The sequence below is a fragment of the Gilliamella sp. B3022 genome, from assembly GCF_028751545.1.
In the GTDB taxonomy this organism is placed as follows: domain Bacteria; phylum Pseudomonadota; class Gammaproteobacteria; order Enterobacterales; family Orbaceae; genus Gilliamella.
Genome location: NZ_CP071867.1, coordinates 2,133,843 through 2,595,215 on the forward strand (window position 1 = coordinate 2,133,843; position 461,373 = coordinate 2,595,215).

At 34.2% G+C, this 461,373-nt stretch carries 406 protein-coding genes, 10 tRNA genes, 1 other RNA gene, 9 pseudogenes, 1 riboswitch and 1 other annotated feature (2 of these 428 running past the window's edge); of the genes and pseudogenes, 218 read left to right on the forward strand and 208 right to left on the reverse strand.

Annotation, left to right across the window (positions count from 1 at the left end; genetic code table 11):
• The 12 genes from J4T76_RS09640 to J4T76_RS09695 form a co-directional block, all read left to right on the forward strand.
• Window positions 1-801, forward strand: partial view of a hypothetical protein gene (locus tag J4T76_RS09640; RefSeq protein WP_267355304.1) — the 3' portion only. Its footprint begins 207 nt before the window's first position; the window shows 801 of its 1,008 coding nt (coding positions 208-1,008); its start codon lies beyond the left edge, outside the window; the stop codon is at window positions 799-801.
• A 24-nt stretch (window positions 802-825) separates the two neighbouring features.
• Entirely contained in the window at window positions 826-2,607 is a 1,782-nt protein-coding gene (locus tag J4T76_RS09645) for a hypothetical protein (RefSeq protein ID WP_267355895.1), read from the forward strand.
• Window positions 2,607-3,842 carry an AAA family ATPase gene (locus J4T76_RS09650; protein WP_267341764.1) on the forward strand — a complete coding sequence of 412 codons (1,236 nt, stop codon included), beginning with the start codon at window positions 2,607-2,609 and terminating at the stop codon, window positions 3,840-3,842. The genes J4T76_RS09645 and J4T76_RS09650 overlap by 1 nt, the downstream gene beginning before the upstream one ends.
• The gene (locus J4T76_RS09655) at window positions 3,842-4,114 is read left to right on the forward strand and encodes a hypothetical protein (RefSeq protein WP_267341765.1); all 273 of its coding nucleotides are present in this window, start codon (window positions 3,842-3,844) and stop codon (window positions 4,112-4,114) included. The genes J4T76_RS09650 and J4T76_RS09655 overlap by 1 nt, the downstream gene beginning before the upstream one ends.
• A gap of 19 nt (window positions 4,115-4,133) precedes the next feature.
• A complete protein-coding gene (locus J4T76_RS09660; protein ID WP_267355288.1) occupies window positions 4,134-4,655 on the forward strand; it encodes a host-nuclease inhibitor Gam family protein in 522 nt (173 codons plus the stop codon).
• 2 nt (window positions 4,656-4,657) lie between these two features.
• The gene (locus tag J4T76_RS09665) at window positions 4,658-4,801 is read left to right on the forward strand and encodes a hypothetical protein (protein ID WP_160424299.1); all 144 of its coding nucleotides are present in this window, start codon (window positions 4,658-4,660) and stop codon (window positions 4,799-4,801) included.
• Window positions 4,794-5,003 (forward strand): hypothetical protein, encoded by a 210-nt coding sequence (locus J4T76_RS09670; protein ID WP_267341768.1) that lies wholly within the window; start codon window positions 4,794-4,796, stop codon window positions 5,001-5,003. Before J4T76_RS09665 ends, J4T76_RS09670 begins: the two co-directional genes overlap by 8 nt.
• Entirely contained in the window at window positions 4,993-5,682 is a 690-nt protein-coding gene (locus tag J4T76_RS09675) for a DUF2786 domain-containing protein (RefSeq protein ID WP_267355290.1), read from the forward strand. Before J4T76_RS09670 ends, J4T76_RS09675 begins: the two co-directional genes overlap by 11 nt.
• A complete protein-coding gene (locus J4T76_RS09680; RefSeq protein WP_267355292.1) occupies window positions 5,683-6,087 on the forward strand; it encodes a gp16 family protein in 405 nt (134 codons plus the stop codon). It begins immediately after the preceding gene.
• Window positions 6,088-6,099: 12 nt separating this feature from the next.
• Complete coding sequence (locus tag J4T76_RS09685) at window positions 6,100-6,606, forward strand: hypothetical protein (protein ID WP_267341773.1); 507 nt, start codon at window positions 6,100-6,102, stop codon at window positions 6,604-6,606.
• A 3-nt stretch (window positions 6,607-6,609) separates the two neighbouring features.
• On the forward strand, window positions 6,610-6,972 hold the full coding sequence (locus J4T76_RS09690) for a Mor transcription activator family protein (protein WP_202114999.1): 363 nt from the start codon (window positions 6,610-6,612) through the stop codon (window positions 6,970-6,972).
• Between the two features lie 402 nt (window positions 6,973-7,374).
• Complete coding sequence (locus J4T76_RS09695; protein ID WP_267341370.1) at window positions 7,375-8,526, forward strand: M20 aminoacylase family protein; 1,152 nt, start codon at window positions 7,375-7,377, stop codon at window positions 8,524-8,526.
• Between the two features lie 116 nt (window positions 8,527-8,642).
• Here J4T76_RS09695 and ygfZ read toward each other — a convergent pair whose 3' ends face one another.
• A complete protein-coding gene (gene ygfZ, locus J4T76_RS09700) occupies window positions 8,643-9,521 on the reverse strand; it encodes a tRNA-modifying protein YgfZ (RefSeq protein WP_267345901.1) in 879 nt (292 codons plus the stop codon).
• A gap of 285 nt (window positions 9,522-9,806) precedes the next feature.
• Here ygfZ and ilvI point away from each other — a divergent pair, with 285 nt between their 5' ends.
• The 14 genes from ilvI (at window position 9,807) to J4T76_RS09770 (ending at window position 24,143) form a co-directional block, all read left to right on the forward strand.
• Entirely contained in the window at window positions 9,807-11,525 is a 1,719-nt protein-coding gene (ilvI, locus tag J4T76_RS09705; protein ID WP_267341366.1) for an acetolactate synthase 3 large subunit, read from the forward strand.
• Window positions 11,525-12,019, forward strand: coding sequence for an acetolactate synthase small subunit (gene ilvN / locus J4T76_RS09710; RefSeq protein ID WP_267341364.1), 495 nt, complete (start codon window positions 11,525-11,527; stop codon window positions 12,017-12,019). The genes ilvI and ilvN overlap by 1 nt, the downstream gene beginning before the upstream one ends.
• A gap of 417 nt (window positions 12,020-12,436) precedes the next feature.
• Complete coding sequence (pyrG, locus tag J4T76_RS09715; protein ID WP_267341362.1) at window positions 12,437-14,074, forward strand: glutamine hydrolyzing CTP synthase; 1,638 nt, start codon at window positions 12,437-12,439, stop codon at window positions 14,072-14,074.
• A 48-nt stretch (window positions 14,075-14,122) separates the two neighbouring features.
• Window positions 14,123-15,424: a phosphopyruvate hydratase gene (gene eno, locus J4T76_RS09720; protein WP_267341360.1), complete on the forward strand. Its 1,302-nt coding sequence runs from the start codon at window positions 14,123-14,125 to the stop codon at window positions 15,422-15,424.
• A 231-nt stretch (window positions 15,425-15,655) separates the two neighbouring features.
• Window positions 15,656-16,600, forward strand: a complete 945-nt coding sequence (locus tag J4T76_RS09725) for a VirK/YbjX family protein (protein WP_267345903.1) — start codon at window positions 15,656-15,658, stop codon at window positions 16,598-16,600.
• 199 nt (window positions 16,601-16,799) lie between these two features.
• On the forward strand, window positions 16,800-17,711 hold the full coding sequence (locus tag J4T76_RS09730) for a lysine exporter LysO family protein (protein ID WP_267341358.1): 912 nt from the start codon (window positions 16,800-16,802) through the stop codon (window positions 17,709-17,711).
• Between the two features lie 306 nt (window positions 17,712-18,017).
• Window positions 18,018-18,401: a dihydroxyacetone kinase phosphoryl donor subunit DhaM gene (dhaM, locus tag J4T76_RS09735; RefSeq protein WP_267341357.1), complete on the forward strand. Its 384-nt coding sequence runs from the start codon at window positions 18,018-18,020 to the stop codon at window positions 18,399-18,401.
• Window positions 18,402-18,416: 15 nt separating this feature from the next.
• Window positions 18,417-18,899, forward strand: coding sequence for a Lin0368 family putative glycerol transporter subunit (locus J4T76_RS09740; RefSeq protein ID WP_267341356.1), 483 nt, complete (start codon window positions 18,417-18,419; stop codon window positions 18,897-18,899).
• 13 nt (window positions 18,900-18,912) lie between these two features.
• Window positions 18,913-19,257 (forward strand): Lin0368 family putative glycerol transporter subunit, encoded by a 345-nt coding sequence (locus J4T76_RS09745; protein WP_267341355.1) that lies wholly within the window; start codon window positions 18,913-18,915, stop codon window positions 19,255-19,257.
• 44 nt (window positions 19,258-19,301) lie between these two features.
• Window positions 19,302-20,300 (forward strand): dihydroxyacetone kinase subunit DhaK, encoded by a 999-nt coding sequence (locus J4T76_RS09750; RefSeq protein WP_274460462.1) that lies wholly within the window; start codon window positions 19,302-19,304, stop codon window positions 20,298-20,300.
• 17 nt (window positions 20,301-20,317) lie between these two features.
• The gene (dhaL, locus tag J4T76_RS09755) at window positions 20,318-20,974 is read left to right on the forward strand and encodes a dihydroxyacetone kinase subunit DhaL (RefSeq protein ID WP_267341352.1); all 657 of its coding nucleotides are present in this window, start codon (window positions 20,318-20,320) and stop codon (window positions 20,972-20,974) included.
• Between the two features lie 68 nt (window positions 20,975-21,042).
• Window positions 21,043-22,155, forward strand: a complete 1,113-nt coding sequence (locus tag J4T76_RS09760; RefSeq protein ID WP_267341351.1) for a glycerol dehydrogenase — start codon at window positions 21,043-21,045, stop codon at window positions 22,153-22,155.
• A 210-nt stretch (window positions 22,156-22,365) separates the two neighbouring features.
• Window positions 22,366-23,145: a triose-phosphate isomerase gene (locus J4T76_RS09765; RefSeq protein ID WP_267341350.1), complete on the forward strand. Its 780-nt coding sequence runs from the start codon at window positions 22,366-22,368 to the stop codon at window positions 23,143-23,145.
• Between the two features lie 23 nt (window positions 23,146-23,168).
• Entirely contained in the window at window positions 23,169-24,143 is a 975-nt protein-coding gene (locus J4T76_RS09770; RefSeq protein WP_267341348.1) for a sugar-binding transcriptional regulator, read from the forward strand.
• Window positions 24,144-24,485: 342 nt separating this feature from the next.
• On the opposite strand, the gene pssA is transcribed toward J4T76_RS09770, so the two are convergent.
• Together pssA and ydiK are read right to left on the reverse strand one after the other, a co-directional pair.
• Window positions 24,486-25,841 (reverse strand): CDP-diacylglycerol--serine O-phosphatidyltransferase, encoded by a 1,356-nt coding sequence (gene pssA / locus J4T76_RS09775; RefSeq protein ID WP_267341346.1) that lies wholly within the window; start codon window positions 25,839-25,841, stop codon window positions 24,486-24,488.
• A 141-nt stretch (window positions 25,842-25,982) separates the two neighbouring features.
• Window positions 25,983-27,035, reverse strand: a complete 1,053-nt coding sequence (ydiK, locus tag J4T76_RS09780; RefSeq protein WP_267341344.1) for an AI-2E family transporter YdiK — start codon at window positions 27,033-27,035, stop codon at window positions 25,983-25,985.
• Window positions 27,036-27,136: 101 nt separating this feature from the next.
• Here ydiK and eco point away from each other — a divergent pair, with 101 nt between their 5' ends.
• From eco to J4T76_RS09820, 8 genes and pseudogenes are all read left to right on the forward strand, one after another.
• Window positions 27,137-27,631 carry a serine protease inhibitor ecotin gene (gene eco / locus J4T76_RS09785; RefSeq protein WP_267341342.1) on the forward strand — a complete coding sequence of 165 codons (495 nt, stop codon included), beginning with the start codon at window positions 27,137-27,139 and terminating at the stop codon, window positions 27,629-27,631.
• 311 nt (window positions 27,632-27,942) lie between these two features.
• Entirely contained in the window at window positions 27,943-29,052 is a 1,110-nt protein-coding gene (locus tag J4T76_RS09790; RefSeq protein ID WP_267355922.1) for an extracellular solute-binding protein, read from the forward strand.
• Between the two features lie 144 nt (window positions 29,053-29,196).
• Complete coding sequence (gene potG, locus J4T76_RS09795) at window positions 29,197-30,291, forward strand: putrescine ABC transporter ATP-binding subunit PotG (protein WP_443135242.1); 1,095 nt, start codon at window positions 29,197-29,199, stop codon at window positions 30,289-30,291.
• A 327-nt stretch (window positions 30,292-30,618) separates the two neighbouring features.
• Window positions 30,619-31,488: pseudogene (potH, locus tag J4T76_RS09800) on the forward strand (putrescine ABC transporter permease PotH); the annotation flags it as partial.
• 243 nt (window positions 31,489-31,731) lie between these two features.
• Complete coding sequence (locus J4T76_RS09805; RefSeq protein WP_416380592.1) at window positions 31,732-32,490, forward strand: ABC transporter permease subunit; 759 nt, start codon at window positions 31,732-31,734, stop codon at window positions 32,488-32,490.
• 113 nt (window positions 32,491-32,603) lie between these two features.
• Window positions 32,604-32,744, forward strand: a riboswitch (FMN riboswitch).
• A gap of 214 nt (window positions 32,745-32,958) precedes the next feature.
• A complete protein-coding gene (ribB, locus tag J4T76_RS09810; RefSeq protein ID WP_267341336.1) occupies window positions 32,959-33,603 on the forward strand; it encodes a 3,4-dihydroxy-2-butanone-4-phosphate synthase in 645 nt (214 codons plus the stop codon).
• A 1,068-nt stretch (window positions 33,604-34,671) separates the two neighbouring features.
• The gene (locus J4T76_RS09815; protein ID WP_267341334.1) at window positions 34,672-34,995 is read left to right on the forward strand and encodes a DMT family transporter; all 324 of its coding nucleotides are present in this window, start codon (window positions 34,672-34,674) and stop codon (window positions 34,993-34,995) included.
• Window positions 34,996-35,018: 23 nt separating this feature from the next.
• Complete coding sequence (locus tag J4T76_RS09820) at window positions 35,019-35,333, forward strand: DMT family transporter (RefSeq protein ID WP_267341332.1); 315 nt, start codon at window positions 35,019-35,021, stop codon at window positions 35,331-35,333.
• Window positions 35,334-35,447: 114 nt separating this feature from the next.
• Here J4T76_RS09820 and J4T76_RS09825 read toward each other — a convergent pair whose 3' ends face one another.
• Window positions 35,448-36,050: a peroxiredoxin C gene (locus tag J4T76_RS09825; protein WP_267341331.1), complete on the reverse strand. Its 603-nt coding sequence runs from the start codon at window positions 36,048-36,050 to the stop codon at window positions 35,448-35,450.
• Between the two features lie 121 nt (window positions 36,051-36,171).
• Window positions 36,172-37,479: an ATP-dependent RNA helicase SrmB gene (gene srmB, locus J4T76_RS09830; RefSeq protein ID WP_267355893.1), complete on the reverse strand. Its 1,308-nt coding sequence runs from the start codon at window positions 37,477-37,479 to the stop codon at window positions 36,172-36,174.
• 425 nt (window positions 37,480-37,904) lie between these two features.
• Here srmB and trmA point away from each other — a divergent pair, with 425 nt between their 5' ends.
• From trmA to J4T76_RS09845, 3 genes are all read left to right on the forward strand, one after another.
• On the forward strand, window positions 37,905-39,002 hold the full coding sequence (gene trmA / locus J4T76_RS09835) for a tRNA (uridine(54)-C5)-methyltransferase TrmA (RefSeq protein ID WP_267341328.1): 1,098 nt from the start codon (window positions 37,905-37,907) through the stop codon (window positions 39,000-39,002).
• A 364-nt stretch (window positions 39,003-39,366) separates the two neighbouring features.
• Entirely contained in the window at window positions 39,367-40,053 is a 687-nt protein-coding gene (locus J4T76_RS09840) for a heavy metal response regulator transcription factor (protein WP_267341327.1), read from the forward strand.
• Window positions 40,040-41,443, forward strand: coding sequence for a heavy metal sensor histidine kinase (locus J4T76_RS09845; protein WP_267341326.1), 1,404 nt, complete (start codon window positions 40,040-40,042; stop codon window positions 41,441-41,443). The genes J4T76_RS09840 and J4T76_RS09845 overlap by 14 nt, the downstream gene beginning before the upstream one ends.
• Here J4T76_RS09845 and J4T76_RS09850 read toward each other — a convergent pair.
• From J4T76_RS09850 to J4T76_RS09875, 6 genes are all read right to left on the reverse strand, one after another.
• Entirely contained in the window at window positions 41,436-41,636 is a 201-nt protein-coding gene (locus J4T76_RS09850; protein ID WP_267341324.1) for a YaeP family protein, read from the reverse strand. The genes J4T76_RS09845 and J4T76_RS09850 overlap by 8 nt on opposite strands.
• A gap of 40 nt (window positions 41,637-41,676) precedes the next feature.
• Window positions 41,677-42,639 (reverse strand): lipopolysaccharide heptosyltransferase RfaC, encoded by a 963-nt coding sequence (rfaC, locus tag J4T76_RS09855; protein WP_416380591.1) that lies wholly within the window; start codon window positions 42,637-42,639, stop codon window positions 41,677-41,679.
• Entirely contained in the window at window positions 42,639-43,688 is a 1,050-nt protein-coding gene (gene rfaF, locus J4T76_RS09860) for an ADP-heptose--LPS heptosyltransferase RfaF (RefSeq protein ID WP_267341321.1), read from the reverse strand. The genes rfaC and rfaF overlap by 1 nt, the downstream gene beginning before the upstream one ends.
• A gap of 15 nt (window positions 43,689-43,703) precedes the next feature.
• Window positions 43,704-44,630 carry an ADP-glyceromanno-heptose 6-epimerase gene (gene rfaD / locus J4T76_RS09865; protein ID WP_267341320.1) on the reverse strand — a complete coding sequence of 309 codons (927 nt, stop codon included), beginning with the start codon at window positions 44,628-44,630 and terminating at the stop codon, window positions 43,704-43,706.
• Window positions 44,631-44,846: 216 nt separating this feature from the next.
• Window positions 44,847-45,620 (reverse strand): methyltransferase domain-containing protein, encoded by a 774-nt coding sequence (locus tag J4T76_RS09870; RefSeq protein WP_267345911.1) that lies wholly within the window; start codon window positions 45,618-45,620, stop codon window positions 44,847-44,849.
• A gap of 3 nt (window positions 45,621-45,623) precedes the next feature.
• The gene (locus J4T76_RS09875; protein ID WP_267355891.1) at window positions 45,624-46,355 is read right to left on the reverse strand and encodes a 1-acylglycerol-3-phosphate O-acyltransferase; all 732 of its coding nucleotides are present in this window, start codon (window positions 46,353-46,355) and stop codon (window positions 45,624-45,626) included.
• Window positions 46,356-46,444: 89 nt separating this feature from the next.
• Between J4T76_RS09875 and mnmD the strand changes: the two genes are divergently transcribed.
• Window positions 46,445-47,164: a tRNA (5-methylaminomethyl-2-thiouridine)(34)-methyltransferase MnmD gene (mnmD, locus tag J4T76_RS09880; protein WP_267355889.1), complete on the forward strand. Its 720-nt coding sequence runs from the start codon at window positions 46,445-46,447 to the stop codon at window positions 47,162-47,164.
• 314 nt (window positions 47,165-47,478) lie between these two features.
• Here the strand turns inward: mnmD and tamB are convergent, their stop codons facing one another.
• From tamB to J4T76_RS09915, 7 genes are all read right to left on the reverse strand, one after another.
• Window positions 47,479-51,285: an autotransporter assembly complex protein TamB gene (gene tamB, locus J4T76_RS09885; protein ID WP_267355887.1), complete on the reverse strand. Its 3,807-nt coding sequence runs from the start codon at window positions 51,283-51,285 to the stop codon at window positions 47,479-47,481.
• A 1-nt stretch (window position 51,286) separates the two neighbouring features.
• Window positions 51,287-52,969 (reverse strand): autotransporter assembly complex protein TamA, encoded by a 1,683-nt coding sequence (gene tamA, locus J4T76_RS09890; RefSeq protein ID WP_267345917.1) that lies wholly within the window; start codon window positions 52,967-52,969, stop codon window positions 51,287-51,289.
• Between the two features lie 383 nt (window positions 52,970-53,352).
• Window positions 53,353-53,592 carry a WapI family immunity protein gene (locus J4T76_RS09895; RefSeq protein ID WP_267355885.1) on the reverse strand — a complete coding sequence of 80 codons (240 nt, stop codon included), beginning with the start codon at window positions 53,590-53,592 and terminating at the stop codon, window positions 53,353-53,355.
• A gap of 51 nt (window positions 53,593-53,643) precedes the next feature.
• Window positions 53,644-54,183, reverse strand: coding sequence for a hypoxanthine phosphoribosyltransferase (hpt, locus tag J4T76_RS09900; protein ID WP_267341313.1), 540 nt, complete (start codon window positions 54,181-54,183; stop codon window positions 53,644-53,646).
• 136 nt (window positions 54,184-54,319) lie between these two features.
• Window positions 54,320-54,790: a tRNA adenosine(34) deaminase TadA gene (gene tadA, locus J4T76_RS09905; RefSeq protein ID WP_443135223.1), complete on the reverse strand. Its 471-nt coding sequence runs from the start codon at window positions 54,788-54,790 to the stop codon at window positions 54,320-54,322.
• Window positions 54,791-54,817: 27 nt separating this feature from the next.
• The gene (gene dapB / locus J4T76_RS09910; RefSeq protein WP_267345920.1) at window positions 54,818-55,639 is read right to left on the reverse strand and encodes a 4-hydroxy-tetrahydrodipicolinate reductase; all 822 of its coding nucleotides are present in this window, start codon (window positions 55,637-55,639) and stop codon (window positions 54,818-54,820) included.
• Window positions 55,640-56,146: 507 nt separating this feature from the next.
• The gene (locus J4T76_RS09915) at window positions 56,147-56,758 is read right to left on the reverse strand and encodes an FKBP-type peptidyl-prolyl cis-trans isomerase (protein ID WP_267341308.1); all 612 of its coding nucleotides are present in this window, start codon (window positions 56,756-56,758) and stop codon (window positions 56,147-56,149) included.
• Between the two features lie 212 nt (window positions 56,759-56,970).
• Between J4T76_RS09915 and bamE the strand changes: the two genes are divergently transcribed.
• From bamE to J4T76_RS09940, 5 genes are all read left to right on the forward strand, one after another.
• A complete protein-coding gene (bamE, locus tag J4T76_RS09920; RefSeq protein ID WP_267341307.1) occupies window positions 56,971-57,393 on the forward strand; it encodes an outer membrane protein assembly factor BamE in 423 nt (140 codons plus the stop codon).
• Between the two features lie 628 nt (window positions 57,394-58,021).
• Window positions 58,022-58,948, forward strand: coding sequence for a tRNA dihydrouridine(20/20a) synthase DusA (gene dusA, locus J4T76_RS09925; RefSeq protein WP_416380237.1), 927 nt, complete (start codon window positions 58,022-58,024; stop codon window positions 58,946-58,948).
• Window positions 58,949-59,032: 84 nt separating this feature from the next.
• Window positions 59,033-61,048 carry a DNA helicase Rep gene (gene rep / locus J4T76_RS09930; RefSeq protein WP_267341305.1) on the forward strand — a complete coding sequence of 672 codons (2,016 nt, stop codon included), beginning with the start codon at window positions 59,033-59,035 and terminating at the stop codon, window positions 61,046-61,048.
• Window positions 61,049-61,344: 296 nt separating this feature from the next.
• Window positions 61,345-61,421 (forward strand) — tRNA-Arg (locus J4T76_RS09935).
• Window positions 61,422-61,584: 163 nt separating this feature from the next.
• Complete coding sequence (locus J4T76_RS09940; RefSeq protein ID WP_416380238.1) at window positions 61,585-62,760, forward strand: tyrosine-type recombinase/integrase; 1,176 nt, start codon at window positions 61,585-61,587, stop codon at window positions 62,758-62,760.
• Window positions 62,761-62,966: 206 nt separating this feature from the next.
• On the opposite strand, the gene J4T76_RS09945 is transcribed toward J4T76_RS09940, so the two are convergent.
• From J4T76_RS09945 to J4T76_RS10035, 20 genes are all read right to left on the reverse strand, one after another.
• Window positions 62,967-63,494: an MT-A70 family methyltransferase gene (locus tag J4T76_RS09945; protein WP_267355883.1), complete on the reverse strand. Its 528-nt coding sequence runs from the start codon at window positions 63,492-63,494 to the stop codon at window positions 62,967-62,969.
• Between the two features lie 109 nt (window positions 63,495-63,603).
• The gene (locus J4T76_RS09950) at window positions 63,604-63,849 is read right to left on the reverse strand and encodes a hypothetical protein (RefSeq protein WP_267345933.1); all 246 of its coding nucleotides are present in this window, start codon (window positions 63,847-63,849) and stop codon (window positions 63,604-63,606) included.
• A complete protein-coding gene (locus tag J4T76_RS09955) occupies window positions 63,846-64,208 on the reverse strand; it encodes a hypothetical protein (protein WP_267355881.1) in 363 nt (120 codons plus the stop codon). The genes J4T76_RS09950 and J4T76_RS09955 overlap by 4 nt, the downstream gene beginning before the upstream one ends.
• A gap of 8 nt (window positions 64,209-64,216) precedes the next feature.
• Window positions 64,217-64,453 carry a hypothetical protein gene (locus J4T76_RS09960; protein WP_267355880.1) on the reverse strand — a complete coding sequence of 79 codons (237 nt, stop codon included), beginning with the start codon at window positions 64,451-64,453 and terminating at the stop codon, window positions 64,217-64,219.
• A gap of 9 nt (window positions 64,454-64,462) precedes the next feature.
• Window positions 64,463-64,822, reverse strand: coding sequence for a hypothetical protein (locus J4T76_RS09965; protein WP_267355878.1), 360 nt, complete (start codon window positions 64,820-64,822; stop codon window positions 64,463-64,465).
• Window positions 64,812-65,450: a hypothetical protein gene (locus J4T76_RS09970; RefSeq protein ID WP_267355876.1), complete on the reverse strand. Its 639-nt coding sequence runs from the start codon at window positions 65,448-65,450 to the stop codon at window positions 64,812-64,814. Before J4T76_RS09970 ends, J4T76_RS09965 begins: the two co-directional genes overlap by 11 nt.
• Window positions 65,447-65,641, reverse strand: coding sequence for a DUF3850 domain-containing protein (locus J4T76_RS11920; protein WP_443135243.1), 195 nt, complete (start codon window positions 65,639-65,641; stop codon window positions 65,447-65,449). Before J4T76_RS11920 ends, J4T76_RS09970 begins: the two co-directional genes overlap by 4 nt.
• 38 nt (window positions 65,642-65,679) lie before the next feature.
• Entirely contained in the window at window positions 65,680-66,159 is a 480-nt protein-coding gene (locus J4T76_RS09975) for a hypothetical protein (protein WP_267363229.1), read from the reverse strand.
• A complete protein-coding gene (locus J4T76_RS09980) occupies window positions 66,160-66,414 on the reverse strand; it encodes a Lar family restriction alleviation protein (protein WP_267341298.1) in 255 nt (84 codons plus the stop codon). It lies immediately after the preceding gene.
• Between the two features lie 10 nt (window positions 66,415-66,424).
• Window positions 66,425-66,901, reverse strand: a complete 477-nt coding sequence (locus J4T76_RS09985) for a class I SAM-dependent methyltransferase (protein WP_267363232.1) — start codon at window positions 66,899-66,901, stop codon at window positions 66,425-66,427.
• A 786-nt stretch (window positions 66,902-67,687) separates the two neighbouring features.
• Window positions 67,688-69,349: a DUF4942 domain-containing protein gene (locus tag J4T76_RS09990; protein WP_267363234.1), complete on the reverse strand. Its 1,662-nt coding sequence runs from the start codon at window positions 69,347-69,349 to the stop codon at window positions 67,688-67,690.
• 46 nt (window positions 69,350-69,395) lie between these two features.
• Window positions 69,396-69,803 (reverse strand): single-stranded DNA-binding protein, encoded by a 408-nt coding sequence (locus tag J4T76_RS09995; protein WP_267363237.1) that lies wholly within the window; start codon window positions 69,801-69,803, stop codon window positions 69,396-69,398.
• Window positions 69,793-70,104 carry a hypothetical protein gene (locus J4T76_RS10000; RefSeq protein ID WP_267363239.1) on the reverse strand — a complete coding sequence of 104 codons (312 nt, stop codon included), beginning with the start codon at window positions 70,102-70,104 and terminating at the stop codon, window positions 69,793-69,795. The genes J4T76_RS09995 and J4T76_RS10000 overlap by 11 nt, the downstream gene beginning before the upstream one ends.
• Window positions 70,105-70,106: 2 nt before the next feature.
• Window positions 70,107-71,006: a RecT family recombinase gene (locus tag J4T76_RS10005; RefSeq protein ID WP_274460463.1), complete on the reverse strand. Its 900-nt coding sequence runs from the start codon at window positions 71,004-71,006 to the stop codon at window positions 70,107-70,109.
• Window positions 70,996-71,817: a PD-(D/E)XK nuclease-like domain-containing protein gene (locus J4T76_RS10010; protein ID WP_267355054.1), complete on the reverse strand. Its 822-nt coding sequence runs from the start codon at window positions 71,815-71,817 to the stop codon at window positions 70,996-70,998. Before J4T76_RS10010 ends, J4T76_RS10005 begins: the two co-directional genes overlap by 11 nt.
• 222 nt (window positions 71,818-72,039) lie before the next feature.
• On the reverse strand, window positions 72,040-72,966 hold the full coding sequence (locus J4T76_RS10015; RefSeq protein ID WP_267363240.1) for a pentapeptide repeat-containing protein: 927 nt from the start codon (window positions 72,964-72,966) through the stop codon (window positions 72,040-72,042).
• A gap of 335 nt (window positions 72,967-73,301) precedes the next feature.
• Window positions 73,302-73,571 (reverse strand): hypothetical protein, encoded by a 270-nt coding sequence (locus tag J4T76_RS10020; RefSeq protein ID WP_267363241.1) that lies wholly within the window; start codon window positions 73,569-73,571, stop codon window positions 73,302-73,304.
• A gap of 595 nt (window positions 73,572-74,166) precedes the next feature.
• The gene (locus tag J4T76_RS10025) at window positions 74,167-74,442 is read right to left on the reverse strand and encodes a hypothetical protein (RefSeq protein ID WP_267342101.1); all 276 of its coding nucleotides are present in this window, start codon (window positions 74,440-74,442) and stop codon (window positions 74,167-74,169) included.
• A 496-nt stretch (window positions 74,443-74,938) separates the two neighbouring features.
• Complete coding sequence (locus J4T76_RS10030) at window positions 74,939-75,352, reverse strand: protein kinase domain-containing protein (RefSeq protein WP_267363243.1); 414 nt, start codon at window positions 75,350-75,352, stop codon at window positions 74,939-74,941.
• A 17-nt stretch (window positions 75,353-75,369) separates the two neighbouring features.
• Entirely contained in the window at window positions 75,370-76,047 is a 678-nt protein-coding gene (locus J4T76_RS10035; RefSeq protein ID WP_267342105.1) for a S24 family peptidase, read from the reverse strand.
• Between the two features lie 131 nt (window positions 76,048-76,178).
• Here J4T76_RS10035 and J4T76_RS10040 point away from each other — a divergent pair, with 131 nt between their 5' ends.
• The 36 genes from J4T76_RS10040 (at window position 76,179) to J4T76_RS10205 (ending at window position 100,204) form a co-directional block, all read left to right on the forward strand.
• Window positions 76,179-76,379 carry a transcriptional regulator gene (locus J4T76_RS10040; RefSeq protein ID WP_267363245.1) on the forward strand — a complete coding sequence of 67 codons (201 nt, stop codon included), beginning with the start codon at window positions 76,179-76,181 and terminating at the stop codon, window positions 76,377-76,379.
• 50 nt (window positions 76,380-76,429) lie between these two features.
• On the forward strand, window positions 76,430-76,882 hold the full coding sequence (locus J4T76_RS10045; protein WP_267342108.1) for a YmfL family putative regulatory protein: 453 nt from the start codon (window positions 76,430-76,432) through the stop codon (window positions 76,880-76,882).
• A gap of 10 nt (window positions 76,883-76,892) precedes the next feature.
• Window positions 76,893-77,129, forward strand: coding sequence for a helix-turn-helix domain-containing protein (locus J4T76_RS10050; protein WP_267363247.1), 237 nt, complete (start codon window positions 76,893-76,895; stop codon window positions 77,127-77,129).
• Window positions 77,116-77,904 carry a hypothetical protein gene (locus J4T76_RS10055; protein WP_267363249.1) on the forward strand — a complete coding sequence of 263 codons (789 nt, stop codon included), beginning with the start codon at window positions 77,116-77,118 and terminating at the stop codon, window positions 77,902-77,904. The genes J4T76_RS10050 and J4T76_RS10055 overlap by 14 nt, the downstream gene beginning before the upstream one ends.
• Window positions 77,901-79,316 carry a replicative DNA helicase gene (locus tag J4T76_RS10060; RefSeq protein WP_267342112.1) on the forward strand — a complete coding sequence of 472 codons (1,416 nt, stop codon included), beginning with the start codon at window positions 77,901-77,903 and terminating at the stop codon, window positions 79,314-79,316. The genes J4T76_RS10055 and J4T76_RS10060 overlap by 4 nt, the downstream gene beginning before the upstream one ends.
• Window positions 79,300-79,509, forward strand: a complete 210-nt coding sequence (locus tag J4T76_RS10065) for a hypothetical protein (protein ID WP_274460464.1) — start codon at window positions 79,300-79,302, stop codon at window positions 79,507-79,509. The genes J4T76_RS10060 and J4T76_RS10065 overlap by 17 nt, the downstream gene beginning before the upstream one ends.
• A 172-nt stretch (window positions 79,510-79,681) precedes the next feature.
• Window positions 79,682-79,936, forward strand: coding sequence for a hypothetical protein (locus J4T76_RS10070; protein ID WP_267342115.1), 255 nt, complete (start codon window positions 79,682-79,684; stop codon window positions 79,934-79,936).
• Window positions 79,929-80,108 carry a hypothetical protein gene (locus J4T76_RS10075; RefSeq protein ID WP_267342116.1) on the forward strand — a complete coding sequence of 60 codons (180 nt, stop codon included), beginning with the start codon at window positions 79,929-79,931 and terminating at the stop codon, window positions 80,106-80,108. Before J4T76_RS10070 ends, J4T76_RS10075 begins: the two co-directional genes overlap by 8 nt.
• A 21-nt stretch (window positions 80,109-80,129) precedes the next feature.
• Window positions 80,130-80,576, forward strand: coding sequence for a hypothetical protein (locus J4T76_RS10080; RefSeq protein ID WP_267363252.1), 447 nt, complete (start codon window positions 80,130-80,132; stop codon window positions 80,574-80,576).
• The gene (locus tag J4T76_RS10085) at window positions 80,573-80,764 is read left to right on the forward strand and encodes a hypothetical protein (RefSeq protein ID WP_274460465.1); all 192 of its coding nucleotides are present in this window, start codon (window positions 80,573-80,575) and stop codon (window positions 80,762-80,764) included. The genes J4T76_RS10080 and J4T76_RS10085 overlap by 4 nt, the downstream gene beginning before the upstream one ends.
• A gap of 182 nt (window positions 80,765-80,946) precedes the next feature.
• Window positions 80,947-81,234, forward strand: coding sequence for a DUF1364 domain-containing protein (locus tag J4T76_RS10090; protein ID WP_267363255.1), 288 nt, complete (start codon window positions 80,947-80,949; stop codon window positions 81,232-81,234).
• A complete protein-coding gene (locus J4T76_RS10095; RefSeq protein ID WP_267331536.1) occupies window positions 81,231-81,599 on the forward strand; it encodes a RusA family crossover junction endodeoxyribonuclease in 369 nt (122 codons plus the stop codon). Before J4T76_RS10090 ends, J4T76_RS10095 begins: the two co-directional genes overlap by 4 nt.
• Window positions 81,593-82,099 carry an antiterminator Q family protein gene (locus J4T76_RS10100; protein WP_267363256.1) on the forward strand — a complete coding sequence of 169 codons (507 nt, stop codon included), beginning with the start codon at window positions 81,593-81,595 and terminating at the stop codon, window positions 82,097-82,099. The genes J4T76_RS10095 and J4T76_RS10100 overlap by 7 nt, the downstream gene beginning before the upstream one ends.
• 305 nt (window positions 82,100-82,404) lie before the next feature.
• Window positions 82,405-82,629 (forward strand): phage holin family protein, encoded by a 225-nt coding sequence (locus J4T76_RS11925; RefSeq protein ID WP_416380229.1) that lies wholly within the window; start codon window positions 82,405-82,407, stop codon window positions 82,627-82,629.
• A complete protein-coding gene (locus tag J4T76_RS10105) occupies window positions 82,589-83,122 on the forward strand; it encodes a lysozyme (protein ID WP_267342128.1) in 534 nt (177 codons plus the stop codon). The genes J4T76_RS11925 and J4T76_RS10105 overlap by 41 nt, the downstream gene beginning before the upstream one ends.
• Before the next feature lie 67 nt (window positions 83,123-83,189).
• Window positions 83,190-83,531, forward strand: a complete 342-nt coding sequence (locus J4T76_RS10110) for a hypothetical protein (RefSeq protein WP_267356251.1) — start codon at window positions 83,190-83,192, stop codon at window positions 83,529-83,531.
• Window positions 83,455-83,688: an Rz1-like lysis system protein LysC gene (gene lysC / locus J4T76_RS11930; protein WP_443135244.1), complete on the forward strand. Its 234-nt coding sequence runs from the start codon at window positions 83,455-83,457 to the stop codon at window positions 83,686-83,688. Before J4T76_RS10110 ends, lysC begins: the two co-directional genes overlap by 77 nt.
• A 15-nt stretch (window positions 83,689-83,703) precedes the next feature.
• Window positions 83,704-84,336, forward strand: a complete 633-nt coding sequence (locus J4T76_RS10115; protein WP_267356252.1) for a KilA-N domain-containing protein — start codon at window positions 83,704-83,706, stop codon at window positions 84,334-84,336.
• Between the two features lie 29 nt (window positions 84,337-84,365).
• A complete protein-coding gene (locus tag J4T76_RS10120) occupies window positions 84,366-84,761 on the forward strand; it encodes a DNA-packaging protein (protein ID WP_324123806.1) in 396 nt (131 codons plus the stop codon).
• 5 nt (window positions 84,762-84,766) lie between these two features.
• Complete coding sequence (locus J4T76_RS10125) at window positions 84,767-86,002, forward strand: PBSX family phage terminase large subunit (protein ID WP_267356255.1); 1,236 nt, start codon at window positions 84,767-84,769, stop codon at window positions 86,000-86,002.
• Between the two features lie 2 nt (window positions 86,003-86,004).
• Complete coding sequence (locus J4T76_RS10130; RefSeq protein ID WP_267356257.1) at window positions 86,005-87,456, forward strand: anti-CBASS protein Acb1 family protein; 1,452 nt, start codon at window positions 86,005-86,007, stop codon at window positions 87,454-87,456.
• Entirely contained in the window at window positions 87,410-88,381 is a 972-nt protein-coding gene (locus J4T76_RS10135; protein WP_274460467.1) for a hypothetical protein, read from the forward strand. The genes J4T76_RS10130 and J4T76_RS10135 overlap by 47 nt, the downstream gene beginning before the upstream one ends.
• The gene (locus tag J4T76_RS10140; protein ID WP_267354891.1) at window positions 88,374-89,534 is read left to right on the forward strand and encodes a hypothetical protein; all 1,161 of its coding nucleotides are present in this window, start codon (window positions 88,374-88,376) and stop codon (window positions 89,532-89,534) included. Before J4T76_RS10135 ends, J4T76_RS10140 begins: the two co-directional genes overlap by 8 nt.
• Before the next feature lie 11 nt (window positions 89,535-89,545).
• The gene (locus J4T76_RS10145; protein WP_267345695.1) at window positions 89,546-89,962 is read left to right on the forward strand and encodes a hypothetical protein; all 417 of its coding nucleotides are present in this window, start codon (window positions 89,546-89,548) and stop codon (window positions 89,960-89,962) included.
• Window positions 89,963-89,975: 13 nt separating this feature from the next.
• Window positions 89,976-91,046, forward strand: coding sequence for a major capsid protein (locus J4T76_RS10150; RefSeq protein WP_274460468.1), 1,071 nt, complete (start codon window positions 89,976-89,978; stop codon window positions 91,044-91,046).
• A 9-nt stretch (window positions 91,047-91,055) separates the two neighbouring features.
• On the forward strand, window positions 91,056-91,382 hold the full coding sequence (locus J4T76_RS10155; RefSeq protein WP_267340736.1) for a hypothetical protein: 327 nt from the start codon (window positions 91,056-91,058) through the stop codon (window positions 91,380-91,382).
• Window positions 91,383-91,386: 4 nt separating this feature from the next.
• Window positions 91,387-91,764 (forward strand): DUF7370 family protein, encoded by a 378-nt coding sequence (locus tag J4T76_RS10160; protein WP_267340737.1) that lies wholly within the window; start codon window positions 91,387-91,389, stop codon window positions 91,762-91,764.
• Entirely contained in the window at window positions 91,757-92,101 is a 345-nt protein-coding gene (locus J4T76_RS10165; protein WP_267340739.1) for a hypothetical protein, read from the forward strand. Before J4T76_RS10160 ends, J4T76_RS10165 begins: the two co-directional genes overlap by 8 nt.
• Before the next feature lies 1 nt (window position 92,102).
• Window positions 92,103-92,471 carry an HK97 gp10 family phage protein gene (locus tag J4T76_RS10170; RefSeq protein ID WP_267340740.1) on the forward strand — a complete coding sequence of 123 codons (369 nt, stop codon included), beginning with the start codon at window positions 92,103-92,105 and terminating at the stop codon, window positions 92,469-92,471.
• 2 nt (window positions 92,472-92,473) lie between these two features.
• Entirely contained in the window at window positions 92,474-92,839 is a 366-nt protein-coding gene (locus J4T76_RS10175; RefSeq protein ID WP_267340741.1) for a phage tail termination protein, read from the forward strand.
• Window positions 92,840-92,902: 63 nt separating this feature from the next.
• Window positions 92,903-93,406, forward strand: coding sequence for a hypothetical protein (locus tag J4T76_RS10180; RefSeq protein ID WP_267356247.1), 504 nt, complete (start codon window positions 92,903-92,905; stop codon window positions 93,404-93,406).
• Window positions 93,407-93,414: 8 nt separating this feature from the next.
• Entirely contained in the window at window positions 93,415-94,062 is a 648-nt protein-coding gene (locus tag J4T76_RS10185; protein ID WP_267363263.1) for a DUF6246 family protein, read from the forward strand.
• Between the two features lie 61 nt (window positions 94,063-94,123).
• Window positions 94,124-94,567: a hypothetical protein gene (locus J4T76_RS10190; protein WP_267356277.1), complete on the forward strand. Its 444-nt coding sequence runs from the start codon at window positions 94,124-94,126 to the stop codon at window positions 94,565-94,567.
• Window positions 94,568-94,802: 235 nt separating this feature from the next.
• The gene (locus J4T76_RS10195; protein ID WP_267356279.1) at window positions 94,803-95,633 is read left to right on the forward strand and encodes a phage antirepressor N-terminal domain-containing protein; all 831 of its coding nucleotides are present in this window, start codon (window positions 94,803-94,805) and stop codon (window positions 95,631-95,633) included.
• A gap of 232 nt (window positions 95,634-95,865) precedes the next feature.
• Window positions 95,866-99,138, forward strand: coding sequence for a tape measure protein (locus J4T76_RS10200; RefSeq protein WP_274460469.1), 3,273 nt, complete (start codon window positions 95,866-95,868; stop codon window positions 99,136-99,138).
• A 49-nt stretch (window positions 99,139-99,187) separates the two neighbouring features.
• Window positions 99,188-100,204, forward strand: coding sequence for a hypothetical protein (locus J4T76_RS10205; RefSeq protein ID WP_267356265.1), 1,017 nt, complete (start codon window positions 99,188-99,190; stop codon window positions 100,202-100,204).
• 37 nt (window positions 100,205-100,241) lie between these two features.
• Here the strand turns inward: J4T76_RS10205 and J4T76_RS10210 are convergent, their stop codons facing one another.
• Together J4T76_RS10210 and J4T76_RS10215 are read right to left on the reverse strand one after the other, a co-directional pair.
• Window positions 100,242-100,436 carry a hypothetical protein gene (locus tag J4T76_RS10210; protein WP_267356263.1) on the reverse strand — a complete coding sequence of 65 codons (195 nt, stop codon included), beginning with the start codon at window positions 100,434-100,436 and terminating at the stop codon, window positions 100,242-100,244.
• Between the two features lie 75 nt (window positions 100,437-100,511).
• Window positions 100,512-100,781 (reverse strand): Arc family DNA-binding protein, encoded by a 270-nt coding sequence (locus J4T76_RS10215; protein ID WP_267342154.1) that lies wholly within the window; start codon window positions 100,779-100,781, stop codon window positions 100,512-100,514.
• 109 nt (window positions 100,782-100,890) lie between these two features.
• On the opposite strand from J4T76_RS10215, the gene J4T76_RS10220 reads away from it, so the two are divergent.
• The 9 genes and pseudogenes from J4T76_RS10220 to J4T76_RS10260 all read left to right on the forward strand — a co-directional run bounded on the left by J4T76_RS10220 (window position 100,891) and on the right by J4T76_RS10260 (window position 109,752).
• Window positions 100,891-101,055 carry a toxin-antitoxin system HicB family antitoxin gene (locus J4T76_RS10220; protein WP_267342153.1) on the forward strand — a complete coding sequence of 55 codons (165 nt, stop codon included), beginning with the start codon at window positions 100,891-100,893 and terminating at the stop codon, window positions 101,053-101,055.
• The gene (locus J4T76_RS10225) at window positions 101,048-101,896 is read left to right on the forward strand and encodes a phage regulatory protein/antirepressor Ant (RefSeq protein ID WP_267356262.1); all 849 of its coding nucleotides are present in this window, start codon (window positions 101,048-101,050) and stop codon (window positions 101,894-101,896) included. The genes J4T76_RS10220 and J4T76_RS10225 overlap by 8 nt, the downstream gene beginning before the upstream one ends.
• Before the next feature lie 50 nt (window positions 101,897-101,946).
• Entirely contained in the window at window positions 101,947-102,708 is a 762-nt protein-coding gene (locus J4T76_RS10230; protein ID WP_274460470.1) for a BRO-N domain-containing protein, read from the forward strand.
• 70 nt (window positions 102,709-102,778) lie between these two features.
• Entirely contained in the window at window positions 102,779-103,108 is a 330-nt protein-coding gene (locus tag J4T76_RS10235; protein ID WP_267372677.1) for a phage tail protein, read from the forward strand.
• Window positions 103,105-103,809, forward strand: coding sequence for a phage minor tail protein L (locus J4T76_RS10240; protein WP_267356290.1), 705 nt, complete (start codon window positions 103,105-103,107; stop codon window positions 103,807-103,809). The genes J4T76_RS10235 and J4T76_RS10240 overlap by 4 nt, the downstream gene beginning before the upstream one ends.
• A 45-nt stretch (window positions 103,810-103,854) precedes the next feature.
• A complete protein-coding gene (locus J4T76_RS10245; RefSeq protein ID WP_267340746.1) occupies window positions 103,855-104,574 on the forward strand; it encodes a C40 family peptidase in 720 nt (239 codons plus the stop codon).
• A complete protein-coding gene (locus tag J4T76_RS10250; RefSeq protein ID WP_274460471.1) occupies window positions 104,517-105,137 on the forward strand; it encodes a tail assembly protein in 621 nt (206 codons plus the stop codon). The genes J4T76_RS10245 and J4T76_RS10250 overlap by 58 nt, the downstream gene beginning before the upstream one ends.
• A 301-nt stretch (window positions 105,138-105,438) precedes the next feature.
• Window positions 105,439-108,366, forward strand: a pseudogene (locus J4T76_RS10255) (phage tail protein); the annotation flags it as partial.
• 105 nt (window positions 108,367-108,471) lie between these two features.
• On the forward strand, window positions 108,472-109,752 hold the full coding sequence (locus J4T76_RS10260; protein WP_443135224.1) for a phage tail fiber protein: 1,281 nt from the start codon (window positions 108,472-108,474) through the stop codon (window positions 109,750-109,752).
• A gap of 4 nt (window positions 109,753-109,756) precedes the next feature.
• Here J4T76_RS10260 and J4T76_RS10265 read toward each other — a convergent pair whose 3' ends face one another.
• Both J4T76_RS10265 and J4T76_RS10270 read right to left on the reverse strand, forming a co-directional pair.
• A complete protein-coding gene (locus J4T76_RS10265) occupies window positions 109,757-110,545 on the reverse strand; it encodes a CatB-related O-acetyltransferase (RefSeq protein ID WP_267340752.1) in 789 nt (262 codons plus the stop codon).
• Between the two features lie 460 nt (window positions 110,546-111,005).
• Window positions 111,006-111,082 (reverse strand) — tRNA-Val (locus J4T76_RS10270).
• 290 nt (window positions 111,083-111,372) lie between these two features.
• Here J4T76_RS10270 and recQ point away from each other — a divergent pair.
• The 3 genes from recQ (at window position 111,373) to J4T76_RS10285 (ending at window position 115,913) form a co-directional block, all read left to right on the forward strand.
• Window positions 111,373-113,211 carry a DNA helicase RecQ gene (recQ, locus tag J4T76_RS10275; protein ID WP_267345714.1) on the forward strand — a complete coding sequence of 613 codons (1,839 nt, stop codon included), beginning with the start codon at window positions 111,373-111,375 and terminating at the stop codon, window positions 113,209-113,211.
• Between the two features lie 107 nt (window positions 113,212-113,318).
• Entirely contained in the window at window positions 113,319-114,551 is a 1,233-nt protein-coding gene (locus tag J4T76_RS10280; protein WP_416380224.1) for a hypothetical protein, read from the forward strand.
• 183 nt (window positions 114,552-114,734) lie between these two features.
• Window positions 114,735-115,913 carry a M20 family metallopeptidase gene (locus J4T76_RS10285; RefSeq protein ID WP_267356047.1) on the forward strand — a complete coding sequence of 393 codons (1,179 nt, stop codon included), beginning with the start codon at window positions 114,735-114,737 and terminating at the stop codon, window positions 115,911-115,913.
• A gap of 314 nt (window positions 115,914-116,227) precedes the next feature.
• On the opposite strand, the gene J4T76_RS10290 is transcribed toward J4T76_RS10285, so the two are convergent.
• Complete coding sequence (locus J4T76_RS10290) at window positions 116,228-117,166, reverse strand: acyltransferase (protein WP_267340757.1); 939 nt, start codon at window positions 117,164-117,166, stop codon at window positions 116,228-116,230.
• 406 nt (window positions 117,167-117,572) lie between these two features.
• Here J4T76_RS10290 and dnaX point away from each other — a divergent pair.
• The 3 genes and pseudogenes from dnaX to J4T76_RS10305 form a co-directional block, all read left to right on the forward strand.
• Window positions 117,573-118,706 (forward strand): annotated as a pseudogene (dnaX, locus tag J4T76_RS10295) (DNA polymerase III subunit gamma/tau); the annotation flags it as partial.
• A gap of 131 nt (window positions 118,707-118,837) precedes the next feature.
• Window positions 118,838-119,638: a DNA polymerase III subunit gamma/tau C-terminal domain-containing protein gene (locus J4T76_RS10300; RefSeq protein WP_274460473.1), complete on the forward strand. Its 801-nt coding sequence runs from the start codon at window positions 118,838-118,840 to the stop codon at window positions 119,636-119,638.
• Between the two features lie 34 nt (window positions 119,639-119,672).
• Window positions 119,673-120,011 carry a YbaB/EbfC family nucleoid-associated protein gene (locus J4T76_RS10305; RefSeq protein WP_086271892.1) on the forward strand — a complete coding sequence of 113 codons (339 nt, stop codon included), beginning with the start codon at window positions 119,673-119,675 and terminating at the stop codon, window positions 120,009-120,011.
• A gap of 109 nt (window positions 120,012-120,120) precedes the next feature.
• Here J4T76_RS10305 and J4T76_RS10310 read toward each other — a convergent pair whose 3' ends face one another.
• Window positions 120,121-120,927, reverse strand: coding sequence for a cold-shock protein (locus tag J4T76_RS10310; protein ID WP_267340761.1), 807 nt, complete (start codon window positions 120,925-120,927; stop codon window positions 120,121-120,123).
• Between the two features lie 358 nt (window positions 120,928-121,285).
• Here J4T76_RS10310 and ruvA point away from each other — a divergent pair, with 358 nt between their 5' ends.
• Entirely contained in the window at window positions 121,286-121,894 is a 609-nt protein-coding gene (ruvA, locus tag J4T76_RS10315) for a Holliday junction branch migration protein RuvA (protein WP_267345720.1), read from the forward strand.
• A 13-nt stretch (window positions 121,895-121,907) separates the two neighbouring features.
• Window positions 121,908-122,912: a Holliday junction branch migration DNA helicase RuvB gene (gene ruvB, locus J4T76_RS10320; protein ID WP_267340764.1), complete on the forward strand. Its 1,005-nt coding sequence runs from the start codon at window positions 121,908-121,910 to the stop codon at window positions 122,910-122,912.
• 76 nt (window positions 122,913-122,988) lie between these two features.
• Here ruvB and cysK read toward each other — a convergent pair whose 3' ends face one another.
• The 3 genes from cysK to yfbV all read right to left on the reverse strand — a co-directional run bounded on the left by cysK (window position 122,989) and on the right by yfbV (window position 125,612).
• Window positions 122,989-123,954: a cysteine synthase A gene (gene cysK / locus J4T76_RS10325; protein ID WP_267340765.1), complete on the reverse strand. Its 966-nt coding sequence runs from the start codon at window positions 123,952-123,954 to the stop codon at window positions 122,989-122,991.
• Window positions 123,955-124,639: 685 nt separating this feature from the next.
• The gene (gene priC / locus J4T76_RS10330) at window positions 124,640-125,146 is read right to left on the reverse strand and encodes a primosomal replication protein PriC (protein WP_267340766.1); all 507 of its coding nucleotides are present in this window, start codon (window positions 125,144-125,146) and stop codon (window positions 124,640-124,642) included.
• Between the two features lie 13 nt (window positions 125,147-125,159).
• Window positions 125,160-125,612: a terminus macrodomain insulation protein YfbV gene (yfbV, locus tag J4T76_RS10335; RefSeq protein WP_267340767.1), complete on the reverse strand. Its 453-nt coding sequence runs from the start codon at window positions 125,610-125,612 to the stop codon at window positions 125,160-125,162.
• Window positions 125,613-125,808: 196 nt separating this feature from the next.
• Here yfbV and J4T76_RS10340 point away from each other — a divergent pair, with 196 nt between their 5' ends.
• From J4T76_RS10340 to J4T76_RS10365, 6 genes are all read left to right on the forward strand, one after another.
• Entirely contained in the window at window positions 125,809-127,014 is a 1,206-nt protein-coding gene (locus tag J4T76_RS10340; protein ID WP_267340768.1) for an acetate kinase, read from the forward strand.
• Between the two features lie 68 nt (window positions 127,015-127,082).
• Window positions 127,083-129,233 (forward strand): phosphate acetyltransferase, encoded by a 2,151-nt coding sequence (pta, locus tag J4T76_RS10345; protein WP_267345722.1) that lies wholly within the window; start codon window positions 127,083-127,085, stop codon window positions 129,231-129,233.
• 749 nt (window positions 129,234-129,982) lie between these two features.
• On the forward strand, window positions 129,983-131,566 hold the full coding sequence (gene guaA, locus J4T76_RS10350) for a glutamine-hydrolyzing GMP synthase (protein WP_267356051.1): 1,584 nt from the start codon (window positions 129,983-129,985) through the stop codon (window positions 131,564-131,566).
• 1,171 nt (window positions 131,567-132,737) lie between these two features.
• The gene (locus J4T76_RS10355) at window positions 132,738-133,262 is read left to right on the forward strand and encodes a low molecular weight protein arginine phosphatase (RefSeq protein WP_267340773.1); all 525 of its coding nucleotides are present in this window, start codon (window positions 132,738-132,740) and stop codon (window positions 133,260-133,262) included.
• Between the two features lie 678 nt (window positions 133,263-133,940).
• On the forward strand, window positions 133,941-148,823 hold the full coding sequence (locus J4T76_RS10360) for a non-ribosomal peptide synthetase (protein WP_267356053.1): 14,883 nt from the start codon (window positions 133,941-133,943) through the stop codon (window positions 148,821-148,823).
• A 103-nt stretch (window positions 148,824-148,926) separates the two neighbouring features.
• Window positions 148,927-149,556: a 4'-phosphopantetheinyl transferase family protein gene (locus J4T76_RS10365; protein ID WP_416380217.1), complete on the forward strand. Its 630-nt coding sequence runs from the start codon at window positions 148,927-148,929 to the stop codon at window positions 149,554-149,556.
• A gap of 883 nt (window positions 149,557-150,439) precedes the next feature.
• Here the strand turns inward: J4T76_RS10365 and J4T76_RS10370 are convergent.
• Window positions 150,440-151,852 carry an EmmdR/YeeO family multidrug/toxin efflux MATE transporter gene (locus tag J4T76_RS10370; protein ID WP_267340777.1) on the reverse strand — a complete coding sequence of 471 codons (1,413 nt, stop codon included), beginning with the start codon at window positions 151,850-151,852 and terminating at the stop codon, window positions 150,440-150,442.
• Between the two features lie 401 nt (window positions 151,853-152,253).
• Between J4T76_RS10370 and J4T76_RS10375 the strand changes: the two genes are divergently transcribed.
• The 3 genes from J4T76_RS10375 (at window position 152,254) to J4T76_RS10385 (ending at window position 158,449) form a co-directional block, all read left to right on the forward strand.
• Window positions 152,254-152,973, forward strand: coding sequence for an epoxyqueuosine reductase QueH (locus J4T76_RS10375; RefSeq protein WP_267354918.1), 720 nt, complete (start codon window positions 152,254-152,256; stop codon window positions 152,971-152,973).
• Between the two features lie 211 nt (window positions 152,974-153,184).
• On the forward strand, window positions 153,185-157,459 hold the full coding sequence (locus tag J4T76_RS10380) for an acyl-CoA dehydratase activase-related protein (RefSeq protein WP_267356055.1): 4,275 nt from the start codon (window positions 153,185-153,187) through the stop codon (window positions 157,457-157,459).
• Between the two features lie 726 nt (window positions 157,460-158,185).
• Window positions 158,186-158,449, forward strand: a complete 264-nt coding sequence (locus J4T76_RS10385) for an HPr family phosphocarrier protein (protein ID WP_267340782.1) — start codon at window positions 158,186-158,188, stop codon at window positions 158,447-158,449.
• Window positions 158,450-158,572: 123 nt separating this feature from the next.
• On the opposite strand, the gene J4T76_RS10390 is transcribed toward J4T76_RS10385, so the two are convergent.
• Entirely contained in the window at window positions 158,573-159,955 is a 1,383-nt protein-coding gene (locus J4T76_RS10390; protein ID WP_267340784.1) for an APC family permease, read from the reverse strand.
• A gap of 373 nt (window positions 159,956-160,328) precedes the next feature.
• Between J4T76_RS10390 and J4T76_RS10395 the strand changes: the two genes are divergently transcribed.
• On the forward strand, window positions 160,329-160,742 hold the full coding sequence (locus tag J4T76_RS10395; RefSeq protein WP_267356057.1) for a PTS sugar transporter subunit IIA: 414 nt from the start codon (window positions 160,329-160,331) through the stop codon (window positions 160,740-160,742).
• 13 nt (window positions 160,743-160,755) lie between these two features.
• Window positions 160,756-162,144, forward strand: a complete 1,389-nt coding sequence (locus J4T76_RS10400) for a PTS fructose transporter subunit IIC (RefSeq protein ID WP_267356059.1) — start codon at window positions 160,756-160,758, stop codon at window positions 162,142-162,144.
• A 50-nt stretch (window positions 162,145-162,194) separates the two neighbouring features.
• Here the strand turns inward: J4T76_RS10400 and J4T76_RS10405 are convergent, their stop codons facing one another.
• A complete protein-coding gene (locus tag J4T76_RS10405; protein WP_267356061.1) occupies window positions 162,195-163,886 on the reverse strand; it encodes an amidohydrolase in 1,692 nt (563 codons plus the stop codon).
• A gap of 149 nt (window positions 163,887-164,035) precedes the next feature.
• Here J4T76_RS10405 and matP point away from each other — a divergent pair, with 149 nt between their 5' ends.
• The 3 genes from matP (at window position 164,036) to cysB (ending at window position 168,269) form a co-directional block, all read left to right on the forward strand.
• Window positions 164,036-164,500: a macrodomain Ter protein MatP gene (gene matP, locus J4T76_RS10410; RefSeq protein WP_416380223.1), complete on the forward strand. Its 465-nt coding sequence runs from the start codon at window positions 164,036-164,038 to the stop codon at window positions 164,498-164,500.
• Between the two features lie 29 nt (window positions 164,501-164,529).
• The gene (gene topA / locus J4T76_RS10415) at window positions 164,530-167,130 is read left to right on the forward strand and encodes a type I DNA topoisomerase (RefSeq protein ID WP_267354924.1); all 2,601 of its coding nucleotides are present in this window, start codon (window positions 164,530-164,532) and stop codon (window positions 167,128-167,130) included.
• A 164-nt stretch (window positions 167,131-167,294) separates the two neighbouring features.
• A complete protein-coding gene (gene cysB, locus J4T76_RS10420) occupies window positions 167,295-168,269 on the forward strand; it encodes an HTH-type transcriptional regulator CysB (RefSeq protein WP_267340791.1) in 975 nt (324 codons plus the stop codon).
• Between the two features lie 64 nt (window positions 168,270-168,333).
• On the opposite strand, the gene hisIE is transcribed toward cysB, so the two are convergent.
• From hisIE to J4T76_RS10465, 9 genes are all read right to left on the reverse strand, one after another.
• Window positions 168,334-168,972: a bifunctional phosphoribosyl-AMP cyclohydrolase/phosphoribosyl-ATP diphosphatase HisIE gene (hisIE, locus tag J4T76_RS10425; RefSeq protein ID WP_267340792.1), complete on the reverse strand. Its 639-nt coding sequence runs from the start codon at window positions 168,970-168,972 to the stop codon at window positions 168,334-168,336.
• Window positions 168,966-169,742 (reverse strand): imidazole glycerol phosphate synthase subunit HisF, encoded by a 777-nt coding sequence (hisF, locus tag J4T76_RS10430; RefSeq protein ID WP_267345733.1) that lies wholly within the window; start codon window positions 169,740-169,742, stop codon window positions 168,966-168,968. The genes hisIE and hisF overlap by 7 nt, the downstream gene beginning before the upstream one ends.
• On the reverse strand, window positions 169,724-170,476 hold the full coding sequence (gene hisA, locus J4T76_RS10435) for a 1-(5-phosphoribosyl)-5-[(5-phosphoribosylamino)methylideneamino]imidazole-4-carboxamide isomerase (protein WP_267356063.1): 753 nt from the start codon (window positions 170,474-170,476) through the stop codon (window positions 169,724-169,726). The genes hisF and hisA overlap by 19 nt, the downstream gene beginning before the upstream one ends.
• A 2-nt stretch (window positions 170,477-170,478) precedes the next feature.
• Window positions 170,479-171,066: an imidazole glycerol phosphate synthase subunit HisH gene (gene hisH / locus J4T76_RS10440; protein ID WP_267340797.1), complete on the reverse strand. Its 588-nt coding sequence runs from the start codon at window positions 171,064-171,066 to the stop codon at window positions 170,479-170,481.
• Window positions 171,067-172,134, reverse strand: a complete 1,068-nt coding sequence (hisB, locus tag J4T76_RS10445; RefSeq protein WP_267340799.1) for a bifunctional histidinol-phosphatase/imidazoleglycerol-phosphate dehydratase HisB — start codon at window positions 172,132-172,134, stop codon at window positions 171,067-171,069.
• Window positions 172,135-172,142: 8 nt separating this feature from the next.
• Window positions 172,143-173,201: a histidinol-phosphate transaminase gene (gene hisC, locus J4T76_RS10450; protein ID WP_267340801.1), complete on the reverse strand. Its 1,059-nt coding sequence runs from the start codon at window positions 173,199-173,201 to the stop codon at window positions 172,143-172,145.
• A 5-nt stretch (window positions 173,202-173,206) separates the two neighbouring features.
• Window positions 173,207-174,505 (reverse strand): histidinol dehydrogenase, encoded by a 1,299-nt coding sequence (hisD, locus tag J4T76_RS10455; protein WP_267340803.1) that lies wholly within the window; start codon window positions 174,503-174,505, stop codon window positions 173,207-173,209.
• A gap of 3 nt (window positions 174,506-174,508) precedes the next feature.
• Window positions 174,509-175,408, reverse strand: coding sequence for an ATP phosphoribosyltransferase (gene hisG / locus J4T76_RS10460; RefSeq protein WP_267340805.1), 900 nt, complete (start codon window positions 175,406-175,408; stop codon window positions 174,509-174,511).
• Window positions 175,409-175,448: 40 nt separating this feature from the next.
• Window positions 175,449-175,574 (reverse strand) — a sequence feature (His leader region).
• Between the two features lie 338 nt (window positions 175,575-175,912).
• Entirely contained in the window at window positions 175,913-176,176 is a 264-nt protein-coding gene (locus J4T76_RS10465) for an Lrp/AsnC family transcriptional regulator (protein ID WP_267356065.1), read from the reverse strand.
• Between the two features lie 453 nt (window positions 176,177-176,629).
• On the opposite strand from J4T76_RS10465, the gene J4T76_RS10470 reads away from it, so the two are divergent.
• The gene (locus tag J4T76_RS10470; RefSeq protein ID WP_443135225.1) at window positions 176,630-176,836 is read left to right on the forward strand and encodes an isochorismatase family protein; all 207 of its coding nucleotides are present in this window, start codon (window positions 176,630-176,632) and stop codon (window positions 176,834-176,836) included.
• A gap of 173 nt (window positions 176,837-177,009) precedes the next feature.
• On the forward strand, window positions 177,010-177,951 hold the full coding sequence (locus J4T76_RS10475; RefSeq protein ID WP_267340807.1) for a zinc-dependent alcohol dehydrogenase family protein: 942 nt from the start codon (window positions 177,010-177,012) through the stop codon (window positions 177,949-177,951).
• 145 nt (window positions 177,952-178,096) lie between these two features.
• Here J4T76_RS10475 and J4T76_RS10480 read toward each other — a convergent pair whose 3' ends face one another.
• Window positions 178,097-178,516 (reverse strand): DoxX family protein, encoded by a 420-nt coding sequence (locus tag J4T76_RS10480; protein WP_267356067.1) that lies wholly within the window; start codon window positions 178,514-178,516, stop codon window positions 178,097-178,099.
• A 444-nt stretch (window positions 178,517-178,960) separates the two neighbouring features.
• Window positions 178,961-179,248 (reverse strand): hypothetical protein, encoded by a 288-nt coding sequence (locus tag J4T76_RS10485; protein WP_267356069.1) that lies wholly within the window; start codon window positions 179,246-179,248, stop codon window positions 178,961-178,963.
• A gap of 150 nt (window positions 179,249-179,398) precedes the next feature.
• Here J4T76_RS10485 and J4T76_RS10490 point away from each other — a divergent pair, with 150 nt between their 5' ends.
• On the forward strand, window positions 179,399-180,025 hold the full coding sequence (locus tag J4T76_RS10490; protein ID WP_267340811.1) for a TetR/AcrR family transcriptional regulator: 627 nt from the start codon (window positions 179,399-179,401) through the stop codon (window positions 180,023-180,025).
• Between the two features lie 591 nt (window positions 180,026-180,616).
• Here J4T76_RS10490 and J4T76_RS10495 read toward each other — a convergent pair.
• From J4T76_RS10495 to crcB, 4 genes are all read right to left on the reverse strand, one after another.
• Entirely contained in the window at window positions 180,617-181,075 is a 459-nt protein-coding gene (locus tag J4T76_RS10495) for a MarR family winged helix-turn-helix transcriptional regulator (protein WP_267340812.1), read from the reverse strand.
• A 3-nt stretch (window positions 181,076-181,078) separates the two neighbouring features.
• Window positions 181,079-181,510: a hypothetical protein gene (locus J4T76_RS10500; protein ID WP_267340813.1), complete on the reverse strand. Its 432-nt coding sequence runs from the start codon at window positions 181,508-181,510 to the stop codon at window positions 181,079-181,081.
• A gap of 200 nt (window positions 181,511-181,710) precedes the next feature.
• On the reverse strand, window positions 181,711-182,109 hold the full coding sequence (locus tag J4T76_RS10505) for a cell division inhibitor SulA (RefSeq protein ID WP_267340814.1): 399 nt from the start codon (window positions 182,107-182,109) through the stop codon (window positions 181,711-181,713).
• A 105-nt stretch (window positions 182,110-182,214) separates the two neighbouring features.
• On the reverse strand, window positions 182,215-182,592 hold the full coding sequence (crcB, locus tag J4T76_RS10510; RefSeq protein ID WP_267345779.1) for a fluoride efflux transporter CrcB: 378 nt from the start codon (window positions 182,590-182,592) through the stop codon (window positions 182,215-182,217).
• 267 nt (window positions 182,593-182,859) lie between these two features.
• Between crcB and J4T76_RS10515 the strand changes: the two genes are divergently transcribed.
• Both J4T76_RS10515 and J4T76_RS10520 read left to right on the forward strand, forming a co-directional pair.
• On the forward strand, window positions 182,860-183,468 hold the full coding sequence (locus tag J4T76_RS10515) for a riboflavin synthase subunit alpha (RefSeq protein ID WP_267340816.1): 609 nt from the start codon (window positions 182,860-182,862) through the stop codon (window positions 183,466-183,468).
• 1,184 nt (window positions 183,469-184,652) lie between these two features.
• Window positions 184,653-185,207: a YbhB/YbcL family Raf kinase inhibitor-like protein gene (locus tag J4T76_RS10520; RefSeq protein ID WP_267340817.1), complete on the forward strand. Its 555-nt coding sequence runs from the start codon at window positions 184,653-184,655 to the stop codon at window positions 185,205-185,207.
• 93 nt (window positions 185,208-185,300) lie between these two features.
• On the opposite strand, the gene mmuM is transcribed toward J4T76_RS10520, so the two are convergent.
• The 4 genes from mmuM to mfd all read right to left on the reverse strand — a co-directional run bounded on the left by mmuM (window position 185,301) and on the right by mfd (window position 192,751).
• Window positions 185,301-186,242: a homocysteine S-methyltransferase gene (gene mmuM / locus J4T76_RS10525; RefSeq protein WP_267340819.1), complete on the reverse strand. Its 942-nt coding sequence runs from the start codon at window positions 186,240-186,242 to the stop codon at window positions 185,301-185,303.
• Window positions 186,242-187,633: an S-methylmethionine permease gene (gene mmuP, locus J4T76_RS10530; RefSeq protein WP_267340820.1), complete on the reverse strand. Its 1,392-nt coding sequence runs from the start codon at window positions 187,631-187,633 to the stop codon at window positions 186,242-186,244. Before mmuP ends, mmuM begins: the two co-directional genes overlap by 1 nt.
• 84 nt (window positions 187,634-187,717) lie before the next feature.
• The gene (locus J4T76_RS10535; protein WP_267345780.1) at window positions 187,718-189,262 is read right to left on the reverse strand and encodes a DUF945 family protein; all 1,545 of its coding nucleotides are present in this window, start codon (window positions 189,260-189,262) and stop codon (window positions 187,718-187,720) included.
• Between the two features lie 27 nt (window positions 189,263-189,289).
• Window positions 189,290-192,751 carry a transcription-repair coupling factor gene (gene mfd / locus J4T76_RS10540; RefSeq protein WP_267345781.1) on the reverse strand — a complete coding sequence of 1,154 codons (3,462 nt, stop codon included), beginning with the start codon at window positions 192,749-192,751 and terminating at the stop codon, window positions 189,290-189,292.
• 159 nt (window positions 192,752-192,910) lie between these two features.
• Here mfd and lolC point away from each other — a divergent pair, with 159 nt between their 5' ends.
• Genes lolC through lolE form a run of 3 tightly spaced genes read left to right on the forward strand, consistent with a single transcriptional unit; the run spans window position 192,911 to window position 196,061 of the window.
• On the forward strand, window positions 192,911-194,113 hold the full coding sequence (gene lolC, locus J4T76_RS10545; protein ID WP_416380222.1) for a lipoprotein-releasing ABC transporter permease subunit LolC: 1,203 nt from the start codon (window positions 192,911-192,913) through the stop codon (window positions 194,111-194,113).
• The gene (gene lolD, locus J4T76_RS10550) at window positions 194,106-194,810 is read left to right on the forward strand and encodes a lipoprotein-releasing ABC transporter ATP-binding protein LolD (RefSeq protein WP_267340824.1); all 705 of its coding nucleotides are present in this window, start codon (window positions 194,106-194,108) and stop codon (window positions 194,808-194,810) included. Before lolC ends, lolD begins: the two co-directional genes overlap by 8 nt.
• 6 nt (window positions 194,811-194,816) lie before the next feature.
• Complete coding sequence (gene lolE, locus J4T76_RS10555) at window positions 194,817-196,061, forward strand: lipoprotein-releasing ABC transporter permease subunit LolE (RefSeq protein ID WP_416380586.1); 1,245 nt, start codon at window positions 194,817-194,819, stop codon at window positions 196,059-196,061.
• Window positions 196,062-196,112: 51 nt separating this feature from the next.
• On the opposite strand, the gene J4T76_RS10560 is transcribed toward lolE, so the two are convergent.
• The 3 genes from J4T76_RS10560 to J4T76_RS10570 form a co-directional block, all read right to left on the reverse strand.
• Window positions 196,113-196,841, reverse strand: a complete 729-nt coding sequence (locus J4T76_RS10560; protein WP_267345783.1) for a rhomboid family intramembrane serine protease — start codon at window positions 196,839-196,841, stop codon at window positions 196,113-196,115.
• 51 nt (window positions 196,842-196,892) lie between these two features.
• The gene (locus J4T76_RS10565) at window positions 196,893-197,387 is read right to left on the reverse strand and encodes a GNAT family N-acetyltransferase (protein ID WP_267354951.1); all 495 of its coding nucleotides are present in this window, start codon (window positions 197,385-197,387) and stop codon (window positions 196,893-196,895) included.
• Between the two features lie 232 nt (window positions 197,388-197,619).
• The gene (locus J4T76_RS10570) at window positions 197,620-198,531 is read right to left on the reverse strand and encodes a LysR family transcriptional regulator (protein ID WP_267356071.1); all 912 of its coding nucleotides are present in this window, start codon (window positions 198,529-198,531) and stop codon (window positions 197,620-197,622) included.
• Between the two features lie 406 nt (window positions 198,532-198,937).
• Between J4T76_RS10570 and J4T76_RS10575 the strand changes: the two genes are divergently transcribed.
• The 3 genes from J4T76_RS10575 (at window position 198,938) to J4T76_RS10585 (ending at window position 200,880) form a co-directional block, all read left to right on the forward strand.
• A complete protein-coding gene (locus J4T76_RS10575) occupies window positions 198,938-199,666 on the forward strand; it encodes a Vgb family protein (protein WP_267345785.1) in 729 nt (242 codons plus the stop codon).
• Window positions 199,667-199,888: 222 nt separating this feature from the next.
• Window positions 199,889-200,098: a hypothetical protein gene (locus tag J4T76_RS10580; protein ID WP_267340832.1), complete on the forward strand. Its 210-nt coding sequence runs from the start codon at window positions 199,889-199,891 to the stop codon at window positions 200,096-200,098.
• A gap of 299 nt (window positions 200,099-200,397) precedes the next feature.
• Window positions 200,398-200,880, forward strand: a complete 483-nt coding sequence (locus J4T76_RS10585; protein ID WP_267340833.1) for a hypothetical protein — start codon at window positions 200,398-200,400, stop codon at window positions 200,878-200,880.
• Window positions 200,881-201,671: 791 nt separating this feature from the next.
• On the opposite strand, the gene J4T76_RS10590 is transcribed toward J4T76_RS10585, so the two are convergent.
• The gene (locus tag J4T76_RS10590; RefSeq protein ID WP_267340834.1) at window positions 201,672-202,253 is read right to left on the reverse strand and encodes an IMPACT family protein; all 582 of its coding nucleotides are present in this window, start codon (window positions 202,251-202,253) and stop codon (window positions 201,672-201,674) included.
• A 60-nt stretch (window positions 202,254-202,313) separates the two neighbouring features.
• Here J4T76_RS10590 and nfi point away from each other — a divergent pair, with 60 nt between their 5' ends.
• Window positions 202,314-202,979 carry a deoxyribonuclease V gene (gene nfi / locus J4T76_RS10595; RefSeq protein WP_416380221.1) on the forward strand — a complete coding sequence of 222 codons (666 nt, stop codon included), beginning with the start codon at window positions 202,314-202,316 and terminating at the stop codon, window positions 202,977-202,979.
• Complete coding sequence (locus J4T76_RS10600; RefSeq protein ID WP_267356073.1) at window positions 202,969-203,718, forward strand: tRNA1(Val) (adenine(37)-N6)-methyltransferase; 750 nt, start codon at window positions 202,969-202,971, stop codon at window positions 203,716-203,718. The genes nfi and J4T76_RS10600 overlap by 11 nt, the downstream gene beginning before the upstream one ends.
• A gap of 14 nt (window positions 203,719-203,732) precedes the next feature.
• On the opposite strand, the gene J4T76_RS10605 is transcribed toward J4T76_RS10600, so the two are convergent.
• The 3 genes from J4T76_RS10605 to apt form a co-directional block, all read right to left on the reverse strand.
• Window positions 203,733-205,142, reverse strand: a complete 1,410-nt coding sequence (locus tag J4T76_RS10605) for a basic amino acid/polyamine antiporter (RefSeq protein WP_267340837.1) — start codon at window positions 205,140-205,142, stop codon at window positions 203,733-203,735.
• 44 nt (window positions 205,143-205,186) lie between these two features.
• Window positions 205,187-205,957 carry a dimethylargininase gene (ddaH, locus tag J4T76_RS10610; RefSeq protein WP_267340838.1) on the reverse strand — a complete coding sequence of 257 codons (771 nt, stop codon included), beginning with the start codon at window positions 205,955-205,957 and terminating at the stop codon, window positions 205,187-205,189.
• 246 nt (window positions 205,958-206,203) lie between these two features.
• Window positions 206,204-206,755, reverse strand: a complete 552-nt coding sequence (apt, locus tag J4T76_RS10615; RefSeq protein ID WP_267340840.1) for an adenine phosphoribosyltransferase — start codon at window positions 206,753-206,755, stop codon at window positions 206,204-206,206.
• Between the two features lie 781 nt (window positions 206,756-207,536).
• On the opposite strand from apt, the gene J4T76_RS10620 reads away from it, so the two are divergent.
• Together J4T76_RS10620 and J4T76_RS10625 are read left to right on the forward strand one after the other, a co-directional pair.
• Window positions 207,537-208,304, forward strand: a complete 768-nt coding sequence (locus J4T76_RS10620; protein WP_267356075.1) for a transporter substrate-binding domain-containing protein — start codon at window positions 207,537-207,539, stop codon at window positions 208,302-208,304.
• A gap of 150 nt (window positions 208,305-208,454) precedes the next feature.
• Window positions 208,455-209,102, forward strand: coding sequence for a DUF421 domain-containing protein (locus J4T76_RS10625; RefSeq protein WP_267340844.1), 648 nt, complete (start codon window positions 208,455-208,457; stop codon window positions 209,100-209,102).
• A gap of 74 nt (window positions 209,103-209,176) precedes the next feature.
• Here J4T76_RS10625 and ispE read toward each other — a convergent pair whose 3' ends face one another.
• Complete coding sequence (gene ispE / locus J4T76_RS10630) at window positions 209,177-210,019, reverse strand: 4-(cytidine 5'-diphospho)-2-C-methyl-D-erythritol kinase (RefSeq protein WP_416380587.1); 843 nt, start codon at window positions 210,017-210,019, stop codon at window positions 209,177-209,179.
• A gap of 9 nt (window positions 210,020-210,028) precedes the next feature.
• A complete protein-coding gene (lolB, locus tag J4T76_RS10635) occupies window positions 210,029-210,646 on the reverse strand; it encodes a lipoprotein insertase outer membrane protein LolB (protein ID WP_267345794.1) in 618 nt (205 codons plus the stop codon).
• Between the two features lie 173 nt (window positions 210,647-210,819).
• On the opposite strand from lolB, the gene hemA reads away from it, so the two are divergent.
• From hemA to J4T76_RS10680, 9 genes are all read left to right on the forward strand, one after another.
• On the forward strand, window positions 210,820-212,094 hold the full coding sequence (hemA, locus tag J4T76_RS10640) for a glutamyl-tRNA reductase (protein ID WP_267354958.1): 1,275 nt from the start codon (window positions 210,820-210,822) through the stop codon (window positions 212,092-212,094).
• A gap of 397 nt (window positions 212,095-212,491) precedes the next feature.
• A complete protein-coding gene (locus J4T76_RS10645; RefSeq protein ID WP_267340851.1) occupies window positions 212,492-212,734 on the forward strand; it encodes a zinc ribbon domain-containing protein in 243 nt (80 codons plus the stop codon).
• A gap of 702 nt (window positions 212,735-213,436) precedes the next feature.
• Entirely contained in the window at window positions 213,437-215,920 is a 2,484-nt protein-coding gene (locus J4T76_RS10650; protein WP_274460475.1) for a type VI secretion system Vgr family protein, read from the forward strand.
• A gap of 24 nt (window positions 215,921-215,944) precedes the next feature.
• On the forward strand, window positions 215,945-216,913 hold the full coding sequence (locus J4T76_RS10655; RefSeq protein WP_267356200.1) for a DUF4123 domain-containing protein: 969 nt from the start codon (window positions 215,945-215,947) through the stop codon (window positions 216,911-216,913).
• Entirely contained in the window at window positions 216,910-220,314 is a 3,405-nt protein-coding gene (locus J4T76_RS10660; protein WP_267356199.1) for a T6SS effector BTH_I2691 family protein, read from the forward strand. Before J4T76_RS10655 ends, J4T76_RS10660 begins: the two co-directional genes overlap by 4 nt.
• Complete coding sequence (locus J4T76_RS10665; RefSeq protein WP_267346261.1) at window positions 220,307-221,161, forward strand: hypothetical protein; 855 nt, start codon at window positions 220,307-220,309, stop codon at window positions 221,159-221,161. The genes J4T76_RS10660 and J4T76_RS10665 overlap by 8 nt, the downstream gene beginning before the upstream one ends.
• Before the next feature lie 4 nt (window positions 221,162-221,165).
• The gene (locus J4T76_RS10670; protein ID WP_267356197.1) at window positions 221,166-222,020 is read left to right on the forward strand and encodes a hypothetical protein; all 855 of its coding nucleotides are present in this window, start codon (window positions 221,166-221,168) and stop codon (window positions 222,018-222,020) included.
• Between the two features lie 4 nt (window positions 222,021-222,024).
• Complete coding sequence (locus J4T76_RS10675) at window positions 222,025-222,882, forward strand: putative type VI secretion system effector (protein WP_267356195.1); 858 nt, start codon at window positions 222,025-222,027, stop codon at window positions 222,880-222,882.
• Between the two features lie 4 nt (window positions 222,883-222,886).
• Window positions 222,887-223,249 (forward strand): hypothetical protein, encoded by a 363-nt coding sequence (locus J4T76_RS10680; protein ID WP_267356194.1) that lies wholly within the window; start codon window positions 222,887-222,889, stop codon window positions 223,247-223,249.
• A 273-nt stretch (window positions 223,250-223,522) separates the two neighbouring features.
• On the opposite strand, the gene J4T76_RS10685 is transcribed toward J4T76_RS10680, so the two are convergent.
• Window positions 223,523-223,609 (reverse strand) — tRNA-Leu (locus J4T76_RS10685).
• 555 nt (window positions 223,610-224,164) lie between these two features.
• On the opposite strand from J4T76_RS10685, the gene J4T76_RS10690 reads away from it, so the two are divergent.
• The 8 genes from J4T76_RS10690 (at window position 224,165) to J4T76_RS10725 (ending at window position 230,097) form a co-directional block, all read left to right on the forward strand.
• Complete coding sequence (locus J4T76_RS10690) at window positions 224,165-224,392, forward strand: hypothetical protein (RefSeq protein ID WP_267341796.1); 228 nt, start codon at window positions 224,165-224,167, stop codon at window positions 224,390-224,392.
• 50 nt (window positions 224,393-224,442) lie between these two features.
• Window positions 224,443-225,480 (forward strand): type VI immunity family protein, encoded by a 1,038-nt coding sequence (locus J4T76_RS10695; RefSeq protein WP_267341795.1) that lies wholly within the window; start codon window positions 224,443-224,445, stop codon window positions 225,478-225,480.
• A gap of 865 nt (window positions 225,481-226,345) precedes the next feature.
• Entirely contained in the window at window positions 226,346-226,546 is a 201-nt protein-coding gene (locus J4T76_RS10700) for a YgaP family membrane protein (RefSeq protein WP_267341794.1), read from the forward strand.
• Between the two features lie 478 nt (window positions 226,547-227,024).
• On the forward strand, window positions 227,025-227,582 hold the full coding sequence (locus J4T76_RS10705; RefSeq protein ID WP_267341793.1) for an HlyD family secretion protein: 558 nt from the start codon (window positions 227,025-227,027) through the stop codon (window positions 227,580-227,582).
• A 99-nt stretch (window positions 227,583-227,681) separates the two neighbouring features.
• Window positions 227,682-228,083: an HlyD family secretion protein gene (locus J4T76_RS10710; protein WP_267356192.1), complete on the forward strand. Its 402-nt coding sequence runs from the start codon at window positions 227,682-227,684 to the stop codon at window positions 228,081-228,083.
• Window positions 228,084-228,116: 33 nt separating this feature from the next.
• The gene (locus tag J4T76_RS10715) at window positions 228,117-228,428 is read left to right on the forward strand and encodes a hypothetical protein (RefSeq protein ID WP_267341790.1); all 312 of its coding nucleotides are present in this window, start codon (window positions 228,117-228,119) and stop codon (window positions 228,426-228,428) included.
• A complete protein-coding gene (locus J4T76_RS10720; RefSeq protein ID WP_267341789.1) occupies window positions 228,415-228,954 on the forward strand; it encodes an RNA polymerase sigma factor in 540 nt (179 codons plus the stop codon). The genes J4T76_RS10715 and J4T76_RS10720 overlap by 14 nt, the downstream gene beginning before the upstream one ends.
• A gap of 759 nt (window positions 228,955-229,713) precedes the next feature.
• Window positions 229,714-230,097, forward strand: coding sequence for a hypothetical protein (locus J4T76_RS10725; protein ID WP_267356191.1), 384 nt, complete (start codon window positions 229,714-229,716; stop codon window positions 230,095-230,097).
• A 307-nt stretch (window positions 230,098-230,404) separates the two neighbouring features.
• On the opposite strand, the gene J4T76_RS10730 is transcribed toward J4T76_RS10725, so the two are convergent.
• The 16 genes from J4T76_RS10730 to J4T76_RS10805 form a co-directional block, all read right to left on the reverse strand.
• Entirely contained in the window at window positions 230,405-231,121 is a 717-nt protein-coding gene (locus J4T76_RS10730; RefSeq protein WP_267356189.1) for a tyrosine-type recombinase/integrase, read from the reverse strand.
• A 370-nt stretch (window positions 231,122-231,491) separates the two neighbouring features.
• Window positions 231,492-231,567 (reverse strand) — tRNA-Gly (locus J4T76_RS10735).
• 18 nt (window positions 231,568-231,585) lie between these two features.
• A tRNA-Leu gene (locus J4T76_RS10740) sits at window positions 231,586-231,673 on the reverse strand.
• A gap of 224 nt (window positions 231,674-231,897) precedes the next feature.
• Window positions 231,898-232,452, reverse strand: coding sequence for a CDP-diacylglycerol--glycerol-3-phosphate 3-phosphatidyltransferase (gene pgsA, locus J4T76_RS10745; RefSeq protein WP_267341785.1), 555 nt, complete (start codon window positions 232,450-232,452; stop codon window positions 231,898-231,900).
• 109 nt (window positions 232,453-232,561) lie between these two features.
• The gene (gene uvrC, locus J4T76_RS10750) at window positions 232,562-234,397 is read right to left on the reverse strand and encodes an excinuclease ABC subunit UvrC (protein WP_267341784.1); all 1,836 of its coding nucleotides are present in this window, start codon (window positions 234,395-234,397) and stop codon (window positions 232,562-232,564) included.
• Window position 234,398: 1 nt separating this feature from the next.
• Window positions 234,399-235,076 carry an arginine ABC transporter permease ArtM gene (gene artM, locus J4T76_RS10755; RefSeq protein WP_267355148.1) on the reverse strand — a complete coding sequence of 226 codons (678 nt, stop codon included), beginning with the start codon at window positions 235,074-235,076 and terminating at the stop codon, window positions 234,399-234,401.
• Window positions 235,077-235,085: 9 nt separating this feature from the next.
• Complete coding sequence (artQ, locus tag J4T76_RS10760) at window positions 235,086-235,817, reverse strand: arginine ABC transporter permease ArtQ (RefSeq protein WP_416380579.1); 732 nt, start codon at window positions 235,815-235,817, stop codon at window positions 235,086-235,088.
• 132 nt (window positions 235,818-235,949) lie between these two features.
• On the reverse strand, window positions 235,950-236,684 hold the full coding sequence (locus J4T76_RS10765) for a transporter substrate-binding domain-containing protein (protein WP_267341780.1): 735 nt from the start codon (window positions 236,682-236,684) through the stop codon (window positions 235,950-235,952).
• Window positions 236,685-236,707: 23 nt separating this feature from the next.
• Window positions 236,708-237,436 (reverse strand): arginine ABC transporter ATP-binding protein ArtP, encoded by a 729-nt coding sequence (artP, locus tag J4T76_RS10770; protein WP_267356187.1) that lies wholly within the window; start codon window positions 237,434-237,436, stop codon window positions 236,708-236,710.
• A 149-nt stretch (window positions 237,437-237,585) separates the two neighbouring features.
• Window positions 237,586-238,203, reverse strand: a complete 618-nt coding sequence (locus tag J4T76_RS10775; RefSeq protein ID WP_416380219.1) for an ElyC/SanA/YdcF family protein — start codon at window positions 238,201-238,203, stop codon at window positions 237,586-237,588.
• 31 nt (window positions 238,204-238,234) lie between these two features.
• Window positions 238,235-238,924, reverse strand: a complete 690-nt coding sequence (locus tag J4T76_RS10780; RefSeq protein WP_267341777.1) for a CidB/LrgB family autolysis modulator — start codon at window positions 238,922-238,924, stop codon at window positions 238,235-238,237.
• Complete coding sequence (locus tag J4T76_RS10785; RefSeq protein WP_267341776.1) at window positions 238,921-239,376, reverse strand: CidA/LrgA family protein; 456 nt, start codon at window positions 239,374-239,376, stop codon at window positions 238,921-238,923. Before J4T76_RS10785 ends, J4T76_RS10780 begins: the two co-directional genes overlap by 4 nt.
• A 108-nt stretch (window positions 239,377-239,484) precedes the next feature.
• A complete protein-coding gene (sbcB, locus tag J4T76_RS10790; protein ID WP_267341775.1) occupies window positions 239,485-240,918 on the reverse strand; it encodes an exodeoxyribonuclease I in 1,434 nt (477 codons plus the stop codon).
• A gap of 666 nt (window positions 240,919-241,584) precedes the next feature.
• The gene (locus tag J4T76_RS10795) at window positions 241,585-242,640 is read right to left on the reverse strand and encodes an alpha/beta fold hydrolase (RefSeq protein WP_267341716.1); all 1,056 of its coding nucleotides are present in this window, start codon (window positions 242,638-242,640) and stop codon (window positions 241,585-241,587) included.
• A 334-nt stretch (window positions 242,641-242,974) separates the two neighbouring features.
• On the reverse strand, window positions 242,975-243,481 hold the full coding sequence (gene ubiT / locus J4T76_RS10800; RefSeq protein ID WP_267341715.1) for a ubiquinone anaerobic biosynthesis accessory factor UbiT: 507 nt from the start codon (window positions 243,479-243,481) through the stop codon (window positions 242,975-242,977).
• Window positions 243,482-245,110 (reverse strand): Na+/H+ antiporter, encoded by a 1,629-nt coding sequence (locus J4T76_RS10805; RefSeq protein ID WP_267341714.1) that lies wholly within the window; start codon window positions 245,108-245,110, stop codon window positions 243,482-243,484.
• A gap of 153 nt (window positions 245,111-245,263) precedes the next feature.
• On the opposite strand from J4T76_RS10805, the gene recO reads away from it, so the two are divergent.
• Window positions 245,264-245,956: a DNA repair protein RecO gene (gene recO, locus J4T76_RS10810; RefSeq protein WP_267356186.1), complete on the forward strand. Its 693-nt coding sequence runs from the start codon at window positions 245,264-245,266 to the stop codon at window positions 245,954-245,956.
• Window positions 245,957-246,003: 47 nt separating this feature from the next.
• Here the strand turns inward: recO and J4T76_RS10815 are convergent, their stop codons facing one another.
• Window positions 246,004-246,453, reverse strand: coding sequence for a YaiI/YqxD family protein (locus tag J4T76_RS10815; protein ID WP_267341711.1), 450 nt, complete (start codon window positions 246,451-246,453; stop codon window positions 246,004-246,006).
• Between the two features lie 263 nt (window positions 246,454-246,716).
• Here J4T76_RS10815 and thrS point away from each other — a divergent pair, with 263 nt between their 5' ends.
• The 17 genes from thrS (at window position 246,717) to J4T76_RS10900 (ending at window position 267,941) form a co-directional block, all read left to right on the forward strand.
• Window positions 246,717-248,642, forward strand: a complete 1,926-nt coding sequence (gene thrS, locus J4T76_RS10820) for a threonine--tRNA ligase (protein WP_267341710.1) — start codon at window positions 246,717-246,719, stop codon at window positions 248,640-248,642.
• 27 nt (window positions 248,643-248,669) lie between these two features.
• A complete protein-coding gene (gene infC / locus J4T76_RS10825) occupies window positions 248,670-249,209 on the forward strand; it encodes a translation initiation factor IF-3 (RefSeq protein ID WP_416380218.1) in 540 nt (179 codons plus the stop codon).
• Window positions 249,210-249,293: 84 nt separating this feature from the next.
• A complete protein-coding gene (gene rpmI, locus J4T76_RS10830; RefSeq protein ID WP_034945602.1) occupies window positions 249,294-249,491 on the forward strand; it encodes a 50S ribosomal protein L35 in 198 nt (65 codons plus the stop codon).
• A gap of 32 nt (window positions 249,492-249,523) precedes the next feature.
• A complete protein-coding gene (gene rplT, locus J4T76_RS10835; RefSeq protein WP_267341708.1) occupies window positions 249,524-249,880 on the forward strand; it encodes a 50S ribosomal protein L20 in 357 nt (118 codons plus the stop codon).
• 207 nt (window positions 249,881-250,087) lie between these two features.
• Window positions 250,088-251,071: a phenylalanine--tRNA ligase subunit alpha gene (pheS, locus tag J4T76_RS10840; RefSeq protein WP_267341707.1), complete on the forward strand. Its 984-nt coding sequence runs from the start codon at window positions 250,088-250,090 to the stop codon at window positions 251,069-251,071.
• A 16-nt stretch (window positions 251,072-251,087) separates the two neighbouring features.
• Window positions 251,088-253,475 (forward strand): phenylalanine--tRNA ligase subunit beta, encoded by a 2,388-nt coding sequence (gene pheT, locus J4T76_RS10845; protein WP_267356185.1) that lies wholly within the window; start codon window positions 251,088-251,090, stop codon window positions 253,473-253,475.
• A 5-nt stretch (window positions 253,476-253,480) separates the two neighbouring features.
• On the forward strand, window positions 253,481-253,774 hold the full coding sequence (locus J4T76_RS10850) for an integration host factor subunit alpha (RefSeq protein ID WP_267341705.1): 294 nt from the start codon (window positions 253,481-253,483) through the stop codon (window positions 253,772-253,774).
• Window positions 253,775-253,926: 152 nt separating this feature from the next.
• Window positions 253,927-254,022: signal recognition particle sRNA small type (ffs, locus tag J4T76_RS10855), an RNA gene on the forward strand.
• 98 nt (window positions 254,023-254,120) lie between these two features.
• Complete coding sequence (locus J4T76_RS10860) at window positions 254,121-255,260, forward strand: polysaccharide biosynthesis/export family protein (protein WP_267341704.1); 1,140 nt, start codon at window positions 254,121-254,123, stop codon at window positions 255,258-255,260.
• A gap of 28 nt (window positions 255,261-255,288) precedes the next feature.
• Window positions 255,289-256,188, forward strand: coding sequence for a hypothetical protein (locus J4T76_RS10865; protein ID WP_267341703.1), 900 nt, complete (start codon window positions 255,289-255,291; stop codon window positions 256,186-256,188).
• Window positions 256,188-256,994, forward strand: a complete 807-nt coding sequence (locus J4T76_RS10870; RefSeq protein ID WP_267341702.1) for an ABC transporter permease — start codon at window positions 256,188-256,190, stop codon at window positions 256,992-256,994. The genes J4T76_RS10865 and J4T76_RS10870 overlap by 1 nt, the downstream gene beginning before the upstream one ends.
• Window positions 256,991-257,650, forward strand: coding sequence for an ABC transporter ATP-binding protein (locus tag J4T76_RS10875; RefSeq protein WP_267341701.1), 660 nt, complete (start codon window positions 256,991-256,993; stop codon window positions 257,648-257,650). Before J4T76_RS10870 ends, J4T76_RS10875 begins: the two co-directional genes overlap by 4 nt.
• Before the next feature lie 17 nt (window positions 257,651-257,667).
• On the forward strand, window positions 257,668-259,761 hold the full coding sequence (locus J4T76_RS10880) for a capsular polysaccharide biosynthesis protein (RefSeq protein ID WP_267341700.1): 2,094 nt from the start codon (window positions 257,668-257,670) through the stop codon (window positions 259,759-259,761).
• Window positions 259,762-260,215: 454 nt separating this feature from the next.
• The gene (locus J4T76_RS10885) at window positions 260,216-261,409 is read left to right on the forward strand and encodes a capsule biosynthesis protein (protein ID WP_267341698.1); all 1,194 of its coding nucleotides are present in this window, start codon (window positions 260,216-260,218) and stop codon (window positions 261,407-261,409) included.
• 31 nt (window positions 261,410-261,440) lie between these two features.
• Complete coding sequence (locus J4T76_RS10890) at window positions 261,441-262,655, forward strand: acyltransferase (RefSeq protein ID WP_267341697.1); 1,215 nt, start codon at window positions 261,441-261,443, stop codon at window positions 262,653-262,655.
• A gap of 10 nt (window positions 262,656-262,665) precedes the next feature.
• The gene (locus J4T76_RS10895; RefSeq protein ID WP_267341696.1) at window positions 262,666-263,748 is read left to right on the forward strand and encodes a stealth family protein; all 1,083 of its coding nucleotides are present in this window, start codon (window positions 262,666-262,668) and stop codon (window positions 263,746-263,748) included.
• 71 nt (window positions 263,749-263,819) lie between these two features.
• Window positions 263,820-267,941, forward strand: coding sequence for a bifunctional glycosyltransferase/CDP-glycerol:glycerophosphate glycerophosphotransferase (locus J4T76_RS10900; protein WP_267356184.1), 4,122 nt, complete (start codon window positions 263,820-263,822; stop codon window positions 267,939-267,941).
• A 61-nt stretch (window positions 267,942-268,002) separates the two neighbouring features.
• Here J4T76_RS10900 and J4T76_RS10905 read toward each other — a convergent pair whose 3' ends face one another.
• Window positions 268,003-268,995: a glycosyltransferase gene (locus tag J4T76_RS10905; protein WP_267341693.1), complete on the reverse strand. Its 993-nt coding sequence runs from the start codon at window positions 268,993-268,995 to the stop codon at window positions 268,003-268,005.
• Between the two features lie 369 nt (window positions 268,996-269,364).
• Here J4T76_RS10905 and J4T76_RS10910 point away from each other — a divergent pair, with 369 nt between their 5' ends.
• Complete coding sequence (locus J4T76_RS10910) at window positions 269,365-271,305, forward strand: peptidase U32 family protein (protein WP_274460476.1); 1,941 nt, start codon at window positions 269,365-269,367, stop codon at window positions 271,303-271,305.
• An 869-nt stretch (window positions 271,306-272,174) separates the two neighbouring features.
• Here the strand turns inward: J4T76_RS10910 and J4T76_RS10915 are convergent.
• Complete coding sequence (locus J4T76_RS10915; protein ID WP_274460477.1) at window positions 272,175-273,128, reverse strand: DUF3656 domain-containing protein; 954 nt, start codon at window positions 273,126-273,128, stop codon at window positions 272,175-272,177.
• Window positions 273,129-273,430: 302 nt separating this feature from the next.
• Between J4T76_RS10915 and J4T76_RS10920 the strand changes: the two genes are divergently transcribed.
• Both J4T76_RS10920 and J4T76_RS10925 read left to right on the forward strand, forming a co-directional pair.
• The gene (locus J4T76_RS10920) at window positions 273,431-274,144 is read left to right on the forward strand and encodes a helix-turn-helix domain-containing protein (RefSeq protein WP_267342013.1); all 714 of its coding nucleotides are present in this window, start codon (window positions 273,431-273,433) and stop codon (window positions 274,142-274,144) included.
• Window positions 274,145-274,194: 50 nt separating this feature from the next.
• Window positions 274,195-275,229: a YdgH/BhsA/McbA-like domain containing protein gene (locus tag J4T76_RS10925; RefSeq protein ID WP_267342015.1), complete on the forward strand. Its 1,035-nt coding sequence runs from the start codon at window positions 274,195-274,197 to the stop codon at window positions 275,227-275,229.
• A gap of 88 nt (window positions 275,230-275,317) precedes the next feature.
• On the opposite strand, the gene hrpA is transcribed toward J4T76_RS10925, so the two are convergent.
• Window positions 275,318-279,181: an ATP-dependent RNA helicase HrpA gene (gene hrpA / locus J4T76_RS10930; protein WP_267355835.1), complete on the reverse strand. Its 3,864-nt coding sequence runs from the start codon at window positions 279,179-279,181 to the stop codon at window positions 275,318-275,320.
• 75 nt (window positions 279,182-279,256) lie between these two features.
• On the opposite strand from hrpA, the gene J4T76_RS10935 reads away from it, so the two are divergent.
• From J4T76_RS10935 to J4T76_RS10950, 4 genes are all read left to right on the forward strand, one after another.
• On the forward strand, window positions 279,257-279,676 hold the full coding sequence (locus J4T76_RS10935; RefSeq protein ID WP_267342018.1) for an META domain-containing protein: 420 nt from the start codon (window positions 279,257-279,259) through the stop codon (window positions 279,674-279,676).
• Between the two features lie 323 nt (window positions 279,677-279,999).
• Window positions 280,000-281,412 (forward strand): pyruvate kinase PykF, encoded by a 1,413-nt coding sequence (gene pykF, locus J4T76_RS10940; RefSeq protein WP_267342019.1) that lies wholly within the window; start codon window positions 280,000-280,002, stop codon window positions 281,410-281,412.
• A gap of 110 nt (window positions 281,413-281,522) precedes the next feature.
• Window positions 281,523-283,580, forward strand: coding sequence for a polyphosphate kinase 1 (gene ppk1 / locus J4T76_RS10945; RefSeq protein ID WP_267342020.1), 2,058 nt, complete (start codon window positions 281,523-281,525; stop codon window positions 283,578-283,580).
• A 12-nt stretch (window positions 283,581-283,592) separates the two neighbouring features.
• Window positions 283,593-285,119: a Ppx/GppA phosphatase family protein gene (locus J4T76_RS10950; RefSeq protein ID WP_267342021.1), complete on the forward strand. Its 1,527-nt coding sequence runs from the start codon at window positions 283,593-283,595 to the stop codon at window positions 285,117-285,119.
• 74 nt (window positions 285,120-285,193) lie between these two features.
• On the opposite strand, the gene J4T76_RS10955 is transcribed toward J4T76_RS10950, so the two are convergent.
• Complete coding sequence (locus J4T76_RS10955; RefSeq protein ID WP_267346334.1) at window positions 285,194-286,654, reverse strand: DASS family sodium-coupled anion symporter; 1,461 nt, start codon at window positions 286,652-286,654, stop codon at window positions 285,194-285,196.
• Between the two features lie 85 nt (window positions 286,655-286,739).
• Complete coding sequence (locus J4T76_RS10960; protein ID WP_267342023.1) at window positions 286,740-289,514, reverse strand: flavocytochrome c; 2,775 nt, start codon at window positions 289,512-289,514, stop codon at window positions 286,740-286,742.
• Window positions 289,515-290,033: 519 nt separating this feature from the next.
• Between J4T76_RS10960 and J4T76_RS10965 the strand changes: the two genes are divergently transcribed.
• A complete protein-coding gene (locus J4T76_RS10965; RefSeq protein ID WP_267342024.1) occupies window positions 290,034-291,089 on the forward strand; it encodes a hypothetical protein in 1,056 nt (351 codons plus the stop codon).
• Between the two features lie 93 nt (window positions 291,090-291,182).
• Here J4T76_RS10965 and J4T76_RS10970 read toward each other — a convergent pair whose 3' ends face one another.
• The 3 genes from J4T76_RS10970 to dnaQ form a co-directional block, all read right to left on the reverse strand.
• Window positions 291,183-291,545: a YbaN family protein gene (locus tag J4T76_RS10970; RefSeq protein WP_267342025.1), complete on the reverse strand. Its 363-nt coding sequence runs from the start codon at window positions 291,543-291,545 to the stop codon at window positions 291,183-291,185.
• Between the two features lie 464 nt (window positions 291,546-292,009).
• Window positions 292,010-292,086 (reverse strand) — tRNA-Asp (locus tag J4T76_RS10975).
• 113 nt (window positions 292,087-292,199) lie between these two features.
• Window positions 292,200-292,934 carry a DNA polymerase III subunit epsilon gene (gene dnaQ / locus J4T76_RS10980; protein ID WP_267342026.1) on the reverse strand — a complete coding sequence of 245 codons (735 nt, stop codon included), beginning with the start codon at window positions 292,932-292,934 and terminating at the stop codon, window positions 292,200-292,202.
• Window positions 292,935-293,127: 193 nt separating this feature from the next.
• Here dnaQ and rnhA point away from each other — a divergent pair, with 193 nt between their 5' ends.
• The 3 genes from rnhA to J4T76_RS10995 all read left to right on the forward strand — a co-directional run bounded on the left by rnhA (window position 293,128) and on the right by J4T76_RS10995 (window position 295,741).
• Window positions 293,128-293,607, forward strand: a complete 480-nt coding sequence (gene rnhA / locus J4T76_RS10985) for a ribonuclease HI (protein ID WP_267342027.1) — start codon at window positions 293,128-293,130, stop codon at window positions 293,605-293,607.
• Window positions 293,608-293,707: 100 nt separating this feature from the next.
• Window positions 293,708-294,436: a hydroxyacylglutathione hydrolase gene (gene gloB, locus J4T76_RS10990; protein WP_267342028.1), complete on the forward strand. Its 729-nt coding sequence runs from the start codon at window positions 293,708-293,710 to the stop codon at window positions 294,434-294,436.
• Between the two features lie 42 nt (window positions 294,437-294,478).
• Complete coding sequence (locus J4T76_RS10995; RefSeq protein WP_267342029.1) at window positions 294,479-295,741, forward strand: transglycosylase SLT domain-containing protein; 1,263 nt, start codon at window positions 294,479-294,481, stop codon at window positions 295,739-295,741.
• Here J4T76_RS10995 and J4T76_RS11000 read toward each other — a convergent pair.
• The 5 genes from J4T76_RS11000 to rlmC all read right to left on the reverse strand — a co-directional run bounded on the left by J4T76_RS11000 (window position 295,713) and on the right by rlmC (window position 302,885).
• Window positions 295,713-296,501 (reverse strand): endonuclease/exonuclease/phosphatase family protein, encoded by a 789-nt coding sequence (locus tag J4T76_RS11000; protein ID WP_267342031.1) that lies wholly within the window; start codon window positions 296,499-296,501, stop codon window positions 295,713-295,715. The genes J4T76_RS10995 and J4T76_RS11000 overlap by 29 nt on opposite strands.
• A gap of 1 nt (window position 296,502) precedes the next feature.
• Window positions 296,503-298,065 carry a glutamate--cysteine ligase gene (gene gshA, locus J4T76_RS11005; protein WP_267342032.1) on the reverse strand — a complete coding sequence of 521 codons (1,563 nt, stop codon included), beginning with the start codon at window positions 298,063-298,065 and terminating at the stop codon, window positions 296,503-296,505.
• 262 nt (window positions 298,066-298,327) lie between these two features.
• A complete protein-coding gene (locus tag J4T76_RS11010) occupies window positions 298,328-298,852 on the reverse strand; it encodes a HugZ family pyridoxamine 5'-phosphate oxidase (RefSeq protein WP_267346329.1) in 525 nt (174 codons plus the stop codon).
• A 391-nt stretch (window positions 298,853-299,243) separates the two neighbouring features.
• Window positions 299,244-301,439, reverse strand: a complete 2,196-nt coding sequence (locus J4T76_RS11015; RefSeq protein WP_267355833.1) for a TonB-dependent hemoglobin/transferrin/lactoferrin family receptor — start codon at window positions 301,437-301,439, stop codon at window positions 299,244-299,246.
• 300 nt (window positions 301,440-301,739) lie between these two features.
• Entirely contained in the window at window positions 301,740-302,885 is a 1,146-nt protein-coding gene (rlmC, locus tag J4T76_RS11020) for a 23S rRNA (uracil(747)-C(5))-methyltransferase RlmC (protein ID WP_267342037.1), read from the reverse strand.
• Between the two features lie 216 nt (window positions 302,886-303,101).
• On the opposite strand from rlmC, the gene map reads away from it, so the two are divergent.
• Window positions 303,102-303,890, forward strand: a complete 789-nt coding sequence (gene map, locus J4T76_RS11025) for a type I methionyl aminopeptidase (protein WP_267342038.1) — start codon at window positions 303,102-303,104, stop codon at window positions 303,888-303,890.
• 249 nt (window positions 303,891-304,139) lie between these two features.
• Here the strand turns inward: map and J4T76_RS11030 are convergent, their stop codons facing one another.
• A complete protein-coding gene (locus J4T76_RS11030; RefSeq protein ID WP_267355210.1) occupies window positions 304,140-305,009 on the reverse strand; it encodes a co-chaperone YbbN in 870 nt (289 codons plus the stop codon).
• Between the two features lie 27 nt (window positions 305,010-305,036).
• A complete protein-coding gene (locus tag J4T76_RS11035; protein ID WP_267342040.1) occupies window positions 305,037-305,822 on the reverse strand; it encodes an SDR family oxidoreductase in 786 nt (261 codons plus the stop codon).
• A gap of 86 nt (window positions 305,823-305,908) precedes the next feature.
• On the opposite strand from J4T76_RS11035, the gene J4T76_RS11040 reads away from it, so the two are divergent.
• Window positions 305,909-306,601, forward strand: coding sequence for a 5'-methylthioadenosine/adenosylhomocysteine nucleosidase (locus J4T76_RS11040; RefSeq protein ID WP_267342041.1), 693 nt, complete (start codon window positions 305,909-305,911; stop codon window positions 306,599-306,601).
• 26 nt (window positions 306,602-306,627) lie between these two features.
• On the opposite strand, the gene rnd is transcribed toward J4T76_RS11040, so the two are convergent.
• Entirely contained in the window at window positions 306,628-307,710 is a 1,083-nt protein-coding gene (gene rnd / locus J4T76_RS11045; protein WP_267342042.1) for a ribonuclease D, read from the reverse strand.
• A gap of 11 nt (window positions 307,711-307,721) precedes the next feature.
• Complete coding sequence (locus tag J4T76_RS11050; protein WP_267346324.1) at window positions 307,722-308,891, reverse strand: metallophosphoesterase; 1,170 nt, start codon at window positions 308,889-308,891, stop codon at window positions 307,722-307,724.
• A 32-nt stretch (window positions 308,892-308,923) separates the two neighbouring features.
• Here J4T76_RS11050 and cmoA point away from each other — a divergent pair, with 32 nt between their 5' ends.
• Window positions 308,924-309,694, forward strand: a complete 771-nt coding sequence (cmoA, locus tag J4T76_RS11055) for a carboxy-S-adenosyl-L-methionine synthase CmoA (protein ID WP_267342045.1) — start codon at window positions 308,924-308,926, stop codon at window positions 309,692-309,694.
• Between the two features lie 30 nt (window positions 309,695-309,724).
• Entirely contained in the window at window positions 309,725-310,693 is a 969-nt protein-coding gene (cmoB, locus tag J4T76_RS11060; RefSeq protein WP_267342046.1) for a tRNA 5-methoxyuridine(34)/uridine 5-oxyacetic acid(34) synthase CmoB, read from the forward strand.
• A 318-nt stretch (window positions 310,694-311,011) separates the two neighbouring features.
• On the opposite strand, the gene J4T76_RS11065 is transcribed toward cmoB, so the two are convergent.
• The 6 genes from J4T76_RS11065 to J4T76_RS11090 all read right to left on the reverse strand — a co-directional run bounded on the left by J4T76_RS11065 (window position 311,012) and on the right by J4T76_RS11090 (window position 316,148).
• Window positions 311,012-311,437 (reverse strand): hypothetical protein, encoded by a 426-nt coding sequence (locus J4T76_RS11065; protein ID WP_267342047.1) that lies wholly within the window; start codon window positions 311,435-311,437, stop codon window positions 311,012-311,014.
• A 271-nt stretch (window positions 311,438-311,708) separates the two neighbouring features.
• Window positions 311,709-311,915: a hypothetical protein gene (locus J4T76_RS11070; protein ID WP_267342049.1), complete on the reverse strand. Its 207-nt coding sequence runs from the start codon at window positions 311,913-311,915 to the stop codon at window positions 311,709-311,711.
• 586 nt (window positions 311,916-312,501) lie between these two features.
• Window positions 312,502-313,023: an SMI1/KNR4 family protein gene (locus J4T76_RS11075; protein ID WP_267342050.1), complete on the reverse strand. Its 522-nt coding sequence runs from the start codon at window positions 313,021-313,023 to the stop codon at window positions 312,502-312,504.
• Window positions 313,024-313,932: 909 nt separating this feature from the next.
• Complete coding sequence (locus tag J4T76_RS11080) at window positions 313,933-314,952, reverse strand: alpha/beta hydrolase (RefSeq protein WP_267355831.1); 1,020 nt, start codon at window positions 314,950-314,952, stop codon at window positions 313,933-313,935.
• Window positions 314,953-314,994: 42 nt separating this feature from the next.
• Entirely contained in the window at window positions 314,995-315,426 is a 432-nt protein-coding gene (locus J4T76_RS11085) for a cupin domain-containing protein (RefSeq protein ID WP_267346321.1), read from the reverse strand.
• 101 nt (window positions 315,427-315,527) lie between these two features.
• Window positions 315,528-316,148 (reverse strand): carboxymuconolactone decarboxylase family protein, encoded by a 621-nt coding sequence (locus tag J4T76_RS11090; RefSeq protein WP_267355206.1) that lies wholly within the window; start codon window positions 316,146-316,148, stop codon window positions 315,528-315,530.
• A gap of 253 nt (window positions 316,149-316,401) precedes the next feature.
• Here J4T76_RS11090 and J4T76_RS11095 point away from each other — a divergent pair, with 253 nt between their 5' ends.
• The 7 genes and pseudogenes from J4T76_RS11095 to J4T76_RS11125 form a co-directional block, all read left to right on the forward strand.
• The gene (locus J4T76_RS11095) at window positions 316,402-317,304 is read left to right on the forward strand and encodes an AraC family transcriptional regulator (protein WP_267355830.1); all 903 of its coding nucleotides are present in this window, start codon (window positions 316,402-316,404) and stop codon (window positions 317,302-317,304) included.
• 666 nt (window positions 317,305-317,970) lie between these two features.
• Window positions 317,971-320,424 (forward strand): type VI secretion system Vgr family protein, encoded by a 2,454-nt coding sequence (locus J4T76_RS11100; protein WP_267355828.1) that lies wholly within the window; start codon window positions 317,971-317,973, stop codon window positions 320,422-320,424.
• 2 nt (window positions 320,425-320,426) lie between these two features.
• Complete coding sequence (locus tag J4T76_RS11105) at window positions 320,427-321,356, forward strand: hypothetical protein (RefSeq protein WP_267340858.1); 930 nt, start codon at window positions 320,427-320,429, stop codon at window positions 321,354-321,356.
• Between the two features lie 29 nt (window positions 321,357-321,385).
• Window positions 321,386-325,387, forward strand: coding sequence for a toxin VasX (locus J4T76_RS11110; RefSeq protein ID WP_274460479.1), 4,002 nt, complete (start codon window positions 321,386-321,388; stop codon window positions 325,385-325,387).
• An 11-nt stretch (window positions 325,388-325,398) separates the two neighbouring features.
• Window positions 325,399-326,235 carry a DUF6708 domain-containing protein gene (locus J4T76_RS11115; protein WP_274460480.1) on the forward strand — a complete coding sequence of 279 codons (837 nt, stop codon included), beginning with the start codon at window positions 325,399-325,401 and terminating at the stop codon, window positions 326,233-326,235.
• Window positions 326,236-326,281: 46 nt separating this feature from the next.
• Entirely contained in the window at window positions 326,282-327,118 is an 837-nt protein-coding gene (locus J4T76_RS11120; RefSeq protein WP_274460481.1) for a DUF6708 domain-containing protein, read from the forward strand.
• A 955-nt stretch (window positions 327,119-328,073) separates the two neighbouring features.
• A pseudogene (locus J4T76_RS11125) lies at window positions 328,074-328,442 on the forward strand (tyrosine-type recombinase/integrase); the annotation flags it as partial.
• Between the two features lie 16 nt (window positions 328,443-328,458).
• Here J4T76_RS11125 and J4T76_RS11130 read toward each other — a convergent pair.
• The 4 genes from J4T76_RS11130 to mobH form a co-directional block, all read right to left on the reverse strand.
• A tRNA-OTHER gene (locus tag J4T76_RS11130) sits at window positions 328,459-328,523 on the reverse strand.
• Between the two features lie 229 nt (window positions 328,524-328,752).
• Window positions 328,753-329,406: a site-specific integrase gene (locus J4T76_RS11135; RefSeq protein WP_267347822.1), complete on the reverse strand. Its 654-nt coding sequence runs from the start codon at window positions 329,404-329,406 to the stop codon at window positions 328,753-328,755.
• Window positions 329,340-329,726 carry a phage integrase SAM-like domain-containing protein gene (locus J4T76_RS11935; protein WP_416379708.1) on the reverse strand — a complete coding sequence of 129 codons (387 nt, stop codon included), beginning with the start codon at window positions 329,724-329,726 and terminating at the stop codon, window positions 329,340-329,342. The genes J4T76_RS11135 and J4T76_RS11935 overlap by 67 nt, the downstream gene beginning before the upstream one ends.
• Before the next feature lie 12 nt (window positions 329,727-329,738).
• Window positions 329,739-331,604 carry a MobH family relaxase gene (gene mobH / locus J4T76_RS11140; RefSeq protein ID WP_267347823.1) on the reverse strand — a complete coding sequence of 622 codons (1,866 nt, stop codon included), beginning with the start codon at window positions 331,602-331,604 and terminating at the stop codon, window positions 329,739-329,741.
• Window positions 331,605-331,982: 378 nt separating this feature from the next.
• Between mobH and J4T76_RS11145 the strand changes: the two genes are divergently transcribed.
• The 5 genes from J4T76_RS11145 to J4T76_RS11165 all read left to right on the forward strand — a co-directional run bounded on the left by J4T76_RS11145 (window position 331,983) and on the right by J4T76_RS11165 (window position 334,126).
• On the forward strand, window positions 331,983-332,450 hold the full coding sequence (locus tag J4T76_RS11145) for an STY4534 family ICE replication protein (RefSeq protein ID WP_267347824.1): 468 nt from the start codon (window positions 331,983-331,985) through the stop codon (window positions 332,448-332,450).
• A 99-nt stretch (window positions 332,451-332,549) separates the two neighbouring features.
• Window positions 332,550-332,825, forward strand: coding sequence for a type II toxin-antitoxin system RelE/ParE family toxin (locus J4T76_RS11150; RefSeq protein WP_267347825.1), 276 nt, complete (start codon window positions 332,550-332,552; stop codon window positions 332,823-332,825).
• An 8-nt stretch (window positions 332,826-332,833) separates the two neighbouring features.
• Complete coding sequence (locus tag J4T76_RS11155; RefSeq protein WP_267347826.1) at window positions 332,834-333,130, forward strand: HigA family addiction module antitoxin; 297 nt, start codon at window positions 332,834-332,836, stop codon at window positions 333,128-333,130.
• 123 nt (window positions 333,131-333,253) lie between these two features.
• Complete coding sequence (locus J4T76_RS11160) at window positions 333,254-333,646, forward strand: hypothetical protein (RefSeq protein ID WP_267347827.1); 393 nt, start codon at window positions 333,254-333,256, stop codon at window positions 333,644-333,646.
• Between the two features lie 84 nt (window positions 333,647-333,730).
• A complete protein-coding gene (locus J4T76_RS11165; RefSeq protein WP_267347828.1) occupies window positions 333,731-334,126 on the forward strand; it encodes a hypothetical protein in 396 nt (131 codons plus the stop codon).
• Window positions 334,127-334,263: 137 nt separating this feature from the next.
• Here the strand turns inward: J4T76_RS11165 and J4T76_RS11170 are convergent, their stop codons facing one another.
• The 6 genes from J4T76_RS11170 to J4T76_RS11195 all read right to left on the reverse strand — a co-directional run bounded on the left by J4T76_RS11170 (window position 334,264) and on the right by J4T76_RS11195 (window position 340,034).
• The gene (locus J4T76_RS11170; RefSeq protein WP_267347829.1) at window positions 334,264-336,570 is read right to left on the reverse strand and encodes a DEAD/DEAH box helicase; all 2,307 of its coding nucleotides are present in this window, start codon (window positions 336,568-336,570) and stop codon (window positions 334,264-334,266) included.
• Window positions 336,571-336,651: 81 nt separating this feature from the next.
• On the reverse strand, window positions 336,652-338,133 hold the full coding sequence (locus J4T76_RS11175; RefSeq protein WP_267347830.1) for a DUF6094 domain-containing protein: 1,482 nt from the start codon (window positions 338,131-338,133) through the stop codon (window positions 336,652-336,654).
• A gap of 9 nt (window positions 338,134-338,142) precedes the next feature.
• On the reverse strand, window positions 338,143-338,721 hold the full coding sequence (locus tag J4T76_RS11180; RefSeq protein WP_267347832.1) for a hypothetical protein: 579 nt from the start codon (window positions 338,719-338,721) through the stop codon (window positions 338,143-338,145).
• Window positions 338,722-338,814: 93 nt separating this feature from the next.
• Complete coding sequence (locus J4T76_RS11185; RefSeq protein ID WP_267347834.1) at window positions 338,815-339,366, reverse strand: DUF3275 family protein; 552 nt, start codon at window positions 339,364-339,366, stop codon at window positions 338,815-338,817.
• A 78-nt stretch (window positions 339,367-339,444) separates the two neighbouring features.
• Complete coding sequence (locus J4T76_RS11190) at window positions 339,445-339,831, reverse strand: hypothetical protein (RefSeq protein ID WP_267347836.1); 387 nt, start codon at window positions 339,829-339,831, stop codon at window positions 339,445-339,447.
• 71 nt (window positions 339,832-339,902) lie between these two features.
• On the reverse strand, window positions 339,903-340,034 hold the full coding sequence (locus J4T76_RS11195) for a hypothetical protein (protein ID WP_267347838.1): 132 nt from the start codon (window positions 340,032-340,034) through the stop codon (window positions 339,903-339,905).
• 485 nt (window positions 340,035-340,519) lie between these two features.
• Here J4T76_RS11195 and J4T76_RS11200 point away from each other — a divergent pair, with 485 nt between their 5' ends.
• The gene (locus J4T76_RS11200; protein ID WP_267347839.1) at window positions 340,520-340,771 is read left to right on the forward strand and encodes a hypothetical protein; all 252 of its coding nucleotides are present in this window, start codon (window positions 340,520-340,522) and stop codon (window positions 340,769-340,771) included.
• Window positions 340,772-340,826: 55 nt separating this feature from the next.
• Here the strand turns inward: J4T76_RS11200 and J4T76_RS11205 are convergent, their stop codons facing one another.
• The 16 genes from J4T76_RS11205 to J4T76_RS11280 all read right to left on the reverse strand — a co-directional run bounded on the left by J4T76_RS11205 (window position 340,827) and on the right by J4T76_RS11280 (window position 355,126).
• Window positions 340,827-342,437 carry a conjugal transfer protein TraG N-terminal domain-containing protein gene (locus J4T76_RS11205; protein WP_267347841.1) on the reverse strand — a complete coding sequence of 537 codons (1,611 nt, stop codon included), beginning with the start codon at window positions 342,435-342,437 and terminating at the stop codon, window positions 340,827-340,829.
• Between the two features lie 351 nt (window positions 342,438-342,788).
• Window positions 342,789-344,108, reverse strand: coding sequence for an integrating conjugative element protein (locus tag J4T76_RS11210; RefSeq protein ID WP_267347843.1), 1,320 nt, complete (start codon window positions 344,106-344,108; stop codon window positions 342,789-342,791).
• Between the two features lies 1 nt (window position 344,109).
• The gene (locus J4T76_RS11215) at window positions 344,110-345,042 is read right to left on the reverse strand and encodes a TIGR03756 family integrating conjugative element protein (protein WP_267347845.1); all 933 of its coding nucleotides are present in this window, start codon (window positions 345,040-345,042) and stop codon (window positions 344,110-344,112) included.
• On the reverse strand, window positions 345,042-345,446 hold the full coding sequence (locus J4T76_RS11220; RefSeq protein WP_267347847.1) for a TIGR03757 family integrating conjugative element protein: 405 nt from the start codon (window positions 345,444-345,446) through the stop codon (window positions 345,042-345,044). Before J4T76_RS11220 ends, J4T76_RS11215 begins: the two co-directional genes overlap by 1 nt.
• A complete protein-coding gene (locus tag J4T76_RS11225; RefSeq protein ID WP_267347848.1) occupies window positions 345,443-345,835 on the reverse strand; it encodes a hypothetical protein in 393 nt (130 codons plus the stop codon). Before J4T76_RS11225 ends, J4T76_RS11220 begins: the two co-directional genes overlap by 4 nt.
• The gene (locus J4T76_RS11230) at window positions 345,835-348,606 is read right to left on the reverse strand and encodes a conjugative transfer ATPase (RefSeq protein ID WP_267347850.1); all 2,772 of its coding nucleotides are present in this window, start codon (window positions 348,604-348,606) and stop codon (window positions 345,835-345,837) included. Before J4T76_RS11230 ends, J4T76_RS11225 begins: the two co-directional genes overlap by 1 nt.
• Complete coding sequence (locus J4T76_RS11235) at window positions 348,606-349,043, reverse strand: TIGR03751 family conjugal transfer lipoprotein (RefSeq protein ID WP_267347851.1); 438 nt, start codon at window positions 349,041-349,043, stop codon at window positions 348,606-348,608. Before J4T76_RS11235 ends, J4T76_RS11230 begins: the two co-directional genes overlap by 1 nt.
• On the reverse strand, window positions 349,043-350,467 hold the full coding sequence (locus tag J4T76_RS11240; RefSeq protein WP_267347853.1) for a TIGR03752 family integrating conjugative element protein: 1,425 nt from the start codon (window positions 350,465-350,467) through the stop codon (window positions 349,043-349,045). Before J4T76_RS11240 ends, J4T76_RS11235 begins: the two co-directional genes overlap by 1 nt.
• A gap of 1 nt (window position 350,468) precedes the next feature.
• The gene (locus J4T76_RS11245) at window positions 350,469-351,293 is read right to left on the reverse strand and encodes a TIGR03749 family integrating conjugative element protein (protein WP_267347855.1); all 825 of its coding nucleotides are present in this window, start codon (window positions 351,291-351,293) and stop codon (window positions 350,469-350,471) included.
• Window positions 351,286-351,954: a PFL_4703 family integrating conjugative element protein gene (locus J4T76_RS11250; RefSeq protein WP_267347857.1), complete on the reverse strand. Its 669-nt coding sequence runs from the start codon at window positions 351,952-351,954 to the stop codon at window positions 351,286-351,288. Before J4T76_RS11250 ends, J4T76_RS11245 begins: the two co-directional genes overlap by 8 nt.
• Window positions 351,951-352,313: a TIGR03750 family conjugal transfer protein gene (locus tag J4T76_RS11255; protein WP_267359827.1), complete on the reverse strand. Its 363-nt coding sequence runs from the start codon at window positions 352,311-352,313 to the stop codon at window positions 351,951-351,953. The genes J4T76_RS11250 and J4T76_RS11255 overlap by 4 nt, the downstream gene beginning before the upstream one ends.
• A gap of 37 nt (window positions 352,314-352,350) precedes the next feature.
• Complete coding sequence (locus tag J4T76_RS11260) at window positions 352,351-352,713, reverse strand: TIGR03745 family integrating conjugative element membrane protein (RefSeq protein ID WP_267347861.1); 363 nt, start codon at window positions 352,711-352,713, stop codon at window positions 352,351-352,353.
• Between the two features lie 23 nt (window positions 352,714-352,736).
• Window positions 352,737-352,982, reverse strand: a complete 246-nt coding sequence (locus J4T76_RS11265; protein ID WP_267347862.1) for a hypothetical protein — start codon at window positions 352,980-352,982, stop codon at window positions 352,737-352,739.
• Window positions 352,975-353,289, reverse strand: a complete 315-nt coding sequence (locus J4T76_RS11270; protein WP_267347863.1) for an integrative conjugative element protein, RAQPRD family — start codon at window positions 353,287-353,289, stop codon at window positions 352,975-352,977. Before J4T76_RS11270 ends, J4T76_RS11265 begins: the two co-directional genes overlap by 8 nt.
• A gap of 245 nt (window positions 353,290-353,534) precedes the next feature.
• Entirely contained in the window at window positions 353,535-354,395 is an 861-nt protein-coding gene (locus J4T76_RS11275) for a broad-spectrum class A beta-lactamase TEM-1 (RefSeq protein WP_000027057.1), read from the reverse strand.
• A gap of 173 nt (window positions 354,396-354,568) precedes the next feature.
• Entirely contained in the window at window positions 354,569-355,126 is a 558-nt protein-coding gene (locus J4T76_RS11280; RefSeq protein ID WP_152953140.1) for a recombinase family protein, read from the reverse strand.
• A 163-nt stretch (window positions 355,127-355,289) separates the two neighbouring features.
• On the opposite strand from J4T76_RS11280, the gene J4T76_RS11285 reads away from it, so the two are divergent.
• Both J4T76_RS11285 and J4T76_RS11290 read left to right on the forward strand, forming a co-directional pair.
• A complete protein-coding gene (locus J4T76_RS11285; RefSeq protein ID WP_001143759.1) occupies window positions 355,290-358,295 on the forward strand; it encodes a Tn3-like element Tn3 family transposase in 3,006 nt (1,001 codons plus the stop codon).
• Between the two features lie 33 nt (window positions 358,296-358,328).
• Window positions 358,329-358,694: pseudogene (locus J4T76_RS11290) on the forward strand (transposase); the annotation flags it as partial.
• Window positions 358,695-358,709: 15 nt separating this feature from the next.
• Here the strand turns inward: J4T76_RS11290 and J4T76_RS11295 are convergent.
• Window positions 358,710-358,829 (reverse strand): annotated as a pseudogene (locus J4T76_RS11295) (LysR family transcriptional regulator); the annotation flags it as partial.
• A gap of 230 nt (window positions 358,830-359,059) precedes the next feature.
• On the reverse strand, window positions 359,060-360,265 hold the full coding sequence (gene gltS / locus J4T76_RS11300) for a sodium/glutamate symporter (RefSeq protein WP_000599533.1): 1,206 nt from the start codon (window positions 360,263-360,265) through the stop codon (window positions 359,060-359,062).
• Between the two features lie 443 nt (window positions 360,266-360,708).
• Here gltS and J4T76_RS11305 point away from each other — a divergent pair, with 443 nt between their 5' ends.
• From J4T76_RS11305 to J4T76_RS11315, 3 genes are read left to right on the forward strand one after another with little or no spacing between them, the layout of a single operon-like run.
• Window positions 360,709-361,029: an antibiotic biosynthesis monooxygenase family protein gene (locus J4T76_RS11305; RefSeq protein WP_000562370.1), complete on the forward strand. Its 321-nt coding sequence runs from the start codon at window positions 360,709-360,711 to the stop codon at window positions 361,027-361,029.
• Window positions 361,022-361,408: a hypothetical protein gene (locus J4T76_RS11310; protein ID WP_000460651.1), complete on the forward strand. Its 387-nt coding sequence runs from the start codon at window positions 361,022-361,024 to the stop codon at window positions 361,406-361,408. Before J4T76_RS11305 ends, J4T76_RS11310 begins: the two co-directional genes overlap by 8 nt.
• A gap of 7 nt (window positions 361,409-361,415) precedes the next feature.
• Window positions 361,416-362,102, forward strand: a complete 687-nt coding sequence (locus J4T76_RS11315; RefSeq protein ID WP_001284954.1) for an ArsR/SmtB family transcription factor — start codon at window positions 361,416-361,418, stop codon at window positions 362,100-362,102.
• Here J4T76_RS11315 and tetR(B) read toward each other — a convergent pair.
• Window positions 362,080-362,703, reverse strand: coding sequence for a tetracycline resistance transcriptional repressor TetR(B) (gene tetR(B), locus J4T76_RS11320; protein ID WP_000088605.1), 624 nt, complete (start codon window positions 362,701-362,703; stop codon window positions 362,080-362,082). The two genes, J4T76_RS11315 and tetR(B), sit on opposite strands and share 23 nt — an antisense overlap.
• Window positions 362,704-362,784: 81 nt before the next feature.
• On the opposite strand from tetR(B), the gene tet(B) reads away from it, so the two are divergent.
• Entirely contained in the window at window positions 362,785-363,990 is a 1,206-nt protein-coding gene (gene tet(B), locus J4T76_RS11325; protein ID WP_001089072.1) for a tetracycline efflux MFS transporter Tet(B), read from the forward strand.
• Window positions 363,991-364,102: 112 nt separating this feature from the next.
• Here the strand turns inward: tet(B) and tetC are convergent, their stop codons facing one another.
• Window positions 364,103-364,696 carry a tetracyline resistance-associated transcriptional repressor TetC gene (gene tetC, locus J4T76_RS11330; protein ID WP_000428546.1) on the reverse strand — a complete coding sequence of 198 codons (594 nt, stop codon included), beginning with the start codon at window positions 364,694-364,696 and terminating at the stop codon, window positions 364,103-364,105.
• 87 nt (window positions 364,697-364,783) lie between these two features.
• On the opposite strand from tetC, the pseudogene J4T76_RS11335 reads away from it, so the two are divergent.
• Window positions 364,784-365,179 (forward strand): annotated as a pseudogene (locus tag J4T76_RS11335) (helix-turn-helix domain-containing protein); the annotation flags it as partial.
• Window positions 365,180-365,290: 111 nt separating this feature from the next.
• Window positions 365,291-366,688 (forward strand): annotated as a pseudogene (locus J4T76_RS11345) (Tn3-like element Tn3 family transposase); the annotation flags it as partial.
• A gap of 68 nt (window positions 366,689-366,756) precedes the next feature.
• Here J4T76_RS11345 and J4T76_RS11350 read toward each other — a convergent pair.
• From J4T76_RS11350 to J4T76_RS11445, 20 genes are all read right to left on the reverse strand, one after another.
• Window positions 366,757-367,455: a TIGR03747 family integrating conjugative element membrane protein gene (locus J4T76_RS11350; protein ID WP_267347869.1), complete on the reverse strand. Its 699-nt coding sequence runs from the start codon at window positions 367,453-367,455 to the stop codon at window positions 366,757-366,759.
• Window positions 367,456-367,460: 5 nt separating this feature from the next.
• Complete coding sequence (gene traD / locus J4T76_RS11355; RefSeq protein ID WP_267347871.1) at window positions 367,461-369,635, reverse strand: type IV conjugative transfer system coupling protein TraD; 2,175 nt, start codon at window positions 369,633-369,635, stop codon at window positions 367,461-367,463.
• A gap of 38 nt (window positions 369,636-369,673) precedes the next feature.
• Window positions 369,674-370,198 (reverse strand): PFL_4695 family integrating conjugative element protein, encoded by a 525-nt coding sequence (locus J4T76_RS11360; RefSeq protein ID WP_267359829.1) that lies wholly within the window; start codon window positions 370,196-370,198, stop codon window positions 369,674-369,676.
• Entirely contained in the window at window positions 370,198-370,968 is a 771-nt protein-coding gene (locus J4T76_RS11365; RefSeq protein WP_267347872.1) for a TIGR03759 family integrating conjugative element protein, read from the reverse strand. Before J4T76_RS11365 ends, J4T76_RS11360 begins: the two co-directional genes overlap by 1 nt.
• A gap of 9 nt (window positions 370,969-370,977) precedes the next feature.
• Window positions 370,978-371,775, reverse strand: coding sequence for a hypothetical protein (locus J4T76_RS11370; protein WP_267347873.1), 798 nt, complete (start codon window positions 371,773-371,775; stop codon window positions 370,978-370,980).
• Entirely contained in the window at window positions 371,772-372,341 is a 570-nt protein-coding gene (pilL2, locus tag J4T76_RS11375; protein WP_267347874.1) for a PFGI-1 class ICE element type IV pilus protein PilL2, read from the reverse strand. Before pilL2 ends, J4T76_RS11370 begins: the two co-directional genes overlap by 4 nt.
• A 549-nt stretch (window positions 372,342-372,890) precedes the next feature.
• On the reverse strand, window positions 372,891-373,127 hold the full coding sequence (locus tag J4T76_RS11380) for a hypothetical protein (protein ID WP_267347876.1): 237 nt from the start codon (window positions 373,125-373,127) through the stop codon (window positions 372,891-372,893).
• 142 nt (window positions 373,128-373,269) lie between these two features.
• Window positions 373,270-374,544, reverse strand: a complete 1,275-nt coding sequence (locus tag J4T76_RS11385) for an AAA family ATPase (protein WP_267347878.1) — start codon at window positions 374,542-374,544, stop codon at window positions 373,270-373,272.
• A 1-nt stretch (window position 374,545) separates the two neighbouring features.
• Entirely contained in the window at window positions 374,546-376,570 is a 2,025-nt protein-coding gene (locus tag J4T76_RS11390; protein WP_267347879.1) for a DNA topoisomerase III, read from the reverse strand.
• Between the two features lie 336 nt (window positions 376,571-376,906).
• Window positions 376,907-377,131 carry a helix-turn-helix domain-containing protein gene (locus J4T76_RS11395; RefSeq protein WP_267347881.1) on the reverse strand — a complete coding sequence of 75 codons (225 nt, stop codon included), beginning with the start codon at window positions 377,129-377,131 and terminating at the stop codon, window positions 376,907-376,909.
• 63 nt (window positions 377,132-377,194) lie between these two features.
• Window positions 377,195-377,728, reverse strand: coding sequence for a single-stranded DNA-binding protein (gene ssb, locus J4T76_RS11400; protein WP_267347882.1), 534 nt, complete (start codon window positions 377,726-377,728; stop codon window positions 377,195-377,197).
• Between the two features lie 65 nt (window positions 377,729-377,793).
• Window positions 377,794-378,219 (reverse strand): hypothetical protein, encoded by a 426-nt coding sequence (locus J4T76_RS11405; RefSeq protein ID WP_267347883.1) that lies wholly within the window; start codon window positions 378,217-378,219, stop codon window positions 377,794-377,796.
• Between the two features lie 2 nt (window positions 378,220-378,221).
• Window positions 378,222-378,755: a DUF3158 family protein gene (locus J4T76_RS11410; protein ID WP_267347885.1), complete on the reverse strand. Its 534-nt coding sequence runs from the start codon at window positions 378,753-378,755 to the stop codon at window positions 378,222-378,224.
• Between the two features lie 20 nt (window positions 378,756-378,775).
• Entirely contained in the window at window positions 378,776-379,441 is a 666-nt protein-coding gene (locus J4T76_RS11415) for a PFL_4669 family integrating conjugative element protein (protein WP_267347887.1), read from the reverse strand.
• Between the two features lie 124 nt (window positions 379,442-379,565).
• Window positions 379,566-380,825: an STY4528 family pathogenicity island replication protein gene (locus tag J4T76_RS11420; RefSeq protein WP_267347889.1), complete on the reverse strand. Its 1,260-nt coding sequence runs from the start codon at window positions 380,823-380,825 to the stop codon at window positions 379,566-379,568.
• A 10-nt stretch (window positions 380,826-380,835) separates the two neighbouring features.
• On the reverse strand, window positions 380,836-381,435 hold the full coding sequence (locus tag J4T76_RS11425) for an STY4526/YPO1902 family pathogenicity island replication protein (protein WP_267347890.1): 600 nt from the start codon (window positions 381,433-381,435) through the stop codon (window positions 380,836-380,838).
• Window positions 381,436-381,449: 14 nt separating this feature from the next.
• A complete protein-coding gene (locus J4T76_RS11430; RefSeq protein WP_267355822.1) occupies window positions 381,450-383,084 on the reverse strand; it encodes a ParB family protein in 1,635 nt (544 codons plus the stop codon).
• Between the two features lie 13 nt (window positions 383,085-383,097).
• Window positions 383,098-384,429, reverse strand: a complete 1,332-nt coding sequence (locus J4T76_RS11435) for a replicative DNA helicase (RefSeq protein ID WP_267347892.1) — start codon at window positions 384,427-384,429, stop codon at window positions 383,098-383,100.
• A 40-nt stretch (window positions 384,430-384,469) separates the two neighbouring features.
• On the reverse strand, window positions 384,470-385,366 hold the full coding sequence (locus J4T76_RS11440) for a ParA family protein (RefSeq protein ID WP_267347894.1): 897 nt from the start codon (window positions 385,364-385,366) through the stop codon (window positions 384,470-384,472).
• Between the two features lie 54 nt (window positions 385,367-385,420).
• Window positions 385,421-385,497 (reverse strand) — tRNA-Ile (locus J4T76_RS11445).
• Window positions 385,498-385,710: 213 nt separating this feature from the next.
• Here J4T76_RS11445 and J4T76_RS11450 point away from each other — a divergent pair.
• Complete coding sequence (locus J4T76_RS11450) at window positions 385,711-386,070, forward strand: DUF4156 domain-containing protein (protein WP_267340866.1); 360 nt, start codon at window positions 385,711-385,713, stop codon at window positions 386,068-386,070.
• 64 nt (window positions 386,071-386,134) lie between these two features.
• On the opposite strand, the gene serC is transcribed toward J4T76_RS11450, so the two are convergent.
• From serC to J4T76_RS11480, 6 genes and pseudogenes are all read right to left on the reverse strand, one after another.
• Complete coding sequence (gene serC, locus J4T76_RS11455) at window positions 386,135-387,220, reverse strand: 3-phosphoserine/phosphohydroxythreonine transaminase (protein ID WP_267346136.1); 1,086 nt, start codon at window positions 387,218-387,220, stop codon at window positions 386,135-386,137.
• A 166-nt stretch (window positions 387,221-387,386) separates the two neighbouring features.
• Complete coding sequence (argH, locus tag J4T76_RS11460; protein ID WP_267355821.1) at window positions 387,387-388,760, reverse strand: argininosuccinate lyase; 1,374 nt, start codon at window positions 388,758-388,760, stop codon at window positions 387,387-387,389.
• A gap of 270 nt (window positions 388,761-389,030) precedes the next feature.
• Window positions 389,031-390,248: pseudogene (locus J4T76_RS11465) on the reverse strand (argininosuccinate synthase); the annotation flags it as partial.
• Window positions 390,249-390,355: 107 nt separating this feature from the next.
• The gene (gene argB, locus J4T76_RS11470; protein ID WP_267355817.1) at window positions 390,356-391,135 is read right to left on the reverse strand and encodes an acetylglutamate kinase; all 780 of its coding nucleotides are present in this window, start codon (window positions 391,133-391,135) and stop codon (window positions 390,356-390,358) included.
• A gap of 63 nt (window positions 391,136-391,198) precedes the next feature.
• Complete coding sequence (gene argC / locus J4T76_RS11475) at window positions 391,199-392,209, reverse strand: N-acetyl-gamma-glutamyl-phosphate reductase (protein WP_267340871.1); 1,011 nt, start codon at window positions 392,207-392,209, stop codon at window positions 391,199-391,201.
• 214 nt (window positions 392,210-392,423) lie between these two features.
• Complete coding sequence (locus J4T76_RS11480; protein ID WP_267340872.1) at window positions 392,424-393,887, reverse strand: aminoacyl-histidine dipeptidase; 1,464 nt, start codon at window positions 393,885-393,887, stop codon at window positions 392,424-392,426.
• Window positions 393,888-394,139: 252 nt separating this feature from the next.
• On the opposite strand from J4T76_RS11480, the gene gpt reads away from it, so the two are divergent.
• The 4 genes from gpt (at window position 394,140) to proA (ending at window position 398,935) form a co-directional block, all read left to right on the forward strand.
• A complete protein-coding gene (gpt, locus tag J4T76_RS11485) occupies window positions 394,140-394,571 on the forward strand; it encodes a xanthine phosphoribosyltransferase (RefSeq protein ID WP_038518137.1) in 432 nt (143 codons plus the stop codon).
• 17 nt (window positions 394,572-394,588) lie between these two features.
• Window positions 394,589-395,845, forward strand: a complete 1,257-nt coding sequence (gene frsA, locus J4T76_RS11490; RefSeq protein WP_267346138.1) for an esterase FrsA — start codon at window positions 394,589-394,591, stop codon at window positions 395,843-395,845.
• A gap of 26 nt (window positions 395,846-395,871) precedes the next feature.
• Complete coding sequence (proB, locus tag J4T76_RS11495) at window positions 395,872-396,981, forward strand: glutamate 5-kinase (RefSeq protein ID WP_267340875.1); 1,110 nt, start codon at window positions 395,872-395,874, stop codon at window positions 396,979-396,981.
• Between the two features lie 700 nt (window positions 396,982-397,681).
• A complete protein-coding gene (gene proA, locus J4T76_RS11500) occupies window positions 397,682-398,935 on the forward strand; it encodes a glutamate-5-semialdehyde dehydrogenase (protein ID WP_267340877.1) in 1,254 nt (417 codons plus the stop codon).
• A 52-nt stretch (window positions 398,936-398,987) separates the two neighbouring features.
• Here the strand turns inward: proA and trhP are convergent, their stop codons facing one another.
• From trhP to J4T76_RS11515, 3 genes are all read right to left on the reverse strand, one after another.
• Entirely contained in the window at window positions 398,988-400,331 is a 1,344-nt protein-coding gene (trhP, locus tag J4T76_RS11505; protein ID WP_267340878.1) for a prephenate-dependent tRNA uridine(34) hydroxylase TrhP, read from the reverse strand.
• Window positions 400,332-400,687: 356 nt separating this feature from the next.
• The gene (locus J4T76_RS11510) at window positions 400,688-400,888 is read right to left on the reverse strand and encodes a hypothetical protein (protein ID WP_267340879.1); all 201 of its coding nucleotides are present in this window, start codon (window positions 400,886-400,888) and stop codon (window positions 400,688-400,690) included.
• A 1,064-nt stretch (window positions 400,889-401,952) separates the two neighbouring features.
• The gene (locus J4T76_RS11515; protein WP_267340880.1) at window positions 401,953-402,936 is read right to left on the reverse strand and encodes an AEC family transporter; all 984 of its coding nucleotides are present in this window, start codon (window positions 402,934-402,936) and stop codon (window positions 401,953-401,955) included.
• Between the two features lie 932 nt (window positions 402,937-403,868).
• Between J4T76_RS11515 and J4T76_RS11520 the strand changes: the two genes are divergently transcribed.
• The 3 genes from J4T76_RS11520 to J4T76_RS11530 all read left to right on the forward strand — a co-directional run bounded on the left by J4T76_RS11520 (window position 403,869) and on the right by J4T76_RS11530 (window position 406,516).
• On the forward strand, window positions 403,869-404,315 hold the full coding sequence (locus J4T76_RS11520; RefSeq protein ID WP_267340881.1) for a LexA family protein: 447 nt from the start codon (window positions 403,869-403,871) through the stop codon (window positions 404,313-404,315).
• Window positions 404,312-405,577 carry a Y-family DNA polymerase gene (locus J4T76_RS11525; RefSeq protein WP_267340882.1) on the forward strand — a complete coding sequence of 422 codons (1,266 nt, stop codon included), beginning with the start codon at window positions 404,312-404,314 and terminating at the stop codon, window positions 405,575-405,577. The genes J4T76_RS11520 and J4T76_RS11525 overlap by 4 nt, the downstream gene beginning before the upstream one ends.
• A 117-nt stretch (window positions 405,578-405,694) precedes the next feature.
• Window positions 405,695-406,516: a helix-turn-helix transcriptional regulator gene (locus J4T76_RS11530; RefSeq protein WP_267340883.1), complete on the forward strand. Its 822-nt coding sequence runs from the start codon at window positions 405,695-405,697 to the stop codon at window positions 406,514-406,516.
• Window positions 406,517-407,726: 1,210 nt separating this feature from the next.
• On the opposite strand, the gene J4T76_RS11535 is transcribed toward J4T76_RS11530, so the two are convergent.
• From J4T76_RS11535 to J4T76_RS11545, 3 genes are read right to left on the reverse strand one after another with little or no spacing between them, the layout of a single operon-like run.
• Complete coding sequence (locus J4T76_RS11535; RefSeq protein ID WP_267340884.1) at window positions 407,727-408,857, reverse strand: ABC transporter permease; 1,131 nt, start codon at window positions 408,855-408,857, stop codon at window positions 407,727-407,729.
• Between the two features lie 5 nt (window positions 408,858-408,862).
• Window positions 408,863-411,661, reverse strand: a complete 2,799-nt coding sequence (rbbA, locus tag J4T76_RS11540; protein ID WP_267355815.1) for a ribosome-associated ATPase/putative transporter RbbA — start codon at window positions 411,659-411,661, stop codon at window positions 408,863-408,865.
• A 13-nt stretch (window positions 411,662-411,674) separates the two neighbouring features.
• Window positions 411,675-412,748 carry an HlyD family secretion protein gene (locus J4T76_RS11545; protein ID WP_267340886.1) on the reverse strand — a complete coding sequence of 358 codons (1,074 nt, stop codon included), beginning with the start codon at window positions 412,746-412,748 and terminating at the stop codon, window positions 411,675-411,677.
• A 254-nt stretch (window positions 412,749-413,002) separates the two neighbouring features.
• Between J4T76_RS11545 and argE the strand changes: the two genes are divergently transcribed.
• Window positions 413,003-414,166, forward strand: a complete 1,164-nt coding sequence (gene argE / locus J4T76_RS11550; RefSeq protein WP_267341012.1) for an acetylornithine deacetylase — start codon at window positions 413,003-413,005, stop codon at window positions 414,164-414,166.
• A 45-nt stretch (window positions 414,167-414,211) separates the two neighbouring features.
• Here the strand turns inward: argE and J4T76_RS11940 are convergent, their stop codons facing one another.
• The 3 genes from J4T76_RS11940 to J4T76_RS11560 form a co-directional block, all read right to left on the reverse strand.
• A complete protein-coding gene (locus J4T76_RS11940) occupies window positions 414,212-414,310 on the reverse strand; it encodes a hypothetical protein (RefSeq protein ID WP_443135226.1) in 99 nt (32 codons plus the stop codon).
• Window positions 414,311-414,516: 206 nt separating this feature from the next.
• The gene (gene rnz, locus J4T76_RS11555) at window positions 414,517-415,434 is read right to left on the reverse strand and encodes a ribonuclease Z (RefSeq protein ID WP_267340888.1); all 918 of its coding nucleotides are present in this window, start codon (window positions 415,432-415,434) and stop codon (window positions 414,517-414,519) included.
• A 6-nt stretch (window positions 415,435-415,440) separates the two neighbouring features.
• Window positions 415,441-415,668 carry a YccJ family protein gene (locus J4T76_RS11560; RefSeq protein ID WP_267340890.1) on the reverse strand — a complete coding sequence of 76 codons (228 nt, stop codon included), beginning with the start codon at window positions 415,666-415,668 and terminating at the stop codon, window positions 415,441-415,443.
• Window positions 415,669-415,742: 74 nt separating this feature from the next.
• On the opposite strand from J4T76_RS11560, the gene yaaA reads away from it, so the two are divergent.
• Window positions 415,743-416,516, forward strand: a complete 774-nt coding sequence (gene yaaA / locus J4T76_RS11565) for a peroxide stress protein YaaA (RefSeq protein WP_267355813.1) — start codon at window positions 415,743-415,745, stop codon at window positions 416,514-416,516.
• A gap of 10 nt (window positions 416,517-416,526) precedes the next feature.
• Window positions 416,527-417,480: an AEC family transporter gene (locus J4T76_RS11570; protein ID WP_267355811.1), complete on the forward strand. Its 954-nt coding sequence runs from the start codon at window positions 416,527-416,529 to the stop codon at window positions 417,478-417,480.
• On the opposite strand, the gene J4T76_RS11575 is transcribed toward J4T76_RS11570, so the two are convergent.
• Window positions 417,477-418,334, reverse strand: a complete 858-nt coding sequence (locus tag J4T76_RS11575) for a carboxylate/amino acid/amine transporter (RefSeq protein ID WP_267340895.1) — start codon at window positions 418,332-418,334, stop codon at window positions 417,477-417,479. The genes J4T76_RS11570 and J4T76_RS11575 overlap by 4 nt on opposite strands.
• A gap of 1,035 nt (window positions 418,335-419,369) precedes the next feature.
• On the opposite strand from J4T76_RS11575, the gene J4T76_RS11580 reads away from it, so the two are divergent.
• Window positions 419,370-420,938, forward strand: a complete 1,569-nt coding sequence (locus J4T76_RS11580; RefSeq protein WP_443135245.1) for an ABC-F family ATPase — start codon at window positions 419,370-419,372, stop codon at window positions 420,936-420,938.
• Window positions 420,939-421,002: 64 nt separating this feature from the next.
• On the opposite strand, the gene J4T76_RS11585 is transcribed toward J4T76_RS11580, so the two are convergent.
• Both J4T76_RS11585 and rhlE read right to left on the reverse strand, forming a co-directional pair.
• Window positions 421,003-421,344 (reverse strand): YggL family protein, encoded by a 342-nt coding sequence (locus J4T76_RS11585; protein ID WP_267355810.1) that lies wholly within the window; start codon window positions 421,342-421,344, stop codon window positions 421,003-421,005.
• Window positions 421,345-421,370: 26 nt separating this feature from the next.
• Window positions 421,371-422,675, reverse strand: coding sequence for an ATP-dependent RNA helicase RhlE (gene rhlE, locus J4T76_RS11590; RefSeq protein ID WP_267340900.1), 1,305 nt, complete (start codon window positions 422,673-422,675; stop codon window positions 421,371-421,373).
• 279 nt (window positions 422,676-422,954) lie between these two features.
• On the opposite strand from rhlE, the gene J4T76_RS11595 reads away from it, so the two are divergent.
• A complete protein-coding gene (locus J4T76_RS11595; protein ID WP_274460482.1) occupies window positions 422,955-424,280 on the forward strand; it encodes an MATE family efflux transporter in 1,326 nt (441 codons plus the stop codon).
• Between the two features lie 94 nt (window positions 424,281-424,374).
• Here the strand turns inward: J4T76_RS11595 and J4T76_RS11600 are convergent, their stop codons facing one another.
• The 9 genes from J4T76_RS11600 to J4T76_RS11640 form a co-directional block, all read right to left on the reverse strand.
• Window positions 424,375-425,007, reverse strand: coding sequence for a hypothetical protein (locus J4T76_RS11600; RefSeq protein ID WP_267355806.1), 633 nt, complete (start codon window positions 425,005-425,007; stop codon window positions 424,375-424,377).
• 127 nt (window positions 425,008-425,134) lie between these two features.
• Entirely contained in the window at window positions 425,135-425,260 is a 126-nt protein-coding gene (locus tag J4T76_RS11605) for a hypothetical protein (RefSeq protein ID WP_267340903.1), read from the reverse strand.
• 195 nt (window positions 425,261-425,455) lie between these two features.
• Window positions 425,456-427,816, reverse strand: coding sequence for a TonB-dependent hemoglobin/transferrin/lactoferrin family receptor (locus J4T76_RS11610; protein ID WP_267354839.1), 2,361 nt, complete (start codon window positions 427,814-427,816; stop codon window positions 425,456-425,458).
• Between the two features lie 338 nt (window positions 427,817-428,154).
• Window positions 428,155-428,622, reverse strand: coding sequence for a nuclear transport factor 2 family protein (locus tag J4T76_RS11615; RefSeq protein WP_267355805.1), 468 nt, complete (start codon window positions 428,620-428,622; stop codon window positions 428,155-428,157).
• An 841-nt stretch (window positions 428,623-429,463) separates the two neighbouring features.
• Window positions 429,464-431,365, reverse strand: a complete 1,902-nt coding sequence (locus tag J4T76_RS11620) for an enterotoxin (RefSeq protein WP_274460483.1) — start codon at window positions 431,363-431,365, stop codon at window positions 429,464-429,466.
• A 658-nt stretch (window positions 431,366-432,023) separates the two neighbouring features.
• Window positions 432,024-432,929 (reverse strand): endonuclease/exonuclease/phosphatase family protein, encoded by a 906-nt coding sequence (locus J4T76_RS11625; protein WP_267340909.1) that lies wholly within the window; start codon window positions 432,927-432,929, stop codon window positions 432,024-432,026.
• Between the two features lie 181 nt (window positions 432,930-433,110).
• Complete coding sequence (locus tag J4T76_RS11630) at window positions 433,111-434,010, reverse strand: endonuclease/exonuclease/phosphatase family protein (protein WP_267340911.1); 900 nt, start codon at window positions 434,008-434,010, stop codon at window positions 433,111-433,113.
• Window positions 434,011-434,777: 767 nt separating this feature from the next.
• Window positions 434,778-435,608, reverse strand: a complete 831-nt coding sequence (locus tag J4T76_RS11635) for a MetQ/NlpA family ABC transporter substrate-binding protein (protein WP_267340912.1) — start codon at window positions 435,606-435,608, stop codon at window positions 434,778-434,780.
• A 326-nt stretch (window positions 435,609-435,934) separates the two neighbouring features.
• Complete coding sequence (locus tag J4T76_RS11640; protein ID WP_267340913.1) at window positions 435,935-436,897, reverse strand: aldo/keto reductase; 963 nt, start codon at window positions 436,895-436,897, stop codon at window positions 435,935-435,937.
• Between the two features lie 162 nt (window positions 436,898-437,059).
• Between J4T76_RS11640 and J4T76_RS11645 the strand changes: the two genes are divergently transcribed.
• From J4T76_RS11645 to J4T76_RS11680, 8 genes are all read left to right on the forward strand, one after another.
• Window positions 437,060-437,941, forward strand: coding sequence for a LysR family transcriptional regulator (locus tag J4T76_RS11645; protein ID WP_267355803.1), 882 nt, complete (start codon window positions 437,060-437,062; stop codon window positions 437,939-437,941).
• Window positions 437,942-438,784: 843 nt separating this feature from the next.
• Window positions 438,785-438,858, forward strand: a tRNA-Cys gene (locus J4T76_RS11650).
• 250 nt (window positions 438,859-439,108) lie between these two features.
• Window positions 439,109-439,954, forward strand: a complete 846-nt coding sequence (locus J4T76_RS11655; RefSeq protein WP_267340918.1) for a MurR/RpiR family transcriptional regulator — start codon at window positions 439,109-439,111, stop codon at window positions 439,952-439,954.
• A 291-nt stretch (window positions 439,955-440,245) separates the two neighbouring features.
• On the forward strand, window positions 440,246-440,677 hold the full coding sequence (locus J4T76_RS11660; protein ID WP_267340919.1) for a PTS sugar transporter subunit IIA: 432 nt from the start codon (window positions 440,246-440,248) through the stop codon (window positions 440,675-440,677).
• A gap of 10 nt (window positions 440,678-440,687) precedes the next feature.
• Window positions 440,688-441,161, forward strand: coding sequence for a PTS system mannose/fructose/N-acetylgalactosamine-transporter subunit IIB (locus J4T76_RS11665; protein WP_267340920.1), 474 nt, complete (start codon window positions 440,688-440,690; stop codon window positions 441,159-441,161).
• A gap of 41 nt (window positions 441,162-441,202) precedes the next feature.
• Entirely contained in the window at window positions 441,203-442,009 is an 807-nt protein-coding gene (locus tag J4T76_RS11670) for a PTS mannose/fructose/sorbose/N-acetylgalactosamine transporter subunit IIC (RefSeq protein WP_267340922.1), read from the forward strand.
• Window positions 442,006-442,821 carry a PTS system mannose/fructose/sorbose family transporter subunit IID gene (locus J4T76_RS11675; protein WP_267340923.1) on the forward strand — a complete coding sequence of 272 codons (816 nt, stop codon included), beginning with the start codon at window positions 442,006-442,008 and terminating at the stop codon, window positions 442,819-442,821. The genes J4T76_RS11670 and J4T76_RS11675 overlap by 4 nt, the downstream gene beginning before the upstream one ends.
• A 14-nt stretch (window positions 442,822-442,835) precedes the next feature.
• A complete protein-coding gene (locus J4T76_RS11680; protein ID WP_267355801.1) occupies window positions 442,836-443,900 on the forward strand; it encodes a tyrosine-protein phosphatase in 1,065 nt (354 codons plus the stop codon).
• Between the two features lie 80 nt (window positions 443,901-443,980).
• On the opposite strand, the gene ydiJ is transcribed toward J4T76_RS11680, so the two are convergent.
• The 10 genes from ydiJ to J4T76_RS11730 all read right to left on the reverse strand — a co-directional run bounded on the left by ydiJ (window position 443,981) and on the right by J4T76_RS11730 (window position 457,033).
• Window positions 443,981-447,049, reverse strand: a complete 3,069-nt coding sequence (ydiJ, locus tag J4T76_RS11685; RefSeq protein ID WP_443135227.1) for a D-2-hydroxyglutarate dehydrogenase YdiJ — start codon at window positions 447,047-447,049, stop codon at window positions 443,981-443,983.
• A gap of 811 nt (window positions 447,050-447,860) precedes the next feature.
• Complete coding sequence (truC, locus tag J4T76_RS11690) at window positions 447,861-448,568, reverse strand: tRNA pseudouridine(65) synthase TruC (protein WP_267340926.1); 708 nt, start codon at window positions 448,566-448,568, stop codon at window positions 447,861-447,863.
• A 10-nt stretch (window positions 448,569-448,578) separates the two neighbouring features.
• On the reverse strand, window positions 448,579-449,397 hold the full coding sequence (locus J4T76_RS11695) for a pyridoxal phosphatase (RefSeq protein WP_267340928.1): 819 nt from the start codon (window positions 449,395-449,397) through the stop codon (window positions 448,579-448,581).
• A 68-nt stretch (window positions 449,398-449,465) separates the two neighbouring features.
• Entirely contained in the window at window positions 449,466-450,071 is a 606-nt protein-coding gene (gene recR, locus J4T76_RS11700; protein ID WP_267340929.1) for a recombination mediator RecR, read from the reverse strand.
• Between the two features lie 204 nt (window positions 450,072-450,275).
• Complete coding sequence (gene plsY, locus J4T76_RS11705; RefSeq protein WP_267340930.1) at window positions 450,276-450,878, reverse strand: glycerol-3-phosphate 1-O-acyltransferase PlsY; 603 nt, start codon at window positions 450,876-450,878, stop codon at window positions 450,276-450,278.
• Window positions 450,879-450,930: 52 nt separating this feature from the next.
• Entirely contained in the window at window positions 450,931-453,762 is a 2,832-nt protein-coding gene (gene uvrA, locus J4T76_RS11710; protein WP_416380590.1) for an excinuclease ABC subunit UvrA, read from the reverse strand.
• A 213-nt stretch (window positions 453,763-453,975) separates the two neighbouring features.
• Window positions 453,976-454,911 (reverse strand): sugar kinase, encoded by a 936-nt coding sequence (locus J4T76_RS11715; RefSeq protein WP_267340934.1) that lies wholly within the window; start codon window positions 454,909-454,911, stop codon window positions 453,976-453,978.
• Window positions 454,912-454,932: 21 nt separating this feature from the next.
• Window positions 454,933-455,403 (reverse strand): YhcH/YjgK/YiaL family protein, encoded by a 471-nt coding sequence (locus tag J4T76_RS11720; RefSeq protein WP_267340936.1) that lies wholly within the window; start codon window positions 455,401-455,403, stop codon window positions 454,933-454,935.
• A gap of 1,016 nt (window positions 455,404-456,419) precedes the next feature.
• Window positions 456,420-456,752, reverse strand: coding sequence for a DMT family transporter (locus tag J4T76_RS11725; protein ID WP_267340937.1), 333 nt, complete (start codon window positions 456,750-456,752; stop codon window positions 456,420-456,422).
• Between the two features lie 205 nt (window positions 456,753-456,957).
• A tRNA-Lys gene (locus J4T76_RS11730) sits at window positions 456,958-457,033 on the reverse strand.
• 274 nt (window positions 457,034-457,307) lie between these two features.
• On the opposite strand from J4T76_RS11730, the gene J4T76_RS11735 reads away from it, so the two are divergent.
• Window positions 457,308-457,982, forward strand: coding sequence for an OmpW family outer membrane protein (locus J4T76_RS11735; protein ID WP_416380292.1), 675 nt, complete (start codon window positions 457,308-457,310; stop codon window positions 457,980-457,982).
• A gap of 58 nt (window positions 457,983-458,040) precedes the next feature.
• Here J4T76_RS11735 and J4T76_RS11740 read toward each other — a convergent pair whose 3' ends face one another.
• Both J4T76_RS11740 and panC read right to left on the reverse strand, forming a co-directional pair.
• Complete coding sequence (locus J4T76_RS11740) at window positions 458,041-460,899, reverse strand: valine--tRNA ligase (RefSeq protein WP_267354855.1); 2,859 nt, start codon at window positions 460,897-460,899, stop codon at window positions 458,041-458,043.
• Window positions 460,900-461,095: 196 nt separating this feature from the next.
• Window positions 461,096-461,373 carry the end of a pantoate--beta-alanine ligase gene (gene panC / locus J4T76_RS11745; RefSeq protein ID WP_267346148.1) on the reverse strand. Its footprint extends 571 nt past the window's final position, so the window shows 278 of its 849 coding nt (coding positions 572-849); the start codon falls outside the window, past its right edge; its stop codon occupies window positions 461,096-461,098.

Consider the following 461,373-nt stretch of genomic DNA (forward strand, 5'->3'; position numbering starts at 1 on the left):
TTTGTTAAAGAAAACAAGCTTTATCGTGCATTAAAAGGTAAAAAAAGTCGTGACGGTCACGAGTTTTTAACTGGCACATGGCAAGAATTTTGTTCTCTATTAGGGCGTTCTGTTGAACAAATAGATGAAGATATTCGTAATCTAAATATGTTAGGCGAAGAAGCCCTTGAATCTATGTCACGCATGGGCATCGGCTACCGTGAATTACGCCAATATCGCAAACTGCCCGAAGACCAGAAAACAGCACTGATTGAAGTTGCTAAAGCAGGAGATAAAGAGGCATTAGTTGAATTGGCAGAAGAATTTATTGCTAAAAATGCTAAAGAAAAAGAGCAGCTCAAAAAAGAAAATAGTAATTTGCAAGCTGATTATAAAGCCCTGAGCAAACGTAATGCTGATGTAGCGAAAGAAAAGGAAGAATTAGCAATAAAATTGGCTCAATTTGAAATGAAAACCGTACCACTTGATGAGCGTTTAGAGCCGTTTAAAAAACAGATAGCAGAAACGCAATCACGCATGGATAAGCTATTTGAAGAACAAAGGCAGTATGTAGACATTATGTATAAATTAATGCTCGAAATACTGGAGAATGACCCTGATTACGATCCCGAAAAACCATATTCATTGCCTGAATCAATGCAAATTACATTATTAACATTGAATGGTTCAGCCGTATTAACTTTAGATCAAGCTCGTTATGTACATCGTGAACTTTGGAGCAAATTTGATAGCGATATTATAGAAGCTCAACAGCGACAAGAATCTTTAGTAAATGAGAATATCCAAGATTTATATAAATGATATTTCATATCAAGGGAATAAAAAATGGTATCACCTAATATTCGCAACTATTTAAATGAATTAGCAATTAAGCTAGATAACACAAATTTTGGTTCAAGAAGCGCTATTATGAGTGAAGCTCAAGCCTTTTTAGGTATTTCTAAACAAACTATTTACCGACAATTAAAAGAGTTTTGTGGTTGGTCAAGTGATCGGAAATGCAGAGCTGATAAAGGTGATACAAGTGTTTCTGATATTGCTTTAAATGTGGTCGGAGCAATATGTAAAGAGTCGGTGCGTGATAATGGTAAACAAACTATGTTTACAACAACAGCAACAAGTATTGCAAAACAAAATGGTTATGAAATTGGTGTAAGTACTAATCATTTTACTAGGTTATTACGAAACCGCAAAATGAATGTAAAAGCACAACAAGTGGCAAATCCTGTTCAGTCATTACGTGCATTACATCCTAATCATGTGCACGAAGTAGATCCTTCTCTATGCCTAATTTATTACATGAAAGATAAACAACATATTATGCGTGACCGTGATTTTTATAAAAACAAGTTAGAAAATTACGCAAAAGTTAAATATAAGGTTTGGCGTTACACTTTATACGACAAGGCATCAGGAATGATTATACCGTGGTATGTTGAAGCTGCTGGCGAAAACCAACATTCATTATTCCAATTTTTAATGTTTGCGTGGGGTAAGCAAGATGGACGTTTATTTCATGGTGTACCACAGCTGCTTTACTGGGATAAAGGTTCATCCAATACTTCATCAGCTATCAAAAACTTATTGGACCATTTGGAAGTGAAATACCTTGAGCACGAGGCAGGTAATGCGCGTGCCAAAGGTGGTGTGGAAAATGCCAATAATATCATCGAAACACAGTTCGAAAGTCGTTTAAAATTTCAACCAGTTAGCAGTATTGATGAATTAAATCATGCAGCAATGAACTGGGCAGAAGCCTATAACGCCAACAGACTGCCAGGACAAGATACACGTTTACGTCGTATTGGACTTGCTGAACCTGTATCACGTCAATCGCTTTGGCAGCATATTACAGCAGAACAATTACGAATATTGCCGTCAGTAGAAATTTGCCAAGCATTAATGGCAAGTCGAGAACAAGAGCGCCAAGTTAAAGCGGATTTAACCATTAGTTTCAAACATCCTCAAGCTGACAGTTCACTGATTTATAGTTTAAAAGGCTTAGATGGTATTACTGTTAAAGATAAAGTCAGTGTGCGTTCATTAGTTTACGGTGATTGTGCTATTCAAATTGAAGTCCCCCGTTATGACGGTGAAGCACTGATTTATCGTGTTGATCCAGATCGCAATTTTGATAAGTTTGGACAACGTTTAGATGCACCAGTGATTGGCGAGGAATATAAATCTAAAGGTGATACTGAAATTGAACAAGCAACAAAAGCGATGGATCAAGTGGCATACCCAAACATGACCGAAGATGAAATCAAAAAAGCGAAGCAAAAACAAGTAGCACCGTTCGGCGGTCAGCTCAATACACTCAGTTATCTAGGAGATATTAATCATCCTGCTTACTTTGAACAAAAAGGCAATGAAATTGAAACACCGGAACATTTAAAGCCAGCTACCACAACATTAACGCTAACCGCGGCTTTAATGCGTATTACCAGTTCAATCGGTCGCAGATTAACAACTGATGAAAATAAGTGGCTATCCGCTCGTTATCAAGATGGTGTTCCCGAAGATTCGTTAGAATCACTGATTCGTACATTTACAACGCCCGTTACAGCAATCGCAGACGGTACAACAGGTTTTAGGAGTGTTAAATAATGTTGAAATTAAAAAGCGTAATGAAGCAATTCAATATCAAACAGGCGCAACTCGCTAAACATATTGATTATAAAGGCAATTCAATCAGCCAAGCAGTAATTAGCCAGCTCGTTAATCACAATATTTGGCCACGCTCTATTAAACATGAAGAACTAAAGCAGAAGATTGAAAAGGCATTAATAAAATTAGGTTTAAGCAATGATTATTTACTAAATATTTTTGAAGAAGAAACTGACACAGCCGAAATCTTGGCGGACGACGCTGTGCCAGTTGACTCAAATGAAAATGAACATTTAACAAAGGAGTCAGCCTATATGTTACTACGAAAACAAACTATAAATCGAGATGCGCGTGCACATTTTCGCATTCCTCGTGACCCGTTCACTGACGAAATGACCGAAGACGCTGATGTTTATCTATCTGATGATATCCGTTACGTTCGTGCAGCAATGCGTCAAACAGCCAAGCATGGTGGAATGCTGTCAGTGATAGGTGAATCGGGAAGCGGTAAATCGACATTGCGACATGATTTAATTGATTGGATCAATATTAATCATGAACCAATAACTGTTATCGAGCCGTATGTACTAGGTTTAGAAGACAATGAGGTTAAAGGAAAATCGCTCAAAAGTATGGATATAAGTAGTGCAATTATAAGCGCTATCAACCCCCAAGCTAAACCAAAACGTAGTGCAGAAGCCCGTGCAAGGCAAATGCACGAATTACTGAAAAATAGTGCGCTATCAGGTCGTAAACATCTGTTAATTATTGAAGAAGCACACGGATTACCAATTCCAACGCTAAAGCATCTAAAGCGATTTTATGAACTGCAAGAAGGTTTTAAAAAATTACTATCAATAATTCTAATTGGACAAACAGAGCTACAAACAAAACTATCAGAGTATAACCCAGAGGTTCGTGAAGTTGTGCAACGCTGCGAAGTTGTGAACTTAAAACCACTTGATTTTAAAGTTGAAGAATATATCAAGCATAAATTTTCACGTGTTGATATGGACTATACAACATTATTTGATTCATCTGCATTTACTGAAATCATCAATCGGTTACGTGTTGCAACAACACGTCGAGGTGAAAAACAAGTGCGATCATTATGCTATCCATTAGCAGTAAATAACCTTGTTTCTAACGCATTAAATCTAGCTGCACGCATTGGTGCGCCAAAAGTTACAGGTGAAATAATTGTTGAATGTATCAAAGATCGAGGAGATATCTGATGAAAAAGAACCAACTAATCAGTAATAACATCAATGCGGTTAATAAGGCTGTAAATATATTATCTAATGAAGAATTAACTGTCATTGGTTTTTATCATGATTCACTTTCAAAGCCAACTATTGAAATTGAGCATCACCCTAAGTGCAATAAATATATAGATGCTGGTCAAGCAACGTATTATCGACACGAAGGGCACTATCGATTTGGGCAGTTTGAATTAAATGGCTGTCGAGTTATATGGAAAGAACGTGATATTAGTCGCTTGCATTAATCGAATAGGAGCTATAGAAATGATAAAGACTAAAAAACGTATTAAAGCTACCGCATCAATCTATGTTGTGCAATCTAAAGAACAAGCATCAGAAGCTATTAAATATTTGGGCGATATACAGCGTGAATTAATTCGATTAGAAACCGAAATGAACGACAAAATCGCAGATATTACAAAAAGTTATTCATCAAGTATTGAAGTGTTAAAAAAGAAGGCGACAGAAATACAAAAAGGGATCCAAATTTGGTGCGAAGCAAACCGTGATGTTTTAACAAACAATGGTAAAGTTAAATCAGCCAATTTAGTTACTGGTGAAGTGCAATGGCGTAACCGCCCACCGTCGTGTGTTATTCGTGGTTTAGAAACGGTTATAGAAACACTAAAAAAGCTAAAACTGGAACGATTTATTCGTACAAAAGAAGAAGTTAATAAAGAAGCTATTTTGAATGAACCAAACGTTGTCGCTCATGTGCCAGGTATTACCATTAAAAAAGATGTAGAAGATTTTGCGATAGTGCCTTTTGAACAGGAGGTTATCTAATCATGCAAACACAAGATTTTTATATTTTGCATCAATTTATATTAAGCCAGACAGCTAATTTTATAGTTCACTGTAAAGAGTATGGTTTATCTGAATTTGAAGCGGATCGCATCATTGACGAGCTAGAGGAATTAGCTAATGGGTAAATTTTCTAGCCCTAAACGTTATATGCCCGACCATTATATTTCAATCAGCCATGAACATTCATTTATGCGTGAAGTAACTGGTCAGGGTTATGTTGATGGAAAGCTGTACGATGAACTTTATGCTGAATATGTAAAATTAAAATCAGCTAAAACATTAAAACAGCGTTTTGTTAGTTTTTTAAGGTGTTTTTATGACAAATAATAATGAAAAGTATATTGAAAAAATCAAAAAACTTTTAGCGTTAGCAAAATCAACAAATCCCAACGAAGCTGCTATTGCTATGAATCAAGCCATCAAATTGATGGTAAAACATAATATCAGTAATAAAGATGTGGAATTATCTGAAATTGAGGAACATGTGTCAAAACATGCCCCTTCAAATGCAGAGAAACCACCAAGATATTTTTCAATATTAGTAAGTATCATTTCAAGCGCATTTGGCGTGCGAGCTTATTTTACTCGGGAAAACAATAAACGAAAGGTTTCATTTTATGGACTAAGGGAACGACCACAATTAGCCGCTTATACCTTTGACGTTTTAAGTGTTCAATTAGTTAAAGCTCGGAAAGAATTCTTATCGCAACAAAATGGTAATTGTAAAAAAATCACTAAAATTAACCGAGCTGATGCGTTCTGTGTTGGCTGGGTTAATGGTGTTTATCAATTAATTGAAGATTTTGCAATGACTGATGAGGAACTAAATCTATTAGCTGAATATAGAAAGACAAAAGAGTTATCGCCAGCTAAGGTTAGAGATGCTAAAAAGTGTAATGGTTCAGATTCTTCACAATTTATTGGTTACTTACAAGGTAAAACCGCTCAATTGAATCATGGTGTATCAAATTCAGGTTATTCTCCATCATTAATAGGGGGTAAATAGATGAAATCTAAATATATCAAGCTGATTCATATTGCAAAATCTCAACTTAATCTTGATGACGATACCTATCGTCATCTATTAATGAATATAACTAAAAAAACTAGTACCAAGGATATGACAGTTTGGGAACTGGAAAAAATTCTAAATCACCTTAAATCAAAAGGTTTTAAAGTTAAATCATCAAAAAAAACAGGGAAGATAACTGCTACAGAACCAGTTCATAAAAAAATACGCTCATTATGGCTAGAGCTAGCTGATGCAGGTGAAATCAAAAATCGTTCTGAAAAAGCTATCAATTCTTATGTAAAACGTATTACTGGTGTTGAAGTGATGGATTGGATTACTCAAAAACAAGCAATGGTTGTAATTGAAAGCCTAAAAAGTTGGCTAGAACGCGTCGCGTAACAAGGAATAAAAATGAAATTAAAACGTTGCCCAATTTGTCATAATGAAATTAATTTAGAAGCATTGGTAGAGGATGATTCAGGCAGAGAACTACTTATATTAGTAAGTAATTTAAACTATGGCTGTGCTAAGCCGATGATTGCCTATATTGGTTTGTTTCGTACTCAAAAATCAAATTTGAGTAACTCACGAGCGGTAAATTTAATAAATGAGGTACTACAACTTTTTCAACCAAGTAGGCATCTAGCACACGCGCTACGGGAAACGGTTAATAATATTCACGCTAAGCGTTTAACTAGTGAGTACAAACCGTTTAAAAATCATAATTATCTAAAGTCAGTTTATGATTCTACTAAACATTTATTTGCGTACGTTGAACATAAAGAAGAAGACAAACCCGCTCGTAGCAGTAATGAAGAGTATTTTGAACAGATGTATAGGGCTGGTGTTGACTTTAGTAAATTAGAAAAAAATATACCAGGCGCACTAGATTGGTATAAGAAGAAAACAGGAGCGTAAATTATGACCAAGTCTGCAATATCTATTAAACGTCATGAACTACTAACGCATATATCATTATCTGTGGCTAATGAAGCCATGGATTATGGTCTACCTGAAGATATTGCGGTTCATCTTGGCGATAGTATTGCAAATACAATTTCAGAACTGTTCGGCGGTCAGAACATTACGTTTCCACGCGACTACAGATTTAAACTAAACCAACGAGACTTGCAAATCTATGACGCATTTAAAGGCAATAACTACGCAGAACTAAGTCAAAAATATAAAATGACAGAACGAGGTATCAGAAAAGTAATCGACCGAGTTCATAAACGAATGATAAAAGAAAAACAACCAACATTGTTTGATTTTAATGACGCCTAATTAATTTTAGAGCAAAATTTTTTAGGCAATTTTTTATTTCATATCTTGTAACACTTTTTCAAAAAACAATTTCATTATTTCCCTGTTTATTTTGTTATATCCCATTTATCTCATCATTCTGTTATTATTTATCATGTTCTATTTCATTTAACCATGATTCCATTTGGTCCATTTTTATTAATTTCTGGTTATTATCTTTGTTATTTTTGTCAAGAAGTTTCAGATCAACTATCCGTTTTAATCAATAATTAACTGGTACCAAACTGTTGCTGTTACACGAAATAACTCAAAAACTCTAATCTCAGTAAAAATTGTTATTTTCATAAAAGGTAAAATAGCAGTATAGTAAAGCGCATTTATACCCTTTTCAGTTAAAAAAAGAAAATCAATAAGGAATTTATAATGAGTACCATCAATGAATTGAAATTAGAAATGATCAATTGGCGCCATCATATTCACGCTCATCCTGAAACCGCTTTTGAAGAGATCAATACGACAAAATTTATAATCGAAAAATTGAAATCTTTTGGTATTACCGAATTGTATACAGAGTTTGCACCAACTGGCGTAGTTGGTATTATTAAAGGTAATAAAGATGGACGATGGATTGCCTTGCGGGCTGATATTGATGCCTTAGATATTATTGAAGAAAATGATATGGCTTATTGTTCAACAATAACCGGTAAAATGCATGCTTGTGGTCATGATGGTCATACAGCAACGTTATTAGGGACAGCTAAATATTTAAGTGAACATCGGGATTTTGCTGGGACAGTTGTTGTCATTTTTCAACCTGCCGAAGAAAACGAAGGAGGGGCACGTGTTATGGTTGAAAATGGATTATTCGAACGTTTTCCAATACAAGCGGTATACGGAATTCATAATCAGCCTAATATGAAACTCAACCATTTCTATGTAACTCATGGTCCAATGATGGCATCCTATGATGTTTTCGAGATAAAAATTACAGGTGTCGGTGCTCATGCAGCAGCGCCTCATTTGAGTAAAGATACAATTTTGACCGCGACTCAAATTGTTAATGGCTTACAAAGTATTGTGAGTCGTAATGCTGACCCACTTAGTGCATTAGTGGTCAGCGTAACTCAAATCCATAGTGGTGATACTTGGAATGTCATACCGCAACAAGCAGTGATTCGAGGAACGGTTAGGACTTTTGATGCACAAGTTCAAGATATGGCTGAAAATCGTATTAAACAAATTGCAACAGGTATCGCATCAACCTTTGAAGCTAAAGCTGAAGTAGACTATCAAAGACGTTATCCTGCCACTATCAATTATGTAAAACAAGCAGAAATTGCTATTAAAGCGGCTAAAAAGGCAGTGGGAGAATCCCATGTTATTATTGATCCAAATCCATCAATGGGTGCGGAGGACTTCGCTTTTATGTTAAAAAAAATACCCGGTGCTTATGTGTGGTTAGGTGCTGGTGAAGGCGCTAACTTACATAATCCCGCTTATAACTTTAATGATGAGGTTTTAACCACTGGCGTTGAATATTTTATTGAAATAGTTCATCAAGAATTAGGCAAATAAACACCCTTATTAATTAATGTTTAATTAATATAAATACTAAAATGATTAAACAGTTAACCAATTAACTCTATTTTATGGTTAACTGTTTGATGAGTATCTATGAATCAGATGTTTTATTAATGGAAACTAAGTACACTATCAGTTTCCCCTTTTACTCTAAACGGGGTATTTAAATCGATACCATTAACCAGAACAACTTGTACATAAATATCATTATTTTGATTAAGTTTTAAAGCCGCCAAAACTTGACCGCTTTCTCGCCAATTACCATCAATTTGGTATTCAATCGTACCACCGATAGTAGGTAAGACAGCGCTTTTACCGGTTAATAAATAAAGCCCACGTTTGTTGGCTCCTCGATATTGTGCTCGAGCGACCATTTCTTGCCCACAATAACATCCTTTATCAAAACTAATAGCATTGAGATACTGTAAATTACAGGCTTGAGGTAATAAGCTTACAATATTTTCTGCATCAATAATGGCATAACCAGCTTCTAAATCAAGTTGTAACCAACGGCTACAAGGTTCTAAATCATTATTGATTGCCTCAGGTGTTATCTTTATGACCCTAACATGAGGAGAGGTTAATTTTATATAGGTTACATTATTTTCAGTAAAGCAATTATTATTTGTGAATTTAGAAAGTATTTCACTAGGTATTGCTGGAGAATCTAATCCAACAATATTTAAGTCCGTGACAGGTTCAATGCTTACTTTAGAAAAGACTGCATATTTTTTTAAGGCAGCCATTTGTTTTTCTACTACACTTTTTCGAACGATGTAGTAAATATCTTGACCTCGTTGGAATATTAGTAAATTGCTCCACATTTTTCCCTGAGAGTCACAGTGTGCTGCAAATAATGCTGTTTGTTCTGTAAGATTATCAATATTTATTGTAACTTGTCCTTGCAAATATTTATGATTATCAGTACCAGAAACTTTGACTAATTGCCAATCAGCAAGTGAGATGGGTTTAATTGAGAGAATGCTCATAATAAGGCCTATTTTATAGTAATGGAATCTAGAATCAGTATTGCCAGAAATTAACTTATTAAGAGTTTATATAAATACGAGAAAAATAACAATAAAATCAATAAATAATATTTTAACGAAAAATTATTATACATTGTTTTAATTAATGTTATTTATCACAATTTAAAATATCAGATGATTATTAAAATTTGTCTCACTTATATTATTGAGTTTATTGATTTTATGTATAAGTTAATGCAAAATGAACCATTAGATGACAAATTAGTTATATTGGAGGCAATAAGCATGGCAAAATTGTCAGGTGCGGAGATGGTCATTCAATCTTTGATTGATCAAGGAGTAAAACAAATATTTGGTTATCCTGGAGGAAGTGTTCTTGATATCTATGATGCAATTCACACACTGGGTGGAATTGAACATATTTTAGTTCGTCATGAACAAGCTGCTGTGCATATGGCGGATGGTTATGCTAGATCAACGGGTGATGTTGGTGTAGTTTTGGTTACATCAGGTCCTGGCGCAACTAATACAATAACTGGGATTGCCACCGCATATATGGATTCAGTGCCATTGGTAATTTTGTCCGGTCAAGTAGCCAGTAATCTTATCGGTAATGATGCTTTTCAAGAATGCGATATGGTTGGTATTTCACGTCCAATTGTTAAACATAGTTTTCTAATCAAAAATAGCAAAGATATTCCTGAAACTATAAAAAAAGCGTTTTATATCGCATCGACAGGTAGACCTGGACCGGTAGTGGTTGATTTACCGAAAGATATTGTTAACCCTGCTAATAAATATCATTATCATTATCCTGAAAAAGTATTAATGCGTTCGTATAATCCAACTATTCAGGGTCATAAACAACAGATCAAAAAAGCGTTAACAACTTTATTGTCCGCTAAAAAGCCCGTGTTATTTGTAGGTGGTGGTGTAATTAGTGCTGATGCGAGCTATGAAATTAAAACGCTAACAGAAAAATTAAATTTACCTGTAGCTTCAACACTAATGGGTATTAGTGCTTTTCCTGGAACAGATAAGCATTTTTTAGGGATGATCGGTATGCATGGAGTATATGAAGCCAATATGGCGATGCATAATGCAGATGTGATTGTTGCTATCGGTGCACGTTTTGATGATCGTACGACCAATAATGTTGAAAAATATTGTCCAAAAGCCAAAATCATCCATATTGATATCGATCCTACCTCAATATCCAAAACAATACAGGCAACGATTCCGGTTGTTGGTGATGCCAAAGTTGTTCTTGAAATCCTATTATCTATGTTAGATGAATCAAATATTGACCGTGATCTTGATGCTTTAATTGATTGGTGGAAACAAATTGAACATTGGCGTGCACGTCACTGCTTAGCCTATAATCACGAAGGTCAAAATATCAAACCTCAAGAAGCCATCGAAGTATTGTATAAATTGACTAAAGGTAATGCCTATGTGACAACCGATGTGGGTCAACACCAAATGTTCACTGCACTTTATTACCCATTTGATAAACCGCGTCACTTTATTACATCTGGTGGGTTGGGTACCATGGGCTTTGGCTTACCAGCAGCTCTGGGCGTTAAATTGGCTTTTCCGAATAAAACTGTTGTTTGCGTGACTGGTGATGGTAGTATTCAAATGAACATCCAAGAACTTTCAACCGCACTTCAATATGGCTTGCCTGTGTTGGTATTGAATCTTAATAATCGCTTTTTAGGTATGGTTAAACAGTGGCAAGATATGATTTATGCTGGTCGTCACTCATGTTCTTATATGGAGTCTTTACCTGATTTTGCCAAAATTGCCGAAGCTTACGGTCATGTTGGTATAGTAATATCTAAGCGTGAAGAACTCGAACCAAAACTTAAACAAGCGTTAGCAATTAAAAATCGTTTGGTCTTTTTGGATGTCATGACAGATGCTACAGAACATGTGTATCCAATGCAAATACGTGGTGGTGCAATGAACGAAATGTGGCTTAGTAAAACGGAGAGAACCTAATGCGTTATATTTTATCAATTTTAACAGAAAATGAGCCAGGCGCATTGTCACGTATTATTGGTTTGTTTTCACAACGTGGCTTCAATATTGAAACGATTACTACCGCACCAACTGAAGATCCAACAATGCATCGCATGACTATACAAACCACTGGCGATGAACATGTGCTTGAACAGATTCAAAAACAATTGCATAAATTAGTCAATGTGTATCGGGTGAATGATTTAACCGTAGGTCCACATGTTGAACGCGAAATCATGTTAGTAAAAGTGGCCGCTAAAAATTCTGATGTACGTGAAGAAGTTAAACGCTGCGTAGAGATTTTTCGAGGTTCGATTGTTGATGTAACTGCTACACATTATATTGTGCAATTATCTGGCACGAGCGAAAAATTAGACTCGTTTTTAGCCTCAGTTCGTGAAACATGCAATATTGTCGAAATTGTCCGTTCGGGTATTATTGGTCTATCACGCAGTGAAAAAACGGTTAAGTAAATGTGTGATTTAATTTACAGGCGCATCAAGCGCCTTTTTTACCTATGGATGATAAGTTAACTATTAAAATTAATAAAAATTCCAAAATGGTGGCTTAGAACTGTGGTTTCGGGCTTCTGTCACTGTTGAATGAAATAGATCCTTATTCAATAATAGGATAAATAACTAATTATTCAATAAATATTATAACGGAGCTTATCTTTACTAATCTAAACAATTTTCATAACCCGTTATCATGTCCGCAAATTCTTTACGAGCAAAATGATGAACTTATTTATTGAGCTTAATTATTCAATTGTGAGCTAAGACAGATTCTGTTATACTAACTTCCCGTCTGATTCCACATATATTGCAGTCATTTTATAGTTTAAAATCGATGCAATGTTATTCAATTAAATTAATAATGGTCTGGTATTAATGGTCACGAATTATATTTTTGTTACAGGCGGTGTCGTTTCTTCTTTAGGTAAAGGCATTGCCGCAGCGTCTCTTGCTGCAATTTTAGAAGCCCGCAATTTAAAAGTCACCATGCTAAAACTTGATCCCTACATTAATGTTGATCCAGGTACAATGAGTCCTATTCAACATGGTGAAGTTTTTGTGACTGAGGACGGCGCTGAAACAGATCTGGACTTAGGTCATTATGAGCGTTTTATACGTACCAAAATGACACGTAAAAATAACTTCACGACAGGACGTATTTATTCTGATGTATTGCGTAAAGAGCGTCGTGGAGACTATTTAGGAGCAACAATTCAAGTTATTCCTCATATTACTAATGAGATTAAATCACGTGTTATTGAAGGTGCAAAAGGTTTTGATGTCGCGATTGTTGAAATTGGTGGCACTGTTGGGGATATTGAATCACTACCATTTTTAGAAGCGATCCGTCAATTAGCCGTAGATGTAGGTCGTGAGCATACGCTATTTATGCATCTAACATTAGTGCCTTATTTAGCATCATCTGGTGAAGTTAAAACTAAACCAACTCAGCATTCAGTAAAAGAACTTCTTTCAATTGGTATTCAACCAGATGTTCTTATCTGTCGTTCAGATCGCATCATTCCTGCCAATGAAAGATCCAAGATTGCTCTATTTTGTAATGTTCCTGAACGTGCGGTTATTTCACTGAAAGACGTCGATTCAATATATAAAATTCCAGCATTATTAAAATCACAAAATTTAGATACTTTTGTTTGCAATCGCTTCCATCTTGAATGCAAAGATGCCGACCTTTCTGAGTGGGAGCAAGTAATTTATGAAGAAGCCAATCCAGTTGGTGAAGTTACAATTGGTATGGTGGGTAAATATATTGAGCTACCCGATGCTTATAAATCAGTGAATGAAGCATTAAAACATGGTGGATTAAAAAACCGTTTAACTGTACATATCCGTTATATTGATTCAGAAGATCTTGAATCACGAGGTACGGATATGTTAAAAGGATTAGATGCAATTCTCATTCCTGGTGGATTTGGTTATCGTGGCGTTGAAGGTAAAATCATGGCAGCTCGCTATGCCCGTGAAAATAAAATTCCATATTTGGGTATTTGTCTTGGCTTACAAGTTGCAATGATTGAATATGCCCGTAATGTCGCTGGGATTAAAGATGCCAATTCTACTGAGTTCGTTAAAGATTGTACTAATCCTATTATTGCTTTAATTACTGAATGGAGTGATGAGTCGGGTAATGTAGTACAACGTAATGAAAACAGTGATTTAGGTGGAACTATGCGTTTAGGTTCTCAGATTTGCCATTTAGAACCGAATTCATTAGTATATAGTATGTATAAAAATGAGTCGATTACGGAACGTCATCGTCATCGTTACGAAGTCAATAATAATTTATTACCAAAAGTGGTTGACGCTGGGTTAAAAGTAACAGGTCTTTCAACGGACAGAAAACTTGTTGAGATCATTGAAATCCCAGATCATCCATGGTTTGTTGCTTGTCAATTCCATCCGGAATTTACCTCGACACCACGAGATGGACACCCACTATTTGGGAGTTTTGTGAAAGCTGCTAAAACTTATCAGGAGCAGCAACAAAAATAGTTTTTGGATTAACATTAGTAATATATCTGTCATATAGAGGAAAATAACATGGCAAAAATCGTTAAAGTACATGGTCGTGAAGTAATCGACTCTCGTGGAAACCCAACTGTTGAAGCAGAAGTTCATTTAGAAGGTGGATTTGTTGGTCTAGCAATCGTTCCATCAGGTGCATCAACAGGTTCACGTGAGGCATTAGAACTTCGTGATGGTGATAAATCTCGCTTTTTAGGTAAAGGAGTATTAAAAGCTGTTGAAAATGTAAACGGTCCAATCGCTAAAGCTGTTGTTGGTAAGGATGCGTTAGATCAAGCAGCTGTCGACCAAATTATGCTTGATTTAGATGGAACTGACTTCAAATCTAACTTAGGTGCTAACTCAATTCTAGCTGTATCTTTAGCGACTGCTAAAGCTGCTGCTGCTGCTAAAGGTGTTCCACTTTTTCAACATATTGCAGATCTTAACGGTACACCAGGTCAATACTCTATGCCATTACCAATGATGAATATTATCAATGGTGGTGAACACGCTGATAACAACATCGACTTACAAGAATTTATGATTCAACCTGTTGGTGCTAAAACAGTTCGTGAAGCAATCCGTATGGGTTCTGAAGTATTCCATAACTTAGCAAAAGTATTACATGCTAAAGGTATGAATACCGCGGTTGGTGATGAAGGTGGTTTTGCGCCTAACTTAGGTTCAAATGCAGAAGCTTTAGCATGTATTAAAGAAGCTGTAGAAAAAGCAGGTTATGTATTAGGTAAAGACATTACTTTAGCGATGGACTGTGCTGCTTCTGAATTCTATAACAAAGAAACGGGTAAATATGTATTAAAAGGTGAAGGCAATAAAGAATTTACTGCGGAAGAATTTACTCACTATTTAGAAGGTTTAACTAATGAGTATCCAATCGTATCTATCGAAGATGGTTTGGATGAAAGCGATTGGGAAGGTTGGGCATACCAAACTAAAGCGCTTGGTAACAAAATCCAATTAGTTGGTGATGATCTATTTGTTACAAATACTAAAATCTTTAAACAAGGTATTGAAAAAGGCATTGCAAACTCAATATTAGTTAAAGTAAACCAAATCGGTACATTAACTGAATCTATCGCTGCGGTTAAAATGGCGAAAGATGCTGGTTATACAGCTGTTATTTCTCATCGTTCTGGTGAAACTGAAGATTCAACTATTGCTGATTTAGCTGTTGGTTTAGCTGCAGGTCAAATCAAAACTGGTTCTATGAGCCGTTCTGACCGTGTTGCTAAATATAACCAATTAATTCGTATTGAGGAAGCACTAGGTTCTAAAGCACCATTTAACGGTTTAAAAGAAGTGAAAGGACAATAATTATTTTCAATAAATTAATTATTTACTTTATAGAAAAACGGTGACCAGTTCACCGTTTTTTATTTTTTTTTAATTAAGTGTTTTATTCGGATCAGTTGCACCAACTTAGGTTGTGTTGTAACCTTGTTGTCCGATTCTTATGAATTTTTATTAATATTTCATTATTGTTTATTAATTTATTCATCCTATAAATATTTAATAAAATAACTTATTGATTTAATTTTTCTGCTTATGAATAATATTACGAATATGTCCCAGCCTAAAAGTAAGTGGCAACTGTTTTTCTGGCTTTGTACAGGTAAACTTCCGCTTAATGAACTGTGGCTAAAATCGACTTATCGTTTCAAATTTTTTTTTAGAACTTTATTTTTAAGTCCGATCACATTCAAATTATTGGATAAATTAAGACAGTATCCATTACTGGGTTATTATTTTTCATGCCAAACCAATTTACCCTGTAAATTACAACGTCCTTATTTAGCTTCTTGTTTAAGTCAACAAGAGCGTTTTGAGGCATTAGCCTATCATTATGACTTTTTAGCTAAGTATCCTGATAGCATGACGAAAGCCTTTTATAATCCGAATCTCGCTTTTGTATTGGCTGATGTTAAGGTAAAAAACGATGCTAACATCAAAATTGCTATTCAAGCACGCAATAAGTTTGCTCGCGAAGGTGAAATTAGTCTGTATTTTTATGATAATGATGGCATTGATTTGGCTACGATAACTTTTACGGTAATGCAATATCAACAAAAAACAACACTTTTTATTGCTGGGCTACAAGGTACAGGCCATCATGATGCTCGTATTAGAGTACAACAAGCAACAAAACAGTGTTATGGACTGTTTCCTAAACGTGTTGTATTAGAAGCAGCCTTAGTGATTGCGCGTTATTTTAATCTTGAGCAAATAGTGGCTGTGGGTAACAAAACGCATATTTACAACAATTGGCGCTATAATAGCCGACAAGAACGCATTTTATCGGATTACGATGATTTTTGGTTAACTATTGATGGTAAGCAAGATAGTCATGGTTTATTTATATTACCAAATCAAATCTATCGAAAATCATTAGATGAAATCGCCAGTAAAAAACGATCAGAATATCGCAATCGTTATGCTCTATTGGATCAACTGGAAAACAGTATCACAGAGAATTTGGCTTTATTAAAATAAAAGTGAGCTTTATTTGTTATTAACAATATTGCTGTATTAAAGTATATAAAACTGTCGTTTGTAAACGGTGTTTGCAAGCGACACGCAAAATCGACTTTTCTTATATAGCTAGGCTAATTAAATTAAACCAATTGTCGATTTTATCGAAAGCTCAATATAATTAAGATAATAACTAAATCACATAGTCAGGGAATAAACAATGTATTTTGGTCTTTTGATCGCATTTATACCATTGTGCTTGGGTTATTTAATTACCTTTAAAGATCAACAATGGATAATCAAAATTAACAAAGTCCTTAGCTGGATGGTTTATTTTATTCTGTTTCTAATGGGATCGGAATTAGCTCATCTTGATAATCTCAAAGATAATTTACAAACCATCTTATTTTATGCTGGCGTCTTATTTGTTTGTACTTTTGGTAGTAATTTTATTTTTTTAATGTTATTTGACATCCTCCTACCTTGGCAAACCAGTCACACTAAACAAAATATTGGTTCACGCTTCAAAATGATTTTCGAATCTTTACAGGTGTGTATCGCTTTAATTCTAGGTTTTATTGCTGGTTTAATTCCTCTATTTATCTGGCAATTCAACGAAGATATCACTAAAATAGTATTGTGTTTTTTACTTTTATTAGTCGGGATTCAATTACGAAGTAATAATATTTCTTTAAAGCAAATCTTGCTCAGTAAAGTCGGGTTAGCTACAACAATAGTGGTAATAATAAGTACATTTTTAGGTGGTATTATCGCTGCATTAATATTTGGTCAACCCAGTCGCGTTGGATTAGCCATGTCATCAGGGTTTGGTTGGTATTCACTTTCTGGACTATTAATGACGCAAGCGCATGGTGCAATCATTGGTAGCGCTACTTTTTTGAACGACATCTTACGCGAATTGTGCGCCATCATCTTAATTCCCAGCTTAATAAAACGTTATAAACTTACTGCACTTGGTTTATGTGGAGCCACCTCTATGGATTTTACCTTACCGATGCTACAAAAAGGTGCTGGTATAATGATTGTTCCTTCTGCAATTGTGCAAGGATTTTTATTAACCATAATTATGCCAATATTTATGACATTATTTAATTATGGCTACTTTTTTTAGTAACGAGTAATAAGTTGTGATCAAAGTTTGATTGAATGCTTTACTTTTGTTTGGTTATAAAACTTATGATCACGCGATTTAATAACGTATTACTCTGCTTTTATTCTTCTTTATTAAAATATTTAAGCCATTTAACCCGTCTCTAATTTAATATTTTTTGATCGTCGTCTTTCATTTAACCGTAAATCCTCATCATTTTTATATTTAGATCTCAGTCACAAATTTCATAAAAAATAATTTTCTCTAATTTTTTACTCTATATAATTGAACAAAAGATTAACAATCAATCATTTGTTCGGAGTGGTTATGGTAAGTATCATATTAGTGTCACACAGTAAAAAAATCACTGATGGTCTTAAAGAAATGATTGAAGACATGGTGGATTCTACGGGTGATGTGAGAATTTTTTCAGCAGGCGGAACGGAAGATGGTCGAATGGGAACCGATTCAATTGCAATTTATAACATCATTAAACAATGCTCAAATCATCGTAATATTTTAATCTTTGCCGATATTGGTAGTGCCATATTAAGTGCTGAAACGGCCATTGACCTTATAGAAAACGAATCACTAAAAAATAGAGTGATATTGGTTGATGCTCCTTTAGTCGAAGGTGCTTTTGTCGCATCAATTCAAGCTATGGTTGATAACGATGTTGAAGGGATTTTAGCTGAATTACAAAATATTTAATAAGTGAAAATTGAGATGAAATTTTTTCGAAGTTTTGTTGGTTATTGTATTGCAGGAATGATCGTCATGGCGGTTTGGTCTCAACTCGGAACTTACGGTATTTTTGGCGGATATTTGGCTGCAATTATTATTATTGGACCAATGTGGTATATGAATCATTACATCAATTTAACCGGTAATGAAGATGATGCGGCTTTTGTTGATATGGGATTAGCCATTTCAATTTGTGGCATCATGCGAGACACCTTTATCCAAGGAGGAGCTGCTTTTGCCACTTCTTTACCCACGATAGTATTCGTTATTTTTGGTGCAACTTTAGGTGGAATTACAGCCGCTTATATTGAAAAGGATATGGCAAAGAAAAAGGAATTTACCAATGAAAATCCAAGAGAGCCTGGTTTGAGGCGTTCTGATTTTGAAAAATTAAAGGAAACAAAAGAAAAGATTTTGCGTAGCAAACAAATTAAAGTTTTTCAAAAAAAGAAAAAACTGGATTAAGGAGTCAATAATTATGCCTATAAAACTTGCGATAGCTACTGTGATTGGTGCTTTTATTTTTCCATTCGTGATACGCATGGCATGGGGAAGGATGGTAGATAATTGGGGACCTATTGGTGGATGGATGGCAGCAGCCTTCATTGTTGGTACAGTTTGGTGTATTAATCATGGCATTACAACACCAATGATTACTCAAAGTGGTTCGGTATGGGTTGATCAAGGGTTAGCTGCTGGAATCGGTGTATGGGTGGCTTCAGCTTTAACGGGCGGCAGCAAACTTAAATCAGCTAAAAATGTAGTGGCAGCTGTGAGCGCTGGTATTGTTGGCGGATATATATTGTCACTTTTCCTTGTTTGATTAGTGATGCAGTAAATATTGGAAGGATGGTTAGAGGTAACACTATGAAAAGGTTAATTAATGATGGTTATGATGTTGTTGAAGAGATGTTAGAAGGCTATTGTCTGGCACACAGCAACTATGTTGAACTTAAACAAAATTGCGATCGAGTAGTGGTAAGTAAACATATGAGTTCTGAACCCCGAGTAAGAGTAATTATTGGTGGTGGTTCAGGACATGAACCAGCGTTTTTAGGATACGTTGGTAAAGATTTTGCAGATGCAGCTGCGGTTGGTAATGTAAATACGTCCCCTTCTCCTGAATATTGTTATGAAGCTGTCAAAGCCGTTGATTGTGGAAAGGGATGCCTTTTCGTGTATGGTAATTACGCCGGTGATGTAATGAATTTTGATATGGGCGCAGAATTAGCGGCTGAAGAGGGGATTCGCGTTGAAACTGTTATCGTGACGGACGATATCTATTCCTCACAAAATGTTGACGAACGGCGAGGGGTAGCTGGTGATGTGTTCGTTTTCAAAATTGCAGCCAGTGCTGCGGCTAAAGGGTATGAATTAGATAAAGTTAAGAAGCTTGCTGAAAAAGCCAACGCGAATACTTATTCTATGGGTGTTGCATTATCTTCTTGTACATTGCCCGTTACAGGTGAAGTAATTTTTGATATGCGTGACGGTGATATGGAAGTCGGAATGGGTATTCATGGTGAACCTGGCATTGAAAGAACTAAGCTTAAAAGTGCCGATATTGTAGTAAGTCAATTAATCGAACATCTTTTACAAGAACCAAAACTACAAACTGGTGATGAAGTTCAATTGCTGATTAATGGATTAGGCGGTTTGGCGTTAATGGATCAATATATCTGTTATCGAAAAGCTCATAAATTACTCGAACAAATAGGGATAAAGATTTATAAACCTCTTGTAGGTAATTATGTCACTTCTATGGATATGGTCGGGATGTCAATTTCAATTATTAAACTTGATGATGAGTTGAAAGAACTATTAAGCCATCCTTGCGATACACCTTATTTCAAGATTGCCTATTAATTATCTAGGAGAAAAAAATGAGTGCTTTGGAACTGACTAAATCCTACTTTATTGAGACCTTTAAAAAAATTGCTGATATGGCAGAACAAAATCGTGATCATTTAAGTCAATTAGACTCAGATATTGGTGATGGTGATCACGGTATCAATCTTACCATTGGCTTTCGTGAAGTTTCAAAGCAACTTGACATGTTATCGGATACAACGGCGGATATCGCAGAATTGATGAAAAAAATTGGCATGATTTTATTAAGTAAGGTTGGCGGAGCATCAGGACCATTATATGGAAGTTTTTTTATGAAAATGGCTAACCATACTGTTGGAAAACAAGCAGTAACATTTAAAGAATTTTGCCAAATGTATCAAGATGGCGTTGAAGCCGTACAAATGCGTGGGAAAGCCGAACTCAATGATAAAACTATGATCGATGCACTCATTCCAGGGCTTAATGTATTAAAAAGATATCAGGAAGAGGATGATCCGATTAAAACATTAGAGACTTGCATTAGTGAAATGAAAAAAGGCTCGGACAATACTATTGATCTAATTGCTAAAAAAGGTCGGTCAATGCGATTAGGTGAAAGGGCAATTGGTCATAGGGACGCAGGATCTGAATCAGCATGGATGATAATGAATGAATTTTTACAGCAATTAAAACTAGAGAAGTCATTCTAGAGAAGTAAATTAGTTATTATTTATTAATAATTAATTGGTTAGTGATGTGTTTATACGAGGAAATCAATATGGATAAGGTTTTTGTAAGCCCTAACAGATATGTACAAGGTAAAGATCTACTTACACGTGCTGATGCATATATCAAACCTTTTGGCACTAATTTTTTAATACTAGCAGATAAAAACATTTGGAATATTGCTGCTAATTTACTCGCCGATTCATTACAAAAAACCGGACTAAACATTACCAAAGCTGTTTTTAATGGCGAATGTTCAATGGTAGAAATTAATCGATTACTTGAAGAGTATAAATCTAAAAAGTTTGATGCAATTATTGGTGTCGGTGGGGGTAAAACCTTAGATACGGCTAAAGCGCTGGCAGCAAAATATAACATACCCAAAGTGTGTGTACCGACAACTGCATCAACCGATGCGCCTACTGCGAAAGTTTCTGTTGTGTATACTGAAGAGGGGGTTTTTGATTTCTTATGGCACCATTATAAAAATCCAGACTTAGTACTAGTTGATACAAGAGTTATTGCTCATGCTCCAGTAAGATCATTAAAATCGGGTATTGCTGATGGATTGGCAACTTGGGTTGAAGCGAGAACCTCTATACGCAGTTGCCATAAGACAGATGCCGGAGGGATTGCTACCATAGCAGGAGAAGCAATTGCAAGAGAATGTGAAAAAACAATTTTTGAATACGCATTGTTAGCTGTTGAAGCCAATGAACAAAAATTAGTAACACCAGCATTAGAAGCTGTAATAGAGGCCAACACTTTACTAAGTGGTTTGGGATTTGAAAATGGGGGATTAGGTGCTGCTCATGCTATTCATAATGGCTTTACTGCTGTACCAGGTGATGTACATCATTTAACCCATGGTGAAAAAGTAGCTTATGGAACCATTGCTCAACTTGTTTTAGAAGGTCGTCCAATTGATGAACTTGAGCGATATATGGATTTATATATCAAGCTTGGTTTACCCATTACGTTAGAAGAAGTGCATTTAGATAAAATTACCGAAGAAGAGTTTCAACTCATTGGGAAAAAAGCCATTGATCCGGTTGAAACTATTCATAGCCTACCTTTTGAAGTTACTGCTGATGATGTTATTCAAGCTATCAAAGCGACCGATTACCATGTTAAAAGTTATAAAAAACGTTTAGGCATTAAATAAAATTGCAATAACACTTTGTTCTTGAAAGGATAAAATTCGAGAATAAAGTGTTTTTTATATGACCTTTTCAAATGGTTCAAGGCAAATAAGTTTATTAAATCTATGATAAGTTGAGCTATTTTTATCCTAATGTCATACTAATCATTTATTCATATTTAAAGAGACTAACACTTTTGCCTGAAAATTATTTGGTGATTTAAAGGATGAGTTATGAAAAAAATATACATAGGCACCAGTTGGAAAATGAATAAAACTCTTGCTGAAGCGTTATTATTTTGTGAGCAATTTAAGACTTTTTATCCGGAAAACTTAAAATCTCAAATCCAACCATTTGTGATTCCGCCATTCACTTGTGTTCGTGAAGTTTCTGATTATCTGCTAAATTATAATATTAATTGTTTAACCGGTACCCAAAATATGCATTTTCAAGATTCAGGTGCTTTTACTGGTGAAATATCACCTATCATGGTCAAAGATACCGGAGCAAAAATTGTCGAAATAGGGCATAGTGAACGTCGATCTAATTTTGGTGAAAATGATATAGCGATTAATAAAAAAGTGAAGGCTGCTTTAAAACATGGATTAACGCCTTTAGTTTGTATTGGTGACAGTGATGAAGAAAGGTCTTTAGGTGTGTCAACTGAAGCTGTTGTGAAACAGCTGAAAATTTCCTTATTTGAAATTGATAAACAGCACGCAACCCAAGTGATTATAGCTTATGAGCCAATATGGGCTATTGGTGAAAAGGGTATTGCAGCGACTCCAGAAGCGGCTCAATATATACATCAGCAACTGAGATCGGCTTTAATCCAACTTTATGGTCAACAGATAGCCCAACAAATGCTACTGTTATATGGAGGCAGTGTGAATCTAGAAAATTCAATACCGTTAATTGCTCAACCAGACATTGATGGTTTATTTATTGGCCGAGGTGCATGGCAAGCGAAAGATTTTTGTAATATATTATCAGCTATTAATCAGCAACATTAATGTTATGACAAAAGGCTAAAATAATGGATATATTTGAAGATAAGCAAGAAACAGAGTTACTTACCGAAATTGCTGTTGCTTACTATGAGTATGAACAGACGCAAGAAGAAATTGCTAAGCGATTTGGTATTTCTCGCATTAAAGTCGGTCGGTTACTGAAAAAAGCCAGATCTGAAGGAATTGTAGAAATTAATGTTAAATATCATCCAATATTTAGTTCAAGAATCGAACAACAATTTATTAATAGTTTTGGTATAAAACGTGCGCTCATCGCATTGGATCATCAAGATGAGGATGAACAACGTAGACAAGTAGCAGCACTTGTGACTAACTATTTATCAAGTGTTTTAAAAAAAGGCGTAACGGTGGCTGTTGGACAAGGTCGTAATGTTGCAGCCATTGCAAGTCATGTAGGCGTTTACCCTGAAAAAAGGTGTAAATTTATTTGCGGTATTGGCGGCACCCAAAGGGTTGGAGAACTTATTGATGCTGATCATATTAGCCGAAGCTTAGCCAGAAAATTTAATGCAACGAGCGAAACGCTTTATGCCCCTGCTTATGTTGAAAATCGTGAACTTAAAGAAGCTTTTATTCAAAATAGAGTTATCAAAGATACTTTAGAGCGAGCAGCTAAGGCTGATATTGCTTTAGTTGGTATTGGTGATATGAACGAAAATAGTTACATGGTGCAATTAGGTTGGTTTACTCCAAAAGAGATAACTCATGCAACTTTAAAACAGGGGGTGGTGGGTGATATTGCAGGTTATGGCTTTTTTGATATTAATGGTGAGCCCGTAGATACGGTCATGAATGATCGCGTCATTGGTCTTAGTATTGATGAATTGCGTAATATTCCGTGTGTTATTGCCATAGCTTCAGAAAATACAAAAGCAACAGCGATTTTAGGCGCGCTTCGTTCAGGGGTAATTGACATTATTGCAACGAGTGCATCAAATGCTCGAACGGTACTCAATTTACAACAAAATCAGATTAAATAATCGATTGTAAAAAAGTTTGAGGTTAACTCTATGTTTGAGTATAAAAATAACGTAATTATCCAAATCATGTAATAATGATACCGGTTACATAAGCGATTAATATTAGCTCTATTAATCCAAAGCGATCCGTTAATAGCGTTTCGTGTTTCCATTACAATATGTAATGAGCAACTCTCCATTTTTTAAATTTGATTTGGGTGCTTATTTTTATAGGTGGTTAAATAAATTATGGCTCTAGTACACGGATAAATGCACTAGAGCATGTTGTTTTAACGCCAAACTGATAATTTTAAATCTAACTTATTTAAATTTATTATGTCTAACTTAATTCATATCAGATAATTATAATAGACGTTTGATCACTCTATCCACGCGGATACGGCTCAATCTTTTTATTAATTTATGGACTTGCTTTGGATAAAATTGGCTAGCTTGGATCTGTTGAAAGTGTGTAATTAATGTCGTTTTTTGGCGTATTGTATCAAGTTCATTGGTGATTTGTTCTTGTAATTCTTGTTTAGGATCGTGCACCAATATTCCATTTTCAAGGTCTAAACGCCAAGCTCTTGGGTTAAGATTGTTTCCAGTAATTAACATCCATTCATTGTCAACCCAAACACCTTTTAAATGATAAGTTTGATCATTATCTTTCCATAATCTAATAATTAACTGTTCTTTATCAACATAAGACTGCAAACGTTCGATAAAGTTTCTTAAATTGATTTCATACAAATAAGGTAAGCCGCCGGAAATATTAAATGGCTTATCTTCAGGGATGTAAAAGTCATTCGCTTCTTTATCACCAATAATAATTTCAACTTGTTTACCCTTTCTAAGCAAACGAATAATGTCACGAACTAAAATATTCGGCAGATTAAAATATGGCGTGCACAAAATAATCTTATGTTGTGCAGAATTAATTAAATGATGAATAATTTTATTTAATGCATTATTGCGACCAAGACCAGCAATGGGTGATACGGATAACTCATGATTATTTGCATTATTGGTATATTGATAATTTGTTTCCGAAAGATGTTGACGTAACACTTTGATTTCAGATTTAATTTGCTTACGTGATTTATGTTCTGCATCATCTAAACGTTGTAACGCATCAAAATGTAAAAAGTTATTATCAATATAATCAATCATACTTAGTGCAAGTAATTTATTGGTAATAAAATGATATCTGTCATAACGATAATTATTGAGTTTATGCAGATAAACGTTATTCAGACTAGCGCCACTATATATGACCGTATCATCGATAATAAATCCTTTGAGATGTAAGACTCCAAGCACTTCACGGCGATTAATTGGCACTCCATATACAGGAACATCAACATCAGGATGCTGTAATTTCATTTTATGATAAAAAACCGCATTGGTGTGCGTTTTATCTTCTCCAATTCGACCGCGCTGTGCGCGATGCCAATCTACAAAGATTTTAATATCTAAGTTAGGATTCATTATTTTTGCTTGGTAAAGCGCATTAAGTATTTCTTGCCCCGCTTCATCTTGTTCTAAATAGAGTGCAACGATATAAATTCGAAATTTGGCATTTTTGATTTTTTTAAGTATAGCTTGTCTGTATGCTTTAGGATCATACAAAATACGATATTGATCAGCATGTTGCCGGATTTTAGCTAATTCATTAAGATGCTTTTGATGGTTATATTTAATAAAAGGTATTCTCATGATTCATATATTATTGTAACTGGTTCAAATTGTAGAATAACACACTTTAAGCCAGAAAATAACACTCCTTATGTCATAGGCCTGAGTCAATATTGTTTATCTGATTTTTCTTGTTCAAGTTAGCTAGTCAGTATCATTTTCTTATGATTGTTCATTAATCCATGTTTGAATGATCTTATACGTCAATGCCAATACTACAGGACCAATAAATAATCCCATCATACCAAAACTGAGTAGTCCACCAATTACCCCAAATAAAATCAATAAAAAAGGTAAATCAGCGCCTTTTTTTATTAAATATGCACGCATTACACTATCAAGAGTGGTTAAAATGATTGCTATAACAATCAATATAATACCTGAGAGAGTATGACCATTCCAAAATTGCCAAATAATACAACCGAGCATCACAATGACAGGTCCGATCTGCGCAACACAACAGATAAATAAAATCAGGGTTAAAACTCCAGCTAATGGCATATTAGTAATAATAAAACTGATCCCACCAATTAAGGCTAGAGTAATTGCCGTTACTACCACACCAAGGGCGACTGCACGAATTGATTGTCCTGCTAACGTGACGGTAATTGCGCCATATTGTTTAGATAAACGATTAGCAAATAAATAAACGTATTTGGTAATACTTTCACCTTTGAGATAAAGTAATAAACTGAAAATGATCATGACACCCGCATGGAAGATGAATATACTGATGTTGGTTGCTTGTGATAACAACCATCCTATTAATGTTCCAATATAAGGTTGAATACTTGAAACCAGATCTGAACCATCTGTTTTGATTACATTTAGCCAACTTTGATGCAATTCTGGTCCGAAAGCTGGAATGCTTTCTATCCAGTCAAATGTTGGTAATTCATGATGTGATAAAGATTTGGCCCATTCAATTAAATGATGACCATTTTGGGCGACGCTACTAATAATTAAAATAAATGGAATAATGCAGACAAGAGCTAAAATTAATGCCATTATTGTTAGCGATAACCAGCGTTTATTAAACATTTTATTCTGTATTTTTATCATTAATGGCCAGGTAGCAATAACCACCATTACGGCCCAAAAGAAACCGAATAAGAAAGCTTCAATAACACGATAGGTTATAATGATTAGTAAACCAATCAGTAATAAGTTTAAAATTAACTTTAATAAATCATATGTATTTTTTTCTGCTGGCATTTGTGCACCATTTTTATTAATCTAAATGGTGTTATTATACCCACTATCATTAAAAAATCATATGATAGTGTAAATGATAAATCTTTGATGGAGATATAAAAATGAAAAAATTATTGTTATTGATGTTAATGAGTATAGTATTACCTGCATGTTCAACAACACCAAAACTAAATAATCCAGTTCAAAATGCCAATGACACCGCACCTTATCCGGTTGCTATGGCTGGTTATACTCGCTATGCAATTCACCTTCCTTCGTTGGCTAATGAAAATAAAGCAAGAGTGGAAGTTTTAATTGGTAAAGAGATGAATACCGATTGTAATGCACACAGATTAGGTGGAATGATTAAGCAGGAAGAATTAAAAGGATGGGGATACAACTACTACGTTGTTGATAAGGTTAATGATGGGATTTCAACGCTTATGGCTTGTCCTGAAGGCACGAATAAAAATCAATTTGTTACTATGAATCATAATTTGGGATTATTGGATTACAATAGTCGTTTACCAATTGTATTTTATGTACCAAGTGATTTAACAGTTAAATATCGTGTTTGGCAACCAGGCTCTAAATTACTTCAAGCGAGTGCCGAATAAAAGAAGTTAATTAACCGTTAATTTTCGGTGAAACAAGGATTGTTTGATTAAAATATAATCACTCAATCCTGAAACTCAAGATATTTGATTTTTTAAGTAGACATCTCAAAAAAAAAAGGTATTTTATCCCTCGTAATGCAAGGTATGTTCTACATGTTCATTAGCTTTATTAATGACTTGTAATGACCTGATTATCTCGGTTTCGCCATATAATTTAACAAGGATAATGGCAAAATTTGGGGGTCTGTTGTGTTTCACAATGGGCTTGTGTCTAACATGTAATATCCCTAACTAGAGGAGAAGTGGTGAGCATGTTTACTCAACGTAAAACAATTCTTTCAATCATAGCTGGTGTTTCACTAGCATTATCTCAATCTGCTATAGCCAAAGATCGTGTTGTGCATTTTTATAATTGGGCAGGTCAAATTGGTAATAGCACTATCAGCGATTTCGAAAAATCGACCGGAATCAAACTCGTTTATGATGTGTATGACTCTAATGAAGCTCTTGAAGGTAAGTTAATGGCTGGCCATTCTGGTTTCGATGTGGTTTCACCATCAGACAGTTTTTTAGAAAGACAGATTAAAGCTGATATTTATCTGCCATTAGATAAAAATAAATTGTCAAATTGGAAAAATCTTGATCCAAATTTAATGAAATTAATGGCTACCCATGATCCGGATAACAAGTATGCGATCCCTTATGTATGGATGACTACAGGTATCGGTTATAACATTGATAAAGTAAAAGAACGGCTTGGAGATGATGCTCCTGTTGATAGTTGGGATTTAGTTTTCAACCCTAAAAATATGGAAAAACTTAAAGATTGTGGTGTGGCATTTTTAGATGCACCAACTGAAATCTTTTCAAGTGCTCTAAAATACTTAGGCAAAGATCCAAATAGTACTGATGCCAAAGATTATACTGGCGCAGCTTATGAATTATTGTCAAAAGTCAGACCCTATATCCGTTATTTTCATTCATCTCAATATATTACTGATTTAGCAAATGGCGATATTTGTGTGATTTTAGGATGGTCTGGAGATATTTTACAATCTCGTGATAGAGCCAATGAAGCAAAAAATGGTGTGCACATCGGTTATCAAATTCCGAAAGAAGGCGCATTAGTGTTCTTTGATACATTTGCTATTCCAAAAGATTCTGCAAATCCTGATGAGGCGCATGAGTTTTTAAACTTCATTTTGAAACCAGAAATTGCTGCACAAGTGACTAATGATGTTAAGTTTGCAAGTGCAAATAAAGTTGCTAACGAACAGTTTGTAAATCCTGAGGTGAAAAACGATCCAGCGGTTTATCCAAGCTCGGAAGTGATGGAAAAGTTATTCACTTTAACGGTGAAAGAGCCTAAACTTGAACGTGTGATTACTCGCACATGGACAAAACTTAAAACAGGTAAATAACCGTTTGAAAGTGTCAATTAATTGACTTATTTATTCTAGACGGAGAGATTTAATGATCTTTCCGTCTCGTTTTTTATGGCTTGTTGTTATGAGGAAAAAAGCGTGAACGATAAAACAACAATTCAGGTACAGCCTAAAAAAAAGATGATAACTCCACTATTGGAGATCAAAAATTTAACGAAAGTTTTCAATGATGATTATTATGCTGTTGATGATATCAATTTAACCATTTACACCGGGGAAATTTTTGCTTTACTAGGTGCTTCTGGTAGCGGAAAATCGACATTATTACGGATGCTTGCTGGTTTTGAACAACCAACATCTGGACAGATTATTCTTGATGGTAAGGATTTATCCCAAGTCCCACCTTATAACCGTCCTATCAATATGATGTTTCAATCGTATGCTCTTTTTCCTCACATGACGGTTGCGCAAAATATAGCCTTCGGCCTAATTCAAGACAAATTAGAAATGAGTGAAATTAAGTATCGTGTTGAAGAAATGTTAGCACTTGTGCATATGGAAGAGTTTGGTAGGCGCAAACCACACCAATTATCTGGTGGACAAAGACAACGTGTCGCTTTAGCAAGAAGTTTGGCAAAAAGACCTAAATTACTCCTTTTAGATGAACCGATGGGAGCATTAGATAAACAACTGCGTGATCGAATGCAGCTTGAAGTTGTTAGCATCTTGGAGCAGGTGGGTGCTACTTGTGTAATGGTTACTCATGATCAAGAAGAAGCCATGACAATGGCAGGACGGATTGCGATTATGAACAAAGGACAATTTGTTCAAATTGGTGAGCCTGAAGAGATTTATGAACATCCAAATAGCCGTTATAGCGCCGAATTTATTGGTTCAGTCAATGTGTTTGACGGAATTTTGCAAGAAACTTTAGAAGATGGATTAATCATCAATTGTCCTATGATTAAACATCCTTTAAAAGTAGATTATGATTCACCCGCTGTTGAAGGTGTTCCTATTCAGGTTGCTTTACGGCCAGAAAAAATTAAACTTTGCGATGAAATACCAAAAGAAGGCTATAACTTTGCAACCGGTGAAGTGGTTGAAATTGCCTATTTAGGGGATCTTTCTATTTACCACGTTAAATTGCAAAGTGGACAAATTATTATTGCTCAACTGCAAAACGAACATCGATATCGTAAAGGAATGCCTACTTGGGGCGATACGGTTAATCTCAGTTGGGAAATTGATAGTTGCGTTGTACTTACTGAATAAACACAAGAGGATATATTGATGCGATCCATTTATTGTGGTTTGTTTCTTAATGCATTGGTGTTACTCAATGTTTATTTACGTTTTGTAGCTACAAATGCATTTGATAATTTATTTTTAGATGCTTTATTTGCCTCTATGGTATTAAGTCTATTATTATCTTGTTTAGGTGCATATTTAGTGCATTATAAACCTTCTAAATTTGCTTACCGTTTAGTTATAGCAGGCAGTATTTTATATATACCTGCTGGGGTAGGTTTAGTGGCGATTTATTTTGCATTTAGAAAGATGCGCCTACAACGAGATGATTCTGACTTGATGACATTATATGGGCGTTTATTGATTATAGCGATTCCTTATTTATGGATGCTATTACTATTTTTATTGCCATTTTTGATTGTTTTTCGCATCAGTTTTTCGGAAGCCGCTATCGCTGTGCCTCCTTATACAGATCTGTTGAGTTATGAAGATGGTCTACTTAATATTGTTTTAAATTTTGACAATTATTTTAATTTATTTGAAGATACTATCTACATAAATTCTTATTTACAATCATTAAAAGTAGCAGCAATTTCAACACTGTTATGTATTTTGATAGGTTACCCATTAGCTTGGGCTATATCACAATGTAAACCATCAAATCGAAATATTTTATTATTATTGATTATTTTGCCTTCTTGGACTTCATTTTTGATTCGTGTTTATGCGTGGATTGGTATTTTAAACCCTAATGGGCTTTTAAATAATTTCTTAATGTGGTTGGGAGTGATTGATCAGCCATTAATCATTATGAAAACCTATTTGGCGGTTTATATTGGTATTGTGTATTCATATCTACCATTTGTTGTATTACCTATATATACATCGTTAAGCAAAGTCGATACTACGCTTGTTGAAGCGGCTTTAGATTTAGGTAGTAAGCCAATTAATACCTTCTTTAGGATTATTGTCCCATTAACTAAAAATGGAGTTATTGCTGGAGGAATGTTGGTCTTTATTCCTGCGGTAGGGGAATATGTAATACCTGAACTGCTCGGTCCTTCGGACAGTTTAATGATAGGTACTCAATTATGGACTGAATTCTTTAATAATCATGATTGGCCAGCAGCTTCTGCTGTTGCAACAGTTATGTTATTAATATTAATTATTCCTATTTACTACTTTAATAAATTTCAGAATCGACAAATGGGAGATAAATAAATGAACAATTTACCATTAATTATGCGATCTGCATTGATTGTTTTTATCTCCTCATTCTTAGGTTCATTGGTGCTGTCGATGATAATTTCAGCGTCAGGGTTTGCTTTATTGGGTAGTGTTAGCTTATATGTGGGGTGTTTAGTATTTAGCCTTATTTTAACCGCAGTTGTAACAATATCGCTATTAGGTCGATGTTTAAAAGGATTAATTCTTATATTGTCTTTATCCTTTTTATATATCCCTATGATTATTTTAATCGTTTATTCATTTAACAGTTCAAGACTTGTAACGGTTTGGGCCGGATTTTCGTTCAAATGGTATTTTGAATTAATTCATAATGAAGCTTTACTTAAAGCCGTAGGATTAAGCTTAAGTATTGCTGCCGGCGCTGCTTCATTAGCAATTGTACTTGGTACCTTGGCTGCATTAGCCATTATTCGATTTAAAAAATTTCGCGGTTCTCATTTATTTTCCTTTATGACAACTGCACCCCTCGTTATGCCTGATGTAATCACTGGTTTGGCATTATTACTGTTATTTGTTGGGATGGGACAAGTGATTGGTTGGCCTAAAGAGCGAGGTGCAATGACTATTTTGATGGCTCATGCAACCTTCTGTACTGCATATGTGACAGTTGTTATTAGTGCCAGATTACGAGAGTTGGATAGGTCAATTGAAGAGGCTGCATTAGATTTAGGTGCAAATCCGTTGAAAGTATTTGTCATCATTACTTTACCTATGATTGCTCCAGCACTTGTTTCTGGTTGGTTGTTGGCATTTACCTTATCACTTGATGATGTGGTTATCGCTAATTTTGTAACAGGGCCAGGTGCAATGACATTACCAAAATTGATTTTTTCTAAAGTACGTTTAGGTGTCGATCCACAAGTTAATGCGTTAGCGACTATTATTTTATTAATTGTTGGTATTATTGGTTTCATTTCATGGATTTGGATGAGAGAAGTTGAAAAACAACATTTACGTGAAATTCGAATGAGTTGATGACATTATCGATTTCACTCATTGCCGCTTCATGCGGCAATTTTTTTTACTTAATAAAATAACCGTGTTTTTTCTTTTGTTTTATATTATAGTGTGTGCAGTCAGTTCGCTGATAAAATTCTCAGGGCGGGGTGCAATTCCCCACCGGTGGTTATAGCCCACGAGCGCTTAGTAAAAATCAATTTTATTAAGGACAAGCAGATTTGGTGAAATTCCAAAGCCGACAGTTAAAGTCTGGATGAAAGAGAGTGGCTTATCTTTTCTATATTTGCTTTTTTGCAAAATCACTATGGTCAAGCACTTGCCCTGATTCTGGTATTGAATATATTTATAATTTAACTAATTCAATTTTGATTTTGGTAAGGATTTTCATCAAGTGTTTACAACAAATATCTGTTTGAATTAGTTATATATCAATTGATTAGGAATAAATATAAATAACTTAATAAAACAGGATAGGTATCTACCATGAATCAGTTCAATTTAAATGAATTTGGAACACCAATCGAGCGAGTAGGAAAAGCGATTGCTTCAATCAAAGCTGGATCTGGCGTGTTAGTTTTAGATGACGAAGATCGTGAAAACGAAGGCGATATCATTTGGGCGGCGCAAACAATTACCACACAACAAATGGCGCTAACTATTCGATATGGTAGTGGTATTGTTTGTTTATGCATGCCGCAATCTTATTGTGACAAATTAGAATTGCCTATGATGGTAGCCAATAACACCAGTAAAAATCATACCGCTTTTACCATTACTATTGAAGCTGCAAATGGTGTTACCACTGGTGTATCAGCCGCAGATAGGGTAACCACTGTAAAAGCTGCCGTTGCTGATAATGCAAAAGCCAGTGATTTAAATCATCCTGGTCATGTATTTCCATTAGTTGCTAAAGAAGGCGGTGTATTGAATCGACGAGGACATACTGAAGCATCAGTTGATCTGGTTTCTTTAGCTGGTTTTAAACCTGCTGCAGTAATTTGTGAGTTGACTAATGATGATGGTTCGATGGCGAGAGCACCACAAGTTGTCGAATTTGCAAAACAGCATCATTTACCTGTTGTTACAATCGAAGATATTGTAACTTATCGTAATACTTTTCATATCTAACATCTCACATATGGATGTAAACTGTCGGATTAACTATTCGGCAGGGACATCCTATGATTAAACGTATCATTGAACATTAATATATTCACTAATTTATGTTTCATCAAGCGGTTAGCCTTTCAGATAAATTATGTCACGTTAGCGTCTATTATTTATAATAACGCATTATAACAGCTTGCCAATCAACATCCATTCCAATAATTAATTTTCAAAAAAACTGACTTTAATGTCGCATTGAAAAATAAAAGACGGTGATGATTTATTTATAATGCCAAAATATATTCTGATTTTATTGAATAATGAGATCAAAAATCGATCTATTGTCATAGTTATCGGCAGTTACTTAGTATGGATACAATAATATGATTATCTTAGGTATAAAACTACTGATCGTTTCACTCACCAACTTAGTTCTTATGCTAGTTTAAATTTTTCTGGGCAATATTATTTAATAAAATCTTTATTCTATAGTCGGCATAGATCATCAGTTCAATGAACCCTTGTTAGACGAAGGGAATTTTGTAATTTTAAAAAATTCAGTAAAGGGTAGAATAACCATTAATAGGATTAACACTACGATTTATAACGAGTTTGAGTGGATAGTTTTTGTCATTACTAAACTTTCATTTTAGTTTTTATTGTTTTAATAGTCATCAAAGTTACTATCATAATTTATTATTATGATGGAAATAATCTAGCTTTTTATGTTATTTTTTGTTTTCGTTTTATACTCTAATTTGAGTCATAAATATATGAAACATTGAATAATAACAATTTTATTCTTGATTTTTGAGCTTTTTCAGTATAGAATATATTATAAGTATGATAAATAAGAATAAAATTTTTTAGGGACGATAGAGGTTTCAATTTCATACTAATTTTGAAAATTCTAATTAGCATTCAATCAAATTGTTTCTTTGCAAATAATATTTAAGTTCTCTTGGTGGCAAATGCTTTGTTTGCGAACCATCTTTAGTTTTGTTGATTCTCATTGGCAAAATAGCAGAATTAGCAATTTATCTAATATAAATTGCATAAAAAATAGATAGTAACAAAAACGGGGTAACTATGTTTAGCGCGAATAAAGAGTGGGTATTTGTGATAATGACCTGCTTTTTTGAATTGTGTTGGGTGTTTGGTTTCGCTACTGCTAGTCAATGGTGGCACTGGGTTATTATTATACTGATAATTTTTATTGATTTTACGTTTTTAACGAACGCATGCAAAACTATCCCTACTGGTACTGTGTATGCAATATTTTCTGGTGTCGGAGCAGTTGGCTCATTAATTATTGATATGGTAGTGTTTGGTAAAGAAATTAAACTTATTGAAATATTTTTTGTTGCACTAATTATTATTGGCGTTGTGCAACTTAAACGAGCAGATAGCTGATCAACTGAAATTTGGGTTACAATATGGGATGGTTATTTATTTTAACAGCTGCAATTTTTGAAGTAATAGGCGCTATTGGTCTTAAGCTTTATTCGCAACGAAAAAGCCTGTTTCGATTAATGCTCTATTGGGGTGGTTTTTTTGTTTCATTCACTTTATTTTATTTTTCACTTCATTATTTAGATTTAAGTATAGTTTATCCAGTATGGGTAGGACTTGGTACTTCAGGTGCGGTGTTAGCTAATATGTTCATTTTTAATGAACCGAAAAATCTTCAACGTTTATCTGGGCTTGCTTTTATTATTGTCGGAATTGTGGGATTACACGTTACGCTATAGTCAAAAAAAAGCGTTATGCACTGCAATTATTTAAAGAAAAAAATACCGGAGATAAACTCCGGTTCAGCAAAGTGTAAGCTAAAAGGATGTATGAATAAAAAAGAAAATAGTGTACTAAATCTCGTTACCATGTTGTTTTAGGTAGCTAGCAACACCGTTTGGATTGGCCTGCATACCTTGTTTACCTTTAGTCCATTGAGCAGGACAAACTTCTCCGTGTTCTTCATGGAATTGGAAAGCATCCACAATGCGAATCATTTCATCAATATTACGACCAATTGGTAGATCATTGATGGTTTCATGACGAACAATACCTGATTTATCAATGAAGAATGATGCGCGAAGAGCAACACCCGCTTCAGGATGTTCAACACCATAAGCTTGCATAATTGAATGTTTTATATCAGCAACAATTGGGAATTTCACTTCACCAATACCGCCTTTATCTTGTGGAGTATTACGCCATGCATTGTGCACATATTGTGAATCCATCGAAACCCCAATGATCTCAACGCCACGTTTTTTAAATTCTTCTAAACGATGATCGAAAGCGATGATTTCTGATGGACATACAAAAGTAAAATCCATTGGCCAAAAAAATACAACAGCATATTTACCATTAATATGTTTAGCTAAATTGAAATTTTCAACGATTTCACCTGTACCTAACACTGCTGCTGATGTAAAATCTGGGGCTTTACGAGTGACTAATGTCATAATGCTTCTCCTAACTATTTAATGCAATCTAATATGCTGAACATTATAGCAATTTAAACTTACACTCCAAGTTGTTATAAACAATTGATACCATAAGTTTAAACTATTAACTAATAAATTATTATTCGGTGGTATTTATTAATTTCTTCGGTTTACCTTTATTTTTGGTGTCACGATGGCGCAGTTTGATCTTTTTCTTTTTGTTATCTTCTTTTTTGGCTGTACTTTTCAATTTGGCTTTTTGTGATGGTTTTTTCTTAGTCGCCGATTTTGGGGTTTTTGTTTTTGGACGTAACTCATCAATAGTTCGTAATTTTATTGGTTCTTTGATGTAACGCTCAATTTTTTGTAACAATTCGTAGTCGTGAGCTTCGATCAGCATAATAGCGGTTCCTTTTTTTCCGGCGCGCGCAGTACGACCAATACGATGTAAATAAACATCGGCTGTTTTAGGTGCATCAAAATTAATAACATGGGTAACATCATCAATATCAATGCCACGAGCAGCAACATCAGTAGCAACCAGAACATTAACAGTATTGTTGTTCATTCGTTTAATAGCTTCGTTACGTTTAGCTTGCACCATTTCACCTTCTAAATAACAGCTATGGATACCGGCTTGATGTAATACACTAACTAGTTCATGCACTCGTTCACGCTTACGTACAAAAATGATCGTTTTTTTGAAATCTTCTTGTTTTAATAAATGAATGAGCAGAGCCTCTTTATGTTCTAAATTATCCGATCGATAATAGAACTGTAAAATCTTTTTACGTTCTTTGCGTGAAGGATCGGCATTAATCTCAATAGGTTCGTTTAATATTCGATTAGCAAAACTATGTAATCCTTTACCTTCAAGGGTAGCTGAAAAAAGTAGAGTTTGTTTGCGCCAGCGAGTTTCAGCAGATATGGTTTCAACATCTTGTGAAAACCCCATATCTAACATGCGGTCTGCTTCATCTAAAATGAGCATTTCAACAGCTCGACAGTCAAAATTTTCTTCTTTAATGTATTGTAATAAGCGTCCAGTTGTTGCAATCACGATATCTTGATTTTTACTGAATACTTCAGCGTGATTCATATAAGCAACGCCCCCAGTGATTGTAGCAATGCTTAAATGAGTGGATTGAGTTAAGAGTTTCGCTTGCTCAGCTATTTGCATAGCTAGCTCTCGAGTAGGTGTTAAAATCAAAATACGAGGAGGTCCTGGTTTACGACGTGGAAAATCCAATATATGTTGGACAGCCGGAATTAAAAATGCAAGTGTCTTACCTGTACCTGTTGGTGCTGAACCTAAAATATCTTTTCCCTCTAATGCGACGGGAATCGTTTGAGCTTGGATCACTGTTGGCGTGTGGATGTTTTGTGTTTGAAGATTTTGAATTAAAATCTCTTCTAATTCTAAATCTGAAAAAGTTTTTGCAGTCATATTGATCATTCTATCTTAAATTTTGTGACACATTATAACGGCAATCGTTATAACTACAATCAATAAAACGTAGTGAGTAACTCACATTCATACTCATTTCAATTATTTTACGATATCTCATTTAAAAATAATCCAATGCTGTATAAAAAAGTTTAAGGTTAAGCATACATTTAAGTATAATAATTACGAATGATTTACTCATTAATTTTATCAATGCTTGTAACATTGACTTTATTTATATTACACTTTATCTTTAAGTTAAAATACCAAGCACAATTTGGCTATTATTAGGTAAAAATAACAGATAGACTTAATGTCTACTTTATGGATACTATGATTTACTTAATGAGTTAAAACAATTGTGTTGTTATTTTATCATAGACAATAATTCTTTTAACAATTTGCAAAATCATCCACTACTGAATATGACTGAAATTTTTTCGACCGATAAATATAATCTTCAACTTAAAAATAAAACAACTCATTTAAAAACAATTTTTAGCGATTTCTCTCTTCCAGAATTACAGGTTTATCGTTCACCTATCAGTCATTATCGTATGCGTGCTGAATTTAGAATTTGGCATGATGGTATAGACATTTACCATATTATGTATGACAAAAAGACAAAAAAGCGCACACGAATAGATGATTTCCCAATTGCGACAAAATTGATTAATCAGGCAATGAAAGCCATTTTACCCCTGCTTAAGCATAATCAATTATTACGTCATTTATTGTTTCAGATAGATTATTTTTCAACAATGAGTGGACAATTACTTATTACGCTTCTGTATCATAAAAAGTTAGGTGATGATTGGATTAATGAAGCAAATAAGCTTAAGCAACAACTTGCGGTGCAGGGGATCAATGCTAATATCGTTGGAAGAGCAAGTAATCAAAAAATTGCCATTGATGTCGATTATGTTGATGAATCTTTACCTGTATTGGATAGAACCTTTATTTATCGACAAGTAGAAAATAGTTTTACTCAACCTAATGCCGCAGTGAATATCAAAATGCTTGAATGGGCAATTTCAGTGACAAAAGATTTGTCAGGTGATCTACTTGAATTTTATTGTGGCAATGGTAATTTTTCTATTGCTTTGGCTCAGAACTTTCGTAAAGTGTTAGCGACAGAAATAGCAAAGGCATCAGTATATTCAGCGCAATATAATATTGCGATAAATCAAATTGATAATTTAATTATTGCACGTTTATCCGCCTCTGAGTTCACCAGTGCCATTAAAAAAGAACGTGAATTTAATCGATTGAAAGATATTAATCTTGATGATTATCAATGCCAAACGGTATTGGTTGATCCGCCTCGTGCTGGATTAGACAATGACACAATGAATATGCTTAAAAGTTACAATACGATTATTTATATATCTTGTAATCCTCTTACTTTACGGAATAATTTACAGCAATTGATAGAAACTCATAGTATTAAGCATTTTGCTATGTTTGACCAGTTCCCGTATACCGATCATATTGAAAGTGGTGTTGTGTTACATAAAAAATAGATATAGGCATACCCAAGAATGGTTAAGTTTGCTAAAATAACTGCACTTCATACCAAAATAATTATTAATTCATTGGTTAATAGAAGTTGATAATCTCGCTTTTGATAAAAAAAAACCCTAGATAAACTAGGGCTGCATTAAATTGCAAGGAATGGATGAAAGGAAATAAAACAATGAAACAATAATGTCTAGCCTCATGAATCATTGTTTGAATACTATAACAAAACTAAACAAACGAATTAATGACCATAAAATTACAATATAGTCATTAAAATGTCATGATGCCATTTGGCTTTTTCAGATATCCTACTACAGCAGTATACATTTTCGATAATCAAATAAATTAACAAAGGAAATACTCAAAATGAAATTGTTAGTTGTTGAAGATGAACATAAAACAGGTGAGTATCTTCGTCAGGGGTTAATTGAATCAGGTTTTATTGTTGACTTAACTGATAACGGTCTAGATGGCTATCATAGAGCCATGACAGAAGATTATGATTTAATTATTCTCGATGTCATGTTGCCAGATATAGTTGGCTGGAAAATCGTCCAATCATTACGTGAAGCAGGAAAAGACACACAAATTATTTTTCTCACAGCAATGGGGAGTGTTGAAGATAAAGTCAAAGGGTTAAACTTAGGTGGGGATGATTATTTAGTTAAACCGTTTTCTTTTGCTGAATTACTGGCAAGAGTAAAATCTTTACTTAGGCGCAATGTTCCACAAGTCAACAATTATCAATTAAGCATTGCGGATTTGGTAATGGATTTACCTAAAAGAACCGTAACGCGAGCAGATAAAAGAATTGATTTAACCAATAAAGAATTTCTGTTATTAGAGTATTTTTTACGTTATCCAGGTGAAGTATTACCAAGATCACTGATTGCATCACAAGTTTGGGATATGAATTTTGATAGTGATACCAATGTCATTGATGTAGCAATTAGACGATTACGCAATAAAATTGATGCTGGATTTGAACCTAAATTAATTCATACTGTACGTGGAATGGGGTATAAATTGGATGTATTGGATGAAGCGGACTAAAATTATTTCTTTTCGTTTACCACTAATTGTTTGCTTACTTACTTGTGGGCTTCTTTATTGTTTTAGTTATCTTATTGAAAGTTCTTTTGAAAAATTTTCTATTCAGCAAAATGTATCAGAGTTGAATTCAGTTATCTCCTCAATAGAACGTGAACTCATTTATTATTCACCTAAAGATAATCATGATGAGCTTTTCCAAAACTTATTGTTGATATTAACCGGGCATCATCACTTGTTTGTTTATATCATTGATGATTCAGGTAAAGTTCTTTATCGTACCCGTGGTCCTAATCTAGCAGTTGCTTTGAAACCTGCTAGCTTGGAAAAGATTATTACAGATCACTCAACAACTGTATCGAATATGAGTAAATCCTCATATCGAGTTGCGGCGTCAAGAGTTATACTTGATAATAAAAAGCAATACACCACTATTGTGGCTGTTGGTCGCGATTTACAACTTGAATTTATTAGCCGATTAAGAAGTGGTTTAGGTTTACTTATTGCCATTTCTTGTGTTTTAGCATTAATTGGATCGTTTATCTCAATTTATTTTACCCAGAAACCGATTAACCGACTCATTAGGAAGATAGAAAAAATCAATCTTAAAAGTTTGAATTATCGAATACCAACTTCCTCAGTACCAACTAAATATATTAGCTTAGTAAGAGCATTCAATAAAATGCTTACTCGTATGGAGGATGTGTTTCAGCGTCAACGTAATTTTACGGCTGATATCGCTCATGAAATGCGAACACCGATTACTAATCTCACCACTCAAACACAAATTGTGTTGAATAATGCTAGATCAACCGAAGAGTATCGAGAAATTTTGTACTCCAATTTGGAAGAGTATGAAAAAATGTCACAAATGATCTCAGATATGCTTTTTTTAGCTCAAGCCGATAATCAACAGCTAGTGCCAAATCTTATTGATATTGATTTGGTTAGTATGCTTACTATGATGTGTGACTATTTTGAACCGCTTACTGATGAGAAAAATATTACATTTAATTTAGAGGGCAGCTGTTCACATATTCAAGGCGATAAACTTATGTTAGGTCGAGCGATAAGTAATATCTTGTCCAATGCAATTCGTTATACTCCTCAAAATGAGGTGATTAACATTACTTTAAGTCAACCTTCTGAAAAAAGAGTAAAAATCATCATTGCTAATCCAGGTAAAAAAATTGATAGCCGGCATTTGCCTCATCTTTTTGATCGTTTTTATCGAGTAGATGAATCACGTCATCGTAATGGTAATGATAATTCAGGTGCTGGAATAGGATTGGCAATTGTTAAATCCATTATTCAGACACATAAGGGATCGATTTCCGTTAAGTCTGATGATATATCTACTCGTTTTATTATTACTTTACCAACTGTTATCTAACCTCATAATCACTAATCAATAAATTAGCTGCTGCATAGGCAGCTTTATTTTTAAGGTCTTGAGGAACATTCTCGCAATCCACTACTTCATTTAAAACTAACATTACTGCCCCTAAGGCATCATCAATGTAACCTAGTTCATTACTACCAATTTGGGCATATTTTTCACGAATGAGTTCACAATATTTATTCATTAAAATGCTTCCTGTTATTTTTTGTAATCTTTATGTCTTGTTATAAAAGCTGAGTCAACTGTTGGTATACTTGCTCGGCTTGAATGGTGTGCATGTTCTTTTCCGGTGAAATTATGCTAAATTGATTTTTGCCATAGCCACCGATTAATTTTGGATCAGTTTTACCAAATAGAGTAATATTTGGGCGATCTAATGCGGCAGTTAAATGGCTTAATCCTGTATCAACTGAAACAACTGCTTTTGCTCCAGCAATAATCGCTGCAACATCAGACAGTGATAGTTTTGGTAACACATCGACATGTTTAAAACCTTGTGCAAGACGAACAGCTCTTTGCTGTTCGTGCGTAGCTCCCCAAGGTAATTTTATCTTTAGTCCTGTAGATTCGGTCAGTTTAATTAACTTTCTCCATTCTTCTTCTGTCCAATGTTTTTCATCTCGTGTTGTGGCATGTAAAAAAACAAGATATTGCTGATTATCGTTCGGTAAAGACGACAAAAAATGGCGGGCAATCGCATAATCGCCCATTGAATCAGGCAGTTGGTATTGTAAGCTTTGTGCAAATAACATTCTAACTCGTTCAATAGCATGCATTTGTTTGGGAATATAATGCTCCACATCATAAAACCAACTGGCAATAGGCTCTTTAATACTTTGACGATCCAAACCATGCTTTGTGCCGCGTGCTTTATGAGTAATAAGAAAAGCGCTTTTAATGAGCCCTTGTGCATCAATAATACAATCGTATTTTTGTTGTCTAAGGGTTTGGATAAATGCCTGGCGTTCCTGACGAGTTTTTTTGGCAAACCAACTTTTTCGCCAACGTCTAATAGCAACGGGTATCACATTGTTCACGGCATAGTGCCAACTGGGTATTTGAGAAAAATTTTCTTCAACCACCCAATCGAAAGTAATATTCGATAGGTTATTTGCCGCATCTGTTAATGCGGGTAGGGTATGCAGAACATCACCCATTGATGAGGTTTTAACGACTAAGACTCGCATCATCCTTTACTCTTTTTGGTACGCATAATAAGATTCATCAAAGTCTCAAATACATTACTGGGTTTAATATCAATCAAACTTTGATGATAGCCTTGTTCAGCATCGCCTTTACGTATACGATGATAACCTGTGATTAAACGAATAACCTCAGCTTTATTTGATAATGGAGGAGTAAACTCTGGACTACTTGGACCATATAATGCTACTAAGGGTTTATCCAATGCAGCCGCGACATGCATTAATCCAGTATCATTGGTCACAATCGCTTTACATGCAGCAATTAAACTGACGGCCTGTTCTAGCTGGGTTTTACCCGCTAAGTTGATACATTTATCACCATACACCATTTTTGCAATAATCTGATCACCAACTTCTCGATCTTTGGCTGAACCCAAAATTATAATTCTCGCATTTTGTTTAATCAACATATCAGCAAGAGTAGCATAATGATAATCTGGCCAACGTTTAGCCGGTCCAAATTCTGCACCAGGGCAAAAGCCAATTAATGGTTCATCTTGTGGAAGTGCAAAAGTTACTAATGCCTCATCAACTTCAGATTGTTCTATATTCAGTTTTGGCCACAATAGTGGCTGTGGTAGATCTTTTGCTGAATGTATTTGATTTTTTGGATAAGCAAGAGCAACATAGCGCTCAACCATCAATGGAAATGCTGATTTGTTAAGATTGCGAATATCATTTAATAATCCATAACGTAGTTCACCTTTCCAGCCCGTACGTTTGGGAATATTGGCATAAAATGGAATGAGTGCAGACTTAAATGAATTTGGCAAAACAATAGCTTGATCATAATGGCTAGAACGGAGTGATTTACCTATTTGACGACGTTCAGCGAAAGCAAACTCACCATGACCTATTGGCATCTCAAGCACTTGGTTGACTTCTGGCATTTTATTTAATAAAGCTTGACTCCAAGTGGGTGCCATAACATCAATTTTGTTATTCGGATCAAGCTGCTTTAAAGTACGGTATAGGCTTTGTGACATCATCATATCACCAACCCACGAAGGACCAATAATGAGAGTTTTCATCTTATCAATACCTTACTATTGTTGATTCAGCCATTTCATATATTCAGTCGTACCTTCCGTCACTGTTTTAAATTGAATTGGACATCCAGTCTCTCTAAGTTTAGTTAGATCAGCCTGAGTAAAGCTTTGGTACCGTCCTTTGAGGTTATCAGGAAACGGAATATAATTTATTTCCCCTTTTTTATGATAATTCACTACAGCGTCAGCAACGGTTTGGAATGATTCTGCTCGACCGGTTCCACAGTTAAAAATACCTGAAAATTCATTTTCCCAAAACCATAAATTGACATCAACGACGTCGTTTACATAAATAAAATCGCGTTTGAAGTTATCACTTCCTTCAAATAATTTCGGTTTTTCACCTTTGTTAATCTGTTCATTTAAATGAAATGCAACACTCGCCATGCTACCTTTATGTGATTCACGTGGTCCATATACATTAAAATAACGAAATCCACAAACTTGTGAGTTAGCTTTAGGTAAGATTTGTCTAACATATTGGTCAAACTGAAATTTAGAATAGCCATAAACATTCAATGGTTTTTCATAAGCACGATCTTCAATGAAGTTATCACTGCGACCACCATAAGTAGCTGCAGAAGAGGCATATAAAAATGGAATATTAAAATCTAAACAGAAATGTAATAAGTCTTTCGAATATTGATAGTTATTTTCCATCATAAATTTGCCATCCCATTCCGTGGTGGATGAGCAAGCACCTTGATGAAAAATAACATCTATATCCATATTTTCACCCGCTACAACTAATGAGATAAATTCGTCTTTATCCATATAGTCAGCGATATCTAAATCAGCTAAATTTGTAAACTTCGTGCCGTCGGTTAAATCATCTACCACTAATATATTTTTATGTCCGCGGTCATTTAACCCTTTAACGATATTACTACCAATAAAACCAGCACCACCAGTTACAACGATCATATCTAATTCCTTAACCAATAAATTGAATCTTCTTATCATACCGATTTACGACAAATTTTTCGAGTGATGATTTATTTTCACCGCCATCATGCATTGAAAACGCCTATTTAAATCTCATAATTGCTTAAGCACTCATCGTCTAAATAGTTGATAAAATAATCAAGATATGACGCATTAAATAGGAAATAACCTTTTTGATAGATTGAATCAAATTATCTATGGATTCTTTTTTGCTGTGACTAAAATATATCTTGCTAAATTAAGATAAGGTTCAGATCGACAATATTGTTTTTCCAGTTCTAATAGTTGTTCAAAGTGTGTTTCGGCCTTGGATTTATTAGCTAGATAGTCATGGAAAAGACGGATTCCTGTTTTCTGTAAAATAGTAAAATTCAACTGGGTAATCCAATGATAGACATCTTTAGGATCTCTTGGAAAATCAGGGGAAAGAGTCTTTCTTTTACGTTTCGCAAGACCAGCTTGCGTATAACCAAAATTGCCCAATGTAATTGTTTTAAATAGCAGTCCATGATAGTTATAAAACATTAATGATAAATAACCGTTTACCTTTAAATGTTTTTTTAATGATTGGATTAATTCAATTGGTTCGGCAACCCATTCTAAAACTGCGTGACAAATAACAATATCAAACTGTTCATCAAGTAAAGTATGAAGTTGCTGTATTGAACAACAAAGGCAATTGATTTTAATATTTTCTGCGTCAGCTTTTTGTTTTGCTAGCTCAAGCATTTGTTTCGAAATGTCACAGATTGTAACATGGTGACCCAGTTTAGCTAGTCTACATGCGATTTGACCTTGTCCACCACCAGCATCCAGGATAGTTAATGGTTTATGTGAAGGCCAGTGAGCTAAGATGTTTTCAAGTTCTTGCCAAACTACTGCTTCACGAATTCGGCCTTTGGTTGTGCCATAGATATTTTGTGCAAATTTGTTACTTATATCATCAAAGTTACGATCTTGTTTACTCATAAATTACTTTTGATTATTCAGTTGTTGTACTTCAGCATTAATATGCACTATTTTGTTAGACATTTGGGCATAGCACTCTTCCATTAATGCTTTAGCATCTTTTTTATGGAGATGTTTAGTTTCAATTGGATCGAGCATTTCGACAATCCTATACCCATTATTGAAACGATTTAACTTAATATTATTCGTCTCTGATACACAAATTGGCACAATAGGTACACCCGCTGCAATTGCTGCTTTAAAAGCACCAGTTTTAAATGGTAACAGTCCTCGACCACGACTACGCGTACCTTCAGGGAACATCCAGATAGAAATACCACGATTTTGAATTTCTCTAACGACTTGTTCAATGGTATCGTGTGCTTTTGATCTTTTATTGCGATCAATGAGTATGTTACCTGTTAGGTAATAGAGTTGCCCAAAAAATGGAATCCAAGCTAAACTTTTTTTGCCAACGGTAACGGTTTTCGGTTGTACTATCCCGCCAGCAACAACCATATCATAATTATTTTGATGGTTAGCAATATAAACACAACTTCCCATTTTACTAATGTTAGAATTGGACCGTGTAATGACAGTGATACCAAATATAGGTTGAAATAATGAACTGAATAAATGGGCAAATTTTGCTACATTTTTAGGATTTCTTGGATTAAATAAACAAAAAATTACCCCTAAAACACAAATTATCATTCCTGTTATAATTACAAAAATTAAGCGAAAAAGAAAAACCATAATTTACCTCATAAGTTGACTTAGCGTATTATATACGTAATCAACGCTAATATACAGTTTGTAAAATTAACAACGCCTATAGGATGTTTATGTTTAAACCTACGATTGTTTGGGACGAAAATCAAACCCCGATCTCAACCCATTTTGATGACGTGTATTTTAATACGGAAGGGGCAATTGATGAAACGCGTTACGTGTTTATTGAAGGTAATGATTTATATCAACGTTTTTCAAAGCATGATCAAGAAATATTCATAGTGGGCGAAACAGGTTTTGGTTCAGGTCTCAGTTTTCTGATTTTATGGCAAACATTTTTTCATTTTAGAAAGCAACATCCCGATCATATTCTTAAAAAGCTTAAATTTTTTAGTGTTGAAAAATTTCCATTATCATCTGAAGAACTTTTGCAGATACATCATAAGGTGTTAATGAATGATAAAGGTTTGCAAACGTTAGCATCACTGCTGGAAACCAGTTTAAATAAAGGTGAAAGCCTTTGCCAGTTCGAGAATATTACATTAACCATTTTTTGTGATGATATAAGTAATTTCCCCGATTTTTTAAGAAAACAAAATGTATTGATTCATGCTTGGTTTTTTGATGGTTTTTCGCCAGCTAAAAATCCTGATATGTGGTCAGAATCTTTATTTAATGAATGTTTTACACTAACTGCACCAAATGGTACATTTGCAACGTTTACCGCAGCAGGATTTGTACGACGTAACTTACTGAATGCTGGATTTAATGTATTTAAACGTAAAGGATTCGGTATAAAGCGTGAAATGTTAATTGGTAAGAAACCCGTATAATCATGTTTCTTTATTTACTTGATTTAACTCTTTAATATGACTCGTTTATAATCTGATTTTTTTAGATAGGAAACCAAAGTGAACGTTAATGAAGTGTGAATCGTATTTTGTAGTCAAGATAAATGCTCACATTTATAGAAAAATGGGACAGACATTTTTAAAAGTTATAAAGTTAAACCCCATCTTAAGATAGGATTTAACAATTTATGAATGTTTAAATACGCGTTACTGTGCTATTTTGCTATTGATAAAAACCTACTTAATTTTATCTATATCAATAATTTTGTTGTTTATCTTAACTTTGATAAATGTATCTAAAACTCAAATTGATAAATTACGTCTAATGCTTGAGCCAAACCTGAGGTCGCTTCTAAATAAAGACTTGGCATAAGCCTATAACGTAAAGTAAACGTCGCTAAAGAATCGAATATACCAACTCCATATTTAAGTTGTAGATGGGGTAAAATATAGCCACTCACGACCACTTTAGAACTATCACCAGCGCCTTGAGTATCTAATGTAAGATTTTTAATCCCAAACATATTACCAATATCACCTATGTATTGCCCTGTTTTGGATGTACCAATTCCAACTAATAATGCGGTCATCATGTCGTTTTCACTCTGATCTGAGTTATCAAGACCTTGTCCACGAATTAGGTAAGATAGGGCTTCTTGTTGCGACATTGCCGGGTCTGAGAAGATATCAATTTTTGGATCTTCCGATGAGCCAGTCACTCGAATTCCCGCAGTAATATTACTTTTTTCCATTGAATCAGGATTACGAATTGCTTCAACATCAAGTAGAGCGCGATCGCTTGGTCCTGAAAAAGTAATGACTCCTTTACGAATAATTAAATCTTGACCATAAGCATGAAATCTTCCGTTTGGAATTAATACTTCACCATGTAAGTCTAGACCTTTATTAGTTTGAGTGGCAACTAAATGTCCTTTTAGTTTAGCTTTCAAACCAAATGCATCAACAGAAACATCATCCCCAATGTTAATTTCAAGATGACTATTGATTTTCATACCAAACTTTTGTGGTTCTATTTGATTACCATTTTTGTCTAGCATCACTTCATCAGGTGAAACATCGACGCTTGATGCAGGAAGTGAGTCAACGGTAATCTTGCCTTTAGGTATGTTTACTTTCCCTAAAAGAGTGAGCTCATCTTGAGTGGCGTTAATTTTGATATCAGGAACAATGCTCATAACAATCATTGGTGGAACTGTTACCTGCATTGCTGCGCCATTGACCGTTAAATTAGCTTGCCATTTATCTAAATTTTGCCAACTTGCATTACCGTTAATATTAACATTACCGGAATGAGTCGTCATAACTCCTTGTAAGCTTGAAGACTTACCATTCAATTTTATATCTAATGTTGCTGATTTAATGTCAATAGGTAATTGATTGGATTTTATTTCACTTTGTCGAAGATTGATATTACCTGTTAGATAAGGATCCATTAATGAACCGGAAAATTTAATCGCCCCATTGATTGCACCTTTGGTATATTCATTTTTATCTAATAATGGATTAAGGATTGCTAAAGCCAGATTATCAATTATTAATTGACCACTCAATTTTTTCTGATTGTTTGGATCAGTAATGATCATATCACCATTAATTTTTCCTAATTGCTTCAAACTAAAACGCCAATCCAATTTAGCCTGTTGTTCATTAAATTCTGCATTGATATTGAATAAATCAAATGGAATGGGTAATGCTTGATTTGTTATCATTTGCTGAACAAAAATTTTATTACTGTAAATATTGGCTTTAATAGTAGGTATTTTGCTGCTATTTCCAAATTTAATCTCTGCTTTTCCATTGATACTACCTGAAAGTTTTGTTTCTCCTTCATTAGGAATAGGTAATCTAGCCAAATCAATGTCTTTCAACGTTATTGTTGTCTGAGTGTTAGGTGAAGGGGATAATGGCTTATCTAAGCAGATGCTTGATGAACTATTGCGCCAACAATGGGCACCAATAGTGGGTATTTGCTGGGTTAAATCATAAGTTAATGTTAAAGGTTGAGTGAGTGACCAAGAGTTATTATTGCCTAAATTTAACAAGGCATTAGAGACATTGCCGCTCCACTTAGTATGGCCTTTGTCTATTTTCCCCGTTAATAACGTTTTTAATGATGCAGGATTACCATCAAGATCGATGCTTAAAGTATGCTGATTTTCATTACCTACCAGATCAATGTTTGCTTTTTTAAATATTTGGTTGGAAACGCCAATATTGTTTCCAATAAGTCTTAATTGTAAGCTTAATTGATCTTGATAATGAATTTTACCTGATAAAGTTGCTTTCGCTATTGAGATATTCGGCATGTTTAAAGCATCTATAGTCAAATTTGTTTCGATGACGGGATTGGGTTGAGTTCCTCCCATTTTGATGTTACCAAAAATTGAGCCTTGCATTTCATCAACCAGTAACGATAGAGATGCGAGATTCATTGTTGCGTTCAAACTAGCTTTTTCCGTTGAACCATTTACATTAATCTGATTTTTATCCCAGATTACCACCAGATTATTAGCGGCTACATTATGTTTTGAATCAACTTGTAAATTACCATTAGCCAAAAAATCGGCTTGTTTGATTTTACCTTTGAGATCTAGGTCAGTAACATTGAATTGCCAAGTGTCATCGGCTAATTTACCCGTTGTATTGAGTTGACCATTTAATTTTATAGGATATTGAGGTAGCTCTTTAGTGAGATCAACTTGATTGAGCTTCACCTTGGTATTCCATTTTAGGGAATTTTGCCAATCCACATTTCCCGATGCTGCAATCCCTCCTTGTGGTAACTTAATGATTGCACGGTTGAAGATTGCCCCTTGATTGGTACCATTACCGGCAATATCAAATGTTGTTGTAGGTAGATTTTCACCCGTTACTGACCCTTTTGCTGATAAATTATATTGTTGTACATTGCCATCAACAGTAAGATTAAAATCATTAAGTTGATACTGAGCCGCTCCTTCCAAAGGCCATTGAATATGGTTACCATTTAATTTGGTCATAACAGGTAAATATTTTTCGACAAAATTAATATGACTATCGATATTAAGTTGATTTAATCCGTTAAGTGAGGTATGAGCGGTTAATTCACCTAATAATTTTCCAGAAAATTGTCCATCCAGGTGGTTTTCTTTCGTGTCCACTTTAACAGAGGCAACCAGTGGCCAATCATCACCGAGTATGATTTTACCAGTAACAGATGCATGTCCATTTATATAAGGCGACTGTATATTGGTGTCAACTTGTTTTACCATGATATGATTGTTAACTAGGTCAGTTTGAATGGTAACTTGATTGAAATGAAAATCTTGCCCTCCTATATGTAATAACCAATCATCTCCACTGAGTCTACTAACATTGATATCTAAGGGAATGCTGACTTGAGGTAAGGAACGAATCAATGGTTCATTAAATAATTGATTAATCTGTTCATTGATGGGTAAATTATTTTCTATTTTGTGTTCTTGAGGTGACGTGTTATCGGAAAAAATTGCACTCAAATTCATAGCAATTGCAGGATAAACGTAAATTTTTTCATTAACCCATATTGCTTTACCCGTAAAACTTGACATGCCAAATTGCATATCATCAACGTTTACTTTAACATTGCTAAGCTGAGTAGATTTTAAATCAATCGGTAATGGTGTTTTAATAACAAAACGTTGTTCTTCGACCGTTGTGTCTGCAATAACGTTTTCTGAAGTTTCAAATTGTTTGGTATCAATCTGAACATTTATTCCTTTTGCATCAAAGTTTTTTAGGCAGATTTTAGTCTGTATTAAACATGAGCCTGATAATTCAAGAGATGCGTCTTCAACGCTTACATGGACCCCAGTTAAATCTAATGACAGTCCTTTTATCTGTAAATTATGAAACGATCCCTCAACTTGTTGAATTTTCAGCTCTGGCAGATAGTTATTTAATGCAAACATGGTCAGTTTTACACCTAAACTGGTGTAAATCATCACAATGATAAATGTAATTAAAAAAATGAAAATAGACAGTATGATAATACTGCGTTTTTTCCATTTTCCTATTGATTTTGAGTTTTCAGCAACTGCTTCATTATTAGCATTTTCAGACATTTTATAATTCGCTTCCTAAACCAATATATAGGTGAATAGAGCCTTTATCTTTTTTGTTTAATGGGGTTGCCAGATCTAATTTTATCGGACCGACAGGCGATGACCATCTGATACCAAATCCACTACCCGTATAAAATTTAGCTTTATCAACTTTATCTATGGCTTCACCACTATCAACAAATACGGCACCCCACCATGGACCTGATAAATTGTATTGATATTCTGCCGAACCTGTGATGAGTTTAGAAGCACCTTTAAGTTTACCTTTTTTATCCTCTGGCGAAATTGATTGGTAACGGTAACCACGAATACTTCGATCACCACCAGCAAAAAATCGGAAAGAGGGCGGTACCCTATCAAAATTACTGGCTTGAATTATCCCAAAATTCCCCCTAACAATAAAGCGATGAGATTCTTTTAATGAACGGATCCAAGTCTGTTGAGCTTGAAAACGAACTAAATTGATATCTGATCCTAATGATTCTGCTGCAGCTTCAACGGAATAACGTTGGGAGTCGCCCCACATAGCTAATAAATTCCCATCACTACGAATACGGGAAAGGCTAAGTGAAGGATAGTATAAGAAGGTTTTATAACTTGAATCCCCTTGGGTAAAATCATCCCGTAACATATTTAATCCCAAAGCTGTTTGCCATCCTTCAAAGCGATCCCAATTGCGTAATGCACCAAAAGTATAAGAACGCGAATTGGTATCATTATTGTCAATTTTTTTATAACCACCTTGGATAGTGTAATATTGCTCTAATGGGGATTGTTTTAAAGGTATTTTATAACTCATGGTTATCGTTTTTTCAGGTGATGATAAAGACAAATTGCTTTGGAAACTTTGCCCTCGACTATTAATCCAAGGCTTACTCCAACCAATTTTGCTATGTACGCCATTATCCGTTGAGTATCCTAATCCTAAATCCATACTATTTCTTTTACGTGGCAAAGTTGTCACTTCGACGGGAAGTGTTTTATCCGCTCCTAAATGAGGAAAGTCTGGCGTAACTAGAACAGAATTAAACCAATTGGTTGAATTAAGGCGTTTGTTTAATATTGATAGTTGTTCAGCCGTATATTTTTCACCTTCTTTAAATGGCACGAGATTAGCCAAATAGTCTTTACGAATTTTCACATTTGGAAAATGAACTTTACCAAATTTGTAACGTTGACCTGTATTAAAATCAATATTCCAAAAAGCTTGGTGTTCATAATTAGATACTGCTAGCTGATGCTTAGACATATTAGCATCAAAATATCCTTTTTCTAAAGATAAATTAAGTAATGCTTTTTTAAAAGATTCGTAGCTACCATGATTTAAAATATCCCCTTTTTTAGGCAAATCATGTGTTAGCAACTCATTAAAATCTTTATCTTGCTCACCTTCACCAGTAATATTTATATTGAGTTGTCCAATTAATATGGGTACGCCAGGTGAAATTTTGACTGTTAATACTTTAGGATCTTGTTCAAAATATTCAAAACTAGGTGAGTAATATCCCAAAGCTCGAAGCGCTTTTTGTACTTCGCTTTCAAAATAACGTTTGAAATTGGGTGAATTATTAATTTTATTTGGTTCGATTAATGAAACACGAGCATCCACATTATCAGCAAGTTCCCCAGATAATCCTTTAATTGATAACTGCATATCAGCATAACAATATGCTGTAGTCATCATTAAAACGAAACATAATAAATGGGAAAATCGTGACACAAACACCTCGATGGTTTATTTTAGAAATTGTTTAGGGAGCTATTATGGGTTTGTTATGACCTATAAATTTAACATATTTGCACTTTTATCGTCTATGAAAAGCTTTGTAAATTAGAGTTAATTCTCCTCGAATATCATTTTCGATGAGGTAACTTTACAATCCATTGTTTAAGATTTTCAAGTATCGTTACTAAGTTATATTTTGATAATTCAAAAACCATTGTCCAACTATTTTGTAATTCATCGGAGAATTCAAAACAAAAATCCGGTTCAAATTCATAATTGAGTGTAATTGAAATTGTTACAACTTGATTTTTGTAAGAGATAAATGCAAGTGAAAAGTAGGGCTAAGTAAAACATAACTGAGCTTCACTGGGTAACCGATTTTTTGATAAATCATTGAACCAATTGTATAGTTTGTGTAAATCAGCGATTTCTATAACTGAATCGGTTTTTTCAAACCGATTACTATCTTGTTGAACGAAAACTTTAAGTAAATACCAATTATCTTTGCTGTCAGGGAACTCACAACCGACGATATCAAATTGCAAATTTACTGTATTTGTAATATCTATTAACTCGATCATTTATTCGTCCTTACGTGCCATAATGGTTAAATCTTTAAAACAAAACGTTAATCAGGTCTCAAGTAATGTTATATGACCAATATAAGGTAAGTGGCGATAATGCTGAGCATAGTCAATACCATAGCCAACTACGAATTCATCTGGAATAGAAAAACCGATATATTTTACGGGTACATTTACTTCTCGACGGGACGGTTTGTCAAGTAATGTACAAATTTCAATGCTACGGGGATGACGTAATTTTAAAATTGCCATCACTTTACTTAGTGTATTGCCTGTATCAATAATATCTTCAACAATCAATACATCTTTATCACGGATATCTTCATCCAAATCTTTTAAAATTTTGACATCACGATTACTCATTACTGCGTTGCCATAACTTGATGCCGTCATAAAATCGACTTCATGACCAACAGTGATTGCTCGGCTCAAATCCGCCATAAATATGAATGAACCTCGTAAAAGTCCAACTAAAACAAATTCGTTTTGACTATCTTTATAATCTTGACTGATTTGTTGACTTAATTCAACTACGCGTTTTTTGATATCATCCTCTGATATCATCATTTTTAATGTGTGTTTTTTCATTAATTCTGCTCAAAATAACGTTTAAAAAAATCGAACTAGATTTTAGCAATTTTCCTTCCTAAAAAGAATAAGTAGGCAATTTTTTATTGAATAAATAAGAGACTGCTTGTTTTTTTACTGAAACGTATGGTTAACCTCAAACTTCTTGGCAACATTTCTTAAGTGCCTTTTTTTGTAAACGTCGTTTCTTGAAAAATTCACTTAAAATATGACCACATTCATTTGCTAGAACTCCTCCAGTGACCTCGGCATAGTGATTTATCCCCTTATAGGCAAGAACATCAATTAATGAACCCGCAGCGCCAGTTTTATAATCACTTGCACCATAAACAACACGTTTAACACGACTGTGAATAATGGCGCCAGCACACATGATACAAGGTTCTAATGTGACATAAAGAGTAGCATTAATTAAACGATAGTTTTTTATATACTCCCCTGCGTTGGCCAATGCAATCATTTCGGCATGAGCAGTCGGGTTATGTGTTAAAATGGATTGATTGAAACCTTCGCCAATAATGTTATTATTTTCATCTATAATAACTGCGCCGACAGGAATTTCCCCAATTACTTCAGCTCTTTTAGCTAACATGATTGCATGTTGCATCCAAACTTCATCACGCATATGCTAAATTTATAAACTGTTTAAATTAAGGACATCACGCATGTCATACAAACCAATAGGTTGTTTGGCTAGCCACAATGCTGCGCGTACAGCACCATTGGCGAAGGTCATCCGGCTGGATGCTTTATGGCTAATTTCAACTCGTTCACCAATATCAGCAAAGATGGCAGTATGCTCACCAACAATATCTCCAGCGCGAATAGTAGCAAAGCCGATGGCGCCTTCAGGACGTTCACCAGTATGACCTTCACGACAATAAACTGCTCGATCTTTTAAATCACAATTTAGTGCCTCGGCAATCGCTTCACCCATAGCTAAAGCTGTACCTGAGGGAGCATCAACTTTATGGCGATGATGTGCTTCGATGATCTCGATATCACTATAATCACCCATAATTTTAGTTGCCTTCTCAAGCAACTTAAGTACTAAATTGACTCCTACGCTAAAATTAGCAGCAAAAACAATGCCGATTTTCTTAGCCGCATCAGCGATGGCTTGTTTTCCAGCATCATCAAAACCAGTTGTACCAATGATCATCATTTTTTTATTTTCGACACAAAAAGCTAAATGATTTAATGTGCCTTCGGGACGAGTAAAATCAATGAGTACGTCAAACTGATCTTTTGCTTGGTCGAGTTTGTCAGATACGTTAATTCCACAAACACCAATTCCAGCAAGTTCACCCGCGTCAGAGCCAATAAGAGATGAACCTTCACGTTCAAATGCTGCGCCTAATGTTACGCCACTGATTTGCGCAACAGACCGAATAAGTTGTCGTCCCATTTTGCCACCGGCACCTGCGACAGCAATACGAATAAAGTTTGTAGACATATAACTTTCCTTACACTTTTGTCTATTGTCGATAGTTGCTGGCATTATAGCGGAAAATAAATAACTTATACACAGTATTAAACTTAAATGAGAGGGCATTAAAAGAGTAACAAATAAAATATTTAGAATTGTTATGCATTTTTCATGGTATTTGGGTTGGAATATCGTCGCTACAGCATCCATTTTAACAATGCTCTTCGGTTGATTTAAACTAAGTATGTGTATGTTTTTAATCTACGGCTAACATTCTTAGTTTTAACCGCAGTCTCTTTTAAGGTATTATTGCTATTGGTATGCTTTGCAGGTATTGCTATGCCAATTGCAAATTATTTGGTTAGCAAAATGGTACTTAATTTGTGTTGTTACTTGCAGTCTTATTGCTTCCACTTTGTATTATTAAATCGGCAACATCTATTTTTCTTGTTTTTAGAGGAATTTACTTCTTATTTTTTACCAAAAACACATCATAACTAAAAAGAGAATGGACGCTTTTGCGTCCATAATTATTTATAGAACTTTCAATAATTCAACATCAAAGATTAATGTACTGTAGGGTGGAATTGATGCGCCAGCACCTTGTGGCCCATATGCAAGTTCTTGAGGAATATACAAACGCCATTTCGAACCTTCAGGCATAAGTTGTAAAGCTTCAACCCAACCAGGTATCACGCCATTAACAGGGAATTCAGCAGGTTGACCCCGTTCAACAGAACTGTCAAACACGGTACCATCAATTAATTGACCAGTATAATGAACTTGTACACGATCAGTTGCTTTAGGTAGTGCACCTTCACCAACAGTAATGATTTCATACTGTAAACCAGATTCGGTCGATTTGATGCCATCTTTTTTTAGATTTTCGGTAAGAAAATCCTTGCCTTCTTGCGCAATTTTTTCGGCTTGTTTGGCTTTTTCTTTCGTTGCTTGTTCATGTACATGGCGCAGTGCATCATGCAATTCTTGTAGTGGAAGTGCAGGTTGATTACCTGTTAAGACATCTTCCATTGCAAATTTTAATGCATTGAGATCTAAATTATTTAGGCCTGAATCTTTTAATTGTTGACCAATTTGTAATCCAATAGCATAACTTGCTTTTTGATCGATTGTTTCTAATTTCATTTTTTACCTTTAATGGTTAATGGATAGAATTTATAAATAGATTAATTAGTTTGTAGATAAGGAAATAAATGTCAAGCAGTAATTTAAATTAACAAAGTAGGATTACTGTTTTATTACACAATTGGGAAAGAATTTATTAATTTGGCTAGCACTCAGCTAAAATATCAGCGATAATATGCAACATTAAATTCTCAAAAATAGGTTAAGTGTAGATGCCGTTTCGTAAATTTACCTCGTTTGTAATTTTAACTAGTATTTTATTAACTGGTTGTTCAGTTGTTGAACATTGGGTGTATCGACCTGACATCAATCAAGGTAATTATGTGACACCAGAAGCAATTGATTTATTAAAAGTTGGTCAAACAAAAGATCAAGTTGTCTTTATTTTGGGCGCACCAATGTTAACTTCCATTTTCGGTGATAATGTTTGGTATTATGTTTTCCGTCAACAGCCACAGCATGAAAATATTAGTCAAAGAACGTATTCCATTTATTTTGATGAAATGGGTAAAGTGACAGACATTAAAGTTTCAGCATTGGAAGGTTCAAAATCTTTAGAAGAAATGAATAAACAAGAAATCTCGGATCATGTTGAAATACAATCTGATGATGGCGATAGTCTCAATAATCAATAACCATTTAATCTACCATCTTGATCGCATTCTTATTGCATTTTTAAGGAGAAACCTCGTGAAATCTCGAGGTTTTTACTCTCTATGTTTAAAACAGTGAAACATGATGAAGATAAACTGTCGTGACTGGCAATCTGCATTTAATAGGAGTAATGAGAAAAAGAAGCAATAAATACAAGTATCATTTAAAATATTTAAAAATAAATGTTTACAAATAAAAGTGGTTGAGTAGAATTTTTAATCATCATGAATTGTTGTAATGGTTGCAACAAAATCCCCCATCTCTTTGCAGATTTACGGCTAAACTAAATGAACTTTGTGCTTTAACCGTTTTACACCAGCGATAACTGTTGGAATACCGATAATAGATTTAATGCTACCTAAACAAGAAAGCCCATTACTTATTATAACAATAACTCGAAAACTCAGTTGCATAGATGCAATAAATCTTATCTGTTATTATTAAATTTTCTCCAGTGTTAATTGAAATAATGCTTGTTTCATTGATATCTCTATTAATTCCTTATATTATGGATCTCGATCTAAATTAAAGAATAAGTTAATACTTTTTTTTTATGTCGAGGTAAGTTTGCAAAAAAAAATCAATTTAAATCATTTCTCTGTTGCACCCATGCTGGATCTAACTGATAAACACTGTCGTTATTTTCATCGAATTTTAACCAAACAAACGCTTTTGTATACCGAAATGGTCACAACGGGCGCAATATTATTTGGTAAAGGTGATTATTTGGCTTTCAACTATGAAGAGCATCCAATTAGTTTACAATTAGGAGGTAGCGATCCTAAAGCACTTGCACAATGCGCAAAATTGGCACAACAACGTGGATATGACGAAATCAATTTAAATGTGGGTTGCCCATCAGATCGTGTGCAAAATGGTATGTTTGGTGCATGTTTAATGAGGAAAGCTGATTTAGTAGCGGATTGTGTTGAGCAGATGCAAGATCAGATCGATATACCCATTACAGTTAAAACACGAATTGGAATTGATGATTTTGACAGTTATGATTTTTTGCGTAGATTTATTGATACAGTTATGCCTTATACCAATACTTTTATTGTTCATGCTCGAAAAGCATGGTTATCTGGCTTAAGTCCTAAAGAAAATCGTGAAGTGCCACCACTTGATTATGATCGTGTGTATCAGCTTAAGCAAGATTACCCAAACTTAACTATTGCTATTAATGGTGGCATAAAAACTCTGGATGAAATTAAACAACATCTAAGTCATGTCGATGGCGTCATGGTTGGGCGAGAAGCGTATCAAAATCCATTATTGCTCACCCATATTGACTCACAGATTTTTGGATCTGATTTGCCAATCATCGAACCTAAAACAGCGATTCGGGCACTTTATCCTTACCTTGAACAACAACTAATACAAGGTGTCCAGCTAAATCATATTATGCGCCATACACTGGGTATTTTTAATGGTTGTAAAGGGGCAAGACAATGGCGTCGTTACCTTAGCGAAAATGCTCATAAAAAAGGTGCAGGTATTGAGGTTGTAGAAACAGCGTTATCCTTTATTCAATAAAATTTATGTCTAATTTGTTACAATTGCACGCAGCTACTGTATCGTTATATACTAGCCGCCAATTTTCTTAATGGTTTATATTCTGTGCGTTTAAATTTAAGTCAACAAAAAGCGGTTGAATATGTTTCAGGTCCATGCCTTGTTCTTGCTGGTGCTGGATCTGGAAAAACTCGGGTTATTATTAATAAAATTGCCTATTTAATTCGGGTTAAAGAGTATTTACCAAGACATATTGTTGCAGTTACTTTTACCAATAAAGCTGCACGTGAAATGAAAGAACGTATCGCTCAGTCAATCAATAAACAAGAGGCAAGAGGACTAAAAATCTCCACCTTCCATACTTTAGGACTTGATATTGTTCGGAAAGAATATCAACATCTAGGAATCAAATCCAATTTTTCATTATTTGATGATCACGATCAAACGGCGTTACTGAAAGAATTGACTCAGAAATGGTTGGAAGGCGATAAAGATCTCATTAATCAACTACGCGCTACTATATCAAACTGGAAAAATGATATCGTTGATTCAACCATTGCTATGGCACGGGCTCAAACCAATAAAGAAAAGCTTTTTGCTCATTGCTACCAACTCTACGAAAAACAATTAAAAGCGTGTAGCATATTGGATTTTGATGATCTAATTTTATTACCAACTATATTATTAAAAAATAACGAAGAAGTCCGCGAAAAATGGCAAAATCGAATACGTTATTTGTTGGTAGATGAATACCAAGATACTAACACAAGTCAATATGAATTTATTAAGTTACTGGTTGGTGACAGAGCGAAATTTACAGTAGTCGGGGATGATGATCAATCTATTTATTCCTGGCGTGGTGCCCGTCCACAAAATTTAGTTTTACTTAACCAAGATTTTCCTAATTTAGAAGTCATCAAACTGGAACAAAATTATCGTTCATCTGGTCGTATATTAAAAGTGGCCAATATTTTAATCGAAAATAATCCTCACATTTTTGAAAAAAAGCTCTTTTCTGAACTGCATTATGGTGAAACATTACGTGTCCTATCTGCGGATAATGAAGAGTCTGAAGCTGAAAAAGTAGTAAATGATCTGATTGGACATCGTTTTGCTAACAACAGCCATTATGGTCAATATGCCATATTATATCGAGGTAATCATCAATCTCGCTTAATAGAGAAAATGCTAATGCAATATCGCATTCCATATCGAATCTCAGGGGGTACTTCATTTTTTGCGCGTATTGAAATTAAAGATCTTATGGCATATTTGCGTTTATTGACCAATCCAGATGATGATAATGCTTTTATCCGTATTATTAATACTCCAAAACGGGAAATCGGTCCGGTAACGATTCAAAAACTGGGTGAATGGGCAAATCATCGAGGTGTGAGTTTATATCAAGCAAGTCATGATATGGGCTTGAAGGAACTACTTTCGAGTAAACGGATGGAAACGTTGCTTACTTTTATTCATTGGTTTGATTCATTAATTGAAAAATCACATACAGATCCAATGGATACCATCCATGAACTATTACATGGCATTCATTACGAAAGTTGGATCTATGAAACCTCAGCATCGCCCACAGCAGGTCAGATGCGAATGCGTAACGTTGAACAATTAGTTACTTGGTTAAATGAAATGTTACAAGGTGATGATATTGACGAAAGTATGACCTTAGAACAAGCTGTAGCAAGATTTACTTTGCGTGATATGCTAGAGCGTAATGAAACCGAAGAAGGTCTGGATCAAGTACAGCTTATGACATTACACGCTTCGAAAGGTTTGGAATTTCCCTATGTTTATCTGATTGGCATGTCCGAAGGACTCTTACCGCATCAAACGAGTATCGACGAAGATAATATCGAAGAAGAACGTCGTCTTGCATATGTTGGTATAACCCGAGCACAGCGTGAGCTGACATTTTCATTTAGTCGCCAACGTAAACAGTTTGGTGAAACGGTATATGTTGAGCCAAGTCGATTCTTATTAGAATTACCCCAGGATGATTTAGCTTGGCACAATCAGACAAACGCGTTATCGCCTGAACAGAAAATGCAACAAGCTCAAAGTCGACTAGCAATGCTAAAAGCTCAAATAGCCAATGCGAAATAAGCGACTTCCATATCGGATAAAATAAGTAAGCAATAAAGTTATTTCACTCACTTATAACTGAAATTTAAAGTGAAAAGTTGAGGAAATGGGATATAGGTTGAAGACTAAAAATAAAAAATCCCCTTTTTTGTTAATTGTTAATATTAAATTTAACATCAAAAAATTTTTTATTAACAAGGTTATCTGGTTAAATTGATGATATTTTGTCTATCTAACTTAGTAAACCTCTAAAAAACGTTGACGGATCAAAAAAGCTTTATATAATACTCTACGCTAATTTAGTAAATCCAATCCGCGTCTCCTTAGCTCAGCTGGATAGAGCAACGGCCTTCTAAGCCGTAGGTCACAGGTTCGAATCCTGTAGGGGACGCCATTCCATCTACGACTCAATACGACTCAATACGATTAGAACCTTATTTAGCCTGATATTTTAATGTTTTTTAATACGACCAGATACGATTGTATACGATTGACAACGACAATCTATTAACGGTATATTTACGGTATATTTTAATACCGCAACAAAAAATACCGTAATTATGCTAACTATAAAAGCCATTGATTCAGCAAAACCCAAAGATAAGCCCTATAAGTTGCCAGATTTTGAAAGCTTATATTTGTATATTACACCATCAGGGACTAAGTCATGGCGGTACGATTATCAGTTCAACGGTAAAAGGAAAACCTTAACGATTGGCAAATATCCTTATATTAGCTTGTCCGAGGCTCGCAATGAAAAAGAACTTGCTAGACAACTATTGGCTCACGGTAAAGACCCAAGCTTTGAACGCAAAAAAAGTGCTTTATTAGCTAATGTTGAAAGTGACAATACTTTTAAATCAATTGCAAGCGAATGGCATTCATCTAAAAAATTGACATGGTCAAAAAAATATGCAAATGAAATTATTAGTATATTTGAGCGCGATATTTACCCATTTATCGGTAACGAACCGATAAATAAAATCAAACCACTTGAGATGTTAACGGTATTAAAAGCTATTGAAAATCGTGGTGCTTTAGAAATAGCAAAAAAAGCGCGAATGCGATGCGGTGAAGTATTCCGATATGCAATTATTACGGGTAGGGCGGAGGTTAATCCAACCGCTGAACTATCAAGTGCAATGGCTAAAACTCAGTCAAAAAATTTCCCTTTTTTAGCTACCGATGCTGAAATGTCGGAATTTTTAAAGTCGCTTAAAGGGTACTCTGGCAATATATTAACACGGTATGCAACTATGCTTTTGATATATACCGTCCCGCGTACAATAGAACTTCTTACATTAAAATGGTCAAATATTAACTTTGAGCAGAAATTGGCAACGATTGATGAAGAAGTTGTTAAAAAAGATAGGGTACATTTGATACCTTTAGCTACTCAGGCGATAGACATATTAAAATTTTTACAGCCAATAACTGGACATGGTGAATTTGTTTTTCCGAATAGGAACCATCCATCAAAACCGATGTCGAATGGCGCAATCCTTCATGTTATTCGGCGATTAGGATTTGCTAACCGTGCAAGTGGGCACGGCTTTAGGCATCAGTTTTCGAGTATTTTAAATGAGCATGGCTTTAATCGTGATTGGATAGAGAAACAATTAAATCATGAGGAAGGAAGTGTGCGAGGTATTTATAACCACGCACAATATTTGGAGGGTAGGCGTGAGATGATGCAGTGGTATGCGGATTATATAGATGGTTTAACCGCATGATTGGTATTGTTCTTCTTTTTGAGATAGATATGCGTTGATAGTGGATAGCTTCCAGCGAGGATGCCTGCCGAGATATAAATCAGGGTTTGGAAACTTTCCCGCAGCTATCCATTTATCTAACGTAGTTTGATCTATCCCTCCCACATACGCGCATACTTGAGTTCTGCTATATCTGGGATCTTCAATTGTGTAATCTTTTGTCATTATTATTCTCCTAATTCAATATCATTTATGCATTCATTACCCCACGCATCCCAACCGTTTACGTTCTGACGGGCAAACAATTCAACCCTCGGTACATTTCCGTATAATTGAACTATTCGGTCTCGTGCCTCCTGAGGTTTTGCGCTATGCGCCCCTATCGGGGCTAAAATTATCTGGCTAACTGATTTATTAATTCGTTGAATGCCTTTACCTCTAACAGCAATCAAACAATCCTCACTATTTGCACGAGTATAATTACCTAATCCAAATCTCAGCTGATCGTTAATTAAATTAAAAACGTCCTCAGAATTCATACAACCGTGTTTTTTTAGTTGTTTGGTTATGTTTTGATGATAGTTTTTATTTAATTTCACCCATGTAAACAATTTCATAGTTTTAACCTCAAAACCCCAATGAGTGGCTAGCGCATCAGCTTGCCTTGCAAATGCAGACGTATACCACATAATTAATATGCTGTTATTATCTGCTATTGATTTTATGTTTAGTGATTTAAGTTCTTGGAATGTCATAGTGGGGTAGTGATTTTTTTGTGGCGGCTCGTGTTGATTGATTCGAATATTGCCACGGTGGATCGGCGTAAATTAGATTATATTTTTTCATATACCATCCCTATATTGATCAATTATCGTTAAATTCTTTTTCAGTCATATAACCAAGATAATTAACTGAAGTTATAATCATATTTTCAACATCATCAACATCTTTCTTTAATAATTCCCAAATGCAATTAAAGGTTGTTTGTGTTACATTTATATTATTTTTTGATATGGTTTTACACCCATACCCATCTTTACCATTTGCGCATTGAAATTTATATGCAAATAAGAAATAGTGTTGCTTGCGTTGTTTAAATTTCTTTTTCATTTAAACCGTACCCCTGCTTTTGCTAGTTTTCTGCATTCGGTCAATAATTGTTGCCATGTCGCATTTAATTTTGGAATTTCTACTATTTCTCCATAACAACCTGATACCTGTATAGTAGTTCGCCTATTCCAATTTTTATGAAAATACCTAATTGCATCAAACAGTGCTAATGATGCTGATACGACATCCTCACATTCTCCATAATCTAAATAAAGCCCTCCAGTGGGCGCAAATGTAAAATATTCGTTCGTCCAGCAATCGTCATATTCAAAATGATGCTCTTGATATAATGCAGGAAACAGTTTGAGCAGTAATCTCATAGCATGTTTACTATTTTTCTTAATTTGACGAGGTTTCATTGATCACCTCAGTATTTATAACTTTTAATTTCATTGATTATTTTTAAGCATTCCTTGCAGGTAACTCCACCACGCTTAACTGATTTAAAGATGTAACTTGTGTCTCCTGCACCATCAGAACAAAAACCTAGCCCACATAAAGAACATGGGTCACCATTAACGGTGGTTAATAAGCACCATTCTCGTTCACTTTTGTCTATTTCAATTTGACCTTCCATGTGAGTAATCATCACCAATTTATTCACTTAATCACCTCATTTAACTGTTACTATCACGCCATTTTTTATTACCGCACGTAAACCAATACATTTAACTGGTATAGTTCCGTCGCCAACTTTTTCATAAACAGGCTGAATTTCATCAATTATTTGTTGACCAATTTCGCTTAGATTAATTTCAAACATTCGTTCTAATACTCTGATAATTGCGTGTTCACTAACTATCAGCTTGTTACTGCTAGAAAGTTCATTGATTTTCGTTTGAGTTTCTAAAATTTCTGTTTTAATCTGGTTGTAACGTTGTTGGCAGTCCTCCAATTCTGCCCCTAAAACGTCCTGTTTAGATTTTAATTTTTTTAACTGAGTTTGATATTTTTTTAATGTGTTACTGTTCATGTTCGTTCTCCGTTACATCTGTCGCCTCATCAAATTTTTTTATACCCCAAACGATGGCGTAACATAGCCAGATGTAACTGGATAGATATTTTCTCGGATCTGACTCCCAAAAATCGACAAATTTAAAACCATTGCAATTAAAATTTCTAATTGCCTCGACTATTTCCCATTCATCAGATGCGCACATGATTTTTTCATCAAATTCCATGGTTAATTCATATCTATAATAGCTCGATAAAGTGTCGTTCTCATCTAAATGGTTATTTAAATCCTCCTGAGCATTTTTTTTCACTATATCAATATCAAACTCTGAATAACTCGCCAATTTTGCGTCGTATCCTGTTGATTCTATTTTTTCTGACCAATAACTAGGATTTATCCGCAAATCATCAGAACGGAAAAAATTAAACATATCCGTTAATCTGGAGAATATTAACGATCCCATGTCGCCAGTAATTACTAGATATTCTGGATATGTGGTAATGTTAAAATAGTAATGGGTTGATTCTGGGTTTTTGAATGTTAAATGACGATAAACGCCATTGTTTTGATGAATTGTTAATTGGTGATTTTTAACATCATTTAAAAATCGTTCTAATATTGAATCAATCATTGTTTTAGTTCTCATTTAACCAGCTCAAAACTGAGCATCACATAGCCATTTTGTAAATATCTCTCATCATCTAAAATGTGGGTAATACGAACCTCAACATGTCTACCTCTATACCTACCGTCCCACTCTCTCAGTGATAATATATCTCCAACCCTATAATTGCGGTAGTTGTAGCGTATTTCGGATTTTTTGTCGCCACCCTCCACAGCCTTAAAATGTTTTGGTAATATTTTCAATTCGTGTGTTATTCGCGTGTTCCAAGCCCAAATAGCTTTCTTTTCAGAATCTTTTTCACTGCCTCTTGCGTTGCAGTTATAACAAACGACAGCATTGTAAATGCCCTGTTGTTCATCTGGAACAGCCTCATTGAATCTATAATTGCATTAAATGCTTTATTTGATAGTTTGTTTATTTCGCTAATATCTTCATCATATTGTGTTTGGGTTTCATGTTGGATTAATCTTAAATCCGGCTGAATAATGTCATGACCAAGATTATTTATAATCGCTTCAATGTTTGAGATTTGATTGTTTTTGATTGCGTTAAATATTGTTGGCATGGTTTTTTGTTCAAGTTCATTTATTCTGTCTATTTCTGCAAAGTATTCATTTAAAGATTCACCGTAAACATCCTCCCGCCTTAAAAGCGCAATATCATTTAATGAGATATCATGCACAAAGTCATTTATGATAACTTCTATTTTATCTTCAATTGTTTCAATCATTTAATCACCTATACGTGTGTTCCATGCTTTAATTAACTCCTCTCTTGAGTTATAAATCATTGCTCCGAGAGTTACATCATTAAAATGTGAAATAGGACAATTTTCATTTTCAATGAAACTATGTGTTATGGCATAACTAAGCCCAGACCATGGATCAATCTCATAAGATTCATCATGCAAATTTCCCTCGCTATCACACACTGCTATACGAGCTTCGCCACCGCAAAACGGGCAGGGTTTTAATTGTTCAGTCATAATCATTTCCTTATAGCTTAATAAATGAAATCCAATGCGTATTAGAGCGTTTTCCGCTAATGTGTCCAAAAAGCGGACTATATTCAGTTAACGCTAAAATATCTTTAACTGGTATATCTGTTTCATTCCATTTAAAAATTAAAGTCCCATTTGTTTTGAGCACACGAAAACATTCACTAAAGCCTTTCCTTAAATCTTCTTGCCATGTTGATTTATCGAGTTGGCCATATTTTTTTGCTAACCAACTATTGTGGCCAACTTTAACTAAATGAGGAGGGTCAAAACAAACTTGATAGAACGTTTCATCAGGAAAAGGTAAGTTTGTAAAATCAACTTGAATGTCTGGCTTGATTTCTAACGTTCGTCTGTCACATAAAATGTGGCTCTCTTTTCGTTTGTCGCAGAACAATACCCGATCATCTTTTTTATCAAAATAGAACATACGAGAGCCACAGCACACGTCAATAACGGGTTTATTTATGTTCATAATTACAGTGCTCCTTTATAATATTTATAATTTTTTCTGCTTTCCCAATCTTTGGATAGTTGACTGCGGCAGGCTTTTGCTTGTAACTGGTAATGAATGTCATCAATCTGTTCGCTGTACCGTATAACCGAAATCATGAGTTTAATTTCCCCATTCCAGTATTCACGGTTTTTGTTTTGTTATTAAATAAATCGTGTTCCATATTTTCACCAATAGCTATCGCACACTAAATAATCAGCGTGAGAATTGAGTTAATGAGTGGGTTATTTGTCGAGGGTTAGCTTGGCTTTAATTGGGCGAACCATTGTTGTTTGTTCAAATGCAGTCACAGAACCATCATAAATATTAACTACGTATTCAAAATCTTTAGTATTATTTTCATTGATTTCATCTCTCTTTTTACGGTAGAAAGCAAGTGTTGTGTAGGGATCTAGATTAGATTTAATATAAAATTAGTTACCAAATGAAAAAAACATCTCCGAATTCAATATATCTAAATTCGACTTTTTTATGATTCAATACTGTATCATCAATTTTCATTGTAATTACTCCGTGTGCGTAATAAATAATCATCGCATTTTCTAACAATTTCTAATGTAGTAGCATGGTTTTTGGTGTGTAGTAAACTATTACTAGAAATCCTCGGTGTACTGTTTTTAAGATAACATTTGTCTGACAAAAGAATTAAATGCTTCCTTTTCTATGTTCAAATTAAATACAGTAACGCTTTCGCCATTATTAAATTCGTATTCAATGTCTGTTATCACTGTTGTTCTCCTGTAAACGCTAAGCGGCTTCTATCATTAATAGTGATTTGTTTAAATTTATTAATAGCGGATCGTTTAGATTGGATGTATATTGTTTTTCACCTTCGAACTCGTCTATAACGCGTTTTTCTTCGCTGTCGCAGTCGTTGTAAGTCTTCATTGCGTAGTCTGGCGGTAACCATGTGCGCTCACGACTGACATATACATTAAAACGTCTGAGCAATGCCTCGTCTTTCACATAGAAATGCATAGTACCTTTTTGAAAAAGACGAACTTTAAACATAGAATTTTCAAAAAGATTTCTATTGATTGCTTTACCTGCTTGATAAGCATCATACCAAGCAATGTATGCTTGGCTTAATTTTATTTCTGGATATATACCATTATTAAAATAGACAAATACCTTTTCAATATCATCTAATTTTTCTATTACTCTATAATCTGCATGAAAACACGTTTTCAGCCAACCCTGTATAATTAAAATAAATTTAGAATTAATTTTGTAACCATTATTAGACTTCCAACCATTAAACAAATAAATATTCTTAGATTTTTCTGGATAGTAAGAACTTTCACGAGTTATCTCATCAAATAAAGCGAATATTGCATTTTTGAATAAATCGTTGCCGTTTTTTAAAATGTATTCATATAGTGTATTGATGTTATTACGTGAAAATTCCATGTTGGCAAAACGTCTAATAATATTGTTAAATGTGTTTACCTCTGCTGTTGTAAGTTTGTCCCTAAACTCTTTGCGGTCTAACAAATTTTTCCAATAGCGATCTTTAATAATATTATTTGCACACCTTAATGCTTTTTGAATATCATGAATTGTATAAGATTTCGATGAATCTAATCTTTCGCCAATTGAAACATGAATTAAATCACGACAACCGTAGGACGCCTTAAACATTGTTTCACATGTGCGCACAATACGCGTCTGATAATTTTGGTATTCAATCAACATATCATCAATTGATTGATGTTCTTTAATGTTTTTAACTTCCGAGCCGTCTTTTAAATCAATGTCATAGTTCATCCTTTCATATTCATCACTAAATATTTTTTCAATGTCTTGCTCTTTTTTAATATGAATTAGAGCTACCTCAACATCCGTTTTACGTTCTGATTCTGAAGTCGAAAAACCGCCATCAACATATTTAATTGTAGCATTGAGTTCGTTAAGTTTTTGGTTGAGTAAAATTCGATTATTGGTGCATGGGTTTTTAAGTGTTTCAGCATTCAATATGCATAGAATTTCGCCATCAACAACATAATTTAGGGCGTGTAACAAATGTTTATCACCATTTTTAAATGGTGGATTCATGATAATTAAATCGTAGTTTTCAATAGAATTGAATTCGAGAAAATCACTACCAACAATTTCTAAATTTAAATTTTCATATTTATATCGCTCACCTGAATTTTTGATATTCAGTAGAATGCTAGATAAATTATAATCAATTTCACAACAACTAAATCGAAAACCGCGTCTTTCCCAAGTTGATGCGTCATCATAAAAATATTTTATTAAATCGCCTTTGCCTGCGCTCGGCTCTAAAATGTAACTATAATTACGCTTATCTTTAGTTAACATTGAAAATAATTCAGTTGCCAGTTTTCGAGGGGTAGGGTAGAACTGATTATCATTATTCGGCAGATGTTTCATAATATTACTCACAATAAAAAACCGCTACATGAGCGGTTATATTTATAAAAAATTAGCACTAAAACGGGATGGAATCGTCGTCAAAATCCGTTTCTGGTGTTGATTGTGAATTGTTTTGTTGTTGCGATTGTTGCTGACTAGGTTGAACTTGTCCATCCAATTTTTTAGTTGGTTGAATTTGATTTACACGCAAGCATGGCTTTGTGACTGTCACTCCGTTCTTTTCCCATTCTTCAACATAAAACTCACCACTTACAGCTACCAAATCACCTTTTTTAATATTTGGAGCAAAAATTTCTGCCACTTTGCCCCATATAACACACTTGATCCATGCTGTTTTTTGATTATCTCCGTAACCAGCTTTAACTGGTAAACTAAATTCACTAACTGCTGTGCCGTTTTGTAAATACCGTAATTCAGCATCCTGACCGACGTTGCCTGTTGCTGTCATTGTATTAATTGCCATTTTCTCTCTCCAATTGGTTTTGCAGTTTCTGCAATGTTTTTTGAAATTTTTCTTCCCGTTTTTTAAATTGATTTATCACGCTCGACATTAAATGCTCTATAGCATCATTTTTTTTACAAAAATAATTTCCAGTCCATAATGGTCGAATCCACGAGGTTCTGTCATTATTTTTTATGATGATGCACTCATCATCGATCTGGCTAATTTTTTTTGTTTTTATGCGGGTCGATGATAGTGAGGGGGCTGCGAGATACAACAAATCCCCAACTTTCAGTTTTTTCCATTCTTCAGGTGTAATCATAATCACGCCTCAGGTAGTGGGATTTCATTAATTTCTTTAAGTCTTTCTATGTAAGCGCTTTCTGCTGCTGATAAAAACTCTGGATAATCACAAAAAATATTTCTTGCTGCTTGGATTAATTTTTCAAGCTTAGTTGTTAGCGTGGTTTCCTTAACTTTGGACAAATAATCTGACAGCCTATCTTCAAGTGCTTTATCTTGCGGTTCTTCATTTTTCGTTTGATTTGCAGTGTCCGCCTCATTTATTAACAGATTTGCATCAGGAGGAGTAATGTCTTTTACAGTTTTTCTTGCTTCTTCTAATTCGTCAGTTGAGTAAACCCCTAAAATAACTTCAGGACAGTACAATCTAGCCCAGTATTTGACGGCTAAATATGCTATTTGCTGTTTTGGAGCTGTTTTCCACAAAGGTGAGTTTCTGATTGTGACATTGCTTAAATATAATGGTTCTCCCCATGTTATATTTTGTTCACCTGTTAAAATAGCACCAACCTTAATGCCCAAGTTTAGTTTAATTTCATCATCATGCTTTTTATCTGTTTTTTGGAATGCGTCCCAGTTACCTATATATTCATATTTGAATCTGCCGTTAATAGCTCCAGATGTTACAATTACGGCATTTACTAACTGTGCTTCATAGCCAAGCGTTCCATTTACTATATGTGTTTTTTGAGCCACCGCAAAAGGGTTCATTTTCCATTGTACCGCTTGCATAGTTACCGCCATGCAGTCAGCAACATTACCTGCCAAATGCTTTGGAACTGTTGCTACTCCTTTCGCCATCACTTGCGAAAATTCTTGTATTCTCTGTAGCATTTGATGACTAAATACAGTGTTATTAACCTGTCCAATTGGTTGTTCGTGCTCTATAATTTCATTATTCATTGATAATTCATAAGTCATATTCATTTTTCCTTATCCATTGTGGTCTTTGAATTGTTTCTATACCGTCCCATTTATTGCTTTTTAAACAAGATGCATATGTAAAAAGATTTTCTCTATACAGTCTGTACCCAACATTTAAATCATGTTCATCAAGTTGAATTACTCTAACTGGATATTTACCGCAATCGATAACATCACTAACTGCAATAAATAAAAAAACAGGGTCGGAGTTAAATATTTCAGTATATCCATCGATATACATTGCTGCTTGAACGTGGTAGCGGTAATCTTCAATGCTTCTACCAAAATCATTAATATTACTTGTCTTTTTAACATCAACGATTATTGGTAAGTCATTAATTATTTTGTCGGGTCTAATTCTGCATAAAACATTAGTTTCAAAATCAGTCCAGTAAATAGAAGATTCACAATAACCGTCCATATCAAGTAATTTTTTTGCAATTGGATGTGCAAAAGCACTCTCTTGCATTAGCCGTAATTTCCGTTCTTCTTCTTCTGTGATAATGATTTTTTCGGGTGAATAATTTTCTTCCATAAATTGTTCGAGGTCTTTTTTACCTTGCGTTGTTCTACGGTCAAATGAAGGAACAACAATAAACCGCTCATTAAAGTGTTGCGGTTCTAAAAGAAGACAGTGTAGGGCTGTGCCAATGTCTAAAGCTTTCTTTTTTTCTTTATCTTCTGGTGCTTCTTGTCGCCATTTGTAAATTGCAGGGCTTTTTGCAATATCATCTAGATTAGACTTGCTCACACCCTCACTGTTGTGATAATCTTTATTAGATATATCGTAATAAATACCCTGTTTCATGTTGGCTCCTTATTATCTTTTTCATTTTCTATAACCACTTTTAATCACTCGCAATCTTAAACATCCATTGAAATAGCATAAACAACATCCCAATCGTTAGTACGCATGTACAAAAAAGGGCGTACATTTGTTCGCCCTTGTTTAGTCTATAATCATTTCTAAATCGGTCCATTTGATAAACATTGCAGCCGACATGATCTATGGGTATTGTGTTCATTGTTTTCATTCCTCTTTTAACCAATCTGGACGCTCGCCCTTACCGCAATAAATATCAATGATATCAAGTAATCGCGGGTAAAATTGCAGAGCTTTTTTACCATCCATTTGGGCGATTTCTTTTTTTGAAAATTTGCGCCAATTATTTGCTGGGTGACATTCGTCTTCAACGCGGACGCAATCACCATTTGTTATTGATATGAAATAGGTTTCATCTAAAATAATGAATATTGATTCAGGTAAATTAGCATCGCTCAAATCAGCACCGCGCAAATCAGCACCGCGCAAATTAGCACGGTTCAAATTAGCACCGCGCAAATCAGCACCGCGCAAATCAGCATCGATCAAATAAGCATCGCTCAAATCAGCACCGCGCAAATCAGCACTGTCCAAATTAGCACTGCGCAAATCAGCATCGATCAAATAAGCATCGCTCAAATCAGCACCGCGCAAATTAGCACTGTCCAAATTAGCACTGCGCAAATTAGCATGGACCAAATTAGCACTGTCCAAATTAGCATCGATCAAATCAGCATCGATCAAATAAGCACCGCTCAAATCAGCACCGCGCAAATCAGCACCGCTCAAATCAGCATCGATCAAATAAGCATCGCGCAAATCAGCACGGTTCAAATTAGCACCGCTCAAATTAGCATCGCGCAAATAAGCATCGATCAAATCAGCATCGCTCAAATCAGCACGGATCAAATTAGCATCGCGCAAATAAGCATCGATCAAATCAGCACCGCGCAAATTAGCACCGCGCAAATTAGCACCGCGCAAATTAGCACTGTCCAAATCAGCACCGCGCAAATTAGCACGGCCCAAATTAGCACTGTCCAAATTAGCACCGCGCAAATCAGCTTTTATTCCTTTCTTACCAAGACTGTCAATCCATATTTTGTGTTGTTCTAAAATTTCTCTAATATTCATTGTTTTATCTCTTAATTCTGTAAAAAAAGCCCTCAAGTGAGGGTAAATAGGATGTAGCAATGTGCCGTCTTTCCGAGCTGTCAGTATTTTTAATAAGAAAATACAATCAATTCTTCAGCTAATTCTTGTGAGTTGTAATGCTCAAATAGAATAGCTCCGTTATAAGTTAAATAACCGCTATAGTGACAATAAACAGTTCTGTACACATCGCCAACCTTCACACTAATATTTGAACTTGTAAACATAATTTTTACCTTTTTAATTTATTGACCCACAATATTTTATCTCTTTAATTTATAAAATTATCGCTACTGATGTTAATTAATGGTATTGATTTATTTTTTATTCAATTCCGCTCTAGCCTGTGAATAACAAATGTCTATTATAAACTGATTAAATATATTTTGATCAACGGCATTATTTTCTAAACAAATAGAAATTAGATCGATTATCAGCTGATCGTTGTTATTACTAAAATTTTGCATCAACTCATTTGCTCGTTTATCGATTTCCTCATCTAGCTCATCGCCATTTTCGATATTCTGCATCATGTTTTGATATTGTTTTTCATAACCGTTTTCTACACATTGATATAAGTTATTCATAATCAATTCCTTACATATATTTCAAACTCAAGCCCACTCACTGAATGGGCTTTGATTTGAATTTTTAACCAAATTTTCTCGATGGTTGCGAGTTTTTGCGCTCCCTTATTCCATGATGTTTTTCAACAGTTTAGAGGGAGATAGGCATTTCGTTCTTAGATAAGCTTCACTTTCACACTGTTTACTTGAACAACACTTTATAAGTTGTCTCGACTTTTCTAGTTTTTAAAGAGCGTTCACATAAGTGATTATTTATTTCTTTCCAAAACCGCTGTACTTTCATATGCCTCAGCTAGCTACTTGAATCTTATTAACTTGTTAAATAACTCGTAGTCTTGTTTAACTTTGTTGTTAAGTTGATTTGTTTTGATGGGTGTAGTTTAGTAAACAATTAACTTTTAGTAAAGTGGAATATTTACTAAACACTAAACTTTTTATGCAAAAAATATTTAATGTTTAGTAAAACAATAATTTAGTTAATTATAAAATTAATTTGATTGGCTATTTTTTATACAGAAAAAATAAGAAAAGATTTTATATGCAGATTTTAGGCGTGAAAAAAGCCCCGTTTGGGGCTTTGTTTTATCTTAAAGAACTAAGCTGCCTTAGCTAGACTCAATGCAAATTTGTACCCATCATTATATGCAGTAAATGCATCCTTATGTCGGACACTACCTGCTTGACTGCATGGGATGCTATCTAAAACAGAATCATCCATTGCTTTAGGTATTCCATTTACTGCATGAAAATAGCCTAATTCAAATGCACAACCCGCACATTTATGTCTGCTAAAAGTTCCTTGATATTCCGGTAAAGATTCAAAATGAACATCATAACGGTGCGCCTTTCGGCATATAGGTGAATAACCCATAATAATACTCCTATAAAGGATAAGCATTAAATAGGGCTTTACTTAAAAAGAAAACGAATATAGAATAGTAATCGAGATCTCACAATAAAGCCCTAAATGCTTTATTTTTTTATATTTGCCCGATACGCCAATATCGGGCTCCCCTATATATAGTAGTAAAAAAACGGCTTACCACTAAATATTGATCGAATTATACTCAGTAAATTAATTTATTTCAATAAAATGATCCACTTAGAGTGCGTTTAATTAAAAATAAACCCCATATTCTCATTTTGAGTGAATTAATATTAAATGAAATAGAACCTCTTAAAATTTGGTTGGTGAATCATTAGAGGTATGTAAAAAAACACAGCTATTATTCATAAGCTGATTTTAAGCACAAAAAACCCGCCGAAGCGGTGTATATAATATTTAAGGGGTTTTTGGGAGTTAGTTTATTTGATATTGATATTGAGTAATTTAATTTATTTGAAATTCGACCGCCACCAATGAATAATCATTTGTTATGGAGATAATCTATACCTGAAATTATCATTTTTAATGCTGATATTTTTTGGGTAAGATTAAAATCATTTGATGCAATTAAATGGGAAAGATCAGTATTTGCTAACTCCATTATAAACCAAGGTTTTTCTATGTGTAGATTATGCATATAAATTGAAACAACATTAGATGATACACAAGATGCCTGACATCGAACCTCTTCATTAAATCTTTCCTTTACCTGTCCCAAATCAAGTATAGACTCGCTCTTTTCTTTGGAAGGACTAAATGTTTTTCTTGCATACTCTCCATGGCATTTTATGCCATCACTGTTATATAGTTCAACTTTATCAACATAACCAAAACCACCACTACCAAGTTCGCCAATTTTTTTTATTAAATATCCAAAATGATGGTGCTCTTGCATTTTTAATCCTCACGAAGTTATCCGTGCTTCCTTAGTAACATTGATTGACTCAGCATTACTTTCCCATGAATATAAAGTTGATCAATTTCATCTTCGTTTATATCCCATTCCTTGTATTTTTTATTGTCAGATATAACAATCAGTTTATCTTTAATTACCTGTAAGCGCTTCACATACAAGCTTTTACCGAACGTAAATACATATATTCCATCGCCGTTAAATTCTTTTTTTGAAACGTCTACATAAATTGAATCTCCACTTTCAAACGTTCCTTGCATCGAATCACCTGAAATATTAATTACTTTTAAATTATCGGTATCCACACCTTTAAATAATATTTTTGCCTGTTCTGAATCATATTCTATTAATTTAATCACTTCCATTACATCCGAATTTAGGTAGCCTGCTCCTGCGCTAGCTGTAATATCTAAAATCTCTATCACGTAGTTGTTATTATTAGCGTGATGCTGATTATTTTGTTTTATTCCATATATTTCATTGTCATTAATTTTATCTAGATAAAATTCAGGCATGCCGTAATCATGTTCTAAACGACGAGCCGATTTTTCGCCAAAAGGCGCCCGTCCGTTCACCAACTGAGAAATATAACTTTTCTCTTTTGGTGGAACAGATTTATCTGAAAACCATAGTTTTAAATTGCTCGCTCTTAGCTCTTTTAATTTGTTTCTATTCATCTTAGTTCCTCTATGTACATTTTATTTAGTAATTGCTAAACAAGCAAAAAATAAACTTTATCTAAACTTACTTGACTTTTGGTTTAGCGTTAAATAAACTTTAGTTAAGTTTTAACTAACCTAAGGTAATAATGAAACTATCACATTATTTAAACCTGCTCCCTAAAGGTGGTAAAAGTCAATTTGCCAAAGAAATTGATGTGTCCAAGTCTTTCTTATGTCAAATGGCTTCAGGAAAAGCTAATGTTCCAATTCGTGTAGCAAAAAAAATTGAAGAACACACCCACGGACAGGTAACAAAAGCCGAGTTACGCCCTGATGTCTGGGGTTAATAATAAATGTAAGTACTAAACAAAGTAACCCAAACGAGGATTTTTAAAATATGGGTAACAAGAAAAAATTAATTAATGATTTATTAAGCTCCATTGATGGCGGTATGGAAGTAGCAGCCAGTTATTTAGGTTTATCTGTATCTGCTTTTAATGATCGGCGTTACGAAAATAAAGGAACTCGATTCTTCACTTGTGATGAACTTTTAGCATTACAAGAGTTAAGCAGGACAACATTAGTTGCGGATTATTTTGCAAGAGCAGTGAATTGTATAGTCATAAAAAAACCTGATGTCGCTAAAGCGGGAAGTTATGATCTTTTTGAATTAATGTTAAGCATTGGAACGGCAAGAGGTGAATACGATGCATATTTATCCAAAGCGATTAGTGATGGCGTTATTACTAGCGATGAAGAAGCAATATTAAATAATTTATGTGACTCAATAGTAAAAAGACGACTTACCGCACATCAAGAAACACTTGCAGCGCATAAACCATCTAATTAGTGAGGTATTCATGAGCACATTAAAAACTAAAAAAACACTGAGCCAGTGCGATCGAATATTACAGCATTTGCAAAGCGGTAAAACAATTACCCCGGCACAAGCGTGGGATTTGTTCGGTTGCTACAGATTAGGTGCTCGCATCCACGATTTAAGAAAACAAAATTTTCAGATTGTTACTGAGATTATTTATAAAAATGGCGGCAATTTTGCGGAGTATTCTTTGAGGTCAAACAATGAACGCAGTTGAAACATTAAAATTGATAGGGCGTCCTAACGCATATTACCCAAAATTAGCTAAGCCTTTAGGTGGTGTTAACCCTGCGGTTTTATTCTCACAATTATTTTATTGGCAAGATAAAGCAACGTCTGATTTAGGTGTGTATAAAACTCGTGATGAACTTGAAGAAGAAACTGGGTTATCTCATAACGCACAAAGAACAGCTATCAAAAAACTAAAAGAAAAAGGCGTTTTAATTGTTACTGAAAAGCGATTAGATCATAAAACTTTTTACAAAATTGATAATGGGAAAGTTAATGAAATTTTAGCTAATTTCGCCGAATCTGTTAATCAACTATCGCGAAGTGAAGAAAGTAATTCTCCCGATCTCTGCAATGTAGAGTTCGAGAAGACTACAAAGTCGAGTTCGTTAGATCAAGAGATTACTACAAAGACTACTACAGAGAATACTACAAATAATATTAAGTCATCTGAAGATGACCAACCTAAATCTAAAAAATCAGATTCGATCGATTTTGATTTAGTCATGGATGCGTACAACGATGCTGTAGAAAACAGGTTACCACAAATTGAGAAAATGACTACAACCAGAAAGAACTTAGTCAAGAAATTTTTGAAAGAACGAAAAGAACTAACTTTAAATGATTTGATTAATTACTTTTATGATTTTGTGGAAAAAGCACCGGCATGGGTATTCGGTGAAAATAAACGGAATTGGAAAGCTAAGTTTGAATTCATTGTGACAGATGAGACTTATACAAAGTTTAGAGAGGGTGCGCTATGAATATAATACCTCATGATTTAGTTGCTGAGCAAGCTGTTCTCGGTTCAATGATGCTAGATTTTGGATCTGAGCGTTGTCAAAAAGCAATTCGCAAATTGAAACAGGATTCATTTTACAATCGACAACATCAAGTTATTTTTGCTGAAATGATTGAATTAAGTCGAAAAAATCAGCCAATAGATTTAATCACTTTGTCAGACAGTATGGAGCAAAACGGAACCCTAAAAGATTGTGGTGGTTTAGCGTATCTTGCTGAGCTGTCCAAGAACACACCAACCATGACCAATATTATTGCTTATGCTGGTATTGTTCGCGATAAGGCTATTGAACGTTTTACGTTAAAAAAATTAAACGACTGTAGCGCGATGATTTTTGAAAAATCGACATTATCAACTAGTGATAAATTATCAGCTATTCAATCGCTATTTACACAAATTGATGACTACAACAAGACGGGAAAATCGTTAGGGCTTAAATCGCTATCAACCATTGCCAACAAATGGACCGAAACTCTAGATAAACGATTAGCAAATGCAGATAGTGCACGTGGGTTATCAACTGGAATTAAAGCGCTAGATAAAAAATTATCACCAAAAGGATTGGTTCGAGGTTCATTATTTGTTGTTGGTGCTCGCCCCAAAATGGGTAAAACCACATTTGAAATTAACATGGCTCGCCATTGCGCAATGCATGACAATTTGCCAGTTTTGATGTTCTCACTAGAAATGCAAGATGAGCAAATGCTAGAAAATATTTTGGCTCAAGAGTCATGTGTCAATAGTGATATTTTCTACGATGGGGCATTAGGAACGGATGGCGGTGCGGAATTTTCGAGGGTTATGCATCATCTAAATGAGCTAACAAAAACTAATAACATCTACATTGATGATACCCCAGCTATTACCTTGTCACATATACGCTCAGAATCACGCCGAATGGCACGAGAGCGAGGTCAGATAGGTATGATTATGGTTGATTACTTGACACTAATGGGAAAGGAAAAAAACGTTGATGATCAACGAAACGACTTGATATACGGAGCTATTACAAAAGGTTTAAAAGCGCTGGCTAAAGAACTGAATTGTGTAGTTGTTCTGTTAACTCAGTTAAACCGAAACCTAGAATCACGAGCAGATAAGCGTCCAATACCTAGTGATAGTCGCGATACAGGTCAAATCGAACAGGATTGTGATTACTGGTTAGGAATTTATCGTGATGCTGTTTACAACGAAAGCGCAGATAAGAACTTGATGGAAATAAACGTAGCTTTAAATCGTCACGGTGCAGGTAATTTCACAGTATATGCAGGAATTAGTAATGGTCGCATTTATGAAGTTGATCAAGCCGAATCATACACTAAAGCACGCCCTGAGCCAGTGAAAAAAGAACGTAGATATGCGCAAGCTAGTTAATCACTGCTCACAGGGACACTATCACATACTAGACAAAATAGCATATGACTATGTTACAGCGCTGAAAAAACGAGGGGCAAACGTAGCAAAAATTAAACATGAACTAGTCGAACAAGTTAAAAAATATTCGGAAGAAGAGAAGGCAAAATTAAGGGAGTTGATACAAAAATGGCAAAAAAACATAAATACATAATCACGGCAAACGTCAAAAAAAACTTGCAGGAATGGGGCTGCATTTGGCGTTGTAGTGATAAAAAAATGACTGAAAAATCATTGGCTAAATCGCTGTCGTACGTTCGGGGCGGAGTTGGGCGGGATACAGTCCCTGTTGAGGTGCGTAATTTCCAGTGTGAGAGGGTTTAGATATGGATTATTTTTTTGCTGTAATGATTTTTATAGCTTTAACTTTAAATTTTATTTTACTGTGCGGATTGGTTGGATCAGGTGCAAGTTCATCAATTCTTGATTTATTTGATAAAAAATTTAAGCAGTATCGATTAGCTGGAAGTTTGGCTAAAGCTGTAGAGAAAGCTAATAAGGACTTTAAAGCTGTGGTGATTATTCATGGTGATTATGAAATTTTAGTTGCTAGGAAAGTAAAAGGTTCAACCAATGACTAAATTAACACAGCAAGAGATAAACGAACTAAGAAAAAGTTTTGAAATAGTGATCTGCAAGCAATTTGATGCTACTTATATCGAAAAAGATTGTAACGGTAATTATGTTAATGATTATGTTCAGAATGAATGGATTAAAAACATTAATATTTTTAATTTGTTAAGCAATGACTGAATGAATTAAGGGCTAGTATAAATGGATGATTTATGTCTACATTCAAGCAATATCAAATCAATTTTTAGCACTCTAATTGAGTTAGTTAAAAGCGAAAAACGATATCGGCTAACAATAAAAATTTGGAAAGACAAACGAACTATTGATCAAAACTCACTATCTCATATGTGGTACACAGATATAGCCAAACAAGCTAATCAACGGTCAAAAACTAATTCATACACAATGGATAGCGTTAAACACGATTTAAAGGAGATGTTTTTAGGATATGAGGAAATAGAACACAAAAACGTCACAACAGGAGAAATAACCAAAAAACTGGAGTTAATAAAAACATCCAATTTGGATAGTGGGGAAATGCATTTTTTTCTACAGCAGGTTGAAACGTGGTCATATCAAAATGGGTTTAAATTACGAATACCAAATGATAGTGAGTACAGAAAATTACAATTAGAGCAGGTGACATGATGAAGGCATTAATTTTTACATTTTTTATGATTATTTTTATCACTACAGGATTTATGTTTATGGCGTATGTGTGGAGCGGTGCAGATTTTTTTAATAAAGTTGTGGGAATGGTAGGGGGATTTTCGTTTTTCTCTAGTCTGTTTATGTCACCACTGTTTTTCATGTTTTATGATGAATGTGTGGGTTGAAAATTCATGTCCAGAAAACACAAACTAATTAAAACAGGTTTTAAATGTCCAGAATGCAACGGCGAATGTGTATATAACATGGATTTGGATTTATTTGTCTGCAATCGTCCGTTGGTCAGTGTTAACGGTGAGATTTTAGGCTCATGCGGTAAATTTTATATGAACAAAACCAGAGCGAAATCATGAGTAAATTAACAAAATTAGCCAGAGGGCGTGAGTGCACCGTTAGGCTCCCGTGTTGTAACCACAACCCAGAAACAACCGTGTTGGCTCATTATCGATTAGCTGGTACCTGTGGTGTGGGTATGAAACCGAACGATTTACAGGGTGCATGGGCATGTTCGGCGCGTCATGATGAAATTGACCGTAGAACGAGGATGTGTGAACACGAATTTGTTAGGTTAGCCCATGCTGAGGGAGTTTTTAGAACTCAATATGAGTTAATAAAAGAAGAGGCAATAAAATTATGATTCATTTAACGTTACCGTATCCGCCGTCAGTAAATAATTATTGGCGCATGTCACACGGTCGTTTTTATATTGATCAGAAGGGCGTAGATTTTAGAAATGCTGTGCAATCCATTGTATTGCAGGCACGAGCTAACAACAAGGTAAGAGGGCGATTAAAGGCTGAAATTTTCGCTATTATGCCAGATAGACGAGTTAGAGATTTAGATAATCTAAATAAGGCGATTTTGGACTCATTAACATATTCACAGGTCATCGAGGATGACAAACATATTGATGATTTACGCATAGTTAGAGCTGGTTATGAAAAAAATAACGGTCGAATTGAAATTTATATCAGCGAGTTAATAGAGGGGGAGCAATGTTAGCAGAATATAAATACATTGATGATGAGCCAATTGAGCCCGCAAAACCTATTGCATCAGTTAGATTTCAATCCGATTATGATATTACGGACATTCTCACTCGTTGGGGTAATTGGGCTCGAAAAGAAGCTTATTTACAACAAAAAAACTTTAGTCTTTATAAATCAGAACAGGAACAATTTAAGGAGTCATGCTCAGATGATGATGGTTTATTGATTGATTCAATGATAACCGCATTAGGGAAAATGAAAACACAAAAATCACAGGACGAGTATCATGTATTAAAACTATATTATTTCGGTGAAATTAGAATGTTAGACGACACAGTAATGATCGTAACTCAATCATTACGTGGTATAGCTAAAATCACAGGGATAAACAAGGACAACGTCAAATCATTAAAGGAGAGCGGGGAGAGTTGCATTATTGGCATGCTGGCAATGCAAACAATGTTAACTGGCGTAGAGCTCGAGTTATTGCAAAACATTAGGTTATTAAAATAATTCGATAAATAATTAAAATAATATAATGATAACTATTGACTGTCTATACAATTAGTGGTATAAAGATACTAACAATCAAGAATTGTATCTAAAACCGCTTAACTGCGGTTTTTTTGTGCTCAGTTTTTGGCAATCGGTGAGCATTTTTCATATTTTCTTCCTTTTTAATTAAGTCCGATTGCCATTTTTTATATCTAATTTTGAGTACCAACTCATCACAGAATCGGTAGCAATGCTAGACACGCACATAACTAACATTTAGCTAGTACGCTACCTCTCATTAAATCAAATTAAGAAATAAAAAAATGGATAAATATTCTTCACCCGTCTCATATTTCTGGGGCGCTATATGTACGCTGTTTGGTGCCCTAAGTCTGAATGATATTGCTGTTGTGGTGGGTATCATTTTGTCTATAGCAACATTTATCATTAACTGGCTGTATAAACGACGAGATTTTTATCACAAAAAGAACCTGAGAGAGCAATACTATGAAAAAAACAAAAAGAATAGTGACAGGTACGATTTGTAGTGTTTCGGTAATTATCAGTATGGTATTAGCTAATCACTCATCTGAAATCCGAACGAGCGAAGCAGGTCTTGAAATAATTGGTAATGCTGAATCATGCGTTAGAGAGCCATACTATTGTCCTGCGAATGCGTTAACAGTCGGTATTGGATCAACTGTTAATGTTGAGCAAAAAACATATTCAGATGAAGAAATAGCTAAGCGCTGGGTGGATGATATTAAAACGGCTGAACAATGCATTAATCGTCATGCCAATGGTTTTCATCTACCGCAATCAGTCTTTGACGCTGTAACTTCAATTACTTTTAACGTAGGATGCACAAAAATGCGTGCATCAACGATGTATAGATATCTAAATACTGGTGAATACAAAGCCGCGTGTAACGAGTTTCCAAAATGGAATAAAGCGGGTGGTAAAGTTTTGAATGGTTTAGTTGCTCGTCGAGAAAAGGAAAGGGCATTATGTCTATCTTATGCTTTATCATCGCCTCAATAATGGCGGTTAATGATGTCAACGGCTGGGGTTGGTTTTTATTTGTATCGTTATTGTTGAGTGATGAGTTATGTCTAAATTAAATACGTCGCTTATGGTAACGACAATAATATTATTTTTAGTGAGCGGATTTTCAATCTACTTCGCTTTCAGCTGCTGGCAAGATGAAAAAATCGCTAAAGAAAAAATTACAACGCTAACCGTTCAAATCGATCAGTTAAATAAAAACATCGAAAAAAACAATCAAATCATTGCAGATAATGAATTATCAAAACGTGAACTAGAAAATCAATCACTAGAACGGCAGGAGCAAATTAATGAGCAACTTAAAGATAATGATTGTGCTAAGCAGTTTGTGCCTATGCCTGTTTCTGCAAGCTTGTACAACCGAGCGAAAAATATACGTAAATAGACCGATACCAGCAAATCTATTAAGTAACTGTTTACCAAATTTACCACCTAATCCCATGACTTTTGGTGATAGCTTCCGATATAACGAGCATTTATTAAATGTCATTGAGAAGTGTAATGCAGATAAAAGGGCTATCAAGCAGATTGCTAATGAATAAAAGCGCGTCGGTTGAGTGTTAGCGCGACTAAATGATAAAAGCAAGCAGCCATCAAACTGGTTACGCCTTGATTCTACTCAAGAACTAATCCAAGAATTGGAGCACTCCTCAAATATGAGGACTGAACAAAAAGCAATTGAGGTTATAAATGGTGGTAATTATCGAGGTACATATGTATGCAAAGAATTAGTTTATGCTTATGCTATGTGGATTAATGCAAGGTTTCATCTTTATGTGATCCGAACCTTTGATGAAGTAATCGAGCAAGATTATCAACGACAACGATTAAGAGAATTGGCAAAAGTTGAATATAAGCTAATGACTGATGCAATAAAATTTGAGAAGGAACATCAAGAAAAGGAAGTTAAGTATTTCCACTTTAGTAATGAAGCTGATTTAATCAACCGTATAGCTTTAGGGATGACATCAGCGAAATTTAAAGTATTTCACGAAATTGGAAAGACAGAATCAATCCGAGATTATTTAACTCCGTGTCAAATTAAATGCATTACTGACCTTCAAAGAGCTAATACAACATTTATTCAATTAGGTATGGAGTTCGAAGATAGAAAAGTTAAGCTGATGGAGCTATTCAAACGAAACCATATTATTTCATTGTTTGATGAACAACATCATATAGCCGCCTAGTGCGGTTTTTTTATTGTCTGGAGAAAATTATGACAAAGGGCGAAAAGAAAAAAATAGGTCGCCCAAGTGAACTAGCCGATTGTTTAGTCAAGGCTAAAGAATACTTGCTTGGGGACTATGAAACGTTTGGTGATGTAGTTCCAAGCGTTGCAGGTCTTGCTTGCTATCTCGGTAAGCACAAGTCATCAATGTATGAATATGCAAAACAAAACAAAGAGTTTTCCGACACGCTAGAAGCAATTAAAACGTTACAAGAGAATAAACTTATAAACGGCGGATTAGCTAGTTCATTTAATCCAACCATTACAAAGCTGATGCTATCTAATCACGGCTATAGCGAAAAACAAGAAATCGATCATCAATCATCGGATAGTTCGATGTCACCAAAACCAACTCGAATAGAGCTGGTCGCACCCATAGAGTAAACACCATGACAACAGCACAAATACAGTTACCTAAAAAATTGATATCTGTGTTTGTGGCTGAAAATGTCAGGTATCGTGGCGCATACGGTGGACGAGGTAGCGCTAAAACTCGTTCATTCGCATTGATGACAGCGATTAAAGGTTATCAATTTGCAGAAGAAGGAAAAAGTGGCGTAATACTATGCGCTCGTGAGTTTATGAACTCATTAGCTGATTCAAGCATGGAAGAAGTCAAGCAAGCAATTCACTCTATTGACTGGTTAAAAGATTACTACGATATTGGGCAGAACTATATCAGAACTAAAAACGGATTAGTTAGCTATGTGTTTTGTGGTCTACGTCATAATCTCGACAGCATTAAATCAAAAGCGCGAATATTGCTATGCTGGGTTGATGAAGCGGAAAACGTATCCGAAATAGCATGGCGAAAACTCACTCCAACAGTTCGTGAGACTAATTCTGAAATATGGGTGACATGGAACCCTGAAACAGAGGGAAGTCCAACAGATAAAAGATTTAGACAAAACCCACCTGAAAATTCAATCATTGTCGAACTAAATTATAACGATAACCCATTTTTCCCTGATGTTCTGGAGCAAGAGAGATTAAATGACCTGACCCGACTGGATTACGCATCATATGCTTGGATATGGGAAGGCGCTTATCTCGAAAACTCCGATAAACAAGTACTGAGTGGCTGTTACAAAGTTGAGGCGTTTGACGATAATCTTTATAAAAAAGCCGACCGATTATTATTTGGCGCAGATTTCGGCTTTGCTAATGACCCGAATACATTAATACGGTCATTTATTCTAAATGATTGTCTGTATATTGAGTATGAGGCGTATGGTGTTCATATAGAACTGGACGAAATGCCGGCTTTTTATGATTCAGTGCCAGAAGCAAGAAAATGGATTATCAAAGGTGATTGCTCAAGACCTGAAACTATCAGCCACATCAAGCGCAAAGGCTTCAATATCTCAGCAGCTAAAAAATGGCAAGGCAGTGTTGAGGACGGTATCGCATTTCTGCGTGGATTTAAACAAATCATCATCCACCCTCGCTGCAAGCATGCAGCAGAAGAGGCGCGATTATATAGTTATAAAATTGATCGCGTAACGGGTGAAGTTTTGCCAATTATTGCTGATACAAACAATCATTGCTGGGATGCTGTCAGGTACTCATTAGACGGTTACATTAAACAAAGCAACGTTCTTGGCATATTAGTTAAAAGTAGGTAAACATGACCACACAATTACAATTAGCGGTTAATCACGCATTAGCTGTTAACCAATCACTAGACCAAAGACAAGCAGCTCAGCAACGAATGGCATACTTAAACAAAGGGGCTTATGGTAACACCAAGCGTGACCGAATTTATGAGGAATTCGGATATCCCAGAAATTTAACCTTTGACCATTTTTATAGCATGTATGAGCGCAACTCAATTGCAGGTGCAGCGGTTGACAGGATGATTAACGGATGCTGGGAAGATTACCCTGAAATATTTGAGGGCGATAAAGAGAAAGACGCTGAGGGCGTCACTAATTGGGATAGAAAAACGGCTAAAATTTTAAAAAAATGCTTTCCAGTTATTAAAGAAGCCGATAAAAGAGGATTAATCGGTCGGTATTCTGCAATGTTAATTCAGGTAAGAGATAATAAAGAATGGCATGAAAAAATAGATAAAAATACTTTAAAGAAATCTAAAGAATATGGCTTGGTGAGATTAATTCCTGTCTGGGAAGCTCAGCTTGATGTGAGCGAGTGGGATGATGATCCTAATAGTGAGGATTACGGCTATCCTAAAATGTATCGTTACATGAACTTGCCGGTAGGTGAGAACACATCAGCACCATCAAGAGAGTTAAAAGTTCATCCAGACCGTATTATTATTTTATGTGAGCGAGCGCCAGATGGTTTATTAACTAATGGCTATTCAATTCTCAAAAAAGGCTATAACGATGCATTAGACATGGAAAAAACAAGTGGCGGCGCTGCTGAAGGATTTCTTAAAAATGCCAGCCGGCAACTTAATTTTAACTTTAGCAAAGAGGCTTCTTTAGACCAAATAGCCAAGTTATATGGCGTAGAGTTAGATGAGCTAGCCAATGCGGTTGATAAGCAAGTTAGAGAATTGAATAACAATACTGATTCATCGGTCATTATGCAGGACGGTAGCGTCAGCGTATTGTCGGTTGCACCTGCTGATCCCTCATCAACTTTTAATACCTCATTAAGTAAATTTGCCTCATCCATTCCAATGCCTGTAAAAGTTTTAATCGGGCAAATAACAGGTGAAAGAGCTTCAACAGAGGATAATAAAGATTGGGCTAAAACGCGAATGAGTAGGCGTAATGGCTTTTTAACTTCCGTGATAGAAAGCTTTATAACTCGACTTTGGAAAATTGGCATTATTGACGCGCCAAAAAATGAAGAAATCACTGTTTCATGGTCTGATTTACTCGCGCCAAGTTATGCTGAAAAACTCGAAAATGCGAATAAATTAGCAGAAGTGGCAGCTAAAACCACAAACGCTTTAGGTACATCAGTTATTAAAGCTAATGAAATAAGGGCTGCTGCTGAATTGCCAACATTACCAGAGCTTGAAGATGATGTAATTGATAAACCAGAAGGCGACCCTTTAGATGATGAAAACGGACAGGATAAAAAGTCCGATAATACCAAGAAATAAAAAAGACCCCACCCAATCTTATAAATCACTCAATAAAACTTATCGCAATATCGAAAATCGCTACTACAACATTAAATTAAGGCTAAAAGATATTTTCAACCAATATTTAGTTGGTCGAGAGCGATCACCGAATCAAGGTTACATCTTCCGTGAAGGTGTGATTTATCAAGCCAATTCAAACTATATCTATGACATTTCGCCAAACGACTTAGAAGCGTTATTGGCAATGGTTCAGGACATATTAGACGAATACTTGCTTGAGGGTGGGCGCGATGAATTTTGGATGTTATCGACAATTGAGAACGAATACCAGCGGGGCACTCACTCCGCCTATACTAATTTAGCGCAGCAATCCGCTTATTATGCAGAGCAAACAGCCTTTGTAACTTTATTGTCAAGACCTGCATACCTAAATCAAATTAAACAAGCCTTTTTATTAACTTTCAGCGACTGGAAGGGATTAACCGAAGCTGCAAAAGCAGATTTATGCCATGTTTTAGCTAGCGCTATAGCAAGATGTATCAATCCAAGAGAAACCGCTCAAATTATCAGTAAACGACTTGATGTTTCAATGTCTAAAGCTAAAGCTTTAGCTCAAACCGAACAATTAAGAGGGTATCGTCAATCCATTTGGAATGAAACTGAATGGACTACTGAAAGATTAGGTTTGAGGGTCGGCTTGTTGCATATGTCTGCAAAACTTATAACCAGCCGATTAACTCATGTTTATTGGGACGGAAGAATAAGAACGGTTGAAGAGGTGAGGAATTGGTATGAGGAGGGCGGCAACGCCTTTAATTGCCATTGCTCGCAAATACCGATATTGCTCAATGAAAAAGGTGAGCCTTTTAATAAATTTGTAATAGAGAAACTTAGTAAGGAGCGTGAAGAATGGCTCAAAGAGAGGGCAAAAACTGATGAATAAAGTTACGGTTAATGTGCTTTCGGTTATTAATAAATCATCAAAAATCACGAAAGAATCAATCAACAATAAAGAGCATTTTATCATTCGCGATGTCGTCCCAGTTGTTGATGATGTTGTGATGAATAATGGTTTATATCCGAAAGATGAAATAGACAAAAGTTATATGTCAATAAACGGCAACTTGATGCCAATTGGACACCCTAAAGTCAATGGTCAATTTGTGTCGGCAAGCAATGCTAAAGCTATTAACGAATATTACGGTGGTGCATGGGCTGAAAATGTCCACAAAGATAATGACAAAGTGTTACTTGATTGTTATGTGGATATTGAATTTGCAAAAAATCACGAGAAAGGCAAGCAACTTCTAAATAGGTTAGAAAGCATGATGAATGGTGAGGATGCTAATCCTATTCATGTATCTACTGGATTAATTCTAAACAAGGTATATCAGTCTGGAAAATCAAAGGGCAAAGCTTATGATTGGGTGGCTACTAATATGCATTTTGACCATGTGGCTATCCTTCTGAACGAACAAGGCGCGGCTACTCCAAGCGAGGGAGTGGGCATGTTCGTGAACTCAGATGGTGAATATCAGATTGAGAATGCCAATCTAGATGATTTAGAAGCAACACCCTCCAACTTATTATTAACAATTCAGAATACATTATCTGAAGCGCTAAAAAAATTCAAATTTAACAAAAAAGAGGAAATAGACCCAATGAAAGAGAAGATCTTACAGGTGTTAAGCGCCAAAGGGATTAAAACCGACGGCTTAGATGATGAGCAGTTATTAACTGCACTTAACGAGCAAGTCGCTAAAGAGGCTATCGATAAAAAGAAAACTGATGAAGATGAAGAAAAAAAGAAAAAGAAGGATGAAGAACAAAATAGCGAACAGACGCCGAAATGGGCTAAGACGCTAATTGATAAAGTTAATATCCTAGAGCAGATAGTAAGTGTAAATGCAGCAGCTGAAGAAAAAACCATGCGTGAAGCCGTAAAAGCTGCGTTTGGTATACCAGAAACAGCCGTCAATGAGATTAAAGGCGATGCTCTGAGTGCGTTATATGCGAAATGTCAGAAATCAGTACCAGTTAATAGCGCCTACAGTGCATCTAACAGCAATCAATCAATCTGCGAAATGCCAGAATAAGGAGAATTTTAATGACTAAAAGAGTTATTCATGCGGGTGGTGTATTCCCTAACCCAACGTTAAACCGCGAAGGTAAAGCTGCTGTTAGTTTTATGCCTGGTACGATATGTATCTTTGAGAACGGTAAAGTTAAACCAGCTTTAGATGATACAGAAGAAGGCATTAAGTATGTTGCTAACTATGATTATCTACGTGGTAAAGACGTAAAAAGCGCAATTAAATTAGGAGATTGGGTTGTTTGTATGCATCCAACTCAAGGCACGTTTTACAATGTTACCGCTAATGCTGGTGTTTATAAAAAAGGTGACCCATTACAAATTATCGAAGGACAAGTAACGATGGGCGGCGATGCGTCATCTCAATTTTTTGCAGAAGAAACAATCACTATCACAACAGCTGGTGATTTACTGCGTGTTGTAGTGAAGTAAGGATAATTAATCAATGTTTTATTTTTCTAAAAAAGAAGCTGAAAAACGGGGTTTTGTAGATTCTCAAAATGCTCAATTTGCAGCATTAGCCGAAGCAAGGCGGGCGGGGATGCAATCGGTTGCCGACTTTATCAATCAAAGCCGAGGTAATAATAACGCTAATGATTACCTGAATGTAACTAATGCAATTGATGATATTAGACGCCTATATAAAGCTCAAGACGCTGTTGTGTTAAAGGAGTTTGAGCCAAACACTGAATTTACCGTGTTGAATGATTTAATGGGCTTCTCTCGTTCTGTTCGTATTGATGAATCTGTCTATGAATATGCTAAAACAGGCGGTGGCGGTAGTGCGCATACTTCTATGTCAGGTCAAGTCGGTGCGTTATTAAATGCAACTATCTATGCTTTCGATGGAACTATTGTTCCAATTCATGATACAGGTTTCAAATTCCCATGGCGTGACCCTATTTTTGGTAAAGGCTCAGCATTGCAATCCTTAGCGGATGCGCAAGAAAACTCAGTAAAAATTGTTCGTCGTAAATATGTTGATTATATCTTTGACGGTTTTAAAGATGAAGATGGTAATTTTATCGTGTTTGATAAAAAAACTTGGAAAGGTTTTAAATACGATGAACGAGTTCAACAAGTTACCTTAGCTTTTGATTTCGCCAATAGCAAAGACCCAGCCAAAATTCGTGCTGAAGCCATCAAACTTCGCGATGCTTTAAAGGTTTCTAATAAGCAATACGCTAAACAAACTTGGTACGTTTCTGCGGAGATCATGTCGAATTGGGAGCAATACTTTGACAGCAACCAAATTCGCACCGTTTTAGAAGAAATTAAAAAACTTTCAGGCATCGAAGATATCAAAGAAGATAGCAAGTTAACAGGTAATCAAATTCTTATTATTCCTTTAGGAGCTGGCATTATTGCTCCAATTGTTGGGCAAGCGTTTGGTACTGTTGCCGATCCTCGACTTTATTATAACTCTGACTATGTTTGGCGCACATGGGGTGCTGCTGGAATAATGGTTAAAACCGATATTAACGGCAATCATTCTGTTATTTTCGCATCAAGTTAAGGAGTAATAATGAAAGTTAAAGTACTAACAGCCAATATTATGGTTGACTATAAGAAAGTTGAAAAGGGGCGGGTTATTGACCTGTCAAAAGACATCGCAGAACGATTTATTAAAGCAGAACTAGTTGAATCTATTGTTGAGACCACAAAGGAAAAAGTTGAACCACTTATTGTGATTGTCGATGGAAAAGAGTTCAATTTAGCTAATAAAACAGGAAAAAACCTCGCCGAATTTGCAACGCAGTATAAATTAGAGGGTCAACGCAAAGAAGAGACAGTGCAAGAGTTTGCTGAGCGTCTTAAGGCTGAATACGAAGCCAGTCTAACAAAGGAGTAAATAAATGTCTCAACTTATAGATAAATCAGAAGCAAAATCCTTTATCTCTGAGTTGGGCTTTTCTATTCCTGATTCAGTATTAGAACTATTAATTGAACAAGTTGGCAAACATGATGCTTGCTTATCTCAATACGGTAATGTCACGGCAAAGCTATTGTCGTTATATGCTGTTGCTAGATTGGCTTCATTGTCTGGTGCAAGGAAAATATCATCGCAGGGTTCGCCAAGTGGCGCTAGTCGTTCATTTACATACGATAACAATGGCACGGACTATTTACTAACTCAGATTCGGGCATGGGATAAAAATAATTGCCTGTCGGATTTACCGTTAGATAGTGGACGCGTGGGCTTCTTTGCAGTTGTTGGAGGTTGTAATGAGTAGCGCAGCTAATTGGGCATATACAGCTATAGCTACGATTTGGCGCGCTTCTGGCGTAAATGAGTATGGCGCTAAGGTCTTTCATCCTCCAGAGCTAATTTATTGCGATTATGGTCTTGAGTCTGCAACTAGGTTAGGCGATATCGGAACAGGGTTTGTTATTAAAAACACATTCTGGACTGAATACGCTTTAGCCAATGAGGGTGATTTTATCTTGATTGGTAAATTCACGGAACTTGATCCAATCAGAGCTGGCGCAGATGAAATTAAGCACATTGCTCGATATGCAGACACATTCGAGCGACTAGCGGATGATTATACATTGATAACAGGAGTTTGATATGGGCATTAAGGTTAGTGGTGTTAGAGATTGTATAAATCGATTAAATACCATAGTTGGTGATGTTCAAGCTAGAAAATCAGTAAGAGCCATACAGTCTGCCTTATTGATCGGTGGTACCCGTGCTGCATTATATACGCCGATTGATACCTCAACACTACTCAATAGCCAATATCGTGAAATGTTCATAAATGGTAATCGCTTAACGGGTCGCGTTGGTTATTCGGCTAATTATGCAGCATATGTTCATGATCCGAATCGCTCAATGAAATTTAAGCGATCAACTGCTAAAAAAGAATTCTTGTATAAAGGGTTTGAGGATGAAAAGGCAACTATCGACCAAGCTGTCCGCAGGGAGATGAAATTGTGAAAATGTACAAGCGAGTAGCTGAATATCTCAAAAATGCCGGATTATTAGGTGGCTTTGAGGTTCAGTATCTAAAATGGCGTGATACGAAAAATAAAAGCAGCAAGTTCATTGTATTTCGACCCAATGGCGGTTCAATACTTAAAACCGATTTAGGTAATGAGTATTACACGTTAATAGATTTAATCGGCGCAGTAAATGACATTGAAACAATAGATAATGACACATCGATAATAGCTGATTACATCAAAAACAATCCTTACACCAATAGCACAGGGCTTATTCAGATAGTAGGAGCAATCCCCTCACCGGTGGCAACTGAAGAGGACAGGCTTGTTTATCGATTAATGGTTTCATGCAGATTTGGTTAGTAATTTAGAAAACAATTTATATCCCGCCTTGAGCGGGATTTTTTATTTTATAGGAGTTAAAAAATGGCAGAATGTTCAGAACAAAACAGCCAATTATTTGGCGCTGCTGTAGTTCTTGAGGTTTGTGACGGATGCCCAGACAAAACCCCAAAAGAGGCTGATTGGAAAGCTTTAATGGCTGGGAAATCCAAAGGTATTGATTATGGTCCTAATACGGCGACTAGTGATGCAGATGATCAGGGCGGATTTGCTGAGTCTATCGTCATCAATGCTGATATTGCTTTGTCATTTGAGGGTGAAGTCAGAGTTAATGACAAGTTGGATCAGTATGGTTTCTTCAAATTAGAGCGTTATTTTACCACTGAGTTAGCTAATAAACGTCAACCTAGTTTGTGGGTGCGATTGATGTATGGCGAAAATACTTTTGTTGCATATATGAATATAACTTCACTGAGTTGGAATGGCGGATCAAATGATATTGTATCAGCTTCACTTGAATTTAAAGTCGCTTCATCTAAATCAGTTAAAATTACTGGTAAAATTCCTACGACTCAATCAACTAAATAAGGCTATATATGATTAGAACAGACATAGGCGAAATGGTTATTTCAATTAAAAAAAATGGGTCATTGAGCGAAAAAAAAATTAACTATGTATTCACTCCCTCATTCGAAAATTTATCACAGCTTGGCGAACCATTTGAGATAATTAACGCCTATACTGTTCTGCTTTCTAATCAAGCCTACGAAGCGATAACACGGTTCAAAGAGCTAAATCATTACGTAACTAATTACATTAATGAAAAATTAACACTTCAACTCAATGTTGCTAGAAAGGTTTTGACCTGTTGTTGTTCAGCTGACGTTACTCAATTGTTAGGAAGTAAAAACAAAAAAGGGCTCATCCCAATTCACGATATTTTATTAATAGCTAGGAGTTTACTTGAATATGGCGTGGCTGGAAGGGCAAAAGTTAGAATATCGCAGCGAAACGAAAATAAATCGTACTCATCAGAATTTAAAATTACCGATTATATCAATAACGCAAGGGTTCATCTTGGATTGTCATTAGATGATGCAAAAAAACTAACAATGACCGAATACATCATGTTAATGGCAAACAAATATCCTGATAAAGATGGCTTCACAAGAGAAGAATACGACAAAACCTTAGCGGATTATGAAAAACGACGTCGAGAAAGACTTGCTAAAGCCGCTGAATGATGGTTTTTATTGCTCCAACCCTTTAAATAACATACTATTAACGAAAAATTAAGGAGATAGTATGAAAAAGATTGTATTGCTTGGATTAATTGGATTTATTTTAACTGGCTGTGGTGATGATAAAGTTACTAAAGAGTATCTCGTTGGTGATTGGCGGTGTAATTGGGAATCGTTCGAAAGAATGGATAGTGGCCGTGAAGAAAGTTATGGTGATGCTGTAGATAAAAGTGAATACATTCGAACGTATAAAATAATGGATGGCAAATTATATCATGTTTATGATGGAGATAAGCAAGAGCTTTACGATGTTGACAAAATTAATAGTAATCCAACGCATGAAATTTTAAATGATGACAGTACGTTTACTGGTCAACAAAAGCTTGAAAAAATAAGCAATGATCAATATAGATATGTAATTGCATCAGAATTTAAAAAAAATTCAAATACGACAAATGTAATAGATATCAGAAGCAAAGAAGTAACAACTTGCACAAGAATAAAATAACTATTGACTGGCCTAGTTATTTGATTGTATATTCTTGTTCAGGTCTCAAAACCTAAACAAAGCGGACACCGCCCCGATAGCATGCGGATTTTTTACGTCTAAAATTCAATGTCGAGAGGGCGAGGAATAAAATACCTTAGGGGAATAACTCCAGCCTTTCTTTGTTAGGCTTTTGAGCCTCTCGACACCCATTTAAATGGGTAATAATCTCAAAAAAATAAACAAAGGATATAGCATGTCAAACACAAAATTAGAAACAATTCAGTTCCACAATCAACAATTAATCGTTCTTAATTATCAAGATAAACCGTATGTCGCAATGAAACCAGTTTGTGAAAATATAGGGTTAAATTGGGCGGCACAATTCAAAAGAATTCAACGTCATCATGTGCTTAGTCAAGGTGTTGTCATGATGACAATACCCTCTAAAAGTGGTGCTCAAGAATACATTTGCTTACCAATTTCGATGATAAACGGGTGGTTATTCGGTATTGAAACTAGCCGAGCAAAACCAGAAATTAGAGCAACACTAGAACAATATCAGCTTGAATGTTTTGATGTTCTTTATAGTCACTTTATGCCAAAAGTAGCACAACAACACCCTAATACAATCTCACTCGAACAACAACAGGCAATCAAGCAAGCCGTAAATGAACGTTCTTACCGAACAGGTGAACATTATCAAGCAATTTACACCAAGCTTTATGAGCAATTCAAAATACCTCGTTATCAAGATTTGCCAGCGAATAAATTTGAGGAAGCGATTAAGTGGCTGGGTGGTGTGAATTCTCGAAGCGGATTATCTGACGCAGATTGGTATGATTTAGCATGGTTATATAAAGCTGCTGAGCGAATGCGATATCAAATAGAATTAATAGAGCCTGCATTGCGTGTGATTGATTCAGGTTTTAGAGGCAATTTTTATTCTATGGCTCGTGAATACAAGCGAGTTTTATATAGTGCTAAAGTAATAATTGAACGGGAAACAGCACATATACAACCTAAAGGGATAGCTGATAATTGGAATAGAGTTTTACCGATTATTAGGTTAAAAATATCTATATAAACAGAATCAATTATTATAAAAATCAAACCACCTTCGGGTGGTTTTTTATGCTTGTAAAAGTCTGTTTTACAAGTCCATCCAATATTTAAATTCAATTCATAACAATGCCTATCACAAGGCAATTTTTTAACCAAGAGCTTTACAGAATGAGCCTATGAGAATGACAGTTAATGTCGAACTCTTGGGGCTGTCTATTCTGTGTGACTTAGGCTCATTCTATAGAGGACATAAAATGGCTCAATATACAGAAGGAAATATTACTTACACCGTTTCACTTGAAATGAAAGAGTTACTGGAAAATTCTAGAAAAATCATGCAGGAAATGAAAGAATTAAATAACAGTGGTTCTAAAGCTTCTAAAGGTCTTGACAAGCTTGAATCTTCCGCTCAAAGTGCTGGAAATTCTCTGGGTAAATTGACAAATATTGCTAAGGCTGTATCTGCTGCGCTAGTATCAAGTACAGTTATCGCCTACGCTCAAAGCTGGAATGAGCTAGAAGACCGCATACAAAATACTGGCGCAACGGCGTCACAAACTAAAGACATTCTAGACCAACTTTTAGTTACTTCAGATCGTAACGGTCGTACTATCGAAGAGTCGGCCGAGCTGTATATCCGTCTTTCTAACTCTATGGGTGAGCTGGGTTATAGCACACAAAGTACAATATCTTATATTGATACTCTATCAAATTTGATGACTATCAATAAGACAAATTCATTGAGCGCAGAATCAGCCACCAACGCATTAACCAAAGCGCAGATGAAAGGAAAACTTGCTGGTGTTGAAGCAATGACTGTCTTTAATGCAATGCCTAGTATCCTTAAAACGCTTGGGAAACAGTTAAATAAGACTGAAGCGGAAGTGCGTAAAATGGCTAGCGACGGTAAGCTATCTATGTCTGAATTTACTGAAGCCATGATCGCTGCGCAGGAAGAAACGGCTGCACTTGCCGATAACATGCGAAATACTGTCACTGACGGTATTAATCGTGTAACCAACAACCTCAAAAAATATTTTGGTGAGCTTAACAACTCCACAGGTGCGACTAAATTACTCGTAGATTCGTTGATTCTAATGTCTCAGCATGTCGATATTTTGATGACTGGAGTCGGCGCACTTGCTGCTGTTTATGCAGGAAAATACATCACATCACTAGCTAATGCGACTAAGCAAAGTGCTGAGAAAGTGATTGAAAATATCAAACTAGCAACATCTGAACGAAATCTAGCAAAAGAAGAGCTTAGATCGCTTGAGATAGAAGGCAAAAAATTAACAGCTAGACGCAATGAACTAGTTGCTTTAAAAGCTGTCACAACGTCAAAGATTCAATTAGCAGCAATTGAAAAACAACTTAATAATATCGATAAACAGCGAACTGTATTAATAGACAAAGAAGCTTTAGCGCAAACAAGATTAGCATCTGCAACGAAATTATCTACTCTTGCTGCCAATGGTTTGAAAGGGGCAATGTCGTTATTAGGTGGTCCAGCGGGTATGTTGTTCCTCGCGGCAGGTGCATTGACAATGTGGTCAAGTAAAATTGATGAAGCTAAGCAAAAATCATTGGAACTCGGCGATAAAGTTGATCAGTTACGAGAAAAATACAAATCTTTAAATCACGAACAAAAAAAGCTTGAGCTATCAAGATTAAAAGTTGATATTGATAAAACAAAAGAAAGCATTGACGAGCAAACTATAGCTGTTGAATTTCTCAAAAAAGAATATGAACAATACAAGCGCAGAGCTAAGGGTAGTTTGAGTAGCATATTTACATCACAAGAGGGTTTAAATGAAGCTCAAAATAAATATCTAGAAGCAAGTGATAAACTAAAAAAATCTCAAGAAAATTTAGCAAAAGCAGAAAAAGCTCGAAGTGATATCGAATCTGGAACAATCGAAAAAACAAATGAGGCGACCGAGGCAAACAAAAATCTATCAAAAAGCTGGGATGAGGCATCTCAAAAAGAAATAGATAAAAAATTAGCAAGTTTATCAAAAGAGCTTGATATTGCCACGTTAAAAGCAGAAGACAATAGCGAAGCAGCATTTATTTTAGATGGTCTTTATTCCGCGCTGGGCGATAGTGCTAACGAATATCGAGAAGATTTAGTAGCACTGGCTCTTGGTCAAACAACATTCACCAAACTAACCGATGCGCAGGTGATAGCTTTACAGCCGTTGATAGCACAATTAAGAGCGTTGTCAGCGGAAAACAATAAAATTAAGGCAAGCAATAAAAAAGGCACAACAAAATCCTATGCCAAAGAAGTCAAAGAACTTAGCGACAAGCTTGAAGTTGCGAAGTTAGAAGCGCAAGGGCTTACTGTTGAAGCTGAATTGCTTGCTATTACTCAAAAAATGGGCAGTAAGGTTACAGCAAAACAAACAGAAGAGCTTAGAAAACTAATCGAAACATCGCAAGCATATAAAGCGTTAGGTACTTTACAAAGCCCAATTGATATTGAAAAAAACAGTTATAACAATTCAAAAACTGCGTTAGATGACTGGTTTTCTAAAAATCCCAAAAAGTATGCGGAGTACAATTCTAAGCTTGAACAATTAGAGCAACAACATCAAATAAACATGGCTAAAATTAAGTCTGAAGCCGTTGTATCTAAAGTTGACGACGCTGTAGCACAAGTTGACCCCGTTCAAGCATTGAAAAATGAGAAAGATAAAAAGCTAGCTCTTATCCAAGAATTTGCACAACAAGGGCGGATGATAGAAGAAAATGCTATTGCGCTTCGTGAGGCAGCTAATCGTCAGTATGAACAAAACCGCATCAATGCTCAGTGGGAAATATGGCGCAATCAAAGCGATGCTAACGAGTTTTTGGCATCATCATTAGAGGGACTAGCAAGTAGCGCAACAAGTACGATATCAGGGCTGATGTCAGGTACAATGACAGCAACGCAGGCAATGCAGAACTTTGCTAATGTTATTCTAAATGAAGCCATCGGGTCACTTGTTCAAATGGGTATGCAATACGTTAAAAATGCTATTGTAGCAAAAACAACATCAGCAGCAACTACAGCTACACAAGTGGCAGAAGCGGCGGCATTGACTGCCGCATATACGCCAGCAGCTATCCAAGCCTCGATTGCAACGCAAGGCGCAGCAGCAACAATTGGCACTACCTCATATATGACAGCTATGGGCACCATGAAAGCAGCAGCCATTGCGGGTGCACGTAAAAATGGTGGTCCAGTAGATGCTAACTCAATGTATCGAGTAGGTGAGAGTGGCAAGCCTGAAATATTAATGCAGGGAGGCAAACAATATTTAATACCGGGCGAAAACGGACAAGTGCTCAGCAATCGGCAAATAACATCAGGTAGAGTTGGTTCAAACGTCAATCTTACTATAAATATGCCGTTAAATATTGGCGATAATGGCGGAATGTCCGAGCAAGAGGGACAGCGGCTAGCTAAAAACATGGAGCAAGCAGTACGAGCGCAGATTATGAAAGAACAAAGACCAGGCGGACTACTAAATCGTCGTTGATTTAATGGGTGAATTTTCATACTATTAACAAAAAATTAAGGAGAATGGTATGAAAAAAATCTTATGTTATTTAGTTTTTTTGCTGTGTATTATTTCGTTTATCTCAGAGGCTGCAGGGAAAAAAGAAAAATTTAAGCCTGATGGGAAAGAATTATTTATTATTAATGAATATGCTCCAGTAACTCGTATACAAGTACACACAGTCCCAGAGATTGGAACATCCAAATTTTTACCCATCGAAAAATATAAAGGTATGGTTGGTTATGTTGATAAAGTAATTGAAACTAAGTACGATTCTTATAAAAAGATTGTTTTGAAAAATGGAGATGTTTTTTATTTAATTAAAACTTCATATAGCTCTTCTAATCCAAAGTATGAATCAGAAGAATATCTAATTAGTATGGAGGAGTATGAGAAAGTAAAAAATAATGTCGAAGAAACAAAAAAAATAAAACTTAATAATATAAGTGATATTTCTATCCAAGTAGCAACAGCAGGCAAATATGGTATTTATGATGTTACCTTATCTAATGGATTAAATTTAAGATGGAATGATTTTAAAATATTACAAAACTTTATTAAAAATATAACCGATGAAACTGATGCAAAACTTTTAATAAATACATTAAATGAAGGTGGAATTTATCTCTATTATGACGAGATAGATAATATTTACCAAATATATATGGGGGGGGATTCTACGTTTGAAATGTTTTTAAAGATTTTTGATGCAAAGAAAATAATGCCTGTTGCTAAAGTGACATATAGTGACTCAAATTGGGTTTTTGCAAATAGTTTTGTTGTGTTTCAAAACGGGAAAAAACTGTCTCGTGATAACGTCCAATTTAAAAGAGACAGTAAATCAGTTGTTGTTGAATGGTATAATTTAGTATGTAGTAAAGAAGATTTGGATAGCATTAGATTGCTAGATGAAAATGAAGAGGCGACTGTAAGATTTTATGGTTCTAATCACAATAAGGATAAACAAATCAGTACTGAAAGTATTAAAAAAGTAAAAAAAATTATTGTGCTATATGATATGTTGACGAAATATTACACCATTTAAAGCAATTCAAACCCTCTAAGAGGGTTTTTGACATAAGTTATTTTGAGAAGTGTTTACCAAAAAACCATACGAATACAAAAAATAAGATAAAAACCAGTGGATTACCTAATAAATTATCAAGCAATGTGTTTTCGGGAACATTTCTAGCTGCAATCAATGAATCTTGTCCAAATACTAAATTACTAAAAAATAGTGATAATATGCATAGTGTTAATTTGTTTATCGTTTTCATTTTGAATTTCCTTTTTTGGTATTAACTTCTTTTTGGTCAAGATAGTTGCGTATGATTCCTATATGGAGTTATTTTTTATTTTTCTTCATGGATATAAGTCAAAATATAGTTTTCTTTTAACTTGCGTAAATCTTCTAATTTGCTTTGAACCTCTCTTTCAATTTCATCTAGTTTTTTGAGATAGTCACCTGTCTCTCCAGATAAATAATTTTCCAAAGCATAAATAATTTCGTTGTTCATTGATCTGCCATTTTTTTTAGCTAACTCAGCAATTTTATCTCGCATTCCTTCAGGGAATCTTACAGTAAACTTATCCTGCAATTGGCTTGGGAATTTCTTTTCCATGATAAAGTCTCAAAAAATTTTTGAATATATAATAATGTCAACTTGACATTATTGTAAATAGTGTTAAATTAACACTAGTGGCAAATAGCCATCACAAAAAGGAGAGAAGATGCAAAAAGAGAAATTTATAAAATTCACTTTTAGAATACGTGAAGATGTTCATAGTGAAGCAAAGGCAAGAGCTGAAAAAGAGGGAATATCTTTAAATTCAGCTTTACATCAAATGGTTGTAAGAGAACTGGAAAATAACAAAAGGAGAGAAACAAATGTCTAAAAAAGCAAAAACCCCAAGTGCTGCAACACTTGAGGTCTCAATAATTAATCCCACTATAAAAGGAACTAATATAATGAAAAATGATACATCTTTAGTTAATAAAAGTCAATTGACAATGTCTAGCCGTGAGATAGCGGAATTGACAAATAAACGACATGATCATATATGTCGTGATATTAGAGCAATTTTAGTTGCTTTATTAGGTGGAGAAGAAACAGACTACATCCGTAACCCAAATCTGGGTTACCTAACAAATCAACATGTTAGCTGTAATCAGTATAATTCTAAAAATCCTAACGCATGGGAATATCATATTTCTCGACGATATACTGAGATACTGATAACTGGTTATGATATTAAACGTCGTACAGCAGTTATTGATCGTCTATATGAGTTAGAAGAGGCTAATAGAACAACTCATTCAAAACTTCCAACCACTAAAGAGCTTGCATTAATGGTTATTCAAGCTGAAGAAGAAAATGAACGGCTTTTAATTGAAAATAAAACATTAGGAACTCAGCTCGAAGAAATGAAAACAACAGTTGAAGCTTTTGATCGCATTGCAACTAAAGCTGAGGGTAGTATGTGTGTAACTGACACAGCTAAACATTTACAGGTACAACCCAGAAAATTCTTTCAAGAATTAAATGCAATGGGGTGGATCTACAAAAGAACAGGTTGTAGCCATTGGCTTGGTTATCAAGATAAGGTCAAGCAAGGTTTGTTAGAGCATAAAGTAACAACGGTCTCAAGAAGTGATGGTAGTGAAAAGATAGTAGAGCAGGTATTAGTTACCCCTAAAGGACTAGCTAAACTATCACAAATATTAACAATGCACTAAGCCATTATTATAAGCCCTCTATAAAAAGGGGGCTACTTGAGGATATAGCTATGACAAATCAATTAATGTTTCACAGCACGACTGTGCAGTCAGTCAATCACAATAATCAAATTTGGATCACATCTACCGAGCTTTCAAAACTGTTAAAATATTCCGATAGTAAATCTGTAACAAAGATTTATAGCCGAAATTCTGACGAGTTTACCAATAAAATAACAATGGTGGTCAAATTGACTACCAATGGAATAAACAATAGCTTACGTGAAAAATCTGTCCGTATTTTCTCTCTTAGAGGTGCACATTTAGTCGCAATGTTTGCTAATACAGAAATAGCCAAAGAAGTAAGAAAATGGTTACTTGATTTAGCAGATAAAGAAATCGGTATAAGTGAGACTATTTCACTCGAACAACAACAAGCAATCCAACAAGCTGTTAATGAAAGAGTTTATAGAACAGGAGAAAGACATCAAGCGGTTTATTCAAAGTTTCATCAGCAATTCAAAATACCTCGTTATCAAGATTTGCCAGCGAATAAATTTGAGGAAGCGATTAAGTGGTTAGGTGGTATAACACTGAGGGATTATAAGTCAGTTAATATTGATAATTTAAAACGACAATACAATTATATAGGAACAATTCAGGAATATTATTACAGAATATTTGATTTATATAATGATTGTTTAGCTGATTTTTTAGAGAAAAACAGCCCACATCTTCACTACAATTTTTCAACAGCACTTAATAAGATACAAGTTAATCTGAGTTTATCAATGAATTTTGTTCGTGGTGAATTGCCAAGAATGAATTGCTAATAGTTTGCTGAACACTACAAAAATTTATTTAAGCCGCCTTCGGGTGGTTTTTTTATACTTGGAGAAAATTATGGAGACATTCCACTGGAGACCTCAAAACGGCTCTACTGTGTCGGTAGCACCTAAAGTAAGAGATATTCGGTTCGGTGACGGCTATGCGCAACGTTTTCCGGATGGTATTAACAATGACTTGCGGTCATATAGTGTTTTGTTTGTTGGTTTAACTGAAGATATCGATTTAATCGAAGATTTTTTAACAAGGCATAATGCAGTTAAATCGTTTTTGTGGACAGAGCCTAATACTCACAAAACCATCAAGGTGGTTTGTAGAACTTGGACGCCAACCCCTAATGGTACGGTTAAAACAATTTCTGCAACGTTTGAAGAGGTGGTCGCATGATCCCAAAAAATATGCTATGCGATATTACAAAACTTGAAGCTGGCGCAATTATCGAATTATTCGATATCGACTTAAGTGAAATCGTTGGACATAAAGCAGTTTTGCGAGTTCATAACGGATTAAATGAACTAAGACGGGCTATTATATGGCAGGGCAAAGAGTACGAGCCATACCCAATTAAAGCGCAAGGTTTTGAACGTAGCGGACAAGGAACAAGTAACCGCCCAACGCTTACAGCCAGTAATGCTTATGGCATTTTAAATGGTCTAATTGAGAGTTATGAAGGCATGATTGGTGCCGTGGTAACAAGACATGAGGTATTAGTTAAATATTTAGACGCTATCAATTTTGCAAATGGTAATAAACATGCGGACCCGCATTGTGAAATTGTCTCTAATTATATATTGGAGCAAGTCAAACAACAAACATCACGGGTAGTTGTATTTGAATTAGCGCTGCCTTGTGAATCTGACGGCGCCATGTTGCCTAAACGCATCATTATTGCCAATACATGCGGTTGGATTTATCGCAGTACTGAATGCGGATATACAGGGGGCGCAGTTGCTGATGAGTTTGATCAACCAACGGATGATATCACACGGGACAAATGCAGTAGATGTGTGGCTGGGTGCAAACTAAGGTTTGGCCAAAACGGTATTCTTCCCTTTGGGGGATTTCCAACAGCAGCCAAATTATCCTAATCCCCTCTTTCCAGTTTTACAAACCACTCCAAAATTAGATAAACAATGAAAACAGAAATACTTAATCACGCAAATTCTTGCGGTGAGGCAGAGTGCTGTGGTCTTGTTATTGGTAATAAAACCTACATGCCATGCAATAACATCTCAGCCACACCAACAGAAACATTCGAAATATCACCGGACGACTGGATAAGAGCTGAAGAAAAAGGCGAGATCACAGCGGTTGTACATTCTCACCTTAACGGAGTTCCGATTCTCAGTGAAGCGGACCAAATTTCCCAAATCCGTACGGCTGTTGATTGGTGGCTGGTATGTGATAACCAAATTCATAAGTTTAGGTACATAAAACCGTTATTAGGTCGCGAGTTTCAACATGGTAAAACCGATTGCCTATCAATAATTAGAGATGCCTACATGCTGACTGGCATTGATTTACCTAATTATGAACGTAAGGATGATTGGTGGCATACAGGTCAAAATCTCTATTTAGATTTACTACCTAAAAATAATTTTGAGCGCGTTGAGTTAGAAAGGCTTCAGGCGGGAGATGTTATTCTCGTTTGCCTTGGCTCAGAAATTCCCAATCATGCAGCTCTCTACATTGGCGATCAACAAATTTTACATCATTGTCCTAACCGAATGTCCAAACGGGATTTATATGACGGTTTTTGGTTCAGTTATACACACTCAGTATGGAGACACAAAAAATGGCAAAAATATGCCTTTACGGCGATCTTAAACAATATGGCAATAGATTCCATATGAATGTTGACACAGCAGCAGAGGGATTGAATGGACTTTACTCTCAAATTAATGGGTTAAGGAAACGAATTATGGAGGGTTGGTTTCATGTTCGTATCAATGGCGTTAATTTGACGCATGACACTTTACAGATTGGGTTACATAGTCGTTTACCTAAAAAAGCCGTTATTCATATAGTCCCACATGTAGTTGGAGCAAAAACCGGAGGTTTATTTGGATTTATTGCAGGTACAGCGTTAGTTGTTGCAGGTATAGCAGTAGGAATTTCAACGGGAGTGGGTTTCGCGATGGTTGCCGCCGGAGCAGGTTTAGGGATCGGCGGTTTTTCACAAATGTTAACACGACTTCCGAAAACAGAGAAAACTTCAAGTGACAGCAATAAAAATACGTATTTCTCAAACCTTGATAATACGATGGCTCAGGGAACAGCGGTGCCAGTGATATTTGGTAGAGTAAAAACTGGTTCAAAGACCATTTCGCGAGGACTGGAAACTAAGGATGAGGTAAAAGAAAACATTGGCGATAAGCCTATACTTCGCCCAATAAAGGAGCGTTCAAATGGGTAAAAGTTCGGGGAAAAGCAAATCCCCGTATGAAGCTCCGGACAATCTTCAATCAAATCAGGAGCTGCGCATTATTGATATGTTGGGCGAGGGACAGATTCGAGGCATAGTAGGTGGGCTAAAGGGTGTTTTTTTAAACGATACACCAGTTCAAACGCCTGAAGGTAATTTTAATTTTAAGGGTGTTGAAATTGATTGGGTAAACGGAACACAATCACAATCACCTTTGAAAGGTTTTTCTTATACCGAAAACGAAATTCCAGTTAATCTCCAGATCAAAACCACCGCCCCAATTACAAGGACAATCACAGATCCGAATATTGATCGGGTTAGGGTTACCGTTGGCGTGTCGGCGCTAAAATCCATCGATAATAAAGGGAATACGAACAGAACAGACGTATCAATGTCGGTGCAAATTGGTAAGGGTGATGCATGGAAAACGATTAAAAATGTTAACTTAATTAATAAAAAAACAAACTCTCAATATTTAACATCCGTCATTTTGGATGAATTACCCTCAACACCGTTTAATATTCGTGTTATACGAAATACACCTGATAGTAAATCTCAAACACTGGTAAATGATACGCTATGGAGTTCATACACTGAAATCTACGATGCTAAATTTTCATACCCTAATACTGCGTTAATCGGTTTAAAATTTAATTCTGAGCAGTTTAGTGGTACACCGAGGCGCAATTATCTCCTTGACGGTCTAATTATCAGGGTGCCAGATAATTACGATCCAGAAACACGAGAGTATAAAGGTTTTTGGTCGGGAGATTTTAAGCTTGCTTGGACAGATAACCCCGCATGGATACTTTATGAATTGTTGACAAATAAGCGTTACGGTATGGGTGATCGATTAAGTTCATTTGGAGTAGATAAATTTACTTTGTACTCTATTGCGCAATATTGTGATCAGTTAGTCGATGATGGCTTTGGTGGTAAAGAGCCGCGTTTCACCTGTAATTGTTATATTACAGAGCAACGACATGCTTTAAATGTTATTAATGAATTATGTTCAGCATTTCGCGGCATGCCTATATGGAACGGTACACAATACTCAGCGGTAATTGACAGACCAAATGATGTTGTTGCGATATATTCCAACGCGAATGTTGTTAACGGACAATTTACATATACTTCAGCAGCATTAAAGGAAAGGCATACGGCCGTACATGTGCGCTACATTGATCCTGATAACAATTGGGAAACAGCAATAGAATACGTTGCAGATGATGACCTAATTAAGCGATTCGGGTTAAATGTGGCGCAGGTTGACGCGTTTGGCTGCACATCCAGAGGTCAGGCTCATCGGGTTGGTAAATGGTTAATCCAGACTGAGAAATTAGAATCTCAAACCGTAACATTTTCTGTTGGTCGTGAGGGTATTCGACATTTGCCAGGTGACATTATTGGCATTGCTGACAATGACTATACTGGTACGACAATTGGCGGGAGAGTCAAGTCGGTAGATGGCGTCACTATTACATTAGATAGAGATATTGATATTAAAAAAATCAATGATGCATATTTCAGTGTTACGGATATCAACAGTGATTTACGCAAAATTAAAATACAAGCACAAACTAAACCTAATCAAATCGTGTTAACAGAATTGGTTGATGTTGACCAGTATTCTGTTTGGAGTTTATACGACGGAAAAATAAAACCACGATTATTCAAAGCTATTACTATTACTGAAAATGATGATGGTACATATTCAATTACAGCTTTACAGCATGATCCTAATAAAGAAGCAATTGTTGACAAAGGCACGGTGTTTGAAAAAGAAAGCAATACAATATTCAACTGGGCAATCCCTCCTGTTGAACAATTACAGGTAGAAGTTACGCTAGAGTCTGATTTATATCAGGCTCGTTTATTGTGGTCAACACCTCGCACAATTCAGAATCTGAAATTTGAGGTAAAAATTTATCGTGATGAAAAATTGGTTAGTCGTGAGGTTGTTGCTGAAAATGAGTATTATATATCCGAGTTGCAGCAGGGTAAATTTAGTGCCATTGTTCGTGGTGTTGGTGAAAATGGGCGATTAGGTGATGAAAGTACGGTAGCATTTTCAATATTACCACCTGCAGCACCGTCGGGATTAGTCCTGACACCTAGTGCATTTAATATTGCAATTCGCCCCGTAATGACTGCCGTGTCCAGTTTAGGTACTCAATTTGAGTTTTACAAAGGCACAACAGAGGCGGAAGTCGAGGCTAAAACCCATTATATGGGACGCGCGATGTCACTTACTGACGTTGATTGTACTCCAGATACAAAATATTGGTACGGTGTCTGCGCAGTTAACGTTGTAGGTCGTTCTGAAATGTACATATCCAGCACCAAGACATTAATTGCTGAAAATGGCGCAGGGGGGTTATTCAGAATCCAAACCGACGACGGTAAATTTCCTGACAATGATACTGCTACATTAATGTTTTATCAACAATTTGGGTTTTACCCTGCCCGTGATACGACGTTGATGTTCTATTCACTAGATTCAAATGGAAAAGTTTATCATACAGAGGCTATGATATACGATGGCGCACACTGGATTATGCCGGCAATGTTTTTGGATGGACATTTAATTGCAACAGGAACTATTCGGGGCGACAGGATCATTGCGGGTACTGAAATGACAGCACTGTTAATTCGGGGCGGGAGCGTAGTAGCTGGCAGTGTTATTAGTGCCGGCACACCTCCGGCATTTGAGTTGCAACCTGATGGCACATTAACCGCAAGAAAAGCTAATATTTCAGGAAGTATCTACGCAAATTATGGGCAGTTAGATAACGTAGTTATCAACGAAAACTGCAAAATACAAGGAAAACTTACTGCGATGCAAATTGTAGGAGACCTTGTAAAAATGCACCTCTGTCATAAAGGTAGATCAATCACGATTAATCCAGAGCCATTCGATCGAGATATGGTTATTTTGCCACTAACATTAAATGCGATTGGGAGAAAAGGTTCGGGTGGTGACAAAGGGGAACAATTTTATTGGAGATATGGATGGCTGAGAATTATCATTAAAAATAATGCAAATTCGGAATTTATTGAAAGAAATCTTATGACATCAACAGAAAATCTTACAGTAAGCACAACCCTTTCAGTTACTGTACCGTCTAATGTGACGTTTTTCGTTACCACGGAATTGCCGAGTAAGAGTCGCGTTGATGGTATACCCGATTTTATAACAATCATGACAGTAAAAAAATAATAACCACCTTAATGGTGGTTTTTTATATCTAAAATTGGAGAGAAAATAACAATTATTTCAGGAGTTTTACAAAATGGGCTAGGCGAGCCGATTAATGGTTTGCTGTTGCTGCGAGCAATGCGCACTACCTCTAATGTTATAGAAAATACCTATATTCAGACCAATATAACAAACGGACAATATCACCTAAATTTACAACCATGTGAATATGATACATGGTTGGTAATAGAGGGATATAATAAAAATACTTTGGGCACAATTCAGATATTAGCCGATACTCCAGATGGTTCATTAAATGATTTACTGATCAATCCGACTAATGCAGAGATTATAACGCCAGAAATCTTACAACAGGTTAGCGAATTGCGAGATCAAACTAAAAAATACGCTGATACAATTGATCTATCCAAATTTATTAATAAATCGGGAGATGCAATGTACGGGCAACTTATTGCCGATACGTCAGGGATAAAATTCCCTATTGATAATAAAGCGTCCGTTGTAAATAGTGCTAATGATGATGGATTTTTGTTTCAGTATCATGATGTCGAAACAGGGCAAAAACATACATTGCTGCAATTCAAATGCAAACAAAACCAGTGGGATTTTGAAAATACTGACAATGTTACCATCAATAATAAGACCGTTCTAAAAATGGGGGATTTTGGTCTTGGGGCATTAATGGGTGCAGTTGCTACTAATTTTAACGACCATTTGGTAGGAGGATTTTATCAGGGGCGTAGTACATCATTTCCAGAATTATCGGGGAATAACACATTGACGCTGATTGTATATCCTAGTAACAGTTCTGCATATCGCGTAGAGCAAATAGCGGTAGTTAATGGTGAAAAACCAAATATTTATTACCGCTGTAAAACAGCCAAAGGGGCACAGCCATTGTATGAAGTCATTACAACAGCTAACTCAACGGTTGATAGTAACGGAACCTTAAAAAAAGCATCACCAATAGTGCAGTTGTTTGCCAATGATGATATTGATGCTGTTGATGGTTTTACTCAGTCAGGGTGTGGTTTAGTTAATAGTATGGCTCATGGTGTCAAAGCTATACGCATTGATGTGGGGCATTATGAGATTCATGGTAGTTTAGGATTTGCAAAGGATGGTTGGTACATCACACTACCTGAAGATGCAAACGGTAATAAAAAAATATTTGCCGAATATTCAGTTAACGATAATGTAATTATGGTCAAAACCTATACTAGAAAATTTAGCACTAAATTGTGTAAGATTGTGGCAGGGGAGCCTATTGATATTCCTGATGGGCGTTGGATTGATTTGCGTCTTGACATGCCAGAAAGAACTGAACAGGATGAATTAATCCCGTCTGTGTTAAATCCGATTGTCACTAATGATAATAACGGTTAAATAATTAACCGCTATTATTTAATTCAGATAGTTGAACTATGGCGGTATCGATATCATTAAATTTAACCTCCCTCAATGCTTCAACTGGGAGGTTCCACCATTCCAATTTACTAAGTTTTTCTATTATATCTTGGCTAAATCGGTATCTAATTATTTTAGCAGGATTGCCGGCAACAATAGCATAATCAGGAACATCTTTTGTTACCATGGCACATGATCCTATGATTGCTCCATTCCCTATTGTTATTCCACGCTTAATTACAGCTTTAGCGCCAATCCAAACATCATTTTTTATTATTGTATAGTTGTTGGATGCAATGAAATGTTCCCCAGTTACACCAATCGAATTAGCCCATTGAGGATCACATTGGAAGGGATGTGTTGATAGCCAGTTTAGAGGGTGAGGATCTGGAGCAATTATCACATCACAAGCTATTGAACAAAATTTACCAATAGTTACATGACTATTAACAAGCGCATTACTATTGAGATATGTGTATTGACCAATAACTGATGATTCATGCACAATAGCACCAAAATTAACATAACTATCAAGATTCAATTGGTTATTTTCTGTAGCTGCTGTTACTTCTGTGATTTCCGAGTTTTCTTCGTTATTTTTATCACTAGGTTGCTCGTTACTTTCTTTATTTTTAGGTGTGCTATCTAAGATAACTTTATTATGGACTTCTTCATTAACGTGTATACCACCATCTAATTTTGCCGATATTTTATTTAAATTTCTTTTTAATTTAATTCCAGTTTTTTGATAAAACCAAGTCCTAAAGCCCATAATAGTTAAAAATTCCTTTTAAAAAATTGCATTATATTATGATCTAAATCTATAAATCAATCTTTAACTTACAATGTTCAACGGCAGATTGATACGATTTAAAAATACCAACTTTATTTAATCCATTGTTTCGATAAAAACACCACCATTCTTTATTGACATCAAGTGACGGAAAAATCAGGTACGAATCATTTTTGCAATTGTAAATTGAATCGTTATCTGGGTCGGTTAGTATGTAAATCGTTTTTGTGTAGTTTATTGTGATCTAGTTATGAAAGGTTAGTTAGTTTTATTCATCATAAACTAATATTTTTTTGGAGTGTGAATTGAAGTGAAAAGTTGGAAAGTGGATCGCAAAAATTTGCTAAAAATGGTACGAGTTTTACCCCAGTTTTACCCCTTTATTAAAATTGTGATGAAGATTAATTCTTTTGAAGCCTTTTCGCATAAGGCTTTAGGATGGTACGCCCGGGTGGACTCGAACCACTGACCCCCACCATGTCAAGGTGATGCTCTAACCAACTGAGCTACGGGCGTATATCGGAAACACGCAAATATTAACGGGCAATTCGATTTGTATCAAGTAAAAAATTTAAAAATAGCTGTTTTTTTAATCTGTCGAAGCATAAAGATTATAAAGTAGCCAATAATTGGTGTTTAATTGTTGAGTTAAAGAGGATGAAAGTGAGATTATTTTACATTATTATCATTCGTGAAAAAATTATGCCTTCCGATATAGCAAATAAATATGAGTATGAGGTGGTTTGTTGAAATTATTTTAGCTATACTCCCCCGAATTGTTTAATGAGTTATTTGTTTTGGTTAATATGTCGATAAAAGATCAGATTGAAGATGTTCTACACAATGTGTTTGGATATAAATCATTTAGAAATCAGCAGAAAGAAATTATTGAATCAATTATCGATGGTCGAGATACATTAACAATTATACCAACTGGTGGGGGAAAATCGCTATGTTATCAAATTCCGGCAGTATTACTACCTAGTACTGCGTTAATCATTTCCCCATTAATCTCATTAATGAAAGATCAGGTTGATCAACTGCTTGCTAACGGTATTCCAGCTGCTCTTCTCAATGCTACGCAGTCCTTGGCAGAACAGCAAGAGGTAATAGATAAATATTTAAAACACTCGATAAAGTTATTATACATATCGCCTGAGAGACTTGCTGTAGGTTCATTTATTTCAATGATTCAAAGTCATCCTCCATCACTTATTGCTATTGATGAAGCCCACTGTATATCACAATGGGGGCATGATTTCAGGCCTGATTATCGACAACTTGGACAATTGTCCACTCGGTTTCCTAACGTTCCAATTGTAGCGTTAACCGCAACAGCCGATAAGATGACACAAGCGGATATTATTCATCAATTACAGTTAGTCGATCCTTTGGTTGTTGTTCGTAGTTTTGATCGACCTAATATTCGATATACAGTTGTTGAAAAATTTAACTTAACAGAACAGGTAGTTTGTTTTATTGAAACTCAAAAAGGGAATAGCGGTATAATTTATTGTTCGAGCCGTTCTAAAGTCGAAGATATGACGACTCGACTTGCAACTCGGGGATTTTCTGTTATTGCTTACCATGCTGGTCTTTCTTATAGTGAGCGTCAAAATGCTCAGGAAGCTTTTTTGAAAGATAATGTGCAAATCATTGTTGCTACTGTAGCATTTGGAATGGGTATTAATAAACCTAATGTTAGATTTGTTGTTCATGCTGATTGTCCTAGAACTATCGAAGCCTATTATCAAGAAACGGGCAGAGCGGGGCGAGATGGAGTACCAGCAGAAGCTATTTTATTGTATAAAAAAAATGATTTGAATTGGTATTATCAACAAATCTCTGAAAAAACGGATGGGGTACATAAAGAAATTGAACAACATAAAATCGATGCTATGGAATCTTTTGCACAAAGTTTAACTTGTAGACGAATGGTTTTACTAAACTATTTTGGCGAAATAAGAAATGAGCCTTGCAATAATTGTGATATTTGTCTTTATCCTCCAGAACAGTATGATGGTTTAATTGATGCACAAAAAGTTTTATCTTGTATTTACCGAGTAGAACAACGTTATGGTGCACAATACATTGTTAATGTCTTACGAGGTTCTGCTCGATCTCAAATTAAAGAAAATGGTCATGATAAGCTGTCTGTTTATGGTATTGGTAAAAGTCAATCGAGTAATTATTGGTTAAGTGTGATTCGACAATTAATTCACTTAGGTTATTTGGTTCAAAATATTTTAACTTCTTCAACTTTACCAACTTTACAACTGACTCAAGAAGCAAGAAAGTTACTTAGGGGTGAAATTCCATTATCCTTAGCCAAACCTCGTCTTGAAATTGTTAAAAAAAGCCGCTTAAATCGTTATGCTCGATCAATAAATATGACGGCAATGTTATCTTTTGAAGAACGTATTTTATTTAATAATCTTAAAAGATTACGTAAAGATATTGCTGATACTGAAGATGTTCCACCTTATATTATTTTTAGTGATGCAACATTATTAGAAATGGTACAAACAACGCCAGAAAGTAAAAAAGAACTGATTAATGTTACTGGAGTGGGAAAAATCAAATTGGAAAAATATGGAAATTTATTTTTAGAGGAAATTAAAGAATTTATAATAAAAAATATATAACTTGATGAATTCTTGACTATAATAACGATTAACGAAAAAATATAGTATTTCTAAAAAGTAAATCAAAAAATAGTAAAAATGGAGTTTTTATGTCACCTATGAATGACATGCCACAAATGTTGGCATTAGTACTGTTACTGGCTATTCTTTATCTTGGAGATATCGTTTCAATCCGCACCAAAGCATGGGTTCCTTCTGTATTTATTTGTGCAGTACTTTTTTTATTAGGGTACTGGACATTCTTTCCCGCCGATATTGTAGCACGAGCAGGTATACCAACAGTGGTTGCTGTTATGTTTATGTATTTACTCATTGTCAACATGGGTACTCTTTTATCGGTTAGGGAATTATTATTACAATGGAAAACCATCTTAATTACTCTTGCTGGAATTTTTGGCATTATCATTGTGTCTATTATAATTGGTTATCTATTTTTTGATTTTAATACAGTAGTTGTTGCTATTCCTCCTTTAGTGGGTGGTATTGTTTCAGCAATTATTATGGCAAATGGTGCAACCCAAGCTGGATTGCCAGATTTGGCCGTCTTTGCCATTATTATTTATGTGATGCAAGGATTTATCGGTTATCCCCTTACTTCCATTATGCTTAAGCGAGAAGGACGAAAAATTTTAAAACAATATCATGCAGGCACTTGGCAGATAAGTAATGATTCAAAATCATCCATTGATAAACAACAAGCGATATCGTCGGATGAAAATCCAATGCCAAGTTTATTTGCAAAAATTCCTGCTAGCTACAATTCATCGTATTTTATTTTTTTACGTATTGCGGTCATCGGTTTATTGGCTTACTTAGTTTCTGAAGTTTTTAAACCAATTATGAGTGTCAGCCCTTTTGTATTATGTTTGTTATTTGGTGTGATTGCTGCAACTTTTGGTTTTTTAGAACGCCATCCATTAAAAAAAGCAGGTGGGTTTGGAATTACTGTGATGGGGTTGATGTTGTTTATTTTCGATACTTTAAGCCGAGCCACACCTGAAATGCTTGTACGTTTGCTAACTCCCTTAATTATCTTCATTTTATCTGCAGTTGTCGGGATGTTCATTTGTTCGGTTGTTGTGGGTAAGATATTAAAAGTGAGTAAAGAATTAGCTTTTTCAATTGCACTTACAGCATTGTATGGTTTTCCTGCTGATTACATCATTACTAATGAAGTTATTAATAATTTAACTAGAGATCCAAAAGAAAAAGAAGTGCTAACCAGTCATATGTTACCACCAATGTTGATTGGAGGATTTATATCCGTAACCATCGTTTCAGTCGTATTAGCAGGTATTATGGTGAATATGATAGTAGGACCTGCAACGATAATAAATTGAATATAATAGAAAAACAGTATTTGTAATGTAATAAATCATTATAAAATCTAACAAATCTAAATAAATACGTTAATTAAAAATGACTTGTAGCGTAAAAAAGATTAATAATATTTATTTGATGACAGCAAGAAAATATCTAATTTAATCAAAAAGATAATTAATAGAAATATTGAAGGCAGTGAAATGACGAATAAAAACATAAAAAAATTAATACAACAAAATCTTGATGAGATGGTCGCTTTTCGTCGCGATCTTCATCGTCATCCAGAATTACCATGGGAAGAGTTTAGAACCACAGATAGAATAGCTCAAGAATTAGATAAAATAGGAATTGCCTATCGTCGTACTGAGCCTACAGGTATTATTGCTGAAATTGAAGGAGGCAAGCCAGGTAAAAGAATCTTACTCAGAGCAGATATTGATGCTTTACCTGTACAAGAGCTTAGTGAAAACATTGATTATAAATCAATGTTTGATGGTAAAATGCACGCTTGCGGTCACGATACTCATGCATCAATGTTACTGGCAGCTGCAAGAGTGCTTTATAAAATTCGTGAGCAATTAAAAGGTAATGTAAGGCTTGTTTTTCAACCTGCTGAAGAAATAGCTCAAGGTGCCAAAAGCATGGTTAAACAAGGTGTGCTTGATGGTATAGATAGTGCATTTGGTATGCATATTTGGTCACAGATGCCTGTTGGTAAAATATCTTGTGTAGTCGGTTCGAGTTTTGCTTCTGCTGATTTGTTGACTGTGCGTTTTAAAGGAAGAGGGGGGCATGGCTCTATGCCACATGACACTGTTGATGCGGTAATGGTCGCTTCTGCATTTGTTATGAATGTTCAATCTATTGTTTCGCGCGAAATATCACCGCTTGATCCTGCTGTTGTTACAATCGGTCGTATGGATGTAGGTACCCGTTTTAATGTAATTGCTGAAAATGCGGTATTAGAAGGAACGGTACGTTGCTTTAATATTACTGTACGTGACAAAATTGAATCGGCAATTCGACGTTATGCTAATCAAATTGCCGCAATGTACCGAGCAACAGCAGAAGTAGAATATATCTATGGCACCCTACCTGTTATTAATGATAAAGAAAGCGCATTACTAGCACAAAAAGTAATTGTCGAATCATTTGGTGAACAGGCACTTTATTTTGAGGCACCAACTACAGGGGGGGAGGATTTTAGTTACTATACGGAAAATATACCAGGTGCTTTTGCTTTAGTTGGTTCGGGTAATCCTGATAAAGATACACAGTGGCCACATCATCATGGATGTTTTAACGTGGATGAAGATGGTATGGCATTAGGTACTGAACTCTATGCTCAGTATGCTTGGTCTTATTTAAATCAAAATTAAATTTGTAAAAAAGTTTTAGGCTAGCTATACCTTTAAGTTAAAAATACTACTTTTAGTATAGCTTGCCTTGTGTTAGTCAGAATGATAAAGATTTATTTTTTTGAATTATAACTACATTAGTAATTTTAATATGGCACGAATATATAAACTCAATGAGTTATACTATTTGTGGTACTCATTTTAGAGTATCTTTGCTTCATTGCGAACATTATACTATTGAAAATTCGTTTCCATATTTTATCCAGATCTGAGATCACAAATCATTGTTACTAATTTACTTTCTTCAAAAAATGTTATGAATAATTTATTATGTATTAATTAAATAGAGATTCATCAATACTTGGAAAGAAAGGTTTTATTATGTTATATAAGTGATCGGCTTGTTTGGTATTGCCCGCATATTTGGCTGCGAGTCTTGCGTAACACCCACATGGCCAGTTCTTTCTTTTACTTTTTTCAAAGCAATCATATAATGTCTCATACACTTCAACGAGTGTGATGTCTGTGTTACTAATTTTTATAGTATCAATATTTGGTTGCGTAAAATGCTTAAGTAAAATAGCTCGGGCTAAATAATAAATAATATAATAATCCGATTCTGAGATCTTCTGTCTTTTACTCCAAAGTGATATACCAATGGAAATTACTTCATCATGTTTAAATTGCATAGCAAGTGAACAGAATTTACTGAGGGAAAAATCAGGATGAATCAGGGCTGGAAGCGTTTCGGTAATGTTGCGCGTCCATACTATTCCTGTTTTTATTATTTTGGCCGGAGAGCCAGCAATCATTGAAAAATCAATAAATGATCCATTAACAAGAGTTCCAGCTCCAACAACGCAGCCTTTATTGATTCTTGCACCTTTTAATATAATCGTATCGCGTGCTAACCAAACTTTATCTTCAATGACAACATCTTTAGAACGATTTATTCTTTTGCCAGTTTGCCTATCAAAAATACCATGCATGTCTGAATTGTAGATCCTACAATTAGCAAATAAACAGTCGTCACCGATAGAAATTGCACCATTTTCTGCTACATGTATGAAAATCATATCATTACAAATCAACCCATTACCTATAGTTAATTTGCAGTTTGATTCAATGATAATTCGACCTCTTAATTCACACAGATCGCCAATTTCTAACTCTCCACCGTTCCGAATTGTTATCGATGCTGAATTAAACTTAGTTCCATAACCTATTTTTATTTTTGGTTTGGACTCTGAATATTCAATATAGGATGAATACATCTCAATCCCGTTTGAAATTTCAAACGGAATGTCAGAATTATTTTTTAGTGTTGTTAAAATATTCAAAATTTTTTAATATCAAAGTGAAAATATTCCTAAAATATCATATCATATGAAAACTGTACATATCTCGGTTACGAGATCTTAACTGTTAGTTAATAGTGATTGGCTTATTTTTTATTAAATAAGGATTTTTTAGTGATCAGAATTTATCATTTACAATTTTATTCAGCCTGAGAGTGAAGTAATCAATTAATTTCTATTTTGTAAAAAGTTTCAGAATAAGCTTACATTTATGTAAAAACCAGTTGTCCAATATTAAGTCGGTTATTGGCTTGTTGCAGACTAATTTAGGACTTTATGCTATGATAAAAACCAATTTCATTCATAAAAAGTAATGGTGATTATGAGTTATCAAGTTCTAGCACGTAAATGGCGACCAAAATCATTTTCAGAAGTGGTAGGTCAGCAGCATGTTTTAAAAATTTTATCTAATGCGCTATCTCTAGAACGAGTTCATCATGCTTATCTATTTTCAGGTACTCGAGGCGTTGGAAAAACATCTATTGCTCGTTTATTAGCAAAAGGTTTAAACTGCGAAACGGGCATAACAGCCACACCTTGTAGTGTATGTGATAATTGCCGTGATATTGAGTTAGGACGCTTTGTTGATCTACTTGAAATCGATGCTGCTTCTAGGACTAAAGTAGAAGATACTAGAGAGATCTTGGATAATATTCAATATCTCCCTACTAAAGGTCGATTTAAAATTTATCTCATTGATGAAGTGCATATGTTATCACGCAGTAGCTTTAATGCACTACTTAAAACATTAGAAGAACCACCAGAACATGTCAAATTTTTGTTAGCCACAACTGATCCCCAAAAATTACCAATAACTATATTGTCGCGCTGCTTGCATTTACATTTAAATGTACTTGATACTTCGCTAATTGCTGGGCAACTTTCTCATATTTTAAAATTGGAGCAGATTAAAAGCGATCCTAAAGCTATTTCGTTATTGGCTAAAGCCGCGAATGGCAGTATGCGTGATGCATTAAGCTTAACGGACCAAGCCATTGCACTTGGTAATGGTGAAGTTGATGCTGCATCAGTTAAGATGATGTTAGGTACTCTTGATAAATCTATCCCTTTTTCACTGATTGAAGCACTTTACCATAATGAAGGTAATACCTTAATGCAGCATATTGATATGGCAGCTACGCAAGGTGCAAATTGGGATTGTTTGTTAGCAGAAAGTATTGCACTTTTACATCAAATAGCTCTGTTGCAAGTTGTACCAACGGCATTAGGTGATTACATAGACCAAGAAGAGCGTATTCGTTTTTTAGCAAAGCATATGGCGCCAAACGATGTACAGTTATATTACCAAATCCTATTAATGGGTAGAAAGGATTTGGCATTTGCTCCTGATAAAAAAATTGGCACTGAAATGAGCTTTTTACGTGCTTTAGCTTTCATGCCTAAAAATATTAATAAAACTACAGAACCTAAATCCAATATTAAGCCACAGGTTGAGTTACGAGATGTACCTGAACCAAAGTCTCAGTTACAATCCACTCAATTTTTATCAAAAAAAAGAGCAATGCAGAGTCTAAATCTCACTTAATTTCAGATCAAAATAACAATATATTGATTGACTCTCAGCCTATGCCTGTTGAACATTCAAGTGTTCAAGATGTATCGATTCCCGATGATGCATCATCTGTTACAAAAAATATATTAGAAATGCGAATGCAATTATTGAAAGGGGAACAAAAAACAAAAAAGTTTAAATCCAAAGTTGAGTCATTAGATCCAAAAACCGAGATAATCCATTCACCAATATCTTATGCTAAAAACATTTCTCAACTTACTGATAATACACAAGTAGAGTTAAAAACTATTGATAAAGATGAAAGTGACAACGAAACCCAAGAAGTCATTACTGCTGAAAATTATCAGTGGCAAGCTTGCGGTTATGTTGAGACTAAAGATGATTTAATTATTGACACTAAAACGTTCCGGGAATCGCTCAATGGAGATAAAACTCCTGCAATAACGAAAAAATTAATTGAGGAAACGGCACAAAAAGATGCATGGTGTGCTGAAATAGAACGGCTAGATTTATCGCCGTTAATCAGACAAATTGTTAGTAATTCATTTATTGAACAAATTGATGAAAATAATATTATTTTACATATGCGCTCAGCGTTAAAACATCTGGTTAACTCATCTTGTAATGTGACTAAAATAGAAAAAATTTTAGCTAATCATCGTCAACGAGCATTAAAAGTAAAGATTATTCTAGATGATAATAAGAATAATAAAACGCCTTTAGAAATGCGTGAAGATCTGTATCAACAAAAGCTTACACAAGCTAAAGTGACCATAAATGAAGATCCAAAAGTGTCGATGATCTGTCAATATTTTGAAGCGAAGATTGATGAGGCGAGTATTCGTCCTGTATAATTATGGGCTAAATTTTTTTTAATGAGGAATAAATATGTTTTCAGGCGGAAAAGGTGGTTTAGGTAATTTAATGAAGCAAGCTCAACAAATGCAAGCAAAAATGCAACAAGCACAGGAAGAAATTGCTAAATTAGAGGTGACGGGTGAATCAGGTGCAGGATTGGTTAAAGTTACTATAAATGGTGCACATAACTGTAAACGTGTTGAAATTGATCCTTCTTTAGTTACTGAAGATGACAAAGAAATGCTGGAGGATCTGATTGCCGCAGCATACAATGATGCAACCCGTCGTTTAGATGATGCTCAAAAAGAACGCATGGCTCAAGTGACTGGTGGTATGCAATTACCTCCCGGTTTTAAAATGCCATTTTAAACAATCTTTATTTGCTATAATAAATATTTTGAATTTGAATTGATTTAATTTCAGAATTCAAATAGGCAGAAAGAACAATACTAATTTCTTTCTGCTTAATTTGATAGAATTATTTACCAATAAAAATAAAATCATTAACTAATTTTTCATTATCATAAGTCATATCGCTTAACCTTTTTTTAAAAATTTCACACAAATCGTGTATCGAAATTTCCTTGACTTTGACATTATCATAATCATTTATTTCTTTGCTTTCACCTTTGGTTACAATCCAGACTTGTTTATTTTTACCTGTAAGTACCATTGTTTTTGGTGTAATACCACCATCAATTTTTTTTATGTTGAATGTCAGTTGTGATTTTTGGTTAAGCTTATTAATATAATTTTCTATTTGTTCTTCTTTATAAGATTCAAAATCGCTTTTCAATGTACAGTCATACATTACGGCTAAATTATCAATAATAAAAAAACCATCAGCTTTACCTGCTTGGCAGTCGCGATCGAATTGAAATATTTTATTTAAACCAATTAATTTTAATAAATCAAATACTGAATCTTCAAATGCAATAGGATCTGTTATGGATTTGATTTGTAGCACAGAATCAATTAAACGAGTTTTATAAGATTTAGCATCAATATTATTCTCCAATGAATTATCATCAGACAAATTCTGCTCATTATTTTTTGTTTCTTGATTATTTAAAAGTTTAATGTTCGTGGCGAATCTTATTCCTGAGTCTTTTTCATTAGCTGTAAAAGTAACTCGAGAGCCTATTTTCAATTCATCAATGTTTAAATTACTTAAATCTTTTTTTGTAAAATAATAATCATTTTTTTCATCTAATGCTCTTATAAATCCATAATAGCTGTCTTCATTATTTTTATCCGGATACAGGTTTTTGATTTGACTAATCACGTATAAGGCTCCTTAATAGCTTGAGGTGTTCTAAAAAAATAAATAACTCAACTGCTTAATTGATAGTCAATACTATAAATACATTTGGCGATATTTACCAGTATTATGTATATAAATATCTAATATAAATCATCTATTTCAATGTTAATTAAAGGATTTAAAAACCATTTGCCTGTCTATTTATACAGTTTTTCTTTATTAATTTTTTTCTATCAGGTAAACTAACTGATAAAGAATTCAAATTTTTGCTACCATTGCTTTGCAAATTGAACCTAATTTTCAAACAATAAAAATTATCAAATATTGTGTTTTTTAGCTATAACTTGTGTAACTAACATCGGATTATTAAGGATAAATTGTGATAGGTCGTCTACGTGGAACCATTATTGAAAAGCAACCTCCTAAAGTGTTAATTGAAGTTCGTGGAGTCGGTTACGAGGTTTTTATGCCAATGACCTGTTTTTATGAATTACCGGAAAATGGTCAAGAGGTTATTGTATTAACCCATTTTGCCGTACGTGAAGATGCTCAAGTATTGTATGGTTTTAATCAAGAACAAGAGCGAGAACTATTTCGTGAGTTAATTAAAGTTAATGGTGTTGGTCCAAAATTGGCATTAGCGATTTTATCTGGTATGTCAGCTCAACAATTTATCAATGCGGTGGAGCAGGGAGAAATTAAGACTTTAGTGAAGTTGCCTGGGGTCGGGAACAAAACAGCTGAACGTTTGATTGTCGAAATGAAAGATCGTCTTAAACGTTTTTCTAAAGAACTGTCACCAATGAGCACTATGATTGAAACGAATAGTGTTAATAAATCATCCAATCAAATTGAAAGCGAAGCAGTGTCAGCACTTATTGCATTAGGTTATAAACCACAAGAAGCCAGTCGTATTATCAATAAAGTTATAGAGCCTAATATGGACTGTGAAACACTCATTCGCGAAGCTTTGAAAGCAGCATTATAAATAGGGATTCAGTATGATTGAAGCGGATCGTTTGATTGCCCCACAAGCGCAAAAGGAAGAAGAATCACTTGATCGTGCTATTCGTCCTAAATGTTTGGACGAATACATTGGTCAACCGCAAGTTTGTGAACAGATGAAAATTTTTATTCAAGCTGCTAAGCAGCGTAGTGATGCGCTTGATCATGTATTGATTTTTGGTCCTCCCGGCCTTGGTAAAACTACTTTAGCAAATATTGTTGCTAATGAAATGGACGTTAATTTGCGTACTACTTCTGGTCCTGTTTTAGAAAAAGCAGGTGATTTAGCGGCAATGCTAACCAATTTAGAACCTAACGATGTACTATTTATTGATGAAATCCATCGTCTTTCACCTGTAGTAGAAGAGATTTTATATCCAGCGATGGAAGATTATCAGTTGGATATTATGATTGGCGAGGGACCAGCAGCACGTTCAATTAAGATCGATCTTCCACCTTTTACATTAATTGGGGCTACAACACGAGCTGGGTCACTCACATCGCCGCTACGTGATCGTTTTGGTATTGTACAGCGCCTGGAATTTTATCGGGTTGAAGATTTGGAATATATTGTCGGTCGAAGTGCCAAATTTTTAGGGATGGATTTATCTGACGAAGGGGCACATTTAATTGCTAAACGTTCACGTGGTACACCAAGAATTGCTAATCGCTTATTGCGCCGCGTGCGTGATTATGCTGATGTAAAATCAAAAGGTATTATCGATCAAAAAATTGCTGCTCAGGCACTTGATATGTTGGATGTAGATAATCAAGGTTTTGATTATATGGACCGAAAGTTATTGCTCACTATTATTGAAAAATTTCTGGGTGGGCCGGTAGGTCTTGATAATATTGCTGCAGCTATAGGTGAAGAGCGTGAAACGATTGAAGATGTACTCGAACCGTTTTTGATTCAACAAGGTTATATTCAAAGGACACCAAGAGGGAGAATTGCGACACCACATGCTTATCGGCATTTTGGTATCATTCAAAATGAATAATTATTTTTCCACTTAATAAGAAGGTTTAAAAAAGCACGATTTAAATTAGGTCGTGCTTTTTGTTAGAAGATTTGGTTTAACCGAGTTCTTTTTCAGTAAAAATACCACTAAATAAATCGGTACTCAGGTAGCGTTCACCTGAAGAGGGTAAGATTACTACAATGGTTTTATTCGCATATTCAGGTAATTTTGCTAAACGATCAGCCGCGTAAACAGCAGCACCAGATGATATACCTGCTAATATACCTTCTTTTTCCATTAATTCACGAGCTGTTTCAATGGCTTGTTCGGTAGTGACTTTTTCAACCAAATCAACCAGACTTAAATCTAAGTTTTCTGGAATAAATCCTGCACCGATACCCTGAATGTTGTGTGGTCCTGGTTTAATTGGTTCGCCCGCTAGCGCTTGGCTAATAACTGGAGAGGTAGTTGGTTCAACAGCAACAGCTATTATGTTTTTGCCTTGGTTTTTTTTGATATAACGAACCGTACCAGTAAAAGTACCACCAGTACCGACACCAGCAATAAAAATATCTACTTGACCATCTGTATCATTCCAAATTTCAGGTCCTGTGGTTTTTTCATGAATTTCTGAATTAGCAGGATTGCTAAATTGTTGTAACATAATATTTTTCTTAGGATTGCTTGCTACAATCTCTTCGGCTTTTTCAATCGCACCTTTCATACCTTTTACCGCTTCGGTCAATATTAAATTAGCGCCTAAAGCTTTAAGTAGTTTACGACGTTCTATACTCATGCTTTCTGGCATGGTTAGAGTCAATTTATAGCCTCGTGCAGCAGCAACAGTTGCAAGAGCGATACCTGTATTACCACTAGTTGGCTCGATTAATTCGACGTCCGATGTTAATAATCCGCGTTTTTCTGCATCCCAAATCATATTCGATGCAATACGACATTTAACGCTAAAACTGGGATTGCGCGATTCTACTTTGGCTAAAATATTTCCATTACCAAAATGCTTTAAACGAACTAGAGGCGTGTGACCGATAGTTTGGGAATTATCATCAAATATTTTACTCATTAAATAGTCCTTATACAAAATTTAAAGGGAATAGCGCCTTAATAATCGCTGACGATAATGACATTATAAAGATAACTTAAAAAGATGATAATAAATAATAATTGTAACAATATTCTTTTTTGATATAAGAATCGTATTATGTCATTAAAAATGAAATGCCTTTAAACATATTGATTAACAGACATCATCCAATTAAAGGAGTTTAATAGACATATAATAATATATCTCTATGATTGATATTGAAGAAAGCATAAATAAAGTATCCAGATATTCATCAAAACAAATATTCAATAGTGAGATATAAAAGAAGAATGTAAACAATAATTAGGCAGATTGAGCTACACATTAATATTAGACTGTGAGGAAAACTTTTCCAACTAATGGAGTAAATCCATACGGAAAACCGCACATTAACAATTTAACAAACTCTGAAATATCTGTCTGATTATATATAAAAACTGAACAGCTAGGTGAGAAAATTAATAATAATTAAAACCTTTATTATTAAATCAATATCAAATGGTAAATTGATAATTGGGATTTTGAAATTTATATTGCTATGTTTTTGTATTATGAAAGATAAGGTTATTTAGCATCAATGCGTTTAACATCCATGATTTAAAAATATTCATTCTTAAAATAAATAATATAAGATTTTAATTCTGTTGTAAGCAAATACTATAATTCAATCTAGGCTATCGTTTTCTATTTCTAATTCAATTTTTTTTATTGCTTGTTCACAGCGATAGATTCGATTATCCAATGTTGCAACTTTAATATGATTAATTGATTCTGATGATAGTTCAAATTCATATTTCATATCTTGTAATCGTCTTAGATAATCCAAATGTCTTGAGTGTTTTTCTGCAAGTGTTTCTTGAATAATACAATTTGTTCGCTGTTGACGTAGATATCCTGTAGCAAGTTCACGGGTAAGGGCACTGATTTGATCAATAAGTTTTTCCGACAAAAACTCAATTTGCGAGAATTTCTGGGAGAGTGCCGCATCACAAATAGCTTGATATGTGAGTTTAATTTTATCAAGATAGAATTGGTTATTGGATTCAATTTTGCTTGTATTAAACAAATGCTGATCAAAATAACGTTCTTGAAAAGGCTGTTGATCAGATAAATTTATCTCCTGTTGTAGTGCATTGATTTGACTTTTTAATTTTCCCAAAAATTTTTGCATGAATAAATCTTCTTTAATCGTTAGATGTATCATCATCTTGCCCAAAATAATTACCTAAGTGAATTTTTGATAAGTTGATAAGTTGCATGAATGCCTCAAAAGTTAATTTTTCATTTTTGTTTGTATTTACATCTAATGCTTGTTTCTCGATGAGTTGTAACTTGATTCGATTATAGCAATCAACTAAATTAAGAGGTAAAGGTGATTGTGAACGTCGACCTAACCAAAATATACCTTGTAAAGGTAAGCTCAAGACAAATAAAATTGTTAAAATTGTTACTGCAAGCTGCGCAGGCGTATAATATTGCCAAACAATTAGACCGACAATGATAGGTGGCAGATATTTTGTTAGGGTTTTTATGTGGTTAATGATTTTTAATTCAGGAAATGAATGCATCAATTGTTGATCTGTAGGACAAAGCTTCATATACCTTTGTCCAGCCTTAAATGTATTAACTAAATTCATCTTGTTGGGATTCCTCGACATTCACTTCTTATTGTCTTAAAATAATGCCATTCAAATTGGGGACTCTCTCTATTTTATCTCAAAAAGCAAGATATCAGAAGTCACCTTAACGTAATCACATCGATATTTAAAATCATGTGTTGAGTTACCAATTTTGATTGGTATATATCTTTTTATTCAATTTATAGGAATTACTATGTCATCAAGTAATAACGCTCTTGTTCTTAATTGCGGAAGTTCTTCATTAAAATTTGCCATTATTAACCCTGAAAATGGTGATGAATTTTTATCTGGGTTAGCTGAATGTTTTAATCTTCCTGATGCACGTATTAAGTGGAAACTTGATGGTGTTAAGAACGAAGCTTCTTTAGGTGCTGGAGCCGCTCATAGTGAAGCAATTAGATTTATTGTTAATAGCATCTTCCCTCAAAAACCAGAATTATTAGATAGTATTAAATCTATTGGACACCGTATTGTTCACGGTGGTGAAAAATATACTCAATCTGTCGTAATCGATGATTCAGTATTAAAAGGCATTGAAGAAGCAGCAGCATTTGCACCTTTACATAATCCTGCACATTTAATCGGTATTCGCGAAGCTTTTGCTGAATTTCCTCATTTAAAAAATAAGAATGTGGCTGTTTTTGATACTGCATTCCATACAACTATGCCAAAAGAAGCTTATTTGTATGCTATTCCTAACGAACTTTATACTAAACATGGTATTCGTCGTTATGGTGCACATGGTACGAGCCATTATTACGTTAGCCGTGAAGCTGCAAAATTATTAAATAAACCAGTAGAAGAAACAAATGTAATTACTTGTCATTTAGGTAATGGTGCATCAATTACTGCTGTTAAAAACGGTAAATGTGTTGATACTTCAATGGGCTTAACTCCACTTGAAGGTTTAGTAATGGGTACACGTAGTGGTGATATCGATCCTGCTATCATGTTCTTCTTACACGATAACTTAAATATGTCCGTTGCTGATATAAATAATCTTTTAAATAAAAAATCTGGTTTACTAGGATTAACTGGTGTAAGTAGTGATTGTCGTTATGTAACTGATAACTATGATAGTGATGAAAATGCAAAAAATGCTTTAGATGTCTTTGTTCACCGTTTAGTTAAATACATTGGTGGTTATGCAATGCTTTTAGACGGTCGTTTAGATGCAATCGTATTTACTGGTGGTATTGGTGAAAATTCTGAAGAAGTTCGTCGTATGGCATTACAAAAATTAAGTCTTCTTGGTTTTGAACTGGATCAAGAACGTAATCTTGCTGCACGTTTTGGTCATGGCGGTACAATTACTAAAGACGGCTCTGCCGTTGCAATGGTGATTCCAACCAATGAAGAACTTGTTATTGCTCAGGATGCTGCGCGTCTAACTGCTTAATAAACGTTTAGAACCGCCGAAATGGCGGTTTGTTTTTACATAATAAAGAATTTAAGAGGAAATCAATTATGTCTCGTACTATTATGCTAATCCCAACCGGAACCAATGTAGGGTTAACAGGTGTGAGTCTTGGTGTTATTCGAGCTATGGAGCGTCAAGGTATTAACTTAAACGTTTTTAAACCAGTTGCCCAGCCAAGAGCGGGCGGTGATGCCCCTGATAATACCACCACATTGGTTAGTAATAACACATCAATTCCAGTTTTAAAACCACTTAAAATGAGCCATGTTGAAAACTTATTAGGTTTAAATCAACAAGATGTGCTAATGGAAGAAATCGTTGCCCTATATGCTGAAAATACCAAAGGTGCTGACGTTGTATTAGTTGAAGGTATTGTGCCAACTTCTGATTATCCTTTTGCCAATGAATTAAATAATAACATCGCTAAAACTCTTGGTGCTGAAATTATATTTGTTGTCAATATGGGTAAAGACACACCTGAACAATTAAAAGAACGTATTGAAATTGCACGCTCTAATTTTGGTGGTATTAAAAATGAAAAAATTGTTGGCGTAATTGTCAATAAAGTTAATGCGCCAGTTGAAGAGCAATCGCTCGCTCGCCCAGATGTTGCAGAAATTTATCATACTCCAAAATTTGACGATAAAAAAATCACGATTAAAGATTTAAACGAATTTAGTCCACTTCCTGTACTTGGTTGTATTCCTTGGAATATGGATCTAAGTGCTTGTCGTGCTATTGATATTGCCAAACATTTTGATGCCAAAATTATCAATGAAGGCGGTATTAAAAATCGTCGTATTAAACACATTTCTTTCTGTTCTAGAAGTGTACCTAATATTATTAGTCATCTACAACCTAATGCGTTATTAGTGACTTCTGCTGACCGCTCAGATGTACTTGTAACTATTGGTTTAGCTGCGATGAATGGCGTATCAATCGGTGGGGTGTTATTAACGGGTGGTTATGAAATAGATGAAAAAGTCTATAAATTATGTCAACCAGCATTTGATACTGGTTTACCAGTGTTTACCGTTCAAACTAATACATTCCAAACTTCAATCAACTTGCAACAATTTAATTTAGAAATTCCGGTTGATGATAAGGAACGTATGGAAAACACACAAAACTTTGTGGCTGATCATATTGATTCTAACTGGGTTAAATCATTAAATGAAGTAGTGAATTCAGCTCGTCGACTATCACCACCAGCATTCAGATATCAATTAACAGAACTTGCACGTAATGCAAAAAAAGTGGTGGTTTTACCAGAGGGTGATGAGCCAAGAACAATTAAAGCTGCTGCAATTTGTGCAGAGCGAAATATTGCAAAATGTGTACTTATTGGTAATCCTGATGAAGTTCGTAAAGTGGCAGCATCTCAAGGTGTTACATTAGATGCTGGGGTTGAAATCGTTGATCCAGATACAATTCGTGAAAAATATGTACCACGTTTAGTTGAATTGCGTAAAAATAAAGGTATGACCGAAGTTATTGCGCGTGAACAATTAGCCGACAATGTCGTACTTGGTACAATGATGCTTGAAGCGAACGAAGTAGATGGTCTTGTATCAGGTGCAGTTCATACGACAGCTAATACTATTCGCCCACCATTACAATTAATTAAGACTGCGCCAGGTAGTTCACTTGTATCATCTGTTTTCTTTATGTTAATGCCAGACCAAGTTTATATCTATGGTGACTGTGCAATAAATCCAGATCCTAATGCACAAGAACTTGCTGAAATTGCTATTCAATCAGCAGATACAGCAATTGCTTTTGGTATCGAACCACGTGTAGCGATGATTTCGTATTCAACAGGTAGTTCAGGTCAAGGAGCTGATGTTGAGAAAGTGAAGGAAGCAACTCGTATTGCTCAAGAAAAACGCCCAGATCTTATGATTGACGGTCCATTACAGTATGATGCGGCAGTAATGCCAGATGTGGCTAAATCTAAAGCTCCAAATTCACAAGTAGCGGGTAAAGCAACTGTATTTATCTTCCCTGATTTAAATACGGGGAATACTACATACAAAGCAGTACAGCGTTCTGCTGATCTTGTATCTATTGGTCCAATGTTACAAGGTATGCGCAAACCTGTTAATGACTTGTCTCGTGGTGCGTTAGTTGACGATATCGTGTATACTATTGCATTAACAGCTATTCAATCAGCACAAGAACAGAACGCTGGTAAATAGTTTATATTAATGTTTCAATTTGTGAGAGGTTAGTTAATAACCTCTCATTTCTAATTATTTATAACACCTTTTCATTTATAAGAAACAAAATAATTAAAAGAGTGTTTATTGTATATTATTTGTAGATTTTGTTCACTCCAACTTCTTTAATTATTTAAGAATAATTAATTTAGATTAATTTATTTTTAGTTATCAGCGTATTCTATTTCATTCATTCATTTATTAATTAGTTTCATATTTTGGTTGCTCATTTAATTCATTTTAATGATTCAACAAGCACGGTTTATGTTAGTAATTTTAATTTCCTGCTTGAAAATGATGCTTACTTTTGTTGAATAAATTGATTTTAAATTAATATTATCAGAGTTAAAGATTATGTACACTTCTAATCAAAACTTAATCATAATTATTGATCCAATCTTTTATCTTGAACTTTTATGATATGAAGTAAAAGTATTAAACGCTGTCATAGGATTTGAAAATACAAAGCTTTAATATCGAAATTTTATTGAAAGTGCAGTTTTAGAAACATCAGCTCCTATTATCCTTTTATAAATTTTATACTACTGCTAAAAAATAATAATTCAACGCGATATTTAATTTATTGCTTTATTTCCTAGCCATGTTAAGTATCTTTTTACAAATATTTATTACGTAAAAAAATGCCGACATGCTATTTAAGGTTAATGATTAGATGGTACAATACCAACCAATTTTTATATTGGCTTATATTTTAGGAATTAAAATTGATGAATAAAGACATCCACCAACAGCGTATATTGATTTTAGATTTTGGTTCACAAGTAACGCAATTAATTGCTCGAAGAGTGCGTGAAATTGGTGTGTATTGTGAACTTTGGCCGTGGGATGTTTCGGAAGAAAAAATCAAACAATTTAATCCTAAAGGCATCATTCTATCTGGTGGTCCTGAAAGTACTACCGATCAAAATAGCCCTAGAGCTCCAGAATATGTGTTTAACGCAGGCGTTCCCGTGTTAGGTATCTGCTATGGTATGCAAACTATGGCAATTCAAGTAGGTAAGGGCGGACAAGTTACTGCATCTAATCAACGAGAATTTGGTTATGCTAAAGTTGATATTCTTGCAAAATCAAAATTAACAGAAGGTATTTTAGATAGCACCAATGATGCTGGTATTGAGCAACTGGATGTCTGGATGAGTCATGGTGATAAAGTTACTTCATTACCTGACACATTCACCCTAATTGGGCAAACAGAAACTTGTCCATTCGCTATTATGGCCAACGATGAAAAACAGTTTTATGGTGTACAGTTCCATCCTGAGGTAACGCATACGGTTAAAGGATTAGAGTTATTAACGCGTTTTGTTATTGATATTTGTCAGTGTGAAAGACTATGGACACCATCTTCTATTATTACTGATGCAATTACCCGTATAAAAGAAAAAGTTGGTAAAGATAAAGTATTACTAGGTTTATCTGGTGGTGTTGATTCTTCGGTTACTGCATTATTATTACATCAAGCAATTGGTGACCAGCTAACTTGCGTCTTTGTTGATCATGGGTTATTACGTTTAAATGAAGCAAAGCAAGTCATGGACATGTTTGGTGATAAATTTGGTTTAAATATTATTGCAATTAATGCCGAAGATCGATTTATGGCCGCATTAAAAGGAGAGGTTGATCCTGAAGCTAAACGTAAAATCATTGGTCGTGAATTTGTCGCTGTTTTTGATGAAGAGGCGGCAAAATTAAAAGATGTCAAATGGCTTGCTCAAGGCACCATCTATCCAGATGTCATTGAATCAGCTGCTGCTGATACAGGTAAAGCCCACGTGATTAAATCTCATCATAATGTTGGTGGTTTACCTGAAGATATGAAAATGGGGCTAGTTGAACCATTAAGAGAATTATTCAAAGATGAAGTACGTAAAGTTGGTTTAGAACTCGGTTTGCCTTACGATATGCTTTACCGTCATCCATTCCCTGGACCAGGTTTAGGGGTGCGTGTTCTTGGTGAAGTGAAAAAAGAGTATTGTGATTTACTACGACAAGCCGATGCTATTTTTATCGAAGAACTTTATAAAGCTGACCTATACCACAAAGTTAGTCAAGCATTTACCATATTTTTACCAGTACGCTCGGTAGGAGTAATGGGAGATGGGCGAAAATATGATTGGGTTGTCTCATTACGTGCAGTTGAAACTATCGACTTCATGACCGCTCACTGGGCTCATCTTCCTTATGACTTTTTAGGTAGAGTATCAAACCGTATTATTAATGAAGTCAATGGAATATCACGAGTTGTATATGATATAAGTGGAAAACCGCCTGCAACCATTGAATGGGAGTAAAAAATACTTCTATTAGGTGTAATATTAAAAAATCCAGTTATCCATAACGATGTAACTGGATTTCTGTTTTTAAATATCTATTCTCTTGTCGTGAATCTTTATATTTTTTTGTAAAAAATGACAGTAAAATTATTAATATATAGTAAATGTAATGTTTCTACCATCTAAAATTTAATTAGTATTTAAAGGTGGGGCTTCATTAAAAGAAATCAAATTAAAGGCATTAAAATCACAGTATAAGGTCTTTAAGATTATCGATTGTGTTGTTTAGTATGTGAGTTTTGCTACAACTGGTTTAGTCAAATTTTGATTCAATTATAAGATTAATGTTCTTCTAGAGACATTGATAATTGGTAAGTGTCCAATTATTTCTTTAACTATACCTGATAAAAAATGCTTATAAACTCAGGCTGATTAAGTTGTATTTTGATAACGATTAGGAATCAATTTCCTCTAAAATAATTATTAATACATCGAAAACAGCTTTTCAATCAGTGTTAACAAATATCCAAACTGAAAGGCATTCCTAAACTGACAACATATCATATCGCTGTATGGCAGCGTATATAAACGCTCAGAAAATGATAAATCTTGAAATAATGAAATAACTCTTAATGATTTAAGATTGATAGGATTATATTTAGATAATAAGTTTGGTTGATTATTAGGGAAATTTATATATAGGTATGATAAAAACCGAAAGATATTAGAGTCGTATTTATACTGATGATGAGTTTTAATAATTTTGAATTTATAGGTATTAGAATATAAATTGTAGTCAAATTAAGAAAAAGATGTGGTATGTATGTCCTGATAACAATTTGATGTAAATAATATTGAAAATAAAGAACATGAAATAATTTACTTATTGAAAAAGACACATAGAAATTTTAACAATAGATTCATGCTAACAGTGTCATTAAACATCAATTGCTGAACACTGTTATACATATAGGTTATACAATACGGTTATTTAAAGAGATTTATAAAAAATAAAATTATTAGAAAGATGCATGTTTATTAACCTATTTAAAGATTGTGTGATAGTTAAATAACCAAATAGAAGGATAATTCTTTTTAATTTAGAACTTTAAAGTAAATTTAATTAAAATTTATATCCATCTTTGATATCATAAAAAATTAATATTTAATTAATTATAAAGGCAATTTTATGTTTAATTTGAAAAAGTATTTTTTAATTATATTGGCATTGTTTAGTGCTTCTTGTTTTTCGCTTGATCGGGTGGTTATGTTTGTTTGTACAGGAAACACTGGTCGTAGCCCAATGGCAGAAGCATTAGCTAAAGATTATGTAAAAAAACATCATTTAAATATCATAGTTGAATCACGTGGTGTAAATGTTGATCCTAATGAGATCACCCCTGAAGAAGGCAGTGTCAAAGTATTAAAAAATAGAAACATTGATATTTCCTCTCATAAAGCGACTCAACTAGTCAAAGAAGATATTGATTCATCAGATTATTTATTAACAATGACACAAAACCATAAAGATAAAATTTTAGATAAATTTCCAGAATCTGAAGGCAAAGTCTTTACATTATCTGAATTTGCTACAGGTAAAAATGAAGATCTATCTGATCCTTATAAAATGCCAATGGCTGCTTATATTAAAGTTGAAAATCAATTAGATAAATTTTTACCATTAGCACTTGATAAGATTGCGAAAGAGGAATAATCCCTAAATTCAAATTAGATTAGCAAGTTTATAAACGCCTAGAGATTTTTTTATTTAATTATTAAGTAATTAAATCTTCTAGGTGTTTTTTTAGCAAATTAATAAAATCAGTTTACATTATTTTTAAGATTAAAAACTGTATAATCTTGACGATAAAAATTTCGTATTGCTATAATTTTACTGAATGTTAAGAAAAATTAACAATTAAATACCAAACATTAATTTATAGGGTAATCCTTAAATTTGATTCCCCCTCTCTATGTAATTTGACCAAAAACTAACCAAAGTCACCGTAATTTAACTACTAAAAAAATTTTGTAAAAAAAATTAAAGTTTTGTTAACGTTTATAATTTTTTTTAACATATTGATTATAAATAAAAAAAAATATTTCTGCTTAAAAACCCTCATTTTTATGACCTGCCGGAAAACTTACTTTGTATACAATTTAACCGTTAAAATGTTAAAAAAAACATAAAGTTAATGCAGTTTTTATTTAAACAGTTTACATGAACAGATAATCTATATAATATTGTCGTTTGTAAAGAACGAATCAATTAATGACGTTAATTACTAAGTTTTCATAAAGGATTTGAAAGCTTTTTTGTAGTACAAAAAGGAGCAGTACAAAAATGATTATAAATTTATAAAATTAATTCTATTTTTTATAGGCAAAAAAGATGAAAAAAATAAAACTTACGCCCTATCAATCAATTTTTTATTACGAATGGCTAGCAAACCCATCAAGGAGCGATTACAACATCGTTTCTGATAATATAATCTCTGGAGAACTTAATCTTAGAAAATTTTCCGAAAGTTTTAAAAAAATTATTAATGAGCATTTTGTTTTTAAGAGTTACGTTGTAAATCAGGACGATGGTATTTTTTGGCAAAAAAGAGAATCAATTACAGAAGAAAATTTAAAGACAGTAATCGTTTATCACGATAAACCTTTAAGTAATGAAGATATCAGTAAAATTGTTGCTGAGCCCTTTGATTTAGAGAAGGATATTCCTGCCAGACTTCATATAATTCAAGTTGGTCATCAACAATATCGAATTATTTTAGTCTTTCATCATATTTTAGTTGATGGTGTAAGTACTCAAGAGTTTTGGGACAAACTTGGTCAATACTATAACGATATACCTTATGAGCTACCGTCATATGAGGTTCAAGCTCAAATGCATCAAAAATTAAACGATTCTTATCATGAAATTTTAAACGCACAAAGACAGCAGATGGAAGATTTCTGGAAAGAAGAGTTACAAGATGTAAAAAATATCGACTTAACTTTCTTAAAGTTATCAACCGAAAAACCAAAGCAATCAAATTCGTTTAAGCCTTATATAAGTGAATTTACTTTTAGCTATGATGAAAATATTTATAATCAAATTAAAGCAATACGACGTAAACATAAAATAACACCATATTTATTCGGTCAATTGGTAATGGCTTTGTTGTTAAATAAAATGACATCTCAAAGTGCAATTCCTCTTGTTTACCCAATAGCGTTTAATGAAGGTAAAGAATTAATATATGGCGCTCACATTAATACATTACCTGTTGTTTACCATTTTGAAGAGGATTCAACTTTAGAATCTGTTATACAAAATATTTTGGTTCATTATAAAAAGGTGAAACAGACAGGCGCAAAATACTTACCTATTTACGATATTATGCAGTTTGCTGAAAATGCTAATGTTCTTGATGTGGCATTTGTGCAAACATTCCTTCGTGACCATAAAATGAATCTTAATGGAATGATTGATGGAGCCGTTAATCATGAATTTCAGATAGATTTATCAAATAAATTAGTATTTGAACAAGAAGAATATAATAACCAGATTAATTATCGCGTTAAATTTAGTGAACAACAATTAGATAAACAACTGGTAGAACAACTTGTGAAATTCTATCAAAGACTGTTTATAAAGTTACTTGACTATTTAAGCAATGATCAAGCCGATATTTCAATAAATGACATTGAGTTTCTTAATGAAGATGACTTAAAAGTTTTAATTCATGATATAAATCAGACTCAACAACCGTATCAAAGTGATAAAATCATTGCTCAATTATTTGAAGAACAATGTCAAAAAACACCAAACAATGCTGCTGTGCTTTTTGAAAACATTGAAATGTCTTACGCTGAATTAAATTCCAAAGCAAATCAATTTGCTCATTATCTTCAAGAGCATTTTTCGATCAAACCGAATGATTTAGTTGGACTTTACTTAGATCGTACAGAACAAATTATTGTTGCTATTTTAGCTGTGCTTAAATCAGGAGCAGCTTATGTTCCAATAGATCCAACAGCACCTTCAGAGCGCAACAAATATATTTTAGAAGATGCAAATATTCGTGCAGTGATAACACATTCTCATTACGTTGATAAATTGAATGTATTAATGCCAACGGTGGAAAGTGTTCCGGTTGATGATTCTTCTTTTATTACAACCTTACAAAATTATTCAACAGATAATACTATTATTGAAACTAAACCAAATGATTTAGCTTATGTCATTTATACCAGTGGAACAACCGGTAATCCGAAAGGAACTTTAATTGAGCAACATAACGTTAATCGCTTAATTATTGGAGCTAATTATGTTGAAGTTGACGAGACAGATCGCATAGTATGTATCGCAGGATATCATTTTGATGCATCAATTTATGAAATATTCAGTGCTTTACTGAATGGCGCTGGAGTAGTTATTACTGCTAAAGAAAATCTCTTAGATTTAGATAAATTTAATCAATTAATTGAGCAACATCACATTACCAATTTCCTTGCTATATCTACATTTTTCAATACGTTAGTTGATGCTCAATTACCTAATTTAGCAAAATTGCGTTATATTCTAGCTGGAGGAGAAGCCTTATCAGCTGTTCACGTCAATAAATTTCTTAAATTGTATCCAAATGTAAAACTCGTGAATGCCTATGGTCCAACAGAAACGACTACGCTTGCTACAACTTATTTAACGAACCAAAGTCAAACATCATTCACTAACAATGTACCTATCGGCGTACCATTACCAAATACATCGGTATATGTTTTAAATCCACAACGTCGCCCAGTTCCTATTGGCTGTATTGGAGAACTTTATATTGGTGGCGCAGGTGTTGGTCGTGGTTATCTGAACAATGTTGAAATGACAAATAAAGTGTTCATTAAGAATCCATTTCAAACCGAAGATGAACGAAAGCAAAATTACAATGACCGTATCTATAAAACAGGTGATTTAGTCCGTTTCTTACCAGATGGCAACATTGAATATATTGGTCGTAATGACTTTCAAGTAAAAATTCGTGGTTTCCGTATAGAGCTTGGTGAGATCGAAACTCATTTAATGATGCATCCACAGATTAAACAAGCGACAGTGTTAGCTTTAAATAATCAAAGCGGTTATAAATATTTAGCTGCATATTATGTCGCTGATAATGAACTTGACTCAGCAGAATTGGCAGCGTATTTATTGAATGTGATACCTGAATATATGGTACCTTCAACATTTATACATCTACTGGTTATGCCTGTAACTATCAATGGTAAAATTGATCAAAGAGCATTACCAAAACCAGTGTTACTAACCCAAAGTAGCTATGTTGCACCTAGTTCAACCATTGAGCATTCGATTGTAGAGTCTATCGCCAGTTTATTAGGATTTGAAGCGAGTGCTATCAGTGTTACTGATGATTTTTTCCGTTTGGGCGGCAATAGTATTTTGGCTATTAAATTGTCAAGTAAGTTAACTCGAGAATTTGACCGATCTATTCGAGTTGCTGATATTTTCACTTTCCGTACTGCGCAAAAAATAGCTCAATTTATTGATAAAAATCAAGAAAGAAGACAATCAATAAGTGTGATGCCAGTTGAGCATATTGAGCAACAATTATTATCCTTTGCTCAAGAACGTCTGTGGTTTATTGATTCTTATGAAGGTGGCAGTAATGCTTATAATGTTCCATTGGTATTCAAGCTTAAAAGCAACACAGATATTAATATACTTGAAAAAGCAATACATGCAATTATTGATCGACATGAAGTTTTACGTTCACTAATTAAAACCAATGCTCAGGGAATTGGATATCAACAAGTTATTGATTTACAACAGTTCTCTTGGAAGATCAATAAACAAAATTGTTCAAACAAAGCTGAGCTTGAAGCTGCAATTTATGATGATCTACATAAAACCTTTATTTTATCCGAAGAATTACCAATTTCTGTTTGTTGTTATCAATTTGCCGGTGATAATTATTTAAGTATTGTCATTCATCATATTGCATTTGATGGTTGGTCAACTGATATCTTTTTAGATGAATTAGTCAATCTTTATCATTACGTTACGGCCTTATCTCAAGGAGATAGTCAGTACGCAGAAACATTACGTTTACCAGCCGTTGAAGTGCAATATAAAGACTTTGCTTTATGGCAACGTAATCTATTACAAGGTGATTTTTTAAATAATCAATTGAATTTCTGGAAAGGGCAATTAGAAGATTTTGAACAACTTAATTTGCCTACCGATTATTCGCGTCCAAGGGAGATTGATTACAGTGGTCATGATGTTACTTTTGAACTGAACGAGCAATTAAGTCAACAAATCCGTTCACTTGCCAATGAGCTTAATGTGAGTGTTTATTCGGTATTATTGAGTGGCTTTTATTTATTATTAGGCACCTTTAGTAATCAAAAAGATGTGGTTGTTGGTTCACCGATTGCTGGTAGAAATTATTCAGGCATTGAAAATACCATCGGCTTTTTTGTTAATACTTTAGCATTACGCAAATGTATTGAGCCTAAAGATAGTTTAAAATCATTTATATTACAGACAAGTGAGCTAGTAACCCAAGCTCAACAATATCAAGATTTGCCATTTGAACGATTAGTTGATGCATTAGCGATTGAAAAAGATTCTTCTCGTCATCCAATATTCCAAGTAATGTTTGGCGTACAGTCATTCGGGGCAGCGATACGAAATGGTAAAACAGAAGAATTATTATCTTTATACCAAAGTGAAATTGTTAATTATCAATCAGCTAAGTTTGATATGACAGTAATGCTTGATGACTCTAAATCAGTTATCACAGGCTTATTTAATTATGCTTGCAAACTGTATCGTAAAGAAACAATTGAGCATTACATCACCATTTATCAAACTATTTTAGAGCAGTTTTCTCAAATGTGTGAGTCAGAAAAACCATTGACAGAAATGCGTTTAGTGGATGCGGCTACTTTCAATCAATTGGTTTTTGAAAAAAATAAACCGTTTCAACCTTATGCAAGAAATAAATCTGTTGCGGAATTATTTGAGGAAAAAGTTAATCAAGTACCTAATAATATTGCAGTAATTTTCCAAGATACTGAATTATCTTATCAACAAATAAATGAGCAAGCTAATCAGTTGGCACGTTATCTGCAAGAACACTTTGATATAAAACCTAATGATTTGATTGGTCTTTATCTTGATCGTTCTCAATATATCCTGATCTGCTTCTTAGCCATTTTGAAAGCAGGTGGGGCTTATGTTCCATTGGATCCAAATGCTCCAGATCCACGTAATCAGTTCATTATGCAAGATGCAAAAGTCAAAGCCGTTCTTACGACTAAAAATCATTGTGATAAATTAACTGGTTTAGCGCCTAATTTATCAATATTGGCTGTTGATCAAGCTGATTTTCATGATAATTTACAAAATTATGCAAAAGATAATCTTTTGATTAAAGCGAATCCACATGATTTAGCTTATGTTATCTATACAAGTGGAACAACAGGGAATCCAAAAGGAACGCTTATAGAGCATCAGAATCTTAACAACTTTATTGTTAATGCTAATTATGTCAAAATTAATCCTAACGATCGTTTATTAAGTATCTCAGGTTATCAATTTGACGGTTCTGTTTACGATTTCTATACTCCGATACTTAATGGTATACCACTGGTTATTGCTGAAAAAGAGACATTTTTAGATTTAGATCAGTTTAATGCGTTAATTGCTGATAAAAAAATTACAAATTTCTGTTGTACAACAACTTTTTTCAATGCATTAGTCGATAATGAAGTTGCTAATTTAAATTTATTAAATTACATTTTTGTGGGTGGTGAAGCTTTATCAGCGCATCATATTAATAAGTGTCATCAACTTTATCCACATGTGAATGTTGTTAATGCTTATGGTCCAACTGAAACCACTGTCTTTGCCGTTACAAATTTGACTAATTTAACGCAAGAACCATTCACTTACAGTGTTCCAATCGGTAAAGCATTGACAAATACTTCACTCTATATTCTAGATGAACAACGTCGTCCTGTACCTATGGGGGCAATTGGTGAACTTTATGTTGGTGGTGAAGGTGTTGGTCGAGGTTATTTAAATAAACCTGAACTGACAGATAAAGTGTTTATTCAAAATCCATTCCAGACTGTCGTTGAAAAAGCTCAAAATTATAATGGGAGAATCTATAAAACTGGCGATTTAGTGCGTTATTTAGCGGATGGCAATATTGATTATATTGGTCGTAATGACTTCCAAGTTAAAATTCGTGGATTTAGAATTGAACTTGCAGAAATTGAAACGTGTTTAGTCAGCCACGCTGAGATTCATCAAGCTGCCGTACTAGCTTTAAAAAATAGTGCTGGTGCTAAATATATTGCAGCTTATTATGTTTCTAAACAACCATTGAGCCAAGAACAACTCGTTGTTTATTTACAACAATCACTTCCTGAATATATGATCCCAGCTGCCTTTATTCATCTTGATGCTATGCCAATGAATATGAATGGTAAATTGGATCGTAAAGCGTTACCGACACCACAACTCATTGATGAGAAAAACTATGTCGGTCCAACAAATGAAACCGAAGCTATTTTCTGTCAAACCTTTGCAAACATTCTTGGTTTACAAGCGAATGAAATCAGTATTCATGATGACTTTTTCAAACTCGGTGGGGATAGTATTAGTAGTATTCAACTTACCAACCGAATTAAACAAGCTCTTAATTATTATCTTTCAATTAAAGATATCTTCAATTTAAGAACAGTACAAGCTTTAAGTCATCATGTGATAAATAATCGACATGATTCAAAAATCAGTGTTGAAACTGAGCAAGGGATCTTATCAGGAAGTCTTGAGCTTTCTCCTATTCAACAGTGGTTCTTTAAAGAAGTTGAAGTCGGAAGATTCCCAGATCATCATCATTGGAACCAAGCATTTTTACTTAAGGTTCCAATGCTTAACATTGAGTTACTCAAACTAAGTGTACAAAAATTGCTTGAATATCATGATATGTTACGGGTTAATTATCGTCATACAGTTGCAACTTATCAATCACTACCTGATATGTTGCCATTTTCTACCCAGAATGTAACAGGTTGGTCACAAGATGACATTCACCAATTATTAACTGATTGGCAAAGTAATTTTACTTTTGATCAAGGAATATTATGTCATATTGGTTATTTAACTGGTTTTGATGATAATTCTGCACGTATTCACATCGCTGCTCATCATTTAAATATTGATGCCGTGAGTTGGCGTATAATTAAAGATGATCTAGAAGCTATTTACCAATATATAAGCCAACAATCATCTGTTGATGCCAATATCAATGTGACAAATATTTTAGGTGATAAAGGGAGTAGTTATCGTCAATGGGTAAATAAACAACAACAATACCCAACACTAATTGCGAGTGAGCAAGAACCGACGTATTGGCAAAGCATATTAGCTGATATTAATCAGTATCATAATCACCTTGATCAACACCGTGTTGATACGCTATATCAAGCTAAAATGCAGCTGTCTAAGACACAAACCTCTCGTTTACTTAGTCAAATTAATAAGGTATATGGTACAGAAATTAACGATATTTTATTAACAGCACTAGCACAAGCGTTAAAACTGGTATTCAGTGGTAATGATCACTATATATTATTAGAAGGTCATGGGCGAGAAGCGCTATTTGATGAAATTGATATAAATAATACTGTTGGCTGGTTTACCAGTATGTATCCAGTTAAGCTAATTGTGAATAACGATAATGTTGCTAATAATGTTGCCATGATTAAAGATTCATTAAGAGAAATACCTAATCATGGTGTGGGTTATGGTTGTTTGGTTGGTTATATCAAACAAGCTTTACCAGCGATAAGTTTTAACTATTTAGGTCAATTTGATAGTACTGAAAAAGTAAATAAATGGCGATTTAGTGATGAAGATAGTGGTATATCAATGTCTTCTAATAATCGCATGACAGACTTTTTATCCGTTAATGGTGGTATTTTAGATGATCAATTACAATTTGCTATTACAGGATATGTCAATAACGAACACGGTGAAGCTCTAGTTACTGCCTTTACCCAACAACTTAATGAATTAATTGATCAATTAGCATTAATTGAACGAAGTTATTTAACGCAATCTGATATTAATGGTGTCATCTCTTCGACATTGCTTAATTCATTACAAAGTGACAGAGAAATAGAGGCAATTTATCCTGCAAATAGTTTACAGCAAGGCTTTATATATCATGCTGTTTCTCAAGGTGATTCAGATAATGCCTATCGAATTCAAATGATATGGGATTATTACAATTCACTTGATATTAATTTGCTTGAACAAGCATGGCACCTTACACAGCAAAAATTCCCTTCATTGCGTTTACGTTTCTCATGGGTGGAAGAGCTGGTACAGATTATTGATAAACAATCCGATTTTGCTTGGGAATTTATTGATCTTAGTGATCAAACTCAAGAGCAACAACAACTCAGTATGAGTGAATTGATCAAACAAGATGAACAAGTCGGTTATGATTTAACTAAAGGTCAACTGTTTAGGGTTTCCTTAATTAAATGTTCCAATGAATATTATCGATGTTTATTTAATAATCATCATGCTATTTTAGATGGTTGGAGTTTACCAGTCTTACTTAATGATGTGCATCAAAATTATTTAACTTTATTACACCAAAAAGAGGTAATTATCCATGAAGATAGTAGCTATTTAGCTGCCCAATCTTATTTACAAAGTAAAACCGATGAGACAGCATCATTCTGGAAACAATACCTTAATGTTGAGCTTGAACCTGAGAATTTAGAAAGCTTACTTAAAGCGGATCTAAATCACGTTAACCTAGGTGAACATAAATATATTGAAAATCCACAAGAGATTTCAATTGAACTTAATTCACAACAGTGTGAACAATTAAAAACACTGTGTAAAAACAGTGAGTTTACATTAAATGCTTTGGTTCAATATTGTTGGCATCAACAGTTAAGCATTTTTGGTAATACCAAAACAACCGTTGTGGGTATGACAGTATCTGGTCGTAACTTACCTATTGATGGTATAGAAAATTCTATCGGGCTTTATATTAATACATTACCTGTAATTTTAGAGCATACTGATGGTAGCGTTATTGAGACCATCAAAATGTTACAAACACACATTAATAATGTGAATAATAACAGTAATATTAATCTGATTGAATTACAAAAATCAGGTACACGTCTATTTAATTCACTATTTGTATTTGAAAATTACCCATTATCAGAAAGAGAAGAAAATGAATTAAAAATTGTGTTCCAAGGCGGCCATGAAAAACTGGATTATCCTCTCGGAATTGTGGTTTATGAGGCAGCAGGTAAAATATCGATTAAAATCAAATATGCTGGGGAACTATTTGATGAATCAGCTATAAAACGTGTATTGAAAGGAATAGAATTAACCTTAATACAATTAGCTAAAAATCCAGCTATTGAGGTAAATGCGCTCAATTTATTAACTGAGCAAGAGTATGACCAATTAATCGTTAATCAACAAAGAAATATCGTTCCATTTGAACGTCATAAACTCGTGAGCCAATTGTTTGAAGAACAAGTTCAGAAAACACCTGACTCTATTGCAGTTGTTTATGAAGATACGAAATTAACATATCAGAGTCTGAATGAACAAGCCAATGAACTGGCAAATTATTTACGATCACAGTTATCAGTACAACCTGATGATTTAATTGCGTTATACTTAGATAAATCGCACTATATGATAGTAAGTATTCTAGCTGTATTAAAATCTGGTGCTGCTTATGTGCCTATCAGTCCGAACACGCCAGAAGAACGAGTGGAATTAATTCTTAATGATACTAAAGCAAAAGGTGTGATAACCCACGCTCATTATGCTAAAGAATTGACCCAACTAGAAACTGAACTGCAACCGGAAGTTATATCAGTTGATGATCCATCTTTGAGTAACAAGCTTTCGCAGTTTGATAAACACAATGTGATCACTTCGACGCGAGCCCACCATTTGGCGTATGTGATTTATACAAGTGGTACAACTGGACTACCGAAAGGGGTAATGATTGAACATCATGGAATTGCTAATTTAGCAACGGTTCAGCAAGGTATTTTAGATCTACAGCCATGTCATCATAAGCAAGATCAGAAAAACGTTCTTTGGTATTCAAATTATATTTTTGATGCTCATGCTTTCGAAGTATATAACGCCTTACTTAATGGCCATCAGTTGCATATTCTGTCGGAAGATAAACGTTTAGACTTTATAGCCTTATCTAAATATACTCAAGATCAACATATTGATTTTGCCTTTATTCCACCAGCTTTACTTGATCAAGATGAACTACTTTCAGTACCTGTTTTGACCGTTGGTGGTGAAGCTATTAATGCTAAATTGGTACAACGTTATTGTCAGCAGGGTATTAAGTTAATTAATGTTTATGGACCAAGTGAAACGACTGTCTGGGCGATGGCTCATCGTTATAATAAAGATGATCTAAATACAGACTTGGGACAAGCCATTAATAACGTTACTTTATATGTTCTTGATGAATATTTACGTCCTGTACCTCAGGGTGTTATTGGTGAATTATACATCGGTGGTGCTGGTGTTGGTCGTGGGTACCTAAATAACCCAACGTTGACCAATCAGTCATTTATCGCAAATCCATTCCAAACCAGTGAGGAAAAAGCGCGAAATTATAATACTCGAATTTATAAAACTGGGGACCTAGTTCGTTATTTACCAAATGGTCATATTGAATATATTGGTCGTAATGATTTTCAGGTTAAAGTCCGTGGTTTCAGAATTGAATTAGGTGAGATTGAAACACGATTAATTAGTCATCCTCAAATTAAGCAAGGACTTGTTGTGGCACTGACTAATAATCAAGGTAATAAATATCTTGCTGCTTATTATGTCTCTGATACAGCCATAGATCAGGCCGAGTTAACCAGCTACTTAGAACAAACATTACCTGAGTATATGATTCCATCAGCCTTTATTCATCTAACGGTAATGCCAGTTAACGTTAATGGTAAAATTGATCGTAAAGCATTGCCAATGCCTAACTTTGTTATGCAAGAAAGTTATGTTGCTCCTAGCACAGTGACAGAACAACAGTTAGTAGCCGACATTGCTGAACTATTGGGAATGGATATCGATTCTGTAAGTGTGATTGATGACTTCTTCAGATTAGGTGGCAACAGTATTTTAGCTATTAAACTGTCAAGTAAAATAGCCAAAACTTTTGAGCGTGATGTGCGTGTGGGGGATATTTTTACTTATCGTACCATTCAAGAAATAGCGAAATATATTGATGGTAATCACCAAAAACGTCAATCAATTACCGTACATCAGGTAGCTAATGTGCATGAACAAAGATTATCTTTTGCACAGGAGCGTTTGTGGTTTATTGATTGTTATCAAGGAGGTAGCAACGCATACAATATACCATTAGTGTTCAAACTTCTGCCAAAAACCAATATTTTGTTTGTAGAGCAAGCGTTACAAGAAATTGTTCAGCGCCATGAAGTGTTGCGTTCATTAATTAAAAACACAACAGACGGTGTTGCCTACCAACAAGTGATGAGTTTGCAAGAGCAACCATTGACAATCGAAAATCATGATTGTGATAGCCAATCTGAATTAGATAAAGCTATTCATAATCATGTATACAAAGTATTTATGTTATCTCATGAATTACCAATTTCGATTTGTCGATACCAATTTGATCAAGAGACTTATATGAGCATTGTGATCCACCATATTGCATTTGATGGTTGGTCAATTGATCTGTTCATTAATGAGTTCAGACAGTTGTATCAATACTATGAGGCTTTATCTTTAGGTGATCGTAATCAAGTGGTTGTTCTCAATTTACCACCAGTAGAAGTACAATATAAAGACTTTGCTTTATGGCAAAGAGAGTATTTGCAAGGTGATATATTGACTGAGCAGTTACAGTTCTGGCAAGAACAACTGGCCAATTTTGAGCCGCTTAATTTACCGACTGATTATGCTCGTCCACAACAAATTGATTATACGGGTCAAAATGTTCTGTTTGAACTTGATTATGATATCAGTGAACAAATACGTTCATTAGCAAAAGAGCTCAATGTTAGTGTTTATTCTGTGTTACTTAGTGGTTTCTATTTACTACTTAGTTCATTTAGTAATCAAAAAGATATTGTTATTGGTTCGCCAATTGCAGGAAGACATTATCAAGGTACAGAAAATACCATCGGTTTCTTTGTCAATACATTAGCATTAAGAAAATGTATTGAACCGAGCGACAGCCTAAAAATGTTTATTTTGCAGACCAGTGAATTAATTACGCAAGCTCAACAATATCAAGATTTACCATTTGAGCGCTTAGTTGATGCGTTATCTATTGAAAAAGATATTTCGCGGCATCCTATTTTCCAAGTGATGTTCGGGGTACAATCATTTGGTGAAGAAGGAAAAGAAGATACTCTATTGCAACGTTATTATAATGACAATGCAGGGTATCAAGCTGCTAAGTTTGATATGACAGTGATGCTTGATGATTCTAAACCAGCAATATCAGGTTTGTTCAATTATGCTACTAAACTCTATAAGCAGCAGACCATTGAGCACTATATCACGATTTATCAATCAATCTTGAAGCAGTTTACACAGATGTATCAACAGCAACACGCTTTAACAGAGCTGCATCTGATAGATAACTCGACGTATCAAAAAGTAATCTTTGATTGGAATAAGACACGTTGCGATTATCCAACAGATGTGACAATGCATCAATTGTTTGAAAGACAAGTATTAAGAACACCAAATAATCTAGCTTTAGTCTATGAACATGACCGCTTGACTTATCAAGAGCTTAATGAGCAAGCGAATCAGCTAGCACATTATTTGCGTGAAAACTTTAATATTCAGCCTGATGATTTGGTGGCAATATGTCTTGAGCGTTGTAAATACATGTTAGTAAGTATCTTGGCTATCTTAAAGGCAGGTGGTGCTTATGTACCAATGGATCCTAATATGCCGGAAGATCGTCTCAGTTATATGATAAAAGATACGAAAGCTAAAGTTGTATTAACAACTAACTTAAGTTATGAAAAGATCAATTCTTTAGTTTCTGAGGATCAAGTTGCATTGAACTTACAGTCTTTACAAACAATTGATTGCTTAAGTAAATATCCAACAACTAATCCAACGCCATTAGCACAGCCTAAAAACTTAGCTTATGTCATTTATACAAGTGGTACAACCGGTATGCCAAAAGGTGTAATGTTAGAACACCAAGGTGCGGTTAACCGTATTATTTGGATGAATAACGAATATCCGATTACTGAAAAGGATCATATTTTACAAAAAACGAATTATACCTTTGATGTCTCGGTGTGGGAGCTATTTTGGGCGAATTGGTATGGCGCCTGCATTGTTTTCGCTCACTCAGAACTTTATAAAGATAATGTTTATCTTGCGGAGTTGATTGAAGCTGAACAAATCACGGTATTACATTTTGTACCATCAATGTTAGTTGCATTTGTGGAAACTTTAGAAGCGCAACCTAATTTGGTTCCAAAAGTTCAGGGATTAAAATATCTGTTCTGTAGTGGTGAGGCACTTAATCTTTATGAAGTAAAAAAATGTCATGTGTTGATGCCAAATTGTAAGGTACATAACCTTTATGGACCAACAGAAGCAACCATTGATGTGCTTTATTATGATTGTAATAATCCAAACATTTCCCAAGTATTAATCGGTAAACCTATCGCTAATACTTCGGCTTATGTTCTCAATGAATTATTACAGCCAGTACCAATTGGCGGAATAGGTGAGTTATATGTTGGTGGTGATAATGTTGCTAGAGGTTATCTAAATAATATTCCATTATCAAATGAGCGCTTTATTGCTAATCCGTTCCAAACGGAAGCAGAAAAAGCACAAGATTATAATGCTCGAATTTATAAAACCGGCGATCTTGTTCGTGCTTTATCTGATGGTAATATTGAATATTTAGGTCGTAATGACTTCCAGGTTAAAATTCGTGGATTCAGAATTGAACTTGGTGAGATTGAAGCTCGATTGACCCAGTATGATGGAATTAAACATAGCGTCGTTATTGCTTATGAGCAGGCTTCAGGCAGTAAATATTTGGTTGCTTACTATCTAGCTAATAAGGAGATTGATAGCCAATTATTACAAGCTCATTTAAATGAAACTTTACCGGGATATATGGTTCCGTCAGCATTCATATATTTAACTGAATTACCAATTACTTCAAATGGTAAGTTAAATCGTCGAGCGCTACCAAAACCAGAGCTTACCGATAAGGTTGAGTATGTCGCGCCAGAAAATGATCTCGAAAGAACATTATGTGAAGTCTTTGCCAATATTCTTAAAATTCCTGCCGAAGAAATTAGTATGCAAGATAGTTTCTTCCGATTAGGTGGTAATAGTATCTTGGCTATGATGCTTAATAACCGAATTAATGATGCCTTTAAAATCAAAATGCGTTTAGTTGATATTTTAAGCGTCAATACGATTCGGGAATTAGCAAGAAAAATCTCAACAGCTCAAGAACAGTTTAATCCTATTGTGGAATTAAGGGTTGATCATGAAAAAACACAAATTTTTATGATTCATCCTGGATTGGGCGGTTGTGATGTTTATCAATCATTAGCGAATAAGTTATCCTCAAAATACAGCTGTTTTGGTGTAGATTCTTACAATTTATATCATGATAAACCTATTGAGGATCTCAATGTTTTAGCGCAATATTATCTGGATCATATCAGTAAAGTTGCAACAAAAGATCAGCCAATCAAATTGCTTGGTTGGTCATTAGGTGGCAACATTGCGTTAGAAATCGCAGTACTTCTTGAGCAACAAGGAATCGAAAATATTGAAGTTTATCTATTAGATTCTTGGTTATTAAAAGAGCAGGATTTAGTTCAGAATCATCATCCAGTAAACATTGCTCATGCTATGGATCGATTAAATCTACCTGCACATGTGCGCGATCAGATTGAGACTTTTGCAAAAATTGATAACAAGCTAGTTATCCAGCAGTTATCAGCTAAATTAAAACATACTCAAGTTGTGTTGTTTAAAGCTACACAAATTGATCAAGGTAAAGACATAGCTGAAAAATATGCATTGAATAACATTGATACTTATTTGCAAGATAACTCTCAATTAAAATTGGTTGAGATAAATTGTGATCACTACACGATTTTATCTCATGAGCAAGACATTTTAGCTCAGATGTTATAACCTTAATATTAACCATCCCCTTAAAGGAACCTTATTTTAAGGGGATGTTTTTTTAGGTAAAGATAATGAATTTCATTTATTTAGCTAATATCAACAAGCTACCTTGGTTTGTATTACAAGATCAAAAAAAAAAATTCTTAGCTACTCTGCTCAGTTAGAGATCGATAAATTTAAATTTGATCAAGATAAATGCCGAAGTTTAGTTGGCAAAATGCTATTGCTTTATGCATTACAGCGTCATGAACAATTTCAACAATCCCGTTTACCTGTCATTGATTATGGTCTTTATCGAAAACCCTATATTCGTACAATAAAAGGACATTTCAATATTTCACATGCCCATGATTGGGTTGCGTGTGTATACAGTTGTAATGGTGAAGTTGGCATTGATATTGAGCATATTACACCCATTAATATTCTTGATTATCATGATGTTATGACTGAAAATGAGTACCAAAGAGCACTCAATGATCCACAATTTGATTTTTTTCAATTATGGACATTAAAAGAAGCGATTATGAAAGCGCAAGGACAGGGATTCTATTTACCACCATCTTCATTTGAGTTACCTTCACCCTTTCATAATGATGATATTATTGAAATTAATCATACGCATTGGTTTCTTTATAGTCAAAGTTTTACTAATGAATATAAATTGTCATTGGCTTCTTTGTATCCAACAGATGGGCAAGTGCAAGTAATTCCACTGCAACCTGATCAATTTTGGCAGTAATTGATTGTTGGAGTTTGACTAATATTTAAAAATTTTATTTGACGATTATTTATTTTATATCAGTAAAGTGCTCAGCTGATTAATTTCTATAATTATTATAGTTAAAAAACCATATTAAATTACTAATTTATGATTAATTAATTTTTTATTGAGGAATAAAGATAATAATCTCCTTTCTGTTAATTGATTTTTGAAGATTTAATATTATTAATAGTCTCGTGTTGAATTTTAGTAAATAAAAGGGGTTGTTTGAAAATATTGTCATCAAGTAGTTCAATAATGCTTGAACAAACCTCTTTAATCTTAATTTATTGATGGTCAATTAACTGTATTGGTATTGAGGAGTAATTTAAAACTGTATACAACAACATTCATAATGTTGTAATTCTAGCCACTCTTTGATGAAAGCCATTGACTGGCGTATTACATTGAAAAATATTTCAATTAAATCAAATTGTTATTTTAATCATAGCGTATTACTCTTTGCTATCCTATTCAATATTTCAAGTGTGGGTAATTCTGCTGCTCCATCATCAACAGTTTAGTCTTCAACAATTAAATCTAAATCATTTTTTTCATTTGAAACACTAGTAATAAGTGCTTAATTCTGAGGTGCTTTGTTCAAATGCAAGAACAAACTGCACATTACTTGTATCATTCCAAAATGGATAAGGAGCTTTCTATAGTTATGAGTAATAACGAACGCTTATTACTCATAACTGTTTAGTTTAGTAAATTTATATTGTCGGCAAATGATGGATCAGACATTTTTAGAAGCATGTAAATTATTTTATTAAATAATGTTGTACGTTAAATCCGATCGCATTGCAATTAATGTAGAATATAAAAAATGATGTGCTATTGCTTCAACTTAATTATAAAACTAAATCCTTTTTTTATGACGCCATAGCCAATTGCCACTGATTAATCGTTGATAGAAGAAAATACTTCTGATGATCCAATCTAAAAACATACCACACCAAACACCAATCACACCAAATCCGAAGTATACACCAAAAATGTAACCCACTATAATTCGGCACATCCACATGCTACCAATGGCCACCCACATGGTATAACTGGCATCTTTAGCACCTTTAAACCCATAAGGCAGAACAAAGGAAGATGCCCAAAATGGAGTAAATAAGGCGTTTAACCAAAGTAAATGTTTTGATATTTCAATAACATCTTGATCATCGGTATACAATGAACTTAATAGGCCAGCAAATGGTACCGATAAAAAGGCTAAAAAGCACAGTAATAAATTAGTCAGATGGAAGATGAATTTCAGTTGCCTAGTTGGTTGATATATTTGTCCCATACCGAGCCGTTTACCGACAATGATAGTCGATGTAGAACCCAGTGTTCCTCCAGGCAAGTTCAGTAATCCGGCAATCGAAAAAGCAATGAAATTGGCTGCAATAGTTGATGTACCCATGCCTGCTACAAAAGTTTGAGTCATTAACTTACCAATATTAAACATTACTGATTCAACACTAGCAGGGATACCAATACTGAGAATATCGAAAAGAATTTTGGTATTAAAAGAATGAAAATAGCTTCTTAATGGTATAAATAGTGCTCGACTAGGTTTAATTGTTAATACTATTAGAATAAACATCATACCACAATAACGCGATGCCGTTAAACCAATACCGGCACCAATAAATCCTAATCCTTCCCAATTGAACATGCCATATATCAATAGATAACTTATCGATAGATTTAATATATTCATGATGATGTTCAAATACATCGGTAGTCTAGTGTTACCTGCACCTCTTAATGCACCGCAACCAACTAAAATAAAAGCTAGGGCAGGGTAGCCTAAAACAGTTAATTTGATAAAGGTTAATGTAAGTTCTTTGACGTTTGCTTCAGCTTTCCCAGCTATGATTTCAACAATCCAATAACCTGAAAATTCTACAAAAACAAAAAGTAATATAGAGATTATGATTAATAACGTGATGGATTGTCTAGCTGCTGAAACGGCTTTTTTTCGATTGTGACGTGCCAAACTGAAGGCAACAACAACGGAAGTTCCCAGTGCAACCGCCATAAAAAATGACATAACAATCATATTAAAGCTTTCAGCCAAGCCAACGGCAGCCATTTCCGCTTTACCTAGCCAACTAACGAGAAAAGTACTAAAAATTCCCATCAATATGATGGATAGATTTTCAATAAAAATTGGCATGGCTAAAGGTAAAATTTCACGCCAAAGCAAAACATTGTTTGAATGTCTTTTTTGGTATAACTGTGTTTTCCTTAAGCGATCAACTAATTGAACATTCAATTTAAAGCCTAAATTTGTCCATAAAAATTTTGTTTATATTATAACTCTTTTATTTGATAAAAATGAACTTATGTTTCAAAAATAAACTTTACTAATAATGAGGTTAAATAAAAATACATTATTTAACCTCATTACCTAATAAAATGTATTGTCATAATAGACAGTAAACTGGTGTGAGCAAAATAAATGTATTTCACTCTTAAAAAATTGTTAGTATGAGCGCGTAGTGGTTAATTTTCAGTATTAATTAACAGATATCCTATCCCTATTTGTCAAAATAGTTTGAGGAGATATATATGTTTCAGTATAAAATTCAGATACTTTTCTTGAATGATGAATTATATAACTATATTATAGCGAACTTTAAAGACTTGGATCACCAAAATAATAAATGAGTCCTTATGTTAATCAATGCTAAAAACATTCTCAAACGATTAAACCCACATAATAAAATTAATTATGACTCGGTATTAAAAGAAGTCATTGCCAATTGGCAATCTGAGGAGATTCGTCCTAAATTATTAATACATAGTTGCTGTGCTCCTTGCAGCACCTATGTTTTGGAGTATCTGGCACAGTATGCCGATATCACCATTTATTTTGCTAATTCAAACATTCATCCTCGAGTTGAGTATGAATATCGCAGTGTTGTGCAGCAAAAATTCATTACGGATTTTAATGAGAAAACAGGTAATAATGTTCAGTTCTTAGAAGCGCCTTATCAACCAGCAGAATTTATCAAACAAGTTGAACATCTGCGTGATGCTCCAGAAGGTGGGGAACGTTGTCATATCTGTTATAAAATGCGTCTAGATTTAGCAGCCATCAAAGCACAAGAATTAGGATTTGACTATTTTGCCAGTGCATTGACGTTAAGCCCTAAAAAGAACAGTCAAAAAATTAATCAACTCGGTTTTGAAATTCAAGAAATTTTTTCAGTTAATTATCTGCCTTCCGATTTTAAAAAAAATAATGGTTATAAGCGCTCGATAGAACTTTGCAAAGAATATGATGTATACAGGCAATGCTATTGCGGTTGTATTTTTGCAGCTAAAGCCCAAGGCATCGATTTAAAAAATGTGATAACCATTGCTAAACAAGGATTAGAAAAACAAGCTTGATTTTTCATTTATTGATATAAATATACTAAAACGTAGTCTTAACCTGAAACTTTTTGACAAAACTGACATTTTTATAAAATAAAAATCTTAAACAAGCATAGTAAATAGTTAAAACATTTCGCTATAATATTGTTGATAAAATAAAATTAGCAGAAAAAAACGATTGTATGTTTTTAACGTTAATTGTGATTTTACAAAATGTGAGTTTATTATGACAAAAATCTATAAACTAGGATTGGATGTTGGCTCAACTACGGCAAAATGTGTTGTGCTTGATGAACATGATAATTTTGTTCATACCAATTATGTTCGTCATAATACCCATATTGTAGCAACCGTGCTTGCATTACTTAATGAAATTAAAACAAAGTTGGGTAAGGATATTCTTTTATCAGTAAAAGTAACCGGTTCTGCTGGGATGGGTATTTCAGAGAAAGCCGATATTGCTTTTATACAAGAAGTTGTCGCCGCTTCTGAAGTAGTGCAACGCAAATATCCTCAAGTGCGAACTTTGATAGATATAGGCGGCGAAGATAGTAAAATGATTTTTTTCTTCCCTGATCGTCCTCCTGACATTCGGATGAATGGCAGTTGTGCAGGAGGAACAGGGGCATTTATTGATCAGATGGCTACTTTGCTTAATATTCCGATTCAACAATTTGATCAATTTGCCCAAGACCATAACCAAACTTTTCCTATTGCCTCACGCTGTGGTGTATTTGCCAAAACTGATGTTCAAAATCTAATTAGTCGTAATGTCTCCAAAGAAAACATTGCCTATTCTGTCTTACATGCTGTTTGTATTCAACTGATTAATACTTTAGCGCGAGGCTATGAAATCATGTCGAAAGTCATGTTAATCGGTGGGCCTTTTTCTTTTATTCCAACATTAGGTAAAGCGGCTTTGCAGATATTAAAATTAGCTGATGAAGACATGATTAAAACTGACCATCCAACATTATTATCCGCTTGGGGAGCTGCGATACACCTTATTGAGCGAACAGAGCTTTCTCTTGATGATTTTATTAATCGATTAAATGCTTCAAATAAAATCCTATCCAATCAATCTTTTCGATTAAAACCACTATTTAATGAATCATTATCTTTCACTGATTGGAAAAAACAGCGTAAATACATTCCAATTCCACGTTTAGATTTAGCTGATTATCAGAAACAATACACTTTTTTAGGCATTGATAGCGGATCAACAACAACCAAAATTACACTCATTAGTGAAGATAATGAACTCCTTTTTACTCATTATGCATCGAATGAGGGTCACTCTATTAGTGCCTTAATTAAAGGGTTGACACTATTAAAAGATGAAATTGCCGCATCAGGTAAACAAATTATCATTGCTCGTACTGGAGTGACCGGATATGGTGAAGAGCTATTAAAAGCTGCTTTTGCATTTGATGATGGGCTCGTTGAAACCATGGCGCACTTTGTCGCTGCTAAACATATTGATCCTGAAGTGAGTTTTGTAATGGATATTGGCGGGCAGGATATGAAGGCCATTTTTATTGCTAATGGAGTGGTTAACCATATTGAGCTTAATGAAGCATGTTCATCTGGTTGTGGATCCTTTATTGAAACTTTTGCTAAATCACTTAATTCCAATATTATCGATTTTGCTGATGCGGCTTGTAATTCCGCTAATCCTTGTGATTTAGGAACACGTTGTACCGTTTTTATGAACTCAAAAGTAAAACAAGCTTTGCGTGAAAATGCGACTATGGGAGATATCTCCGCTGGATTAGCCTTTTCGGTAATTAAAAATGCCATTTATAAGGTGCTTAAACTTCATGACATGCGTAAAATGGGCAATCATATTGTAGTACAAGGTGGAACTTTTAAAAACCCAGCGGTATTTAGAGCGTTAGAACAATTAACAGGAGCACAAATTACCAGCTCTAACATCCCTGAATTAATGGGCGCTTATGGTAGTGCTCTGGTTGCAAAAAATCATTATCAACAAAATCCTACATTATCGCAGTTTATCGGATTAAACCAGCTTCACAAAGCTGAAGATATTAAAGCCAAACCTTCTCGTTGTAAAGGCTGTGAAAATAAGTGCGACATTATGATTTATCGCTATGCGAATGGACGACGTTATTATTCAGGAAATAAATGTGAAAAATTCTTAAGTAATAATCAAGATAAAGACAACAATTCTTTTAATATGCTTGATTACAAAAACAATCTGTTATTTGAACGCGCTAGCATCTCTAACCCTAAGGCTAAACTCCATATTGGCATTCCACGTGCATTAGGTCAGTATGAAAATTTTCCTTTTTGGCACACATTGTTAACGCAAAGTGGTATTGATGTCATACTTTCACCTTATTCAACACAGGCTATTTATGAAAAAGGTGCAGGTACGGTCATGTCGGATAGTATATGCTTTCCCGCCAAGTTAGTACATGGGCATATTATGGAGCTCATTGAGCTAAAAGTAGATCGTATCTTTATGCCAATGGTTGTGTTTGAGTCAGCGCAATTTAATAACGCGGTTAACAATTACAATTGTCCAATTGTAAGCAGTTATGCTGAAGTTGTGCACAGTTCAATTAATCCGGAAAGCAAATATCATTTGCCGATTGATTATCCGGTAATTAACTTCACTGATATTCAATTGCTGAAAAAAGGCTGTATTAATTATTTAACATCGTTAGGTATCACTAGAGCTGTGGCGGAAAATGCCTTTTGTGATGCCTTAATCGCTCAATCAGAGTATAAACAATCGTTGTACAATAAAGCGGCTGAAATTGTGAACAATGCTAGGCAAACTGGTCGTTATGTCTTTGTTTTGGGTGGACGCCCCTATCATAGTGACAGTTTAATTAATCATAAAACCCCTGAAATTTTGAACGCTCTAGGTTGTGATGTAATTACTGAAGATTCCGTATTAGGCGCCATTAGTCAATTATCCCCAGAATTGCAAATCTGTTCACAATGGAGTTATCCAAATCGCTTATATGCTGCGGCTACTTTTGTTGCTGAACAACCTTATAATGTGCAATTTGTTCAAATTAACTCATTCGGTTGTGGTCCTGATGCAATCGTTACCGACGAATGTAAAGCGATATTGGAATCAAAAGGTAAAACGAGTACGGTGATTCGTGTTGATGAAATTACGGCAACAGGATCTGTTCGATTACGATTGCGTTCTATTATTGAATCGATGAGAATGAATCAACAGCAGCCTTTAAAAAGAGTAGCACGTAAAAAAATAGCTCTTTTTAGTAAACAAGATAAACAACGTCGCACTATTTTAGCGCCATTTATTTCTGATTTTTACTCACCTTTATTACCTCCTATTTTTGCTTTATCGGGTTATAAACTCGAAACCTTACCTAAACCGGATAAAAGTTCAGTGGAATGGGGATTAAAATATTGTAATAACGAAATTTGTTATCCAGCGACCATTATTGTTGGTGATATTGTTAAGGCGCTACGTTCTGGGAAATACAATCGTGATGAGATCGCAGTGGGTATTACGCAAACCGGTGGACAGTGCCGAGCCAGTAGTTATTTGTCGTTAATTAAAAAAGCGATGATCAGTAATGGCTTTGAAGATATCCCCATTATTTCACTTAGTACAGGTAATATGAATCAAGCTCAACAACCGGGATTTAAAATCAATTGGCTCAAAACATTACCGATTAGCTTTTTTTCCATGCTGTTTGCTGATTCATTATCAAAAATGTACTATTCCATAGCACCAAGGGCTAAAGTAAAACAACAAGTTAATCAACTCAAAGAACTCTATACACGAAAATTACAACAACTGATTCACCAAAAAAAAGGACAACGTTCCATATTTGCATTATTAGCCGATGCGATTCAACATTTTAATCAGATTGAAGTGATAAATAAAACATGTCCACAAATCGGTATTGTTGGAGAAATTTACGTAAAGTATAACAACTTTGGTAATCAACATAGTGTTGAGTGGTTAATTGAACAAGGTATAGAACCCGTAATCCCTCCTATGATTGAATTTTTTGCACAATGCTTTGTTAATTATGATAATAACGTGGATAATTATCTTGTATCAAAAAGTTATCATTCTTATTTAATGCACTTTTTTGAAAATATAGCGCAGCGTTACGTTGATAAAACAAATAAGATTTTATCGTCCTTCAAATATTATCAACCTTTCCATAATATTCGTGATATTTCAAAAAAAGCTAAAAAAGTTCTTAATTTATCGAACCAATTTGGAGAGGGTTGGTTAATAGCAGCAGGCATTATGACATTTGCTGAATATGGAATTAATAATGTTATCAGTTTGCAACCATTTGGCTGTATTGCCAATCATGTGGTATCGAAAGGTATTGAAAAACGGATGCGCGATTTTAATCCTAAACTTAATTTGTTGTATTTAGACTTTGATGATGGTGCAGGTGAAGTGAATGTACTTAATCGTTTGCATTTTATGGTCAGTTCACTGAAGTATACACAGCTACAACGGATTGTATAAAAAAATTAAATACTCAATTCTATATTCATTGAATCTACTTAGTTGCATATTAATATTTTAGGCCTTTTTATGATATCAATTCACCAATTAAAATCTAAATTTGAATCATTTTTTCTCCCGATGATAATAGGCTCTACAATGGCAATATAACGGGTAAGCAAGTGACATTATCAGCGTGTTTGAGATAAGTTTTGTATGTATTTATAGTGTTGGTTTGTTTTCATATTATTGATGTTTTTTGTGTCATTGCTATTTGGATATTGATTATAATTGATTCAATGCTATTGATGGCAGGTTAGCACACAAGTATCAATAATAAATTTATTTTAGGTGCTTAATTAAATGAAATTAATAATGTTTCATAGTATGAAAGATTTACTATCTTAACTCCTGTCTACGATGTCTCGTTTCAGTTTCAGTGAGTTTAGCTGTAATTACTGAATTGACCGATAACTTTCAGGCAAGAACTACAGAACAGTAATGGGGATAAAAGATTGAAATAACCTTGGTGGGTACGGTGTTAAAAATATTCATTGAGAATCTGTTCATTGAGATTATTTTTTCAAACAGTACATTATAATTGGGTATGATTTTAAATCAGGTTATGAAAACAAGAAGTATAGTATAAATTGCAAAAAAATTTGCATATAAAAAAGAGCAAAAGAATTCAATTTATGATATAAATACAGAAATGTTTTAACTTAAGTTATAAAGAAGGACACGAATATGTTAAAAGAGCAAATGGTAGTAAAAAATTCAACTGGATTGCACGCACGCCCAGTAACAACACTTGTAAAACTAGCCGGTCGTTATAAATCAAATATCGAACTAGTTTATAATGACAAAGCGATTAAAATGAAAAGTATGATGGGTTTATTAGGTGCAGGTGTCAAAGGTGGCTCAACTGTTGAAATCATTTGTGATGGTGAAGACGAACAAGCTGCAATGGATGAAATCCGTGAATTATTTGCTACTGGTTTTGGTGAGTAATTAACTGAAAATTAATTAAATTAACATCAAAGCATTGATTATTCCGTCGACTTAAGTCGACGGAATTGTTTTAAAAGGGCATTAACTAAATACTTTCAAGTAGACCTATTTCAAAAGATTAATTTAATCTTTAATGATTGAATTTAATTCATGATGATCAATCGATGGTAATACCTTAGTAAAACCTTTGGTCAAATAAACTAAATAACAAAATCCAACCGCTAACCAAACTAAGCCAACAATCATCGCAGTCTCATCAAGGCTGGTCCATAGCCATAACGAAAGTAAAACACCAATTGCTGGTAACATACCATATTTAAATAAAAATTTTATTGTCTTTGTTTTAATATCACAAAGATAACTTTTAATTACACACAAGTTAACAAATGTGAAAGCAACTAAAGCACCAAAGCTGATCATTGAAACAACTAAACTAAGATCTAATACCAATGATAACAATGAAAAACAAGCCACAAACAATATTGATAAATAAGGTGTTCTAAAACGAGGATGAATCTTAAAGAAAATCTGTTTTGGTAACACTCCTTCACGACCCATCGCATAAAATATTCTTGATACACTGGTTTGTGCTGTCATTGCTGATGCAAAAACACCCGTTAGATAGGCAGATTGGAAAAAATTATACATAAAATCATTTCCGTATTTTCCAAGTATATTATTTAAATTACTTATAGAATCTACTTTGCGCATTACATCTAAGCTAGCTGTATCTTTATTAGAAGCAAAATCTGTCCAATCAGGATAGGCTAAATGAGCGCAATACGATACAACTAAGAAGATACTTCCTGCAATAAGCACTGTCCATATAATCGCTCTAGGTAATGACTTTTGTGCATCATTTGATTCTTCTGCCAATGTTGCGATAGCATCAAAACCCAAAAAGGCAAGACATAGTATTGCTGCACCAGACATTAACCCGCTAAAATCACCTGCATTCACTGACAAAGGCTTCATCATTGCTTCTGGTGTTAAACTTACATTGGTTAAAGTTAAGAAAATAAATAATCCAATAAAAAACATTTGAACAATAATTAATGTAAAATTTACTGAATTAATTAACTTAATCCCTAAATAATTTAAGAAGCTGACACTACAAAGTGAACCAAGCACAAATACATAAGCAGGAATGCTTGGGAAGGCTTCATTAAGATATATCCCCAATACCAAATAATTTAATATTGGTAAAAATAGGTAATCAAGAATTTGTGCCCATCCCACTAAAAAACCAATTTTTCCACCAAATGTATGTTGTACATACGAATAGGCAGAACCAGCAATAGGCAGTTTATTTGCCATACGACAATAACTTAATGCTGTAAAAAAGATCATTGCTAAAGTGATAACATAGGCTATGGGTAAGTGTCCATTACTGTCAACAGTAACTTCCCCATAAGTGGTAAAGATCCCTAAAGGAACCATATAAGCTAAACCAAATGCAATTAATGCAGGTGTGGTTAAAACTCGTTTCATTTTTATTGCGGACATGACTAATTTTGCTCCTCTGTCCCAAAAAACAATAAAAAACTACTAAGTATAGTTTTGCCTTTTTTTACCCGCTAAAAGCGGCAGGGAATTCTCCCACATTATTATAATTATGCAAGCTAATTTTTAGCTTATTAACATATGACTGTGTGGTTTTTGAGCTTACTATTTTCTAGGGAATTATTTTTAATCAAATCAATAAAAATCTCACATTGCTGAAATCAATTCAAGAGATATACATTTTGTGATCTATGTCTAATTATTTCTTTGATTAGGGAGATGTCAGTATAACTAAAACACGTTATATTTATCGGAAATTATTTTAGAGTGGCTATAAGTTAATCCGTAAATATCCATCAATAAAAAGGGTGTATTTATGACCTTAATTCCTGTTATACCTGTTGAATTCACAAATGATGTAGTAAAACAAAAATCATCAATTATTCAATTCATGGCTCAAATCAGTCAAGATCATTTATCAGATGTTGGAAAATTTGTTAATGATGTTATGGCACATGAACAAGAAATGGAAACCGATGTTTTACCCGATATTGCATTACCCCACGCTAAAAGTGATGGCGTCCGTACCTCATTTATTGCAGTGGGTAAATATCGTGAAGGTCTTATTTGGAATAATGATAATAATGTGAAAGTAATTATATTGATTGGTGCTCAAGAACAAGCTATCAAAGAACATTTAACCATTATTGCTAAATTAGTCACTAATCTTGCAGAAGATGATTTTCTTGCTGAATTGTTAAATAGTGACATTCAAACCATTGCTCAATAGATTAGAGGTATTTATGAATAATAAGAAAATTGTGGCAATTTGTGCCTGTACAGCAGGGATGGCGCATACCTATATAGCAAAACAAAAAATTGAAAATGAGGCTAAAAAACGCGGTTGGGAATGCAAAGTCGAAACACAAGGTGCTGCTGGTATCGAAAATGCATTAACACAAAGCGATCTTATCAGTGCCGATGTCATTATATTGGCAACGGATATATCGATTGAAAATGCAGAGCGAATTGAATCTTATAAAAATGTTATCGAAGTCAGTACGGGTGAAGCCGTTAAAAATACGGCTAATATTTTCAATCATGCTAAGCAAATGTCGACAAAAGTAATAAAAGATAATGTTGGTACAGAAATCTTTAAAGCTTTAAATACGGGTATTAGCAAATTTTTACCTGTTATAATTGCATCAGGGATACTCTTTTCAATTGTGTTAATCACTGGTGATGTTACTCAAAATACCATTTCACCCAGTAATCAATTTTTTGCGGACCTTCAACAAGTCGCTTTCTACGGATTTGCAATGATGGTACCGGTTTTAGCAGCTTATATGGCTTATTCAATCGGTGGCAATGCTGCTCTTGCTCCTGCATTCATTATGGGGTATGTCGTTAATAATCCAATTGGGGTCAATCACGTTAGTACTGGATTTATTGGCGCAATGATTTTCGGGATTTTAATAGGTTACTTTGTTAGGTGGTTTAAAACCATTAAAGTACATCCTGTTATCGCTTCGGTTATGCCCGTAATGATCATTCCAACAGTAACATTATTAGTGATGGCACCAATCTATATTTATGGTTTATCTTATCCATTGGATTGGTTTGTAAAAGCTATGGTGGCAACTTTAAAAGGTATGTCTCAAGTCAATGCAGCATTTTTAGGTATCGGTATTGGGATATTGGCAGCTTTAGATATGGGTGGACCATGTAGTAAAGCTGCAACAGCGTTTACTTTAGCTGCAATGGCTGAAGGCATTTATGGTCCTAATGGTGTTTTCCGTATGTGTTGTGCGATCCCGCCATTAGGATTAGCTCTTTCTTCCTTGATTGTTTCCCGATCAATATACAGTAAAGAAGAAAAAGAGTTTGGTATTACAGCATTTTTTCTATCATTAGCCGGTATTACTGAAGGAGCCATTCCATTTGCGGCTAAAGATCCGAAACGCATAATTATTGCCATTATTGTTGGTACCGCTGTTGCAGGTATGCTAGGTATGATATGTGGAATAGACTCATTGGTTGCTTTTGGAGGACTTGTTGCTTTAGGTGGAGTAACTAAAGGCGCAATGTGGTATGTTATCGATATGTTTATTGGCGCATTTATTATAGCTGCAATTTTACACTTCACTAAAAAAGTTTCCGTTGAAACGGAGCAGGTAATTGAAAAACAATGATAAAATGGGGTGCACCATCCAGTGAGACGGTGTACCCATTTCTTATTCATCTATAAAGATTCATCTTGTTGATAGACAATTTTACCACCGACTATTGTTGTCAAAACATTCACATTTTGCATATCTGTCGCTGCAATGGTAAACGGATTACGATCTAAGATGATAAGATCAGCAAATTTACCTTTTTCAATGGAACCAATATATTCATCTTGTTTTAATAGGTAAGCCGCACCAATAGTAGCACAACGTAATACCTCTTTGGCGGTTAAATTACGGTCGCTATTTAACCGTGGGTGATCCGCGTCGATTTGTCTGGTCATGGCAATTTGAAAATCATACCATTCATTTAATGGATCAATCGGCCAATCACTACCAAAAGCGCAATGGACACCAGCATCAATATACTGTCCATGAGCTTCTAAACCATGATAGCGCTCTTCACCAAAAAGAGTTTGATATTGTTCAACCATGGACGAGCTGCATCCTGCCCATTGAAATGAAAATACCACACCAGCATTTAACTGTTTGTATCTAGCAAATTGATGTGAAGCACTTAGCTCATTGTGTGCCGTGCTCGGACGAATATCAGCATCTGGTAACGCTTTACGCATTTTCTCAATTGCATTGAGAACCACTTCAATAGCACCTTCACCAACGGTATGCATATGTGGATGAAAACCAGCTTTTGATGATTCTAAAATTAAGGCGTCTAACATTTCAATGGAATAATAGAGATCACCATAACGATCTTTTTCATCGGCTAAGTTATAAGGTTTTAGTAACCTTGCCGTCATTAAAGGTTGTTGCATCACCCCATCAACAAATAACTTAACATGTGACACTTTAATACCGGGTTTGGGTTGCCAATTTTTATCATCATAACGCGCAGCAAACTGTTTCACTTTATTGATAACATTAGGAATATCTTCAATTGACGAGACATCATCAGGAGGAAGTTCGTGGGCGCCAAATAAGCGGATGGTCAATTGGTCTTGTTTTTGTAATTGTAAAAATGCATCAGCTTGTATTTCAGTGATTCGGGCATCCATAACCGAAGTAACGCCTTGTTTGTTGAGTTCGGTTTGTGATAATTTAGCGACATTGAGTGCTTGTTCATTTGTTAATTTAGAGATACTATCAAAAGCACGCATGGCAGGGGCATCTTCTAAGATACCATTTAACTCACCATCAGCGGTACGACCAATTTTGCCATCCGTAGGCTCTGGCGTATTTCTATCTAAGCCAAATTTATCTAATGCAATGCTATTGGCAACCAATGTATGGCAGTCATTTGAAAAAAGGATGACTGGACGTAAAGTGTTAAGACGATCAAGATCGAATCGAGTAATATCCGTACCTACTGGTAAAACCTCTTGTCTTAGCCAACCGCGTACTTGCAGCCAATGGTTATTGTGATTTGTGGAATCTTTATCTAAATATGCTTGAATAATTGCTAAAGTATCATCTATGGTTAAACTTTGATAATGTAAATTGCATGAGGATAATTGCATTCCTCCCCAAAAAGTATGTAAATGTGAATCGATGATTCCAGGCATCATGGTTTTGCCTTTTAAATCATAAATGGTTGTTTGGTTATCAACATAATTCTGGTTATTTATTTCTTGTGTACTACCAGTTGCAATAATATAGCCATTTTTAATGGCGATAGCTTCACAAACAGTATCTTCTTGGTTTGCGGTATAAATATAGCCATTAACATAAATAACATCAGCTTTAGCCATTATAGGTGATTCCTCAAAATAAAGATCAAAATGAAAGCTGAACGATAGCAGATTTATAAAAAATTTGTCAAATGCAATAATTTTCTTTATTGTGTGAGAAGATTATGCTAAAACTAACCCATTTAGTTACAGCGTCACAAGGTGAGCCGATGAAATATCAACAATTAGAAAACCTTGAATGCGGTTGGAAATGGCACTATCTTGTAAAAAGGCATTTAGAGGGTGAGTTAATTACTCGTCATATCGAAAAAAGTGCTGCACAACATGCCGTAAATGAATTATTACTATTAGAACATAATCCAAAAGAAGTAATTAATTGGATTAATGAGCATTTAAATCCCGATTTAGATAATCGCATGAAGCAAACTATTCGGGCTAGACGAAAACGTCATTTTAATGCTGAACAACAAAATACACGAAAGAAATCCATTGATTTGGAATTTTTAGTGTGGCAACGGCTCGCTAATTTAGCAAAACGCCGAGGTTGTACTTTGTCGCAAACCATTACGCAACTTATTGAAGACGCCGAGCAGAAAGAGCAATATGCAACAAAAGTATCGACAATTAAGGATGATTTACAGTCGCTTCTTGATGCGAAGCTTGACGATAATTAACTCAAACTACAGGATAAATAGGTTTAATTATGGGAAAATCCCTTGTTATTGTGGAATCACCAGCCAAAGCAAAAACAATTAATAAATATCTTGGCAAAGATTTCGTGGTTAAATCAAGTGTAGGACATATTCGTGACCTTCCAGTAAGTGGTAGTAGTCAACGTGCTGAAAAAACCACAAAAGATAAAGCTGAGAAAAAAGTTAAACGTTCAGAAAAACAGGTTTTGGTCGACCGAATGAGTGTCGATCCTTATAATGGCTGGAAAGCACATTACGAAATTTTACCCGGTAAAGAACGGGTGGTTGCTGAACTAAAAAAACTCGCTAAAGATGCTGATATGATCTATCTCGCAACCGACTTGGATAGAGAAGGAGAAGCGATTGCATGGCATCTAAAAGAGGTTATAGGTGGTGAACACAGTAAATATCGTCGTGTGGTATTCAACGAAATTACTAAGACTGCAATAAAAAATGCTTTCAACGAACCCTCTATGTTAGATATGGATCGCGTCAATGCTCAGCAAGCTCGTCGCTTTATGGATCGAGTTGTAGGCTTTATGCTATCACCATTACTTTGGAAAAAAGTGGCAAGAGGGCTATCCGCGGGGCGTGTACAGTCTGTTGCTGTTCGATTAGTAGTTGAACGTGAACGTGAAATTCATGCTTTTATTCCAGAAGAATACTGGGATCTGTTTGCTGATCTTAATACAGCCAATAATGAGCTGTTAACTATGCAAGTTGTGCATTATAAAAATGAAGCATTTGAACCCAAAGATAAAGTTGCTATTGATATTGCTTTAAGTGAATTAAATAAAAATCAATATCAAGTTACCAATATTGAAGAAAAGCCAACTAAAAGTAATCCAACTGCTCCATTTATTACTTCAACCTTGCAACAAGCTGCAAGCACACGTTTGGGCTTTGGAGTTAAAAAAACCATGATGTTAGCTCAGCGTTTGTATGAAGCGGGTTACATTACCTATATGCGTACGGACTCAACTAATTTAAGTCAAGATGCGTTAACTATGGTACGAGATTATATTGGTCAAAATTTTGGTGAAAAATATCTACCTAAATCAGCGAATGTTTACAGCAGTAAAAAGAATTCACAAGAGGCACATGAGGCCATACGCCCCTCTGATGTGAACGTTGTTGCCGATGATATTAGTGATGTTGAAGCCGATGCTTGCAAATTGTATCAATTAATTTGGCGACAATTTGTTGCCTGCCAAATGACATCGGCAGAATACAACTCAACGACGCTTACCGTAAAATCAGGTGATTTTACATTAAAGGCTAAAGGACGCACGTTACGTTTTGATGGTTGGACTAAAGTGCAACCTCAACTGTCTAAAAACAGTGAAGACAAAATATTACCTAAAGTTGCCGTTAACGACGAATTATCATTAATCAGCTTAAATCCGAATCAACACTTTACCAAACCACCTGCGCGCTATAATGAGGCATCATTGGTTAAAGAACTTGAGAAACGAGAAATTGGTCGTCCATCAACTTATGCAACTATCATTTCCACCATTCAAGATCGCGGCTATGTGCGTTTGGATAATCGCCGTTTTTATGCGGAAAAAATTGGTGAAATTGTAACGGATAGATTAAATGAAAATTTTAATGATTTAATGAGTTACGATTTTACGGCACGTATGGAGCATGCTTTAGATGAAATTGCCCACAAAAAACAAGAATGGCGAGAAGTTCTTGATCAATTCTTTAGCGATTTTAGTGCTCATCTTGAAGTGGCAGAACAAGCACCGGATAAGGGTGGAATGCAACTCAATCCACTTGTATTAACACCTGAAATTAAATGCCCTAATTGTGGTCGTGAAATGGGGATCAAAACAGCTGGTACAGGAGTGTTTTTAGCTTGTTCGGGTTACGCATTACCACCTAAAGAGCGTTGCAAACAAACCATTAATCTTATTCCAGAACATGAAACATTAAATATTTTGGAAGAGGCCGAAACAGCCGAAACTGATGCTTTAAGGGCGCGTAAACGTTGTCCAAAATGTCATACAGCAATGGACAGTTATTTACTCGATAATGAACGAAAATTACATATTTGCGGTAACAACCCAATTTGTGATGGTTCTATTGTTGAAAAAGGAAACTTTAAAGTGAAAAGTTACGAGGGTCCAATCATTGAATGCGAAAAATGTGGATCAGAAATGCACTTAAAATCAGGGCGTTTTGGTTTATATATGGGATGTACCAATCAAGACTGTAAAAATACACGTAAAATTTTAAAAAATGGTGATGTTGCACCACCAAAAGAAGATCCAGTTGATTTACCAGAACTACCGTGCAGCAAATCTGATGCTCATTTTGTTTTACGTGATGGTGCAGCAGGTATCTTCTTGGCAGCACATAATTTTCCAAAATCAAGAGAAACACGTGCACCATTGATTGAAGAGCTACAACGGTTTAAAGATCGTTTGCCAGAAAAATTTATTTATTTAACTCAAGCACCGAATAAAGATCCAGATGGAAATCCATCCATTGTACGTTTTAGTCGTAAAAGCAAACAACAGTATGTCACTTCCGAAGTGAATGGAAAATCGACAGGCTGGGTAATGCAATACCTAGACGGAAAATGGGTAAATAGTAAAAAGTAGGTAAGAACACCTGAAACGTCGTCAAAAAGTTTCAGGTTATGTATACGTTTTAGTATAAAATTTGTTTTTGTTTGTGCTAGGGTATAAAAGGAATTACCTTACGATTCCTCGCGTTAGACTAAAGTCGAAAGCGAGGAAAGTATATAGTTAAAGGAGCCTTTGTCATGAAATTGCAACAATTACGCTACATTGTTGAAGTAGTCAATAACGACCTCAATGTTTCGCTAACCTCCGAAAAACTTTATACTTCGCAACCTGGTATCAGTAAACAAATAAAATTGTTAGAAGATGAACTTGGCATTCAAATATTTACAAGAGTGGGGAAACATCTTTCCGAAGTCACTCCTGTTGGCGAAAAAGTGATTTCTCTGGCGCGTGACATCCTCAACAAATCAAAAGATATAAAAATTATAGCTAAAGAGTTTAGTCAGCCTAATCAGGGTTCATTAACGATTACGACAACTTATACTCAAGCACACTATAGTTTGCCAATAGTCATCCAGCAATTTATGAAGCAATACCCGAATATTATTTTACATATGGAGCAGGGCTCATCTCCCCAATGTATTTTACAGGCACAAACAGGGCAAGCTGATTTTGCCATTGTCACTGACCTTTCTCAACTTAATGATGAAATGATTGCATTGCCATGTTATCACTGGAACCAAGCAGTAATCGTTAAAAAAGATCATCCATTGGCTAAAAGTAGCTTAATTTCTATTGTAGAATTATCTCAATATCCGCTGGTTAGTTATGATTTTACTAATGATGGTTCTGACCTCAATCAAGCTTTTATTCGCGCAGGACAATTGCCAAATATTGTGTTTAGCACGACCGATGCTGAGTTAATTAAAACTTATGTGAAATTAGGCGTTGGCGTTGGAATTGTTGCTAAAATGGCAGTGAGTGATGCTATCGCTGATGAAGATTTTGTCGTGCTTAATGCTGGACATCTTTTCCCTTATAGTACCACTTATATCACTTTTGCACGCTCTTTATTTTTACGCAGTTATATGTATGATTTTATCAGTCAATTTTCACCACACTTAAATCGTCAAATAATCGATAAACTGATGTTATGTGAAAATAATAGCGAGGTATTAGCCATGTTCAATGGAGTAAAATTACCAGTTCGCTAACTTAAACATTCTTTTTAAGAATTCTATAAAAAAAGTGCGAGACTATCGCACTTATATTTCTGAATTATTTGTGTCTTGCTTTCAAAGTACCAATTACATCTTGCAGTGATAGATTTTGATCATGCAGTAAAACGATAAGATGATAGACCAAATCAGCCGATTCATTTTTCAGCTCTTCAATATCACGAACCGTCGCTGCTAAGGCTGTTTCAACACCTTCTTCTCCAACTTTTTGAGCAATACGTTTAGTGCCATCATGATAAAGTTTAGCGGTATAAGACGATTGTGGATCGGCATTTTTACGACCAGCAATTAATTGCTCTAACTCAAATAAAAACCCCCACTGAGTTTTCGCCGAAGCAAAACAGCTGTTATGGCCTGTGTGACACGTTGGTCCAATGGGGTCAACTAAAATCAATAAGGTATCATTATCACAATCAGGAGTGATACTTACGGCATTTAAAAAATTGCCAGAACTTTCGCCTTTAGTCCAAAGACGCTGTTTAGTGCGTGAATAAAAAGTAACTTTGCCACTGCTTAAAGTTCGGGCTAGCGCTTCTTGATTCATATAACCAAGCATGAGTACATCACCTGAAACGTAATGTTGTATAATGACTGGCATCAAATTATCGACTTTTTGCCAATCAAGTTGTGTTGGATCAAATTGCGGATTAAATGTTGTATTGGAATTTTCTGTTAGCATAATCGAATATTTACTCCATGTTGCACTAAGTATTGTTTAAGTTCACCAATGTTAATTATTTGTTTATGAAATACTGATGCGGCCAAGGCTCCGTCGACATCCGGTTCATTAAAGGCTTGTAAAAAATGCTCTTTCGTACCAGCACCACCAGAAGCAATCAATGGTACATGGCAAACTTCACGCACGGCTTTTAATTGAGCTAAATCGTAACCATTACGTACCCCGTCTTGATTCATCATATTCAAAACAATTTCACCAGCACCACGTTTTTGTACTTCTCTCACCCAATCAAGTGTATTCCATTTAGTTGCCACTGTACGTTTTTCATCTCCTGTAAACTGATAAACATGATAGTCATTGGATTGATGGTCATACCAAGTATCAATCCCTACAACAACACACTGGACACCATAACGATCTGCCAACTCAGTAATCAAATTAGGATTAGCCAACGCTGGGGAGTTAATTGAGATTTTATCAGCACCAAAAGTTAAAATCTGTCCTGCATCTTTTACTGTTTTAATACCGCCAGCCACACAAAAGGGGATATCAATCACTTCGGCAACTTTTGCAACCCAACTTTTATCAACAACACGACCATCGGAAGATGCAGTAATATCATAAAAAACGAGTTCATCAGCCCCTTCCTGAGCATAACGCTTAGCTAATGGTACGATATCGCCCATAATTTCGTGATTACGAAACTGCACACCTTTCACTACTTGTCCATCGCGTACATCCAAACAAGGAATTATTCTTTTTGCCAACATGATATTGCCTCCTCAACGGTAAATTTTCCTTCAAGCAGTGCTCGTCCTACGATCACACCTGCTACGCCACTATCCATAAGCGCTTTAACATCATTGAGTTGACCAATTCCACCCGATGCCTGAAAGGCTATTTGAGGATATTTTTGGCTAATATCTCGATACAGACTCACATTTGAACCGCTCAGGGTACCGTCTTTAGAAATGTCGGTGCACAGTACGTGTTTTAAGCCATGTGGTAAGTAATCATCGATGACTTGTTCAAGTGTTTGGTTGGAATCTTCTTGCCAACCATGAATCGCAACATATTTATTACCATCAGCAGCGATGCGTACATCCAGCGCTAGAACTAACGCTTCAGCCCCATATTTGTTAAACCACTTCTTAACAAATTCAGGTTGTTTAATGGCTGTTGATCCTATCACAACTCGTGCTGCACCAGCTGCAAGAAGCGCCTGTACATCATCTTCAGTGCGGATGCCGCCACCAATTTGCACAGGTACTTGAACGCCTTTAATTAACGTTTGAATTAATGTCATTTGTCGAGCTTTAGGGTCTTTTGCACCAGCCAAATCTACAAGATGCAGAAGTTGTGCTCCTTGTTGTTGGTAATTTAGTAAACGGGTTAATGGGTCACTTCCATAATCACGTTTTAGTCCATAATCACCTTGATGTAATCGAACCACACTACCGTCAATTAAATCAAGTGCTGGAATAATAGTAGGATAAACAGCCATTGTTACATCTCCAAAAAGTTTTTTAGTAATTGTGCACCGGCTGATCCAGAACGTTCGGGATGAAACTGTACACCGTAAAAGTTGTCTTTTTGTACGGCAGCGGTAAAGCTTTCTCCGTAATTGGTTTCTGCAATAGTTGCTGAGCATAGTGGCATCGCGTATCCATGAACAAAGTAAAAATAAGCATCATCTGCAATATCTCTAAATAGATGATGACCAGCTTTTGGGTAAACTTGATTCCAACCCATATGAGGTAAAGGTAAACCAACATTCGAAATTTCATCTACTTTTTCGTCAATTATTCCTAATGTTTGTACGTGCCCCTCGCTGCTGTATTTGGCTAGCAGTTGCATACCAAGACAAATACCTAAGACGGGTTGAGTACAAGCTTTAATAAGATCAACTAAATTGCGTTCTTTTAACTTCTTCATTGCTGCTGAAGCGGATCCTACACCGGGTAGAAACAGCTTATCACAGTCAAGTACTACTTCGGGTTCAAGACTAATTATGGGGTTATACCCCAATCGTTCTATGGCATATTTAACCGAAGAGAGGTTAGCGCAACCCGTATCGAGAATGACAACTTTCATCTACAGTACTCCTTTTGAGCTCGGTAATCTATTACCATCTATCTTGATAGCTTGCTTTAACGTTCGTGCAAAGGCTTTAAATAAACTTTCAACTTTATGGTGATCATTATTGCCTTGCGTTTCAATATGTAAGGTAATTGCCATAGCGTAACTGATAGAATAAAAGAAATGTTCGACCATTTGGGTGCTCATATCGCCCACTTTGGGATAAGTAAATTGCGCATTAAATTTCAGAAAAGGACGCCCTGAAATATCCATTGCGCATTCAGCTAAACATTCATCCATAGGAATGACTGAAGCATAGCGAGTAATCCCTCGTTTATCACCTAAAGCGATTTTTAACGCTTCACCTAATGCTAATCCAGTATCTTCGATGGTATGATGGTCATCAATCTGCAAATCTCCATTCACTTTGATGTTAAGTTTGATCCCTCCATGGGTGGCGATTTGATCCAACATATGATCAAAAAAACCAATACCAGTAGTGATTTGACTATCACCTTGGCGATCAAGCCAAACTTCAACTAAAATCTTTGTCTCTTTAGTGTTACGTTCGACTTTTGCATAGCGGTCATCAGTGGTTAAACGTTGAGCTATTTCGAGCCAATTTAATGTGTTAGAATTGTAATGTAATCCTTTAATCTGCATATTTTCAGCAAGTTGAATATCAGTGATCCTGTCACCAATAACATAACTATTATTTTTATCTATGTTACCATTGCTAAGATAAGGTAGAACTAATTGGATTTTCGGCTTACGACATTGACAATTATCTTCTGAAAAGTGAGGACAAATCAGTACTTCTTCAAAATTAACCCCTTGTGATTGAAAAATTTGCATCATTAAATTGTGAGGTCCATCAAAATCAGATTGTGGATAATTACTGGTACCGAGGCCATCTTGATTTGTTATCATCACCAGTTTAAAACCAGCGGATTGCAACTTAAGCAGAGCAGGGATGACATTAGGTTCTAACGCCAACTTCTCAAAGCTATCGACCTGAAAATCGATTGGCGGTTCTGTGATTAATGTTCCATCACGGTCAATAAATAAATATTTTTGTAACATCATTGCTCCTATATTATCGCTTTGAGTGCCAAAATTACCGCATCACATTCGGCTGCTGTGCCAACACTAATGCGAATGATACTATCTTGCCCGATAGATTTGCTTTGATCGCGCAAAATAATGCCCTGATTCCATAATGACTGAAACACATCTTTACCTGTTTGAAATTTAACACATAAATAGTTAGAGGAACTAGGATAAACTTTTTCGACGATTGGTAAAGCCGACAAATCCTGTGCAAACTTCTGCTTTTGAGCATTGATAAGTTGTACTTGTTGTCGCATTTTTTCAATACCAATTTTACTAAGTGCTTGCGTCGCGATATCCGCTACGGGTGTTGCCAATGGATAAGGAGCAATGACTTTTTGTAATGCAGCTATCACAGGTTTATTAGCAATAGTAAAACCACATCGTAAACCAGCCAATGCGAAAGCTTTTGATAAAGTTCTTAAAATAACTAAATGCGGATATTTTGCTAACCAACTAACCACGGAAGAATCTGGCGAAAACTCAATATAAGCCTCATCTATCACCACAAGAGCACGATTTTTAGCAATATCTAATAGTGTTTTAATATCATCAGGATTAATTAAATTACCCGTTGGATTATTTGGCGAGCAAATATAAATTAATTTTACATTATCAATATGTTGATTAATTCCCAGTAGATCCAGCTGCCAATCTGATGTTGTTGGTACGGTTTTGATATTAATACCTAATGTTTCTGCGCTAACCTGATACATACCATAAGTAGGAGGACAATATAAAATGCTATCTTGCTGTGGCTCACAAAATGCCCGCATTAACAGTTCAATTGCTTCATCAGCTCCACGACTTACAATGAGTTGTTCCGGTTTAACACCTACATAATGAGCATAACTATTAATCACCTGTTTAGGTTGTGGTTCAGGATAACGGTTTAATGTCTGTTGAGTTAAATGAAATTGCGGAGCAATAGGGTATTCATTGGCATTTAACCATATATCACCTTTTCCACCTATCCGTCGAGCAGATTGGTAAGGTGTTAATTTCTGAACATTCTTTCTGACTAATCGATTAATATCCATATTATTCACCTATTTTTAGTATTTAATGCAGCTAAACGAAGCGTTACAGCTTGTTTATGAGCAGTAAGCTGCTCCGCTTGCGCCATTAATTCAACCGAATGACCAATGGCTTGTAAGCCTTCAGGCGATAATTTTTGTATGGTCATACGTTTTTGAAAATCGGCCAATCCAAGACTTGAGTAAGTCGCTGTATAACCATAAGTTGGTAAAACATGATTAGTTCCTGAAGCATAATCACCCGCTGATTCAGGTGACCAATTACCTAAAAATATTGAGCCCGCACTAGTAATTTGTTCTACCAGATCATCGGCATTTTGCGTTTGAATAATTAAATGCTCAGGACCATAACAATTACTGATAGCAATACATTGAGCTAAATCTTTGGTCACAATAAGACGACTTTCTTGTAACGCCTTTTCGGCAATGTCTTTTCGAGATAATTGGGTTAATTGTTTATCAACTTCAATTGAAACCGCTTTAGCAATATTTTCATCTGGAGTGACTAGTACCACTTGTGAATCAGGACCATGCTCCGCTTGTGATAATAAATCGGCAGCAATAAAAGCAGGATTAGCTGAATTGTCGGCGATAACCAACACTTCTGAAGGACCAGCAGGCATATCAATTGCTGCTCCATCAAGACGTTGGCTAACTTGGCGTTTAGCTTCAGTAACAAAAGCATTACCTGGACCAAAAATTTTATCAACTTTAGGTACTGATTCACTTCCAAAAGCCAATGCAGCGATGGCTTGAGCACCACCTAATTGGTATATTTCGGTCACACCGCAAAGTTCAGCCGCATATAAGATTTCATCTGCGATCGGTGGTGGAGAGCATAAAATTACGTTACGGCAACCCGCAATTTTAGCCGGAATAGCTAGCATTAACACTGTAGATAATAACGGCGCAGAACCACCTGGAATATAAAGACCTACTGAATCAATCGGACGGGTAACGAGCTGACATTTTATTCCCGGTATTGTTTCAACAGTAATTGCTGATTTAACTTGAGCTTGGTGAAATTTTTCAATATTACTGACGGCTAATTGCATTGCCTGTTTTAATTCAGGTTTAACTCGTGTCGTTGCTGTTTTGATCGCATCTTGTGTCAATTTTATTTGTTGGATTTGTATTTTATCAAACTTATTACTGAGTGCGATTAAAGCTTGATCACCATTTTGTTGCACCTGATTTAAAATATCTGTTACCGCTTGGCTAATTGAATCTGAAGCGGTGATAGCCGGGCGAGTTAATAATGCTGTCCGCTCTGTATCTGAACATTGTTGCCAATATGAAAGTTTCATTTTTTACTCCATCATTTTTTCGATTGGTAAGACAAGAATTGAGCTAGCCCCCAATGCTTTGAGTTTTTCCATGGTTTCCCAAAATAGTGATTCAGAGCTCACCATATGTAATGCCACACGATTTTGCTCACCTGTAAGTGGTAATATCGTAGGATTTTCAGCACCAGGTAATAAAGCCACAACTTGATCTAAAACTTTGGTTGGCGCATGTAACATAATGTATTTGGATTCACGAGCTTGGATAACCCCTTGAATTCGAGTCATCAACTTATCAATCAACGCTTGCTTGTCAGGTGGCATTTCGCCTTGGCGTTGAATTAAGCAAGCTTTAGATTTGTAAATCACTTCAATCTCTTTGAGTCCATTTGCTTCAAGTGTTGCACCGCTTGAAACTAAGTCACAAATAACATCAGCCAGACCTGCTCGTGGTGCTACTTCTACTGAACCATTGAGCAAGCAGGTTTTAAAAGTTACGTGGTATTGAGAAAGATAACGGCGGAGTAAGTGAGGATAGGTGGTAGCGATACGTAAATCATTTAAACATTCAGGAGCGGTATAATCAAAATCACGAGGAGCAGCAATCGATAACCGACAACCGCCAAAATCCAAACGGCGTAATGTTTTATATTGAGGATTGAACCCTTCGGCTTGTCGGTCTAACACTTCTTCTTCTAAAACATTTTCGCCAACAATCCCTAGATCGACAACCCCATCAATTACTAATCCAGGAATATCGTCATCACGAACGCGTAAAATATCAATTGGCATATTTTCAGCGAACGCAATCAAACGTTGTTCTTGAAGGTTAATTTTAATACCACATTGTGCGAGCAGTTTTTTTGATTCATCACTTAAACGACCCGATTTCTGCATTGCTATACGTAAACGCGAATTATCCAACATATTATTCTCCAATTTATTCTAAAAAATTTTTAAACTACAAACAAAAAAACCCTCGAAAGTTTGATCTTCCGAGGGTTTTCTGCTTGCTTTCGCGATATCACCGGAAGACCAATTGTCTTCCAGCACCAATCGCCCGAAGACTAATCAGGTATGATGGTGATGATGTTTAATAACAAAAACGCAAAAACAATTCATAAAATAAAACCAATAAGTTAATTAATTATTAAAATTACTATACAAAATATAACAGAAATGAATAACTATCAACTCATTTTTTTATAATTTAAAGATAAATTTGTAAATGCCGAGTTTCTCTATATTTCACCGATTACGGTTATTAATTGATAATAAATCAATGAAATAAAACAAACTTGATTATAAAATTTGTTTTAATTGACGACAAACTTTATAACGACCAAAATCCGTAATTTTAGTTAAGAAAGAGGTCAACGCATTATTGTCGAACAGACTGATAATCCTATAGCACCCATTGCCAGTAATCTTTTAAAATTTAATGAGTTCATTAAAATACTTTACTAAATTTTCAAAAGAAGCAAATTGATTAGTGTCCATATAAATAGTAATAAATTGTAAGTGTCGTTTTTGCTCTTTAATGGTGAATTTTTCAATAATATGCTTGTTGAGCCTATCTTGAACTCGTTGACCTACAGCTTGGCTAGATAAAAACACTTTTTCGCCAATTTCCCGCCATGATTGACGGCTATTATTTCTTAATACCTTTAAAATTTTTTGATCTTTCTTATCCATTGTTTCAATTTAAAAGTTCATCGATATTTATCATTTCAATTTGCTATGCTTTTTGAACGTTAAATATTACAAAATAATATTACGAAACTTGATATAAGGAGAGAAAAATGACTCAAGCATTATTACTCATTGCTGTGCAAAATGATTATTTTACCTGACGGTAACTATCCATTAAATAATACCGAAGAAGTTCTGCAACATACTCTAAAACTTCAAAATTTTTTCGAAAAAAACAATTACTTATTATTTATATACAACATATTAACCGGGATCTTAATGCTGTTTTTTTTGTAAATCATAGTTATGGTAGTCAATTGCATGTCAAATTACTTGCTATTAATAAACCTAATGAATTGATCATTCAAAAAGCGCATCCAAATAGCTTTTACCATACACAGTTGCAACAGAAGTTAGAGCAATTAGGGAATAACACAATTAGTAATTTGTAGGATGATGAGTCATATGTGCGTTGATTCTACTGCCCGCTGTGCATTCGATCTTAATTATCAACCGATTTTAGTTCATGATGCTTGTACTATTTGTGATCTTGACTTCAATGGCAATATTATCCATTCACAAGATGTACATAATAGTTTTATGTCCGCATTAATGCAATCCACTACGATAATAAGCTGTGAATCATTTATACGAGTATCGTGATATCAAGACAACGAAAGGAATTCACTTATTGATAATTAGAATTTGATTGATATGCATTTGGATGGCACAAAAAAGACCATCTAAATGTCGAAAGTGAATCGAATAATTTACTATTAAATGAGTTATAATGAGGACATTTTATTCTGATTAAAGATAACTTTTAGGAATCATATTTGAACTCTGCGTTATGTTATAAGCAATATGGTATCCCTGAACATGTATTGAAGCTTGAATGTTTAAATAAGCCCTTAGTAAAAAAAGATTGCATTAGAGTCGAAATGTTATATGCGCCAATTAACGCTTCAGATCTTATTCCAATTACAGGGGCGTATCAACATCGTATTATATTGCCACAGATTGCTGGCTATGAAGGTGTCGGAGTGGTTATTGAAGCACCTTCAACACATCAATACCTGATTGGAAAGCGTGTATTACCATTAAGAGGGGAAGGAACTTGGCAAAATTTTGTTGATTCACCCGCACACTATGCTATCCCCATCCCCGATTATATAGAAAATGATTTAGCCGCCCGAGCTTATATTAATCCCGTTGCCGCCTGGTTGATGCTTAAACGTTTTCCTCCTCAAAAAAAACATATTTTAGTCACGGCAGGTGGGGCCGATTGTGCAAAGTTACTTTGCAAATGGGCAAGAAATTCACAAGCGTTATCGATAACTGCCATTTGTCGCTCAGATAATCATATTCAATTTTATAATAAATATGGCATTAAAACTTTAAACCAAAATGATACTAATGCTATAAGATATTTTGCTGCACAGGCAGATCTTGTTTATGATGCAGTTGGTGGCGTTCTTGCTAAAACAATTTTAAATAATATGCAGGAATTAAGTGAATTTATTTCTTATGGATTACTTTCAGGTGTTAACTTAATAAATAATAGAAGGTTACCTAAGGTACATTGGTTTCATGTTCGTCACTGTATAAGCAATATGAGTCAAGTTCAGTGGCAAAATATGTTTGATGACATTTGGCCAAAGTTGGACAAAAATGATTTAAATCAACCTTACTTGTTTGACTTTAACAATTGGAAAAGCGCCATTAAAGCTTATCGGCAAGTCGGCATCAATAGTAAACCATTATTAGCTATAAAATGAAGAATTTGAAGGTTTGATTCATTAGCGGTAATTAATGAAGTTATAATCCTTTATGGATGATAAATCTGATTAAGCAAATCGCTCTATTACCTAAAAGTTTAGGAAAGGTAATCGAAGACGGATCTAACCTTTCCCAAAACTCAGCCTATAATGATTCAACGGTTTGTGTATATTTTTTCCCTGATAAAACACTAAATCGACCAGTACCTAATAATGCAAGGCTGAAAGCAGCTAAAGACATAAATGCAGGATACTCCCAACCTCCTCCTGGATTGGTAAATGACCAACCATTAGTCCAATGTACAATGGTGATTATTGCAAGTTGAAAGAAGGCAATTAACGCAATTGCACGAGTTAAAATACCTAATAATAACAATGCACCGCCGCCAATTTCAAAAACAATAACAAGATAAGAAAAAAATCCTGGAAATCCAAGGGTATGAAAATATTCAGCCGTACCTTCTGGGGTGAGAACAAGTAATTTGGTAAAACCGTGAGCTAAAAACATCATACCTAAAGCAATTCGTAATACAAATGCTGCTACATCAGTTTGATATTCTTTCATTTTGTGTTTCCTATAGTCAGTTAACAAAATAATAATTAAAATCAGAAGTAAGAGGCATTCATTTCTAAAGCGATTACTTATTTACAACATAGGATACTGCACTTGAGATTGTCTCACAGATAACAATGATTAGTAAAGTTACTTACGAAAATTGACAATCTTATAGCGATTATATTGACATTGATTGGTAGTTCAATTATGGATTTGTAGATAAAAATAACGGTGTAACAATAATGTTACACCGTTATGTCTTACTTATTGTTGGTGTCAAATTAATTTAAATAGGTCTTTTGTTTGTTTTAACGCAATTTTGTTGGTTCCCCTTGCATTGAATTTACACTCTAAAATCCATTGAAATCCGGACAATTGTGTAAAATATATTTATCATCCTCTGTTGTTATAATTTAAGCTGCTCCATTGCTTTATCAAAATATCCACCTAAATTTAAAATTGCGTCTTCACCGTTTGAACCAACATAAATAACTTCGCCTTAACAAACTTAGATGTTTTTCTATTAGAACAATAAATAGCTTCTTTTCTATTTATATGGTAATTTGCTGTTAGCTCGGCAGTAAAATCGACCAAATGATTCCGTTGGTGAGGTTGAGTTGAATTATCAACAACTTTAACAGTCAGTTTTTTGAGATTAAGTAGCTTTTTTAAAGAGCTTACTCTCTCTTCTAACTTAGTGTTTTGTGTTGTGACTAAGTAAATCGTATTTGGTAATGCCATTAAAACTCCTTAAAGGATAAAATAGAACTCCATACTTTTACTAAATAACTCATATAATGGAATAGTATATAACAGAAATGAGACTAATGTCTCATAGAATTTAATATATCAATTTTTATCATAATAAGCAATAATTTATAAAAAAATAATATGGATAAACAAAATATTGTAATACCACAAAAATATACAGGTGTTAAAAAACGTACATTTGAGCATTTAATACATACGGCATTAACTATTTTAGATGAAGGTAACGAATTAACCATTAGTGAGTTAGCAGATAAATCAAAAATTTCAAGGGCAACTGCCTATCGCTATTTTCCTACACAAAGTGATTTAATTTCGGCTGTTGTTGATTATTCACTCGAACCAATTTTACGTTGGCAATCCGACGAACAGGATTTGGGAAAAAAAATAAATGATTTTTTATCATTTGCTTTTACCCACATGATAAAACACGAAGGGGCTATAAGGGCAGCAATGCGATTGTCTTTACAACAATGGGCAACTGAACGTTCAACAACATCATCGAAGTCTGAAAAATTTGTCCGTGGAAATCATAAAGAAGTGCTCTCTAATTTACTGCAACCATTACAATCCCAATTAAATGATGAACTGAATAATAAATTAATTTATACCTTGTCGATAATTTTTGGTTCTCAAATTACAGTATTAAAAGATGTATGGAATTTAGAAGATTCCTATATTGTATCACTGTCGCAATGGATCATTAAAGCTGTTATTAATCAAGCTAAACAAGATGCATCCAAGCTTTGAGTTTTAATTATTACTATATTAATCATAATTTTATATTGTTTGATGCAAGCGAAAGATCATTTTTTTAGAATCGACTATAAGAATGAAATGCATTGATTTAATTTAAATCGTTGCTTTTTTCCAAACTTTATCATCTATTTCAATAGTTATGATGTTTCTTGAATAAACATGCAATTAATATTTTAGTTAATACCGTAATGAACATAATGTAAATCGATTATTTGTGCCAGAAATTGTCTGTTTTTGAAATATTTTTATTAACATTAAATATTTTAAGAAAAAAGCTTTAAGTTATCCAAAGTTAATCAAAAAAATATCGGTAACATTTTCATTAGAATTTAGACTATCATCAAGAATTTTTCTTCTATAAATGGTAAATTTCATACTCACAATAAGACTTTATCCGATCAGTATTTGTAATCTAAACGCATCACTATTTGTAATATTTAATCGCAACATAAGAAAAAATTATCAAACTTATAATATTGATCAGGATGTGCTTTAATTGTTAATGTTTCCGTTCTTTATTTATGTTGTCAGAAAGTCACTTACTTATTGCTAATGTCTATTGATAATGAAAGATACAATATCTCACTTATTTTTTAAAAGCGTTAATAGCATTTCATTGAAAATAAGACGGTCTTTACCCAGAACCGAAAAAAACTGATGATCAATTTCTTCAACTAAAGGAACAGTTTTATTGATTTTTTCAAAACCACTTTCGGTTAGAATGATGGATTTTGCTCGACTATCTTTAGCTGAAGTCATCCTTATGATGAATGATTTCTTTTCTAAATTTTCTAAAATTTGTGAAATTGTCATGACATCAATATTCGTTTTTTTCGCTAAAAGGATTTGTGTTATTTCATTTTCATATTCAGATAAATAGGCTAGGGTAGCAAGTACAATAAATTGAGGATGAGTAATCGACTCTTTCTTTAGGCAATTTTTTATTTTAGTCTGCCAACAAGAATAAGCCCTCATAAAAAGAAAACCAACTGAATCAGAGTCCTTTTGGAATCGTGTTAAGAGCTTATTAACTTTTGTCATAATTTACCTTTCAACAAGATTTTTTAATGAAAATGTTTTATCAATGATATCATCTGATATTTGCTTTAGAAAGTCATAAGCTAGTTTGTCATCTAATTCATCGACAGGTTTTAATGAAATTTCAGATTTGAGATTATATTGATTAGGTTCAACTTCAATTATTTGATGAGAAAAAGATAAAAGCCCAATATCTGGCATATTAAATTCTTCGGTAAATTCCTTATTCTCTAAAACCTTTGATAAAGTGAACTCCATCTCTGGCATATTTTCCAATTTAAAGATGCCTTTAGCTCCTGAAATTAATCCATCATTTACATAAAAATCTTCTAAATCGGTCTCCCATAATTTTCTCAAATTGAGATCAACATAATATTGCCAAATCACTGATGGCTTAGCGGTTGTTGGTAATGAAAATGTGATTGATAGTTTATTCATGATTTGATTCTCCATTTAATAAGTAATCTTATTGTATGTATACTTATAATTTAAAGCAATAAAAATTTAACTTATTTATTTATTTATTTATTTATCTTTAATAGTTGGATACGGTCATATAAAAAGACACTGTTAGGTTAGAAAGCATCTTTTTATACACTGAGGATTAAAATTAATTAGGCTGTTCAGTTTTAAAAAAATTAATGATATTGAACTGTTTGTTGTGTCTGTTCATCGTGAACTAATAATAAACACGTATCACTGTTTGAGACGGCTTGTTCAATACGTAGTTTATCTTGCTCATTAAGATCATTAATACAAGCAACAATATAGCTACAGGTTTTGCTTTTTAATGCTTTTTCAATAGTAGATATTAAATTTTCATTTTTAAGATTACTTAATTGCACCACTTTTTGTTTATCAAGTCCTGCAATATTTACCCATGAACGCTTTAACATTGGTCGATCGGATAGCCATAATTGCCATTTTTTAGCTTTATTAAGTGATTTCAACAAAGGGCGCTGTTGTTGTAAAATCTGCTGAAAAGGGGATTCAAAATTAATCGCCATAAGTTGTGATGAAGAGTGTTCAATAAGCATAGTAATCCCATTACTGTATTAATATACAGTGTATATTAATACAGTAATTTGTGATTGTAAACTCTCTGTGTGATCATTTTTTATATAATTTTTTATGTAACAGAATTAAGAACGCAATAACTGATAAGAAAAAATCCCTAAAAAAGTCATTAAAACTGAACCAATAACATGAATGGCAATAGTGGTTAATCCCCATGCAATACGGCCCTCTTGTAAGAAATTCACGATTTCCGCCGAAAAAGTTGAAAAAGTCGATAATCCACCGCAAAAACCAGTGATCACCAATAAACGCCATTCATTAGGAAGGTTTGAATGATTAAAAAAAGCAATTGCAAAGCCAATAATATACCCCGCAACCAGATTTGCCAATAATGTTCCCAAAGGAATGGCAAAAGCGAGAATATTTAATTTAAGTGACAGAAACCACCGCAATAAACCACCGACGACTGAACCGACCGAAATAGCTAAAATAAGTTTTAACATACTGAATCCTTAAAATTGGGCGTATTTTTATTAACAATAATGTTTATTCTTATTAGTAAAGAACGATAACTATAACCGAGATAATAAGAAAATGCATAATATTCATTGCTGCATCATTTTCAGATTAAAAAAATAATCGTTATATCATTGTGTTTTAGAATTATCAATAAGATAGAATCATGCCCAAGTAAATGTGCTTAAGGATAGATAATTACCTGGTAATTAAGTAGAATAGTTGAAAATTTTCGTTTAATTCAAGGATACAATATGTATACAGGTATTGTGCAGGGTCAAGGTAAAATTATTGATATCATCGATCAAGATAACTTAAGAACTTATAAGGTAAAATTGCCTGAAAAATTAACGCAACATATCGAAATCGGCGCATCAATTGCTAACGATGGCTGTTGTTTAACTGTGACCGATTTTAAAGATGATTGGGTCACCTTTGACATAATGAAAGAAACATTAGCACTTACTACATTAGGCGATAAAAAGCTTGATGATTTGGTTAATATAGAACGTAGTGCCAAATATGGCGATGAAATTGGTGGTCATATAATGTCTGGGCACATATCTTGCACCGCCACAATTGTTGATATCCAAAAAACGACAACGAATTGCCAAATGACTTTAGCTTTACCCTCTAAATTCACCAAGTATGTTTTCTACAAAGGTTTTATTGGTGTTGACGGTGCTAGCCTAACCGTTGGTAATATCATGGATAATCATTTTCAAATTAATTTAATTCCTGAAACACTCGCGATTACGACTTTAAATACAAAAAAAGTAGGAGATAGAGTTAATATTGAAATTGATTCACAGACTCAAGCAATTGTTGATACAGTTGAAAGAGTTCTAGCGGAAAGCAATTAACATTTCCTTTTTAGATTAAATCATTCAAAAAATGATTATGTTAATTCTAAACATTCCTGTTTTGTCGACTTTCGAACATTTTAATGTATTGAATTCATCGTTACTATAGGGATGCTTGATTTAAGGCTTTGTTATAAAAGCCTTAATATTCCCACAACCATTCAAAAAATCTTAAACTTTGTTCTTGAGCAATCCTTCGACGGCTAATTAAGGATATCAATAAAAGTTTGCTATTGTCATTAATGGATTATTTTTGTGAAAAAGTTTGAGGTTGTGCATACGTTTAAGTAAAAAACACATTTAAAACATCACCTATCGAATATCAATGATTCCCTCTACTCATCTTTTGTTGGTGCTAAGAGGTCAACTTTTGATAAGCTTTTTTCAAAAAATAATATTATGGAAGTTATCTATCTGAACTTGATTTAAAACTTGTTAAAAAAGTAAGATGAATTTTACAAAGTAAGAACTTGTTGGCTGATTTATCAGGTTGAGTTTTTTTAGCTTTTTTAAAGCTCTAAAGATCTTTATTCGTATTTTAGGAGCAGCATATTTATGTCGGTATTCTTAACTATAAAAATTTGGATAGGCTAGAAGATTTATTTACTTGCACTATAGCAAAGAAATAACAGCGTATTATCAATATTATAGGTGGATATAAAATTGAATTTACCACTTGTTTGACTTAATGACATCGATAACTGATCTGCTGTTACTCAATTAACGAAAGGTTAATGCTGCATTTTCAAATTAACCTCAATGAAACATACTGAAGCAGATACTTAAACAGATACTTAAACAGATAATTGAGATTGAATATTTCAGTAAAGAAAGGATCTCAATAGAATTTGAGAAGTTAAAATCAGAGGTGTACGAAAAAATTCATTCAATTCATTCAATTCAGTCTGAAAAGATGAGTATACTAAAAGTAAGTTTCATTGAAGAGTGATAATAACGAAATGGTATAGACTCCTAAATATTTTTTACAAATAAATAGTATTATCAATAAAAAGCTCAAACCACAAACCTCTAAATAGAAATTAATATAATCAATTCATTCACGGTTTAAAATAAAAAAAGTAAATCTAAAAAATGATATTTATCTTTTTATAGACAACGTTTATAGTATTCATAAAGTATAATTATATGACTTCAATTAAATGAAATATTATATAAGGATTAATATGAAGATTATTAATAAATTAAAAACTGTAATGTGCTGTGCTTTATTGTTGAGTTCTGCGAGTTCTTTAGCCTCTGAAATGCAGTTAGCTGTTCCTGATCTTGTCAAAAAAGGTTTTACTAATAAATTTATTTATAACCAATTCGGTTGCCAAGGAGAAAATCAATCTCCAAATATTTCGTGGCATAATGTACCTAAAGATGCAAAAAGCCTAGTGATAACTATGTATGATCCTGATGCACCAACAGGCTCTGGCTGGTGGCATTGGACGGTAGTCAATATTCCAGTTGATGTGACTGCGCTTAAGCGTTCTGCTGGCAATAATCCTGATCTATTGCCCAAAGGCAGTCAAGTGGTTCGCAATGACTTCGGTGTAGCTGGTTACGGCGGACCATGCCCTCCAGAAAAATCTGACCACCGTTATCAATTTACACTCTACGCACTTGATATTGATCATTTAGATGTTGATGACCAAACGACACCAGCATTAATTGGTTTTATGGTTAATTCGCATCTGATTTCTAAAGCAACTGTCACTTATCATTACTCACGATAAAATGGATTAGCTATTGGATAACAACTACCGAATTAATGAATCAGTTCGGCAGTTGTTATATTGTTGTACTTGAATTTTTGCGCGTGTGATGAACTATTTTTTCATTAATAACTGATGAATTTCCACAATATCCTCAGGAGTTGTTTGGCAACAACCACCGATTAATTTAGCGCCTAATTTGGTCCAGGCATCTAATTGATTGGCAAAGGTACAATTGTGATCATGGTTTTTATGCCATAGCTTGGTCGTTGGATCATACTGCTCGCCTGAATTAGGGTAAACGATTAACGGTTTACAGGTTAGTTGACTCAATACCTCTAAAGCAGGGGTGACTTTCTCCAGAGCAATGCAATTAATCCCAACACTGACAATTTGCTCAATACGATTTAAATAGTCAATAACTTGTATTAAGGGAGTACCGTCGCTGAGGTGTTGTTGATCTTTTAATGTTAATGAAAACCAGCAGCTAACCAATGGAAATTGTTGTAATAATTTTACTAACGCTTTGATTTCCAAAAATGATGGTAATGTTTCACAAGCTAAAATATCTACACCTGCGTCAATCAGTGCTGCAATGCGATCTTTGTGAAATCCAATAAATTCATCCTCATTGAGGTGATAATCGCCAGTATATTCGGAGCCATCTGCAAGATAAGCACCATAAGGACCCACTGAACCTGCAATTAAGAGAAATTTATTTAGTTTGATCTCATTGAGGTATTGTGTTCTGGCTTGTTTGGCTAATTTTACACTGGTTTTGATTAGCTCGATTGACTCCTCGATCCCAATTCCTTTTTTGGCAAATCCCATTGGTGTTGCTTGATAGCTCGCAGTTATGGCGCAATCAGCTCCAGCTTTGAAATAATCATAATGTACTTGTTGAATTAATTCTGGCTGTTCAATTAATATTTTGGCTGACCATAAACTGTCGTTAAGATCGCTACCTCGACGTTGCAGTTCGCTAGCTAATGCACCATCAATAATGATATAACCTTTTTGTTTTAAAAGAGTTGTTATAGAACTATTGTTTTTCATTATTTATGACTCTTGTTTTGATACGTTTGGGTAAAATGATGAGCAATAAAGCAGAAAATCACGAATGGAATACCACAATATAATGCTATACGTTGTTCAGGATCGAACGCTAATCCAATACAAGCAATTAGACACAGAATAAAGCCTAAAATTGGCACTACTGGATAAAATGGTGCTTTAAATTTAAGATTTTTTTGCTCTGATGCAGATAATTGCTTTCGATAGAAATAGTGCGAAGCACAAATACTTAACCATACGGCTACCACAGCAAATCCTGAAATTGCCGTTAAAGCAACAAATACAGTATCAGGTGCAATGATACTAGAAAACAGGGCTAACAATCCCCCTAACATACTGACAGCAATTGCAGTAGTTGGGATACCTTTATCAGTTAATTGAGCAAAGCATTTTGGTAATGTGCCTTGATTTGACAGGGACCAGAGCATGCGACCTGAAGCATAAAGTCCAGAATTTGCTGCTGATAAAATCGCAGTTAGAATGACAAAATTAAAGATATCGGCAGCATAAGCAATACCGATATTTTCAAAGACCATCACAAAGGGACTGGTTACAACACCTGCTTGATCCATGGGTAAAAGTGCGGCTAAAACAAAAATAGTGCCAACAAAAAATATGATCAAGCGTAGAATAGTGGTTTTTATGGCTAATGGAATCGATTTTTCAGGATTATGAGTTTCGCCAGCGGCGATCCCGATAAGTTCAGTTCCTGAGAATGCGAAGTTGACCGATACCATTGTCATAACTATTGGGATTATGCCATTAGGGAACCAACCGTGATCAGTAATATTGTGCAAAAATGGGGCTGGAATATCATTTTTCATTGGAATAAAGCCGAAGATCGCGGCAGTACCAGCAATAATAAATACGACAATGGTGATGACTTTAATTATTGAGAACCAAAATTCACTTTCAGCAAAAAACTGTGCTGTAACGATATTGAGTGCAAAAATCACTAAACAAAAAATTAAACACCAAATCCATACTGCAATATCAGGGAACCAGTATTGCATACACATGCCGGCAGCCGTTAGGCTTGAACCCAATGCAACTGTCCATGTCAGCCAATATAACCATGCAACAGTATAGCCTGTAGCTGGGCTGATAAAGCGCGAGGCATAGGTATGAAAGGCGCCTGTTTCGGGCATAGCAACAGCTAACTCACCGAGGCATAGCATGACCAAATACACCACTAGCGCACCAATTAAATAAGATATTATTGCACCAATTGCTCCCGCAGTAGCAATAATGTATCCAGTATTAAAAAACAACCCCGTACCAATTACGCCACCTAAAGATAGCATAATTAAATGTCGGGTTTTCATAGTGCGTTTGAATTGATTTTCATTTGAGGATAGAGAATGAGTATTCATAATTATATTATTTTGAGCTTTTAAGGTTAATATTCCGCCAGTATGGCTGACGGAAAAGACTATTTGAATTGTTATTTTTATTTATCAAAAATCATGAAAGAATTCTTTTTTCGACATGATTTCACCATTGACTTGAACTTCATCACTGTCTTTGGTTAAGCTCACGTCTGAAAAAAGACCTTCGGTTTGTCCATTATCGAAAACAAAAAATGGTACGTTACCCAAAAACATTTCAGCACTTAACTTAATATTTGATTTTACGTTATTAACTTGCTGTTCGGTAACCTCACTATTTTGAGGATGTTCGAATTGCGCATAAAATTGCGCCATAACATCAAATGGTGCTTCAACCTTTAATTTTAATGTATTTATTTTCTCATCAATATCATTTGAAAAATCACTTTCTTCATCAAATGTGTAATTAAAATTGTTGATATCAAGAACGAAATTTGCATTAATATCACCGGCAGAGTTATGCCAATTGAATTTATTTAGAGTGACATTGGTATTATTTGGCATATCCTCAGCTGTGTCTTGCAAATCTTCAAAAGAGTCCACATAAAATTGATTCAATAAATAGCGCTTGTCAAGACCTTTAAAGCTTAAGTCGAGTGAGCCATTACCTAAGTTTTGCTTGCCGTAGAGGATTGAAGCAACACTGGTAAATAATGATCCATCTATTGCGTAGTTTTGGGGATTCAATTCAACGTGTTGGTTTAGGACAAATTTATTCAATTCAATGCGATTAACTGCATCAGATGCGTCTTGACCAGTAGATATAATAAGTCGATGAATTTCACTTTGGTCACTAACCTGATAATCTTTATAGTTAATTTTTCCTTTAGAGGTGAGATCATCAAAATCGATGTTGGTATTAGAACCAAATTCAATATTTTTCATATTTAAACTGCTCATTTTCATCTCATAGTTAACAGAAGCAGTATTTTGTTCAGGTTTAAATGACACATTTAAATCGTTAAAAGAAATAATGTTATTTTGATCTATTACCCAATTAAGTTTATCAAATGATGCTTTTATCGATAGATCAGAGTCATTATTTTTATCAATTACAAGATTTCCCTTACCCAGTTCAATTGCATCTTGATCCTCAATAAGATCAAAGTCTGAATCGGTTAACTTAATACCTTCAGTTTCTAATTTGACAGTAAGATAATTGCTATAACTCAGACCAGCGTGACCAGAAATAAAAGATTGATTACCCGCTAACTTCCAAAGGGTCGGATTCGTTTTATCGGTTATCGCAAATTCTAACCAGGCTATTTGTGGGATGAAATAGCCATTAGCAAGTGCGGCTAAAGGGAATGGACCATGATGAATCGTGGCCTCATCATCGTATAACACTATTACTGAGGCATCATCATTATCAATTTGTTTTTTTTGTGTCAAGGTGACTTTTAGATGTGTTTTGGTCGAAAATATTCCTTTTTTATCATTACTGTGAGAAATATTTAGATTGTAAATTTGTTGGCTGGTGTTAACCTGCTGGGTAAACTCAGCTAAGTTAGTATCGAGGTTTTCTTCGATTAAATTTCCGGTATAAATTGAAGTGCCAATATATCCAAATGCTAATATTGCAATAACTCCTGTCGCTACTATACTTTTTTTCATCATCATTCTCTTTTTATATTTTATCCGCTATAACTCTTGGTGGTTAGAAAAATCAGCCAACAAATTTTTAATATACTCAATACGATCACTTCTTTGTAAATGTGAGCTCAGTAATTTTAATCGATTTGTGCCCTCAAGGCGATAATTTTTTGGTGATTTTTGAATCATTTCAATTAAATAATCGACAGAAATTTTATTGTTTTTGCCAAATTCGATAAAACCGCCTTTTTCACCAAATTCAATTTTAGTAATTCCTAATTGGTTTGCCTGATAACGAATTTTAGTTGTTTCTAATAAAAAGAGTACAGCATCGGGTAGTTTACCAAATCGATCCCGCATTTCGATTTTTATATCGGTTAATTCCTCAATTGCTTCAATACTAGCAATACGTTTATACAATGACAGACGAGTATTCACATCAGGAATAAAATCGTCAGGAATCAAAGTTGGCAAACGTAATTCAACTTCGGTTTGCTGATTATTAAGGAGCGATTCAAGCGTGGGTTCTTTACCTTCTTTGAGTGATTTAACCGCATCATCGAGCAATTCAATATAAAGATTAAAACCAATTGTTTCAATTTGACCGCTTTGATCGCTACCCAATAATTCACCTGCGCCTCGTATTTCAAGATCATGTGTTGCTAAAGCAAACCCTGCACCTAAATCTTCCAGTGATGCAATTGCCTCTAAACGCTTTTTAGCATCTTTACTGAGCAGTTTAGGATGCGGTGTTAATAAATAGGCATAAGCTTGATGATAAGAACGACCAACCCGACCTCGCAACTGATGTAATTGAGCTAACCCAAATTTATCGGCTCGTTCAATAATGATCGTATTTGCATTCGGGATATCGATCCCAGTTTCGACAATTGTAGTACAAACGAGTATATTAAATCGTTGATGATGAAAATCATTCATGACGCGTTCCAAATCACGTTCATGCATCTGACCATGACCAATAGCAATGCGTGCTTCAGGAACCAATTCAGCGAGTTTTTCACTCACTATTTCAATGTCTGAGACATCATTATGTAAGTAGTAAATCTGACCACCACGTAAGATTTCACGTAATATTGCTTCACGAATAACCAGATCATCGTACTCACGTACAAACGTTTTAACTGCAAGACGCCGAGCAGGTGGTGTAGCAATAATAGAAAGATCACGCATGCCGCTCATTGCCATATTTAGGGTGCGTGGTATTGGTGTGGCGGTTAGGGTTAAAATATCAATATTGGCACGCATTGCTTTAATTCGTTCTTTTTGACGAACACCAAAGCGATGTTCTTCATCAACAATTAATAAGCCAAGATCTTTCCATTTTATGTCTTCTTGTAATAATTTATGAGTACCTATTACGATATCCACTTTACCTTCACCCAAAGCTTGAATAATAGCTTGTTGCTGTTTAGCTGTTTTAAATCGTGACAAGCTTTCAATTCGTATTGGCCAATTCGCAAAGCGATCACAAAAGTTTTCATAATGTTGCTCGGCAAGTAGAGTAGTAGGAACTAAAACCGCAGTTTGTTTATGATTTATCACAGCCAAAAAAGCGGCTCGAATAGCGACTTCAGTTTTACCAAAGCCAACATCACCACAAACCAATCTGTCCATTGCATAAGGTGAACACATATCGCCAATTACCGCACCAATAGCGTTTTGTTGATCCTCCGTTTCTTGATACGGAAAAGCTTCGCAAAATAATTCGTACTGTTCTCGATCTTGCTTAAATTCAAAACCTGGTTTACTTTCTCGCTCAGCATAAATATCAAGTAATTCGGCTGCAACATCTCGAACCTTTTCAGCAGCTTTTTGTCTGGCTTTACTCCATGCATCAGTACCAAGTTTATTCAGAGGAGCATTTTCTTCATCCCCGCCTGAGTAACGACTGATTAAATTCAAGGATGACACTGGCACATAAAGCTTTGTATCATTTGCGTAAAGTAAAATCAAATACTCTGCATTAATGCCACCGGTTTCAAGAGTGGTCAGACCAGCATATCGTCCTACTCCATGCTCTAAATGCACCACAGGTTTGCCAGGAGTTAATTCAGCTAAACTACGAATCAGCGTATCAGTATTGATAGCTTGCTTATTTTCTTTTTTGCGGCGAACAATCCGGCGACCCAGTAATTCATTTTCAGTAATAAAAGCAAAATTATCGGATTGATTAATAAAACCTTGCTCACTTGCACCTAAAATTATACAAAAGCGATCATTAACGTGATGGATTTCATCCAGTTGGTTAATCGTTATTGGATGAATACGAATGCGACCTAAAATTTCTTGTAATGCTTCTTTGCGACCTTCTGATTCGACCGAAAAGACGATTTTACCTGTATAACGTTCAATAAATTGATGGAATTGCAAGTAAGGATCTTTTTGTTGAATTGCAATCGCAAGATCAGGCAAATTCGAATAAGGCATATTGACATTTTTATTCGATTCGCTGATGAGTTCATGCGATACAACCAATCTCGGATATTTTTTAAAATCGGCAAAGATTTCGTCGGTTTTTGACCAAATGATTACAGGTTCCAATAATGGTCGCATTGGATCAACCTTACGATTATCGTAGCGTTGGTTGATATCTTGCCAAAATTTATTGGCATGAGACTCAATATTTACGGTGTTAAGAATGAGTGTGTTAGTCGAAAAATAGGTAAACAGCGGAGTTAATGGCTCATTAAAAAATAAGGCCTGCCAATATTCTATACCAGTGGGTAAAATATTTTTGCTGACTTGTTGATAGATACTTTCTGGCTCTAATCTGACCGGAAATTTTTCACGCCATTGGCTTCTAAAAAGCTCAATAGCGGTTTTATCAAATGGAAATTCATGCGCAGGCAATAACTGTATTTCAACTATTTCATCAATTGTACGTTGAGATTCAACATCAAAAGTGCGAATGCTATCTATTTCGTCATCAAAAAAATCAATACGATAAGGTCTATCACTGCCCATTGGATAAATATCAAACAAAGCACCTCGAGTGGTATATTCGCCATGTTCCATTACTTGACTGACAGAACGATAACCTGCATTTTCAAGTTGTAAACGTAACTTTTCGCGGCTAATTTGCAGACCTTTTTTCATCATAAACACATGCCCACCCAAATAGCTTTGTGGGCAGACTTTTTGCATTAAGGTGTTTATGGGTAAAATCAAAGCTCCTTTAGTCAAATTTCTTAAATGATAAAGGCAAGATAGACGTTCAGAAACAATATCTTGATGCGGTGAAAAACTATCATATGGCAGTGTCTCCCAATCAGGAAAAAAGATAGCAGGATAGGGTGAAAATTGTTTTAGTTCTTCATGGATACGCGTTGTTTGTTGCATATCATCTGTAATAATCACCACTAAGCCATCGTGCGCATCCATTGCTTGAGCGCAAAATTGGGATAGGGACGATCCAATTAACTGCCCAATTTGTTTTACTTCACCTGATTTTTTAGGAATTACTGTTGAAATATTAAGAGTTTTAGACATGTTGATTTTACATGGTTTTGCTAAATAATTAGTGGTAGATTATAACGTAAGAATGAGGTTGTTTTCTATAACTGTTTAATCCTGTATGATAAGCATCTTGCAATTAACTAGCTAAACTTTGTCAAGAAGTTTCAGGTAATATATACATTTATGTCAAAAATATTTCGTCCATTAGTGTTTTTTATCGGTTTGCGCTATGTCTATGGGCAAAAGACTGATGGTTTTAGTCGCTTTGTATCATGGTTATCCATGCTTGGTATTATGCTTGGCTCCATTGGTTTGATTGTTGTGTTGTCGGTCATGAATGGGCTAGAAGATCAAATGCAGAGCAGTATATTAAAATTTCTTCCTCAGGCTCAGGTAACCACATCGCAAGGTCACATCGATCCTAGAGAAATTTCTGGTGACCAATTTATGAAAATCAATGGCGTTAATCATGTGGCACCTTTAGTCACCGGTGATGTAGTTTTGCAAAGTGAAAAAGGTATCATGGTCAGTACGTTAATGGGTATCAATCCGGAAGATGGTGATCCTATTAACGAATACGTTTACACGGGTTCAGTATCCGATCTTATACCTGGGCAATATAACGTCATTATCGGGGTAACTTTAGCTAATCAATTGGGTGTTACTGTTGGCGATAAAATACGCTTAATGGTGACCGATGCTAGCCAAATTACGCCAGTTGGTCGGATTCCTTCACAAAGACTATTTAATATCGTTGGTATGTTTTCAATTAATCATGATATCAATCAAGCCTTGATTTATGTTAATCAAACCGATGCCCGTCACTTACTTCGTTACCATGAAGGAATAATAACGAGCTGGCGCTTGTTTTTAAATAAACCATTAGATATTACATCTGTGACCAGCATGCCATTACCGAAAGGATTAGTCTTCAATGATTGGCGAGCAAAACGCGGAGAATTATTCCAAGCTATCAAAATGGAAAAAAATGTCATGGGATTATTAATCAGTCTAATTGTCATTGTGGCTGCTTTTAATATCATTACCTCGTTAAGTTTATTAGTGATGGAAAAACAAGGTGAAGTGGCGATATTAAAAACTCAAGGACTGTCTCGTTTTAAAATCATGTTAATTTTTATCATTCAAGGAGCAAGTTCAGGGGTAATTGGTACATTATTAGGAAGCAGTGTAGGACTGTTACTGGCTTATTACTTGAATGAAATTATGCAATTATTTGGATTATCGTTTGCTGGTATTCAATTACCGTCGCTGGTTGAGCCAACACAAATTATCTTTATTATTATTGGATTACTCATGTTATCGATAATTTCAACTATTTATCCTGCCCATCGTGCAGCCAATATTCAACCAGCCGAGGCGTTACGTTATGAATAATTCACAAATCTTGCTTTCAGCAAAAAATCTTTGCAAAACCTACAATGAAGGCAAAATGGTAACCGAAGTTTTAAAGAACGTTTCGTTTGATATCTATTCAAGATCATTATTAGCAATTATTGGCAGCTCAGGATCGGGTAAAAGTACTTTGTTACATCTTCTTGGTGGATTAGATAAACCAACATCTGGCGAAATCATTTTTAAATCGCAGCAATTAAACCAGCTATCTGAAAAAGAAAAAGCACACCTTCGTAATCAAGAAATAGGTTTTATTTATCAATTTCACCACTTATTGCCCGATTTTTCTGCTTTAGAAAATGTTGCAATGCCTTTATTAATTAGTGGTGCAAATCCTAATGATGCCAAAAAGCGAGCAATGGTTATGCTAGAATCGGTTAATTTAGCTAAACGTGCAAATCATAGACCGTCTGAACTGTCTGGCGGTGAACGTCAGCGTGTGGCGATTGGACGAGCACTTATCAACAATCCAGCATTGGTTATGGCAGATGAACCGACAGGTAATTTGGATAAAACTACCGCTAATGCCATTTTTGATTTATTAATAAGTTTGAATCGTGATCATGGCACTGCTTTTTTAGTGGTCACGCATGATCTAGAGCTAGCAAATAAACTCGATAACCAATTAATTATGTACGATGGGCGATTGACTAATCGTTCACTAACTGAAAAAATTTAATGGATAATGACAATGAATTTATCATTAATCACCGCCATTAAGTTCCGCAAAGGACGCCGTAAAAGTGGAATGGTATCGTTAATATCAATTATTTCAACATTCAGTATTGCTATTGGTATTGCCGCTTTAATCATTGGTTTGAGTGCAATGAATGGTTTTGAGCGTGAACTGCATAATCGAGTGCTGTCAGTAGTACCACATGGGCAGTTTTATCCCGAAGATGGCTATCTAGATAATTGGCGAGAAGTTCAAAATGAATTAAAACATAATCGTCACATTGTTTCAGCTATGCCTTTTGTTAATTTTACTGGATTGATTGAGAATGCGAGTAAACTTGGCGCCGTAGAAATAGAAGGGGTCGATCCTGATCAAGAAAAATCAGTCAGTACGCTGCCTAAATACGTTTTGAATAATCAATGGCAAAAATTTAAAGCTGATAGTCAACAAATTATTATAGGAGCGGGTTTAGCTAAAAATTTAGCCGTTAAAGAAAGAGATTGGGTTACATTATTAATTCCAGTATCAAGTGGTCCTAATCAACTTAAACCACCAAAGCGTGTACGTTTACAAGTTATCGGTATTTTGGAATTAAGTGGAAGTCTGAGCAATAATATTGCGTTACTTCCTTTAGCGGATGCCCAAAAATTACTGAATATGGGGGACAGTGTTACAGGTGTTATGGTGAATGTTGATAATGTATATCAGTCCAAATATATTATGAGTCAGGCAGCATTAGCTCTTGATGAAAATTTATCTTTTAATAGTTGGGAACAAACTTACGGTTTTATGTATCGCGATATTCAAATGATCAGAGAAATTATGTATCTAGCTATGATTGTTGTTATTGGTGTTGCTTGTTTCAATATTGTTTCGACATTAGTGATTGCCGTTAAAGATAAGCAACGCGATATCGCCATATTAAAAACCCTAGGTGCAACCAATCGATTAATCAAACATACGTTTATTTGGTATGGGATAATTTCAGGACTAATTGGGAGTTTAATTGGTGTAATGTTAGGATTGATTTTATCATGGCAACTATCAAGTATCATGGCTATTGTGGAATCTTTAATAGGGCATAAAATCCTTAATAGTAATATCTATTTTGTTGACTTTTTACCGTCTGAAATTCATCTTTTTGATGTTGTAATTGTGTTTATTACTGCAATGTTGCTAAGTTTGGTTGCGAGCTATTATCCTGCTCAAAGGGCCTGTAAAATCGATCCCGCTCGAGTATTGAGTAGCTATTAATAACAACAAAGCATAAACGCTAAAGGTGCGCCGTTTGGTGCGCCTTTTTTATCAATACCCATCGATCAAAGAATAATATTGATAATGTTGATAACCCCAATATAAAAGTAGAGTTGCAACAGCAAAAATTAGGGCTGTTAGCGTCGTACAAATTTTGCTTGGATATCGGAATTTTCTTAAACAAAATGTGATTAACCCGCCCAAAACAAAACCGGTTACTGCACCTCCAATGTGTGCCATATTGTCAACAGAAGGTAGTAATCCCAATCCGGCGGTGAGCAATAAACTCACTACAATTGATTTGATAGGCATTTCATGTAAATCCGTTCGATTAATTAACGAGTAAGCGAGCAGAGCGGTGATAATACCTAAAATTGCCCCCGAAGCGCCGCAGCTTATAACGTTATAATGAATTGTGGCGATATCACTTGCTAAACTGCCAAATAAACCCGAGAGCAAATAGATACCTAAAAAAGCGAATGGGGGAATCAATCTTTCTAAAATCATGCCAACACTCCACAACGCTAACATATTCATAGCAAGATGAGCTAATCCTATATGCATGAAAATGTTGGTAAAAAGGCGCCAGTATTGGCCAGAAAAAGTTATTTGAGCAACATCAGCTCCCCAGTCAATTAAAAACTGATTTTGATTTAAATCTGACAGACCTCTCATATCAAGAAGTCGAGAAAAAATAAACCAAGCAACATTAATACAAACTAAAATGCTGGTAATTTTAGCTTGACGATATAAGAATTGAACATGTTTTACAAAATTCATGTGTTGAGTTTTCCTTTTGAAAAACGAAATGTTTAAAAATAGACAGAGGATTTAAACCAACTGCTTTCCATAAATAACCAAATCACGCTTAACGTCATCCAGTTCCGCAATTTTAGGTAATAATCCCCATTGTTGATAATTCATTTTTTTGAATAAATTTATGCTAGGAAGATTATGACCAAAAATATAGCTAAGTATGGTTTCAATACCTGCCTGTTTGGCAAATAATTCAATGTGTTTAATGGTGGATTGACCAATGGTTTTCCCTCTAAAATCATGATGCAAATACAAACTGATTTCAACCGTTTTAACATAAGCCGCGCGACCATAAAAAGAGGATAAACTTACCCAACCACAAGATTGATTCTGATATTTGATTAACCAAAGTGGGCGATTTTGAGGATTATGCTGTTCAAACCAAACCATACGACTTTCAATCGATACTGGCTGCAAATCCGCCGTAATTTGACGGCTCGCTATGGTTTCGTTATATACATTTATAATAAAAGGCAAATCATCTAAAGTGGCATCAGTAAAGGTAATCATAAAATAAAATAACAAGGATTAATTATGCCTCATTGTAATGGCTTTAATGATAGCAAGCAATATTTAAAAAAACGATATAACTGTAGAAAAATCATTAACTCACCTAAAGAGTGCCTACACAATATTATGACACTATTTTCAAACAGATTTTTTAATTAGATCATTTATTACGAATGAAATGTTTAAATTTTTTAAGAAAAGGAAGAAAAATAATCAGAACAATTAGCCTATTTTAGCGTTTAACTTGAGTAAAAAAATCAATAATGGCTTGGTTGGAAGCCGTGATTTTCAGATTTTTTCGCCAAACAAGGTAAATATTAATTTTTAATTTCTTATCTTGGTGGGGATTTAATTTTTTGTAAGATACGCCATCAACTTTGGCTTGTGCCATTGATTGTGGTAAAAGCATCATTCCTTTACCTAAAGCAACTTCTAGTAACATAGAAAGATTATCTGCAAGCTCTGCTCGCCTAATTATAGGCTTGTCTAAACGATTGAAAACGTTTTCACATTGTTCGTAAAAAAAGGGATTTAAATGTTGTTTAAACCAAAATAGTGGTAAATCGGTCAAATCATTAAGATCGATATTTTCTTGTTTGTTACAGCGATGATTTGCAGGCAAAACTAAAGTCATAGATTCTTGATAAATCAGTAATGAATTTTCAGTGAATGTTCGATTTGGATAATCAGAAACAATAGCGAAATCAATATTGCCTTGCTGCAATTCACGTAATAATTCTTTGGAAATATAGTTGTGTTGATAGATTTCAGCGTGTTCACTAAATTTTGATAAAAAAAGTTTAAAATAAGGAATATAATCAAAATTTAAAGTTTTTGTGGTTCCTATCATAACTTTTTTAATACTAATGCTTTTAGTTGAATTAACGATTGAACAAAGATCATTTAACAATTGGCTTACTTGAGATTTCAGTATTTCGCCTTCTTGAGTTAAGGTAATATTATGTGAGTTTCTTAAAAACAACGTACTTTGTAATGTTTCTTCCAATATTTTAATTTGTGTTGTAAGTGGAGGTTGACTCATACCTAATTTTTTTGCGGCACGGGTAAAACTCATTTCCTCACAAACGGCAATAAAGTATTGTAATTGTTTAATGGATGGTAATCTTTTGCTATAGATATCCATGATTTTCATCATTCCTAATTTGATACTTCCCTAATTTTTTAATCTGCTTTGCAGTTAATTTTTATTAAAGATCATCTTGATATTATGAAGGATTTTTTTATCTTTTGCATTTGTTTATCGTATTTTTGGCTATACGAATTTCGTATAGCCAAAAATGTATTTCCCAATTTTTGGTCTCTCAATTAGGATTTCATCAGAATTTCAATTTTACTCGATTGCAATTTTTTATTTTTGTTTCGTTATCCCATGAAGCATCAACAATGTTTTAAATTCTAGTAGTATGCAACTCATTAGAAATGAGAACAATAAAAAATCAGCTAATTCAATATTAAGGGCCCCAATTATGAAAAATGACTTATTACGTATAATGATATTGATATTTTGCTGCTTTTATGGAGAATTAAGTATGGCAAATTTAAGAATGCTAGCTTCGGGCTTTAATGCACCGACAGGAATCGCTTTTGATCGCTCTGGTATGATGTATGTGACAAATTGGTCTGGTGATTCAATTGTAAAAGTGAACAGCAATGGCAAACAAGAGATCTTCTATTCTGGTATTGCGTCACCTGCAGGAATAGTCATTGATAAGCAAGATAATGTATACGTTTCATCTTATCGTGATGACTATATTTTAAAAATTACGCCTAATGGTCAAACACAAAAAATATCAGAGGGCTATCATACGCCTACGGGAATCGCTTTTTCTAATGATGGTCAACTATTAGTCACGAATCGTTCAACAGGAGAAATTGTAGCACTTGATTTAGAAACCAAACAAAAGACGATTCTAGCCCAGGGATTGACTACACCCGTTGGGGTTACTCAACTGGCAGATAATAGTTTAATTGTCTCTCAATATAGCGGTAATTTGACCATGATTCAACCTAATGGTAATAGAACGGAATTAGGCGATCAATTCGATCGTCCTGGGGTGGGTATTGTTACAATTTCGTCCAATATTGTCGCAGTCATCGATCATGGCGCGGGAATGGTACGACAAATTGACATAAAAACAAAAAAGGTAACAACTTTAGCCTCGTCTCTATCAGGAGCGGTTGCATTAGCCTATTATAAAAACCGTTACTATATCGGAGTTTGGGGTAATGGTTCAATCTATAGGCTGGATAATAATTAAGTTCAGATAAGTGAACACAATCACGTTAACCGATGAGGGAAAATGGAGTTTCATATTAACAGGCAAGTTGCAACTGGCTGGATTATCAAATCAACATTGAGACTAGGATAATTATCAGGATTTCCATCGAATCATAAATAAAATAATTAAGTTAGTTTCCAATTCATCATTGAGTCTAATGATAGCGATCACTGAATATATTAAACAACATTCAGCATCGACATGAAAAAGACAATAAAAAAAATTGATCCTAATGAAGGGCTTTTTCATTGGAGCGTACATTTAGATTCGATTGACAACAGACGCGATTGCAAAATTTTACCTTTAATTAATCGTCAAGATTTACCGAAATGTGTATTGATGATGATGGATGGCTCAATCGTGGCTTTTTTAGCAATTGTTTTCTCTATTTTGATTTTATTATTCAATTAAATCATTCAGTACATAAAACATGAGTCTTCTTATTGCATTTCACATTCTTGTAGAAGAAAAGGAGGATGGATTGCGAAGTATGAATGAACTTTAATCGTTAATGATCATCTGATCTAAAGTAAAATCAAAAAATGATAAGATATTAAAAAATAAAAACCGATGCCGCGATCTATGGATTTTACATTAGTTAACAAATCTTTATAAGATAAGTTTGCTAATTTTTTATAAAATATTATACTTCGCAACATAAGATTGAATTTATTGAACAAAGCAATCCTATGTAGAGAGGACGTAACAATATGTTAAAATGCAATTGGTTTGTAGGGGGTCATAATTTAGATTCATCTTTAAAGTTAAAAATAAAGGATGATTTTTTGACTTCAATTTCTTCAAGTCCCCAAAAGTATTTTCAGTCAACCTTTAATTTTGCATGGAACTTATCTAAAATAATTTTAGATAAACCTTCTCATTGCAAGATTTTGTTGATCAGTGCAAGTATTTTAGTTGGGCTAAGTATTAATGATGTAACCGCATTAAATGTCAGGACAGCAAATGTAATTCAAGCTAATCCGCCATATTTAATTGATAATGGTTTGATTAACACTGAGGAAGCAGAAACACTATTAGGTTTAACTTTATCAGATGGAACTGTAAATGAAGGGATTGATGATGAATCAGATACAGATGATCAACTTGAAGATCCATCTGAATCAGATGATGACCAAATAATAGAGACTATGCCTTTATCGGGCAGCAGCCACTTAATTAAATCAATAAACTAAACAATTAAAGTATTAATACGCTGATGCTGGGCATAGTGCGGTAAATAATACTCAAAAAAAGGAAATAATAGGAATAATGGCACGAGTAAAGCATATAAGGAAATTATGCAGAAGATTAAAGTGCATTTTAAACATCATTTAAATCAATGATAAGTCCAACTTTCAGTCAATTCAAAATCTAAGATGACCGACAAAATACTAGTATGTATTTAAGTGTTAGTTAAACTTACCATATGGCATTTAATCATGGACCAATTAATGCAAACATAAAATTTTAGGTTTAAAAAATACCTATCCTTCTTGGATGAAATAATTTATTTCACCAAGTCTTTTTTTACGAAAATTCAACCTAAGGATAGGAGAAATTCCGAATCATTGAAAAAAATGGCTTGAACAGTCGGATACGAATGAAATCAATGGTAAATCTTGCAAGAGTGATCATTTCATATCTGGCTAACAGAGTTATATCATTTTTTTTAATTCAACCGGATTTCTTATATCCATCATTAAAATTCTTTATTTCAAGATTAAAATATCCCAATAGCCTATTATCGAACGAAAACAGTTAAATAACGGTTTATATAAATTTGTGAAACCATAAACTTGATTAACGAAAAATCAAAAAAATTGCATTACTCTATCGTAATGGTTGTTTAGTCAAAGGGATGGCAGCACAATTTTAAGCATAAACTTTTAAGCATAAATCAAATAATGCAGTGGAGTGATATCTCATCTTTTACTAAAACGTCCAGTTAACCTTAAACTTGTTCACAAAACAATCGAACTAAAATTTACAACGCAATAATGACTCTACCACGTGTTATATCACTTATAATTTTTTGTAATATCAATAAATTATCTTTGGTAATGGCTATGCTTACCTTTACCCCTTCGGCATCGAAATCTTGATTTTCAATAATAGCATCCAGTTCTTTAAGACGGTTTTCGATAATTGGCCATTCGTGATAATAGCAATGAAATTGCAATGTAACGCGTGCAATAAGCTCAATCAAAGTTGCTTGTTGAAGGCAGTGACTGGCAGAACCGCCATATGCACGAATTAACCCTCCAGTACCCAATTTTATGCCACCAAAGTAACGTGTAACCACCACTACAATTTGATCGCAATTTTGTCCTTCAATGGCCGATAGAATAGGACGTCCCGCTGTACTGCTTGGCTCACCATCATCATTAAAACGATATTGTTGACCAATCTTCCAAGCCCAACAATTATGAGTGGCATTAGGATCACTGATTATGTCAATGAATTTAGTTGCATCTTCCACTGAGGTTACGGGTGCCGCATTGACAATAAAACGACTTTTTTTGATCTCTTCGGTGAGTTCTGTAGGAATTGCTAATGTATATGGCATTCGTATTCTGTTAAAATTATTTCATTACAAGTAATGATACTGATCATAATTAAAATGTCTATTAATTTGCAACAATTAAAACAAACCCAGTTATTGTTGGCTAATCAAGTCAGATTGTCTGATGAATTTAGCGAACCAGTAAATTTTATTGGTGGTACCGATGTAGGGTTCGAAGAGGGAGGTAATATTACTCGGGCTGCTATTGTTGTGCTAAGTTACCCTGACTTTTCTGTCGTTGAATATCATGTTGCTCGTTTAAAAACCGAATTTCCCTATATTCCGGGCTATTTATCTTTCCGGGAATTTCCTGCGTTATTGGCAGCGTGGCAAAAAATTGAAATAAAACCGGATTTATTATTGGTGGATGGTCAAGGCGTTGCTCATCCCCGACGCTTAGGGATTGCCAGTCATCTTGGTTTATTGTTGGATAGACCGACTATTGGAGTGGCTAAAAAACGATTATGTGGGCATTTTGAAACATTACCAAAACAAGCAGGCAATGTTACCCCTTTATTAGATAAACAACAGCAAATTGGTTGGGCACTACAAAGTAAAAACAATTGTAATCCCTTGTTCATTTCGGCAGGGCATCGTGTTACTCAAGCGAGCGCATTAAAGTGGGTTAATTTGTGTTTACGAGGTTATCGTTTACCTGAGCCAACTCGTTGGGCGGATGCGATTGCGTCAAATAAATCTCTATTCAAGAAGTTATTAAATGATAAATAGTCATCAAGAGCCTTTAAAAAAAGGTGGTTTTACGTTTAAACGTTTTTTTGTTGCACACGATAAAAGCCCTATGCAAGTAACAACAGATAGTTGTTTACTGGGCGCTTGGGCTCCAATAGACCATCATCCACAAAAAATCCTTGATATTGGAACAGGATGTGGAGTGATAGCGTTAATGTTGGCTCAGCGTTTAGCTCATTTTCCTTGTCAAATTGATGCCATTGATATTGATGCTGATGCGGTTAGACAGTGTCAGGAAAACAGTGTGCATGCTGACTTGCTTTCAGTCAAGGCACAACAAGCTGATATTAATGCATTTCGTCCAAATATTTCGCCTTGGTATGACCTGATTGTAACAAATCCGCCTTATTTTGAGCCAGCCGTTGATTGTCGTAATAGCCAAAGACAACAGGCCCGTTATACAGAAAGTTTAAATTTCGAACAGCTTATTCATTCAGTTAAACGTTTATTAAAACCTACGGGGTTATTTTGTTTGGTCCTACCCTTTGATATCGCTCATCAGTTTACTTGTCTATGTGAAACACATCAGCTTTTTTTACAACAAGAATTGCAAGTGAAATATAATGAAAACAAAAATTTTTCATTGTCATTATTGGCGTTTTCTTTGACTAAAAATGGTCATGTGTTCAGTAAACAACTTTGTATGCGTGATGATGACGGGCGCTATTCATCAGCATTTAGACAATTACTGGTTGATTTTTATCTGTTGCGAAAATAATCCTTGATTTTAAGTTAAAAGGGTAGCACATAAAAATAGAATATGGCGATCGTTGCTAAAATTATTATTGTGATGGCATAGATTTTATCATGTAGGAAGCCGAAAGCTGGAAGTGCCCGTTGTTTTCTCGCATACAAATAAAATATCAGTCCAACGCCATATAAAATCATGGATAATAATAGGTAAGATATTCCACCAGCATAGATCAGCCATATACCATACATTGAACCTACAGAACCTAAAAAGATTAAGTAAGCCTTACCTCGATATACCGACAATTTGAGTACGAAAAGAGCTGATAGTAAGTAAGGGATGAGCACCATGGAAGTAGAGAGTTGAATCAGTGTGTTATAACCCGATTGATAAAAATAAGCAACGATGATGAGTATACTGATTAAACTTGAAGTTAAATATAATGCATTAGCGGGCGTACCTTTTTTATTAAGTTTACCAAAACAACTGGGTACGGTGTGATTGTTACCTTGTCCACTTAAAAACAGCATTTCAGCAGCAAGCAGTAGCCATGATAATAATCCACCACTTACCGATACGATAAGTCCGATATTGATTAACGTTGCTCCCCAGCTACCTATAACTTGTTCAATGACTAAAGCCATGGAAGGGTTTTTCATTTGTGCTAATTCCTGCTGAGGAACAATCCCTAAAGATAATACCGATACGCAAACCAGTAATAAACTTGTGATAGCAAAGCCAAAAAAGGTGGCTCGACTAATGCATAACAGATTCTTAGCTCGTGACGCGTAAACTGTCGCACTTTCAATCCCTAAATAGACCCAAACCGTATAAAGCATAGTGTGTTTTATTTGATCAACAATTGAGCCTAATTGCGGTGTTCCCCAAAAATCTGTTTTAAATGTATTCACTTTGAACGCTAAAATGATGCAGACAATAAATAATCCTATCGGTATAATTTTAGCTAACGTAACGAAACAATTTAATAAAAATGCATGATAAATTCCTTTCAATACAAACGAATTAATCGTCCACAAGAATATAAGGGCACCGATAACAGCAGGAAATGTGGTGCCATTGCCAAAATAGTTAAAACAATCAAACGAGCCGAGTGCACTAAATAAAATGACCAAATAACTCGCGCATGACATCCATGCCGAGATCCAATATCCCCATGCGGCATTAAAGCCAATGTAATCACCAAATCCTTCGCGTACATATCCATATAATCCATCATTAATTTTATAAAAACGGACGGACAGATATTGAAAGATTCGGGTTAGCATTAGCATTCCAAATAAAGTAATAAGCCATGCAATTAATATGGCACCTGCACCGGCTCCTTCCGCCATATTTTGTGGTAGGCTAAAAATACCACTCCCTACAATACTTCCCACTACCAGTAAAGTGAGAGGAAGTAGACCAAGCTTTTTTCTTACTGGCGTATTCATATGAATTTCTTATTTAGTTAATGAGAGGATTGAGGATTTTATTCTTAAAATCGCAATGACATACAACTTACACCGCCATCGATTTTACGGTATTCAGATGTATCAACTTCAATCACTTGATAACCCAGTGCTTCAATTTTAGCTTTAGTCATTGGATATCCATAGGGCATAATGACTCGTTCATTTACCCAAATACAGTTAGCGGCATAGCTTTCTTTATCAGGAATTTCAATAATATTAAGATGTTGAAACTCAGGTTTAGTAATAAATTCACCCGTGGCTAATAAATTATCATGTTCTAAATAAGCAAGACCGGTTTTTAAATGCAGCACCTTTTCTAAGGTAACCACAGAACCTGATAATCCATGTTTTTCTAAGATAGCAATCATTTGATCTGCACCAGATTGATTAGTTCGCGCGGATAAACCAATATAATAATGATCGCCAACCATCATTATATCGCCAGCTTCAACTGTACCAGGTGCAGAAATGCTTTCTACTTTATTAGGATAAAATCTTTCAATAGTAGCCTGAATAATTTCGGTTTCGCCCCGACGGCTTACAGCACCCGGTCGAGTAATAATGGCGCAATTGGGTGTACATAAAACCGTATCTTCCACAAAGACAGAATCAGGAAAACGTTCATTTGCTGGTAAAATCGTAATATCAACATCACATTGTTGCAAAGCTCGAATATAATCATTATGTTGATCTAATGCTTTTTGATAATTGGGTTTACCCAAGTTAGCCGATGTTAAACCATCAATAAGTGATTTGGCTGGTGTTCGAGCGATAATATGATTGAATTTTTTCATCAGTTTTAAATCCTTATTTCTTTAAATAATTATGCTTTATTTTTGAATAATAATTCACAATAATAACTTTATCAAGAGTTAATTTGATTTTTTATGCAGTTGTTGTATTTTTTTATTCAAATTGTAAAATGAAGTGAAGACAGAAATTTGAGATCAGAAAAATAGAGGCTGAATCGATTTTATAAAAAAGGGTAATAAACATTACCCTTAAAATTTGATTTATAGCAATGATTTGGCGATTATTGGTTATTCACCACCAAAATCGACCAATGTGTAACAATTAATTCCCATCTTGGTTAACTTAGTTTTACCTTGTAAATCTGGCAAATTAATAACAAACGCTGCATCTTCAGCTATTCCTCCCGCTTTTTGAATTAATTTAGCGGTAGCAGCAACGGTTCCACCTGTCGCAAGCAAATCATCAATGATTAAAACGCGTTCATTCGGTTTTATTGCATCACAATGTATTTCTAATGTATCAGTACCATATTCAAGTTGATATTCTTCTTTAAAAACGTGACGAGGTAACTTATTGGGTTTTCTTACCGGTACAAAACCTACACCTAAAGCTAATGCTAAAGGAGCAGCAAAGATAAAACCACGAGCTTCAGTACCAACAACTTTGTCAATTTTTTTATCTTGATAATGATCAATTAAAAGATCGACAGATGTTTTAAAGGCGATAGGGTCTTCAAGTAAACTGGTGATATCCCGAAACAGTATCCCTTGTTTTGGATAATCTGGGATCGTAATAATGCTATTTTTAATAAGTTCAAGTTTTTGTTGCAATTGAGTCATATTAAATATTCTCTAACTATTTTCTTTAAGAGCGACTAATTTTTTATTATATACCTTTGCTCTTTACAGTGGCAATAAACAAACAGTTAACACACCGTAAAATAGCGAGATAGGCTAGTTAAAAAGCGATTTCTGTGATGCGTTTATGCATCGTTTAATCGCTTTTTTACCCATTTTTACAATTCAGTATTATCTTTGAGCAGTTTGTCATAAAATTTCTAAATGAAATAAAACAGTAACTTTTTCTATGGTATCTATGAAAAGGAAAAAATTGAGCAAATAATTGGTTTTGAAATTGCTTCAGACGATGTTTTGAATAAACCTTTTGCAATTCTTGAATTAAGAGCTAAAAACCATTGCAAAACATGATTTGTAAGTGAAAAATCCAAATTTAATTTATGGCGATGATTATACATTTCGTCATTTTATGATGATGAGCCAATAATCCTTGCTAATAAATTTCTATTTGTTTTGGATCGATCACCACATTAAATATGTCTTTCAGACTCATTCATGTTCATTAAGTTGTAAATGCATGAAAACGTTATTTTTGTGGTAACTGAATGGCTAACCATGATATTTATGCTCAAAGGATTGATGAATATTTAAAAGTTCCCACCAAAATTGATTGCCAAACGAATAAATATTCCATCTCATACTCACCTTCAAAAGAAGGTATGATTTTATGATGGATGAACAATTTAGATAAATGATTTATCTGATTTTTTACTATCAGTTATGAATAATAATTGACTAATTTTAACAGGAAAAGGAATAAAAAATGAAAAAAGTGTCCACCATTATGGCATTATTATTGTGTTCAGGGCTAGCACAAGCAAGAACTTACGATGAAATCATCAATTCAGGTTTTTTGAAAATTGGGGTACCCGCTGATTATGCGCCATTAGCTTTTTATAATTCTCAAGAAAAATTGGTCGGTTTCGATGTTGATATGGCTAAAGAGTTAGCAAAACGATTAAACGTAACGCCGGTATTTTATCTCACAAGTTGGCCAACTTTATCGCAAGATTTAGCCAATGATAATTACGATGTCGCTATGGGTGGGGTGACTTATACCCGAGAACGTGCAGAAAAATTCTTACTATCAGATGAAATTGTAAAAAATGGTAAAGTGGCATTAGCAGCCTGTGAAGTCGCATCAAAATTATCAAATTTAGACAAAATTGATCAACCTGGCGTTAAGGTGGTTGTTAATCATGGTGGTACAAATGAAAGTTTTGTAAATAATAACATTCATACAGCACAAGTGATCCGCGTAGAAAATAATTTTGATAATATTCAAGCATTACGCGATAAAAAAGCGGATCTCATGGTGACCGATCTTATTGAAGGTCAGTATTATCAATACAAGGAGCCCAACGTTTTATGCTTAGCAACTAACGCGCCATTTAAGGGGACAGAAAGCTATAAAGCTTATATGGTTCAATTGGGCAATCAAAAACTACTGGATGTCATTAATAGTTGGCTTCCTCATTCTAATAAACAGCAATTAGCGGTAAAATGGGGAGTAAAAACTCAGTTAAATTAATTCGCAAATAACTTAATACTTATGGCGGTTGAATCCGCCTCAATTAGCCTAAATAATTTCTATTTCAGTCCTATTTTAGTTGGTAACCCTTAGATCTTTGTCCTTGAGCTAAACCATGTCGATCAAACCTTTTATGGGAGTAATACTCAAATGAATTATTATGATTTTTCAGTTATTGCATTAAAATTATTGGTTGTTTTTATTTGCATCATCTTATTTTTAAAAATTACGGGTAAGACATCATTATCGCAAATGTCGAGTATTGATTTTATTGGTAATATGATTTTAGGTGGAATTGCTGGAGGTATCATCTATAATCCTAAACTTACTGTCTTTGATTTTTTGGTGGTTTTACTCATGTGGACGGCCATCATGTATACTTCCAACTATTTGAAGAAAAAAAGTCAAAATGCCAAAGCATTCATCGTTGGTAATCCGATTATATTAATGGAAAAGGGCAAAATTAAATTAGATGCCTTTACTGCCGTTAATTTGGATTTTTCCAGTTTTGCAGTACTACTTAGAATGAAAAACATCTTTACCATTCATGCGGTGGATAAAGCTATCTTAGAACCTAACGGACAATTGACCGTTGTTAAAAAAGGGGATAAAGATATTTCTGTCCTTGTATTAGAAAATCAAAGTCCAAATGAAGATGGGTTAAAATCCATTGGCAAAGACGAGGATTGGCTAAAATCTAAGTTGGCTGAACAAGGTTATGTAAATTATGATGGATTATATTGCGTCGAATACTATGATGAGAGACTTTTCGTGATACCAAGTGAACTTGTTAAATGAATGAATTTTTATGCGAAATCTACACTTAATGCACCTTAACCATTGCTTTGGTTAAGGTTTATAGGTTTTTTCTCTTAGCCATATAAAGGCGATTTGTTCAATGCTTTGACAACAAAGCTTGGTAACTGAAAGTTATTATTAAGTTTTTGTTGAATTTGTTTCGCTTCTCGTTCGGTTTGACATTGGGTAAAAATACAGGCACCGGTACCCGTTAATCGGGTTGGAGCAAATTGAGAAAGATAGCGAATGACCTTATCAACTATTGGATATCGCTTTCGGACAACCATTTCACAATCATTTCTAAACTGATCAAATGACAAAGCCAATAAATCATCAAGATTTCTACTGGGAGTATTACGAGTAAGCTCCGGATCATTGAAGACTTTAACGGTGGATATTTCAATATTAGGGTAGGTAACTAAATACCAGTATTGTGGAATATCAACCGTTAAAAACTGATCACCAATGCCTTGGGCAAAAGCCGCTTGACCATAAATAAAGATGGGTACATCAGCACCAATTTGCCGTCCTATTTCAATTAATGTAGCGGTTTTTAAATTGAGTTGCCATAATTGATTAAGAGCGACTAATACCGTTGCCGCATTTGATGAAGCCCCGCCTAGTCCGCCCCCCATAGGGATTTTTTTATCAATAGTGATATCGACGCCTAAATCCTGACGATTGGCATAAGATTTTAAATGATTGGCAGCAATAATCATTAAGTTTTTGTCTACAGGGACATTAACAAACTCGGTAAGTAAATTGATTTGATTATCCTGACGCATATTAAAAGTTACAACGTCACAATAATCGATGAACTGAAATATGGTTTGCAAATCGTGATAATTGTCAGGACGGCGCCCGGTAATGTAAAGAAATAAATTCAATTTTGCTGGTGAACACCACTGTTTCATCATGACTTCCTTTTATTGCAAAATCCAGTTATTGATCTTCAGACGAATGTGTTCATCATTATGATGCAACTCAATAATTGCAGGTAAATCTATTTTTTGGTTTTGATAGGTATAAGTGGAATACTTGGAGATGTTCAAGTTCCATTGATTATTGTTTTGCATAAAATTCGTTGATGCTAATCTACCTAAGGAGTCTAGTTTATCATTCAAACTATTAGAATAACCTTTTAACCAATTATGCAGAGAATTAAAAGGAACATTAACATTCGATACTTTCTTCATCAAGGTTTCAATATTAATATCTTTATAATGATTACCATTTTTATCAATAAGTTCCGCAAAATCAGGCTCAGATTTTAGCGTTAAAATAGTTGTTCCAACAGGCGTTGTTAACTTAACTTCGAAATGATTAACGGATTGTTGGGAAATGAAAAATCGACCATAGTTACGAGATGTTTCGCTTGTTTGGGCAATACTGCCATGAACACGAAAAGTATTTATCTGTTCAAGAGTCTGTTGATGAGTTTTCCATTGTTGTTCAATTGATGCTGTATCTTTAGGTTTATTGATCTGGCAAGCGGTGATAATAAAAGGTAAAACCAGAATAAAAGCATATTTGATTTTAGACATGAATCATCTCTTGTAGTTGAACGATAGAATTGCTTTATTATAACTGATAATTACCATAATAAGAAAAAGTAACTGTAAATTAACGTTTAATATTTTTTTATGTATAATATTACGCAAAGAATGCTTCATAATACAGTTATTCATCAAAATAAAACTCAAGAAGACACAATGCAATGTCAATCACAATATTAGGTATTAATCATAAGACTGCACCATTAGCATTAAGAGAAAAAATTGCTTTTCCTAACGAAACAGTCAATAAAGCACTGTATAGCCTTTATCAACATCCTCTAATTGAGGGGTGTGTAATATTATCAACCTGCAATCGCACCGAAATTTATTTAAACTATGAACATCAAACAAATTATTTAAGGTTAAAAGAATTCGTTGAAAATTGGTTAGGTCAATTCCACCATGTTAATCTTGAACAGTATAAAAACGTGCTTTATTGGTATGAAGGTCAACGAGCTATTGAACATTTAATGGCCGTTGCCAGTGGTTTGGATTCAATGATCATCGGTGAACCACAAATTTTGGGTCAAGTTAAAGTTGCCTATGGCATTGCACAAAAAAATCACTGTTTGTCGATGACTTTAGAAAAGCTTTTTCAAAATATTTTTCATGTAGCAAAACTTGTGCGCAGTCAAACCAATATTGGCTCTAATACTGCCTCGGTTGCTTATGCTGCTTGCCTTATTGCGCGTAAGTTATTTACAGACACCTCAAAATTAAATGTCATGTTAGTTGGAGCAGGGGAGACAATAGAACTGATTTCTCGCTATTTAAAACCTCATGGGTTTAATCACGTTCTTGTTGCGAATCGTACACGTGACAAAGCATTAAAATTAGCATCTATTATTGATGCTGAAATCATATCACTACCTGATATAGCTAATCGTCTTAAAGAAGCCGATATCGTTATCAGTTCCACCGCTAGCCCATTACCTATTATTGGAAAAGGGATGGTTGAACGCACATTGCAGGCAAGAAATTATCAGCAAATGTTATTTATTGATTTAGCTGTCCCTCGTGATGTCGAACAGGAAATTAACCAACTCGATAACGTACATTTATATACGATTGATGATCTTCAAAAAACGGTTGAAAATAATTTAGAACAACGCGCCATTGCTGCTCAAAAAGCTCAACATATTATTCAAGAACAATCTGAGCAATTCACCGATTGGCTTAAAGCTCGTTACGCAGTTGACTACGTTAAACAGTATCGCTCTCATGCACAAATTATTAAACATGAGTTAGAAACCAAAGCGCTAAAGGCTATCAAGCAAGGAGCAAATGTAGATGAAGTCTTGGCGGAATTTTCTCATCGATTAACCAATAAACTAATCCATGCGCCAACTCAAACTTTACTTAATGCAGCAACTCATGGTTGTGATGATTGTTTTAGAGTATTGAGTAAAGGTTTAGGTTTGAAAAGACATAACTAAGGTTTATCCTTAACAGAAAATAGAATTGATTGGATCAACTTGAATTTTTTAGATATCAACGTTTGGTAAAAAGTTTGTAAAACTGATAATTACGTTAGAGTATAAAATGATTTCGTTGTAAAACAGTCAGCTTAGTTGTTAAATTTTTCAGATACTAAGAAATAATTCGCTTGTATAACAAAGGGCACAAATACATCGTTATCGATTATTGTAACATTAACACCCAAAGCGCCCAAAAACACACCTTACAAGGTGAACTTAATTTTTTAGATTTTATTCTTGTTACCTATTTTCAATGGTAACTTGTAATCTATAACAACTCGGAGTAGCATTTTTCGTATTAGTAATAATTGCAAATAATGCATCATCATTATTAATTAAATTGAGATCATCAGCGATGAAAATGTGTATAGCATGTGGTATGCCAATGACTACACTTGGTGATTATCCCTTGCATGATATGTCAAAAAGTTATTGTAAACATTGTGCTCATAAAGATGGCACAATGAAAACTTTTGAAGAAAAATGGCAAGAAGTTGCTCTGGGTTATGCCAATAATCATCATATCGATTATTCAATGGCTAAACACACTGCATATGTAATATTAAAAAAATTACCTGCTTGGAAACGTCAGTGGTAAAAAAACAGTTATTTTAAATTAGCAGGTTTTAGTTAAAAAATATAACAATATCGACAAATAAGCAGAATAATCCGCTTATTGAGTTGCCATATTCAACATAAAATACAATCAAAGATCCATCAAATTTTAATCAGTAAATTTAAAATGTTGTAACCTTTGACTAATAAAGATCAGCATTTCATCAAATCCTGAAGTCCAATAGGACCAATCATGACCGCCATTGCGGGCAATGAATGTATAGTGAATCTTATTTTTTTAAGATTCATACTTAATAGGGTATTACCTAAAAGAAAATCATCTTTTGAACCGCAATCAAAATAAAAATATCCTTCCGATTCCAACTTATTCGATGTTTTATTTAAAATGTCATATTTATCCTAAAATTTATTATTCACTCTGTTTTTACCTATTAGATTTAAACCATAGGCTTTACCATAAAATTTTTCACTAAACCAGTAAACATAAAATTCAGTGAAAACGGTTCATACAATTGACTGCATTTGAAGTCTCTGTCCAGTAAAAGTTTGTTGAATGATAGACAACTATTTTCAATTCATCATCCTACATTCAGACTCTACTCACAAACATCCAATCCATTTTTTATACATTATATAAAGAATTTATTGAAAAATTTTTGAAAACATATTAACTGATTCCGATAATCATTTTCGAGTATAAAATGTAGGAATTGAAGGAGTAAACATGGCGAACAAATTAAACTCACTGATTAATACCGTTGGTGAGGGGCTCTTTAATGGAATAGCAGATGAGGTATGTCATAACCGCTACACCTTAATGGTCGATAATTTGATTTCGCCGATTAGTGTTATACAGGTTCAGGGGGATGAGCAGCTCAATCAGCCATGGTATTACACCATTGACTTCACCAGTATTGATAAAACTTTATCGCCTGATACGATACTCAACCAAAAAGCGTCCTTCTACTTTAATCCTGCTATGAATAACGTACTGGAAACGGCGATTCGTTCGTTAAGTGATCTCCCTATCGAGAGTGACTTACGTAAAATTTCTGGTGTTATCACTCGTTTTAATGTGTTATCTGTGAGTAAAGAGCAGGCACATTATCAGATTGTGTTATCCCCTCGTTTAGCAAGATTAGCATTGAATCGCAATCATGCGATATTTCAAAATCAAAGTGTGATCAGTGTGGTGGAAGAAGTGCTACGCAGTCATGGTTTTACTGGCATTGATTATCGGCTGGAATTGAACAATCGCTATCCGGAACGTGAATTCATTACTCAATGGCAGGAAAGTGATTTAAGCTTTATACAACGTCTGTTAGCCGATATTGGTGTCTGGTTTCGGTTTGAAACGCATGCCGAGCACAATTGCGATGTCATGGTCATAAGTGATAACGAACAAGGTTATGAGCAGGCAAGTGATATAGATTATCGATTACCGAGTGATACGCTGGATGGCGGAACAGAAAGTATCTGGAATATTCGGCAGGACAATCATATGGTGAAATCCTCAGTCAAAGTGCAGGATTACAACTACCGTGACGCCAAAGCTAAGTTACTGAGTGAAGTTAACAGCCAACCTAAAGACAGCACCACTTATGGCACCGATTACCGTTATGATGAGCATTATAAAGAACGAACAACTTACGGTCAGGAAGATAAAGTTGAGGAAGATAACGATAATCGCAACAGCAATGGCTCAACTGACCAGCGTAATCAAATTGAAACCGGTCAATGGTATGCCAAAATTCGACATGAACAAGCAATCAGTAAAAAAACTCTGATTAGCGGAAAAAGCAACCGCTATCATCTGACACCAGGTCAACGCATTCAAATTAAGGGCAGTCCGCTGGTTAATGTTGATGACGGTATGATTATTTTAAGCGTGGAAGGCCATGGCAACCGCACGGATGCTTACGAGCTGAGTTTTACCGCAATACCGTATCAGGTATTAAAACCATACCGTCCTGAGCCATTAAAGTGGCCCAAAATGGTGGGTACCTTATCGGCAAGAGTGACTAGTCCTGACAATGACACTTACGGTTATATTGATACTCAGGGTCGTTATCGGGTTAAATTTAATTATGACCTAAAAGAGTGGAAAAAGGGCTATGAAAGTTTATGGGTCAGGCAGGCAAAACCGTACGCAGGCGGGAGTTATGGTTTCCACTTTCCACTGATTGACGGGACTGAAGTTGCCATTGCCTTTACCAAGGGCAACCCTGACCGCCCGTATATTGCGCATGCCATGCATGACAGTACGCATCCGGACCTTGTAACGACGATAAACAAACATCGCAATGTGATTCGTACCCCAACCAATAATAAGTTACGCATGGATGACAAACGGGGGCAGGAGCACATCAAGCTGGCGACCGAATACGGCAAAACTCAACTTAATATTGGGCATCTTGTCAACAGCAACAAAGAGCAACGAGGGGAAGGATTTGAACTGCGTACGGATAAATGGGGGGCGATTGCAGCGAATCGAGGTCTGTATTTGACCAGTCAGACCGAACCCAAAGCGCAAGGTAAGCAACTGGATATGCAAGGGGCAATGGCTGAACTGGAAAATGCGTTATCGATTGCCAAAGCACTGCAAAATGCGGCGCAACAGGCGCAAACTCATGCATCTGATACAGATTCACAACAACACTTACAAAGTGCTTTAAAAGACATGAATCAAGCGGGGATCCTCGCTTATGCACAAGAAGGCATAGCATTAACCAGTCCGGAAAACATCCAGCTTACTTGCGCCAACAATATAACGGTAACAACGGCAAGTCAAACGGATATTACGGCATTAAAAAATATTACCCTATCTACATCAGAAGCCATCAGCTTATTGGCACAAAAATCAGGAATGAAAGTGTTAGCCAATCAAGGTGATATTGATGTGCAAGCCCAAAATGCCAACCTCAATATGTTGGCGAAACAAGATATCCAAATAAACAGTGTAGAGAGTAAAGTGGACATTAGCGCAGCGCAAGAAATAACCTTTATTTGTGGAGGCTCGTACCTTAAAATCAGCGAGGCGGGGATCGAGCTTGGCTCGCCAGAGAATGTTTATCTTAAATGTAATGCGATGCAAAAAATGTCACCAAATAGCATGAATCACTCAACTGAGTTAAGTGATTCTGTCGATTGCCAAGTGACACAAAGGCAACAAGTGAAAGATCAAAACGGTTGTTTCAATCTGGACTAATTAAAACAAAGGGATGTGATAAAAATGCTAAAGTGTGGACAAACGCCGATTGATTTAACATTAATATCTGCACAAGCAATGAATATTGCAAAGCAATTGATCGATGGTTCACGGGATTATAAAAATCGTTGCTTAGTGATACTCGATCCCTTTTTAAACCCGATTAACGAATCGTTTATGAAGTACTATCAATTTCGCATTCGTTTATATCCAATTCCAATCCGCCATCAATCCGTTTTACCCAAAAGGTATCCATGGTTAATTGAACTTGATTTGACGGATAAATATGAACACGCCGTATTAACGTATATGGTAGATAAAGCATTAAAACAATTAACTCCTCAGTCTATTGCATCGGGTCAAGGCCAACAATATTGCGCTTGGTTATTTAGTTCAGAAAAAACAAAATCCATTATACAACAACTAAGTAACATGACCTTGCAACGAAATAACAAAATATTGTTACGTTATTACGATCCAGCTGTGTTTTTTCAGTTGTTACATCTACTCAATCCTGCTCAAAAAAGCCGGTTATTCGGCATCATAGAGATGTGGGCAGTATTAAATCGCCAGGGTGAATTAATCATTCACCAAAATGAGGGGAAGATGGGTTCAAATTTTAGCGGTGAACTTTTTATTACCCATAAACAGTATCAACAATTGCAATGTATTGGAATGAATAACATGCTTATCCAAGCAGACAAATTAACCCATCCACAAAAAAAGACAGATGAAATTGAAAATCTACAAACCATTATGCCTTGTCTGCTCCGTTTAAAGGCAAAAAAAATTGAGGATAAAGACTTTCATTTGGAGTGGGCAAAATTAGCGCTAAAATTTGGGAAGGATTTTGATGTTTCTTCACATCTTTATGAAAAAATTGAAAATTTATCAACGGTAAGTGAATATTATCCAATATTAAAAAAATTACACAATTTAAGTCCTCAAGATTGGCAAGCACTAGCCTTAAAAAATAAGGAAGAGAAAGCATGACAGATCCAAAAACAACATCAAATTGTGGATGCCAAACACAGGGGATTGCAATATTACCGGTTAGATACACTGTTGTGCCCAAATACTTAAAAAGTACCCAACCCCATTGGGCAAACTCATCAAATGTAATCAATTTACCCTTATCAGAAGGCTATCAGTATCATGTAAGAACATTACGTGAAGGTTTTTTATACCTTTACATACCCGACAAACTGGGTAGCAAATGGCAAATCTATTCGATTGATAGTAAAGGACATATTATTAAGCAATCTTCACATCATGCCGCTCAACCGATTGCTGACTCAGAACAAAATTCGGATTATCATTGTCCTGAAGTAAAATCCAATCCATGTCATGATGCGTTTATCACTTTAGCTTATCCTGAACACTTAACCAAAGTCTATTTTGCTTTTAGTGAATACAAATGGTCGGATAACACCATTCAAAAATACGAAAACAATCCCGAACAACGCATGCAAATGATTGACATTTCACAATGGGAAGGTAACGCCGAAAGTGCAACCACGGCTAACCTAAGCAATATTCAAAGTATAGTAGACTTTGATCCTAACGTGGACAGAGAACAACTGCCTTATGATGAAAATCGACAGCTTATTTTCAGTAAAGATAATAAACAGGGTCAAAAATGGGTAACATTTCCTGACACGTTTAGCCAAAGTCGTGACAAACAATACCAATTTGACAAAACACTATTGGATAAAAACAGCACGTGTGAACCGTGGGGGCGATTAACATCGGATTCAAGCGAACACTTAGCCAAAACGCTAGCTAAATACAGCCCAAGCAAAAAACCCATGATTATTGCTATTGAAGATCCGATTGGCGTCACAACCGAACTCAATGGTTATTATAACGACGCTTATGTTAGGGTTTTACAATTTCAACAAGAACGCCGACAAGAATATGAAGCCTTAGCCTGTATTGAACACGGAAAACATTTAGCAGCGTTAAAAAAATTTTCCGATGATTATTCTTTTCCACCTGAAGATAATTTTTATGTACAAAAAATCATGAAATCAGGCAAAATTGATGACAATCCTGATAAACCCATGTCCAATACTGGTAATGGACTGCATGCGTTAATATGTGAAGAACTCTATGGTAAACCAGGGAGTTATTCATACTATAATAAATTTAAAAATATTTTTTTAATGTCTAAAACCTCCCCAAATCCAGATATATCCCCTTATATGAAATATGTTCTTAAAGAACAACATCATACCATTACCCTAGGTGAGGCACTATACGTTAAAGAAAAACTTCAACCTCAGCTAGTCCAAGAGTATAAAGACATCCTTAAAGATTTTTACAGCCAAGAATTGGCGTTGAAAGCAAAACGCGAAATCGATACTCAAAAATTTTTAAAAAAATACGATGAATTAGTCAATACTAAACCCTTTGAAGACAGGCAAAAAGAGTTACTCGAATTAGTCGACAAAAAATACCAAAGCCGTTCAAAACAGCTGATTACTTGGATTAAAGATAGCAATTTTTATTCCACCGTCTACCATGATCTTGACGGCAATCAACTCTATGAGTTGGACGAAGACTTTCATCCTAAAATTAAAGAGCATAAACAAACATTTGAAAGGGTGCTTCAAGAATCGCTTAAGCATAATGAAATCATGCCAGACGATTTAGAAGAACTTAGAAAAGTAAATATCGAAGGCATAATATTTTTATTTACCATTACTAATGTGACTCAAGGGCTAGAATTATGTGAACAGGGTAAAGCTTTTTTAGACGCCTTTACAAATTTAGATTATGCCAAAACGATCAATGACAACGTCAACGGCATGTTATGGCGAATGTTTGCTTATCATAATGATGATATGCACAGCATGATCAACCAAGTCTTGGACGAAGCCGCAAAGCCAGAAAACAAATCCATTGTTGAAAAGTCAATTGAAAAATTGATACCAAAGTTAGATGATCTACCTTTTAATAAAATAGCTTTGAAATTTAAAAATTTGCAGGATCTTCTTTTGACATTAGAAGAATTAGAGAGAAATGATCCTAATAATCAGATAAAAGAAAGTTTATTTTCTTTCAAATTAATGGGATTTCCGATAAAGCTTAAAATTAAAAGTCTTACTTTAACTGAAACAATCACACTCAAAGCAACTAACTTACTGCAGCCAATTTTTAACCACATTGCTAACTCGTTATACCATGCCAGTACGGTAATATATAAAGCCTTATCATTAACCACAGCTGGGGTTTTAAAAACGACGGCGCTAACTTATTTACATTTAGAATATCAACTCATTGCCGGATTGATTAATTTAGACCCTGGGCCTAATTTTGGCACAGCAACTGTACCCCTGTATTATCCACGTTGGAAGCTTGCCACCCGAATGGCGGTGAACAAAGCCCGAACATTATTAAATGACGCTATCGTTAGCTTGGACAGGCGTCTTAATATTTTGTTTAATCATACGCTGTCACAAGATAAAGCCAACAAAGTGTTTGATTTTATTTTTAAAGCGAGCGATGCCGACCCAGAGATATCAAAAAACCTATCAAGATCACTTAAATCAATGCGCATGTCGGCTGTAGTTGCCATGCTCGAACTGTATAACTTTAATTCGATCAGTAAAACCAATCCTAATCTGGAACAAGACGAACATTATCTCAGCTTAAAAACATCAGCCGGTTTTGCCTTAGCGGCGACCTCGGTTGAACTTATGGCAATGATCACCGCTGTGTATAAAGGAATGCAAAATGTATTTTTTAGTTTAGGTAAAACTTTATCAGGAGTATTAGGAGCGATTTCATCTTTTATTATACTTTTTGATACTTTCAATGAATTTAGCTTTAACAGTAACCAATATAATACCATTCTGTTAAATTTGTTATCAGGTACAAAATCTATTTTATTATTATCAATGGGAATTTCAACCAGCATTATAGGATTATCATATCATTTCGCTTGGTGTCGAACATTTTTAACTACTCGAACAACATTTTGGATGTTAAAAATGGTAGGTAAGGGTGTTGGAAAAGCAAATATTTCATCTATGGCAGGAATTCGGTTAGTTTTGACCAGGTTTTCAGGCCTCTTGGTTATTCTATTTTTCGGAGTTGAAATGATATATGATGCTTTTACAGATGATAATTTTGAAACCTGGTTAAAACGCTGTGCACTGCGCACCGATAAATATTTAATGCCACATAATAAATTCAAAATTTATCAAACGCCTGAACAACAAAGCTCAGCTTATCAAGATGATGTATTAAAGGATATGTTTAATATTGACGATGAGTCACAAAACAATAACAATCAAGCCAATAAAGACAACAGCAACGGTATTGATGTTGATGAAGCATTAGCACTAATAGAACAAGATTTACATAAAAGGGGTTTTTTACATGTCTAAACGTTATGATGTATTAAAAGGAACGGTTAGCCAACTACAAATCTTTGATGACCCAAAAGAGTTACGCTCTGATAATATCGGCTTAATTGCCATAATTGGAGTGTTAATTGTAGGAGTATTTGGATTAGTAGGTGTTTTACTTAATGTATTTACTGCAGGTAATATCACATTAAAAGGAAAAGGATTTTGTTGTTACGTGGGGCGTAAATTTGTAGAAGGAAAATTAACCCATATTGGCTTTAAAAATGGAGACTATGTGGAAATGGTCGTGGATAAAATTGATGATAACTTTTATCAATCATATGCTGTAAGAATCCCTAAAACTCATGCTTTATATTTTCCTCGATCAGTAGGGATGACTACTTTGCTTTTATTGAAATATTTAGCAATAGGTGTTGGGGCTTTTTTCTTATTTATATTTATAATTTTATCTTTTTTGCTCTATATTTATTTGGATGAGGAAATTTTTCTTTCTTCGTATATTAGTGTTATCATTTCTGGCATCATAATGTTTTTTATAATATTTATGATTTTTTTTATACTTTTAGGCGGTTCTCACACTTTTGTTAGTAATCGTATTTTTTCAACTTTAGGCTACCCTAAACCTTTGCTACATGATTGTTCCAAAGAACATTTTCGTTTTAAAAAATTAAATCGCTCTAATAATCCTGAGCTGTATGACGATCCGCAAACTCCCGAATTTGAACGAATCAAAATATATGATCGTAATGCTACTTATTACTGCCGAACGCCAATCTTACCAGATGGGGTCGACGTGATTGATGAACGGGGTTTTACGCCTGATATGGATAATCCACCACCCAAATTAAATCACACGGAACAGTAACAGTATGGTTAAACGGTATAGTATTTTAAAAGGCACAGTCAGCCAACTACAAATCATTGATGACCCAAAAGAGATTGGCTCGAATAATGTCGGCTTAATTGCCATGATAGGGGCGCTAATTACCGGGGCGTTTGGCGTGGCGGCCGCCTTATTGACCACGCTGTCAGTGGGCAGCATTACCTTGCAAGGAAAACATTTTAGTTGCTATGTGGGGCGTAAATTTGTCGAAGGCAAATTAATTCATATTAGATTTAATAATGGTGATTATGTGGAAATGGTCGTGGATAAAAGCGATGATAATAACCAGTATCAATCTTATGCGGTCAGAATCCCGAAAACTCATGCTTTATATTTTCCTCGTTCAGTAAGTATGCCAACTTTGCTTGGGTTAAAGTATTCATCTATAATATCTGGTGTATTGTGTTTAATTCCTTATTTAATTTTCTTAATATTGCTTTTAACTGATTTAAATGAAGACTTTTTTTTCAATTTTACTTTAGTCACTTTGACCATTTTTTTCTGGTTTTTTGTTTTTACAACTATCATTTTTTTATTAATCGGTGGTCGTTACTCTTTTATCGGTAATCGCATTTTTGCCACCTTAGGCTATCCTAAACCTTGGTCACATGATACGTCAGTTGAACATGAGCGTTTTAAAAAATTGAATCGCTCTGGCGATCCTGAGTTGTATGACGATCCGCAAACCCCCGAATTTGAACGAATCAAAATACGAGACGCCAAAGCCACTTATTACTGCCGTACACCCATTATACCGGATTGGGTCGAGGTGATTGATGAACGGGGTTTTACGCCAGATATTGATAATCAACCACCCAAATTAAATCATACGGAACAGTAACAGTATGGCAAAACAGTATCGCATTTTAAAAGGCACGGTCAGCCAGCTACAAATTATCGATGACTCAAAAGAGATGGGCTCGGATAATAATGTTGGCTTAATCGCCATGATAGGGGCGTTAATTACCGGGGCGTTTGGCGTGGCGGCCGCCTTATTGACCACGCTGTCAGTGGGCAGCATTACCTTAGAGGGCAAAAAATTCAGTTGCTATGTCGGGCGTAAATTTGTCGAAGGCAAATTAACCCATATTAGCTTTAAAAATGGCGATTATGTGGAAATGGTCGTGGATAAAAGCGATGATGATAACCAGTATCAATCTTATGCGGTTCGAATACCGAAAACCCACGCTTTATATTTTCCTCGTTCAGTAAGTATGCCAACTTTGCTTGGGTTAAAGTATTCAGCTTTTATAGCGGGTGCATTTTCTTTATTTATTTATCTAATCTACTTAATTTTGTTATTCACAAATTTTAGTGACGATTTTTTTTACTATTTTGCATTATTCACTGCTGTCACTGTTTTTTTATTTTTTGTTTTTACAACTATCATTTTTTTATTAATCGGTGGTGTTTACTCTTTTATTGGTAATCGCATTTTTGCCACATTAGGCTACCCCAAACCTTGGTCTCATGATACGTCAGCTGAACATGAGCGTTTTAAAAAATTAAATCGCTCGGGCGATCCTGAACTGTATGACGATCCGCAAACCCCCGAATTTGAACGAATCAAAATACGAGACGCCAAAGCCACTTATTACTGCCGTACGCCCATTATACCGGATTGGGTCGAGGTGATTGATGAGCGGGGTTTTACGCCAGATATGGATAATCCACCACCCAAATTAAATCACACGGAACAGTAACAGTATGGCTAAACGGTATAGTATTTTAAAAGGCACAGTCAGCCAGCTACAAATTATCGATGACCCAAAAGAGATAGGCTCGAATAATGTTGGCTTAATCGCCATGATAGGATCGCTGATTACTGGGGCGTTTGGCGTGGCGGCTGCCTTATTGACCACGCTGTCAGTGGGTAGCATCACCTTAGAAGGCAAAAAATTTAGTTGCTATGTCGGGCGTAAATTTGTTGAAGGCAAATTAACCCATATTAGTTTTAAAAATGGCGATTATGTGGAAATGGTCGTGGATAAAAGTGATGATAACCAGTATCAATCGTATGCGGTTCGAATACCGAAAACCCACGCTTTATACTTTCCTCTTTTACAATAATTTGGTACAAAAAGATACTTAACTCCACCATTAAATAGGTTGTTATCTTAATATCAAAGACTAGCGTTTATTATTTAGGTATCGATTGGTGGAGTTATTGCTCGTATTATAACAATTATAGGTATTTAATGATATGTTTAGATTTACATATTTTAATATGGGTACCAAAAAAGCATGGTAATTGTATCTTTATGTTTTTTAAACATACAATATAGAATTTGATACTAATTTGTACTGTTTTTAATGTTTATTAAAAGATATTAAAAGTTGAATTGGTGCCAGTGGTCGGACTCGAACCGACACGCTTTTAAGGGCGGCGGATTTTGAATCCGCTGCGTCTACCAATTTCGCCACACTGGCATTAGAAGTGTAAATAAGTAAACGTGGGCATTATACTAAGCTTTGCGATATCTGCAACAATTATTATTGCAAAGTGCTTTGTTTGCCTAAAAATGCATCTATTACCTGAGTTTATATCATTTAGGTTTAATTTTATCGACAACCTTTGGAACAAAAAGATATATAAGAATGTTTTGAATAATGGATTTTATCTATGCGTTTTAGACAGGTAATCGATAAAAAATGAAAGTGCTATTTGAAATTGATATTACAATTTATTGAATCTTATTAATTCTATATTTGTATAAATTTCATCCGAAATATTAAAAACAGTTTAAAATAGTAACATAAAGACATAAAAACGGTTGCAAATTATTCTAAAACGGGTAGTTTATATATTACATTTGTTTGTTTGTTTTTTGTAAGTTTTTCGTAAACTTCCAATGAGATCAATATCAATAGAATTACACCAACTATAATAATCATGTTGTTTAATAAAAATAATTAAAAATTACTATTAAAAAATATATAAATATTAACTCTTACAATATGTAAGGATTATGCAAGGAGAAAGTTATGAAAAATGAATTATTCGAATTCATTAATCAGTTGTACCTAAATTTTATTCATAATCATTATGCTTTAAAAGGTGATGGAATGAATTTAATCCTTTCTTTATTACCTGTTGTTCATAATGAACAACTAAACCGATACTGGTATAACGCTATCATTTATATCAGTGTAGCTAACATTTTATCTGCTAATTCTCAACTCCTTATTACCAATAAAACGTTTCATATGTAATACAACTGGGTATTAACTAATGCAATGTCAAATAAAAATAGGATAAGCAAATGAACGATAAATTGCAGCAACTCTTAGAGGAATATAAATTAAATTATGATAAATTTAATTTTGGTCATTATTTGGATTTTGACCATACCGAAAATGCTTTAAAAATTGGTTTAGTTGGATGCTTTTATTTAAACGAATCTTATAAAACTGAAAAGCGTCAAGCAATTAACCAAGTCCTAGCATTATATGATAAAAATTGGGGAAAAAACCTTAATTATGGCTTTGGGAATGGTGATCCCAATACTTTATATCGTTATCACGCCATCAGTTTAGCTCAAAAAATAATACTTAATAATGGATTTTATGCAGATACTTTAAGTTTTTATTGGAGTAATGTTGATAAACTGTATTTGATCCCTGACTATTTAATTAAAGTTCTGTCAAGATCAGAATTTCTCGAAAAAGAGTATAATACAGTGAGTTATTTACAATTTTATTTGCCGATTTATGAACTAAAAGATTTTGGAGTTGATAAAATAATAGAATTCATCCGACAAGTCAGCCAAATTTTAAAACCTTTACATGGTTTTTTTGGTTTAGGTATAAGACAACGTTATAAATATTATGATTATCAATATTTAGAAGGTGAGTTAGCTCGTAAATATTTAGGTTTAGATATTTCCACTGATGAAGAAGATAAACATTTTAGAGACGGATTTAAAAGCATTAACTGGTTAACTATACTCAGTGAAGAACTTTTTACTGAAAAATTAGGGAGTATCGATGAAGTTAAACAGCAAAATAGTGATGAGGGAGTGATTTTCCATCCCTACACTGGTGGAGTAGTTGTTCAAGCAGGGGAAGTGCCCGAACTTTGTGATATTAGCCATAATCCTTATCCCAAACATTATGTTAATGCTAATGCTTTATTAAAGCCAGCACGTGCGCCAATGATTGCTTCATTTGGTTTTACTTCAAACAACGGTAAAATTCAAGATAGTCAGACTTCTAAAGAATGGCAAGGTCGTTTTGACGATGCCACTCCAACCGATCTTCCAACTGAAGAATCTGAAGATGAGAAAGATGCTGAGCCTTAATACTACTTGGAATGTTTTATAGACATTCTATCTCATTAGTTAAACATATTTTAAATAAAATTATAAATTACCAGACCTTTCACTCTTAACATGAGTTGTTTGTGTGATTGTTGAAAGGTTTTAGGTCGGTATCAACTTGGATTTAATTCTATTTTTATAAATATGGTTATTTTTTTATTGCTATGATATTTATTTCAAAATATTTCAGATTAGCCGTACATTTTAGTAAAAAACGTTTTTTAATTACAAATTCTGGACGTAATAACCTTATTTAAGTAAATAAAAAATGAATTAATATAAAAAGATACTAAATAAACACTTTTAAGCTTTAAGCTCAACTAATCAGCAAAATAAGACGAGATTCTTTTAGCATACATATGTCTTTGTACAATAAATCATACGTTCATAAAAATATTGGCATAATTGATAAAATCCTTAAATAATAGGATCAATCATCTTTATAAGGTAAATGAGAAATTTAGATAATGATTATCGAAGTACTTAAATTAAAAAACGATGCACTTATTTGTGGATATTTAATTGAATCTTAGAGATTACTTGAAAATACCTGATAATGACCTTTCGTTCATTTAAAACTTAAGCATTAATAATTGGAGCGGGAAACGAGGTTCGAACTCAATAATATAACAGATCTTGTATTCTAACTCTGTAATTTCATATCTAAAATCATCTTATTTTTTATCATGATTTATTCTTTGTTTTTCATATAATTAGCATCAAATAAACTTAACTTTATTACTCCTAAAATTTATTTAAATAAATTCTTTGAATCCTTTTTTAACTTTACTGACTCTTTATTAATGCAATTTAGTATTCAATTTAAAAAAATAGAGAGAGGTGAATAATGAGTATTAAAAAAAATGTTCCTAGTCTTGAGCGTGTATGTAGAATTTTTGTTGGTGCATGTATTGCTTGCTTAGGTTTCCTTTTTGCTCCAACTGCTTTAGTTATGTGGATAGCTATAGCGATTGGAGGCGTTTTAACTTGTACTGGAATTACAGGTTTTTGCCCTATGTATTCCATTGCAAAAAGGAAAATCGATTAGAAAAAATCGGACTGTATTTTCCTTGAAGTATAAATAAAGTTCTATTTCACTCAAGGGAATTGCAGACTGAGCTCAATAACTTGGGAGGTGAATATATGTTTCAAAGTAGTTCTGTCACGGTTCATTTGTTCCGAGGATGTCTTGGATTCGGGTTGTTAGGTTTATCTATCTATCTATTTATTCAGGGGCTTTTGTTAACCGTAATATTGGGAGTTATTTCTGCTATTTGTGGATTTTTTGTGTTACGTGGCTGTCCGGCTTGCTGGGTTATAGGTCTCATACTTACCCTCTCTAACTCGGGTAAAACTTGTGAACCATGCACAAAAAAAATAAATGATTTATACATATAAGATAATTTTAGGTTGCATGGTTTTTCTTAGCATGAAATCTAGTAGTTCTAAGAATTATTCCAATGGAACGATACAACCTATTTTTATTCAAAGAAATGAACGTCATAAAAGGATGGTAGAGGTTGCTGATGTCGCAAGAAGATAAGGAAAAATCATTTTTAAATAATATTCGCAAAAATTTGAAAAAATATATTTTTGGTCTGGGGTTAATAATTGGTTGTGTTGTAGTAGTTCGAATGGTTTGGCACGGTTATTTTTTTGAAGAGACAAATAACGCTTATGTTCATGGACATGTAAGTATGGTGTCTACTCGAGTACCTGAAATTATATCTGATATCCTAGTAGAAGATAATCAGAAAGTAAAAAAAGGTGATGTATTAGCTATTTTAGAATCAACAGATCAAAATATTAAAATAGAGCAAATTAAAGCTGAAATAGCGCTAATTGAAGTTCAATACCAACAAATTAGTGCAGAAATTGTTGCACAAAAAGCAGAAGCTGATGCCTTAAAATTTCAAGTAGCGCGATTCATTGCCGAAAAAAAGCGTGCTGAATCTGAGGTTTTTCGTTCAAAAACTTTATATAAAGAAAATAAAAAAGCCATCTCAACAAATGAAATGAATTTAGCCATTGCTGCAAATGATGTTGCTATTGCTGATTTACATGCTGCAATTCAACGGGAATAAGCGGCTAGAGAAAAAGTTGTAGCTCAAGAATATTTTAACAAAGCACAGTTAGAACAAAAAAAGGTCTTGCTTTCACGCCTTAAAGAAGCAGAAGTATAGTTGGGTTATCATAAAATCATTTCTCCAGTTGATGGATATATTGGTAAAAAAAATATTGAAATTGGTAATCGAGTACAACCAGGGCAGCAGTTATTTGCAATTGTACAAGAGGATCGATGGGTTATTGCTAATTTTAAGGAAACACAGTTGGATGGACTTAAAAAAGGACAAGAAGTAACTATCACAATTGATGCTATCCCAAATAAAAAATTTATCGGTGTTATTGATAGCCTCTCTCCTGCTTCTGGGGCTCAATTCTCACTACTCCCTCCCGATAATGCAACGGGCAATTTTACTAAAATTGTACAAAGAATTCCTATCAAAATTACTTTTGTTTCAACCGATATTGAAAGAGTTTTTCTCGGGATGTCTGCAACAGTTGAAATTGATAAACGTCAATAATTTATAAAAAAATAAGGATGATAAGATAATAAGATGCCAACTTTGAAAAAGAATCTTGCCAAAGAAAATATATCAACAGAAAAAGTAAATACTAGAAATTGGATTGCAGTCCTTGCTGCTATTCTTGGTGTCTTTATGGCTATTCTAGATGTTCAAATTACTAATGCTTCTCTCAAAGATATTTTGGGGACGATTTCGGATAGATTTTTTATCAATTGCTTTTTCAGATTCTCAATACTGCTAAGTTTTATATTTCAAAAAAATATAAAATATTTGAATCCTTTTTATCAGACTAAGACTCTTTTATGTACAAGGAGAAAGGAGGGTAGTTATGAAAAAAATTGATGAAAATCTTATTATGCTGGCCCGCTCAGGTGATCAGGTCGCTTTGATTGAATTATTGGAAAAATGCCAACCAGATCTAAATCGTTTTTCGCGAAAAGTTTGCTCTTCAGCAGAGGACGCTGAGGATGCAGTACAAATGGCTCTTTGGATTTTATATAAAAAAATAGAGCTTCTGCGAACAATCTCAGCACTTTCTACTTGGTTGTTTCGCATTGTAGAGCGCGAGTGTTATAAAATCTTTAGATTAAACAAAAATAGTTTACTTATGGACGCAAATGATATGGAAAAGTTATTTGCTGATGGTAACGTTACTAACTCCGAACAATCAATATTGAGGCTCGACTTAAGTAAAGCAATCATTTCCCTTCCTGTTACTTACCGAACAGTATTAATCCTAAGAGATGTCAATGAATTAACAGCGCCAGAGGTGGCTGAAATTTTGGGAATAAGTATTGAAGCAGTGAAAAGTAGGCTGCATAGAGCGAGAAATATTATTCGGAAAAGATTGGAACTTAGTGGACATTAAAGCTAAGAATAATATTCAAAAGTTGATAACTAGGGATTAGTATGTTTGTTATAGGGACGATAAATGAAAAAAATGAATATTCAATAGGATAATGATAATAATATTTGTTCAGAAGTAAAAAATATAGGTAATTTGATCAACTCTTTAGTAAAAGTCATCAAAGAAACTTATGTAGCACCTAATGTTGGTTTAGTACCAGACAATCTTTCTCAGAAAATTTTTATTCCAGGTTCTGGGTTGAATGGTCAGAATTATTGTTTTCTCATCGATATACAAAGTTCAGAAGTGATATGCTGGACAATTAATCAGCATAATTATTTCCAACACATTTATTCTAATATGTTCGGTGTAGATAATATGAAAGCTCCTTGAAATCGAACTCCTCATAATTATATTGAAGTTTCTCATTTTATTCATTCTGCTGAGATCTATAATGATTGGGTTTATGTTAGCTTTTTCATGGAGGATTTATTCTTGGACTTGATATAAATACAGAAAAATACAAAATAATATATAATAAAAGTATTGATTATCACCCAATGTATTCATCAACTCAACGAATCAAAAATGGCAAAATATATTTCAGCCGCTGGCCATCTATTGATACTTTTTATAGAGCAGCGTAAACAAGCAAAAAAGTTGCAATTGAGTGTGGCGTTTATAATATTGAGGATGATCAATTTGACATATTACACCGCTTAAATGGTCGTGATGCGATCCATTTTACAGATATATCTCCCGATGAAGATACTGTTTTTCTTGTTGAAATGTCTCAGAGCCAGAATATTCCCTATCTCTTTAGATGATGAATTAGAAACTCTAACAACAAAAAATAAAAAGAAATTTGTTGAAGGCAAACTTAGTTTATCTGAAATGATTTCAATATTCAAAGATGGGAAGCAAATTAATCGTTACTATTTACCTTCTGGACCTGCTGATATCGAGTGGGATGATAAAGAAGATAATATATTTTATTTATTTTCACATAATTTAGTAACAAATAATAAATATCTTTATACATTTGGTAACGCCAAAATTGATAAGTATTATTTAATTGAAGGAAATATTAAGTTAAATAGCCGTTATAGTTTAGGCGGATTATTACGTGGACAATCTTACACTCATAATCAAATTGATAACTGATCTAGGAGTATCTATTTTCTATACTCTTAAACAAAAGTGACGCTTATAAAAAGATATTTTCATCACTTACCTTCATTCATTTGGTGAAGAAAAAATTTCTGGACCAATTACATATGCTTCTATCTTCTCAATGTTATGTCGTGATATGGAGAATAATGATGAAGATTAAAAACTTATTAGCTTTAAAAGATAGACAATTCTATTTTTTTATTAACTTTGCTTTGAGTGAAGGGTGGAATGTAAAGTTATCTTCCAAAGGAAATGTTCAGCTACGGCGTAAAGGTTATGCCAGCATCTATAACGCAGGTTACTTATTAAAAAGACAGCAATATTTGTCAAAAAAATAATGCCAAATTGCATTTTTTAAATTAACCTGCCAAGTTTCTGAAAAACGAAGTTCAACTGTTCGTACTCCTGTAAGTAGTAAGAACTTTAATCCTAACACTGTTACTCTACTTCCTTTATAGTTTGATAATTTACCTAGTAATTCTGGTAATTCATCAACCTGAATAAAAGGATAGCGCTTATTACGACGATAGAGAATCGCTGCATTATCTAAATCAGATGTAGGATTAATTCGTAATTCTTCAGTAATAACAGCGTAACGAAAAATTTCATCTAACCAACTTCTTATTTTCTCGGCTATTGATAATGCTCCACGAGCCTCAACCTTACTTAAGATTGACAATAAATCACTTCTTGTGACATTTTTCAGTGATTTATCTTTTAAGGCAGAAAATATCGCCTTTAAAGGCACGTAGGATCTGTAATTCTGTGCTTCCTCGACCATTGTTCTTTTTTTCTTAGAGGGTTTTGCATTCAATTTTCTCAATTTACATATAAGCCAGTTTTCAGCAAACTCAATAAATGAAACACTTAAATGTTCTTCTGGCGTTATAGAATTAACATATGCTTCATTTTTTTCTAATCTAGGGTCAATATTATTGGATAATTTATTTTGAGCAAAAGAACGTAAATATCTAGCTTTCTTTAGATCCGTTTTTGGATAAGAACCTAAAGACATTCTGGTTTGTCTACCATTCTAAGAAAAACGGAATAGCCAATATTTTGAACCGTTAGAATAAATATTAAGAAATACTTCATCTCCATCTTTGAGTGTATATTCTTTTTCTTTGGTTTTGGCTGCTTTGTTTTGAAATCAGATAATAAAGTCATAAAAACGCCTTATGTTATCAATAAATAAATGTAAGGATAGTGAGTCAATTTTTTAGATAAACTGTTCAAAAAATATATCTATTACAATAACCTATTTTTTGGACTAATTTTTCACGGAAGACAATGGATTAACTTGTTCTACAGCGGAAAAATAAATCACTGTAAACATTTAAATTCCTAGATTTTCAGGCTTTAATCGATTCCAATGGGGGTTATATTGGAGCGGGAAACGAGGTTCGAACTCGCGACCTCAACCTTGGCAAGGTTGCGCTCTACCAACTGAGCTATTCCCGCGTAAGAAGTGTTTGTTAATGGTGCCCGGGGCGAGACTTGAACTCGCACGGCCAAAAAGGCCGAGGGATTTTAAATCCCTTGTGTCTACCGATTTCACCACCCGGGCTAAAAACAAATTATCAAAAAGTAATTTGCTTTGGATGCTGTGCATTTTACCTATCTTAGCTTTTCAGTCAATAGAAATTTTAAATAAATTGATTGATTGCTTAATGTTTAACTTGTTCATGGTTTAAAGATATTCTTTTACTGATTTAAAGTAGATATGTACCGTTTTATTGGATTGATTGTTATACAATAAAATTACACATGAAAAGTTAAAAAAACATCGTATTACTCTTCATCTAATAGATCATTATGCGCTATCCATAAATATTGCAACATGGATAAGAGGGTTAAAGCTGTAGCAAGTAATAAAGTTATTAAACCTGCATAAATAACAATATCACAAGGACGCCAAAGTAACCAAGTTAATGCAGTCATTTGAGCAATGGTTTTAATTTTACCAATACATGACACAGCAACATGATTACGTTTGCCAATCTCGGCCATCCATTCACGCAAGGCTGATATGATAATTTCACGGGATACAATAATAATTGCTGGAATCGAGATCCACCATGCCTGATAATATTGAGTTATTAATACTAATGCAATTGTTACCATGATCTTATCTGCAACCGGATCCAAGAAAGCACCAAACTTCGTAGTTTGCCCTAGACGGCGAGCAAGATAACCATCAAAAATATCCGTTATCGCTGCGATTAAAAAAATGAGCGCTGAAAAAAAACCAGACCATTCATGAGGTAGAAGATAAAACGTTAATACCAAAAAAGGAATTAAAATGACTCGAAATAGTGTTAAGAATGTTGGTAGGTTAATTTTCATGTGAAATAAGCTCTTTTTTTTATTTTATTAATCAAAGTATTAGTGATAATAAAAAAATAGTGTTCTTTTAATACTTATGTTGCCTGAAATATGTTATTTTTTCAATGTGTTATTGTTGTAAATTTAGATAAATTTTTTCAGCTAATGGTTTAGAAATACCTTGTACTTGAGCTATTTCATCAATACTGGCATTTTTTAACTCTCTTAATCCGCCAAAATGGTTTAAAAGTGCTTTTCGTCTTTTTGCTCCTATACCATTAATGTGTTCTAATGCGCTGTCCGTAAGTTGCTTTGTCCCTTTTTTTCGTTGTCCCACAATAGCATGATCGTGAGATGCGTTACGAATTTGTTGGATAAGCAATAGAGCAGGGGAACGATCATCAAGATAATGACCTGTACCATGTGCTTCAAAAAATAGTGTTTCGAGTCCTTCTTTTCTTTCTGCACCTTTAGCTACACCGATTAAAATTGGATGATTTTTATCCCAATTAACATCTAACTGTTCAAATACTTGTAATGCCTGGTTAAGTTGACCTTTACCACCATCAATAAAGATGATATCTGGAACTTTTTCATTAGGCAGATCTTTTTTATTATAACGACGTGTTAAGACTTGTTCCATCGCAGCATAATCATCACCTGGCGTAATACCTGAGATATTATAGCGACGAAATTCAGATTTAACTGGTCCATTTTCATCAAATACGACACAAGAGGCAATGGTATTTTTTCCCATAAAGTGACTGATATCAAAGCACTCCATACGATTGATTTTATCAATCCCTAAAAATGTTTTAAGTGCATCATAGCGTTGTTTTATGGTTGAATTCTCCAATAACTTGTTTTTAACAGCTGTTTGGGCATTGACTGTAGCAATATTAAGTAGTTTTAAATTATCACCTTTAGGTTCATCAACTAATTTAACTTGATGCTGTGCAATGATAGATAAGGTTTCTTCCATTGCTTGTTTATCTGATAATGAAAAATTCAATAAAATCTTTTGAGGAATATTTCTATTTTGATTACCTTGCAAGTAAAATTGACCTAAAAAGGTTTCAATGACTTCTTCTAATTCAGTATTTGATGGCACTTTAGGATAATATGAACGGTGACCGAAGGTTTGTCCATTGCGAATAAATAAAACATAAATACAAGCTAAACCAAACTCATAATGGAATCCAATTACATCAAGATTATCATTATTATTGTATATAGCTTGTTTTTCATTGATATGTTTTATTGCTTGTAGCTGATCTCGTAATGCGGCGGCTTTCTCGAAATTAAGATCATTACTTGCTTTATGCATATCCTCAGTTATTTTTTGTAGAATCTGTTCTGAGCGTCCAGACAAAAATAATCTAACATAATTAACTTGTTCATTATAATCTTCGTCACTGACTAATCCTGATACACATGGTCCTAAACAACGTTTAATTTGGTATTGTAAACATGGACGTGTACGATTGCGATAAGTGCTATCCAAACATTGTCTAATTGGAAAGGTTTTTTGTAGCAGGGCTAAAATCTGTTTAACTGCATATCCACTTGGATAAGGTCCAAAAAACTCATCTTTTTTTCGATTAATTGCACCACGGTAAAGTGACAATTGTGGATGACGTTCTTTACTAAGCTTTATAAATGGATAACTTTTATCGTCTTTTAATAATACATTATAACGAGGTTGATATTTTTTAATGTAAGTTTGTTCAAGTAATAAAGCTTCAGTTTCGGTGTTGGTAATGGTAAATTCAACATGATGGATATGACTGACTAGCCTATCGGTCTTAAGCGTTTTTTTGCTACTGTTGAAATAGCTTTTTAATCGGTTGTAGAGATCTTTGGCTTTACCCACATAAATAATGGTCTGTTTATCATTGAACATTTGATAAATACCAGGTTTATGTGGGACTGTTTTTAAAAATGATGTTGAATCAAATTGGCTCATATTAGTTTTCAAATGTGAGGGCTTTTTTCTCTATTATCCTCATAATGGTGCTTAAAAGCCCATTTATCAAGAGGTAAACTGACCCTGCAACGACAAAAATTGAAAAATCGTAATAATCTCCATTTAGTTGATTGCTATATCCCATAATATCCATAACCGGAATCATAGAAGCTAAAGCGGTGCCTTTTACTACAAAAACCACTTCATTAGAATAAGTAGAAAGTGCTCGTTTTAATGCATAAGGCATAATAATTTTTAATGTTTGTATTTTATTCATACCTAAAGCTTCACACGCTTGCCACTGACCTTGTGGTACAGATTTTAAAGCTCCATAAAATATTTGCGTAGTATAGGCAGCGCTATTAAGTGTTAATGCAAGATAAGCACAGAACCAAGGTGAGGAGATAATCTCATAAAATGTTGGTACTTTACTTAAAACATCGCCAAATTGTGATGGTCCATAGTAGATTAAAAATAGCTGAACTAATAGCGGTGAACCAGTAAATATAATAATATAGGTACGTATAATTTTTTTAATTAAACAAGAATTTATTGACAATAAGCAAGAAAAGATAACCGCCAGGAGTCCTGCTGAAATAATGCCTAAAATACCTAAACTTAAGGTATCAGGAAGTCCTTGTAAAATGACTTTAAGATAGTAAATAAAATTATCAAACATAACGTGACCTTATAAACTCTTAGCGGATTTTGGTTGTTCAAAATAGGTTGAGCGCTTTTCGATTCGCGTAATAACCTTTTGGCTTAAAATAGAAATTATTAAATAAATAAGCATCGCAATGAAATACCATAGAAAAGGTTGATTGGTCCGAGCGATGATGGTTTTTGTTTGCATCATCAAATCATCGATGGCAATTGCTGAAACTAACGCGGTATCTTTTAATAAAATCAACCATTGATTGCTCAAACCAGGTAAAGCATGACGCCACATTTGCGGCAGAATAATTCGAAAGAACGTTCGCGCTTTGCTCAATCCCAATACTTGTGCCGCTTGCTTTTGACCATTTGAAATTGCTTTAAAAGCGCCGCGTAATGTTTGAGATGCATAAACAGCATAAAGTAATGAAAGTGCAGTTACACCACATAAAAATGGATCGGGTTTAGTGTTTGCTATATCGATTTGCACCGTAAATGAAGTAAATCCAAGTGAAATTGCTATGCCATCATCTAATGACATCAATAATAATGGTAGTCCAGTATAAATTGCCACCACAATTAATAATTCGGGTAGGGCACGGATAGTCAAATTAAATAAGGACATTAACCATGCAACGGGTTTAAAAGGAGCAGATTCTAACAGCGTAAAGATAAAGGCAAATATGATGCCGACAATTAATGACACAAAGGCTAATGATAATGTGATTGACGTTGCTTGCACTAATGGCAAGATATATCCGTCCATCGAAGATAGAATCCAGTTTGTTCCGTTGGATAGAAAGTCTGACATAAAAAAACCGTATTTAAATTAAAAAAATAAATTCGCCGCAGTGTTTGCGGCGAGATCATAAAGGCATTAAGAATTAAATTTTAACGACTAATTATTAAACCATTTTTTATAAATAGCTTCTAATTCTCCATTTGCTTTTAGCTTATCGATTGCTTGATTGAATTTTTCACGAAGTTCATCATTACCTTTACGTAAAGCGATGCTTAAACCCTCACCAAAAAATTCATGATCAGTAATCTTATCACCTAATGGTACAATTTCGGTATCTTTTCCTAACCAGTCACTTGCTACGAATGAACTTGCAACAATAGCATCAATACGTTTAGCTTTTAAATCAAGAAATGCAAATTGGTAACTATCATAACTAACAGGTTTAATATCAGGGAATTTTTCATTCAAATATTTTAAATAAGTCGTACCTTTTTGAATACCAACACGTTTTCCTTTAAGTTGTTCTAAACTGGTTAGGGTATCTTTTAATGTAATAAATTGAATTGAACTATCATCGTAATATATTTTAGTAAAATCAATTTGTTTTTGTCTTTCAGCTGTGACATCTATACCAGCAATTGCTGCATCAATTCGTCGAGTTTTTAAACTAGGAATTAAACCATCAAACGACTGGTTAACAATTTTGCAAGAAACATTCATTTCACTACAAATTTTGTTAATGATATCAATATCAAAACCTACAATTTCATTTTTATCATTAGTAAATTCAAAAGGTGCATAAGTTGCTTCTGTACCGATGATAAGGTTTTCGGCAGCTTGAGCAACAAATGTTGCACTTGCTAATAAAACGGCTAATAATGTTTTCTTCATATTTTCACCTAATTAGATATTATTTAATGTGATAAATAAGCTTTAAATTCTTTGGTTTTAGGATGCGCAAAGCATTCTAATTGTCCTTGCTCAATAATTTTACCGTGTTCCATATAAATCACTTGTGAAGCAACTTTACGAGCAAAATCCACTTCATGTGTAACTATAATTTGTGTAATTCCTGTTTGTGATAATTCATTAATAATATCTGCTATTTGCGATGTAATAGCAGGATCTAATGCTGCTGTTGGCTCATCAAACAATAAGATTTGTGGCTCCATCATCAATGCTCTAGCTATAGCTACACGTTGTTGTTGTCCTCCTGAGAGATGAAGAGGATAGCGGTGTGCCATATCATCGATTCGCAAACGTTTTAAAATTGACATTGCTTTGTCACTGGCCTCATTTTTTGACATTTTTAATACTTGACAAGGCGCTTCAATTAGATTTTCAAGTACTGTTAAATGCGGCCATAAATTATAATTCTGGAAAACCATACCAACATTTTTACGAAGTAAACGAATTGTTGATTCACTGATTTTTTTTGAGAAATCAAAATGAGAGTCAGCAATGGTCATTTCGCCAGATGTTGGAATTTCAAGTAAATTAAATACTTTTAATAAAGAGCTTTTTCCTGCACCACTTTGACCAAGTAATACGATGGTTTCACCCAGTGGATAGCATAACGAAACATCATTTAAAGCCTGATGAGAACCATAAAAGCAATTAATATGGTTTAGTTCAATATTCATTCTTCATTTTCTTAAATTTAAATTGACTAAATATTACTTTTTTTTGCATAAAAATGCAATCTAATTTATGAGACAATAATTTTAACCGTTTTTTTATTGAAATGTACCCTTAATCTGAAACTTTTTTACAAAAAATAAATTAGTGAAAATTATTGATTATTGGATATGATTGGAATTACAGGACCAAGATATTTTGGTTCTTTAGTAAGAATATAAAGGTCAATAAAGGCACTGACACGAGCAAATATTTCACGGATACGGACAAATTTCATACTTTTAGGGGATGGAACTGCAAAGCATTGTGCCTGTATTCCTTGTTCAAGTGCAATAAAAATTGCACGTTCGCAATGAAACTCTTGAGTAATAATTGTGAAATCATTTGTATCAAAAACTTTATTAGCACGAACAATTGAATCAAAAGTTCTAAAACCTGCGTAATCAAGAACAATCGATTTTCTAGGAATGCCAGCTTTAATTAAATCTTTCTGCATAGTGATTGGTTCATTATAGCTTAATAGAGCATTATCTCCACTAAGTAAAAGATAATCTACTTTACCTTGCCAATAAAGATCGATTGCTCCATCGATGCGATTCCGATAAAATCCATTCAATCCACCACCACGAACATATTTGGATGTTCCAAGTACTACACCAACAGCACGATAAGGTAGTTTATTCTCATCGTGATAAATATAAGGTGCCGTTTTATAGCTGATCCAATAGTCAAGAATAAGAATCGCAAATATTGTAATCAAGCACAAACCCATAAAACAAGCTGAAAGCTTTTTTAAATTCATGCTAAAACCAATCAAAAATAAATATCATTATTGGAAATAAAAAAGGTGCTGTCAATGATGTCATAATACCACATAAAACAAGTGATAAGGAACTATAGGCTCCTTCGTTATAATCAACTTCAATGCAACGAGCTGTTCCAACAGCATGCGAAACGGCTCCTATAGCAAGCCCTCGAGCAGAAGCGGAATTTATTTTAACAAGATTCAATATTTGATGCCCAAAAATCCCACCTAATGTACCTACTAATATTACACATAATGCCGCTATAGAGGGCACACCTCCTTGATCTGTAGCAATCGTTACTGCAATGGCAGTAGTTACTGATTTGGGTAAAACTGAGGCGGCAATGGTGTTATTACCACCTAACCAAAATGCAATACAAACACCAGTTATCATTGAAGAAATTGACGCAGTAAATGTGATAAACATTATCGATTTCCAACGAGCTTTAATTTGAGGAATAAGTTCATATAAAGGATAGGCAAGAGCTACAACTGAATAAGGCAACAAATCATTAATAATTTGTACGTTTGATACGTATTGCGCATAACTGGTTTTAGTAATTAATAAAATTGGAATTAAAACAATAACCGATATAACTAATGGATTAAATAAAGGATTTTTTAATTTAAATGAAATTCTACGAATAATGAGAAATACACAAATTGTTAATGGTAGCATCCATATCATGGTTGCTTCTCCTGATCTTTAGATAGAATTTTTTTACTTTTTAGAGTCATTTTTGGGAAGTTTTCGGTTAGAAGAGCAGTGAAAATTAATACAATAATTGATCCACCTACACTACTAAAAATAATGGGGATCCAGTTCTCTAATAAAAGTGAATAATTATCCATTATGCCCATTGCAGCAGGAATGAAAAGAATTGTCATATAACGCATAAATAGATTACAGCTGTTTTTGATCCAACATGTAGGGATCAATTGAAATGCAAGTAAGAAAAATAGAAGTAGCAAACCAATAATACTGCCAGGAATCATTATCGGTATTATTTTTGAGATTATATTACCTAGCCATAAACAGAAAGTAAGAATAATCAATCCTCGACCATAGCTAAAAAGCGTATAATACAAAGAATAAAGTCGATGCTTTATTGTAGCGTGTTTGGCTAAAAAATGTTTCATAATATGATATATGCTAAATATTTCAAACTTTAATTATGATGATAATTTCTATCTGTCATTCCAATGATATTAATAGAATCGACCATATCATACGCCCGTCAAATTCAATTATCCAACTAAATAATGACAATAGTTATAAAGTTGTTTAATAATTGCTAATTTTTCAGGTTGTTGAACATACATTTCAGCCAATAATTCTAAACTTAATAAATAATCTTGGATTTTGAGTGTATTAAGTTTATCTCGACAATAGTTAAGCCAAATTGTTTGTTCTCGCTCGGTCAATGCTTGCGGATAGTTTCGAGCTTTATATCTAAAAAATAGAGTAGTCAAACGAGGATCATCAAATGCTAAAGAGAGACTATCTAATAGCTGTGTAGGCGTTGTTCGAATCGTTTCACAGCGTAATTTATCTTGATTATTGAAAAAGCCTTTGTAAATTTGAGTATCTACATCTGAATTATTTGGATAATCATTATTAACATTAAATAATTCTTGCATTTTATTCTGAAGTAATTTCTGATTTTTTTGTAACTTTTGTTGATTAATCAAACATTGTTCTACATCAAGACTTAATCGCTTTGCATTTTCAGGTAACAAGGTTCTTAGTGGAGCGACAATAGGGCATTTATTTGTATGAATTAACTTTAATGGAATTCGTGACTCTCCAAGCTCAAGATCTTCCGTCTTTGTATACAGTTTTTCTTTTATTTGTTCAACGGGTAAATTAATAAGAAGGTCAATATCACCTGCTAAATCACATAGAACAGCTGCATTATTTTGTAATGGATGCCAAATTATTGGAGCAACTAATGATAGATTACCTCGATAACTACCCAGCATGCCTGATACATGAACAATAGGGGTCATGTTGACAACATCAATAAGTTCAGCAACTTTATTTTTATTACGTAAAAAGAAAAAATAATTAAATAATTTGCTCTGTTTTTCTTTTATAAGCTTAGCCATAGCAATGGTTGCATAAACATCAGACATAGCATCATGAGCATGCTCATGCTCAATATTATTTGCTTGAGTCAGTTGTTCCAAACGAAAGCTAGGTAGCCCATTATCGTTAGTTGGCCAATTAATACCGTCTGGTCTTAAAGCATAACAAGCCCTAACAACGTCAAGAAGATCCCACCTCGAATTACCGTTTTGCCAGCTATATGAATAGGGATCGTAAAAGTTACGATATAAAATATTACGAGTAACCTCATCATCAAACCGAATATTGTTATATCCTAAAATACATGTATTGGGTTCACTAAAAGCTTGATAAATTTGTTTGGTAAATTCAGCTTCACAAACGCCATTTTGATTTGCTTTCTGAGGTGTAATACCAGTAATTAGTACAGCTTCGGGATTTGGTAAATAATCTTGAGCAATTTGACAATAAATAACTAAAGGATCTTCAATGATATTTAAATCATTGTCAGTTCGAATCCCCGCAAATTGAGCTGGGCGATCCAAAGCTGGATTAATACCAAAAGTTTCATAATCATGAAAGTAAAAAGTTGGTTGCTCGACGTTATTTTTCATTGTTTAATTATGTTTTTGCTTGTTATCTGTAAAACGTGTTAGCACAAAGGTTTTAAACTATTTTGTACAGATTGAGTACATAATTTTGTTTTTAAATGTGTACAAAATATAATTATGGCTCTCAGTGATACAAAATTAAGAATACTTTTTAAACAAACCTAATATTGGTTTGCTATACCCTATTTATGGCAATGATTTTGGTGTAAGAATATCACAAAAAGAGACAATTGCCTTTCAATTTTAGTATAGATGTAATGTTAACGATTTAATTTTAATCCATGAATAATGTTCATTAATAATCTGAATTAATCTGACTAAGTATTTATATAAATGTGATGAAATTATAGAAAATTTGTGAATCTAGTAATCTCATGAAATATTAGTTAATTCCAATGTAAGAAAAAAGTTCTATTTAATAAATGAGCTTCGCTATGGTAGGGGCCATTTATGCAAATAAGAATTATGGTGGATAAAGATTTTTTATTATTTATGGGTATTTGGTGATAGATCATTTACTTAAATTAAAAATTTTGTATAAACCAATAAAATATTTGTGACGTTGTAACTTTAAATTAAAAGTACAACATCACTATAAAAGTATTATCTCTAAAAGTATTATCTCTAAAAGTATTAATTGTTTATCATCCATTTCATTTAAAATTTGATCTATTTATTCTCTTCTAATTCTTTTAAAAATTGAGTTAAATGATCTTTCCACAAATTAGCCGACAAGGTGGTACTATGCCCACTGGTTTCGTTACTTGCAGGTATTAATACATAATGAGCATGAGGAATTTTTTTTAGGGCTTTTTCCATCAGACCAACAGTCGGTGGGTTTCTTTCATCATCTTCTGAGTTTATTGCTAATACATGTGCTTTTATTTTAATTAAATCTTTAGTTGGATCATAGTTTCTTGCTGCATCAAATTGAAATAAAAAATCATTAGTATCCATTGTAATGCGTTCTTTTAATCTACTGGCTAATAGTTCTTCTGCTTTTGCGGTACTATATGCCTTATTTTGCCAAGCAATATCACCTCCGTTGGTTGCTATATTGTAGTAATTATATACTGTTTGGAAATTTTCAGGCTGCTTATCATAAAATCCATTTTTCCAATTTGGATCGCTTTTAATAGCATTAATAACCATTTTTCTCATAATCCAATTTCGACTAGACATAGGGGCAGGGGTTGCTGCCATTGGTACTGCAGCAGTCATAAAATCAGGATACATTGTAACCCATTTCCAAGTATTCATTCCTCCCATCGAATTACCTATAATAAGGTATAAATGATCTATTTTTAATCCATTTTTTATTAATTGGTATTGTGCATTAACCATATCCGCATAATCATAATGTGGAAAATCACCTTTCATACCATCCGAAGGTTTTGATGATTGTCCTGTACCTATAGCATCAGGAAGAATAATAAAGTACTTTTCTGCATCTAATGGCATTCCTTTATCAAATAAAGCATGGCCAAAACTATCATTTAACATTGATTCTCCATTACCAGTAGTTCCATGTAATATTAAAACTGGCTTATTTTCTGGATTTCCAAGAGTTATATAATGTATTGATAATTTTGGCATTGTATTGCCATCATTAAATTTGAAATGATTAATAATGTAATTCGATTCATTTTTATTATTAAAATCAAGACAGAACCCTAAAGAAGGAATTATAAGTAAAACGAATAGTTTTTTCTTAAAATTGACCATAATTTATTTTGTGTAATTGCTATTTATTTTCACAATTTAGCTCTACTGGATTTAAATAGGAAATGAATATTTTGTTAATTGTGATTAATCTCTCAATATTTAGTTAGAATCAACATTTAGAATTGATCATTTTATTATTTAAAAAATTTTGTGTTATACGAAAGATCACATAAAAAATGCAAATAGATTAAAATTGAAAGATTATTATTAGGATATAGAAAACAATGAAGAGCTTTAATTTAATTTAGTTAAAATTGAATATCAATTTGGTTGAAAAATAAAAAAGGAATGAATTGATAACATTCCTTTTTTTATTATGAATAATCGATAATTTTTATTCTTTTGGTGCACTCTCAATTACGTTTGCTAACTTTTCAAGAGTTATTCTGAGCGGTTTAGGCATAGATTCTAATTCAATTGAATCCATTAAGTTTTTAACGTAGAGACCAAGCTCAGTATCACCTTCAACAATTAATCGACGTTGAAAAAAGAGAGTATCAGGGTCTTGACGTCTAGTAGCAATCATTATTAGATCATTCGCATTGCCAATAAAGCTTACATCAGCAATTTCCTCTCGACTGACAACTAATTTATTCTCGATTAGACTAACAAACCATACTAATTGTAGATCCGTAACTTGAATTTTAAGCCAGCGATTTTCTAAAAAATCAAGATCACCATCCTCAAGTGAATGTTTAAACTGTATTTGTAACAATTGTTCAATAACTTGTTTTTTTAAATTAAAAGGAATACAGCGTAAGGTAATTCCTAACACTTGAGGTGCTTTATCCACAAATGTTGTATGTATTTTTCCTAATAAATTATGCTGGCTTTCTATCATTTACACATCTCCAGAGATCATTTTCTCATAAATATCTAAATCAGTGTTTAGATGTTCGAAAGTTTCTTCACTTACTTCATTACGAATTTTCATTTGTAATAATGCTGTACGTTCTGCACCAATTGCAACCAAGCGCATACGTCTTTCAAGGTTCTCAGCTTCTAGTGCTTTTTGTTCTAAATCTTTAAGACCTGTTCTACGTCTTAATGAACCAATAACACGTGAGCCAACTTCGTGGATTATCTCTTGATCTAAACCCGCTTCAGATGTTTCTTGCAGTAAATTGTTTTGCATTTTTTCAAGACTAACAATAGCTTCTTCTGCCATTTGTCCTTTCACAGTTAAAATTTCATTGTCTTGTTTAGAATTATCTAAAATTACACTTCCTCGTAATAAAATAGGTAATATCACGACCGCGACAATCAATGAAATTAAGATAATTCCTGTAGCAATAAAGACCAATTGATATCGTCCAGCAATAGTCATTGGAATGGATAATACACCAGCTAAAGTAATTGCTCCACGAACACCAGCGAAAGTTGAAATTAATAGATCGCGGTTTGTATATGACCTAAATGCTAAAGGTCGTTTTGTCCCAAATGGCATAGTTGGCATCTGTTTCATCGCCCAAAGCCAAGCAAATCTTGTTCCCATTAACACGATAAAAACAAATAAAACAATAAAGCATAATTGCCATAACTCAATTGACGCATCTGTTTGATTTTCAGCAAAAGTGTTATTTAAAATACTAGGCAGTTGAATACCTAACAGAACAAAAACAAATCCGTTAAATACAAAAGTTAACATTGACCATGCACTATCTGATTGTAAACGTGTTGTCAAAGGTGCATTACGCATCATACCAGAATGATTAACGGTCATACCGGCACTTACAGCTGCTAAAATGCCGGAACAATGACATTCTTCAGCAATAATATAAGCCGCAAATGGTAGTAAGAATAATAATACGATTTGGATTGCTGGGTCATTATTAGTAAGCTTATTTATTTTACGTAAAATCCTTGCATATAACCAAGTAAATAAAACACCAACCGCTAAACCGCCGATAGCAACGACAAAAAAAGATAAACTAATTTGCCATAAATTAAATTCAAGCAGTCCTGTTGCAATTGCAATCGCAAACTTCAAAGAAACTAGACCAGAAGCGTCATTCATTAATGCTTCACCTTCAATAATTTCCATTTTTTCTTTGTCTATACGACCTTTACCAACAATACCACTCAAGGCAACAGCATCGGTAGGTGATAAGACAGCTGCGAGGGCTAAGGCTGCTGCTAATTGGACATTTGGTAACATCCAATGAAGAATGTAACCTAAAGCGATAATTGAGATAACCACCAATACAAGTGCTAATCCAACAATTTCTCTGAAATTATATACAAAGTCTTTTACTGATGTTTTTCGACCATCAGCAAACAGTAAGGGAGGTATAAATAAAACAAGAAAGAGTTCTGGATCGAATTTTACGTAAACACCAAAAGCGGCAAGAATGCAACCTAATAATATTTGCATTAGCGGTAAAGGTATTTGAATTGGTAACATTTTAACAACGACACCAGAAAGTGATACAATTAATACGAGAAGTAAAATTATTGAAAAAAGTTCCATAGCTTGTCTTTTATTTATCCTATAATCCTATTGTTATCATTTGATTATATCGGATTTTTATCATAATTTCAGGTTAAATTTCATAAAATTACTTTTTTTTTGTTCAGATAAAATTATTAATCAAAAAAACAACAATCTAAATAAAGGTTCTGCATGGAAAATTGGCAAAGAGCATTTGTTTTGCATACTCGTACTCAAACTGAAAGCAGTTTATTCGTTGATCTTTTTGTTGAAAGTGGAGGCAAAATAACCGTTTTAGCTAAAGGAGCTCGACGAAAGAATTCTACTTTAAAAGGCCTTTTACAGCCGTTTACCCCTTTAATTGTACAATGTTCTGGCAAGGGTAATATAAAAATATTGCGTCAGGTAGAAGCGATGTCACTCACTTTACCACTAGTTTCGATTTCATTATATAGCGCTTTTTATTTAAATGAATTATTACACCGCGTATTAATTGCAGATACTGATATGCCAACACTTTTTGACGATTATTTAAAAAGTTTGCAACAACTGGCACAACAAATTCCTGCTGAGAATGTACTGCGTATTTTTGAACTTTCATTATTAGAAAATTTAGGTTATCACGTAGATTTTTTTCATTGTAGCGTAACAGGTGATGATATTGTTGAATCAATGTATTATCAATATCAATCCGAAAAGGGATTTATCAGTAGTTTATTAAGAAATAATACCAGTTTTACTGGTGAACAGGTATTGGCTTTAGGAAACCGTGTTTTTAATAGTCCTGATACATTAAAAGCCGCTAAACGTTTTACTCGAATGGCTTTAAAACCTTACGTAGGTTCAAAGCCCTTTAAGAGTAGAGAATTATTTCTAAAAATATAACTTTATAAAATGATTAACGATAAATTTTTTAAATTATTGATATAATTTTATCTAGTTAATTTATTAATTAAAAAATTAAGTTGATTAGCAAATTTTTCGCGATCCTTATATGAAAATGGAGCAGGTCCTTTAGTTTGGATTCCACTTGCTCGCAGTGTTTCCATAAAATCTCTCATCACTAGTCGCTCTTTAATTGAATCTAAAGTATAAATTTCACCTCTAGGCGTAAGAACAAAAGCACCTTTCTTTAATACATCGGATGCTAATGGTATATCTGATGTAATAACTAAATCATTGAGTTCAACAAGTTCGACAATTTTGTTATCCGCTTTATCAAAGCCATTTTCCACTAGTAATCTAGTAATAAAAGGTGAAGAGGGAATATTTAACCATTGATTAGCAATTAACTTCGTATTGATTGATTTACGAATCGCGTTTCGAAATAAAATTTCTTTAATTGGGTTAGGGCATGCATCAGCATCGATCCAAATGTTCATAATAGTATCAATAAATAATTTAACTTAAACAGTAATGAATCATAAAGCATTTAAAACGTTTTAGTATTCAAATTTTGTCCAAAAGTTTTATTTTAACTATCTCTTTCAGTATACTGAAAGAGATTCATTATTAATATTAATAAGGTTACTATTTTTATTTGAAATCCTTATGATAAATGGTAGTATACGCGATCTATTATTTTATATGCAATATTTACACATGTGCGCTTTCGTGTGGCGCACCACTGTTATAAGGATTTATTATGCCAATTATTACTCTTCCTGACGGAAGTCAACGTCAATTTGATAAACCAGTGACTGTTCTAGAAGTTGCACAAAGTATTGGAGCAGGGCTTGCTAAGGCGTGTATTGCTGGGCGTGTAAATGGTCAACGTAAAGATGCCTGTGATGTAATTGATGAGGATGCAACATTGGCGATTATTACAGCCAAAGATGAAGACGGTTTAGAGATTATTCGTCACTCTTGTGCCCATTTATTAGGTCATGCTATTAAACAATTATGGCCTAACACGCAAATGGCGATTGGTCCCACTATTGACAATGGTTTCTATTACGATATCGATTTAGACCATTCTTTAACTCAGGAAGATCTTGATGCTTTAGAAAAACGTATGCACGAATTAGCAAAAAAAGATTATGAAGTAAAAAAGGAAGTTGTAAGCTGGGAACGCGCTAGAGAAGTATTTTGGGAACGTCGTGAACCATATAAAATTGCCATTTTAGACGAAAATATTTCTAAGGATTCAACACCAGCTCTTTATCATCATGAAGAATATATTGATATGTGCCGAGGACCGCATGTTCCGAATATGCGTTTTTGTCATCATTTTAAACTGCAAAAAATCGCTGGTGCTTATTGGCGTGGTAATAGTGATAATAAAATGTTACAGCGCATTTATGGCACAGCTTGGGCGGATAAAAAACAACTAGATAGTTATTTACAATTTTTAGAAGAAGCGGCAAAACGGGATCACCGTAAAATTGGTAAACAACTAGATCTTTATCATATGCAAGAAGAAGCACCAGGTATGGTATTTTGGCATAATGATGGTTGGATTATATTTCGTGAACTAGAAGTTTTTGTTCGTACCAAACTAAAAGAATATAATTATCAAGAAGTAAAAGGTCCATTTATGATGGATCGCGTATTATGGGAAAAAACAGGTCATTGGGGCAACTATAAAGAATTAATGTTTGTTACTTCATCTGAAAATCGTGAATATTGTATTAAACCAATGAACTGCCCAGGTCATGTGCAAATTTTTAATCAAGGACTAAAATCTTATCGTGATTTGCCTTTACGTATGGCTGAGTTTGGTAGTTGCCATCGTAATGAACCTTCTGGTTCACTACATGGTCTAATGCGAGTTCGTGGCTTTACCCAAGATGATGCGCACATATTCTGCACGGAAGAGCAAATTCGAGGTGAGGTAAATAGTTGTATTAAAATGGTTTATGATACTTACCGTACCTTTGGTTTTATAGATATTACTGTGAAATTATCAACTCGCCCAGAAAAACGTATTGGTAAAGATGAAACATGGGATTTAGCTGAAAAAGATTTAGCGGAATGTTTAACTGAAAATGGTATTGAATTTGAATATTTACCTGGCGAAGGTGCATTTTATGGACCAAAGATTGAATTTACTTTACATGATTGTTTAGGGCGAGCGTGGCAATGTGGTACAGTTCAGCTTGATTTTATGCTACCTGAGCGTCTAGATGCGACCTACGTTGGTGAAGATAACGAACGTCATACACCAGTAATGATCCATAGAGCAATTTTAGGTTCCATGGAGCGTTTCATGGGAATATTGACCGAAAATTGTGCAGGTTTTTTCCCAACATGGCTTGCTCCTTTGCAAGTTGCAGTAATAAATATTACGGATAATCAAGCTGAATATGCTAAACAATTAACCGAGCAATTGCAAAAAGTTGGAATTAGAGCAAAAGCGGACTTGAGAAATGAGAAAATTGGGTTTAAAATTCGGGAGCATACTCTAAAACGTGTTCCGTATATGTTTGTTTGTGGAGACAAAGAAATGCAATCAGGAACAATTTCAGTTCGAACTCGTCAAGGTAAAGATCTTGGTAGCTTTGAAGTGAAACATGTTATAGAATTGTTGCTTAATGAAATTCATAGTCGTTCATTGGAACAGATGGATTAACGATAAATTAATTTGGAGGAATGAGATATTAAAGTCAGTAAACGTATTCAGTCAACACGCGCACATAAGATCAATGATGAAATTACTGCTCGTGAGGTGAGGTTAACCGGCGTCGATGGTGAGCAGCTCGGTATAGTAAGCTTAGAAGAAGCTTTAAAACAAGCGGAAGAAGCAACTTTAGATTTAGTCGAAATAAGCCCTAATGCAGAGCCACCTGTTTGTCGAATTATGGATTATGGCAAGTTCCTCTATGAAAAGAGTAAAGCAACAAAAGAACAGAAGAAAAAGCAAAAGGTTGTTCAGGTTAAGGAAATTAAGTTCCGACCTGGTACAGATGAAGGCGACTATCAGGTAAAACTCCGCAGCCTGATTCGCTTTCTTGAAGATGGCGATAAAGCTAAAGTCACGCTCCGTTTTCGTGGACGTGAAATGGCTCACCAACAGTTAGGTACTGAGATGCTTGATCGTATTAAGGAAGACTTAGCTGATTTGGCAATTATTGAATCTTATCCAACTAAGATTGAAGGTCGTCAAATGGTAATGGTGTTAGCGCCGAAGAAGAAGTAATGGTTTTGCAAGTTATTTTTTAGTTTTCTAAAAATTACACCATTATTTTATTTTTATTAACAATGCGAAGTGGAAATTAATAAAATGCCTAAAATTAAAACTGTAAAAGGCGCAGCAAAGCGCTTTAAAAAAACAGCTTCTGGTGGCTTTAAGCATAAGCAAGCGAACAAAAGCCATATCCTAACCAAAAAATCAACTAAGCGTAAACGTCATTTACGCGGTTTGACTACCGTGTCAAAAGGCGATTTAGGTTTAGTTACTGCGTGTGTTCCATACGCTTAATTTATTGGTTAATTAATTAGAGGATATAGTTTATGGCTCGTGTTAAACGTGGTGTTATTGCTCGTGCACGTCACAAGAAAATTTTAAAACAAGCAAAAGGTTATTATGGAGCTCGTTCACGTGTTTATCGTGTAGCTTTCCAAGCAGTAATTAAAGCTGGACAATATGCTTACCGTGACCGTCGTCAGCGTAAACGTCAATTCCGTCAATTATGGATTGTTCGTATTAATGCTGCTGCTCGTCAATGTGGTCTTTCTTATAGCCGTTTTATCAATGGATTAAAGAAAGCTTCAATTGAAATTGATCGTAAAATCCTTGCTGATATTGCTGTATTTGACAAAAATGCATTTGCTGCATTGGTTGAAAAAGCAAAAGCTGCATTAAAATAGCTTTATAAGAGCCGAGTTATCTCGGCTTTTATCATTTTATCGACAATATGATTTAAGAGTTAAGTAATTATGAAATTAGTTGTTTTTCGTTTCTTTTTTAGCGTCATTAAAAATATTCTTTCGTGAGGCAAAGGAAAAACGAAAAATAATTATAAAAGCCTCAGGAGAGGCTTTTTTTATGTAATGAACAATAAGCAGGAGAACTGTATGTCTCAATTAGTTGAACTGGTAAGCAATGCCAAATCCGCTATTGAAAATGCTAACGACATTAATACGATCGAACAGATCAGAGTGGAATATTTTGGTAAAAAAGGCTATTTTACATTGCAGATGGCTTCTTTACGTGATGTTCCTGCCGAAGAACGCCCAGCAGTAGGTCAAAAAATAAATGATGCAAAACAAGAAGTTGTCGAAATATTAAATCAAAAACGCAATCTTTTAGAGCGTCAAATCCTAGACGCAAAACTTGCAAATGAGACAATTGATATTACCTTACCAGGTAAATCACTTGAGTTGGGTGGATTACATCCAGTGACAAAAACAATCAATCGGTTAGTTGATTTTTTTGGAGAACTAGGCTTTGCTGTTGAAACTGGACCAGAAATAGAAGATGATTATCATAACTTTGATGCATTAAATATTCCTGCTCACCATCCTGCTCGTGCTGATCATGATACATTCTGGTTTGATGCAAAACGTTTATTACGTACTCAAACTTCAACTGTTCAAATTCGAACTATGGAAAATCAAAAACCGCCAATACGAATCATTGCTCCAGGTAGAACCTACCGTAATGATTATGATCAGACTCATACTCCAATGTTCCATCAAATGGAAGGATTATTAGTTGATAAAGAAATTAGTTTTACCCATTTAAAAGGTTTGTTACATGATTTTCTTCATTGCTTTTTTGAAGATAATATGGAAATAAGATTTAGACCAGCCTATTTCCCATTTACTGAACCTTCTGCAGAAGTTGATATTAAAGCTAAAAATGGTAAATGGTTGGAAGTACTTGGATGTGGAATGGTTCATCCAAATGTATTGCGTAATGTTGGTATTGATCCTGAAGTTTATAGTGGTTTTGCCTTTGGCATGGGAATTGAAAGATTAACAATGTTACGTTACGGTGTCACTGATTTGCGTTCTTTCTTTGAAAACGATTTACGTTTTTTAAAGCAATTTAATTAATTCTGGAGATCAAAACATGAAATTTAGTGAAAGTTGGCTACGTGAATGGATCAATCCAGAAATTAGTAGCAAAATGCTAGCCGACCAATTAACGATGGCTGGTTTAGAAGTTGATGACATGGAAAAGGTTGCAGGGGATTTTACTGGCGTTGTAATAGGAAAAGTTGTTGAATGTACACAACATCCTAATGCAGATAAACTTCGTGTAACTAAAGTGGACATTGGTAAAGATGAATTACTTGATATTGTTTGTGGTGCACCAAATTGCCGTCAAGGTTTAATGGTTGCTTGCGCAACTGTTGGGGCTGTTTTACCAGGAGATTTCAGAATCAAATCTGCAAAACTCCGTGGTGAACCTTCAGAAGGAATGTTGTGCTCTTATTCTGAATTAGGTATTGCTGATGATCATAATGGTATTATTGAATTACCTAATAATGCACCGTTAGGAGAAGATATTCGAGAGTATTTAAATCTTAACGATGTGATGATTGATATAAGTGTTACACCAAATCGTGCCGATTGTTTTGGTATTGTTGGTGTTGCTAGAGATATCTCAGCTGTAAACAATATACCAATGAAGGAGCTTAAAGTAGAAAAGGTACCTGCGTCAATTTCTGATACCGTCTCAATTCAAATAGATGTTCCAAAAGCAGCCCCTCGCTACTTAGGAAGAGTGATCAAAAACATCAATATCCATGCCACTACGCCATTATGGATGAAAGAAAAGTTGCGTCGTGGTGGAATCCGTTCAGTTGATGCCGTTGTCGATATTACTAATTATGTATTACTAGAACTTGGTCACCCAATGCATGCGTTTGATTTAGACCAAATTGAAAAAGGCATTATTGTTCGTTATGCTCATCAAGACGAAGAAATCACATTACTTAATGGCAATGAAGTTAAATTGAATGATAAAACTTTAGTTATTGCTGATCATAATAAAGTATTAGCAATTGCAGGAATTATGGGCGGTGAGAAATCAAGTGTAATACAATCCACAAAAAATATTTTTCTTGAGTCCGCTTATTTTGCACCATTAGCAATTGCCGGTAAAGCTCGAGAATATGGTCTACATACCGAGGCTTCTCACCGCTATGAACGAGGTGTGGATCCAGAATTACAATTTGTAGCAATGGAAAGAGCGACGCAATTATTAGTTGATATTTGTAAAGGGGAGGTTGGACCAGTTATTGAAGTTACAAATCAAAGTGGATTACCTTCACAAGCTACCATAAAGTTACGCCGTAACAGAATTGATCGAATCATAGGTTATACAATTGAAACACAAAAAATAACGGATATTTTAGTTCGACTTGGTTGTGAAGTAGACTATCAAGACGATATTTGGATCGTTAAATCACCTAGCTGGCGTTTTGATTTACAAATTGAAGAAGATTTAGTTGAAGAAGTTGCTCGCGTTTATGGATATAACAACATTCCGAATGCAAATATGAAAATTGAATCTGTGATGCAACCAAAACCTGAAAGTAATATATCATTACGCCGGATAAAAGAGTTATTGGTTGATCGTGGTTATCAAGAGGCTGTAACCTATAGTTTTGTTGATCCTAAAATTCAGCACATTCTTCATCCGAATGAAACGGCAATTACTCTACCAAATCCAATTTCCAGTGAAATGTCTGCGATGCGTTTATCACTGTGGTCAGGATTATTAAATGCAGTACTCTATAACCAAAATCGACAACAATCTCGCATACGACTATTTGAAACAGGCTTATGTTTTATACCAGATGAAAAATGTGAGTTCGGTGTACGTCAAGAATTGATGCTTTCTGGGATTATTACTGGTAATTTATATGAAGACCATTGGCAATTACCTAAAAAGAGCGTTGATTATTATGATCTAAAAGGGGACCTTGAAGCAATTTTCTCACTCTTAGGTTGTGATGAACAAGTCCAATTTAACAGAGCAGAATTACCAGCTTTACATCCAGGACAAAGTGCAGCAATCAATCTAAATGAAGAGGTTATTGGTTATTTGGGTGTGTTGCATCCAGAAATCGAAAAAAAATTATCTTTAAATAGTAAAACGCTTGTTTTTGAAATAAATTTAGCTAAAATTAACTTTAAAAAGGTGCCTGTTGCCAAAGACCTTTCAAAATATCCGTCAAACAAACGAGATATAGCGATTATTGTTTCAAATACAATTCCAGCAGCAGAAATTATTTCAGTGTGTAAACAAGCTGGAGGGGAGCAACTTGTGAAAGTTAATCTATTTGATGTCTATCAAGGTGATAACATCGATGTAGATCAAAAAAGTCTCGCTATCAGTTTGATTTTACAAGACAAATCACGTACACTTGAAGAAGAAGATATAACAAACATTGTAAGCAAGTGTGTTACTGCCTTACAAAATCGTTTTAAAGCCCTATTAAGAGAATAATAACTATGACATTAACTAAAGCTGATATTGCAGATCGTCTTACCGAAAAATTTAATATTGATCGTCAAGAAGCTAAAGTCCTTGTTGAACTTTTTTTTGAAGAGATTCGAGTGGCTTTAGAAAAAGGGGAACCAGTGAAATTATCTGGATTTGGTAATTTTGCTATACGTGATAAAAATTCACGCCCTGGTCGTAATCCTAAAACTGGTGAAAGTGTGGATATTTCAGCTCGTCGAGTTGTTACATTTAGACCAGGTATTAAATTTAGAGAGCGAGTAGAAAAGAATTTAGCACTATAGTTTATTATGTAGGATTAAATTCTATACTCTTATTACAATCGCCTTTCTTTGAAATTTAGATTAAGGAAAGGTCGGTTGGATATGGTATAACAAAATAATAATTGAAATAATTTCATAATTAAAGCATAATATAATCTTTCCTATGGAGGCTCTATGGGTCCTCTTGCAACATTTTTTTGCTCATCAGGTCAGGTCCGGAAGGAAGCAGCCAAAGTAAAAAATATGTGTGTGAGATGTGGCTGATAGGGTCTCCACCACAAAATACTTTTATACTAAAATTATCTGTTTTATAATAAAAAATAATAAAAATAAGAAATATAAGAAATGATGCATAAGGAAATTTATTTTGAAATTACCGTCTCTTCTTCCAATAGCACTAGCCATATTTTTGAGTGGTTGTTCAGTTTTACCGCATTCTGGACCCAGCTTTTCTTCAATAAAAAATATAAATAAGCAGGATTCCAAAAGAGATGACATTTATAGTAAAGTTAACTTAGTCGATCTAAATGATTCAATCAATTTTACTAAAGATATTAACTCATCCAAAATCCCTATAAAATTTATCAATGAAACAACAAATCAAGTTCAACAAGTTGATCGAATCGGAAAAGGGGATAGTCTAAAAATCTCAATTATTGAAACTCCACCGGCAATATTATTTACAGGTTCAAGTGATACAGGTGCACCAAGAACTGGTTTGACGGATTTGCCAATAGTAACTGTTGATTCAAAGGGACTTATTTCATTACCATTTGTAGGAGTTCTAAAAGTTGATGATAAAAATCCTTCGCAAGTACAAAATGAGATAGTCGAAAAACTATCAGGTATTGCTAATAGACCCCAAATCATTATTACTGTGTTAGAAAAAAGATCGTCAACAGTTACTGTTATTGGGGACAAGTTTAGTGGAAAAATGACCCTTACAGCTAAGGGAGAGCAATTACTAGATGCTGTTGCCATGTTAGGTAACAATATGTACGATATTAAAGATACATTAATACAAGTTACTAGAAATAAAAAAAATAGCCAAATCCCCTTAAGTTTAATTTTATCCAATCCTCAATTTAATATTCAACTTCAACAGAATGATGTAATTACATTAGTTAATAAGCCAAGCTCTTTTATTTCAATGGGTGCCACAGGAGCAACTAAAGAAGTAGCTTTTGAAGCTGTAGGAATTAATTTATCTCAAGCACTCGGTCGCATTGGTGGTTTAAATGACAATAAGGCAAATGCAAAGGGTGTGTTTGTATTTAGATATCAAGATAACTTATTAGTCAATGATAAGAAAGAAACGATTCCAACCGTTTTTCAAATAGACTTAACTAATCCTAATTCATTTTTCATAATGAAAAATTTTCAAATTCAAAATAATGATATTGTTTACGTTGCATCTGCACCTATTATTGAACTACAAAAATTCTTATATGCTGTATTTTCACCTGGTGTAGGGATGATTAATCAAGTTAGCCAAGTTACAGAATAAACTATTAATTGATAGGCTTGATACTACTATGTTTTTATTAATAAAGTTAAAAAAAAGATGGTTGCTGCATTTACTTGTTACATTACCGACTTTAATGTCAATGATATATTTTGGATTGATAGCAGAAAATATATATACATCAGAAGCAACCTATATTATACGATCATCAAATACTCAATCCTCATTAGGAGGATTAGGAAGTTTTTTTTCAAAAGTTGGTCTTTCCCGTTCAAATGATGATTCCTATGTTGTTCTTTCATATATAAAGTCTAGAGATGCATTGTCTTCTATTGAACAATTGTTACCCGTTAAACAATGGTATACCCAAAAAGGGGATATCATTGCTCGTTTTAATGGATTCAACCTTGATTTTATGGATAAAAAAGAATACTTTTATCGTTATATGAGTGATATGATAAATGTCAATTTTGATATTTCTACAGGTATTGCTACAATTAGTGTTAATGCATTCGATATGCAAGATGCTTTTGATATAAATGAAAATTTATTAAAACAAGCGGAAGGATTTGTTAATCAGATAAATTTGCGGGCCAAACAAGATCTTATTACAGCATCTTTAGCCGAGCTAAAAAATGCCGAATTACAAATGAAAAAAGAAGCTCAAGCACTTACTGAGTTTCAAAAAAATAAAAATAAAGATGCTAATCTGGCTGAATATCAACAAATTCTTATAAATAACACTGTTGCAAAACAGCAATTTGAAGCTGCTACATTATCTTTGCGTAATGCTCAAGTGGAGATAACGAAGAAACAGCTTTATTTAGAACGTATAGAGCAACCTAGTGTTTCAGATGTCTCATTTAAACCTTCACGAATCTATAATATCATCACAACTTTTATTATATGCCTGATTATATACGGTATATTTAATTTAATGTTAGCAGGGATAAGGGAGCATAAAGATTGATGAGTGAATTAATTTCTAAAACTCATTTTTTACGCTCATTAATAATACAAGTTAATGTAATAAAAGCTTTAATATTAAGAGAAATTATTACACGATATGGTCGTAATAATATTGGTTTTTTATGGTTATTCGTTGAACCCATGTCATTGACTTTATTGATAAGCTTGATATGGTACTTTTTCAAAGTAGACGCCGTTTCTAATCTTAATATCATTGCATTTGTATTGACAGGTTATCCAATAGTTATGATGTGGCGTAATAGCTCATCTCGGGCTAAGGGTGCAGTTAAAGCTAATCAAGCATTACTCTATCATCATAATATACGTATTTTGGACGTTGTATATGCGCGTATTTTTCTGGAAATGATAGGTGCAAGCGCAGCTCAAATTTTTGTGATGATAATATTTATTTTTTTGGGGCTAATATCTATACCGAATGATCCATTTTATATGCTATGTGCGTGGGGACTAATGTGTTGGTTTTCTCTAGGACTTGGATTAGTAATTTTTGTTTTATCTGCTCGATTTGAATCTTTTGATAAAATATGGGGAACATTAAGTTTTATTTTAATTCCTTTTTCGGGGGCTTTTTTTTGGGTTGATACTTTTCCTAATGAAATTCAAAGTTTGTTACTTTTTTTGCCTCCTGTTCATGGAACTGAAATGTTCCGTTTTGGATATTTTGGATCATCTGTCACCACTCATGAAAGTATAAGTTATTTAATTTTGAGCAATATAGTTCTATTATTTATTGGATTGGCTATGGTTAAAATTAATGAAAACCATATACTTGAGGAAGGGTCATGATCATAGTAGACAATGTTTGTAAAAAATACACTACAAGAAAAGGTTATAAAACCGTTCTAGATAATATTAGTTTTACTCTACATCGAGGAGAAAAACTTGGAATATTAGGTCGTAATGGGGCAGGTAAATCAACATTAATAAGACTTATAAGTCAAATTGAAAAACCAACCTCAGGAACCATTAAACGAAGTATGACTATTTCATGGCCTTTGGCTTTTACAGGGGCTTTTCAGGGTAGTTTGACAGGTATGGATAATCTACGGTTTATATGTAGGATTTATCAGACTGATATAAAAAAGACTAAAGAATATGTTGAAGATTTTGCCGAACTAGGTGATTATTTATATGAACCTATTAAAAAATACTCATCAGGCATGAAAGCGCGTTTAGCTTTTGCTTTATCATTATCAATAGAGTTTGATTGTTACCTTATCGATGAAGTCATAGTTGTAGGGGATTCTAGATTTACACAAAAATGTAAAAAAGAATTATTTGAAAATAAGAAAGATCGTTCTTTAATTTTGGTGTCACATAATATGAACGCTATCAAAAGTTACTGTGATAAAGCAATGGTTTTAGAGGAAGGGCATTTACATCAATTTGACACTATCGATCAAGCTCATCAATATCACACTAAGCAACAACGTTTAACATAAAAGTCATTTAATCTTTTATGCAAAAAGTTGCTATTTTTTCAAAAAAAATTTTCAGAATTAAACACATTCATCATTTTTTCCCTGATTTATTATTTATCTATAAAAATAGAAAAAAAGAAGCTAATGCAATTGCTGGATGGGGATTTCGTACTACCACAAAGAAAGCACGAAAATATGCTACAGAAAATAAACTGCCATTTATTTCACTTGAAGATGGATTTTTACGATCTGTTGGCTTGGGATTAGATGGTTATTTTCCACTTTCACTCATAGCAGATAATATAGGCATTTATTATGATGCTCGTTCTCCATCAGAATTAGAGAGTTTGATAAAAGATAAAAGCCGTTTAGTTTTACATTTGAATGATGCAACGCAAGCGATAAAATTAATCATTGACAACGAAATAACAAAATATAATCATGCGCCAGATTTTATTGGTTTTAATGATAATGAACTTCATGTTGAAAATAAAAAGGTATTGGTGATTGATCAAACAGTTGGAGATATGTCTGTTAATTACGGCGGTGCAGATCCGCAAACTTTTCGTGAAATGTTAGATGAGGCATTAAAGGAAAATCCAACGGCAACTGTATATGTTAAAGCACATACAGATGTAATTAATGGTTATAAAAAAGGTTTTTTAACAAGTAATTTTATTAAAGACACAGTAATTCTGCTTACTGATGATATTAATCCTATTTCATTACTGAAGCAGATTGATAAAGTTTATGTAGTTACCTCTCACATGGGTTTTGAAGCTCTTTTATTAGGTAAAGAAGTTATTACGTTTGGATTACCATGGTATGCTGGATGGGGATTAACAGATGATCGTCATAAAAATATAAAAAGTTTAAAAAATAATGATAGAAGAACCGAGGCGACTATCATCGAATTGTTTGCAGCAAGTTACATTTTATATTGCCAATATATAAATCCTAATACAGGTAAAAAAGGAACCATTTTCGACGTTATTGATTATTTGGTCAAAATAAAAAAATTAAATAATAAACTTCGTGGTACAGTTAAACTCGTTGGTTTTTCATTCTGGAAGAAACACGCATTACAGCCATATCTGAATCTTCCTTCTATTAAAAGTCATTTTTGTTCTATAAATAAGTTTAGAAAAATTGTAAATGACAACAAATTAATGCATAAAGTGAAATCCCAAAAAATATTAATCTGGGGGCAAGGTAAAGAAAATATTATCCCCACGATTCAGAAAGCAAAATTACGTATTCTGCGTATTGAAGATGGTTTTATTCGATCAATAGGATTAGGGTCTAATTTGGTAATGCCATATTCGCTAGTAATAGATGAGTTAGGTATTTATTTTAACTCGCAAACAATTAGCGAATTGGAGTCACTTTTAGCCACTAGAGTAGTGACCCAAAAAGAGCAAGAAAAAGCTAATTCATTGCGACAATTACTGAATGTAACAAAACTAAGCAAATATAATATTGGTAGTGAAAAAAATATCAGACCTGTTGATGAAATGAGAAAAATTATATTGATACCCGGTCAAGTTGAAGATGATGCGTCAATATTATACGGCTCGCCTATCATCAAAACCAATTTAGAACTCGTTCAAGTTGTCAGAAAAAAAAATCCTGACGCTTATATTATTTATAAACCTCATCCTGATGTGTTAAGTGGTAACAGAATAGGGAAGATAGATAAGTCGGAATTGATAAAATATGTCAATGATATTATTGAATTTGTTAATATTATTGATTGTATTGAACAGGTTGACGAAATTCATACAATCACATCATTAGCTGGTTTTGAAGCATTAATACGTCATAAAAAAGTTGTTTGCTATGGACAACCCTTTTATTCTGGTTGGGGATTGACTACAGACTTATATCCGAGTCCTTTTAGGCATCGAATTTTATCTTTAGATGAATTAATTTATATTGTTATGTATGAATATTCGATATACATTCATCCTAAAACTCTGCATTTTACAGATCCTGAAACATTAATTAATTACTTCAATAATGAGAGAACGAAAAACTCACCATCTATCAACCAATGTTGGTTAAAAAAACAATTATATAAAATCAAGCAAATTATAACTCTTTTTATTAATATAAAGTCTCATAAAAAGTAATTTTTTACACTATATCTAAGATATCGTAAGTTTTTAATTAATGAGATTACGAAAAATTTACTTAACTATCTTTTTGCTTACATATTTAATCAATTTTGTATTTTTTAAAGTATTGATTTATAGATATAAAATATTTAAATAAAATTTATCTTTAATGTATTTTACAAATTCTTAATATTGCCTTATCATAATAGAAAATTATTAATAAAGATTATTGCGTTTCATTGTATTTTTCAGTGTCAATTATCTATGATCCTAAACCTTTGGATAAAGTCATATCAATAATGTAATGATAAGCTTGATTAACTAAATGAAAACTTTTTGGTTCATAAAATGGATTTATAACAAAAATTATTGATAAATTAAATATGATAATGAACTATCTGTTTATATTAATATTTTTTGAAAATAATAAACCTTTTTATTAGAAATAATTTATTATGTGTTTTATGGAATGGGTCATTATTTAGACGAGTTAGTGCAAACGAAAGAAAATATTCTTTTGTTACAGGGACCAGTTGGGCCGTTTTTTAAAAATGTTGCAAAATGGTTACAAAATCAAAAATGTAAAGTTTATAAGATCAATTTAAATGGAGGCGATGAGTTTTTCTTTCCGCAAAATAGTATGTCTTTTTATGAACCGATTGGCAAATTTCGTCAATTTTTAATAGATTATATTGAAAAATATAATATTGATGCGATTGTTGTTTTTGGTGATTGTCGTGCTTACCACAAAATAGCTAAGTCAATAGTTAAGTCCAACTCAAGTTTATCATTTTGGGTTTTTGAAGAGGGTTATTTAAGACCACACTATATAACATTTGAAAAAAATGGGGTGAATGGCTTTTCTCTTACACCTAAAAATTATGATTTTTATGAAAATATTCACAATACCTATTTTCATACAAATAAAGATGAATCTCATTTTTATTTAATGATTTATTATGCCAGTATCTATTATATTTTGATGTTTTTAAAAAGACGAAAGTATTCAAATTATGTACATCACAGAAAAACTTCATTAACTTTTTACGTTTTTCATTGGGGATTAGCATCAATACGAAAATTTAAGGCAAGATTAATCCAACCAGGATTGATAAAAAAGATAAATAATGATGAATATAAGCCATTTTATATTTTTCCATTGCAATGTGATCAAGATTTTCAAATACAGGTTCATAGCTACTACCATTCAATGAGATCCTATATTTTTAGAGTTATTCGATCATTTTCCCTGTTCGCGGATGATGAAAGTTATCTATTAATTAAGCATCATCCAATGGATGAAGGTTTTAACAACTATAAACATTTGATTAAAAAATTGGCTAAACGATATGGTGTTAGTAAAAGAGTAATATATATACATGGCGTACCGATGCCAGTTTTACTCAGGAAAGCAAAAGGGCTAGTTACTGTAAACAGTACTTGTGGGCTTTCTGCACTTATCCATGGATTACCAGTTATAGTATTAGGTGATGCTCATTATGATATAAAAGGATTAACTTTTCAAAAAGGACTACATCATTTCTGGAAAGAAGGACAGAAACCTGATACTGAATTGTTTGAACGCTATGAAACTTATTTATGCAGTAAATCTCAAATAAAGGGATCAGTTTATTATACTGATTTTGAATTAAACATTCATTAATTATTTCAAAAATACTAACGAGAAAGCAGAAATGGAAAATATAAATATAAATGGTAATTATTCAGATCATAATGGGAATCTGGTTTTTGCGCCTAAAAATTTAAATAATGTTACAGTGAATTTTGTTGGCGGAAATAATAAATTAATCATCGCAGAGTCAAGTAAAATTCGTAATATTAATTTTGATTTTCCATCACATAATGCGGTTGTTATGATTGGCGAAAATGGAAATTTATCAGGACAAATAAGAGCTGGTTATTCTTGTCATATTAACATTGGCGATAATGTAACTTCGACGAATAAAATATATATAACATCAGCAGAAAAAACGAAAATTGTAGTAGGGGATGACTGCATGTTTGCTACCGGTAATCAAATTCGTTCGGATGATGCTCATGCAATTTATGATGTTAATACGGGTGACCGAATAAATCCATCAAAAGATATTATTATAGGTGAACACGTATGGTTCGCTTTTAATTCTGTAGTTTTATCTGGAAGTCAAATTGGTGAAGGTTCCGTTATTGGTTTTGCAAGTGTTGTAAAAGGAAAATACCCAAACAATTGTGTAATTGTTGGTACTCCGGCCAAAACAACAAAAAAAGACATTGCTTGGGAAAGACAAAATATAATGTTGACCGAACCTTGGATTAGGACACATGCAAATCAAATAAAAGCACAAAAAAATTATTGGAATAAAACTATTAAAAATAAACCGATATATGTCGGTCAAGGAGTATTCCACAATATCTATAGACACTCACCGGTGAAAGATTCGATTGATGAAACAAAATGTCAACATTATGTTGAGTTATATAACATTTTTCTAAAAAATAATAGAATCTATTTAATTGGTATCGCTGCAATTATTGGAGTGCCTTGTCCTGATTATATGCCTTCTATAAAAAATTTTTTATTATTCAGTACAGAGAATTCATCTTATCAAAAACAGTTAGCAAAATATTCGGATCCAAATATTAGTCGGAAACTATTTAATGGAGATTATATCAGCTATGATAAGGCTGGAATGTTTACATTCAAAAATGAAGGTTTATTGATTGATGATATTCCTGATGGTGTCTATAAACTCGGAGTGAAGTCAACTTATAACGAAGTAGAATATTACAGTGATCTCAAAATTGAAAATATGAAAGAGTCTGTTTATGAAGATTCAAAAACTCTCTTGAAGTTATATCGTATTCAAAATTATGTTTATTTTGAGAAAGTAAGTATAAAGTTAAAATAAGTTATTTGTTATGAGTAAAATCAATAAATTTGTAAAACATCCAGGTATATTTTTTAGAGACTATTTTTTAAATAAATATCCTTTATCATTTGATGAACAAGGTCATAACGTTATCAATGAAAATATCTTAATTACAGATGATTTCAGGTTGTATAATATTCTTGAAAATCAAAGTTCAGAAATTATTGATGTGGTTATTACATGGGTTAATAATAATGACCCAAGTTGGATTAAAAAACTAAATTTTCATAAAGATCTTAATAAAAATCACCTTAATCAGTTTTCCATTGATAGTTCAAGGTTTGAAAATCATGGGGAGTTATATTATGTAATAAAAAGCATTGAATCTTATATACCTTGGGTAAATTCAATATTTTTAGTGACAGATAATCAAATTCCAGAATTTCCTTTATCTGATAAAGTTAAAATAATTGACCATAAGCAAATAATAAATCATAGATATCTTCCTACATTTAACTCTCATGTTATTGAAGCTCACTTACATAATATCCCTGATTTATCAGAAAATTTTATTTACTTTAATGATGATGTTTTTATTGCCAGAAAACTACCTAAAACACATTTTCTTAGTGGTAATAATTTATCATCGTTGTTTTTAAATAGAAAAAATTTGGATCAGATGATCAAAAAAGGTGTTAATACTCCAACTTTATCTGCTAGTTTGAACTCTCGTAATTTGCTATTAAAGAAATATAACAAGAAAATAAACAATCCGTTAGCTCATACTTATGTCCCTTTAAAAAAATCATACTTTGAATTAGCTTGGTCATTGTTTAGAAATGAAATTAATGGATTTCTTCCTAATCAATTTAGGAATGAAAATGATCTGAATTTAGCAACATTTCTAGTTCCTTGGATAATGTATTTTGAGGGTAAATCTAAATTGTCACGTGATATTTGTTACTATTTTAATGTTCGTTCAACAACAGCAAAAACTAATTATACTTTTCTTAGTAATAAATTTAAGTCATTACCTCACTCATTTTGTGCAAATGATTTTTCAGCTAAAAATATTAATGAAAAAGACTACAAAGATAATTTGATAAAGTTTTTGAGTAGATTTTATATTTAATTCAATAACAACAGATTAAAATTGTTCACTTTAATCTACTAAATTCATGATTTATAAGGTCTTAAAAGATTATGTCAATAATAAAAAAATGGAATAAATTGAGAAAGAATCCTAAGCTTTTTTTTACAGATATGTATGAAAAAAGACAGAATTATATTTTAAAGCATTCCCCATCAATAAAATACAAAACGGAACAAAAATTTACTGTAGTATCGGCAGTTTATGGTGTTGAGAGATATTTGAATGACTATTTTGAAAGTTTAGTTAATCAAACTATTGGATTTGAAGATCATATTCATCTAATTTTAGTCGATGATGACTCTAAAGATAATTCTGCACAAATCATCAAAAAATGGCAAAAAAAATATCCAAATAACATTACTTATATTCATAAAGAAAATGGAGGACAAGCATCAGCACGTAATTTCGGTATGGATTATGTAAAAACCAAATGGGTTAGTTTCATGGATCCTGATGATTTTGTAAGTTTAGATTATTATGAAGAAATTGCAAAAGTAATGGATAAAAATCCGGAAGATACGGGCATGGTTTGTTGTAACTTCATATTTTATAATGAAAATGTAGATCAATACAGTGATACCCATCCACTAAAATATCGTTTTGCAAATGGAATTAAATATAACTCCAATTTTGATTTCGGTAAAAACATTGTAATGGCTGTTAATTCAGGAATATTTCTTACACAAGTCATTCTTGAAAACGATTTATTTTTTGATACAAGACTAAAACCTTCATTTGAAGATGCGCGTTTTGCTTCCGAATATATATACTATATTAAATCATTAAAAGTAGCTTTTTTGCCATCTGCAAAATATTATTATAGGAAAAGAGAAGACAATTCCTCAACTTTAGATACCTCTTGGAATGATAAACGTAAATTTTTAGATGCTATCGAGCGCGGTCCAATATTTGTTTTGGAGTTTTATAAAGAAAGATTAGAACAAATTCCAGAATTCATTCAACGACAAGCTTTATATGATTTTGCTTGGATTTGTAAACGTTTAATTAATAATCCCAATCCATTAAATATCCTTAGTGAGGATGAAAAAATTAAGTTCTATGAAAATGCTGAAACGGTTTTATCTTATATAGATAAAGAAGTCATATTGGGTTTTGATTTAGCGGGTATTTGGTTTTTGTTTAAAGTAGGGATATTGGGAACTTTCAAAGGGATAACTGAGATAAATCAGATTGCCTATATCGAAAGATATGATCCAGCAAAAAAAGAGATACTTATTTCATATCATAGTTATAATGATAGTGATATTGCTATATTATTTGATAATAATGATACAATACCTAAATATCAGAAAAAGAAAAAACACACATTTGGTGATAGATATTTTGTAACAACATATAAACTATGGGTCCCTTTACCTGAAAACTTTAATAAGTTTGAAATTAAATTTAATGGTGTTCATTCAAAAATTTTCATCAAAGGAACTTTTTTTTATACTGGTGTTTCTCATGAAAAAATGATGGAACATTTAGCTAAATTTGCTCAAACTAATAAGCGAGAACATTGGATTTTAATGGACAGAGACTCTGCGGCTGACGATAATGCAGAGCATTTGTATCGATATATTCGATCTGAACATCCAAATCGAGACATTTACTATGTATTATCAAACAAATCTCATGATTGGGATCGTTTGAAAAAAGATAATTTTAATTTGTTAAACTTTGGCTCATTTGAACATAAAAAATTATTAAAAACGGCATCAAAAGTAGTCAGTAGCCATATTGATAAATATGTTAATGATTATTTCTCTGATGGGTCAATGTTAAATCAACAATTTGTGTTCTTACAACATGGTGTCATTAAAGACGATTTATCAAATTGGATTAATACCAAGAAAAATGTTAGTTTGATGCTTACTAGTACGGAGCCTGAATTTAATTCAATTGCATTTGACGATAAATATTTTTTAACAAATAAAGAAGTAAAATTAACAGGATTACCAAGACATGATGCATTATTTTTTCAAAAAGATAAATTTGCATCAGAGCAAAAAATAATCTTAATAATGCCTACTTGGCGCGATTCTATTTTACCTAAAGCAAAAACAGATCGTTCAGAACGCGATAAAAATCCTAATTTTATGTTAACTGACTATGCTATACATTGGAAAAGTTTCATACATAGTGAAGAGTTAAAAAGAATAACAAATGATGGAGTAAAAGTTATTTTTGCCCTTCATAAAAACATAGAACCGTATTTGGATGAATTTAATATACCTTCATATATAGAGCAATGGCGTTCTGAAAACTGTAGCATTCAAGAATTATTTTTGAAATCAACACTTCTTATAACTGACTATTCATCTATAGCCTTCGAAATGGCATATTTAGAAAAACAAATTATATACTATCAATTTGATGAAAATGAGTTTTTTTCAGGAAAACATACTTTTTCGAAAGGTTATTTTGATTATAGACAGCACGGTTTTGGTCCTGTTGTTACGAAGGAAGAAGATTTGAATCGCGCTTTAAATGATATTGTTAAGAATGATTTTGCGATCAAAGAACCCTATTTTTCAAGAATTAAAACAGTTTATCCATACAGAGATGGAAAATGTTGTGAAAGGACTTTTGAAGCAATTGAAGATTTGGATAAACCTTATGATATGCCAGAAGAAGTAAATGTTTCAATATTAACTGATTTTCTACTAAGAGCATACCAAGAACAAAACTGGCCAATAGCTATACAACGTGCAATACAATTATTATCCATTGATAAAACACAAGAAGAGCTAGCTTATCTTATTTTAGCAGAAGCAACTTACTATCAGAGAAACCCTTCATTATTCCCAGTTAATATCAGCAATATCAAAAATCACAAAGTGTTGGCATTTCTTTTTATGGGACGAGAACAATGGTATCAAGCTTATGATAGTTGGAATAAAGTGAATGAAAACTCAAGTGTTAAGCTTTTTTATCAGTTAATTTGTTGTCAGCACTTACCCAATAAAGATCATATTGTTAAGGTTCAAAATGAGTTTTTGCTACATTCTGATTATGATAAAGAAATGTCACTATTAATTAATTCTTTAATATCAGCATATAATAAAGATTGGAATACGGCGATAGACCAATTAAATATTTTACTGAAAAGTAATGTAAATGAATATTTTCTGAAAAAATTCTTTCCTGAATTAATACTGGCAGATGTATATAGAAAAAATAATGAGCCTGAAAAATGTCAAACGCAATTAGTTAATTTTGAAAAACACAAAACGTATAATTTTGAATTCGAATTGCAAAAAATTAAATTATACATTATTAAGAAAGATTATTCTGGTATATCTTCTCATTTAAAGAAAACATTTAATAATAATTATATGATTATTCCTATTTCAGCCTTAAATATTTACATTGAAGCATTGCAAATGTCTGCAAATTGGGAAGAAATAATAGCCTTTTCTCAGGTATTATTAAAAAAAGAGGGAAATTGGAAAATTATTGCACAACAAATGTTAGCAGAAGCAGGTTATCGAAAATATCAAATTTCTCTATTTTTTAATAATGTTAAAGTAAGATTTGAAGATATTAAAGATAATAAAACTAAAGCGTTTATTTTGATGACTCAAGAAAAATGGGAAGGAGCTTTTCAATGTTGGGAAAAAATTACTAATAAAAAAGCAATAGATCTCTTTTATCAATTAACTTGTTGCTATTATCTCCACAGTTCGACATATGCAATGAAAATTAAATCTGCCTTTTTAGAAAAAGGCTTATTTGAGCAAAATGAATTAGATATATTAAATGTGCTCGTGAAAATGACACAACAAAATTGGGGTGGGGCTATTATGCAGCTTAATCCCTTAATAAATTCTAATACAAATAAATATTTTTTGAAGAAATATATATTACAACTGATTTTAGCTGATATTTTTCGTAATATAGGGCAATATGAAAAATCGAATAAATTATTAGACGATTTTGAAAAACATACACCTAATAATACACAATGCCATATACAAATGGTTAAAGTTGCTCTTGCTCAGAAAAATTACAAAAAAGTGGTTAATTTATTGAATGAGATATTTGGTAACAATTATCAATTAATGCCACCATCTGTTTTGGCTGATTACATTCAAGGCTTAACAATGTTTGTAAGTAATGAAATGGCAAATCTAGATAAAATTGTTAAATTTTCTAAGAAAAAATAAAAGTTATTAAGTTGACAACCTTATTAAGGATATCAAGGTTGTCAATTAAGAACTAAATAATTTATCCTTTAACTTGAGGTTTTAATGAGTTAAGCTTTTCATTAAAGCATCGAACAATATGCATTTCCATTCCAACTAATTGTTTAGTTGTTAGCGGTTTTTCCATACAAAAAATCTCAAACCCATCTATTTTTGATGCGTAATCAAGCCATAAATTTCGATACAAATACATATGACTTCCATTATTAAAAATAAACCATTTGATTATATTTTTTTCAAGTTTTCTCCAAGGTTTAAATTTTGTAATAAAATGGATATTTTTAGTATCAAACTCAAAGTTATCATTACTTTCTCGTGTGGATAGTACTCGATGATTATATGTCTCAGGGATTTTCTTGAATTTTCCTTTTGTACTTTCAATGACTAATGCGAATGCAATTTGTTCTAATAATTTTGCATTAGGTGATTCTCTTTTGAGTAGTAAGTAAGCATCAGATAGTTTTTCAAATATTTTTTGTTCAGTATAATTTTTATTATTAAAACCAAGAAAACCTACATTCATGTAGTCGATAGTTTGCCCTGAAATTATATTATCGTCTATTAATTTCTTAATGGTTTCTTTTTCAATATTCTCTTTTTCTAAATTTACTTTATTCGTCCAACCAGAAAAAAACACATCACGAGGTTCTATTTCATCTAATATATATTTACCTACACAAAGAATATCATAATCAACTTTATAGGAGTAAGTATAACCTAATTCACCAAGATAAATAGGTAATGCATAATTATAAAAAATATCGATAGGCCAATGATTTTCAATCATCATCGAAAATTTTTCTTCAATACCAAATTTTCTTAACTCTTTAGTATCAATAAAATTTATAGAATGCTTACTTAATGTTTGCTGCATGTAAGGTGTCAATTTACTTCCATCAAAACACATGAACATATCGAAAATATCATTGTTGTATTCTTTAATACTTTCTAAAGCTACTAGAGCGGGAAAATAAATATTCTCATCGCCCGCTATAAATATTGCCTGTTTTTTCATTTTTTTCCCTAAATAATTATCTAAAAATCCTTTAACCAGGAAAAGGCTAAAATTAGAACTTTATATAATATAGTATAAATTTTATTTTATAAAATATTTTCATTATTAAAGAATAATAGGTGAATCATTAGTTATACTAGGCAGAGTAGGTGAACAAAATAAAATTATATTTAATTCTAAAATATGAGGATGAATTATTATAAAAGTGCTTTGCAAATTAAACGTATATAAGCAAATATTATAGGAATGATTTTACTCAAACGTATAGGTTTCTGAAACTTCTTGACAAGGATTATTAAATTAATTATAACGTTTGAATATTACCAGTTAGCCAGTCATCTTAAGTTGTATTTTTAAAAAGAGTCATTAATGCTAAATCCCAAAAGTATCAACAATAAATTAGAACTTCTCAGTCCAGCCAAAAATATCGAAATTGCAAAACAGGCCATCTTACATGGTGCAGATGCCGTCTATATAGGTGGACCAAATTTTGGGGCTAGACATAATGCAGGTAATTCCGTTAGTGATCTTGCAAAATTAGTTGAATTTGCTCATCAATATTATGTCAAAATTTTTGTTACATTAAATACTATACTGCATGATAACGAATTGGAATTAGCAAGGAACCTAATTTGGCAATTGTATGATGCTGGTATTGATGCTTTAATTGTCCAAGATATGGGCATATTAAATATGGATATTCCGCCTATTGATTTACACGCGAGTACGCAAATGGATATTCGTACCCCTGAAAAAGCAAAATTCCTTTCTGATGTTGGTTTCTCTCAAATTGTATTGGCTCGAGAACTTAATTTAACTGAAATTGCTAATATTAATCAGCATACTGATGCAAATATTGAGTTTTTCATTCATGGTGCATTATGTGTTGCTTTTTCTGGTCAATGTTATATTTCTCATGCTCAAACTGGACGAAGTGCAAATCGAGGTGATTGTTCACAATCTTGTAGATTACCTTATACCTTAAAAGATGATAAAGGTCGAATAGTTGCCTATCAAAAACATTTATTATCTATGAAAGACAATAATCAATCCGAAAATCTAATTGAGCTAATTCAAGCTGGAATAAGATCATTTAAAATTGAAGGGAGATATAAAGACGTGAGTTATGTTAAAAATATAACCGCATTTTATCGGCAAAAATTAGATCAAATTCTAGCTCAATCATCAGAATTGCTTCCAGCTTCAAGTGGTCGGGTTGAACACTTTTTTACACCCGATCCTAATCGAACCTTTCATAGAGGAAGCACAGATTATTTCATTCATGGCAGACACCCCGATATATTAGCCATAGATTCGCCCAAATACCTGGGAGAGCAAATTGGCGAAATCACGAAAGTGACCTCAAAAACTTTGGATATTAAAAGCGAACACACATTAAGTAATGGTGATGGACTTAATGTACTGATCCAACGTGATATTATCGGATTCAGAGCGGACAAAGTTGAAAAGATATCCGGAAATCACTACCGCATTTATCCTAATGAGGTACCTAAACACCTTTATTCTGTTAAATTTCCGCATGCAGTTAATCGAAATTTGGATCATTTATGGCAACAAAGTTTATTAAAAGATTCCAGTAAACGATGTGTTGGCGTTTCATTTGAACTCGAAAACAGTATTGATGGAATTAGATTAAAAGCAAGAAGCGAAGAGGGCATGAGTGTTGAATTAACACTCAACGGCCATTTTGAACCCGCTACTCAGCCAGATAAAATGCTAAAGAATATTCAAGAAAATTTATCTAAACTGGGCAATACGCTGTATTATCTTTCTGATCTAAAAATGAAATTATCGACAGTATATTTTATTCCCAACAGTCAACTTAATCAGTTAAGGCGGGAAGTTATTAGCAGACTTACGGTGGAAAGATTAACCAATTATAAACGCAAGGTGCGTAGACCAGAAATAAGTCCAACCGCAATTTATCCAGAGACACAACTGAATTTTTTGGCTAATGTTTATAATCACAAAGCGCGGGAATTCTATAAACAGCATGGAGTTGAATTGATTGAAAGTGCTTATGAAGCCCATGAAGTGAAAAATGATGCTCCATTAATGATAACCAAGCATTGCTTAAGATTTGCGTTTAATTTATGTCCAAAGCAAGCTAAAGGGATCCAAGGTGTGAAAACTAAAGTAACCCCTATGAAACTTGTGCAAAATAATGAAGAATTATTATTGAAATTTAATTGCAAAGCTTGTGAAATGCAGATTTGGGGAAAAATAAAAAAACACATATTAAAAATGCCATTACCTGGTAGTGATATTATTTTGGTTGTCAAAAGTTAAAATTCTATTTATCAAACGGATTTTAAAGGTTAAGACATCATGTAATGGAGGCTATTAAAAATTAGATAAATTGGTCAAAATAAATCATATTTAACATAATATACATTATACGAACCAATTTAAACTAAATAAATTTAAAGCAGTTGTAGCATTTTTGACTAGTGCTGAATATATTAAAACGTTTGAAATATCATTACATACCATACTTTTAAGATTTTAAAAAATATCATTCTTTTTTAACATATTTTTTTTTGTTAATTTTAATTGTTATGGAATATATGCATAATACAGAATGTAAAGTATAAAATGTACAAAAGTTATTCATATAATTTTTCCGAATTATTGATAAAAACGATGATGTAGTATTTTTAATAAAAAGAGGCATTTTATAAATAATGCAAATGAATACAATTTCTGAAAGTTTAAAAAATTATGGAATAGTTATTATAATGAACCCTCAAGATAACTCCTTAGACTTATTGTCTCAAATTGATGTGACTAAGCGATCACAAATTTTGAGTATAAATTCATTATTTAAAATGGTCATAAAGTTCTAAACATAATAATGTCAGAATCAAAAATCTTCTTTATATATAATACGTAGAAATAAATAAGTATAGTAAGAAAGATATGTTGAAAAGAATGAATTTTTTAAAATCTTAAAAGTATGTATGTAATGATATTTCAAACGTTTTAATATATCAGCACTAGTCAAAAATGCTACAACTGCTTTAAATTTATTTAGTTTAAATTGGTTCGTATAATGTATATTATGTTAAATATGATTTATTTTGACCAATTTATCTAATTTTTAATAGCCTCCATTACATGATGTCTTAACCTTTAAAATCCGTTTGATAAATAGAATTTTAACTTTTGACAACCAAAATAATATCACTACCAGGTAATGGCATTTTTAATATGTGTTTTTTTATTTTTCCCCAAATCTGCATTTCACAAGCTTTGCAATTAAATTTCAATAATAATTCTTCATTATTTTGCACAAGTTTCATAGGGGTTACTTTAGTTTTCACACCTTGGATCCCTTTAGCTTGCTTTGGACATAAATTAAACGCAAATCTTAAGCAATGCTTGGTTATCATTAATGGAGCATCATTTTTCACTTCATGGGCTTCATAAGCACTTTCAATCAATTCAACTCCATGCTGTTTATAGAATTCCCGCGCTTTGTGATTATAAACATTAGCCAAAAAATTCAGTTGTGTCTCTGGATAAATTGCGGTTGGACTTATTTCTGGTCTACGCACCTTGCGTTTATAATTGGTTAATCTTTCCACCGTAAGTCTGCTAATAACTTCCCGCCTTAACTGATTAAGTTGACTGTTGGGAATAAAATATACTGTCGATAATTTCATTTTTAGATCAGAAAGATAATACAGCGTATTGCCCAGTTTAGATAAATTTTCTTGAATATTCTTTAGCATTTTATCTGGCTGAGTAGCGGGTTCAAAATGGCCGTTGAGTGTTAATTCAACACTCATGCCCTCTTCGCTTCTTGCTTTTAATCTAATTCCATCAATACTGTTTTCGAGTTCAAATGAAACGCCAACACATCGTTTACTGGAATCTTTTAATAAACTTTGTTGCCATAAATGATCCAAATTTCGATTAACTGCATGCGGAAATTTAACAGAATAAAGGTGTTTAGGTACCTCATTAGGATAAATGCGGTAGTGATTTCCGGATATCTTTTCAACTTTGTCCGCTCTGAATCCGATAATATCACGTTGGATCAGTACATTAAGTCCATCACCATTACTTAATGTGTGTTCGCTTTTAATATCCAAAGTTTTTGAGGTCACTTTCGTGATTTCGCCAATTTGCTCTCCCAGGTATTTGGGCGAATCTATGGCTAATATATCGGGGTGTCTGCTTGTTATTTATGTCGAATTGATATAGTTATTTATGGTATTTACAAATCATTATTAGCATATTACCTTCGAAAGGGTTATGATAAAATTATATGAAATATAAAAGTTTTTTATATTTCTAAAAGATATTAGATTATTTTTGTAAATAAGAAAATAATGTCTAACCACTCTATGTTTTTTTATTATAGAATACATTGTTCTTATCAACTAATGGATTAACACTTTTAGAAAAAATGCAAAATAAATATAAGTCATTACGATCAAAAAGTTATTCTGTTCCATGTGAATTGTGCAGTACCGGGTCACTCTGTATCCCAATGTTACTCAATAATACTCTGCATACAGTTTTAGATCGTAAAAAGTCTTATATAAAAGATGAGATCTTGATTCACGAAAATACATCCTTCAAAAAATTTTTCATCATTCATTCAGGTGCATTAAAAACCTACATCACTACTTCAAATGGTAATGAACAAATTAATGGTTTCTATCTACCAGGAGATATTGTCGGATTAGATTCTATAGCAACAAGAGTTTATAACTATACGGTTAAAGCATTAAATAATGTTGCAATATGCGAACTGCATTATGATGAATTAATGTCTTTAGTTGATACAAATAAAACTGTAAGAGATATGATTTTTAAATTACTAAGCAATGATATTTACAATTATCAAAAATTAGTTTTATGTTATTCGCAAAAAAAGGCTGATGAACGTCTAGCTTATTTTATTTATTCTCTTTATAAACGTTATGAAAAACGTGGTCACACGTCATTGAATATAAAGTTATCTATGAGCAGAACCGATATTGCCAATTATTTGGGATTAACCATTGAAACAGTTAGCCGAATTTTAACAAAATTTCAGGAGCTTGATGTTTTATCTGTAAAAGGAAAATATATTTTTATCAAAAATTTAAATGCTTTAATTGTTTTGGGAAAGTAATTTATTTCGTGATAAAATATCAATAAAGTTAATTCTAAGGTTAATCAAATATGATAAGTTTCAAGAAAACTCTTATTGTTGCAGCTATCGTTGCATGTCCAATGAGTTCATTTGCAGCTCAACAATTAAATGAAGAACAAGCCAAGAACCTTCAATCTTTTAAACAAATTACTGTACGCGGTGCTTTTTATACCGACAATGATTATGTTATAGCTATGTCAAAAGCAGCTGATAAAGAAGGTGCTTCTGCATTTTATATAACTACCACTAATATCAGTCCTTCAAATGATACACTACGAATTGTTTACGCTAAATTATATAAATCAAATGCGCCTAAGGCTACTGAGACAACTGAAAGCTTTCGTAAATTTGAAGGTGTATATGAATATCCAAAATCGAAGGCTATTCGTTTAGAACCTTTTAATATCGTTCGTATACGTGGGTACTTTCCCAGCGAAATTGATGTAAATCAAGCTGTTGCAAAAGAAGCGTTAGTAAAAGGTGCCTATGCTTTTTATATTGATTCACGTTCTGAATTAGGAAGCAACATTCAAGTTGCTGCTTATTTGTTTAAAAAAGATGCCCCAGAACGTAAACTTCAACCAGAAAATGCCATTCCTTATGATTCTGAAGCTGGTCAAATTGCACTCGCTCAAGGCGGTGAAACTGCGATGCAAGTTGAAAAACCGGGTTATTACTCACCCTCTGCATTTAATGAAAAATTTTATGCAAACAAATTTAATAACAAAGTTAAAGTAATCGATCAATCCACTACAAAAATTACACAAACAAAAGTACCTGTTACTGTAAATCCTGAAGTTGAAGCTGAGCCACAACGTGTGAAACGTTACACCGTAACACTTCCTGATGGAAGAAAAATTCAAGAATTGAATGATGCTACTGCTGCAAAAATGGTTGCTTTTGATACCATTAAATTCCGCGGATATTATGTAACAGATCAGGAAATTTCTTATCAAGCAGGTAAAAGAGCGATTGAAAATGGAGCTAAATTTTATCATATTGCTCGAATAGCTCATGATGCAAAAGGACCTAATATCACTGTATTTATAGATCTTTATAAGTAGAGTTTTTAAGATGGGCGTATTTATATACGCCCTACTTTCTTTTTTTCTTCTCATTGAGTTTTCAAATCTTAAATAAATATTCTGAAACTCATAATTCAGATTTTATAATTTCGATCTGCTGTTTTACGCGTTTAGGAGATATTGGATACGGTGTGCCTAATTGTTGAGCGAATAAATTTACTCTTAACTCTTCAATCATCCAACGTATATTGATGACACTATCTTTAGATCTGGAAATTTGTGGCAAACTGTTAACCCATTTTTCATATTGATTTTCAACTTCCTCAATAATATTCATCGACTGTCTATCTTTCGTTACATTAACCATTAATTTTTCAATTCTTTTTTCAATTGCCAGTAAATAACGATAAATATCGGCGATTCGTTTATAACCTGAATCTGCGACAAATCCTTTATAAACTAATTTACTAAGTTGTTTTTTTATGTCGGATAATGCAAAAGCTAATGATAGATCAACACGACCTTTCAATTTTTTATTAACGTTATAGTATAAAGTCAAAATGCCTTCTATTTGTTTAGCAATATCTATAACCATTTCATTGATATTCGTCTTAGTATAATTAAGCAATTTTTGATACTGTTGTTGATTTTGAATATTTTGATTATATTTATCTATCAATTCATCAACCGCACAAGCAATACAATCGTCAATCAACATTAATACGCTACCAAATGAGTTGAAGTAAAGTCCTAATTTAGATTTATTGGGTAATTTTTCATGTAGATATTTGATTGGTGATGGAATATTTAACATTAGCAACCGTCTGAGTCCCAATTGATTTAATTTTTGCTGTTCTTCTTGATTATCAATCAATTCGATACTGACGGAATTTTGATGATCAATAATTGCCGGATAGGCTTTGACTGTATAATTTTTCTGTTTTTCTTCATAAATTGAAGGCAATGTACCAAAATTCCAATCAGTGATACCACTTTGCTCAATAGGTACTATTTTTTTGGTTGTTAAAGAAGTTAAAGCTTTTTGAACATCATTTTTTAGCTGTTCTTTCAATAAAACTAAATTTTTACCGGATGCAATTTCTTCATTATCATGAATAATGCTAAATGTCATTTTTAAATAATCCGGAACCTGATCCAAATGCCAATCTTCAGATGTGATTTTTACCCCAGTCATTTTACGAAATTCATTTTCTAAACGTTCAAGAAGCGGTTGGTCCATCGTCTTTATTCTTTCCAAAAACGCTTCAGCATAATTTGGTGCAGGAACAAGATTACGACGTAATGATTTAGGTAATGATTTAATTAAGGCAATAATTAGATCTTTTCTAAATCCAGGAACTTGCCAATCAAATCCTCTATTTTTTATTTGATTTAGTAGATCAAGAGGAATTTTAATTGTGACACCGTCACGATTATGACCAATATCAAATTGATAACTTAGTGCAAATTTAAAATTATCTTGATACCAGAAATCAGGGAAATCATTTAGATTAACCAATTGTGCTGTTTGCTTAATCAGCATATCCCTTTCTATATTAAGATAATTAGGTTGTGATTTTTGTTTTTGTTTCCACCAATTATCAAAATATTTTGCTGAAATCACCGAGTTATCAATACGTTTATCATAAAAATCGTAAAGCTCATCGTCATCAATTAAAATATCTTGTCGACGAGATTTATGTTCGAGATCTTCAACTTCCCTGATTAATTGCTGATTTTGTCTATAAAACTTGTGATTAGTTAACCAATCACCTTCAACTAGTGCATGCCTAATAAATAAAGCACGACTCAAAACTGGATCAATTTTGCTATAATTGACAATCCTACTAGCAACAATTGGTAAACCAAACAAAGTAACTTTTTCATTGGCTATTGTGGTACCCTGCTTTTTAGACCATCTTGGTTCACTGTAACTATATTTAACCAAATGTTTGGCTATTGGCTCAATCCATTCAGCTTCAATTTTGGCAGCGGTTCTCCCCCATAATCTACTTGTTTCAACCAATTCGCTCACAATACACCATTTCGGCTGACTTTTAAAAAGTGCAGAATTGGGAAAAATTGAAAACTTAATATTACGAGCACCGATATATTCACGTTTTTCACTTTCTTTCATTCCAATATGAGATAATAAACCGCTCAATAAGGAAGTATGTAATGAAATGTAATCAGCAGCTTTGCTGTTTATTGGAAAAGCTAATTGTTTAATAGTTTGTCTGATTTGCGTATAAACATCTTGCCATTCGCGAATACGAAGATAGTTTAAAAACTCTTTTTGACATAATCGTCTAAATTGATTGCCAGATAATAGATTTTGCTGTTCTTTAATGTAATCCCATAAATGAATAAAAGATAGAAAGTCTGATTCTTTATGTGCAAAACGTCTGTGTTTTTCATCAGAAGCTTGTTGCTTATCAAATGGCCTTTCTCTAGGATCTTGAATAGACAAGGCAGCTGTAATGATCATGATTTCTTTCGTACACCCTAACCTTCGTGCCTCTACAAGCATTTTGGCCAATCTTGGATCAATAGGTAATTGAGCTAAAATTCTACCACTTTCAGTTAAATGATAGTGATGATGCTTGGTGTAAATAGCACCGAGTTCTTCTAATAATCGAATACCATCACGAATATATCTGGAATCAGGCGCCTCTACAAAAGGAAAAGCGGCAATATTGCCTAAGCCTAATGAAGTCATTTGTAAAATTACCGAAGCTAAATTGGTACGTAATATTTCGGGATCGGTAAATTCTGGTCGTGATAAAAAATCATTTTCATCATATAGACGGATACAAATACCATCCGATGTACGACCACAACGACCTTTTCGTTGGTTTGCTGAAGCTTGAGATATTCGTTCAATTGGCAATCGTTGGACTTTAGTTCGATAGCTGTAGCGACTAATTCTAGCTAAACCAGGATCGATTACATACTTAATTCCCGGTACGGTTAATGATGTTTCTGCAACATTGGTTGCAAGAACAATTCGTCGTTTTGAGTGTAACTGAAAGATGCGATTTTGTTCTGTTGCAGATAATCTTGCATATAAAGGTAGAATGTCGGTATGACGCAAATCTAATTTATTCAGTATATCAGCAACATCTCGAATCTCCCGTTCACCCGTCAGAAAAATCAGAATATCGCCAAAGCTTTCTGCTGAGAGTTCTTCAATAGCGTCAATAATAGGTTGGAAATCATTATTTGTATCATCTTCTTCATTTAATATTGGCGGACGATATCTTACTTCAACAGGATAAGTTCGCCCAGAAACTTCAATTATTGGGGCTTGATTAAAGTGATTAGAAAATCGTTCTACATCAATAGTTGCTGATGTGATTATTACTTTTAAATCGGGGCGTTTAGGTAGTAATTGTTTTAGATAACCTAAGATAAAATCAATATTTAAACTACGTTCATGAGCTTCATCAATAATAATAGTGTCATATTGTAATAGTAGCTTATCTTTTTGGATTTCAGCAAGTAATATACCATCAGTCATTAATTTTATTAATGTTGTTTCGCTTACCTGGTCTGAAAATCTAACTTTATACCCAACTAACTGACCTATTTCTGTTTTCAATTCTTCTGCAATACGATTGGCAACAGAGCGAGCAGCTAATCGTCTAGGTTGAGTATGGCCAATGTATCCTTTTATTCCTAAACCTAGCTCTAAACAAATTTTGGGAATTTGCGTTGTTTTACCTGAACCTGTTTCACCAGCAATAATAACAATTTGATGATTTTTTATAGCATCATAAATTGCCTGTTTTTTTTCAGCTACAGGTAAATTATCCGGATAATTGATTTTATTCGGTAAGGACGACCTTCTAGCTTGGTAATGTAGATTTGCCGCTTGTATTGCCGAATTAATATCAGTCTCATTGTGATCTTTCTTTGATAGTTTTAAAAGCTTGTATTTATCTAAGAAAGTCATTGATTCTAAATATTTTTCTTGCTGTTGAGATAACATAGAGAGTAAAATGTTTTATTGATAATCAAAATTGGGGTCAATTATAGCAAATTAAACCTTTCAATAGGAGTTCAAATGAAAAAAACGATTTTTATTTTACCGTTAATTGCTACAGCATTTGCTATTTCTGGTTGTAATAAATCAAGTAATGTCAAAGATACCGATCTTATGCATCACCACTTTGTCCTAGTAAAAGCTAATGGTCAAGAACTTACTTCAGATGAGTATGCTGAATTAGAATTTGGTGAAAATATGACAATAACAGGAAAAATGTGCAATCTATTTTCTGGGAAAGTAGCATTAGATAATAATGTTATCAGAGGGGCTGGTTTATCCATGACTAAAATGGTTTGTCCTGATAGCGAACTGAGTAAATTAGACGCAGTCATCGAAGAATTAATTGTTAACGGTGCAAAGATTGAATTAACAAAGGATCAATTAATATTAAAGAATGAAGATAATGAACTTACTTATAAGGTTAAAGAGTTGATGTGATTAAAACGTAGGCGTTTCATCAAATATTTTGACAAATATTTATATAATCAGTATGTTTTTCGCTGATTTATAAAGACAATTTCATTATAAAAAGCTTTATTTTAAATGTAGTTAAGAATATAATGACTCCAGTTTTGTAGATGTCCAAGCTTTAATGAAAATGACTAATTCTTCAAATATTTTATTTAAGTTAAGTAACTATTCTTTTAGTTGCCCATCTCCCTTTATACACCAATCTAATCAATTCTCAAACATTGATTTTTTTTGCGAAAAAAGTTTATTTAAATTTTAAACATTAACCTTAACAACTAGTAGAAAATATTATGAAAAAGACAAAAATAGTTTGTACCATAGGCCCTAAATCTGAATCAAAAGAGATGCTAGCCAAATTATTAAACGCAGGAATGAATGTTATGCGTTTGAATTTTTCTCATGGTGATTATGAAGAGCATGGTAATCGAATAAAGAATTTACGAGAAGTCATGCAAGAAACTGGCTTAAAAGCTGCAATCATGCTAGATACTAAAGGACCTGAAATCCGTACTATTAAATTAGAAGGTGGGAATGATGTTTCGTTAGTTGCTGGCCAAACGTTCACCTTTACCACTGATAAAAATGTTATTGGTAATTCTGAACGTGTTGCGGTAACCTATGACGGCTTTGCGCATGATCTAAAACCAGGTAATCGCGTGCTAGTTGATGATGGCTTAATTGCTATGGATGTTAAAGAAGTTAAAGGTAATGAGGTTATCTGTACAGTTCTAAATAATGGTGATTTGGGCGAAAATAAAGGCATTAACTTACCTGGCGTTTCTATTAAATTACCCGCTTTAGCTGAAAAAGATAAAAATGATCTAATCTTTGGTTGTGAGCAAGGCGTTGACTTTATTGCAGCTTCATTTATTCGTAAACGTTCAGATGTTGAAGATATTCGTGCTCACTTAAAAACTCATGGCGGTGAGGATATCAAAATAATTTCTAAAATTGAGAACCAAGAAGGTCTTGATAATTTTGACGAAATTCTAGAAGCATCTGATGGTATTATGGTTGCTCGTGGTGATTTAGGTGTCGAGATTGCAGTTGAGGAAGTTATCTTTGCTCAAAAAATGATGATTAAAAAATGTAATCGAGCTTCAAAACCCGTTATTACCGCAACACAAATGCTTGACTCAATGATAAAAAACCCTCGCCCTACTCGTGCTGAAGCAGGTGATGTTGCTAACGCAATCATTGATGGCACTGATGCAGTAATGTTATCAGGCGAAAGTGCTAAAGGTAAATATCCACTTGAAACAGTAAATGTAATGGCGACTATTTGTAAACGTACTGATGGTACTATTCCAGCTTCTTTAGAACTTAGCGATAAAGAAGAAAAATTACGAATTACCGCTGCTGTGTGTTGTGGTGCTGTTGAAATTGCGGAACGACTTAATGTTCCTTTGATTGTTGTTGCAACTCGTAGTGGTAAATCAGCACGTGAAGTACGTCATTATTTCCCTAAAGCACGTATTTTAGCATTATCATCCAGTCAAAAAACAGTTAATCAATTAGCTTTATCTAAAGGTGTAGAGCCTATTTTAATTGATGCAATTAACTCGACTGATGATTTTTACCGTTTAGGTAAGGAAATGGCAGTTAAATATTGTGGTTTAAATCAAGGCGATACAATTGTGATGGTGTCAGGTGCGTTAGTTCCTAGTGGGACAACCAACACTACTTCAGTTCATAGAATTTAAGCAATTTTCATATCGTTAATTAAATATAAAAAGCTAGCTATATGCTAGCTTTTTTTTTTACTTAAGTTATCCTGTAAATATACAGTATTAATAAATTGTAAGAGATAAAAATGCTATCAGAAAAAGTATATTTTCCCAAAGAACTGAGTTGGTTGTCTTTCAATCAACGTGTTCTACAAGAAGCCGCCGATAAAAGTAATCCGCTTATTGAGCGTATTCGATTTTTAGGAATATACTCAAGCAATCTTGATGAATTTTATAAAGTGCAATTTGCTAATCTAAAAAAGTATGTATTGATTGAACAAGAACAATCTCAAGGTTCATCAAATTCAAAACAACTTTTACGCCAAGTTAATCAAAAAGTCATTCAATTGGAACTTCAGTTTGATCAGCTTTATAACGAATTATTACTTGAAATGGCCAGAAATCAGATTTTTCTGATTAATGAAAGACAATTATCCTCTTATCAAGAAAATTGGATAAAAAATTATTACAAAAAAAACCTAAGACAATATATAACACCTATCCTTCTTGATAGTCATACTGAACTGATACAATTCTTAAAAGACGATCATGCATATTTAGCAGTTGAAATAATTTGTGAAAATAATATAAGTTATGCTTTACTTGAACTACCTACGGATAATGTTTCGCGTTTTGTTTTATTGCCATCTGAAGTGTCTACTAAAAATAAATCAATTATATTTTTGGATAATATTTTACGCTATTGCCTACCAGACATATTTAAAGTTTTTTTTGATGCATTAGAACTAAATGCTTATTCTATTAATATCAATCGGGATGCTGAATATGAATTGAATACAGAATTAGATAGTTTACTGGAACTGATGTCTCAAGGATTAAAACAACGATTAACAGCACAACCTGTCCGATTTACCTATCAAAAAGACATGCCAAAAGCATTATTTGAATTGCTCATTAACAAATTAAGATTGACGGAGCAAGATGCAATGCCAGGAGGAAGATATCCGAATTTTAAAGATTTGGTGAAATTTCCTGATTTAGGCATTAAAAATTTGTTGAATAAACAAGTCCCAAATCTTGTTTATAATAGATTCAAACAATTTAGAAATGCATTTGCAGCAATCAAAGATCGTGATGTATTACTATATTATCCTTATTATTCATTTGGACATGTATTAGAAATCATGCGACAAGCATCTTTCGATCCAGCCGTGACACACATAAGAATGAATATTTACCGAGTTGCAAAAGATTCTCGTTTTATTCATGCTGCAATAAATGCCGCTAACAATGGAAAAAAAGTCACTGTGGTTGTTGAATTACAAGCCCGTTTTGATGAAGAAGCAAATATAAAATGGGCTAAAAGATTGATCAGCAGTGGTATTAAAGTTATTTACTCACAACCAAAATTAAAAATTCACGCCAAGTTATTTTTAATTGATCGTAAGGAAAATGATAAAATTGTTCGCTATGCTCATATTGGTTCGGGTAATTTTAATGAAAGAACCGCTAAAATTTATACCGATTTTTCATTATTAACAGCAGATCCTGTTATAACAGACGAAGTAAAAAAAGTTTTCAATTTTATTGAAAATCCATTTAAACCTGTATCTTTTAATTACTTACTGGTTTCTCCACAAAATACACGTTTACGTTTCCATGAATTCATTGAGCGAGAAATAACCAATGCTAAAGCAGGAAAATCTGCAGGTATTTATCTAAAACTTAATGCAATAACGGATAAAGAAATGATTGATGCACTTTATCGTGCATCGTGTGCAGGAGTCAAAATTAGAATGATTGTTCGAGGAACATGCGTACTAGTCCCGCAAATACCGGATTTAAGTGAAAATATCTTTATAACAAGCATTGTCGATCAATATTTAGAGCATGCTCGTGTTTATATTTTTGAAAATGAAGGAAAAAAAGATACCTATATCTCTTCAGCAGATTGGATGCCCAGAAATCTTGATAATCGTATTGAAGTTGGCGTTAAAATTTTTGATCCCATTTTAAAATCTACAATTCATGATATTTTTAGTATCCAATGTAATGATAATGTAAAAGCCAGAATTATTGATAAAGATAATACTAATAATTATGTATTAAGAGGTAATAAGAAAAAAATTAGGGCGCAACATGCTATTTATGATTATTTAAAGCAATTAGAAACGCTTGTGTAAGGAATTAGGAAAGTGACTAAATTAAATGAATATGCGGTTATTGATTTGGGGTCAAACAGTTTTCATATGGTCATCGCTCGTAGTGTAAATGGCATTTCACAAATCATTTATAAATGTAAAAAAAATATTCATTTAGCTACTGGATTAAATGATAACAATGAATTAAGCGAGTCAAGTATTAAACGTGGTGTAGAATGCCTTGCTTTGTTTGCTGAGCGATTAAAGGGTTTTCCTATTGAAAATGTTCGGATTGTCGCAACACACACATTGCGCATTGCTAAAAATAAACAGGCATTTTTAACGGCTTCGGCTAAAATAATACCCTATCCTGTCGAAATTATTTCAGGTCAAGAGGAAGCTCGCTTAATTTATCTTGGCATGATGACTACAGAATCGACAAGCAAAACCAGTACCAACTTTGTTATAGATATAGGTGGTGGATCGACCGAGATAGCAATTGGTAAAGGTAATAATCTTAAACCTTACATCGTTGCAAGTCGTCCAATGGGATGTGTCACTTATACGAAGCAATTTTTTTCTCAAAAAAAGATCGATAAAATATCTTTTCAACGAGCCAAACTTGCAGCAACACAACAAATAGAAAGTATTATTAATACCATAAAAAAACAGAATATTAGGGTTGCTTTTGGTACATCTGGTACGATCAAATCCATTTACAAAATACTATTGGATTTGGGTGTCAGTGACGGAATTATAACTCAAAAACGATTAAATGATTTAATTAGTTATATTTTAGAATTTGAATCTTTCCTTGATATTCAATATCCTTCTCTTTCTGATGAAAGAAAAAATGTTTTTGTCAGCGGCCTGGCTATTTTCAGTGGTGTTTTTGATGCATTAGAGTTACGAGCTTTACAATATTGTCCAGGTGCCTTACGTGAAGGGGTATTGTATGAACTCATTGATGGTATCAATTTTCGAGATATAAGAGAATCAACAGCTGAGTCTCTCTCTCAACATTATAATATAGATGAGCGACATGCAAAACAGGTTGTAAGAACCACTAACTATTTATTTTCACAATGGAAAAGGCAGTCTTCTGTTACTGTTCCAATTCATTTAGAATCAATATTATACTGGGCAGCGCAATTACACGAAGTAGGATTAAAAATTAATTTTTCTTCTATACATAAACATTCAAGTTATATTCTACAAAACAGTAATCTTCCAGGATTTAATGAGGAACAACAACTTCTTTTATCTTCTCTTGTTCGTTATCATAGGAAATCAATAAATATTGATAATTTGCCGTATTTTAGTCTTTTTGACTATAAACATATTATCCCATTATTGCAGATATTGAGATTATCAATATTAATCAATAATCAGCGTAATAATGACCTGAATTTAAATGCGTTTCGTTTGAAATTAGATGAAGATAAAATAACAAATATTACTTTAGAAATTGATGAGACATTTATTGGAAATAATAAACTTATTTTGCTTGATTTAGAACAAGAACAAAAATATTGGAATGCAGTTAATGACTGGAAGTTATCAATAGAACTATTTAACTAAATTCGATTAATATGTTTTTACCGCTAGTTAAACTAGCCGTAAAAACATTTCTTTATATTAAAAATCTTTCTTGATTAGCCTAATCCAATCATCTTCCACCATAATAAACCAATGGTGAAAACAATAATTAAATTCACAATACTGCATATAAAACCAACTTTCCACCATGTTTTTACTGGAACAAAACCTTCAGCGAATAATAATGGATTTCTAGCATTAGCAAATTGTGTAATTGAACCAAAATAATTTGTACAAATAACTAACGCAAAGATGGCTATCATTTGCGGTACACCAAGTGCAATTGCAACAGATAAAAAAACAGGAAATAAAGCAGCAATATGTGCATTACCACTGGCAAAAAAGTAGTGTAAATAAACATACGCGGTACATAATAGAATAATAACCAGTACCCAACTACTTTCACCTAAATGCCCTTTTATTGCATTACCTATTGTATCACCTAACCACTTTGTTACACCAAGTTTGTTAACTTGTCCTGCCATCATAAGTAAAGCGGCAAACCAAATTAAGGTATCCCAAGCTGCCTTTTCACTTTTAATATCCTCCCAATTCAATACACCTGTTAAAATTAAGAGGGTTAAACCAATAAAAGCTGTCGTGGTTGAGTCTATATTTAACTTATCACCAAAAATCCAAAAGCCTAAAAGCAGTATTACAGTACTTCCCATTATGATTTCTTTACCTGTTATTGCACCCATTTTTTTGAGTTCTTCAGAAGCTAATTTTGGTGCTTCAGGTGTTTTCTTAAGCTCTGGATTAGTTAAAAAATAGATAACTAAAGGAATAACAATAAAAGAGGCTAAACAGGGAACAAGAGCAGCAATAAACCATTGACCCCAACCTAATGTTATGCCAAGCGAAGATGTCACTAATTTAGCTGCGAGCAAATTTCCAGTAAATGCCGTTAAAAACATAGCCGAAGTAATATCATTAATATGGCTAATAGTTAGCATTAAAAAAGTGCCAATACGGTTTCTTGAGTTATCTTTTGGATTCGAATTAAAGTTAATGGATAAGGCTTCCGCAATTGGATAAATAACCCCTCCGGCTCGAGCAGTGGTACTTGGAATAGCCGGAGCTAAAGCAATATCGGTAACAGATAAACCATAGGCTAAGCCTAAAGTATTTCGGCCAAGAATTTTAACAAGGTAATAAGCAATCCTTTTGCTTAATCCAGTTTTAATAAAACCACGAGCAATCATAAAAGCGATAACAATAAGCCATATTAATGTACTATTTAATTCACTTAAGGCGATTTTAATTGATTCTGTAGCAGAAGTTGCGCCAGATGGTCTTAATACTGCAAATACGGTAATTGCCAGTAAACCAATTGCGCCAATAGGCATAATTTCAGCAACAATACAGGCAATAGTTGCTACAAATATAATACTTGTTCGCCATCCTTCTGTACTAATCCCATCAGGAGGCAATACAAATAACCATAAAATGATCGAAATAGCAGCAATAATAATAAATGGTAGCCATTTAACAGGTGGCTTTTTTATTGTGTGCATTGAATTTTCCTTCTTATTTAAAAATAGTTAAGCTTCAATAGAACCATCTCTTCTATCAAAATAGGGATATATTCAAATTACTAATTTAATAATGATGAATATAATCTGTAGCTTTTGTGCCAGCCTGTAAACCGAAGATAATAATATCTGCAACAGCATTTCCACCAATACGATTAGCGCCATGAACGCCTCCAACTACTTCTCCAGCAGCAAAGATGCCTTCAATAACATGATTTTGAGTATCCAAAACCTGTGTTTCCGCATTAATTGTTACTCCTCCCATTGTATGATGTATGCCGGGTGCAATTTTTATCGCATAATATGGAGCTTTATTGATAGGGTGACGCATACCTGTTGTTCGTTCAAAATCTTCATCATGTTTATTTATAACAAAATTATCATAACGTTTTATTGTTTCGGTTAATGTATTAGAATCAATGCTTAATTGTTTTGCTAAATCATCAAGAGTATTGGCTTGAATTACTAAATTACGTGAAATATACTCCTCCACTGATTTATTCTCATCGCGAACCTGTTGATCGAATAAGATATAAGCGTAATGTTCAGTTAGATTATTGATATGATTGGATACTTTATCACGCGTATCGAGTTCATTAACAAAACGTTTTCCATTTTGTGATATTAATATTGCTCCTCCACCACGAATCGATTCGGAAATAAGATAAGAGGTTGTTTGTTCAACAGTTGGATGAATTTGAATTTCTTTCATATCCACTGTACCAGCACCAAGCTTTTCAAGGATTGTAATTCCCGATCCTGTTGCACCTTTATGGTTAGTTGTTACAAAACCTTTAAGATCTGGTCGATATTTTTCAATCATCTCTAGATTTGCTCCAAATCCTCCCGTAGCAATAACAACAGCTTTTGTTTTAATTGTATAAATTGAACCATCTTCTTGGATAACTTTTACCCCGGTTACTTTATGATTTTCTGTTACAATTTCGGTAACATTTGTATCAAGCATGACTTCAATACCACGGTTGTTAATATTTTTAACTAATCCACTAATTAAAAAACCACCTACCGCTGCTCCACTTTCTGGTCGATGAGTTCGATCAATACTCATTCCTCCAGTTGTAGTAATACCACTTAAAGTGATACCATTTGTATCTAACCAATCGATAGCATCTGGTGCATTTTCGACAAAATACCTTAATAAGTCAGGGTTATTTTTGTTTTTTCCTCCAGTCATTGTTTCTTTATAGAAAAGATCTTTACTATCTTTAATTCCTTTTAGTTTCTGGAATTTTGTTTCAGCTGCATTCATACCGGCCGAAGCTTTATTAGTATTTCCACCAATTACTGACATTTTTTCAATAATTACGACATTTGCACCTAAGTCATGCGCACGAATTGCTGCAGCTAAACCTGCTCCTCCACTTCCAACAACAACAATATCATAGGATTTATCATTCGGATCACCACCTTCGGCTAGAATGGCATCTTTATTGGATTGAACCATAGCTTTAGTTACCGCTTTTTTGAAAGCTTCACATTGAGTTGTAGCACCAGAAATGGTATCGACATGAGGACTATTTGAAGTAATGATTCTTTCTTTTATTTCATTAAAATTGCTCAACACATCATTATCAAAATTATTGGCATTAACCAATTGCATATCTTTAATATAGTCTTTTGCTAGTTCAACATTGATCGTAAATTCAAAGGACTCATCATTGACTTTTTCTTGATAATTACCTGGTTTGAATTTTTTGTTATTCAAGTTTACATCTCGAATTAAACTTTCAACTAATGAAAAACTCCATAAAGGAACAGGAATGTTGAGTTCTTCTCGCTTATCACTATTAATAAATAACTCAAGTTTTTCACCGTTTTTAATTCTACTAGTCCAGTCAGGATAGGCAATGCAGGCTCGGCCAACTGCCACTAAATCGTAACCATTTTCTAAGGCAGTTTCTAAGTCGGTTTGGTTTATTACATTTCCCACACCTACAACGGGGATCTTAGCTAATGTCTTAGAACGCATTGCAACATATTTTTTTATTAATGGTGTTGGATCCTCAATATCGACAATGGATGATCTTAAAATAGCCCCCATTGAAAAATGAACATAATCTAGTCCTTTTTCGGCTAATTTCTCAAGCAAATACATTGTATCATCAAATCGAATGCCTGGTATTTCTAACTCTTCTGGTGAAAAGCGATAACCGATAATGAACTCAGAGTTCGCAAACTGCTTAACAATATTGTGAGTAATGTCTAAAACGGCCAAAGGGAATCTTGAACGATTATCGCGACTTCCCCCCCATTTGTCATTGCGTTGATTGGAATTAGGTGAATAAAATTGTTGAATTAAATAGGTATTCGCTCCGTGAATTTCTACACCATCAAAACCTGCTTGGATAGCTCGTCTAACAGCTTGTCCAAATTTCTCGATCATTTCATCTACTTCGTTCTCGGTTAATTCTATTGGTGTAGCAGCTTCAGGTCTTGGTGCGGCAATTGAACTAGGCCCTATAGGAGAAAGCCCACCGATAAGCTTAGGCTCCACCATTCTACCACCATGATAAACCTGAATGATTGCTTTAGAACCTTTTTCTTTGATTGCTTGAGCTATTTTTGCTAATCCCTCAATTTTATCATCGCTATCTAATCCAATAGCGCCAGGAAAAGCTAAACCTTTTTTATCGACAAAGCCACATTCAACAATAATGGTACCAATTTCTCCAGATCTTGCTTGGTAATATTCAATTAAATCAGAAGTTACAGAACCTTCATAAAATCCAGAACAAGTAGTCATTGGTGCCATAATTATGCGATTTTTTAATTCAATGCCATTAGGTAAGGTTAATGGTTCAAAAGCATTTTTTTTTGTCATTTTATGTACCTGATAATTACTAAAATTTATTTATAACGGCAATAATAACATTATTAATCATCATCCTCTACAGACAATAGCTTCATTTGTAAGTTTTGTATCATTTTTTCGACAGAAATTATTTCAAATTTATTAAAAAATTATAAAATTATTTACTTTTTAAAAAATTAAATGTTGTTCATTTTATACCAGTTTTCCATTTCTTATTAATAAATATGAATTATTAGTCTAAAAAATAACACTGTAAGTATTTCATTTACTTGTAATTTTATTATTACTTAATTCTTGAACTTTAATTCTAATCGGTTAAAATGCCTGACAATTTACGTAGAAAGGGACGGTAGATGATTGTGGTACAGACACACAAAATGAAAGCAATTTTAAAACATCACTCTTTTTCTATTGTAATTAATGATCCTCCATTTCGGAGGATTTTTTATTTTAACCCTCTCTTTTTTTCCTTTTCATCTCAGATTATCAAACAAATTCAATTTATGTATAAAAACAACAGGAGCAAGCATGAAATCTTTGATCCCTTTTTATAATCCAAGTATTAGTTATGAAGATAATTATGCTCAAGGACCTTTTGGACTTTTCAATCAATTAGATAAGGCAGAACAAGTACCAACTCAGCGGACTAAATTTCTAAATATTGATGTAAACTTACCTTTTGGAATGCCTGCTGGTCCATTATTAAATGCAAATTATATCAAAGCAGCTTTCGTATATGGATTTGATTTATGTGTGTACAAAACAGTAAGAACAAAGATGCATAAATGCCATCCTTTACCCAATGTTTTGTCCGTACACCCTAAAGGTAAATTATCTTGTAATCTTGACACAGTCTTAGCTGATACCAATTATAGTCAACCATTGTCAATTACTAACTCTTTTGGCGTTCCATCTTTTGCGCCAGACGTTTGGCAACCAGATATGGCTGAAGCAGTTAAAGCTGCGGGAACTGGTCAATGTGTTATCGGAAGCTTTCAAGGTACTCAAGGCAATGGTGCTATTGAAAAAGACTATGCCTTAGCAGCAAAATTAGTCAGAGAAACGGGTTCACCCATTCTTGAGGCGAATCTCAGTTGCCCTAACGAAGGTGCAAGTAAGCTACTTTGCTTCGATGTGGATAGTGTTGAACGCATTGTTAATGAAATAAAAATAGCGGTACCTGATCGCCCTCTTATTCTAAAATTAGCCTATTTTCCTGATGATGAAAAAATAGTGTCATTATTAAAACGAGTTGGCTCAATTATTGATGGTTTAAGTACTATTAATACCCTTTCTGCCAAACCAGTTGATACAAATGGTTATCCTGCATTAGGTGAGAATAGAAAAGAAGGTGGAATCTGTGGCGATGCTATTCGTTGGGCTGGTTTAGATATGGTGACTCGTTTAGCTAAATATCGTCAACAAATGGAATTAAAATTTGCAATTGTTGGTGTTGGTGGTGTAAGTTCAAGCGAACATTATAATGAATTTATAAAAGCTGGCGCTACTGCGGTAATGAGTGCCACAGGCGCAATGTGGAATCCTTTACTTGCGATAGAAATTAAAAAAAGTCTAAAACAATAATAAAGGCATTCATTAAAAAAGTTACAGGGTAACTTATATGCCCTTTAACTTTTTAACCTAATTTAATCTTATTCCTAACCCGATTACCTTTATTTATTTTTTGTTAAAAATAACATAACCAAATATTAGGTGTGCTAAAAAAACAATAACAAGAATGATTCTAACATGTAAAGAGTTAAAGATAACAAAAGGTATGAATAATGCAACAAACACCATTAACAGCATTTTAAATAAACTTGATTGTGTTGCTTTTTTCTCAATAAACATTTTTTGTATATAAATTTGATAATATTTACTTTTAGTAAAATAAGCATAAAGGCGATCCGAACTATTAAGCCAAAGATAAGCCGTTAATAAATAGAAGGGTACTGTAGGTAAAATTGGCACAAAAATGCCAACTGTTCCTAAAACAAAAGAAAGACTTCCTAAAAATATAAATAAACTTTTTTTTAACATTATAAATTTTAGCTCTGAGTAAATTGAATATTCGATTGGCGTTGAATCTAAAGTAACATTTTCATACTCTACTTTCTAATGCATCTATTAGCCTCATCATCCCTCTTCTGAACTGACTATAGCCATTAGAAGTTTCATCTTTTTTGTTTTTTTATTGTAGATAAAAAACGTATTTAAATTGTTTTGTGTTTTGTTAGAATCAAAACGATTTAAACATAGGTAAAATATACTTAATTAGAGTTAGAATAATATCATAATATTTCAATATTATGCTTGTTATTGATCTTAACACAAAATTCACTGTTTTGATCTTATCAAACATAAGCTATAGCATATAAAACATTAAAGTTTATGAAGGTATATTTGTACGACCAAAAATGATTAATAAAAATGCATATACAGAAGCTATAAAGAAATTTACTGCTGAATTGTTTTAGAATAAAAGAATAGATGAGATTAAGAATTGGCGGAACGGACGGGGCTCGAACCCGCGACCCCCTGCGTGACAGGCAGGTATTCTAACCAACTGAACTACCGCTCCGCTTTTTGATTCCTTTAATGAACAACATTAAAGTAGGCGTGATATTAAAGATTATTTTCTTATTCGTCAATCATATTTTTTAAATCATGGTTTAATTGCATATAAAAACATCATTAATGTATTTTCCACATGGCCTTACCACTTTTCTTTTCGATTTTCTTTATAATTAACTCATGTTCAGAAAGCTCATCTTGGGTGGCTCTGATGATCTTTAATGGATTATTTGTACGTTCTATTCTTTTAATAGCACTGCCTTCTGTTAAACTTGAAAGATGTTCATCCGAACTAAAAGATAAAGTTGTTTGCCCACCAGTCATGGCTAAATAGACTTCAGCTAAGATCTCGGCATCAAGTAAAGCGCCATGAAGGGTTCGATGAGAATTATCGATTTGATAGCGTTCACAAAGCACATCTAAATTATTCCGTTTACCCGGAAACATGCGTCTTGCCATAGCCAAAGTATCAGTTATGATACAATGCTCGGCAGTTTTAAAATCTAGTCCACAAAGACGAAATTCGTAATCCATAAATCCCACATCAAATGAAGCGTTATGAATCACGAGCTCAGCACCATCAATGAATTTAATAAAATCATGAGCTATATTTTTGAAAATCGGTTTATCTTTCACAAATTGGTCACTGATACCATGAACTCGAAACGCCTCTTCATCAATTAAGCGCTCAGGATTAATATAAACATGAAAATGATTGCCAGTTAATCGACGGTTAACCACTTCAACAGCGCCGATTTCAATAATTTTATGTCCTTCATAATGATTATTGCCATCTTGATTCATACCTGTGGTTTCTGTATCTAATACAATTTGGCGGTTACAATTAGTTATCACATTATTCTCTTTTTATGTATTAATCAATGTTGGGAAAAACAAAATAGTGATATAGTCTAGCACTAAAATTCTTTGATGTTGATATCTTCAAAAATTGAAGTGAATAATTTAATCAAATTAGTACAAATACTTTACTATTTTATATCAAATCCATATTCAAACTTTTAGTTGATTATTTTAAAAGATTATTAAAATGTTAAAACAAATTGAAATATACACAGATGGCTCTTGCCTTGGTAATCCTGGTCCAGGTGGATATGCCGCAATATTAAAATATAAGCAAAACGAAAAAATCTTATCTCAAGGTTTTTTTAAAACAACAAACAATCGCATGGAGTTATTAGCCACTATTGTTGCCTTAGAGCAATTAAAACAAACTTGCCAAGTAAAACTCTATTCCGATAGTCAATATGTTCGCAACGGGATTACCAATTGGATCCATGGATGGAAAAAAAACGGCTGGAAAACATCCAATAATAAACCGGTTAAAAATGTAGATTTGTGGATTCGATTAGACGAACTGGTCCAAACTCAAAAAATTGAATGGATTTGGGTAAAAGGCCATGCTGGACATATCGAGAATGAACGTTGTGATATTATTGCAAAATCCATGGCAGAAACACCGAACTTATCCGATGTTGTATTTGAGCAATCGTTATCTGATAAAAAGTAAATAATGAGAGTATTAAATTTGTATGTTTTATTAGAGTACTGATAATAAGTGTAAATTTTTAATCAATTGCAATCAGTAATGTTTACGGAGTCAATCATCAATGTTTCACTTACATACCATTCGGGCATTAAAAGATAACTATATATGGTTATTAGAAAATTCATGTAAACAGGTCATCATCGTTGACCCAGGTACTGCCGAACCTGTGATTAATTATCTTAATCAAAATGAATTATTGCCACTTGCAATTTTACTTACTCATCACCATATAGACCACGTTGGAGGTGTGAGCGAGCTAAAAAACAAATATCCCAATGCAACTATCTATGGTCCCAGTGAAATTAAGTTACCAATCACCAATCTAACTAATCAACATGAAGTTAGTATTGGTGATTTCTATTTTAAAGTGATTCCTTTACCTGGACATACTTTAGGGCATTTAGCATATTATTGTCATCCTTATCTGTTTTGTGGTGATACATTATTTTCTGCTGGATGTGGAAGAATTTTTGAAGGAACTTATCAACAAATGTTGTGTTCGCTTAAAAAATTAAAACAGTTCCCTGATGATACTTTTATTTGTGCAGGACATGAACTTACTTTAGCGAATTTAAATTTTGCTAAGAGTATGGTTCCTGATGACAAGGAAATAAATCATTATTTTAATAGTATGAGTAATCGATCAGTGACGTTACCTTCTACATTAAATAACGAAAAACGAATTAATTTATTTTTACGATGCGAAGAAAAATCTTTACAAGATAAATTTAATTTCAACAATGAATTAGAGTTGTTTGTTTTTTTTAGGAGCCTAAAAGATAATTTTTAGGTATAATAGTAATCTTAAACAATATAGAATTTAGTCTGTCTAATGAAAAAATTATTAATATTTACAATGTTATGCTCTTTTTTAGGTGCATGTCAGCAGTATAGTGGACCACGCCATAATGCAGTTGTTAGAATAAAGTACTCAAAAAATACCGTAGCTAATAATAGACAAACTGTCAGTAATAGTAATTATGTATCTATCACTCAGAATCCATGGCAGTATATGAACAATCAGATTAATGTTAATGTTCCAGAGAATAGTCGCATTAAAGCTGAAAGAGAGCGATTATTACGTGATCCTCAAGGATTTGAAACTATCGCATTGCGATCAGAGCCATATGTTTATTATATAATTAATCAATTACGTAAAAATAATTTACCTGTTGAGTTAGCTTTAGTGCCATTAATTGAAAGTGCTTATGATCCATTAGCGACTTCATCCGCTCAAGCTGCTGGTTTATGGCAATTTGTACCTATAACAGCAAAAGAGTACGGCTTAAAACAAAGTCATTATTTTGATGCTCGCCGTGATTTAATTGCTTCAACAAGTTCAGCCATTTCATTATTGCAAAACCTAAATGAACGCTTTAATGGCGATTGGCTATTAACTCTTGCTGCTTATAACGCTGGTGAAGGACGTGTAAGAAAAGCTATTGAAAAAAACCAAGCGAGAGGATTATCAACTGACTATTGGTCTTTAGAATTACCAAACGAAACAATGCACTATGTCCCTAAAATTTTAGCAATAGTTGATATTGTTAAAAATAATGCTCGATATGGAGTTAAATTACCTGATTGTAATTATGAGAATTCACTTGTCAGAATTGATATAACTAAAAACATTTCCTTAGCTAAAATTGCTAAATATACAGGGCTGTCACTAAATGAGTTAACGACCTATAATGCGGGCTATGTACAACAAACCCTAAATGGTCCTTTCCATTTGCTTGTTCCACATACTCATGCGAAAAGTTTATATCAAAAATTACAAGCCGAGAATCTTGTAGCAAACGAAATAACTGAACTTTTGCAAGATATACCACATGCTCCGATGCCGTTTGAAGTTAAATCATCAGCAATTCAGCATAGTGATTTAAGTAATAAAACCGTGAGTTCAATTGTAGAGAATAACAGCAACAATACACAAATAACCTATCAGGTGAAAGCGGGTGATAACCTCTATAGTATTGCGCAAAATTATCGAGTTAAAATTACCGATCTGCTGTTATGGAACAAACTAAAAAATCAAAGAGTCAAAGAAGGAGATGTTTTAACAATTAACCTTGTGAATGCAAATCCAATTTAAAATTTACATATAGAGGATTATGATCTGATGCATTTGTACTAATTATCTGCGCTGCATCAAGCTGTAATCCTCGATAAAAGACAAAATCTAAAGGTCTTCCCATAAATGTTTTTCGAATATCAATGCTAAAATTTACTGATTTAAGACCAATTGAACTCACTAAATAAAATAATAAATCTAGTCGCTGTTTACTCCACGCATTAAAATCCCCTGCCAATATCACCGGTCCATGATGCTCACTGATACGATTTAATAAAATATGCATTTGTTGGCGATAAACTTTAACTCCAATACTAAAATTGACAGCATGAATGTTTGCAACCAATAATTGTTGGGTAGAATGTTGAATAGGGTAGATTGTTATTAACGCCGATTTAGGAACCCGAATCAGTGGTTCTTTCTCCTTAAATGACAAAATCGATGTAGGTAAACTGTCGGTTATAGTCATAACACCTGCATAAATATCGTTTAAACAATAAGCTGGAACATGATCGGCTATTTTGTTATGTCGTGAAATAAAATTCAATAATTGAGTAGTAGTTTGGGCTTCTTGTAGTAAAATTATTTTAGCTTTATCGGCATAAAGTTCCAAAATATTAATACATTCCGCCCTTTTTTGTTTAAAAATATTCCAAACCAAAATTGAGAAATACTCTCTATCAATCAGTGGCTTAGTAACCACTATGTGATTTTTAGGTAATATCAATTCAACATCGCTATTTCCCTGATATCTTAATGTATAATTGCGTTTTTTGAACATATTAAATATTTGTTTTTTGTTTCACATATTCATCAAAAGATAAGGTGTCATTCTTCTCTTTATCTTGTTGTTTTTTAATAGACAAAATGCGCTGTTGAACAAAGTCGCTATCAGTCAATATTGCTAAAGGTTCTGCTGAAAGTTGTTTTTTATATTGAGATGCGAGCACTAACCCAAATTTTGAAGTGCCTAAATCACTGATAGCTTCAAGGGTTCTAGCAGATAAAGTTAATTCAGGTTGGTCAAACATGACATCTAACTTTTCACAAACCTTTCGATATTGTTGGTGTTTATCATTATGATCCAAAACATCCGCAACTCTAAGCAGATCTTTAAATAAATTATGCCCTACTTTTGATAATGGTTCTCGATAACTGCCACAGCCCATACCTATTTCCAATCCTGGTTTACGCCCTTCCATGATGACTCGATTCCAATTTATTTTTGAACACTCAAGTTCCTCACTACTCATTTCTGGAGCTGGCGCTAGTGCACACCAAATTAAAAATAGATCGATGAAACGAATTTGTTCTTCGGTAATACCAATAGGTGAAAAAGGATTAATATCCAAAGCTCGCACTTCAATATACTCAATACCCCCACGCATAAGAGCATCAGAAGGTGATTCTCCAGATCTTGGAACTCTTTTAGGGCGAATTGGTGCATAAAACTCATTCTCAATCTGCAAGACATTATCATTCAATTGACGATAATGACCATCTACCTTAATACCTAATTTACTAAAGTGAGGTGATTTGGTATGTGTAGCTCGTTTAAGACCCTCAACATAAGTATCTAAATGATTGAATGTAATACCTAACTGCTTTTGAGCATTATTTGTATAGCCAATATCACTTAATCTTAACGATGTCGCATAAGGCAGATAACAATTTCCATTTGTTTGTTCAATAAAAGATTTTGCTTTTTCTGGATCTTGAATAAATGATGAACATAAAGATGGAGAGGCACCAAATAAATAAGGAATAACCCACCCAAAGCGATAATAGTTTCGAATCAAAGTAAAATAGCCTTCAGAAATTACAGCTTTACCTTCTTCAGTATTTTTTACTCCATCTCTAGCTTGCCAAAATGCCATGGGTAATGAAAAATTATAATGAACACCTGAAATGGTTTGCATCATTGCGCCATAACGATTTTTTAAACCTTCACGATAAACCGTTTTGAAACGCCCTTCATTCGATGATCCATATTGTGCCAAAATAATGTCATCTTCAGTTGCTACAAAACATGGCATACTTAAGGGCCACATCAACTCTTCTCCAATATTAATACTAGCGTAGCGATGCAAGTCACGCAAAAACGTTAACATGTAATCAATATTGGTATTCACTGGTGTAATGAATTCAAGCAGTGATTCGGCAAAATCAGTTGTGATCCAAGGGTGAGTAAGTGCCGAGCCAATATTGGTTGGGAAAGGTGTTTTTGATATGGAACCATCAGGTAAAATACGTAAAGTTTCTCGCTCAACACCGCGTTGAATGCCTTGTAAAATAGTATAGTGTTTTTCTAACCAGCTAAGTGCTTTAGAAACATCAGGTATCATAATGTTGCGTTTCCTTAGATAAGATTGATTTTTGCCATATTAACATAAATTACAGCCTTCCATAGGCTATTTTGACAGTACATAACCAATAAATTAATGTTTATTTTCATCAAAAAAGATCAATTCATCTATTTTTCCATAATATTAGATTTGTTAATGATAAACACGACAAATGAACATTCATCTGCTTTTCAAAAATATAATGAGTGTCAATAGAGTCGATAATTTACCGACTCTATTGTTTAAAATAATTTGTGATGTGCTAATTATCGCTTTGCTTTTTTTGGTTAGCAACATAAGTTTCATCGACAGGCGTTATCATTTTGTTTTGATGATCGATAAGATAGGTTTTACCGAAACCAATAACAACGCGACCTTTTATTGGTTTAATTTTAAATAAGTTAAAATCATTCATTTCACAAAGCATATAAACCATTTTACTGACTCGTTTCGCCATTTGATCGATGACCTTCTCAAAAACATTAGAATCTTTATCAACAATTTCAGCTATTGCTTGAGAAGTTAAACGCTTACGAGCATAAATATTTTTTGTTTTAGCTTCATCATCAATAATAATAAAAGAAATATGAGGATTTGTTTTCATATTTTGAGCATGTGGTGCTAAATTAGAAATAAGTACATAATAATCATTTCCATCAAAAAAATAAGGTGAATAGCTGGTTTCCACTTCTCCATCTTTATTTATAGTCGACAGGATAACTGTTAATACTGTTTCATGTAAGCTATCTATTGTATCTTGAACGTTATTAGTTTTGGATTCTGCCATAAAAGCTCCTTATCTGATTTAATTGTATATTTTATTTAGCTTATTACACCATATTTTATAATATTAATTGTTTACATAATTTGAAATAAAATGTTATCTGAATGAGAAATTATAATAAAATTGCTCGTTAATGAGTTAGTTTGTAACAATTTAAGTGATCGATGTTTTGAATATTTATCTAATGCATTTGCCGTTCCATTCATTAATATACAATCAGGTTTAGGTAATACAATCCATGCAAAAATTAAGCGCTGTTTTTTGCCTTTAGAGAATCTATTGAAAACTTAATCAAGTAACTTTTGTGCAATCTCTGGAAATAAGAAAATAATTTGAGCGACCTATTTTACTTTTCAATCTGAACTGGTGGCTCCCTTGTTGTTCCAAAGTTCGGTTAAAAATTCATTACTACATCAACAGTAAAGTTTCTACCAGGTGCAGTTTGTAGCTCAATCGGATTGGTTACTTTTATATTATCTTGTGGATTTTTATAATAAGTACTAAACATTGGCCACTTAAAATAACGTCGATCGAAAATATTTAATACTGACACCCTAAAAGTGATAGTTTTACTGGAATGCCAATTCAGGTAAGCATCATAAACAGCATAACCTTTAGGTTTAAATACTTCATCGCTTGCAAAATTATCTTTTGATACGCGTGTCACAGCTTTCGCAAACGTTCCAAGTATTTCAGTATCAATATTGTATTCAGGAATATGCCATTTAATCTCTACTGTACCTTGTAAAGGCATTGCCTCATTAAAATAGGATTTCTTTTTTCCGAAATTTTCAAGCTTATTACCATATTGATAAGATGCAGAAGTATTTAATGTCCAGTTACTTGAAAGCTGCCATTCGGTAGATGATTCCAATCCCCAAAGATTTACTTTTGATAAATTTTTATACATATAATCTTTAGGTCCTACACGAATAAAGTTTTTAATAAAGTTACTATAGTCAGCCTTAAAAGCACCAAAGCTAAACCAACCATTGGAATAATCACCCCTTACCCCTACTTCGTAGGATTTAACTTTTTCGGGTTTTAAATTTGGATTAGGGATCAAATTCATCGATACTGAAGGTAAAGAAGTATATAACTGTTGAGCAGTTGGCATTTTAAAGCCTTCTGCATAGCGGGCATAAACAGAGTATTGATTTGTGATGTTAAATATTGTTCCTAATTGAGGAATCAAGCGATAAGAAGTTAATATATGTGGCTCTTTTCCTGGAATAATAGAATAATAGTTATCAATTTCAGGCTTAATTTTATAGGTTGCATAACGTAAGCCAGGTTTAACTTGAAAACGCTCAGTAATTATATAAAACTCATCTTGCAAATAAACGTCTGCTCGTCGAGTTTTAGAATTAGCAAAATTAAATCCACCTCCGATGGTTGTTATACCATTTTTTGAATTTTCATTACGATAATCACTGTGGGTAATATCTCCCTGGAATCCATAAACTAAATCATGTTCTGTACCGAAGAGATCAAAATTAGAACTGAATTGTAAATCAATTTGCCAAAATTTCTCTTTATAATCATTAGTGATATAAGTATAAATGGAATTACCCTTTCTATCGATTTGTTGATGGCGAGATTTTAGGTAACGCTCTTGAGGAGAAAAAGAGATCATCGTTTTAATTTGATCTACAAAAGGAAAAACTGGAGACCAGGAGTCTTCTATCGCATAACGCTTTCTTAACTGTATTTGTGTTCTCTTAAAATCGCCATTAAAGGTACCGGATAATTGTAGACCATAATCGTATAATTGTTTAACTAAAGAGTTAGAACGGAAATTTTCAAAAGTCAATTTCGTTTCATGATTATCATTATGAAAGACCAATTTTGATAACAAATTTTCAGTTTTAGCATCTAATGGATTCAGTTTATTACATCTGATTGCCTCTTCACCTCGAGGACATCCCCAAATACCGCCATTCGCTTTAGCTTTTTTTAGCGTTATTTCTTGGTAGTCACGCCGACTGAAATGGATAAGTGCTTCTAAATTTTGCATCAATTCTAATGCGAGCATGCTTGTTTTCGTATTTTGATTATTTAAGCTATCATAAGCACCTTTAATTTGTACTGCATAAGGTTTATTTTTCAATACATCCATCGGATCAATAGTTTTGAATGCAACTACTCCACCCAATGCATCAGCTCCCCATAAAACAGAACCAGGTCCACGCACAATTTCAACATTTTTAATTGTTGATAAATCGATAAAATTCCGATTACCGTCTTGTAACCCTTCGATAACCCTTGCACCATCAACTTGCAACTGTACCCGATTTCCGGCCATTCCTCGAATTCGGATCCCGCCCAAATTGCCAAAAGGATCTGTTCCAGATGTCTGTCTATTTACTGAAATACCAGGAAGATAACGGACTAAATCTTCCATTGTTGTCATTTGATGATCATCAATAGTCTTTTTACTGATGATATCAACGGTTTCAGGAATGGTTAATTTTGCTTTTTTTTGTCGACTAGCTGTCACAGTAATCGTTTCCAATTCATCTGTATCCGCAAATACTGGCAAGGATATTGAAGCTATAAAGAACGTTAAAAAAATATTATTTACTTTCATCCTGACACCATAAAGCATATTAATTAATGGTCCAAATTTTGATATTTATCATATTTTTCTATTAATCTAACAAATTTTTTAATGGCAATCAATGATAATAATAATTATTATCATTTTTGTTTGTATTAAATACTTGTAATGTGAAATGGATTAACAAAGAAAAGTTTAATTATAAAGATGCGCAAAAGTATGATTAAATTATTAAAATAAAAGTGTCATTACTGTTAAATTCTTTAAAATCAATAAGGAAAATAAATTTGAAGAACATTGATTAGCCATTACCGACTAATCAAAATCGAATTAAATTTTTTTCGCTAGTAAAACTAAAATTTCCATATGTGATGTATGAGGAAACATATCAAATAACTGAACTTTTAATATTTGATAATGGGTTAAATGTCTTAAATCCTCAGTTAAGGAGGTCAAATTACAGCTAGAGTATAAAACATAGTTTGGTTTAACACGTTCTAAGTATTGCATCAAATCTTTACCTGCTCCACGACGAGGAGGGTTAAGTAGTACTAAATCGGGTATATCTTGTGTCGCAATGGCGTAGTGCGTTGCATCAAGTGATTTGAATGTCAAATGTTTAAAATCTAAAATTTCTGCTGTTTTTGTTGCACACTCTATTGCATCAGAATTAATTTCAATACCTGTTAATTTGATATCATTTGATGTAGCATTATTGACACAACTTAAACCAAAGCCCCCTACACCACAAAAAAGATCCCAAATTGAATTAATCTGCAAACTTGCAACCCATGCACTCGCTGTTTTATAGAGACTTTCTGCAATATACGTATTTGTTTGAAAAAAGCTTTTTGGCTTAATATAAAGAGGAATATGATTTAACATCATAGGTAAAAAGGCGTTATCAGTCAGAATAATTTCTTCACTGCCTTCTAAAATTGCCGCATGTTCAGGTTGAATATTGATTGAGACAACAAGAAGATTTCTAATTTTATCTTGTAATTGTTCATAAGTATTTTTTATTTTTTGAACGAATTTATCTGATTTTACAACGAACCTTAGCATATATTTATGCTCGCCATCACTGACACTCTCATTGATAATAATAAATTTTAATTCGCCTTTCCGCTTATTAATATTATAAGGTACTAAGCCTTGTTTGCGAATATAACTGCGTACAATTTTAAGAATGCTTTGCATACTGTGAGTGTAAAGAGGACAATCACACAAATCAACGTTTTCATCGCCATTTTGAATACCTAAAATCGGTTTTTCTACCGTGCCAAGCACAGCCATTTTAGCTTTATTACGGAAAGCTGTTTCGCTACCAGCAAAAGGAGATTGAACTTCCAAAGGTTTGAATGAAATTAACTGATTTAAAATTTCATTTTGTTTCATATTAAGTTGAGTGAGATATGGATATTTGATCCACTGACAAGATGAACATTTACTTTGTTGATAATAACTACATTGCATCACTATATAACCTTTTTTTATAATCAATAATTATATACTTAAACTTTGCTAATAAATATTAGTTTTCAATTTTATACTAAAACACAGCATTAACCTGAAACTTCTTTACAGAAAAATTATGTATTTAATTCATTAAACTAATTTATTAATCGTGATGATTTGACGAAACAACGGTATATGATAGGATATTGCCATGAAAATTACAGGAACACTTTAATGTCTATTAAGTTAAAAACCCCCGCAGAAATTGAAAAAATGCGTGTAGCAGGTAAGCTTGCTGCTGAAGTTTTAGAAATGATTGAACCTTATGTTAAACCAGGTATTAGTACTGGTGAGCTTGATAAAATCTGTTACGAATATATTGTCAATGTTCAAAAAGCTATTCCCGCCAATATTGGTTATAGTGGTTACCAACATACTACTTGCATTTCAATCAATGATGTCGTTTGTCATGGTATTCCAAGCTTTGATAAAAAATTAAAAGATGGGGATATTTTGAATATTGACGTAACTGTCATTAAAGATGGTTATCATGGTGATACTTCTAGAATGTATATAGCAGGTAAACCCACGGTCGCAGGTGAAAAACTTTGCCAAGTAACTCAACAAAGTTTATATGAAGCGATAAAAATTATCAAACCTGGTATTCGTCTAAAAGAAATTGGTAAGACAATTCAAAAATATGTTGATAAATTCGGTTTTTCATCAGTCCGCGAATATTGTGGGCATGGCATTGGCGAAGTATATCACGACGAACCACAAGTTCTGCATTATGATGCTGATGATGGTGGAGTGATTTTGAAGTCAGGAATGACCTTTACAATTGAACCAATGGTGAATACCGGAGGTTGGCGAACTCGCACAATGAAAGATGGTTGGACAGTAAAAACGAAAGACCGTGGACTTTCTGCCCAATATGAACATACTCTTTTAGTGACGGATAACGGTGTTGAAATTTTAACATTGCGTAGCAATGAGGATTTTCCACGAATTATTGAACATTAAAATAAAAAAGATTCAACAATATTATCATTGTTGAATCTCTTCACTTCAATAAATTTATTCTGAATATCTTAGATTTAATCTATTTCATTCCTGTTTTATTTAATCCATTAACTTTACTTTTAGATATTTTACTTTTATACAATCTTTATAAAGGTCGACACTGTCAATTTATTGTACAACCAAGGTTAAAATAGTTAAAGTAATCACATAAAAAAACAAAAAGTCATTTGGGCTTCGATTTAATGAAAATTAATATAACAGGGTATAAAGTTTACGACGATAAACACTTGCTAAAGGATTGCTCGTTCCCAAAGCCGCAAGCAAATCAAGTAAGGTTTTTTTTACTTGCCCTTCTCCCGCATTGAGATCTTGAGTTAATGGTTTAAATAATAACTCAAGTGCTTCTTCATGCCGCCCAACCTGCATTAATTGAGATGATAATTGAATCATCAGTTCAACATTATCAGGCTGATTGGTTAATTCAGTTTGAAGTTGTTGTAATTCTGGTGAGTTGGCTGCTTGTTCAAGCAATTCAATTTCAGCTTGCAATCCATGAAAATCCGAGTCTTGATCTTGTAGTGGAATTGTAGCTAAAACTTCTTTAGCTTCACTTAGCTGTTTTTGTTCTATTTGGGCTTTCACTAACATTAAGGCGATATCCGTTCTTGGTTTACCTAAATGATCAGTCAAGGTTTTCCATGCTTGTCTTAATAATGGTAAAGCCTGTTCATATTTGGCTTCATTAAACAAGGTTTGTGCTTCAATTAATTTAAGTTCATCTTCATTTGGTAAGACTTTCTCTAAAAATGCGCTAATCGTTTCCTCTGATTGAGGACCTTGAAAACCATCAACAGGTTGTCCATTTTGAAATAAATAGACAGTAGGGATAGCGCGTAAGCCAAATTGTGCAGCTAACATCTGCTGATCGTCACAGTTTACACTGGCTAAAACGAACTGCCCATGATGTTTATTTGCTAATTTCGTTAATGTTTCTGTCATCGCTTCATAATTTGGGCTCCTAGGAGACCAAAAATAAAACAATACAGGATTTTTAGAAGAGCTTTCAATGATCTTTTGAATATTTTGCTCATTAACATCAAAAATGAATTGGTTTTGCATATTATGTCCTGGGAATATGATGAGTTATTATTTGTTCTTTAAAATTTTATCCATTAATCTGTCAGGAAGCAAACGTTTAGCAATGGCAGCAATTTTGGTTACTTTTGTTACCCTGTAACGAATTTTCGGTTTTGGATGTTCTAACGCATGAAACAGATAAGGTAAAATCGCTTCAGGAGGCAAAGTAAAACGTTTTGCTATCGGAGGATTTTTCACAATATTTTCTTTTTCTGTTTGGTTAACATTATTAGAAAAATGAGTGTTTAATGGACCTGGCTCAATTAAACAAACTTTAATATTTGTATTACTCAGTTCTAATCGTAGCACATCAGACCAAGCTTCTAATGCATATTTACTTGCACTGTAAGCACCTCGGCCTGGTGTTGCTATAATGCCAACAATTGAACTTGTTTGAATAATTCGACCTGTATTTTGTGATAACATGGCTGGCAATAGCAACTGAGTTAACTGATGCACTGCAAAAAAATTAGTCGAAAATTGTGATTCTAACTGCTCTCGATTCATCGTGTTTAATCGTCCATAAAGCCCAAAACCAGCGTTATTGAATAAGGCAAATAACTTACCCTCAGTTAATGCCAATACTTCTTGTGCAGCTCGATTAACTGATTGAGGATTGTCTAGATCAAGCAAAATACATTCAAAACCTTGCTCAATAAGTTTTCTCTGATCGGATTCTTTACGGCATGAGGTAATGACACGATATCCACGTTTTTTTAAGGCAGTAGCGGAAATTAAGCCAATTCCACTAGAACAACCAGTAATAAAAATCGTTCGCAATTTTGTTTGCTCCATTATATTCACATATTGTCAAGTTTGTTTATTGCAATTATGATAGCACATCTAAATTCAAGTTACTCAATGTAAGCCAAGAGGATCAGATGAAAATTGCCATTATTGCAGCAATGGAAGAAGAAGTTACTATACTCAAAAGCAAAATAACCCATTACCATGTCGAACGCCATTTAGGATGTGACTTTCATCTTGGAAAAATCGCAAATTGTGAAATTGTTTTACTGCAATCGGGTATTGGTAAAGTAGCTGCAGCTTCTGGCACTACATTATTATTAAATAATTATCAAGTTGATGCTGTAATCAATACTGGATCAGCAGGAGGACTCTCTTCTGAACTAAACATTGGAGATATTATTGTTTCGAGAGATGTATTTTACCATGATGTTGATTTAACCGCTTTTAGTTATAAACCAGGTCAAATGTCCGGTTGCCCTGTCACTTTTAAAGCTGATCCAAAATATCAATTATTAGCCAAAACCTGCATCCAAAAACAGGGTGTTAATGCTGTTGAAGGATCAATTGGAAGTGGTGATGCTTTTATTAATGGTAAATCCAATTTAGAAAGAATAAAGCAAACCTTCCCTGACGCAATTGCGGTTGAAATGGAAGCAGCAGCAATTGGACACGTTTGTTGGTTATTTAAAATTCCCTTTGTTGTAGTTCGTGCGATTTCAGATAATGGAGATAGTGAATCTGCAGTTGATTTCCAATCTTTTTTAAAATTAGCCGCAACTCAATCATCATTGATTGTTGAATCAATGTTAAGTGAGCTTGCTTAAATGCTCATAACCGGTATTTAATAAGGTTATAAACCGTATTGTTTAAATAAGTTCCCTCTCCAACCAGATAACAATTCTGGTTGATTGCCCTTTTTGTCCGCTTGCCATTTTACATATTGATTAATCAACCGCCGTGATAGTAATAAATCTTGATTAAGCCCCGTATGAGTACAAATATCTTGTGCGACTTGTTTTAATTCATCACTGATTTTTTTATAATCAGGATAACTGCTTACCCTACAAATTGGCGATAATTGTGGAACCGGTTCTGACAAAATATTTAATATTTTTTGACCATATAAACGAATTTCTTTACCTTTTAAACCCAAAGTACCAAGTTGAACTAATGATGTTGGTGAATATCGAGCGATGTTCCATAATGTCTTTTCATGCACAACAAAATTCAGTGCGATATCTTGTTCTTTCGCCAATTCATAACGCCAACGAGCCAATTTATATAATTGCCCGAGACTTTGCCCTTTTAATTGCCAGCTGTTCTTGATATTTAAATAAGCATCATTTGGATCTGTTGTTTGACATTTACGGGCAATGACCATTTGGCACTCTTGATAAGCTGATTCTAAATATCCTTTTGAACTTAATTGTGCTTTCAAAATAGGGATTAAGGGGTACAAATACAACACATCATTAATTGCATAGTCACACTGTTTATCCGTCAATGGTCTTTTTAACCAATCAGTTCTCGTTTCACTTTTATCGAGATCTACCTGTAAATATTTATTAACTAGGTTTGCATAACCACTACTTAATGGATTATCCAAAAAAGAAGCCAATATTTGGCTATCGATAATAGGTGTTGGAATGGAACCAAATTGATGAAAAAAAACTTCAAGATCTTCGCTGCACGAATGAAAATATTTTTCAATATTAGAATTAGTTAAAATGTTCAAAAAAGCTTGCCAATCAGTAATATTAATCGGATCAATGAGTGCTGCGTATTGACCATTAAAAACTTGTAAAAGTCCTAAATGAGGATAGAACGTTCGGGTACGAACAAACTCAGTATCCAAAGCTAAAGCGGTACTGTTTTCGATTTTTAAACAATAATCAATTAACTGATCATTATTAACAATATATTGATAAGACAAACTTTAAATTCCTATTGAGAAAAATTGATTAATTGAGTGGATTTTTTATCAAAAATTACCTCAATCTCCACTATTTCGGAACGTGTCATTAGTCGAATGGGAGGTCCCCAAAAGCCAAATCCACTACTTACAATGCTAGTAAAATTCTGTTTTATATTTTTATATATCCCATAACTGTTTTGATAGATTAATTTTTCAATAAGGTTAATAGGAAATATTTGCCCAGCATGAGTATGTCCGGAAATCATTAAATCGACACCTAAATTTGCGGGTTCATTTAGATCATGTGGTTGATGATCCAACAATATTATTGGTTTATTCGTATCAGCAAACATTATAAGGTCTGATAATGATGCTCGTTTAATATCATAACGCGAAGAAGAAAAATCATCCCGACCGATGAATGTAATACCTACTTCCTCAAGATAAACTACATCATCTTTTAAAACTTTCATATTGGCTTGTTCATAAGCATTGATAATATCTTGTTCATGATTGCTTTCGTGTTTAATATTCAAATATTCATGATTACCAAAAATAATATACGTACCATATTTTGACTCAAACCTTTGAAATTGCTTATTAAAACCTTTATCTACAAAGGGTTTTAGCTGTCTATCCAATGTATCGCCTGTAATGACAATAAAATCCGCATTGAGCTGATTTACCTTATCAACCATTTGTTGAATCCTATCAGGAAAAGTCATGTCATTAATGTGTATATCACTCAGTTGCACAATACGCAGTTTATTAACCTTTGCCTTTTTATCAATTTTAACTTGGTAGTTAACTATACTAGGCTCTATCGCCATTTCATGACCATAATAACATAATGAAAACACAGCGATAAAATAGACAAATTTAGTTGTTAATTGAGGTTTTAATTTTTTTTTACTGATCCAGCGCCCAATATCAAATAGTATTGTAACTAAAAGACAGCAAATCATTATCGCACTAACGGCATTTAAAATTAGGGGTAACCAATAAGTAGAAATGCTTTCAGATAATCTTGATAAAACTAAAGATAATCCCACCATAACAACAACTGTCCAATAAGCCATTTGATAATAACTTGTTAAAGAAAAGTTAAACCAAAATTGCCATCGTTTTCCTAAATAGACAGCCATTGAGCCACACATGATGATAGCGATAGAAATGGCTATGAGATCTGCAATAGTCATAATTATCCAAACAATAGAACTCAAAAAATGTTATGATAACAGAATTTATTTCATTAGCGCTAATAAGTTTTATGGATATTAAAAAAGACCAATTATTTTCCACACCAATTGATAAGTTAGGCGATTGGACATTCGATGAAAAAGTGGCTGAAGTATTTCCTGATATGGTTCAACGTTCAGTACCGGGTTATTCAAATATTATTTCCATGATTGGTATGCTCGCAGAAAGATTTGTTCAGCCTAATTCAAAAGTTTACGATTTAGGTTGTTCATTAGGAGCAGCAACCCTATCCATTCGTCGTAATGTCAATAATAAAAACTGTCGTATTATTGCTGTTGATAATTCACAGCCAATGGTTGAACGTTGTAAAAGACATATCGAATCTTATAAAGCTGATACTCCTGTCGATGTGATTTGTGACGATATTTGCAATATTGAAATTCGAAATGCCTCAATGGTCGTACTCAATTTTACTTTACAATTTTTAACACCAGAAAACCGCCAACAAGTTTTAAATAAAATCTATCAAGCATTGAAACCTAACGGTGTTTTAGTGCTGTCCGAAAAATTTAGCTTTAATGATTCAACCGTTGATGAATTGCTGTTTAATATGCACCATGATTTTAAACGTGCAAATGGTTATAGTGAACTGGAAATTAGTCAAAAGCGTAATATGCTAGAAAACGTTATGCTAACTGATACCATCGAAATCCATAAAAAGCGTCTATCCGATGCGGGTTTTAAACACATTGACACTTGGTTTCAATGTTTCAATTTTGGCTCAATAATTGCCATTAAGTAACGCATTAATTTATAAAAAAAGGGAAAAAGAATGATTGATTTTGGTGATTTTTACCAGATTATCGCAAAAAATAAACTTAACAAATGGCTTGAAGTCTTACCTGCACAACTTGCCAATTGGCAAAAAAATAATATTGATAACCGTTTTAATCAATGGGTCAATAGCGTCAAACATTTACCTGTGATCGAACCTCATCAAATTGATCTATTAAACAGTGTCACGGTCGAAAGTAACCACCCCATTTCAGACGGTCACCAACAACGTATAACTCAATTGCTTAAGAATATGATGCCTTGGCGTAAAGGTCCTTTTCATCTTTACGGTATTAATGTCGATACTGAATGGCGTTCAGATTGGAAATGGGAACGGTTAATTACTCATATTAATAATCTTGAAGGACAAACTGTATTGGATGTGGGATGCAATAGTGGCTATCATTTATGGCGAATGGTTGGCGCAGGCGCAAAACTAGCGGTTGGTATTGATCCTGTGGCACTTTACCTTTGTCAATTTGAAGCTATTCGGAAATTGTTGGGTAATGATCAACGTGCACATTTATTACCGCTTGGCATTGAAGAGTTGCCTAAACTCAATGCTTTTGATACGGTTTTTTCAATGGGGGTTTTATATCACAGACGTTCTCCTTTGGATCATCTATTTCAATTGAAAGATCAATTGGTTGATGGTGGGCAGCTAATACTTGAAACTTTAGTTATCGATGGTGAGCTACATGAAGCATTAATGCCAGGTGAACGTTATGCTCAAATGCGCAATGTCTACTTTATTCCATCGGTACCAACTATGATGAATTGGTTACACAAATGTGGATTTTCTGAGATTAAGATGGTTGATAAATCAGTAACAAGTTTGGATGAACAACGTAAAACTGACTGGATGACTTCAGATTCATTAGCGGATTTCTTAGATCCAAACGATTCAAGTAAAACCATTGAAGGCTACCCAGCACCAATGCGGGCAGTTTTTGTAGCTAAGAAGTAACGTTTGTCACTCAAACTCCCTCTTTTAGTCCCCCTTATCTAATAATAATGATGAGGGGGTAAATGATTAATTTGAATAACACTGATTTTTAGGTTCGACAAGATGAAAATGAGGTTTACTAACCAATGATGTTCCCTATTGCTATTTGGATTATTTCAAAAATCATGAAAAATTTGTAAAAAAGTTTGAGGTGAACTATACGTTTGAGTATAAAATCACTTTATTTATTAAATTTTAATCCATACCTTTCATTATCAACTTACCAAACCAGTTTTATAACCATCTAATTAATAGAGATTATTTTGAAGTTAGTTCATTTCATTGACAAATTTCTTTAATCGAAAGTATTGCTGGTACATTTCGATGATCAGTATATTTAAAGCGGAATAAAAAATGGATATCGTAATAATTCAGTACATTAATCAAATCTTCATTATGACAAAATTCTTGATTAAATCTCATTCTAAGATCTTCAGCGATATGCTGAGCAAGTATGGTTTGACTGTCAGATGGGATGTTAAATTCAAATAAAATATTATTACTATTGTAGCTAATATTAGTAATTTCAGTTCCATCTTCGGTTTTAAAGGGAAATTTTCCTTTTTCACCTAATAGGGATCTTTTGGCGCTTTCAACAATTGCTAAACTTACTTTATTAACCAAAGGCAAATCATTATTGCTATAAACGGATGAAAAAAACATCACACCAGCACCTAAAACGATTAATTTAAACAAATTTCTCATTATTTTATCCTTTAATCCTACTTTATCACTCCTCTTATTACGGTGAAGTTTATGCTTCTCTCAGCCTGTGCATGCCTATATTCTTCGGTAAATAAGAGTAATGCTTTATTTTTCTTAGCAAATTTTAATGTTTTTACTTAAATAAATACAAAATGATAATTATATTACACAAAATTTAAGAATAAAAAGAGTATTTAAGAATTATAGCAATGGCGTGCATATAAAATAAAAAAGGTAACACATTGGTTACCTTAAATTATAACAAAAAAAGTTATTTCTTATTTGGGTGAGGATCTTTAACTGAATCACCTTGACCAGACATAACATACCACCCATTTTTACTATGAGGTTTTTTGTTATGATCTGGGCAAGGAGGCAACGATTTTTTACTCTGATTTGAATATACATAGCCACAATCAGCACATTTGAAAGTGCCCGCTGACACATCACTACCGTATGCAGCAAATTTTTGTACCATTATAAGCTCCTCCAGTAAAATTATATGAATGATAAGTACAACACTTATCACCTCCTATATATAAACGCTGATGCAGCAATAAATCAAGCTAAGAGTGGGTTTTATTTTGTCCATTTTCATTATCTAAGCATTATGAAAATAGTTTATTTACAAATAAATTAAAGAGTAATTTTCTATAAGTTAACCTAAATCAATTGATGCTGGTTATGGAAGCCGTTCACAATTTATCCATTATAATAATTAATAACTTTTACCGCCATAAAACCAGTAACGGTGAATTATGTACCAACGGTTAATAATACTCTCCAATTATCTATTCTTGTCTAGCTGAACAAACAGAACCATTTTTTAAATTATCATCTGATTGCCAACAAAATTTGTGCAATAATAATACAATAAAACGTTAATCCTTGGTTACAGGTAGCAATGCTGTCGCTTCAACCCCTCAAAGTCGCAGTAATGACCGATAAAGATCAAACTCCTTACCCGTATACAAAATACCGTACAATGGGAAATAACAATGATTTGTAATCCCGATATTGCGGTATTGCAAGAAATCTGCTGTAAGGTAAACAAATATAATTGTTTATTTTTTCAAAAAAATAAACCAAGCAATTAAAATGGTTCCGACTATGATAAAGGTTTGCATTAACCGATTTTTTATATTATTACTGACTTGTTTTATCTTAACTCCATCGATAAATTGATCAAATAATTGAATAAAATCATCAAAGGAATCTGAAACATGAGCTATGCCCTGCGCTTCATTTGACCATAAATAAATAGTTCCATAATCTTCCTCTTTTAATGAGATGAGATAACTATTAAGATTATGATCATAAGCAAAAGGTAACATGAATTGCAATTCTGGATTATTTAACAAAAATTCATTATAAATTCTAGTGATAGTCGAATTGCCATATTTTATGCTATAAAAACCACTCAAATATTCACAATTATGATCATTTACGTTAGGAAAATCACCGCCATTAAATTCATGGAAAAAATCGAGAAAAGAAGAGGGAATTTTTTCATCAAATAATCGGTTAAATTCAATAATATCATCGTAGGTTAATTTTTGTTGACTATTCTCAAGTATCAATGCCATTTTACATTTCCTTTATTATGTTAACTAGTTAACTAGTTAACTTTCCTATGGTAATCACCCTATGACTTGTTCAATTTTAATATTACTATATTCAAATATGCAGTATTTTGCATTTCTATAAAAACATTATAAATCATATAAATAACGAAATCCATTCTGAGAGTAAAAGATAATGACAAAAAAATGATATTGGGAGCTACTATCGATAATTTTGTAAATTTACAATCAAATTGATGATAAATTTGTCACAGTTCAAAGTATTTAGCTAAACTGATTTTAACAAAAAACTGGGATGTATTTTTTCCGTTTCTGATTATTTGGAAAATTAAAGAAAATGTATTTTTATAAATTCTAGAATTTACTTAAAAATTAGGATTATGTGCACTTATAATTGTGTATATTATGTATATTAAGTAAAAAGTATAAATTTTGTTCTATTTAATCAGGATTAATATGTTGAAAGAAATGAATAAACATTCATTGTTATTACATATAGTTATATTAACATCACTATACTTTTTTTCTACGATTTATCAAATTGAGGCTAGCAAATTTTTAAAACAAATTCGATTTTAAATATAATTGAAAACACTTTCAAAATATGACTTAAAATTTTTACTTTGTGTTTATTACATTTTTCCTGTACTGCATTTTTTACTGGTACCTTGAAAGACATTTGAAAATAGCGCTAAAATGAAAAAGAACATATCATCATGAGCAAGTATTTTAAAGCCATAGCAAACCGCAATAAATATGTATTTATTTTATCAGCAGAATTTGAGCATAATTTACTTAAAACTATCTATGAATTTCTCTCATTTTTTACCGTTAAAATAATAAATTAATTATACTGTTAACTTACTGTATTTCAATGTAAATAGTATTTAATACAGACATTTATAACAAATCTCATATCAAACTATCTTTAAAAAAATGTTCTAATTTATCAAAGGGAATTTTATTGGTGGTATTATCATATAAATCAGTATGCACCGCATTAGGAATAATCATTAATTCTTTATTTTTACTGCCAACCATTTTAAACGCATCTTCTGAAAAGTAACGAGAATGCGCTTTTTCACCGGCGATAATTAATGTTGGGCACTCAATTTCATGGGCATGATTCAATAACGACTGATTAATAAATGAAAGTGGCATACTTAACACCCATGAACCATTCGGATTTGAATTGACAGAACGAATATGAAAACCACGTTTAGTGGTATAAAAAAGAGAATAATCTGCAATAAATTGTGGTGTTTCATCCGTGATTTGATCAACGGTAATGTTGTTTCTTGGATTCAACGTGGCATAACTATTTTGTGAATCGTCCCAACGGCTATTATTCAATGACTGTTTCATTGCTAATCGTTGCCCTTCTGTCATGCTATCATTATAACCTTTAGAAATAACTCGACTCATATCGTACATGACAACGGTTGCTACTGCTTTAATTCGTGTATCAATCGATGAGGCATTTAAAGCCATACCACCCCAACCACAAATCCCCAAAATGCCAATGTGCTCCCGCTCAACGCAATCTATAGCTCCAAGATAATCAATAGCGGCACTAAAATCTTCGGTATTGATTTCAACTGATGCTTGATTACGCGGTAACCCACTGCTTTCACCAGTAAAAGAGGGATCAAATGCCAAAGCAATAAATCCTCGCTCTGCTAGAGTTTGCGCATAAAAACCTGATACCTGCTCTTTTACGGCGCCAAATGGTCCTGCGACAACAATAGCAGATAATTTATCTGGGCTGTTTTTTGGGCGATATAGATCTGCGGCAAGCGTAATGCCATAACGATTTTTAAACGTGACTTTAAAATGCTCAACTTTATCACTTTGCAGAAAAATCTTATCCCAACGTTGTTCTAACTGAATTGTCTGAGGTGGAACTGTAATTTGAGAATGTATATCATTCATGTCAATATCTCACATTGAAATTAATGTTTTAAATCTAATTAATTAGCATAATTTTTGGAAATCTTCTTCAGATACCGCTTCACACCATTCATTATAGGTATCCTCACCCGGCACTTCGATAGCGATATGGCTAAACCATGAGTCAATCTTAGCGCCATGCCAATGTTTTACATTCGCAGGAATGGTGATAACCATACCGGGCTCTAAACTTATGGGCTTATCCCCATATTTTTGATACCAACCGCTACCAGCTATACATAATAAAATTTGCCCCCCACCTTGTGATGCATGATGAATATGCCAATTATTTCGACAGCCAGGTTCAAATGTGACATTTGCAACTAATAAAGGAGACTTTGCTGTTAATAAATTTAGATAAGATTGACCAATAAAATATTTAGCATAATTTACATTCGGCTCACCCTGTCCAAATAAATTATGTTTTTCAAATTCAGATTGACTGATTATTTTCATAATAACTATCCTCGTCAGGAAATGATTTAAAGCTATCTGTGTAATAAAACTTATTTTGTGAAACATGGATATATTTACTATATCCATTTGGTTGTAATTTTTTATTGGCCTTTTACTGTACGGTTGAATCGTTCAAATTCGATTTCACCAATTTTTGATTTTAAAATATTCGCAATGCCATCTAATTGAGTGGGAGATACCCCGACATTTTGCGCAATTTGAACATGAGATTTAATCTGACTATCGGCACCTTGCAAGGTTGATAGCGCCGCTAATGTCGCTATCTCTCTATCTTCATAACTCAAAATATCTCGACCAAAAATATCGCCAAAAAGATGGGCTTTTAAAAATTGATCAATAGTAGGTGAAAAATCCATAATGCCACCCGTAACCGGTTTGCCTACAACTTTTGTTTGAATTTTTGTACCCAACTCTAAAGCGCTTAAATTAGTCGGTAATGGTGCCGAAGTAGAACCAACTGTGTCAGTAATGCCTTCTTTTTGACGTTCTTCTAGTAGCGCTTTAAAGGCACTCAAACCATTTAAACTTCTTGGAAAACCTACATAGGCATAAAGTTGAACTAAAATTTCTTTAATTTCATTGATGGTTAATCCTTGATTCAATCCATCAATGAAAGCTTGCTTTAAGCCAATCATATCGCCTTTAGACATAAAAGCGGAAATAGTAACAATCGATCCTTGTTTTGGTGTTAAAATATTCATAGCCTTTGCCCTTAAACAATTAGTTAATACTGCAAACTTTTGCTAACCACCCTAGATTTTGACTATTAAGTGCGACTAAAAATGATAGATAATTTATTAATGTTAGATACTGATACGAATGTATTTCACTTCGTTTTTGATTATTATAAGATCTGATAATAATATCCAATAGAGCCGATCCTGCCAAAAAGTTGCCTAATCCTATCAGAAATCATATGCTAATAGAGAAATCTAAATAAATAGAGAAATCTCTATGTTAAAAAAAGAAATTAAAAAAATAATGCTAAAAAGAATGCCAACTGTGGGGGACTATCCAACACAAATTAAAAACTTTGGCATTTATAGGCGTGAAGTTGGCAAAAATAAAGATATTTGTTTAGAAAATTGTTTTTATCATCCTATGATTACAATGATAATACAAGGTGAAAAAAGCTCTCTGCTTGGCACCAAACGTTATCATTATAAAGAAGGTGATTATCTTATAACCTCGATTGATATTCCAACGATAAACACAATTAAAAATGCAACGACGAAAGCCCCATTCCTTTCATTGTCACTTTTGATTGATAATAATTTAATTAAAGAGTTATTAATAGAATATCCGGAATTAAATAAACCTTCGCAACAAAGTTTTAATGGTATTATTATCTCTAAAGCTGAAGATGATCTAATCAATGCTTTTTATCGATTGCTTAAGTTGCTGGATAAACCTGAACAAATTTCGGTTTTAGCACCACTAATCATAAAAGAAATTCATTATCTACTCTTAATCGGTCCATTTGGTGAAGCGCTAATATCAATTTGTATGCCAGAAACAAGAAGTTATCGTATTGCGAATACGATAGATTGGCTAAAAGAACATTTTAGAGAGCCGATAAAAATGGAACAATTAGCCAATCAAGCGAATATGTCACTCTCTAGCTTTTATCGTCATTTTAAAAAAGTAACAAGTTTAAGCCCATTGCAGTTTCAAAAACAACTTAGATTACATGAAGGTCGGCGTTTAATGGTCAGCGAGAATATGACAGCGATTCAAGCGAGTTTAAAAGTCGGTTACGAAAGTGCAACACAATTTAATCGAGAATATAAAAACTTATTCAACCAAACACCCTTGCAAGATGTGCTAAAAATACGCAAAGGTTCTCGAAAGGTCTAAATTAGAGCTAAGTTAGAATGTGTTAATTAGAAAAGCTAATATTACCGGCATATGCTAAATATCATAATTTACGCTCTATTGCATTAACTCGAATCTCTCTGGCATTAGCCTAAAATGGAACAACTGATACAGCTAACCTTACAATTTTAGATTCTGATGTATTACTACATAACTTCTCAAGTATGGATGGTATGATGTTATACGCAGGATCTGGATCAAATAACCATTCTAGATGTGAGTTATTTGAATAAGCTGTAATTGGAGAAATTAAGCTCAAACAATAGCCATCATCATTCTCTGATTGCCCTTTCCATTCGAATTTTCTTTTTTATTATAAGAAGATTTCTATTAATGATGAAACTAAACCATTACGAGTGGTTTAGGTGACAAAACTTTTAGAAATTCGCCACCTCCCCCCGTAAAAATAAAATCCGGTAAAAACGGTTCATACAATTGACTGCATTTGAAGTCTCTGTCCAGTAAAAGTTTGTTGAATAATAGACAACTATTTTCAATTCATCACTCTACATTCAGACTCTACTCACAAACATCCAATCCATTTTTTATACATTATATAAAGAATTTATTGAAAAATTTTTGAAAACACATTAACTTGATCCCGATAATCATTTTCGAGTATCAAATATAGGAATTGAAGGAGTAAACATGGCGAACAAATTAAACTCACTGATTAATACCGTTGGTGAGGGGCTCTTTAATGGAATAGCAGATGAGGTATGTCATAACCGCTACACCTTAATGGTCGATAATTTGATTTCGCCGATTAGTGTTATACAGGTTCAGGGGGATGAGCAGCTCAATCAGCCATGGTATTACACCATTGACTTCACCAGTATTGATAAAACTTTATCGCCTGATGCGATACTCAACCAAAAAGCGTCCTTCTACTTTAATCCTGCTATGAATAACGTACTGGAAACGGCGATTCGTTCGTTAAGTGATCGCCCTATCGAGAGTGACTTACGTAAAATTTCTGGTGTTATCACTCGTTTTAATGTGTTATCTGTGAGTAAAGAGCAGGCACATTATCAGATTATGTTATCCCCTCGTTTAGCAAGATTAGCATTGAATCGCAATCATGCGATATTTCAAAATCAAAGTGTGATCAGTGTGGTGGAAGAAGTGCTACGCAGTCATGGTTTTACTGGCATTGATTATCGGCTGGAATTGAACAATCGCTATCCGGAACGTGAATTCATTACTCAATGGCAGGAAAGTGATTTAAGCTTTATACAACGTCTGTTAGCCGATATTGGTGTCTGGTTTCGGTTTGAAACGCATGCCGAGCACAATTGCGATGTCATGGTCATAAGTGATAACGAACAAGGTTATGAGCAGGCAAGTGATATAGATTATCGATTACCGAGTGATACGCTGGATGGCGGAACAGAAAGTATCTGGAATATTCGGCAGGACAATCATATGGTGAAATCCTCAGTCAAAGTGCAGGATTACAACTACCGTGACGCCAAAGCTAAGTTACTGAGTGAAGTTAACAGCCAACCTAAAGACAGCACCACTTATGGCACCGATTACCGTTATGATGAGCATTATAAAGAACGAACAACTTACGGTCAGGAAGATAAAGTTGAGGAAGATAACGATAATCGCAACAGCAATGGCTCAACTGACCAGCGTAATCAAATTGAAACCGGTCAATGGTATGCCAAAATTCGACATGAACAAGCAATCAGTAAAAAAACTCTGATTAGCGGAAAAAGCAACCGCTATCATCTGACACCAGGTCAACGCATTCAAATTAAGGGCAGTCCGCTGGTTAATGTTGATGACGGTATGATTATTTTAAGCGTGGAAGGCCATGGCAACCGCACGGATGCTTACGAGCTGAGTTTTACCGCAATACCGTATCAGGTATTAAAACCATACCGTCCTGAGCCATTAAAGTGGCCCAAAATGGTGGGTACCTTATCGGCAAGAGTGACTAGTCCTGACAATGACACTTACGGTTATATTGATACTCAGGGTCGTTATCGGGTTAAATTTAATTATGACCTAAAAGAGTGGAAAAAGGGCTATGAAAGTTTATGGGTCAGGCAGGCAAAACCGTACGCAGGCGGGAGTTATGGTTTCCACTTTCCACTGATTGACGGGACTGAAGTTGCCATTGCCTTTACCAAGGGCAACCCTGACCGCCCGTATATTGCGCATGCCATGCATGACAGTACGCATCCGGACCTTGTAACGACGATAAACAAACATCGCAATGTGATTCGTACCCCAACCAATAATAAGTTACGCATGGATGACAAACGGGGGCAGGAGCACATCAAGCTGGCGACCGAATACGGCAAAACTCAACTTAATATTGGGCATCTTGTCAACAGCAACAAAGAGCAACGAGGGGAAGGATTTGAACTGCGTACGGATAAATGGGGGGCGATTGCAGCGAATCGAGGTCTGTATTTGACCAGTCAGACCGAACCCAAAGCGCAAGGTAAGCAACTGGATATGCAAGGGGCAATGGCTGAACTGGAAAATGCGTTATCGATTGCCAAAGCACTGCAAAATGCGGCGCAACAGGCGCAAACTCATGCATCTGATACAGATTCACAACAACACTTACAAAGTGCTTTAAAAGACATGAATCAAGCGGGGATCCTCGCTTATGCACAAGAAGGCATAGCATTAACCAGTCCGGAAAACATCCAGCTTACTTGCGCCAACAATATAACGGTAACAACGGCAAGTCAAACGGATATTACGGCATTAAAAAATATTACCCTATCTACATCAGAAGCCATCAGCTTATTGGCACAAAAATCAGGAATGAAAGTGTTAGCCAATCAAGGTGATATTGATGTGCAAGCCCAAAATGCCAACCTCAATATGTTGGCGAAACAAGATATCCAAATAAACAGTGTAGAGAGTAAAGTGGACATTAGCGCAGCGCAAGAAATAACCTTTATTTGTGGAGGCTCGTACATCAAAATCAGCGAGGCGGGGATCGAGCTTGGCTCGCCAGAGAATGTTTATCTTAAATGTAATGCAATGCAAAAAATGTCGCCTGCGACCCTAAACAAAAAAATTCAACTAAAATCAAGCGAGTTAGATGTTAAACTCTGTACCGAAATGGATTAAATATGCTTAGAGAATTAAATAAAAGAGCCAGTTTCAACAAATATCGCTATCTTTTAGTTGATAATAAAATCGTACTTAATTCAGTCAGTCCATTATCACGTAGAGGATTACAGAGTTTATATGGTGAAGATAAATCATTTGGTGAAAAAAAACTTACAACGGTTTTACGCACTGATCTAGATTATGATCCAAGCGTATGCCCGACATTAGTTACGCTTGCTGAACCTTATCAATTTTTAGAGCAAGCAATCATTGATAAAATCACAATGCAAGCCTCGGTTGAATGTTTTTGGTCAACACGATATATCTGTGCATTTATTGTCACTGACCTTAAACCGTCAATATTGGCAAAACAGATTATTAATATTGGAAATCACATCGCTAAAACATTGCGACGACATTATTATCCCTTTTTTGAACCTTTCCGGATGCAATTTTTACAGGAACTTGGTTCAAACCAAGACAACGCATGGCTTAAAGCGCAATTTCCACAAATTGAAAACTATTATTATCCGTCAATACACAATGGCGAATTTATTCCTTATATAAGCGATCACGAATCAACAATAGAACAAGGTTGGAGTACGGAATACGGTGAACGTTTAAAAAAATTAAGGGTCATTCGCACGCTTGTTAATGCATGGGCAAATAACCGCACACAATTTGAAGAACAAAAAAATGTGCCACTTGAAAAGCAGGTAATTATACAGGCAACACAACTAATTGAACAAGCTGACAAATTAGGCTTAACCGATGCCGCCGATATCCTGTTTTGGGGATTAAATGGATTACGGTATCAACATCTATTTACTACACATCCACAAGTACTGAAACAAATACCTAAAGCCCAACTGGCGCCCGGTACATTTTCTAAACATGTCATTGACGCCAAGATTAACCTTGAAAGCCAAATCCATTTACTGACAGAATAAAGAAAAAATAAAGAATTAAAGAGTATAAGATGAATAAAACAGAAAACATCGCCATTGAAAATAAAAACGAGGCCAGTGGTAATTGCCTGGCGTGTGGTCGAACAGGAATACCGGTATTTTTATTGCGTCAGGCGGTGATAAAAATGAAAGGTCACAAAACGGTTGAGGCGAATCCCGATTATCAAGAATTGGCAAATTATCCAAAAAATTTAAATTTTAAATCACGAATGCCCGATGAAAAACTGATCGAATACGGTTATATTTTACGGACTTTGCGAAACGGTTACATCTATGTGATGCAACAACAAGGCGAAGATATAAATAGTCGAATGATGCAAACCTATGAATGTGTTGAAGGGGCGTTAAGATTAAGAAACCATCACCAACTTACTTATACCGAACCAAGACCGATATCAAAAGCCTGTAAAAACTACTGTCACACTATTCCGGCAGCATTTATTCATCTACAAGAGGACTATACTCAAGCGTGGGTGGCATACAGTTCGCAACCTTGGAGTACAACAGCCGTTGAAGATTATCTAAAAGAGCAAGACAATCAAGTTTTATCCCGTTTTACCAAAATAGATATTACTAATTTAGCTCAGTCACCGGCAGAAGCAACCGGTAACCGGGCTGTCCCGTTTACCGATATCTTTGGTCAGGTAAATAATACCGAAACCCCCAGCAAAGTATTAGAGTTTCGTTTTGATGATAATGAATTACCTTTCTTTGAATCGGCGCATCCCTTTAACAGTTTTAAACAGCAAAAACAACAATTTGCAACGCATGTGAGCAACTTATACTCAAAGGGAAAAGCAATATCGTGTGGGGTGGTATTAGAAGATACCTTTGGCATTGCCGAAGAACTTAACACACAGCGCGTTGTGCATCTGCATATATTTAATGAAACGCCCTTAACACAAAACGAAATATCGTTAACAGAACAGCAAATTGATAGTTTTGAAAGCTTAGAACACGCAACCGAAATTTACGAGCAACGCGCAAAAAACATGTTCAAAACCATTAATCCTGATTTACAGCGACAATTTAACTATTATAAACCGGTTATGTTTAAAAAACGCACGATATTACAGTTGATTGAACTATATCGGTTTTCAATAGAATCACAGTTTGATCGTGAAATAGCAATTTTACAAGAGAAGGAAACATATCTAAGAAACAATAATCCAGAAGGACTTTCGATAACAGCACGATCATATGATATTACTAAAATAGGCTTAGAGCTTAGTAGGGTAAAATCAATGAAAGAAGAAAAACTGGATGAGTTTGATAGTTGTGTTGATAAAGGCAAAGTCTCGAATTTCAATCGAGAATTGGAATCTGCTTTAAAAGAAGTAATTGATTATCATAAAGAATGGTCGCTAGACTACTTTACATATGCACGTTGGTTATTTGGCAAAGACAGCTTTACCTCAACATTTACTGAAACAAAACCGCTTAGCGTCAATACCAACCATTTTTGGCAACGTGAATTTGATTTTAGCAGTCAAGAAACACAACTAGTCTATCAATCGCAAGTGACAAATATGTTACTCGATACCACCCATTCCGAAATAAAATTGGATGAAGATAGCGCATTATGGGACGAACTGCTTAGTAATTCTGAAAGCATTTACTATATCAGTGAATATAACAACGTTAAAGGTATCGATCGTGATGAGACTGTTTACGTCGATTTAGAAAACAACCAATTGTTAACACCTAAAGATGTGGTATCGAATGCAACCAACTTTTTGGGGACGGTTTATAATGCCTCGGTAAAACATAAAATTGAAACAGACACCAATCAAAAAATCAAAATATTACAAAAAAACAAAGCTGAGCTTGAAATTAGAATCGAACGAAACAAACAGAAAATAGACGAACTTGCTCAACAAAAAAAACAAATTCCAGTTAGTGATCCTGTAGCGCAAAATGAACTTAGGCGCCAAAAACAGGTTTATGAAAAAAAACTTATTGATTTAAAGAGGAATCTCGAAGCGATCAATAAAGAGTTAGCCAATATAGCCGATCCAAACTCATCGCCAACTTTCATGGCTGAGTCAGGCGAAAGTTTACTCAATCGTACCGCATTGAAAAAACAAGCAATACTAGCAAAAGATATCAAACGCAAACCGATCGAATCTCAGTGGATGCGATTAAACGCTTTTGACGAACTAGCTAAACTCGGAGCGCTACCGGTTGAGATTAACGTACAGATTAGACCTGAAAATATTGTTAAAATCCAAAATCTTTTTACGCAAATGCATCGTGGATTTTACAACAGGGGCATCTATCACCCGCATGAGTTGGAACTTTTACACAGTATTGAAATTGATGAACAGGTCACCAAAACAGGAACAACCAAAACTAAAAAAGTGAAGTTCACATTATGTTTTCCCGATCAAGCCAGTAAAACCGTGTTTGTGGACTTTATTAACAGCACTAATGGTACATTAAGTCCGCATAACTTAAAACAATTTATAGAACAGAACTACAAACAGTATTTCCAATTAATTTATAAACAAAAAAACCTGTTAGAAAATATAGACATTAATGAAAAAGGAAGAGCGACAACCGCTGATATATTAGAAAAAACCAGTGATGAAGCCATTGCCAAAGCTAAAGCGGATATTGAAAAACAAAGTTCAGCTGCAACAACAGCAATAAACCAAATGGAACAGAAACAAGACACAATTGACAGTAAAATTAGAGTAAAAACAGCGAGTAAAGACGTACGGATTGGTCAAAAAACGTTTAAAGTGAATTTGGCGGTAAGCGGTATATTAGGTACCATTACCCTAATGAATATGAGCGATATGCTTAAAGAGTGGGATGAGTTTAAAGAAGGTAATGGCGAACTTGATTTAAGAGCACAAATGGTTAATTCACTAATTTCTCTGATATTGACTGGCATAGATTTAACCAGTCAATATAAAAATATTCATCTCAATATGCAATTAATTCAAGGCATCAATGCAGGAAAAGATATAGCAAGCTTAGATGCTAAAATCAGATTGAATTCCATGATATCTAAAACGGTTGGTGTCGCTACAGCAGCGATTACCGTACTCGAAGCTTTTGGTGAGTTAAGAAGTGCATGGGATATGAGGAATATGGAGGACTCTTCTTACTTTTATATGAGAACTACAGGTGCTGGTATTATAATTTTGGGCGCTATAGTAGCATTAATGGGTTCATTGTTAAGTGCAATTGTGGGAATTATCTTTTTAGTTGGTGGTAGCATTGCGATTTTATTTAGTAAAAAGTACGACAATTTTACTGCTATTCAACATTGGTTAAATCGCTGTTACTTTGGTGTACAACAAGAATTTGACTATTTAGACTATCAAGCTTACCACGAAGACGAGTTATACACTCACAGTGGTTTTGGTTTGGCGCTCAATGACTATGCGGTTATGACCTATAATATCCAAACCTTTGTTCGTTTAAAACCGCTGTATCATCCACCAGGAACGTCATCCCAGCCTGGTGCCCCCAATCTGTTTCAACGCCATATCTATTTTTATTTGGATATTCCTGACTTTGCGAAATACCATCAAAACGAAAGCGCCACTGCGCTAATTCGGTTATTTATTAATGATTACCCAAATCTAAAAACCGAACCAGACCCAATACCAGAAAAATATATCGACTTTAAGTACCGTATCACGTCACATAAAATAGAGTTAATAGCAATCAGCAAAAACTATGGGGATCTTAATCTTATCTGGACAGACAAAGCCGCCTATTTTGAAAGGTATGATCGTAATCGCGATATACTAGGGCGCCCGATGCCCGACTACTATAAATTTGACGAACCAGACGAATTTATATTAAACCAATCAACGCCTGGCTTAACAGCTGAAAAACACAATGACGACACGCCATTAGCCAATGAATTAATCATAAATAAATGGATGGCAGGAACTATAGGTGCAATTAATATTCCAAAATATCAGATAATTATTCAATATAATAACCGTGAAGATGTGCCTTTAATCATAACCAAAAAAAATAAGATAAAATAAGGAGTAAAACAATGCCCTCAAAATATCAACCCCAAATACTTGGTTGGATCGGTGATTTAGAAAAAGGCGGTAACTATTTAACAGGTGCCGATCGGCGTTTATTGTATGCTAATGATAATTATTGCGTTTTTATACGTAAAACTTTATTCGATCAACTTTTTTATCTATCATTATGTTTCATAATGCTATGTGTTAGTGGTGCAGTTCTTTTTTTTGGTACTAAATTATGTCATCTCCTTTTAAGGTTCAAAAATAAAGAAGATTTATTCGTATTCATTATTATAACAATCTGTTTAATCACTTGTATTTTTGCTTTATACGCTATAATTCTTCCTTGTTTATTTCAAAACCTTTTTACTCGTAAAGGATCCCCCATTATTTTTAATCGTAAAACCGGTAAAGTGTATGTCAATGAAAGTTATTTTTTCAATTTTAAGGTATTACGCAATCCATTAACTTTTTTACACCCCAATAAAAAACGTATTAAAGAGTATGACTGGGCGTATCTACAAGGGGTGGTGGTGCATAACTATTCCCGATATTCCCTCAATAGCACCATATTAATGGTGTGCAAACCCAATACCTATAAAACCATTGACCATATAATGTTAGATCCGCTACGCAATGGCATTGGTAGTTATCTGGTCTGGGGTTGGGTCAATAATTTTATGTGTGCGAATGATTTAATCAGCTTGAACGATGGCAAATACAAATGGGAACAAGAAACTCAATTCAAAAAAGAGATTATAAAAGGTCAAGGTTGGCCAGACTGGATGGTCGATGCATTTAATGCCACCACGCATGACGAGTTAGCTAAAATCAAACAAAAGTATAATGTTGAGTCATAATAAGCTTGGATATAACGCTATACAATAAGGAATCAGGAGTAAAACCATGCCATCAAAATATCAACCCCAAATCCTTGGATGGATAGGTGATTTAGATAAAGGCGGTAACTATTTAACAGGTGCCGATCAACGTTTATTGTATGCTAATGATAATTATTGTGCTTTTATTCGTAAAACGAAATCAAATCAAATTTTTTATTCATTTATTTTATTTTTAGGTTTATTTTCTGGTGTTGCTGCGTTATTTTTTGGTATTAAGTTAACTGTACTACTTTTAAGTACAAAACATAAAGATGATTTACATATACTTGTTCTCTTGATAATTGGTTTGACCACATGTGGTTTTGCTATTTACATTCTTATTCCTGAATTATTTCAAAATATTTTTACTCGTCGAGGTAGTCCAATTATTTTCAATCGTAAGACCGGTAAAGTGTATGTCAATGAAAGCTATTTTTTCAATTTTAAGGTATTACGTAATCCATTAACTTTTTTTCACCCAAGTAAAAAACGCATTAAAGAGTATGACTGGGCGTATCTACAAGGGGTAGTGGTGCATAACTATTCCCGATACTCTCTCAATAGCACCATATTAATGGTATGCAAACCCAATACCTATAAAACCATTGACCATATAATGTTAGATCCGCTACGCAATGGTATTGGTAGTTATCTGGTCTGGGGTTGGGTCAATAATTTTATGTGTGCGAATGATTTAATCAGCTTGAACGATGGCAAATACAAATGGGAACAAGAAACTCAATTCAAAAAAGAGATTATAAAAGGTCAAGGTTGGCCAGACTGGATGGTCGAAGCATTTAATGCCACCACGCATGAGGAGCTGACAAACATTAAACAAAAGTATAATGTTGAAGCGTCATAATAAGCTTGGATATAACGCTATATAATAAGGAATAAGGAGTTAACATGGCATCAAAATACCGCCCACAAATACCCGGTTGTATTGGCGATTTAAATAAAGGTCTCACTTAGTTTTATCAAAACAGACAACTAGTCAATCAACATTGGATTGGTAGAGGAGACAATCTTCTGAGAAGAATAAACGCATATTGCTGAATTATTGTAATCAAATTTGGAAAAAGTCCTCAACTAACTGATTGATAAAACAAATTAATGTAAAAATAATGATAAGATTCCGTTTTATTCTCGATGTAACGACTTTGATCTTATAATTTTAAAAAAATGCATTTAATGAATACGGATTACAAATTGCTTAGAACTAGCAATACCATCCTTTCGGTTGGATTCAGGATAAAAGCACCCAGAATTGTGCATATTCAGGATCTAGCAAATTTGATGGCTAACAAAAAGAGTTTAAGCTAAAAAGGAGCATGATGACGTTAATGGACATTAACTAACACTTCTCAAAGATTTATTGTTAAGCCTTAGCTCTGTTTATATCTTCCCTTATTGCTAATGACTAAAAAGCAACGTTTAGAATAACATTGTCACCTCTTCTTCTTCACTGATTAATGAGTGCAAACAAGAAGCGAGTAAAAAATTATAGTTTTGTTGGAATATATGCGTTTCTATTAATATTAATCTGGCTCACAATAGGAACCCAAACATACTGAAATCTCTTTAAATAAAGGTTAGTTTGTCCTATCAGGTTACGGACGAGCTAAGATATTGGGGCTATTGCACATAAAAATATAATTTAATTTATGTCAATCCGCCATGGCAATAGTTGAATCAATCGATATAAGCCGCAGTAAAAAATCACTTCCCTACCCTCAACAATTAATCACTAAAAAACCTACCAATAAATAAAATAGCAGACAATAACTTAATAAAAGTCAGAGTATTATTACTGAATTAATGATACCATCAAATTAATGAGAAAACTAAGATTTAGAAACAATTGTGAATACGTTTTTACTCACTCAACTGATAGACGTGTTTACGATAGTGATCGGAGAGACTTTAAACAAGCATATGAGCCATCTGGAATTGATCATTTTCATTTCCATGACTTGCGTCATACTTGGGCAAGTTGGCATGTTCAAGCTGGAACACCGTTATTCACTTTAAAAGAAATGGGTGGATGGGAAACACTTGAGATGGTGAAAAAATATGCTCATTTAAATGCTGACCATTTAAGCAAATTTTCAAACATGGTCTCATTTTGGTCCCACTCTGAAAAAATTAATAATCAAGCACCAAGATTGCGAGTCGTAAATGATTGATTATAAATGCTTTAAATGGTGGCCCCTACTGGACTTGAACCAGTGACCAATCGATTATGAGTCGACTTGGCAAAATCATATCATATAGATGATTTTAATATTTAATTTAACTCATTACACAGGTAAGAGGGATAGATATTGTTTGCAAATCATAATTAAATTAAATTTTTTGTCAAGATCAATATTAACACTTTATTTTATCACCGACTTATTTTACTGATCATTATACTAAATTTTAAAATAGCAGCCTGTCGTTGTCTGATAATATTAATAATCAACAAACCGCTATTTATTTAATAGTGTTTATTTATTATTTTAATTGATTAAAATGCTCATTCAAACAAGATCTTATTTGCTCATGATCTGTCGCAATGTATTCTAAAGTTGTTGATAGAGACGAATGACCTAATAATTCTTTAACTAACGTCACATTTCGATCTGGGTGTTTCATCAAGTTTGTTGCTAATGTATGCCGAAAACGGTGCGGTGTAACTTTTACACCACAAGCTTTTGATAAACGCTGAAAAAAAGAATCTATTCTATTAAAATCCATTTCTTTATAAGCACGAGATTTAGATTTATTATTTTTAAAATGGTAAATATTAAACAATTGCATTTTTGGTTTCTTATTCAACATTTTTAATTGTTTCTTTAATTCAATAATATCCTTTAATATATCATCTAAAAGTGGAATTTCTCGTTCATTATAAGTTTTACAGCCATCTTCAATTAATAACAATTTCTTATCTTTAACATTAATATCACAAATACGAATATGCAATAATTGATTACGTCTAATACCTGTATATTGCAATACTTTAATAAGTGTTATCCAGAATTGTGTAGGATAATAAAAATCTTTTATTTTTTCTTCTAACTGCTTTTCTTTTAAGAAATTCAGACAAATATCAATATCATCTTGTGATACAGTCTTTTTTGCTTTCTTACCAGGTTTGAGAAACATCTTATCAAATGGATTTTTTTTTGTGTAATTAATCCATGATCAATCCCAAATCTCATCATTGCTTTAAAATGCCGGCAATAATTATTCCATGTAGTATTTTTACAATTTCTTACATTTAAAATATAATTTCTAAAACTTGATACTTTCTCATGATTGATTGAATCAATATTTGTAAACTCACTATCAAAAAATCGAGTAAATGATTTAACGTATCTTCGATAATTGTGACTACTTTGACTACGCAATGATTTAAAGTCTAGATATGCTATTAACAAATTTTGCCAAGACATGTTTCCTTGTTTTTGCGTTTTTTCGTTCATTAAAACTCCTTGTTAATTGTTTTTGTAAATATTAATATCCTGAATTAAAGTTAAATGAGGATTATCAAGGAATTTATTTTCAATAGCAAATAATGGTTTGTTGTCAATTAGATACCCTTTAATGAAAGTATGGCTCTTTCTTTTTCCAGAAATAATGCATTTCCAGATGTTAAATCCTTCATCGCTAAATTTCATATGAATTTTTAGAGCTTGGAATTCACGTTGATATTGTTTCCAGTTACTTTCATCATCATTACCATTCATATATAAACTGTATTTTTTAAAAATTTTAGGTGTTACCATAAATATCTTACCGTCCACAGTATGAATACATGCGTTTTGATTATTGACTGGCAGTTTTTTATCAATAATTTGGACTCGAACCCACTTAAAAAATGGATGATTATATATATCGTTATTATCTAATGTGTTAGGAATAGGTTCATTAAAAGTAGAAATATTATTATTTTTTGTATCATCACCTTTTATTAAATTATCTTCTAATTGTGAATTTTCGAAATCATCATGCTTATCCATTATTTGTACTTCAGAGATTTCAGTATTTTTATGCTCATTAGAAAATAAACTGAATATTGTATCTTGCATTACAGAATTTTTGTTATCTACAGACTCAGATACAATCTTTAAATTGGTTTTTTCTTCAACTTCCCCTTCATCGACTGGTATATTGTCAGGTATAGGGTTAAAATCACTTTGTACATCAGCTTCTGTAAACAATGGAGTAATTGACCCTTTGAATGATTCTGGAGCATTAGTTATATTATGAAAAGCCACATTACCTGGTATTCGTATTAGTGTTAATTTTTCAGCAATCCAACCAGTTTCTTCTGATTCAATTTTACATGGCCAGATCGTTTTATCACCGTTTGGAATTGCTATTCCGTGCTCTTTTAATATATTAAATATTTTAGCATTGTCAGCTGGTATTTCTGTTATACCATTTTGCAACAAATTAGCTTTCATTTTATCTGTAAATGATTTGCTAATAACCCAAACATCTTTACCATCAAACCAACCATCACTAGCTTTTGGACCATTCAAAACTAATTCTGATTCAATTAAATATCTTATCGAAACGATCATTTTACTCATTAATGATACTGGTTTACTTAATATTTTTGTTGGATCTCCCCCCAGATTATTTGATACAGAAAACATATCTGCTTTTTGTATAATTTCAGCTAATACGCCAGCTTTTTCAGTGTGACCAGAACATAAACTTAAAAACGATTTAAATAATTCTGGGTATTGTGATAACCAAGTGATACTTTCATCAGGCAAAATGCGCTTAATCATAAGTGTAACTGCACAAGGATGAAGAGAATAATCTCTATCTTTTTTGTAATTAAATCGGTATGGTAAATTTAAATTGCTTTGCCATGGATACCAGATGTTACCGTCATTCATTTCAACATGAACATCTACAACCACTTTACCTATATCATGTAATAATGCACCATAGACAACTGCGGCACTCCAAGCTTGAGCTTGTCTTGGAATATCTTCTGCATTAGCTCCGAGTAAGTATGATTGTCTTAGCTTTAATGCATAATTTGCAACTTCGAGTCCATGATCAATCATACCACCTATGTAAGAATGATGATGTGCTTCAGAAGCTGGAAGTAACTGCACTATTTCAACATAATTATTGATAACATCCATATATAACTTTTTGAATCTCTGTTGATCAATTGATACTCGTTGCCAAATTAGTGAGATAAGCTTTTGCCGTAAGGAAGTATCAAGCAATTCTTTTGCAGATTTTGGGATATACCATCCATCTAATCCTGCGATATCATTGGTTACTATGTCTTCTGGTTTATTTTTGACAATAAATTTTTTTATTAAATGAAACATAATCACTATTATTTTTACGATATCAGTAGTCTGTCACTATAAACTCGGTAAGTCATATTTAATATAAAAAAATAAACTTTTATCCAAAGATATTATTGCGATTTTCTACTCAACTAGTATAATCATTCTGTTTTCAGCTACTTTTGTAGCAAACAACGAGAAGATGATCGTTAATTCTCAAACGTTGCCAGTAAAATGGAACGTTCCTTTATTAAGGTGATCACATACCATTAGCCAACAAACTCACTACATTCGTAGGTTGGTAACATCTATTTGATGTTGAGTTCATATAAACTTATCTTTTACTCACCCATAGGGGAATTTTATCCCTATCGGGCATAAATTCTCCTTTTTATTTACTTATTTTTGGAGAATATTATGACTAACTTAACTAATAACACAGTAACTAAACAATATTTTGATTTACATACAACTGGAATTGGGTATTTAAACCGAATCCGTGAAGTTAAAGTAAAAAATGGTAACCCTTATTTATCATGTACAATCGCTGCACTTCGAGGTAATTGTCAAAACGCCGAATATACTTACATTAACTGTAACGTTACTGGTGAAAAAGCAAAAACCTTAGTTGAAAAATGCACTGATGCATTAAAAGCTAATAAAAAAATTTTAATAAGTTTCTGTGTTGGTGATATCTATGCTGAAACATTTACATACGAGACTGGGTCTAAAAAAGGAGATGTTGGAATCAATTTAAAAGCTCGATTATTGAAAATCTCCAGTATTAAAATTGATGGTGAACTTAAATATTCGGATAAAATCGAACATTTAGAAAATCAAAGTGAACCTCAACAAATTGACGAAGAAATTAGAAATATTGCATAATGATTAATAATAAAAAAAGCAAGGAAACTTGCTTTTTTTAATTGTAAAATCAGTTGCTTTAACCCACTATTTGTGATGTAATTGTTCACAGGTTGACTTATGATAAAAAGTTTTAAACATAAAGGATTACAGTTATTTTTTGAAACTGGCTCAGCTAGAGGTATCAGAGCTGATCAGTCAAGAAAAATTAAACATATGCTAACGTATCTAAATGCAATTTCGGATATAGATGAAATTAGAAATTTATGGCGATGTCATCAGCTAAAAGGTGATCGTAGTAATGTCTGGTCACTAACCGTATCCGGTAATTGGCGATTAACTTTTGAATTTAACGATGGCGATGTATTTATACTGGACTATGAAGATTATCACTAGGAGCATTTATGGAAATGTTTAATCCTTCTCACCCCGGTGAAATTTTATTAGATGAAATTTTACCTAATACATTAAATATGACTATTACCGATTTTGCTAAACATTTGGGGTTTTCACGTGAAGCAATATCAAGAGTTTTACACGGTAAAGCTCCTATATCGCCGACATTAGCTTGGCGATTAGAACAAGCTGGTATTAGTACTGCAAGAATGTGGTTATCATTACAATCGCAGTATGATTTATGGCAAATTAAAAGCAAATCAAACCAACCGGAAATAATTCGTTTAGTTCCGTGTTCAATATAGTCTTAATCTACAAACAACATAAGGAAATATCTATTTAATTGATATTTCATTCACTTACCCATAGGGGAATATTTTCTCCTGTGGAAATTATTCTCCTTACTTTAATTCATTAGGAGAATTATCATGACAATTAATTACATCATTGACTTATTTGAAAATAATTATGGATATAAATTAGAAATCACCTTTACTGACAATAACCAGGTTGAGATTATTAATTCTGAGCATAGTTTTAATTCAATTATTGAAGTTGAAAATAAAATCACTCACCTTCTTGGTAAAATTTGGATTGATGGTGCAATAAATAATCGTCCATGTAAAGTTGAACGAGCATCAATAATAGACAATTCTACTAATAGCATAGTGATTAGTGGCTTAGTAAATGCACTATTAGTTCATTGGCAGTTAAACCAAACAACTAGTTTTTCCGAATTTCTGAAACGCAAATTAATAGCTGTTCGTAATATTGAAATAGATAAACTCATTAATCTAGCTCGTTATGAATTAGCTTTATAGATATTTTACACAACAATACCATTTCCATTAGGAGGATGCTCCTAATGGAGGGTTCTCCTTCAATTAAACTATAGGAGAACAATTATGTATATTGAGAATAGTAGAAAACTCTATCTTAGAGATGACATTATAAAAATTGATAAAGATATTTTGTCTAATATTCAACGTTATGATTTGATTAAGTCATTATCTGATGCTGGTGGTGTTGAATTTAATATTTACTGGTCTAAGATGGAAAATTGGCTGAAAAAACAATGGCAATGTAAATATCAAACTGATTTTTATGAAAAAATTGCCATTCGTTTTAATTCATCCTACAAAGAAATGTTATCATCAGGAAATTTTGAACAATGCTTTTTGATCTGTTTTTTAGAACATTTTAAAGAGTTAGGTCATGATGCCTATTTTGACTTATACTCAGAAGCAGTATTAAACATTGATGGGCATATTATTGATAATATTAATGAATTAACAAGTTAATTATAGTATAAAGACTAAATGTGCATAACACATTTAGTCTTTATTTTATGACTATTATTACTTATCATATTGTTAATGGATTTATAATAACAAAAACTGACATATAACATGCCAGCTTTTATCTTATATCACTTATTTTATACTGCAATTAGCTGTCTTGCTAAAGCCACTTCAATAGATTCATCATCAGAATTAAGTATATCTAATCCTGATTCAGGCATTTCACCTGAAGTACTTTGTGATACTGCTATTTTCTTGGCCATGAGCGCAAGACAACTTGTTTGAGCAGAACGTTCATAGCCCAAAAATATAACTTTTACGTCATTTTTTTGGCCAATACGAAACGAACGTTTGGCTGCTTGTTGCAATGTATATACATTAAAACCTGTTTGTAAGAAAATAATGGTCGGAAAATCGAGTAAATCAAGACCTGTTTTAACAAGTTCAGGATTAGTTATGACAACATCATAATCCCTATCAACTTTATCAAGAATCCAATCCTCCCGCTTTTCTGGCGAAACATTAGCTTTCAATACAGCCGTTTTTAATCCTGCTTGCTCAAGAATTTGCTTTAACCTACCAGTTATGTCTCGAGTGCCGGTATACGTTGCGTATACTAATGCTTTTCGACCTTGAGCTTTTTCAGCTAAACACAGTTCAACTAAATACTGCTCTTTGGGTGAAATATCAATTAAGCAGCCACTATTATCACCATTACTAAATATTGATGGCACAAAAGCTATTTTATCTTTTGTCCTTGGATGTATGACCGTTTCGGCTCTAAAACAGCAGTCTGGCCAAGCTAATAATGTATTGAGAACAACCCCCAACAGAGTAGTATCTTTTTTTGCTAGCGCTTTTCTTAACTCACTTTTTAATGTATTAGATAAGCTATCATAATAACTTCGTTGTTCATCAGACATTGAAATATCAATATATTCTTCAGTGTATTTAGGCAAAATGTTATCTCCTATGTCTTTAAGCTTCAGGAATACAGTATAAGGTAACACATAACGTAAAATGCCTTTCGGTCCAAAACCTGGTGCTTTTTGTGTTCTGTGTGAGATCTGATTTCCTTTAGCGGTTTTATGACTATCTCCGTGTTGCTCGGTATAAACATCTTTAATAATTCCGTGGTCTCGCATAAATTCCATAGCAGCTGTACCAAGTGATCCTCTGCTATTGGGTTTGTAGCCATCTTCAATCACCTTTGAGGTTAATACCCTGAAAAGTAAGAAAAATAAATCATCAGCATATCCGCCCATTAAAGTACCAGTTAAAAGTAAAATTTTTTTAACCTGGCTTGCAAGTACCCCCATTGCCTGACCTTGCGCCGACCCTTGATTTTTATACTCATGGCCTTCATCAACAATCAGTAAATCGAAAAAGCCTTGAGGTAAATACCGTTTGATAAACTCAGTCGCTTGATAAGAACCTTCACCAAATCCGAATTCAAGTTTTGCTAAAGCTTTCTCCATTCTTCGAGCTTGTCTATCAGTGAAGATAAAATCACCATCTTCATTCATTAGGTTAACAAAATCTGCGGAGTTATCCGCAAGCATGTCCGAAAGAAAATCATCACCGAATTGATCTATCAGTTTTTCAGCTTTCACTGGTCCAATAAAAGGAATTTGGCACATTGATTTTTTAACCCTGTCTCTGAAGCTTGAATTCGATTTATTTGATGTTCTCATCAATGTCCATAAAGCACTGCCGCATTTTTCACAATTTCCGCGTTTGTCTCGAAAAATAAACTCATGTAAAAGTATCGGCTCTCCCTCATCGTTACGACAAACATTGAAACAATCAGGGCAAGCTGCACATTCACGCTTGATATATTTTGTAGCAACCTCTCCGTGTTCATCATGAATGTTATGCTTTTGATAAACAGGCTTTGATTTCAATGTATGTCTCCAGTGATAGCCCATTCTCATACGAACACGTCCTAAAACGTAAAATTCTGGCACATCAGACGTAATACCCAATCGCAACTCTTGTCTCAATTTGAGTAACTTAACAAGTGTATCTGGACCGTTTAACACCCATACTCTTGCACCTGGTATCGTTTCTAAAATTTCTCGTCGCCATTTATATACAAGATGAGGTGGCGAAATTATCAGATTACGTCGATACTGGGCTTCATAGTGAAGTACTGCTGCCACAGCAATTGCCATTATTGTCTTTCCAGTTCCCATTTCTGCATTGATAATCGCAGCGGGTTCATTCTGATCTAATAACAATTTTGTAACAGCCTGTACAACATGAGCTTGAGCAGTAAAAGGTTTACGTTTTAGCCGATCCATAATTGATTGTCGTTCAAATGACATATCATCCGGAAGATAGACTGGAGGATTAGATGCATTTAAACTATCCAATAATGAATCTTTAAACTCGTTAATAAAACTATTTAAATCAATTTGTATATTTGATGTTACTTGTTCCATTTTTAATCCTTAAATAAAAAGGGATACAAGCTCCCAAAGGGATTGTATCCCTTATGGGTTAATGTTTAAATTAATATAGATTTAATATTCATTTGGCAACATCAACGTAGTTATAAAACCCCGTTCATCATGCCATTCAGTAATAATCCATAGTTTTGTATCATCAGAAAGCTTATAACTTGCAAATAAGCGATCATTTTTTTGTCCTTGTTTTAATACTTGATCATTCAATTTTGTATCACTATCGTCCATATCATCTCCCCAATCGCCATTTCTATAACGACTGAAAGCTTTTGAAACAGCAAGTGCCATATCACAATCATGTTCGGCCAAAAACTTAATTCCTGGTGTATAATAAATCAATCCAGTAAGAACTGAGCATGATTGATTATTCTCAATAATTTCAACATGTTCATCATTTTCATCCAATTCATCAACTTTATTAATTTGAGTCGAAATTACCAATAACGAACCAAATGTTTCAGAATATGGAGTGAAATCCCACGCTTTTATTGAAGGAATAAATTTATCTGTCAAAATTGTTTTTGATTCAACAACAAGGCCCTCATCATCCAAAGTATCTTCAACACTTTTCAACTTTGATTTGTAAGTATCACCTTTGATAATATAAGTTTTACCTGTATTGGATTTTACAATACCGTTAATTTCACCAGCAGCTAGTGCTAGAGATAAATGCCAGTCGGACATTTTACACAACGGTTTACGTTTAGATTCACAACATCTTTTGAAAAAAAGATTAAAGTCATTCCATAATCCACCGATCTTTTTAACTTCCTGCTCTAACTCTACATCAGTAAATGATAACTTATAAAAAGATTTAATTTCACTTTTTGATTCAGGAATTTGATAATTCGGCTTATCTGTCACAGCAATCTCATCAGGAACAATTTTTCCTTCAAAAATAGCCTTAAATTTTGCCTTCATTTCATTTTTTTCCTGAAGAGCTATATCATTTTGTCGAACTTTTCTTCCAAAAATAACAACTTGGTTAAATTGCTTATCACAAGCTGTAAATATTGAAATATCAGTGAACTGACTCGCAATCCAATTTGAAAGCATCTCATCAAGCTGAGTAAACGGAATTATTAATACTAAAATACCGTTATACTGAAGAGACGGAATAGTAAAACGATAAAATATTTTCTCTAATCGTTTGTAGTCTTTTTGGTAATTTGTAATTGCTCCATTATGTTCACTTGTCAAATTTCCATATGGCGGGTTTAAAAATAATAAACCAAAAGAATTAGGTGAAATAACGGTATCAAATAAGTCACTTTTTAACAGAACATCACAATATTTTTCAGCTATATCTGCTCGATATCGATTGTATTCAATACCATACAGTTTTGCCTTATGACTAATTGAATACGTAATATTACTTGCTGCTCGAGCTTCTCCGACACAAGGATCTAAAACCCTAATAGCTGTATTATCAGTTCTTACAAAATGACTAACAATTGCATTTGTTGTAGCATCATCCGTTGGATAATAGCCATTTTTAGCAAAATTATGCGCCACTCGTGGTGATAAAAGTGCAACCATACATACTTCCTATAATAAAGTTAAAATACCATCACGAATATTTTGACTCATGATTTGAGTTAATATTGTGTCGTTTACAATGATTGTTGTTGCATCAATGTCACCAACAATTGCTTTATGTTCTTTAATCATTCCTTGTTGTTTAGCAATCGATACGATTTCGTCAGCCCAATGTTCTAAAAATGGTACAGAGGAAAGAGTTTTAATTGCATCAAAGTAACGATTATATATAGTGGAAATATCTTCTTTTTTATAAATAGAAATCATTGAATTTGAATCACGGTTTGGTTCAATAATGCGTTTATCAAAAATAAAGGCATGAATCAACGAACCAAATAATGTTTTTGTTACTTTCAATGTGCGTTTTGCATAATGCTTTCCTTCGGCTAAAAACACTCGATGATGATTTAACTTAATATCCTTCAAACCATGCTTAGTTGTTTCGCCAATCGTAAGTTTTGCAAAGAGCTCCTGCATTGCCGTATCTTTTCCCCATACAGATAAAAAAATCAGTTCGGAGTCATTATTCGCAATACAACAATCACATTTCAGATCTGGTATATCTTGTAATATAAGAATGTTACTCATTAAAAGTTTCCCCTTAAATCAATATAATCAACCTAAGGAGAAACGATCTCTAGAGAGACCTTGTTCTCCCTAGAGATAAATAGAAAAGTTAAGTTAAAATTGTTCTGGCAATTTATTCCAACATTGGCTTTTATAATCAAAACAGTAACCAAGTTCTATTAACCGTTTTTTCTGTGATCGTATTTTTAAGCGATCCTCTGTTGAATCTAGTTTAACTTGATCACCTATTGGCCACAAAAACCCAAACAGTTCTGCATCACCTGAACTATGGATAATCATAGTTTCTTCAGATTGATGCTCAGAATTAACTTTCTGAACCTCAGATGACTCTCTTTGACAAATAGGGTCTTCTGATATATGTATTATTTCTGAATCTGTTTCATCCAAGTTAAATGAATTAACTAGATCCATATCTTCAATATATGCACAACATTCAATAACAACGCGGTTGCCATAACTATATGAAGAAGATTTGATTTGTTTAATAACAAATGACCCTTCATACTTACCAGCTTCATACTGATCCAAAAGTTTATTATCTTTTAAAGAAAATTCACCGATGGACGTAAAAAGCTTTGCAACATTGAAATTGCCATATTTACCCGTTCTGGTCGTAATCACTAATTCACCAGGTATTGATATCATATTAATGCTCCAGGATAAAAAGTAAAAACCATTACCTCTTTCATCATGTCATGAGGTGAGCTGGTTTAAATAGGAAAACTATTTTTGTAGTTGATGATAATTTCTAACTTGAGTACGCCATTCTTGATTTACTTCAAAATTAGCTAATTCAAGATAATTAAGTGGACATGAATTATATGGAGGAAAAGATGATTCACAATAAAATGAATAGCTCCAAGCCTCGTTAATTTTTTTGATCAAATTACATTTTATATAACAATATTTACCCGCTAGTAAAATATTTTGATAATCATTTGTAACATTAAATTCAATTAATGACCATAATATGGTTAAACCATGAACATAGTCATTACAAACATAAAATTGCAATGTTTTTTCTTCATAATATTTACTATACACAGGAGCAATTAATAAATTAATCAACTCAGATTTAGTATGAATATTATGCTCTGAATACCATTTCATAATAACCCTCCTCAAAAAAAATCAGGAGATATCACCCAAGAGGAGTGAAAATCTCCCCCTCTTGGTTGAAATTATAATTTAGACTTATGTAAGTATTGTTGAATAATTGAACTTAATGATACATCATCTGGAATAGTTGCTTCGCAATTAACTAAAGCAAGGAAATATTCTGTTGAAAGAAGTATGTATTCGTTGGTTAACATGGATATTCTCCTAATTAAGTGAAATAAGGAGAATAATTTCCACAGGAGAAAATATTCCCCTATGGGTGAGTAAAAGATAAGTTTATATGAACTCAACATCAAATAGATGCTACCAACCTACGAATGTAGTGAGTTTGTTGGCTAATGGTATGTGATCACCTTAATAAAGGAACGTTCCATTTCACTGGCAACGTCTGAGAATTAACGATCATCTTCTCGTTGTTTGCTACAAAAGTAGCTGAAAACAGTTTCTATTATAATGCAAATTATTCGCTAAATTCAATATTAAATTCAGAATCAACAGATAGTTATGTTATGCCCTTTTTCTTTTAGCCTTTTCAAGGTAGGGCCATTCCCATTATGGCCCATTACCATTAATATCCATTACCCTTTTACCCTTTGTTTTGCCATTTAAGCATTTTGCATTGACACAGAGCAAAATATATTTTATATATAAAGCATAAATTTTAATCAAAGACATAACAATGAAAAATAAAGATAAGTCAATACAATCAGACACAAGCCATAAAATGCTGTTTAATAGTGATGGATTTGAGATATTCATCAAATGTATAACTTTGTTATTTACATTTGTCGGAGCATTACTATTTTTTGTAGTAAAGCTTTTTGATATGTGGTGTGAAACCAGTACTAAAGAAGAAAAGAACAAAGATGAAATAGCATATTTCGATGATGATGGTCATGCTTACACAAAAGATGGTGAGATAAAGTGGTAATTATTTTAAATAACTGACATTTAGTATTTAATGCCAGTTATTTTGACGCTATTAATTATTTACTTTTACCTTTCGTTATTACTTTAGTTGCTATTTGACCACCTTGTTTAGCTTTATTTATTCCCTCCTTACCTGCCTCTAGCATTTTACTTGAATTTCTATCCATAAAACTATTTATTGCTACGCCCGTTTTCACTCCAGCCCACGACAAACTTCCTAGCAAAATTATAGGGAATCCAATAAAGATTATTGACGTAATAATATCAATTAAAGATTTATCACTTGTCCACCTATCAGTCATAAATTGAACAGCATTATTTTCATACATAATATTAATAAGTCTAGAGTCTAGAAAACGAGCAAGTTCCCAAACGAATGTTAAAAATATCAATGAAAATATAATAAATGTTAGCGTAATTACAGTTTTAGGCTCAAACCCTCCAATCAATATGATAATGGGTAATAAAATAATTACAGACATTAATAATACTGACTGTAGCATCGGAGCTGCTTGTCTTAATGCATCAACCTCTATGAATGTGGTCATAGACTTAAAAAATACACCAGTAGATGCAATTGCACTACCAATTTGTTGAGATACTGAAGGATCTTTATTTCCGTAATCAAGGAACATATAATCGGAGGTGGCCAACATTTTTTTGGCTGATAAAACCGAACGTAAAACAATTTCATCTCTTTCTTGTTGATTTGTTGTTATCCACTCCCAAAATGAAAATTTATTAATGTTAGGATTTATATTACCCGTTCTTGATTTTTCATTAGATTCAATCTTGATTTGTAGATTAATATTATCAATAATTTTCTTTTTTAATCCAACTTTACTATCGCTCCACCATGCTTTACACGAAGGATAACCAGTATAATCATCACCTGGTGTTAAACCGACATCTCTCTGCTCGTCATATGGCCAATCTTTTTGAGGTTTCTGAGCTCTAAAAGAATCATAATATCCTGGTGTATTTAAATAATATGATGACCCAAGCCATGTTACATCATTGATTAAATCATCTGGTAATTTAGGTAATTCAGCACTCAATTTATTAAAAGACGGGTTAAAACAAAATGAATAAAACTCATTCGCTTCTTTTTTCAAAATCGGATCTGTCACAGCTAATTCTGAAATTGTTGAACGAACCTCTCGTAAATCCGTATTACACGGTAATGTCGTAACTACAGATTGTGTAACACCAGAAGATAAAGAATGTACAAAGTACCACCAAATGGGTACATAGACTTGCTTTCCACTAAGTAGAATATTATTATGTTTAAATGATGAATTTTCTGGTGATATTTCGGCATAAGAACAATTCATTTTTTGTTGTGTAATTTTTCCTTCATCTATAACTGCTGAATATCCGCTATGTTCATAATGTAATACTCGAATATCAAGAGGGATTGAGGGATAACATGCAAAGAAAATTACAACCATACTTATATAAACGTAAGTTTCTAATCGAGTAACAATAACGTTTGCATGCTTACCTTTTAATTCACCATCTTCTCTAATTTTCATAAGAATGCTAAGCATTTTAAAAATAAATGGCAAAATAAAAATACCAGATGTTGATATAATGTTCCATATTCCGTTATTAATCAACCAAGCTAGTGACAATGTCACATAGTCAAAAAAACTCATTGCAGACATTTTAATTACCCCATAAAACGCATAAAGAGCATTGTTTCATTAAAACAAATTAAAACAACGCATATAATGCTGGTTTTGAAGAATAGCTTGTTGTAATCCTTCTGTTTTTCATTTTTAATTTTGGTTTTTATCATCTGTTTAAATTTAAATAAAAGAAAATAAATAAAACAATAAATGACTAAACGAATTACCAGAAAAAAACAATAATTGTTATTCAAAAATCCATTAATGGAAGCAACTTTATGTTCTGTTTCAAATGAAAAAATAGATACTATGCAACAAAGCAACCCAAGTAAAATAAAAAGAGAAATGACAAATTTAATAGCTTTTTTCTTATTCATATTTAGCCCATTATTTATTTGCATCAAAAGATTCATGACTGTCGATTGGAAAAATAATGCCTTGTTGCCTTTGCAATTTTCGCTCTTGTATGACTAATAAAGTATTTCCAGCAATAGATTTACGCATATCGTACTCTAATTTAATTTGATTCAGCTCCATATCCAGCTCATCGATTTGATCTATAATTTTAGATTGGGCTTGCTCATTTTTTGCGATGTTTGGCTCTTTACGTCCAGCTAAAATAATACGTCTTGCCATCATTGCCTCTTCAATAGTTCTAGACAACGCCATCTCGCTAGCTAAACGGCTCACTAGCACGACTCTTTCATTATCCTCTCGTAAAGTTTCAATTACGCTCCGAGTTACATTCACTGAACTCCCTTCCAATGATTCCAATTCTGCTTTATTAATTGGTTTTGTGCCATTTACTAGATCAACTAATTTTTTATAATAGAGTTCATAGTATTCTTGAGTTTTAGGGTTCAAACCTGTACCTGGTTTTCCTATATCATTATCATTTTTATTTTCACTATCAGTTATCATGGTTCGTTCACCGATTACATCAGTTAACCAAACTTGTGCGTCACTTGGTTTATTCCATGTTCTATATACTCCTCCCTTATCTTGCGCATTACTAACAGGTGTTGTATCTGTAACTGTTCTATTAATCAATGAGTTATATCCAGCTAATGCGACATCACTAGTTATGTTAATGGGGTGTTGTCCCTTTCCGCCTCTTTTTGATCCTCCTATCCAAGAGATACCATTTTTTCCGGCCTCATTATCAATTTGTTTATCAACTCTAATAGCATCAACTTTCTTTCCATTCAACATCTCGGCCATATTTTCGGCCTTAGCAGATTGAACCAAACTTGCAGAATCTGAATAATCAGTCATCTTTTCAGCTAGTTGCTTACAGCTAGTCTTAATATCGGAATAATCTAACTTTGCTTGTAACACCCCGTTTGTCAACAAATCATAAAGCTGAGGATTAGAGCGTTGAATAATCAAAGCGGGCAAACTGGCCACTGCGCCTTTAGCATTGTTAATAACCTCACTCATAATATTGTTAAAACCATCTGTCACACCGTTAAGTTGATTTGAAATTGTTGAGCTAATATCAAAATTACCGCACATCAAACTTGAGTTCCATTTGCCCATATTTATAATCGATTTGGGTTTATCAAATGTATATGTAGATCCCTTTACTGAACCACCTCCGATACGATAATAAAGGCTATCAGATATCCCCCCAGTTGAATTAGCGTAACTATATGCGCTAATTGTTAGTAATAATGTTGTTATAGTTATTGTTGTTTTTTTTGCCATATCATCCCCCAGAATCAATACTGTATAAAAATTTTTGCCCTCGTTTCTTACAACATGCATACGGTCTCCACAAAGCATAAACATAGGCCCCATCAATACTAGCTGTATCATCAATATTTGGAAAAATGCCACATGACATATTCAATGTTGGTGCCAGTTGTTGCCATTTATGATTTTTTGTATTTTCTTTAACAGGAGCCGGTGGCCAAAAACCATCTTTTTTGCGCTTAGTATAATTTTGAACAATATGTAATGAATTACTATTAGTCAGTACATCAGCACCACGTTGAACCACCACAGCCCCTGCTTTAAAATCATCATTTTGCGTAACCGCCCCTGCTCTTGGATAAATATTTCCCCACATATTAGAGGAATTACCAATCTCTCGTACGCCTGGAGACAATGCCTCTGGATATACTGATTCAACAAGTGCTAATCGCCATGCAATAAAATCAAGTTCACTCACGAAATAAGGATAAAATGGCGTTACCCCATTATCACAGTAGTAGCCCATACCTGACAGCATTTGAGAAAAAGCAGCACCGCCTGGATGCCCAATAGCTTGAACATCTTTAAAACGAATTTTTGTTCGATTATTTGCTTGACGATTATTTGTATCCCCTCCTCCTTGAATATTTGACCCTACTAATGAACTTGCTGATGATGTGATTGTATTAATTTCAGTCCAAGGATTTTTAAATGGTTGTTCATATGTAGACATAACAACATCAGGAATATAATGCTTCACTTTTACAGATGTTCTGATTTTGCATCCGTATGAGCAAAAAAGCCAAAAACATGTCCCTGCAATTTTATATTCAGTACAACTAGTTGAGAGAGCTGATTGAACTATTTGTTGAGTACTAATATAAGTGGCAAAACTCGGCATAGTAATTATGAGTCCAAGTAAACTAAATTTTATTTTTTTTATCATTATTTCCCCTCATTAAAATCATGAATTGCACGTGCCACATCTGTTATTCCGTAAATCACATTTTTTTCATTAATAACAATTGCAGGGTATTTTTTTATACCAAGATTAAATGCTTTTATAACCGTTTTTTGGGCTTCAATTATTTTAGATTCATACGTTTTCCACTCTGAAGAATTCAATTTTTTCTCAACATCCGAATAAGCATCATTAATATCACTAGATAACTCACCAAAAAAAGAATTCAAAAGAATTTCTGTACCATCTAAATCATAAATTTGACAATTATCATGACAATTTTTAATTTGACTTATTTGCTCATGATTAACGAAAACATCAATACTATGAATATCTGCCCCAATACATTGAAAACTTGCAAATACAATCAGTCCTAATATACGTTTCATGCATCAGCCCCCACAGTTAAAGTCATTAAATGTTTAATAAGCAAAAATGCATCAATCCAGTCAACAACATCAATACATAGACGTTTCCCTGTTTCAATATCAGCTAATTGTGGCCAATGGATTTTATTTAAATTAGGATTGCATGATACTTCAATTAAACACGCTGATTTTTTTCCTTCAAAAGCGATTAAAGCATATTGTTTATACAGTATTTCAAATTTGGTATGATCATCTACAGGTATACGGCACAAACGTAATTTAGTCGAAATTATGTCCCCAATTTTTCCTAATAATTCAAAACTGAATTCTTCAAAATCTTTACTATGAACAAGATTAATATTTGATTTTTTTAATGAAGTTGCATTAAATAAAAAAGTATTATCATTCATTATGAATCCTTAGATATTCGTGAACTAATACCTCGAGCTTCATCTAATTTTTCAGATACTTTAATAGCAGCATCTAGTTCGCTGATATTAAATTCTTTCATTAGTTTCATTCTCTCCGCTTTTTCATCCTTTTCGGTCATAGCTAGTGCTAAAAAAAGGCTTGGGGGAACGATTCGGAAAAGGCATTCTACATTTTTTGATAACACAACGCCCTCGGTGTACTGACGAGCAGATTTACAAGCAGAAGTGATCATTGAAATTTGTTCATCTGTTAATGCTTTAAAACGACGTATCTTCTCTGCTTCAGATGATTCTGTTACTAACATTTCCCACCACTCTATCATCGATAACAACTTTGATGCAGCATCAGGAAAATCTTCCATATTTTGAGTTGCTAACCACAACCATACTCCTAATTTACGCCACATTTTTGACGCTTTTGTTAAATAGGCTGCTGTAAGTGGTTTTACGGTAATAATATGTGACTCATCGGTAATATTAACGATAGCTCTTGATTGATGTTGATATTGTTCCCCCATATTATTTATGTGATTAATTAGAGAAATATATGCAATTGATAATTGAGCCTCATAACCTTCACGGGCAAAAGTCGCTAAATCGACATGAATCACATCAACATCAGGCCAAGATGTTCCCTGTTGGTTAAATATTTCACCTTCAAATCCTTGAGTGAACATACTTAATGATTCAGCCATTTCATATGCTTTTGCACGCCGAGCTTCTGGTAAATTTACATCTTTACTTAAAGAAAATAATGCATCTTGAACATCACTTGGAATAGCTTGCCGTTTTTCTGCATATGCAACTTGAGCGGCCATAACGATAGCCTGTCTAATCATTGCCCTATCTGAACGACGAAGCAACTCATCCTCTTTTTCTTCTCCACCTGTGATCATTAAACGTATAGATATTTCTATTTCACCAAGCACATCTCGTTGTGCATCTTCATCATCATTTTGTTCAAGTGCTTCACTAACAATATCATCACTCAAATTGTTTTCATCGATTTCAAACTGAATATCTTTATTTTGTAAAATTAAATGAGAATCAGCTAATGGATTAAGCACTACACCGCTTCCTGGTTTTAAACAAACTCGATAAACGCTTACTCCTTGTTGCTCCATAAAATCAACAAGAAGGCCGAAAGAATTACCCGTCTCGACAATAATCATTCGTGGACGATACATAGCAACAAGCTGAGCTATTTCGATATTTAGTGTTGCTGATTTACCTGCACCGGTTGGACCTAAAATAAGTTTGTGACCATTTTGAGCTTTATCAACCATAGGATCGTAGCTTAACGGCTCACCTCCTCGATTAAAAAAAGTTACGCCTGGATGACCTGTTCCAGTGCTCCTTCCCAAAACAGGTAATAAATTAGCCAAATGTTTGCACCAATTAAATTTAACGTATAATCGTTGTGGGTCATTTTGAGGGTTATAATTCATCGGCAACCATCGTAAAAACGAGGAAGCAGGAGCAACTTCATTAGCTTCAGCTACTGTGACAAGACCATTGTTGTTGAGTACTGAACTCAGTGCTTGTATTCTACGTTTTAATCCACTTATACTTGAATCCTTAACATAAAATGCAACAGAGCTGTAATACATTTTTTTACGTTGACGAATATACTCCATAGCTTCAGCACAATCTTCTTTAACAGACAAAGATTCAGCATTCTCACCAATCGCTTTACCACGAATAAAATTGATATGATCTTCTAGTTTATCTTGAGGATGAGTTACAATTGTTAAACACATCATTGTTGATTCTGGCAATACATCAAAAAGCGCATTTATTCCATCGGCTTTACTTGTCTCACCTGTAATATGGCCAATCTTGGGGGGAAGCTTTAATCTATCGACAACAACAACCGCATGTGGTGTATTATCAAAATGCCAGTAACCTTCTTTAATCTCTGGCTCACTATAAAAAAGGTTTTCTGCAAAATCAGTAATTATAGGTAACTCATCAATCTGTTTTTGCTCATCCATCAACTGCTTAATAAAGTTTTTTCCACCTTGTAACGGTGAGGGATTAAATATTTGAGCTAACCAACGAGAAACCTCATTTTTTCCCAATCTATTGACTACAATTCCTGCTCCTTTCAACGCAAGTGTCAAATTATTACAAACAATATCAAGTGATTCTTGTGGATTTAAATCTTCACGTTCTTTGGTACCGAGATATCGATATATAACCAGCCGAGTTTTTCTAATTTGTCCTCGCCAAAGTGTTTTAGTAACTGTATTATCAAAAAAAAGCCCATCTTTTTTAGTAATATTATCAAGATGCGCTTCCATTATGCTTAGCCATTTTTTTGTAAATTCAGTTTCTTTAGCATGTGGTTTAGGATATTGTCTTAATAAAGAGATATAATCTTGCAAATTATCCTCATCTTGACAAAAATATTGTATGATCCATGGATTAGTATCTCTTTCATCAAAAGTATCCTCGATACTATTTGTTACAATATCACTTATATCACGAAGTTTAGATATTGATTTTGCTTCAGTGCCATACGGAATAATTTCAAATACCGCACCAACAGAGCGACCATCTTCAAGTAAAATTGAATTGTGAACCTCATCAAATTCAACCCAAGGTAAATAATCAATAATTGATTTCTTCCCATTACTGGCATAAATGAAGTTTTTTTTATGCCTATGAGTCAAATTGCCTTGCCTTTTAGGTTTATCACTTACTTGAATTTCTTTTTGTAAACCTTTTTTCTTACTAAATAATTTCATTAGTAATTCTCCACTCTTTCACCATAGTAATTATCCACTCTTTCACCAGGCATAGCATATTGCACATCGCCATAGAATGAGAATGCAGTTGAATATCCTGGTACGGGTAATTTCCCATTAGTCAAATGAGGATAGACATACATAACTAAATCGGGGTTCGGTAAACGTTGAAAGAGATTATTAATTTCTTGTTCTGCTGTTCGTGTATGAGTCATCATTTCAACATTTTGGGTTAAATTATCAACTTCTCGTCTAAGTTGAAGTCGATTATCAAACAATTGAGAAGCACCTCCTCCTGTTTTTTTATTGTAAATATCACTCATTGTCTCACTGCTATGTGGAAACATTTTTTCTTTTGAAGTACTACAACCAGATAAAAATAGAGCTGTGACAAAAGTTAATAAAAGAATAGTCATTTTTTTTTGTTTCTGTTTCATTAATCAAGCACTCCAATTTTTTTAGTATTCATCTCATAATCAACAAGTCTGCCATCAAATAAATAATCAATTTGTAGCTCCTTATTAATGTGAATGGCAATTTCTTTACCTGGTGGAACATAAACTGCATCAAAAGTTTGCCCATAGCGTTTATTTAACCAATCAATCGTCTGATTAATTCCTCCACTCAGTCCTTTTCCTAAAACGTATTGACCATTATTACCAGTAACGGCATTGGTAACATTTGATCCATCTGTTACAACAGTAGTATTTTGTTGTGCCATTGCATCTGCCGCTGCTGCTGCTGTACCTAACCCTATTACAGTTGATAAATATTGGCTGGCATTAGATTTGACTTCACCTGAAACACATGGAATACCATATTCATCAGATAACCACCCAATACTTTCATCTTTATTGCCATTATTTTTTGAGTCAGGAATAGTGATAATTCGCCCATCATCAAAAACAAATGTAATTGATTTAACGTTACCTCTTACGCAAGATAGAACGTAATCACCGGATGCAGTCCCAGAAACAATTGCTCCTTCAACATGTGGTAATTCAATTCCATTTGAAATTAAATTATCTCGCCCTATCACGGCTTTAAACGGATACGGATCTGATACAACACCATCAATAGGAACTCGTCCAAGTAACGCTGTCATTGAAACAGAGCCGATTAGAGTTGAATTTACAGGTACTGTATAAAATGGTTGAAGATCTTTTTCTTCTTTTCGCTCGCCAATAGGCTGATTGATATTATCTTTATGATCTTTCAATTTTGAACGAATTGGGTCCTTCCCATTAAAACTGGACGGGAACTGAAATTCCGGCGCACTTCTACCTTTACTACTAACAATTTGGTCAGCAGGATTAACCCATTGAATTTCATCACTATTAGATATATCAACATTACTACTTGACTGACTTGCTTGTCCTCTTCCTATTGGGATTGAAACTGATTTTGAATCAACCGTTTCATTAGAACTAGATATGGTTGAGGTTGTTGTTAATTTATTAAGCTTATCTGTCAGAATTGAAACTTTTTTTTCTAGCTCTGAAGGCTCATTAGATTTGGAATCATTTGATGGAGGTTCTATCTTATACTGTGGTACTCTTGTTTTTTTCAAATTTTCATTTTCAGATTTTAAATTTTTAATTTCTTTTACTATATCAGCTTGATCCTTTTTTAACGTCTTAACTAGCGTCACTAAAGTCTGAACTGTATCTTTTTCAGTATCCCCAGTAATGCCTAGTACAGATAAATCTTCTTCATTCAAATCTGCTATTTCAACGATTTCATCAGTTACTGATGATGCTTGTTTTTTATTTTTATTCGAAATGACTACAATAAAAATCCCCACTAGGATTAAACTACCAACGATAATTGGTAACAATTTATTACCTTTGATTGTTGCCATATTATTCCCCTCTACCATTTAATTCAGGTAAAAATGCATTGATTACTTTACCTTTAGTAACAATATAAAGCATAGTGGTATCAGCAGGTTCCCCTTGAGGACCCAATATATTGTGTTGAAATGTTGCTGAATAAAAATTACCCTGCAACAGCCTTGCATCTAAATTGACATAACCTTTGCTATAATTAACTAATTTGATGGCTACAACTTCATAATTTTTTAGCCTCCACACTGATTTAGGCTCAGCAGTAATAGGAAGTTGTGGCACAAGCCTGGTTAATATTGGAGGCAAAGACATAGAAATTTGTTTAATACCAGGTACTTTTTCAATTGCTCGCAAGGGGGCATAATAATTTTGTGCTGCATATCGAGTAAGCAAAACTGGAGTAGGTAATGCTTGTTCATCATGTACAGTTGTATAATTTTCTTCTATTTTTTTTAAATTAGCTTCATCTTCAGTCGTGATTTTAATTGTTTCTAATTTCTTTTTGGATGGTCCATTTCCTGTAAGATCAATTAAAATTATTTCACCAGACTCGAGATCTTTTAGCATTAATCGAGTTTCAGTAAATGGCGCATTGCTTTTTAAATATAAAACCCCGCCTAGGCTTTGTACTCGGAGCTTAGCTTGTAACGATATGGGTAATCCGACTGATATATTTCTTTCTAAAATTACCATTCTTTCATCATTCTGATTAATAGTAATTTTGATAGGTGTTCTGTCCCATGTAATTAATTCAACAGCTATAGCATTATTAATTGACAATACAAAAATCAATAATGTCATGATCAATTGAGGAAGTTTTAAAATCATCTGATTATTCATTGTGTTCTCCTACAGACGACGTAAGTCTTAAAGGTTGGCTTGCATAACAATTAAGCTTTAAACCCCAAGGGTTTTCTTCAGGATTTGTATCACTTTTAACAACACTAAGTGGATAACGAACCATTGCTCGTTTAACGGCTTCCCCTTTGTAATATTCATCAATATATAAATCGAATGTTACAATCCACGCTTTATCCGATAAAATTTGTACTCTTGGCTCAAACTGATTCGTTTGATAATTTTTGATCTCTGAATTAATTCCACGTCCGTCAATTTCAGCTACATTTCTAACGCGCTCTCTTAGTTCACCGCCCTGTCGTCTTTCTTCATATTCATTCAATAGTACCACCTTGCATTGTGGTGTTAAGTACGGAGTGAGCTTATTTATATTACGTTTATAATCAATTTCTCCATTGCTTGGCCAGTTATTAAGTTGCTGAAAAATATAAAATGCAAATCCGTATATGTTACTAGGATCTATATCTGACCAAAGCCGAGTACTACCCGACCGAGTATCTGGTGGAATATGAATAGTCAAATCTTTAGGCGCTGAACGCCATCCCCAGGCCATAGCTAAAATAATTACAAGCAATACAATAATCACAAATCTCAGTGATTGGATGTGTTTATCTCTCCCAGTAAGTGCATGTAAATATTTCATTTTTGTTTTACCTTATTATATTTTCGTTTTTTTCGTCTAACGATAAATTGTTCATCATTAAAAATTAGATTATTTCCATTGAATCCTTTCTTTGCGAAAAACAAATCAATAGACCGTGAAAACCAAGTTTCTGGTTTACCTCGCTTTAATTTAGCGATTTTATTTCCACCAAAAAAAAGGGTTGGCAATGGCATGAAAACAATCGCTGAGGGAATTAACACCCAGCGACCAAATAAGATAAATAAGATAATTCCTAACAAACTACCAATAATTGTACCAACTCCAATCATCAATAATAATTCACGGACTGTCATACCTTTGTAAACTACTGGCATCCGATTAAGACGGTCTGGAAGCATTTTAATGTCGTTATCTTTCATCTTATTTATTTATCTATTAATTTAGCAATGTTTCAGCTGCCAATGTTGCAAACCAAATACAAGCAACAACTAATACAACACCTATAACAACTAAAGTACCAAATTTTGCCCACGAGCCTTTACCCTCGCCGATATTGTTATATTCAATTAGGATATTTTTTGCTGCGACAATAAAAGCACCGCCAACGATAATCAACCCTCCAACGGCGAAACCGTCATACATATATGCTTGCATATTGGGTAATAGCCCGCCTTTTTTACCCTGTGATGGGTCATCTATAGATGGCATTTTTGCCATTACATGTTGTCCCCATAAAGCTAACCCAAATAGAAAGATCTTACTTTTTATCTGAAATAATTCTTTTGCTTTTTTAAACATGAATTTTTTCTCCTTAAAAATTTTTATTGAAAATAAATAAAAGATCCCAGTATTAAAACAAAAACAACAGCTCGAATAATAACTGATGGCAACTCATCAATCTTTAGACCTTCATTCCCTAAACCTTTTAAGAGACAAAAAATAATGATAGCTACTATAAATAGAGCTATACCGATACATATTGCACCAAAAAAATTGAAGGATTGATCCATTGTGAATGTTGCACCATCTTCAAAAGCCTTAAGTGTTTTTTCGCTCATATCATTCATTTTGATATTCGCCTTCAATCACTGGAAAGTTAAGCGAACGAGGTTGAGATCTTGTCGGGGATATGTAGCTTTCAATACCTTGCATGACATGATCAATATCATTTTGTATTGCTTTATAGTTAAAATGATAACGTTCTGATTGCTCGGTTCCTGAAACAATTTCACTTTTAAGTAAAGATTGTTTAACTTGTTTGAGTTGTTTTAACACTAATGCGAGTTCTTCTTTTTCGTTTGCTACAGCCAAATCAGAGCTTAACAATAAAGATAAACCAACTATTGAAAGAATTATGTTAGGATGCTTTCGCATGTTTTTTCTCCAGTTTTGAACCGGATTTCTACTATAATGATTAATATGAAAAAAACATCAATTAAATCTTTTTTGATTTTTTAAAAAAAATTGGCTTAGGGGTCTGACGCTCAGTGGAACGAAAACTCACGTTAAGGGATTTTGGTCATGAGATTATCAAAAAGGATCTTCACCTAGATCCTTTTAAATTAAAAATGAAGTTTTAAATCAATCTAAAGTATATATGAGTAAACTTGGTCTGACAGTTACCAATGCTTAATCAGTGAGGCACCTATCTCAGCGATCTGTCTATTTCGTTCATCCATAGTTGCCTGACTCCCCGTCGTGTAGATAACTACGATACGGGAGGGCTTACCATCTGGCCCCAGTGCTGCAATGATACCGCGAGACCCACGCTCACCGGCTCCAGATTTATCAGCAATAAACCAGCCAGCCGGAAGGGCCGAGCGCAGAAGTGGTCCTGCAACTTTATCCGCCTCCATCCAGTCTATTAATTGTTGCCGGGAAGCTAGAGTAAGTAGTTCGCCAGTTAATAGTTTGCGCAACGTTGTTGCCATTGCTGCAGGCATCGTGGTGTCACGCTCGTCGTTTGGTATGGCTTCATTCAGCTCCGGTTCCCAACGATCAAGGCGAGTTACATGATCCCCCATGTTGTGCAAAAAAGCGGTTAGCTCCTTCGGTCCTCCGATCGTTGTCAGAAGTAAGTTGGCCGCAGTGTTATCACTCATGGTTATGGCAGCACTGCATAATTCTCTTACTGTCATGCCATCCGTAAGATGCTTTTCTGTGACTGGTGAGTACTCAACCAAGTCATTCTGAGAATAGTGTATGCGGCGACCGAGTTGCTCTTGCCCGGCGTCAACACGGGATAATACCGCACCACATAGCAGAACTTTAAAAGTGCTCATCATTGGAAAACGTTCTTCGGGGCGAAAACTCTCAAGGATCTTACCGCTGTTGAGATCCAGTTCGATGTAACCCACTCGTGCACCCAACTGATCTTCAGCATCTTTTACTTTCACCAGCGTTTCTGGGTGAGCAAAAACAGGAAGGCAAAATGCCGCAAAAAAGGGAATAAGGGCGACACGGAAATGTTGAATACTCATACTCTTCCTTTTTCAATATTATTGAAGCATTTATCAGGGTTATTGTCTCATGAGCGGATACATATTTGAATGTATTTAGAAAAATAAACAAATAGGGGTTCCGCGCACATTTCCCCGAAAAGTGCCACCTGACGTCTAAGAAACCATTATTATCATGACATTAACCTATAGTATCACGAGGCCCTTTCGTCTTCAAGAATTTTATAAACCGTGGAGCGGGCAATACTGAGCTGATGAGCAATTTCCGTTGCACCAGTGCCCTTCTGATGAAGCGTCAGCACGACGTTCCTGTCCACGGTACGCCTGCGGCCAAATTTGATTCCTTTCAGCTTTGCTTCCTGTCGGCCCTCATTCGTGCGCTCTAGGATCCTCCGGCGTTCAGCCTGTGCCACAGCCGACAGGATGGTGACCACCATTTGCCCCATATCACCGTCGGTACTGATCCCGTCATCAATGAACCGGACTGCCACGCCCTGAGCGTCAAATTCCTTTATCAGTTGGATCATATCGGCAGTGTCGCGGCCAAGACGGTCGAGCTTCTTAACCAGAATGACATCATCTTCCTCCACCTTCATCCTCAGCAAATCCAGCCCTTCCCGATCTGTTGAACTGCCGGATGCCTTATCGGTAAATATACGGTTTGCTTTCACACCTGCGTCTTTGAGTGCTCTGACCTGAAGATCAAGAGACTGCTGACTGGTTGAGACCCGAGCGTAACCAAAAAGTCGCATAAAAATGTACCTTAAATCGAATATCGGACAACTCATGTCTATTATTACAAATTTACGATTTAATAGACATATTAATGTAACAGTTTTACGATGTCCGATAATTTATAACATTTCGTACGGTTGCAAAAATGTTACTAAATGCCCGTCAGGCAGGGAGGCCGATATGCCCGTTGACTTTCTGACCACTGAGCAGACTGAAAGCTATGGCAGATTCACCGGTGAACCGGATGAGCTTCAGCTGGCACGATATTTTCACCTTGATGAAGCAGACAAGGAATTTATCGGAAAAAGCAGAGGTGATCACAACCGTCTGGGCATTGCCCTGCAAATTGGATGTGTCCGTTTTCTGGGCACCTTCCTCACCGATATGAATCATATTCCTTCCGGCGTCCGGCATTTTACCGCCAGACAGCTCGGGATTCGTGATATCACCGTTCTTGCAGAATACGGTCAGAGGGAAAATACCCGCCGTGAGCATGCAGCGCTGATACGTCAGCACTATCAGTATCGTGAATTTGCCTGGCCCTGGACATTTCGCCTTACCCGTCTTTTATATACCCGGAGCTGGATAAGCAACGAACGTCCTGGCCTGCTTTTCGATCTGGCGACAGGGTGGCTTATGCAACATCGTATTATTCTCCCCGGAGCCACTACGCTGACCCGGTTGATTTCAGAGGTAAGGGAAAAGGCGACGTTGCGCCTGTGGAACAAACTGGCACTGATACCGTCAGCCGAACAGCGTTCACAGCTGGAGATGCTGCTGGGGCCAACTGATTGCAGCCGCCTGTCTTTACTGGAATCACTGAAAAAGGGCCCTGTGACCATCAGTGGTCCGGCGTTTAATGAAGCAATTGAACGCTGGAAAACTCTGAACGATTTTGGCCTGCATGCTGAAAACCTGAGTACACTCCCGGCTGTGCGCCTGAAAAATCTCGCACGTTATGCTGGTATGACTTCGGTGTTCAATATTGCCAGGATGTCACCGCAGAAAAGGATGGCGGTTCTGGTTGCCTTTGTCCTTGCATGGGAAACGCTGGCGCTGGATGATGCATTGGACGTTCTGGACGCCATGCTGGCCGTTATCATCCGTGACGCCAGAAAGATTGGGCAGAAAAAACGGCTCCGCTCGCTGAAGGATCTGGATAAATCTGCATTGGCGCTCGCCAGCGCATGTTCGTACCTGCTGAAAGAAGAAACACCGGACGAATCGATTCGTGCTGAGGTGTTCAGCTACATCCCAAGGCAAAAGCTGGCTGAAATCATCACGCTTGTCCGTGAAATTGCCCGGCCCTCAGACGATAATTTTCATGAAGAAATGGTGGAGCAGTACGGGCGCGTTCGTCGTTTCCTGCCCCATCTGCTGAATACCGTTAAATTTTCATCCGCACCTGCCGGGGTTACCACTCTGAATGCCTGTGACTACCTCAGCCGGGAGTTCAGCTCACGGCGGCAGTTTTTTGACGACGCACCAACGGAAATTATCAGTCGGTCATGGAAACGGCTGGTGATTAACAAGGAAAAACATATCACCCGCAGGGGATACACGCTCTGCTTTCTCAGTAAACTGCAGGATAGTCTGAGGCGGAGGGATGTCTACGTTACCGGCAGTAACCGGTGGGGAGATCCTCGTGCAAGATTACTACAGGGTGCTGACTGGCAGGCAAACCGGATTAAGGTTTATCGTTCTTTGGGGCACCCGACAGACCCGCAGGAAGCAATAAAATCTCTGGGTCATCAGCTTGATAGTCGTTACAGACAGGTTGCTGCACGTCTTTGCGAAAATGAGGCTGTCGAACTCGATGTTTCTGGCCCGAAGCCCCGGTTGACAATTTCTCCCCTCGCCAGTCTTGATGAGCCGGACAGTCTGAAACGACTGAGCAAAATGATCAGTGATCTACTCCCTCCGGTGGATTTAACGGAGTTGCTGCTCGAAATTAACGCCCATACCGGATTTGCTGATGAGTTTTTCCATGCTAGTGAAGCCAGTGCCAGAGTTGATGATCTGCCCGTCAGCATCAGCGCCGTGCTGATGGCTGAAGCCTGCAATATCGGTCTGGAACCACTGATCAGATCAAATGTTCCTGCACTGACCCGACACCGGCTGAACTGGACAAAAGCGAACTATCTGCGGGCTGAAACTATCACCAGCGCTAATGCCAGACTGGTTGATTTTCAGGCAACGCTGCCACTGGCACAGATATGGGGTGGAGGAGAAGTGGCATCTGCAGATGGAATGCGCTTTGTTACGCCAGTCAGAACAATCAATGCCGGACCGAACCGCAAATACTTTGGTAATAACAGAGGGATCACCTGGTACAACTTTGTGTCCGATCAGTATTCCGGCTTTCATGGCATCGTTATACCGGGGACGCTGAGGGACTCTATCTTTGTGCTGGAAGGTCTTCTGGAACAGGAGACCGGGCTGAATCCAACCGAAATTATGACCGATACAGCAGGTGCCAGCGAACTTGTCTTTGGCCTTTTCTGGCTGCTGGGATACCAGTTTTCTCCACGCCTGGCTGATGCCGGTGCTTCGGTTTTCTGGCGAATGGACCATGATGCCGACTATGGCGTGCTGAATGATATTGCCAGAGGGCAATCAGATCCCCGAAAAATAGTCCTTCAGTGGGACGAAATGATCCGGACCGCTGGCTCCCTGAAGCTGGGCAAAGTACAGGCTTCAGTGCTGGTCCGTTCATTGCTGAAAAGTGAACGTCCTTCCGGACTGACTCAGGCAATCATTGAAGTGGGGCGCATCAACAAAACGCTGTATCTGCTTAATTATATTGATGATGAAGATTACCGCCGGCGCATTCTGACCCAGCTTAATCGGGGAGAAAGTCGCCATGCCGTTGCCAGAGCCATCTGTCACGGTCAAAAAGGTGAGATAAGAAAACGATATACCGACGGTCAGGAAGATCAACTGGGCGCACTGGGGCTGGTCACTAACGCCGTCGTGTTATGGAACACTATTTATATGCAGGCAGCCCTGGATCATCTCCGGGCGCAGGGTGAAACACTGAATGATGAAGATATCGCACGCCTCTCCCCGCTTTGCCACGGACATATCAATATGCTCGGCCATTATTCCTTCACGCTGGCAGAACTGGTGACCAAAGGACATCTGAGACCATTAAAAGAGGCGTCAGAGGCAGAAAACGTTGCTTAACGTGAGTTTTCGTTCCACTGAGCGTCAGACCCCGTTAATATCTATTCGAAGCGAATGCAGATTGAAGAAACCTTCCGAGACTTGAAAAGTCCTGCCTACGGACTAGGCCTACGCCATAGCCGAACGAGCAGCTCAGAGCGTTTTGATATCATGCTGCTAATCGCCCTGATGCTTCAACTAACATGTTGGCTTGCGGGCGTTCATGCTCAGAAACAAGGTTGGGACAAGCACTTCCAGGCTAACACAGTCAGAAATCGAAACGTACTCTCAACAGTTCGCTTAGGCATGGAAGTTTTGCGGCATTCTGGCTACACAATAACAAGGGAAGACTCACTCGTGGCTGCAACCCTGCTTACTCAAAATCTATTCACACATGGTTACGTTTTGGGGAAATTATGAGGGGATCTCTCAGTGCTCAGCATGTTTGAGTGCTTTACTCGCCGCGGGTTGAGAAATATGTAAAACTTCAGCCGCACGCGTTAAGGAACCACAAGTCATTACAGCATAAAAGATATCGAGATGTCTTAATTTCATTCCATGTAGCCTACTGATTATTTATTTCTACGGACTATTCTAACGAATAAAGTATAAATAATCAGATATACTCGTCATAATTCAAATTTTGGTTTAGTTGTCACGAGAATTAATTCGTAAACGTGCAAGCTAAATAGATTGACTAGGGGAATATACGGGGTAAGAAAGCGGCTCGGCATACTGCCCTATAATAAATTGTTAGGAGAAGTACGCCGAGTAGTGTGTAGCTATTAGGTAAAGTATGTACCAATTTCAATAAATATTTTAATTAAGATACTGTTTGAAATATCAACAATAAAGGCACCGACCATAGGAACGACAAGGAAAGCTTTATGTGATGGTCCAAATGCTTTTGTGACTGTTTGCATATTCGCAATTGCTGTTGGTGTTGCTCCCATACCAAAGCCACAGTGACCCGCGCTGATCACGACAGCATCATAATCTTTGCCCATCATTTTGAAGGTGACAAAGCAGGCAAATAGCACCATGACAACAGTTTGTACAGCAATGATAATTAATACTGGCCCTGCCATGCTTGCCAATTGACCAAATTTTAATGACATTAACGCCATTGCCAAGAAAAGCGATAAAGCAACGCTACCTAATACATCGACGGTCGGCTCAAACACTTCGTGTTTAAATACATGAGTCAGTGTATTACGGATAATAATACCGACAAATAAACACCAGACAAAAGTAGGCAGTTGCAGAAAAGTATCTTTAAACAATGCACTGATATAGCCACCAACAACAATACAGATAATCAGCATTGAAATGGTTTCAATAACGTTATTTGCATTGATTTTTCTTTTGACGCTTGGTTGCTCAAAAGCTTCAACGATAGTGTCGCGCTCTTGCTCGGTTGTTTTAGGAATAGAGACCTTTTTCAAAAGATGACGGGCAACAGGGCCGCCAACTAAACCACCCAACACTAATCCAAGTGTTGCACAAGCCATCGCTAATTCAACGGCGCCTGTTACACCATATTTATCAGCGAGAATAGGGCCCCATGCTCCGGCATTACCATGACCACCTGTTAGAGTAATTGAACCTGCAATTAAGCCAATAAATGGACTTTCATTCATCATGACAGCCATACTCATGCCGACAGTATTTTGAATGGCGATTAGGATCGTTACTGCAATAGTTAATAGAACTAACGGCTTTCCTCCTTTAATCAGTCGAGAAAAGTCAGAACTTAGCCCGATAGAGGAAAAGAATGTGAGCATTAATAAACTTTGCAATGAAGCATCAAAAGTAAACGAATAACCTGATGTTTTATCAATAATTAACAGAACAATTGCAACAATAAAGCCACCAACGACGGCTTCTGGTATGTGGTTTTTTTGTAGGAACGGGGTAAATTTTACGACAAACATTCCTATGAGTAGCGCGATACATGCGACTAATAATGTATAACTGGCATCTAGGATCATTTTTTTACCTCTATTAGTTTACCAGAATTTTCACTATAACAATTTAACAATAGTGAAAAATGAAGTTACTTTGGTTAACTAATCTTTAACAATGAGTTTTATTAGGGTATCCATAACTTTTAGTTAATAGGGTCATAATTTTAGTGTGATCTTAATCATGAAATATTAAAAAGATTAAAATAACAACAATGGTATTTAATGATGGGTAAACCTAAATACCATGCGGGATCCGCACTATTTTCGGTGATAGCAAAAAATAAAAAAGTATAAATAATAAACAAAATTATAAGAGAAGGAGAACATGATAAGCGCAGGCCGAGCAATTTAAAGAAGTGTGATATACAACATAAAACAGCAGCATGACCTTTCTATATTTCGTTGCTTATCGAAGTGTTAATTTTCGGGTGGATTACTCTGTTTGTTGATTAATAACGGAGAAAAATATGATTGCTGTAATATTTGAGGTGCAAATACAACCCGACCAACAAACTCGCTATTTGACTTTAGCTGAGGAGTTAAGACCACTATTAAGTCATGTAGCTGGTTTTATTTCAATTGAACGTTTTCAAAGTCTAGCTACAGAAGGAAAAATGTTATCGCTATCTTGGTGGGAAAACGAATACGCAGTTCTGCAATGGAAAAATCATGTTTTACATGCGAAAGCTCAACAAGAAGGGCGAGAGTCAATATTTGATTTTTACAAAATTAGTATTGCTCATATTACTCGCGAATATTCATTTAAAAAGGACAAGGATAATGTTTGATGTTCACGTTGTTTTAGATAATCAAATAGGACAATTAGCATTACTAGGAAAAACATTAGGTAATAAAGGTATTGGATTGGAAGGGGGAGGGATATTTACGGTTGGTGATGAATGCCATGCTCATTTTCTTGTTGAACAAGGAAAGGAAGCTAAAATAGCGCTAGAGCAAGCTGGACTGTTAGTACTTGCGATCCGGACACCATTAATTCGTAAGTTAAAACAGGAAAAACCGGGGGAACTTGGCGAAATAGCACGAGTATTGGCGGAGAATAACATTAATATTTTAGTGCAATACAGTGACCATGCTAACCAACTGATATTAATAACGGACAATGATAGTATGGCTGCATCTGTTACGCTCCCTTGGGCAATAAAGTGAACTTGCGATGGCTAATTTAATACGAAAAGAGGTTACCTTTGAGTCCTCAATAGCCGCGATAGGGGCGGCTATGTCTGACATTTCACGAGTTAAAATACTCAGTGCTTTGATGGATGGGCGAGCTTGGACAGCCACTGAGCTAAGTTCTGTGGCGAATATATCAGCTTCAACGGCGAGCAGTCATTTATCTAAATTATTAGATTGCCAGCTAATCACAGTAGTAGCTCAAGGCAAGCATCGTTATTTTCGGCTAGCAGGAAAAGATATTGCTGAATTGATGGAAAGTATGATGGGGATCTCCTTAAACCATGGCGTACATGCCAAAGTTTCCACGCCAGTGCATTTACGAAAAGCACGTACTTGCTATGATCATTTAGCTGGCGAAGTTGCCGTTAAGATCTATGATTCCCTTTGTCAACAGCAATGGATCACTGAAAATGGTTCAATGATCACATTAAGTGGTATTCAATATTTTCATGAAATGGGAATTGACGTTCCTTCCAAACATTCACGTAAAATCTGTTGTGCGTGTTTAGATTGGAGTGAACGCCGTTTCCATTTAGGTGGGTACGTTGGAGCCGCATTATTTTCGCTTTATGAATCTAAAGGGTGGTTAACTCGACATCTTGGTTACCGTGAAGTTACCATCACGGAAAAAGGTTATGCTGCTTTTAAGACCCACTTTCACATTTAAGTTGTTTTTCTAATCCGCATATGATCAATTCAAGGCCGAATAAGAAGGCTGGCTCTGCACCTTGGTGATCAAATAATTCGATAGCTTGTCGTAATAATGGCGGCATACTATCAGTAGTAGGTGTTTCCCTTTCTTCTTTAGCGACTTGATGCTCTTGATCTTCCAATACGCAACCTAAAGTAAAATGCCCCACAGCGCTGAGTGCATATAATGCATTCTCTAGTGAAAAACCTTGTTGGCATAAAAAGGCTAATTGATTTTCGAGAGTTTCATACTGTTTTTCTGTAGGCCGTGTACCTAAATGTACTTTTGCTCCATCGCGATGACTTAGTAAAGCACATCTAAAACTTTTAGCGTTATTACGTAAAAAATCTTGCCAGCTTTCCCCTTCTAAAGGGCAAAAGTGAGTATGGTGCCTATCTAACATCTCAATGGCTAAGGCGTCGAGCAAAGCCCGCTTATTTTTTACATGCCAATACAATGTAGGCTGCTCTACACCTAGCTTCTGGGCGAGTTTACGGGTTGTTAAACCTTCGATTCCGACCTCATTAAGCAGCTCTAATGCGCTGTTAATCACTTTACTTTTATCTAATCTAGACATCATTAATTCCTAATTTTTGTTGACACTCTATCATTGATAGAGTTATTTTACCACTCCATATCAGTGATAGAGAAAAGTGAAATGAATAGTTCGACAAAGATCGCATTGGTAATTACGTTACTCGATGCCATGGGGATTGGCCTTATCATGCCAGTCTTGCCAACGTTATTACGTGAATTTATTGCTTCGGAAGATATCGCTAACCACTTTGGCGTATTGCTTGCACTTTATGCGTTAATGCAGGTTATCTTTGCTCCTTGGCTTGGAAAAATGTCTGACCGATTTGGTCGGCGCCCAGTGCTGTTGTTGTCATTAATAGGCGCATCGCTGGATTACTTATTGCTGGCTTTTTCAAGTGCGCTTTGGATGCTGTATTTAGGCCGTTTGCTTTCAGGGATCACAGGAGCTACTGGGGCTGTCGCGGCATCGGTCATTGCCGATACCACCTCAGCTTCTCAACGCGTGAAGTGGTTCGGTTGGTTAGGGGCAAGTTTTGGGCTTGGTTTAATAGCGGGGCCTATTATTGGTGGTTTTGCAGGAGAGATTTCACCGCATAGTCCCTTTTTTATCGCTGCGTTGCTAAATATTGTCACTTTCCTTGTGGTTATGTTTTGGTTCCGTGAAACCAAAAATACACGTGATAATACAGATACCGAAGTAGGGGTTGAGACGCAATCGAATTCGGTATACATCACTTTATTTAAAACGATGCCCATTTTGTTGATTATTTATTTTTCAGCGCAATTGATAGGCCAAATTCCCGCAACGGTGTGGGTGCTATTTACCGAAAATCGTTTTGGATGGAATAGCATGATGGTTGGCTTTTCATTAGCGGGTCTTGGTCTTTTACACTCAGTATTCCAAGCCTTTGTGGCAGGAAGAATAGCCACTAAATGGGGCGAAAAAACGGCAGTACTGCTCGGATTTATTGCAGATAGTAGTGCATTTGCCTTTTTAGCGTTTATATCTGAAGGTTGGTTAGTTTTCCCTGTTTTAATTTTATTGGCTGGTGGTGGGATCGCTTTACCTGCATTACAGGGAGTGATGTCTATCCAAACAAAGAGTCATCAGCAAGGTGCTTTACAGGGATTATTGGTGAGCCTTACCAATGCAACCGGTGTTATTGGCCCATTACTGTTTGCTGTTATTTATAATCATTCACTACCAATTTGGGATGGCTGGATTTGGATTATTGGTTTAGCGTTTTACTGTATTATTATCCTGCTATCGATGACCTTCATGTTAACCCCTCAAGCTCAGGGGAGTAAACAGGAGACAAGTGCTTAGTTATTTCGTCACCAAATGATGTTATTCCGCGAAATATAATGACCCTCTTGATAACCCAAGAGGGCATTTTTTACGATAAAGAAGATTTAGCTTCAAATAAAACCTATCTATTTTATTTATCTTTCAAGCTCAATAAAAAGCCGCGGTAAATAGCAATAAATTGGCCTTTTTTATCGGCAAGCTCTTTTAGGTTTTTCGCATGTATTGCGATATGCATAAACCAGCCATTGAGTAAGTTTTTAAGCACATCATCATCATAAGCTTTAAGTTGGTTCTCTTGGATCAATTTGCTGACAATGGCGTTTACCTTACCAGTAATGTATTCAAGGCTAATTTTTTCAAGTTCATTCCAACCAATGATAGGCATCACTTCTTGGATAGGGATAAGGTTTTTATTATTATCAATAATATAATCAAGATAATGTTCAAATATACTTTCTAAGGCAGACCAACCATTTGTTAAATCAGTTTTTGTTGTGATGTAGGCATCAATCATAATTAATTGCTGCTTATAACAGGCACTGAGTAATTGTTTTTTATTTTTAAAGTGATGATAAAAGGCACCTTTGGTCACCAACGCTTTTCCCGAGATCTCATCTATTGAAACAGCTTGATAGCCTTTTTCAACAAACAATATTCGTGCTGAGTTAACCAGTGATTGATAGGTACTCTTAAAATTTTCTTGTTGATGATTTTTATTTTCCATGATAGATTTAAAATAACATACCGTCAGTATGTTTATGGTATCATGATGATGTGGTCGTGACAATCTTAAGAACATTTAGGTTATTTTATGTATATTGAACAGCATTCTCGCTATCAAAATAAAGCTAATAACATCCAATTAAGATATGATGATAAGCAGTTTCATACAACGGTTATCAAAGATGTTCTATTATGGATTGAACATAATTTAGATCAGTCTTTACTGCTTGATGATGTGGCGAATAAAGCGGGTTATACCAAGTGGTATTTTCAGCGGCTGTTCAAAAAAGTAACAGGGGTCACACTGGCTAGCTATATTCGTGCTCGTCGTTTGACGAAAGCGGCTGTTGAGTTGAGGTTGACGAAAAAAACTATCCTTGAGATCGCATTAAAATATCAATTTGATTCCCAACAATCTTTTACACGTCGATTTAAGTACATTTTTAAGGTTACACCAAGTTATTATCGGCGTAATAAATTATGGGAATTGGAGGCAATGCACTGAGAGATCCCCTCATAATTTCCCCAAAGCGTAACCATGTGTGAATAAATTTTGAGCTAGTAGGGTTGCAGCCACGAGTAAGTCTTCCCTTAGCTTGATAGTCGTTACAGACAGGTTGCTGCACGTCTTTGCGAAAATGAGGCTGTCGAACTCGATGTTTCTGGCCCGAAGCCCCGGTTGACAATTTCTCCCCTCGCCAGTCTTGATGAGCCGGACAGTCTGAAACGACTGAGCAAAATGATCAGTGATCTACTCCCTCCGGTGGATTTAACGGAGTTGCTGCTCGAAATTAACGCCCATACCGGATTTGCTGATGAGTTTTTCCATGCTAGTGAAGCCAGTGCCAGAGTTGATGATCTGCCCGTCAGCATCAGCGCCGTGCTGATGGCTGAAGCCTGCAATATCGGTCTGGAACCACTGATCAGATCAAATGTTCCTGCACTGACCCGACACCGGCTGAACTGGACAAAAGCGAACTATCTGCGGGCTGAAACTATCACCAGCGCTAATGCCAGACTGGTTGATTTTCAGGCAACGCTGCCACTGGCACAGATATGGGGTGGAGGAGAAGTGGCATCTGCAGATGGAATGCGCTTTGTTACGCCAGTCAGAACAATCAATGCCGGACCGAACCGCAAATACTTTGGTAATAACAGAGGGATCACCTGGTACAACTTTGTGTCCGATCAGTATTCCGGCTTTCATGGCATCGTTATACCGGGGACGCTGAGGGACTCTATCTTTGTGCTGGAAGGTCTTCTGGAACAGGAGACCGGGCTGAATCCAACCGAAATTATGACCGATACAGCAGGTGCCAGCGAACTTGTCTTTGGCCTTTTCTGGCTGCTGGGATACCAGTTTTCTCCACGCCTGGCTGATGCCGGTGCTTCGGTTTTCTGGCGAATGGACCATGATGCCGACTATGGCGTGCTGAATGATATTGCCAGAGGGCAATCAGATCCCCGAAAAATAGTCCTTCAGTGGGACGAAATGATCCGGACCGCTGGCTCCCTGAAGCTGGGCAAAGTACAGGCTTCAGTGCTGGTCCGTTCATTGCTGAAAAGTGAACGTCCTTCCGGACTGACTCAGGCAATCATTGAAGTGGGGCGCATCAACAAAACGCTGTATCTGCTTAATTATATTGATGATGAAGATTACCGCCGGCGCATTCTGACCCAGCTTAATCGGGGAGAAAGTCGCCATGCCGTTGCCAGAGCCATCTGTCACGGTCAAAAAGGTGAGATAAGAAAACGATATACCGACGGTCAGGAAGATCAACTGGGCGCACTGGGGCTGGTCACTAACGCCGTCGTGTTATGGAACACTATTTATATGCAGGCAGCCCTGGATCATCTCCGGGCGCAGGGTGAAACACTGAATGATGAAGATATCGCACGCCTCTCCCCGCTTTGCCACGGACATATCAATATGCTCGGCCATTATTCCTTCACGCTGGCAGAACTGGTGACCAAAGGACATCTGAGACCATTAAAAGAGGCGTCAGAGGCAGAAAACGTTGCTTAACGTGAGTTTTCGTTCCACTGAGCGTCAGACCCCGCTTACAAATATTTCTTAAATGAACCAAATGTAATGCTAATACTTAGACCAAATAAAAAAGCCATCGGTATAAATATCGTATTGGGATGGATTGAGAAAGGAACTGATAAATAGATAAGCCATGATAAAATTAACATGGGCTTTATCCACGCTTTAGAATGATAATATAGAAAACTTGATTCACGACCCGCTCCAAACCTTCGAATGTCTCGCCGAACAAGCCCATCGACGCAACCAACAATAGATGCAAGTATGAAAATAGGTATTGAAAGAATCAAAATAACTAAGCGAACCAAAAAAACCAATATAACATTAATAATGGCTTTCACGTAAACGCCTACTGAATTAATATATTTATATATAATAGAACTCTCATCGTTCACTGTTCCATCTATTATTTCAATTAATCCAGTTTTGATAGCAATAAATTGATATGCATTAGTAATAATATTTTCTGCAAAAACTAAAGGCTCAGACAAAATAAAACTATCAACAAAGTCTTTAGTCAAGTAACCAAACTCAGTATTAAGCATTTCTTTACTATGACTATCACCTAGTTCTGGCCAAAAAAATGTTATACCAATACATTCAATTACAATGCTTATAAGAAGTGAAAAAAAAAGGGTAGAAATTATAGAGACAATAAATCCTTTTTTTCTTGTTGTATTCGAATTAGTGTCCGATTTTTCAATATTAGCCATGATTCTTATTTATCCGAATTTAAAGTATGTAAAAAAGCTTTTTCATCATCATCAATGTCCAATGCTAAATGAACTGGTAATTCATTTTCCTGAGAACAATTAATTTCTGAATCATTATCTATTTCAGACTTTTCCCATGCTGAATGTGAACTTAACCACCAGTTTTCACCCGTTGAATAACTTTTGGCCATTTCTTTAGAAAGTGTATTGATGGAATCGGGCATCATAATATCTTGCTCTTTAGACGGAAGCGGCATGCGAACTTTATATAAAACCCCTCCGTTAGTCAGGACAAATGCTTGACCTCTAGGCAACTGTATTAGTTCTGACGGCTCTAGTAATGGCATTGACTCAGTGCTAATTCTGTCTTGAGTGCTCGAAGTAAAATCTGTTTTTGTATCAGGACTCGGTGTATCGCTTGCACCTGATACTACCGTATTTTTATAAATATCAACTTTAGGAAGCTGTGACGTAATAAGTTCTGCTGTTTTAGTTTCACGAACTCGTAGCATAATTATATTATTGAAATTACCTTGCACTTGCCCTGCTTTTGCGGCACTCCCCACTTTAACCTCAATATCTGAAATCGTTTGAGTGTATGCAGTAACATTTATTCCTGCCCCTCGGGCTTTGTTCACAAGTGGAATAAACTCATCTCCCATAATTTCATTTACTTCATCAGTATGTAAACACACATTGATTTTAGATCTATTCTCGCCCGGTAACCCATCATCAACACCATATTTATAAATATATCCAGCTATTGATACCAGATCTGCTAGCATTGAGTTTCCAACCGCAGATCCAACCACCGCATCTGACAGCGCATCAAGTCCAATATAGACAATTCCTTTTTTCCGAATAACTTGCTCCCAATCAAAAATTGGTCGTTCATCATTGATATCCAAGTAGTCGGGGGCTAATAATTGTGCAGTTTTTCCTGTTGTCAACTTCTCTAAAAATGGCATTAATGAAGCAACAATTTTATCAAAGTATGTTTTATCGTATTGAATTGCTGAACGCAAACCTTCAAGAACATCATCACGAATTTTTTTAGCAGCTATATAGTCATAAAGTGCTACGACAAATTTATCTCTTCCTCGCATTGCTAGTGAAACATTCTTGTCATTAATTTTTGTTGCCATTTCGCTAATAGTAATCCATGCTTTCGGATCATGTTTTTCAAAATAGTGCTGAGCATATTCTAAAAATAAAACATCCATATTGTTTGTATAACGATTGATTTGTATATAATCTGGTCGACGACCCAACTCAATTAAAGCTTTGGTAACAATATTAACAAATCGCCAAGCAAACTCTTTAAATGCTGCACTGTTCCCCTCTCCTGCCAGTGGAGCCGAAACCCGTTGTGCAACTTCAGTAATTCGACTAAAACGACCAATAGCATTATACCTAGCCGATATTTCTGGATAACCCAAATGAAATACATAAAACTCGTCTAATCTGCCGTTTCGTTTTGCTTCAGCATACATTCTTATTAATACGTCAGCATCTCCTTTAGGATCAATAACAATAACAGGATCACCTCTAGCTATATCTTGTGTAACAAGTACTTCTAACAGTCTTGTTTTTCCGACACCTGTTGTTCCCAGTACTAATGTATGACCTCCTCTATCCACAAATGGCATCATAATATCAATCTCATCAATTTCAACACCATGTAAGAATGGGTTTCCGCCAACTGGTGGTAATGGTTTCAATGGATTAAACCAACGATTTGAACTAGTACACTTTGCTATAAGGCTTTTTTCATGCTTTTGTTCCAATTGTCTAGCAGCCCTATATATAGGTGATGGTTGAACAAAACGTTTATATTCTTCTCGCCGACATAAGATAATTCTTTGTAAGTGTTTTTGCTCCCATTTAAACCCTCTTCCCAGAAAAAGAAATTTTTGGCTAACAGGGATTTGTTCACTTGTCAGAGAATAAAACGGTAAACGTTTTATATTACGTTTATAACGAATAATTTTTATACCTTGCCTAGCTCGATAAATGCCAAACAGAAGAAATGCCCCTGCAACACCAATATTAACAGAGGATGATAATGCTACTGCCCATGGTGCAAAAAGACAGATCCATGCACAAATGATAGATGTAACTGCACTATACATTTCAGAGGCAGGTCTGAATATCGTTTCAATACCGTGTTCATTACTCATGATTTAATATTTATATTATGTTAACATCTAGGAAAAACTTATTGTTCAACGCTTGTTGCTGTAACTAAAGCAGGATATAGTGTTAATTGAAACTTCTCTGCTAACTCATCACCAGGCATGGCATATATAGGGATTTTAGTAATAGATTTTAACATTTTAAGCTGATTGACATCATTTATGTTGACGGCGACCCCCACTAACCCATCAATCGCTTCTAGATCATTATTTCTTGCTTTTAACCACTCAATTGAAAGATCATCAGCACCTAAAATGATAAAAGGATTTAATGTGGGATAATCAACTTGATAAGACTCAAACCTACCTACAGAAAGTTTTTCGCTGTGGACAGGTAAATATGTTCCTTCATCAATTTTCATGTTTTCTGGAGCTAAAAACTGCTGTTGCTGTTTGCTATATTCATCTTGAGGATCTAACATATCATAATATATTCCCATTGAATTCCCGCCATAGTCCCTAATAACATTCAAATCAGCCATTGCAGAATGTGTAGTAGTTATAGAAATGATAAAAATTAAACTCAATGCTCTTTTGAATATAAACATTACAAATCACCCAATTCAATTTGTCTCCACTTACCATCTTGATTTTGTATCAAAATAGGCAAGGTATTTTTTCCTAAGTGTTCCCATTGACCATTATTGTGATTTAATGTAATTTCACCACTCTTTACTCTATCAAGAGGAAGATGATTTAGGTTGGCCCACTTTTGGACCGCTAGATCATCATGTTTGGTATTCAACAAATAAATATCAATTTCCTTGTTAGTTTTCAATGCTTTACCTAATAATATTTCTCCCCTGACATTATCATTAACATCGATAAATAAAACTATTCGTTCCCCCTCATAATTTAGAGGTGCGACAAAATTAGGATTATCATCCAGTTCGATGGGTAATGTGTTTGGATAAAGTTGCTTAAACATACGATTATAAATTCGTTGAAATTCAAGTTCTTTAGCAGTACGTTCAAATTCTTTTTTTACGAGAAGTTTTGCGTAATGTTCTCGTTCTTCTTCTGTTTCAGATTCAACGCCAAGAGTTGTTAGAGGATCAAGATTAGGAGACCAATATCGTCGCCCTTTTTCATTAATAAGGTTTTCATATTTTTGCCATTCTGTAACTGTTAATCCCCAAAAAGATGCTTTTTCTTTAATTTTCTCATCTTGCGTATTCCTAGATTCCTTATCAAATTTTTCAACTGATTCAGATTCAGTGGAATCGGTATTCTTAGAAACTAGGTGAGAATTAGCTAATAAATTCCAAGAAATAAAACTTAATAGCAATAACAAGCATATTTGTTTTTTTAGTATCATATTTACACCTTAATCTATCGTTAGAGTATAAGCTTGTTGCTTACTATTTATTAATTTCACCGAATTCTTATCAATTTTTGCAACTTTCCAAGAATCTAGCTGATCACCTTCATTTACAAATTTTAACGATGATAAAGATGTAGCATCTTTAGGTAGAAATACAGCCACTAACTCACCTGATCTAAATTCAATGCTAGACAATTGATATTTGAAATTTATTAAACTTGCTGCTTTATTCTCTGTATTTTTTCGTGTTGTATCTGTTGATTTATTATTATTTGATAGCATCATTGTGATTTTTTGGATGATTTGTTGTTTAAACTGTTCGAAAGATGTAGCAATACCATCTAATGATTCTTGTTGCATTTTTTGAACATTTTTAACTGCGTCTAATTCAATTTCAATATTTGTTATAGCTGTTTCAAGATTATCTAATTTGCTATCGAGATTTTGATCATTTAGAATTAGTTGTAATGACATTATATCCTGTTGACTACGTGCAGAGCGTGTATTCAAATTATCATAATCTACATTGATTTTTTTTTGCTCTAATTGAATTTCACTTAATTTTTTTTCTAATGCATTGATATTATTTACACTTACATTATTTGTGTTTACTTTTTCCAATAATTCGTTGTAGCTATTGGATATTAATTGATAATTATCATAGTTATTGAGAGATAAAAACAACGTTATCGCTATTAATGTAAAAAAAATTGCAAATACACCACATATCATAATTACCATTTTTTTAGTTATAGTAACTGGTCCGTTTATATTTAATTTATTTACTAACGTATCCTTCATTTTTTACTTCCTCTAATATCAATAGTATTTTTAGAATCTTTTGTTTCTATTATTTTCGGTGGGACTTTATAGGTATCAAGTTGAGGTTCTTGTTTAACTGAGGATATAGGTTGTTGTTTTCGAAAATATCCCTTTTTTAGTTGAAAGCAGATCTCTCGTTCTACATCGTCAACAACTAAATTCCAAGCAGGCCCAGCCATAACATATAGAGCATCATTTAATGAAATTGGTCCAATTTTATATTGAACCTTGGGTAAAGTACTTTCATAAAGAATATTGATATCTGAGTTAGTGCAAAGAGAATAGCCCGATTGGTTTAACACATATTCCATTCCATCTTTAACCGTTAAGTTTAAATTTTTAGGTAGTGAAATATTTATAATTTGCTCTAATACATATTTATGAGTTGGATCGTCTAGTTCAACAATGGTATATCGATCTGTCTGCAAAACTTGGGTAGACTTAGATTCTATTTTAGTTTTAGAGGCAATAGTTTTAGAGTTATTTGTACATCCCATTAATACAAATATTGGAAGTAATGCTAGCATAGAGATAGCGATTTTCATTGTATTTACCCTTAGATATATAATGTGTAGAAAGTAGAAAGGTAAAATGCAATCATGGATGAGTAAACAAATAAATCAATTCTGAGTATAACAAAAAACCCATTTATCAAAATGGGCTTCTTGTTTTTTTGTATATATATAATTAATATAATTAGAATTGAAGATAACTCAATAAAAGTGACGAAATGCACTTTCCCCTCAAAAATCATGCAATTTCATACACATTTTCGATTCGCTATTAAGTAAGCTGAGTTGAACCGAATAAATAAGTCTGTTTCTAAACAGTCTTATTTGGCACGCGTTAACGCACTAAGGGCTACTGATTTTTTACCATTCAGTTTTGGTGTTGTTATTAGTCATTATAGAACAAACAAGGTAAATACCACTGTTTTTCCTGCTACAATGGTATTTACCCTGAACTGAGTTCTTTATTGTATACATTTAAAAAATTGAAAAGTGAATCAAATAAACTCTGATAAACATAAAGCCCTATCGGTTTTTATGCATATGTTGTAACTTACACAGAGTTGTTACAATCATCCGTATATTTTATGGGTTTCTCTCTAGATTTTTCACTGCCTTTTGCATATCACGAAATAATTCAGGATCACCTTTAGTATCCCATATCATTACTGTCTCACCATTTTCAACTTGACTAAAAATCTCAGTAATTTGCAGTTCTATTTGATATTGTAAGATCGCACAAGCACGACAAAAATCAAAATCTTCATAATTATCAAAGTCATTCGGATGAATCCGATGAATATTTGATTTTTTTTGTTTCATAGATCATTTTACTCTCTAATTGGTTTAAGACGTTATATTAAACTTAGCAAAAGTCAATGTAAATAATAAATAAAACTAATGAGAAAAATAAAAAATCAAACTCATAAATCTAATATCAAATCTGATTGAATTAATCTTTATATTAATAGTCCGAATAATCCAACTGTGGTCCATTACGCTCATAAATTTCATTTCGAACATCCGAATCATCATCACATTCCTCTATCGCATTTTTTAATGACTTACTCAGATAGTTTCGGGCTTTAATGAGAGATTCTCCTGTTAAATCATCTTTAGTCACTCTTATCATCCCTAAAGCCACATTAATAATCTCTTTAATTTCGGCTGGAGTTGTTCTATCTAATGCATCCCCTAAGTCTTTATCACTGATATAGCAATCTTGCGGAAGATACATTTTGGCGCACTCAGCTGCAGCTTTACTTCTAAATGCGCTAACAGAAATAATTTTATCAATTCTACCAGGTCGTTTACTTATTCGAGGGTCAATTCTTTTAGGATAGTTAGTTGAAAATATAACATATGTACCAGCTTTATTCCTTGGTGTTAGACTACCATCCAAAAAACTAAGTACTGAAGCATTGGCTTTATATAATTCATCAATTTCCTCGGCAATAATTAGTGCTGGTCTTTGTTTTTTTGCTGCCTCTTCACAAGCTAAGAAAAAACTATCTCCCGTGGCATAAATAACCACAACATCATTTCTATGAATAACAGATAAAGCTTTAGCGATAGTGGTTTTTCCAGTGCCAGGAGGTCCAGTTAACAACACTTTTCTCATACCGGATTGACCATAACGGGTATAAAGATCAATTTCAGTAAAAAATTGGTTAAAATCATCCTCTAAAATTTTATATCTTGGATGATTAGAAAATCGTTTAAATTCTTCTAATGTTTTTGGTTGAACTCTCCAGTAGCAAGCTGAATTATTATAGTAAGATATTTCCCACACACCTTTTTTGGGTAAATTTCTTATGATCTTCTTTGTTCCTGTATCACAAATATCATGTAATAATAACAATGCTTTCTCTGTACCAATTGTGTATTCAATTGATACTTTAGAGTTCAATACAGAGCGTAAAATATGAACTGTATGCTCATTATTAAGTTTAATTCTAAAAAAACCCGATGCATCATTAAACATAAGACGTCGCCCTTTACCTGTTTTTATAACAACAGGTAAAGCATTTGATGACATTAAGGGAGATGGCAATCGCTCTATATCAAGAAGGCTACAAATTTTATTTTTACGTCGATTAATGAGAATATCGCTGATTTTACGAAAATAATCTGCATCTTTTACGAGGACACCAAAATCTTCTGGATAAAGACTTTTATGTAAATCAATGGCGTGTTGCCACATTGGTATTTTTTTTAGTGTTTTAGATTTAACGCTCATACTAATCATCCCTTCTTTTCAAAATAGGCTTACCTTTCTTGTCTGCAAAACATGTAAACTTACAGCCTTCTTTGTAACGTGAGCAACCAAACCACGTATATGATCCTTTTTTACTTTCACCTTTGCGTTTTATCAGTTCACCACTACTGCATTCAGGGCATCGAAACGATATTGCTTTAGTCGCATATGTGTTTTGAGCTAAAACGGTTGTTCTATGTGTTTGTATCAACTGATTTACAAAAATATATTGCTTACGCATAAATTCGCTTTGCTGCTGTTTACCCGAGGCAATATCTTCCAGTTCTTGTTCCCATAACGCAGTCATACCAGGATCTTTTAAAACTGAAGGTAAAGCATCTATCAATGCGTAAGCAATATTCGTTGCGATTATATTTTTCTTTTTTCTCTCAATATAGTTGCGTTTTTCAAGTGTACCGACAATATTGGCTCTTGTAGCTTCAGTTCCTATTCCTGATGTTTCTTTCAACATTTTTTTTAATTTTGGGTTTTCAACATATTTTGCAATTTGCTTCATTGCATCAAGCAAACTACCATCATCAAAATGTGCTGGAGGTTTAGTTTGTAATGCTCTAATATCCGTCTTTGTAATACTACAAATATCACCTGACAATAATGATGCTGGTAATTTTTGCTTATCATCAACATCTTCAGCATTTTCGATGTTTTCATTAACGAATAACATTTTCCAACCACGTTCAACTTGAACCGTTCCACGGGCCTGAAATTTTTCACTAGAGCTTGTTAAATTAACCACTGTTTTATCAACCTCACTATGCACCATGAAGTTAGCTAAATAATGACGTCGAATCAAATCGTAAACTTTAAGTTCATCGTCACTAAGCTGTGATAATTCAGCAATCTTAGCAGTAGGGATTATCCCGTGGTGGGCAGTAACTTTTTTATCATTCCAAACACGAGATTTGAGTTCTAAATTGACGCTTGTCAAAAACTTGGCCATTTCTGGGTCATTTTTCATAATAGCAGAGACTATCGTTCGAGCTTCATCAAACATTGACTCAGGTAAATATCCGCAATCAGTTCTTGGATAAGTTGTAAGTTTATGAGTTTCGTAAAGTGATTGTGCAACATCCAATACTTGCGTCATTTTCATACCGTATTTTTGGGAGCATGCTTTTTGTAAATCGCTTAAACTAAAAGCTAAAGGTGGGGCTATTTTAACTCTCTCAGTGTTAATATCTGTCACTTTTGCTTGTCCAGAATTTTGTATTCTCTGGGCTATTTGTCGTACAAATGATTCATTCAAACATCGCCCAGCATCATCGATATATTCTTTAGGGATCCATTTTGCATTGAATGATTGAGATGTTTTAGATAAATGAATATTAATATCGAAGTAGGGTTTAGGTTTGAAATTCTTAATTTCCCTATCTCTATCAACAATCAATTTCAACACTGGGGTTTGAACTCGTCCTACTGACAATACGCCATTAAATCCTGCATTTCGACCAAGCAAAGTGAATAATCTGGTACTATTTAAACCAACAAGATAATCTGCTTTTGCTCGTGCTTGTGCAGCTAAATATAGTGGATAAGTTTCACTTGCTCCCTTGAGATTGCTTAGTGCTTTTTTTATGGAAACATCATCAAGAGCTGATAACCATAACCGTTTTGTTACACCTCGCCAATTTAATCGTTCAAGAAGTGTCCATGCAATCGCCTCCCCTTCTCTATCTGGGTCTGTAGCAATCACAATCGTTTTTGCTTTTTTTACTAACGATTGAATAACTTTATATTGCTTTGATGTTGTCTTCTTAACATTATATAACCATTCTTGAGGTAAAATTGGCAAATGATCGATATTCCAATTTTTAAATTTTTCATCATAATATTCTGGCTCTGCAAGCTCAAGTAAGTGACCAATACACCAAGTAATACATGCTGAACCATCAGCACTACGATTAAACCCATTATCTTTTATCGTTACTCCGATATGATTTTGAATATCTTTTGCCTGACTAGGTTTTTCGCAAATAAATAAAAGCATAATATATCCTCATATATTTTAATTATATGAGAATATCAATTAGTTTATTGATAACTACATTTAAATAGAAATCAAATTGAATAAATTAAAATAATTTATTCAATTAAAACACATATTAAAATAACCAGCATATAAAAAAAGCGCAAACTTTGCGCATTTTACTTAATTTTAAGAAACGGATTATTCATTCAAGCTTTCATGTTTAGTGTATTATATTTTTTATTCGAGTAACCCGTTACTGTTAGTAATGATAAAATAACTGTAAGTATTAAAATCTTATCCAAAATTTATGATCCTTACTCTAAAATAAAAATGTCTACTGCCAATAACTTTCTCTTAGTCATTATTAGTAACTGGCTTATAACGACTAGGCCAAATTTTTTCTACAGGAACTTTTAAATATTCTGCAATAATTCTTTCGTATTTAGGGCAGTGACGGTATAACGCATTTCTCAATGTATCTGGACTTAAACCACTACTGCGAGACAATCCCCTTAATGTAAAGCCTCTGATTTTTAATTCACCCACTACTCTTGATGGAACCCAGTCTTTATTTCTCATAGCAATCTCCAATTTAAATCCTATCCACACCACTTTTATTGAATCATTAGTCACTTTTAATAACTAAATAACATGAATCATATGCCTTGGATACATCATACCGTATCGAGCAAAAGGTATATCGTCATCAAAATCCATTGACGGTTCATTAGATGGTGTTTCTTGCTGTTGTGCAGCTGCCGGCACTGAGGATTGATTATTTGCACTTTGTCCCAAATTTTGCGATGTAGTATCATCCAACTTACTATTAAGTCTACCTAGAATTTGTAATGTTCCATTAATATTAACCACGACCTCAGTTGTATAACGATCTGTTCCTGATTGATCTTGCCATTTCCGAGTTTGAAGCTGTCCCTCAATATAAACTTGCATCCCTTTTTTAAGATATTCGCCAGCAATTTCAGCTAATTTACCAAACACGACAATTCGATGCCACTCAGTTTTATCTTTTGCTTCACCAGTTTGCTTATCTTTCCAAGTTTCCGATGTTGCAATACTAAAATTTGTAACAGCTCCACCATTGGGTAAATAGTGCACTTCAGGGGTGGTTCCTAAATTGCCTACCAAAATTACTTTATTGATTCCTCGACTTGCCATTTTAATGCTCCTATATATTAAATTTGTTAAAGTTAAATACCATTACTAGGCATATTTTTCCTTATTTACATATCAAAGTGGTTATAGTAAATAACCCCATCAGCACACAACCAACCATTATTTGCAAGTGGAAAAATCAGAAAATTAACAGTCCCTTTTGATATCAATTTGCAATTATTTTCAGTTTTAAATATTAGCCATACATTTTGATTATTAAGTAATCCAAGATGATTACTTTCATTTATTGAATAACTTAAGGAAAATGCCCATGATATTATTAAAATAATAATAGCCAGTAAGTTTGATTTTATGCTTATAAGTAATACAAAAATAAATACAACTAAAAAAATAATATTGAATATGCTTAAAATACTTATTAATTGATGATTGGATAAATCGGTTGTTAGATAAAGAGCAATATTCGAAACTAACATCAATTGTATGCTTACCATAATAATAAAAAAAATTGACCCACTATTCTCTGTTTTCATTTTTACTTATCCATACAGGTTTTATCATCAAATTGATTCAACTCATCAAATTTAGGTAACATTTCATTGATTAAATGCCTGATTCGAATACATATCCTCATTTGAAAATTTAACGTTAAACGATCAACTTCCAGTTGCCGAATAAATTTTTTATCCTCATAACTCAAATTGTTTTGTTCCAAGGCATCTAATATCAATTGTTTTCCTTCAATTTCAGTACGACTGGTTTTACCATCAACAATGACTATTTTCTTATACTTCCAACTTAAATACACTGAACCATTGGATAAGCGTCTTTTTTTTAAATAAAAAGGTAAATACTTAATTGGTAATTTATCCTTTGTGTCATTGATGAGTCTTTCTGCAATATTTTCTAATCTAGAAAGGTAGGATTCAATTTCTTGTAAAATAGTTTCATATTCCCCCTTACCTTTAAAAGGCTTTAAAAGGCCTTTTAGGGATAGATATTGTTCTGCAAATTGATAATCTAATAGAGAAAGTGTATTTGCATATTCATCTTTATAAAACTTATTCATTAGATAAACACCTTATTAAGTTAGTTCATGATTGATATAGTTCTGTCTCGAATTTTATCTGCATTTAATATTTCTTCTGGTACAATTCCGAATAGCTCAATAGCTTTAGTTGCTAACGGGGTATTATCAACAAAATCTTTTCGAGTTACGCCTAGGCGTTTATATTTAGTTATATAAGTAATTAACGAACGTAATTCATGAGCAATCATATTTTGCCTATCTGATGCATCACCACCTTTGATTAATGAAATATGCTTAGCTAGCTGAACTTTTCGGACAAATAAATCAAATTTACACAGTAAAAATACTAATTGATAACCACTAGGTACATTAATAAATAAGCTCAGATCGACGGGTTTAACTGATGTCGCATCACTTATTTTAAAACCAGACGGTACTGATTTAAGTATTTCATCAATACGATAATTCTCAAGCTCTAATAATTTTTCAATTTTAGTAATATGTTCATAGAACTTAGTCAATCTAATGTCTGCATAGGGGTCATCAAGACGTGTTGCTATTTCAATAACTTTTAAATAAGCAATAGCTCTTGTCATACTTTGAATCGGATGCTTATCATCAGTTTTTTTTCTGCCATACCAGATTTGAATTGCGGGAACACTATGAAGCTCTATTCTAATATCGCTTCGTAAAACACCTACTTGATTGGTTTCAATTGTTTCCATGTAAATACTCCTATTTAAATAAAATAAATTTTAAGTAACAGTAAATTAACTACTCAGCTCACTGTTACCCCCCCGTAACAGTAAATTAACTACTCAGCTCACTGTTATCCCCCGTAACAGTAAATTAACTACTTAGCTCACTGTTACCCCCCGTAACAACACTTTTAGGGTTAACCTCAAGTAACATATCTTTCAATGGGTTCAAAAGTTCCTCTATCTTTTCTTTGCTAATCACCCTCTTCTCAACAGGTAAGTTACTTAAAATTTTCTGTTTAGGAACTTCATCTGTTGGGGTATTTAACGTGATTAGTGATGTTTTCTGATTACTTGTTGGAATGAGGTTATATTCACCTCGAGCGGCTTTTTGTATATTTGTCACAAGATAAGCAGTCATATTTTTTATTTTAGTAATATCTTTCTGAGAGATCGTTTTAATTACATTATTGGCAATTTGTATATCTAAACTATTTTTAGTTATCGCACTGATAACATCATTCAATCCTTGCCCAAGACAAGCTTTGATATTATCTGGAATATCTAACAAAATATTACTATCAGTAGTACTACTATATAAACTACTAGTACTACTAGATGAATCATAACATGATGATTTTTTTGGTAGTTTCTTTTGGGAACTCTGTGAATTCAGACTCAGTTCACTTTTGGAACTTAGTTGTTTTTTACTTAATTCCTTTTGAAAACTTGGTGTTTTTTCACTTAGTTTCTTTTGGGAACTTAATAAATTCTGTAAATGATTGAGTAACGATGATGCAATATTATTAAAATTGTAATTTATATCGGTTTCAGTTTTTGCATCGTTAATGTGCAAAAAAATGTCTTTTTCTGATTGAGTGCTTTTATTGATATACGTGCTAACTAGATTGTATGCCAACATAGCTAATGATTTTGTAATGCTACTTTTATTTAGCATTGATGTTAAAATATGTATAACACTTTCATCAATTATCTTTTCAAGAGGCAGTGCTGTATTATGAAGAATATAAATATTACCCATAATTTGACCATTACTACTGCTTCGAATCATTCTAAATGACAACCAGCCTGATAAAACTAATCTAGAAAGTATTTCTCGCACAGTTTTTCTAGACAATGTACCTCCTTGGTTCCCCCACAACTTTTGTAAATTATCGTAAGTTGGAAAATAGTTACTGTGCTTGTATTTTTGTAGTTCAATATACAACCGTTGCCAAGCATATTTATCTAATGAAGTAATTGAATCGTCTTCTAATAAAGCTCGAGGCATTGAGTCATATTGATTGCCTGCAAAAAACATAGCAATCTTTTCATCAGAAGAATCGCTTTTTATCTTCTGTTCTACCAACGCATTGCGTAATGAGTTAATTTGATTTTCGAAATCTACCATAATTTTTGATTTACAAATTACTTGAATTAATTAATGGCTCTAGTTCTTTAATTACCGATGTCAATGTTAACGGTTCAATATTATCATCGCTCATTATAGAAACATGTTGAGTAATATCCATATAAACTAATAAACGATTTAAATCATCATTTATTAAAATATCGGAATTTTCATTTTTTTTAAGCTGCCATTGTTCCCAAATAACTATTTTTTCCGCATCGTCAGGTTTCCTAAAACGCCCCTTTGATACAGTTAAATCTTTAAGTTTCCTTGAGCAACTAATATCAGATGTTGATAATCCAAAATATTTATTTAAAATTTCTATAGATGCGCCTAGTGAATATGCTTTATCAATAATATGACTTCTTTCTTCAAATTCTTTTGCTCTTGCCAATACAACATCAAATAATTTTGTATTTATGGTAACTTGTATCAACAGCACTGGTGAGTTTGCAATATAAGTAATTTGTGAATAACTCAATTCTTTCATTTGCTTTAAATGTTCAATAGTAAATCCCATTTCAATTAATGACTGAATTTTTCCTTCATTAATAAAATTATGGACCATATTCAGGATCGCTAAATTTATATTGTTACTGACACTTACCATAATATGCCTCATATTTAATGTTGTTGGTTTAAAAACTCGTTATAAACTCGGAATAAACGAATAATTCGTAAAAATTTAATCACTACAAAATCATTGAATTCAGTGATTAAACAATATAGGCTAGCAGTTTTTTCAGTTGGTTCTGTAAGTAAGGATGATAACAACTCATATGCTATGCATTTTTTACGATCAGCTTCGTCTTCAATAGTAAGCTTGTTAAACGCAATGACGGGTAATTTTGATTTGTCATTCTCATCAATTGAAAATGCAAAAGATTCTTTATTAATTCTTAGCTCATCAAATATATCAAGTACATGCCCTGCTATATCTCGAAAAACATATTCATAATTAGTAGCTTGTTCTGGCAATTTCCATAAATCTAAAATAGGTGTTCTTTCTGTTTTACCATAAGTATTTAAATTAGCACTGAGGCTGTATGCATGTGGATTAATTTTTGCTAAATCTGTAGATTCAATTATTTCTTTTATAACTGAGTTAACATCAGTTCCGTCATGTACAGTAATATCGCCACTCGGTGAAACAGTATAAGAGGGTTCAGGATCATCATCGGATATTATTGTTGGATTTATCTCTTTTTTAAATGAAATTTGGCCAACTTTAGTAGATTGTTGGCTATTAACATCAGTTTCAGATGAAAAATCCTGTTGCAATTCATCTTTTTGTATTGCAGCAACTTTCAATGTATCTACTTCACCTTGTTCAGTATTAGCGTCATTTTTGCTAACATCGATTGGTGACAAGTTTTTCTTTATCCCTTTATGTTTTTTCTCTTCTAATTCAAATTCAAAAAGCTGATAGCTTATGTCCAGCAATTTTGCAAAATAACCAAACATCTCGTCTTGCAAACGGTCATAACTAAATAATTCGGGATCATAATCAAATTCACTTAATACTAAATTAAAACCTTCAACAAAAGCATTGTCATCATCATATTTTTCCGAACGTTTATATATATCCGAACATATACTTCTTAACATTAAAATTTTTTCTATTTGATTTCGACTCAATCCCAATTTCAGGATCTCCGGTATGTAGGGATACAAATAATCAACTGTATTGAGCATTTTAGTGATTAATACATAAGAAATAGGATACCCGTGATTTTTTAACCTTTCACTTAACTCTCGTGAAGAAAGTGTTTTGCCAGCTTCTTCTTCATACAAAACTTTACTCCTAGCAACGCCCAATGCTTTTTCTATAAATGTATAATCATTACGAAGTCCATTTTCGGTTAAATGTCCAACAATAGATTTCAGCTCTCCCCCCCAGGGGCGAAAAAGACAATTAATTGTATAAAAGCGTTTATCACCAGTTTCATCATACAATTCCTTCAAAATTTGTAATCGTGTATTTCCTCCATCTGAAATTACATACCCTTCCTCTCCTGGCATTTTTGTAATTACAGGTGCATTATCAAGTCCTTTTTTGCGAATAGATTCTTTAATATCTTCATATAATTCATTTTTTTTCAAGCGTGGTAATACCTTGCTAGGTCTTAATTCATCTAGATTTACTCGCATAGGCATTTCATTCAATGTAATTTTAGTGGTCGCCCGATCACCGTCGGGAAAACCTGTAGACATACGTTCACGCATAACGTCTACAGATGATTTTTGTTCTACCATCATATTAATATATTCCTTAAACTAAATTTTGATAATGCATATATGGCCCATCAAATTTGACTACTACTTTACCTGTAGCAGCATTACGAGCTTTGGCCACAATTAATTCACCTGTTCCTTTACATTCACTGTTTTCGTTATAGACTTCATCTCGATATAACAATATTACTGTTGTCGCATCTTGCTCAAGACTGCCAGATTCTTTCAAATCAGACAAAAGAGGATGTTTATCAGAACGAGATTCAACTGAACGGTTTAATTGTGAAAGCAGAACTAAGGGAATATTGAAATCCTTACAATGAATTTTTAGTTGTCTACTAATATTGCTCACTTCAACAGCACGATTTTCATTGTTTTTTTCACCTGATGACATTAACTGCACATAATCAACTGCTACAAATGTTGGTTGACCATATAAGCGTATATAACGCTGAACTTTACGTCTAAAAATACTAGGAGTTAAATGCGCATTATCATCAATAATAAGAAATTTTTTTAACTTCAATAAAATTGCAATTGCTTGAGAAATTTTTCCGTAATCACTATCGTCAAGATTTTTATTCTTTATATCGATAAACGGTACATGAGCTAATGCAGCTAATAATCGCAACATTAATGATTGTGAATCCATTTCTAAACTAAAAACAAAAATAGGTTGTTTAGGTAAATTTGGATTGTCATTAAGCGCTATTATTTGGTTGTATATCATTGAAATAAGAAACGCGGTTTTCCCCATAGAAGGCCTTGCTGCAATAATCGTAATCTCTTTGGGTTCCAACCCACCTATTTTAGAATCTAAGTTTTTAAAAAATGTTGGAATAAATGGAGAGTGTTCTGTTTCCAAAAATGTCATAAGATTACTCAACATTGCGGGTATAAGTTGCTCATCTTGATTATCTATGGCATGTCCCAGCTGAAAAAGTTCGGATTCAGTTTTTGCTATAATCTGATTACTGCTATCTGAATCACTAAATGATGCTTTTGAAAGATTTTTTATCAATGTTTTCGCAATATTATTAGCACTACGAGCTTTTGTATAATTACGTAAAATTGATACATAGTACTTATAATTTGTTGCTCTTGGTGTATCTCTAGTTAACTCAGCTAAATATGCTAACCCACCACAGCTCCTAAGTTTTTCTTCGGAAAGAGCCTGAGATACTGTCAAAATATCAGCATTCTTACCCTCTTGTATTAAAGAGACTATAGCATCGAAGATCAATTTGTGTTGTGGTATATAAAAATCATCCACTTTTATTTCAAATGAATCATCGATACTGCTATTATCGATTAATAATGCACCTAATACAGATCGCTCAGTATCATTAGAATAAAATTGCTTATTCATATAATCACCTTAATATTTATTAAAAACAGGAATAAAATGATTAATGAGTAATTTCAATTTTCATAAATTCGTCAAACTTTAACTTGTACTTCGGCAATAGGTGTTGACACAAATAATAAATATCTTCTTTGATACTTTGAGCCTGTGCTTTTGTTATTTTATAAGGGTGTTCTACTTTATTTGTTGGTTCGGTATAATGCTGAAACGCTGCTATACCAAGAGATGCAGCAACTTTGTAACTATTTTTCTTTTTAATATCTTTATCTAAAACAGTAATTTGAAAAGGTAGCTGTGACAGAGATTTGATTTGTTGGTTAAAGAGTTCTTTTATACGACGGCAATCGTTATTTTCTTCTACTCGGTTAAAAAAAGTATAGACGGGCGGTAATACAATGCCGTAATCAGTGAAAGGAATCAAACTTCTAAACAAATTAGAAATAGTACCACGTAGGTATTCTCGAACGCCTGGCATGGAAGGATCTAGCGGAGATAAAACCACATCAGAAGCAAGTACTGCCATGTTAACAGTTGGATCAATTGTTCCTACAGTATCAATGACTATAACATCATACTCACTTTTGAGAAGTTTTAAGCATGATTTTAGACGTATAATACCGTCGGCCGAAGCGTTTAAATGTGAAACGATTTCTTGTCTAACGCTGTTTGATGACATAACATCTAAATTTTTTGTTGTCGTCGCAGATATTAGTTTATCTAAATCTGTTTCATGCATTATAAGAAATTCATAAACGCCAAATGGCGCTTCTTTTTGCAATGGAAAATATGAACAAGCTGTTGGCTGCTCTAAGTCAAAATCTAATAATAATGTTTTTAAACCTGAATGAGCTATAAAAGCCGCAATATTAACCGCTGTAGTAGATTTGGTAGAACCGCCTTTCGTATCGGCTATAGTGATAACTGTTGCATTTTTTTTCATGATATTAACCCTTAAAAAATTAAAATTTATTAAACATTAAAATCATGATATTGATGGTGGCCCCTACTGGACTTGAACCAGTGACCAATCGATTATGAGTCGACTGCTCTGACCAACTGAGCTAAGGGGCCATTTATATGTGCTACTGACTTAGTAGGGTTGCGATTATAATAGAGTTAAATGAAATTTGCTATAGTTAAATTAATAAAATAGGTTGATTCGCTTATTTATTAAGCTTTATTTTATTGAATTTTGTTCAGTTGTAAGATCTGATATTTTTTGTTTAATTATCCTGCTACAATAGTTGGGTCTATTTTTGTTGCTTTATTGGTTGAGGGAATATTATGTCATTAAAAAAATTATTACTTATTAGTACAACCATTTCAACAGCATTTTTTTTAAATGCTTGTAGTGGTTCTAACTATCAACCTACGGCTGGAGGTAGTCAAGTTCAGTTTATTGATACTAAACCTTCTGCAAACTGTCAATTTTTAGGTAAAGCAGAGGGGCATCGTAGTACTTTCTTTTCTGGTTTAAAAACCCACAGTGAGCTTATTCGTGATGCCGCATCTGAACTCAGAAATAATGCAGCGGCAATGGGCGGTAATATAATTTATAATGCGCAAGATGCCTCACAACAATATATTTCTGATATTGCGCCAATGGATGCTGTCATGGTCGGTGATGTTTATAGCTGCAAATAAGAGTCAGTTTAATAAAAAAAGGGAGATCTTATTCTCCCTTTTTTTGATCAAATTCAAACTTTACTTAGCCATGTTGTTTTTCAAATTGCTTCATAAAATCAATTAAGTAATTCACACCCTCAATATCCATTGCATTATAGATCGATGCTCGCATCCCACCAGCAATTCGGTGTCCTTTAATGCCAATAATGTTCACCTGTGTTGCTTCGCTTACAAATTTTTTATCGAGTTCTTCATTTGGTGATAAGAAGGTGACATTCATTATTGATCGATTAGCTGGTGCAATTGTATTACGATAAAAATCAGATTGATCGATAAATTGATAAAGCAATTGCGCTTTAGCTTGATTGAGCTTTTGCATTGCGTTCAATCCACCAAGATTTTTAATCCATTTAAAGACTAATCCTGACATATACCAAGCAAACGTTGGAGGTGTATTAAACATCGAATCATGATCTTGCAAAATTTTGTAGTCTAACACCGATGGTAAGATTTTTTGCGCATAACCAATAAGATCCTCACGAACAATAACAATTGTAATACCTGATGGTCCAATATTTTTTTGCGCACCCGCGTAAATAATGCCATATTTACTGACATCAATTGGTTGCGATAATATGCAAGATGAAAAGTCAGCCACAACTGTTTTTTTGCTAAAATTTGGCTCTTCAAAAATTTCAATACCATCGATAGTTTCATTTGGACAGTAGTGTACATAAGCAGAATCATCGCTTAACTTCCATTCAGACATAGGTTTAACAGAGGTTATACCTTGTTCTTTTACAACCACATTTTGTTCTTTTATTCGACAATACTTACTGGCTTCTTTGGCGGCACATTGGCTCCAATATCCGCTATTTATATAATCAGCGATGGTTTTATCACCTAAAATATTTAATGGTACTGCCGCAAATTGTGCTCGAGCACCTCCTTGGCAAAACAAAATTTTGTAATTTTGGGGTACATTTAATATTTCACGCAGATCTTCAGTCGCTTCAATAGCACACGCATCAAAATCTTTGCCTCTATGGCTTAATTCCATCACAGAAGCATCGGTATTATGCCAATTTAATAGTTCATTTTGTACTTGTTTTAATACATCAGCCGGTAATTTGGCTGGACCAGCACTAAAGTTATAACTTTTACTCATTACAATTCACTTCAATCCATTTAAAAAGGAATCCTATTTTTACATTCTCTTAAAATATATACAATCAGATTATTTGTAAAACTATTTGTTTAATAGTCAGATTTGTATAAAAATGCCGACTGGTTGTCGGCAAAGTATCAGATAATTAGGAAAATTAATTTAGGTATCAGGATAACTGCTCTTTAGCATTTTCGATAGCAGTTTGAATTTGTTTTGGTGATACACCGCCTTTAGCTGAGCGTTTTGCCAGACAAGATTCTAACGATAGTGCTTCATAAACATCTTTATCTATAACTGGGCTAAATAATTTTAATTCTTCTAATGAAAGTTCTTCCAAGGCTTTTTGTTTTGCGATAGCTGCAACAACAACTTCACCAACAATGTGGTGAGCTTCACGGAAAGGTATACCTTTAGCGACTAAATAATCAGCAAGTTCAGTTGCATTTGAATAACCTTGTTTTGCTGCTTCTTGGCAATTTTCATAATTAAGTTTAATGTCTTTTAATACTAAAGCTGACATATCTAAACATTCTTGCCATGTATCGAGAGCATCAAATAAATGTTCTTTATCTTCTTGGAGATCTTTATTGTAAGCCAAAGGCAGACCTTTAAACGTCATCATAGCGCCAGTCAATGCTCCAACCACTCGCCCTACTTTACCGCGAATAAGTTCTAATGCGTCAGGATTTTTCTTTTGTGGCATAAGTGAAGATCCAGAAGTTACCCGATCGGATAATTCAACAAAATTTGCTTCACCACTATTGAAAATAATAAGGTCTTCAGCAAAACGTGATAAATGCACCATACCAATTGAAGCATTGTTAAGTAATTCTAGTATATGATCACGATCAGATACCGAATCTAAACTATTATTGGTTGCACGAGCAAAACCAAGCCAATGTGCTAGCTCTTCGCGATCCATTGGATATGCCGTACCGGCTAATGCCCCAGATCCTAAAGGGCTGACATCCAACCGTTTTAACGTATCTTGTAATCGACTTATATCTCGTGTCAACATTTCAAAATAAGCTAAGCACCAATGTGCAAAAGTAATCGGTTGGGCGCGTTGTAAATGAGTGTAACCAGGCATAACGGCATCTTGATATTGTTCTGCTGTTGTAACCAGTGCCTGACGTAGATGATTAATCGTATTAATTAATTGCGATATTTCAGCCTTGCACCATAACTTAAGATCGGTGGTGGATTGATCATTTCGGCTTCGACCGGTATGTAACTTTTTACCCAAATCACCAATTTTTTCTATTAAGTTTTGTTCTACCCAACTGTGAATATCTTCCGCATCACTATGTAAAATCTGCTGCGGATTTTGTTGGACTGAGTTAAGTAATTCATTTAACGCTTTTTCAAGTTTTTTTTGTTCATCATAAGACAAGACATTAACGGTAACCAATGCTTTTGACCAAGCAATTGATCCAATGATATCTTGCTCTGCAAGACGATAGTCAAAGCGCAATGAATCATTAAATTGCTTAAATCGCTGATCTGCTGCTTGGCTAAAACGCCCACCCCATAATGCCATATTTACCTCAATACTCTCTTTGATTATTTGTATTACGATTTTTAATTATCGTTGTGAATGCGTTATATTTTTATAATAAATCTAAATTTAATCAAGCATAAAAGCAATATATACAGGACATTGCCTGTATATATTCGTTACTTTATTCATTTTAACGACGATTCAGAAATTACTTTTTCTCTTTCGCTTTAGATTTTTTTGACTTTAGTTGTCGTTTTTTCCTTTATTATCGATTTTAGTTGCAGTTTTTTTGCTCTTTTTACTAGGCTGTTTTTGTTTTTCTTTATTTATAGCACGAATGCGTGATGATAATGAGAATAAACGAATAAATCCACCTGCATGGCTATGATCGTAAACTTCATCTTCACCAAATGTAGCAAATTCTTCACTGTACAAGCTATTAGGTGATTTCTTTTGTACAGCAGTTGCATTACCTTTATAAAGTTTAACCACAACTTCACCAGTCATATCTTCGGCTAAAACATCAGCAGCAGCTTGGATTGAACGACGATAAGGAGCAAACCAACGACCATCATAAACAACATATGCCATTTCTAAGCCCAATTGTTCACGCCATTTGAAGCTATCACGATCTAAAATTAATTGCTCTAAACCTCGTAAAGCGGTCATCATGATGGTTCCACCTGGAGTTTCATAACAACCTCGAGACTTAATGCCAACCAAACGATTTTCAATGATATCGACACGACCGACACCATGTTTGGCACCAATTTTATTTAATGTTGCTACGCAGTTATATGGAGATAATTGTTTTCCATTTACTGAAACGACTTCACCTTTTTCAATACCGATAGTAACCAATTCTGGTTTGTTTGGTGCATCTTCTGGTGATACAGTCCAAGCCCAGCAATCCGCATTAGATTGATTCCAAGTGCTTTCAAGAACACCGCCTTCTGTAGAGATATGCCATGCATTTTCATCACGACTGTAAATTTTTTCAACTGTTGCTGTGGTTGGAATTTTACGAACTTTTAAATAATCAATTAAAGCTTCACGCGAACGTAAATCCCATTCACGCCACGGGGCAATTACTTTAAGTTGTGGTGCAAGAGCTGTATAAGTTGTTTCAAAACGAACTTGGTCATTACCCTTACCCGTTGCTCCATGACAAAGTGTATCTGCACCAACTTCTAAAGCATATTCAACTTGAGCTTTAGCAATAATTGGTCGAGCCATTGAGGTACCTAGATAATAAGTACCTTCATATAAGGCACCCGTTTTTAATACCGGATAAACATAATTTTTGACAAATTCTTCTCGTAAATCGACAACTTTACAAGCTATCGCACCTGATGCCTTAGCCTTTTTTTCAACATCTTTTAATTCTTTTGGATCTTGACCAACATTAGCCACAAACGCATAAACTTCACATCCCCCATAGTTCTCTTTTAACCAAGGAATAATCGCTGATGTATCCAAACCACCTGAATAAGCCAATACCACCTTGTTTGTTTTACTCTTTTTCATGCTATACCCTTTTTATAATAACTAACAATAATTAAATGAGCTAAAGTTTATATACTTTCAATATGTTAAAAATTATTAACCAGTCTAATATGCTTTTTGTATTTTATTTAAGCAATAATTCTTGTGCCAGTTATACCTGAATTTCCATTAAATAATTCAATTAATTTATCGGATTGCATCCAACTTGCAATATCAATTGGTCGCCCTAATACTTTTGCCGCCTCAAAAGCTGAATTGACTTTAACAATCATACCATCTGTAATTACGCCGTTTGCAATGAGTTGATCGGCTTGCGATTGGGTTAAAGATTCAATCAGCTGTTTGTTTTCATCAAAAACACCAACCACATCAGAAAGCAAAATTAAATCCGCATTCAAAGTTTTGGCTAAAGCTACCGCAGCATGATCAGCATTGACATTCATCATTTGTCCATTTTCAGTAATGCCAATTGAGCTAATAATAGGTAAGTAGCCTGCATTTACTAATAAATTGATCAAAGTCGGATCACCGGCTCTAGCTTCACCTACGTAACCTAAGTCTTCAGAGATTTGTTTAACTTCAACACTGTTACCATCAGCTAAGCACAGTCCAACAACTGCTATCTGTTGCTTTTTTGCTTCTGATAATAATCGGGTATTTGCACTACCAGCAAGACTACCAACAATTACATCAATTTGGTCAGCAGGTGTAACACGTAAACCATTACGGCGAACAACTGGCATGGATAAGCGGTCCATTAATGAATCAACAACGCTACCCCCACCATGAACAATGATTAATGATCGACGATAATTTTTTTTATAGTTAGAAATAATAACGAATAAATTATTTAAAGCATCTTTGTTATCAAGTATTACACCGCCAAGTTTTATAATTAATGGTTTCATTTCTATTTCCTATTAGTTTTAATTTTGGATGTTTATCCAAAATTTGATTTGCTTACCTAAACATCAAAATAACGATGTGGTTTGCTCATAATCAAAACGAATATTCATACATTGAACAGCTTGAGCTGCAGCACCTTTTAATAAATTATCTTCAACCGAAATTAGAATCAAATGACGATCGTTTAGAGCAAAACCAATATCACAATAAGGTAGGTCGATCACTGCTTTCAAAGCAGGCCAATCTTTTTCATAAACTCTAACTAATGGTTTATCTTTATAGTATTTATTTAATGCATTAAGGATATCTTGCGAGGTAACACCCTCATTAACTCGACATGTAATAGTGGCATGAATGCCTTGTTTGAAACAACCTAAATGAGGTATAAAAATAACCTGTTGACCTAAATGGGTGGCAATTTCGGGTTGATGGCGATGAGTAAACAGTCCATAAGCATGTAGGCTTACCTCACAAAAACTGTTATTATTTGTCGATTTTCGACCAGCACCACTCACGCCACTAACCGCATTAATTACTGGCCATTGAGTATTATCTAATAAATTTTCTTCAATAAGAGGTTTAAGCGGTAATTGTGCGGCGGTAGGGTAACAACCAGGTACAGCTATTAATTGTGCGCGTTTTATCTTTTCATGATTCCATTCAGCCAAACCATAAACAGCTTTATTTAGCCATTTCTGATGTTGATGAGTGAAACCGTAATAATCAGTATAAAACTTAGGAGAATTAACGCGATAAGCACCAGATAAATCAAAAACAGTACAACCCTGTTCTAAAAAATAAGGAGCAATGGTATGACTAACAGAATGTTCTGTTGCTAAAAAGACGATATCAACATCATTGATATAGCTCGAATAATCAGATGTGGCTATAAGCGGTAGGTCTATTATCCCCTTTAATTGTGGATATAACTCATTATCAGAAATAAGTTTACCGCCGTCTTGACTGTTTTGCGATACTGTTAAAGCGATTAACTCAATATGTGGATGCTTATTTAAATAATAAGCTAATTTTGCACCTGCATAACCACTCGCTCCAACAATAATTGACTTCAACATGTCTATCCTAATTTATTTCAATGCAACAATGTTATATATAGTAGGTTATTTATCAAATCTGCACAAGCAAAAAATGAATTTTTATTCACTTTTTATGAATTTATTTTCAACTGACGCTATTGATATTAAGGAAAATGCATAGTAAAAAAATTAGACAAAAAAACAAGTTAGCTATGCCTACCATTAACCATCAGCAGGCATAAAAATGAATAGGTTACTTCAATTGATTTGCTGATTTTAATATCGCTATAAGCAGTTCCCAATATCGAATAACACTCTGGATATTTACTTTTTCATCTGGAGAATGGGGTGAAACAATTGTTGGACCGATTGATATCATATCCATATTTGGATAAGTTTGTTTAAATAATCCACATTCTAGTCCAGCATGTATCACCATAATTTTCGCTTTTTGTGAGAATATCTCGTAATATTTATCTTTAGCCAATTGTAAAAGACTCGAATTCAAGTTCGGCTCCCAACCCGAATATCCTCCACTGATTTCATAATTGGCATTGGTTAATTGACTGAGCGATATTAACGTTGAGACTACTGCATCTTTTGCGCTATCAATTTGTGAACGAATTAAATAATGCGTATTGAATTGGTTTTCAACAATATTGACAATACCTAAGTTCAGTGAAGTTTCGACAATACCATGTAACTGATCGCTCATACGTACCACCCCATTAGGTGCAGTATGCAAAAAATGAATAATTTTATTTTGATGTTCTAGGGTTAAAACACGTTTAACTTCATCGGAAGTTACTTCTGAAAAATTTATCTGTATCGAAGGTTCTACGTGCCCTAATTCATTATTTAAGGTTGTTTGATATTGTTTTACAATAGATTCAAGTTGAGGTAAATCTTGTTTACTCAAAGTGATTTGAGCAAAAGCTTCTCTAGGGATGGCATTACGCAACGAACCGCCCTTTATATCCGCTAATCTAAATGAAATATCTTGCGCATATTCAGCTAAAAAACGAGCCATTAATTTAATTGCATTACCACGCCCTAAATGAATATCGCAACCGGAATGCCCGCCTTTTAAACCTTTAAGCGAGATATTTACATAACAATCATGTTTTTCTGGAATAACTGCGTAAGCAACGGCAAAAGTTGAAGTAAAGTCAACACCACCTGCACATCCTGTAAATATCTCTCCTTCATCTTCCGAATCGGTATTAATTAGATAATGACTTTTTAACCAATTAGATTGCAGACCAAATGCTCCATGCATACCCGTCTCTTCCGACGTTGTGACTAAAACTTCAATAGGACCATGTTCAATAGTGGGATCGATTAACACAGCTAAAGCAGAAGCTAATCCTACACCATTGTCTGCACCTAAAGTTGTACCTTTCGCTTTCACCCATTCACCATCAACATAAGGTTGAATTGGATCAGTAGTAAAATCATGAACGGTTCCTTCATTTTTTTGCGGTACCATATCCATATGAGCTTGTAGTGCAATAGATGGACAGTTTTCCATGCCTTTAGTTGCCGGTTTAGTTAATAAAATATTACCAACTTTATCAAGTTCACAGTGAATGTGATGAGTATTTGCAAAATCGACAATATATTTAGTGATCATTTGTTCATGATGAGATGGATGTGGAATTTTACAAATATCATTAAAAATCTGCCAAATAGAATTTGGCTTTAAAGTAGAAAGCATAATTTAACCTCAATATTGTCTCAGTAATAAATTAATAAGTAGTTTTTTTTGTGTAATCACATTATAATAAGGTGCAATTTTACATCTATTTTTAGTCCATTAATATTAATTTATTAAATTCGTATATTCGATTAAAATTGCAGGTTACTCATGTCAATAGAACAAACTTTAACAGAAGAAGAAATCAAAGCTCAAAAACAGCATAAAGCCGAACTTATCGCTGAAAAAGAAAAATTTAATGTCACTTGGGAAATGTTACAATCTTACGGGCGCCAACTATCCAAACGATTGTTACCTGCAAACCAATGGAAAGGTATCATTGCTGTCAGCCGCGGAGGATTAGTACCTGCTGCTATCTTGGCTCGTGAATTGAGTATTCGTTACGTTGATACGGTGTGCATTTCAAGTTATGATCATGATCATCAACGTGAAAAACTAATTTTAAAACAAGCAAATGGCGATGGTGAAGGCTTCATTGTTGTTGATGATTTAGTCGACACTGGCAACACCGCACATACTATCCGTGAAATGTATCCCAAAGCTCGTTTTGTTACCATTTTTGCTAAACCCGCTGGTAAACCGCTTGTTGATGATTATATTGTTGACATTGAGCAAGATACTTGGATTGAGCAACCTTGGGATACAGGTGTAATGTTTGTTAAACCGATTAGCGATCATCAATAAGGATATTTAAAACGATCATGACTACTACCGAAAATTTATCTGCTCAGATATTTAAACCACAGTTTGATTATCCTGAGACATCAACGCTGATTAAACGTATAGATAGTAGTGACGGTAGTAGTATTAGTCCTTTAGATGGTGAAATTGATTCAAGATGGTATCGGATCATTAATCCTTTTTTATGGTTTTGGCGAGGATTACCCAAATTAGAAGTTGAAGCGCTTTTGTCCAAAATTGCCGCTTCAACAAAACGTCACACCAATGAAAAGTGGTTAGATACAGTTATCGGTTATCAATCGGGAAATTGGGTTTATGAATTTTTAAATCAAGCTGCATTGTGGCAGTCTAAAGCTGATTTAATAGATAAAGAAAACTTTAGGGACGAAGATAGAGTTAATTTACATAATTATTTTCTTATCGCTAGTGAATATTCCAGCATTGCCAGTTACCCACATTTTAAAAATGATGAACTAGCTATGTATGCACAAACTTGTGCTTATCAAGCTTATTTAAAAGCGCTTAACTATTCTCCTTTTACAGTCAAAGAGCTGGAATTTAAAATTGAGAATCGTCGTGTTAAAACATTGTTGCACTTACCAAAAACAGACAGCACTTGCCCTGTTGTATTCATATGTAATGCTTTGGGCAGTTTACAAATTGATTATTATCGTTATTTTAGAGAATATTTAGCTCCTCGTGGATTTGCTATGTTAACGGTTGATCTACCGTCTGTCGGACATAGTCGTCATTTTGCTTTAAATCAAAATAGCAGTAAAATTCATCAAGCAATATTAGAACAACTTTCATCGGTTCCATGGGTTGACAATAGTCGCGTTATTTTAGCCGGATTTCGATTTGGATCCCATCTTGCAACACGGTTAGCTTATGTGATGCCAAATAAGATTAAAGGGTTATTTAACTTTACACCTTTTGTTCATCAAATTTTTGTAGATAAAGATTTGCAAAAGAATCTACCAGTTATTTACAAAGATATGTTGGCCAGTCGCCTTGGTTTACCTTCCATATCTAATGCACAATTAGCGGCCGAATTAAATTACTTTTCACTCAAAAATCAAGGATTATTAACTCATGCTTGTCCTGTTCCTGTCATGAATATTATTGTTGAAGATGATTTTTTAAGTAATGTGAATGAAGCAAAATTGATTCGTTCAGTTAAACAAAATAAATTAGTAACCATACATAAAACACCATTACAAAAGAGCTTGCATGATGGGTTGACTCAGTCTGTAAAATGGATGGAGTCAATTGTGTAAGACCTGATTTAAAATAAGAGTATATTATGACCATTAAAAAACAACAAACTGTCGTTGTTAAATTAGGTACCAGTGTTTTGACGGGTGGTACCAAACAGTTGGATCGTGCACAAATTGTTGAACTCATCAGGCAATGTGCTATTTTACATCAAGATGGACATAAAATTATTATTGTTACATCAGGGGCTATTGCCGCAGGTCGTGAATATCTTAATTATCCGACTCTTCCTAATACCGTTGCCTCAAAACAGCTACTTGCATCAGTTGGTCAAAGTAAATTAATACAACTTTGGGAACAACTCTTTTCTATCTATAAAATTTATATTGGTCAAATGTTATTAACACGTGCCGATCTTGAGGATCGTGAAAGATTTTTAAATGCACAAGATGTTTTAAAAGCCATGTTGGACAATCACATTATACCCATTATCAACGAAAATGATGCAGTGGCAACGGCTGAAATTAAAGTGGGTGATAATGATAATTTATCTGCTTTAGCAGCTATTTTAGCGGAAGCCGACAAATTGATCTTATTAACGGATATTGCAGGTTTATTTACCGCAGATCCAAGATCAGATAAAAATGCTAAATTAATTCATGAAATCAATCATATTGATGATAAGTTACGTAGTATAGCTGGAGATAGTGTTTCTGGGCTTGGTACTGGTGGAATGGGCACCAAAGTACAAGCTGCCGAAGTAGCAGGAAGTGCTGGGATTGAGGTTATTATTGCAGCAGGTAATAAACCTAATGTCATTATTGATACGGTAAACAACCAATCGGTTGGTACACGTTTTATCCCGCCAAAAACTCCTTTAGAGCATCGTAAACATTGGTTATTTGGTGCACCAAAAGCTGGTAAAGTTTTGTTAGATGATGGTGCAGTAAATGCTATTTTAAATAATGGCAGTTCACTTTTGCCCAAAGGAATTTTACAAGTTGAACAAAATTTTTCTCGTGGTGAGGTTATTGATATTTGTGATAAATCAGGCAAAAGCATAGCTCGTGGAGTAAGTCGTTATAATAGCGATGCATTAAAACAGATTGCCGGACATCATTCACAAGAAATCAGCCAAATTATCGGTTATGAATATGGTTCTGTCGCCGTACATCGTAATGATATGATTATAAAATAATAAATTATTAATATAAAAATAAAGAATGGAATCACAACAGCAAATAATAAAAAAACATTATGCGCTGAGTTTTTGATAACCATCAACAGTGATAGAGTCATTTAAATCATTATCATATTAACATGACCAGAAATAAAATAGTCATGAATCACAATGATTACAACCCCTTTATTAGATCTTATTTTTAGTATAGGATGGTTTATATGGTCATTGGTTAAGATTTTATATTCTCCATAATCAGCTCTTCTAAAAGATGATAAAACATGATTTTTGAAGATATAAAATCCAATCGAAATAACAAATATGTGTATATAAATTTATTACATTGCAATAAATAAGACAGAAAACAGATTGAAAATCTACAGATTTTGTTTCAATAATATTATTAAATTTAAACTGTTAGATACTTTACATGCTTCTCTGAAAGAGAATGAAACATTGACCAATGAGTGGCTGAAAGAAAAAATACAAATTCAAATACATATCTTGTATTTTTTCACCTGATAATGAATAGGTATTTGGGTTTATATCATTTATTTTTTATGTAAAGTTAATCTCTTTAACTAAAAAAACAATTATCCGTTGTATTTGAGTAACCGGTTTTTTCTATTATACATAATACCGTATTCAATGAAGGAATTTTTTAGGTAACTTCAATTTATTTAAAGAAATTTGTGAATCAAATTAATAAAGGTTAAAAATGATAGTTCAAATAGGAAAAGAGGCGAAACTTGCTTCTTATCAATTAGCACAATGCTCTACTACGATTAAAAATAAAGTGTTAGCTGTTATCGCCGATTTATTAGAAAAACACAGTACAACAATTCTTGCCGCTAATGAAAAAGATATCCTAATAGCCAAAGAACAAGGATTAAATGAAGCGATCTTAGATCGATTATTGTTAACATCACAACGATTATCCTCAATTGCCAATGATGTGCGAAAAGTCATTTCATTAACCGATCCTGTTGGTCAAATTATTGATGGAGCCACTTTAGAAAATGATTTAAAGTTACAACGTTATAGAGTCCCATTAGGTGTTATAGGGGTAATATATGAAGCTCGTCCTAATGTGACTATTGATATTGCCACACTCTGTCTTAAAACGGGTAATGCAGCTATTTTAAGAGGGGGTAAGGAAACCATTCATACCAATCGTGCAACCGTAGCAATTATCCAACAAGCATTAGAGCATGTAGGTTTGCCTAAAACAGCAATACAATTCATTGATAATCCCGATCGCAAATACATCAATGAACTTCTTAAACTTGATAAATATGTTGATATGATTATTCCTCGTGGAGGCGCAGCTTTACACAAACTGTGTCGTGAACATTCAACCATACCTGTTATCACCGGCGGAATTGGCGTTTGTCATATTTTTGTCGATGAAAGTGCTGATTTTGATAAAGTATATCCAATCATTTTAAATGCTAAAACGCAACGCCCTAGTACTTGTAATACCTTGGAAACATTGTTAGTACATACCAAAATTGCCAATACATTTTTACCAAAACTTAGTCAAATTATGGCTGACAACCATGTTATATTACATGCCGATACTGATGCATTCAAAATTTTAGAAACGGGCGTCGCAAATGTGTTCCCTGTTGAAGAGGAAGAATTACGTCAAGAATGGCTATCAAAAGATTTGAATATAGTCATTGTCGATTCACTTGAATTTGCGGTTGGGCACATTCGTGAATATGGCAGTGGTCATTCAGAAGCCATCTTAACACGTGATTTAGCGAACGCTGAAAAGTTTGTCCATTTAGTCGATGCTGCGGCTGTTTATGTCAATGCATCTACTCGTTTTACCGATGGTGGACAATTTGGTTTAGGTGCTGAAGTTGCGGTTAGTACACAAAAATTACATGCTCGTGGACCTATGGGGCTTGAAGCATTAACCACGTATAAATGGATTGGTTATGGTGATGATTTGATTCGTCAATAACGACAATCAAGGTAACTGTTCGGCATATCCGAACAGTTTTACTTAGTTTAGGTTAATCAAAATTCCGCATCAATAATGCATAATTTAAATCAATATCTTCAGCAATAGGAATATAAACAATATGTCCATCCCCTAATCCAGCAGGTACAGGTTGCCCTTTCTTATTTTCCATACGTTCAATAATAAAAGTCTTATTACCTTTCGGTGTCATCATTTCCACACTGTCACCCACTGAAAATTTATTTTTAACAATGATTTCAGCCAAACCATTTAAACGCTCTCCACTAAACTCACCAACAAACTGTTGTCTGTCTGATACTGAATGGCTATGCACATAATTTTGCATGTCTTCATGTTTGTGACGACGTAAAAATCCTTCCGTATAACCACGGTGAGCTAAAGACTCAAGCTCGGTTAATAGGCGTGGATCAAAAGGTTTTCCTTCACTTGCTGCATCGATTGCTTGACGATACACTTGAGCGGTCCTAGCACAGTAATAAAAAGATTTAGTACGACCTTCTATTTTTAATGAATGTACTCCAATTTTAGTTAAATCACCAACTAATTCAACTGCTCTTAAATCTTTGGAGTTCATGATATAAGTGCCATGCTCATCTTCATAAGCCTGCATATATTCGCCAGGACGTCCAGATTCTTCCAGCATAAACACTTTATTCGTAGTGGAACCTATACCTAAAGTTGGTTCTCTTTGTTGAACTGGGATCGGTTCACATTTATGCACGATTTGCCCTACTTCATCTTCTTTGCCTTCCGCAATTTTATATTCCCAGCGGCAAGCATTAGTACAAGTACCTTGGTTTGAATCACGTTTATTGATATAACCAGAAAGCAAACAACGTCCAGAATATGCCATACAAAGCGCACCGTGAATAAATACTTCCAGTTCCATTTCCGGTACTTTTTCGCGAATTTCAGCAATTTCATCCAGTGACAATTCACGTGATAACACCACTCGTGTTAATCCAATTTTGTGCCAAAATTTTACAGTAGCCCAGTTTACCGCATTCGATTGTACGGATAAATGAATTTCCATTTCAGGGAAATGTTCACGAACCAACATAATTAAACCCGGATCGGACATGATAAATGCGTCTGGCTTCATGTTGACAATGGGTTCTAAATCGCGAATAAAGGTTTTTAATTTAGAATTATGTGGGGCGATATTAACAACAACATAAAACTTTTTACCTTGCGCATGTGCTTCGTTAATGCCTATGGCTAAATTTTCATGATTAAATTCGTTATTTCGAACACGTAAGCTATATCGAGGTTGTCCGGCATAAACCGCATCTGCGCCATAAGCAAACGCATAACGCATATTTTTAAGGGAACCAGCAGGAGAAAGTAACTCTGGTTTTGCATATAAAAGTGTCATTCAAAAATGCCTCTGATTTCAAGTCAGTATTACTGTATGTAATAGGTTAAGCAAAAATAGGTTGGCATTTTACGCTTAAGCCTTGCGATTGGCAAATTTATTGTATCAACAATGTAGGCCACACAAAGCTTATTTGCATCAATTGGATGTTAAGGTTGCTTAATATGATCAAATTGTTAATAGTTTAATGTAACAGATACGTATTAAATTTTTTAATTTTTTATTTATATAAAAATTCTTCTGATTTTATTCTTCAATAAAAATCTTATAGAAATGAATTTAGTTATAATCAAATAAGTGATAAAAGCAATGCTATTAGCTGTATTAGTTTTAACTAACATTGCATGATTTCAAACTTACCACTTTTCTTCATCACTATTGAGTAATGGTAAATATTCTTGCCAGCGATATTCTCGAATCGGCATTGGATTTGCCTCATCAAAATAGAGTACTAATGCTGGCTTTATGCCATTCCAATTTTCAACAAACTCATACCCAACTAAATGGCCATCCTTAATTAACTTTTTTGCTTTCGCATGATAATTAAAATAACTCATAATAGACCCTAATAAAAAATCTAAGAATTAAATGAAATCTGCATATGATTTGCTTAATAGTTATTCTTTTTCACTTTCATTGGTAAAAAATCACGCAATTGTTATCCCCAAAAAAACTGAATAAATTTGTGGATAAAGAAGGTAAATCATTTAAAAAAATGATTTTATTATGCAGATCAATCTTTAGCCAGAATTCACTCATCGTGAAATTTCCATCATTGCTTTTTTGTTTGAAGAATTTGCTGATAATTTGACCATATTTACCACATTTGTCATTGAATAAAACTACAATTTTAACTATTCTTTGTAAAAAATATTCAGGAGTCTATACCGTTTCATTTTCTTTTTTCACTTTCATTGAATTTATAACTATAAATCATATTAATAAACGGCTACTGAGTTTAAATGCATTCTGTTAGTAGATCTCCTTTTACATCATGCAAATACATTTCCATTCATTTTTATTGTCTTGGGTTTTATGGATGCTTTTGCTTGTTCTTTGTTATTTCGACAACCTAAAAAACAGTTTTATAAAAATAACCGATAATTAAATGAATTGTATTGATACAATTTTCCATTATTTTGTTCTCTTGCCAAAGAGGTTTGGCATATTAGACTTTAAAAGTTTTCAATAGCAATACCTTTGTTTTAGTAAAACTGACGTTTTTTACTCATTTCAAAAGAGTTAACGCATCTAAATCATTTGTTGTTGAACGTTATTATTACGAGTAAAGGTAACAGTCATAACTTTTGGGGTAAAATAATATAAGATGCCGGTCTCTGTTGTTCAGACTTTTTATGGTTAGGCAATTATTTTGCAACTTTGATTACTAAAATGATTATTTTTCATGTTTTGTTATTTGTATTGTTCTTTTAATACTCAGTTACACACATGATAAAAAATTCTGACGACTTGTAAATGATTTTATTTACAATAAAAAATTTAAGAAAACGAATAAAAAGGCAAAGACAATTAAGAAATGACGTTTTTCGAGTGATAATAAAACCAATAAAAAGCCTCATTTAGACAGGCTAAATGAGGCTTTTTGAATCCATTGAAAGACTTACTGCACACCTGGAATGGTATATTCCATAATGAGTAGTAAAGTAGGTAAAATAAAGATTGATAAAACTGTTGAAGCAAAGAAAATGCTTGATGCATGTTCTTGTTCAACATTCCAGTTATAAGCCAAAATAACCGCTGTTGATGCCGTTGGCATTGCAAGTAAGAAGACTAACTCTTCTGCTTCCATTCCTGTAATACCAAATAAATGTACAGCAATTAAAGCAACAATTGGTGTAAAGAAGCTTTTTAAAACCACATTGATCATAAGTGGTTTTGTCATTTTTAATTTCACACCATAAATACCTACACCCACCGCAATTAACGAGATAAAGTTACAAGCATTAGACATGATATCAAAGGTATTAAATATAAAGTGTGGCATCCAAGTGGTACCATCTGTTACACTCACAATTAAACCAAGGATAACGCCTAAGAACATTGGTTTCATAAGTGAACTTTTTACTGCACTAAAAACCATTCCACCCGTTACTTTACCACCTGATATTTTGGTGTCACATAATTCTAATAGAAAAATAGTCATAGGAATTAATGACAATGCCACAACAAAGTTAGCAACTGCAACAGAAATTGTGGATGAGGCACCTAACATTAAAGTTAAGAATGGAACACCCATTCCCCCCATATTTGGGAAACAGCATAACATTGAACTCATGGCAGTTGATTTTAGATCTTTATGTAAAATGTATTTATTAACTAAAAAACAAACAATCCATAAAAATGACATTGTGCAGAAAAAAGCAATCATCCAAATACCATTGAATATTTGCGATGGTTTAGCATGCGATGTATGCACAAATAGTAATGCTGGGAATACAAAGTTAGATACAAGTCCTGATAACAACTTTTTAGAATCTTTTGTAAATATTCCTTGCTGTACACACAACCAACCAAGAAAAATAAGTAAAAACACCGGAAGACAAGAACTTACTACTTGCCCAACTGCAGACCAGATCAGATTCATTTTTTTAAAACTCCTAAAATAATATTACTTGAAATACAAAATCGGTAATTGTTCGGTAACTTTTGATTAGATATTATTTTTTAGACCGAGCTAAAGCGGATAACAAAGCTGAATATATTTATTACATGTAAAAGTGCATGTTTGTTTTTTGAAATTTTATATTGCTAAATGCTGTTTTACATGATGTAAGCTTAACTGAATACATTGTTAATATGTCAACCTTTGTTATTTCAAATGGAAAATACTGTAAATTGCGCGGTATTATACTTATTCTTTTTTAACTTGTGTGAAGCAAGATCCACTAGCTCTCTTAAAAAGATCAAAAAACCATTCAATTTTGATTGAATGCCCCTAAATAACAAAGTTTTATTTGATAAAAATCAATGAATAAGATCATTCAGAAAACGTGTGTTAAATTATGGTAAAAGTTAATTTAGCCATTAAACCTTTTATTTTAATATTTTTTAATGCGATTTGTAAACAACTAAACACTGCTAATTTTATAGTTAACAATATGATTTAAATCGTTTATATAAAGGTATAACAATGTCACTTGACTGCTGCTCTTTATATTATTCAAATAAATAATTAACATAATAGATAGTGAATTATGTTTTCAAAATATCAATGAATGATTAATTCAATGTAAGTAATTTATGTAACCTGACAAAATCGATACGATTATTTGGACTATTTTTAAGTTAAACCCTATTTATATTTGCCCTGCTATTTTTAATCCTATAAAAATCGAAAAGACCGATAATTTTTGTTGAGACTTAACAATTATTGCTTTTTTGTTCAATTTCAATTTTTTTACAGTCGAAATTTTTTGAATCAATCACTTTATACTGTATATTTATACATGTATTCGTTTTTTACTATCTCTATAACACACAAAATAGATTTATAGGATAATTTTAAGGAGAACATACTTGCGTAATAATTGTATTGTACTTGGCATGGTTAATGCTGCCGATAAAAATTACTTAACTTTAATTGATACACCAGTAAGAGCTGGATTTCCTTCCCCTGCTGATGATTATTTGGAAACTAAACTTGATTTGACTGAACATTTAGTAAAGCATCCTAGCGCAACATATTATATTAAAGCCGTAGGCGATTCTATGATCGATTATGGTATTTTTAGTGGTGATTTATTAGTTGTTGATCGTTCCTTAGAGCCTAAGATGGGTGACATTGTAATTGCTGCAGTTGATGGTGAATTAACATGCAAATGTCTCGGAATATTTGACGATCAACATCATTTATTATCAGGTAATTCTCTTTATCCACCCATTCCCTTAATAGGCAAAGATGTGCATATTTGGGGCATTGTTATACATACTATTCACTCATTACGAAAAAGAGCGCATGTATGATAGGTTTAATTGATTGTAATAACTTTTATGCCTCATGTGAGCGCGTTTTTAATCCTAAATTAGAAGGAAAACCCATTGGGATTTTGTCCAATAATGATGGCTGTGTCATTGCTCGTTCAAATGAATTAAAACCATTAGTACCTATGGGGATGCCGGCTTATCAGATCCCATCTAAAATTCGTAAACAAATAATTTTGCTCAGTTCAAACTATGAACTCTATGGTGATATGAGTCAGCGAGTCTTTGATACTGTACAAAATCATACTCCTAGTATTGAGCTCTATTCTATTGATGAAGCCTTTATTCAATTAGATGGATTTGCGGATATGACAGCACATTGTTTAAACATAAAAAATATTGTAAAACGAGATACAGGCATTCCTGTTAGTATTGGTATTGCGCCCACTCGAACATTAGCAAAGTTAGCTAATCATATAGCAAAAAAACACGCTATTTATCAAAATGTTTATTGTTTACCTACAGATGAAAAATTACAAAAAAATTTATTAAAAACCTTTCCCGTTAATAACATTTGGGGTGTTGGTCGACATATTGCAAACAAATTAAACAGAATCAATATTGATACTGCATGGGACCTGCGCCAAGCCAATATAAAATATATTAGAAATAACTTTTCAGTAACGCTAGAACGAACAGTATTAGAATTACAAGGAATTAACTGCATTGAGTTAGATGACCTAGCCGCTCCGAAGAAAAACATCATGATATCACGCAGTTTTGGTCGTTTAACAAGCGCACTATTTGATTTACAAGAAGCGATTCGTCTGCATGCAAGCCGTGCAACTGAAAAACTTAGACAACAACAATCTGTCGCTAGTGCTATTCTTGTCTTTTTAAAAACTGATCGCTTTTGTGTCAATTCAAATCAATATCATCCATCAATTGTTGTACCACTTTCTTTTCCAACGGATGACTCACGATTAATTATTCACGCAGCACAAAAAGGGTTGCTGGCAATATATAAACAAGATCTTTTATTTATGAAATCAGGGGTAATGTTGCTGGATCTGAAAAATAAAAACGGGCATTTCCAACCAGATTTTTTTACTACATCGTTGACAAATCCATCACTGCATAAAAATGATAAACTTATGAAGACAATTGATATAATCAATCAAAAAATGGGGAAAAATACGATCCAATTAGGAGGAATACAAAAATCTGCTCCTTGGCAGATAAAACGTGAATTATTAAGCAAACGTTATACTACTCATTGGAATGAATTGCCATTGGTGAAATAAATAACTAAAAATAATAACCGTTATTATATATAATAAGTAAAAGAGTAACATATATTCTAGCGATGGATATTGTATATCCTTAATGAGTGACCACAACATAAGAACGGATTGATTAGGATGAAAAATACAGAATTAGAAATAGAAAGACTCAAAACTTTAAGTACTACATTGAATCATAAAAAATGTGTTTCCACTTATAAATCAATAAAACAACAGGATCTCTCTAATATACCTATATTAAAACCCCTGCTTGTTGTTGTATTAAATGGTTGTAAAATCGTTGGTAATGAAACTAAAATCGCGTGCAATGTAGGTAATTTTGTTTTTTTTACCGATGTACAAACAATGAGTATGCGAAATATCCCTGCCAATACCAATTATCTTGCGGTACTCGTTGAATTTGAATTTTCTGATTTTGATAATAACTTAATCAATAATAACACGAATAAATCTGAAATATACACATTTGGTAAAGCTAATAGCGCTTTATACAAATGCATATCTCAACTGGTTGAATGTTTAGATTGGGCAACAGAAGATATATTAGAAAACCGAAGAAAAGAGATCATCAACTTATTGATTAGTTCAGGATATCAAAATTTAGCTTACCTCCCCAGTCAAAAAGAAACAACCCAAAAAGTTATCGAAATATTTAAAAGAAACGACAATAAAAAAATAACTATAGATGACGTGAGCAAAGAAATCTGTATGAGTAAAGCGACACTATATCGCAAATTAAAGTTTGAAGGGGAAAATATCCAAAAAATAAAAGAAAAAGTGTTAATGGGACGAGCGCTTCACTTATTACAAACATCGAGCCTTTCAACAGAACATATTGCCACAATGGTTGGGTATTCATCCACAGCTCGATTTTCTCAACGATTTAGAGCCTATTTTGGATTATCACCAAAAGAATTAAAAAATACCAAACGAAATTAATCGTTTTTTTATATAAAAATTCCCATTAAATTGGGAATTATTTTAGAAAAATATACGATTTTTCGTATGAAGCCACTTCAAATAGCAATTTTTATCACTTTAATATATCGGTATTTTTAAGATGAATTATCAAGTACAAATTGATAACTGGAACTCAGTTATCTATAAGTTACTTTATTTTTATGTTGGACTAAGACGATTTATTTTAAAAACAGTTAATATCGATGCTTTATAGAAATAGTACCTGAGAGTTTTGGATTTGTGTAAAAGCGTTAATGGACATTAAAACAACAAAATTGGAGTTTGCAATAATGCCCTCCTTGGCAAAATTGCAAAAATTTTTAGTGATGCCAAATCTTCCATGAGCAATAAGTCAAAAATAACCTTTACTTTTGGTACCACTTAAATCAGATATTTTTATTTAGGACCATTTCTTTTTAGCACTAAAAGTATAAATACTGATTTTTACACTATCAAAATATCCATAAATTGATAGTATAATTGTAAACACTCCATCCCAAACTACTATGATGATATAATTGAATACTCAACCTCATCTGTAATATATGGCTAAATTATAACAAGTAATTATGTAAAAAAAATGACAATTAAATTCATTTTATTAACAAAATATTTCAAATTACTTACACAATATTAAGAATTAAGTTTACTAAGCCGGCATTAGTGGCATGATATAATGAAAAGCTATGATATAGCTTTTCAACATTACTTATTGATAACGATTAAAAACATTCACTTATCTATGTAGTTAGAGGACATAATGGATTGGTTTTATTATTACTAATTTGCACAAATTAATAACATTTCCATTCAAACCATGATCCATTATTTTTTTCATAATAGATACAAATAAGGTCTTCATATTGGATATTATTACTTATCCCCAAAATTACATTTACATTTGTGTAATCAAGATAGTGTCCGCTTGTGGCACAAAACTTTTAAGTTACCTTAATAGTAAAAACTAAGTTGCAAAGACTAAATTTATTGTGGAATTTTAATTGTACTGTCATTAATGGCTGACTCAATTCTTCTTATAAAGCAATTGTACTACTTTATGAGTATCTAAAGTTTTATTCAGTATAAAGACCTTTAGCTTGTATAAAAGATGTGTCTATTGCATCAATGAAGATAATAACCAGTCAAAAATAGACAAAATGATGCTCCATGTTATAGCAGATATGGGATCTTATGATCCCATATTAACAATTGAATTACGAAAACGCTTAAGCGCAATAAGAAAGAACACACTACCAATAGCTAATAACCAAGCATAAGATGTCCAAACAACACTTAAACCCGCTCCACGATATAAAATTGCCTGCCCTAATTCAACAAAATGCGTTGTTGGTGCAAACAACATGATATTTTGGACTACTTCAGGCATACTTTCACGTGGTGTACTACCACCAGAAAGCATCTGTAAAGGTAGAAGAATCAAAATAAATAACATGGCAAATTGTGCTGTTGATTTGGCAACAGTCGCCATAAAGATTCCAAGTGACGTTGTCACGAATAAATGTAGAGCTGCCCCAATTAAAAACAAGGTAATCGAGCCTTCAATTGGAACATTTAGCCAACCATGAACAACAACTAAGAGTGCCCCCCATGTTGAAACAAGCACGACAAGTCCCATCGACCAAACTTTTGATATCATGATTTGAAGTGGTGTAACTGGCATTGAAAGCAAGTGATCGATAGTACCATGTTCACGTTCCTTCATTAAAGCTGCGCCAGTTAAAATAATCGACAACGTGGTCACAATATTGATGATTTCCATAACGGAACCAAACCAAGAACGGGTCAAGTTTGGATTAAATGCAGCATGAACTTCGATATTCACCGGCAGACTGGTGGGTTTATCGATTTGATTGAAATATTTTGTTATTTCGTTGGTCACAATTTGGGTAATATAACCATTCCCAACAAAAGCCTGCCCCATTCGTGTTGCATCAATATTAAGTTGAATTTCTGGACTCTGATTATTTAATACATCGCGTTGAAAGTTAGGCGGAATATTCAATGCAAAAGTATAACTGTCGGTATCCATTCCACGATCGACTTCATCCATTGAATTTAATTTTACCGGTTGGTTAAACATGGGTGGATAAAACGCCGCTATAATTTGTCTGGATAAAGGTGAATCATCTTCATCAACTACTGCAATCGACGCATGATGAAGCGAGTCTGAAGTTGCTGTTGCTGCAGTATAGATATCAAGCGTAAAACAGTAGGCAATTAACAGTAACATGATTGGGTCACGAATCAATCCCCATAACTCTTTAATACCTAAGCGATAAATATTAATAAAACTTTGCATAATATCTATCCTTCTTGTTTCTTGAGTAGGAATATACTTGCGCACAGTATAATCGGAATGGTGATCAGCAAGGCAAATATAGAGTTATGTAAATCAAAAAGTCCTAATGCTTTATTGAAAACCCCTCGAGCAATAATAAGCATATGGGTGGTTGGATAAACTTCACCAATATATCGTCCACTACCTTCTAAAGATGCAACCGGATTAAGTAAACCAGAAAATTGTATCGCAGGTAACATGGTACCAACACAGGTTAAAAAGATAACCGCAATTTGACTGCGTGTTACTGTCGAAGCAAGTAATCCAAAGCCTGTTGCAATAATACAATAAGCTAATCCAGCCAAACACAAAGTCAACAAGCTGCCTTTAATTGGTACGCCAAATATTGTCACCGCCATAAGCAGCAATAATAAAAAGCTAAGCATCGAAATCACAATATATGGAACCTGCTTACCTAATAAAAATTCAGTTTTGGTAACAGGCGTAACATATAAGTTAATTATCGACCCCATCTCTTTTTCACGTACTACGGATAGTGCCGCTAACATCGATGGAATCATTAATAATAAAATAGGAATAACCGCCGGTACCATAGCTTGTAAACTTTTAATATCGGGATTATAACGATATCGAGTTTCAATATTTGCTAATGAACTCGATGCCGTTCCGGTGGTTGTTTTTATTTTGTCACTTAACCAAGCAAGATGCATTCCTTGTACATATCCTTTAATCGTATCGGCACGCAAAGGCATTGCACCATCAATCCATATTCCAATACTAACCGGATCACCACGTTGAATATCTCGACCAAAATTTGGTGGAATCTCAATAGCTAATGCTATCTCATTACTTCTCATCCTATGATCCATATCATCATAATCAAGGATTGGCGGTTTCTCGATAAAATAGCGCTTAGATCCAGAAAGATTGGTAATATAATTTTGACTGGTAATAGTTTGATCACGATCTAACACCGCAAAATTTAAATCTTCTACATCCATGGTGATACCATAGCCCATAACCAACATTAAGATAGCTGAACCTAAAAGTGCTAACAAAGCTCGCAATGGATCGCGCGATAGCTCTAAAGTTTCACGCCACATACACCCAATCATCCGAGTTAAGCTAAATCCCTGTAGGTGAGCATCTTGCGTTGTATTACCTTGTTTATTGGTTAAAGTTTTAGGCTCTTCACTTGCTTTTTCATCACTATGGGTATCATCTGCACCAGCATCAACTAAATAACGAATAAAAGCTTCTTCCAGCGTTTTAGCATTTTTGGAATGGATGATATTATCAGGAGTATCACTGGCTAATACTTTACCAGCATGCATGAGTGAAATCCTATCACAGCGTGCCGCCTCATTCATAAAATGGGTAGTAATAAATACCGTAACTTTATCTTTTCGGGAAAGTTCGATAATTAAACGCCAAAAGTCATCCCGAGCAATGGGATCAACCCCGGAAGTCGGTTCATCTAGGATAAGAATTTCAGGATTATGAACCACCGCAACAGATAAAGAAAGTCTTTGCTTAACCCCTAACGGTAGACTATCTGGTAAACTTTTTAATTCATTTTCCAAGCCAAAACGCTTAACTAACTCCTCAACTCTTGCTGGAATTTTGCTTTCTTCAATACCAAATAGACGGGCATGTAAAACTAAGTTTTGTTCAACCGTTAATTCACTGTAAAGCGAAAAAGCCTGAGACATATAACCTAAATGACGTCTAACATTAATATCACTTGCATCAACCGGTTTACCAAATAACCAAGCTTCACCTGATGATATTGGTAATAACCCTGTTAACATCTTCATCGTTGTGGATTTACCGCAACCATTCGATCCTAAAAAACCAAATATTTCGCCTTGTTTGATTGAAAAATTAACATGGTCAACTGCAACAAAATCACCAAATTGCTTGGTTAAACCTTTTGCCTCAATCGCCACTTGTAAATCTTTATTTAAATCTAATGGGGGAATTTCAACCGATTCATAACCTTCTCTAGCATCTTCTGGCATCAATTGAATAAAGGCATCATCTAAATTATCTTTGCCTGTTTTGGCTAATAATGCTTGAGGCGTGCCTGTTTCAAGAATCTTACCGCCATACATTGCAACCAGCCAATCAAAGTTTTGCGCTTCATCCATATAAGCGGTTGCAACAATCACGCTCATTTGTGGTCGTTGTTCACGAATTTTATTGATTAATTGCCAGAATTGCGCGCGAGAAAGAGGATCGACCCCTGTTGTTGGTTCATCAAGAATAAGTAAATCAGGATCATGAATCAAGGCAGAACATAAGCTGACTTTTTGTTTCATCCCTCCAGAAAGGCGACCTGCGGGTCTAGATAAAAAAGGATACAACCCAGTGCTTTTAGTTAACTCATCGATACGACGTCGCCTTTCAGCAGCATCGTTACCAAATAAACGAGCAAAAAATTGCAAATTTTCTTCGACTGAAAGTGTAGGATAAAGGTTTTTCCCTAATCCTTGTGGCATATAAGCAATACGGGTACAGACGTTTTTACGATGGGATTTATCTTTCATGTCACCATCTAAAACGTAAACTAATCCCTCTTGAATGACATGTGCGCCCGCTATTAATGATAATAAGCTAGATTTACCAACACCATCAGGACCAATCAGTCCCACCATACATCTAGGCGGGATGGCAATACTAACATCATTAAGCGCACACGTTTTTTTATAATGTAAGGTGACATGACTTACATTTACAACCGCATCATCAATGGCCTTACCTTCAGTAAGTAACGTCAAATCCTTTTTATTTGACTCTGACATATGCTATCTCCAATTATTTAGTTTGGCATTTTGCAACATCAGATAAACCTGAAGGCCACTCCGTATTAGGATCTAGTCTTACCCAAGCCACACCTGGAAGGCCGGTTTTAACATGAGTTATATAACATTTTAACAATTCTGGGCTTAATTGTGCTTTCACTCTGAACATGAGTTTTTGACGTTCATCTTTAGTTTCAACGGTTTTAGGCGTAAATTGCGCAACGCTTGAGACAAATGAAATTTTGGCTGAAATTGCTTTATTGGGTAAAGCATCAAGAACCAATCTTACTTCGTCACCAATACCCACTTTACCAGCAATCATTTCCGGTAAAAAGAAAGTTAAATACACATCTGACAGATTAACCAGATTTAACACCTTACCACCTGAAGGTAGAACTTCACCTGGTTGGGCAATACGATATTGAATACGTCCATCAACGGGTGCAGTTAATGTACTGTCATCAATATCCGCTTGAATTTGATTGATATTGGCTAGCGCTACATTTATAGCAGATTTAGCACTTTCCACACCAGCTTGCGCAGCTTCAATGGCCGCATCAGCAGCGGTAACTTGTGATTTAGCAGAGTCTAATGCTGCTTTTGCACTATTTACTTTAGCGGTGTCATCATCAAATTGTTGAACTGAAATAGCCCCTTTTTTATAAAGTGCTGCGGTGCGTTCTAAATGTTTATTGGCAATGTCTAAATCACTTTCTCTTTGAGTAACACCGGCTAAAGCCGCCACTTTGTCACTCATTTTTAAGGCAACTTGAGCTCTAGAAGTCGCTTCATTACTCATTGCTTGTCGATGTTGAGCTTGGGCTTCATTTAACTGAGCTTGTAACGTATCCGTTTGCATAATTACTAAAGGTTGACCCGCTGTAACAAAATCACCTTCATCAACATTGATTTTTTCAATTCTACCCGCTAACTTAGCAGAGATATTAATTTCAGTTGCTTCAATACGCCCATTACCACTCGTAAAATCTGACCCATAACCATCGCTTGCGAACTGTTGATACAAAATAAAACCAAATGCGACAAGGATAAGTATGATAATGATCCATTTCTTGCTAATTTTTTTCATGAATAATGCCTTATTTGTATATAATTAATTTTTTTATTAAGACTAAATGAATAATAAATTTTATAACCTCTATCCATATTGTTTAAATAATAACAAAAGTTTTTTATAAATAAAATAAACACAACAATTAACAGCAAAAAATGTTAAAAATTTGAATTTAAAATAGTATTTTAAATACCTTGATAGTCAAAGAATCATCTAAATGCTATTCTTATAATAATGTAAAAGGACATATTGACTATTTTTTAAAGGTGATTTTTATGACTCTTCCATCTTTTTTAACGATATATAATGAACTTATATCTACCCCAACAATTAGCAATGTTACTAATGAAAAATTAGATTATTCTAATAAGCTGCTCATCGACAAATTAGCGTCGTGGTTTTCAGATTTAGGCTTTAGTATCGATATACAACCCGTTCCAAATACTCGCAATAAATACAATTTGTTAGCAACATATTCCAATGATGAAAATAGGACTCAAGGTGGATTATTGCTCAGTGGGCATAGTGACACAGTCCCTTTCGATGAGGGTCAATGGACAAAAGATCCTTTCAAATTAACTGAAGAAAATAATAAGTTATATGGACTGGGTACCGCCGATATGAAAGGATTTTTTGCTTTTATTCTTGATGCTCTGCGAGATATTGATCTAAAAAAACTCACCAAACCAATTTATGTACTAGCCACCGCAGATGAAGAAACCTCAATGGCTGGCGCCTCATTTTTTGCCAGACAAACGCAATTACAACCCGATTGCACAATCATTGGAGAACCTACATCGTTAATTCCCATTCGAGCACACAAAGGTTTTTTATCCAATTCAATCAAAGTGATTGGTAAGTCTGGACACTCAAGTGATCCAGACAAAGGCATTAACGCTATCGAAATTATGCATTTGGTCATTGAACGTTTATTAATCCTTAAACAAAAATTTAAAGAACAATACCATAATGAAGGTTTTAGTGTACCCTATCCCACCCTTAACTTAGGTGTAATTCATGGCGGTGATGCAGCAAACCGTATATGTGGTTGTTGTGAATTAATTATTGATATAAGAGTATTACCGGATAATGATGTTGATTCACTTTATAATGCACTATGCCAAGCTTTAAAACCTGTTATGGATAAATACCCTAATCGTATTTCAGTACAATACGAAGTATCCCCCATTCCGGGATACGAATGTAAAAAAGACCATCCCGCATTGCAACACATTGAAAATTTAGTGGGTCATCAAGCACAAACTGTCAATTACAGTACTGAAGCGCCTTATCTAAATCAAATTGCGCCAACCATAGTTTTAGGACCTGGCTCTATTGAACAAGCTCATCAACCAGACGAGTTTATTTCAATGGACTTTATAAAACCAACAAAATTAACGATAGAAAATTTGATCAAAGATTTTTGTCTTTAATCATATAAAAACGCCGACATCGTCGGCGAATGAAGTTACTTTAAATTAGGATAATTTGTCATCTTTATGGTTATTTCCCCATTGGCAAAGCCTATCTAAAATCGGTACCAAAGACTTATCTCGGTCTAATAACCCATATTCCACTTTAGGGGGAATTTGTGGATATTATTTCATGCCCCTTATATACCACTTCATCCAAAACCTCCCAATAAGATTTATTCATTTTATTCTTTAAAGAAAAATAAGACGGTATAGACTCCTCAATATTTTTTACAAAAATCGAGGATTTTTAAGATTAATGATTTTTACGAAGGAAGCTAACTCCTACAAAATAAGATCGGTTCACTTTACTATACTTGAAAAGTAGCAAAGTCAGTTGCGATTTCAGTAGGTGCAAAAATATTCCTAGCCTCATTGACTAATTTTGTTTTGTCATTCAAGGTATAGCGAGGACTAATATGCGTAATAATAAGACGCCTAACATGAGCTTGTTTGGCAATAGTTGCGGCGTGTACAGTTGTGGAATGTCCTCGCTCAAGCGCCTTTTCTTCAAGGGCTTGTTCTTGGGTTGCTTCATGAACTAATAAATCCACATCTTTGGCTAAGTCAATTGAGGCCTGACAAGGAATGGTATCGCCTAAAATGGCTAATTTTTTACCTTTTTTAATACGACCTTGATAGTCCTTACCATGAATGATCCTACCATCTTCTAACGTAACGGTTCGACCTTCTTTTAAATCGCCATAAAAAGAACCGATGTGAATGTTATCCTTTTTTAACTTATCAATGTCCAATGACGCTGGCAAATCTTTTTCAATAATTCGATACCCAAAACACGGGACACGATGCGCCAATAATTTGGCTTCAACGCGAAACTTATTATCCTCAAAAACCAAACCATCTTGCTCAAGTTCAATAATATTTAAAGGATAGGTCAGCCAAGAGTAACTAATATCAATAACAGTTTGAATAAATTGTTGAATGCCTTTTGGACCAACTAAGGTCAATGGCGATTGGTTTTGCATCAAAGAACGCGTTGTTAACACGCCAGGTAAACCAAAGAGATGATCACCATGTAAATGTGTTAAAAAGATCATCTCTAATTTAGCCAGACTAAATTTAGTCTTTTGCATTTGCATTTGAGTTGCTTCGCCGCAATCAAAAAGCCATAAACGCCCTCTTTCCTGCCGGAGATCGAGCATAATACTGCTAACATTGCGTTCAGCTGTTGGCACCCCAGCACTCGTTCCTAAAAAAGTTAATTTCATAAAAGATTAAACGTTTTTGCGCTCAATGGTTTGTTCACCCCAAAAGAGTTTGTCTGCTTTAGTTTTGGAAAAAGCGAGTTTTAAGACTTCATCGCTACCTTCTTCCCAAATTTGCTCAGCAAGTGTTTCATCATTTTTAGCTAATTCAAAAATAGCTTCAGCTATCTCAATGGAAGTTTCACGAATATTTGCCCAAGATCGAATGTCATGTATTTCTTTTTTGGTTGAATTCATTTTATTACTCCTCTTTTGGTTGATTAGGTGTAAAATAACCCCAAATTATGCAAATTACAATAGGTCCATCGTTTATGCTGACAATTATTTCTCCTTCCAAAACGCTTGATTATCAAAGCCCATTAATGACGCAAAAACATACTTTGCCACAATTTATTTCGAAATCGAAGGAACTTATTACAGACTGTAAAAAATTAACGATTGATGATTTAGCTAAATTGATGTCTATTAGTCCTAAATTAGCTGAGATCAACCATGAACGTTTTCAAAATTGGCAGATTGATTTTAATTTAAATAATGCTAGACAAGCTATATTAGCTTTTAAAGGCGATGTATATGAAGGGCTTAATGTAGAAGATTTTAATGATGACGATCTACAATTTGCTCAATCACATTTACGGATACTGTCTGGACTTTATGGTGTATTAAGACCTCTTGACCTAATACAACCTTATCGTTTAGAAATGGGCATTGGTTTGAAAAATGGCAATAACCGTAACCTTTATCAATTCTGGGGTGATCAACTAACCGATTATCTAAATAAGGAACTCAGTACATCCACTAATCCCACCTTAATTAATTTAGCGTCGAATGAATATTTTAAAGCAATTAAATCTAAACAGTTGAAAGCAACAATTATACAACCAATTTTTTTAGATCAAAGCAAAGGCGAATACAAAGTAATTAGTTTTTATGCCAAAAAAGCTCGAGGGCTTATGAGCCGTTATATTATTAAAAATGGCATAGATAACAGTGATGATATTAAAGATTTTAATCTTTCGGGTTATCAATTTGACTCGAAACGGTCAACTGAATTAAATTGGTACTTTATTCGTAATCATCAATAAACTAATCTTTATGAATTTTTTGATAACGTTGTGGGCACAATTTTTATCTACTCTGCCCTTATTTATTTTAATATTGCTCGGATTTTTAGCTGTAAAATTAGGTCGATGGCAAAAAACTGTAACTGACAGTTTAACTAAATTTACTTTTTATATTGCATTTCCAATAATGTTATTTCAGATTATGAGTCACTTTTCTGAACAGTCGGAAATTGATATCAAACTGTTACTGGTATTTTTTGGTGGATCGTTTATTGTATTTGCTATTGGTTGCCTTATAGCATCGAACGTGTTCCAATTAAATGGTTCTCAGAGCACGTTATTTGCAATGGGAGGCATTTATACCAATACAGTATTTGTTGGTATTCCGATTATAAAAATGTTGCTCGGCGATCACGCAATTCCCATTGTCGCCATGATTGTTATATTTAATGCCTTAATTTTGTGGACATTGGCTACGGTATCAATTGAATTTGTACAAATGGGTAAACTTTCGGGCCGCAGTTTTATCAAAGCACTAAAAAATGTATCAAGAAATCCGATTATTATTGGAATTTTTACGGGAATTATCGTCAATTACCTGCGTTTACCAATTCCAAATTTTATCAATCAATCGACAAAAATGGTCAGTGATATGACTGCGCCACTATCACTTATTGTATTAGGAATGGGACTTGCGGAATATAAAATTCGAGATCAACTATTGATAACCGGTTCAATCTGTATATTAAAATTAGTCATTCTACCGATTGTGACCTATATTGTTGGCAAACTTTTAGGATTACCAACGTTAGAATTGCAAGTTGTAGTTCTATTAAGTTCAGTATCCATTGCCATCAATTGTTACATGATGGCCAGACAATTTGAGGTATTACAGGGTCCTATTGCTTCAAGTTTGCTTATATCAACGGCATTATCATCTGTGACAACACCATTGATATTATCAATTATGACCCATTTACCTTAGTGATGAGAGCGAGTTTTAATTTGGTAGTGTAGTATTAATGCTAAAATAATCACTACACTACCGAATATAAAGCGCCCCCAATCGAGTGACTGATGCCAAATCACTACATTAACTAAAATGCCAGTTGGAATAATGACATTATTCATAATGGCTAATGTTCCAGAATCGACTTGGGTTGCACCGTAATTCCATAAAAAATAACACAATCCTGAAGCAATCACCCCAAGCCAAATAATAATTCCCCATTGTACATTAGTCGTGGGTAATTTCGATGCATCACCAAATAATAACCAACCTATTGTGGCAACAATGACTGCACCTAAATAGACCCATGCAAAAGCTTGATGTTGTGGTAATGGGTAAACTTCCATAATTCTTTTATAACCAACCTGCCCTAAAGCAAAAACAATATTAGCACCCTGAATCAATAAAAATCCAATGATGAAGTTTGTGCTGATATGGTCATAACGAATTATAGCCGCGCCAATTACGGCAAGCATAGCGGTAAAAAGATAACTGATCCTTAACGGATGGTGTTGCAATAAATCATAAATAACCGTGACATAAATTGGCGTGAAAATAGTAAAGAGTAACACTTCCGGGACTGAAATATATTGAAAGGAATTATAATAAAAAAAATACATGATACCTAATTGACAAGCACCAACGCCCATCAAAAGTAACATCGCTGGTAATTTAATGTTTTTGAAGCGTAAAAAAGGCACAAAAGTAACGAACGCAAGTAAAACACGCATCACTACTGCAAACCAAGTATCAACCTGACCACTTAAATACACAGCAATGAAACTAAACGAGAATGACCAAACTAAGGTCACAAAGATAAGATAAAACATAATTTAATGAGTTAAGTAGTAATAAATAGGCACGCATCGTAACAATTCAATTATCAGTTGTAAACCTTTTGCAATCTGAATTGATTACAATTGCATAAATTAAGTCATTACTCTATCCATGGATTAAATGTTTTTTCAATATAAAAGTCTTTATCGTCTCCATGATTAAAGTTACCCTTCGGATCACCCAAATAATCTCAACCCAATTTAAGCAAACATGTATTATTTTTTTCTATTAATTAAAATGTAATACACTGAATTGATCGAGAGCACATCAATCAATTGGTGTTTCAGCTTTAAAAATGATTCATTGCTCATTACCTTTGTCTCTTATATTCAATATCTATTTTTGACCTTCATCAAACAAAAAAATGCCGGTTCTTTCATGGTCAATGAGAATTGGTTCCCTGTTTTTTGTCATCTAAGATCAAAGAAAGTAATTCATCGCTCCGTGCTTGGACTTATTTTCAAAAAACTTCATACCTGCTACTGGCTTAATTTTGAATAAAAATACCTGAGCTCAAGTGTTATCAAAATAAGACATATAAAAACACTTAATTTTCATTCTATCCTTGTTCCAATCACATTCAATTGGATTGCCACTACATACTCAATAATCAACATCGAATCCGCTTATTCGGAATTTGATCGCAGTGCGACTCATTAAACGGTTAAATCTTTAAAATGTGTTACTCCATTAAACTTAATGTTGCTAATAGTAAAAAACACTGTAAAGACTGAAAAAGATTTCAGATATTGTGACTAACTGTGTGATATTGAAACAGAACGTTAAAAAAGTGATCATTTCACATAAATAAATACTTTGTACTCTATATATATGCAATCTTCAGACATCATAGCACCACAAATAACCCGTACTGATTAATAAATCAAAGATCCTAAAGAAAGCCATTTTATGGCATAATATGCGCCAAATCACATTTCAACGGTTTTGCTTAGATTGATAGTTATCTTTCGAGCAAAATGTATTTAAAGCGAGAGAAAATTTTAGTGTTAAGTACAAATAACATCACAATGCAATTTGGCAGTAAGCCTTTATTTGAAAACATTTCTGTTAAATTTGGTAATGGCAATCGTTATGGACTCATTGGCGCCAATGGTAGTGGTAAATCAACTTTTATGAAAATTCTCGGAGGCGACTTAGTGCCTTCATCGGGAAATATTGCATTAGATCCACATGAAAGATTAGGTAAATTACGCCAAGACCAATTTGCTTTTGAAGAATATACTGTTCTTGATACTGTGATTATGGGACACACAGAATTATGGCAAATCAAACAAGAACGAGATCGGATTTATGCGCTTTCGGAAATGAGCGAGGAGGATGGTTTTAAAGTTGCCGATCTAGAAACCCAATACGCCGAAATGGATGGTTACAGTGCCGAAGCTCGTGCGGGTGAATTATTGCTTGGTGTTGGTATTCCAATAGAACAACATTATGGATTAATGAGCGAAATCGCTCCCGGTTGGAAATTACGGGTACTTTTAGCCCAAGCGCTATTTTCTAATCCCGATATTTTATTATTAGATGAACCAACCAATAATTTAGATATTGATACCATACGTTGGTTAGAAGATACTTTAAATGAACGTGAAAGCACCATGATCATCATTTCGCATGACAGGCACTTTTTGAATATGGTTTGTACTCATATGGCGGATCTGGATTACGGAGAGTTGCGTATCTATCCGGGTAATTATGATGACTATATGACCGCGTCAACACAAGCCAGAGAGCGTTTATTAGCTGATAATGCGAAGAAAAAGGCCCAAATTAGTGAACTTCAATCATTTGTTAGCCGTTTCAGTGCAAATGCATCCAAATCAAAACAAGCGACTTCCCGGGCAAGACAGATTGAGAAAATCAAATTAGAAGAAGTGAAAGCATCGAGCCGACAAAATCCGTTTATTCGTTTTGAACAGGATAAAAAACTGTTTCGTAATGCTCTGGTCGTTGAAAATCTCACCAAAGGATTTGATAACGGACCTCTATTTAAAAACCTCAATTTAATGGTCGAAGTTGGTGAAAAAGTGGCTATTTTAGGTACCAATGGTATTGGTAAAACGACATTATTGAAAACCTTAATGGGCGAATTAGTCCAAGAACAAGGGGATATCAAATGGTCAGAAAATGCCAATATCGGGTATTATGCACAAGATCATGAGTATGAATTTGAAGAAGATCTAACTGTATTTGATTGGATGAGTCAATGGAAACAACCAAACGATGATGAACAAGCAGTGCGCAGCATTTTAGGTCGTTTATTATTTTCACAAGATGACATTAAAAAACAAGTTAAAGTCCTATCTGGTGGTGAAAAAGGACGTATGCTATTTGGTAAATTAATGATGCAACGTCCAAACATTATCGTGATGGATGAACCAACCAACCATTTGGATATGGAGTCCATAGAATCGTTAAATATGGCATTAGAGCTTTATCAAGGAACGCTATTTTTTGTGTCGCACGATCGTGAATTTGTTAGCTCACTTGCGACACGAATTGTCGAAATTACCCCTGAAAAAGTAAATGATTATACCGGTAATTATGAAGATTACTTGCGAAGTCAAGGGATTAATTAAACTCAGGTTTCGCCCCATAAAAATAGCCACTGATGTGGCTATTTTCTTATCAACCGTTTAGAGGTTAGATATCTAATTCATCCCACCAAATATCAATTAATTCGCTGGTTTTAACGTTTTTTAGACCATGACCTTCAAGCCATTTAGTGACAACATCACGATTCTCTTCGGTACAATTACCCAATTTTTGCGTACAAATGATACCTTTCCAACTTAAATACCCACTTCCTTCATAAGCCAAACCATTTGCTTGTATTGCTTCAACGATAAATTGATCAACAACATTATCGATGGTTTCTTCACTGGTACCTTCGTCAAAAGACCAACTTACGGTAAAACCTAATTCTTTAAACTCTTCAATATGTAATTTTTTTCTTAAACGACGACTGCGATTAACCTTAGCCATAATAATATCCTTCTACTTTGAATAATTTAGTGAGTTTTAGAATATGTATGATGGTTAGATTGCTTCATACTATTCTGGTTATTTTTAGAAGTTCGAGTCTTATCAACACGTCTTCTTTTTTTTGGAGCACGCTTGGCTGTCGCTTTATTTACTGGCTCCGCTTTAATTCGAGGATCGACTTCAAATCCTTGAGTAAAAATTTCTGGAATCGTTTTTTTTATCAATTTTTCAATTGATTTTAATTGAGCAAGCTCATCAACACAAACGAATGATATCGCCTGTCCCTGATTTTGGGCTCGTCCGGTTCTACCAATACGATGCACATAATCTTCTGCCACTTGCGGTAGTTCATAATTGACAACGTAAGGTAATAGCTCAATATCTAAACCTCTGGCCGCAATATCGGTTGCCACCAAAGCTCTAATTTGACCATTTTTAAAATCCGCTAAGGCTTTAGTTCGAGCTCCTTGGCTTTTGTTACCATGAATCGCAGCTGCTTTAATGCCATCTTTGGTTAATTGATCGGCCAAATGATTGGCACCGTATTTGGTCCGAGTAAAAATAAGAACTTGTTGCCATTGATCTCGACCAATTATATAAGATAGCAATTCACGTTTACGACGCTTATCAACCCGATGCACATATTGAGTAATTTGCTCTGACGCACTATTGGTTTTCGCAACAGCAACAGATTCAGGTGCATTTAAAATGGTTTGCGCTAACGCTTTTATTTCATCGGAAAAAGTCGCCGAAAACATTAAATTTTGACGTTTCTTAGGCAATTTAGCAATCACGCGGCGAATATCATGAATAAAGCCCATGTCTAACATGCGATCCGCTTCGTCTAATACTAACATTTTAACCGATGATAGATCCACTGCGTTTTGATGAACCAAATCGAGTAAACGACCAGGAGTAGCAATTAAAATGTCCACGCCACCGCGCAATTTCATCATTTGAGGATTAATGCTTACCCCACCAAATACCACTAAAGAACGTATTGGTAAATATCGGCTATAATCACGAATATTTTCTCCTATTTGAGCTGCTAATTCGCGGGTTGGCGCTAAGATCAATGCATATAATGGACGTTTTCCTTTTTTAGGTTCAGATCTATTGCTTGTCTTCGCTTGTTGTTCAACTAATTTCTGCAAAATTGGTAAGCCAAAGCCAGCTGTCTTACCTGTCCCTGTTTGGGCACTGGCCATTAAATCTTTGCCTGATAAAATAATTGGGATGGCTTGTTGTTGAATGGGTGTCGGTTTGGTGTAGTTTTGCTCATGAATTGCTTCTAAAATCTTGGCATCTAAACCAAGAGAGTCAAATGACATGTATTGATTCCTAAAATAAACAAAAGATAAAATAAACATCCCTATTATAGAGCAATTTAATAATAATTGTCTGATTATTTAATGATGAGTATAAGTTTGAAAATAATGAGATACAGTAATCCTTTTTATCTACATTGATTTACCACATTTTTTGAACGTAACCAAGTTAATTCTTTTATTTAGGACAAATATTTGAACAAATTGATACAATACCAAATCTGAATTGCGTTAAATAGTATTTCTTAAACATCTTTTAGAATCCATCTCAGGTTTTTAATAATGAAAACTCAAAACCATATAAATAAACCGTACCGTTTTAAAGACTACTTAGCTTTAGTTATACCATTTATCATTTCAACCATCACTACCCCTTTACTAGGCGTGGTTGATACTGCGTTGGTCGGTCATCTACCCAATCCTGCTTTTATTGCAGGCATTGCCGTTGGCGCGGTGATCTTTAATACCATTTATTGGTTATTTGGTTTTTTACGTGTGAGTACCACCGGATTTGCGGCACAAGCATTAGATGATCCCCTATTACTGCGTTCTTCGTTAATTCGCCCCCTGTTTATTGCGATTGTGTTAGGCATTTTATTTATTGTTTTTCGGCAATTTATTTTTGGTGCTTCAATGCAAATCATCAAGCCGAATGAAGAAGTTAGGCATTATGCAGATATCTATTTTTCGATATTAATTTGGGGCGCCCCGTTTGTACTGATTAATTATGTGCTGATTGGTTGGTTAATGGGGATGTCAAAAATAAAAGCCGTACTGTTTTTGCAAGTATTGATTAATTTACTCAATATTATTATGGCGGTAATTTTTGTTTGGGGCTTTCATTGGAATATTCAAGGCGTGGCATTTGCAACACTCAGTGCGCAAGTGATTTGTACGTTGTTAGGGAGCGGGTTTATTGGTCGCTATTTACCCCAATCACAACAAAAAACGGATTTGAAATCGATCCTTTCTTGGCAGTCAATAAAAGGGGTGATATTCGTTAATACCAATTTAATGATTCGAACCATTTGCCTGCTAGTTGTGACCAATCATTTTATTTCGATTGGTTCAAGTTTTAGTACTGAAGTATTGGCGGCTAATGCGGTACTGTTTCAAATCCATTACTTAATGGCGTATTTATTTGATGGCTTTGCTAATGCGTCAAGTGTCTTTAGTGGTAAAGCTAAAGGCACGCAAAATAGGGCGTTATACCAACAAACCTTGCGTTGGTCACTGCAAGCGTGTGTGATTTGTCCGGTGATATTAATTGCCATCTGGTTTGCTTTTGATACCGCGATAATCCGATTATTAACCAATCAAAATGACATCATTAATCTTTGTCTACAATACCATTATTGGTTAGTTATTTTTCCGGTTGTGGTTGCTGGTGGATTGATCTATTACGGGGTGTTTTCAGGCATCAGTTATACATCTTCTATTCGTGATTCTATGATCCTTGCCCTTTTACTTTGGTTAATCGCTCAATCTATTTTTGTACCAATATGGGGCAATAACGGTTTGTGGTTTTCCTATATTTTATTTAGTTTAGGACGCACACTCTTTTTAGTGATTTGGATTAATCGATCGAAACAATATCTTATGCGTTGATTTAACTAAACCAGCAGTAAATGGATTTCATTCTATTTACTGTTTTTCAATATTGATTAACACATCTTATTCAATAATTCTTTTAGATATCACATTATAATTTAGGTCGTAATAAATATTCATCTCCTACAATATATCGGTCAGTAATTCGCCTGACGGATTCTGCTGCTACAAATATTGATCTCATTGCTAAATTCATTAATTCAATACAGCTCAAATCATTTGAAGAATAACGACTTTGAACATAATTTGGAAATTTTTCACAAGTTTCAATTAAGAGTTCATCATACTTGGTAGGATTTATACTTATTAAATAATTTGCAGCATCAACTAAATTGTGACCACTATTTCTTATCTTTTTTTTAAAATCTTCTTTTTTCTGATTAAAATAGAAAAGTGCGCCTTTAAGGCTAAGTTCTGCAGCGAGATAAGCACTTTGAATAGAAGATGTATTATTAGGATTATGAATCAAAATACGACTTGTTGCAGAAAGTTGTTCGTGAGCATTTTGAAAACATGCTTCTGCTTCTTTATTAGTTCCTATCATAAGAATTTCTTGAATACTATAAGCAAAATCCCAAAGATCACATGCACCAAAAAATGCTTTGTTAAATTGTTTTAGATGATGATGATACACATAGTTAAGTTCTTTTTCGGATATATCGATTGATTTTAAAGGGTCAATTGCATAGATGCCATAAACTAAGTTTATATTGACAAGATACATTCTATCTCTAACCGCAACGCCTGCTGAGATTAAAGGAGGGAATGAAAAGTTACCTGAAGGATATAACGATTTATAGATCAATTCAATTGAGGTAATTATATTATCATCTAAAGGGCTAGCTTTTATTTTATTTTATTTTATTTTCCTTCATCCATTCTACTGCTACACGCAAAATTCTTGCATGCAAAATCACACCATCGCCGATCAATTTATCATCTATTTTTCTTACAAATTCTTCATCAATCATTTTCATATAGAAACACCATTTATTACTAAAACTAATTTTCATTTTAGAGCATTAAATTACCTAAAAAAAATAATAACATATTAATTTATAAACACATATGGTAACCAATAAAAATTGATCAATATTTGAGAAAAGAAATATTCAATTTTTTATTCTCTAAACACTGCCAGTAAACTGGCAGTATCCAAATTGAAATAAAGTTTAGAACCGGTATGAAACACTTGCTTTAAAATTTCGGGCGAGTCCATAGGTGTTTTCGCCTAAATAAAGTCGATAATCTTTATTAAATAGATTATCAACGGTTAACTTAATTTCGGCTTTAGGCAGAAAAGTCGGTTGCCAACTCGCAAAAAGATTGTGTATTGAATACCCCGACGATCGCCCTAATCCATAAGCGCCCAGATCATTTAATCCGTCATGATTTCTATCTTCTAATCCTGTGCGATCTTGTTTGCGTACAAATTGGGCATTCCACCCGGCTCTGACATTCCATTTTGGAATTTTAATACCGGTTGTTAGTGTAGCGGTGCGTGGGGCAATTGTTGCCACATAAGTTTTGTTATGCATCCATGGTGCCTGTGGAGTTGAATCGCGTTCCCCTTTTTGAATAGAGTATGTGGCACTAGCAAACCAATATTTACTATCATAAAAAGCTTCTAATTCAAAACCTTGTATCACTAATTTCCCCGGCACATTGTGATAATTGGATTGACCAAGTGGACATAATTTATGAGGACCACAAATTGAACCATTAAAGCCACGGGTAACAAAAATTTCGTTTTTAACTTGCTGTCTAAATAAAGTATTCCTAATTTGTAGTTTATCGTTTTCTGAAAACAGACTACTGAAATCGAGTATATTACCCACTCGGATTGACAAGTTACGCTCTTTTTCTAAATTACGACTCGTTGCACTAATTTTACCCGAACCGCCATTTTTAGGTGTAAATTGTACCTCATAAGTCTCATCTATTGTCGGCGCTTGCCAAGCGTAACTCATATCACTAAAAAAACCGACATTTTGTGTTGTTTGCCAATAGGCTCCAAATCTTGGGGTCCAACCTGAATAATTTACAGGTGAATAGTCATGACCAAAACGCGGTTCTGGATCATTGTAAGCTGAGGCATAATTTTGCTTACCGTGATTACGAACATAATCATAACGAAGCGATGGTGTGAGAACAAAAGTATCAATTGAAAGCTCATCTTGTATATAAAAACCATAGTTTTGTTGTTTACCTGATGGCATATAAGCGGGTTGAAAATATCCATAGTTATAATTTGGTTTTTTAGCATAATTTTTGTAATACATTAACGTATCACGATCATGTAAATGTGCTTGCAATCCAATTTTTAATGCATTATCGATAGCACCGGTATTAAATAGACTCACATTTTCAAGATCGATAGTTTTGTCGGTATAACTCACCCAACTTTCATTACCCATTGTCCCTAACGAAGCCACCGGATTATATTTTTTAGGGCGGGTATCATGTTGTTTTGTTTTTGAATACGTGGCGTGTAACGTCAAATTGATTAGCGGATTATAAGTTGGCTGATAATTCCACTTAAATTGTGCAGATTCGTCTTGTTGATCACGTTTCACCAACTTTCGTAACCATGCAGCTTTATAACCATATTTTTTAATTTGATCGGATGTGGGTGGCGTCATTTTTTCGACATATTTTGCAGCCCATGGTTGCCATGAATCACGTTGAGATCGAATACCGGAAACTGTAAACGTGTGTTCTTCATTGGGTCTAAAATTTAACTTTCCCATATACGTATCCATATCGTCCTGAGAAAAAACAAATCTGGAGCCATCAGGTCGTTTGAAATTACCGCTATTTCGATTGGTATAATAAACCAGACCATCAAACCTATCATCTTGCGTTCGCCCATAAACGGCACTTGTCACCATATTTTGATGATTATTAGAATGAAAACTGTATTTTACCAAGGTACCTACATATTGGTCAGGATCAAGCAAATCTATTGCATCTTTAGTTTCCATTGTAACCACACCACCAAAACCGCCATTACCAAACTTTACATCATGCGGACCTTTATTCACTTCAACTTGTTTCAGCAATTCCGGCTCAACAAACACCGAACCTTGTTGATATTTTTGAAAGCCTTTTTGGGCACCATCGACAATAATTTTGACATCTTCAACCTTGCCAAATCCCCAAATATTCAAAGTTTGTCCACCTGGTCTTACCGAACCAGCAGAACTAACACCAGGTAATGTATTAAGTAATTCCGCTACATTATCGGCCTGTTTTTGTTCAATTAACCCTGAGGAGAGCGTAGAACGCCCAGCAATAACACTGTTCATCTTTTTCCGTTCATCTTGAGTAGTCGATCGAGCAAAAACGGTTATAACATCGTCAATATCATCATTCGAAGAGTCCGTTTTATTTAACTTAGATGAACGAGATTTATTGGTTACTTTTGATTGCTTTTCATCATTATCTGGCGTGAGATTCTCACCTATTAATGGTTCGGCGTGGAGGGAACAGCTCACAAAGAGTACGATTATACCTGCCTTTTTACATTTCATATTTAATTCCTTCCATAAAATTAATCAATATTTAGATGATAAATAATTATTAACTATTAACCACGCAATTAATAATGATAATTATTATCATTCAATAAGTTGGAAAGTATATTCGGTTTAGTGACAAATGAAAAGAAAAATATCGCTGTTTGAGCTTGTTAAATAAGTTATGATGGAGTTTTTGAATCCAGCGAAAAATGAATATTTTTATATCATTTCGACATATTAAGTAGTGAAGAATTCATTTAGTGCAAAAATAGAATCTGGCAAAGAAAATGAATAAAAGCACTCATTAAGTGCTTTTATTAAATTTAAATATTGCTACCACATGGTATTAATTAAAACATGGTATTAGAATTTGCAGCAGTTGAAGGAATATTTTGAATTACATCCCAATGTTCAACAATTTTACCGTCTTTGACGCGAAATATATCAAGTTCAGCTTTGCCAGGATCTTTTTCATCTTCTTTGATATGAACATGAAGCCAAACAAGATCTCCATCAACAGCTGTACGAATAATGCGTGCACTCGATTGCGGATGTTCGTTAAAAAATGAGGAAAAGTAAGCAATAAATGGGGCTCGACCATCTGGAACATAAGGATTGTGCTGTTTATAATCTTCAGGAAGAAGATTCATCGCTCCGTTAGTTTGATGTTTATTAAAAAAATCATTATAAAAATTAATGACCAATGTTCTGTTTTTTTCTTCTTGGACAATATCACGACTTGGTTTGTCAATGGCTATTGTAGCGCTTGATATAAATAATAATGATAATGCGATAATACCGTTTTTTACTATACTCATATCGACTCCTAAATAATTATTTAAACCAAAGAATTCGTGTGATTAATTGCTATTAGTCTATGATGTAGACTCATTAAATGGTAACAGTAAAATTGGACGAAAACAATAAATAACCATAGTGCAGCTATGGTCGATTTAATGTGACGCTTTAAATTATTAGGAGAAAATAGAGTTAAATAACCTAATGATTTAATCACATTCCAGTCCAATTTGATCATCCTTATCTGATTTGTAATGCGATCCTGAGAAGGTGGACCAATCAAATTAAATAATCTAAAAAACATTTGATAACGAAACTATACGTTTTAATGTGTTACAGTGAAATTTGGTGGTATTTCTCAACAAATCTGCTTTCCTATATAAGACCTCCGGAAAAAATGGTTAGATTGTAAAAAGAGGGATGCCAAAGTTTCATCCGGTGTTGTGTATGCTTAATCAAATTTAGGACGATCCTGTTCAATACCAACCAATACGCTTATCCATAGAACTCATTATAAAGTTTTACCTTGTTAGAACAAAAGTAGATAAAAAGCTGTTTTTAAAAAATCATTTGGATAATCGGACAACCAAGCGGGCAAATTTTAACTTATTTACCTTACTTTCTCGCTAAAACTTTTTCCCTAATATGATAAAGCATTGTTTTCCCTCTCAGCAGGGCGTAATGAAACTATTAGAAGGGATATTTCTTTATTCTGATGTTGATAAACTACCTATTAACCATTGTTAATAATTCAACGAAGTTATATAGATTAGCGAATATTTCAAACTCGATAAATACGTGGTTTAATAGCCTAAAAAATAACATCTTACCTTAATAAAATTAAGGTAAGATATTTTATTCTCACTGAGGTGTTAAAGACATAATAACGGTTTCAAATGGTGCTAAAGTGATCATTGCGTTTTTTTCAATTGTGGCAGGTTTATCTGCATGAAATTGGCTTGCATAATCAATCGTGATTTGAAAATCTTGAACGGCATTGGCAGGCAGTTCTAAATCATTTCGTAAATCAAGGTAGTAAACTTGCGGTTTATCAGAGGGATTGCGTAAGGTAACAATTGATTTATCCTTAGTCCAGCTAGCCCAGCCATAAACAGCCAGTTTAGTAGGATCTTGTCCTATCCAATGCGTATCAAATAATATATGTTGATGATTCCTCGCCCAATTTGCCGCTTGAGCCAAAGTATCCCAATTTGTGGTAGAAAGTAATTCAGGAGTAATATACATTTCTTGCAATTGGGTACCGGTTGCGAAATAACTCCATACTTGATCAGCAAAATCCGTATCGCTTTCGTGTTGTAGATGTTTAGCCTGTTTTGCATAGACAATGCCATGTAACATTAATGAATTTAATGGAAATAAAGGACCCTTCATAATAATTGAACGATAAGTTTCTGCATCACGATACGTCAACCATTGTTGAACTTTTGTACCTGGACCATAATAGTTCACATCATCGCCTCCTCGCCATATTGAATCAGCATAAAACAGCCAAGATGGTGTGGCTTGTGTACCGGTTGTTAAATTGACATATAAATTATGATTAGCTCGACGCATATCTTGAATTAGATCAATCGCAGCATCGAAATCGCTGGTAAATTGACTTCCTGCAATAACTTTATCAGCATTACCGGTGCCATCAAGTTTGAACATATTGATATTTTGTTGATTAATTAAGTCAAGAATGCGTTTATGAAAATTAGCATAATAGTTAGGACCGGATAGTGCCAATTTTCCATCCATGGTTTCATAACCAAACTCAGATGCATTTTTAACACGAGTATCTCTAGGTTTGTTATACCCTCCCCAGGGTGATAACCAAATACCAAGTGCAGCATGATATTTTTCAGAAGCACTTTTTAGTTTTTTAAACTCGTTAGGAAAATTGATACTAAACCCCCAATTACCTTTTAAGTTATCCCATCCATCATCAAATAAATAACCATCAAGTTTGACATGTCGTTTTTCTACCAATTCTTGTCCATACTGATTGATACGTAATAATGCTTCTTTTTCGGTATAAGGATTAAAAAAACCAATATCAAGCCAAGAATTATAGTGCAAATAAGGTGCATAAGGCCGCTGGCGTACAGCATTAATAAATTGGTTAACATGACGTCTTAGCTGACCCATTTCAAAAGTACCAATATACGTTTTGTAACTTAAAGTATGATTTATTTGTAAAGGAATTGCCTGAGGAATTTTTTGCAATACACCTCCCTCGTAAGCAATGGTATGGGTAAGTGGATTTTCAGGAATAATAAAAAAAGTGTCACTTATTATTGGTGAACTCACTACAGAACCATAAACAAAAGGCGACTGTGAGTGGAACGGCATTAATGAAACAGCCGTCATTGAAAGCGGTTTGCTTTTAGGGGTGATTTGCAGTTCAAAACTCGCAAAATGATGCTTATCATTTAAAGATAATATTGTTTGAACATCAATATCATGACCAGTGTACATTAATGTCATGTTATTATCTTTCTGATAAAATTGTTCTAATTGAAAATCTTTATCAGTCAGTTTTTCACCCGAACTTAATGTAATTTCAAATAAAGTATCAACTTTGATTTGATGACTATTTTTAACATTAATAAAATCTAAAGAAGTAATACTTTTTTTAACGTCACTCTCCGAAATCTTGATGATAGTATTTTCTCCGGATAATTGATAGTCCTTAGCCCAAGCACAATAGACAGGCAAACACAGAGCCGATAATACCCCGACTGTTATCCAATTTTTCATATATTTTTTCATTACTCCCTCACGTTTGACAATAAAACTTAAAGAAAAATTTAACAAATTCAATAATCAGTATAATTCGGTTAGAACACTTAAATTGTGATCGTGATAGCAGTTTGTAATTTGTTAACATTTCTCAGAAAGACTTTTGTGTATATCAAAAGGAAAGAGTGAACCTAACCTAATAAATAGTGGATAGAAGAAATTTAATTAATTTACCGTGAGTTAAAAAAGTAACAAAACGCAAGCCTTTTAAATTTTCAAAGACACCGTTACTTTTATCATGCAATGTGATGAACCTCACAATATAAAAATTTTAGAATCAGTCAGCATACTCATTTTAAAAAATTACATTGATCCAATTGGTTTAAAATACGCTCAATATTCTGATCATCATTTTCAAGCTGAAGATAATTTTTGCTAATAAAAAGTATCTGTCATTTTAGCCTGTAACCCCTAATACTAGGATTTACCGATGAGTAAAAATAAACGGCTCTCTTTTTGATGAGCGATAAATTACTCTTCTTTTAAAAAAACACAGTTGTTACGTAAACTCCCAAAAAAATTTTCTGGAAAACATCAAATTGCCATCATTTAATTGTTAAATGATGGCGAATAATCGATACTTTAAAAAAATAAAAATGAGCACATAACCTATTTATCATTGTTCTAATAATTTTAACTTAGCTATCACGGGGATATGGTCACTGACTAATGGCCATTTGATGCCCTTCCACTCATTACCATCATTAGGGATGATCAATTGATCTACATGCCATATTTGATTACGACTGGTAAAGATGTGATCCAGATCTAATCCAGGATTACCCGCTGGCCAAGTGCGAGTATCAACACCCTCTTTTTTAACTCGATTCCAATATTTACCCAATTCTTTAATAACCTTGTCACTTTCAACAGAATTAAAATCTCCTAGCAAGATCATAATGCCACTAGCTAGATTAGGGAATTCATTGTCTAAATCAAGATCATCAAAAACGATACTATTAATAAATCGAGCTTGTGACATTCTCACTTCTTCTTCTTCATGCCAATCAAAATGGCTATTGAAGATATAAACAGGTGAATCAAAGCCCGGTACATTAATTTTGCTAAGCATAAGAGACCTTTGCTCATAAGAACCGGATGGCAACAAAAAAACTTTATTTTTTTCGATAGGATATTTTGACAAAATCGCATTACCGTAATTTCCTCCTTTCATTTCCGTTGCTTTTCCATAAACATAATGCATTCCGGTTTTTTCAGCTAAAACTTTTGCCTGATCTACTCCATTACTACGAGAGGTTTTTTGATCAACTTCTTCAAGTGTGACAATATCAGCATTCATGGCTTTAATGGCATTAGCGACTAAATCCAGATCAACTTTGTGCTTTCTTAGTCCACCTGCAATATTGTAATTGGCAACGGTTATTTGAGGTTGTTCACCTTCTGCATAAATTTTATTAGGCGAACTTTGAAATTGTGTTTTCACCAGATCTTCATCGGCATAAACATTAAAACAGAATGAAAACAACCCCATAAAAGTAACTATCAAAAAATTTTTTTTCACGTTAACTATCCTTATAAAAGATTCAGCGAGTTAAAATTACTCAATAGTTATATTACGTTAAATGATAGTTTGTTTTTGAGATTTTTATCACAACCCAACGTTTTTAGTGTTAAAATTAACGTAGCTAAAAATAGCCATGCTATTGCAGCATGGCGTATTGACAATTTAAATGGACTTAAGATTATTTATTAAAAATTGTCATTTGTACTGGATAATGATCGGAATAAGTATCAGTAAATTCATCTTTCAAAACGTTCACATCAATGACATTATTTTTAAGTTTCTCAGATACATAAATATAATCATAGCGCAATGGTGTTGATGCCTGATCATAAAATACTTTAGTTGGCGCAGTTGAAATGAATGATTTGTTTTTCAATTTTAAAGCATCAATAAAACCCGCATCAAGTAGATTTTGTTGCACAGTGTAACTTAATTGACCATTAACAAGATTATCTAAAATTGGACGTTTCTTTTGTTTCTCTTTGATATCTTCCAATAAATGACTGTTGTCATATTCAATTTTGTCTGCCGGTGAAAACGAATTTAAATCGCCAGCAATAATCCAGTTTCCTTTAGGATCGGAACTGTATTTGATTGAATCAATAATTAAATTGATTTCATCTATTCTTTTTGAAGTCCAAAATGGATTCATATGCGTTATGACAAAATGATAGTTACCCACATCCGCATACAAAGCACCATGCCATAGATTATCAACAACTTTATTGACGTTAACAATTGGGTATTTTGAAGTGATCGCTACAGGGAAGACAGCAGGATCATTAGGTGATTCTTTTAATAGTACGGCGTAATTGTGTCCATAACTCGCTGCAAATTTTTCCAATTTTTCACGAGTAAAAAAATTCATCTCTTGCCAAGCAATAATATCGGCATTTTGCATTTTGACCCAATCAATGAATTTTTGTTTCCCTTTTGACTCATCCAATTTCATGCCATTATAGACATTATAGCTAATGATTTTTAATTCTTTTGCTTCTTCAATTGATGCGAAAGCTGCCGAAGAACTCAGAATAATAGCACCGATAATAGCCGCGAATTTCAATTTAATGTTAATCATACGTTATTCCTTTCATTTATTTATACTTTTCATAGATATTATATTGAATGATTTATAAAGGAATCTTTTTTTATAATTTGTGTGATACAGTTCAATAATTTTATTCAAAATACATCGGATTGGTTGGATTATTTAACTTTCACTTCAAGCCTTAAATTCAGGAATACTGTAAACCTATTTTTTAAATATTACTGGATGATTATTTAACGGACTGGGATTTAATAAGGTTAAATAAACATGGGCATAAATTTAAACTGATTTATGCCCATTGAGTGAATTCTGATCGCCAATTGAAAACTGTGTTTAAGGTCTTCACCTCCAATTGAACAACTCCTGATTATTTTAGGATTTATGGAAAGTATCGCGTGAAGTTAACTGTGAATAAACATTACCGGATTGACGATCTGTTGTAGAATAAAATTCATGATAACCATTTGGTTGCAAAATCATAACTTCGCAACGCTCTTTAGATTCAATTTTATCTAAATCAATTGTTGATAATACCTGTTTTTTTGATTTCGGAAAACTGTCTAGGAGTATAGAAAAATCATTTTTTCATCTGTCTTTTCAAATTCATTGTAGCAAGGAAATCCTAGTCACCATTTAATTTACTTGTTTGCGAATGATAGGACTTTTCACCTCTAACCTTGACAAAATCAGGTCATTCTTAAACGATTGAAAAAAACGAAATAGATAAAAAATGATTCAGTCTCTATTTTACTATTAATCATCACGCAACTTCTTCAAAAAAGTTTCAATGATCTAATCTACTGCTGAGGCCAAATGAATCGACCTTTAGCATCAGGATCTTCATTGATAAATCTTTTTAAAATCTCTGATTGATAAAGCGCTTTAACATCTTTAGCCCATATCGCGTTTACATTGTCTTTTTTTACAACTACCATTAATTCCAAATTAGGGGATAACTGTTCTTGAAATAAAACATTCTCAGCGGGTATCTTACTTAACCATGCTACACCACCAGGCATAATGGCATAATCCACTTCACCTAAGGTTCTCGGTATGATTTCGGATAATAATAATTTAAATCTCAAATCATACTTATTTTCAGCGATATCATTAATCGTTGCTGTACCAAATTTTGTGTCAGGTTTAAGTGTGATCCAATTTAACTTTTGCAATAATAATAGCGCTCTCGCTGTATTGGAGGGATCATTAGGGATTGCAATGATTTGATTTTGTGCAATCTCATTAATTGAATCATGCAATTGTGAAAACAGTGCAGCTGAAATGGATGGAATATGCACTAATGATACTAAATTGTTATTTGTTTCTTGATTATAAACATCTAAATACGCTTGATGCTGAGCCGCATTCATATCAATACTTCCCTCAACTAAAGCCGTATTTGAATCTCTTAAAGAACTGAAATTAACCAGTTTAACCACGTAGCCTTTCTGTTCGAGCTCTGGTTTCACTACTCGCTCCATCAAAATATTGTGCATACTCGGCGGTAAACCCACTGCAATTTCTTTTTTGTCAATATTATTGGTTTGCTCAGTAATTGATTTTTGCTCACAACCAAATAAAAAGAAACCAATCATCATTGAAATGACCAAATTAAACGGTATTCGCATTATTAATCCTTATATTTCCGTAGATTAAATCTATACTATGATATTTATTATTTCTATAGCTGACATTATAATGAGTAATACAGCAATAAGTTAATACCAAAAAATGATATGTTTATGCGAATTGGATATATAGGAACTAGAACTGGTTTAGATAAATAGAGTCACATTTCAACAAACGCTACAGCTATCAATAATTTATAATTGTACCCAAAACCCTTTAACCCTTGTCCAATGACTTTTCTTACTTATTTTAATTCAGTTAATCATTACCCCTAAAATGATATCAGACCCTGATAGGGGTAACGCATTGAATCAATTGATTCGAATTATAAAGCGCCTACGATAGGATGTGGCACATAAAGTTCCTCAAGATAAGTGACATCTTCTTGAGTTAAATTAATCTTCAATGCTCCTACTGCATCGTCTAGATATTGAGTTTTCGTTGCACCAATTATAGGTGATGCGACGCCTTTAGCAAACTGCCATGCTAAAGCCACTTGTGTCATAGTGACATCATAATTTTCAGCAATTTTATGTACTCTTTGTACAATGTTGGCATCTGTTTTTTGGTAACGGTCATATTTAGCAACCGCGGTTTTATCGGTTTTGCTGCGTAATGTATCAGTCTGCCATTCTAAACGTGATAATCTGCCCGCGGCTAAAGGGCTATATGGCGTTAATGAAACATTAAATTGTTTGCAAACGGGAATGAGTTCACGTTCATCTTCCCGGTACAATAAATTATAATGATTTTGCATAGAAACAAACTGCGTCCAGTGATTTTGCTTAGCCACTAATTGCATATTATGAAATTGATAACCATACATCGCTGACGCACCTAATGCACGAACTTTTCCTACTTTAACCAAATTATGTAATGTTTCCATGGTTTCATCTATCAGCGTGCTGTAGTCAAAACGGTGGATAATATACAAATCCACGTAATCGGTACCAAGACGTTTAAGTGATCCATCGATCTCTGTTTCGATCGCTTTTTTGGAAAGGTGACCTTCATTAAAATAAACTTTTGTGGCGATAACGACTTTGTCTCGGGCAATATTTTTTTTAATTGCACGTCCTACATATTCCTCACTCGTACCAGCAGAGTAAGTATTTGCGGTATCAATAAAATTGATGCCTAAATCAAGGGCATGTTTAATAATGCTCTCACTTTGATCAGGATTAAGTGTCCATGCATGCATTTGACTGGCCGGATCGCCAAAACTCATACACCCTAAACAAAACCGAGACACTTCAATGTTAGACGTGCCAAGTTTTATGTAATCCATAACTTCCTCCTTTCTTGCTACTAAATTGACTGAGGTAAACGTTAGCTTCAATAAAAGCCAATAATATTGTGTTGATAAGCTGATTGTAAACAGTAATTTTATTGAGATAAACAGGGTATTGATTTATAGTATCATGAATAAAATTCATTAATTCTGCCCAATATGTATAACTTTAATGAACTGAATTATTTTATCACCATCGCCCAGACAAATAGTTTTGTAAAAGCGGCAAAGTCTCTGCATGTCTCATCATCGGCACTGAGTCATAGTATACGTAATTTAGAAAACCGCCTTGATTTACGATTATTTAATCGTACAACCAGAAGTATGTCATTGACCGAAGCAGGTGAACAATTATTTAAACAAATTGCACCATTATTCAAGTCCATTAATGATGAAGTCAATGCTTTAGCGAATTTTCTTGATACACCCTCGGGAACCATTAGAATTAATGCAACCAATCTTGCCGTAGAAACGATTCTATATCCCAAATTACGCGACTTTTTAATTCAATATCCTCAAATAAAGATTGAAATTCAAGCTGACAATAATTGGGTGGATATTGTTGAACAAGGTTTTGATATGGGGTGCCGTATAGGTAACGATCTAGCTAAAGATATGGTTGCGGTAAAAATATCAGAACCGTTGAAAATGGCATTAGTTGCCAGCCCAGATTATTTAAAAAACACAACAAAACCCAAAAAAATTAATGAATTAGATTGCCATAAATTGATAGGATTAAAGATCTCTTCTCATCATGGTGTAGAATTATCATGGGAATTTAACGACTATGGCAACACTGTGATTTATCAGCCTTCTTCACAATTAGTTCTTAATAATCATCTTCGCAAACAGGCTGCATTAGACGGTTTAGGTATTACTTGGGTCGGTCGGCGAGAAGTTGAGAAAGAATTAGCTGAAGGAACTTTAGTTGAATTATTAACGGATTTTGCCATCACTTATGAACCTTTTTATATCTATTATCCCAGTCGAAAAGGTCATTCAAATGTATTCAAACTTGTGTTAGAAGCATTGAAAGACTAAATCATGAGCGTTAAATACAAAAAAATCCAATTTTTTACTAAAACGTATATATAATCTGAAACTTTTTAACAAAACAATCTTAATACAACTCTATGATTTTTCGATGATTTAAATAAACCATCAATAAAGTTTAATTGTTCATAACCCATTAGGCAAGGATTTAAACTAAACTACTCCGGTAACAAATAAATCTGTAAAAAATATTTAGGAGTCTATACCGTTTCATTTTATTTTTTTTACATTCAAGTTGTAGATATACGCTGTTTTTAAATTTTTTATATAAAAAAATTGCTGATTTCATCACATGAACAAACAGCCCTGAATCAATTATATTGCAGTCAGTTTAACTTGACAAGTTGGGGGATTATTTTTTATTTTCAATTTCACAGAGTGACATAAAAAGATTTTTAACAATATTATGTTCAATCCTTAAACTACTCACTTCTGATTCGTATTTTTGACTTAAATCTAATCTACCAATCATTATAAAATGGATATCAGGGCTTACTATTGAAAATTCAGATGAACCAGAAAGCGTATATTTATATCTTCCTATTCAATAATTTTACTTTGACTATCTCAATCATCCATGTTTGCCGTAAAAGAATGAGTGAATTTATTTGAAATAAACGGAAAAACCATTTTTTGATTCGGTAGGATAACAGCCATTAGGGGCTCAAACTTGATTAATTAATGAAACGTTGGCATGACCTGAAGTTTTTTTACAAAAAAAACCTTCATTTTAAATCAATTTATTATGACTGCTGTAATTATAGCCTATTTAGCCTTGACGATTAATGAAGCCAATGCTAATATTTGCAGCCTGTTGAGACAGAGCACTACGGCGCGTTGGCAGAGTGGCCATGCTGCGGATTGCAAATCCGTCTACCTCGGTTCGACTCCGGGACGCGCCTCCACAAACATCTCAAAATAGCATATCACTAATACCCACTTCCTTCGAGTTATTATTTATTTTCTTTATTTAGATGAAGGAACCGAATCAAACTGAGATAAACATCAATCAATTTTGTTACTCTAAGTATTATTAGGGTCAATAACAGATTCAATGTTGATTCTTACCTTCTTTGTAGGCAATTTAAAATATTTTTCAATTTTAGAACTTATTTACTATACTGACGTTTAAATATTTCAATTTCGAGGTGAGCTATGATTAATTTGAAACTCAGGGAAGTAAAAAATGATCTGTCGTTAAAAGAATTAGAAGTTGCACAGTACATTATGATCCATTCTCAAGCTGTAAAAAATATGAGTATTCAAACTTTAGCAAAACTCAACCATGTTAGTACCAGCACAATTTTAAGATTATGCAACAAACTGGGTTACAGTGGATTTAGCGATTTTAAAATTGATCTTATTTCGTCATCACCTCAAAAATTAAGTTCCGATATTTTACAAGATGATATTAATCTTAATGACACCTTGCAAGATGTGAATAGAAAAGTTCAGGCTATGGAAAAATCCTCTATCGATGAGACACACTCAATGGTAAATCTTAAAGCATTCGATAATGCTATTGATTTGATTATAGCAAGTAAAAAAATCGTTATTTTTGGTGTGGGCAGCAGCGGTTTAGTTGGAAAAGAATTGGAATATCAACTCATTAAAATCAAAAAAAATGTTAACTGTCATTTTGACGCGCACATCAGCCGAAATATTGTCAGCACACTTGGTAAAAATGATTTGATCATTATTATTTCTCATTCAGGCGAAACACCTGAATGCGTGGAATTATTAAAACTGGCTGAAAATTTAAAAGTGGCATCCATTGCCATCACTAAAATGGGGCAAAGTCAGATATCGTCCTTAGCGAACATTGTTTTACATACTACCTCAATGGAGCATGCTTCTCGACTGATTCCTATTCGCTCTAAAATTTCGCAAATATCGGTTATGAATATGTTACTGACCAATTTATTTATCAGAAAATACGATGAGCATTTGCTTGAGCAAACGCAAAGTCGCGAAAAACGTAAATATCCCCATCATAAATAATGGTTTTAAAGCAGAGTTTGACCATGACCATTTGAAAATACATTAGTGCTATTTACTGTATCGACTTTAATGTTGTTCTTTTCCCTTCTCAATAAATCATATCATTAATATAACATTATGTTATTCAATAATTTTTCAAGTCAAACATGATCCAGTTCACAAATTCCTAAAAATTTAAAAAAAAAAGATGACTTAATTTGCACTTCGATGTAATTTTATTACTAAATAATAAATAATTTTAAGTAACATTATTACATCTTATTAAATGTGTTTGAATGAAGGAAATTTAAAATGGAACGACAATTACCCATTATTTTAGCCAGTCATGGACCCTTTGCTCAAGGCGCGCTTGAGTGTGCTCAAATGCTTATGGGACAACAGCAAGACATCGAAGTAATAACAGTTTTCGTCGATAGCAATATCGATCTTCTTCGGCAACAGATGGCAGAAAGTTATCAGCGCCTAAATAAAGGTGACGGTGTTATTATTCTTGTAGATCTCATGGGCGGCACACCATGTAATCTTGCTGGTGAACTTTTAATACAACATGGTAATGTACTACTCTTTAGTGGATTCAACATTCCAGTATTGCTTGAAGTTCTAAATCATCGAGCAGGCTCCCTTAACGACGTTAAATCTGCCATTGAAGAAGTTTTTTCGCAAAGCTGTGTTGACGTTGCGCAAGTACTGAATTCACAACGTGAACAATTTGCTGATTTGTAAGGAGAACAATATGCCAATTCATGTAGCAAGAATCGACGATCGTCTTATTCACGGACAAGTTATCACCACTTGGGTAAAAAACTACAATATAGAACAAGTCCTGATTATTAACGATAAAGTGGCTAACGATAAAGTTCAACAATCGGTATTAACCATGTCTGCCCCACCAGAATTAAAAGTGTTAGTTTTTGGCGTTCAACAATTTATTGAAATCCTCAAAAAAACGCCTATCAAAAAACGGACTATGTTATTGTTCACCAACAGCATTGATGTCAATACGCTTGTATCAGAAGGATTAGAGATCGAAAAGCTCAACGTGGGAGGTATGCGTATGCAAGAAGGACGCCATCAATTATCACGAGCTGTTTCCGTCACACCTGAAGAAGAACAAGCATTCAAAAGTCTCATTGAAAAAAATGTGATTGTTGAGGTTCAAATGGTTCCCAAAGATCCAGTTGTTTTGCTCAATACACTGATTAATTAATCTTAATTAGCTATTTATTGATTATATTTGGAGGTTAACCTATGTTAACACAGGCTATTTTTGTCGCCATATGGGCGGGAATTTGTTCATTGGATGACGTTGGTCCACAAATGTTACGTAGACCATTATTAACAGGAACTATAGCTGGCATTATTATGGGCGATCTGATTCAAGGACTTGCAATCAGTGCCACACTTGAACTTATGTGGATGGGTATTGGTAACGTGGGTGCTTATTCAGCACCCGATATTGTTGCAGGCTCAATAATTGGTGTATCGTTAGGCATTGCGACTCAAGGTGGAATTGCTGCGGGTGTTGCATTAGCGCTTCCTGTTTCAATACTTTGCCAACAGTTGTTAATTGTTTGGCGATCTTTTGCCTGTTTCCTAAATCCATGGGCAGAAAAAAGTATACAAAATGGCAGTTATAAGGGATTGGTCAAAATTCATTACTTTTCTTCACCAGTTTGGTTTCTAATTCGAGCTGTACCTTGCTTCTTAGCAATCTATTTTGGCAGCGATCTTATCAAAACCATTTTAGACGCTATTCCAAAAGATATCATTACTGGCATGGGCGTTGCGTCAAAATTAATTCCTGCTGTGGGTATCTGTATTTTATTACTGATGCTTTTAAAAGGCACCATGTGGTTTTTCTTTTTACTTGGTTTTGTATTAACCAGTTATCTTAAATTACCGATTATCCCGATTACATTTATAGCACTGGCGTTTGCGGTTTTGTATGACATGGCGTTTATGGCTGGTAAAAAGAATGAAAATTCAAGTAGTAAAACAGAGGATAAATCTACAGTCAATAATAATATTGCAGTTGAAGAGGAATACGATCTATGAATAACGACAAGAAAATTACTAAAAAAGATCTTAATCGTGTCTTTTGGCGTATACAAACCATACCTTTTTCTTTTAATTATGAAAAATTACAAACCATCGGTTTTGCTCATTGCATGATCCCTATTTTAGATCGACTGTATAAAGATGCGGATAAAGAAACACGCATCCGAGCTATGAAACGTCACTTTGAGTTTTTTAATACCCAAGTTAACGCAGGCGCATTGATATTAGGTGTTACCGCTGCCATGGAAGAAAAAACTACAGAAGAAGAAAAAGATGCGGTGATTTCTTTAAAAGCGGGTTTAATGGGACCTTTTGCAGGATTGGGCGATAGCTTATTAAAATTCACTTGGATGCCAATTTGCGGCAGCATTGGTGCTGCCTTTGCTTTACAAGGTAACGTGATTGGGCCGATCTTGATGTTCTTTATTTATAATTTAGTCAATATTTTTACCAAATATTTCTTTGTACATTATGGCTATAATAAAGGGGTTGATCTTATCGAGCAATCCAAAAATTCAAATATTATTCAAAGAATTAGCAATTTAGCCAATGTAGTTGGTGTTATGGTGCTCGGATCCTTAATTGCCACAACAGTAAAAGTATCAACGCCCCTATTAATAGAAGTGGGGGAACAAACAATCAAAGTACAAGATATGTTTGATAAAGTTATGCCAAATTTATTAACTATCCTTTTTGCATTAGGGGTGTTTTATTTGGTCAAAAAATTCCAAGGAAAATATACCGTTTCATTGATTATAGCGGTGATGGTAATTGGGGTCATTCTTTCGATGTTGGGTATACTACATTAATTAGGTAAAAAACAATGGAAAAACAAAATAAAGAAGCGGTATCAGCGGTACGAAATCATCAAGGACAAATTATTATAACTTTTGATCCATCAGATCAAAAATCCGTTGATCTTTATTGGACTGAAGAGACTGATGCCCATACCAAAAATAAAACATTGATTAGCAAAAATGTACAAAGTCCGGTGATTTTTGATGATCCGTTACACGCTAAAAAACGTATTTATTTTATTTTACATAAAGAAGGTAAATCTCCGTTAATATTTGGTGAAAGAACTCTACCAATAACAGGCTTAAACAATTTCCGTGATTTTGGAGGATATGTCGGAGCTAACGGTAAACGTGTTAAATGGGGACAATTATACCGCTCCAACCATCTTCATGGTTTGAAGCCAGATGCACAACAATACATTACTGCATTAAAAATTAAAACAATTATTGATTATCGCAGTGATAATGAAATTAAAACCAGTCCCAATTCATCAATTGGCGAAATAAAGACCTATCATTTAGATGCATCTGCGCAAACGGCTGAACTTGCTGCTCAATTTGCTGCTGACCCAAGCAATGAAGATCAAGCATTAATTGAAAGCGTGTTAAGAGATATTCCTCGAGAATTCGTCAACGGAGAAGGCGTACAAGTCCTTGAACAATATCGAGGCTTTGTATTGAGTGAAAAATCCAAAAATGCTTATCGACAAATGCTCAGAGTCGTTTTAGATGCCAACAACAGCCCAAGCCTTCAACACTGTCGTGGCGGTAAAGATAGAACTGGATATGGTGTATTATTGATCCAAATTATGCTAGGTCTATCGGAATCGGATATGATATATGATTATATGTTAACTCATGAGAATCGTTTAGAACGAAATAAAATCAAAATGGAAGCTTATCGTAAAATTACCGATGATGAAGATGTACTGGGTTATTTATTAAGTTTAATTGATACCCGTGTTAGTTTTATAATCGAAATTCTTAATACAATGAAAAAAGTTGCTGGCTCACCAGAGAATTACATTAAACAAGAATTAGGTTTTACAGATCAAGATTTTAAAACCCTGCAAGATATTTATTTGGAATAACAATTTTTATATTCATCATTTCAAAAGCGCAAATACCTTGCGCTTTTGCTTTAAAACTTAGGAAATTTTGACTCAATTAATTATTGATAATTTACTTGCATCATCGTTAATAATGCCTGGATAGGATGCTTTAAAATAAACTTATCAAATCGTTTAACCTGACTGCGACAAGAATAACCAGTTGTCAAACAACGTTCTTTAGGATAATGAGACAAGGCTTTTTGCCATGATAACTCATATAACTGTTTCGATGCAGCAAGATTATTAACTTCATGCCCATACGTACCTGCCATACCACAACACCCAACTTGGATGGGTTGCAAATCAACACCAAATTGCTTGAAAATCTGCTGCCACTGCTGATTACTGGCGGGTAATTGTGTCGTTTCACTACAATGACCAAGCAAATACCATTTTTCCTTATCTATTGTTCTTAATTGCATGCTGTCTGATAGGCGGACAGCAATATTGATTAACCATTCATGTGAAAGCAATACTTTAAAATCACTGTCGTTATCCCCAAGTATTAGTTTATATTCATCTCGATAGCAAAGTACCAATGCGGGATCGACCCCAACCATGGGTATGCCCAATTTAGCAATGTGTGATAAAACTCTTGACGCGGTTTGTGCCGTTTTAGCAAATTGTTTTAAAAACCCTTTAATATGCTGAGCTTTACCGTTTGGTACAAAAGGTAACACAACGGGTTTATAGCCTAACATTTCAATTAGACGGACAAAATCATAAACCACTTTGGCATCATAATAGCTAGTAAACGGATCTTGAACAACTAGAACATATTGAGATCGTTCCTCTTCTGAAAGAGTTTGTAATTGTTCAAGTTTAATATTTGCAGTGTTATGATTCACCATTTGTTTTTTTAGCGTTGGCACCGACAACATAGGTAAGCTGACCATGCCAACGGTTTTATTGGTAACATATTCGGTGAAAGGCATCTTGATAAAAAAATTAAAAAAACGTGGTGCTTTCGCCATCAAAGGTAGGTAAGATTCAATATTTCCAACTAAGTAATCGCGTATTGGTCTTAGATAACGGGTGTGATATAACTGCAAAAAACGCGCTTTAAAATCAGGTACATCAATCTTAATTGGACATTGTGTTGCACACGCTTTGCATGACAAGCAATGATTCATTGAGTCTTTGACCTCGTGAGAAAAGTCATATTCCCCAAATTTTGCTTTGACGGTGTAAGCCATTTTTTTTGCAAAAACAACTAATGTGCTATGTTTCGTAGGTAAAAGTGAATTAAGTTCCTGTTCTGTCATACCTGATTCAATCATTAAACGTAGCCACTCTCGCATTAAAGTTGCTCGACCTTTTGGTGAATATACACGGTTACCTGATAATTTCATCGATGGGCACATGGGGCTATTCACATCAAAATTAAAACAAAGACCATTACCATTGCATTCTGTTGCTCCATGAAAAACCTCTTTAACTCCCAGTGGAATTTGGCGATCATAAAAGCCTCGCGTAATCGAGTCGACCTTTAACATGCCATCGTTGTTGTGTAAAGGTTGACAAATTTTTCCTGGATTTAAACGATTATGAGGATCAAAAGCAGTTTTAATTATTCTCAGTCCCTGATATAACGCTTCACCAAAAAAAGCAGAACTGTATTCACTACGAAAACCTTTACCATGTTCACCCCATAATAATCCACCGTATTTAGCGGTTAAAACGGCAACTTGATCAGAAATGTTTTTCATCAATTTTTCTTGTTCAGGATCACACATATCCAATGCTGGGCGAACGTGCAATACTCCTGAATCGACATGACCAAACATCCCATAAGTTAAATGATAACTATCGAGTAAAGCACGAAATTCAGTTATATAATCTGCTAAATGTTTTGGAGGCACACAGGTATCTTCAACAAAGGGAATCGGCTTTTGCCTTCCTTTAGCATTACCAAGTAATCCCACTGCTTTTTTCCGCATAGCATAGATCTTTTCAATCTCATCTAAGTTTTCACACGTTTGATAGCCTAGAATACCTAAGGAATGATTAATTATGAGTTTGTCTATTTGTTTACCTAATTTATCCATTTTACCTTTAGTCAATTCATAATCATTACCAGCAAACTCAACAATATTGATACCTTGCATATCATGCCCGCGAACATCGGTAATTAACTCTTTAATTGATTGCCAGATAATATCTTCTTTAGCCAGTCCTAGAACCTTTGAATCAACAGTTTCAACAGACAATGCTTCAGCATTAACTAAAAAAGGAGCATTACTTAATGCAGATTGAAAAGAGTCGTATTTAATATTCATTAAAAAACGATATCTTGGTTTGGGCATAATGTGCAATTTAGCTTCAGTAACAAAGGCTAATGATCCTTCACTGCCGGTTAAAATACGTGTTAAATCAAATTCAGTTAAATTATCATTAAAAACATTTTTCAAATCATAACCCGTTAAAGAGCGATTTAATTTAGGGAATTTATTTAAAATAAGTTGACGATGATTTTTACAATATTCATATACCGTACGGTAAATCATTGATTGAGTTGCCAGATCCTCAACTTCAGCAATGCTTTTTTTACTCGTTTCAAGGATCTCACCATTGACTAATACGGCTTTAATGCATAAAGTATGATCAGAGGTTTTCCCATAGATCATCGATCCTTGTCCTGATGCATCGGTATTTATCATTCCACCAATAGTTGCCCGATTACTGGTGGATAATTCAGGTGCAAAAAAGTAATCGTACTGTTTTAAATATTCATTGAGTTGATCTTTAATCACTCCAGCTTCAACTTTGACCCAGCCTTCTTCAATATTGACCGCTAATATTCGATTCATATAACGAGAAAGATCAACCACAATACCACTATTTAAAGATTGTCCATTGGTTCCTGTACCTCCCCCTCTTGGTGTAAATTTCAGAGTTTGAAATGGTTCTTGGTTGGCTAACTGCATGATTAATTGAACATCATCAGTTGAACGAGGAAACACTATTGCTTGTGGCATTAATTGATAAATGCTGTTATCAGTCGACATGGTCAAACATGAAGCATAATCACTTGCTATATCACCCATAAAGCCTGAATCGTTAAGTGCCATTAAGTATGTTTTTGTGACCTCATCGAGTTGAGGCGAATTTGATAATCGAGGGATCATATTGAATCAAGTTAATAATAAATTTTACGCTTAGTGTAATCTAAGGGTTAAGCATCGTCAAAGTTTATTCAATTAATATTCAATAGTTTGTAAAGTCAATTTATTGTAAAATAATACCTCAATTTCATATTGGATATTAATAGTCTCATGTAATATCAAATGATTAGCACTAGCATTTGAAAATGTTAATCGCCAGTCAAAAATAGGCAAAGATTGTATTTCCTTTTATTACCTTTGCTGTTAATCAATATTCTTCAAATAAACGTTCTAGTTAAATTTCAATAATCTTTCATTGTTGTTTTCAACTGAAGTGCAATCTTCTATTTTTTAGGACTATTTCTGATACTAGCCATTTTTTAACTATTGCTTTTATTTTTCTCCATTGGTATTGTGCACAAAAATACATTCAACTTTTTCATTTCAGCCTTGCTGTTTGACATCTTATGTTGCTTGACCTAAGGCTAATTATATGTTGTTTTTACTTATCTTTATATAAATCTCTCTCAGCTAACCTTCATTTGAGGAAACTTCAGCGGGCTGGTAACTTTATCAATATTTACTTTTATACAGAGCGTAATAAATTCTTTGATAATTACTGAGGGTGATTTTTCTATAGAATATGCAGTTGCCATAAGCACTAATAAAAAATGCATTAAAAAAATTTACCAACAATCGCATTTTTATTTCCAATAGGATTGATATAAGTTCATGCAATTCTTACTTGCTATACAATAAAAAATCACAATGAAGTATAAAAATCACACTATTTATTAGAATATTAGCAAACGACTTTGATGGGGATGTGATCTTATTATATAAAATTCTCAAGGATATCTTGCCATTGTTGATCAAACTTGGCTTCAATGACAATAGATTTATGATTAATTGGATGAATCATGTGTAACTTACTTGCATGCAACATTAGCCGTTTTATAGCAAAAAATTCGGCAAAGGCACGGTTTTGATGTAAATCTCCGTGTTTACTGTCGCCTAGAATTGGATGAAAAATGTGTTTCATATGCCGACGTAATTGATGCTTACGACCAGTTTTAGGTTTCAATTCAACAAAGCTGTAACGGGCTGTATCAAATTTGCCGACTTTAATTGGCACTTCAATTTTACTTATCCCTCGATAAGTCGTTACAGCGTCTTGAGCAACTTTATTGCTATCAGAAAATTTATCCGCAATTTTATCCAGTTCTTTAACTAAAGGATAATCAATAACAGCTTCACCTTCAACATAACCGCGCACAATGGCATGATAAGTTTTTTCAATCTGCTTTGTGGCAAATTGTTCGGACATTAAACGAGCAATTTCACTGGATAGAGCAAAGAGTAAAACACCCGAAGTCGGTCTATCAAGTCTATGTATCGGAAATACATGCTGACCAATTTGATCACGCAATGTTTGCATCACCACTACTGTTTCATGTTTATCTAACCAACTGCGATGCACAAGCCAACCACTTGGCTTGTTTATCGCAATTAAATCATTATCGTAATATAGAATTTCAAACATCGCGTTTTATTTATAAAAACAAATTTTCAAGTTCGGATGCTATACTTGGACGGTTGTTATCGCCTATAGCATAGCTGGCGTTGGCTTTGACTTCTTCATCGGCATTACCCATCGCAATCCCTAATCCAGCAGCAGATAACATAGTAATATCGTTATAGCTATCGCCAAAAGCAACGATTTCGCTTAAATCGATATTTTCAAGCGAGGCCCAATGTCTTAGACCATTACCTTTCGTATTGCCTTTTATTGCAATATCGGCACGATTTGACCAAGACCATTCGCATGAAAAACAACCAATCTCATCAACTGCCTTAGAAAAAGCTTGTAAAACTGGAATGTTATGACTACTGGTTGCAAACTTGTAAACGGCTTTAGCTTCGTCAATGACTTTTTCAAAACTCTCTACTTTGTCAATTTCGGGTTGTAAAAAATCGGGTAACGAATGAACCCATTTAAAAAATCCTTCAAGATGATCGTCAAGCACTTCATATGTCATCACTCTATCGGTATAAATTAAGGTATGAATACCAAATTGATGAATCAGTTCAAGTAGAGTTTTAGCCTGCTCTTTGGTCATTGGTTTGGCCGCTAATGATTGTTGTTTTTCGAAATCGTAAAGATAAGTGCCATTACAACAGATCGCCGGTGTTGATAATTGAAGTTGATAATAGTAAGGATAAATAACACTATGGTGACGACCAGATACTAATATCACTTTTACCCCTTTGGAACTGATTTTTTTGATCATGTCTGCTGTTTCAGGTAATACAAGCCGATCTGTAGTTAATAATGTACCATCCATATCGAACGCAACCGCTTTATACTTCATATAATCCCTCTTCTATCTTTCTTTTCTATCAAACCCGCTAAACATTTTATTGATAATTAATCATTCAGTTAAAATTCAATTTTTTGACGTCCAACAAATGAGTGCGATAAGGTTGTACCATCAACCATTTCAAGTTCACCACCAACTGGTACACCATGGGCAATTCTTGTTGCCACAACGTTAAATTCACCACACATTTGCGCGATATAATTAGCAGTAGCATCGCCTTCAACAGTTGGATTCGTAGCTAAAATCACTTCATTAATTGCTTCCGATGCTAATTTTTTTTTCAATAAATCCAGACCGATATCGCTTGGACCAATGCCATCTAACGGTGAGAGATGGCCTAATAGGACAAAATAACGCCCACTATACTGACCAGTTTGTTCAATAGCAACAATATCAGCAGGTGTTTCAACTACGCAAAGTTGTCCACTGCTTTGGCGACGAATATTTGCACAAATTGTACAAGTTTCTTGTTCAGTAAAGGTTCGACAATCATTACAATGACCAATATTAATCATTGCTTCATGAAGTTCATGAGCTAATTTAATACCACCTTGCCGATTGCGTTGTAATAAATGAAAGGCCATTCTTTGTGCGGATTTAGGTCCAACTCCTGGTAAACAGCGTAATGCTTCCATAAGTGAGTCTAATAATGGGCTAATTTGCATGAATCTATTTTGTTACCATATATTTTATTTAATATTAATGATACCTTGTTTCAATAATCTATAAAACAAGAAATACGCTATTATTTCAATTTAATTATGATTTGTTATGAAAATCCGTTGAAATAAAATTACATAAATTAAGTAAGTTGTTACTTGCAACATGACATAAAAAACCGTGACTCATGCTAATTGACAATAACTTCATTATTTTTTTTTGCTTTTGAAATGCAAACTTTTCGGTTCCTGCCCTTTGAAAAGTCGAATAATATTGCTGCTGTGACGAATTATAATAACACATGAGAGCATGGTAACGGGTAAAGTCAATTCTGGTTTAAACAGCCAAACAAACAATGGCGCAAAAAGAAATCCAACAATAGAAGCAACGGATGAATAACCCGTTACCAACAGTGTCAATAGCCAAGTTAAAATAAAACAACCAGTGAAATCTAACCCTATTGGCATCATCATGCCCAATGCGGTTGCTACTCCTTTACCGCCACGAAAATCAAAAAAACAAGGAAAAATATGACCAAGGCAAGCTGCAATTCCAACAATACCAAGGAAAAAAGGCGAAATTCCGATACGATAAGCAATGTAAACCGGTATTGCGCCTTTTAACATATCAAACACTAATACAATCATTGCCGGTAACTTACCATTGATGCGCAACACATTAGTTGCGCCAGGATTATGTGAACCATGCTCCGATGGATTGGGCAAATGCATTATTCGACTAATAATTAAAGCGCCTGAAAGTGAACCACTGAAATAGGCGATGATGACCATCAATAAAACTTGTAATGTCAAACTGCTCTCCTATGATTCACTTATTTTCTAATAACAATAAAGTTGATTTGCATTATTGTTTTTCAAGTAACGGTTTTAAATATTGTCCTGTAAAAGATTTTTTCGATTTTGCCACATCTTCAGGGGTTCCTTCAGCAATGATTTCACCGCCACCATTTCCCCCTTCAGGACCTAAATCGACAATCCAGTCAGCCGTTTTAACTACATCCAAATTATGTTCAATCACAACAATAGTATTGCCTTTATCGCGTAGCGAATGAAGTTGTGCAAGCAATTGTTTTACATCAGCAAAATGTAAACCTGTGGTCGGCTCATCTAAGATGTATAACGTACTACCAGTATCGCGCTTAGATAGCTCTTTGGCAAGTTTTACTCGCTGAGCTTCACCACCAGATAAAGTTGTGGCTGATTGACCAATAGTAATATAAGCCAATCCTACATCAATCAACGTTTGTAATTTGCGGGCAATCATGGGTACGGCATCAAAAAATTCACGACCTTCTTCAACCGTCATATTTAAAATTTCATTAATTGATTTGCCTTTATATTTGATTTCAAGGGTTTCACGATTGTAGCGCGCGCCATGACACTGATCACAAGGCACATAAATATCAGGTAAAAAGTGCATTTCTACTTTGATTAAACCATCGCCTTGGCAAGCTTCACAGCGCCCACCTTTAACATTAAAGCTAAATCGTCCTGGATTATAACCTCGAGCTCGAGCTTCGGGCACGCCTGCATAAAGTTCACGAATAGAAGTGAAAAAACCCGTATAGGTGGCTGGGTTCGAGCGAGGTGTACGCCCAATAGGACTTTGATCAATCGCAATCACTTTATCAAAATAGCTCAGTCCTTCAATGGCTTTATAAGGTGCTATGTCACTTTTTTCTGCGCCATTAAGTTCATTTTGTGCTAATGGATATAACGTGTCATTAATTAACGTTGATTTACCCGACCCTGACACCCCAGTAATACAAGTAAATAATCCAACGGGGATATTTAATGTCACATCTTTAAGATTATTACCCGTTGCACCAATGAGTGATAACATCTTTGTCTTATCGACTTTAGTACGATTAGTAGGAATTTCAATTTTTTGCTTTCCTGACAAATACTGTCCCGTCAATGATGATTTACACGCCATAATTTGTTTAGGCGTACCTTGTGCAACCACTTCACCACCATGTACACCTGCTCCAGGTCCGATATCAATAACATAATCTGCTGCCAAAATGGCTTCTTCATCGTGTTCAACCACAATTACGGTATTACCTAAATCACGTAAATGCGTTAATGTATCGATAAGACGGGTATTATCACGTTGATGTAAACCGATAGACGGTTCATCAAGCACATACATCACCCCAACTAAACCCGCACCAATTTGGCTAGCTAATCGTATGCGTTGTGCTTCACCACCTGATAACGTTTCAGCAGAACGTGATAGGGTTAAATAATTGAGTCCAACATTGATTAAAAACTGCAAACGGTCGTTGATCTCTTTTAAAATCTTTTCAGCTATTTGTGCACGTTGCCCTGTTAATGATAATTTATCAAAAAAGTCTTTTGCTTGTTGAGTACTTAAATCACTAATAGTTGGCAAATTGGTGTCATTAATAAATACATGTCTTGCCGTTGTACATAACCTTGACCCATGACAGCAAGGGCAAGGACGATTACTAATATACTTTGATAACTCTTCTCGAATGGTTTGTGATTCGGTTTCTTTATAACGTCGTGCTAAATTATTAATAATTCCTTCAAATGGATGAACTCTTTTAACAACATCACCACGATCATTTGAATAGGTAAATTGAATTTCAGTTTTACCTGATCCATTTAATAAAATATCTTTAATTTTTTCAGGCAATTTTTCGTATGGCTGATCGATATCAAATTTATAGTGTTCAGCCAGTGATTTTAACATCTGAAAATAGTAAAAGTTACGACGATCCCAACCTTTAATTGCGCCTGCTGCTAATGAAACTTCAGGCATTTGAACGATGCGTTTAGCATCAAAATATTGTTGTACACCAAGACCGTCACATTCTGGACATGCACCTGCTGGATTATTAAATGAAAATAATCGAGGCTCTAACTCTGAAATACTGTAACCACAAATTGGACAAGCAAAATTAGCCGAAAACAGATGTTCCTCTGCATGTGGGTTATCCAAATCGGCAACTTTTACAATCCCATTGGTAATAGAAAGTACGGTTTCAATTGATTCTGCAAGGCGCAGTTTTAAATCATCACGAATACGAAAACGGTCAACAACAACTTCAATAGTATGCTTTTTTTGCAGTTCAAGTGTTGGCGGATCAGACAAATCATAGACATCACCATCGACTCTAACGCGTATGTAGCCACTCGCTGATAATTGCTCAAACAACTTAACAAATTCACCTTTACGCTCAGTCACTACAGGTGCAAGTAACATATAACGATTTTCAACCGGTAGTGCCATGATGCTATCAACCATTTGTGATACTGTTTGGGCAGCTAAAGGTAAATCATGTTTTGGACAGCGAGGTTCGCCAATTCGGGCAAAAAGCAGGCGCAAGTAGTCATAAATTTCGGTAATTGTTCCCACTGTTGAACGCGGATTATGCGAAGTGGATTTTTGCTCTATCGAAATCGCTGGTGATAAACCTTCAATATGATCAACATCCGGTTTTTCCATTAAGGATAAAAATTGACGTGCGTAAGCCGATAATGACTCAACATAACGTCGTTGCCCTTCAGCATAGAGAGTATCGAATGCTAACGAAGATTTACCCGATCCCGAAAGCCCAGTTATCACTACCAGCTTATCTCTTGGAATGGTTACATTAATATTTTTTAGATTGTGCGTTCGCGCACCACGAATATCGATATCTTTGATTGACATAGATCTCTTCTTGTCTGTTTTAAACGAATTGAATTGGAAATAAACTGTATATTATACCAGTAATAATCGATTAAATATACCACATATGTACTACTACAATATATTTGTTATTATATACTCAAACGTATCGATAACCTGAAACTTTTTGACAAATCTACTTGCTAAAATAAAAACGGTCTTCAAAGACCGTTTTTTAGTTATTTGATATTAATCGATTAATTTTGGAGTTGCTTCTAAAGGAATAATTGCACCACGATATTGGATTACCGTACCGGCAACTAAATGCCCTTGTAATGCTGATTGTGAAGGGTTTCGACCGCTTAAGCGTGCTCCAAGGTAACCCGCACTAAATGAATCCCCTGCTGCTGTTGTATCGATAATTTTATCCTTAACGATTTTATTAGCGGGTATGTCAAAGCGACCCTCAACACAATCAACAATGCAGCTATCGCTACCTCGTTTAATGATGATTTCATTCACACCAAAGTTTTTAGTGCGCTCAATCACTTGCTCATAAGGTAATTTACCCCACAGCAAATCTTCATCATCTAACGTTAAAAATGCAATATCGGTATAGCTCAGAATATCACGATAAACGCTTCGAGCTAAATCAAGGCTACTCCATAAACGTGGACGGAAGTTATTATCGAAAATCACTTTACCACCGTTAGTTTTCACTCGTTTTAAAAGATCGACTAATTTAAGAATACTTTCCGCATCTAAAATCGCAATACTGATACCACTCAAATAGACATAATCACAATGAGCAATTTGTTCAGCTATTTTTTCTGTTTCGGCTGTTTTCAACCAAAACTTTGCCGCAGCATCATTACGCCAATAATAGAAAGAACGCTCACCCTGATCATCTGTGACAATTGAATAAAGACCTGGCATCTTATCCGGCATTCTTTGTACTAAATCAGTTTTAATGTGCTCTTTTTGCCAACTGTCCACCATCTCTTGACTAAAAGGATCAGTGCCTAATCCCGTTACATAGTGAATTATAAACTCTTTACCTTGTAATAAACGTGATAAATAGACCGATGTATTAAGTGTATCACCACCAAAACTGCGTGTTGTCGATTCTTGCTTCATCGACAATTCAATCATACATTCGCCAATAACAGCGATATTTGTAGCCATATTGTTGTATCCTTGACCTAATTATAAATAATCCAATGCGATTTTAACCACTACTTTACGAACCGTTGTAATCTGATTATTGATAGAACAAAGCGGTTTATGAACTTCGTTGGGTATAAAGACAATAAAATCGTTCGACTGTAATATTATCATGGTTTCTTCTGATGGTGTCTCGATAAAAGCAATATCATTATCAGCTAATTTATCGTCTAACACCTTAGTATGAGGTGGTAATGTACTTACTGCGATTCCCTCTTGTCCTTCCAATACAATTTGAACATCAAGGTATTTTTTGTGAAATTCAGGATTAGCCTCGTATATATGGCGTAAAGTACTATCAGACACCATAAAAAACACATTATCGCCATCAATATCATAACGTCCTACTGGTGTGTTAATGTTAACATTATCTTTAATGTATTCAATTGATTGCTTAATTCTGTCGGGTAAATATGGGACTAAATCCAAATGGTTAATATTACCTAAAATCATACTCAATGATCCTTTACAAATTGATGAAAACAAATATGGCTAATTGCATTACGCCAACAAAACAAGCCAAGATAAAGCAATTAAATTGATAAAGAGTATATACTTAAGTCGAGCTTTTTTGTAGAGCGAATAAATAAAAAAGAGTTTATTCTCTGCTAAGTTTAAAAATTCCGCTATTTTTTAATGAAGTGAAATCATTTTCTAAATGCGGTAAAACAGACATGTTTTTTCTGACAATAGGACGTTAGTCTGCAATGCGATTGAAAAAAGTTTGATGGAGATGATTGCCATTTAAGTTTCATCTTGAATTTTTAACTCTAACTTAATTAACCCATCATCTAATCAGAAATGTTTTATTGCTTTTATTACGAATTTAAGTACAACATTACTAAATAATTTTATCATTACAACTTATTTATAAGTTTCATTGGTGTTATATTATGCACTTCAAAAATAAACGATGAAAAAACCTTAGCAGTTTTTCTTACTACAACTAGCAGTAATACTGAAAAAACGTATTGATCACTGGTCTTGATAACCATCACGCATGACCCGACCGTTAATTGATTATTCCCGCATTTTTATGATGGTGAAATTGATGATTCAACTGATGCTAAAACCAACAATTCAACAAGGTAAATCGCTAATGCAATTAACAGTCTGTTCTTCAAAAAATGCCTTAACGGTAAAATAAAACCGGATAAATAACAGTCTGCCGGTAAGCGAAATGAGAATGGGTTTAGATTTAATGAATTTGCAGCTTATATCCATAGCTCTATCATATTGGTCATGTATTGATTTTTTGTACAATGACCAATCGCTTTTAGTTCTGTACACTGAAAGGTAAGCCATTAAAATTAATTCAACGTGAAAAATTACATCATGATCAACCAGATCTAATTCTGTATACCATTACCAGCATGTTCATATTACCAATATGAGACAACTGACACGATTATTCTACAAAATAATGATGAACATTAACAACTGTGCGATTAAATTACTTGTTTAAAAATTTAATGCCCAGACACATTCGAAAAAAGATTAATGATCACAACACCAAACATAATAAATCCCATACCAATTAAGGCGGCAAGATCTAAAGTTTGTTTCATAAAAATCCAAGCAATTAAACTAATAAGAACGATCCCGATTCCTGACCAAATCGCATAAGCAATTCCAACAGGGATAGTTTTTAACGCTAGTGACAGTACATAAAAAGAAGCACTGTATCCAATGATAGTAATGATAGAAAAAACCAAATGAGTAAAGCCATTGGATAACTTCAATGAAGAAGTCGCAATCACTTCACAAATTATCGCCAAAAAGAGAAAAAAATATGAGTTCATTCAGATACCTACATTGTTTAAAATGGTAGTCTTAATCCTAACTTTCAACAAATCAGATTTAAAAGCTTAAATTGTTCAATTTGATCACCCTAAAGGGTATAAAATCAAAACCTGCTAGAGTTTTACAACTATATTGTTATTTTAAATGATAAGTAAACTAGATAGCTGGTTAATTTTGAATATCGCTGAAAAGGAAGATTTTTAATGGTGGGTTGTGAGGGGATCGAACCCGCGACCAATTGATTAAGAGTCAACTGCTCTACCGACTGAGCTAACAACCCACTAAATATTTTTTTATTTTATCTAAGCTTTAAGATTAATGCAACCCATAGATTTTATATAAACTTTGATCTAACTCTCAGATTTATCGAATATTTTGTGATATTATCAAAAAATTGAATAGGTTATGATCTCCAAATCTATTCTTTATTTAGCTTAATATTAGCTTAATATGACATCAACCAAGTTATGAATGGACAACGAGTGAATAAAATTTTATAAAAGTTTCATTTAACGATCATCAAATTGTGAATTATAAGATAACATTAGGGGGAAATGGTGAAAATATCATCTATTGCAATGCTTATTTCAATGGGATTTGCCAGTTCAATGGTTTATGCCCATCAGGCGAATGAAATTATTATCCGTGGTGGTCCTGTTTATGTTCATCCAGAAGATAAGAGCGATCATGTAAAAGTCGGTGGAGCAAAAAGCGATTTAAAAGCAAAGGTCGATAATGACACGCAAATTGGTTTAAATTTTCAATATATGATAACCGATAACATCGGTATCGAGCTATTAGCCGCAACGCCTTTTAGCCATCAAGTTAAACTTGGCGGTGGTAATTCAACGGGGTTGTCAGGTGCTCATCTTGGTAAAATTAAACATTTACCACCCACATTAAGTGCTGTTTGGTATCCCCTTGATTCAAAATTTGAATTTCAGCCTTATGTTGGTGTTGGGGTAAATTATACTTTCTTCTTTGATGAAAAACTCAGTGGTGAAGCTAAAAAAGCAGGATTCCATGGTTTAGATCTTGATAACTCTTGGGGTTTAGCTGCGCAAATTGGGGTTGATTATTCCATTAATCAAAATTGGCTTATTAATGCACAATTACGTTATATTGATATTGAAACTAAAGCAACAACGCATTTAGGTAATACTAAAGTAACGGCTAATTATCAATTAGACCCATGGGTTGCAATGTTTGGTGTGGGTTATAAATTTTAGGCTTTTGGTAGAAAAATCTCTCGCTAATAAAATTAACGAGAGATTTTGTATTCCTAAATTATAGATTCTTGATTGCAGAATACTGCTCTTGCAGTTTTGCTTTATCCTCAATATAACCTTGTTGTTTTTCTTTTTCCTTAGCAACCACTACGGCAGGTGCTTTGTCAACAAAGCTGGCATTTGATAATTTATTCGCAATACGGGCTATTTCATTATCAATGCGAGTAATCTCTTTTTCAAGACGAGCTAATTCATCTTCTTTGTTGATTAATCCCGCCATTGGTATAAGTAGTTCTGCACCATCGACCAATTTAGTTACGGATAATGGACCATTTTCACCTTCATCAAGTAAAATGATTTCAGAAAGTCTAGCTAACGTTTTAATGAAACTAATATTATTACCTACAATACGATGAACTGTTGGTGAAGCTTGGCGAATCAGTAATTGCAATGGCTTACTTGGTGCAATGTTCATTTCAGCACGAATATTACGTACAGCAATCACAACATCTTTAATCCAATTAATATCAGCAACCGCTTCTTCATTAATATGCTTTTCATCGAATGCTGGTATTGGTTGTAGCATAATCGTATCAGCTTTGATATTCATTATCCCTTTCACATTTTGCCAAATTGCTTCAGTAATAAATGGAATAATTGGATGCGCAAGGCGCAATAACGCTTCAAGAACAGTAACCAAAGTATGGCGAGCAGCACGTTGTGCAGATTGTTCACCGTTAGCTAATACTGATTTAGTGAGTTCTAAATACCAGTCACAGAACTGATTCCAAGTAAATTCATATAAAATATTAGCGGCTAAATCAAAGCGGTAGGTATCAAATGCTTCACGATATGCTTTAACAGTTTGGTTAAATTCCGCTAAAATCCATTTGTCTGACAGTGAATAGTCTAAATCCCCACCTTTAAAACCACAATCATGTTCTTCGGTATTTATTAATACATAACGGCTTGCATTCCATAATTTATTACAGAAGTTGCGATAACCTTCTAAACGCTTTAGATCCCAATTAATATCACGCCCAGTTGAGGCCAGTGCCGCTAATGTAAAGCGTAGTGCATCAGTCCCATGTGCTTCAATACCATTTGGAAATTGCTTTTCTGTTCGTTTGGCAATTTTTTCAGCTAACTGTGGTTGCATCATATTGCCAGTACGTTTTTCTAACAGATTGGCTAATGAAATACCATCAATCATATCTAAAGGATCAATCACGTTACCTTTAGATTTAGACATTTTTTGCCCTTCTTCATCACGAATTAAACCTGTGACATATACCGTTTTAAATGGCACTTGTGGTTTACCATGCTCATCTTTAATAAAGTGCATGGTCATCATAATCATTCTAGCTACCCAGAAGAAAATAATATCGAACCCAGTTACTAATACATTAGTTGGGTGAAAGGTCGCTAAATCATCGGTATGTTCTGGCCAACCTAAAGTTGAAAATGTCCATAGTGCGGATGAGAACCAAGTATCAAGTACATCTTCATCTTGCCATAATTCAATGTCGCTCGATAAGTTGTTTTCACGCCGTACTTCTGCTTCATCACGACCTACATAGACATTACCTTGGTCATCATACCAAGCTGGAATACGGTGCCCCCACCATAATTGACGAGAAATACACCAATCTTGTATATCATTCATCCAAGAAAAATACATATTTTCGTACTGCTTTGGAACAAATTGGATATCACCATTTTTTACAGCATCAATAGCAGGTTCAGCAAGCACTTTCGCTCGAACATACCATTGATCTGTCAACATAGGTTCAATAACCACACCACCACGATCGCCATAAGGAATAGTGAGATCATGTGGTTCAATTTTCTCTAAGATATCTAATGCTTCACACTGAGCAACAATGGCTTTACGTGCAGCAAAACGTTCTAAATTTTGGAATTCTGCTGGAATTTCCGTCGTGTAAACAGTGCTTACCTCACCATTGGTATCAAATACTTCTGCTTGTGTACGAACATCACCATCAAAAGTGAAAATATTGATCATCGGTAATTGATGACGACGCCCTACTTCGTAATCATTAAAATCATGAGCTGGTGTAATTTTTACACAACCTGTACCTTTAGTCATATCGGCATGTTCATCACCAATAATCGGAATACGACGATTTACCAATGGTAATAAAACATATTTACCCACTAACTCTTTATAACGTGGATCCTCGGGATTAACTGCAACGCCTGTATCACCTAATAATGTTTCTGGTCGAGTTGTGGCAACAACTAAATAATCTTTGCCTTCTGCTGTTTTGGCACCATCAGCAAGAGGATAACGTAAATACCACATTGAGCCTTTAACGTCTCGGTTTTCCACTTCAAGATCCGATATCGCTGTACGAAGCTTAGGATCCCAATTTACTAGACGTTTACCACGATAAATTAAATCCTCTTGATATAATCTCACAAACACTTCTTTTACTGCATTGGATAAGCCTGTGTCCATAGTAAATCGTTCGCGATCCCAATCTACAGAATCACCTAACCGACGCATTTGTTTGGTGATACTACCACCTGATTCTGCTTTCCATTGCCAAATTTTATCAATAAATGCTTCACGACCATAATCATGACGAGTTTTGTTTTCTTCAGCAGCAATTTTACGTTCAACAACCATTTGAGTAGCAATACCAGCATGATCAGTACCTGATTGCCAAAGAGTATTGTTACCCTGCATACGATGATAACGAATCAACGCATCCATGATAGTTTGCTGAAATGCATGACCCATATGTAAACTACCCGTTACATTCGGTGGTGGTATAGCAATACAGTAGCTTGGTTGAGATTTGTCGCCATTGGGTTTGAAATAACCGCTTTCTTCCCAATGTTTATAGATAGGTTGTTCAATTTCTTGTGGATTGTAAGTCGTGTTTTTCATAATTGATGCATAAATCCTAATTCAAGGCATAAAAATGCTTTATATTCTACAGTAAAATAGCTAAACAATAAATTAGCAGAATAATAAACTCGTTGATTTAATATATGATTAAAACTTTATCCAATTGATAATTGATATAAAAAACCGCTTATTGAAAAGCGGTTTTTTATATATGAATTTTAAAGTTAATATTGAATTAATCATGTTGATAAATCAAATTATCAATTAATCGTGTATTACCAATATAAACTGCTAAAGCACATAAACTGTCTTGAGCAAGTAAATCAATCGATTTCAGGGTAGCGAGATCGACAAACTCAATATAATCAACTTTTGCCAAAGGTTGTTTACTTATTAGCTCTCGCATTGCTTGGATAAGGAGGCTAACGGATTTTTCACCTTGGTCAATCATCGCTTGTGCACATTCAATTGCTTGGTAAAGGCAAATCGCCGCTGCTCGTTCACTTTCAGACA

Bases quoted from the DNA above. Each gene is read 5' to 3' on its own strand.
- J4T76_RS09645 (WP_267355895.1), top strand. From the start codon at position 826: ATGGTATCACCTAATATTCGCAACTATTTAAATGAATTAGCAATTAAG.
- J4T76_RS09650 (WP_267341764.1), top strand. From the start codon at position 2,607: ATGTTGAAATTAAAAAGCGTAATGAAGCAATTCAATATCAAACAGGCG.
- J4T76_RS09655 (WP_267341765.1), top strand. From the start codon at position 3,842: ATGAAAAAGAACCAACTAATCAGTAATAACATCAATGCGGTTAATAAG.
- J4T76_RS09660 (WP_267355288.1), top strand. From the start codon at position 4,134: ATGATAAAGACTAAAAAACGTATTAAAGCTACCGCATCAATCTATGTT.
- J4T76_RS09665 (WP_160424299.1), top strand. From the start codon at position 4,658: ATGCAAACACAAGATTTTTATATTTTGCATCAATTTATATTAAGCCAG.
- J4T76_RS09670 (WP_267341768.1), top strand. From the start codon at position 4,794: ATGGGTAAATTTTCTAGCCCTAAACGTTATATGCCCGACCATTATATT.
- J4T76_RS09675 (WP_267355290.1), top strand. From the start codon at position 4,993: ATGACAAATAATAATGAAAAGTATATTGAAAAAATCAAAAAACTTTTA.
- J4T76_RS09680 (WP_267355292.1), top strand. From the start codon at position 5,683: ATGAAATCTAAATATATCAAGCTGATTCATATTGCAAAATCTCAACTT.
- J4T76_RS09685 (WP_267341773.1), top strand. From the start codon at position 6,100: ATGAAATTAAAACGTTGCCCAATTTGTCATAATGAAATTAATTTAGAA.
- J4T76_RS09690 (WP_202114999.1), top strand. From the start codon at position 6,610: ATGACCAAGTCTGCAATATCTATTAAACGTCATGAACTACTAACGCAT.
- J4T76_RS09695 (WP_267341370.1), top strand. From the start codon at position 7,375: ATGAGTACCATCAATGAATTGAAATTAGAAATGATCAATTGGCGCCAT.
- ygfZ (WP_267345901.1), bottom strand. From the start codon at position 9,521: ATGAGCATTCTCTCAATTAAACCCATCTCACTTGCTGATTGGCAATTA.
- ilvI (WP_267341366.1), top strand. From the start codon at position 9,807: ATGGCAAAATTGTCAGGTGCGGAGATGGTCATTCAATCTTTGATTGAT.
- ilvN (WP_267341364.1), top strand. From the start codon at position 11,525: ATGCGTTATATTTTATCAATTTTAACAGAAAATGAGCCAGGCGCATTG.
- pyrG (WP_267341362.1), top strand. From the start codon at position 12,437: ATGGTCACGAATTATATTTTTGTTACAGGCGGTGTCGTTTCTTCTTTA.
- eno (WP_267341360.1), top strand. From the start codon at position 14,123: ATGGCAAAAATCGTTAAAGTACATGGTCGTGAAGTAATCGACTCTCGT.
- J4T76_RS09725 (WP_267345903.1), top strand. From the start codon at position 15,656: ATGAATAATATTACGAATATGTCCCAGCCTAAAAGTAAGTGGCAACTG.
- J4T76_RS09730 (WP_267341358.1), top strand. From the start codon at position 16,800: ATGTATTTTGGTCTTTTGATCGCATTTATACCATTGTGCTTGGGTTAT.
- dhaM (WP_267341357.1), top strand. From the start codon at position 18,018: ATGGTAAGTATCATATTAGTGTCACACAGTAAAAAAATCACTGATGGT.
- J4T76_RS09740 (WP_267341356.1), top strand. From the start codon at position 18,417: ATGAAATTTTTTCGAAGTTTTGTTGGTTATTGTATTGCAGGAATGATC.
- J4T76_RS09745 (WP_267341355.1), top strand. From the start codon at position 18,913: ATGCCTATAAAACTTGCGATAGCTACTGTGATTGGTGCTTTTATTTTT.
- J4T76_RS09750 (WP_274460462.1), top strand. From the start codon at position 19,302: ATGAAAAGGTTAATTAATGATGGTTATGATGTTGTTGAAGAGATGTTA.
- dhaL (WP_267341352.1), top strand. From the start codon at position 20,318: ATGAGTGCTTTGGAACTGACTAAATCCTACTTTATTGAGACCTTTAAA.
- J4T76_RS09760 (WP_267341351.1), top strand. From the start codon at position 21,043: ATGGATAAGGTTTTTGTAAGCCCTAACAGATATGTACAAGGTAAAGAT.
- J4T76_RS09765 (WP_267341350.1), top strand. From the start codon at position 22,366: ATGAAAAAAATATACATAGGCACCAGTTGGAAAATGAATAAAACTCTT.
- J4T76_RS09770 (WP_267341348.1), top strand. From the start codon at position 23,169: ATGGATATATTTGAAGATAAGCAAGAAACAGAGTTACTTACCGAAATT.
- pssA (WP_267341346.1), bottom strand. From the start codon at position 25,841: ATGAGAATACCTTTTATTAAATATAACCATCAAAAGCATCTTAATGAA.
- ydiK (WP_267341344.1), bottom strand. From the start codon at position 27,035: ATGCCAGCAGAAAAAAATACATATGATTTATTAAAGTTAATTTTAAAC.
- eco (WP_267341342.1), top strand. From the start codon at position 27,137: ATGAAAAAATTATTGTTATTGATGTTAATGAGTATAGTATTACCTGCA.
- J4T76_RS09790 (WP_267355922.1), top strand. From the start codon at position 27,943: ATGTTTACTCAACGTAAAACAATTCTTTCAATCATAGCTGGTGTTTCA.
- potG (WP_443135242.1), top strand. From the start codon at position 29,197: ATGATAACTCCACTATTGGAGATCAAAAATTTAACGAAAGTTTTCAAT.
- J4T76_RS09805 (WP_416380592.1), top strand. From the start codon at position 31,732: ATGATTATTTTAATCGTTTATTCATTTAACAGTTCAAGACTTGTAACG.
- ribB (WP_267341336.1), top strand. From the start codon at position 32,959: ATGAATCAGTTCAATTTAAATGAATTTGGAACACCAATCGAGCGAGTA.
- J4T76_RS09815 (WP_267341334.1), top strand. From the start codon at position 34,672: ATGTTTAGCGCGAATAAAGAGTGGGTATTTGTGATAATGACCTGCTTT.
- J4T76_RS09820 (WP_267341332.1), top strand. From the start codon at position 35,019: ATGGGATGGTTATTTATTTTAACAGCTGCAATTTTTGAAGTAATAGGC.
- J4T76_RS09825 (WP_267341331.1), bottom strand. From the start codon at position 36,050: ATGACATTAGTCACTCGTAAAGCCCCAGATTTTACATCAGCAGCAGTG.
- srmB (WP_267355893.1), bottom strand. From the start codon at position 37,479: ATGACTGCAAAAACTTTTTCAGATTTAGAATTAGAAGAGATTTTAATT.
- trmA (WP_267341328.1), top strand. From the start codon at position 37,905: ATGACTGAAATTTTTTCGACCGATAAATATAATCTTCAACTTAAAAAT.
- J4T76_RS09840 (WP_267341327.1), top strand. From the start codon at position 39,367: ATGAAATTGTTAGTTGTTGAAGATGAACATAAAACAGGTGAGTATCTT.
- J4T76_RS09845 (WP_267341326.1), top strand. From the start codon at position 40,040: ATGAAGCGGACTAAAATTATTTCTTTTCGTTTACCACTAATTGTTTGC.
- J4T76_RS09850 (WP_267341324.1), bottom strand. From the start codon at position 41,636: ATGAATAAATATTGTGAACTCATTCGTGAAAAATATGCCCAAATTGGT.
- rfaC (WP_416380591.1), bottom strand. From the start codon at position 42,639: ATGCGAGTCTTAGTCGTTAAAACCTCATCAATGGGTGATGTTCTGCAT.
- rfaF (WP_267341321.1), bottom strand. From the start codon at position 43,688: ATGAAAACTCTCATTATTGGTCCTTCGTGGGTTGGTGATATGATGATG.
- rfaD (WP_267341320.1), bottom strand. From the start codon at position 44,630: ATGATCGTTGTAACTGGTGGTGCTGGTTTTATTGGTAGTAATATCGTT.
- J4T76_RS09870 (WP_267345911.1), bottom strand. From the start codon at position 45,620: ATGAGTAAACAAGATCGTAACTTTGATGATATAAGTAACAAATTTGCA.
- J4T76_RS09875 (WP_267355891.1), bottom strand. From the start codon at position 46,355: ATGGTTTTTCTTTTTCGCTTAATTTTTGTAATTATAACAGGAATGATA.
- mnmD (WP_267355889.1), top strand. From the start codon at position 46,445: ATGTTTAAACCTACGATTGTTTGGGACGAAAATCAAACCCCGATCTCA.
- tamB (WP_267355887.1), bottom strand. From the start codon at position 51,285: ATGTCTGAAAATGCTAATAATGAAGCAGTTGCTGAAAACTCAAAATCA.
- tamA (WP_267345917.1), bottom strand. From the start codon at position 52,969: ATGATGACTACAGCATATTGTTATGCTGATATGCAGTTATCAATTAAA.
- J4T76_RS09895 (WP_267355885.1), bottom strand. From the start codon at position 53,592: ATGATCGAGTTAATAGATATTACAAATACAGTAAATTTGCAATTTGAT.
- hpt (WP_267341313.1), bottom strand. From the start codon at position 54,183: ATGAAAAAACACACATTAAAAATGATGATATCAGAGGATGATATCAAA.
- tadA (WP_443135223.1), bottom strand. From the start codon at position 54,790: ATGCAACATGCAATCATGTTAGCTAAAAGAGCTGAAGTAATTGGGGAA.
- dapB (WP_267345920.1), bottom strand. From the start codon at position 55,639: ATGTCTACAAACTTTATTCGTATTGCTGTCGCAGGTGCCGGTGGCAAA.
- J4T76_RS09915 (WP_267341308.1), bottom strand. From the start codon at position 56,758: ATGAAATTAGAAACAATCGATCAAAAAGCAAGTTATGCTATTGGATTA.
- bamE (WP_267341307.1), top strand. From the start codon at position 56,971: ATGCCGTTTCGTAAATTTACCTCGTTTGTAATTTTAACTAGTATTTTA.
- dusA (WP_416380237.1), top strand. From the start codon at position 58,022: ATGCTGGATCTAACTGATAAACACTGTCGTTATTTTCATCGAATTTTA.
- J4T76_RS09945 (WP_267355883.1), bottom strand. From the start codon at position 63,494: ATGACATTCCAAGAACTTAAATCACTAAACATAAAATCAATAGCAGAT.
- J4T76_RS09950 (WP_267345933.1), bottom strand. From the start codon at position 63,849: ATGAAAAAGAAATTTAAACAACGCAAGCAACACTATTTCTTATTTGCA.
- J4T76_RS09955 (WP_267355881.1), bottom strand. From the start codon at position 64,208: ATGAAACCTCGTCAAATTAAGAAAAATAGTAAACATGCTATGAGATTA.
- J4T76_RS09965 (WP_267355878.1), bottom strand. From the start codon at position 64,822: ATGAACAGTAACACATTAAAAAAATATCAAACTCAGTTAAAAAAATTA.
- J4T76_RS09970 (WP_267355876.1), bottom strand. From the start codon at position 65,450: ATGAGAACTAAAACAATGATTGATTCAATATTAGAACGATTTTTAAAT.
- J4T76_RS09975 (WP_267363229.1), bottom strand. From the start codon at position 66,159: ATGATTGAAACAATTGAAGATAAAATAGAAGTTATCATAAATGACTTT.
- J4T76_RS09980 (WP_267341298.1), bottom strand. From the start codon at position 66,414: ATGACTGAACAATTAAAACCCTGCCCGTTTTGCGGTGGCGAAGCTCGT.
- J4T76_RS09985 (WP_267363232.1), bottom strand. From the start codon at position 66,901: ATGAACATAAATAAACCCGTTATTGACGTGTGCTGTGGCTCTCGTATG.
- J4T76_RS09995 (WP_267363237.1), bottom strand. From the start codon at position 69,803: ATGGCAATTAATACAATGACAGCAACAGGCAACGTCGGTCAGGATGCT.
- J4T76_RS10000 (WP_267363239.1), bottom strand. From the start codon at position 70,104: ATGATTACACCTGAAGAATGGAAAAAACTGAAAGTTGGGGATTTGTTG.
- J4T76_RS10005 (WP_274460463.1), bottom strand. From the start codon at position 71,006: ATGACTTATGAATTATCAATGAATAATGAAATTATAGAGCACGAACAA.
- J4T76_RS10010 (WP_267355054.1), bottom strand. From the start codon at position 71,817: ATGAAACAGGGTATTTATTACGATATATCTAATAAAGATTATCACAAC.
- J4T76_RS10015 (WP_267363240.1), bottom strand. From the start codon at position 72,966: ATGAATATTAGAGAAATTTTAGAACAACACAAAATATGGATTGACAGT.
- J4T76_RS10020 (WP_267363241.1), bottom strand. From the start codon at position 73,571: ATGAATAACTTATATCAATGTGTAGAAAACGGTTATGAAAAACAATAT.
- J4T76_RS10025 (WP_267342101.1), bottom strand. From the start codon at position 74,442: ATGGGTTATTCACCTATATGCCGAAAGGCGCACCGTTATGATGTTCAT.
- J4T76_RS10030 (WP_267363243.1), bottom strand. From the start codon at position 75,352: ATGCAAGAGCACCATCATTTTGGATATTTAATAAAAAAAATTGGCGAA.
- J4T76_RS10035 (WP_267342105.1), bottom strand. From the start codon at position 76,047: ATGAATAGAAACAAATTAAAAGAGCTAAGAGCGAGCAATTTAAAACTA.
- J4T76_RS10040 (WP_267363245.1), top strand. From the start codon at position 76,179: ATGAAACTATCACATTATTTAAACCTGCTCCCTAAAGGTGGTAAAAGT.
- J4T76_RS10045 (WP_267342108.1), top strand. From the start codon at position 76,430: ATGGGTAACAAGAAAAAATTAATTAATGATTTATTAAGCTCCATTGAT.
- J4T76_RS10050 (WP_267363247.1), top strand. From the start codon at position 76,893: ATGAGCACATTAAAAACTAAAAAAACACTGAGCCAGTGCGATCGAATA.
- J4T76_RS10055 (WP_267363249.1), top strand. From the start codon at position 77,116: ATGAACGCAGTTGAAACATTAAAATTGATAGGGCGTCCTAACGCATAT.
- J4T76_RS10060 (WP_267342112.1), top strand. From the start codon at position 77,901: ATGAATATAATACCTCATGATTTAGTTGCTGAGCAAGCTGTTCTCGGT.
- J4T76_RS10065 (WP_274460464.1), top strand. From the start codon at position 79,300: ATGCGCAAGCTAGTTAATCACTGCTCACAGGGACACTATCACATACTA.
- J4T76_RS10070 (WP_267342115.1), top strand. From the start codon at position 79,682: ATGGATTATTTTTTTGCTGTAATGATTTTTATAGCTTTAACTTTAAAT.
- J4T76_RS10075 (WP_267342116.1), top strand. From the start codon at position 79,929: ATGACTAAATTAACACAGCAAGAGATAAACGAACTAAGAAAAAGTTTT.
- J4T76_RS10080 (WP_267363252.1), top strand. From the start codon at position 80,130: ATGGATGATTTATGTCTACATTCAAGCAATATCAAATCAATTTTTAGC.
- J4T76_RS10085 (WP_274460465.1), top strand. From the start codon at position 80,573: ATGATGAAGGCATTAATTTTTACATTTTTTATGATTATTTTTATCACT.
- J4T76_RS10090 (WP_267363255.1), top strand. From the start codon at position 80,947: ATGAGTAAATTAACAAAATTAGCCAGAGGGCGTGAGTGCACCGTTAGG.
- J4T76_RS10095 (WP_267331536.1), top strand. From the start codon at position 81,231: ATGATTCATTTAACGTTACCGTATCCGCCGTCAGTAAATAATTATTGG.
- J4T76_RS10100 (WP_267363256.1), top strand. From the start codon at position 81,593: ATGTTAGCAGAATATAAATACATTGATGATGAGCCAATTGAGCCCGCA.
- J4T76_RS11925 (WP_416380229.1), top strand. From the start codon at position 82,405: ATGGATAAATATTCTTCACCCGTCTCATATTTCTGGGGCGCTATATGT.
- J4T76_RS10105 (WP_267342128.1), top strand. From the start codon at position 82,589: ATGAAAAAAACAAAAAGAATAGTGACAGGTACGATTTGTAGTGTTTCG.
- J4T76_RS10110 (WP_267356251.1), top strand. From the start codon at position 83,190: ATGTCTAAATTAAATACGTCGCTTATGGTAACGACAATAATATTATTT.
- lysC (WP_443135244.1), top strand. From the start codon at position 83,455: ATGATTGTGCTAAGCAGTTTGTGCCTATGCCTGTTTCTGCAAGCTTGT.
- J4T76_RS10120 (WP_324123806.1), top strand. From the start codon at position 84,366: ATGACAAAGGGCGAAAAGAAAAAAATAGGTCGCCCAAGTGAACTAGCC.
- J4T76_RS10125 (WP_267356255.1), top strand. From the start codon at position 84,767: ATGACAACAGCACAAATACAGTTACCTAAAAAATTGATATCTGTGTTT.
- J4T76_RS10130 (WP_267356257.1), top strand. From the start codon at position 86,005: ATGACCACACAATTACAATTAGCGGTTAATCACGCATTAGCTGTTAAC.
- J4T76_RS10135 (WP_274460467.1), top strand. From the start codon at position 87,410: ATGATGAAAACGGACAGGATAAAAAGTCCGATAATACCAAGAAATAAA.
- J4T76_RS10140 (WP_267354891.1), top strand. From the start codon at position 88,374: ATGAATAAAGTTACGGTTAATGTGCTTTCGGTTATTAATAAATCATCA.
- J4T76_RS10145 (WP_267345695.1), top strand. From the start codon at position 89,546: ATGACTAAAAGAGTTATTCATGCGGGTGGTGTATTCCCTAACCCAACG.
- J4T76_RS10150 (WP_274460468.1), top strand. From the start codon at position 89,976: ATGTTTTATTTTTCTAAAAAAGAAGCTGAAAAACGGGGTTTTGTAGAT.
- J4T76_RS10155 (WP_267340736.1), top strand. From the start codon at position 91,056: ATGAAAGTTAAAGTACTAACAGCCAATATTATGGTTGACTATAAGAAA.
- J4T76_RS10160 (WP_267340737.1), top strand. From the start codon at position 91,387: ATGTCTCAACTTATAGATAAATCAGAAGCAAAATCCTTTATCTCTGAG.
- J4T76_RS10165 (WP_267340739.1), top strand. From the start codon at position 91,757: ATGAGTAGCGCAGCTAATTGGGCATATACAGCTATAGCTACGATTTGG.
- J4T76_RS10170 (WP_267340740.1), top strand. From the start codon at position 92,103: ATGGGCATTAAGGTTAGTGGTGTTAGAGATTGTATAAATCGATTAAAT.
- J4T76_RS10175 (WP_267340741.1), top strand. From the start codon at position 92,474: ATGTACAAGCGAGTAGCTGAATATCTCAAAAATGCCGGATTATTAGGT.
- J4T76_RS10180 (WP_267356247.1), top strand. From the start codon at position 92,903: ATGGCAGAATGTTCAGAACAAAACAGCCAATTATTTGGCGCTGCTGTA.
- J4T76_RS10185 (WP_267363263.1), top strand. From the start codon at position 93,415: ATGATTAGAACAGACATAGGCGAAATGGTTATTTCAATTAAAAAAAAT.
- J4T76_RS10190 (WP_267356277.1), top strand. From the start codon at position 94,124: ATGAAAAAGATTGTATTGCTTGGATTAATTGGATTTATTTTAACTGGC.
- J4T76_RS10195 (WP_267356279.1), top strand. From the start codon at position 94,803: ATGTCAAACACAAAATTAGAAACAATTCAGTTCCACAATCAACAATTA.
- J4T76_RS10200 (WP_274460469.1), top strand. From the start codon at position 95,866: ATGGCTCAATATACAGAAGGAAATATTACTTACACCGTTTCACTTGAA.
- J4T76_RS10205 (WP_267356265.1), top strand. From the start codon at position 99,188: ATGAAAAAAATCTTATGTTATTTAGTTTTTTTGCTGTGTATTATTTCG.
- J4T76_RS10210 (WP_267356263.1), bottom strand. From the start codon at position 100,436: ATGAAAACGATAAACAAATTAACACTATGCATATTATCACTATTTTTT.
- J4T76_RS10215 (WP_267342154.1), bottom strand. From the start codon at position 100,781: ATGGAAAAGAAATTCCCAAGCCAATTGCAGGATAAGTTTACTGTAAGA.
- J4T76_RS10220 (WP_267342153.1), top strand. From the start codon at position 100,891: ATGCAAAAAGAGAAATTTATAAAATTCACTTTTAGAATACGTGAAGAT.
- J4T76_RS10225 (WP_267356262.1), top strand. From the start codon at position 101,048: ATGTCTAAAAAAGCAAAAACCCCAAGTGCTGCAACACTTGAGGTCTCA.
- J4T76_RS10230 (WP_274460470.1), top strand. From the start codon at position 101,947: ATGACAAATCAATTAATGTTTCACAGCACGACTGTGCAGTCAGTCAAT.
- J4T76_RS10235 (WP_267372677.1), top strand. From the start codon at position 102,779: ATGGAGACATTCCACTGGAGACCTCAAAACGGCTCTACTGTGTCGGTA.
- J4T76_RS10240 (WP_267356290.1), top strand. From the start codon at position 103,105: ATGATCCCAAAAAATATGCTATGCGATATTACAAAACTTGAAGCTGGC.
- J4T76_RS10245 (WP_267340746.1), top strand. From the start codon at position 103,855: ATGAAAACAGAAATACTTAATCACGCAAATTCTTGCGGTGAGGCAGAG.
- J4T76_RS10250 (WP_274460471.1), top strand. From the start codon at position 104,517: ATGGCAAAAATATGCCTTTACGGCGATCTTAAACAATATGGCAATAGA.
- J4T76_RS10265 (WP_267340752.1), bottom strand. From the start codon at position 110,545: ATGGGCTTTAGGACTTGGTTTTATCAAAAAACTGGAATTAAATTAAAA.
- recQ (WP_267345714.1), top strand. From the start codon at position 111,373: ATGTCGATAAAAGATCAGATTGAAGATGTTCTACACAATGTGTTTGGA.
- J4T76_RS10280 (WP_416380224.1), top strand. From the start codon at position 113,319: ATGCCACAAATGTTGGCATTAGTACTGTTACTGGCTATTCTTTATCTT.
- J4T76_RS10285 (WP_267356047.1), top strand. From the start codon at position 114,735: ATGACGAATAAAAACATAAAAAAATTAATACAACAAAATCTTGATGAG.
- J4T76_RS10290 (WP_267340757.1), bottom strand. From the start codon at position 117,166: ATGTATTCATCCTATATTGAATATTCAGAGTCCAAACCAAAAATAAAA.
- J4T76_RS10300 (WP_274460473.1), top strand. From the start codon at position 118,838: ATGCCTGTTGAACATTCAAGTGTTCAAGATGTATCGATTCCCGATGAT.
- J4T76_RS10305 (WP_086271892.1), top strand. From the start codon at position 119,673: ATGTTTTCAGGCGGAAAAGGTGGTTTAGGTAATTTAATGAAGCAAGCT.
- ruvB (WP_267340764.1), top strand. From the start codon at position 121,908: ATGATTGAAGCGGATCGTTTGATTGCCCCACAAGCGCAAAAGGAAGAA.
- cysK (WP_267340765.1), bottom strand. From the start codon at position 123,954: ATGAGTAAAATATTTGATGATAATTCCCAAACTATCGGTCACACGCCT.
- priC (WP_267340766.1), bottom strand. From the start codon at position 125,146: ATGCAAAAATTTTTGGGAAAATTAAAAAGTCAAATCAATGCACTACAA.
- yfbV (WP_267340767.1), bottom strand. From the start codon at position 125,612: ATGAATTTAGTTAATACATTTAAGGCTGGACAAAGGTATATGAAGCTT.
- J4T76_RS10340 (WP_267340768.1), top strand. From the start codon at position 125,809: ATGTCATCAAGTAATAACGCTCTTGTTCTTAATTGCGGAAGTTCTTCA.
- pta (WP_267345722.1), top strand. From the start codon at position 127,083: ATGTCTCGTACTATTATGCTAATCCCAACCGGAACCAATGTAGGGTTA.
- guaA (WP_267356051.1), top strand. From the start codon at position 129,983: ATGAATAAAGACATCCACCAACAGCGTATATTGATTTTAGATTTTGGT.
- J4T76_RS10355 (WP_267340773.1), top strand. From the start codon at position 132,738: ATGTTTAATTTGAAAAAGTATTTTTTAATTATATTGGCATTGTTTAGT.
- J4T76_RS10360 (WP_267356053.1), top strand. From the start codon at position 133,941: ATGAAAAAAATAAAACTTACGCCCTATCAATCAATTTTTTATTACGAA.
- J4T76_RS10375 (WP_267354918.1), top strand. From the start codon at position 152,254: ATGTTAATCAATGCTAAAAACATTCTCAAACGATTAAACCCACATAAT.
- J4T76_RS10380 (WP_267356055.1), top strand. From the start codon at position 153,185: ATGACAAAAATCTATAAACTAGGATTGGATGTTGGCTCAACTACGGCA.
- J4T76_RS10385 (WP_267340782.1), top strand. From the start codon at position 158,186: ATGTTAAAAGAGCAAATGGTAGTAAAAAATTCAACTGGATTGCACGCA.
- J4T76_RS10390 (WP_267340784.1), bottom strand. From the start codon at position 159,955: ATGTCCGCAATAAAAATGAAACGAGTTTTAACCACACCTGCATTAATT.
- J4T76_RS10395 (WP_267356057.1), top strand. From the start codon at position 160,329: ATGACCTTAATTCCTGTTATACCTGTTGAATTCACAAATGATGTAGTA.
- J4T76_RS10400 (WP_267356059.1), top strand. From the start codon at position 160,756: ATGAATAATAAGAAAATTGTGGCAATTTGTGCCTGTACAGCAGGGATG.
- J4T76_RS10405 (WP_267356061.1), bottom strand. From the start codon at position 163,886: ATGGCTAAAGCTGATGTTATTTATGTTAATGGCTATATTTATACCGCA.
- matP (WP_416380223.1), top strand. From the start codon at position 164,036: ATGAAATATCAACAATTAGAAAACCTTGAATGCGGTTGGAAATGGCAC.
- topA (WP_267354924.1), top strand. From the start codon at position 164,530: ATGGGAAAATCCCTTGTTATTGTGGAATCACCAGCCAAAGCAAAAACA.
- cysB (WP_267340791.1), top strand. From the start codon at position 167,295: ATGAAATTGCAACAATTACGCTACATTGTTGAAGTAGTCAATAACGAC.
- hisIE (WP_267340792.1), bottom strand. From the start codon at position 168,972: ATGCTAACAGAAAATTCCAATACAACATTTAATCCGCAATTTGATCCA.
- hisF (WP_267345733.1), bottom strand. From the start codon at position 169,742: ATGTTGGCAAAAAGAATAATTCCTTGTTTGGATGTACGCGATGGACAA.
- hisA (WP_267356063.1), bottom strand. From the start codon at position 170,476: ATGGCTGTTTATCCTACTATTATTCCAGCACTTGATTTAATTGACGGT.
- hisH (WP_267340797.1), bottom strand. From the start codon at position 171,066: ATGAAAGTTGTCATTCTCGATACGGGTTGCGCTAACCTCTCTTCGGTT.
- hisB (WP_267340799.1), bottom strand. From the start codon at position 172,134: ATGTTACAAAAATATTTATTTATTGACCGTGATGGAACATTAATCACA.
- hisC (WP_267340801.1), bottom strand. From the start codon at position 173,201: ATGGATATTAATCGATTAGTCAGAAAGAATGTTCAGAAATTAACACCT.
- hisD (WP_267340803.1), bottom strand. From the start codon at position 174,505: ATGAAACTTTCATATTGGCAACAATGTTCAGATACAGAGCGGACAGCA.
- hisG (WP_267340805.1), bottom strand. From the start codon at position 175,408: ATGTTGGATAATTCGCGTTTACGTATAGCAATGCAGAAATCGGGTCGT.
- J4T76_RS10465 (WP_267356065.1), bottom strand. From the start codon at position 176,176: ATGGATAAGAAAGATCAAAAAATTTTAAAGGTATTAAGAAATAATAGC.
- J4T76_RS10470 (WP_443135225.1), top strand. From the start codon at position 176,630: ATGAGTCATATGTGCGTTGATTCTACTGCCCGCTGTGCATTCGATCTT.
- J4T76_RS10480 (WP_267356067.1), bottom strand. From the start codon at position 178,516: ATGAAAGAATATCAAACTGATGTAGCAGCATTTGTATTACGAATTGCT.
- J4T76_RS10485 (WP_267356069.1), bottom strand. From the start codon at position 179,248: ATGGCATTACCAAATACGATTTACTTAGTCACAACACAAAACACTAAG.
- J4T76_RS10490 (WP_267340811.1), top strand. From the start codon at position 179,399: ATGGATAAACAAAATATTGTAATACCACAAAAATATACAGGTGTTAAA.
- J4T76_RS10495 (WP_267340812.1), bottom strand. From the start codon at position 181,075: ATGACAAAAGTTAATAAGCTCTTAACACGATTCCAAAAGGACTCTGAT.
- J4T76_RS10500 (WP_267340813.1), bottom strand. From the start codon at position 181,510: ATGAATAAACTATCAATCACATTTTCATTACCAACAACCGCTAAGCCA.
- J4T76_RS10505 (WP_267340814.1), bottom strand. From the start codon at position 182,109: ATGCTTATTGAACACTCTTCATCACAACTTATGGCGATTAATTTTGAA.
- crcB (WP_267345779.1), bottom strand. From the start codon at position 182,592: ATGTTAAAACTTATTTTAGCTATTTCGGTCGGTTCAGTCGTCGGTGGT.
- J4T76_RS10515 (WP_267340816.1), top strand. From the start codon at position 182,860: ATGTATACAGGTATTGTGCAGGGTCAAGGTAAAATTATTGATATCATC.
- J4T76_RS10520 (WP_267340817.1), top strand. From the start codon at position 184,653: ATGAAGATTATTAATAAATTAAAAACTGTAATGTGCTGTGCTTTATTG.
- mmuM (WP_267340819.1), bottom strand. From the start codon at position 186,242: ATGAAAAACAATAGTTCTATAACAACTCTTTTAAAACAAAAAGGTTAT.
- mmuP (WP_267340820.1), bottom strand. From the start codon at position 187,633: ATGAATACTCATTCTCTATCCTCAAATGAAAATCAATTCAAACGCACT.
- J4T76_RS10535 (WP_267345780.1), bottom strand. From the start codon at position 189,262: ATGAAAAAAAGTATAGTAGCGACAGGAGTTATTGCAATATTAGCATTT.
- mfd (WP_267345781.1), bottom strand. From the start codon at position 192,751: ATGTCTAAAACTCTTAATATTTCAACAGTAATTCCTAAAAAATCAGGT.
- lolD (WP_267340824.1), top strand. From the start codon at position 194,106: ATGAATAATTCACAAATCTTGCTTTCAGCAAAAAATCTTTGCAAAACC.
- lolE (WP_416380586.1), top strand. From the start codon at position 194,817: ATGACAATGAATTTATCATTAATCACCGCCATTAAGTTCCGCAAAGGA.
- J4T76_RS10560 (WP_267345783.1), bottom strand. From the start codon at position 196,841: ATGAATTTTGTAAAACATGTTCAATTCTTATATCGTCAAGCTAAAATT.
- J4T76_RS10565 (WP_267354951.1), bottom strand. From the start codon at position 197,387: ATGATTACCTTTACTGATGCCACTTTAGATGATTTGCCTTTTATTATA.
- J4T76_RS10570 (WP_267356071.1), bottom strand. From the start codon at position 198,531: ATGGATATCTATAGCAAAAGATTACCATCCATTAAACAATTACAATAC.
- J4T76_RS10575 (WP_267345785.1), top strand. From the start codon at position 198,938: ATGGCAAATTTAAGAATGCTAGCTTCGGGCTTTAATGCACCGACAGGA.
- J4T76_RS10580 (WP_267340832.1), top strand. From the start codon at position 199,889: ATGAAAAAGACAATAAAAAAAATTGATCCTAATGAAGGGCTTTTTCAT.
- J4T76_RS10585 (WP_267340833.1), top strand. From the start codon at position 200,398: ATGTTAAAATGCAATTGGTTTGTAGGGGGTCATAATTTAGATTCATCT.
- J4T76_RS10590 (WP_267340834.1), bottom strand. From the start codon at position 202,253: ATGCCATATACATTAGCAATTCCTACAGAACTCACCGAAGAGATCAAA.
- J4T76_RS10600 (WP_267356073.1), top strand. From the start codon at position 202,969: ATGATAAATAGTCATCAAGAGCCTTTAAAAAAAGGTGGTTTTACGTTT.
- J4T76_RS10605 (WP_267340837.1), bottom strand. From the start codon at position 205,142: ATGAATACGCCAGTAAGAAAAAAGCTTGGTCTACTTCCTCTCACTTTA.
- ddaH (WP_267340838.1), bottom strand. From the start codon at position 205,957: ATGAAAAAATTCAATCATATTATCGCTCGAACACCAGCCAAATCACTT.
- apt (WP_267340840.1), bottom strand. From the start codon at position 206,755: ATGACTCAATTGCAACAAAAACTTGAACTTATTAAAAATAGCATTATT.
- J4T76_RS10620 (WP_267356075.1), top strand. From the start codon at position 207,537: ATGAAAAAAGTGTCCACCATTATGGCATTATTATTGTGTTCAGGGCTA.
- J4T76_RS10625 (WP_267340844.1), top strand. From the start codon at position 208,455: ATGAATTATTATGATTTTTCAGTTATTGCATTAAAATTATTGGTTGTT.
- ispE (WP_416380587.1), bottom strand. From the start codon at position 210,019: ATGATGAAACAGTGGTGTTCACCAGCAAAATTGAATTTATTTCTTTAC.
- lolB (WP_267345794.1), bottom strand. From the start codon at position 210,646: ATGTCTAAAATCAAATATGCTTTTATTCTGGTTTTACCTTTTATTATC.
- hemA (WP_267354958.1), top strand. From the start codon at position 210,820: ATGTCAATCACAATATTAGGTATTAATCATAAGACTGCACCATTAGCA.
- J4T76_RS10645 (WP_267340851.1), top strand. From the start codon at position 212,492: ATGAAAATGTGTATAGCATGTGGTATGCCAATGACTACACTTGGTGAT.
- J4T76_RS10650 (WP_274460475.1), top strand. From the start codon at position 213,437: ATGGCGAACAAATTAAACTCACTGATTAATACCGTTGGTGAGGGGCTC.
- J4T76_RS10655 (WP_267356200.1), top strand. From the start codon at position 215,945: ATGCTAAAGTGTGGACAAACGCCGATTGATTTAACATTAATATCTGCA.
- J4T76_RS10660 (WP_267356199.1), top strand. From the start codon at position 216,910: ATGACAGATCCAAAAACAACATCAAATTGTGGATGCCAAACACAGGGG.
- J4T76_RS10665 (WP_267346261.1), top strand. From the start codon at position 220,307: ATGTCTAAACGTTATGATGTATTAAAAGGAACGGTTAGCCAACTACAA.
- J4T76_RS10670 (WP_267356197.1), top strand. From the start codon at position 221,166: ATGGTTAAACGGTATAGTATTTTAAAAGGCACAGTCAGCCAACTACAA.
- J4T76_RS10675 (WP_267356195.1), top strand. From the start codon at position 222,025: ATGGCAAAACAGTATCGCATTTTAAAAGGCACGGTCAGCCAGCTACAA.
- J4T76_RS10680 (WP_267356194.1), top strand. From the start codon at position 222,887: ATGGCTAAACGGTATAGTATTTTAAAAGGCACAGTCAGCCAGCTACAA.
- J4T76_RS10690 (WP_267341796.1), top strand. From the start codon at position 224,165: ATGAAAAATGAATTATTCGAATTCATTAATCAGTTGTACCTAAATTTT.
- J4T76_RS10695 (WP_267341795.1), top strand. From the start codon at position 224,443: ATGAACGATAAATTGCAGCAACTCTTAGAGGAATATAAATTAAATTAT.
- J4T76_RS10700 (WP_267341794.1), top strand. From the start codon at position 226,346: ATGAGTATTAAAAAAAATGTTCCTAGTCTTGAGCGTGTATGTAGAATT.
- J4T76_RS10705 (WP_267341793.1), top strand. From the start codon at position 227,025: ATGTCGCAAGAAGATAAGGAAAAATCATTTTTAAATAATATTCGCAAA.
- J4T76_RS10715 (WP_267341790.1), top strand. From the start codon at position 228,117: ATGCCAACTTTGAAAAAGAATCTTGCCAAAGAAAATATATCAACAGAA.
- J4T76_RS10720 (WP_267341789.1), top strand. From the start codon at position 228,415: ATGAAAAAAATTGATGAAAATCTTATTATGCTGGCCCGCTCAGGTGAT.
- J4T76_RS10730 (WP_267356189.1), bottom strand. From the start codon at position 231,121: ATGTCTTTAGGTTCTTATCCAAAAACGGATCTAAAGAAAGCTAGATAT.
- pgsA (WP_267341785.1), bottom strand. From the start codon at position 232,452: ATGAAAATTAACCTACCAACATTCTTAACACTATTTCGAGTCATTTTA.
- uvrC (WP_267341784.1), bottom strand. From the start codon at position 234,397: ATGAGCCAATTTGATTCAACATCATTTTTAAAAACAGTCCCACATAAA.
- artM (WP_267355148.1), bottom strand. From the start codon at position 235,076: ATGTTTGATAATTTTATTTACTATCTTAAAGTCATTTTACAAGGACTT.
- artQ (WP_416380579.1), bottom strand. From the start codon at position 235,817: ATGGACGGATATATCTTGCCATTAGTGCAAGCAACGTCAATCACATTA.
- J4T76_RS10765 (WP_267341780.1), bottom strand. From the start codon at position 236,684: ATGAAGAAAACATTATTAGCCGTTTTATTAGCAAGTGCAACATTTGTT.
- artP (WP_267356187.1), bottom strand. From the start codon at position 237,436: ATGAATATTGAACTAAACCATATTAATTGCTTTTATGGTTCTCATCAG.
- J4T76_RS10775 (WP_416380219.1), bottom strand. From the start codon at position 238,203: ATGGGTTTGTGCTTGATTACAATATTTGCGATTCTTATTCTTGACTAT.
- J4T76_RS10780 (WP_267341777.1), bottom strand. From the start codon at position 238,924: ATGATATGGATGCTACCATTAACAATTTGTGTATTTCTCATTATTCGT.
- J4T76_RS10785 (WP_267341776.1), bottom strand. From the start codon at position 239,376: ATGAAACATTTTTTAGCCAAACACGCTACAATAAAGCATCGACTTTAT.
- sbcB (WP_267341775.1), bottom strand. From the start codon at position 240,918: ATGAAAAATAACGTCGAGCAACCAACTTTTTACTTTCATGATTATGAA.
- J4T76_RS10795 (WP_267341716.1), bottom strand. From the start codon at position 242,640: ATGGTCAATTTTAAGAAAAAACTATTCGTTTTACTTATAATTCCTTCT.
- ubiT (WP_267341715.1), bottom strand. From the start codon at position 243,481: ATGATAGAAAGCCAGCATAATTTATTAGGAAAAATACATACAACATTT.
- J4T76_RS10805 (WP_267341714.1), bottom strand. From the start codon at position 245,110: ATGGAACTTTTTTCAATAATTTTACTTCTCGTATTAATTGTATCACTT.
- recO (WP_267356186.1), top strand. From the start codon at position 245,264: ATGGAAAATTGGCAAAGAGCATTTGTTTTGCATACTCGTACTCAAACT.
- J4T76_RS10815 (WP_267341711.1), bottom strand. From the start codon at position 246,453: ATGAACATTTGGATCGATGCTGATGCATGCCCTAACCCAATTAAAGAA.
- thrS (WP_267341710.1), top strand. From the start codon at position 246,717: ATGCCAATTATTACTCTTCCTGACGGAAGTCAACGTCAATTTGATAAA.
- rpmI (WP_034945602.1), top strand. From the start codon at position 249,294: ATGCCTAAAATTAAAACTGTAAAAGGCGCAGCAAAGCGCTTTAAAAAA.
- rplT (WP_267341708.1), top strand. From the start codon at position 249,524: ATGGCTCGTGTTAAACGTGGTGTTATTGCTCGTGCACGTCACAAGAAA.
- pheS (WP_267341707.1), top strand. From the start codon at position 250,088: ATGTCTCAATTAGTTGAACTGGTAAGCAATGCCAAATCCGCTATTGAA.
- pheT (WP_267356185.1), top strand. From the start codon at position 251,088: ATGAAATTTAGTGAAAGTTGGCTACGTGAATGGATCAATCCAGAAATT.
- J4T76_RS10850 (WP_267341705.1), top strand. From the start codon at position 253,481: ATGACATTAACTAAAGCTGATATTGCAGATCGTCTTACCGAAAAATTT.
- J4T76_RS10865 (WP_267341703.1), top strand. From the start codon at position 255,289: ATGTTTTTATTAATAAAGTTAAAAAAAAGATGGTTGCTGCATTTACTT.
- J4T76_RS10870 (WP_267341702.1), top strand. From the start codon at position 256,188: ATGAGTGAATTAATTTCTAAAACTCATTTTTTACGCTCATTAATAATA.
- J4T76_RS10875 (WP_267341701.1), top strand. From the start codon at position 256,991: ATGATCATAGTAGACAATGTTTGTAAAAAATACACTACAAGAAAAGGT.
- J4T76_RS10880 (WP_267341700.1), top strand. From the start codon at position 257,668: ATGCAAAAAGTTGCTATTTTTTCAAAAAAAATTTTCAGAATTAAACAC.
- J4T76_RS10885 (WP_267341698.1), top strand. From the start codon at position 260,216: ATGGGTCATTATTTAGACGAGTTAGTGCAAACGAAAGAAAATATTCTT.
- J4T76_RS10890 (WP_267341697.1), top strand. From the start codon at position 261,441: ATGGAAAATATAAATATAAATGGTAATTATTCAGATCATAATGGGAAT.
- J4T76_RS10895 (WP_267341696.1), top strand. From the start codon at position 262,666: ATGAGTAAAATCAATAAATTTGTAAAACATCCAGGTATATTTTTTAGA.
- J4T76_RS10900 (WP_267356184.1), top strand. From the start codon at position 263,820: ATGTCAATAATAAAAAAATGGAATAAATTGAGAAAGAATCCTAAGCTT.
- J4T76_RS10905 (WP_267341693.1), bottom strand. From the start codon at position 268,995: ATGAAAAAACAGGCAATATTTATAGCGGGCGATGAGAATATTTATTTT.
- J4T76_RS10910 (WP_274460476.1), top strand. From the start codon at position 269,365: ATGCTAAATCCCAAAAGTATCAACAATAAATTAGAACTTCTCAGTCCA.
- J4T76_RS10920 (WP_267342013.1), top strand. From the start codon at position 273,431: ATGCAAAATAAATATAAGTCATTACGATCAAAAAGTTATTCTGTTCCA.
- J4T76_RS10925 (WP_267342015.1), top strand. From the start codon at position 274,195: ATGATAAGTTTCAAGAAAACTCTTATTGTTGCAGCTATCGTTGCATGT.
- hrpA (WP_267355835.1), bottom strand. From the start codon at position 279,181: ATGTTATCTCAACAGCAAGAAAAATATTTAGAATCAATGACTTTCTTA.
- J4T76_RS10935 (WP_267342018.1), top strand. From the start codon at position 279,257: ATGAAAAAAACGATTTTTATTTTACCGTTAATTGCTACAGCATTTGCT.
- pykF (WP_267342019.1), top strand. From the start codon at position 280,000: ATGAAAAAGACAAAAATAGTTTGTACCATAGGCCCTAAATCTGAATCA.
- ppk1 (WP_267342020.1), top strand. From the start codon at position 281,523: ATGCTATCAGAAAAAGTATATTTTCCCAAAGAACTGAGTTGGTTGTCT.
- J4T76_RS10955 (WP_267346334.1), bottom strand. From the start codon at position 286,654: ATGCACACAATAAAAAAGCCACCTGTTAAATGGCTACCATTTATTATT.
- J4T76_RS10960 (WP_267342023.1), bottom strand. From the start codon at position 289,514: ATGACAAAAAAAAATGCTTTTGAACCATTAACCTTACCTAATGGCATT.
- J4T76_RS10965 (WP_267342024.1), top strand. From the start codon at position 290,034: ATGAAATCTTTGATCCCTTTTTATAATCCAAGTATTAGTTATGAAGAT.
- J4T76_RS10970 (WP_267342025.1), bottom strand. From the start codon at position 291,545: ATGTTAAAAAAAAGTTTATTTATATTTTTAGGAAGTCTTTCTTTTGTT.
- rnhA (WP_267342027.1), top strand. From the start codon at position 293,128: ATGTTAAAACAAATTGAAATATACACAGATGGCTCTTGCCTTGGTAAT.
- gloB (WP_267342028.1), top strand. From the start codon at position 293,708: ATGTTTCACTTACATACCATTCGGGCATTAAAAGATAACTATATATGG.
- J4T76_RS10995 (WP_267342029.1), top strand. From the start codon at position 294,479: ATGAAAAAATTATTAATATTTACAATGTTATGCTCTTTTTTAGGTGCA.
- J4T76_RS11000 (WP_267342031.1), bottom strand. From the start codon at position 296,501: ATGTTCAAAAAACGCAATTATACATTAAGATATCAGGGAAATAGCGAT.
- gshA (WP_267342032.1), bottom strand. From the start codon at position 298,065: ATGATACCTGATGTTTCTAAAGCACTTAGCTGGTTAGAAAAACACTAT.
- J4T76_RS11010 (WP_267346329.1), bottom strand. From the start codon at position 298,852: ATGGCAGAATCCAAAACTAATAACGTTCAAGATACAATAGATAGCTTA.
- J4T76_RS11015 (WP_267355833.1), bottom strand. From the start codon at position 301,439: ATGAAAGTAAATAATATTTTTTTAACGTTCTTTATAGCTTCAATATCC.
- rlmC (WP_267342037.1), bottom strand. From the start codon at position 302,885: ATGCAATGTAGTTATTATCAACAAAGTAAATGTTCATCTTGTCAGTGG.
- map (WP_267342038.1), top strand. From the start codon at position 303,102: ATGTCTATTAAGTTAAAAACCCCCGCAGAAATTGAAAAAATGCGTGTA.
- J4T76_RS11030 (WP_267355210.1), bottom strand. From the start codon at position 305,009: ATGCAAAACCAATTCATTTTTGATGTTAATGAGCAAAATATTCAAAAG.
- J4T76_RS11035 (WP_267342040.1), bottom strand. From the start codon at position 305,822: ATGGAGCAAACAAAATTGCGAACGATTTTTATTACTGGTTGTTCTAGT.
- J4T76_RS11040 (WP_267342041.1), top strand. From the start codon at position 305,909: ATGAAAATTGCCATTATTGCAGCAATGGAAGAAGAAGTTACTATACTC.
- J4T76_RS11050 (WP_267346324.1), bottom strand. From the start codon at position 308,891: ATGACTATTGCAGATCTCATAGCCATTTCTATCGCTATCATCATGTGT.
- cmoA (WP_267342045.1), top strand. From the start codon at position 308,924: ATGATAACAGAATTTATTTCATTAGCGCTAATAAGTTTTATGGATATT.
- cmoB (WP_267342046.1), top strand. From the start codon at position 309,725: ATGATTGATTTTGGTGATTTTTACCAGATTATCGCAAAAAATAAACTT.
- J4T76_RS11065 (WP_267342047.1), bottom strand. From the start codon at position 311,437: ATGAGAAATTTGTTTAAATTAATCGTTTTAGGTGCTGGTGTGATGTTT.
- J4T76_RS11070 (WP_267342049.1), bottom strand. From the start codon at position 311,915: ATGGTACAAAAATTTGCTGCATACGGTAGTGATGTGTCAGCGGGCACT.
- J4T76_RS11075 (WP_267342050.1), bottom strand. From the start codon at position 313,023: ATGGCATTGATACTTGAGAATAGTCAACAAAAATTAACCTACGATGAT.
- J4T76_RS11080 (WP_267355831.1), bottom strand. From the start codon at position 314,952: ATGAATGATATACATTCTCAAATTACAGTTCCACCTCAGACAATTCAG.
- J4T76_RS11085 (WP_267346321.1), bottom strand. From the start codon at position 315,426: ATGAAAATAATCAGTCAATCTGAATTTGAAAAACATAATTTATTTGGA.
- J4T76_RS11090 (WP_267355206.1), bottom strand. From the start codon at position 316,148: ATGAATATTTTAACACCAAAACAAGGATCGATTGTTACTATTTCCGCT.
- J4T76_RS11095 (WP_267355830.1), top strand. From the start codon at position 316,402: ATGTTAAAAAAAGAAATTAAAAAAATAATGCTAAAAAGAATGCCAACT.
- J4T76_RS11100 (WP_267355828.1), top strand. From the start codon at position 317,971: ATGGCGAACAAATTAAACTCACTGATTAATACCGTTGGTGAGGGGCTC.
- J4T76_RS11105 (WP_267340858.1), top strand. From the start codon at position 320,427: ATGCTTAGAGAATTAAATAAAAGAGCCAGTTTCAACAAATATCGCTAT.
- J4T76_RS11110 (WP_274460479.1), top strand. From the start codon at position 321,386: ATGAATAAAACAGAAAACATCGCCATTGAAAATAAAAACGAGGCCAGT.
- J4T76_RS11115 (WP_274460480.1), top strand. From the start codon at position 325,399: ATGCCCTCAAAATATCAACCCCAAATACTTGGTTGGATCGGTGATTTA.
- J4T76_RS11120 (WP_274460481.1), top strand. From the start codon at position 326,282: ATGCCATCAAAATATCAACCCCAAATCCTTGGATGGATAGGTGATTTA.
- J4T76_RS11135 (WP_267347822.1), bottom strand. From the start codon at position 329,406: ATGTTTCTCAAACCTGGTAAGAAAGCAAAAAAGACTGTATCACAAGAT.
- J4T76_RS11935 (WP_416379708.1), bottom strand. From the start codon at position 329,726: ATGAACGAAAAAACGCAAAAACAAGGAAACATGTCTTGGCAAAATTTG.
- mobH (WP_267347823.1), bottom strand. From the start codon at position 331,604: ATGTTTCATTTAATAAAAAAATTTATTGTCAAAAATAAACCAGAAGAC.
- J4T76_RS11145 (WP_267347824.1), top strand. From the start codon at position 331,983: ATGACTAACTTAACTAATAACACAGTAACTAAACAATATTTTGATTTA.
- J4T76_RS11150 (WP_267347825.1), top strand. From the start codon at position 332,550: ATGATAAAAAGTTTTAAACATAAAGGATTACAGTTATTTTTTGAAACT.
- J4T76_RS11155 (WP_267347826.1), top strand. From the start codon at position 332,834: ATGGAAATGTTTAATCCTTCTCACCCCGGTGAAATTTTATTAGATGAA.
- J4T76_RS11160 (WP_267347827.1), top strand. From the start codon at position 333,254: ATGACAATTAATTACATCATTGACTTATTTGAAAATAATTATGGATAT.
- J4T76_RS11165 (WP_267347828.1), top strand. From the start codon at position 333,731: ATGTATATTGAGAATAGTAGAAAACTCTATCTTAGAGATGACATTATA.
- J4T76_RS11170 (WP_267347829.1), bottom strand. From the start codon at position 336,570: ATGGAACAAGTAACATCAAATATACAAATTGATTTAAATAGTTTTATT.
- J4T76_RS11175 (WP_267347830.1), bottom strand. From the start codon at position 338,133: ATGGTTGCACTTTTATCACCACGAGTGGCGCATAATTTTGCTAAAAAT.
- J4T76_RS11180 (WP_267347832.1), bottom strand. From the start codon at position 338,721: ATGAGTAACATTCTTATATTACAAGATATACCAGATCTGAAATGTGAT.
- J4T76_RS11185 (WP_267347834.1), bottom strand. From the start codon at position 339,366: ATGATATCAATACCTGGTGAATTAGTGATTACGACCAGAACGGGTAAA.
- J4T76_RS11190 (WP_267347836.1), bottom strand. From the start codon at position 339,831: ATGAAATGGTATTCAGAGCATAATATTCATACTAAATCTGAGTTGATT.
- J4T76_RS11195 (WP_267347838.1), bottom strand. From the start codon at position 340,034: ATGTTAACCAACGAATACATACTTCTTTCAACAGAATATTTCCTTGCT.
- J4T76_RS11200 (WP_267347839.1), top strand. From the start codon at position 340,520: ATGAAAAATAAAGATAAGTCAATACAATCAGACACAAGCCATAAAATG.
- J4T76_RS11205 (WP_267347841.1), bottom strand. From the start codon at position 342,437: ATGTCTGCAATGAGTTTTTTTGACTATGTGACATTGTCACTAGCTTGG.
- J4T76_RS11210 (WP_267347843.1), bottom strand. From the start codon at position 344,108: ATGGCAAAAAAAACAACAATAACTATAACAACATTATTACTAACAATT.
- J4T76_RS11215 (WP_267347845.1), bottom strand. From the start codon at position 345,042: ATGATAAAAAAAATAAAATTTAGTTTACTTGGACTCATAATTACTATG.
- J4T76_RS11220 (WP_267347847.1), bottom strand. From the start codon at position 345,446: ATGAAACGTATATTAGGACTGATTGTATTTGCAAGTTTTCAATGTATT.
- J4T76_RS11225 (WP_267347848.1), bottom strand. From the start codon at position 345,835: ATGAATGATAATACTTTTTTATTTAATGCAACTTCATTAAAAAAATCA.
- J4T76_RS11230 (WP_267347850.1), bottom strand. From the start codon at position 348,606: ATGAAATTATTTAGTAAGAAAAAAGGTTTACAAAAAGAAATTCAAGTA.
- J4T76_RS11235 (WP_267347851.1), bottom strand. From the start codon at position 349,043: ATGAAACAGAAACAAAAAAAAATGACTATTCTTTTATTAACTTTTGTC.
- J4T76_RS11240 (WP_267347853.1), bottom strand. From the start codon at position 350,467: ATGGCAACAATCAAAGGTAATAAATTGTTACCAATTATCGTTGGTAGT.
- J4T76_RS11245 (WP_267347855.1), bottom strand. From the start codon at position 351,293: ATGAATAATCAGATGATTTTAAAACTTCCTCAATTGATCATGACATTA.
- J4T76_RS11250 (WP_267347857.1), bottom strand. From the start codon at position 351,954: ATGAAATATTTACATGCACTTACTGGGAGAGATAAACACATCCAATCA.
- J4T76_RS11255 (WP_267359827.1), bottom strand. From the start codon at position 352,313: ATGCTTCCAGACCGTCTTAATCGGATGCCAGTAGTTTACAAAGGTATG.
- J4T76_RS11260 (WP_267347861.1), bottom strand. From the start codon at position 352,713: ATGTTTAAAAAAGCAAAAGAATTATTTCAGATAAAAAGTAAGATCTTT.
- J4T76_RS11265 (WP_267347862.1), bottom strand. From the start codon at position 352,982: ATGAATGATATGAGCGAAAAAACACTTAAGGCTTTTGAAGATGGTGCA.
- J4T76_RS11270 (WP_267347863.1), bottom strand. From the start codon at position 353,289: ATGCGAAAGCATCCTAACATAATTCTTTCAATAGTTGGTTTATCTTTA.
- J4T76_RS11275 (WP_000027057.1), bottom strand. From the start codon at position 354,395: ATGAGTATTCAACATTTCCGTGTCGCCCTTATTCCCTTTTTTGCGGCA.
- J4T76_RS11280 (WP_152953140.1), bottom strand. From the start codon at position 355,126: ATGCGACTTTTTGGTTACGCTCGGGTCTCAACCAGTCAGCAGTCTCTT.
- J4T76_RS11285 (WP_001143759.1), top strand. From the start codon at position 355,290: ATGCCCGTTGACTTTCTGACCACTGAGCAGACTGAAAGCTATGGCAGA.
- gltS (WP_000599533.1), bottom strand. From the start codon at position 360,265: ATGATCCTAGATGCCAGTTATACATTATTAGTCGCATGTATCGCGCTA.
- J4T76_RS11305 (WP_000562370.1), top strand. From the start codon at position 360,709: ATGATTGCTGTAATATTTGAGGTGCAAATACAACCCGACCAACAAACT.
- J4T76_RS11310 (WP_000460651.1), top strand. From the start codon at position 361,022: ATGTTTGATGTTCACGTTGTTTTAGATAATCAAATAGGACAATTAGCA.
- J4T76_RS11315 (WP_001284954.1), top strand. From the start codon at position 361,416: ATGGCTAATTTAATACGAAAAGAGGTTACCTTTGAGTCCTCAATAGCC.
- tetC (WP_000428546.1), bottom strand. From the start codon at position 364,696: ATGGAAAATAAAAATCATCAACAAGAAAATTTTAAGAGTACCTATCAA.
- J4T76_RS11350 (WP_267347869.1), bottom strand. From the start codon at position 367,455: ATGGCTAATATTGAAAAATCGGACACTAATTCGAATACAACAAGAAAA.
- traD (WP_267347871.1), bottom strand. From the start codon at position 369,635: ATGAGTAATGAACACGGTATTGAAACGATATTCAGACCTGCCTCTGAA.
- J4T76_RS11360 (WP_267359829.1), bottom strand. From the start codon at position 370,198: ATGTTTATATTCAAAAGAGCATTGAGTTTAATTTTTATCATTTCTATA.
- J4T76_RS11365 (WP_267347872.1), bottom strand. From the start codon at position 370,968: ATGATACTAAAAAAACAAATATGCTTGTTATTGCTATTAAGTTTTATT.
- J4T76_RS11370 (WP_267347873.1), bottom strand. From the start codon at position 371,775: ATGAAGGATACGTTAGTAAATAAATTAAATATAAACGGACCAGTTACT.
- pilL2 (WP_267347874.1), bottom strand. From the start codon at position 372,341: ATGAAAATCGCTATCTCTATGCTAGCATTACTTCCAATATTTGTATTA.
- J4T76_RS11380 (WP_267347876.1), bottom strand. From the start codon at position 373,127: ATGAAACAAAAAAAATCAAATATTCATCGGATTCATCCGAATGACTTT.
- J4T76_RS11385 (WP_267347878.1), bottom strand. From the start codon at position 374,544: ATGAGCGTTAAATCTAAAACACTAAAAAAAATACCAATGTGGCAACAC.
- J4T76_RS11390 (WP_267347879.1), bottom strand. From the start codon at position 376,570: ATGCTTTTATTTATTTGCGAAAAACCTAGTCAGGCAAAAGATATTCAA.
- J4T76_RS11395 (WP_267347881.1), bottom strand. From the start codon at position 377,131: ATGAGAAATAAAGACTGGGTTCCATCAAGAGTAGTGGGTGAATTAAAA.
- ssb (WP_267347882.1), bottom strand. From the start codon at position 377,728: ATGGCAAGTCGAGGAATCAATAAAGTAATTTTGGTAGGCAATTTAGGA.
- J4T76_RS11405 (WP_267347883.1), bottom strand. From the start codon at position 378,219: ATGAAAACAGAGAATAGTGGGTCAATTTTTTTTATTATTATGGTAAGC.
- J4T76_RS11410 (WP_267347885.1), bottom strand. From the start codon at position 378,755: ATGAATAAGTTTTATAAAGATGAATATGCAAATACACTTTCTCTATTA.
- J4T76_RS11415 (WP_267347887.1), bottom strand. From the start codon at position 379,441: ATGGAAACAATTGAAACCAATCAAGTAGGTGTTTTACGAAGCGATATT.
- J4T76_RS11420 (WP_267347889.1), bottom strand. From the start codon at position 380,825: ATGGTAGATTTCGAAAATCAAATTAACTCATTACGCAATGCGTTGGTA.
- J4T76_RS11425 (WP_267347890.1), bottom strand. From the start codon at position 381,435: ATGGTAAGTGTCAGTAACAATATAAATTTAGCGATCCTGAATATGGTC.
- J4T76_RS11430 (WP_267355822.1), bottom strand. From the start codon at position 383,084: ATGATGGTAGAACAAAAATCATCTGTAGACGTTATGCGTGAACGTATG.
- J4T76_RS11435 (WP_267347892.1), bottom strand. From the start codon at position 384,429: ATGAATAAGCAATTTTATTCTAATGATACTGAGCGATCTGTATTAGGT.
- J4T76_RS11440 (WP_267347894.1), bottom strand. From the start codon at position 385,366: ATGAAAAAAAATGCAACAGTTATCACTATAGCCGATACGAAAGGCGGT.
- J4T76_RS11450 (WP_267340866.1), top strand. From the start codon at position 385,711: ATGTCATTAAAAAAATTATTACTTATTAGTACAACCATTTCAACAGCA.
- serC (WP_267346136.1), bottom strand. From the start codon at position 387,220: ATGAGTAAAAGTTATAACTTTAGTGCTGGTCCAGCCAAATTACCGGCT.
- argH (WP_267355821.1), bottom strand. From the start codon at position 388,760: ATGGCATTATGGGGTGGGCGTTTTAGCCAAGCAGCAGATCAGCGATTT.
- argB (WP_267355817.1), bottom strand. From the start codon at position 391,135: ATGAAACCATTAATTATAAAACTTGGCGGTGTAATACTTGATAACAAA.
- argC (WP_267340871.1), bottom strand. From the start codon at position 392,209: ATGTTGAAGTCAATTATTGTTGGAGCGAGTGGTTATGCAGGTGCAAAA.
- J4T76_RS11480 (WP_267340872.1), bottom strand. From the start codon at position 393,887: ATGCTTTCTACTTTAAAGCCAAATTCTATTTGGCAGATTTTTAATGAT.
- gpt (WP_038518137.1), top strand. From the start codon at position 394,140: ATGTTACAATCTTACGGGCGCCAACTATCCAAACGATTGTTACCTGCA.
- frsA (WP_267346138.1), top strand. From the start codon at position 394,589: ATGACTACTACCGAAAATTTATCTGCTCAGATATTTAAACCACAGTTT.
- proB (WP_267340875.1), top strand. From the start codon at position 395,872: ATGACCATTAAAAAACAACAAACTGTCGTTGTTAAATTAGGTACCAGT.
- proA (WP_267340877.1), top strand. From the start codon at position 397,682: ATGATAGTTCAAATAGGAAAAGAGGCGAAACTTGCTTCTTATCAATTA.
- trhP (WP_267340878.1), bottom strand. From the start codon at position 400,331: ATGACACTTTTATATGCAAAACCAGAGTTACTTTCTCCTGCTGGTTCC.
- J4T76_RS11510 (WP_267340879.1), bottom strand. From the start codon at position 400,888: ATGAGTTATTTTAATTATCATGCGAAAGCAAAAAAGTTAATTAAGGAT.
- J4T76_RS11515 (WP_267340880.1), bottom strand. From the start codon at position 402,936: ATGAATCTGATCTGGTCTGCAGTTGGGCAAGTAGTAAGTTCTTGTCTT.
- J4T76_RS11525 (WP_267340882.1), top strand. From the start codon at position 404,312: ATGATAGGTTTAATTGATTGTAATAACTTTTATGCCTCATGTGAGCGC.
- J4T76_RS11530 (WP_267340883.1), top strand. From the start codon at position 405,695: ATGAAAAATACAGAATTAGAAATAGAAAGACTCAAAACTTTAAGTACT.
- J4T76_RS11535 (WP_267340884.1), bottom strand. From the start codon at position 408,857: ATGCAAAGTTTTATTAATATTTATCGCTTAGGTATTAAAGAGTTATGG.
- rbbA (WP_267355815.1), bottom strand. From the start codon at position 411,661: ATGTCAGAGTCAAATAAAAAGGATTTGACGTTACTTACTGAAGGTAAG.
- J4T76_RS11545 (WP_267340886.1), bottom strand. From the start codon at position 412,748: ATGAAAAAAATTAGCAAGAAATGGATCATTATCATACTTATCCTTGTC.
- rnz (WP_267340888.1), bottom strand. From the start codon at position 415,434: ATGAAATTAACTTTTTTAGGAACGAGTGCTGGGGTGCCAACAGCTGAA.
- J4T76_RS11560 (WP_267340890.1), bottom strand. From the start codon at position 415,668: ATGAATTCAACCAAAAAAGAAATACATGACATTCGATCTTGGGCAAAT.
- yaaA (WP_267355813.1), top strand. From the start codon at position 415,743: ATGCTGACAATTATTTCTCCTTCCAAAACGCTTGATTATCAAAGCCCA.
- J4T76_RS11570 (WP_267355811.1), top strand. From the start codon at position 416,527: ATGAATTTTTTGATAACGTTGTGGGCACAATTTTTATCTACTCTGCCC.
- J4T76_RS11575 (WP_267340895.1), bottom strand. From the start codon at position 418,334: ATGTTTTATCTTATCTTTGTGACCTTAGTTTGGTCATTCTCGTTTAGT.
- J4T76_RS11580 (WP_443135245.1), top strand. From the start codon at position 419,370: ATGCAATTTGGCAGTAAGCCTTTATTTGAAAACATTTCTGTTAAATTT.
- J4T76_RS11585 (WP_267355810.1), bottom strand. From the start codon at position 421,344: ATGGCTAAGGTTAATCGCAGTCGTCGTTTAAGAAAAAAATTACATATT.
- rhlE (WP_267340900.1), bottom strand. From the start codon at position 422,675: ATGTCATTTGACTCTCTTGGTTTAGATGCCAAGATTTTAGAAGCAATT.
- J4T76_RS11595 (WP_274460482.1), top strand. From the start codon at position 422,955: ATGAAAACTCAAAACCATATAAATAAACCGTACCGTTTTAAAGACTAC.
- J4T76_RS11600 (WP_267355806.1), bottom strand. From the start codon at position 425,007: ATGTATCTTGTCAATATAAACTTAGTTTATGGCATCTATGCAATTGAC.
- J4T76_RS11605 (WP_267340903.1), bottom strand. From the start codon at position 425,260: ATGAAAATGATTGATGAAGAATTTGTAAGAAAAATAGATGATAAATTG.
- J4T76_RS11610 (WP_267354839.1), bottom strand. From the start codon at position 427,816: ATGAAATGTAAAAAGGCAGGTATAATCGTACTCTTTGTGAGCTGTTCC.
- J4T76_RS11615 (WP_267355805.1), bottom strand. From the start codon at position 428,622: ATGAGTATAGTAAAAAACGGTATTATCGCATTATCATTATTATTTATA.
- J4T76_RS11620 (WP_274460483.1), bottom strand. From the start codon at position 431,365: ATGAAAAATTGGATAACAGTCGGGGTATTATCGGCTCTGTGTTTGCCT.
- J4T76_RS11630 (WP_267340911.1), bottom strand. From the start codon at position 434,010: ATGATTAACATTAAATTGAAATTCGCGGCTATTATCGGTGCTATTATT.
- J4T76_RS11635 (WP_267340912.1), bottom strand. From the start codon at position 435,608: ATGCGAATACCGTTTAATTTGGTCATTTCAATGATGATTGGTTTCTTT.
- J4T76_RS11640 (WP_267340913.1), bottom strand. From the start codon at position 436,897: ATGGATTACATAAAACTTGGCACGTCTAACATTGAAGTGTCTCGGTTT.
- J4T76_RS11645 (WP_267355803.1), top strand. From the start codon at position 437,060: ATGTATAACTTTAATGAACTGAATTATTTTATCACCATCGCCCAGACA.
- J4T76_RS11655 (WP_267340918.1), top strand. From the start codon at position 439,109: ATGATTAATTTGAAACTCAGGGAAGTAAAAAATGATCTGTCGTTAAAA.
- J4T76_RS11660 (WP_267340919.1), top strand. From the start codon at position 440,246: ATGGAACGACAATTACCCATTATTTTAGCCAGTCATGGACCCTTTGCT.
- J4T76_RS11665 (WP_267340920.1), top strand. From the start codon at position 440,688: ATGCCAATTCATGTAGCAAGAATCGACGATCGTCTTATTCACGGACAA.
- J4T76_RS11670 (WP_267340922.1), top strand. From the start codon at position 441,203: ATGTTAACACAGGCTATTTTTGTCGCCATATGGGCGGGAATTTGTTCA.
- J4T76_RS11675 (WP_267340923.1), top strand. From the start codon at position 442,006: ATGAATAACGACAAGAAAATTACTAAAAAAGATCTTAATCGTGTCTTT.
- J4T76_RS11680 (WP_267355801.1), top strand. From the start codon at position 442,836: ATGGAAAAACAAAATAAAGAAGCGGTATCAGCGGTACGAAATCATCAA.
- ydiJ (WP_443135227.1), bottom strand. From the start codon at position 447,049: ATGATCCCTCGATTATCAAATTCGCCTCAACTCGATGAGGTCACAAAA.
- truC (WP_267340926.1), bottom strand. From the start codon at position 448,568: ATGTTTGAAATTCTATATTACGATAATGATTTAATTGCGATAAACAAG.
- J4T76_RS11695 (WP_267340928.1), bottom strand. From the start codon at position 449,397: ATGAAGTATAAAGCGGTTGCGTTCGATATGGATGGTACATTATTAACT.
- recR (WP_267340929.1), bottom strand. From the start codon at position 450,071: ATGCAAATTAGCCCATTATTAGACTCACTTATGGAAGCATTACGCTGT.
- J4T76_RS11715 (WP_267340934.1), bottom strand. From the start codon at position 454,911: ATGGCTACAAATATCGCTGTTATTGGCGAATGTATGATTGAATTGTCG.
- J4T76_RS11720 (WP_267340936.1), bottom strand. From the start codon at position 455,403: ATGATTTTAGGTAATATTAACCATTTGGATTTAGTCCCATATTTACCC.
- J4T76_RS11725 (WP_267340937.1), bottom strand. From the start codon at position 456,752: ATGAACTCATATTTTTTTCTCTTTTTGGCGATAATTTGTGAAGTGATT.
- J4T76_RS11735 (WP_416380292.1), top strand. From the start codon at position 457,308: ATGGTGAAAATATCATCTATTGCAATGCTTATTTCAATGGGATTTGCC.
- J4T76_RS11740 (WP_267354855.1), bottom strand. From the start codon at position 460,899: ATGAAAAACACGACTTACAATCCACAAGAAATTGAACAACCTATCTAT.